This is a genomic window from Salinimonas marina (assembly GCF_015644725.1).
GTDB lineage: Bacteria > Pseudomonadota > Gammaproteobacteria > Enterobacterales > Alteromonadaceae > Alteromonas.
The window spans coordinates 1,526,669-1,988,041 of the sequence record NZ_CP064795.1 but is presented as its reverse complement, the minus strand read 5'-3'; the positions used below and the strand labels follow the sequence as shown (position 1 = coordinate 1,988,041).

The 461,373-nt window shown below is 48.6% G+C and carries 370 protein-coding genes, 7 tRNA genes, 1 other RNA gene and 32 pseudogenes (2 of these 410 only partly in view); 242 read left to right on the top strand and 168 right to left on the bottom strand.

The features are described 5' to 3' along the window. The 8 genes and pseudogenes from msbA to IT774_RS08705 all read left to right on the top strand — a co-directional run. Positions 1-675: pseudogene (msbA, locus tag IT774_RS08735) on the top strand (lipid A export permease/ATP-binding protein MsbA) (it extends 1,073 nt beyond the left edge of the window). 10 nt (positions 676-685) lie between these two features. Continuing rightward, positions 686-1,381 carry a tetraacyldisaccharide 4'-kinase gene (gene lpxK / locus IT774_RS08730; RefSeq protein ID WP_332308831.1) on the top strand — a complete coding sequence of 232 codons (696 nt, stop codon included), beginning with the start codon at positions 686-688 and terminating at the stop codon, positions 1,379-1,381. After that, positions 1,378-1,695: a tetraacyldisaccharide 4'-kinase gene (locus IT774_RS17875; RefSeq protein ID WP_332308830.1), complete on the top strand. Its 318-nt coding sequence runs from the start codon at positions 1,378-1,380 to the stop codon at positions 1,693-1,695. The genes lpxK and IT774_RS17875 overlap by 4 nt, the downstream gene beginning before the upstream one ends. 15 nt (positions 1,696-1,710) lie before the next feature. Further along, positions 1,711-1,902, top strand: coding sequence for a Trm112 family protein (locus IT774_RS08725; RefSeq protein WP_195809457.1), 192 nt, complete (start codon positions 1,711-1,713; stop codon positions 1,900-1,902). After that, the gene (gene kdsB, locus IT774_RS08720) at positions 1,902-2,663 is read left to right on the top strand and encodes a 3-deoxy-manno-octulosonate cytidylyltransferase (RefSeq protein ID WP_195809456.1); all 762 of its coding nucleotides are present in this window, start codon (positions 1,902-1,904) and stop codon (positions 2,661-2,663) included. Before IT774_RS08725 ends, kdsB begins: the two co-directional genes overlap by 1 nt. A gap of 23 nt (positions 2,664-2,686) precedes the next feature. Then, positions 2,687-3,346: an SDR family oxidoreductase gene (locus IT774_RS08715; protein ID WP_195809455.1), complete on the top strand. Its 660-nt coding sequence runs from the start codon at positions 2,687-2,689 to the stop codon at positions 3,344-3,346. Positions 3,347-3,354: 8 nt separating this feature from the next. Further along, entirely contained in the window at positions 3,355-4,338 is a 984-nt protein-coding gene (locus IT774_RS08710; RefSeq protein ID WP_218958912.1) for a Kelch repeat-containing protein, read from the top strand. A 138-nt stretch (positions 4,339-4,476) separates the two neighbouring features. Further along, positions 4,477-4,956, top strand: a complete 480-nt coding sequence (locus IT774_RS08705; protein ID WP_195809453.1) for a DUF2919 family protein — start codon at positions 4,477-4,479, stop codon at positions 4,954-4,956. A gap of 3 nt (positions 4,957-4,959) precedes the next feature. On the opposite strand, the gene IT774_RS08700 is transcribed toward IT774_RS08705, so the two are convergent. After that, the gene (locus IT774_RS08700; RefSeq protein ID WP_195809452.1) at positions 4,960-5,367 is read right to left on the bottom strand and encodes a hypothetical protein; all 408 of its coding nucleotides are present in this window, start codon (positions 5,365-5,367) and stop codon (positions 4,960-4,962) included. Between the two features lie 32 nt (positions 5,368-5,399). Beyond that, a complete protein-coding gene (gene tcdA / locus IT774_RS08695) occupies positions 5,400-6,173 on the bottom strand; it encodes a tRNA cyclic N6-threonylcarbamoyladenosine(37) synthase TcdA (protein ID WP_195809451.1) in 774 nt (257 codons plus the stop codon). A gap of 244 nt (positions 6,174-6,417) precedes the next feature. Between tcdA and IT774_RS08690 the strand changes: the two are divergent. From IT774_RS08690 to IT774_RS08680, 3 genes and pseudogenes are all read left to right on the top strand, one after another. Further along, positions 6,418-7,380: pseudogene (locus IT774_RS08690) on the top strand (glutathione S-transferase family protein). A gap of 625 nt (positions 7,381-8,005) precedes the next feature. After that, entirely contained in the window at positions 8,006-9,412 is a 1,407-nt protein-coding gene (locus tag IT774_RS08685; protein ID WP_195809450.1) for a mannose-1-phosphate guanylyltransferase/mannose-6-phosphate isomerase, read from the top strand. Positions 9,413-9,421: 9 nt separating this feature from the next. Next, positions 9,422-10,881 (top strand): annotated as a pseudogene (locus IT774_RS08680) (phosphomannomutase CpsG). Between the two features lie 60 nt (positions 10,882-10,941). On the opposite strand, the gene IT774_RS08675 reads toward IT774_RS08680, so the two are convergent. Next, positions 10,942-11,364, bottom strand: coding sequence for a DUF3429 domain-containing protein (locus IT774_RS08675; RefSeq protein WP_195809449.1), 423 nt, complete (start codon positions 11,362-11,364; stop codon positions 10,942-10,944). 145 nt (positions 11,365-11,509) lie between these two features. Then, positions 11,510-12,787 (bottom strand): citrate synthase, encoded by a 1,278-nt coding sequence (locus IT774_RS08670; protein WP_195809448.1) that lies wholly within the window; start codon positions 12,785-12,787, stop codon positions 11,510-11,512. Between the two features lie 679 nt (positions 12,788-13,466). Between IT774_RS08670 and sdhC the strand changes: the two genes are divergently transcribed. The 12 genes from sdhC (at position 13,467) to IT774_RS17870 (ending at position 31,063) form a co-directional block, all read left to right on the top strand. Further along, positions 13,467-13,841, top strand: coding sequence for a succinate dehydrogenase, cytochrome b556 subunit (gene sdhC, locus IT774_RS08665; RefSeq protein ID WP_195809447.1), 375 nt, complete (start codon positions 13,467-13,469; stop codon positions 13,839-13,841). Then, entirely contained in the window at positions 13,835-14,182 is a 348-nt protein-coding gene (sdhD, locus tag IT774_RS08660) for a succinate dehydrogenase, hydrophobic membrane anchor protein (protein ID WP_195809446.1), read from the top strand. Before sdhC ends, sdhD begins: the two co-directional genes overlap by 7 nt. A 1-nt stretch (position 14,183) precedes the next feature. Then, on the top strand, positions 14,184-15,950 hold the full coding sequence (gene sdhA, locus IT774_RS08655; RefSeq protein ID WP_195809445.1) for a succinate dehydrogenase flavoprotein subunit: 1,767 nt from the start codon (positions 14,184-14,186) through the stop codon (positions 15,948-15,950). A gap of 14 nt (positions 15,951-15,964) precedes the next feature. Next, on the top strand, positions 15,965-16,675 hold the full coding sequence (locus tag IT774_RS08650) for a succinate dehydrogenase iron-sulfur subunit (RefSeq protein ID WP_195809444.1): 711 nt from the start codon (positions 15,965-15,967) through the stop codon (positions 16,673-16,675). A gap of 173 nt (positions 16,676-16,848) precedes the next feature. Then, positions 16,849-19,671 (top strand): 2-oxoglutarate dehydrogenase E1 component, encoded by a 2,823-nt coding sequence (locus IT774_RS08645; RefSeq protein WP_195809443.1) that lies wholly within the window; start codon positions 16,849-16,851, stop codon positions 19,669-19,671. Between the two features lie 9 nt (positions 19,672-19,680). Continuing rightward, on the top strand, positions 19,681-21,261 hold the full coding sequence (gene odhB / locus IT774_RS08640) for a 2-oxoglutarate dehydrogenase complex dihydrolipoyllysine-residue succinyltransferase (RefSeq protein WP_195809442.1): 1,581 nt from the start codon (positions 19,681-19,683) through the stop codon (positions 21,259-21,261). Positions 21,262-21,408: 147 nt separating this feature from the next. Further along, positions 21,409-22,575: an ADP-forming succinate--CoA ligase subunit beta gene (gene sucC / locus IT774_RS08635; protein WP_195809441.1), complete on the top strand. Its 1,167-nt coding sequence runs from the start codon at positions 21,409-21,411 to the stop codon at positions 22,573-22,575. Next, the gene (gene sucD, locus IT774_RS08630; protein WP_195809440.1) at positions 22,575-23,447 is read left to right on the top strand and encodes a succinate--CoA ligase subunit alpha; all 873 of its coding nucleotides are present in this window, start codon (positions 22,575-22,577) and stop codon (positions 23,445-23,447) included. The genes sucC and sucD overlap by 1 nt, the downstream gene beginning before the upstream one ends. A gap of 456 nt (positions 23,448-23,903) precedes the next feature. After that, entirely contained in the window at positions 23,904-26,735 is a 2,832-nt protein-coding gene (locus IT774_RS08625; RefSeq protein ID WP_195809439.1) for a TonB-dependent receptor, read from the top strand. A 374-nt stretch (positions 26,736-27,109) separates the two neighbouring features. Next, positions 27,110-27,400: a hypothetical protein gene (locus IT774_RS08620; protein ID WP_332308891.1), complete on the top strand. Its 291-nt coding sequence runs from the start codon at positions 27,110-27,112 to the stop codon at positions 27,398-27,400. Positions 27,401-28,049: 649 nt separating this feature from the next. Beyond that, positions 28,050-30,896: a TonB-dependent receptor gene (locus tag IT774_RS08615; protein ID WP_332308829.1), complete on the top strand. Its 2,847-nt coding sequence runs from the start codon at positions 28,050-28,052 to the stop codon at positions 30,894-30,896. Between the two features lie 2 nt (positions 30,897-30,898). Beyond that, the gene (locus tag IT774_RS17870) at positions 30,899-31,063 is read left to right on the top strand and encodes a hypothetical protein (protein WP_332308828.1); all 165 of its coding nucleotides are present in this window, start codon (positions 30,899-30,901) and stop codon (positions 31,061-31,063) included. Between the two features lie 99 nt (positions 31,064-31,162). Here IT774_RS17870 and IT774_RS08610 read toward each other — a convergent pair whose 3' ends face one another. From IT774_RS08610 to hutI, 4 genes are all read right to left on the bottom strand, one after another. Continuing rightward, entirely contained in the window at positions 31,163-34,018 is a 2,856-nt protein-coding gene (locus IT774_RS08610; protein ID WP_218958911.1) for a glycoside hydrolase family 16 protein, read from the bottom strand. After that, a complete protein-coding gene (locus IT774_RS08605; protein ID WP_195809437.1) occupies positions 34,015-34,674 on the bottom strand; it encodes a PEP-CTERM sorting domain-containing protein in 660 nt (219 codons plus the stop codon). Before IT774_RS08605 ends, IT774_RS08610 begins: the two co-directional genes overlap by 4 nt. Positions 34,675-34,846: 172 nt before the next feature. After that, a complete protein-coding gene (hutG, locus tag IT774_RS08600) occupies positions 34,847-35,827 on the bottom strand; it encodes a formimidoylglutamase (protein ID WP_195809436.1) in 981 nt (326 codons plus the stop codon). After that, the gene (gene hutI / locus IT774_RS08595; RefSeq protein ID WP_195809435.1) at positions 35,814-37,022 is read right to left on the bottom strand and encodes an imidazolonepropionase; all 1,209 of its coding nucleotides are present in this window, start codon (positions 37,020-37,022) and stop codon (positions 35,814-35,816) included. Before hutI ends, hutG begins: the two co-directional genes overlap by 14 nt. 100 nt (positions 37,023-37,122) lie before the next feature. Here hutI and IT774_RS08590 point away from each other — a divergent pair, with 100 nt between their 5' ends. The 6 genes from IT774_RS08590 (at position 37,123) to IT774_RS08565 (ending at position 45,246) form a co-directional block, all read left to right on the top strand. Continuing rightward, positions 37,123-37,842: a UTRA domain-containing protein gene (locus IT774_RS08590; protein WP_195809434.1), complete on the top strand. Its 720-nt coding sequence runs from the start codon at positions 37,123-37,125 to the stop codon at positions 37,840-37,842. Next, positions 37,839-39,509: a urocanate hydratase gene (gene hutU, locus IT774_RS08585; protein WP_195809433.1), complete on the top strand. Its 1,671-nt coding sequence runs from the start codon at positions 37,839-37,841 to the stop codon at positions 39,507-39,509. Before IT774_RS08590 ends, hutU begins: the two co-directional genes overlap by 4 nt. Continuing rightward, entirely contained in the window at positions 39,509-41,047 is a 1,539-nt protein-coding gene (gene hutH, locus IT774_RS08580) for a histidine ammonia-lyase (protein WP_195809432.1), read from the top strand. Before hutU ends, hutH begins: the two co-directional genes overlap by 1 nt. A gap of 67 nt (positions 41,048-41,114) precedes the next feature. Continuing rightward, positions 41,115-41,654, top strand: a complete 540-nt coding sequence (locus IT774_RS08575; protein ID WP_195809431.1) for an RNA methyltransferase — start codon at positions 41,115-41,117, stop codon at positions 41,652-41,654. A gap of 746 nt (positions 41,655-42,400) precedes the next feature. Beyond that, on the top strand, positions 42,401-43,234 hold the full coding sequence (locus IT774_RS08570; RefSeq protein ID WP_195809430.1) for a PEP-CTERM/exosortase system-associated acyltransferase: 834 nt from the start codon (positions 42,401-42,403) through the stop codon (positions 43,232-43,234). A 95-nt stretch (positions 43,235-43,329) separates the two neighbouring features. Continuing rightward, positions 43,330-45,246: an alpha-amylase family glycosyl hydrolase gene (locus IT774_RS08565; RefSeq protein WP_195809429.1), complete on the top strand. Its 1,917-nt coding sequence runs from the start codon at positions 43,330-43,332 to the stop codon at positions 45,244-45,246. A gap of 103 nt (positions 45,247-45,349) precedes the next feature. Here the strand turns inward: IT774_RS08565 and IT774_RS08560 are convergent, their stop codons facing one another. Beyond that, positions 45,350-45,955, bottom strand: a complete 606-nt coding sequence (locus IT774_RS08560; protein ID WP_195809428.1) for a hypothetical protein — start codon at positions 45,953-45,955, stop codon at positions 45,350-45,352. Positions 45,956-46,432: 477 nt separating this feature from the next. On the opposite strand from IT774_RS08560, the gene IT774_RS08555 reads away from it, so the two are divergent. The 3 genes and pseudogenes from IT774_RS08555 to IT774_RS08545 all read left to right on the top strand — a co-directional run bounded on the left by IT774_RS08555 (position 46,433) and on the right by IT774_RS08545 (position 51,524). Further along, positions 46,433-48,322, top strand: a complete 1,890-nt coding sequence (locus IT774_RS08555; protein WP_195809427.1) for a glycoside hydrolase family 13 protein — start codon at positions 46,433-46,435, stop codon at positions 48,320-48,322. Positions 48,323-48,358: 36 nt separating this feature from the next. Beyond that, positions 48,359-49,834: an MFS transporter gene (locus IT774_RS08550; RefSeq protein ID WP_195809426.1), complete on the top strand. Its 1,476-nt coding sequence runs from the start codon at positions 48,359-48,361 to the stop codon at positions 49,832-49,834. Next, positions 49,827-51,524: pseudogene (locus IT774_RS08545) on the top strand (alpha-amylase family glycosyl hydrolase). Before IT774_RS08550 ends, IT774_RS08545 begins: the two are co-directional and overlap by 8 nt. An 8-nt stretch (positions 51,525-51,532) precedes the next feature. Here IT774_RS08545 and IT774_RS08540 read toward each other — a convergent pair. Next, a pseudogene (locus IT774_RS08540) lies at positions 51,533-52,566 on the bottom strand (LacI family DNA-binding transcriptional regulator). A 215-nt stretch (positions 52,567-52,781) separates the two neighbouring features. Here IT774_RS08540 and glnS point away from each other — a divergent pair. Beyond that, the gene (gene glnS, locus IT774_RS08535) at positions 52,782-54,452 is read left to right on the top strand and encodes a glutamine--tRNA ligase (protein ID WP_195809425.1); all 1,671 of its coding nucleotides are present in this window, start codon (positions 52,782-52,784) and stop codon (positions 54,450-54,452) included. A gap of 106 nt (positions 54,453-54,558) precedes the next feature. On the opposite strand, the gene IT774_RS08530 is transcribed toward glnS, so the two are convergent. Beyond that, positions 54,559-55,311: a YciK family oxidoreductase gene (locus tag IT774_RS08530; RefSeq protein WP_195812246.1), complete on the bottom strand. Its 753-nt coding sequence runs from the start codon at positions 55,309-55,311 to the stop codon at positions 54,559-54,561. Positions 55,312-55,622: 311 nt separating this feature from the next. Between IT774_RS08530 and IT774_RS08525 the strand changes: the two genes are divergently transcribed. The 5 genes from IT774_RS08525 to IT774_RS08505 all read left to right on the top strand — a co-directional run bounded on the left by IT774_RS08525 (position 55,623) and on the right by IT774_RS08505 (position 61,642). Then, positions 55,623-58,211, top strand: a complete 2,589-nt coding sequence (locus tag IT774_RS08525) for a VolA/Pla-1 family phospholipase (RefSeq protein ID WP_195809424.1) — start codon at positions 55,623-55,625, stop codon at positions 58,209-58,211. 151 nt (positions 58,212-58,362) lie between these two features. Continuing rightward, the gene (gene sohB / locus IT774_RS08520) at positions 58,363-59,379 is read left to right on the top strand and encodes a protease SohB (RefSeq protein WP_195809423.1); all 1,017 of its coding nucleotides are present in this window, start codon (positions 58,363-58,365) and stop codon (positions 59,377-59,379) included. A gap of 9 nt (positions 59,380-59,388) precedes the next feature. After that, the gene (locus IT774_RS08515; protein ID WP_195809422.1) at positions 59,389-60,021 is read left to right on the top strand and encodes a TetR/AcrR family transcriptional regulator; all 633 of its coding nucleotides are present in this window, start codon (positions 59,389-59,391) and stop codon (positions 60,019-60,021) included. Positions 60,022-60,124: 103 nt separating this feature from the next. Beyond that, positions 60,125-60,883: a Nif3-like dinuclear metal center hexameric protein gene (locus IT774_RS08510; RefSeq protein ID WP_269749752.1), complete on the top strand. Its 759-nt coding sequence runs from the start codon at positions 60,125-60,127 to the stop codon at positions 60,881-60,883. Between the two features lie 9 nt (positions 60,884-60,892). Beyond that, complete coding sequence (locus IT774_RS08505) at positions 60,893-61,642, top strand: methyltransferase (protein WP_195809421.1); 750 nt, start codon at positions 60,893-60,895, stop codon at positions 61,640-61,642. 18 nt (positions 61,643-61,660) lie between these two features. Here IT774_RS08505 and IT774_RS08500 read toward each other — a convergent pair whose 3' ends face one another. Continuing rightward, a complete protein-coding gene (locus IT774_RS08500) occupies positions 61,661-62,677 on the bottom strand; it encodes a 2-hydroxyacid dehydrogenase (protein WP_195809420.1) in 1,017 nt (338 codons plus the stop codon). A gap of 135 nt (positions 62,678-62,812) precedes the next feature. Between IT774_RS08500 and IT774_RS08495 the strand changes: the two genes are divergently transcribed. Next, positions 62,813-63,667 (top strand): NAD(P)-dependent oxidoreductase, encoded by an 855-nt coding sequence (locus IT774_RS08495; RefSeq protein ID WP_195809419.1) that lies wholly within the window; start codon positions 62,813-62,815, stop codon positions 63,665-63,667. A gap of 43 nt (positions 63,668-63,710) precedes the next feature. Here the strand turns inward: IT774_RS08495 and IT774_RS08490 are convergent, their stop codons facing one another. Continuing rightward, positions 63,711-65,363 (bottom strand): response regulator, encoded by a 1,653-nt coding sequence (locus tag IT774_RS08490; protein ID WP_195809418.1) that lies wholly within the window; start codon positions 65,361-65,363, stop codon positions 63,711-63,713. Between the two features lie 254 nt (positions 65,364-65,617). On the opposite strand from IT774_RS08490, the gene IT774_RS08485 reads away from it, so the two are divergent. The 6 genes and pseudogenes from IT774_RS08485 to IT774_RS08460 all read left to right on the top strand — a co-directional run bounded on the left by IT774_RS08485 (position 65,618) and on the right by IT774_RS08460 (position 71,881). Then, complete coding sequence (locus IT774_RS08485) at positions 65,618-67,108, top strand: CoA-acylating methylmalonate-semialdehyde dehydrogenase (protein ID WP_195809417.1); 1,491 nt, start codon at positions 65,618-65,620, stop codon at positions 67,106-67,108. 12 nt (positions 67,109-67,120) lie between these two features. Next, a pseudogene (locus IT774_RS08480) lies at positions 67,121-68,273 on the top strand (acyl-CoA dehydrogenase family protein). Positions 68,274-68,294: 21 nt separating this feature from the next. Then, entirely contained in the window at positions 68,295-69,428 is a 1,134-nt protein-coding gene (locus tag IT774_RS08475) for an enoyl-CoA hydratase/isomerase family protein (protein ID WP_195809416.1), read from the top strand. Positions 69,429-69,430: 2 nt separating this feature from the next. Further along, positions 69,431-70,318 carry a 3-hydroxyisobutyrate dehydrogenase gene (mmsB, locus tag IT774_RS08470; RefSeq protein ID WP_195809415.1) on the top strand — a complete coding sequence of 296 codons (888 nt, stop codon included), beginning with the start codon at positions 69,431-69,433 and terminating at the stop codon, positions 70,316-70,318. 139 nt (positions 70,319-70,457) lie between these two features. Then, positions 70,458-71,282 carry a putative RNA methyltransferase gene (locus IT774_RS08465; RefSeq protein WP_195809414.1) on the top strand — a complete coding sequence of 275 codons (825 nt, stop codon included), beginning with the start codon at positions 70,458-70,460 and terminating at the stop codon, positions 71,280-71,282. Beyond that, positions 71,279-71,881 (top strand): D-glycero-alpha-D-manno-heptose-1,7-bisphosphate 7-phosphatase, encoded by a 603-nt coding sequence (locus IT774_RS08460; RefSeq protein WP_195809413.1) that lies wholly within the window; start codon positions 71,279-71,281, stop codon positions 71,879-71,881. The genes IT774_RS08465 and IT774_RS08460 overlap by 4 nt, the downstream gene beginning before the upstream one ends. Here IT774_RS08460 and IT774_RS08455 read toward each other — a convergent pair. Together IT774_RS08455 and IT774_RS08450 are read right to left on the bottom strand one after the other, a co-directional pair. After that, positions 71,847-73,370, bottom strand: coding sequence for a DUF3413 domain-containing protein (locus tag IT774_RS08455; RefSeq protein ID WP_195809412.1), 1,524 nt, complete (start codon positions 73,368-73,370; stop codon positions 71,847-71,849). The genes IT774_RS08460 and IT774_RS08455 overlap by 35 nt on opposite strands. Positions 73,371-73,382: 12 nt before the next feature. Next, positions 73,383-73,598, bottom strand: coding sequence for a YejL family protein (locus tag IT774_RS08450; RefSeq protein ID WP_195809411.1), 216 nt, complete (start codon positions 73,596-73,598; stop codon positions 73,383-73,385). Positions 73,599-73,755: 157 nt separating this feature from the next. Here IT774_RS08450 and yejK point away from each other — a divergent pair, with 157 nt between their 5' ends. The 3 genes from yejK to IT774_RS08435 are packed head-to-tail and all read left to right on the top strand — an operon-like array spanning position 73,756 to position 76,603. After that, positions 73,756-74,847 carry a nucleoid-associated protein YejK gene (gene yejK, locus IT774_RS08445; RefSeq protein ID WP_195809410.1) on the top strand — a complete coding sequence of 364 codons (1,092 nt, stop codon included), beginning with the start codon at positions 73,756-73,758 and terminating at the stop codon, positions 74,845-74,847. A gap of 57 nt (positions 74,848-74,904) precedes the next feature. Further along, positions 74,905-75,780 (top strand): 6-carboxytetrahydropterin synthase, encoded by an 876-nt coding sequence (locus IT774_RS08440; RefSeq protein WP_195809409.1) that lies wholly within the window; start codon positions 74,905-74,907, stop codon positions 75,778-75,780. A gap of 1 nt (position 75,781) precedes the next feature. Then, positions 75,782-76,603: a M23 family metallopeptidase gene (locus tag IT774_RS08435; protein ID WP_195809408.1), complete on the top strand. Its 822-nt coding sequence runs from the start codon at positions 75,782-75,784 to the stop codon at positions 76,601-76,603. A 61-nt stretch (positions 76,604-76,664) separates the two neighbouring features. On the opposite strand, the gene IT774_RS08430 is transcribed toward IT774_RS08435, so the two are convergent. Then, complete coding sequence (locus IT774_RS08430; protein WP_195809407.1) at positions 76,665-78,524, bottom strand: M61 family metallopeptidase; 1,860 nt, start codon at positions 78,522-78,524, stop codon at positions 76,665-76,667. 122 nt (positions 78,525-78,646) lie between these two features. Between IT774_RS08430 and IT774_RS08425 the strand changes: the two genes are divergently transcribed. From IT774_RS08425 to IT774_RS08410, 4 genes are all read left to right on the top strand, one after another. Beyond that, positions 78,647-79,300, top strand: coding sequence for a flagellar brake domain-containing protein (locus IT774_RS08425; protein WP_195809406.1), 654 nt, complete (start codon positions 78,647-78,649; stop codon positions 79,298-79,300). Positions 79,301-79,339: 39 nt separating this feature from the next. After that, positions 79,340-79,801 carry an Mpo1 family 2-hydroxy fatty acid dioxygenase gene (locus IT774_RS08420; RefSeq protein WP_195809405.1) on the top strand — a complete coding sequence of 154 codons (462 nt, stop codon included), beginning with the start codon at positions 79,340-79,342 and terminating at the stop codon, positions 79,799-79,801. A gap of 127 nt (positions 79,802-79,928) precedes the next feature. Further along, on the top strand, positions 79,929-81,011 hold the full coding sequence (locus IT774_RS08415; RefSeq protein ID WP_195809404.1) for a sensor histidine kinase: 1,083 nt from the start codon (positions 79,929-79,931) through the stop codon (positions 81,009-81,011). Continuing rightward, positions 81,004-81,831 (top strand): LytR/AlgR family response regulator transcription factor, encoded by an 828-nt coding sequence (locus IT774_RS08410; protein WP_195809403.1) that lies wholly within the window; start codon positions 81,004-81,006, stop codon positions 81,829-81,831. Before IT774_RS08415 ends, IT774_RS08410 begins: the two co-directional genes overlap by 8 nt. Here the strand turns inward: IT774_RS08410 and IT774_RS08405 are convergent, their stop codons facing one another. Continuing rightward, complete coding sequence (locus tag IT774_RS08405; RefSeq protein WP_195809402.1) at positions 81,832-82,833, bottom strand: ATP-dependent 6-phosphofructokinase; 1,002 nt, start codon at positions 82,831-82,833, stop codon at positions 81,832-81,834. It abuts the gene before it with no gap. 178 nt (positions 82,834-83,011) lie between these two features. On the opposite strand from IT774_RS08405, the gene IT774_RS08400 reads away from it, so the two are divergent. The 4 genes and pseudogenes from IT774_RS08400 to IT774_RS08385 all read left to right on the top strand — a co-directional run bounded on the left by IT774_RS08400 (position 83,012) and on the right by IT774_RS08385 (position 85,586). After that, the gene (locus tag IT774_RS08400) at positions 83,012-83,857 is read left to right on the top strand and encodes a DUF6279 family lipoprotein (RefSeq protein WP_195809401.1); all 846 of its coding nucleotides are present in this window, start codon (positions 83,012-83,014) and stop codon (positions 83,855-83,857) included. Between the two features lie 5 nt (positions 83,858-83,862). Then, the gene (locus IT774_RS08395; RefSeq protein ID WP_195809400.1) at positions 83,863-84,264 is read left to right on the top strand and encodes a DoxX-like family protein; all 402 of its coding nucleotides are present in this window, start codon (positions 83,863-83,865) and stop codon (positions 84,262-84,264) included. A 193-nt stretch (positions 84,265-84,457) separates the two neighbouring features. Continuing rightward, positions 84,458-84,831: pseudogene (locus tag IT774_RS08390) on the top strand (VOC family protein). A 122-nt stretch (positions 84,832-84,953) separates the two neighbouring features. Next, the gene (locus tag IT774_RS08385) at positions 84,954-85,586 is read left to right on the top strand and encodes an META domain-containing protein (RefSeq protein WP_195809399.1); all 633 of its coding nucleotides are present in this window, start codon (positions 84,954-84,956) and stop codon (positions 85,584-85,586) included. An 8-nt stretch (positions 85,587-85,594) separates the two neighbouring features. Here IT774_RS08385 and IT774_RS08380 read toward each other — a convergent pair whose 3' ends face one another. Next, positions 85,595-87,250, bottom strand: a complete 1,656-nt coding sequence (locus IT774_RS08380; RefSeq protein WP_195809398.1) for a response regulator — start codon at positions 87,248-87,250, stop codon at positions 85,595-85,597. Between the two features lie 144 nt (positions 87,251-87,394). Between IT774_RS08380 and IT774_RS08375 the strand changes: the two genes are divergently transcribed. The 3 genes from IT774_RS08375 to IT774_RS08365 all read left to right on the top strand — a co-directional run bounded on the left by IT774_RS08375 (position 87,395) and on the right by IT774_RS08365 (position 89,274). Further along, on the top strand, positions 87,395-87,892 hold the full coding sequence (locus tag IT774_RS08375; protein ID WP_195809397.1) for a VC2046/SO_2500 family protein: 498 nt from the start codon (positions 87,395-87,397) through the stop codon (positions 87,890-87,892). Between the two features lie 85 nt (positions 87,893-87,977). Beyond that, on the top strand, positions 87,978-88,973 hold the full coding sequence (trhO, locus tag IT774_RS08370) for an oxygen-dependent tRNA uridine(34) hydroxylase TrhO (protein ID WP_195809396.1): 996 nt from the start codon (positions 87,978-87,980) through the stop codon (positions 88,971-88,973). 58 nt (positions 88,974-89,031) lie between these two features. Further along, a complete protein-coding gene (locus IT774_RS08365; protein WP_195809395.1) occupies positions 89,032-89,274 on the top strand; it encodes an EF-hand domain-containing protein in 243 nt (80 codons plus the stop codon). Between the two features lie 752 nt (positions 89,275-90,026). Here the strand turns inward: IT774_RS08365 and IT774_RS08360 are convergent. The 4 genes from IT774_RS08360 to IT774_RS08345 form a co-directional block, all read right to left on the bottom strand. Next, positions 90,027-90,971, bottom strand: coding sequence for a transposase (locus IT774_RS08360; RefSeq protein ID WP_195809394.1), 945 nt, complete (start codon positions 90,969-90,971; stop codon positions 90,027-90,029). Positions 90,972-91,272: 301 nt separating this feature from the next. Next, a complete protein-coding gene (locus IT774_RS08355; protein WP_195809393.1) occupies positions 91,273-91,596 on the bottom strand; it encodes a hypothetical protein in 324 nt (107 codons plus the stop codon). Between the two features lie 242 nt (positions 91,597-91,838). Beyond that, positions 91,839-93,074, bottom strand: a complete 1,236-nt coding sequence (kynU, locus tag IT774_RS08350; RefSeq protein WP_195812244.1) for a kynureninase — start codon at positions 93,072-93,074, stop codon at positions 91,839-91,841. 6 nt (positions 93,075-93,080) lie between these two features. After that, on the bottom strand, positions 93,081-93,941 hold the full coding sequence (locus tag IT774_RS08345; protein WP_195809392.1) for an alpha/beta hydrolase: 861 nt from the start codon (positions 93,939-93,941) through the stop codon (positions 93,081-93,083). Positions 93,942-94,115: 174 nt separating this feature from the next. Between IT774_RS08345 and IT774_RS08340 the strand changes: the two genes are divergently transcribed. Continuing rightward, positions 94,116-94,271 (top strand): hypothetical protein, encoded by a 156-nt coding sequence (locus IT774_RS08340; protein ID WP_195809391.1) that lies wholly within the window; start codon positions 94,116-94,118, stop codon positions 94,269-94,271. Here the strand turns inward: IT774_RS08340 and IT774_RS08335 are convergent. The 3 genes and pseudogenes from IT774_RS08335 to IT774_RS08325 form a co-directional block, all read right to left on the bottom strand. Next, positions 94,268-95,605 carry a DEAD/DEAH box helicase gene (locus tag IT774_RS08335; RefSeq protein WP_195809390.1) on the bottom strand — a complete coding sequence of 446 codons (1,338 nt, stop codon included), beginning with the start codon at positions 95,603-95,605 and terminating at the stop codon, positions 94,268-94,270. The two genes, IT774_RS08340 and IT774_RS08335, sit on opposite strands and share 4 nt — an antisense overlap. Positions 95,606-95,699: 94 nt before the next feature. Then, positions 95,700-96,364, bottom strand: a pseudogene (locus IT774_RS08330) (CoA transferase subunit B). Position 96,365: 1 nt separating this feature from the next. Next, entirely contained in the window at positions 96,366-97,073 is a 708-nt protein-coding gene (locus IT774_RS08325; RefSeq protein ID WP_195809389.1) for a CoA transferase subunit A, read from the bottom strand. Between the two features lie 103 nt (positions 97,074-97,176). Between IT774_RS08325 and IT774_RS08320 the strand changes: the two genes are divergently transcribed. Further along, positions 97,177-98,067: a LysR family transcriptional regulator gene (locus IT774_RS08320; protein WP_195809388.1), complete on the top strand. Its 891-nt coding sequence runs from the start codon at positions 97,177-97,179 to the stop codon at positions 98,065-98,067. Between the two features lie 46 nt (positions 98,068-98,113). Here IT774_RS08320 and IT774_RS08315 read toward each other — a convergent pair whose 3' ends face one another. Then, positions 98,114-98,872: a hypothetical protein gene (locus IT774_RS08315; protein WP_195809387.1), complete on the bottom strand. Its 759-nt coding sequence runs from the start codon at positions 98,870-98,872 to the stop codon at positions 98,114-98,116. Positions 98,873-98,951: 79 nt separating this feature from the next. Continuing rightward, the gene (locus tag IT774_RS08310) at positions 98,952-99,656 is read right to left on the bottom strand and encodes a sensor histidine kinase (protein WP_195809386.1); all 705 of its coding nucleotides are present in this window, start codon (positions 99,654-99,656) and stop codon (positions 98,952-98,954) included. A gap of 192 nt (positions 99,657-99,848) precedes the next feature. On the opposite strand from IT774_RS08310, the gene cysB reads away from it, so the two are divergent. Beyond that, complete coding sequence (gene cysB / locus IT774_RS08305; protein WP_195809385.1) at positions 99,849-100,823, top strand: HTH-type transcriptional regulator CysB; 975 nt, start codon at positions 99,849-99,851, stop codon at positions 100,821-100,823. A gap of 44 nt (positions 100,824-100,867) precedes the next feature. Here the strand turns inward: cysB and IT774_RS08300 are convergent, their stop codons facing one another. The 3 genes and pseudogenes from IT774_RS08300 to pabB all read right to left on the bottom strand — a co-directional run bounded on the left by IT774_RS08300 (position 100,868) and on the right by pabB (position 104,337). Then, a complete protein-coding gene (locus tag IT774_RS08300; protein WP_195809384.1) occupies positions 100,868-102,238 on the bottom strand; it encodes an L-serine ammonia-lyase in 1,371 nt (456 codons plus the stop codon). A gap of 118 nt (positions 102,239-102,356) precedes the next feature. After that, positions 102,357-102,934, bottom strand: a pseudogene (locus IT774_RS08295) (CoA pyrophosphatase). Then, a complete protein-coding gene (gene pabB / locus IT774_RS08290; RefSeq protein ID WP_195809383.1) occupies positions 102,931-104,337 on the bottom strand; it encodes an aminodeoxychorismate synthase component I in 1,407 nt (468 codons plus the stop codon). Before pabB ends, IT774_RS08295 begins: the two are co-directional and overlap by 4 nt. A gap of 156 nt (positions 104,338-104,493) precedes the next feature. On the opposite strand from pabB, the pseudogene IT774_RS08285 reads away from it, so the two are divergent. From IT774_RS08285 to IT774_RS08275, 3 genes and pseudogenes are all read left to right on the top strand, one after another. Further along, positions 104,494-106,025, top strand: a pseudogene (locus tag IT774_RS08285) (fumarate hydratase). A gap of 84 nt (positions 106,026-106,109) precedes the next feature. Continuing rightward, on the top strand, positions 106,110-107,633 hold the full coding sequence (gene rmuC, locus IT774_RS08280; protein ID WP_218958961.1) for a DNA recombination protein RmuC: 1,524 nt from the start codon (positions 106,110-106,112) through the stop codon (positions 107,631-107,633). A gap of 6 nt (positions 107,634-107,639) precedes the next feature. After that, a complete protein-coding gene (locus IT774_RS08275) occupies positions 107,640-108,359 on the top strand; it encodes an SOS response-associated peptidase family protein (protein ID WP_195812152.1) in 720 nt (239 codons plus the stop codon). Here IT774_RS08275 and IT774_RS08270 read toward each other — a convergent pair. Beyond that, the gene (locus tag IT774_RS08270) at positions 108,356-111,712 is read right to left on the bottom strand and encodes a S8 family serine peptidase (RefSeq protein ID WP_332308890.1); all 3,357 of its coding nucleotides are present in this window, start codon (positions 111,710-111,712) and stop codon (positions 108,356-108,358) included. The genes IT774_RS08275 and IT774_RS08270 overlap by 4 nt on opposite strands. Beyond that, positions 111,634-112,944, bottom strand: coding sequence for a S8 family serine peptidase (locus tag IT774_RS17730; protein WP_195812150.1), 1,311 nt, complete (start codon positions 112,942-112,944; stop codon positions 111,634-111,636). The genes IT774_RS08270 and IT774_RS17730 overlap by 79 nt, the downstream gene beginning before the upstream one ends. Before the next feature lie 381 nt (positions 112,945-113,325). Here IT774_RS17730 and IT774_RS08260 point away from each other — a divergent pair, with 381 nt between their 5' ends. The 7 genes from IT774_RS08260 (at position 113,326) to IT774_RS08230 (ending at position 122,548) form a co-directional block, all read left to right on the top strand. Then, a complete protein-coding gene (locus IT774_RS08260; protein ID WP_195812149.1) occupies positions 113,326-114,513 on the top strand; it encodes a thiamine pyrophosphate-dependent dehydrogenase E1 component subunit alpha in 1,188 nt (395 codons plus the stop codon). Beyond that, positions 114,513-115,490, top strand: a complete 978-nt coding sequence (locus tag IT774_RS08255; RefSeq protein ID WP_195812148.1) for an alpha-ketoacid dehydrogenase subunit beta — start codon at positions 114,513-114,515, stop codon at positions 115,488-115,490. The genes IT774_RS08260 and IT774_RS08255 overlap by 1 nt, the downstream gene beginning before the upstream one ends. A 9-nt stretch (positions 115,491-115,499) precedes the next feature. Next, positions 115,500-117,215 carry a dihydrolipoyllysine-residue acetyltransferase gene (locus IT774_RS08250; RefSeq protein WP_195812147.1) on the top strand — a complete coding sequence of 572 codons (1,716 nt, stop codon included), beginning with the start codon at positions 115,500-115,502 and terminating at the stop codon, positions 117,213-117,215. A gap of 104 nt (positions 117,216-117,319) precedes the next feature. Next, the gene (locus IT774_RS08245) at positions 117,320-118,174 is read left to right on the top strand and encodes a 23S rRNA (adenine(2030)-N(6))-methyltransferase RlmJ (RefSeq protein WP_195812146.1); all 855 of its coding nucleotides are present in this window, start codon (positions 117,320-117,322) and stop codon (positions 118,172-118,174) included. Beyond that, positions 118,174-120,015 carry a protein kinase domain-containing protein gene (locus IT774_RS08240; RefSeq protein WP_195812145.1) on the top strand — a complete coding sequence of 614 codons (1,842 nt, stop codon included), beginning with the start codon at positions 118,174-118,176 and terminating at the stop codon, positions 120,013-120,015. The genes IT774_RS08245 and IT774_RS08240 overlap by 1 nt, the downstream gene beginning before the upstream one ends. A gap of 6 nt (positions 120,016-120,021) precedes the next feature. Beyond that, positions 120,022-120,885, top strand: coding sequence for an acyl-CoA thioesterase (locus tag IT774_RS08235; protein WP_195812144.1), 864 nt, complete (start codon positions 120,022-120,024; stop codon positions 120,883-120,885). A gap of 541 nt (positions 120,886-121,426) precedes the next feature. Further along, a complete protein-coding gene (locus IT774_RS08230; RefSeq protein WP_232365161.1) occupies positions 121,427-122,548 on the top strand; it encodes a pyridoxal-phosphate-dependent aminotransferase family protein in 1,122 nt (373 codons plus the stop codon). Positions 122,549-122,640: 92 nt separating this feature from the next. On the opposite strand, the gene IT774_RS08225 is transcribed toward IT774_RS08230, so the two are convergent. Together IT774_RS08225 and IT774_RS08220 are read right to left on the bottom strand one after the other, a co-directional pair. Beyond that, positions 122,641-123,375 carry a DUF3307 domain-containing protein gene (locus IT774_RS08225; protein WP_195812143.1) on the bottom strand — a complete coding sequence of 245 codons (735 nt, stop codon included), beginning with the start codon at positions 123,373-123,375 and terminating at the stop codon, positions 122,641-122,643. Next, complete coding sequence (locus tag IT774_RS08220) at positions 123,372-124,010, bottom strand: hypothetical protein (protein ID WP_195812142.1); 639 nt, start codon at positions 124,008-124,010, stop codon at positions 123,372-123,374. The genes IT774_RS08225 and IT774_RS08220 overlap by 4 nt, the downstream gene beginning before the upstream one ends. Positions 124,011-124,657: 647 nt before the next feature. Between IT774_RS08220 and IT774_RS08215 the strand changes: the two genes are divergently transcribed. The 21 genes and pseudogenes from IT774_RS08215 (at position 124,658) to rmf (ending at position 154,302) form a co-directional block, all read left to right on the top strand. Beyond that, positions 124,658-125,356, top strand: a complete 699-nt coding sequence (locus IT774_RS08215) for an SIMPL domain-containing protein (RefSeq protein WP_195812141.1) — start codon at positions 124,658-124,660, stop codon at positions 125,354-125,356. A gap of 21 nt (positions 125,357-125,377) precedes the next feature. Beyond that, entirely contained in the window at positions 125,378-125,833 is a 456-nt protein-coding gene (locus tag IT774_RS08210) for a GAF domain-containing protein (protein WP_232365160.1), read from the top strand. Then, positions 125,830-126,120 (top strand): hypothetical protein, encoded by a 291-nt coding sequence (locus IT774_RS08205; protein WP_195812140.1) that lies wholly within the window; start codon positions 125,830-125,832, stop codon positions 126,118-126,120. The genes IT774_RS08210 and IT774_RS08205 overlap by 4 nt, the downstream gene beginning before the upstream one ends. A 15-nt stretch (positions 126,121-126,135) precedes the next feature. Beyond that, positions 126,136-126,795: an RNA chaperone ProQ gene (gene proQ, locus IT774_RS08200; protein WP_195812139.1), complete on the top strand. Its 660-nt coding sequence runs from the start codon at positions 126,136-126,138 to the stop codon at positions 126,793-126,795. Between the two features lie 4 nt (positions 126,796-126,799). After that, entirely contained in the window at positions 126,800-128,851 is a 2,052-nt protein-coding gene (gene prc, locus IT774_RS08195; protein WP_195812138.1) for a carboxy terminal-processing peptidase, read from the top strand. 89 nt (positions 128,852-128,940) lie between these two features. After that, positions 128,941-130,275 carry a sodium-dependent transporter gene (locus tag IT774_RS08190; protein WP_195812137.1) on the top strand — a complete coding sequence of 445 codons (1,335 nt, stop codon included), beginning with the start codon at positions 128,941-128,943 and terminating at the stop codon, positions 130,273-130,275. Positions 130,276-130,294: 19 nt separating this feature from the next. Continuing rightward, positions 130,295-131,767: a Na+/H+ antiporter NhaC gene (gene nhaC, locus IT774_RS08185; protein ID WP_195812136.1), complete on the top strand. Its 1,473-nt coding sequence runs from the start codon at positions 130,295-130,297 to the stop codon at positions 131,765-131,767. Positions 131,768-131,784: 17 nt separating this feature from the next. Further along, positions 131,785-134,394, top strand: a complete 2,610-nt coding sequence (gene pepN, locus IT774_RS08180) for an aminopeptidase N (protein ID WP_195812135.1) — start codon at positions 131,785-131,787, stop codon at positions 134,392-134,394. Then, complete coding sequence (locus IT774_RS08175) at positions 134,381-134,611, top strand: DUF2835 family protein (RefSeq protein WP_195812134.1); 231 nt, start codon at positions 134,381-134,383, stop codon at positions 134,609-134,611. Before pepN ends, IT774_RS08175 begins: the two co-directional genes overlap by 14 nt. A 191-nt stretch (positions 134,612-134,802) precedes the next feature. Further along, positions 134,803-136,869, top strand: a complete 2,067-nt coding sequence (locus IT774_RS08170; RefSeq protein WP_195812133.1) for a DUF1302 domain-containing protein — start codon at positions 134,803-134,805, stop codon at positions 136,867-136,869. A 12-nt stretch (positions 136,870-136,881) separates the two neighbouring features. Continuing rightward, positions 136,882-138,249: a DUF1329 domain-containing protein gene (locus IT774_RS08165; protein ID WP_195812132.1), complete on the top strand. Its 1,368-nt coding sequence runs from the start codon at positions 136,882-136,884 to the stop codon at positions 138,247-138,249. Between the two features lie 62 nt (positions 138,250-138,311). Beyond that, positions 138,312-138,524, top strand: coding sequence for a hypothetical protein (locus tag IT774_RS17395; RefSeq protein WP_232365159.1), 213 nt, complete (start codon positions 138,312-138,314; stop codon positions 138,522-138,524). A gap of 11 nt (positions 138,525-138,535) precedes the next feature. Continuing rightward, positions 138,536-139,345 carry a WD40/YVTN/BNR-like repeat-containing protein gene (locus IT774_RS08160; RefSeq protein WP_232365158.1) on the top strand — a complete coding sequence of 270 codons (810 nt, stop codon included), beginning with the start codon at positions 138,536-138,538 and terminating at the stop codon, positions 139,343-139,345. Positions 139,346-139,354: 9 nt separating this feature from the next. After that, positions 139,355-141,691, top strand: coding sequence for an efflux RND transporter permease subunit (locus tag IT774_RS08155; protein ID WP_195812131.1), 2,337 nt, complete (start codon positions 139,355-139,357; stop codon positions 141,689-141,691). Positions 141,692-141,865: 174 nt separating this feature from the next. Then, positions 141,866-146,704 (top strand): NAD-glutamate dehydrogenase, encoded by a 4,839-nt coding sequence (locus IT774_RS08150; RefSeq protein ID WP_195812130.1) that lies wholly within the window; start codon positions 141,866-141,868, stop codon positions 146,702-146,704. Positions 146,705-146,768: 64 nt separating this feature from the next. Next, positions 146,769-147,776, top strand: a complete 1,008-nt coding sequence (gene pyrD, locus IT774_RS08145) for a quinone-dependent dihydroorotate dehydrogenase (protein ID WP_195812129.1) — start codon at positions 146,769-146,771, stop codon at positions 147,774-147,776. Positions 147,777-147,822: 46 nt separating this feature from the next. Beyond that, complete coding sequence (gene rlmKL, locus IT774_RS08140) at positions 147,823-149,925, top strand: bifunctional 23S rRNA (guanine(2069)-N(7))-methyltransferase RlmK/23S rRNA (guanine(2445)-N(2))-methyltransferase RlmL (protein ID WP_195812128.1); 2,103 nt, start codon at positions 147,823-147,825, stop codon at positions 149,923-149,925. Positions 149,926-149,972: 47 nt separating this feature from the next. Continuing rightward, positions 149,973-150,149: a hypothetical protein gene (locus tag IT774_RS08135; protein ID WP_232365157.1), complete on the top strand. Its 177-nt coding sequence runs from the start codon at positions 149,973-149,975 to the stop codon at positions 150,147-150,149. Then, positions 150,146-152,085 (top strand): annotated as a pseudogene (gene uup / locus IT774_RS08130) (ATP-binding cassette ATPase Uup). Before IT774_RS08135 ends, uup begins: the two are co-directional and overlap by 4 nt. A 13-nt stretch (positions 152,086-152,098) precedes the next feature. Further along, the gene (locus IT774_RS08125) at positions 152,099-153,793 is read left to right on the top strand and encodes a DUF3466 family protein (protein WP_195812126.1); all 1,695 of its coding nucleotides are present in this window, start codon (positions 152,099-152,101) and stop codon (positions 153,791-153,793) included. Between the two features lie 332 nt (positions 153,794-154,125). Further along, positions 154,126-154,302 (top strand): ribosome modulation factor, encoded by a 177-nt coding sequence (gene rmf, locus IT774_RS08120; protein ID WP_195812125.1) that lies wholly within the window; start codon positions 154,126-154,128, stop codon positions 154,300-154,302. A 53-nt stretch (positions 154,303-154,355) separates the two neighbouring features. Here the strand turns inward: rmf and fabA are convergent, their stop codons facing one another. Further along, positions 154,356-154,874, bottom strand: a complete 519-nt coding sequence (fabA, locus tag IT774_RS08115) for a 3-hydroxyacyl-[acyl-carrier-protein] dehydratase FabA (protein WP_195812124.1) — start codon at positions 154,872-154,874, stop codon at positions 154,356-154,358. A 136-nt stretch (positions 154,875-155,010) separates the two neighbouring features. On the opposite strand from fabA, the gene IT774_RS08110 reads away from it, so the two are divergent. Further along, complete coding sequence (locus IT774_RS08110; protein ID WP_195812123.1) at positions 155,011-155,295, top strand: hypothetical protein; 285 nt, start codon at positions 155,011-155,013, stop codon at positions 155,293-155,295. A 406-nt stretch (positions 155,296-155,701) separates the two neighbouring features. Here IT774_RS08110 and IT774_RS08105 read toward each other — a convergent pair whose 3' ends face one another. Continuing rightward, positions 155,702-156,988, bottom strand: a complete 1,287-nt coding sequence (locus tag IT774_RS08105; RefSeq protein WP_195812122.1) for a DASH family cryptochrome — start codon at positions 156,986-156,988, stop codon at positions 155,702-155,704. An 88-nt stretch (positions 156,989-157,076) separates the two neighbouring features. Here IT774_RS08105 and IT774_RS08100 point away from each other — a divergent pair, with 88 nt between their 5' ends. From IT774_RS08100 to IT774_RS08065, 8 genes are all read left to right on the top strand, one after another. After that, positions 157,077-158,504: a cryptochrome/photolyase family protein gene (locus IT774_RS08100; protein WP_195812240.1), complete on the top strand. Its 1,428-nt coding sequence runs from the start codon at positions 157,077-157,079 to the stop codon at positions 158,502-158,504. A gap of 2 nt (positions 158,505-158,506) precedes the next feature. Beyond that, positions 158,507-160,051 (top strand): cryptochrome/photolyase family protein, encoded by a 1,545-nt coding sequence (locus IT774_RS08095; RefSeq protein ID WP_195812121.1) that lies wholly within the window; start codon positions 158,507-158,509, stop codon positions 160,049-160,051. After that, positions 160,038-160,181 carry a DUF2256 domain-containing protein gene (locus IT774_RS08090; RefSeq protein ID WP_195812120.1) on the top strand — a complete coding sequence of 48 codons (144 nt, stop codon included), beginning with the start codon at positions 160,038-160,040 and terminating at the stop codon, positions 160,179-160,181. The genes IT774_RS08095 and IT774_RS08090 overlap by 14 nt, the downstream gene beginning before the upstream one ends. A gap of 75 nt (positions 160,182-160,256) precedes the next feature. After that, the gene (locus IT774_RS08085; protein ID WP_195812119.1) at positions 160,257-161,294 is read left to right on the top strand and encodes an L-dopachrome tautomerase-related protein; all 1,038 of its coding nucleotides are present in this window, start codon (positions 160,257-160,259) and stop codon (positions 161,292-161,294) included. 146 nt (positions 161,295-161,440) lie between these two features. Further along, positions 161,441-163,243, top strand: coding sequence for a YrzE family protein (locus IT774_RS08080; RefSeq protein WP_195812118.1), 1,803 nt, complete (start codon positions 161,441-161,443; stop codon positions 163,241-163,243). A 50-nt stretch (positions 163,244-163,293) separates the two neighbouring features. Beyond that, positions 163,294-164,499, top strand: a complete 1,206-nt coding sequence (locus IT774_RS08075; RefSeq protein ID WP_195812117.1) for an IS256 family transposase — start codon at positions 163,294-163,296, stop codon at positions 164,497-164,499. Between the two features lie 773 nt (positions 164,500-165,272). Next, the gene (locus IT774_RS08070; protein WP_195812116.1) at positions 165,273-165,866 is read left to right on the top strand and encodes an outer membrane beta-barrel protein; all 594 of its coding nucleotides are present in this window, start codon (positions 165,273-165,275) and stop codon (positions 165,864-165,866) included. A 1,526-nt stretch (positions 165,867-167,392) separates the two neighbouring features. Next, the gene (locus tag IT774_RS08065) at positions 167,393-168,451 is read left to right on the top strand and encodes a tyrosine-type recombinase/integrase (RefSeq protein WP_195812115.1); all 1,059 of its coding nucleotides are present in this window, start codon (positions 167,393-167,395) and stop codon (positions 168,449-168,451) included. 581 nt (positions 168,452-169,032) lie between these two features. Here the strand turns inward: IT774_RS08065 and IT774_RS08060 are convergent. From IT774_RS08060 to IT774_RS08035, 7 genes are all read right to left on the bottom strand, one after another. Then, positions 169,033-169,284: a GlsB/YeaQ/YmgE family stress response membrane protein gene (locus IT774_RS08060; protein WP_195812114.1), complete on the bottom strand. Its 252-nt coding sequence runs from the start codon at positions 169,282-169,284 to the stop codon at positions 169,033-169,035. A 134-nt stretch (positions 169,285-169,418) separates the two neighbouring features. Further along, positions 169,419-170,009 (bottom strand): carboxymuconolactone decarboxylase family protein, encoded by a 591-nt coding sequence (locus IT774_RS08055; protein ID WP_195812113.1) that lies wholly within the window; start codon positions 170,007-170,009, stop codon positions 169,419-169,421. A gap of 128 nt (positions 170,010-170,137) precedes the next feature. Then, on the bottom strand, positions 170,138-170,560 hold the full coding sequence (locus IT774_RS08050; RefSeq protein WP_195812112.1) for a hypothetical protein: 423 nt from the start codon (positions 170,558-170,560) through the stop codon (positions 170,138-170,140). A 1-nt stretch (position 170,561) separates the two neighbouring features. Further along, positions 170,562-171,236 (bottom strand): C39 family peptidase, encoded by a 675-nt coding sequence (locus IT774_RS08045; protein ID WP_195812111.1) that lies wholly within the window; start codon positions 171,234-171,236, stop codon positions 170,562-170,564. Between the two features lie 9 nt (positions 171,237-171,245). After that, on the bottom strand, positions 171,246-171,443 hold the full coding sequence (locus IT774_RS08040) for a hypothetical protein (RefSeq protein ID WP_232365156.1): 198 nt from the start codon (positions 171,441-171,443) through the stop codon (positions 171,246-171,248). 8 nt (positions 171,444-171,451) lie between these two features. Then, a complete protein-coding gene (locus IT774_RS17390; protein ID WP_232365155.1) occupies positions 171,452-171,592 on the bottom strand; it encodes a hypothetical protein in 141 nt (46 codons plus the stop codon). A 70-nt stretch (positions 171,593-171,662) separates the two neighbouring features. Then, the gene (locus IT774_RS08035; RefSeq protein ID WP_195812110.1) at positions 171,663-173,018 is read right to left on the bottom strand and encodes a dentin sialophosphoprotein; all 1,356 of its coding nucleotides are present in this window, start codon (positions 173,016-173,018) and stop codon (positions 171,663-171,665) included. A 424-nt stretch (positions 173,019-173,442) separates the two neighbouring features. Between IT774_RS08035 and IT774_RS08030 the strand changes: the two genes are divergently transcribed. Next, complete coding sequence (locus tag IT774_RS08030) at positions 173,443-174,222, top strand: winged helix-turn-helix domain-containing protein (protein WP_195812109.1); 780 nt, start codon at positions 173,443-173,445, stop codon at positions 174,220-174,222. Positions 174,223-174,244: 22 nt separating this feature from the next. Here IT774_RS08030 and IT774_RS17385 read toward each other — a convergent pair whose 3' ends face one another. From IT774_RS17385 to IT774_RS08020, 3 genes are all read right to left on the bottom strand, one after another. Beyond that, positions 174,245-174,631, bottom strand: coding sequence for a hypothetical protein (locus tag IT774_RS17385; protein ID WP_232365154.1), 387 nt, complete (start codon positions 174,629-174,631; stop codon positions 174,245-174,247). Beyond that, positions 174,628-175,482 (bottom strand): hypothetical protein, encoded by an 855-nt coding sequence (locus IT774_RS08025; protein ID WP_232365153.1) that lies wholly within the window; start codon positions 175,480-175,482, stop codon positions 174,628-174,630. The genes IT774_RS17385 and IT774_RS08025 overlap by 4 nt, the downstream gene beginning before the upstream one ends. 358 nt (positions 175,483-175,840) lie before the next feature. After that, positions 175,841-176,893 (bottom strand): NAD(P)-dependent alcohol dehydrogenase, encoded by a 1,053-nt coding sequence (locus IT774_RS08020; RefSeq protein WP_195812108.1) that lies wholly within the window; start codon positions 176,891-176,893, stop codon positions 175,841-175,843. Positions 176,894-177,443: 550 nt separating this feature from the next. Between IT774_RS08020 and IT774_RS08015 the strand changes: the two genes are divergently transcribed. The 5 genes from IT774_RS08015 (at position 177,444) to IT774_RS07995 (ending at position 181,830) form a co-directional block, all read left to right on the top strand. Next, entirely contained in the window at positions 177,444-178,319 is an 876-nt protein-coding gene (locus IT774_RS08015; protein WP_232365189.1) for a DNA replication terminus site-binding protein, read from the top strand. 107 nt (positions 178,320-178,426) lie between these two features. Continuing rightward, the gene (locus tag IT774_RS08010; protein ID WP_195812106.1) at positions 178,427-180,037 is read left to right on the top strand and encodes an FAD/NAD(P)-binding protein; all 1,611 of its coding nucleotides are present in this window, start codon (positions 178,427-178,429) and stop codon (positions 180,035-180,037) included. Positions 180,038-180,106: 69 nt separating this feature from the next. After that, positions 180,107-180,454 carry a hypothetical protein gene (locus IT774_RS08005; protein ID WP_195812105.1) on the top strand — a complete coding sequence of 116 codons (348 nt, stop codon included), beginning with the start codon at positions 180,107-180,109 and terminating at the stop codon, positions 180,452-180,454. A 113-nt stretch (positions 180,455-180,567) separates the two neighbouring features. Then, positions 180,568-181,371 (top strand): DUF945 family protein, encoded by an 804-nt coding sequence (locus IT774_RS08000; RefSeq protein ID WP_408641205.1) that lies wholly within the window; start codon positions 180,568-180,570, stop codon positions 181,369-181,371. Between the two features lie 102 nt (positions 181,372-181,473). After that, positions 181,474-181,830 carry a hypothetical protein gene (locus IT774_RS07995; protein WP_195812104.1) on the top strand — a complete coding sequence of 119 codons (357 nt, stop codon included), beginning with the start codon at positions 181,474-181,476 and terminating at the stop codon, positions 181,828-181,830. A gap of 128 nt (positions 181,831-181,958) precedes the next feature. Here the strand turns inward: IT774_RS07995 and IT774_RS07990 are convergent, their stop codons facing one another. The 3 genes and pseudogenes from IT774_RS07990 to IT774_RS18020 form a co-directional block, all read right to left on the bottom strand. Next, positions 181,959-182,324, bottom strand: a complete 366-nt coding sequence (locus IT774_RS07990; RefSeq protein ID WP_195812103.1) for a diacylglycerol kinase — start codon at positions 182,322-182,324, stop codon at positions 181,959-181,961. A 163-nt stretch (positions 182,325-182,487) separates the two neighbouring features. Next, positions 182,488-182,898, bottom strand: coding sequence for a glutamate synthase-related protein (locus tag IT774_RS18025; protein ID WP_408641204.1), 411 nt, complete (start codon positions 182,896-182,898; stop codon positions 182,488-182,490). Beyond that, positions 182,895-183,642 (bottom strand): annotated as a pseudogene (locus IT774_RS18020) (glutamate synthase-related protein). The gene IT774_RS18025 and the pseudogene IT774_RS18020 overlap by 4 nt, the downstream one beginning before the upstream one ends. 749 nt (positions 183,643-184,391) lie before the next feature. On the opposite strand from IT774_RS18020, the gene IT774_RS07980 reads away from it, so the two are divergent. From IT774_RS07980 to IT774_RS07885, 21 genes and pseudogenes are all read left to right on the top strand, one after another. Next, positions 184,392-185,339 (top strand): alpha/beta fold hydrolase, encoded by a 948-nt coding sequence (locus IT774_RS07980; protein ID WP_195812102.1) that lies wholly within the window; start codon positions 184,392-184,394, stop codon positions 185,337-185,339. Positions 185,340-185,403: 64 nt separating this feature from the next. Then, positions 185,404-186,996, top strand: a complete 1,593-nt coding sequence (locus tag IT774_RS07975; protein ID WP_195812101.1) for a cation:proton antiporter family protein — start codon at positions 185,404-185,406, stop codon at positions 186,994-186,996. Positions 186,997-187,115: 119 nt separating this feature from the next. Then, positions 187,116-187,592 (top strand): bacterioferritin, encoded by a 477-nt coding sequence (gene bfr, locus IT774_RS07970; protein ID WP_195812100.1) that lies wholly within the window; start codon positions 187,116-187,118, stop codon positions 187,590-187,592. Beyond that, positions 187,592-188,059 (top strand): bacterioferritin, encoded by a 468-nt coding sequence (gene bfr, locus IT774_RS07965; RefSeq protein ID WP_195812099.1) that lies wholly within the window; start codon positions 187,592-187,594, stop codon positions 188,057-188,059. Before bfr (IT774_RS07970) ends, bfr (IT774_RS07965) begins: the two co-directional genes overlap by 1 nt. A 305-nt stretch (positions 188,060-188,364) precedes the next feature. Continuing rightward, positions 188,365-189,798, top strand: a complete 1,434-nt coding sequence (ccoN, locus tag IT774_RS07960; RefSeq protein WP_195812098.1) for a cytochrome-c oxidase, cbb3-type subunit I — start codon at positions 188,365-188,367, stop codon at positions 189,796-189,798. A 15-nt stretch (positions 189,799-189,813) separates the two neighbouring features. Next, positions 189,814-190,419, top strand: coding sequence for a cytochrome-c oxidase, cbb3-type subunit II (ccoO, locus tag IT774_RS07955; protein WP_195812097.1), 606 nt, complete (start codon positions 189,814-189,816; stop codon positions 190,417-190,419). Position 190,420: 1 nt separating this feature from the next. Then, positions 190,421-190,594, top strand: coding sequence for a cbb3-type cytochrome oxidase subunit 3 (locus IT774_RS07950; RefSeq protein ID WP_195812096.1), 174 nt, complete (start codon positions 190,421-190,423; stop codon positions 190,592-190,594). 4 nt (positions 190,595-190,598) lie between these two features. Next, entirely contained in the window at positions 190,599-191,558 is a 960-nt protein-coding gene (gene ccoP, locus IT774_RS07945) for a cytochrome-c oxidase, cbb3-type subunit III (RefSeq protein ID WP_195812095.1), read from the top strand. A gap of 95 nt (positions 191,559-191,653) precedes the next feature. Beyond that, entirely contained in the window at positions 191,654-192,133 is a 480-nt protein-coding gene (locus IT774_RS07940; RefSeq protein ID WP_195812094.1) for a FixH family protein, read from the top strand. Next, the gene (locus IT774_RS07935) at positions 192,133-194,532 is read left to right on the top strand and encodes a heavy metal translocating P-type ATPase (RefSeq protein ID WP_195812093.1); all 2,400 of its coding nucleotides are present in this window, start codon (positions 192,133-192,135) and stop codon (positions 194,530-194,532) included. Before IT774_RS07940 ends, IT774_RS07935 begins: the two co-directional genes overlap by 1 nt. After that, a complete protein-coding gene (gene ccoS, locus IT774_RS07930; protein WP_195812092.1) occupies positions 194,529-194,726 on the top strand; it encodes a cbb3-type cytochrome oxidase assembly protein CcoS in 198 nt (65 codons plus the stop codon). The genes IT774_RS07935 and ccoS overlap by 4 nt, the downstream gene beginning before the upstream one ends. Further along, a complete protein-coding gene (locus tag IT774_RS07925) occupies positions 194,713-195,405 on the top strand; it encodes a sulfite exporter TauE/SafE family protein (protein WP_195812091.1) in 693 nt (230 codons plus the stop codon). The genes ccoS and IT774_RS07925 overlap by 14 nt, the downstream gene beginning before the upstream one ends. A 442-nt stretch (positions 195,406-195,847) precedes the next feature. Next, entirely contained in the window at positions 195,848-196,768 is a 921-nt protein-coding gene (gene uspE / locus IT774_RS07920) for a universal stress protein UspE (protein ID WP_195812090.1), read from the top strand. A gap of 87 nt (positions 196,769-196,855) precedes the next feature. Then, positions 196,856-197,041: pseudogene (locus IT774_RS07915) on the top strand (tRNA 2-thiocytidine(32) synthetase TtcA); the annotation flags it as partial. A gap of 164 nt (positions 197,042-197,205) precedes the next feature. Next, positions 197,206-198,462, top strand: coding sequence for a site-specific integrase (locus tag IT774_RS07910; protein ID WP_195812089.1), 1,257 nt, complete (start codon positions 197,206-197,208; stop codon positions 198,460-198,462). Beyond that, on the top strand, positions 198,446-200,137 hold the full coding sequence (locus IT774_RS07905; RefSeq protein ID WP_195812088.1) for a hypothetical protein: 1,692 nt from the start codon (positions 198,446-198,448) through the stop codon (positions 200,135-200,137). The genes IT774_RS07910 and IT774_RS07905 overlap by 17 nt, the downstream gene beginning before the upstream one ends. Then, positions 200,134-202,482 (top strand): hypothetical protein, encoded by a 2,349-nt coding sequence (locus IT774_RS07900; protein ID WP_195812087.1) that lies wholly within the window; start codon positions 200,134-200,136, stop codon positions 202,480-202,482. The genes IT774_RS07905 and IT774_RS07900 overlap by 4 nt, the downstream gene beginning before the upstream one ends. A gap of 211 nt (positions 202,483-202,693) precedes the next feature. After that, a pseudogene (locus IT774_RS18015) lies at positions 202,694-204,150 on the top strand (TerB N-terminal domain-containing protein). Beyond that, positions 204,126-205,277, top strand: coding sequence for a tellurite resistance TerB family protein (locus IT774_RS17030; protein ID WP_218958958.1), 1,152 nt, complete (start codon positions 204,126-204,128; stop codon positions 205,275-205,277). Before IT774_RS18015 ends, IT774_RS17030 begins: the two are co-directional and overlap by 25 nt. A gap of 2 nt (positions 205,278-205,279) precedes the next feature. Then, the gene (locus tag IT774_RS07890; protein ID WP_195812086.1) at positions 205,280-206,587 is read left to right on the top strand and encodes an ATP-binding protein; all 1,308 of its coding nucleotides are present in this window, start codon (positions 205,280-205,282) and stop codon (positions 206,585-206,587) included. Further along, positions 206,584-208,782 (top strand): DEAD/DEAH box helicase, encoded by a 2,199-nt coding sequence (locus tag IT774_RS07885; protein WP_195812085.1) that lies wholly within the window; start codon positions 206,584-206,586, stop codon positions 208,780-208,782. Before IT774_RS07890 ends, IT774_RS07885 begins: the two co-directional genes overlap by 4 nt. 391 nt (positions 208,783-209,173) lie before the next feature. On the opposite strand, the gene IT774_RS07880 is transcribed toward IT774_RS07885, so the two are convergent. From IT774_RS07880 to IT774_RS17025, 3 genes are all read right to left on the bottom strand, one after another. Beyond that, positions 209,174-209,437 (bottom strand): Txe/YoeB family addiction module toxin, encoded by a 264-nt coding sequence (locus IT774_RS07880; protein ID WP_195812084.1) that lies wholly within the window; start codon positions 209,435-209,437, stop codon positions 209,174-209,176. Further along, positions 209,430-209,684, bottom strand: a complete 255-nt coding sequence (locus tag IT774_RS07875) for a type II toxin-antitoxin system Phd/YefM family antitoxin (protein ID WP_018982647.1) — start codon at positions 209,682-209,684, stop codon at positions 209,430-209,432. Before IT774_RS07875 ends, IT774_RS07880 begins: the two co-directional genes overlap by 8 nt. Before the next feature lie 193 nt (positions 209,685-209,877). Next, positions 209,878-210,423, bottom strand: a complete 546-nt coding sequence (locus IT774_RS17025) for a hypothetical protein (protein ID WP_218958957.1) — start codon at positions 210,421-210,423, stop codon at positions 209,878-209,880. Positions 210,424-210,655: 232 nt separating this feature from the next. Here IT774_RS17025 and IT774_RS07865 point away from each other — a divergent pair, with 232 nt between their 5' ends. Next, positions 210,656-211,627, top strand: coding sequence for an integron integrase (locus IT774_RS07865; protein WP_195812083.1), 972 nt, complete (start codon positions 210,656-210,658; stop codon positions 211,625-211,627). A 190-nt stretch (positions 211,628-211,817) separates the two neighbouring features. Here the strand turns inward: IT774_RS07865 and IT774_RS07860 are convergent, their stop codons facing one another. The 5 genes from IT774_RS07860 to IT774_RS07840 all read right to left on the bottom strand — a co-directional run bounded on the left by IT774_RS07860 (position 211,818) and on the right by IT774_RS07840 (position 217,330). Continuing rightward, on the bottom strand, positions 211,818-212,300 hold the full coding sequence (locus tag IT774_RS07860; protein ID WP_195812082.1) for a Mov34/MPN/PAD-1 family protein: 483 nt from the start codon (positions 212,298-212,300) through the stop codon (positions 211,818-211,820). Beyond that, complete coding sequence (locus IT774_RS07855; RefSeq protein WP_195812081.1) at positions 212,290-214,092, bottom strand: HesA/MoeB/ThiF family protein; 1,803 nt, start codon at positions 214,090-214,092, stop codon at positions 212,290-212,292. Before IT774_RS07855 ends, IT774_RS07860 begins: the two co-directional genes overlap by 11 nt. After that, positions 214,089-215,228, bottom strand: coding sequence for an SMODS domain-containing nucleotidyltransferase (locus IT774_RS07850; protein ID WP_195812080.1), 1,140 nt, complete (start codon positions 215,226-215,228; stop codon positions 214,089-214,091). Before IT774_RS07850 ends, IT774_RS07855 begins: the two co-directional genes overlap by 4 nt. A gap of 5 nt (positions 215,229-215,233) precedes the next feature. Then, positions 215,234-216,739: an SAVED domain-containing protein gene (locus IT774_RS07845; protein ID WP_195812079.1), complete on the bottom strand. Its 1,506-nt coding sequence runs from the start codon at positions 216,737-216,739 to the stop codon at positions 215,234-215,236. 324 nt (positions 216,740-217,063) lie between these two features. Further along, positions 217,064-217,330 (bottom strand): helix-turn-helix domain-containing protein, encoded by a 267-nt coding sequence (locus IT774_RS07840; protein ID WP_195812078.1) that lies wholly within the window; start codon positions 217,328-217,330, stop codon positions 217,064-217,066. Between the two features lie 72 nt (positions 217,331-217,402). Between IT774_RS07840 and IT774_RS07835 the strand changes: the two genes are divergently transcribed. From IT774_RS07835 to rssA, 6 genes and pseudogenes are all read left to right on the top strand, one after another. Next, positions 217,403-217,927: a hypothetical protein gene (locus IT774_RS07835; protein ID WP_195812077.1), complete on the top strand. Its 525-nt coding sequence runs from the start codon at positions 217,403-217,405 to the stop codon at positions 217,925-217,927. Beyond that, positions 217,924-219,300 carry a DEAD/DEAH box helicase gene (locus IT774_RS07830; protein ID WP_195812076.1) on the top strand — a complete coding sequence of 459 codons (1,377 nt, stop codon included), beginning with the start codon at positions 217,924-217,926 and terminating at the stop codon, positions 219,298-219,300. Before IT774_RS07835 ends, IT774_RS07830 begins: the two co-directional genes overlap by 4 nt. Positions 219,301-219,728: 428 nt before the next feature. Then, a complete protein-coding gene (locus IT774_RS07825) occupies positions 219,729-220,142 on the top strand; it encodes a hypothetical protein (protein ID WP_195812075.1) in 414 nt (137 codons plus the stop codon). Continuing rightward, positions 220,139-221,008, top strand: a complete 870-nt coding sequence (gene ttcA, locus IT774_RS07820; protein WP_195812074.1) for a tRNA 2-thiocytidine(32) synthetase TtcA — start codon at positions 220,139-220,141, stop codon at positions 221,006-221,008. The genes IT774_RS07825 and ttcA (IT774_RS07820) overlap by 4 nt, the downstream gene beginning before the upstream one ends. 315 nt (positions 221,009-221,323) lie before the next feature. After that, positions 221,324-222,094 (top strand): annotated as a pseudogene (gene ttcA / locus IT774_RS07815) (tRNA 2-thiocytidine(32) synthetase TtcA); the annotation flags it as partial. A 6-nt stretch (positions 222,095-222,100) separates the two neighbouring features. After that, positions 222,101-223,000: a patatin-like phospholipase RssA gene (gene rssA / locus IT774_RS07810; protein WP_195812072.1), complete on the top strand. Its 900-nt coding sequence runs from the start codon at positions 222,101-222,103 to the stop codon at positions 222,998-223,000. A gap of 27 nt (positions 223,001-223,027) precedes the next feature. Here the strand turns inward: rssA and IT774_RS07805 are convergent, their stop codons facing one another. Genes IT774_RS07805 through IT774_RS07780 form a run of 6 tightly spaced genes read right to left on the bottom strand, consistent with a single transcriptional unit; the run spans position 223,028 to position 227,451 of the window. After that, entirely contained in the window at positions 223,028-223,666 is a 639-nt protein-coding gene (locus IT774_RS07805) for a DUF2987 domain-containing protein (RefSeq protein WP_195812071.1), read from the bottom strand. Beyond that, on the bottom strand, positions 223,663-224,454 hold the full coding sequence (locus IT774_RS07800; protein WP_195812070.1) for a glucosaminidase domain-containing protein: 792 nt from the start codon (positions 224,452-224,454) through the stop codon (positions 223,663-223,665). Before IT774_RS07800 ends, IT774_RS07805 begins: the two co-directional genes overlap by 4 nt. Beyond that, the gene (locus IT774_RS07795) at positions 224,447-225,187 is read right to left on the bottom strand and encodes a DUF2189 domain-containing protein (protein ID WP_195812069.1); all 741 of its coding nucleotides are present in this window, start codon (positions 225,185-225,187) and stop codon (positions 224,447-224,449) included. The genes IT774_RS07800 and IT774_RS07795 overlap by 8 nt, the downstream gene beginning before the upstream one ends. A 58-nt stretch (positions 225,188-225,245) precedes the next feature. Beyond that, positions 225,246-225,875: a LysE family translocator gene (locus tag IT774_RS07790; RefSeq protein ID WP_195812068.1), complete on the bottom strand. Its 630-nt coding sequence runs from the start codon at positions 225,873-225,875 to the stop codon at positions 225,246-225,248. A gap of 26 nt (positions 225,876-225,901) precedes the next feature. After that, complete coding sequence (cobB, locus tag IT774_RS07785) at positions 225,902-226,618, bottom strand: Sir2 family NAD+-dependent deacetylase (protein WP_195812067.1); 717 nt, start codon at positions 226,616-226,618, stop codon at positions 225,902-225,904. Continuing rightward, a complete protein-coding gene (locus tag IT774_RS07780) occupies positions 226,615-227,451 on the bottom strand; it encodes a sulfurtransferase (RefSeq protein ID WP_195812066.1) in 837 nt (278 codons plus the stop codon). Before IT774_RS07780 ends, cobB begins: the two co-directional genes overlap by 4 nt. A 344-nt stretch (positions 227,452-227,795) precedes the next feature. On the opposite strand from IT774_RS07780, the gene IT774_RS07775 reads away from it, so the two are divergent. The 11 genes from IT774_RS07775 to IT774_RS07725 all read left to right on the top strand — a co-directional run bounded on the left by IT774_RS07775 (position 227,796) and on the right by IT774_RS07725 (position 240,422). Next, positions 227,796-228,665 carry a glycosyltransferase family 2 protein gene (locus tag IT774_RS07775; protein ID WP_195812065.1) on the top strand — a complete coding sequence of 290 codons (870 nt, stop codon included), beginning with the start codon at positions 227,796-227,798 and terminating at the stop codon, positions 228,663-228,665. 187 nt (positions 228,666-228,852) lie between these two features. After that, positions 228,853-230,823, top strand: a complete 1,971-nt coding sequence (locus IT774_RS07770) for an acyltransferase family protein (RefSeq protein ID WP_195812064.1) — start codon at positions 228,853-228,855, stop codon at positions 230,821-230,823. 253 nt (positions 230,824-231,076) lie between these two features. Next, positions 231,077-231,161: transfer RNA gene (locus tag IT774_RS07765), tRNA-Tyr, on the top strand. An 832-nt stretch (positions 231,162-231,993) separates the two neighbouring features. After that, positions 231,994-232,806, top strand: coding sequence for a transposase (locus IT774_RS07760; RefSeq protein ID WP_232365151.1), 813 nt, complete (start codon positions 231,994-231,996; stop codon positions 232,804-232,806). A gap of 695 nt (positions 232,807-233,501) precedes the next feature. Next, complete coding sequence (locus IT774_RS07755) at positions 233,502-233,675, top strand: hypothetical protein (protein WP_195812062.1); 174 nt, start codon at positions 233,502-233,504, stop codon at positions 233,673-233,675. A gap of 1,043 nt (positions 233,676-234,718) precedes the next feature. Then, the gene (locus IT774_RS07750) at positions 234,719-235,702 is read left to right on the top strand and encodes a hypothetical protein (protein ID WP_195812061.1); all 984 of its coding nucleotides are present in this window, start codon (positions 234,719-234,721) and stop codon (positions 235,700-235,702) included. Positions 235,703-235,704: 2 nt separating this feature from the next. Continuing rightward, positions 235,705-237,870: a YfjI family protein gene (locus tag IT774_RS07745; protein ID WP_195812060.1), complete on the top strand. Its 2,166-nt coding sequence runs from the start codon at positions 235,705-235,707 to the stop codon at positions 237,868-237,870. A 50-nt stretch (positions 237,871-237,920) separates the two neighbouring features. Next, on the top strand, positions 237,921-238,646 hold the full coding sequence (locus IT774_RS07740; protein WP_195812059.1) for an AAA family ATPase: 726 nt from the start codon (positions 237,921-237,923) through the stop codon (positions 238,644-238,646). 14 nt (positions 238,647-238,660) lie between these two features. Next, positions 238,661-239,401 (top strand): hypothetical protein, encoded by a 741-nt coding sequence (locus IT774_RS07735; protein WP_195812058.1) that lies wholly within the window; start codon positions 238,661-238,663, stop codon positions 239,399-239,401. Between the two features lie 179 nt (positions 239,402-239,580). Then, complete coding sequence (locus tag IT774_RS07730) at positions 239,581-239,952, top strand: RuvC family protein (protein ID WP_218958956.1); 372 nt, start codon at positions 239,581-239,583, stop codon at positions 239,950-239,952. Then, positions 239,952-240,422, top strand: a complete 471-nt coding sequence (locus tag IT774_RS07725) for a hypothetical protein (protein WP_195812056.1) — start codon at positions 239,952-239,954, stop codon at positions 240,420-240,422. The genes IT774_RS07730 and IT774_RS07725 overlap by 1 nt, the downstream gene beginning before the upstream one ends. Here the strand turns inward: IT774_RS07725 and IT774_RS07720 are convergent. The 17 genes from IT774_RS07720 to IT774_RS07640 all read right to left on the bottom strand — a co-directional run bounded on the left by IT774_RS07720 (position 240,419) and on the right by IT774_RS07640 (position 270,155). Further along, positions 240,419-240,721: a hypothetical protein gene (locus IT774_RS07720; protein WP_195812055.1), complete on the bottom strand. Its 303-nt coding sequence runs from the start codon at positions 240,719-240,721 to the stop codon at positions 240,419-240,421. The two genes, IT774_RS07725 and IT774_RS07720, sit on opposite strands and share 4 nt — an antisense overlap. A 301-nt stretch (positions 240,722-241,022) precedes the next feature. Next, positions 241,023-249,263 carry a hypothetical protein gene (locus tag IT774_RS07715; protein WP_195812054.1) on the bottom strand — a complete coding sequence of 2,747 codons (8,241 nt, stop codon included), beginning with the start codon at positions 249,261-249,263 and terminating at the stop codon, positions 241,023-241,025. Positions 249,264-249,289: 26 nt separating this feature from the next. After that, entirely contained in the window at positions 249,290-252,109 is a 2,820-nt protein-coding gene (locus tag IT774_RS07710) for a hypothetical protein (RefSeq protein WP_195812053.1), read from the bottom strand. Between the two features lie 112 nt (positions 252,110-252,221). Next, positions 252,222-253,514, bottom strand: coding sequence for a hypothetical protein (locus tag IT774_RS07705; protein WP_195812052.1), 1,293 nt, complete (start codon positions 253,512-253,514; stop codon positions 252,222-252,224). After that, a complete protein-coding gene (locus tag IT774_RS07700; RefSeq protein ID WP_195812051.1) occupies positions 253,514-253,885 on the bottom strand; it encodes a hypothetical protein in 372 nt (123 codons plus the stop codon). The genes IT774_RS07705 and IT774_RS07700 overlap by 1 nt, the downstream gene beginning before the upstream one ends. A gap of 119 nt (positions 253,886-254,004) precedes the next feature. Then, positions 254,005-256,377 carry a hypothetical protein gene (locus IT774_RS07695; protein ID WP_195812050.1) on the bottom strand — a complete coding sequence of 791 codons (2,373 nt, stop codon included), beginning with the start codon at positions 256,375-256,377 and terminating at the stop codon, positions 254,005-254,007. A 90-nt stretch (positions 256,378-256,467) separates the two neighbouring features. Further along, the gene (locus IT774_RS07690; protein ID WP_195812049.1) at positions 256,468-257,637 is read right to left on the bottom strand and encodes a hypothetical protein; all 1,170 of its coding nucleotides are present in this window, start codon (positions 257,635-257,637) and stop codon (positions 256,468-256,470) included. Between the two features lie 4 nt (positions 257,638-257,641). Then, positions 257,642-258,163 (bottom strand): hypothetical protein, encoded by a 522-nt coding sequence (locus IT774_RS07685; RefSeq protein ID WP_195812048.1) that lies wholly within the window; start codon positions 258,161-258,163, stop codon positions 257,642-257,644. Positions 258,164-258,225: 62 nt separating this feature from the next. After that, positions 258,226-259,389 (bottom strand): N4-gp56 family major capsid protein, encoded by a 1,164-nt coding sequence (locus IT774_RS07680; RefSeq protein ID WP_195812047.1) that lies wholly within the window; start codon positions 259,387-259,389, stop codon positions 258,226-258,228. Positions 259,390-259,405: 16 nt separating this feature from the next. Further along, positions 259,406-260,485, bottom strand: a complete 1,080-nt coding sequence (locus IT774_RS07675; RefSeq protein WP_195812046.1) for a hypothetical protein — start codon at positions 260,483-260,485, stop codon at positions 259,406-259,408. A gap of 3 nt (positions 260,486-260,488) precedes the next feature. Beyond that, positions 260,489-260,839, bottom strand: coding sequence for a hypothetical protein (locus tag IT774_RS07670; protein ID WP_195812045.1), 351 nt, complete (start codon positions 260,837-260,839; stop codon positions 260,489-260,491). Positions 260,840-260,922: 83 nt separating this feature from the next. Then, positions 260,923-263,028 carry a portal protein gene (locus IT774_RS07665; RefSeq protein ID WP_195812044.1) on the bottom strand — a complete coding sequence of 702 codons (2,106 nt, stop codon included), beginning with the start codon at positions 263,026-263,028 and terminating at the stop codon, positions 260,923-260,925. Between the two features lie 222 nt (positions 263,029-263,250). Further along, positions 263,251-263,448: a hypothetical protein gene (locus IT774_RS07660; RefSeq protein ID WP_195812043.1), complete on the bottom strand. Its 198-nt coding sequence runs from the start codon at positions 263,446-263,448 to the stop codon at positions 263,251-263,253. An 11-nt stretch (positions 263,449-263,459) separates the two neighbouring features. After that, complete coding sequence (locus IT774_RS07655; RefSeq protein WP_195812042.1) at positions 263,460-263,867, bottom strand: hypothetical protein; 408 nt, start codon at positions 263,865-263,867, stop codon at positions 263,460-263,462. Positions 263,868-263,958: 91 nt separating this feature from the next. Then, positions 263,959-265,116 (bottom strand): hypothetical protein, encoded by a 1,158-nt coding sequence (locus IT774_RS07650; protein WP_195812041.1) that lies wholly within the window; start codon positions 265,114-265,116, stop codon positions 263,959-263,961. Beyond that, a complete protein-coding gene (locus IT774_RS07645; protein WP_195812040.1) occupies positions 265,116-269,801 on the bottom strand; it encodes a tail fiber domain-containing protein in 4,686 nt (1,561 codons plus the stop codon). Before IT774_RS07645 ends, IT774_RS07650 begins: the two co-directional genes overlap by 1 nt. Positions 269,802-269,813: 12 nt before the next feature. Next, positions 269,814-270,155: a hypothetical protein gene (locus IT774_RS07640; protein WP_195812039.1), complete on the bottom strand. Its 342-nt coding sequence runs from the start codon at positions 270,153-270,155 to the stop codon at positions 269,814-269,816. 52 nt (positions 270,156-270,207) lie between these two features. Between IT774_RS07640 and IT774_RS07635 the strand changes: the two genes are divergently transcribed. The 4 genes from IT774_RS07635 (at position 270,208) to IT774_RS07625 (ending at position 271,698) form a co-directional block, all read left to right on the top strand. Further along, positions 270,208-270,522 (top strand): glutaredoxin family protein, encoded by a 315-nt coding sequence (locus IT774_RS07635; RefSeq protein ID WP_195812038.1) that lies wholly within the window; start codon positions 270,208-270,210, stop codon positions 270,520-270,522. Further along, on the top strand, positions 270,509-270,877 hold the full coding sequence (locus IT774_RS18010; RefSeq protein WP_408641203.1) for a DUF5675 family protein: 369 nt from the start codon (positions 270,509-270,511) through the stop codon (positions 270,875-270,877). The genes IT774_RS07635 and IT774_RS18010 overlap by 14 nt, the downstream gene beginning before the upstream one ends. Next, entirely contained in the window at positions 270,877-271,380 is a 504-nt protein-coding gene (locus IT774_RS07630) for a hypothetical protein (RefSeq protein ID WP_195812037.1), read from the top strand. Before IT774_RS18010 ends, IT774_RS07630 begins: the two co-directional genes overlap by 1 nt. A 99-nt stretch (positions 271,381-271,479) precedes the next feature. Continuing rightward, positions 271,480-271,698, top strand: coding sequence for a hypothetical protein (locus IT774_RS07625; protein ID WP_218958955.1), 219 nt, complete (start codon positions 271,480-271,482; stop codon positions 271,696-271,698). Here the strand turns inward: IT774_RS07625 and IT774_RS07620 are convergent. From IT774_RS07620 to IT774_RS07605, 4 genes are all read right to left on the bottom strand, one after another. Beyond that, complete coding sequence (locus IT774_RS07620) at positions 271,688-271,975, bottom strand: phage holin, lambda family (protein ID WP_195812035.1); 288 nt, start codon at positions 271,973-271,975, stop codon at positions 271,688-271,690. The two genes, IT774_RS07625 and IT774_RS07620, sit on opposite strands and share 11 nt — an antisense overlap. A gap of 260 nt (positions 271,976-272,235) precedes the next feature. Continuing rightward, a complete protein-coding gene (locus IT774_RS07615; RefSeq protein WP_195812034.1) occupies positions 272,236-272,943 on the bottom strand; it encodes a hypothetical protein in 708 nt (235 codons plus the stop codon). A 17-nt stretch (positions 272,944-272,960) separates the two neighbouring features. After that, a complete protein-coding gene (locus tag IT774_RS07610) occupies positions 272,961-274,577 on the bottom strand; it encodes a hypothetical protein (protein WP_195812033.1) in 1,617 nt (538 codons plus the stop codon). Next, entirely contained in the window at positions 274,567-275,265 is a 699-nt protein-coding gene (locus tag IT774_RS07605; protein ID WP_195812032.1) for a hypothetical protein, read from the bottom strand. The genes IT774_RS07610 and IT774_RS07605 overlap by 11 nt, the downstream gene beginning before the upstream one ends. Positions 275,266-275,377: 112 nt before the next feature. Between IT774_RS07605 and IT774_RS07600 the strand changes: the two genes are divergently transcribed. The 36 genes from IT774_RS07600 to IT774_RS07430 all read left to right on the top strand — a co-directional run bounded on the left by IT774_RS07600 (position 275,378) and on the right by IT774_RS07430 (position 303,353). Continuing rightward, entirely contained in the window at positions 275,378-275,698 is a 321-nt protein-coding gene (locus tag IT774_RS07600) for a Gp49 family protein (protein ID WP_195812031.1), read from the top strand. Positions 275,699-275,906: 208 nt separating this feature from the next. Further along, positions 275,907-276,116, top strand: coding sequence for a hypothetical protein (locus IT774_RS07595; RefSeq protein WP_195812030.1), 210 nt, complete (start codon positions 275,907-275,909; stop codon positions 276,114-276,116). Positions 276,117-276,418: 302 nt separating this feature from the next. Next, entirely contained in the window at positions 276,419-276,679 is a 261-nt protein-coding gene (locus tag IT774_RS07590; protein ID WP_195812029.1) for a hypothetical protein, read from the top strand. A gap of 56 nt (positions 276,680-276,735) precedes the next feature. After that, positions 276,736-276,939, top strand: a complete 204-nt coding sequence (locus tag IT774_RS07585) for a hypothetical protein (protein ID WP_195812028.1) — start codon at positions 276,736-276,738, stop codon at positions 276,937-276,939. 302 nt (positions 276,940-277,241) lie between these two features. Then, positions 277,242-277,622: a hypothetical protein gene (locus tag IT774_RS07580; protein ID WP_195812027.1), complete on the top strand. Its 381-nt coding sequence runs from the start codon at positions 277,242-277,244 to the stop codon at positions 277,620-277,622. Between the two features lie 233 nt (positions 277,623-277,855). Further along, positions 277,856-277,978, top strand: coding sequence for a hypothetical protein (locus IT774_RS17725; protein ID WP_269749795.1), 123 nt, complete (start codon positions 277,856-277,858; stop codon positions 277,976-277,978). A 43-nt stretch (positions 277,979-278,021) separates the two neighbouring features. Further along, on the top strand, positions 278,022-278,207 hold the full coding sequence (locus IT774_RS07575; protein WP_195812026.1) for a hypothetical protein: 186 nt from the start codon (positions 278,022-278,024) through the stop codon (positions 278,205-278,207). A 66-nt stretch (positions 278,208-278,273) separates the two neighbouring features. Further along, a complete protein-coding gene (locus IT774_RS07570; RefSeq protein ID WP_195812025.1) occupies positions 278,274-279,167 on the top strand; it encodes a hypothetical protein in 894 nt (297 codons plus the stop codon). A 22-nt stretch (positions 279,168-279,189) separates the two neighbouring features. After that, positions 279,190-279,351: a hypothetical protein gene (locus IT774_RS07565; protein WP_195812024.1), complete on the top strand. Its 162-nt coding sequence runs from the start codon at positions 279,190-279,192 to the stop codon at positions 279,349-279,351. A 56-nt stretch (positions 279,352-279,407) separates the two neighbouring features. Then, positions 279,408-280,616, top strand: a complete 1,209-nt coding sequence (locus IT774_RS07560; RefSeq protein WP_195812023.1) for a DNA-directed RNA polymerase — start codon at positions 279,408-279,410, stop codon at positions 280,614-280,616. A 134-nt stretch (positions 280,617-280,750) separates the two neighbouring features. Further along, positions 280,751-280,954 (top strand): hypothetical protein, encoded by a 204-nt coding sequence (locus IT774_RS07555; RefSeq protein ID WP_195812022.1) that lies wholly within the window; start codon positions 280,751-280,753, stop codon positions 280,952-280,954. Positions 280,955-281,253: 299 nt separating this feature from the next. Further along, complete coding sequence (gene dut, locus IT774_RS07550; protein WP_232365188.1) at positions 281,254-281,691, top strand: dUTP diphosphatase; 438 nt, start codon at positions 281,254-281,256, stop codon at positions 281,689-281,691. Between the two features lie 53 nt (positions 281,692-281,744). Beyond that, positions 281,745-282,545, top strand: coding sequence for an AAA family ATPase (locus IT774_RS07545; protein WP_195812020.1), 801 nt, complete (start codon positions 281,745-281,747; stop codon positions 282,543-282,545). 1,223 nt (positions 282,546-283,768) lie between these two features. After that, on the top strand, positions 283,769-283,969 hold the full coding sequence (locus tag IT774_RS07540; protein WP_195812019.1) for a hypothetical protein: 201 nt from the start codon (positions 283,769-283,771) through the stop codon (positions 283,967-283,969). 783 nt (positions 283,970-284,752) lie between these two features. Next, positions 284,753-285,166, top strand: a complete 414-nt coding sequence (locus IT774_RS07535; RefSeq protein ID WP_195812018.1) for a hypothetical protein — start codon at positions 284,753-284,755, stop codon at positions 285,164-285,166. Positions 285,167-285,664: 498 nt separating this feature from the next. Next, a complete protein-coding gene (locus tag IT774_RS07530; protein ID WP_195812017.1) occupies positions 285,665-285,898 on the top strand; it encodes a hypothetical protein in 234 nt (77 codons plus the stop codon). Then, the gene (locus tag IT774_RS07525; protein WP_195812016.1) at positions 285,895-288,249 is read left to right on the top strand and encodes a LamG-like jellyroll fold domain-containing protein; all 2,355 of its coding nucleotides are present in this window, start codon (positions 285,895-285,897) and stop codon (positions 288,247-288,249) included. Before IT774_RS07530 ends, IT774_RS07525 begins: the two co-directional genes overlap by 4 nt. After that, positions 288,246-288,587, top strand: coding sequence for a hypothetical protein (locus IT774_RS07520; protein ID WP_195812015.1), 342 nt, complete (start codon positions 288,246-288,248; stop codon positions 288,585-288,587). The genes IT774_RS07525 and IT774_RS07520 overlap by 4 nt, the downstream gene beginning before the upstream one ends. A gap of 78 nt (positions 288,588-288,665) precedes the next feature. Beyond that, positions 288,666-288,863 (top strand): carbon storage regulator CsrA, encoded by a 198-nt coding sequence (csrA, locus tag IT774_RS07515; protein ID WP_195812014.1) that lies wholly within the window; start codon positions 288,666-288,668, stop codon positions 288,861-288,863. A 420-nt stretch (positions 288,864-289,283) separates the two neighbouring features. Then, positions 289,284-289,424, top strand: a complete 141-nt coding sequence (locus IT774_RS07510) for a hypothetical protein (protein WP_195812013.1) — start codon at positions 289,284-289,286, stop codon at positions 289,422-289,424. A 393-nt stretch (positions 289,425-289,817) separates the two neighbouring features. Further along, positions 289,818-290,453: a deoxynucleotide monophosphate kinase family protein gene (locus IT774_RS07505; protein WP_195812012.1), complete on the top strand. Its 636-nt coding sequence runs from the start codon at positions 289,818-289,820 to the stop codon at positions 290,451-290,453. Further along, positions 290,407-290,580 carry a hypothetical protein gene (locus IT774_RS07500; protein WP_195812011.1) on the top strand — a complete coding sequence of 58 codons (174 nt, stop codon included), beginning with the start codon at positions 290,407-290,409 and terminating at the stop codon, positions 290,578-290,580. The genes IT774_RS07505 and IT774_RS07500 overlap by 47 nt, the downstream gene beginning before the upstream one ends. Positions 290,581-290,627: 47 nt before the next feature. Then, positions 290,628-291,641 (top strand): ATP-binding protein, encoded by a 1,014-nt coding sequence (locus tag IT774_RS07495; RefSeq protein ID WP_195812010.1) that lies wholly within the window; start codon positions 290,628-290,630, stop codon positions 291,639-291,641. Between the two features lie 8 nt (positions 291,642-291,649). Beyond that, positions 291,650-292,762 (top strand): vWA domain-containing protein, encoded by a 1,113-nt coding sequence (locus tag IT774_RS07490; RefSeq protein WP_195812009.1) that lies wholly within the window; start codon positions 291,650-291,652, stop codon positions 292,760-292,762. Further along, complete coding sequence (locus IT774_RS07485; RefSeq protein WP_195812008.1) at positions 292,755-293,051, top strand: hypothetical protein; 297 nt, start codon at positions 292,755-292,757, stop codon at positions 293,049-293,051. Before IT774_RS07490 ends, IT774_RS07485 begins: the two co-directional genes overlap by 8 nt. A 78-nt stretch (positions 293,052-293,129) precedes the next feature. Continuing rightward, positions 293,130-294,419 (top strand): ATP-dependent DNA helicase, encoded by a 1,290-nt coding sequence (locus IT774_RS07480; protein WP_195812007.1) that lies wholly within the window; start codon positions 293,130-293,132, stop codon positions 294,417-294,419. Further along, complete coding sequence (locus IT774_RS07475; RefSeq protein ID WP_195812006.1) at positions 294,400-294,909, top strand: hypothetical protein; 510 nt, start codon at positions 294,400-294,402, stop codon at positions 294,907-294,909. The genes IT774_RS07480 and IT774_RS07475 overlap by 20 nt, the downstream gene beginning before the upstream one ends. 2 nt (positions 294,910-294,911) lie before the next feature. Continuing rightward, positions 294,912-297,491: a DNA polymerase gene (locus IT774_RS07470; RefSeq protein ID WP_195812005.1), complete on the top strand. Its 2,580-nt coding sequence runs from the start codon at positions 294,912-294,914 to the stop codon at positions 297,489-297,491. 48 nt (positions 297,492-297,539) lie between these two features. Then, the gene (locus IT774_RS07465; RefSeq protein ID WP_195812004.1) at positions 297,540-298,022 is read left to right on the top strand and encodes a hypothetical protein; all 483 of its coding nucleotides are present in this window, start codon (positions 297,540-297,542) and stop codon (positions 298,020-298,022) included. A gap of 285 nt (positions 298,023-298,307) precedes the next feature. After that, entirely contained in the window at positions 298,308-298,820 is a 513-nt protein-coding gene (locus tag IT774_RS07460) for a hypothetical protein (RefSeq protein WP_195812003.1), read from the top strand. Between the two features lie 261 nt (positions 298,821-299,081). After that, positions 299,082-300,038, top strand: coding sequence for an FAD-dependent thymidylate synthase (locus tag IT774_RS07455; protein WP_195812002.1), 957 nt, complete (start codon positions 299,082-299,084; stop codon positions 300,036-300,038). A gap of 119 nt (positions 300,039-300,157) precedes the next feature. Further along, a complete protein-coding gene (locus IT774_RS07450) occupies positions 300,158-300,379 on the top strand; it encodes a hypothetical protein (protein ID WP_195812001.1) in 222 nt (73 codons plus the stop codon). 36 nt (positions 300,380-300,415) lie between these two features. Next, positions 300,416-301,273 (top strand): prohibitin family protein, encoded by an 858-nt coding sequence (locus tag IT774_RS07445; protein WP_195812000.1) that lies wholly within the window; start codon positions 300,416-300,418, stop codon positions 301,271-301,273. A 69-nt stretch (positions 301,274-301,342) separates the two neighbouring features. Next, positions 301,343-301,987 carry a dUTP diphosphatase gene (locus tag IT774_RS07440; RefSeq protein WP_195811999.1) on the top strand — a complete coding sequence of 215 codons (645 nt, stop codon included), beginning with the start codon at positions 301,343-301,345 and terminating at the stop codon, positions 301,985-301,987. Next, on the top strand, positions 301,984-303,147 hold the full coding sequence (locus IT774_RS07435; RefSeq protein WP_218958954.1) for an ATP-dependent DNA ligase: 1,164 nt from the start codon (positions 301,984-301,986) through the stop codon (positions 303,145-303,147). The genes IT774_RS07440 and IT774_RS07435 overlap by 4 nt, the downstream gene beginning before the upstream one ends. After that, on the top strand, positions 303,144-303,353 hold the full coding sequence (locus IT774_RS07430) for a hypothetical protein (protein WP_195811998.1): 210 nt from the start codon (positions 303,144-303,146) through the stop codon (positions 303,351-303,353). Before IT774_RS07435 ends, IT774_RS07430 begins: the two co-directional genes overlap by 4 nt. 30 nt (positions 303,354-303,383) lie before the next feature. Here the strand turns inward: IT774_RS07430 and IT774_RS07425 are convergent, their stop codons facing one another. Beyond that, positions 303,384-303,839, bottom strand: a complete 456-nt coding sequence (locus tag IT774_RS07425; RefSeq protein ID WP_195811997.1) for a hypothetical protein — start codon at positions 303,837-303,839, stop codon at positions 303,384-303,386. 56 nt (positions 303,840-303,895) lie between these two features. Here IT774_RS07425 and xisR point away from each other — a divergent pair, with 56 nt between their 5' ends. Both xisR and IT774_RS07415 read left to right on the top strand, forming a co-directional pair. Continuing rightward, entirely contained in the window at positions 303,896-304,102 is a 207-nt protein-coding gene (gene xisR, locus IT774_RS07420; protein WP_195811996.1) for an excisionase family protein, read from the top strand. Continuing rightward, entirely contained in the window at positions 304,086-305,336 is a 1,251-nt protein-coding gene (locus IT774_RS07415) for an Arm DNA-binding domain-containing protein (protein ID WP_195811995.1), read from the top strand. The genes xisR and IT774_RS07415 overlap by 17 nt, the downstream gene beginning before the upstream one ends. Positions 305,337-305,361: 25 nt before the next feature. On the opposite strand, the gene IT774_RS07410 is transcribed toward IT774_RS07415, so the two are convergent. From IT774_RS07410 to uvrY, 6 genes are all read right to left on the bottom strand, one after another. Next, positions 305,362-305,447, bottom strand: a tRNA-Leu gene (locus IT774_RS07410). Positions 305,448-305,498: 51 nt separating this feature from the next. Continuing rightward, a tRNA-Cys gene (locus IT774_RS07405) sits at positions 305,499-305,572 on the bottom strand. A gap of 187 nt (positions 305,573-305,759) precedes the next feature. After that, positions 305,760-305,835, bottom strand: a tRNA-Gly gene (locus tag IT774_RS07400). Between the two features lie 208 nt (positions 305,836-306,043). Further along, positions 306,044-306,610, bottom strand: coding sequence for a CDP-diacylglycerol--glycerol-3-phosphate 3-phosphatidyltransferase (gene pgsA / locus IT774_RS07395; protein ID WP_195811994.1), 567 nt, complete (start codon positions 306,608-306,610; stop codon positions 306,044-306,046). Between the two features lie 73 nt (positions 306,611-306,683). Beyond that, complete coding sequence (uvrC, locus tag IT774_RS07390; RefSeq protein ID WP_195811993.1) at positions 306,684-308,501, bottom strand: excinuclease ABC subunit UvrC; 1,818 nt, start codon at positions 308,499-308,501, stop codon at positions 306,684-306,686. Positions 308,502-308,508: 7 nt separating this feature from the next. Beyond that, on the bottom strand, positions 308,509-309,153 hold the full coding sequence (gene uvrY / locus IT774_RS07385) for a UvrY/SirA/GacA family response regulator transcription factor (RefSeq protein WP_195811992.1): 645 nt from the start codon (positions 309,151-309,153) through the stop codon (positions 308,509-308,511). A gap of 192 nt (positions 309,154-309,345) precedes the next feature. On the opposite strand from uvrY, the gene IT774_RS07380 reads away from it, so the two are divergent. After that, positions 309,346-309,573 (top strand): ChaB family protein, encoded by a 228-nt coding sequence (locus IT774_RS07380; RefSeq protein WP_195811991.1) that lies wholly within the window; start codon positions 309,346-309,348, stop codon positions 309,571-309,573. Positions 309,574-309,647: 74 nt separating this feature from the next. On the opposite strand, the gene IT774_RS07375 is transcribed toward IT774_RS07380, so the two are convergent. The 6 genes and pseudogenes from IT774_RS07375 to IT774_RS07350 form a co-directional block, all read right to left on the bottom strand. Beyond that, positions 309,648-310,334, bottom strand: a complete 687-nt coding sequence (locus IT774_RS07375) for a pirin family protein (protein WP_195811990.1) — start codon at positions 310,332-310,334, stop codon at positions 309,648-309,650. A gap of 1,116 nt (positions 310,335-311,450) precedes the next feature. Further along, on the bottom strand, positions 311,451-312,509 hold the full coding sequence (locus tag IT774_RS07370; RefSeq protein ID WP_195811989.1) for an aminotransferase class I/II-fold pyridoxal phosphate-dependent enzyme: 1,059 nt from the start codon (positions 312,507-312,509) through the stop codon (positions 311,451-311,453). A 46-nt stretch (positions 312,510-312,555) separates the two neighbouring features. After that, positions 312,556-314,651 (bottom strand): annotated as a pseudogene (ovoA, locus tag IT774_RS07365) (5-histidylcysteine sulfoxide synthase). A gap of 684 nt (positions 314,652-315,335) precedes the next feature. Further along, positions 315,336-315,427, bottom strand: a tRNA-Ser gene (locus IT774_RS07360). Positions 315,428-315,519: 92 nt separating this feature from the next. Further along, positions 315,520-315,611: transfer RNA gene (locus IT774_RS07355), tRNA-Ser, on the bottom strand. 92 nt (positions 315,612-315,703) lie between these two features. Then, positions 315,704-315,795 (bottom strand) — tRNA-Ser (locus IT774_RS07350). Between the two features lie 251 nt (positions 315,796-316,046). Between IT774_RS07350 and IT774_RS07345 the strand changes: the two genes are divergently transcribed. The 5 genes from IT774_RS07345 to IT774_RS07325 are packed head-to-tail and all read left to right on the top strand — an operon-like array spanning position 316,047 to position 318,104. Beyond that, positions 316,047-316,712, top strand: a complete 666-nt coding sequence (locus IT774_RS07345) for a Bax inhibitor-1/YccA family protein (protein ID WP_195812236.1) — start codon at positions 316,047-316,049, stop codon at positions 316,710-316,712. A gap of 48 nt (positions 316,713-316,760) precedes the next feature. Next, a complete protein-coding gene (gene tusD / locus IT774_RS07340) occupies positions 316,761-317,141 on the top strand; it encodes a sulfurtransferase complex subunit TusD (RefSeq protein ID WP_195811988.1) in 381 nt (126 codons plus the stop codon). Continuing rightward, positions 317,141-317,488 carry a DsrE family protein gene (locus IT774_RS07335; protein ID WP_195811987.1) on the top strand — a complete coding sequence of 116 codons (348 nt, stop codon included), beginning with the start codon at positions 317,141-317,143 and terminating at the stop codon, positions 317,486-317,488. Before tusD ends, IT774_RS07335 begins: the two co-directional genes overlap by 1 nt. After that, positions 317,488-317,763: a DsrH/TusB family sulfur metabolism protein gene (locus tag IT774_RS07330; protein ID WP_195811986.1), complete on the top strand. Its 276-nt coding sequence runs from the start codon at positions 317,488-317,490 to the stop codon at positions 317,761-317,763. Before IT774_RS07335 ends, IT774_RS07330 begins: the two co-directional genes overlap by 1 nt. After that, entirely contained in the window at positions 317,760-318,104 is a 345-nt protein-coding gene (locus IT774_RS07325) for a TusE/DsrC/DsvC family sulfur relay protein (protein ID WP_195811985.1), read from the top strand. The genes IT774_RS07330 and IT774_RS07325 overlap by 4 nt, the downstream gene beginning before the upstream one ends. 229 nt (positions 318,105-318,333) lie before the next feature. On the opposite strand, the gene dps is transcribed toward IT774_RS07325, so the two are convergent. Continuing rightward, on the bottom strand, positions 318,334-318,840 hold the full coding sequence (gene dps / locus IT774_RS07320) for a DNA starvation/stationary phase protection protein Dps (RefSeq protein ID WP_195811984.1): 507 nt from the start codon (positions 318,838-318,840) through the stop codon (positions 318,334-318,336). Positions 318,841-319,376: 536 nt separating this feature from the next. Beyond that, the gene (locus IT774_RS07315) at positions 319,377-319,781 is read right to left on the bottom strand and encodes an ABZJ_00895 family protein (protein ID WP_195811983.1); all 405 of its coding nucleotides are present in this window, start codon (positions 319,779-319,781) and stop codon (positions 319,377-319,379) included. Positions 319,782-319,914: 133 nt separating this feature from the next. On the opposite strand from IT774_RS07315, the pseudogene IT774_RS07310 reads away from it, so the two are divergent. After that, a pseudogene (locus IT774_RS07310) lies at positions 319,915-320,864 on the top strand (transposase). Between the two features lie 608 nt (positions 320,865-321,472). Here IT774_RS07310 and serS read toward each other — a convergent pair. The 7 genes and pseudogenes from serS to lrp all read right to left on the bottom strand — a co-directional run bounded on the left by serS (position 321,473) and on the right by lrp (position 328,450). Next, entirely contained in the window at positions 321,473-322,768 is a 1,296-nt protein-coding gene (serS, locus tag IT774_RS07305) for a serine--tRNA ligase (RefSeq protein ID WP_195811982.1), read from the bottom strand. A gap of 10 nt (positions 322,769-322,778) precedes the next feature. Next, a complete protein-coding gene (crcB, locus tag IT774_RS07300) occupies positions 322,779-323,162 on the bottom strand; it encodes a fluoride efflux transporter CrcB (protein WP_195811981.1) in 384 nt (127 codons plus the stop codon). A 3-nt stretch (positions 323,163-323,165) separates the two neighbouring features. Next, positions 323,166-324,476, bottom strand: coding sequence for a replication-associated recombination protein A (locus IT774_RS07295; RefSeq protein WP_195811980.1), 1,311 nt, complete (start codon positions 324,474-324,476; stop codon positions 323,166-323,168). Next, positions 324,476-325,099: an outer membrane lipoprotein chaperone LolA gene (lolA, locus tag IT774_RS07290; protein WP_195811979.1), complete on the bottom strand. Its 624-nt coding sequence runs from the start codon at positions 325,097-325,099 to the stop codon at positions 324,476-324,478. The genes IT774_RS07295 and lolA overlap by 1 nt, the downstream gene beginning before the upstream one ends. A gap of 4 nt (positions 325,100-325,103) precedes the next feature. Further along, positions 325,104-325,292: pseudogene (locus tag IT774_RS18005) on the bottom strand (DNA translocase FtsK); the annotation flags it as partial. Positions 325,293-325,369: 77 nt separating this feature from the next. Further along, positions 325,370-327,784 (bottom strand): annotated as a pseudogene (locus IT774_RS07285) (DNA translocase FtsK 4TM domain-containing protein); the annotation flags it as partial. 180 nt (positions 327,785-327,964) lie between these two features. Continuing rightward, complete coding sequence (gene lrp / locus IT774_RS07280; protein WP_195811978.1) at positions 327,965-328,450, bottom strand: leucine-responsive transcriptional regulator Lrp; 486 nt, start codon at positions 328,448-328,450, stop codon at positions 327,965-327,967. A 124-nt stretch (positions 328,451-328,574) separates the two neighbouring features. On the opposite strand from lrp, the gene ald reads away from it, so the two are divergent. Then, a complete protein-coding gene (ald, locus tag IT774_RS07275) occupies positions 328,575-329,705 on the top strand; it encodes an alanine dehydrogenase (protein ID WP_195811977.1) in 1,131 nt (376 codons plus the stop codon). Positions 329,706-329,795: 90 nt separating this feature from the next. On the opposite strand, the gene pyrF is transcribed toward ald, so the two are convergent. From pyrF to gyrA, 10 genes and pseudogenes are all read right to left on the bottom strand, one after another. Then, positions 329,796-330,500, bottom strand: a complete 705-nt coding sequence (gene pyrF / locus IT774_RS07270) for an orotidine-5'-phosphate decarboxylase (protein WP_195811976.1) — start codon at positions 330,498-330,500, stop codon at positions 329,796-329,798. Position 330,501: 1 nt separating this feature from the next. After that, positions 330,502-331,671, bottom strand: coding sequence for a lipopolysaccharide assembly protein LapB (gene lapB, locus IT774_RS07265; protein ID WP_195811975.1), 1,170 nt, complete (start codon positions 331,669-331,671; stop codon positions 330,502-330,504). Between the two features lies 1 nt (position 331,672). After that, complete coding sequence (locus IT774_RS07260; protein WP_195811974.1) at positions 331,673-331,930, bottom strand: LapA family protein; 258 nt, start codon at positions 331,928-331,930, stop codon at positions 331,673-331,675. Positions 331,931-331,998: 68 nt separating this feature from the next. Further along, a complete protein-coding gene (locus tag IT774_RS07255) occupies positions 331,999-334,392 on the bottom strand; it encodes a PilZ domain-containing protein (protein WP_195811973.1) in 2,394 nt (797 codons plus the stop codon). Between the two features lie 213 nt (positions 334,393-334,605). Next, positions 334,606-334,893 (bottom strand): integration host factor subunit beta, encoded by a 288-nt coding sequence (gene ihfB / locus IT774_RS07250; RefSeq protein WP_108568957.1) that lies wholly within the window; start codon positions 334,891-334,893, stop codon positions 334,606-334,608. An 87-nt stretch (positions 334,894-334,980) separates the two neighbouring features. After that, entirely contained in the window at positions 334,981-336,651 is a 1,671-nt protein-coding gene (rpsA, locus tag IT774_RS07245) for a 30S ribosomal protein S1 (protein WP_195811972.1), read from the bottom strand. A 112-nt stretch (positions 336,652-336,763) separates the two neighbouring features. After that, positions 336,764-337,444: a (d)CMP kinase gene (gene cmk, locus IT774_RS07240; RefSeq protein ID WP_195811971.1), complete on the bottom strand. Its 681-nt coding sequence runs from the start codon at positions 337,442-337,444 to the stop codon at positions 336,764-336,766. Between the two features lie 131 nt (positions 337,445-337,575). After that, positions 337,576-338,859, bottom strand: coding sequence for a 3-phosphoshikimate 1-carboxyvinyltransferase (gene aroA / locus IT774_RS07235; protein WP_195811970.1), 1,284 nt, complete (start codon positions 338,857-338,859; stop codon positions 337,576-337,578). A gap of 5 nt (positions 338,860-338,864) precedes the next feature. Beyond that, on the bottom strand, positions 338,865-339,950 hold the full coding sequence (serC, locus tag IT774_RS07230; RefSeq protein WP_195811969.1) for a 3-phosphoserine/phosphohydroxythreonine transaminase: 1,086 nt from the start codon (positions 339,948-339,950) through the stop codon (positions 338,865-338,867). A 90-nt stretch (positions 339,951-340,040) separates the two neighbouring features. Then, positions 340,041-342,748 (bottom strand): annotated as a pseudogene (gene gyrA, locus IT774_RS07225) (DNA topoisomerase (ATP-hydrolyzing) subunit A). Between the two features lie 288 nt (positions 342,749-343,036). Here gyrA and ubiG point away from each other — a divergent pair. From ubiG to yfaE, 4 genes are all read left to right on the top strand, one after another. Continuing rightward, positions 343,037-343,741, top strand: coding sequence for a bifunctional 2-polyprenyl-6-hydroxyphenol methylase/3-demethylubiquinol 3-O-methyltransferase UbiG (gene ubiG / locus IT774_RS07220; protein WP_195811968.1), 705 nt, complete (start codon positions 343,037-343,039; stop codon positions 343,739-343,741). Positions 343,742-344,164: 423 nt separating this feature from the next. Next, a complete protein-coding gene (nrdA, locus tag IT774_RS07215) occupies positions 344,165-346,486 on the top strand; it encodes a class 1a ribonucleoside-diphosphate reductase subunit alpha (RefSeq protein ID WP_195811967.1) in 2,322 nt (773 codons plus the stop codon). 56 nt (positions 346,487-346,542) lie between these two features. Further along, a complete protein-coding gene (gene nrdB, locus IT774_RS07210; RefSeq protein WP_195811966.1) occupies positions 346,543-347,673 on the top strand; it encodes a class Ia ribonucleoside-diphosphate reductase subunit beta in 1,131 nt (376 codons plus the stop codon). 12 nt (positions 347,674-347,685) lie between these two features. Further along, entirely contained in the window at positions 347,686-347,958 is a 273-nt protein-coding gene (yfaE, locus tag IT774_RS07205) for a class I ribonucleotide reductase maintenance protein YfaE (RefSeq protein WP_195811965.1), read from the top strand. Positions 347,959-348,355: 397 nt separating this feature from the next. On the opposite strand, the gene IT774_RS07200 is transcribed toward yfaE, so the two are convergent. The 4 genes from IT774_RS07200 to dapA are packed head-to-tail and all read right to left on the bottom strand — an operon-like array spanning position 348,356 to position 351,982. Beyond that, complete coding sequence (locus IT774_RS07200) at positions 348,356-349,207, bottom strand: DMT family transporter (RefSeq protein ID WP_195811964.1); 852 nt, start codon at positions 349,205-349,207, stop codon at positions 348,356-348,358. A 37-nt stretch (positions 349,208-349,244) separates the two neighbouring features. Next, positions 349,245-349,958, bottom strand: coding sequence for a phosphoribosylaminoimidazolesuccinocarboxamide synthase (purC, locus tag IT774_RS07195; RefSeq protein ID WP_195811963.1), 714 nt, complete (start codon positions 349,956-349,958; stop codon positions 349,245-349,247). Between the two features lie 14 nt (positions 349,959-349,972). Beyond that, positions 349,973-351,085: an outer membrane protein assembly factor BamC gene (gene bamC / locus IT774_RS07190; protein ID WP_195811962.1), complete on the bottom strand. Its 1,113-nt coding sequence runs from the start codon at positions 351,083-351,085 to the stop codon at positions 349,973-349,975. A 12-nt stretch (positions 351,086-351,097) separates the two neighbouring features. Further along, a complete protein-coding gene (gene dapA / locus IT774_RS07185; protein ID WP_195811961.1) occupies positions 351,098-351,982 on the bottom strand; it encodes a 4-hydroxy-tetrahydrodipicolinate synthase in 885 nt (294 codons plus the stop codon). A gap of 160 nt (positions 351,983-352,142) precedes the next feature. On the opposite strand from dapA, the gene IT774_RS07180 reads away from it, so the two are divergent. Then, on the top strand, positions 352,143-352,703 hold the full coding sequence (locus IT774_RS07180; protein WP_195811960.1) for a glycine cleavage system protein R: 561 nt from the start codon (positions 352,143-352,145) through the stop codon (positions 352,701-352,703). Continuing rightward, complete coding sequence (bcp, locus tag IT774_RS07175) at positions 352,681-353,148, top strand: thioredoxin-dependent thiol peroxidase (RefSeq protein WP_195811959.1); 468 nt, start codon at positions 352,681-352,683, stop codon at positions 353,146-353,148. The genes IT774_RS07180 and bcp overlap by 23 nt, the downstream gene beginning before the upstream one ends. A 65-nt stretch (positions 353,149-353,213) precedes the next feature. Here the strand turns inward: bcp and IT774_RS07170 are convergent. Next, a pseudogene (locus IT774_RS07170) lies at positions 353,214-354,283 on the bottom strand (AI-2E family transporter). A 287-nt stretch (positions 354,284-354,570) separates the two neighbouring features. Here IT774_RS07170 and bepA point away from each other — a divergent pair. Continuing rightward, positions 354,571-356,022, top strand: coding sequence for a beta-barrel assembly-enhancing protease (bepA, locus tag IT774_RS07165; protein WP_195811958.1), 1,452 nt, complete (start codon positions 354,571-354,573; stop codon positions 356,020-356,022). 24 nt (positions 356,023-356,046) lie between these two features. Here bepA and IT774_RS07160 read toward each other — a convergent pair whose 3' ends face one another. Beyond that, positions 356,047-356,523 (bottom strand): TlpA family protein disulfide reductase, encoded by a 477-nt coding sequence (locus IT774_RS07160; RefSeq protein WP_195811957.1) that lies wholly within the window; start codon positions 356,521-356,523, stop codon positions 356,047-356,049. A 105-nt stretch (positions 356,524-356,628) separates the two neighbouring features. Between IT774_RS07160 and arsC the strand changes: the two genes are divergently transcribed. The 4 genes from arsC to IT774_RS07140 are packed head-to-tail and all read left to right on the top strand — an operon-like array spanning position 356,629 to position 359,934. After that, on the top strand, positions 356,629-356,982 hold the full coding sequence (gene arsC / locus IT774_RS07155) for an arsenate reductase (glutaredoxin) (RefSeq protein ID WP_195811956.1): 354 nt from the start codon (positions 356,629-356,631) through the stop codon (positions 356,980-356,982). Beyond that, the gene (gene wrbA / locus IT774_RS07150) at positions 356,983-357,582 is read left to right on the top strand and encodes an NAD(P)H:quinone oxidoreductase (RefSeq protein ID WP_195811955.1); all 600 of its coding nucleotides are present in this window, start codon (positions 356,983-356,985) and stop codon (positions 357,580-357,582) included. It begins immediately after the preceding gene. Positions 357,583-357,593: 11 nt separating this feature from the next. Continuing rightward, positions 357,594-357,977 carry a DUF2069 domain-containing protein gene (locus IT774_RS07145; RefSeq protein WP_195812235.1) on the top strand — a complete coding sequence of 128 codons (384 nt, stop codon included), beginning with the start codon at positions 357,594-357,596 and terminating at the stop codon, positions 357,975-357,977. Positions 357,978-358,023: 46 nt separating this feature from the next. Continuing rightward, on the top strand, positions 358,024-359,934 hold the full coding sequence (locus IT774_RS07140; protein ID WP_195811954.1) for a PKD domain-containing protein: 1,911 nt from the start codon (positions 358,024-358,026) through the stop codon (positions 359,932-359,934). Here the strand turns inward: IT774_RS07140 and hda are convergent. Both hda and IT774_RS07130 read right to left on the bottom strand, forming a co-directional pair. Further along, the gene (hda, locus tag IT774_RS07135; RefSeq protein ID WP_232365150.1) at positions 359,931-360,683 is read right to left on the bottom strand and encodes a DnaA regulatory inactivator Hda; all 753 of its coding nucleotides are present in this window, start codon (positions 360,681-360,683) and stop codon (positions 359,931-359,933) included. The two genes, IT774_RS07140 and hda, sit on opposite strands and share 4 nt — an antisense overlap. After that, positions 360,671-361,933: a DUF2066 domain-containing protein gene (locus IT774_RS07130; protein WP_195811953.1), complete on the bottom strand. Its 1,263-nt coding sequence runs from the start codon at positions 361,931-361,933 to the stop codon at positions 360,671-360,673. Before IT774_RS07130 ends, hda begins: the two co-directional genes overlap by 13 nt. 278 nt (positions 361,934-362,211) lie before the next feature. Between IT774_RS07130 and purM the strand changes: the two are divergent. From purM to IT774_RS07110, 5 genes and pseudogenes are all read left to right on the top strand, one after another. Then, positions 362,212-363,248, top strand: a pseudogene (gene purM, locus IT774_RS07125) (phosphoribosylformylglycinamidine cyclo-ligase). A gap of 3 nt (positions 363,249-363,251) precedes the next feature. Then, positions 363,252-363,898: pseudogene (gene purN / locus IT774_RS17380) on the top strand (phosphoribosylglycinamide formyltransferase). A gap of 46 nt (positions 363,899-363,944) precedes the next feature. Next, on the top strand, positions 363,945-364,592 hold the full coding sequence (locus tag IT774_RS07120) for a DUF3108 domain-containing protein (RefSeq protein WP_232365187.1): 648 nt from the start codon (positions 363,945-363,947) through the stop codon (positions 364,590-364,592). A gap of 193 nt (positions 364,593-364,785) precedes the next feature. Then, positions 364,786-367,239: an acyl-CoA dehydrogenase FadE gene (fadE, locus tag IT774_RS07115; RefSeq protein WP_195811952.1), complete on the top strand. Its 2,454-nt coding sequence runs from the start codon at positions 364,786-364,788 to the stop codon at positions 367,237-367,239. A gap of 360 nt (positions 367,240-367,599) precedes the next feature. After that, positions 367,600-369,270: an AMP-binding protein gene (locus IT774_RS07110; RefSeq protein WP_195812232.1), complete on the top strand. Its 1,671-nt coding sequence runs from the start codon at positions 367,600-367,602 to the stop codon at positions 369,268-369,270. A gap of 204 nt (positions 369,271-369,474) precedes the next feature. Here the strand turns inward: IT774_RS07110 and IT774_RS07105 are convergent, their stop codons facing one another. After that, a complete protein-coding gene (locus IT774_RS07105) occupies positions 369,475-369,996 on the bottom strand; it encodes a YqhA family protein (RefSeq protein ID WP_232365149.1) in 522 nt (173 codons plus the stop codon). 1,282 nt (positions 369,997-371,278) lie between these two features. On the opposite strand from IT774_RS07105, the gene IT774_RS07100 reads away from it, so the two are divergent. Next, a complete protein-coding gene (locus IT774_RS07100) occupies positions 371,279-372,217 on the top strand; it encodes a hypothetical protein (RefSeq protein WP_195811951.1) in 939 nt (312 codons plus the stop codon). 12 nt (positions 372,218-372,229) lie between these two features. Here the strand turns inward: IT774_RS07100 and IT774_RS07095 are convergent. Together IT774_RS07095 and IT774_RS07090 are read right to left on the bottom strand one after the other, a co-directional pair. Further along, positions 372,230-373,320, bottom strand: a protein-coding gene (locus IT774_RS07095; RefSeq protein WP_232365186.1) for an IS3 family transposase whose coding sequence is annotated in 2 segments (ribosomal slippage) — positions 372,230-373,131 and positions 373,131-373,320 — 1,092 coding nt in all. Because the reading frame shifts where the segments join, the coding sequence is not laid out codon by codon here. A 224-nt stretch (positions 373,321-373,544) separates the two neighbouring features. Next, entirely contained in the window at positions 373,545-375,260 is a 1,716-nt protein-coding gene (locus tag IT774_RS07090; protein ID WP_195811950.1) for a GGDEF domain-containing protein, read from the bottom strand. Positions 375,261-375,736: 476 nt separating this feature from the next. On the opposite strand from IT774_RS07090, the gene ansA reads away from it, so the two are divergent. Together ansA and IT774_RS07080 are read left to right on the top strand one after the other, a co-directional pair. Then, on the top strand, positions 375,737-376,744 hold the full coding sequence (gene ansA, locus IT774_RS07085) for an asparaginase (protein ID WP_195811949.1): 1,008 nt from the start codon (positions 375,737-375,739) through the stop codon (positions 376,742-376,744). A gap of 31 nt (positions 376,745-376,775) precedes the next feature. Next, positions 376,776-377,588 carry a DUF2797 domain-containing protein gene (locus IT774_RS07080; RefSeq protein ID WP_195812231.1) on the top strand — a complete coding sequence of 271 codons (813 nt, stop codon included), beginning with the start codon at positions 376,776-376,778 and terminating at the stop codon, positions 377,586-377,588. A gap of 649 nt (positions 377,589-378,237) precedes the next feature. Here the strand turns inward: IT774_RS07080 and IT774_RS07075 are convergent. The 15 genes and pseudogenes from IT774_RS07075 to malQ all read right to left on the bottom strand — a co-directional run bounded on the left by IT774_RS07075 (position 378,238) and on the right by malQ (position 400,204). Next, positions 378,238-379,641, bottom strand: a complete 1,404-nt coding sequence (locus tag IT774_RS07075; protein ID WP_232365148.1) for a phospholipase D-like domain-containing protein — start codon at positions 379,639-379,641, stop codon at positions 378,238-378,240. Between the two features lie 1,218 nt (positions 379,642-380,859). Next, complete coding sequence (locus IT774_RS07070; protein WP_195811947.1) at positions 380,860-381,711, bottom strand: DUF2306 domain-containing protein; 852 nt, start codon at positions 381,709-381,711, stop codon at positions 380,860-380,862. A gap of 205 nt (positions 381,712-381,916) precedes the next feature. Next, on the bottom strand, positions 381,917-382,135 hold the full coding sequence (locus IT774_RS07065) for a hypothetical protein (protein ID WP_195811946.1): 219 nt from the start codon (positions 382,133-382,135) through the stop codon (positions 381,917-381,919). Further along, positions 382,132-384,972 (bottom strand): DUF349 domain-containing protein, encoded by a 2,841-nt coding sequence (locus IT774_RS07060; RefSeq protein WP_195811945.1) that lies wholly within the window; start codon positions 384,970-384,972, stop codon positions 382,132-382,134. Before IT774_RS07060 ends, IT774_RS07065 begins: the two co-directional genes overlap by 4 nt. Then, a complete protein-coding gene (locus tag IT774_RS07055) occupies positions 384,962-385,255 on the bottom strand; it encodes a YeaC family protein (protein WP_195811944.1) in 294 nt (97 codons plus the stop codon). Before IT774_RS07055 ends, IT774_RS07060 begins: the two co-directional genes overlap by 11 nt. Then, positions 385,252-385,581, bottom strand: coding sequence for a zinc ribbon domain-containing protein (locus IT774_RS07050; RefSeq protein ID WP_195811943.1), 330 nt, complete (start codon positions 385,579-385,581; stop codon positions 385,252-385,254). The genes IT774_RS07055 and IT774_RS07050 overlap by 4 nt, the downstream gene beginning before the upstream one ends. A 126-nt stretch (positions 385,582-385,707) precedes the next feature. Next, positions 385,708-387,368: pseudogene (locus IT774_RS07045) on the bottom strand (alanine/glycine:cation symporter family protein). A 61-nt stretch (positions 387,369-387,429) separates the two neighbouring features. Further along, entirely contained in the window at positions 387,430-388,557 is a 1,128-nt protein-coding gene (locus tag IT774_RS07040; RefSeq protein ID WP_195811942.1) for a M14 family metallopeptidase, read from the bottom strand. Positions 388,558-388,730: 173 nt separating this feature from the next. Further along, positions 388,731-389,276 carry a TlpA family protein disulfide reductase gene (locus IT774_RS07035; protein ID WP_195811941.1) on the bottom strand — a complete coding sequence of 182 codons (546 nt, stop codon included), beginning with the start codon at positions 389,274-389,276 and terminating at the stop codon, positions 388,731-388,733. 188 nt (positions 389,277-389,464) lie between these two features. Continuing rightward, entirely contained in the window at positions 389,465-390,910 is a 1,446-nt protein-coding gene (locus IT774_RS07030; RefSeq protein WP_195811940.1) for a glyceraldehyde-3-phosphate dehydrogenase, read from the bottom strand. A gap of 565 nt (positions 390,911-391,475) precedes the next feature. Then, complete coding sequence (gene msrB / locus IT774_RS07025; RefSeq protein ID WP_195811939.1) at positions 391,476-391,871, bottom strand: peptide-methionine (R)-S-oxide reductase MsrB; 396 nt, start codon at positions 391,869-391,871, stop codon at positions 391,476-391,478. 33 nt (positions 391,872-391,904) lie between these two features. Next, positions 391,905-393,458: an NADP-dependent phosphogluconate dehydrogenase gene (gene gndA, locus IT774_RS07020; protein WP_195812230.1), complete on the bottom strand. Its 1,554-nt coding sequence runs from the start codon at positions 393,456-393,458 to the stop codon at positions 391,905-391,907. Positions 393,459-393,672: 214 nt separating this feature from the next. Continuing rightward, complete coding sequence (gene glgX / locus IT774_RS07015) at positions 393,673-395,760, bottom strand: glycogen debranching protein GlgX (protein WP_195811938.1); 2,088 nt, start codon at positions 395,758-395,760, stop codon at positions 393,673-393,675. A gap of 9 nt (positions 395,761-395,769) precedes the next feature. After that, a pseudogene (glgB, locus tag IT774_RS07010) lies at positions 395,770-397,934 on the bottom strand (1,4-alpha-glucan branching protein GlgB). Between the two features lie 62 nt (positions 397,935-397,996). Continuing rightward, positions 397,997-400,204 (bottom strand): 4-alpha-glucanotransferase, encoded by a 2,208-nt coding sequence (gene malQ / locus IT774_RS07005; protein WP_195811937.1) that lies wholly within the window; start codon positions 400,202-400,204, stop codon positions 397,997-397,999. 242 nt (positions 400,205-400,446) lie between these two features. On the opposite strand from malQ, the gene gap reads away from it, so the two are divergent. Then, positions 400,447-401,442 (top strand): type I glyceraldehyde-3-phosphate dehydrogenase, encoded by a 996-nt coding sequence (gene gap / locus IT774_RS07000; protein WP_195811936.1) that lies wholly within the window; start codon positions 400,447-400,449, stop codon positions 401,440-401,442. Positions 401,443-401,589: 147 nt separating this feature from the next. Further along, on the top strand, positions 401,590-402,441 hold the full coding sequence (locus IT774_RS06995; RefSeq protein WP_195811935.1) for a D-hexose-6-phosphate mutarotase: 852 nt from the start codon (positions 401,590-401,592) through the stop codon (positions 402,439-402,441). 97 nt (positions 402,442-402,538) lie between these two features. On the opposite strand, the gene IT774_RS06990 is transcribed toward IT774_RS06995, so the two are convergent. The 5 genes from IT774_RS06990 to zwf are packed head-to-tail and all read right to left on the bottom strand — an operon-like array spanning position 402,539 to position 408,165. Further along, complete coding sequence (locus IT774_RS06990; protein ID WP_195811934.1) at positions 402,539-403,186, bottom strand: bifunctional 4-hydroxy-2-oxoglutarate aldolase/2-dehydro-3-deoxy-phosphogluconate aldolase; 648 nt, start codon at positions 403,184-403,186, stop codon at positions 402,539-402,541. Further along, positions 403,183-404,142: a glucokinase gene (locus tag IT774_RS06985; protein ID WP_195811933.1), complete on the bottom strand. Its 960-nt coding sequence runs from the start codon at positions 404,140-404,142 to the stop codon at positions 403,183-403,185. Before IT774_RS06985 ends, IT774_RS06990 begins: the two co-directional genes overlap by 4 nt. After that, positions 404,139-405,968: a phosphogluconate dehydratase gene (edd, locus tag IT774_RS06980; RefSeq protein ID WP_195811932.1), complete on the bottom strand. Its 1,830-nt coding sequence runs from the start codon at positions 405,966-405,968 to the stop codon at positions 404,139-404,141. The genes IT774_RS06985 and edd overlap by 4 nt, the downstream gene beginning before the upstream one ends. A gap of 9 nt (positions 405,969-405,977) precedes the next feature. Beyond that, complete coding sequence (gene pgl, locus IT774_RS06975) at positions 405,978-406,670, bottom strand: 6-phosphogluconolactonase (RefSeq protein ID WP_195811931.1); 693 nt, start codon at positions 406,668-406,670, stop codon at positions 405,978-405,980. A gap of 1 nt (position 406,671) precedes the next feature. Beyond that, positions 406,672-408,165, bottom strand: a complete 1,494-nt coding sequence (gene zwf / locus IT774_RS06970) for a glucose-6-phosphate dehydrogenase (protein ID WP_195811930.1) — start codon at positions 408,163-408,165, stop codon at positions 406,672-406,674. Positions 408,166-408,434: 269 nt separating this feature from the next. On the opposite strand from zwf, the gene IT774_RS06965 reads away from it, so the two are divergent. Together IT774_RS06965 and pyk are read left to right on the top strand one after the other, a co-directional pair. Then, on the top strand, positions 408,435-409,283 hold the full coding sequence (locus tag IT774_RS06965; protein ID WP_195811929.1) for a MurR/RpiR family transcriptional regulator: 849 nt from the start codon (positions 408,435-408,437) through the stop codon (positions 409,281-409,283). 741 nt (positions 409,284-410,024) lie between these two features. Next, a pseudogene (gene pyk / locus IT774_RS06960) lies at positions 410,025-411,460 on the top strand (pyruvate kinase). 123 nt (positions 411,461-411,583) lie between these two features. Here pyk and IT774_RS06955 read toward each other — a convergent pair. After that, a complete protein-coding gene (locus IT774_RS06955) occupies positions 411,584-412,135 on the bottom strand; it encodes an NAD(P)H nitroreductase (protein ID WP_195811928.1) in 552 nt (183 codons plus the stop codon). Positions 412,136-412,220: 85 nt separating this feature from the next. After that, complete coding sequence (locus IT774_RS06950; protein ID WP_195811927.1) at positions 412,221-412,826, bottom strand: HvfX family Cu-binding RiPP maturation protein; 606 nt, start codon at positions 412,824-412,826, stop codon at positions 412,221-412,223. A gap of 234 nt (positions 412,827-413,060) precedes the next feature. On the opposite strand from IT774_RS06950, the gene sppA reads away from it, so the two are divergent. Together sppA and IT774_RS06940 are read left to right on the top strand one after the other, a co-directional pair. After that, positions 413,061-414,926, top strand: a complete 1,866-nt coding sequence (sppA, locus tag IT774_RS06945; RefSeq protein ID WP_195811926.1) for a signal peptide peptidase SppA — start codon at positions 413,061-413,063, stop codon at positions 414,924-414,926. A 6-nt stretch (positions 414,927-414,932) separates the two neighbouring features. Then, entirely contained in the window at positions 414,933-415,442 is a 510-nt protein-coding gene (locus tag IT774_RS06940) for a SprT family zinc-dependent metalloprotease (RefSeq protein WP_195811925.1), read from the top strand. 112 nt (positions 415,443-415,554) lie between these two features. Here the strand turns inward: IT774_RS06940 and yfbV are convergent, their stop codons facing one another. Beyond that, the gene (gene yfbV / locus IT774_RS06935) at positions 415,555-416,004 is read right to left on the bottom strand and encodes a terminus macrodomain insulation protein YfbV (RefSeq protein WP_195811924.1); all 450 of its coding nucleotides are present in this window, start codon (positions 416,002-416,004) and stop codon (positions 415,555-415,557) included. A 253-nt stretch (positions 416,005-416,257) separates the two neighbouring features. Here yfbV and trxB point away from each other — a divergent pair, with 253 nt between their 5' ends. The 4 genes and pseudogenes from trxB to infA all read left to right on the top strand — a co-directional run bounded on the left by trxB (position 416,258) and on the right by infA (position 419,079). Further along, positions 416,258-417,223 carry a thioredoxin-disulfide reductase gene (gene trxB, locus IT774_RS06930; RefSeq protein ID WP_195811923.1) on the top strand — a complete coding sequence of 322 codons (966 nt, stop codon included), beginning with the start codon at positions 416,258-416,260 and terminating at the stop codon, positions 417,221-417,223. Between the two features lie 105 nt (positions 417,224-417,328). Next, on the top strand, positions 417,329-418,078 hold the full coding sequence (aat, locus tag IT774_RS06925) for a leucyl/phenylalanyl-tRNA--protein transferase (protein ID WP_195811922.1): 750 nt from the start codon (positions 417,329-417,331) through the stop codon (positions 418,076-418,078). Continuing rightward, a pseudogene (locus tag IT774_RS06920) lies at positions 418,075-418,766 on the top strand (arginyltransferase). The gene aat and the pseudogene IT774_RS06920 overlap by 4 nt, the downstream one beginning before the upstream one ends. A gap of 94 nt (positions 418,767-418,860) precedes the next feature. Next, positions 418,861-419,079, top strand: coding sequence for a translation initiation factor IF-1 (gene infA, locus IT774_RS06915; RefSeq protein WP_018981915.1), 219 nt, complete (start codon positions 418,861-418,863; stop codon positions 419,077-419,079). Positions 419,080-419,162: 83 nt separating this feature from the next. Here infA and clpA read toward each other — a convergent pair whose 3' ends face one another. Further along, positions 419,163-421,439, bottom strand: coding sequence for an ATP-dependent Clp protease ATP-binding subunit ClpA (clpA, locus tag IT774_RS06910; RefSeq protein WP_195811921.1), 2,277 nt, complete (start codon positions 421,437-421,439; stop codon positions 419,163-419,165). A 25-nt stretch (positions 421,440-421,464) separates the two neighbouring features. Then, positions 421,465-421,785: an ATP-dependent Clp protease adapter ClpS gene (gene clpS, locus IT774_RS06905; protein WP_195811920.1), complete on the bottom strand. Its 321-nt coding sequence runs from the start codon at positions 421,783-421,785 to the stop codon at positions 421,465-421,467. 205 nt (positions 421,786-421,990) lie between these two features. On the opposite strand from clpS, the gene cspD reads away from it, so the two are divergent. Continuing rightward, entirely contained in the window at positions 421,991-422,212 is a 222-nt protein-coding gene (cspD, locus tag IT774_RS06900) for a cold shock domain-containing protein CspD (RefSeq protein WP_195811919.1), read from the top strand. A gap of 460 nt (positions 422,213-422,672) precedes the next feature. Here the strand turns inward: cspD and IT774_RS06895 are convergent, their stop codons facing one another. Continuing rightward, positions 422,673-424,895, bottom strand: coding sequence for an NADP-dependent isocitrate dehydrogenase (locus IT774_RS06895; protein WP_195811918.1), 2,223 nt, complete (start codon positions 424,893-424,895; stop codon positions 422,673-422,675). Between the two features lie 386 nt (positions 424,896-425,281). Here IT774_RS06895 and IT774_RS06890 point away from each other — a divergent pair, with 386 nt between their 5' ends. The 7 genes from IT774_RS06890 to IT774_RS06860 all read left to right on the top strand — a co-directional run bounded on the left by IT774_RS06890 (position 425,282) and on the right by IT774_RS06860 (position 432,275). Beyond that, complete coding sequence (locus IT774_RS06890) at positions 425,282-425,833, top strand: pseudouridine synthase (RefSeq protein WP_332308886.1); 552 nt, start codon at positions 425,282-425,284, stop codon at positions 425,831-425,833. 113 nt (positions 425,834-425,946) lie between these two features. Further along, positions 425,947-427,086 carry a tRNA 2-thiouridine(34) synthase MnmA gene (gene mnmA, locus IT774_RS06885; RefSeq protein WP_195811916.1) on the top strand — a complete coding sequence of 380 codons (1,140 nt, stop codon included), beginning with the start codon at positions 425,947-425,949 and terminating at the stop codon, positions 427,084-427,086. After that, a complete protein-coding gene (gene hflD / locus IT774_RS06880; RefSeq protein WP_195811915.1) occupies positions 427,086-427,709 on the top strand; it encodes a high frequency lysogenization protein HflD in 624 nt (207 codons plus the stop codon). The genes mnmA and hflD overlap by 1 nt, the downstream gene beginning before the upstream one ends. 20 nt (positions 427,710-427,729) lie before the next feature. Beyond that, on the top strand, positions 427,730-429,103 hold the full coding sequence (gene purB / locus IT774_RS06875; RefSeq protein ID WP_195811914.1) for an adenylosuccinate lyase: 1,374 nt from the start codon (positions 427,730-427,732) through the stop codon (positions 429,101-429,103). A 100-nt stretch (positions 429,104-429,203) separates the two neighbouring features. After that, positions 429,204-430,583 carry an adenylate/guanylate cyclase domain-containing protein gene (locus IT774_RS06870; protein WP_195811913.1) on the top strand — a complete coding sequence of 460 codons (1,380 nt, stop codon included), beginning with the start codon at positions 429,204-429,206 and terminating at the stop codon, positions 430,581-430,583. 36 nt (positions 430,584-430,619) lie between these two features. Next, positions 430,620-431,759 (top strand): cupin domain-containing protein, encoded by a 1,140-nt coding sequence (locus IT774_RS06865; RefSeq protein ID WP_195811912.1) that lies wholly within the window; start codon positions 430,620-430,622, stop codon positions 431,757-431,759. Positions 431,760-431,816: 57 nt separating this feature from the next. Next, positions 431,817-432,275, top strand: coding sequence for a GNAT family N-acetyltransferase (locus IT774_RS06860; RefSeq protein ID WP_195811911.1), 459 nt, complete (start codon positions 431,817-431,819; stop codon positions 432,273-432,275). Here the strand turns inward: IT774_RS06860 and ydiJ are convergent. After that, the gene (gene ydiJ, locus IT774_RS06855) at positions 432,272-435,325 is read right to left on the bottom strand and encodes a D-2-hydroxyglutarate dehydrogenase YdiJ (protein ID WP_195811910.1); all 3,054 of its coding nucleotides are present in this window, start codon (positions 435,323-435,325) and stop codon (positions 432,272-432,274) included. The two genes, IT774_RS06860 and ydiJ, sit on opposite strands and share 4 nt — an antisense overlap. A 162-nt stretch (positions 435,326-435,487) precedes the next feature. Between ydiJ and IT774_RS06850 the strand changes: the two genes are divergently transcribed. Continuing rightward, positions 435,488-435,703, top strand: a complete 216-nt coding sequence (locus IT774_RS06850; RefSeq protein ID WP_195811909.1) for a tellurium resistance protein TerC — start codon at positions 435,488-435,490, stop codon at positions 435,701-435,703. 90 nt (positions 435,704-435,793) lie between these two features. On the opposite strand, the gene IT774_RS06845 is transcribed toward IT774_RS06850, so the two are convergent. After that, a complete protein-coding gene (locus IT774_RS06845; RefSeq protein WP_195811908.1) occupies positions 435,794-436,606 on the bottom strand; it encodes a phosphatase PAP2 family protein in 813 nt (270 codons plus the stop codon). A 227-nt stretch (positions 436,607-436,833) separates the two neighbouring features. Here IT774_RS06845 and IT774_RS18000 point away from each other — a divergent pair. Next, positions 436,834-438,734: pseudogene (locus IT774_RS18000) on the top strand (AI-2E family transporter). A gap of 90 nt (positions 438,735-438,824) precedes the next feature. Here IT774_RS18000 and ppsA read toward each other — a convergent pair. Next, positions 438,825-441,197, bottom strand: a complete 2,373-nt coding sequence (gene ppsA, locus IT774_RS06830; protein WP_195811905.1) for a phosphoenolpyruvate synthase — start codon at positions 441,195-441,197, stop codon at positions 438,825-438,827. Between the two features lie 185 nt (positions 441,198-441,382). Here ppsA and ppsR point away from each other — a divergent pair. Beyond that, a pseudogene (gene ppsR / locus IT774_RS06825) lies at positions 441,383-442,194 on the top strand (posphoenolpyruvate synthetase regulatory kinase/phosphorylase PpsR). Here ppsR and IT774_RS06820 read toward each other — a convergent pair. Both IT774_RS06820 and IT774_RS06815 read right to left on the bottom strand, forming a co-directional pair. Next, positions 442,191-444,176 carry a tetratricopeptide repeat-containing sulfotransferase family protein gene (locus IT774_RS06820; protein WP_195811904.1) on the bottom strand — a complete coding sequence of 662 codons (1,986 nt, stop codon included), beginning with the start codon at positions 444,174-444,176 and terminating at the stop codon, positions 442,191-442,193. The pseudogene ppsR and the gene IT774_RS06820 overlap by 4 nt on opposite strands. A 70-nt stretch (positions 444,177-444,246) precedes the next feature. Continuing rightward, positions 444,247-446,943 carry a TonB-dependent receptor gene (locus IT774_RS06815; RefSeq protein ID WP_195811903.1) on the bottom strand — a complete coding sequence of 899 codons (2,697 nt, stop codon included), beginning with the start codon at positions 446,941-446,943 and terminating at the stop codon, positions 444,247-444,249. Between the two features lie 304 nt (positions 446,944-447,247). Here IT774_RS06815 and IT774_RS06810 point away from each other — a divergent pair, with 304 nt between their 5' ends. Beyond that, positions 447,248-449,224, top strand: coding sequence for a BCCT family transporter (locus tag IT774_RS06810; protein WP_195811902.1), 1,977 nt, complete (start codon positions 447,248-447,250; stop codon positions 449,222-449,224). Between the two features lie 30 nt (positions 449,225-449,254). Continuing rightward, entirely contained in the window at positions 449,255-449,734 is a 480-nt protein-coding gene (locus IT774_RS06805; protein WP_195811901.1) for a MarR family winged helix-turn-helix transcriptional regulator, read from the top strand. On the opposite strand, the gene IT774_RS06800 is transcribed toward IT774_RS06805, so the two are convergent. Together IT774_RS06800 and IT774_RS06795 are read right to left on the bottom strand one after the other, a co-directional pair. Then, complete coding sequence (locus tag IT774_RS06800; RefSeq protein WP_195812229.1) at positions 449,731-450,084, bottom strand: RnfH family protein; 354 nt, start codon at positions 450,082-450,084, stop codon at positions 449,731-449,733. The genes IT774_RS06805 and IT774_RS06800 overlap by 4 nt on opposite strands. After that, positions 450,081-450,509, bottom strand: coding sequence for a type II toxin-antitoxin system RatA family toxin (locus IT774_RS06795; RefSeq protein WP_195811900.1), 429 nt, complete (start codon positions 450,507-450,509; stop codon positions 450,081-450,083). Before IT774_RS06795 ends, IT774_RS06800 begins: the two co-directional genes overlap by 4 nt. A gap of 176 nt (positions 450,510-450,685) precedes the next feature. Between IT774_RS06795 and smpB the strand changes: the two genes are divergently transcribed. Next, the gene (gene smpB, locus IT774_RS06790; RefSeq protein ID WP_195811899.1) at positions 450,686-451,165 is read left to right on the top strand and encodes an SsrA-binding protein SmpB; all 480 of its coding nucleotides are present in this window, start codon (positions 450,686-450,688) and stop codon (positions 451,163-451,165) included. A gap of 96 nt (positions 451,166-451,261) precedes the next feature. On the opposite strand, the gene IT774_RS06785 is transcribed toward smpB, so the two are convergent. Further along, positions 451,262-452,497 carry an oxidoreductase gene (locus IT774_RS06785; protein WP_195811898.1) on the bottom strand — a complete coding sequence of 412 codons (1,236 nt, stop codon included), beginning with the start codon at positions 452,495-452,497 and terminating at the stop codon, positions 451,262-451,264. 272 nt (positions 452,498-452,769) lie between these two features. Between IT774_RS06785 and ssrA the strand changes: the two genes are divergently transcribed. Then, positions 452,770-453,126: a transfer-messenger RNA gene (ssrA, locus tag IT774_RS06780) on the top strand. Between the two features lie 429 nt (positions 453,127-453,555). Beyond that, complete coding sequence (locus tag IT774_RS06775; RefSeq protein ID WP_195811897.1) at positions 453,556-455,244, top strand: AIPR family protein; 1,689 nt, start codon at positions 453,556-453,558, stop codon at positions 455,242-455,244. Between the two features lie 187 nt (positions 455,245-455,431). Here the strand turns inward: IT774_RS06775 and IT774_RS06770 are convergent. The 7 genes and pseudogenes from IT774_RS06770 to IT774_RS06745 all read right to left on the bottom strand — a co-directional run. Beyond that, positions 455,432-456,139: pseudogene (locus tag IT774_RS06770) on the bottom strand (IS256 family transposase); the annotation flags it as partial. Between the two features lie 18 nt (positions 456,140-456,157). Continuing rightward, a pseudogene (locus IT774_RS06765) lies at positions 456,158-456,361 on the bottom strand (IS3 family transposase); the annotation flags it as partial. Between the two features lie 20 nt (positions 456,362-456,381). Beyond that, the gene (locus IT774_RS06760; RefSeq protein ID WP_195809695.1) at positions 456,382-457,434 is read right to left on the bottom strand and encodes an IS110 family RNA-guided transposase; all 1,053 of its coding nucleotides are present in this window, start codon (positions 457,432-457,434) and stop codon (positions 456,382-456,384) included. 119 nt (positions 457,435-457,553) lie between these two features. After that, positions 457,554-458,339 (bottom strand): IS3 family transposase, encoded by a 786-nt coding sequence (locus IT774_RS06755; RefSeq protein ID WP_218958968.1) that lies wholly within the window; start codon positions 458,337-458,339, stop codon positions 457,554-457,556. Then, a complete protein-coding gene (locus IT774_RS17020) occupies positions 458,282-458,578 on the bottom strand; it encodes a transposase (RefSeq protein ID WP_218958953.1) in 297 nt (98 codons plus the stop codon). Before IT774_RS17020 ends, IT774_RS06755 begins: the two co-directional genes overlap by 58 nt. Before the next feature lie 68 nt (positions 458,579-458,646). Beyond that, a pseudogene (locus IT774_RS06750) lies at positions 458,647-459,147 on the bottom strand (transposase); the annotation flags it as partial. Between the two features lie 1,091 nt (positions 459,148-460,238). Continuing rightward, positions 460,239-461,373: the 3' portion of a hypothetical protein gene (locus IT774_RS06745; RefSeq protein WP_195811896.1), read on the bottom strand. The gene runs 767 nt beyond the window's last position; 1,135 of the gene's 1,902 nt are visible here — the last part of the coding sequence; the start codon falls outside the window, past its right edge — the gene reads right to left on this strand; the stop codon is at positions 460,239-460,241.

Below are 461,373 nucleotides of genomic sequence, written 5' to 3'. Positions count from 1 at the left end.
AATATTTCGTTCAGCGCCAGTCCGGGGCAGACCGTGGCGCTGGTAGGACGTTCAGGTAGCGGTAAGTCCACCATCTCAGCCTTGATGACCCGCTTTTATACGGCGCAGCAGGGTAAGGTGTTAATCGATGGTGTGCCTTTACAGGATATCGAGCTTAAGTCCTTGCGTCGGCAATTTGCCCTGGTTTCACAACATGTGGTGTTATTCAATGACACCATCGCGAACAACATTGCCTATGGGGCCAATGAGTCGGTAACCAACGCCGACATTCACGAAGCGGCACGCATGGCCCATGTGCTTGAGTTTGTGGAGGCGTTGCCAGAAGGAATGGATACCATTGTTGGCGAAAACGGGCTGATGTTGTCTGGCGGGCAGCGTCAGCGGATTGCTATCGCCAGAGCAATTTTGGCACGAGCGCCTATTCTTATATTAGATGAAGCAACGTCGGCACTGGACACTGAGTCAGAACGACTGATACAGGATGCCTTAGAAAAACTGCAAAAATCCTGCACCAGTCTGGTGGTAGCACACCGTTTGTCGACCATTGAGTCGGCGGACCAGATTATGGTGGTGGAACAGGGCGAGATTATTGAGCGCGGTCGACATCATGAACTGTTAGAAAATAAAGGCCCTTATTACCAGTTGCATGCTCTGCAGTTCGGTGAAAAATCTTAAGGGGGCCTGAATGAGCATGCTAGAACGCGCCTGGTATCGGCGCCGATGGTGGTTGTGGTTGTTATGGCCGCTTACGATGTTATTCGCCGTCCTTAGTGCCAGCCGGCGCTATCTGTTTAAAGCCGGGTTTAAAACCAGCGCCCGGCCTGATGGCTGTTTTATTATTATTGTGGGCAATATCAGCGTGGGGGGCAACGGCAAAACCCCGGTAGTGATAGAGTTGGCCGAATACCTGCATAAACAGGGGCTCAGGCCAGGCATACTCAGTCGCGGGTACGGTGGTAGCGCCACGGCTTTCCCCCATACTGTGCGCAGTCAGGATAGCGCTGCCAAAGTAGGGGATGAGCCACAGTTGATGGCAGTACGCACCGGCTTGCCAGTGGTCATCGACCCGGTCAGAGCCAGAGGCGCCCAGTGGCTGAGTGAGAAGCATCAGTGCAATGTCATTATTTGTGATGATGGTTTGCAGCATTATGCCTTGCAGCGGGATATGGAAATCGTGGTTATGGACGAACGCCGCTTTGGCAATGGCCGTCTGCTGCCAATGGGGCCGCTGCGAGAAGGTGTTTGGCGGCTCGATACTGTTGATTTGATTTTGCATAATGTGCAGCAATTTGAATCAGCCCGTTTACTGGGGTGGCCACGGCGCAGTACCCCATGCAGCTGGCGGCCGGTCAGATCCTCAGTGTCCAGGACCCGACAGTGAGCTGCGCCGTAGATGACTTTGTGGCGCGCCAGTTACCGGTACACGCTCTGGCCGGTATCGGTAACCCACAGCGTTTTTTTGACCAGCTTGCGGCGTTGGGTATCACTACCCAGACCCAGACCCCGTTTGCTGACCATTATCAGTATAGCAAGCAGGATATCCCGGACGGTCCGGTGCTTATGACCGAAAAAGACGCGGTGAAAGTAGCACCTTTTGCGCATTCAGATTGCTGGTACCTGAAAGTATCGGCGCAATTGCCCGCTGCTTTTTATCAACAGTTAGACACAAAGTTAAGCCGACACGGTTTTTTGTGAAAAGGAACAGATAACATGGTTTTTGATATTAAATTGCTCGATGTACTGGCTTGTCCTGTGTGTAAAGGCAAACTGGCAATGGGCGAAGACAAACAGTCGCTAATCTGCCGCTTTGACCGGCTTGCTTACCCGGTACGCGACGGTATTCCGGTTTTGATTGAAAGTGAAGCACAGCCGTTATCACAGGAACAACAGGACAAGCAGTAATGGGCGACCCGGCAACAACATTTACCGTAATAATTCCCGCTCGCTATGGTTCCACCCGGTTTCCCGGGAAGCCGCTGGCTGACATTAAAGGTCAGCCGATGATCGCCCATGTGATCGCCAGGGCCAAAGAAGCGGGGGCAGAGCGTATTGTGGTGGCCACCGACGATAAACGTATCGCCACGGTGGCCGAACAACACTGCGAAGTATGTCTGACCAGAGCTAACCATAATTCAGGTACCGAACGCCTTGCCGAGGTAGTGGATATTCTGCAACTTGAAGACGATATCCCTATCGTCAATGTGCAGGGCGACGAGCCTTTTGTGCCGGCAAAAAATATTCGCCAGGTGGCCGATAATCTGGCCAGTCACACACAACTTGCCATGGCCACCCTGGCAACCCCTTTTACCAGCGCTGAGGATGTCCTGAACCCCAATATGGTTAAGGTCGTGCGTAACCATCTGCACCACGCTTTGTATTTTTCGCGATCAGCCATCCCGTTTCATCGCGCCGCCATGCTCGAATCCAGCGAGCAGATCAATCCAACAGATTATCTTCGCCATATTGGTATATATGCCTATCGGGCACAGTATATAGGTCAGTATGTGCGTTATGCCGCCAGCATGCTGGAAAATTATGAATCGCTGGAACAGCTTCGGGCGCTGTGGTACGGCGATAAAATCCATGTGGATATTGCCCGTGAAACCCCTGAAGCCGGGATTGATACCCCTGAAGATTTAGCGCGTCTGTTGCGTGTTTTGTAGATTAAAGTGCAAGGAGAATCCGGATGAACATTGTGATCACAGGTGCAAATCGTGGAATCGGGTTGGCACTGACTAAGGCCTACCTGGCTCGCAAGGACAATGTGATAGCGTTGTGCCGTAATAGCAGCGATGAGCTTAATAAAAGCGGCGCGCAGGTGCACTGCGGAATTGATTTATCCCGTCACGAGCAGCTTAAAGAGTCGCTGAGTGTGCTTAAAAACACTAAAATCGATGTGTTGATTAACAACGCCGGGGTATTAGGTAATGAAACCCTCAATAACTGGGATCCTCACACTATTGATTACCAATACCGGGTGAATGCATTAGGGCCCCTGTTATTAACACAGTGCCTTCTGGGCAATCTGCAGCGGGGCAGCAAAATCGGCTTTATAACCAGCCGCATGGGGTCGATGGGAGATAATGGCTCCGGCGGGTATTATGGCTACCGCATGTCTAAGGCGGCACTAAATGCGCTTGGTGTGTCGATGGCAAACGATCTGAAAGACCAGGGCATTGCGGTAGCGTTACTGCACCCTGGATTTGTACAGACAGAAATGGTGAATAACGCCGGGGATATCGATGCACAAACCAGTGCGAAGGGGCTGATGGCCCGTCTCGATGAGTTAAGTATCGACACCACCGGCTGCTTTATGCATGCCAATGGCGAGCGTTTGCCATGGTGATCCGGGCGTTGCCAATCGCCTTGCTCACCCTTATGGGCCAGGCAGTTGCAGCCCCGACGCCCCAGCCTGAATATCGCTGGTCGGCGGGCCCGGCATTGCCTTTTGCCGTGCAGGAAATTTATCCGGCGGTCCTTGATGAGGCCATTTTTGTGGCTGGCGGTCTGGCCCAGGGCGACAGGCAGCTAGACGTATCCGACCGGGTGACTGTCTATAAAGCGGGTCGTTGGCAACAGATTGCGCCGCTACCGGAACCACGGCACCATGCCATGCTGGTGCCATTTGCCGATAACCTGTGGCTGTTAGGCGGCTTTGTTGAGTCAGCGCGCGGGCAGTGGACCAACAATGACGCGGTATTGGTATTAGATCAACATACCGGCCAGTGGCAAAGCAAAACACCCATGCCAAAACCCATTGCTGAAACCACCGCGGTGGTGCTCGATGACAAAATCCATGTTATTGGCGGGCGCAGCCCCAAGTCTGAAGCCAACGGGTTGTGGCATGATCATACCGATTCTGACTGGCATGGCGTCTATGATCCTGATGCCGATATCTGGAATACCGCCGCCTCCATGCCCACCCCAAGAAACAGCGCTTGCGCCGTGACGTACCAACAACAGGTGCATGTTATTGGTGGCCGGCAGGTGCAAGGCGGCAATCTCAGCGTACATGAAATATACAATGCCACGACCGACTCATGGCGAACCGGCGAACCCTTGCCACAGGAACGGGCGGGACTGGCCTGCGTCTTGTACCGGCATAGTATTTTTGTGTTCGGAGGCGAGCATTTCATTGATGGCGGCGATGTCTTTACCGAAGTCTGGCGCTATGATTTGCAAAAACAAAACTGGCATGAAGTGTCGGTCATGCCGGTACCCCGACATGGCCTGGGCGCAGTCACGTATCAGGGAAAAATCTGGCTCATTGGCGGCGCCAGTGAAGCCGGTGCCAACAAGACCAGCAAGGTGGTGAGTCAGTTTACCAGTATGAAGTAGGGGCGCTGATGCTTAGGCACAGTGCTGCCAGCGTTACCCAATTGTGGGGCCTTGCCCCTTATCAGGCCATACAATGGATTGTTTTTTATCACTAAGCCATTACTATAGGGCGCCGTCGCCTGTGTTGTTGTGAAGTCTATGCCCTCGTTACCCTTACCCCTGAAATGCTACGATGAAGCAGGTGTTATCAAGCCGCCCGTTTGGTTGTACACCCTGCTATTGATTAACAGCATAGACTGGTTGATTTTTGTATTTGCGCTGGTGAGCATGCAGCATACCACCTTGTTGCTGAAGCTGTTCTACCCACAACCACAGCTATTAGGGCTGAAACTGATTGGCAGCGTGCCGTTTATTCTGGTGTTGTTATTAATTGGAAATCGTCAGCGGTTGTGGACCAGGCAATGGTTTGGCTGGCTGTGGTTGCTCAAACCATTAGGCCTGCTGGGCGTTATCGCCAGCAGTGCCCTGGTACTCCAGCAGCTGCTCTTAAGTCACTGGCAGTTTCACGCCATGCTGGCAGCGCAGTTAGTGAGTCTGGTGCTGTTGTTATGGAGCGGTATTAAAAGCCTTCATATCAAACACATGCTTGCCGACTGGAACAAACGGACAGCTGCCTGAAAACTATTGAGTGTGGGCGTGTAACGCCTTATCAAAATAAGACTTAACACTGATCTGACTGTCATTGACCAGGCGTTCGTAACAAATTCCGGCAAATGCATAAGAACGGTCTTTGCAATCCAGTACCACAAATGGCGCTTTCGGGTCGGTCTGATCGTAGCGCCAGGTACCGCCGGCGTGTTGTTTGTAAGTTTCGCCGATATACGCACCAAATATATTACACAGGGTGAACACCGCTGAGTCTTCTAGTGCTTTATCCTGATATTTCCCGATAAACGAAAGCAGCAGATCGTCTACCAGAGCGATACTTTGCTGACTGTAATCCAGCTCAATATTGAATTCTTCCTGAGCAACCACGGTGGCATCTTTGGCTGACTCTGACATGAGTGTATTTAATTCCTGCTGTTCCATTGGAGCTCCTGATACAATTTTTATTATCGATATTATGAACGGGTAAGTTTGTTGACCACGCTGGCGGCGGCCATCATCCCAAAGGTAGCGGTGACCATCACGCTGGCGCCAAAGCCTCCGGCACAGTCCAGCCGGGTACCATTTTCCATTGCCGATTTATTAAAACACACGCTGCCATCGGGTTGTGGGTAACGCAATTGTTCGGTTGAATATATACACTCTACACCAAAGCGCCGGGTGGTGTTTTTAGAAAAACCATAATTTCGGCGTAATTCGTTGCGCAGTTTCGCAGCCAGTGGGTCCTGAATGGTTTTGGCTAAATCGCCTTTGATAATCTGGCCCGGATCAATCTGGCCGCCGGCGCCTCCAACCGTTACCACCGGAATCTTACTGCGCTTACAACAATAGATAATGGCTGCTTTGGCCCGGATGCTGTCGGTTGCTTCGATTACCGCATCAAAGCTGGCGCTTATGTAGTCACGCACATTATCGGCGGTAACAAAATCTTCAATCTCATCAACCTGGCACGCGGGGTTTATCTGTTTAATACGTTGGGCCATGACCGTAACTTTGGGCTCACCCACCGTTTCGGTAAGTGCATGTATCTGGCGATTGGTATTAGTCAGACAAACATCATCAAGATCGATCAGGGTGATCCTGCCGACCCCGGTGCGTGCCAGTGCCTCAGCACTCCACGAGCCGACACCCCCAATTCCGATAACACAGACATGGCTTGCGCTTAGCGTTGCAAGAGATGGGTGGCCGTACAGGCGAGCAGTGCCGCCAAATCGTTGAGTGTCAGTCATGCATGTCTATCCGGTAATAAGGTGGTTCAAATAGCCTGGATGGCAGGCGAGGGGATGCAGTATATCAAAAAAACTAAAACGGGGGCCAAGACAAAATGGCTGACGTCAGGTTCCCCCACGCCGATAGGGGAAGCGTAGGTAAAGATCCTGTTCGATTAATTAGAACAAACAATCCGAAACATGCTGCAGCACGTTCAACCCTAAGATGATTTAATCGCAACACGATGAACAGAGGGAGTTACCGATGGGTTTACTGGTAGACGGAAAGTGGCAGGACAAGTGGTATGATACCGATAGCAATGGTGGCAGATTTGAGCGTCAGGAAGCCAGTTTTCGGGGGCAGATAGAAGCTTCGGCTGAGGCCCGGTTTCCGGCTTAAAAAGATCGTTATCATCTGTATATATCACTGGCTTGCCCATGGGCGCATCGAGCGCTGATTATGCGCAAGCTCAAAAATCTTGAAGATTATATCGGAGTATCCGTAGTGTCCCCGGAGATGCTGAGTCATGGCTGGACATTTGCCGGCTATCCCGGGGCAACCGGGGATACGCTTTATCGAAAGCAGTATTTACATGAGCTATACACAATGGCAAACCCCCAGGTGACCATCCGGGTTACGGTGCCATTGTTGTGGGACAAAAAGCAGCAGACTATCGTCAGCAATGAATCCGTCGACATCATTCGTATGTTTAACAGCGCATTTAATGGGCTGACTGGCAATCAGGAAGATTACTATCCGGAAACATTGCAGCAGGAGATAGAACAGGTCAATACCCTAGTTTATCACAATATCAACAATGGGGTATATAAATTCGGTTTTGCCACCACTCAGGATGCGTATCAAGAAGCGGTCAACGCATTGTTTAAAGCCCTGGATACGATTGAGCAACGACTTGCCAATAAACGTTATTTGTGTGGTGATGTACTGACAGAGGCAGACTGGCGTTTATTCACGACCTTGATTCGCTTTGATGCGGTGTATTACGGGCATTTCAAATGCAATGTCCGGCGCATTAGCGATTATCCGGCGATGAGTGGCTATCTGCGGGCGCTATATCAGTATCCCGGCGTGGCCGAAACAGTTAATTTTGAGCATAGCAAGCATCATTATTATTACAGCCATACGATGATAAATCCGACCCAGGTGGTGCCGGTAGGGCCTGAGTTGAATCTGGATGAGCCTCATGGTCGTGATGCATCATTTTAAACCAGGTGCGGCTACTAACGGTTGCATGCATGCAGCCGTTAGCTTTGATTGAAAACACCAACCCAGCCGTATGTTCGCGCCAAATGGCATGCCTACGGCGTTGCGATTGCGCCCGGCGTTGCGATTGATAGCGGCTTTGCTATGGCAATCACGACTGTAAATAATCGCCGCCCACCACGCGTAGCCTCCCGGCAGCACAATATCAGTAGTATGGGTTGTAGCTCACAGGCAACACTCTTTGTCTCTTTATTCTGGGTTGAGTCAGGTAGCACCCCCTTGCATACCCTGACACCCGACATAACGTACTGAATATAAAATTATTTAAATGGTTTTTTGGCAATGGTGCGATAATTGCTTTCTTCGTAGTTTTTATTCATGCTAGTTCCAATGCCAGGATTTACGCTGCGCCGGATGAAAAACATTAATGGTTTCGTCGTGGGCGAAATTCGTTCAAAGTGGTTGTTTTGGCATCGGATAGTCAAAAAGCATGAGAAAGTAACATCTGTTTTTACATAAAATCAGTAAATACCAAGAGTTAATCTACAAGTTCGTTGCTTGCGTCTGAGAGCTTGATTACCATAGCTTCAGGACCAACGGGCTTTCGCCACAAATCATAGGAAAGAGAATGAAACCAGTTATCTTGGCAGGCGGTACAGGCAGTCGCTTGTGGCCAAAATCACGCGCAGCGCTTCCCAAACAATTTCTTTCATTAACATCAGAACAAACGATGTTGCAGGAAACCCTGAGTCGTCTGCATGGTGTCGAAGCTTCTCATCCCATCGTCATTTGTAATGAGGCCCACCGCTTTCTGGTGGCTGAACAATTGCGACAGCAGGATGTCCAGCATGGGGGTATTTTATTAGAGCCGGTTGGCCGGAATACCGCCCCGGCGATAGCCCTGGCGGCTCTGCATGCCTTGCAAAGCGATGCTGATGAAACCTTATTGGTGCTGGCGGCCGATCATTTGATCAAAGACAGTCAGGCATTTCACAAAGCCATCGCTAAAGCAGAAAAGCTGGCGGAGGCGGGTTATCTGGTGACCTTTGGTATTGTGCCCGATGGTCCTAATACCGGTTATGGCTACATCAAAGCCGGACAGGAACTGGAAACCGGTATGGCGGTGGCCGAATTTGTTGAAAAGCCCGATGCGGCGACCGCCCAGCAATATGTTGATTCCAAAAATTATCTGTGGAACAGCGGCATGTTTATGTTTAAAGCATCGCGCTTTTTGGAAGAGCTTGAAAAACATAACCCCGAGATGCTGGCAATCTGCAAAAAAGCCATCGAGACCGAGTCACAGGATCTAGACTTTATCCGCATTGATGCCGATATTTTTGCCACCTGTCCGGATGATTCTATCGATTATGCGGTAATGGAAAAAACCCATAAAGCCGCGATGGTGCCCCTGGATGCCGGCTGGTCAGATGTGGGTAGCTGGTCATCATTGTGGGAAACCGCAGACAAAGATGAAAATGGTAATGCGGTTATCGGTGATGCCATTTTGGAAAATGTCAAAAATAGCTATATCAATGCTGAAGGTCGCCTGATTTCAGTTATAGGGCTGGATGATGTGGTGGTAGTGGAAACCAAAGATGCCATTATGGTGGCCCATAAAGACAAAGCCCAGGACATTAAAAATGTGGTGAACAGACTGAAGCAGGAGCAGCGTCCGGAGTATCAGTTTCATCGGGAAGTGTTCCGTCCCTGGGGCAGCTATGACTCTATCGACAGCGGTGCGCGCTTCCAGGTTAAGCGTATCACGGTCAAGCCTGGCGAAAAATTATCGGTCCAGATGCATCACCACCGCGCTGAACACTGGATTGTGGTGTCGGGTACCGCCAGTGTCACGGTAGGCGAAAAAACCACTATGGTGACAGAAAATGAGTCTACCTATATTCCCATCGGCGAAGTTCACGCCCTGGAAAACCCCGGCAAGATTCCGCTGGAGTTAATTGAGGTACAGTCAGGAGCCTATTTAGGCGAAGACGATATTGTGCGCTTTTCTGACCGCTATGGCCGCACAGCAAAATAGGATGGGGTCATGACCAGAGCAATCACATGTTTTAAAGCCTACGATATTCGCGGCGAGTTAAATGAACAGCTTGATGAAGAAGTGGCCTACCGTATCGGATTTGCCTTTGCCAGTGTACTGACTACAAGCAATGTTGTGGTGGGGGCGATGTGCGTCTTACCTCGACACCTTTGAAGCTGGCGTTAGCAGCAGGGTTAATCGATGGCGGTTCAAAAGTTACTGATATCGGCCAGGCCGGTACCGAAGAGATTTATTTTGCGACCAAAGCCTTGAAGATGGACGGCGGCATTGAAGTCACTGCCAGTCATAATCCGATAAATTACAATGGGATGAAATTGGTGAAAGCCGAAGCCATTCCCATTAGTGGTGATACCGGCTTAAACGCCATTCAGCAAGCGGCTGAATCGTTGGATGATGATTATGTTAAGCAGCGATTAGCACATTACACCAATGAGCAGCCGATCGACCCCGAGGCATTTTATAATGGTCATGGCCATATTTCGGCAACGGTGCTTCAACAGACCGGGAAGTATCAGCAGGATAGTGCGCTGGATCAGTATATTGAGCATATTCTGTCGTATGTCGATAAAAACAATTTCCGGCCCATGAAGCTGGTGGCGAATGCCGGTAACGGCGCTGCAGGGAAAGTCGTGGATGCGATTGAAACTGCCTTTGAAAAGCAAGGCTTCCCGATTGAATTTATAAAAGTTCATCATGAGCCTGATCCTTCTTTTCCCAATGGCATTCCCAATCCGTTATTGCCAGAAAATCGCGCCGATACCGCCCAGGCAGTGCGTGAACACCAGGCCGACTTCGGTATTGCCTGGGATGGCGACTTTGACCGCTGCTTCCTGTTCGATGCCAATGGCGACTTTATTGAAGGCTATTATATTGTCGGGCTTCTGGCGCAGTCATTTCTGGATAAGGATCCGGGCGCTAAAATCATTTACGATCCGCGATTATATTGGAACACCGAAGATATTGTGAGTACTGCCGGTGGCACACCGGTTAAAAGTAAAACCGGTCATGCCTTTATCAAAGAACGGATGCGCAAAGAAGATGCGGTGTATGGTGGCGAGATGAGCGCCCACCATTATTTTCGTGATTTTGCTTATTGCGATACTGGTATGATTCCGTGGCTGTTGGTGGCTGAACTGTTGTGTATTAAAGGTCAGTCGCTGGCCTCCATGGTGGAACAGCGTATTGCGGCATACCCGTCTTCGGGTGAGATTAACAGTAAATTAAAAGATGCCGATGCCGCCCTGGCACGGGTTTTAGAAAAATATCGTCCCCAGGCAGAAGCCATTGATGAAACCGACGGTATCGGTCTGGAATTTGGCAGCTGGCGTTTTAATTTAAGAAAATCAAATACTGAGCCGGTAATACGTCTGAATGTGGAATCAAAGGGTGATATTCCCCTGATGGAACAAAAGACGGCGGAGCTACTGGAACTTATTCGCGCGGAATAAGATACTCTGAGCAGTCAGTGAATTAAAAAGGCCAGGATGTGTTTCATCCTGGCCTTTTTGTTAGCGCATCAAAAATATCATTGCGGCATGACTCAATACCACCACCGTGGTGAGCATTACCCGCATAGAGATATAACTCATGATCATATTTTTTGGCAAAGCCAGGGTGAATTTGTCATAAAAAAGCACCAGCAGGTAGGCAATAGACAGCGCGCCCAATACCCTTACATCTGCGCCAAAGATCAGCGCCAGCCAGCCAACAATGGTGGGCAACATCGACACATACAGTTGGTGGTTGGTCTTTCCGGAGGAAATCGCATCAAACCAGTGGACACCACCAAAAAACGACAGCAGCACCGCCGAGTATTGAGTGAAGTAGTGCATTGCGGCAAGTTCACCCACAACACCGGTTATTGCCAGCAAGGGTAGGGCAATAAAAGGCACAAGACCTGCCAGGCCAAGTATCAGGGCCGGATAAGGCATGCAGACTCCTTAACAATAAAATTTACAATAAATACCTGATTGAACAATTGGATGTCCACATTAGGAGACCCACAGTAACAGGATTTGTTGCCAACACTACAAACAAAAATAGCGCCTTACGGCGCTATTTTTTCTTCAGACCCTATTACTTGATAGGGGTGAAGCTACGCTTGCTGTAACCGGTATACAACTGACGAGGACGGCCAATCTTTTGTTTTTCTTCGCTCATCATTTCATGCCAGTGTGAAATCCAGCCTACTGTACGAGACAGGGCAAAGATACACGTAAACATATTGGTTGGAATACCAATCGCTTTAAGCACGATACCAGAGTAAAAATCAACATTCGGGAACAGTTTCTTCTCGGTGAAGTAATCATCACTTAAGGCAATACGTTCAAGTTCCATCGCTACATCTAACAACGGATCCTGCAAATCCAGTTCTTTGAGAACTTCGTGACAGCTTTCACGCATGACCGTGGCACGGGGATCATGGTTTTTGTAAACCCGGTGACCAAAGCCCATCAAACGGAACGGGTCATTTCTGTCCTTAGCACGCTCGATAAACTCAGGAATACGATCAACACTGCCAATTTCTTCAAGCATGTTCAGACACGCTTCGTTCGCACCGCCATGGGCAGGACCCCACAGTGAAGCCACACCGGCTGCAATACATGCATACGGGTTCGCACCCGAAGAGCCTGCTAAACGCACGGTTGAAGTCGAGGCATTTTGCTCATGGTCAGCATGCAGGGTAAAGATCCGATCCATAGCACGCTCAACCGCCGGGCTAATCTCATAATCTTCAGCCGGTACTGAGAACATCATGTTCAGGAAGTTCGCGGCATAGCTTAAGTCATTACGTGGATAAACAAAGGGTTGACCCACGTTATACTTATAGCACATTGCTACCAGGGTAGGCATCTTCGCAATCAGGCGATGCGCGCTACGCATACGCTCTTCTGAATTCGCAACATCCAGGTCGCTATGATAAAACGAAGACATCGCCCCGACCGTGCCGCAAAGCATTGCCATAGGGTGAGCATCGTTACGAAAACCATGAAAGAACATATTGATTTGTTCATGCACCATAGTGTGACGCGTAATGGTGGCACGAAACTCTTCGTATTGTTCTTTATTTGGCGCTTCGCCGTTAAGTAGCATGTAGCAAACTTCAAGATAGCTTGCATCACGTGCCAGTTCTTCAATGGGATAACCACGGTGTAATAACACACCATTGGCGCCATCGATGTAGGTAATTTCAGACTCACACGAGCCCGTAGCCATAAAACCAGGGTCGAATGTAAAGTAGCCCTGTGCGCCTAAAGAGCGTACATCGATTACATCTTGCCCTTCGGTACCGGACAAGATAGGAAGTTCGATTTCCTTATCGCCCGCTTTAAGAATGGCTTTCTGATCTGCCATAAAGTGCTCTCCTCAGAATGGTTCTGTTTTCAGCAAAAATCGTCTAAAGTTGGTCGTCTTGCTGGGAAAAGTGGCGTAGTTGTACTTTATTATGCATCAATAAGTCAATTTAATTGCATTTTTGTATACTTTGTATTCTAAATTAATACAAATTCTGGCCTATTCCCACACCACCAACACCGATTAAAAAATCTTCACAAAATTTAACGTCGGTTGTTTTAACCGAATCCCCGCGGCATTGTAACCGCACCAAACGGCGGGATAAATGATTTGCTAATGCGGGAGTCTGGCTGTCAGCGCCTGGTCAAGCCCGGCTAACCCGTGACATCCTATAAGAAAGTTGTGACTCTTTAAGGGGCCACCCGTTTTGCACCCTAGTGTATACAGCAAAGGTTAACACTTTTGATCAGCATCACAACTGTATCTTAACGCTTAATTTGACAGCTAAGACGATAGTCGATGGCAGTGACAAAAAATTGTAATTATACAACGTGCTAGATATACTCAGCCGTGCTTGAATTACAAAGATTCTCTTTAGTAAATCAGGTAATAAAAAATTCACAAATTGTTAACATTCTCATCGGATGAGGCAATTAACAGTAAATAAACGGAATTGCTCAGTCAGGACACCACAACAACGAGTAATTCATTGTCCCTACGGATAAAACAGGCATACATTGTGAAAAAGCAAAGACCAGTAAATTTAGATCTCAACACAATTAAATTTCCTCCTGCTGCTATTTCGTCAATTCTTCACCGTATTACAGGCGTGGCCATGTTCTTCGCTCTGCTGTTCGTCATCTGGGCATGGGCTGTTTCAGTCGCATCGCCAGAAGGATTTGAACAGGTGCAGTCTATAATGGACGGCATCCTCGGAAAAGTAATTGCGATTGGCACACTATCAGCGCTGACTTACCACACTCTTGGTGGTATTCGCCACGTCATTATGGATATGGGTCATTGGGAAGAATTGGAGTCAGGTAACCTAAGTGCAAAAGCAACGATCGCATTATGGATAATCCTGACCGTCGTATTGGGAGTAGTACTATGGTAACGAGTCAGGCGGACGTCAAAAGAAATGGCGTTCAGGATTACGTTTCTCTGCGCACCACAGCTGCAATCATCTTTGCATTTACTGTGTTCATGGCGTGGTTCTTTATCTCAACCGACAATATCACGTTCATCGAGTGGCACGGGTTATTTTCAGGCATACCGATGAAGGTATTCACCCTGGCTACCTTAGTTTCTATTATGATTCACGTGCGCATTGGTCTGTGGCAGGTCCTGACGGACTACGTAAAAGCAACTAAGATTCGGGTTGTTGTACAGTGGTTGCTGAACCTGATTGCGTTTGCTTACGTGCTTGTTGGTCTGTTTGTTCTGTGGGGTGTGTAAAATGAGTTTACCAGTACATGAGTTTGACGCCATTGTAATTGGCGCCGGCGGTGCGGGTATGCGCGCGGCATTACAAATATCGCAATCAGGAAAAACTTGTGCGTTATTGTCCAAAGTTTTTCCAACCCGTTCGCATACTGTTTCGGCCCAGGGCGGGATTACCGTGGCATTGGGCAATTCCCATGAAGATAACTGGGAATGGCACATGTATGACACCGTAAAAGGGTCAGACTACATTGGCGACCAGGACGCCATTGAATACATGTGTAATATGGGCCCGAAAGCCATCATCGAGATGGAAAATATGGGTCTGCCATTTTCACGTTTTGAAAACGGCAAAGTTTATCAGCGTCCATTTGGTGGCCAGTCGAAAAACTTTGGTGGCGAACAGGCGGCACGAACGGCGGCTGCCGCTGACCGTACCGGCCATGCGCTGTTGCATTTGCTGTATCAGCAAAATGTCAAAAACAAAACCAAGGTATTTAGTGAATGGTATGCCCTGGACCTGGTGAAAAACCAGGATGGCGATGTGGTGGGCTGTACCGCCATTGATATTGAAACCGGTGAAGTGGTTTACTTTAAATCGCGCGCGGTGGTATTGGCAACCGGAGGTGCGGGTCGTATTTTCTCCTCTACTACCAATGCCCACATCAATACCGGTGATGGCGTTGGTATGGCGTTGCGTGCCGGGGTTTCTATGCAGGACATGGAAATGTGGCAGTTCCACCCTACGGGTATTGCCGGAGCGGGCACCCTGGTTACCGAAGGTTGTCGAGGTGAAGGTGGTTATCTGCTTAATAAGGATGGCGAACGCTTCATGGAACGTTACGCGCCTAATGCCAAAGACCTGGCCGGCCGGGACGTGGTAGCCCGTTCAATGATGACCGAAATTCGTGAAGGTCGTGGTTGTGATGGCCCTCAGGGTAAACACCTTAAACTGAAACTGGACCATCTTGGTAAAGATGTGCTTGAGTCACGTTTGCCGGGTATCCTTGAATTATCACGTACCTTTGCTCACGTAGATCCGATTAAAGAACCGATTCCGGTGATTCCTACCTGTCATTATATGATGGGTGGTATTCCGACCAACGTACACGGACAGTGTATCCGGGTAGATGAAAATGGTAAGGATCATATCGTAAACGGGTTGTTCGCCTGTGGCGAAATTGCTTGTGTATCAGTACACGGCGCTAATCGTCTGGGTGGTAACTCTTTGCTTGACCTGGTGGTATTTGGTCGGGCCACGGGGATGCACCTTGGTAAGTCACTGGACGAAGTGGCCACCACCCGTGATGCCAGCGAGTCTGATCTGGAAGCGGCGATGTCTCGTTTCAATCGCTGGGAATCATCTGAAAAGGGTGAAGATCCGGTTCAGATTAAGAAAGACATGCAAGAATGCATGCAGCTTAACTTCTCGGTATTCCGTGAAGGTGATGCAATGGCTGATGGTCTTAAAGAGCTGCGTGAAATTCGCGAACGCCTGAAAAATGCGCGACTGGATGATAAGAGTAAAGATTTCAACACCCAGCGAATCGAGTGTCTGGAACTGGACAACCTGATGGAAACCGCGTATTGCACCGCAGTGGCAGCCAACTATCGTACGGAAAGTCGTGGCGCCCATAGCCGGTATGATTATCCTGATCGGGATGATGAGAACTGGTTGTGTCACTCAATCTATCGTCCGGAAGATGAGTCTATGACCCGCCGTGAAGTCAATATGAAGCCTAATCTGCGCGAAGCATTTCCGCCGAAAGTGCGTTCATATTAATAGAGGTGAACCAAATGCAATTAACTGTTTCGATTTACCGTTATAATCCAGAAGTCGACAATGCTCCGCGTATGCAGGACTATAAGCTGGAGGTTGAAGATAATCTGGATCTGATGGTATTGGATGTTCTGATTCGACTTAAAGAACAGGATCCATCCTTATCATTCCGTCGTTCTTGTCGTGAAGGTGTATGCGGCTCCGACGGTCTTAATATGAATGGCAAAAATGGACTGGCATGTATTACGCCGTTATCTTCATTGGGTAAAGGTAAGGTCGTGATCCGTCCTTTACCCGGGTTACCGGTAGTACGTGATTTAGTTGTCGACATGACCCAGTTCTATGTTCAGTATGAGAAAGTTAAACCGTTTCTCATCAACGACACCAAACAGCCACCGGCACGGGAGTTTCTGCAAAGTCCCGAAGAGCGTGCTAAGTTGGATGGTCTGTATGAGTGCATTCTGTGTGCGTGCTGTTCTTCTTCCTGTCCCTCTTTTTGGTGGAACCCGGAAAAGTTCATCGGTCCGGCAGGATTGTTGCACGCCTACCGGTTCCTGGCTGATACCCGGGATACTGCGACAGAAGAGCGTTTGAGCGATCTGGATGATGCGTTTAGCGTATTTCGTTGTCACAGCATCATGAACTGTGTAAGTGTATGCCCTAAAGGGCTGAACCCGACCAAAGCCATCGGCAAGATTAAGTCGATGCTGCTTCAGCGGGCTGTTTAGTAAACCTATTCTGTGTAGTGCATGCTAGACAGAATACATGCTCTGAATGGCCATCCCCCTGAGGATGGCTATTTTTTTGTATACGTGGCGTAATTGGTTGGTTCTGTTGTAGATAACAGTCATAATAGCGCCTCGTGTTATTTAGTTTTTACAAAACGTAGCAAGGCACAATAATGCAAGAAAGCGTGATGAAAGCATGGTGGGATTCGTCGCATATGGCTGGTAATAACGCCGCCTATGTCGAGGAATTGTACGAAGCATACCTTGAAGATCCGCAGAGTATTTCTGATTCCTGGCGTCAGGTCTTCGACAGTCTTCCAAAAGTCGAAGGTGCAGAATTAGAAAATAATCATACCTCTATTCGCGAGCAGTTCCGAAAGATGGCGGCCTTAGGGCCCAGCGCGCGAATGTCATCATCAACTGTCAGTGCCACGCCAAGTTCTTCAGATGGTCGTCAGGTTAAAGTGCTACAGCTGATTAATGCCTATCGGTTCCGCGGCCATCAGCATGCGAATCTTGACCCGCTGGGTTTATGGCAGCAACCCCGGGTACGCGATCTTGAACTGTCCCACCATAATCTTTCAGAGCAAGATTTTGATACCAAATTCAATGTAGGTTCTTATGCCTATGGTGGCGAATCTATGCCACTGGGTGATTTGGTAAAATCGTTAAACCGAACCTATTGCGGCTCGATGGGTGCAGAATATATGCACATCACCGATACCGACCAAAAACGCTGGTTACAGCAAAAAATTGAATCGGTGCAGGCCAAACCTGAAATCAGTAAAGAGCAGAAACTGCATCTGCTGAAAGGGCTGGTGGCCGCCGATGGCATGGAAAAATATCTGGGCTCGAAATTCCCGGGTGCCAAACGCTTCTCGCTGGAAGGCGGCGATGCGATGATCCCCATGCTTAAAAGCCTGATCAGCGAAGCAGGTAGTGCCGGGGCCAAAGAAGTGGTGGTGGGCATGGCTCACCGTGGTCGCTTGAATGTGCTGGTTAATGTCCTGGGTAAAAACCCGTCGGTGCTGTTCGATGAGTTTGCCGGTAAAGCCGACGAAGCTCTGGGCTCTGGCGATGTGAAATATCACGCTGGTTATTCTTCTGACTTTGCGACGCCGGGCGGCAATGTGCATCTGGCGCTGGCGTTTAACCCGTCACATCTGGAGATTGTCAATCCGGTGGTAATGGGGTCGGTCAGAGCCCGTCTGGTTCGTCGTCAGAATGATACCAGTGCAGTGTTGCCCATTACGATTCATGGCGACTCCGCCATTGCCGGTCAGGGTGTGGTTCAGGAAACCTTCAACATGTCGCAGACCCGCGGGTTTGCGGTAGGTGGTACGGTGCGGGTGGTTATCAATAACCAGGTCGGCTTCACCACCTCCAAACTTGAAGATACCCGCTCTACCCAATATTGCACCGATATTGCCAAGATGGTGCAGGCACCGATTTTCCACGTCAATTCTGACGATCCGGAAGCGGTGTTGTTTGTCACTAAACTGGCACTGGAATATCGCAATAAATTTAAACGTGATGTGGTGATTGATCTGGTTTGTTATCGCCGTCATGGTCATAACGAAGCCGATGAGCCTAATGCCACTCAACCGCTGATGTATCAAAAAATTAAAAAGCATGCTGTACCTCGGGTATTGTATGCCGATCAGCTGATTGCTGAAGGCATTATCGAACAGCGCGAAGCTGACAAGATGCTGGAAGATTATCGCGCGGCCCTGGACCATGGTGCTTGTGTGGTAGACGAATGGCGTCCTATGACGGAGCATTCTGTTGACTGGTCACCCTTTTTGGGGCATGACTGGGATACGCCTTACGATGGCGCCATTTCGATTGATAAACTCAAAGAGCTGGGCGAGCGCCTGACAACGTATCCGGAAGATATGAAACTTAACTCCCGGGTCAACAAATTGTATCAGGACCGCAAAGCCATGGTGGCGGGCGAAAAACGCCTGGACTGGGGCATGGCCGAGAATCTGGCGTATGCCAGCTTGGTAAACATCGGCTCAGATATTCGCCTGGTCGGCCAGGATACCGGACGGGGTACGTTCTTCCATCGCCACGCGGTACTGCACAATCAAACTGATGGCTCGACCTATATGCCGCTGCAGCACATTTCTGAAGATCAGGGCGAGATGGAAATTTATGACTCGGTACTATCAGAAGAAGCCGTCATGGCCTTTGAATATGGCTTCGCCACGGCAGAACCTTCCTGTCTGACCATCTGGGAAGCCCAGTTTGGCGATTTTGCCAATGGTGCTCAGGTGGTGTTTGACCAGTTCTTAAGCTCTGGTGAAGCCAAATGGGGTCGGTTGTGTGGTCTGACAGTCTTACTGCCACATGGTTACGAAGGCCAGGGCCCGGAGCACAGTTCAGCGCGTCTTGAGCGTTTCCTGCAACTGTGTGCTGACCATAACTGGCAGGTTTGCGTGCCATCTACCCCAGCGCAGGTCTTCAATATGCTGCGTCGCCAGATGATTCGTCCTATGCGTAAGCCGCTGATTGTAATGTCGCCAAAATCGCTGCTGCGGCATGCTCAGGCAACCTCAACCCTGGAAGAACTATCTGAAGGTGTTTTTCACAATGTCATCAACGAAATTGATGATATTGATCCCGCCGGTGTGAAGCGGGTGGTGATGTGTTCCGGTAAGGTTTATTACGACTTGTTAGACCAGCGCCGGAAAAATGAGCAAACAGACGTTGCGATTGTTCGTTTAGAACAGCTTTATCCATTCCCCTCAGAAGAATGTGCTAAAGTAGTGGCCGATTACAGCCACGTAAAAGATTGGGTTTGGTGTCAGGAAGAACCTCAGAATCAGGGTGCCTGGTATTCCAGTCAGCATCATTTCTGGGCCGCAATTCCAGAAGGCGCCAAACTATCATATGCAGGCCGTGAAGCATCGGCTTCACCTGCCGTAGGTTATGTATCTGTCCACAACCAGCAACAAAAAGCGCTGGTTGAAGACGCACTCACTATTAAATAAGGAACAATGATGACAATAGAGATTAAAGTTCCGGTCCTACCTGAGTCAGTTGCCGATGCCACGATTGCAACCTGGCACGTGAAGGCCGGTGACAAGGTAACACGCGATCAGAACCTGGTTGATATTGAAACAGACAAGGTGGTACTTGAAGTTGTTGCCCCTGCCGATGGCGTAATCAGTGACATCATTGATGGTGAAGGTGAAACGGTATTGGGCGAGCAGGTAATTGCCAAGTTAGATGAAAATGGTAAAAGCGACGCCAAGCAAGACAACAATAACGCAAAGCAAGATACCAGCGAAGAAAAGTCAGACTCTACTGCTCAGGAAAAAGACAAAGCAGCAGAAGCTGAACCAGCAAAAACCCAAAGTGGCGGCAATGGTAAATCTTCAGAAGTAAAAGTTCCGGTTCTGCCTGAGTCGGTTGCTGATGCGACTATTGCGACCTGGCATGTGTCAGTGGGTGAGCAGGTAAGCCGTGATCAAAACCTGGTGGATATCGAAACTGATAAAGTGGTGCTTGAAGTGGTCGCGCCAGCCGATGGTTCAGTGTCTGAAATTCTGGCTGAAGAAGGGGCAACCGTCACGGCTGAAGAAGTTATCGCTAAATTTTCCGAAGGCGGCTCAGGTTCAGGTGACGGGGCCAGTGATAAGGCTCAGGTTAAAGAAGACTCTACGGATGAAGGCGCAGAAAGTGATTTTGATGCCCTAAGCCCGTCGGTTCGTCGCTTGCTTTCAGAAAAAGGCATTGATGCTGCGAATGTTAAGGGTACCGGTAAAAATGGCCGAATCACTAAAGAAGATGTAGAAAAACATCTGCAGTCTGGTGGTAAGAAAGAAGCAGCACCGGCTAAAGCATCTGAACAGGATACACCGGATGTGGCCAGTGGCTCGCGCACCGAAAAGCGCGTGCCAATGACCCGTTTGCGCAAAACCATTGCTAACCGTCTGCTGGAAGCCAAAAACTCTACCGCGATGCTGACGACCTTCAATGAAGTTAACATGAAGCCAATCATGGAATTGCGTAAGCAATACCAGGAGAGCTTTGAAAAGCGTCATGGCATCCGCTTAGGCTTTATGTCGTTTTATGTAAAAGCCGTTACCGAAGCATTAAAACGCTTCCCTGAGGTAAATGCCTCGTTAGATGGCGATGATATTTGCTATCATAACTACTTCGACATCTCGATTGCCGTGTCTACCCCTCGTGGTCTGGTGACACCGGTATTGAAAGATACCGACACTCTGGGCATGGCGGGTGTTGAAAAAGGCATTCGTGAACTGGCTCTGAAAGGCCGTGACGGCAAGCTGGCCATGGCTGACCTGCAGGGTGGTAACTTTACCATCACCAATGGCGGCGTATTTGGCTCACTGATGTCTACCCCGATCATCAATCCGCCGCAAAGCGCGATTTTGGGGATGCATAAAATCCAGGACCGGCCAATGGCCGTGAATGGCAAGGTAGAAATTCTGCCGATGATGTATCTGGCATTGTCTTATGATCATCGTATTGTCGATGGTAAAGAGTCAGTAGGCTTCCTGGTTACCGTTAAAGAGATGCTGGAAGATCCCACACGTCTGTTACTGGATGTGTAAATAAATTGAGAATTGTGTGCAGTAACACACCTGAAGGTATGCTTGGGGTGTTACTGTCACAGCGTCGGCAGGCAGCTCTGTCTGTCGGTCAAGTTAATCAAGTCGCGTAAGCGGCTTTTGTCTTACTAAAAATCGGATAGAAACACCATGAATTTGCATGAATACCAAGGCAAGCAGCTATTCAAAGAATACGGCTTGCCTGTTTCTGAAGGACATGCTGCTGACACACCTGAAGGTGCTGTTGAAGCGGCTGACCGCATTGGCGGTGAAGAGTGGGTTGTTAAATGTCAGGTCCACGCAGGTGGACGTGGTAAAGCCGGCGGCGTTAAATTGTTTAAGAACAAAGATGACATCCGCGGTTTTGCTGAAAACTGGCTGGGCAAAAACCTGGTTACTTTCCAGACTGATGAAAATGGTCAACCGGTAACAAAAATCCTGGTTGAAACATGCACTGATATCGCTGAAGAACTATACCTGGGCGCGGTAGTAGACCGTGGTACCCGTCGTGTAGTATTTATGGCATCAACAGAAGGCGGTGTTGAAATTGAAACCGTTGCTGAAGAAACGCCAGAAAAAATTCTGAAAGCTGAAATTGATCCTATCGTTGGACCGCAGCCTTATCAGGCACGCGAAATGGCCTTTAAACTGGGTCTTGAAGGTAATCAAATCAAACAGTTCGTGAAGATCTTTATGGGTCTGGCAAAAATGTTTGAAGAGCTGGACGTGGCACTGATCGAAATCAACCCACTGGTAATCAAAACTGACGGTGATTTGCACTGTCTGGATGCCAAAGTCGGTATTGATGGCAACGCCTTGTATCGTCAGCCAAAAGTAAAAGAAATGCACGATCCTTCACAAGAAGATTCACGTGAAGCACATGCAGCACAATACGAACTTAACTATGTAGCGCTAGACGGTAATGTTGGCTGTATGGTTAACGGCGCTGGCCTGGCAATGGGTACGATGGATATCGTAAACCTGCACGGTGGCAAGCCGGCTAACTTCCTGGATGTTGGTGGCGGTGCAACCAAAGAACGTGTTGCTGAAGCATTTAAAATCATCTTGTCTGACGACAATGTTAAAGCGGTTTTGGTTAACATTTTCGGCGGTATCGTACGTTGTGACATGATTGCCGAAGGTATCATTGGCGCAGTAAAAGAAGTTGGCGTAAATGTTCCTGTAGTTGTTCGCCTTGAAGGGACAAATGCAGAAAAAGGCCGTGAAGTTCTGGCAGATTCAGGACTTGATATCATTGCTGCAAGCAGCCTGACTGACGCAGCTCAGCAAGTTGTTAAAGCGGCGGAGGGCAAATAATGTCAGTATTAATCAATAAAGACACCAAAGTAATTTGTCAGGGTTTCACTGGCGGTCAGGGTACCTTCCATTCTGAACAAGCGATTGCCTACGGCACGCAAATGGTCGGTGGCGTAACTCCTGGAAAAGGCGGCACTGAGCATCTGGGTCTGCCCGTGTTCAATACCGTACGTGAAGCGGTTCAGGAAACCGGTGCTACTGCATCTGTTATCTATGTACCTGCACCATTTTGCAAAGACTCAATTGTTGAAGCAGCGGATGCGGGTATTGAGCTGATTGTATGTATCACTGAAGGCATTCCAACACTGGATATGCTTTACGTAAAAGAATACGTAGATTCCAAAGGTGTACGTCTGATTGGTCCAAACTGCCCAGGTGTTATCACGCCGGGCGAATGCAAGATTGGTATCATGCCAGGCCACATCCATAAGCCAGGTAAAGTAGGTATTGTTTCACGCTCTGGTACGCTGACGTACGAAGCGGTTAAGCAAACCACTGACGAAGGCTTCGGTCAGTCTACCTGTGTGGGTATCGGCGGCGATCCAATCCCAGGCTCTAACTTCATCGATATTCTGAAGTTGTTCCAGGACGATCCAAAAACCGAAGCAATCGTGATGATTGGTGAAATTGGTGGTACCGCAGAAGAAGAAGCGGCCGCCTTCATCAAAGAAAATGTCACTAAGCCTGTTGTTTCTTATATCGCAGGTGTAACGGCGCCTCCTGGCAAACGTATGGGCCATGCTGGTGCCATCATTGCTGGCGGTAAAGGTACAGCGGATGAGAAATTTGCATCTTTAGAAGACGCTGGTGTTAAAACTGTGCGTTCTCTGGCTGATATTGGTAAAGCACTACGTGAAGCCACTGGCTGGTAAGTGCTAAGTAAAACGTACGTTTTACGTTAATTCAAAAACCCGCTGTTGAGCGGGTTTTTTTATGTCTGTTCGCAAAAAATTGTCATTCTTGCCCCATAACTGCTTCACACAACCCGCCACATCGCCCTTGCGGTATAGATTGCTGACTGTAAATGTAGAGTCGCTTTGCTGATGATGCCAGGTGCGCATTACGTTTTTTTATCATTTACTCAGCAATGTGTTAAAGCAGTTGTAATACTGTATTTAATACAGCGGTTTATGTGTTTTCTTGCTGTTAACAAAGCCGATAAATCATGATTTTGTGTAAATCGAATGTATAAATAAAATGATGAATACGTATGCATAATATTGAGCAAGTTGGGCCTTGGGGATAGCATCTAGCCTGTTTTATATCTAGCCTGCCAAAGCGATAAAAATACCGGCAGGTGTCTTAGGATAGTAATGGGATACCTACACATGAACCAGTTTAAACCAAATCTGATAAAAGCCGCCCTGGTTGCCAGTGGCCTGACCGCGATGAGCACCCCGGTGTTGGCACAACAGCAGGACGCAACCGGTCCGAACAGCGACACGCCGGTGGAAGTCATTGAAGTTTCCGGTATCCGGGGCAGCTTACAGCGCGCCCAGGCCATCAAAATGGACAATTCTTCAATTGTAGAAGCACTGTCTGCAGAAGATATCGGTAAATTACCTGACACCAGTATTGCTGAGTCTCTGGCACGTCTGCCAGGCTTATCTGGCGAGCGTCGCAACGGCCGTACCAGTGGCGTCTCGGTACGTGGTTTCAATGAAAACTATGTGGGCACATCACTAAATGGACGTGAACTGTTAGGTATGGGTGATAACCGTGGGGTGGAATTTGATTTATACCCTACCGAAATCATTTCTAATATTCTGGTGTACAAAACCCCTGAAGCAGGCATGACCACCCAAAACATTGGTGGTTCGGTTGATCTGCAAACCGTGAAGCCTTTGGTCGCCGAGCAAACCTTTACTATCAATGGCACCTACGAGAAGAATGCCGAAGATGCGGCCAACCCAGACTATGATAATGATGGCCATCGTGTTTCCTTTAACTACATTGATCAGTTTGCCGATGACACCTTAGGGGTGGCACTGACTTATGCGACCATGGAGTCGCCGCGTCAGGAAACACAATTTCGTGGCTGGGGTTACCCGAATGCTGAAGCCGGCACCGGCGCAGAAGGGGTAACCGTAGGTGAAGAAACGGCTATTTCAGGTGGGCATGACAGCTTTGCCCGTTCGGCGATGATGGAGCGTGACTCCTACGCTGCTATTATCCAGTGGGCGCCTAATGACAAACTGAATATGCAGCTGGATGCATTGTATATCGACTTTCTGGAAAACGATGCCCGCCGTGGTGTTGAAGAAGGCGGCCCGGTATGGGGTGGGGTCGACTATACCGTCACTGAAGTGGACAATGGTTTAGCCACACGCGCCTTCCACGACGGCTTTCATAGCGTTATACGCAACGATGTTCGTCAACAGGATGCAGACCTGACCACTTTTGGTCTGAATGTCGAATACCTTTTGAATGACGACTGGACCCTTAATGCTGATGTTTCTACCGGTAAAGTGGATAAAACCATCATCGATGTAGAAAGCTATTCGGGTACTGGCCGCGCCGGTACTGAAGGCCGGCCTCTTACGGCCCGAGCCTGGGAAATGACCGGTGAAGGCGTAATGTTTGCCGATCATCCGTCACTGCCTACCATTGATTTGACAGATCCGTCGCTGATCCGCCTGGCTGGTCCACAACCATGGGGACAGTCACTGGTTGATGAAAATGGTCAGCAGTTATTTGCCTCGGATGGCCAGGACGGGTTTGTGAACCAGCCTGTGTTTGAAGAAGAACTGGATTCTGTACGTCTGAGCACTAAAGGCTTTGTAGAGTGGGGTATCTTCAGCGGTATCGAAATTGGTGCCATTTACTCTGACCGTACCAAGTCTAAAGATAACAACGGCGCCTTTTTAGTGTCTCCTGAATATCCGCAAAGCGATGCTATTCCTGAGGTATTGGGGGTAACATCTCTTGATTTTGTCGGTATCGATGGAATTCTGGCCTACGATGCGCTGGGCTTATACAACAGCGGTTATTATGACGAGCTGGATGCACAACAAATTGAAACTGGTCGCCTGGGCGATACCTATACCGTTGAAGAAAAGCTGACTACCTTCTATACCAAGCTGGATATCGATACCCAATTCGACGACATCTACATCCGCGGTAACCTGGGTCTTCAGGTGGTACACGCTGATCAACAGTCTACCGGCTTTGCAGCCACCAAAGACGAACTTGGGTTTGTAGAGTCGCTGCCAGTGTCTGGCGGGGCTGATTACACCGATGTGTTGCCGACTTTGAACCTGAGCGCCGAATTTGCCGAAGGTCAGTTTGTACGTCTGGGTTTAAGCAAAGTTCTGACGCGTCCGCGCATGGATGATATGCGGCCGAATAATCAGGTTTCTTTTGCTTTCCAGGATGCCCGCATCAATAGCACCGATATTGATAATACGCCGTGGAGTGGCAGTGCCGGTAACCCGAATCTGAAGCCCTATGAAGCCAATCAGATTGACCTGGCTTATGAAAACTACTTCTCTGATACCGGTTATGTAGCGGTGTCATGGTTCTTCAAAGATCTTAAGAACTGGCACAGAAGTAACGCCGTGGAAACTGATTTTACCGAGTTTTATATCCCCAGTGTGCATAAAAGCTCAACCGGTGAAGCGCCGGAACTGTTAGTCGGGGAGCGTACCCGTCCTGAAGACGGTTATGAAGGCTTTGTGCGTGGCTGGGAAGTGCAGGGCAGTCTGCCTGGTGAGCTGATTCACGACTCACTGGAAGGCTTTGGTATGTTTGCCAGCGCCACATTCTTAGATGGTAAAGCAGATGCGGCGCCGGGCACCACCGAAACCCGTATTCCTGGTTTGTCAGATGAGAACTACAGCCTGACGGTGTTTTATGAAAACCAAGGCTTTGAAGTTCGTGTGGCCGGAACTAAGCGCTCCAGCTACTTAAGCGAAACCCGGGGTCTGAGTCTGGCATTGTCTGACTCCACCAACCAGGGCGGTACCTTTATCGATGCGCAGGTTGGCTATGATTTCAGTGAGTCAGGAATCGAATCGCTGGAAGGCTTGCGGGTCACTCTGCAGGCGCAGAATATCACCGACGAAGATGATATTCAGTCAGCCGGCGCAGATGGCCGTCAGGTTACTCTGTATCAGGCGTATGGTGCTAACTACCTGTTAGGTTTCAACTACGAATTCTAAAAGGTTATTAAGCTAACGCATCCCGTGGCAGCCTTGCCACGGGATTTTTTCATCTGCGCTATTATTTTGTCTTTTCTTATGGCGATTATTCCTTCGCTAGTTATTACAGGCTACTAAGCCTTTTCTCCTTTCGTGCCTACACGACTCATTAATCGCCACCCTAATGTTTGTTGTATTCATGCAAATGTAATGCAGGCGTATGTTTCTGATACGGCCGTCTATTGCTATTAAAAAGATTAGTTGGGTAAAAAGTCGCATGACATGAAAGGACGAGTGACGGCGTGATAACAACAAGGAATGGGGTTCAGTGAAGGCATTCAAATTTGATATGGTGACAGCCTTGCTGGTCACTTCGGGTATGGCGACGGCTCCCCCTGGCGGATATTGCCGCCATTGATGAGAACCCGGCAAAAACCATCAATCTGGACGATACCATCGGCGATCTTTGTCGACTGAAACCTAAGGCGTCGGTGTGTCAGGAGCAAAGTCCACAGAACCGTATTATCGAGGTGTACCAAAGCTATGAGCCTGTGTCATTGCCCGCCAAAGTGCAGGCACTGACACCGCAAATTCGGAACACGGATACCTTTAACCGGGGATACGCTCCCCATCATTTTAGTGTCCCCGAAGAAAGCTATACCAGCGGCGCTGACTCTGTGGATTGACCTATAAAAATACGCCAGATTAATCTGGGCAACCCCCAATACTGCCACAGCCAAAATTGTCACCACCAATCCGGCCAACCGACTTGCCACCAGTAGCAATAATCTGGTGATTGACTAGCCCGCCGGGGACTATGAATTTCGCATTTACGGCCCCGACGGCAATGAGCCATTTATTGTCATCACTGAAATGTATTTGCTAGTGGATACATAGAACTTAATTTAAATTAAACCTAATAAATAAAGCCTCTTCATAACGCCGATAATGAGTCGGATTAATAAAGGGGCTTTTTTATTAAGAGTCACCTATGAAAATCTAGTGTCTTGGTATTTAAAGTTCAAATGATAGTCTTTAAGTGTGATTCACAAACAGCCGCTATTTGTCTTAATTTTAAACGCTGTCAGAGCTTGTCAATAATTTTTTAAAATATTGAATCTTAATAATTATTCAACGGAATCGTGAGGTGATTATATAGTAAACAGCCTATATGCAGCCTGTCTTTAAAATATGTTTATTCGACGAAGAGGTGGAACTTCTCATTGAATTTAAATCCATCCCCTGCTTAATATCGACGGCACTTCATTACTCTTATGTAATAAAGATAAAAAAATAATTACATATGTTGAATAGACATCTTCCAGGGGAGATAACATGTTAAGAAAAAGCCTGATCGCGCTGGCGATAGGAACCTCGTTGGGCGTAACTGCCCCCGTTATGGCGGCTGGCGGTAGCACCTCAAGCATCTATGGTACGGTGGAGTCACAAGGTGGTGGTGAGCTGACGGTAACCGCAAAAAATCCTGAGACCGGCTTCAGTCGCACGGTATCCGTAAACGATGATGGTACATATCGTTTAGCCAAACTGGATACCGGCACCTATGAGATTGTCATCAAACGTGGCGACTCAGTCGTAGCCGAAGACACCCTTCGGGTGTCACTGGGCTCTAATCGCCAGGCCGACTTTAACGTCGCGGCGATGAATGCAGAGCGCATTGAAGTCACCGGAGCCCGTATTTCGGCTATCGATTTATCATCCACCGACTCAGGCCTTATTTTAGGTGAAGCAGAAATTGACCGTATGCCTATTGCCCGTAACATCACCGCCGTCGCCTTATTGGCACCAGGCGTGGTGCAAGGCGACTCAGGCTTTGGCAACGTCGCTTCCTTTGGTGGCGCTTCTGTAGCTGAAAATGCATGTTATATCAATGGTCTGGAAGTGACAGATACCCGTCAGGGTCTAGGTTGTGGCGCCGTACCCTTTGAAATGTACAAAGAGTTCCAGGTTAAAACCGGTGGCTTCTCTGCCGAATATGGTCGTGCCACAGGTGGCCTTATTAATGCCGTTACAAAAAGCGGTACCAATGAATGGCGCTTTGATGTTACGGCCAACTGGGAACCGTCTGCATTACAGGAAGAAGGTACCTTTGACCGTGGCCGCGGTGGTACCGGTAAGATTTTCCGTGACAATCGTCTGGACGAAAAAGACGAATGGGATTACAGCATTTCCGCCGCTGGCCCCATCATTGAAGACAAACTGTTTTTCTATGCCCTGGTTAACCCACGCTCGTTGTCCAGAGACTTTTCTTATGTCTCAGGTTCCGACGAATATACTGCCACTGACCAATTCCGTACCCGGGAGTCCGATGGCACCGATAATTTGTTCTGGGGCGCGAAAGTTGACTGGGACATCATTGAAGGTCACCGTTTAAGCTACTTTGCCTATTCGGACCAGAATGATGCCACCGAAGATGTGTTTGAGTACGATCCTGAAACTCAGACTATCGGCGATTACAGCGGTTCGTTTTTAAGAAAGCGGGGCGGTGAAGCACAGAGTCTGACCTACACTGGTTACCTGACGGACAATCTGTCGGTGTCAGCGATGTGGGGTGAGATTGAAACCCAGTACGAGACCGCGCCAACTAATCTGGATTGCCCCACCATCGCTGATGAACGTGATGGCGGTGATGCGCCTCAGTGTGGCCCCGGCGGCTCGTTTGGCGATAACTTTGATGAGAATACCCAATATCGTCTAGACATTGAATATTACTGGGGCAACCATCTGATCTCGGCCGGTATCGATAAACAGGACCGGGCGACTACTCGTATCACCAAGCCGGTGGGCGGGCATTCGTATCGGTATTTTACCCTGGAGTCTGGCTCTACCATTCAGGGCGACAATGGTGAGCTGTATACCAACACCAGCAACAGCGCCCAGGACCTGGTATCCGACCGAATCTTCGACGGCGGCGGCTCCTTTGAGTCTAACCTGACCGCGTATTACTTAGAAGATAAGTGGCAGGTGACCAATAACCTGATGCTTAGTATCGGTATTCGTAAAGATATGTTTGAAGGTGACGGTACCACCGGCAAGCAATTGTTCGATTTTGATACCGATATTGCCCCTCGTCTTGGCTTTACCTGGGATGTGTTGGGTAATGGTGAATCAAAACTGTATGGTAATTACGGTCGTTATTATCTGCCGATTGCTAACAACACGATTTACCGTGCGGCCTCTGGCGTAAGTGATACGACGACTTACTTCACGTTCGATGATATTGATTCTGTCTCTGGGGCTCCCATCGGTATTGATCCGGTTAATGGCACGGTAGAAAACTCGCAGACCACGTCATCTGTATCAGCAGTCCCAACTAAGGAAACATTCCAGGCCCAGGAAGCCGATCCCTTCGCCCGTGATGAATTTATCCTCGGTTATCAGTTTACCGTAAATGACTCACTGACTGCCGAAGTCACCGGGACCTATCGGGAAGTGACCAGTGCGCTGGATGATTATTGCGGGATTTATGCTTACCCTTATTGTGTGATGCTGAATCCGGGCGAAGATATGAGCTGGTTCAAAGATGGCTATTACTGGGATGGCGAAGCACTGGACGAGTCTAAACTTGATATGTTTGATGGCGAAGCCGATGAAGGTTCGTTAACCACCCATTCAGCCGAGACCCTGCAGTTACCAGAAGGTAAAAATGAATATACATCGGTTCAGCTGAAGCTGAATTATGTAGAAGAAAATTACCGTCTGAATTTCCAGTACACCTGGGCGCGTAGTGTGGGTAACTTTGAAGGGGCGGTGAAATCTGATATTGACCAGGCCGATGCCGGTATTACTCAGGACTTCGACTTCCCGGCGCTGATGGATGGCGCGGATGGCTACCAGCCTAATGACCGTCGTCATACCTTCAAACTGTATGGTTCTTACAATGTGTCGGACAACCTGGTGGTGGGCTTTAACTCCTCGCTGCAAAGCGGACGGCCGCTGACGGCGTTTGGTCAAAGCTATCCCAGCACCGATCCTAATGTCTATGGCAGCTACGGGGATACCTATTACATTCGTACCGGCTGTTCGGTGGAGCTGACCGGGGATGATGTCTGTGCCCAGTCTGATAAAGAGTTCCGTTACAGCCCACGTGGTACCGCGGGTCGTACCCCCTGGACTTTCAACCTGGATGTTTCCGCAGCATACAACTTCTCCTACGAGGGGTAGATATGCGCATGGCGGTGAATGTATTTAACCTGTTGAACACCCAGGAAGAAACGGCCACCAACGAGCACTATGAAATAGAAGAAGGCACGGTGAACCAGTATTACGGTGCAGCTTACTCATGGCAGGCGCCGCGTTCTGTACGCTTGTCTTTTGAGGCGCGTTACTAATTGCGCTAGCAAGTGTCTGAAAGCAGCCCGCAGGAGTTTCCCGGCAGGCTGCGACAGCAAAAAATAATCAGGCAGGGTGCAACACTCTGCCTTTTTTTATTAGTAAAGCCTGATGTTATCCAGCTGTATCACCGCCCCGGTGGCCTGGCCCCAGGCCGGAAACACCAGGATCTTATTTACCTTTCTTAAATTCAATCCGGCAGCCTGTAATTGCGAGGTAGTAAGGCTGTATGTGCGCCATTGCCCCGCGACATCTGCATGTTGCTCTGCAGTCGCATCAGCCCGTAGTTGGGCAAAACTGCCATCAGCGGCTTCAACCTTAATAAACACCGGCGCGGCCGGGTCATCAGGAAGCTGGGCAAGCTTCATCTCAAACTGCAGGATGCCCTGATACAGATTACTGACATCGTGGGGGCTAGATGCACTTAATCCGGCCACCGTCGGCGCAGGGCCAAAGTAATCCAGCTGAATGAGTTGATTCTGGTCTTGTGTGAGCCGTTCGGCGCGGGCATTACCGCAACAATCATACAGGCTCCAGTGCTCAGCAAGGGTGTCTTCAAAGACGGTTAAGGCACCTTCAACCGCGATATCTGCAACAGGATCGTTGGCACTATTACCATCGCTGGTAAGCCTGACATTGTCGACCTGAAATACTACATCCTGCTGGTTGCCCCAGTCGGGGAAAATCACCAACGGGGTGTCTACCCGGGTCAGGTCCAGGCTGGAGCCGGGATGGCTGATAAGCTCATTCAGCGCAATTTTATAAGTCTGCCATTCTCCGGTAGCCGGCGCTTCGATTGGATAGTCGCCGGAGCCACACGGATGCCCGCAGTCCATTTTGATAACCATGTTGCCGCTGGGTCTGGGATCGGCCACCATGTGCAAATCAAACTTCAGCAGATCAAAGGTGCTGAGGTCTAGCTTCACCGGGCTTTGGGTGGTGTCTGGCAAGGTCTGAAAGTAGGCCACCGCCTCATTGGTATTAAAGGTAAATTGCTTTACTACATCGTGGGCGCTATCGACACTTAGCACATCTTCTATTACCACGTCGCCACTGGCGGTATACTTACCGGTAAGAAAGGGCGCTGCATCCGCATTTTCAAACACATGGATGGTATCGCGGTCCGAGGTGGTGAATTCATAGCGAATGTTGTCCAGTTCTATAAGCATCGGACCGGTGGGCTCAAAGACGGCCGGGTTGTTGATGGCTTCAATACTCGCGAAATTACCCGGGGCAAAGCGGTTACCGCTCGCCAACAGGGTATTGATATCTAATTGCATTGTGTGCCACTCACCCGGGGCGGGTAAATTGATCTCGGTATCGCTGACGGCCGGCCAGCCGCTATCAAGCTTTACCAATAAAGCATGGTCAGCCGGGTTTTCGATGACCCTGATATCGAACACCAGCGAGCCAAGCCCACCGTAAGTCGAAAAATCCAGGGGCTGGGGCGCGGCCAGAAACAGATTACCCACCGAGCCACTTTGCCAAAGACGTAGCCGGGTGTTGGTTGCGGCTACCGGCTGGCTGATGGTCATGCTACCCTCGGGGTTGTAGCTTTCAATGGCCAGCGCGTTATCGGGCTGGTCAGAATACAATGAAAATGCCGGGCCCGGAATCTGTGTCTGAGGCGTGATGTCAGGTGCACTGTGCCCCGGCACCTGTTCGGCATTGGCATCAATGGTAGCGCAGCCCTGGCCGGTGGCAGGATTGATACTGCATTCGTAAACCCGCACATAGTCCACTTCCATAGTTTGCGGGAACGCCTGCTCATCAATGCCTTTAGCATTGGTGTTGGCTGCCCACGAGCCGCCTACCGCTAAGTTCAGAATCATATGAAAACGTTCATCAAAAGGGGCGGCCTCTGGGGCGTTCTGCCATTGACCACTTTGATCCTGATACTGACTGTACCAGCCATCACTGGTCTGGGTGGCAAAATGTACATCATCCACATACCAGCGAATTTCGCCTTCTTCCCATTCTATGGCGTATTCATGAAAACCATCTGCCGGATTCAGTCCTTCAGGTAGCCGATAGTCTGCACCTGAGTGCACATTGCCAGGCCACTGTCGACCATAATGCAGCGTGCCATATACACGGTTTTCCGGCGTACCCTGGGCCTGGGGATCATCAGAAGGTGCTTTTAGATTCACCGCCTCCATGATGTCAATTTCACCCGACGCCGCCCAGGTGCCGTATTTATTATCAGAAGGCAACATCCAGATAGCCGGCCAGGTGCCCTGGCCCTCAGGCATTTTTGCTCTTATCTCAAAGCGGCCATAGGTCCAGTCACCTTTATTAAGCGTGCGCAGACGCGCTGAAGTGTAGGGCAAAGTGGTGGTACTGGAGGGATCAGAATTGGGGTTGTCAGCACCGGTGAAATCCTCGCGCTGCGCAGTGATGACAAGAATGCCATCGTTAATATGGGCGTTTTGCGAACGATCCGTGTAACACTGCTGTTCGTTGTTACCGCCGCCCCAGCAATTTTGCTCAAAACTCCATTTGCTCCCATCAATATTGTCCTGGTCGAACTCATCCTGCCACACCAGCTGCCAGTTGCTACCCGTGTCTTGCAGCAGGGTCGCATCAAACTGCAGGCGCTGACGTTTCAGGGCAAAACGAACCGGCACCGCAATGCTTTGTTGGGGGGCGATTTGGCGGTGGTTGATATCAATGTAGGTCATCGCCTCGGTACTGTCGCTGTTACCATTTAAAACAGTATGGGAAGTACGGCCTATGCCCAGCATTAGTGGACCTTCGATGGGGGTGTTGCTGGTATTTTTTATGGTTACCCGTACCACCAGTTCGTTGTTTCTACGGTCGTATATTGCGCGGCTTTTGGTGGTGGAGATATTATCTGCTACGGTATTCCAGCTTTGTGGGGTGGCCGTTGCCGTTACGGGTAAGCTGCACGCCAGACTGCTTAACACCAATAATATGCCAGTAGATGACTTCATGCGTTACCTCCGGTATGACAACGCCGTGAAAAACCACCGGCCAGCAACCCTAATAACAGCAGTGCCGCCGTGGCGGGGGCCGGAATACTGGCTTGCGCGATCGACAAAGTGTTGACCGTGATAAAGGCCGGGGCGCCATCAAAATTACTGAACATCTGCAGTTCCAGACTCAGTCCGGTGTTATTGGCGAAGATGTTTGCCAGTTCGATACTGCCCTGGTAACGCTGGGTACCATCAATATCCGGCATTCCGAAAAAACTCCCGACTTCACCCTGGGCGTTAAACAGATTACCGCTGCCGTCACCCAAGCCCAGGGCAAAATAATCGGTGCTGCCAGGGGCCTGTCCGGTAAGAACACTATCCACTGTAAAATCGTACGAGAACACAAAGGGCGCGGTGGTGGTGGTAGTAAAATCGATATCCTGATACATCAGGTTAATAAAGCTCGGTGAATTATCAATCGCAAGAGCGGCGCTGCAGCCTTGCGGGGTTTCGACAATAGAAAACTGCTCGTCGATGGTGCCGCCGCCTACCGTTTCGGTAGTCCAGCCACCAAAATCACATTGGGAAAAATCACCGTTGACGATAGGCGCGGCCATAGTATGGGTGCCCGCCAGCAGCAGGCTGGCACCCAGTAGCTGATTAATTTTGTACATGTGTATTCCTTTATATGGTAGCGCTTACATTGATTGGTGTAGTACCCCGCAATCCGCTGCTACAAATGAGTGTTGGCGCTTTTGCAAAGCGATTTAATAGTTCCGTCTACCTACTGCCCGAATGATAGCGCTTACAACTTAATCAAAATCAGCACATTAAAGCAACAATATATTAACGTTTTACGCAAGGATTAATAAACAGAGCACTGGCCAGTTCAAAGCCGATACGACTCGCCAGCCGGGCGGTTTTTAACTGCTCATCATAAATTGGGTTGAGCTCGGCAATATCGGCCAGTTTCCAGGTTACTGAGGCCTGCTCGGCAGCATGCCCAAGCCAGTTGATCAGTTTAATTACCGGTAACGGGTCGATCCCGAGCGCTGCCGGCGCACTGACCCCGGGGGCGGCGCTGGCCGCAAAGGCGTCCATACAAACCGTGACATACAGGGTGTCAATGTATTGTAAAAAAGGGCTTAGCAGCGCTTGGGCATTGGCTAAGGTAAAATCGATATCTGGCAGAATGTGAACATTATTTTGCTTCGCATAATCGTATAATGCGGGCGTATTGGCGGCTTGGGAGGCGCCTAAACAGGCATAATGAAAATCACGGTCCTGGGCCTCACACCATTGCGCAATTTGCCGAAACGGCGTTCCCGACGAGCCGCCTTTGGCCGGCGATCTTAAGTCAAGATGCGCATCAATATTGATTATTCCAATTACCGAGTCTGAGGGCAGGGAATCGGCTAAGGCTAAATAACTGCCTAACGCAATATCATGGCCGCCACCTAAAGCCAGCACAGCAGCATGGCTGGATAACAGCGTGGCCAGGCGCTGCCGGTAATAGTGCTGGGTCTGCGCCAGGGTTGCTTGCAAATGCGTATCGCCGGCATCCACCAACTGTCCATTAATATCCCACGGCAGGTTTGCCAGCATTTTGCGCAGCGCATTGGGACCTGCAGCCGCGCCCACCCGGCCGTGGTTGAGCGCCACGCCCAGGTCACAGGGGTAGCCCAATAGCGCCAGTGCCGGTAACATTTGCGGGGTCGGATGCAAATGAGTCAGTTGCTCAGGCTGGTTAACCACCTGATGCCAGCGCAAAGCCCGGTGACCCTCATCGGCATCACTGCGACCCTGCCACAAACTAGCCATCGACATACTGTCCTCCTACCCAACGACACGTGGGTCTGAAACCATTGATTTCATAAATAAGATCAGCCGGCTCCCGAATATCCCACAAACACACATCGGCATCCATCCCGGCGCGCAAGCGGCCTTTATTTGACAGTTGAAGTGCCTGCGCCGCATGGCTGGTGATGCCAAGTAACGCTTCTTCACAGGTTAAACCAAATTCGAGGCAGGCCATAGTGGCGCAGGTAAGCAGTGAGCAGATGGGGGAGGTGCCGGGGTTATGATCGCTGGCCACCGCCATCGGCACCTGGTGTTGTCGCAGGGCGGCAACCGGCGGCTTCTTCGACTCTCTTAAATAATAAAATGCGCCGGGTAGCAGCACGGCCACGCACCCGGCCTTCGCTAGCATAGGGATATCGTCGGCGGCCAGGTACTCAATGTGATCAACACTGCAGGCCTGGTATTGCGCGGCGAGCACTGCCCCCTTGCTGTCAGATAGCTGTTCAGCATGAAGCTTAATGGCCAGGCCGGCCTGTTGTGCAGCCGCAAAGACCCGTTCGGCCTGGGCCCGGGTAAAGCCTACGGTTTCACAAAATACATCGACGGCAGTGGCGTGCTTGCCCGCAGCAATGGTGGGGATCATGGTGTGGCAGACAAAGTCAATATAGCCATCGGCATCATCTTCAAACTCAGGCGGCAGGGTATGAGCACCCAGGTAGGTGCGCGACACATTAACCGGCAACTGGGATCCAAGCCTGGCCGCGACCTCGAGCATGGTTAGCTCGGTTTGCTGATCCAGCCCATAACCGGATTTTATCTCAAGTGTGGTAACCCCTTCTTCGATAAGGCGCCGGCCCCGACGCAGACTGTGCTGCAATAATTCTTCAGCCCCGGCATTGCGGGTATCGCGTACGGTCTTTTGAATACCGCCGCCGGCCCGGGCAATGTCCTGATAACTGGTTCCTGACAACCGCTGACGAAACTCATCGGCGCGGCTGCCGCCGTACACCAGATGAGTATGGCAATCAATAAATCCGGGCAGCGCCCACCTATTGGTACCATCAATATGATGATCCGGCACTGGCGGCGGCGCTGGCGGTGAGCCCACCGCCAGAATTTTATCATCCTGTATCCATAGCTGAGTCTGACGCTCGATGCCATTGTCAGTCTGGCAGGGATCCATGCTCATCACATTGACATTGTCGATAAGAGTTACGGCCATGCAGTTTGCTCCTGTGAAGTTTACTCTGCGCGGACAGATGCTACTTGTATATACAAGTTCATTTCGCTAAAGTAACATAAAATTAACATAAGGGCCACGCATGCAACCACGGTTTGTAGAGATAAAACAGGCGCTGCTGCATCAGATAGAGACTGGGCAGTTGCGGCCGGGCGATAAAATTGCCTCTGAAAACCAATTGGCCGGGGTGCACCAGGTGAGCCGTATGACCGCACGCCGGGCGCTTACTGAGCTGGTGGATGAAGGCATTCTGGCACGGGCGCAGGGGGCAGGAACTTTTGTCAGCGACCAGCGGCCCATGAGTTCGCTGCTTACCATCACCGGCATAAAAGAGGAAATTGAAGCTCGCCATCAGCACTACCGTCTGCAGGTTCTGGCTCATGAGGCCCGGCCCGCAACCAGTGCAATAGCCGGGTTTCTGGGGCTGAGCACGCCGCAATCCTTGTATTATTGTCAATTAGTGCACTGGCAGAATCATCAGCCAGTACAGCTGGAGACACGATGGGTTAATCCCGATTTGGCTCCGGACTTTTTACAGCAGCAGCTGCAATCGCACTCGGTGAATGCGTACTTATCCCGGGTAGCACCGCTTACCGAAGCTGATCATAGTGTGGAAGCGCATCTGGCTGATGCCCCCACCGCACAGCTGCTTGATATCGAGCCTGGCGAGGCCTGTCTTACTATCCACCGGCGCACATTCTGCCGGCAGGGCATCGTCAGTATTGCTACCTTAACTCATCCAGGCGCCCGGTATCGGCTGGGTAGTCACCTTAACTTTAGCGACGCACAGGAGGCCCTATGAGCCGTTATCAACCAGAACGCTCCATCAAAGCTGCTACCGGCACCACGCTTACGGCAAAAAGCTGGCAATGCGAAGCAATACTGCGCATGCTTATGAATAATCTGGATCCGCAGGTAGCGGAACACCCCGATGAGCTGGTGGTTTATGGGGGCATTGGCAGGGCCGCCCGGGACTGGGAGTCATTCGACAAAATTGTGGAGGTATTGCAGCGCCTTGAAGATACCGAAACCTTGTTGATTCAGTCGGGAAAACCGGTGGGGGTGTTTCCAACTCATGCCAATGCGCCGCGGGTGCTGATTGCCAACTCCAACCTGGTGCCCCGGTGGGCGACCTGGGAGCATTTTAATGAACTGGATCGTAAAGGACTGATGATGTACGGCCAGATGACCGCCGGATCGTGGATTTATATAGGCTCTCAGGGCATCGTACAAGGCACCTATGAAACCTTTGTGAGCGTGGCCCGAACCCATTTTAATGGCAATAGTCGGGGGCGCTGGATTCTGACCGGCGGGCTCGGGGGTATGGGCGGCGCTCAGCCACTCGCCGCTACAATGGCAGGGTTTTCGATGATAGCCGTGGAGGTTGATGAAAGTCGCATTGATTTTCGGCTGGCCAGTGGCTATCTGGACCAAAAAGCCCATAACTGGGAACAGGCGCAGGAAATGCTCAATGCGGCGCTGCGTAATAATCAGCCCGTTTCTATCGGCTTACTGGGCAATGCCGCCGAAGTGTATCAACAAATTCTTGAAAATAGAGTCACCCCCGATGTGGTGACCGATCAAACCAGTGCTCATGATCCGCTAAATGGCTATGTGCCAAAAGGCTGGAGTCTGGAAAAAACCAAAGCATTACGAAAAACAGAGCCTGATGCAGTGGTAAAGGCCGCCAGGGAGTCGATGGCAGACCAGGTCAGAGCCATGTTAAAAATGCAAAGTAATGGCTCTGCCACCCTGGACTACGGCAATAATATCCGGCAAATGGCCATGGAAACCGGGGTAGATAATGCATTTGATTTTCCAGGGTTTGTGCCAGCGTATATCCGTCCTTTGTTTTGTCAGGGCATAGGTCCATTTCGCTGGGTAGCATTATCCGGGGATCCGCAGGATATTTATCACACTGATGCCAAAGTAAAACAACTGATCCCGGATGATACCCATTTGCATCAATGGCTGGATATGGCCCGGGAACGAATTCAGTTTCAGGGACTGCCCGCCCGTATTTGCTGGGTAGGGCTGGGCTTACGGCAAAAATTAGGACTGGCATTTAATCAAATGGTCAGGGATAAGATCCTCAGCGCGCCGATTGTCATCGGCCGCGATCATCTTGATTCGGGGTCGGTGGCATCGCCAAACCGCGAAACGGAAGCCATGCTGGATGGATCTGATGCGGTGTCTGACTGGCCGCTGCTAAACGCGATGCTGAATACCGCAGGTGGGGCCACCTGGGTAAGTCTGCACCATGGTGGGGGCGTGGGCATGGGCTTTAGTCAGCATGCCGGGATGGTGATTGTGTGTGACGGCAGCCACGAAGCCGATGAGCGCATCGCCCGGGTATTACATAACGATCCGGCCAGCGGCGTTATGCGACATGCTGATGCCGGCTATGACCTGGCCCGGCAATGCGCTCAGCAACATGGGCTGGACTTACCGATGCAGGAGCAAAAATAATGACGGCGCCGTTTATATTGTACCCCGGCCAGCTGACCCTGGATGATTGCCGCCAATGCCTGCGCCAGCACCGGCCGATTAAACTGGCCAGGGAGGCCCACCAGGCTATCGAGGCCTCTTGTGCACTGGTGCAAAAAGTGGTCGAGGAAGGCCGCACGGTCTATGGCATCAATACCGGCTTTGGGTTACTGGCCAATACCCGCATTGAAAAACAAGAGCTGGCGCTACTGCAAAAAAGTATTGTGCTGTCCCATGCCGCCGGTATTGGCGAGCTGATGAGTGAGTCGTGTGTACGGCTGTTGATGTTGCTTAAAATAAACTCGCTGGCACGGGGGTATTCGGGTATTCGACTGGACGTTATTGAAGCGCTCATCACCCTGTACAACACGCAAATCTGGCCTGCTATACCAGTCAAAGGCTCGGTGGGGGCCTCAGGCGATCTGGCGCCGCTGGCGCATATGAGCGTTGTGCTGTTAGGGGAAGGGGAGGTGCTAATTAACCAGCAGCGTAAACCCGCCCAGGAAGGCTTACAGGCCGCCGGTCTCGTCCCGATGACACTGGCCCCCAAAGAAGGCCTGGCGTTATTAAATGGCACCCAGGCTTCCACCGCTTTGGCGTTACAGGGGTTGTTTTTCACCGAAAGTGCTTATTTGAGTGCCCTGGGTATCGGCGCCCTAAGTGTGGACGCCGCGCTGGGTTCACGGGTTCCCTTTGATGGCCGCATTCATGAAGTTCGCGGTCATCAGGCGCAAAGCGATACAGCTTTGTTGTTTCGCGAATTACTGCAAGACTCAGCCATTGGGGATTCGCATCAGGACTGCCAGAAAGTTCAGGATCCCTATTCCTTGCGCTGTCAGCCGCAGGTGATGGGGGCGGTGTTACAGCAACTACGCTTTGCTGCCCAGACCCTGCAAACCGAGGCCAATGGGGTCTCTGACAACCCCCTGGTGTTTGCCGATGACGAGGTAATTTTGTCCGGGGGCAATTTTCACGCAGAAACTGTGGCGATGACCGCGGATAACCTGGCCATTGCTTTAAGCGAGATTGGCGCGCTGTCAGAACGGCGCATGGCATTGCTTATCGACAGCGGCTTAAGCGGGCTGCCCGCCTTCCTGGTTGATAATGGCGGGGTTAACAGCGGCTTTATGATTGCCCAGGTCACCGCCGCCGCACTGGCCAGTGAAAACAAAACGCTGGCGCATCCGGCATCAATTGACTCGTTGCCAACCTCGGCCAACCAGGAAGATCATGTCTCCATGGCCACGTTCGCGGGACGGCGGCTGGCAGATATATTTTCTAATGTCGCCGGTATTCTGGCAATTGAATGGCTGGCCGCCGCGCAGGGTATCGACTTTCGGGCGCCGCTTAAAACCAGCGCCCCGCTACAGCAAGTGCACGGGCTGTTACGAGACAATGTGCGCTTTTATGATAAAGACCGATATTTTGCGCCCGATATCGAAACCTCGGCCGCGTTGATCAGTCAGCAGCGGTTAGCAGACCTGGTGCGCGAGCTTACCACCACCAGCGTGTTGGATTGAGAATGGCATGACACGGGGCGCTAAGTCTGGCATACTCTGGCGCCCTTAATTTGAGCATAAAATCGCCATGTCCTGTTCTCAGCCACTGTCGCTACCGTCTGTTTATAGCATAGGTTTGTGTAATCCCAAGTCAGCGGTCAATGTTGCTTCGGTGCTGCGCGCCGCCGGTTGCTATGGTGCCACCAGTGTTTTTTATACGGGCGAGCGTTATCGGCGGGCAAAAGAGTTTAATGCTGATACCAAGGCGATGCACAAGCTCATTCCTACGGTGGGGGTTGAGCAGCTCAGTGAGGTCATTCCCCAAAATGCCACCACAGTAGCGATAGAGTTAGTTGAAGGGGCACAGCCGCTGCCGGAATTTGAACATCCGGACAATGCCTTTTATGTATTCGGCCCAGAAGATGGCTCGCTATCACAGCAGGATTTGAGCTGGTGCGATAAAGTAGTGTATATACCTACCCGTGGCTGCATGAACCTGGCCGCTACGGTGAATGTGGTGTTATACGATCGAATGGCCAAATCTCAATACCGGTCAGGCGATGACCTGATTCGCGCCTCTCGGGATAAAAACAACCGTACCCGGGTGGGACAGGTGAACAATAAATAACCCGAAAACAATGCATGTCACCAAATGCAGACAGATATAAAAGTTAGATGAAATTCATATAGTTAGTGTCGTTTATCATCATCTTTCGCGGTTTTTTCAGGCTTATATAAAAATGGGTGAAGCCAAAATCATACACCTTGTGTCCCCGCCGTTGATAAAATCTCCATAGCCTAAATTCAAAGACCCCCGGGCCGGGACGCAAGCACTGTTTTTTCCGTTGTCCTTTAGTCTACTTCCAGGGTCAGAGCGACCGTGGATATTCTTGCTAATCTCCGTTGTTTTAGATTTTAAGTGCTATCGACGTCACCCCGTGTAAAGAATGTGATCTTGTTGTTTTTGCTGATACATTTTTTGCTGGTTCAGCAAAACCTGGGGTCTGACGCCGGAGCATTACGTGGTGCCAGACAGTATTGGTATAAAAAATACATCAAAGTGCTTTATACGTATAAAAGGCAACACTGGCACAATAGTTGATATACTCTGACAAAGAATAATTAATCCTCATTTTTTCAAAGAATTTCCAAAAGTTGCCTTAGAAATTGTTGAGCAAAAATGACACTGCCGTCAGGCATGACATTTTCTTAACCAGACTGACTCTGCCTGCGCTTTTTCCCGGCAGTCAAAGCAACCAAGGTAATTTGTAAGAGGAGATAATTATAACGATAAGTTCATAAACGGGAGTCATAGTGAAACGTCGCTTGCTAAATGCATTTAAAAGAGTACATAAAGTACCTGGAATCAAGCAGATGATTCGGCCTGTAGTTCGTCGTAAAATGAATAAAATCATTGATGCGGCTGCGGATCATTTTTTCGAACACTTTACGCTGGTTGTGGCAAACGAAGAACATGAACAACGTACCTGCTTTAAAACACGCCATCAGGTGTATTGCGAAGAAATGGGGTTTGAAGATACCCGCCCCAATAAAATGGAATTCGATGAGTTTGATGAATTTGCGCTAAGTTGCTATATCAAACACAAAGCCACCGGAGATTGTGCCGGAACCATTCGTCTGGTTATGCCACAACACCCTGGCCAGTTACTCCCCATCGAACAAAACTGCCCCAGCGCAATTCGGATGGATGAAAACAGCCCTCAACGCTATGCACGTCATTCAATTTGTGAAATCTCCCGTCTGGCTATTCCTAAGCGTTTTCGTCGCCGCCAGTCCGACAGCAATGTGTCTCCGGTCACCGGAAAATCACTGAACAACGGCTTCAAAAAAGACAAACCCGGTCGTAACTTTCCCTATTTATCACTGGCTTTATATTTTTTCGCCGCGAGTATCTGTGTGTTGCGAGACATCGAAAATGTCTATGTCATGATGGAGCCTCGTCTGGCCCGAAGCCTACGGATGCTGGGTATCAATTTTGAACAACTGGGTAACGAAATTGATTACCATGGTCAGCGTGCTGCCTATCAGTTGTCTCCGGTTGAGTTTATGCAACAGGTATCGCCGGCATTGCAACGTTTCCAACGTAAGATTATGACCGAGCTACAGGAAGTGCCGAATTTCGGAGCCATATTCCGTCATCAGCCGTCTATCCTGACCAAAATCAACGAAGAACAGCGCGCCGCCTAAGCACGCTGAATACGTATGCACATGCTAGGTTAACTTTCTTATAACAGGTATGCTTTTTGGTATCCGCTGAAAATCTCTGTTAGGAAAGTTAACGTATGCGCCCCATCTCTGCCTCAGGCCTTCGTTTCTCGCTCACCGCTGTTTGTACGCTTATACTAAGTGCCTGCAATGTCTCTGATACGCGTGAAACCATGCCCGCTACAGCCCCGATAACTCAGGCCCCATCCCAGACTCAGCAAAAGCCCGTGGTGTATCAGGTTTTTACACGCCTGTTTGGGAATACCAACAGTAATAATGTGCCCTGGGGATCTATAGAACAAAACGGCGTCGGTAAATTTGCTGACTTTTCTGATACCGCATTATCAGAAATCCGGCAGCTGGGGGTATCCCATATCTGGTTTACCGGTGTGCCTCATCATGTCACCACCACCGACTATACCGCCTATGGCATCAGTCTGGATGACCCCGATGTCATCAAAGGCCGGGCAGGCTCACCGTATGCGGTAAAAGATTATTATAATGTGGACCCGGATTTAGCACAGGATCCGGCCCGAAGAATGGCTGAGTTTGAAGCCCTCATTAAACGTACCCACGCCCACGGCATGAAAGTGATCATTGATATTGTGCCAAACCATGTCGCCCGGCATTACGAATCTGTCAATACACCAGCGGGCGTTCCTGCGTTGGGTAGCAATGATGACCCGGCTCAGCAATACCAGCGTGATAATCATTTTTACTATGTTCCGGGCACCTCATTTGCAGTGCCTGAGCATCCTGGAAACTTTCATCCGCTGGGCGGTGCCGCACATCCTCTGGCAGATGGTCAGTTTGATGAAACGCCGGCAAAATGGACCGGCAATGGCGCCCGCTCAGCTCAACCCAGCGCGAGTGACTGGTATGAGACCGTCAAGCTTAACTATGGTGTTAAACCTGATGGAAGTTTTGATTTTCCGGCACTGCCTGTGCACTTTGCCAACAAGCCTTATGCCAAACACTATGCTTTCTGGCAGAACCAGGATCTTCCCGATGCCTGGTATCGTATGCGCGAAATTGCGCTGTTCTGGTTAGATAAAGGCGTAGATGGTTTTCGTTTTGATATGGCTGAAATGGTACCGGTTGAATTCTGGTCGTTTTTGAACGCCTCCATCAAGCACCATAAACCCGATGCCTTTTTGCTGGCCGAAGTATATCAGCCTGAACGTTATCGGGATTACCTGCACCGCGGACTGATGGACTATCTGTACGATAAAGTCGGGTTTTACGATACCCTGAAACGGGTAATGCAGCAGCAAGACTCAGTAACGTCGTTGGATGACGTAGCGGCCCGGGTCAGCGATATTGAGTCATCCATGCTTCACTTTCTGGAAAACCACGATGAGCAACGAATTGCCAGTGAACCCTTTGCCGGTGATGCACAGAGGGGGAAGCCGGCGCTGGCGGTTTCAGCATTAAAAAGTGATGCCCCATACATGTTGTATTTTGGCCAGGAAGTAGGAGAAGATGGCAGCGAAGACATGGGATTTGGTGATCCATCGCGCACCAGTATCTTCGATTATGCCGGTGTTCCTGCTCATCAGCGTTGGATGAACGATGGCAAGTTTGATGGCGGACAGTTGACCGATGATGAACAGGCTTTACGCCGTTTTTATACCAACGTACTGAATCTGGCAGCTTATCATCCGGCCATGCAAGGCAAGATGCATAGCTTGCTAGCCAATCAGGCGGTCAAATCAGGTGAGGGTGACCAGGTATATAGCTTTGTGCGAAGTGACCCACACCAGGCGCTGCTGGTGCTCAGTAATTTTTCTGACTCTGAACAGCAGGTAAACCTGAATATTCCAATAAGTCATACCGGTTTGGCGGCCGGCACCGCGGTTACAGCATATTCGCTATTGAGCGGGACAACGATACCGTTAATGCAGCAGCATAACCGTATACAGGTTCAGGTAAATGTGGCGGCCACGGACGCGCAGATTATCGAGTTAACCGTTGCAGCTAACCACAGCGAGTAATGTATTAACAGATACAGGTGCAAGGTAATCTGATAACAAGGGCGCGTTTATCACGCGCTCTTGTTGCCAGCACTGATTGTCTACCCATACTGAGCGAAAGCGTTTAGCTCAGAACACTGGCTGACACCAGCATTCCGTTATTTTCATAGATATCCTCAAGCAGCGTACTCTGGGTGAGAAATTCAGTGGGCGCGCCGCCCACATCATAAAGCTTACTGAAGGTGACAGTAGCACGCTCTACTCTGACGACGATGTCGGAAACCCCGTGATCAAACTGGTCCAGATCCTCTACCGTTACCTTCGCCGGGCTAACGCCATAGGGCAGGGCAATATAGCGGGCGTGCGGCGCGATGTCGCATATCATAAGCACATCATTGCGCGCGCAGCCCTGGGACATGGCCATCAATCTGCCTTTACAGCGCTCATCGATGGGCATACTGACAAAATGACGGCCCATCATACGGGGCACTCCGCGAACTTCAGCCAACAGATAGCTTTCCTGAAAGTCGACGGGGGTGACCTGCTCTACAATCACCTCTGGGGAGAGCCCCTTATGACCTGAGGAGGATTCAACCTCGTGGGTCATTTTTTTGAGAATATCCAACGACACATTCCGACAATAGTGAGCCACCTGCAGGTAGCTGACCGGCGAACGCGGATGAAAGGCATTCAGTGCATTAGCCAGCCCTAAAATGGTTGGGTTAAGCATATATAAATCCTTGTGCTTATGGCTACACCGTGATTAAACATACAGCCGCACGTGCAGCACTCAAGAGTGTTTGGGTGTGTTCTGCCGCGGTTACTGCAGGGCCGCAGAGCCTCAGAAGCCTTGCCTGGTGGTCGTAATGTGCCATATTCAAAGGCCACTTGATAAGCGGTGGGAGTCCTTTACAGGGTTGGCAATAAGAGTTTCAGGCATATTCTGTATATTCCAGTGTAGAACAAAATTTCCAATAGCCAAGCTACATAAATGACGCTTTAGCAAAATTTTATTTTTGGACAGATCCCCAGCACCATCACTTTGTTTGCCGCTCATTATCAGATGGCTTTACGCCATTTTTCCGGGACTAAAAAGTGTTCTGAATACGTATGCAAGCCGGTGCTTAGCCGTACAGGCAAGAGCAACATTCTGTTAACCTTGCAGTGTCAGGTTGTAACGATAATTTTAATAATAGGGAAGAGCACCATGCAGGGCGTTTTGCGCACACTTGAACAAACCGGTAGGTTGATTGTTCTGGCTGGCTGGATGTCATTGAGCATGGCGGTAGCCGCCCCTGAGTCCGGTGCCAATAGCACCACAGTCGTCCCGCCCACCTGGTGGACGGGCATGCACAACGAACAACTGCAGTTAATGGTGCGCGGCGATAATATTGCCCATAGCCAGGTAACGGTAGACCACCCCTCGCTGAAAATAATTAACATTGCTTCTTTGGATAGCCCGAATTATTTATTTATCGATCTTGATTTGAGCGAGGCCGAACCAGACGAATTTTTATTCACTCTCACCAAGCAGGGCGTCACCACCGGCCAGTTCACCTACACGCTCAATAGCCGGAAGCCCGGCAATGACCGCGGGTTTGATCAGCAGGAGACCATCTATCTGGTAGCGCCTGACCGTTTTGCTAATGGCGATATGGATAATGATAGTATTGCCGGTCTTAGTGACAAGCATCAGCCAGACGCCCCCGGCGGCCGCCACGGTGGCGATATCCAGGGCATCCTCAACCATCTGGATTATTTGCAGCATATGGGCTTTACCCAAATCTGGTCGATGCCATTGCTGGAAAATGCCATGGACAGTTACTCCTATCATGGCTATGCCATTACCGATCATTACCGTATCGATCCACGGTACGGATCGAATTCGCTGTATCGCCGGTTAAGCCATGAGGCCGGCCAGCGTGATATGGGTATTATTATGGATGTGGTGCTCAATCATATCGGTTCCAAGCATCCGTGGATGGATGATTTGCCTGCTGCAGACTGGGTACATCACGGCGGGGAATTTTCGCCCACCACCCATCGACGGGAAGCCCTGCATGATATCCATGGGGTCGAGGCCGATAAAAAAGCCTTCAGCGATGGCTGGTTTGTTCCCACCATGCCAGATCTTAATCAGCAGAATCCGTTTCTGGCCACTTTTCTGATACAAAATGCCATATGGTGGGTTGAATACGCCGGACTAAGTGGCATTCGGGTGGATACCTACTCCTATTCAGATAAAGCATTTTTGAGTCGCTGGACCAAAGCCCTGATGAACCAATACCCGCAACTGAATATTGTCGGTGAAGAATGGACCACAAACCCGGTGATTACCTCGTACTGGCAGCAAGGCTCTCACCCGGCCGATGGTTATCAGTCATCGTTGCCCAGCGTCATGGATTTTCCACTGCAGCAGGCCCTGGTTAATGCATTAACCAATGAAGAAAGCTGGGGCAGTGGCCTGATTGAGCTCTACGGCATACTGGCCAGTGATGCCTTATATGGGGACCCGTATAATCTGGTGACCTTTACCGATAATCAGGATATGAGTCGAATTTTTACTCAGCTGGAGGAAAATTATGCGCTGAGGGATATGGCCATGACCTACCTTCTGACCAGCCGGGGGATCCCGCAGATTTTTTACGGTACCGAGGTGCTGATGGCTAACCCTGGTACTGACCAACACGGTATCATCCGCAGTGACTTTCCCGGCGGCTGGCCTCATCACCAGCAACATGCAGTGACCGGAGAAGGTCTGGATCCCCAACAGCAAAAGGCGCAGAATCGCCTGCGTACTTTGCTGGCATTTCGACAGCAGCATCCCGAGGCAGTCACCGGTAACTATTTGCATTATGTGCCCGAAGCGGGAATATATGTGTATTTCAGGCTAGACCCGCAAGGCATGCCGGTTATGATGGGGGGGCTGAATAAAAATGCTGATGTTAGCGAGCTACAGCTGGAACGTTTTTCGCCCCAGCTTTCCAGGATTACCCAGCTTACCCGCTTAAAAAGACAACAAGACCGTTGCTGCAACGGCCGCCTCACTGTCAGTGCCGGCGCAAAGTGCTACAGTATGGCTGCTGCAATAACGTAGTAAAATTCAACGATAACGATAATAAATGTGGTAATTATGCAAACACAACAACCCAGACTTCATTTCTGGCAAATCTGGAATGTCAGCTTTGGCTTCTTAGGTGTCCAGTTTGGCTTTGCGCTGCAAAATGCGAATGTTTCAAGAATCTTATCGGACTTAGGCGCCGATCTGCATTCGTTGTCTTTATTCTGGCTGGTGGCACCGATTATGGGGTTATTAATACAGCCCATTGTGGGGGCCGCCTCAGATCGCACCTGGAACGGTCTGGGTCGCCGCCGTCCCTTTATTCTGGCCGGTGCGGTGGCCGCTGCCATCGGCATGCTGCTGATGCCGAATGCGCCGCTGTTTGTAACCTTTATGGCACCGATGATCTTTGGCGCGCTGATGCTGGCACTGATGGATGCCTCCTTTAACATTTGCTTTCAGCCATTCCGCTCGCTGGTTTCGGATATGGTGCCCTCAGAACAGCGCAATGTGGGCTACTCCATACAATCACTGCTGATTAATATCGGTGCAGTGATCGGTTCCATTCTACCGTTTGTGCTGACCAATGTGGTGGGCCTGGAAAATACGGCGCAGATGGGCGAAGTGGCCCCCTCGGTGATGTGGGCATTTTACATCGGGGCCACCGTATTGTTGGGGACAGTGATCTGGACAGTCATCAGAACCAAAGAATATTCTCCTGAGGACTACAATCGCTATAAAGGTATTGAAGCTGAAGAGGTGGAGCCTAAACAGCCAATGGCTGTGCGCCTGAGCAACTTCTGGAAGTTGGTGGTTAATATGCCAACGACCATGAAGCAACTGGCAGTGGTGCAATTTTTCTCGTGGTTTTCACTGTATATTATGTGGGTGTACACCACCCCGGCGATTACGCAGCATATCTGGAATGTAGATAAAAAATGGTTTGATCCGGCCTTTATTGCCACGGTCCCCATGATTCCTGACTCTGTGGTGTTAGCCAAAGGCGCGGCGGGTGACTGGGTGGGTATTCTGTTCGCCGCCTATTCGGTGTTCGCCGCGGTTTTTTCAATCTTTCTGGCCAAGCTTGCGGACCGCTTCGGACGTAAGCTGGTGTATTCAGCCTCGCTGCTGGCCGGTGGTGTGGGGTATATCAGCTTTTTACTGTTTCAGGATCTGAACCTGGTGCACGTGAACCTGTTAATTACCGAGGTCGAAGTACCGGTGGGCGCCGTCCGACTGCTTATCCCTATGATAGGGATTGGGGTTGCCTGGGCGGCGATACTGGCCATGCCATACGCGATGCTGGCTGGTGCGCTGCCGGCCCGGCAAACCGGGGTATATATGGGTATCTTTAATTTTACCGTGGCGGTGCCGCAAATTGTGGCCGGACTTTGCTCGGGCTCTATTCTGGCCTATGTATTTGATAACGAAGCTAAGTACATCATCGTGGTAGCCGGTGTTTCGATGCTGCTGGCGGCAATTTCGGTATTTTTTGTAAAAGACCCGAAGCTCGTCACTCTTCTTTATAAGGAATCTTGTTATGCATAAATTTTCTATGGGCATTACGGCGCTGGCCGTCGCGGGCGTGCTAAGTGCATGCTCCACCACGAAGCCGGATTCAACCCAGGCCGCATCAGCCCAGACCCCGTCCACCCAGATTTACGGCACCCAGCATCCCTTTGCTAAAGAAGCGGTTTATTTTGTGGTTACGGATCGCTTTGTCGATGGCGACCCGTCGAACAACCATGAAGAGCAGGGGGCGACAACCCGACCTGGAACCTTCGTCTGGATGGTCCAAATGGCCAGCATGCCAATGTGGGCTACATGGGCGGCGATCTGCAGGGGATCCTTGATAATGCGCAGTATATTAAAAACCTGGGGTTCACCGCCATCTGGCTGACCCCGATACTGGATAATCCTGATGAAGCCTTCACCGGCGGCGAGCCCATTACCTTTGGGGGGCATTTAAAGATGGCGGCAAGAGTGGTTATCACGGTTATTGGGCCACCAACTTTTATAAGGCCGATGAACACCTGATCAGCCCCGATTTAAGTTTTAAAGATTACACCAGTACCCTGCGTGAAAAGCATGGACTTAAAACCGTGTTTGATATCGTGGCCAATCATGGTTCGCCCAGCTTCACCATGCCGCAGGATCAGCCCGGGTTTGGTGAGTTGTATGACCAGGATGGCAAGCTGGTGGCGGATCATCAAAACCTGCCACCCAGCGAACTGGATACCAGTCAGCCGTTGCAGGCTTTCTTTCATGACGAGCCGGATTTAATGCAGCTGTCGAATCTGGATGAGACAAACCCTGATGTGCAGGACTATCTTATTAATGCTTACCTGTACTGGATAGAGCAGGGCGCCGACGCCTTTCGTATTGATACCATTCGCCATGTTCCGCACGCCTTCTGGCGTGAAATGTCAGATCGCATTCGTGCCGAGCACCCGGACTTTTTCATGTTTGGCGAAAGTTTTGTCTATGATGCTAACTTTATTGCCCAGCATACACTGCCAAAAAATGGTGGTGTCAGCGTGCTGGATTTTCCGATGCAAAAAGCCATGATAGAGGTTTTTTCAAAGCCGGATAGTGATTACAGTAGGTTAAGCGAAACCTTGCATCTGACCCATGGACCGTATGCCAATCCTTACGAGCTGACTACATTTTATGACAATCACGATATGGCGCGGATGGATGCACCGGACAGTGGTTTTGTTAATGCCCACAACTGGCTGTTTACGGCCCGGGGATTCCGGTGATCTATCAGGGTTCCGAGATTGGCTTTATGCGGGGCACCGCCGAGCACGAGGGAAACCGTAATTATCTTGGTCAGGAGAATATTGATAAGGCACCAGCGCATGTTATTTATCAGCAGCTGAAAGAAATTGCCCATGTGCGTAAAAATACCCCGGCGTTACAGCGCGGGTTACAGGTTAATGTGGCGCTAACGGGGGATACCGCGGCGTTCTACCGGGTATTACAGACAGGAAACGCTGCCCAGACCGCGCTGGTATTATTAAATAAGGGTAAGCAGCCAGCCAGTTTTGAAATTGACAAGTATCTGCAACAAGGCACCTGGCAAGAACAACTGTCTGATAAACAGCTAACCCTAAGTGCAGGTCAGGCTTTGCAAACCCAGGTTGGGGCCAATGATGTGCAGGTATGGGTGCTGGAAGGCGAAATATCGCAACCAGAGTTGCTGGAACAGGTTCAATCTCAGATGGCGCGCCAGTAAACCCGCTATCAGCTGGTTGGTCCGGCGCCACAGGAGCGCCGGACCACCAAGTCCGCCGGCATCAGATAATCATGTACTTGCTGTTTGTTAATGGCACTGATTAGCGTATTGACCAGCAGCTCGCCCGCGCGGGTAGTGTTTTGCCGCACCGTGGTCAAAGCCGGGGAGGTATAGCCTGAAACCGGAATGTTGTCATACCCTACCACCGCAATATCCTGGGGACCTGTAAGCCGGCATCGCGAATGGCGTCCAGCACCCCGATGGCGATAAGGTCGGAGGCACATACCACCGCCCGTGGATGTTCATATTCTGCCAGTATCCGCTGCATCGCATTGCGGCCAGAGACTTCGGTGGAGTAGGCATCGTACTGCAGGGTATGATCATGTAACAGATGGTGAGTATTGAGGGCGTCCCGATACCCCTGATAACGGGCTTTGAATTCGGGGGCCTGTTCCCCACATTCTCCGATAAATGCGATACGCTGGTAACCCAGTTTAATCAGGTGCGTGGTGGCAGCTACTCCGCCCTGATAATTATCGCAGCCAATATTAATCCCGGGCTGTTCGCTATCCGGCGCGCCCCATCGTACAAAATGAGTGCCTTGTTCTTCCAGCCGGGCCAGTTTGCTGCGGTACGAACGATAATCGCCGTAGCCCAGTAAAATGATGCCATCGGCTTTATTGGAGTCTTCGTATTCTGCGTGCCAGTCATCCTGCATATTCTGAAACGATACCAGCAAATCAAAACCGGCCGTCGCACTGGCCCGGGTAATACTGCCCAGCATGGATAAAAAGAAAGGATTGATTAACGAGTCATCGGTGGTGGGATCCTGAAACAACAATAGTGCCAGTGTATTGCTTTTTTGCTTACGCAGATTACTGGCATTTTTATCCACTTTGTAATTAAGTTCCTGCGCAATTTTGACAATGCGATCGCGGGTTTGCTGACTCACCAGTGAGCTATTGTTCAGAGCACGGGAAACGGTAGATTGCGACACACCAGCACGATGGGCAATATCAAAGGAAGTTGCTTTTTCTTTCATAGTTGGAGCCAACAGCTTATATGCAAAAAAATCGGACGCTGACACCATACCACAAAGTGGGCTGCAAGAGATGAATACACCCGTCGCCGGCATTCTATCGCTGCAAATTTAAGCATTTACACAGAACAGGTGGCGAAAAAAGATCGCCGTACCGATGGCCGATGTTATACTCGGGGCCGTTTTAAATTTCATTATTACTTAAGGGGAATGCGCGAATGGCGGAGACTGAGAATCGTCCGACCAATTTTATCCGGCAGATTATCGATAAAGATTTGGCGTCTGGGTTACACCAGCAGGTGAAAACGCGTTTTCCACCCGAGCCCAACGGCTATCTGCATATTGGTCACGCAAAGTCTATCTGTCTGAACTTTGGTATTGCCGAAGACTATCAGGGCAGTTGTAACCTGCGCTTTGACGACACCAATCCGGAAAAAGAAGACATTTCTTTTGTAAACAGCATTCAGCAGGATGTGCGCTGGCTGGGCTTTGAATGGCAGGGCGAGCCGTGCTATTCCTCAGGCTATTTTGACCAGTTGCATCAGTTTGCCAATGAGCTTATCGACAAAGGTCTGGCCTATGTCGACTTTTCAACCCATGAACAAATGCGTGAGTTGCGCGGTACATTGACCGAGCCTGGCAAAAACAGCCCGTACCGTGACACCGATGTCGACACAAACCGTCGCGAGTTTGCAAAAATGACCGCCGGTGAATACGCAGAAGGGCAATGTAGTTTACGTGCCAAAATTGACATGGCATCGCCGTTTATGTGCATGCGCGATCCGGTTATTTATCGGGTCCGGTTTGCCCACCATCACCAGACCGGTGACAAATGGTGTGTGTACCCCATGTATGATTTTACCCATTGTATCTCGGATGCACTGGAAGGCATCACGCACTCGCTGTGTACCCTGGAATTTCAGGACAATCGCCGGTTGTACGACTGGGTTATTGACAATATCTCCATTGACTGTACCCCTCGTCAGTACGAGTTTTCCCGCCTGAATCTTGAATATACGGTGTTGAGTAAGCGACGTCTGATTCAGCTGGTAGACGAGCAGCATGTGTCTGGCTGGGACGATCCCAGAATGCCGACCATTGCAGGTCTGCGCCGTCGGGGTTACACCGCCGGTTCGATTCGTGAATTCTGTAAACGAATCGGGGTTACCAAAATGGATAACATGGTTGAAATGGGCATGCTGGAAGCCTGTATCCGCGACGACTTAAATGTGAATGCGCCTCGGGCTATGGCGGTGCTGGACCCGGTAAAGATTGTGATTGAGAATTACCCGGAGGGTAAAACAGAAACGCTGCATGCGCCGAATCATCCCAATGATGAAAGCATGGGTACCCGGGAAATCACCTTTAGTCGCGAAATCCTGATTGAAGCAGAGGATTTTCGTGAAGAAGCCAATAAAAAGTTCAAGCGCCTGGTAACCGGCAAAGAAGTCCGTTTGCGTAACGCGTATGTGATCAGAGCCGAGCATGTAGAAAAAGATGATGAAGGGAATATCATCACCATCTTTTGCACCTATGATGACCAGACGCTGGGCAAAGACCCGGCCGATGGGCGTAAGGTTAAAGGCGTAATTCACTGGGTAGACGCGGCCGCTGCGGTACCGGCTGAGTTCCGGTTGTACGATCGTTTGTTTACCGTGCCAAACCCGGCCGCCGAAGAAAATTTTGTGGATGTGATTAATCCTGAGTCCCTGACCGTCAAACAGGGTGTCGTAGAACGCACCTTGTCGACCGCCAGTGTAGACTCGGGGGCATGGCAGTTTGAGCGTACCGGCTATTTTTGTTGTGACAAAGACAGCACTACCAACAAACTGGTCTTTAATCAGACCGTTGGGCTACGTGATACCTGGGCAAAAATCGCCAACACCTAGGCAGGTAATAAACCCGTTTTATCCACATCAAAAAAGGCGACCTCAGGGTCGCCTTTTTGTTGTTATTGTCGCACCGGTGTTGCCGGGCACGGCGCATACTGAAGCCCTAGTTTGCAGGTTTGGGCTGGCAGTCTAGTGACTGTCCATTGACCCTGGCGCTGTCATCCCCCATCAGGTACAGATATAAAGGCATGATGTCGGCCGGGGTTTTAAGCGTTTGCGGGTCTTCGGCCGGAAAGGCACTGGCTCGCATACTGGTGCGGGTACCGCCCGGATTGATGCAATTGAACCGCACGCTACGATTTTCAAATTCACTGGCCAGTACCTGCATCATGCCTTCGGTGGCAAACTTTGACACTGCATAAGGTCCCCAGAAAGCCCGGCCTTTACGACCCACGCTGGAGGTGGTGAAGATCACCGACGCGGCCGGGGCTAAGCGCAAAACTGGTACCAGCTTTTGCGTCATCAGCGCGGTCCCGTGAACATTAATCTGCATGACTTCCTGCCATTCCTGTTCAGAAATATCCACAAATGCGCTCAGCTGGCCCAACACCGACGCATTGTGTAACACCCCATCCAGCCGACCAAACTTATCTTCAATGGTATCGGCCATATCAGCATAATTTTTGGCGCTGGCGCCCTGCAAATCCAACGGAATAATGGCTGGCTGCGGGTGATTTTCTGCCACGATTTCATCATAAACGGTTTCAAGTTTACTTACGGTCCGGCCCAATAAGATGACAGTGGCACCATGGGCTGCATACGTTTTGGCAGCCTGGGCGCCGATACCATCGCCGGCGCCGGTGACCAGTATTACTTTATCGTCCAAAAGAGTAGCGGGTGCCTGATAATTGTTCATGGAGGTCTCATTGTTAAAGGTGCAATAGCCATGCACCGACGAAAAACAGAATAAGCTCATCATACAAAGCTGAGATTGCTTGTAAACGCTGGTGGCAGGGTTTGCTAAAAAGAATTCAAAAAAGAAAATAAAAAGTTAACAAAGCTTTGCAAAGTTGCTGCAAACTCAATAAGATTGCCCTATAAGTAACTGGTCTTACATGTTTAGAATCTTATGTAGTGTGCTGGGGTTAGTTGTCCATCATAGACAGGATAGTCGCTTAACCAGGGTTTTGAACAGACAATAAAAACAATGAATTTGAGGGAGAAAGAATGAGAAAACTACTTATCAGTTCCAGTGTTGCCATGGCGCTGGGGTTAGCAGGATGCGGAGGCTCTGGTGACACCATTGAAGATATCGAAGCTGAAACTCCTGAACAAACCCCTTTTTCCCGAGTTGTCTTTGACCCTGCAGCCGGTAATTTAAATACACCCAATGATTTACTGATGCTGCCTGGCGACGATGGCTTTTTCGATTACACCCTCAATGTTCCGGTGGATGATCCTACCGATTTTGGCGATCCAAGAAATGCATTGAATGTGTTGGATGGCTGGTCTACCCAGGCCCCTTTTGTCATCAATGTGGATACGCCCCCTGGCGCCTCGCTGGATGAGTCGACCTTATCTGCCGGCATCTTTATTCACGAAGCCACTCTGGGCCTTGATCAAAGCGACCCGGACTGTGCGGCAGTGTCGACGCCATCCGCCGGCTGCAAAGTAGGTGATGCGCTTATCTATGGTGAAGATTATGTTACCAGCCTGGCCGATGATGACACCATTTCTGTCATTCCCCTGAAGCCATTAAAAGCGGCCAGTGGCTATATGCTGGTGGTGACAGATGCACTCAAAGACAGTAGTGGCAAATCGGTAAAAGGGTCAACCACCTGGGATTTGGTGCGTCAGGATGTTAATACGATGCCGCTAAGCTCAGACTCACAGCTGCAGTTACAGGGTCTGGTAAACAGTTATATCACGCCGCTAGAGTCAGCCGGCTATGACCGTGAAGAACTTAGCTATGTGGCCGCTTTCACCACGCAGTCCATTGACGATTCGTTACAGGCACTGAAAAAGGTGTCGGTGGCAACGTATGCCGCCCGGGTGCAGGCCGGCGATCCGGCAGCAGGGGAGTCTTTGCCTGCCATGACGGTGGGTGATGCTACCGCCCCTACTGCAATGAAAGCATTAAATCTGGTGAGTGATGAAGTGTTGTCCGGCGCTGTGTTGCAAGCCTCAGCCGACCTGGATGCCGGCACCAAGGCAGCGATTGAAGCTACTTTGGAAGCGGGTGGATTTGATTCACTACAAAGCTGTGATGGCTTGCTGACGACCGCCGCCGGTGGCGCTGCAGAACAGTTTGGTGCTCTGAATAGCTTTGCCGAACCATTAGCCTCTGGGCTGCTTGAGCAAGTAGGGCCGTTTTGTGCGGCTCAGCATTATGCCGGCGATATCACCCTGCCTTATTATCTGGGCGTGCCCACGGCGGAAAATCCGATGGCGCCGGTAACCGCTTTTTGGCAGGCAGCCTGTGACAGCGGTATTGTGCTGGGTGGGGCCAGTGATGAGGTCAAAGCTGCCGCGCAAGCCGGTCCTAATAATGCCCTGTGTCAGCAGCTAGGTTTGGCAGACCTGCGCATTGATGACAAGCCGCTGGATAAAAATCGCTATATCACCCGTTACAACCCGGTACCACAAGCGACCTCGGCGCAAACCCTGGAGGTGCAGGTGACCATCCCTGATCCTATGGTTGCCGGGGCGCTAGGCGTGCCGTTGAGTACCCCGGAAGCGGGCTGGCCGGTTGTGGTTCTGTATCACGGTATCACCAGCAAAAAAGAAGACATGCTGGCTATCACCGGCTCCCTGGCACTCGCTGGTATTGCCAGTGTGGCCATTGACCAGCCGCTGCATGGCAGTCGTGGTTTTGATGTCGACATGGATGGCACCGACGATATCAATGCCACGTCGGTAACGCCAACCCATTATATGAACCTGGCCAGCCTGCCTACCGCCCGGGATAACCTGCGCCAAAGTGTGGCAGATTTACTGGGTGTTCGGCTGGGTCTGAATGCAGTTATTGATAATACCACAGACCAGAATGTTAAATTTAACCTGGGTCAGGTGTCAGTAATGGGAGTCTCGCTGGGGGCAATGACGGGCGGTAATTTTGCGGCCGTCGCCAATACCTCTTTAGATGGCGATCTAGCTGCGCTTGATGGATTATTTGCCGTAAACGCGGCGTCGCTGGAGTCTCCCGGAGGCGGTGTGGCGCAATTTTTGATTGAGTCGCCGTCATTCGGTCCGCTGATTAAAGGCTTATTGCTGTCCGAGTCTTCTGAAGACTTTCAGGGCCTGCTTATGCAGTTGTACGGCACCACCGATGTATCTCGCGAAGAGTTGGTCGCAGCAGTCGGACAATTTGAAGAGGCGCTGACACCGGCGCAGGCTGCGACAGTAGAAGCCACCCTGAACGAGTTTGCCTTTGCTGCGCAAACCGTACTGGACTCGGGCGATCCTAATAATTATGCCAGTCGTCTGGGAGAAAGCACTCCGGTACACATGATGACGGTCATCGGCGATGGTAGCGAAGAAAATAAACCGGACCAGGTTATCCCGGTAACCACCAAACTTCCCCTGTCGGGTCAGAACCCTCTTGCGGCGCTGATTGGCTTACCTCAGGTTAGCAGCACCGTCACCGGTGACCCGGTCTCAGGACAGGTTCGCTTTACCGAAGGCGCTCATGGTTCGAGTCTGAGCCCGGAAGCTAGCGCGGCGGCCACCACTGAAATGCAAACTCAGGTGGCAACGTATCTGGCGACTGAGGCAGAGGTCATAAAAATCAGTAATCCGGATGTAGTGGCGAATTAAACTGCTATTTTTGTCAAAGGCCAGCCTATTGCTGGCCTTTTTTATGACTGAGATAAAGCCAGGCTGTCGTCAAGGGCGTATAACGCTGGTAAACTTGCGCATCAATATTTCAGTGAATAGTACTATCTGTGGATAGCATCAGGAGATCAATTTGGAGTTTTTGTACGAATACGGGCTATTTTTGGCAAAGGCAGTCACCCTGGTGGTGGCGATAGTCATGGTCATTGTGGCCATTGTCGGGGCCGCCAATAAGCAAAAGCCGGGCAAGGGCCATCTGGAAATTGTGTCGCTGTCGGAGCAACTAAAAGATATTACACACTATGCCCGTTCGGTATTGCTGGATAAAGCCAGTATGAAGAAGCTGGCAAAGCAGCAGAAAAAAGAAGCCAAGGAACAGGAAAAACAAGAACAACAACAATCTCGCCTGTATGTTATCGACTTCAAGGGCTCTATGGATGCCCACGAGGTAGAACGCCTGCGCGAAGAAATTACCGCGGTATTGTGTGTTGCTGAAAAAAGCGATGAAATTCTGGTGCGTTTGGAAAGTGGCGGGGGCGTGGTTCATGGCTATGGACTGGCGGCCTCTCAGTTACAGCGTATAAAAGAAAAAGGTATTCGCCTGACGGTGTCGGTCGATAAAGTGGCCGCCAGTGGTGGCTATATGATGGCCTGTGTGGCCGATCATCTGCTGGCTTCGCGGTTTGCTTATATTGGCTCGATTGGGGTGTTGGCGCAAATGCCGAATTTTCACAAACTTCTTAAGAAAAATGATGTGGAATTTGAGCAGCATACCGCCGGTGCCTACAAGCGTACGCTTACCGTATTTGGCGAAAACACCGATGAAGGTCGCGAAAAATTTCGTGAGGAACTCGAAGAGATTCATGTACTGTTTAAAGACTGGGTTCACGAACAGCGCGGCGAGCTGGACATAGAAAAAGTCGCCACCGGCGAATTCTGGCCTGGCATTAAAGCTAAGGAGCTGGGCCTGGTCGATGAAATCATGACCTCCGATGATTATATTCTGGCGGCCCATCCGCAAAAACAAATCTATAGCGTCAAATACGCCCACAAAAAGAATATGGCTGAAAAGCTGGGGATGTCATTTGCCTCAGTCGCTCAGCGTTCGTTAATGCGGTTATGGAGCGAGTCCAGAAGCTGGTTTCATTAACGTCGTATTATGTCAAAATCGACTAAACATGTGATTTTGGATGTGGCTGAGGTCCTGTTTGCAGAACAGGGCTTCAACCAGACCTCCATGCGGACTATTACCCGCAGTGCCGGGGTAAATCTGGCATCGGTAAATTACCACTTTGGCAGCAAAAAAAATCTGATTCAGGCGGTATTTAAGCGCTATTTTGATGTGCTGATGCCAAAGTTAGATGAAGTATTTGAACAACTGCCGCTGGAAACCGGACAGGCGGGTATTCAATCGCTGTTTGATGCCCTCATTCCGCCGATGATTGCGCTGCATGATTTCAGGCCCGCAGGGACCGAGCGTTTTGTATTATTGCTGGGGCGGGGCTATAACGAAACCCAAGGGCATTTACGGCGTTTTATCATGCATGACTATGGTGATACGGTGCACCGCTTGCTGGCGCAGATACACCGGCGGTTGCCGGAGATTGAAGACAGCGAACTGTTCTGGCGACTGCATTTTGCCATGGGCAGTTTTGTTTTTTCCATGGCCTCGTGTCAGGCCTTAAAAGAAATTGCCCAGGCGGATTTTAACCAGAGTATTGATGTAGTGGATGTTATCAATCACCTGGTACCTTTCGTCTCTCACGGTATCAGTGGCAAATCTTTAGCCTGAGGGTCTTGCATTAAAAAATTTGTACCGGCCCGACCCGGTCGGTATTTGAGTTTATCAATGATAAACTTTTCCTTCTGTTTATTCACTTTTCGCAGGTTTATTGATGATTTCACGCACAGAATTACAAACTGTTCTTAATAATCTGCTTCACCCTGAAGATATCAAAGACTATTGCCCGAATGGCTTACAGGTTGAAGGTAAAGACCGCATTAAGACCATTGTGACCGGGGTAACCGCCTCACAACGGTTGATTGATGCAGCCATTGAACATCAGGCCGATGCGATCCTGGTGCATCATGGTTACTTCTGGAAAGGTGAAAGCGGCGCCATTACCGGTATGAAAAAACGCCGGTTACAGGCCCTGTTAGCCCATGATATCAGTTTGTTTGCCTATCATTTACCCATCGATGTGCATCCTGAATATGGCAACAATGTGCAGCTGGCGCAGCTGCTAAATATTCAGGATGCCAGGCCGATGCCGGGTGTGGCCCCCCAGGGCATTGTTTATCAGGGTCAGCTTGAAAACCCGGTAAGCGTCCAGGATTTGGCCCAACGCTTTAAACAGGCGTTAGGAAAAACGCCGTTAAGCGAAGCGGCAGGCAACCATAAAATCAGTAAGATTGCGTGGTGTAGCGGGGGCGGTCAGGGATTTATCGATCAGGCGGCAGCCGCCGGTATGGATGCTTTTTTCAGTGGCGAAGTGTCGGAAAAAACCATTCATAGTGCCCGCGAGCAGGAGATTCATTATTTTGCCTGCGGTCACCATGCCACCGAGCGATGTGGTCCTAAAGCCGTAGGCGAATACCTGGCCAGTAAACTGGGGCTGGATGTACGCTTTATCGATATCGATAACCCTGCTTAAGAGTCACCAATGAAAGAGACCGATCAGTACTTTGATGGTATTGCTGATAAGTTTGCCAACAATATCTACGGCACTACCAAGGGGCGCCTGCGACATATCCTGTTGCTTGAAGCCATGTCCCCCTTTTTGCAGCAGCGTCCTCATCAGATCATAGAATTGGGCGGGGGCACCGGGGTCTTGTCTAAAACTTTGCTGGAGCAGGGTCATGACGTCACCCTTACTGATGCTTCGGAGCAGGTACTGGAGCTGGCCCGGGAGTTACTGGCACCGTACCCGGCGGTGGCCATTGAGCAAAAGCCGCTGCAGGAAATCGAGTCATTATCCCGGTATTCGCTGGTGGTGTGTCATGCGGTACTTGAGTGGCTGGCCGACCCCTTTGAAGCGCTTAAACACATCAGTCAGCAGATGACGCCGGGCAGCCTGTTAAGCTTAAGTTTTTTCAATCGTGATGCGGCGCTTTTTGGTAATGCGGTGTATGGTAACTTTGCCTATATCGCCCGAGGCCTGAAAGTGAAGAATCAGGTGCGGCTGAATCCGGGAAACGCACTGCGTCCGGCTGCGGTCATCGATTTTTTAAACACGCTGGGTTTTGATATTGAGGCAAGGGCAGGGATACGCTGTTTTCATGACTACATGAATGACAAACCCGAAACTGACGAAAAATTTGCCGAACTGCTTGAAGCAGAACGCCAGTATGGGCATCAGGAACCCTTTTGTTGGCTGGGTAAGTATTTTTATCTGATGTTGCGCAAAACCTGAAAAAAACGCGGCAATTCGTCAACCTGCCACTACAAAACCAGGGCCGCTGGTCTCGCCTTTTTCAGCAGCCCCAAGATTGTCGATGGTGGTCGCAACAATCTGATTCAGAGCTTCTTCGGTAAAAAAGCCCTGATGGCCGGTGATCAGCACATTTGGAAAGCTCAATAGCCGTTCAATCACATCATCATCGATGATTTCCAGCGAGTGGTCACTGAAAAACAACGAGGATTCCTGTTCATATACATCCAGGCCCAGGGCTTTAATATGGCGTCGTTTGAGCGCGCTAATCACCGCCTGAGTGTCTATTAGTGCGCCTCGGGAAGTATTAATCAGGGTGATTCCAGGGCGCATTTTTTCGATGGCACCGGCATTTATCAGGTGATGGTTGGCGTGGGTGAGCGGGCAATGCAAAGTAATAATGTCGCTTTGGGTATAAAGCTCATCCAGGCTGACATAACAGCCTCCCCGTGCGTTTGTCTGCGCCTGTGCGGCGGCAGCCGGGGCCGGGTCGTGACACACGATGCGACACCCAAAGCCGGCCAGAATATTTATCACCGCCAGGCCAATAGCGCCGGTGCCAATAACGCCGACAGTTTTTTGGTACAGGGTAAAGCCCATAAGTCCCTGCAGCGAAAAATTGCCGTTTCGTACCCGGTTGTAGGCATGATGGGTCTTGCGGTTAAGGGTCAGTATCAGGGCCAGGGTATGCTCTGCCACCGATTGGGGAGAGTATGCCGGCACCCGCGAGACCAGCATCCCCAAGGTTTTTGCTGCCTGGGTATCAACATTATTAAAACCGGCACAGCGCAGGGCAATATGCTTTACCCCCAAGGCTGATAATTCCCTTAGCACCTCCCGGTTAAGGTCATCATTTACAAATACACACACCGCATCGTAACCCCTGGCCAGCGCGCAGGTGGTAAGGTTTAATCGCGCTTCAAAAAAGGTGAAGGTTACCGGCGTATGGGCGCCGGCGGCGGTGAAAAGATCAATGTCGTAGCGCTGGGCGCTGAACATGGCGACCGATAGGTTCATAACAGACTCACGACCAACAAAAAAAGAAATGACAGAGCGAGGGTGGCCAATACTGCCTGCTTTTTCACTCTTGTTATAAAACAGTATAGAGTAGGAAATACGCTACGTGTTAACAACATTGAAGGACTCAGGATAATGCAACAGGTCAGTTTTATTGGTTTAGGGGTAATGGGGTACCCGATGGCGGGGCATCTTGCCAGTGCCGGCTATGCGGTGACGGTATATAATCGCACCAGGGCAAAGGCGCAAAAGTGGTGTCAGTCATACCCGGGCACCCAGGTCGATACGCCTGAGCAGGCTGGCACCCGGGCTGATATTGTCTTTATGTGTGTCGGCGATGATAACGATGTGCGTGAAATTGCCGGTGAAGTGCTTAAAGGCATGGCGCCAGGCTCCGTATTAGTCGATCATACCACCGCCTCGGCCGATGTCGCACGCGAGGTTGCTGAAATGGCCCGCCAACAGCAGGTGGGGTTTATCGATGCCCCGGTATCCGGCGGTCAGGCAGGTGCCATCAATGGCGCTCTGACGGTGATGGCCGGCGGGCACAAGCAACATTTTGACACGGTATTGCCAGCCCTTGAAACCTATAGTCGTCAGGCAAAGCTGTTGGGTGAAACAGGGGCAGGGCAGCTGGCAAAAATGATGAATCAGATTTGTATCGCCGGCATCATTCAGGGGCTGGCAGAAGCGCTGCATTTTGGTCAGCGGGCGGGCCTGGACTGTACTCAGGTTATTGAGGTTATCAGTCAGGGGGCGGCGCAGTCATGGCAAATGGAAAATCGTGCCACCAGTATGCTTAACCATGAATACGACTTTGGTTTTGCGGTGGACTGGATGCGAAAAGACCTGGCCATCGCCCTGGCCGAAGCCCGAAAAAATGGCTCTACGCTGGCACTAACCGCGTTGGTGGATCAATATTATGCCGATGTTCAAAAAGCCGGCGGCGGACGCTGGGATACCTCGAGCCTGCTAACCCGATTGTCCTGAAAAAACAGTCCTGAAAAAACAGCGGGTTGAGTGCATACCCTTGCTAAGCATTGGCGCGGTGCTGGTTGCGCTGTATTGAGCGGGCACTCAGGTACAATGCTTCGTCGTCATTGAGTGCCTGCTCCAGCTTCAGTAACCGCGAACGGTTACTGGCCGATAATGTGGTACTTGTCAGCGACGCCATCAATGCCAGCAGGGTTACACCCCGAAACGCCGGTTGGCCTGCCTGCAGCATACACTGTAATAAATTTAGCCCGAACGCGGCGGTATCGGGGAGTAATTTATAGGCCTGGTAAAAGTAATACATGGCTTTGGTATATTCGCGCTGGACGAACAGACGGGTACCTTGCTCATTTAGCTCACTGGCCTGTTCTGCGGCCAGCCCCATGATTTGTTCGGTCTGGGTGAGTTGCTGCTGGTGAGTGATTTGTTCGGTAAGGCTAAGGTTGGCCTGGTTGCGCTCATGGGCTAATGCCAGTAACTCCCGGGCTTTTTGGGGTTGGTTGAGGCCCCCAAAAACTTTGGCGGCAGTAATCAGCGTGCCGGTGCTGGTACGCTGATAGTTAGCGTCACTTTGCTTATCAAGCAAGGTGCGGGCGCGGTCCGGCTCTTCATCAAGAATGGCGGTATAAGCCATCAGGATATCGCGTTTTTGCAATAACTGAGCATCATTTTGGGCCCGTCCGGCGATGCCTATCAGCCGGCGTGCCTGGGCTAAACTCTCGGTACGATTGGTTACCGGTTGCTGCTCGGCAATCGACAGATAAAACTCCGCCAGCTCAAAGGTAAAGGCGGTGAAGCGGTCACGGGTGTGTTGACTGGCTTCACGTTTTTTTTGCAGCAGTTCGATGCCTTCCACTACCCGATGCTGTTTCTGATAGGTCATGGACTTAAGCCGTGCGGCTGACAGGCTTAGTTCGCTGCCGTGAATATGGTCAAGATACTGCTCAGCCTGGGCGTAGGCTTCCTGCTCAAAACTGAGACCTGCCAGCCACTCAAATGCTTTGCCCCGGGCTAATGGCGACTCAGACATGGAACTTAATTCCGTTTCGCAATCAAACCAGCTTCCCTCAATATAATGGCATTTTACCTTACCCCACTGCGCCCACAGCACCTTGTCAGACTCTAATAAGATGGCATCGTACAATGAACGGGCGCGAGGAATATTGCCGGTTTCAAACAATAACTGTGCTTTGAGTTTGATGACATCATTACGAAGTCGTTGCGGCACAGCGCCTTGCAGCAAGGTTTGCAGCTGCCCCAGCGCATGGCCTTTATCATTGTTATCGATGGAGGAGAGCGCGTTATTCACCAGCTGACGATAATTTATATAATGTTTCAGGCCCCGGGACAGACTGTTCATGTTGTAGGGTTTGATTAACAATAAATCCGGCTGACAATCAATAATCTGGCCGATGGTCTGGGGCAGGCGGTCCGAAGTGATAAAGATGATGCCGGTGCTGGGGCGAATAAACTGCTCGTTGCGCAACATCGTCAGCCATTCCACGCCGGTGCGATCTTCACCTAAATGATAATCAAGAATGATCATTTCGAAGTTTTGTTTTCGAAGCGCCTGTTTGAGTTCCTTGCCGCTGCTAAAACTGCTGATATCAAACAGCCCCAGACTGAGCACATGACTACGAAGTGTGCCACGGGCGGTAGCGTTGTCTTCAACTATCGCAAGACGGTATTGCATCAATAATGAAACCTGAAATAAGGGCGAGTAGCCGCCGTTGTGCTAACGCTAAGCATAACAATCGGTCACGGATTCGTCATTACTCAAAAAAAATAAATTTGTTCACAGATATTGATCAATTTCACAACCTAAAGCATGATGCTTGTCACACAAACTTTACATAAGACTAACGTCGGCTTAATCCTTTACGTTTACGTGAAGGTGAGGGGGCGTTATGTTGTTGCCAAGAGCCAAACTACAGGACACAAAAAGCTATGCACCAGGTACCCTTATTAATCAATGGCCAAATGCAACCCTCTGCAACCTCGCAGTTTATCGATGTCACCAATCCAGCTAACAATCAGGTTATCGCACAGACTCCCTGTGCCACTGAGCAGGAAATTGAACAGGCGGTTAGCAGTGCCCAACAGGCCTTCGAAAGCTGGAGAAATGTTCCGGTTACCGAACGCGCCCGGGTTATGATGCGTTATCAGGCCTTATTGAAAGAGCATCAGCGCGATATTGCCGAGATACTGGCTAAAGAAACCGGCAAAACCTTTGATGATGCCATGGGCGATGTATGGCGTGGCATTGAAGTGGTGGAACAGGCCATGAATGTGCCCTCGCTGATGATGGGCGAAACCGTAGAAAATGTGGCCCGGAATATCGACACCTACAGTAATACCCAGCCGCTGGGGGTATGTGTAGGAATTACCCCGTTTAATTTCCCGGCGATGATCCCGTTATGGATGTTTCCGCTGGCGGTGGCCTGCGGCAATACCTTCATTTTGAAACCGTCAGAACAGGATCCGATGACACCCATGCGTCTGGCCGAGCTGTTTAAAGAAGCCGGCGCGCCCGATGGTGTGTTGAATATCATTCATGGTGGCAAAGAACAGGTTGAGCCATTACTGACGCACCCCACTATTAAAGCGGTCTCATTTGTGGGTTCGGTGCCCGTGGGTCAGCATATTTATCGTACTGCCACAGCCAATATGAAACGCGCGCAGTGTTTTGCCGGCGCCAAAAATCATACCGTGATCATGCCTGATGCCAATAAAGAACATGTTCTGAACAATCTGGTTGGCGCGTCAGTGGGCGCCGCTGGTCAGCGTTGTATGGCAATTTCGGTGGCGGTGTTTGTGGGTGAGGCACAAGAATGGATCCCCGAACTGGCAGAGCGCATTGCCAAGGTCAAACCGGGCTTATGGGATAACAAAGAGGCGGCATTTGGTCCGTTAATCAGTCCGGCCGCTAAGCAACGGGTGCTCAAACTGATTCAAAGTGGTAAGGATCAGGGGGCGACCTGCCTGGTAGACGGTAGTGAGTTTACCCTGGAAGGGTATGAAGAAGGCAACTGGGTTGGTCCTACGGTCTTTAGTGATGTCACTGCCGACATGGATATTTATCAACAGGAGATTTTTGGTCCGGTACTTTGCACCATGGGCGCAGACTCTCTGGAAGATGCGCTGACGCTGGTCAATGACAACCCTTATGGTAATGGCACGTCTATCTTCACCAACAGTGGTGCGGCGGCCAGAAAATATCAGCGGGAAGTTGAAGTGGGCCAGGTGGGCATCAATGTACCTATTCCTGTGCCGCTGCCGTTCTTTTCTTTCACCGGCTGGAAAAATTCTTTCTATGGTGACCTGCACGCCTATGGGAAACAGGGGATCCGTTTTTACACCGAAACGAAGACTATCACGTCACGCTGGCTTGAAAATGACATCCCGGGTGGCCCGAATATGACTATTTCGTTGTCTTAACAGGAGGCCATCATGGATTTTGCATTAAGCGATGATCAGCAGGCATTTGCCCAGACGGCATCACAGTTTGCCCGTGAAGTGTTACAACCCAACGCGGCGCGCTGGGACCAGGAACATCATTTTCCGGTAGACGAAATACGCCAGGCGGGCGAGCTGGGTTTTTGCGGCTTGTACACGCCGGAAGACGAAGGCGGTTTAGGGTTATCGCGGCTCGACGCTTCGATTATTTTTGAACAACTGGCGATGGGGTGTACCACCACCACCGCCATGCTTACCATACACAATATGGCGACCTGGATGATTGCCAGCTGGGGGACCGACAGTGTTAAGCAAAGCTGGTGTCCAGAGCTGGTCACCGGCGAAAAGCTGGCTTCGTATTGTCTTACTGAGCCAGGGGCCGGTTCTGATGCCGCCTCATTGAAAACCACGGCGGCTAAAACGGACAGCGGCTATCGGTTGAATGGCTCAAAAGTGTTTATTTCAGGGCGGGCAGCACCGATGTACTGGTGGTCATGGCAAGAACCGGAGAGGCCGGGCCAGGCGGTATATCCGCGTTTGCAATACCTGCCGATTGCGCCGGTATTGTGTATGGCAAACCTGAAGAAAAGATGGGCTGGAACGCCCAGCCCACCCGCATGATCACTTTTGAGGATGTGGAGGTGGATGCTCAGTGGTTACTGGGTAATGAAGGGGATGGCTTTAAGATGGCGATGCAGGGTCTGGACGGGGGCCGCATCAATATTGCCACCTGTTCGATTGGTACGGCCCAGCAGGCATTAAATACAGCCCGCGATTATATGCAGGAACGTGAGCAGTTTGGCAAACCGCTGGCCGCCTTTCAGGCGTTGCAATTTAAGCTGGCGGATATGGCCACCGAACTGGTCGCCGCACGCCAGATGGTAAGACTGGCGGCGTTTAAACTGGATAATAACGATGCCGACAAAACCACCTACTGTGCCATGGCCAAACGCTTTGCCACCGATGTAGGCTTTAAGGTGTGTAACGATGCGCTGCAGCTGCATGGTGGCTATGGCTATATCAAAGAATACCCCTTGAGCGCCATGTCCGGGATGTGCGGGTCCACCAGATACTGGAAGGCACCAACGAGATCATGCGACTCATTGTCGGCCGGCGTTTACTGGCCGATGAACGCGAAGTGCTATAACCCTCGTATAGGAGACGCAAGATGAATGATACCGTCGAGACGGCCCCTGTAATCGTAAGTGAATTTGCTTTAGCTGCCGGTAAAGTGGCCGGCAAGCTAACGCTGAACAAACCAAAATCTTTGAATGCCCTCGATTTGGATATGGCCCAGGTGATGCTGGATGCCTTACAAAAATTCGAGCAGCGTGATGATGTGGCGTTGGTTTTCATTGAGGCTGCCGGAGACAAAGCATTTTGTGCCGGCGGCGATATCGTCACCATGTATCGTTCAATGGAAGCGGCGCCCGGACAGGTACCGGATTTTATTGAACGTTTTTTTGCGCTGGAATATCGGCTCGATTACACCATTCACACTTACCCTAAACCGGTGGTTGTGTGGGGCCATGGAATCGTTATGGGTGGCGGCATGGGCCTGCTTAATGGCGCCTCGCACCGGGTGGTTACCGCGACCTCCCGCCTGGCAATGCCGGAAATCACCATAGGGCTTTACCCGGATGTGGGCGGCAGTTACTTTTTGCCAAGATTACCCGGGCATAGCGGTCTGTTTTTGGGTCTGACCGGGGCCAGTATTAATGCCACCGATGCCTGCTATTTGTCGCTGGCCGATCATTATTGTGATGCGGATCAAAAGCAGTGGTTTATAGAGCAACTTGGGCAAACCGAGTTTAGCGCCGAGACCGCTCATAAGCAGGTTTCAACCTTATTATCTAACCACGAAACGCCGGCGCATCAACGGGTCGAGGCTCAGGTTGAACCACGTATGAACCTCATCAATAGCGCCTGTGATGAAAACAATATCACGCAAATTGCCAAAAATATTCTGGAGCTGGACGCCACCGAAGACAAATGGCTAAACAAAGCCCAGCAAGCGTTGAGCAATGGCTCAGCCATTACCGCCAACTTGGTATTTGAGCAGGTCCGGCGCGGTGCTGATATGTCATTGGCAGACTGTTTCAAAATGGAGATGACCATGTCCTGTCATTGTGGTGAGTATGGCGAACTGCAAGAAGGGGTGCGCGCCTTACTGATCGATAAAGATTTTAAACCCAAATGGAAGTTTTCGCGGATAGCCGATGTGCCAGATGACGTTGTCTCGCACTTCTTCAGCCCGTTATGGGACGAACAACAGCATCCGTTGGCTGACTTAGGAGCATAATAATGAAAAAAATCGCGTTTATCGGGTTGGGTAATATGGGCGGGCCAATGGCCGCTAACTTACTCGACAAAGGCCTGGATGTCACTGTGTTCGACCTGGTTCCTGAGGCGGTACAGCAAGCCTGTGAAAAAGGGGCCAAATCCGCCTCCAGCGCTATTGAGGCGGTGAAGCATGCAGATGTCGTGGTGACGATGTTACCCGCCGCCACCCATGTGAAAAGCTTGTATCTGGGTGAAGATGGCATTATCGCTCATGCTCCCGACAATACCCTTTTTATTGACTCCAGTACCATTGATGCACAAAGTGCCCGGGATGTTGGCGAGGCGGTGGAAAAATCAGGTCGCAAATTTGTCGATGCTCCGGTATCAGGTGGCACCGCCGGCGCGGCGGCGGGCACGCTGACATTCATTATGGGCGGCTCAGATCAGGCGGTGGAAGAGGCGCGGCCGGTGCTGGACTGCATGGGTAAAAATATCTTTCATGCCGGCCCGCTGGGGGCCGGGCAGGTTGCCAAGATCTGCAATAACATGTTGCTTGCCGTATTAATGACCGGCACCAGCGAGGCACTGCAACTGGCCATTGCCAATGGCCTGGATCCGAAAGTGGTGAGCGATATTATGCTGCAAAGTTCGGGCTGTAACTGGACCTTGCAAAAGTACAATCCGTGTCCGGATGTGATGGAGAATGTGCCCAGCTCAAATGATTATCAGGGCGGCTTTATGGTCAAACTGATGAACAAAGACCTGAGTCTGGCGATGGATGCCGCCACCACAAGTAATTCGGCCACCCCCATGGCCAGCCTGGCCCAGTCGCTGTACCGGCTGCATCAAAGCAAGGGTAACCAGAACAAAGACTTTTCCAGTATTTTTAAAATGTTCGAACAACACTAGGCCAAGTGTGGTTATCTGCTAACCCAGCAATGATCACTGTCTGGCCAGGTTGGGTCAGACAGTGATGGCATATCTTTTGTCAATTCTGACACATCTGCTACTATCGCGCTCATTCAGCTTCAACGCAGTATAATTTTTTATGTGGCAATGTCCGTTGTGCCAGCGTGCACTTGATACCCAAAGTAAAACCTGGCAATGCGCCGGCAAGCATAGTTTCGATCGGGCCAAAAGCGGCTATGTGAATCTGTTGCCGGTACAAAATAAACGTTCATTACAGCCTGGCGATGACAAGCCCATGTTACTGGCGCGCCGCGACTTTCATCAGGCCCAGGGCTATGGCCCCCTGATGGCGCATGTAAGTGACCTGTTGACGGCACAGCTGCCAACTTCGAACGACATTTATCAGCTTTATGAAGCGGGCTGTGGCGAAGGCGCTTATCTGAGTTTTATCACCCATGCGTTAACCCAGCGAGGCCTTCATATAAGTGCAGCGGGTAATGATATTGCTAAAGTGGGCGTCGAAATGGCAGCCAAAAAACATCAGCAGGCTCAGTTTGTGGTCGCCAGTAACTTTTCTTTGCCGCTCACAAATCACTCCCAGGATGTGATTTTGCAGGTGTTTGCTCCAGGCAGTACCAGCGAATATGCCCGGGTGCTGCGCCCCGGCGGATTGCTGGTAACCGTGGACCCGGGACCGCAGCATTTAACGGAGCTCAAAGCGATGGTCTATGACACCCCGCAGCAACATAGTGCACCTGAGCTGCTTGTTAAGCCATGGACATTACGTCAGCAAAGTGATTTGCAGTTTGGTGTCGACTTAACGGATGAGATCACCCGACACGGCTTGCTTAAAATGACTCCTTACACCTGGAAAGTAACCGCCGCACGCTACCAACAAATACATCAGCAACTGCATTCGGTTACCGCAGACTTTGTCATTCGCATCTGGCAGGCACCGCTATGAATGAGCCGGGAGCAGCACAAAATCGTCTGGCGTTTTTTGACCGTGATGGGGTAATCAACGAAGATCGTGGTTATGTTGGCAAAGTGCGCGATTTGCAGTTTATTGAGCCGGTATTCGAGGTTCTGCAGCAGGTGGTCAATGCCGGCTTCTTGCCCGTTATTGTGACCAACCAGTCAGGGATAGGTCGCGGATATTACAGCGAAGCCCAGTTCCATGCACTATCGCGGCATATGCAACAGATATACAGTCACCACCATCTGCCTTTTATCCCGGTATATTATTGTCCGCATCATCCCACTGCCGGTTTGAAAGACTATAAGGTGTCTTGTGAATGCCGAAAACCGGCGCCGGGTATGTTATACCGGGCCGCCAGGGAGCTGCATGGCAACCTGTCGCAAAGTATCTTACTGGGTGACAGCTGGCGCGATATTGAAGCTGGCGCCGCGGCTGGGTTGCCGGCTCAGTGTTTCATTAATAGCAGCGCGCCACGGGCTTTCGAGCTTAACCATAGCCGGGTATTTCATGCTACTTCAGTGCCGGCGGTCCCGGCACTGATACCAAAGATTATTGCGGCGTCGAAAAGCGGGTCAGATGCTTGATGGCGGTGCTCAGTAAATCGACATTCAGATTGTCATTACTGCGCTGACCGGTGCGCATGTCAGTGATCTCATAGCCGCCATTACTCAACACTTCGATACGTTGATTATTGTGCATCACCACGATTTTGTCGCCACTGGTACTGACCACCCAGCCACGTGACGGACGAAGCAGATTGCGGCCGGTAGAATAGAAGTTAATCGGAGCGCTACATCCCAATGCGTTCAGTATGGTCGGCGCCAGGTCTTCGGTACTGGCAATGCGGGTATCAATCGCCAGGTTTGAATACAGACTTCCCTGGGCGGCGCTTGTTGAAGCATCAAACCCGGCAGCAATAATCACCTGATTGTTGCTTACCAGTTGCTGGTCAATGTAATCATCGATTTCTGCGCCGGGTAAAAAGGCCAGGTGCAAACCTGGATGCTGATTGGAAAGCGGTTGTTTAAAGCCTTCCAGCATATTATTCGGCAAGGCCGCGTCGGTATGGATGGAGACAGACATACCAAGGGCCACAGGCAATGCCAACAGCACCGGATTTTCCTGCGTCAGGGTGTCTTCATAAATCTCGGGGACACCGAACAGGGTGGTCATTATCAACCCTTCCAGCGTCGAGGCGGTGGAGAAATAATTCTTTTGCTCAGTCAACCCCAGACGGGTCAAATCCTGCAGCGGAGCATTGTCGGTCTGCACCACCAGCACCAGATTTTTTTTGGCCGCCACCGAGCAATATACCGGCTTAAGCGGATAGGTGATTTTGTGTATCTGCGGGTCAAACTGTAGCTCTTTACGTTCCTGGTAGCGAGCCAGGTCGAGCAGCCCGTAACGAGACATCGTTGTTTTAGCGGTCGCCGGATATGATAACGGAAACATGTTGTCCTGTTTGATCACTGGCTGGTACAACCGGGCATCGGCCCAGACATGGATGGCATGGCTGGCCACAAAACAGACAATAAAGAAGGTGGACACCGGGGTGCCGATATGTTTTTTCTGCAATCGCTCAATTCGTTTCCAGATTGCATTGGCAAGAATAAGCTGAAAACCAAACCAGACAATAAAGAGCAGGGCCAAGAATCCCCAGTCTTGCAAAGAAAACTGACTGAACTGAGTCTGTGCCTCGCTTTTTAACAGCGGCGCTGAGCTAAAGCCAATATGATAGCCGGTGCGATTGTAAAGCAATGCATCAAAGGCCAGTAGGGCAAGGCCTACGGCGGCTATAATGGAGGCGGCGGTTTTTATCACCCTGGGGCTCACCGCCAGGTAGCACAATGGCAGCACAAAAATAACAAAACCAAAAAAGGTCATAAAACTGATATGACCAAACCAGTTGGCAAACAGGTAGCCGGTGCCTATAACCGTATCGGGAAACGGTGACGAAAAAATAAAAACAGAGGCAATGGTAATGGCAATAGCAATATTAACCAGGGCAAACCAATGGCCCCAGTTAACCAGCTTAGTGACCCGCTGCCGACGTGGAGATTCAGCTAAAATCATGGGCAACCGTTATTATTTATTAATACTTTTAACCAGCACCCCGGCAAACTTTTCTGCCATGGCTGCGCGGTCGGCAAGTTTCACCTGGGTATTGAAGATATGGGTAATGGCGTTACCTAAAACCATCAATGACAGATCGCGGTCCGCGTGGTGTTCTTCCAGCGTACTGAGTACCTGATTCATGATTTTTTCGAAGTCCGCGGTTTGGTAACGGCTTTGTTGCGGCATGGCTGCGCCTCTTTTGCTGAAATCTTTAATAAAAAGAATGGTAAGATAGATACATGGATTATAATCGTTGTTTGAGTGATAACAATCATTCATTCATAATTCCACACATTCCCTAGCGTAAAATTCAAAATTTAAACCACAGGATGCCCTTTTTACTATGAGCGCACTGATTCACCACTTTGTTGTCCATCGGCTGATTGTAAACAAAGAGGAAAAACTGCAGGCCGTGCCAAGAGATGCGTGTTTGCCGGTTACCCCGGAAATTGAACATCTTGCCCACCAGATAAACCACAGCTTCAATTCTAAGCCGGGTAAAGGAGTGGGCCATTTTGTCAGTGATGCCAGCCATACCGATGGCTCAGAAGAAAAAGACGCTGACGGCTTTGCCCGGCAACTGCACCAGTTTATTGCCAAACAGAATGAAGGCACCGACGATCTGGAGCGCGAGTTTCATCAGTTGTCAGTGGATGCCAGCCAGCGCCTGATAAAGTCGCTCACCGATACCGGCTCGGTTGAAACCGGGTTTTTAATCTTTTGTCAGTATGAATTTCTGGCCACCCAGTATCTGATGGTCGCGCTGTTAAATACCCGTTCTCATGTTGAGGTAAGTCAGGAGCTTAACCTGGCCTCGCGCGAACATCTGGACCTGGCCAAAATGCAATTAGCGGTGCGCATTGATCTGACCCAGTTACAGATTCAGCCAGAGCAGCAGCGTTATATCAGCTTTATCAAAGGGCGTATGGGACGAAAAGTGTCCGACTTCTTTATGGACTTTATTGGCTGTGAAGAGCTGGTCGATGTTAAACAACAGAACAAGCAGCTGATTTCTTCAGTGGATGCGTACCTGGCGTCTGAAAATCTTGATCGCGAAGAACAGCAACAGCATCGGGATGAAGTGAAAAGTTACTTTAAAGAAAAAATAGACAGCGGGGAAACTTTGTCGGTTAGTGAGCTGTCATCACGTTTGCCTGCCGATGAAGCTGCCAGTCATTCCTTTGAGCAGTTTACTCAGGGCCTGGCCACCCCCCTGGAAAAAGACATACAGCCTGATCCGGCGGCCCTGAGGCAGCTAGCGAAATTTTCAGGCGCCGGCGCCGGGGTCAGTGTCAGTTTTGAACGAAAGCTGCTTGGCGAACGGGTTATTTATGATCCCGTCAGCGATACCCTGACAATTAAAGGTATTCCGCCAAACCTTAAAGATCAGCTCAGCAGACAATCGGGTGGGGAGCCGCAGGGCTCTGGCGAGTGAGTATCGTGAAAATTTCACGTATACTGCGTATCAATTTAATAAGGCTGTAAGGGCATTATGCAACTTTTTGTAAACGATCTGACCGTAATGGACTTCTCCTACCTGTGCCCGCGTCGGGGTATGGTAGGTGAAAGCTGGATTGTCGATGTGATTTTAGACGGTAACCTGAATGATGAAAGCATGATTCAGGACTTTGGTAAGGTTAAGAAAAACCTGAAAAAGCTGATCGACGAGTATGTTGATCATAAGTTGTTAGTGCCGTTGGATTACACCGGCAGCACGGTGACGCATCGCAGTCAGGATGAACAGGTTGAAGTGCGCTTTGAAAGCGACGACAACAAAATTATCCAGTTGTTTTGCCCGGCAGAAGCTTATGCATTTGTGTACGCCGCTGAAGTCACCATGGCGTCGGTGGGTAATTATCTGCGCGAGGTTATTGCTACGCATTTACCGGATAATGTGGCCAATATTGATCTTAAACTGCGTCCTGAACAAATCCTCACGCCGTTTTATCATTATACCCATGGGTTGAAAAAACACGACGGCAATTGCCAGCGTATCGCCCATGGTCATCGCTCTAAAATTGGCATTATTATTGATGGCCAGGACTGCCTGGAATCACAGCAATACTGGGCGCAGCGTTGGCAGGATATTTATATCATCAGCACTGAGGATTTAATCGAGTATAGCCAACTACAGGCCAGTGGTACGGTGGAAAATCCGGATGAATACTATTGCTGTGCCTATGAGTCCTCTCAGGGTTATTTCGAACTTGTTATCCCGCGCTCTGCCTGCGAAGTTATTGAGACGGATTCCACGGTAGAATGTCTGGCTCAGTATGTGTATAACGAGCAGAAAAAACGCAGTGGTAATAGTTCGTTACAGGTTATGGCTTATGAAGGCGTGGGTAAAGGCGCAATAGTAGGGGACTAATATGTATCAGCTTGCAGGCGTATTGTTGGTAATGGTAAGCCTGGTCTTCAGTCTTGGTACCAGGGCTGATACCAGTGAACTGGTATTAAACGGAACGCTTACCCAGGGTAGCCTGATACGGGCGCAGTTGCCCCCCGGCAGTAAGGTGCAGCTAAATGGTGAAACCTTACAGCAAAATGCCCAGGGTAAGTTTGTCTTCGGATTTGACCGTAGTGCCAGCCTTGAGCATACCTTGAGCTGGCAGTTGCCAGATGGCGGGGAGAGCCGCCGTACCCTAACGCTTACCGAGCGTGATTATGTTACCCAGCGCATTGATGGCCTGGATCAGAAAATGGTGACGCCGCCTGAGGCGGTGTTAAAACGCATTCGCAAGGACAGCGTTAATGTCGCAAAAGCCCGCGCCAGTACTTCTGATTTGGATGCGGTGTTCACCGGCTTCATCTGGCCGGCTGCCGGGCCGATCACCGGGGTGTATGGAAGTCAGCGGATTTTGAACGGCAAACCCAGCCGGCCCCATTACGGGGTGGATGTGGGCGCACCGACTGGCACCGACGTAGTGGCTCCGGCGTCGGGCGTAGTCACGCTGGCCGATGATTTGTATTATTCAGGCAACACCATCGTGCTTGATCACGGCATGGGGGTCTTCAGTACCTTTTTGCACCTGGACTCGATGACGGTCGCCCTGGGCGATACGCTCACCCAGGGCGAAAAACTGGGTGAGATAGGCGCTACCGGCAGAGCCACCGGCGCTCATCTGGACTGGCGAATCAATCTACATAAGCAGCGCCTTGATCCGGCGCTGCTGGTGCCGCCTCGTCAGTAACTACCCGGCCCAGGGCGCAAAAAATCACGGTAAGGTACAACGCGTTCTGTGGCCAGCTGGCTTACTGATCAAGTCCTAACCAGTGTTGCAGTTTTTGCCGGTCTTCAATCGTGAAGTAACAGGCCTGCAGGCTGGCCTCACGCACCGGTAATGACAACTCGAGCAACCGGCCATCCCTGACCACCGTCAGCCTAATCTGCGCCTGGGTGGTGGTATTGAGCAGCCGTTGTAGCAGATTCTCGTTTACCACAAAATTATCCACCGCCAGCAAGACATCATTGATGTGCAAGCCGGCTTCACTGGCCGGGGTATCTGTATTAACCTGTACCACGGCAACCCCCATGGGCGCGGTCTTAACGGTGGCCCCCAGCAGGTGCGGGTGGCCGTTATTACCTACATTGGTACCACCTTTGTCGGCTGAATTCAGTTTTGTGCGATATTGCAAACACACCCCGATATCATCCAGCCACTGCGATAAATCGACATCCTCGGTGCCATAAACCACACGATCAAGATAATCACCTACATCAATGTTAAGTTTATCCTTGCACAACGTGGCGATAACATCGTCCGGGGTGCCTTGTTCGTCTTTTCCGTAATCATTCCACAGATGTTTCATCACCGTATCCAGACTATATTGATTGTCGCTTTGGCGACGAATCAAAAGATCCAGGCCCATCGCGATGATGCCGCCTTTGGTGTAGTAACTGACAATATGGTTGACCGAACTGGCGTCCTGTTTGTAGAAACGGGTCCAGGCATCAAACGACGACGCCGCCGCACTTTGCACATGCCGGCCGCCGCCGTGCAGTAACCGGGTCAGATTCTGACCGACAATTTCCAGGTACTTGTCGGCACTAATTAAGCCGGTACGCGCCAGGGTCAGATCGTCATAAAAGCTGGTGAAGCCTTCGTATATCCATAGTTGTTCGGTAAACACCTCGCGCTGCAGGTCTGGCTGTATCAGCACCTGGGGGCGAATGCGTTTAACATTCCAGGTATGAAATAATTCGTGACTGCATAAACTTAAAAACGTGATGTATCCATCTGGCCGGGTGCTATGTTCATTTGGCAAGGGTAAATCAAAACGCGGATACAATAGGGCGGTGGAACTGCGATGTTCCAGGCCCCCAAACCCGGTATCGCTCAACAGTGTCATAAACACATAACGCTCTATAGGGTAGGGCTTTTCAAACAATGACAGATGATGCTGACAAATGGGTTTCAGATCCTGACAAATACGCTCAATATCCACCGGCGCATCACCGCTGAATAACACTTCAAACTCTATGCCATCCACAGTAAAACACTGGCTTTGTGCGATGCCGATAAACAGCGGGTGATCGATAAGCTCGGCGTAGCTTTCACAACAATAATGCCACTGCCCAGGGGTGTGACCATTATTGGGGCTGGCTGTTTGCAGGCGTTGTTCTGCCGGGGTTGGATTATCATCTTGTGGCATGCTGGTGTGGATTTGCCAGGCAGCGGTTGGCGGTTTATCGACACTAAGGGTCAGCGGCGCATTTTCCAGCCCCTGAATCTGCAAAAATACTGACGTGCCGTTGCAAAATGCGTATTGGTCGTTGATATAAGCAGAGCGCACTGATAAATCAAACGCAAATACGGTGTAATTGATAATGACGGTCTGATTAGGGCAGTGATATTGCCAGGTCTGCTTGTCGCATTTTTCCAGCGGTACGGCCTCCCCGGATTCCCGGACGGCATTGATTTTGATGATGTGACGGGCAAAATCACGAATCATGTAGCTGCCGGGGATCCAGGCGGGTAAGGTCAGCGTGGTAACAGGTTTGGAGCGCGCCGGAACGCAGACACTTACTGCAAAGGTGTGGTCGCTGACAGAATCTATCGCCAGGGTGTAATGAGGGGTAGTACAGGGTTGAGCAACAGAAGATTGAGTCATAACTTGTCCGTAACGCTGATAATAACTCTATGATGCCCAACCTAATTTGTTTTGTCAGTATCTGAAAACTGTGCTTGAATTAAAAAATCACATTACAGGTTATAATAAAGGTAACCCCGGTTATGTTATCAGACTCTGATATTGCCTTGTTAAAAGCGCTGCAACCAGGTACCACAGTCGATGTGCAGATAACCACCCCCACTGCACCCAAACGTCTTAAAACCCATTATATCGGTCTTGATATGGACCATGCGGTGCTCTTCAGTGTGCCTAACAATAATAAATGGGGGGCCGTGCGGGATTTGCTGTTAACTGACAACACCCTGGTGGTGCGCTACGTGCTCGAAGGCATGCAGGGTAAGGTCATCGCGTTTAAAGTAAAGATACTGAGATTTTTACAACACCCCGTGCCCATGCTTATCACCAGTTTTCCGGAGCGTATTGAGTCCCAGGGGCTTAGAGTTGAAGAGCGTGGGCAGCTTGGTATTGCGGTGGCCATCGTCGAAGATGAAAAAAGCCTGATACCGGCCAGTATTGTTGATCTAACTTCTAAAGGCTGTCGACTCGGCGTACTGGTGGAACAGGAACATGAGCCTATAGAGGTTAACGAGATGTTAACATTTCGTTGTAAACTGGATGGAAAAAGCGTTAATATCATTGCGTTAGTTAAAAATTATACACAGGAAAATCGCTATCTGTTTTACGGTTTGCAATTTGAATCCGGTCAGCAGGCAGTGGAAACGATGTTACAACGGTATAGCCTGTACCATAACTGAATCTGCAAGTATCGCCGTGATTTACCAGGGGAAACGCAAATGCGTCAGATAGAACATTTACTTTCGCGCTATTCCGAAAGCCATCAAAATCGCACCAATGTGCTTATTCACGCCGTTGCGGTGCCGAGTATTTTCTTTGTGACCCTGGGCTTATTATGGTCCATTCCGGTGCCTCAATGGTTAGCCGTTTACAATGTGACCTGGGCCCACCTATTATCGGTGCCAGTGTTGTTTTATTATTTTTCACTGTCCGGCCCGATTGGCGCCGCGATGGCCCTTCTGACGCTGGCGTGTTTTGGCGGAATTACGGTATTACAGAGCCTTGGCATCAGCGTCTGGCAATTTTGCCTGACCTTATTTGTGGTCATGTGGATGCTGCAATTTGTAGGGCACAAAATAGAAGGTAAAAAACCTTCGTTCCTGGAAGATTTACGATTTTTGCTGGTAGGGCCTGCCTGGTGGTGGGTGCATTGGTTGAAACGACTGAATATCAGTTATTAGTGAATTACGGTTCCTCCGTTCGGAAGTAAACGATGTGCGACCAGCAACCCGAGAGTTACGACTAAATTACCATGTCGGTGCAATATCATGCGTATAATCACATTAGAACATTTTTATCGGTAGTTATGTGAGCCGCTGGCAACGACTTTTTGAAAGCAATGAACGACTTTTCTGGGCTTTGCACAGCATGGGCTGGGCGGGATTTGCGCTGGTGTATTACATCGGCTCGTTCTTGCATGATGTACGTTCCATCTGGGTATTTATCATTCTGCTAAACGCCTACGCCGGCTGGTTACTCACTATTCCTTTGCGTTATGTTTTCCACTGGGCCCGCCGTTTACCCCCCTTAAAAATGCTTGGTGCTGTGGTGTTTTCCTGTTACGTGGTGGCACTGGTATGGGCGGTGGTCAAAAACATCAATTATTGGGAAATATACAAACATGGTTACCGGCCCGATGCCTGGTATATGTATTTCACCAACACCATCAACTCCCTGATCATGGTGGGATGCTGGAGTGGTCTGTATTTTGGCATCAAGAATTTCCAGATGCTGCAAAAAGAAAAGCAAAATGCGTTGAAAGCCAGCACCATGGCGCATCAGGCGCACATAAAGATGTTACGTTACCAGCTTAATCCGCACTTTTTGTTTAATACCCTCAATGCGATTTCCACCTTGATTCTGCTTAAAGAAAACGACACCGCTGAAGCAATGGTGTCGCGCCTGAGCAACTTTTTGCGCTATTCTCTGGATAATGACCCGATTAAGCGGGTCGCACTTGAGCAGGAAATCAAAGCCTTGCGTTTGTATCTTGAAATAGAAAAGGTGCGCTTTGATGATCGCCTTGAAGTACACTGGGATATTGAACCTGGCTGCGAAAGTGCGCTGGTTCCCAGCATGATTTTGCAACCCCTTGTTGAAAATGCAATTAAACATGCCATATCTAAACTGGAAGAAGGCGGCAGACTGGCGATAACAGCCCGCTGCTTTGGGAACGATTTATTAATGGACGTCGCGGATAATGGCCCGGGCGCTGACATCAAAGATGGACAGCTGGCTCGGGAAAACGGCGTTGGTCTGGTAAACATCAGGGAGCGTTTGCAGTCGCTATATCATCGTAATTTTGCTTTTTCCATAGAGCATAACCAGCCAACCGGTGTCAGGGTGAGACTGCGCATTCCCTACGAAGTAAAAGACGCAATACATGACTGAGCTAACAATAAAAACCATTATTGTGGACGATGAACCCTTAGCACGTCGCGGTTTGCGCGCACGTCTGGAGCGCCACAGTGATGTCGAAGTGATCACCGAGTGTCAAAATGGCCTGGATGCCGTGAGCGCTATCTCTCAACATCGACCGGATTTGGTATTTTTAGATATACAAATGCCCGGCCTCAATGGCTTTCAGGTAATCCATAAACTACGGGAGCTGAATCAGCCGATTCCGCTGATTGTATTTGTCACCGCCTATGACAGCTATGCCATTAAAGCATTTGATGTGCATGCTCTGGATTATCTGTTAAAGCCGGCCGACGATGAGCGGCTGACCGAAGCACTGGATAAGGTCAGAGATTACCTGACCAATCAACATCAGGATGAGCAGTCACGCAAGCTGGCCTGTCTGGTGGCTGATTTGACCGGTGATGACTGTGAGGAAATTTTAAGAAAACTCGCCAAAGGCGAAGCCATTGAAACCAATCCGTATCCGGAAGTGCTGGCGATAAAAGATGGCTCTGAAGTGACCCGGGTGGCGGTGCAGGACATTCAGTGGATAGATGCTGCCGGCGATTATATGTGTGTGCACGCAATTGATGGTATGCATATTATGCGCAAAACCATGAAAGAACTGGAGCAGGAGCTTAATCCCCAGTGGTTTGTGCGGGTGCATCGCTCCGCCATTGCCAATATTCGTTTTGTGAAAAAGCTGGTAAGCCACATCAGCGGCGAATATCACCTTATTTTACAAAATGATACCGAACTAAAAGTGAGCCGCAGCCACCGCGATAAGGTGAAAGCGGCGATGAAGCTGTAGTTAATCGATATAGCGCTGGTTCATCAGATGTAAGGCCGTTTTGCAGGCATCCTGACCCAGCGTTTTCTGATTCTGCCAGGTTTCTTCCAGCGGCACCGTGACCAGCCGGTCATTCTGAATGCCCACCATAACATCACTGATATTTTTACAGGCCAAATCCACCGCAAAGGTACCACTTTTAACGGCCAGTATCCGATCCTGGCTTACCGGCGAACCGCCACGCTGCACATGGCCTAATGTCACTGGTTTTGCTTCCAGCCCGGTGGTATCAGCCACCTGTTTACACAGTGCATTAACGCCGTTTGGCCATAGGTTTTCAGCCAGCACGATGACATAACTCACCGGGCCTCGTGATTGCTGGCGCTGAATAATCTGTTGTTTGATTTGTTGCAAACTGGCGCTGGCATCCTCAAACAGTTCCGGTACCAGTACAAAGTCAGCGGCCGATGCCAGCGCAGCGCTCATGCCCAGAAAACCGGCATGGCGGCCCATGACCTCTACCACAAAAACCCGGTCAAAAGCATCGGCGGTGTCGCGTACCTTATCAATCGAACTCACCGCGGTTTCGATGGCAGTGTAGTAACCGATGGTGGCATCGGTACCATCTACATCGTTGTCGATGGTACCGGGAATCCCGATAATCTGTCCCGGCCAGTGTTCTTTTAAGGCGTGGGCGCCATGAAACGAACCATCCCCCCCAATCACGATAAGAGTATCGATGCCCGCAGCGTTAAGATTATCGGCAGCTTGTTTGCGCACCGCCGACTGGCGAAACTGCTCGCAACGGGCGCTATGTAATATAGTGCCGCCCTGTTGAATAAGGTTGTGCATACGCTCGGCGTTTAAAGTGATGCGCTCGTTGTCCAATAAACCGTTAAAGCCGCGTAAATAACCCGACACATCATAACCTGCTCGTTCAGCATTGAGCACCACGGCTCTGATACAGGCATTCATTCCTGGTGCATCTCCGCCGGAGGTAAGCACTGCCAAATGTTTTGTCATATTCTGTAACCTTCAATTAACTGACTTATCGGTTCATCATGCTATTCTGGATTAAAAATAAGTTGTTGCTGGTCTGTTTTTCGGCCCCAGAGTGCCTACGGTAGTTAGCGCACGATAACAAACAATCAAAATTACTACGCGACAACGGCTCAATTGTTTTACCTTAGCAGGAAACATGATGAAAAAATGGATTATTGTTTTTACCCTGATGCTGGTTTCAGGATGCTCATCAAAACTGGCATACGATAATATTGACTGGCTTGTTTACTGGTACATGGATGACTATGTGGAGCTGACCGATGAGCAGGAGGACATGTTTGATGCACACCTGCACCGCTGGATAGACTGGCATCGGCAGGAACAGCTGGATTTGTATCTTAAACAGCTGCAAACCCTCAACCGCCAGGTCAGTAATAAGCAATTGAATAAAGAAACGATTGCAGGGCATCTGCAGCAAACCAGGGAGCATGTTGCCACCTTGCGTCAAAAGCTTGCACCTGATCTGGCGCAATTAGCGGCCCGCCTGAATGATGAACAAGTCATCTATCTGTTTGCAGCCATTGAAAAAGAAAACCGCGAAAGAGAAGAAGACCTGGCCGAGACCATGGAGGAGTCGGACGAAGAACGATTCGAACGCCTGACTGAAGAAATGGAAGACAATTTTGAAGAACGGCTGGGCGATCTGACCGACGAACAGGAACAAGTACTACAGACCTATGCACCGGCATTTCATCGCTCCGATAAAAACTGGCTTAAATACCGCCGGGATATGCAAAGTGATGCACGCCGGTTATTCGCCAACCGAACAAATCCGGACGACTTTGTTCAGCAGCTAACTGATCTGATCAATAACCCAGACCGCTATCGATCGGATGAATATTTACAGCAGCGAGAAGAAAACCGGGAAGCTTATCTGGACATGGTGACGCAGATTGTGCAGTTAATGACACCACGTCAGCGGGAGCACGTGGTAGATGAAATTAACGATTTGATTGAAGATATTCAGGATATGCAGCAAGGCTGAACCTGATGTCGGATACCTTCACCCGGCATCAGCATGCCCAAGGGCGATGGCTGGCGCTTGTTATTGGCGGCGTATGGTTGTACCAGGGACTGGTACCCAAAATACTGATGCTGGATGCCACCGAGCAGGCGCTGGTAGGCGCGCTTGGGGTGACCGGCTCCTGGCAGCCCGCTTTGGTCTATTTGGCAGGCATCGCAGAGATGGTATGGGGCCTGATCTTTGTATTTGGGTATCAGCAGCGCACCATAGTTTTGCTCAATGGGCTGGCACTGGTGCTGTTGATAGCGCTGGTCGCCGTAGCTGCGCCGGTGTATCTGACCACCGCCTTTAATGCACTTACCTTCAATGTGGCTATGCTGGCACTTAATGCACAAGTCTGGATGTTGCTACATCATAAACTTTACTGAATCTGTTGTACCGCTTTGTAAAGCAGTCTGCTAAGCTACAAATCACTGTATTGTCGAATAAACTTCTGATTTTGTCAGATTTTGGCCCTGGGTAGTGGCCGCAGCCGGGATAACCCCTGTGCCGCTACCACTGTGGTTTTAAACCTTTGTCTGCCTAGCAGGTCTAAATCTCACTTACAGGCGTGGAGGCACCATGCACAAACATGAGCAGCTTGATTACGTAGAATGGCCAGCAGCCCGGTTGGCCGCCACTAAGGCTTTTTTCGAAACGGTGTTTCAGTGGCACTTTACTGATTACGGGCCTGACTACACCGCCTTTTCGACCCCGGTGTTAAGCGGTGGGTTTTATCGGGCCGAACAGGCCAGCCAAACCGCCAAAGGTGGCGCCTTGTTGGTGTTTTACAGTCAGCAGATTGAACAGACCCAGGTAAAGATAGAAAAAACGGTGGCACCATCAGCCGCCCGGTTTTTGATTTTCCCGGCGGCTGTCGGTTTCACTTTCTGGAACCCAGCGGCAACGAATTTGCGGTGTGGTCGGAACAATTATGCGTCTCCAGTGTGGTTTAACAAGGAACCCGATTTATTCTTATTTCAATGCTTAACAGCGCATGCGGCCGCGGTGCAACGATAATGTCTGCAACCATAATGTCAGACACCAAAAAGGGTGGTCTTTGCGCGCTGGGGTGTATATGGTTATTGGGCCTGACCGGCTGTACGTCATCGTCACCGCCCCCCGCCCGGTGAATACCGTCGTTGGGGTATGGCAGGTTAATACTATCGGTGAAAAGGCGGTTATTCCAACGTCCCCCGTGACCCTGATGCTCAATCCCACCGGGCGGGTTCGTGGCTTCTCCGGCTGCAGCCAGTACAGTGGCAGGGGCAGTATGAATGATGAAATGGCCACCTTTGCCACGCCAGCCAGTACCGCGCAAAATTGTATTGAGGGTCTGGCCAGCCAGGAGCGCAGGTTATTCAGCGCCCTGCAAAGCGCCCATCATTATCGCTATACCACCGGCACTGCGCTTACGGTATATAACGATAATGATGAAACTGTACTGACGTTAAAACAGACCGACCAGGTCCTGCCTGAGGCCAAAACCAATGAGACTCAGTATATTTGTGAAGGCGCAGGCGTGGTAACGGTGCGTAATGTAAGTGAACAGGTGATTGAACTGACCATTGCTCAGGAACAGCCCTTATTGTCTAAAACTCGCAGCCCGAATGGTTCGCGTTATGCGGGCAAAGAAATCATATTTCACCATCATCAGGGCGAAGCGCTGTTAGAATACGAGGGCCAGCGTTTTGGCTGTCAGCAACGTTAACCCGGCTATTATCGCTTTGATGCGCAAGCCTCAAGCAGGCGGTTGATATCGGTTTGTAATGCCATAAATTTTTGTTCAAATTGAGACTGTATTGGCATCTCTTCGATTAATCGTGTCAACCGCCGGCATTCAACAGCCAGGTCCCGCTCAGGCTTACTTTGCTTGTCTGCCAGTTTTAATATGCACTGCAGTAAATTCAGCGCGACGCCGGTATTAACCGGCGCGTAATGCTGCGCCTGGGTAAAGGCAGTGCGGGCCTCCGCAAACTTGCCTTGTTGATACAAGCCAATTCCTTCGCGATTGAATTGGGTATAGGCCTGCTGCGCACCCGCGGCCTTAGCGGCAGCCTGTGCCACCGCAAAGGCACTATTATCATCCAGGGCATCGTGCTGGGCCGCCAGCAACTGGGTAATCGGTTGAGCCTGTTCGTACTCCCCCAGATCCAGCATTACTTTTAACGAGTCGGGCGCATAATACCAAGGATAAGCCTCGTATTGCTGTGCAATTGCTGTTTGAGAAAGAAACAACGCACGCTTGGCATCCATTTTATTGTTGTCCAGGGTGGCCATCCGGGCCAGCATAACCTGCTCAAAGATACCGTAATCAAAGTCGCCGGCTATGCGGGCAATATCTTCGTTGTGACGCCCCCGTTGCAACTGCAAAAGCGCATCCTGCTGGTAGCGGTTTTTTTGCTGCTTATCCTCGGTATATTCGGCGACATCCAGCATACTGCGAATGTAACCGCACCAGTGTGAAATATGCTGATGCACGGTACGTTTGGATAAGTTCCAGATGGCCAGACAGGCTTCATGGGCCAGCGGGTAGTTGTGGTTTTGGCGGGCTAGCTGACAGGCACTGTGATGGTGGGCGATAGAATACGGGGAGAGCTTTATCGCCTGATTGATAGCGTCAATGGCTGCCTGGCCCTCATCGATAGCTTGTCGGGCATGGGCGATAATACTATAAGCTTCAGCGCTGAAGCGATTGGCGCTTAACACCTGCTCAGCCAATTCAATAGCCAGGTCGGCCTTACCCAGCTTAAGATACGTTCTTGCCAGGGCGGTGGTTACCCACTGCGCCTGCGGGCCATCTTCGTAAGGAGCCAATAGGGCCAGCGCCTTTTGATCGGCGCCGCTTTGCCAATAAAGCTCAACCAATAGCTGCTCAGCACTGTGGCGGTAATGGTGGTCGCTATCGATGATCTGTTTACCGGCTTCAATGGCCTGGGGGACATCTTTATCAAAAATTGCACTATAGACAGGCAATAATGCCTGCCGCTTTCGCCAGGCGCGGGCTATGCGGGTTTTTAGCTGCATCTGAGAAAAGGGTTTAATCAGATAATCATCTGGGCGCCGCTCAATTGAGCCCAGCACTACCGGCCGTGCGCTATCTGCGCTAATGAGTATACAAATGCTGCTGGGCAATATCAGCTGTGACAACCGCAACTCTTCTACCAGCTCGAATCCATTCTTGCGCTCTGCCTCTAAATGAAGATCGGCTATTACAATATCAAAGGTCTGTTTTCGACAAAGGGTGAGGGCCTGCTCTGCGGACGATTTTGTTACCACCTCATTGCAGCCCATTGAAGTCAGCAACCCTTTCAGCATCAGCAAAAAAGGTCTCTGATCTTCAACAATTAACACACGTTTATCGGCATATTGCATAGCTGGTAAGGTATCACGCGGACATAAAAATATGCCGTAGTATAACGAGGCTTTGCGGGCATTACCGTTTTATACAGGTATACATTAAAGAACACGGAGTATGGACCGATATAAGCATAGTAGTTTTATAACAGGTGTTTTTTGGTGTCTCAGGTAGATCTCACACAACCCCCAGTCAAACCGGCTAATCACGAATGGCAGGGCAGCTTAGGTCGTGCTACCGCTTCCAACGCCTTGTTTTCGCTGTATCTGGCGATGCAAATGCAGCCTGGTAATGAGCCAGCCGGGCGCTTTACCCAAGACGCCGAAGCAACCGTAACCGACACCGAGCTATTAACGCGCCTTAATCACTATCGTCGTGCTCCGCTTGCCTTTGAATCTCAGCATCTGCCGGCGGCAAAGATTAATAGTCAGCTGGTGGCCAGTCAGGATACAGCCGGTTTGTCCTTGTGGCAGGCTATGCATCCTGAACCTCTGGCCTCAAAAAATAATCCGGCGTACCTTGAGCCTGAAATTGTGGCAAATTGCAGTCTGGCCACCCAAGTTTATCTTAAACAAAGCAGACCCGCTGCTACACAGCACTGCGACGCCTCGCTGATGAGTGATATTATAGAAGGTTCAGGCAGTTTGCTGCAGGCCTGATTTGAGTTAAAAGCGTCTTTTTGCTATATTGCGCGCGCATTTTTGCACTGGTTTTACGTTCCAACTAGCAAAGGTAACTCTCTCTATGTCCAAATATATCGTTTGTGCGATGTACAAATTTGTTGCGCTTGAAGATTTTGAGCAGCTGCGCGCCCCCCTTTTGGCTGAAATGGAAAAACAAGGTATCAAAGGCACCTTGTTATTGGCTCACGAAGGCCTTAACGGCACGGTGTCAGGCACCCGTGAAGGAATTGATAATCTGATTGCATGGCTAAACCAGGATGAGCGGATTAATCCGTTATCCTGCAAAGAGTCCCTGCATGAAGAACAACCTTTTTATCGCACCAAAGTGAAGCTCAAAAAAGAGATTGTGACAATGGGGGTAGAGGGGATAGATCCACGTCGTACCGTGGGCACCTACGTCAAACCTAAAGACTGGAACGACCTTATCAGCGATCCCGAGGTATTTGTGGTAGATACCCGTAATGATTACGAAATTGATATTGGTACCTTCGAGCACGCGGTGGATCCCAACACCAAAACATTTCGTGAGTTTCCGGCGTTCGTCAAAGAAAATCTTGACCCTCAGAAACACAAAAAAGTCGCCATGTTCTGCACCGGCGGTATTCGCTGCGAAAAGTCTACTGCCTATTTAAAAGAGCAGGGCTTTGATGATGTCTTTCATTTAGAAGGCGGTATTTTGCAGTATCTGGAAGATGTCCCTAAAGAAGAGTCGCTATGGAAAGGCGATTGTTTTGTGTTTGATAACCGGGTGGCAGTAAATCATGATTTGCAGAAAAGCCAGTATGACGCCTGTTATGCCTGCCGGTTGCCAATCACCGCACAAGATAAAGAGAGTGAAAAATACGAAGCCGGAGTAAGCTGCCCGCATTGCTATGGTACCCACTCACCGGAGCAAATTGAACGTTTCCGGGAAAGGGAAAAACAGGTGCAGCTGGCCCGGGCCCGGGACGAAGAACATGTAGGTACTGAGGCTCGCGATGCCATGGAAAAACGCCGTCGTGAAAAAGCCGAAGCACAACGACAAAGAGCTTTGGCCGCAGATAAAAATCAGGCGTAGACAGCACGTATTCAGGGCGTTACACTTTAGTCATTAAGTTAGTTAATAGGGATTATCAGTGAACGCCCAACTTTCAGAAGAAAAGGTTGCCGAAATAAAAAGCGACTTTAGTTTTTTCGACCGTGATGGTAATGGTCAAATCGATTTGCTCGAGTTTATCGAGCTTCTTACCGTGCTTTCGCCAAAAACCAAGGCGAGCCATGTGGAAGAAGGCTTCAAACTGATTGACAGTAACAACGACGGTTATATCGACTTTGAAGAGTTTCTTGAATGGTGGCAGGAAGGCTGGTGGGAATACTAGTTTTCATTCAGGATATCTGAATAGTCCGCATCCGGCTCAGGCCCCCGGCCACTTGGTGCGCTATAACAAAATTCAAACGCCCGCTAACCTGGTTAGCGGGCGTTTTTTGTGGCTCTTGCCGGGCAGTTACAAACGTTCAGGCAGTGCTGGTTATGCAACAATATCTTCATTCTGCCCCTTGGCATCAGGTGAAGGGATAGGTTGTTCAGCCAGGGTTTGGCTTTTGTAAAGCCGGCTGTTTCAGACTTGTTGCCTGATATTGAGCTACCTCAAACATGCCAACAGGCTCCAGACTTCAAATATTGTGGCCCCAGACTGCTGAGTCAAACTGTTGTGCCAGACCAATAGACCCGGCCGTTAGGGCTGGTGGCAACAACCACCACAACTGCCATCTACCTCGTATAACACTAACGCCTCAAAGGGTGCTCTTCTTTATGCTCCGCAATTTCACCGGGCCTGCGAGCCCGCCTGGTTCCAAAACCGCGAGCTTGTGTATATACGCTTGATACCGTGCGGCTACAAACAATAGTGGCCCGGCTAATCGTTGAAAGCCATCAATGGACACTCACTCATTAGAGCCATCAATGGACACTCACCCTTGTGCCGTCAAAGCCGTCAATGGACACTCACTCATTTAATCAGTCATTAACCTGCCTCCGGCTGCGTACCGAGCAAAACTGGAAAACTCTAATTTAGAACTGTGTCATTAATGGGGAAGTGGACATAAGCACTATAAGAAACTATCGTAACGTTTAAATAGCTTTAAGATTCAGGTGACTAAATTTCTTGTGGACTAAATCCAGGCTTACGCGTGTGCCAAACTGTTGTTCAACCCCTTCTACCATCCAGTGCCACTGCGCCTGTGAAAGCCCGGTATTTTTAAGAATCGATGCTGAGTTTATACCCCGGCTGGATTTTTGGGGAAGAAACTGCCCACAGGTAAGATTAACCAGCGCGAGATAATCTTGTAAAAGGAAGGGTAAGGGAGAAGATGCAGAAGGATTGTCGGCCTCCGCAAATGGACATAAACCCCGAGGTTGCTGATTCTGCTTCACTGCCTGGAGTCGTTTTTTGATACTGGTATGACAGGAACCTTGAGGTGTGGTTGCTAAGCCTGCGCGTACCGGGTTCAAATCCACGTATGCCATACACGCGGCCAGCGCGGCTTCATCCAGTAATGCCTGAGATTTGAATCGCCCCTCCCAAAAGCGGCCGGTGCAATTATCTTCTTTATTTGCCTGCCGGGCGATGAATTCGTTGAGCAGTCGCATAAACCAGCTGATGTCATGCAGGCGTGAACGATAAATCTCCGCGGTACTTTTCACCGCATCTGTTTCGGCTGTGGACATGCCTTTTCTTTCGGTGAGGTTTAGATAGCGGTTGGTCAGCACCGTGCCCTTATGAAGACGATGCCAGCGTTCTAGAACTTGTTCGGTCGACCACTGGCAGGCCGCTTGGCGGTCCACATGTAATACAACATGGGTGTGATTGCTCATGACCGCGTAAGCACAGATATCAATGGCGAATATAGTCCCTAAGAACAGCAGCCGGTCTTCCACCCATTGTCTTCGGTGCTCGTATGACTGTCCGGTATACTTGTCTTTGCCACACAGGAACGCGCGGCGCACGCAGCGGGAGACGCAATGATAATAAGGTGTTTGCGATAGCGATATCAGGGATTTTCGGGGAAGTGGCATAACTGGCAGCTCGGCTAAAGAACAAAGCAGTATAATGCCCGGCTGAGAGTAGTAAAAAAACTGTATCTAAAGCCGGTTAGTGCGTGTCTAGAAGGTCACAGAGGGTCATTCAGAGGCTTACCCCAGAGCGACATTTATCGCACAGATGGATGTCGTGGGAACAAGCCCGCGGAATTTTGTATGTTCCAAAAGAGATGGATGTCCAAATGTTGATGAACTAGTTACTTCATCTAACCAACTCCTGAGTGAGGTGGGTGTCCAAATATCAGACAGCATCATTTGGATCATCAAGCAATCATGACTATCGATTCTTTTTGATTACTTTCATGTGGGATATCCATGCGGTGATATAGCCCATCAGTGCTCCTATATGCGGGAAAATATCGGAAGAGACACCATCACTTTCATTACTCAAGCTCTTAGCCACAAAACTTCCGCCTATAATCAGCACCAGAAAAACAGTCAATGCGGTGTGAATATATCGATTTTCAAATGAAGCCTTAAACTTTGATTTAAAGGAGTTGTTAAAAGCCAGCATCCGCACAGCCTCTTCCAAGCTGGCAAAAAGGCTGATAAGCCAGTAGGTCACAAATGAAAAGACAAGCGATACGATCAATGATGACATAATGACCTCTACATAGCTTTTAGCATTGCTTCTAACCCATCACCTTGCCGGTCCACTCCCACCTCTTCGGACTAAAGAGTAATCAATCACACAAAACACTGGGTGAAACTTTTTCTGACCGAAGTCATCTATGCTGATAAATTGCTAATCGCAACAGGACTGAGCCGTAGGAGCCACCCATCGGGATGACGAACTCAGTTATTGAGGAGCCGCCACCCACTTCATTTGACAGGCGTAAGCGGTTATGTCACCGCTGCCTTAACCTGATACTGTTGCTGTAAATACAGCTTTTCAGACATAACCTTTACCAGAATTTCAATGGCGGTGTGCATGTCCTGGTAGCGAAGATACAAGGGGGTAAAACCAAAACGAATGATATCCGGGGCGCGAAAATCCGGTACCACACCATGATCGATCAATGCCTGACAGATAGCATAGGCGTTTTGATGCGTGAACGAGAGCTGGCTCCCACGCACGCTGGTATCAACGGGGGATATAAGCTGTAACTCATCCAATGCTGCCTGCTGTTCCTTTAAGGTTAAAAAACTGTCGGTTAACGCCACCGACTTTTCGCGAAGCTGGTACATATCAATATCGGTGAACACCTCTAAGGCGGCGTCCAGGACAGCCATCGCAATAACTGATGGGGTACCGGTTAAGAACTGTTTAATACCGGGGGCAGGTTGATACGCTTCGTCAAACGCAAACGGGCTGGTGTGTCCCATCCAGCCGCTTAATGGCTGTCTTATGGCATCATGATGTCGGGAGGCGGCATACAAAAATGCGGGGGCTCCGGGGCCGCCGTTCAGATATTTGTAACCACAGCCTACCGCAAAATCGGCGTTACACTTGTCCAGTTCCACCGGTAAAGCACCGGCGCTGTGGGCCAGATCCCACAGTACCAGAATGCCTTTATCCTGGGCCAATCTGGTCAGACGCTGCATATCGTGAATACGGCCGGTCTTGAAATTCACGTGCGTGAGCATCAGCACCGCCACCTCTTCGGTCAAGGCACTTTCAATATCGGCAGTGGCCACACTGTTCAACGTACAGCGCTGTTCGCCGAGTAAAGCTTCAATGCCCTGAACCATGTACAGATCAGTAGGAAAGTTGCCCTGTTCCGAGACCACGATGTTACGTCCGGTCTGCATCGCTAAGGCAGCGGTAAGCAGTTTAAACAGGTTCACCGAAATAGAGTCGCACACAATGACCTGGTCTTTGGCAGCACCGATAAGCGGAGCAATTTTCTCAGCGGTCTCAAGGGGCAATTCAATCCACTGGTGCTTGTTCCAGGAGCTAATTAAATCATTGCCCCATTGCTGGCTTACCACTTCCTGCACCCGTTTGGCACTGGCTTTGGGAAGGGCGCCTAACGAGTTGCCGTCCAGATAAATCGTGTCCTGGGGTAATTCGAATTGCATTCGTTTGGAAGCTAATGGATCCTGTTCATCACGCTGTGTTAAATCGCTAAGTTGCATCATTAATTATTTTTCCAGTAAATCGACAAAATAAGAAAACGCCAGCGTGCCGGGATGAACCCAGTCAAAGTGACCGGCGCCGGAAATAGACACAAACTGCGTAGCAGGAAGCGGATTTTCCGGCAAGGGTACAATCTGGTCCTGCCCACCTGTCAGAATAGCCACTGTGCCATCGTAGGAAAAGTTCATCGGGTTGGCTTGTGCATACTGGCGTACACGTTGATTGGGAGTGCCGCCCATAAATTGGGCCGTGGCCGCCTGACAGCTGTTCTCGCCCCGGGCATAGCGTTCAATATCGATGATGGGGGCCAGGCCGATAACCTTATCTACCGGCGTATTAAGCTGCTTACTGGCCAGCAGGGCCAGATGGCCACCCGCAGAATGTCCCACCAGACTAATGCTGCTGCTATCTATTTGATATTGCTGTTGGGTCTGAATAAACTCTATGGCCTGGACAATATCCTGCAGACTACCGGGCCAGCCACCTCCGGTATCGCCGGTGCGCCGGTATTCAATCGACCACACTGCAAAGCCCTGCTGTTGTAAAGCACTTGCCGCCGGGTAGCTGTGGGTCAAATCAAATTGATTGAGCCAGCAGCCGCCATGCACAAATACCACCAGTGGCGCAGGGTGTTCGCCGGCTTCAGGAAGCCATAGCTCACCGAACTGCAACGGATCGCTACCATAGCGTAGACGTGCATCCGCCGGAACATGGGGCTGTTCCAGCACCTGCCCATAGCTTACATTTTGTACCGGAGTAGGGGGCTGAATGTTGTCAGATGGGGGCGAGACCGGGCTCTTTGAGGTGCTTTGGCTTTGACACCCTGTGAGTAACATTAGTGCGATTAAGCCTGTACAGATGCGCATGGTTTTCCCTTATGATCGCGTTGAACCCTATATCAGCAATAAAAACAGCCGCCTGCAACACCCTTTCGCTGAATTGTGAAAACTTTTAGACCTATACCGGCGGTAAGGGGGGGAGCCGGGCCGGCCGGCTAAGCCGAAAGCCGTCCCACGCCATGCACACCCAGGGCGCAAAATGTGGGGGAGGTTACACACTACCGGGCAGCGCTGGCTTTAAAGACCAGCGGCCCAGAGCGGGCGGCGCTGGCAATGATCCTGACCACTCCGGCCTTAACCACTCCGGCCTTAATCTTTCCGGCGTTAGCTACTCTGGCCAGGCGCCGGCTTGATTAGCCGTCGTCGGTATCAGTGTTCGGGGTGCGTTTTTTACGCATAATAGGCTGATGGCCCACGTCGGTACCGGTGGTGGTATCTACCCGCTTTTTCGCCGGTCTGGCTGCTTTACTGGCATTGTCTTTAGAAGATGTGTTGCTGCGCTTTTGCTCACCTGGCTTTGCAGCCGGCTTTTTGGGTTTGATTCCATAAAACCGGGCCGGCAGTTCCGGGTGCGGCCCGCATTCCAGCGGGTAGTCGAGGTGAGCCTTGACCGCTTCGTAGCTTTGCCAGTCGCGAGGACCCACCATGGATACGGCCTGCCCTTTTTGCCCGGCGCGCCCGGTACGACCAATCCGGTGAATATATTCATCAGATTGCTTAGGCATATCATAATTAATCACCAGGCCGACTTTCAGTAAATCCAGGCCTCGTGAAGCCACATCAGTGGTCACCAGGATACTATGTTGTCCGCGGCTGAATTCACTCATGATCTGAGCGCGCTGGTGTTGCGGCAGATCGCCACGCAGGGCAATGGCTTGAAGATGCTGTTCGTTCAACAGCGTGCTAATACGATTGGTGTCTTCACGGGTGGCAGTGAAGACAATGGCCTGATTGTAGTCATGCTCACTGATGCATTGTTTTAACAGCGCATCTTTGTGATCAATATTATCTGCAAAATAGACCTTCTCGCTGATGTCCTGGTGGGCGGCGGTCGACTGACCTACGGTAATTCGCACCGGGGCTTTGAGCAAACTTTTGCTTAGATGCGTCAGCTCAATATTATCCAGCGTTGCCGAGAACAACATGGTCTGACGTTTGCGGTGATCAGCAAACTGATTGATCATATTGAGCTGGGCGATAAAGCCTAAATCGAGCATGCGATCAGCTTCATCAAAAATCAGCAATTCCAGGCCGTTCAAAAAGAAGGTTTTGTCTAACAGATGATCGGCAATTCGACCGGCCGTACCCACCACAATTGCCGGGTTTTTACGCAGCACTTTTACCTGATTATTGTAGTTTTCGCCCCCTACGACCAGGGCGCAGGGAAGGTTAAGACCGGTGGTCAGATTTTTTGCTTCGGTAAATACCTGTTTAGCAAGCTCGCGGGTTGGCGCTAGAATAACCACGCGGGGATCTTTACGACTTAAGGCTTTTTCATTGAGTAGACGGTTAAGGGCGGGGATCAAAAATGCCAGTGTCTTGCCTGAGCCAGTTTGTGACGACGCAATAATATCTTTACCGCCAATGGCCGGTAACATGGCTTTTTGCTGGATTTCAGTCAGGGTCTCAAACCCTTTTGTTTCCAGCTTTTTGATAATTTTATGATGAACAGGAAGATCGCTGACTTGCAATGGTAAACCCCTTAGTTGGCAATAAGGGCATTATCTACCAAGCGCGCGATGATTGAAAGCGGCCAGGCCGGCCGGCCGCTAAAAACCTCAGTATTTATATCTGCGATACCTGCATTTCAGGCACATTGTCTGGCACCACTAATTTGCCGGCTGTTTTTTGTTGAATTTCTTCTACCGAAACGCCTGGCGCTCGCTCCTGCAAATGAAACGCACCGTCTTTTACTTCCAGCACCGCCAGATCGGTGATGATGCTGGTGATGCAGTTGACCCCTGTGAGCGGCAGCTTGCAGGCCGGCAGTAATTTTGAATTGCCGTGTTTGTCGGCGTGAGTCATCGTGACGATAATATTTTTGGCCCCGGCCACAAGATCCATCGCGCCACCCATACCTTTTACCAGTTTTCCGGGTATCATCCAGCTGGCGATATTGCCGTTTACATCGACCTCAAAGGCACCAAGCACGGTAAAATCCACATGACCGCCGCGAATCATGGCAAAACTTTCAGCCGAATTAAAAATGGATGCGCCATCGATCGCGGTCACCGTTTCTTTGCCGGCATTAATCATATCCGCATCAACTTCGGCTTCGGTAGGGTAGCGACCCATCCCCAATAGCCCGTTTTCAGACTGCAGCATCACCTCTACCCTTCAGGTACATAATTGGCCGCCAGGGTAGGGATGCCGATCCCCAGATTGACATAGCTGCCGTCTTTAAATTCCTGCGCCACTCGCATGGCGATTTGGTCTCGGGAAAGTGCCATATTAACGCTCCTCCTTTGCCAGAACCTTGCGTTCGATGCGTTTTTCGAAGGTTCCTTTTATAATGCGATCGACATAGATGCCGGGGGTATGGATATGGGCCGGGTCCAGTTCACCAGGCTCAACAATCTCTTCTACTTCTACCACCGTAATTTTACCGGCGGTGGCCGCCATAGGGTTAAAGTTTTGGGCGGTATGACGATAGATACAATTACCAAAACGGTCGGCCTTGTAGGCTTTCACAATAGCAAAATCGCCGGTAATAGAGGGCTCCAGGATATAAGGGCGACCGTCAAAGTGCTTCACATCTTTGCCTTCGCCTACCGGGGTACCGTAACCGGTGGCAGTATAAAAGCCCGGGATGCCCGCGCCGCCGGCGCGCATTTTTTCTGCCAGCGTGCCCTGGGGGGTTAACTCAACCTCAAGCTCGTTGGCCAGCAGTTGCTTTTCAAACAGCGCATTTTCGCCTACATACGAAGAGATCATCTTGCGAATCTGTTTATCTTCAAGCAGTATGCCCAGTCCAAAGCCGTCGACCCCACAGTTGTTGGACACAACGGTCAGATCAGTGGTGCCCATGGTTTTGATTTGGTTAATTAATCCTTCGGGGATCCCACATAATCCAAAGCCACCGGCGATAACGGTCATGCCATCTGTTAATCCTTGCATCGCCTCAGCATAGCTGGTGACGACTTTATCGAAACCTGACATTCGACGCTCCTGTTTTATTCAAAGACAAACTCGAGTATCAGTGAGAGAAAATTTTTTGTAAAATTAATTTTATATCAATATTAATAAAATAAATTTATCAATAATGGCAATATCTTATCGAAACATGCTGGCGTTCATACGGGTAGCCGAGTCCACTACCTTTGCCGAAGCTGCCGAAAAACTGCATATCACCCAACCGGCATTGTCCAGCGCCATCAAAAAAATGGAAGAGCAACTGGGCGGTAAAGTGTTTTCCCGTAGTACCCGGCGAGTACAACTCACCCCTGAAGGCAGGACCTTGCTGCCCCGAGCTCGCCGGCTTCTTGATGAGTGGGATGATACCTTTGATGAGATACAGAATCTGTTTGCGGTGAAACAGGGGCGGCTTACCATCGCTGCCATGCCGTCATTCGCAGAGTCGTATTTGCCGCGGATTCTGGCACAGTATCACCACCGCTATGCCAATATCCGGCTGAGCATTCTAGATGTAGTAATGGAAGAAACCTTGCAGGCGGTGGCCTCGGGCCGGTCTGAATTGGGGTTTACCTTTCGGCCCGAAAATTGTGACGGGTTTTGCTTTGAGCCGTTATTTGATGATGCTTTTATGGCGGTTTTATACCCAGATCATCCACTGGCCAACCAGGCTGCGGTTAGCTTTGCGCAGTTGCTGAAAAGCCCGTTTATTGCGATGAACCGGGGTTCAGCGGTACGTCAGTGGACCGAGCAGTGTGCCGCGCGTCATGGTCAGTTGAAAATTGTCGCTGAAACCGGCCAGTTGGGGTCGGTGGGTCAGCTGATTGCAAAACGGTTAGGGGTTTCAGTGATGCCACAATTGTGTAAGCCGCAGATGTTGCGAAATGAGCTGGTGTGTGTGCCATTGACCAATGCCGATATGGTACGCCAGGTAGGGATGATTAAAGCGGCGCGCAGTACTATGTCAGTAGCAGGCCAGGCATTATGGGAACAATGCCTGGCAGACGATTGGCATGGTTAGCCATCCAGCCCGGGCAGAGCGGCTGGCGCGGCTTTAGCGCGTGCAGCTACCATTTTTTCTTGGGCGCAAACAGCTCATCCAGCTCATCGCGCTCAGCTTCCTGGCGTTTTGCCCGATCCTGCGCATTAACGCTTTTCAAATTGGCCTGAATCTCACTTAACCACTGTTTTAACGTAGCTAACCTTGATTCGATATATTCATCAGTTTGCGGCTGATTTTCCAGCGCCGCTACTGCTTTTTCAAAATACTGGCGACTAGAGCCCATCATATTGGACTGCATGGCATTGCGGCCGCGTTTGATCAGTGTCTCGACATTGATTTTAAGTTGCAGGCGTTCCAGCGCTTTATCTTCTTCGGCGTACACCCGCGACTCTACTTTTCCCCGGGAATGTTCAGAGCGCAACAAAATCCGAAACTTTTTGACCGCCTGAATGTACTGGATGATCATTTTGTCGTTATCAGGCAACATAAAATCCGCAGGTGGCAGGGCCTCGGGGTCAGCATTTTGCACCCGGTTCTCGGCATCCACGGCGCGTTGACGGATATCGGGCCCGCCCATGCCTGACTCGTAAATCGCTTTCAAAGCATTGGCGACCCGGATTTGTAATATCTGCAACAAGCGTCCCGACACCGGCATGCTGGTTGCCGCCATCAGCACATTTTCTGTTTCATCGACAATGGTCTTTTGCTTAGCAAGTTCGGCGCGGCGCTCGGCATCCACTTTGGCTTTGTGTTGCTGATACGCATTGATAAAGATTGCTGCGATAATCAGCACAACAATCAGTATTATTATTATGGTAAACATGGATAGTTCCGTTTGCATTGGTTACCGCTTTGCCTAATCCAACAGGCTAAACAACTGATAATACTATTAACGGCAGAGTTTACGGTATTTTTACCTCAAATACACTGCCCGAATATAATCCACCGTTGCTTAATATGATACGTCCTTTTTTTTGTCCCCTCGTATGGGCGCTGGCTATGAGTCTGGCAAAGAAAATACCCAGCCCGGTACGACCCTGACTAAGCGTAAATTCGGCCATCCTGGTTTGCGACTGTTTCAGCATATGCAGTGGATAGCCCTCACCATCATCTTCTACTTTGATCACCAACTCATCATGCTCCACAAACGCCGACACCTGAATATGCTGTTTGCCATAGCGCAGCGCATTAATGATCGCGTCGTTGATAAGCATATACACCAGCTCACTGTCTAAATACCAACTCAGATCGTCATCGCACTGCACACTGACAGATACGTTTTTGTGCTGTTTGTACAGCCGCACGGCGCCCATCACATCTTCAAGTAAGTCTGCAATAAAACACTGCTCTACGGTCACCGGCAGGGTATCCAGTTGCGTACGGTATAAAGACAGCAGCTGCACCAGGGAGGTGTTGAGGCGGGTTGCTTCGTAATGCACGCTGGCCACCTGGGCATTGGCTTGGTTGTCAGCAGCGTCGATGACCTCGCTTAGCTGTTCAATAGATTGAATCAGCAGTGAGAGCGAGTTTTTCATATCATGGACCGCCGCCGCCAATACCGAGGAAAAATCGATATGGTGCGTTGGATGTTCAGGTGTCTCGGGCATATGGCATCATCTGGTTGAGATTAGGGGTTAAATAGCAAGGTTTTGGTTAATCCAAATCAAAATACACAATGTATACCGGTTTTTTTAATAAGTCTTTGTATATAACCAAACTGACTATAGAAATACCTTCCGGATTTCGTTATAACAATAGCATACACATTTTTTGCGCCAGCCGGGAAGGGTCCTCCCACCATGAAATTACAACAACTACGTTATATCGTAGAAGTGGTTAATAACAATCTTAATGTTTCTGCCACCGCCGAAAGCCTTTACACCTCACAACCAGGTATCAGCAAACAGGTGCGCATGCTTGAAGATGAACTGGGCGTACAAATCTTCGGCCGGAGTGGCAAACATCTCACCCACGTGACGGATGCCGGTCAGGATGTTATCGGTATCGCCCGGCAGATTCTGGCCAAGGTGGAAAGTATAAAGTCCGTCGCCCGTGAGCATACGCTGCCTGATCAGGGAAAGCTGAATATTGCTACCACCCACACTCAGGCGCGCTACGCATTGCCTGATGTTATTCAGGGCTTTATGAATAAATACCCGCGGGTTTCCCTGCATATGCATCAGGGGACGCCGTCTCAAATTTCAGATCTGGCAGCCAAGGGCGAAGCTGATTTTGCCATCGCCACCGAAGCCCTGCATCTTTACAATGATTTGGTTATGCTGCCTTGTTATCACTGGAACCGCAGTGTGATTGTGAATAAAGACCATCCCTTATCAAAAAAAGGCTCGATTGAAATCAGTGACATTGCCAAGTATCCACTGGTGACCTATGTGTTCGGTTTTACCGGACGTTCGCAACTCGACCAGGCATTTGAACAGGCCGGACTCACCCCGAAAATTGTGTTTACCGCTACCGATGCAGATGTAATTAAAACCTACGTGCGTCTGGGGGTAGGGATTGGCGTTATCGCGTCGATGGCAGTGAACGAAGAGCTGGATGATGATTTGGTAAAAATCGATGCCAGTCATTTGTTTGAGTACAGCACCACCAAGATCGGCTTTCGTAAGGGCTCGTTTTTACGCAGTTATATGTATGATTTCATAGAGCGTTTTGCACCTCATCTGACCAAAGACAAGGTAGAAAAAGCGATGATGCTGAAAAACAATGATGAGGTAGAGAAGATGTTTAAAGGCGTAACCCTGCCGGTGAAGTAAGGTTACGCTTTCAATAAGGAATGCTTATTACGCTCCTGTAAGGTTTAGCATTCGATGATGTTTACCGCCAGGCCGCCGCGGGCGGTCTCTTTGTACTTCGTTTTCATATCATTGCCGGTATCGCGCATGGTTTTAATCACCTTGTCTAACGAGACCTTATGATCGCCACTGCCACGCATGGCCAGTCGCGAGGCATTAATGGCCTTGATGGCGCCCATGGCATTGCGTTCGATACACGGCACCTGAACCAGACCCCCTACCGGATCGCAGGTTAACCCCAGATTGTGCTCCATGCCAATTTCAGCCGCATTTTCTACGGCTAACACCGACCCACCCATGATTTCGGTTAACGCGCCGGCGGCCATTGAGCAGGCTACGCCCACTTCACCCTGACAGCCCACTTCGGCGCCACTGATGGAGGCGTTCTCTTTATACAAAATACCAATGGCACCGGCGGTCAGCAAAAACCGGGCTGCGGTTTCGGTATCGACCGGGCGAATAAACTTGTCAAAATAATGCAGCACCGCGGGCAAGATGCCTGCTGCGCCATTGGTGGGGGCCGTAACCACCCGGCCGCCGGCGGCGTTTTCTTCATTCACGGCCAGCGCAAATAGATTCACCCAATCCATGGTTTGCATAGGATCGGTGCTGTTTTCGGTTTGTAAACGCCGATACAGACCCGGAGCGCGACGGACCACTTTAAGCCCGCCTGGCAAAATCCCTTCGCTTTCAATACCGCGTTGTACACAGGCTTTCATGGCCTGCCAAATTTCATACAGACGGGCTTTCACCTCATGCTCAGGGGAATGCACCGCTTCATTTTTGAGCATCAGTGATGAGATCCGCATGCCGTTGTTTTTGCATAGCTCTAACATGGCTTCAGCGGACCTAAACGGAAAAGGCACCTGTACCTGCATCGACATCGCATGGGCCTTGGTCGCCTCAAAGTCTTCATCTTTGATGATAAAGCCGCCACCGATGCTGTAATACGTTTGCTCGCGGATGATTTCTTTGCCTTTGTACACATAAAAGGTCAGGGCATTGGCATGGCGGGGCAGACTTTTGCGCCGGTGAAATACAATGGCATCTTTGTTGGGAAAACGAATCTCGTGGGTACCATTTAATAAAATGCGCTGACTGGAATCGATCTGCTCCAGCCACATATCGATAGAGTCCACATCAATGGACTCGGGTGCTTCGCCCAGTAATCCGAGGATGACGGCTTTACCGGTGCCGTGGCCTTTACCGGTCTGGCCTAATGAACCAAACAATGCCACTTTAATACCGGTCACCTGATTGAGCAGGTTTTGTTGCTCAAGCTCGCCGACAAATTCGGCAGCAGCACGCATTGGACCCACAGTATGAGAACTGGAAGGGCCAATACCAATGCTAAACATATCAAAAACACTAATCATAAACGAAAAAAGATCCTTGCCTGTTATTGGTTGGATCTTGCCTGTCCCATAGCAGAACTACAATACAAAAATGCTAATCAGGTGATAAGAAAAGCTAATTTATTGTAAATAAAACTTGCTACTCGGCGGGGCTGATATGGTGGGACAGGTTGCGCAAAATGGCGGCGGTAGCCCCCCAGATCATGCGTTCCTGCCAGGGAATAAAGTAAATAGGGAACTGGCAGTTATGACGCTCGGTGTGGTGAATCAAATGATTACGCTTGTCCATCAGGTGTGCCAGCGGCACATCAAACACACTGGCGACTTCGTTAGGGTCGATATCATACGAAAAATCGGGCGTCACAAAGGCCACCACGGGTGTAATTTGATAACCGCTGATAGTGCGATACAAGGGCAGGGCACCGACCACTTCGACCTGAGACGGGGGCACACCCACTTCTTCCATGGCTTCACGCTGAGCGGTGTCAAACAATGAGGTATCCTGGGGTTCAAAGCCGCCCCCGGGAAACTGATCTGGCCGGGATGATGACGTAGATGGTGGGCGCGCTCGGTAAACAATACATGCAGACCGTCGGGATATTCTAATAGTGGAATCAGTACCGCGGCATCACGTCCGGGCTTGGCCAGTGGAAAATCAGGCTCCAGCGCCACCTGGCGTATATGCTGAAAACGAGACAAAAATTGACGGCGGTTCATTGCATTTGCTCCAGCGCCGGCAAAATACGCGAGACTTTATCTAAAGTTTCCTGATATTCATCGCGCGCCTGAGAGTCCAGCACAATACCGCCACCGGCCCAACAATAAAGCTGATTGTTTTCAGCCAGTAAGGTGCGGATGGTAATGCTGGAGTCCATATCCTGCTTGATGCCATAATACATGATGCTGCCGCAATAAATATTACGCCGGTGCGGCTCTAACTGTTCAATAATCTCCATCGCCCGAATTTTTGGCGCACCGGTTATGGAGCCACCAGGAAACGCCCCGGCCAGCAAATCCAGTGGCGTTGAATCCTGGTTCAGCTCACCTTCAACGGTACTGACCAGATGATGGACCGCCTCATATGACTCCAGGGCAAACAGATGCGGAACTTTGACTGAGTGAGGCTGACAATGTTTGCTTAAATCATTACGTAACAGATCCACAATCATCAGGTTTTCGGCGCGATCTTTTTCTGCCTCCTGCAGCTCGGCGGCACTTTTCGCGTCCCGGGTCTTATCCGGGTAGCGAGGGCGGGTGCCTTTAATGGGCTTAGTCTGCACCTTATTGTGGTTCACACTGATAAACCGTTCAGGGGAAATGCTCAGCACACAGCTTTGCGGCAAACGAATAAAGGCGCTGAAAGGCGTATTGTTGGCCTGGGTAAGCGCCCGGTAAGCTTGCCATTCACAGCCTTGATAGCCCGCTTCAAAGCGCTGGGCCATATTTATCTGATAACAATCGCCCGCCACAATATAGCGGTGAACCTGCGCCAGGGCCTGCGTATACGCATCCTGCGAAAGATTTGATTGCCATTGACTGGTCAATGCAAAGCGGTTGGCTGGCGCGGCGGGCTGTTGCCAGAGTGGCTGCTGGTGTAACGGAGCATGATGACTTAACCGGCAGTGATAGACGGTATCGGTGTGGGTGTCCACAATCACCGACTGGGTAAAGATACCGACGGCCATATCCGGGCAACGGTAGCTATGCTCCCGCAGATCAGGCAATTGCTCATAATAGCGACCCAGATCGTAGCCGCACAAGCCGGCCGCGCCCACCACAAAGGGAAGCTGTTGATACCATGACGTTTGTTTGCAGGTCTGGTCCAGCCCTGCAAATCGCTGTTGTACCAGGGCATCCACACAAGCCAGGGGCGCCAGGGTACTCTGGATTCGGGTCTGTCGGGCCGGGTTTTCAATCCAGACCTTTTGCTGCTGTGCGGTAACCAGGGATTCCGGTTCCCACAGCATAATGTGGTAGCGTCCTGCTACACTATTGGCGCTATCAAGTAACATCGACCAGTGGTGCTGCTGAATACGGGCAAAAAACTGCTGAATGGTTTCGCCTTCGGGCAAACAGACGGTGTCGATAATAAGCGAAAGGTCGGTGTTAGGCTGTGACATAGGGCGACTGCTACCTGTTATTATAAAAAATGCACTATGGTTTAATTATGGCAACGGCAAGACGGTGCTTTTCGATGGTGCCAGTTACGCAGATGCGCTAGTATACGGATTTTTAATGCCCATACACCACCTAAAGGCAAGTTTTAAGAGGACGCCATGACCGTTATCCGTCAACAGGACTTTATTGATAGTATTGAAGATGCTCTGCAGTTTATTTCTTACTATCACCCTCTCGATTACGTAAAAGCCGTTGAAAAGGCTTACCTTAAAGAACAGAGCCAGGCAGCAAAAGACGCCATGGCGCAAATTCTGATTAATTCCAGAATGTCGGCTGAGGGCAAGCGCCCCTTGTGTCAGGATACCGGCATCGTGACCTGTTTTGTCAAAATCGGCATGGGGGTCAGCTGGGACAAGACGGATTTGACCGTACAGGAAATGGTTAATGAAGGCACGCGTCGCGCCTATACCAACAGCGATAATCCATTGCGTGCTTCCATTGTGGCCGACCCCGCCGGCGCCCGTACCAATACCAAAGACAACACCCCGGCTGTGGTACATATCGATATGGTGCCCGGCGAACAGGTAGAGGTGATGATCGCGGCAAAAGGCGGCGGCTCAGAAAATAAATCAAAAATGGTCATGCTTAACCCCAGCGATGACATTGTTGAGTGGGTGTTAAAAACCTTGCCCACCATGGGGCGGGCTGGTGCCCGCCGGGGATGCTTGGCATAGGTATTGGTGGTACGGCTGAAAAAGCCGCGGTGCTGGCCAAAGAAAGCCTGATGGATCCGGTGGATATTCAGGAGCTGGCCGACCGGGGCGCTGAAACAACCGATGAGAAATTGCGCCTGGAGCTGTTTGAAAAAGTAAATGGTCTGGGTATTGGTGCCCAGGGGTTGGGTGGTTTGACCACCGTGGTCGATGTCAAAATTAAATCGGTACCTACCCATGCCGCCTCCAAACCGGTAGCCCTGATCCCAAACTGTGCGGCGACCCGTCACGCACATTTTCATTTAGACGGCAGTGGTCCGGCAGAGCTCAATCCGCCGAAACTGGAAGAATGGCCGGAGGTTACCTGGGAGGTCGGTGAAAACACTCGCCGCGTGAACCTGGATGACATTACCAAAGACGATATCCTCGACTGGAAGGTAGGGGAAACCGTGTTATTGTCGGGTAAAATGCTCACTGGCCGTGATGCCGCTCACAACCGCATTCAGTCAATGATGGCCAGCGGCGAAGGGCTGCCTGAAGGGGTGGATCTGACCAACCGGTTTATTTATTACGTGGGCCCGGTGGATGCAGTGGGAGATGAAGCCGTGGGCCCGGCCGGACCCACGACGGCGACGCGGATGGATAAATTCACCGACATGATGCTAGAGCAAACCGGTTTAATTGGTATGATAGGAAAAGCCGAGCGCGGCCCGGCCACGGTTGACTCCATTGCCAAACACAAAGCCGTCTATTTGATGGCAGTAGGTGGCGCCGCGTACCTGGTGTCTAAAGCCATTAAGAAATCCAGAGTGGTCGCCTTTGAAGACTTGGGTATGGAAGCGATCTACGAATTTGAAGTAGAAGATATGCCGGTGACCGTCGCGGTTGACAGCACGGGCGCGAACGCGCATCAAACCGGCCCGGCTATCTGGAAAGCAAAAATTGAAGAGCTGGACAGTGCCATGCGTGGTAACTAAATTACCAGCTAAACCACCAGCTAAATAAACACGATACGGGTACCAGCAGGTGCCCGTTTTTGTATGGAGTCAGGATAGTAACGAATGGAACAAATACAAACCTGGATGATCGCCGCTTTGGTAGGCGCTGCGCTAAGTGGGATACTGGCCGGCAGTCTGTGGCAACGCCGGCAAAGCCGCACTCAATTACATCAGCTACAGCAGCAGCTGACTTTACTGGAGCAGCGCAGCGCATACACGAATGAGCAATTACAACATCAGCTAGAAGACAGTCAGGATGCGGCGAACCGGTATCAGGAACAGTTGTATACCGTGCAGACCACCTTGGGTGAACTTAATCAAAAAGCCGCACAGCTGACCCGGTTGGAAGGTGATCATCAGTCAGCGCTTGAGCGGCTGGAACAACTGCACAGTGACTATGCGGCGTTAAATGCAAAGTATCAGGCGCAGTCTGCAAGCTTTAGTGAAACGCAGAAAAACAAAGAAGAGCAACTGCAGACCATGCAGAACGCCGAACAGCGGCTGCAAACCCAGTTTGAAAATCTGGCCAACAAAATCTTCAGCGAGAAAAGCGAATCATTCAGTCGTCAGAGTCAGCAAAACCTGGATTCTTTGCTAACCCCGCTCAAAGAGCAAATTGACGGGTTCAAGCGTCAGGTGAATGAGCAGTATAGCCGGGAGGGCCAGGAGCGAGCTTCGCTGAAAACCGAAATTTTATCCCTTAAAGAACTGAATCAGCAAATTACGCAGGAAGCGGCCGCGCTGACGATGGCGCTTAAAGGGGATAATAAAAAACAAGGCAACTGGGGCGAAGTGGTCCTGGAACGTATTTTAAAAGAGTCTGGCTTACGTGAAGGCCATGAATTTGAAACTCAGGTTTCGGCTCGTTCCCGCGCCGGTAAATTACAACAACCCGATGTCGTAGTACATCTGCCTGATGATAAAGATGTCATTATTGACTCAAAAGTCAGTTTGTCGGCTTATGAGAAGTACTTCAATAGCGATGATGCCTCCAGCCAGGAATACTGGCTTAAAGAGCATGTGAATTCTATCCGGGGTCATATAAAGGGCCTGGGCGCCAAAGATTATCAGGAGTTGGACGCTCTGCGCACGCTGGACTATGTGCTATTATTTATTCCCATCGAACCCGCGTTTTTGCTGGCGATAGAAAAAGATCCTGAATTGGTGTCGATGGCACTCAATCACAACATTATGCTGGTAAGCCCCACCAATCTGCTGGTAGCGTTACGAACCATAAATAATATTTGGCAGTATGAATATCAGAATCAAAATGCCCAGAAAATTGCCGAAAAAGCCGCCCGGCTGTATGACAAGTTTGCCGGATTTGTGCAGGATATGGACAAGCTGGGCAAGTCACTGGAGACCTCCCAAAAGCATTTTGATGGTGCATTTAATAAATTGTCCAGTGGCAGAGGAAATCTGGTGCGCCAGGTAGAGCAGTTTCGGGATCTGGGGGTGCAGCCCAGCAAGCGATTACCTGAACCATTGACGCGCCGGGCGGGCATAGAAGGTAGCCATGCAGATGCCGGGGCCGAACATGAGCCAGAGTCATCGCTGCCAAACCAACAGGACAAAAATTACGGGTAGAAACCTATGTGCGGACGCTTAAATGTTACCGACTCGCCCGGCACCCGGGCGTTGTGCGAACAGCTTGATATCAGCCTGTGGCCAGAGGAGGGCATGCGTTTGTCCCGCTTTATTCGTGCCACCGAGCGGGTGTCGGTGGTGTTTGAAAATGCTGCAGGTCAGCGCGAAATGCACAATGCTATTTGGTGGTTATTACTCGATAAGCAGCAAAGTGACCAGGGCAGCCGGTTTGTTCCATCAAAATACACCTCTTTTAATACCCGCTACGACAAACTAAACACCCCCAGAAGTGCAGGTTATCATGCGTTTCGTCAACAGCGGTGCGTGATCCCCGCCCGGGGGTTTGGTGAAACCCTGGTGGTCGGCAGTAACAAGCGATATCACGATATGCAGGTGGGTGAACAGGACAAACTCGCAATGGGCGGTTTGTATCGGGTGTGGCACGGCCAGGATGCTTATGGTAAATCGGTAACCGACTATTCGTGCTCGGTAGTTACGCTGCCGCCTCACGAAAAGCTTGCTGACATTCATACCAAGGCCAGTCCTTTAATGCTAAGCCCTGAAGATGGCAGTTTACAGCGCTGGCTCGACCGCAAGGTAACGGATCCTGAAGCACTGAGTGAGCTGCTGGTTCCCAGGCTGCGGCACCGCCTGAGCGCGCAGCCGGTGGACAAGCCCTCTACCTACCAACCCACCGGCGCCGCATTTGTGCTGCTTGCCGATTAAGCCCGGACACCCGACCGGCGGTAACGGCGCTGCCAGCCGGTGATACCCAGACCCAATAACAGCCACAGGCCCATACTTCCACCTGAACTGCTGCCCGATGAAGGCGCTGACGACGGTGGTTGTACGATGATAATGACGGTGGCTGAGGCGCTATTGCCATAAGGGTCGGTCACCGTCACCCGTAACGGATACGGACCGCTGCCGGCCGTAGTGGGCGCGCTCACAATCACGGTGGCGGTGTTGGCGCTGGTGAGCTGTAACGGGCTGTTGGCCTCGGTGGCCCAGCGATACTGCAAGGTGTCACCATTTGCATCCTGGCCCCTGGCGCTGATGCTCAAAGATTGCCCTGCGGTTAACTGTAATTCTTCACTGCCATTATTGATGCTCACCTCAGGGATACCTTCCACCTGCACACCGGTATACACACTGGCCTGTTCACTGCGAGTCCCTTCGATATTGGTCACCTGCGAGGTAACGCGAATACCAAAAGGGCCGGGGGGCGCAGAAGAAGCCACCTGGGCTGAAAACTCCAGTCCGGCCACCGCCTGAAGCATGGCATCCGAGCCTGTGTCCTGGTGGGTTTCGGTGTGCAGCGGGTAATAACAGATGCTGGTGTTATTGGTTACGCCGGCCCCAGCCAGATCAAGCGTATAGCCGTGGGTGCCCCGGTTATCTTCAAATCCGGCCAGCGCTTCTGACGACCGGGGTAGCTGGCTGTAATGCATAATAAACGCCGGCTGCCCGGCCACAGGCTGAGAACGAATCAAAAGCTGCGCAGAGACCCGCTCACCGGCGGTGGTGAGTAATTGGTGCCAGCTCACTACATAGTCATCCTGCTTCGTGCGCGCCACCACTACCTCACTGTGGCTGTCACTGCTCAGCGCGGCCCAGTAAGGGGCCAGCACCGCATTGGGCTGCGCTGTATCGGGGAGGGTCAGGCCGGTGGGGACGGTGTGAGGTAAACTGTCATCAAAGGTCACAAACCCGTTTTTGGCCACCACCAGGTTTTGCACCGGTTTTCCCAGATAGGTCATATCCACCTGAAAACTGGCATAGTGCTGTTCGTCTCCCAGGTTATACTGCGCGCTATAGGGAACCGATGCACTAAGCTTACTGCCTGCCACCTCACATTGAGTATCGGTATGTGAGGTGGATAATGCCAGCAGCTGACTGGGTCGTTCGACCGCCGGTTGTAACACCTCCCAGAGGATGGTGTCACCAGCAACAGTCGCGCCATTGCCCACTGACCCGGGGTCCAGGGTCAGAGTATCTGGCACGGTAACCGCTATCTGGTAGCGCCGATCCCGATTGGTGTCATTGCTAATAACATTGACACTGAAGGTGGCCTGGGCGCCGGGCTCAACTCTGCCTGCGTCAGGCGAGCTGAGATAAACATCATTCTGGCGCCGCACCCAGTCGACTTCGGTTAAACCGATGTTGTCCGGTTCCTGGGCATTACTGCCCAGTTCATAGGCACCATAATAGCGATCGCCGGTTTGGGCCTGGTCGATGGCCCACTGCAAACGCAAATCAAACTCGGAATTCGCAGCGGCACTGGCAGGCCCTTCAATCGTCAGATTGTCCCGTACTGTATTGTCGATACGGGCATAACTCAGGGTAAACTCATCTTCTGGCGCCCCGGAACCCTGGAAATTATGCACCACGATAATATATTGCCCGGCCACCGGATAGCTCAGACTGATGTATTCGGTGGCATCAAATGAAGTACTTTCCCCCACCAGTTCGCTTTCTTCTGCCACGCCATTGTTATTGGCATCTCGTACCAGATACAAGTCCAGATCCGGGGCGGTGGCATCGATAATCTCTACCACCAGCCGTTTGTCCTGGTCCAGAACCTCGATAAACTGCGTGGTCACGCCATCGGTGAGATCGTCGAAAGCATTGCGGTTATCGCTGTCAGGCGCAAGCTGACCCACGGTGTTGAAGGCACGAACCAGACCGTATGAGGTTGCGATAAATTCATCTATCTCAATAGTGAAAATATCTTTTAGTAAAAAACTGTCATAATTTCTGTGCGCGTCTAAGGTAATGGCATCTGGCACAGTGCCGTTACTGGCAAAGGCGGCCACCGGCAGGTGCAGATCCGGGCCGGCGCTGGCAGTGATATCCACCACACCCAGCCCCCGGACATTATTGCCTAACCGGCTGGTATCAATGGTTACCGTGAGCTGCTGACTTTGCCCCTGAGCCAGCGTAAAGGATGCCGGTGTAACAGAAACCTCGAAGTCGGGGCTCAGGGAGCGGGTCTGTAGCGACCAGGAACCATCCTGGGTGGCGGTGACCGTGCGGGTCCAGCTACAGCGGTTAAAACAGTTGGTATCTACCACCGCCGGCACATTCAAACTGCGTGGTTCACCGCCTAGCGCGGGGTTCGCAGCCCGGTAAGCAGCGGTGGTTTCATTCATCACCAGTGAACTTTGGATGGCGGCGTCAACCTGCATACGGCCTGCGCCCATATCAAACCAATCGGCAATGCTCTGGCCATCGTCGGTGGTCAGAGCAGTGTTGGCAGTAAGCATTAATGCTGAGCGTACTTCGTCCACCGTCCAGTCACTATGGGCATTGGCAATCAAAGCAGCGGCACCAGCGACAAAGGGGCTGGCCATTGAGGTCCCGGACAGGTAGGCATAGTCGGCCGGTGAAGGACCGGTTTCATCATGGCCGTATTGCTCATCCGAATAGGCCGCATAAATATCTACTCCCGGCGCACTAAGATGCGGGGTCAGGGTACTGACCGATGAGTTTGGCCCCCGTGAAGAAAAGTCCGCAATGATATCAGCCCTGGACTCATCAATGGTGATGCCGCCCGACGCTGGCGTAATGGTAGCCTGATGGTTGCTCCCTGTGGCCAGCCAGTTACGCAGACGCGTCGCATCTGCTGCATCAATATGAATTCCGGGAAGTACGTAGGTATCATTGGCCAGATCGTTGGCACCATCGGCTACATTCGCCAGCACAAAACCACCGGCACCACCGGCCTGAACATTTTTGGCCTTTTGAATGCGGGCAATATCACCACGATCGCAAACCACAATCTGGCCGCTAAAGGTACCGGCCGGGAAAGGCTCCAGACACTGAGCCGGATCACCGCCCGCATCATTGCCATTGGCAAAGTTACCGGCATAAACAATATCAGCCGTTACACCGCCGGTGTTGCTGGAGCCGGTAATAGGCGCCAGTGTGGTAAGCCCGCCCACAAAATCGTTCAGTTGTTTTTCATAATTGATTAACCGACCATGGGTACTGGCGCCTACTACGGTAAGCCACGGGGCATGTTTTTCGGTGGTGTAGCTACCCGGGCCATCATTACTGGCCGAATGGCTGGTAAAAATACCGGCACTATGAGCATTGAACCAGGCTTCATTAACAGCGCCGGTCCAGGGATCGCCGCCCCAGAGATAGAAAAGTTGATCACATCCACCACGCCTGAGGCCACGGCATCGTCAATGGCTTTGACAATGGCCGAGTCATAACAGCCATTATACGTATCGTCGGTTTCCCCGGGCAAACAGACCTGATACGACACAATATTGGCATGGGGCGCTACCCCGGACAGGCGTTCATAGATAAACCCCGACTCAATGCCTGAGCTGGCTTCGTTGCCACCATCGGGAAACACCTCGGCCACATCATAAAGAATATTACCGGCGGCGGTTGCCGCCACATGGGAGCCGTGACCATTATAATCCTCACCATTAGGTGCCAGTGAGGAGGGAAAAATGTCAGTATCGGTATAACTGTTGGTGATCTCCGGATAGCTGACCACCCCTATCAACTTGTCATTACATAAGCTATTGAAACCTGCTGCACAATCACCCAGGTAGTTACCGGCGCCCAGTGGATTGGTATGATCGTAACCGTCCCCACCAATATCAGCAAAAGAAGGGTGATCGGTGTTAATACCGGTATCCAGCACGGCGATGGTAAGTCCTTCACCGGCATTAGGCCCAAGGGGGCCGCTGCCAATACCGTCCCACACCCGGGGCGCGCCCACCAGCACCGGGCCGGTGTCGGTAGTCAGATTACGGCGGGTATCTGCTTCCACCTGTCGGACCCCGGCGACATGCCTGAGCTGACGAGCCTGGTCGGCGGTGGCTTTCACCGCCACCCCATTAAAGGCATACTGATAATGGCTGACAACCTGCAGCGGACCTACCGCCTGTTCCATCATCATCAATCGATGGGCCTGTTGTTGTTGCAACTGTTGCTGATAAGCCTGAACCCCGGCAGCGGAAGGCGTAAAGCGGGGCTTGGGGGTGTCGCCAGCCCGGGTTAGCCGGCGGGGCGACTGTTGTTGTTGATGTGCCTGTTCAAGGTAGTGCCGGGCCACCGGCGCTGATTCAAACTGCACAATATAAATCTGAGCCGCGCTGGTCAGCACGTGGCCGGTGTCATCGGACGCAAGCTGCAGGGGGGCCTGGGTAAGCTGATTGACCCGGGCATTTTTATTCACCGACACCGGCGCTAATGCTGAGTTTTCAACCCCGCCGGCCCCGGCAGAAATAACGGGCCCTATCAAAGCGAAACAAGCGGAAAGACTTAATAGTTTATTTTTCAACGACACGTTTTCTCCGGGCTTTACAACAATTTACCATGGCCGATAGTGCTAGGTTAGCGCACACACTGAATCAATCATAGCAGGTTGAATCTGAATGAATTATGAAAAAGACTCAATGAACCTTGTTAATGATTGATGCAATAGATACCGTCGCGCCATTAAATAAGATACAAAAAGTGCTGAATTGTTATTCAAACGGCTATATAGCTTTAATTTAATGTTAACTTGTAGGATACCTATCACGCCTAGGCGGCAAATATGCGGACAGTCATTTCAATTGAGTGCAATGTCTGCGGTAAAATAGCAAGGTGTATTGGCGACACATGGACTAGCATAGTCACAATTCGGTAAAAGGTTTTAACCTTCCTATAACAAGAGGGCTTCACAGTGCAAGACAGAAATCATCTGGCACAGGTAGAAACAACTCATCAGGTGCATATTATTGAAAATGGCCTGATCGACATACCTATGCTGCAAATCCTCAAGCCTGACGGCACATTGCATGCGCAGGCCAAAGAGCCTGATATTGATCAGGACACCGCCCAGAAGATGTATGACACCATGGAGTATATCCGGGTGTTGGATGAACGTATGGTCGGCGCGCAGCGTCAGGGCCGAATCAGTTTTTATCTGGCCTCGACCGGTGAAGAAGCGGCCGCCGTGGGTAGCGCGGCGGCCTTGCAACCCCAGGACATGATCATGTCTCAGTATCGGGAGCAGGGAGCGCTGGCCTACCGTGGTTATACCACGTCACAATTTATGAATCAGATGTTCAGTAATCAGGAAGACCCGAACAAGGGTCGCCAGATGCCGATTCATTATGGTGATAAGCCGCTTAACTTTATGACCATTTCCTCGCCATTGGGAACGCAAATCCCACAGGCTGCAGGTTACGCTTACGGTCAGAAGATGGCCGGTCAGGAAGCGGTGACCATATGTTACTTTGGTGAAGGCGCGGCATCAGAAGGCGATTTTCATGCGGGTCTGAATATGGCGGCGGTGCTGAACTGTCCGGTTATCTTCTTCTGCCGTAATAATGGCTATGCGATTTCAACCCCGGCCGAAGAGCAATTTGCCGGCGATGGGATTGCCTCCCGTGGCCTGGGTTATGGGGTCAAGACCATTCGTGTTGATGGCAATGATCCGCTGGCAGTGTATGCGGCTACCCTGCGGGCCCGTGAACTGGCCCTGGAAGAACAGTGCCCGATATTGATTGAAGCCATGACCTACCGTTTGGCCGCTCACTCGACCTCGGATGATCCTACCGGTTACCGGTCACGGGACGAAGAGGACAAATGGCGTTTGAAAGATCCTATCCAGCGCATGGCCAAATGGTTACAACATAAAGGCTGGTACGACGAAGAAGCGAACAAAACGTTGGTAGAAGAAAGTCGTAAAGCCGTATTAAGCGCGCTAAAAGAAGCTGAGAAAGTGCCGGTTAATCCGATTGAAGACATTGTTTCTGATGTTTATGACAAAGTGCCTGCCCACCTGCAAAAACAGGTTGATGCACTAAAAGACCATATCGAGAAGTACCCGAAGGCCTATCCAAAAACAGCCGGGAGAAATAAATAATGGCAAAGATGAATCTATTGCAGGCAATTAATAACGCGCTGATCACCGTGATGGAAGAAGATGAACGCGCCATGGTGTTTGGCGAAGACGTCGGGCATTTTGGTGGGGTGTTTCGTGCTACCAGTAACCTTCAGAGTAAATTTGGTAAAGGCCGCTGTTTTAATACCCCGCTGACGGAGCAGGGCATCATCGGTTTTGCCAATGGCTTGGCTTCACAAGGCTCGGTGCCCATTGCTGAAATTCAGTTTGCTGATTATATCTTTCCGGCCTTTGACCAGATTGTAAACGAGACCGCAAAATTCCGGTATCGTTCCGGCGGGCAGTTTACCTGCGGCACCCTGACTATTCGTACGCCTTACGGCGGCGGGATTGCCGGTGGTTTGTACCACAGCCAGTCACCGGAAGCGTTTTTTGCCCACTGTCCGGGACTAAAAATTGTGGTGCCCCGTAACCCCTATCAGGCGAAAGGCTTGCTGCTGGCTTCAATCCGTGATGATAACCCGGTATTGTTTATGGAGCCGAAGCGGTTGTATCGTGCGTCGGTAAGCGATGTGCCTGAAGAAGACTATGAATTGCCGTTAGGTAAAGCCGACATTGTGCAGGAAGGCAGCGATATCACCTTGTTAGGGTGGGGCGCTCAAATCGAAATTTTGCAGCAGGCGGCGGATATGGCGCTGGAAGACGGTGTCTCGTGTGAGATTGTCGACCTGCGGTCTATCTCTCCGTGGGATGCGGAGACCGTGGCGCAGTCGGTGATGAAAACAGGTCGCTTGCTGATCAATCATGAAGCACCATTAACCGGTGGTTTTGCCAGCGAAATTGCCGCGACCATTCAGGATCAGTGCTTTTTATATCTTGAAGCGCCGGTGGCCCGGGTTTGTGGTCTGGATACGCCGTATCCATTGGCACATGAAAAAGAATACATGCCAGACCAGTACAAAACCTATGAAGCCATCAAGCGTACTCTGAAGTACTAAGGGCATAAAATGACAACAGAATTTATATTACCTGATATTGGCGAAGGTATTGTGGAATGCGAGCTGTTGGAATGGCTGGTAGCCGAAGGTGATCATATTGAAGAAGATCAGCCGGTTGCCGAAGTAATGACCGACAAGGCTACGGTTCAGATCCCGGCAATGCACGCAGGCAAAGTGCTTAAATTACATTATAAAACCGGGGATATCGCCAAGGTTCATGAACCGCTGTTCGCAATGCAGATTGATGGTGATACCAGCACTTCTGTCACCGCTGATAACGAGGCTGCCGACACCGCTACATCCCCTGAAGCTCCACCAGAAGCTGAATCTGCTACTACATCTGCCGCGGCGACGCAGCCCAAAACAAATAACTCACAAACCATTGAAGACTTTATCCTGCCGGATATCGGTGAAGGTATTGTTGAATGTGAAATTGTTAAATGGCATGTGCAGCAGGGCGACACCATCGAAGAAGATCAGCCGGTAGTCGAGGTTATGACCGATAAGGCCGTGGTGGAAATTCCGGCCAAGCACGCGGGTAAGGTCAACGAACTTTATTACCAGCAGGGTGATATTGCCCGGGTGCACGAACCCTTATTCTCATTGGCGATTACCGGTGAGCAGGGTGACAGTGACACCAGTCAGAGCCCTGATAAGCCAGACGCGACATTGTCGGCGCCGACGCAAAAGCCGGTAACCACTCAGGCCGGTAGTGGTATAGCCGGCGAGGCCGGTGCCAGCTCGAAAGATCAAAAATGGCCTGATGGCGAGTTTGAACCTCCGGTAGAAATACCAGGAAAGGTGCTGGCCAGCCCGGCGGTACGTCGTATTGCCCGCGAGCAACATATCGATTTGACCCAGGTTTCCGGGTCGGGGAAAAAGGGCCGCATTCTTAAGCAGGATGTTCAGCAGGCCGGTGCTGCTTCAGCAAGCCAGTCAGACACAGGCGCTGCGAAAGCCACTGAAAAAACCGCGACCCAGCCCGGCGTGGCGGCCAGCAGTCATAGTAGCGCCGCCGGCGGGGTTCGTGTGGAGCCGGTCAAAGGTATCCGTGCGGCCATGGCCAAGCAAATGACCGCCTCGGTGCAGACCATTCCGCACTTTACGGTAAGTGATGAATTGCGAATGGATGCGCTGATGACCCTGCGTGGTCAGTTGAAACCTGTGTTTGCAGAACAGGGCGTCAAGCTAAGCTTTATGCCGTTCTTTGTTAAAGCCTTGTCGCTGGCATTGAAAGAGTTCCCGGTGGTCAATAGCCAACTTAATGAGAAAGCCACCGAATTAAGCTATTTTGATGATCACAACATCGGTTTTGCGGTGGACTCAAAAATTGGTTTACTGGTTCCTAATATCAAGCAGGTACAAAACCTGAGCTTGTTTGAGATTGCCCAGCAGATGCATACGATCATTGATAAGGCCCGCGAAGGCAAGCTCAGTGGCGATGACCTGAAAGGCGGTACCATCAGTATCTCCAATATTGGCGCGCTGGGCGGCATCACCGCCACACCGGTAATCAATAAACCAGAAGCAGCCATTGTGGCATTGGGTAAAACTCAGCAGCTTCCACGGTTTAATGAGGCCGGTGAGGTTGAGGCCCACAATATCATGCAGGTGAACTGGTCCGGTGATCACCGTATTATCGACGGCGCCACCATGGTCAAATTTAATAACCTGTGGTGTCACTACCTGATGAACCCCTCCGCGATGCTGGCGCACCTGCGCTAAACCGGCAACCGACTTACCACAGAGGGCAGCCCGGCTGCCCTCTGTTTATTTTGGTCGGACGCAGGTAAAATACCGATATTATCATCCTGTTTCCAAGGTTTTACGTGCTCAGCTATCGTCATGCATTTCACGCCGGCAATCACGCCGATATTTTAAAACATCTGGCCTGGCTGGGGGTCATCTCGCACCTTAAGCGTAAAGCCAAACCCTTTGTGTTGTTCGACACTCACGCTGGTGGTGGCGAGTACCCGTTAAATGCCGACTATTCCCAGCAAAATAAAGAATACCTCACTGGTATGAGCGCCCTACAGGGGGCCCGTGCCCAAAGCCCTTTACTCGAGGAATATCTGCATCTGAATCAGCCGATATGGGATGACAATGTTTACCCGGGTTCTCCGCGGCTGTTGTGTGAGGCGTTAAGAGCTCAGGATCACGCCCATCTGATGGAGCTTCACCCTGCCGAAATTGACCATCTGCAACAGTGTGTGGTGCAACACGGACATGATCAGATAGCGGTCCATCATCGTGATGGTCTGGAAGGGCTGGTGGCCCTGACCCCGCCAAAACCGAACCGGGGGGCGGTGTTAATTGATCCGCCCTATGAGCAGATTGACGAATACCCACAGGTAGCCGCTAAAACCGGCAAGGTATTACAGCGCTGGGCTAATGGGCAGGTTGTAGTCTGGTACCCGCTGTTATCTGAACGCGCCGCCCCCAAAGCCAAAGCATGCAAAACCATGGTCGAGACGCTGGCCGTAGCAGGTAAAACCTGTTTTACCGCGGAGCTGGTGGTGGCAGAAAATACCCATGATGCAGGGATGTATGGTTCCGGGGTGTGTATTATCAACCCGGCGTTTCAACTGGATGAATACCTTACCCAGGCCATGCAGGAAGTCTGTGAGCTAATGGGCAGCCACGCCCGGTTTTCCCTGACCTGGCGTAAAACCGAAGCAGCCTGATGGAAACCGACAGCGCACTCAGACATTTTTATATTCCTGAAGAACAGTCGGTGTATCTGCTCAGTCATGCAGATGCCAAAAAACTCAAAGACTGGGTGGCCCTGTGTACCGACCAGCTGGCTCAGCTGGGCTATCATGATATCGGACTGATCGGTAAAGGCGCCTTTGGCTTTGTTTTTAGCGGGACGAGCACCACGGGCGCGCGTTATGTGTTTAAATTTTCACGTATTACATTACCTCAGCATGTTCAGGATCGGCTGGAGGATGAAGCGTATATGTTGTCCCAGGTGCACCATCCGCGGGTGCCGGGACTGGTAGAATTTCAACGTATTCGCAATCAGGCTATTTTGATGATGCACCGGGCCAGCGGCGAAGATCTGGAGCAGGTCAGTCTGCGCCGGGGGGCCTTGCCGGCGCGTATTATTGTTAAAATGACGGTGCAGCTGGCGCGCTTGCTATTGCATCTGCGTGCTCATACTTATCAGGGGCAGGCTAAACCCATTGTTCATGGTGATATTAAACCGTCGAATGTAATGTGGAATTCGGCCAGAGAAACCTTACAGCTAATAGACTGGGGGTCATCGGTGTTTGCCCAGATTGACGCCAGCGGTCAGTTTATTGCCGGTAATGTCATGGATTTGATGTCTGCTGACATGCAGCATACCAACGCCCGCCTTGGCGATGTGTATTTCATCGGTGAGGATCAGCTTAATGGGGCGATGTCCTCCCCGCGTTTTGATGAGCAAGGCCTGGCCAGCACTATTTACGCCCTCGCATCAGGCCAGTCGTGCCGATTTGGAAGTCGTGTGATTACGCCGTTGGCGCTGGGCTTACCAAAAATGCTGGCCAGTATTCTTACGCATATGCTTAGTGACGACCCCGGGCAACGGCGGCAGGGGGCAGATTATCTGTTCAGTCATCTGCATGTATTGCAACAGATGGTGTTCAGTGATGATGATCATGTACCGTATCAGCCGATGATTCCCACCTGGGTCAGCAGCACTGAAAAAGAAATTGAAACCGTGGTGTACAGCTCGCGTAAGTCATTCTTACGGCAACACCAGGACATTGAGGAGTCGGCGTTCAATTATCTTAATGATGCTCAGTTTGAACGTTATTACAAAAATTACCTCATGGGGATGGGCGCCACCGAGAAAGCCTTTATTGCTGCGGTGGGCCGCTTAGGAAAATACCCCGTGGTAGGCGGGATTGCAATTCGCTGGGAACCCGAGGGCATTTATGTCGACTCCAGCCTGAATCTTTACAATAACGCCGATAAGGTGGCTTTCGAGCAATCGGTAAACAATGTGATTAATCTGGGCCGGGCTATCCACCGACATGGTATTTTCAAATGCTGTATGTTTAATGCCAAGGATACCTTACATATTGAACGTGACGATCCCACTGCACCCTTTATTCCGCCAGCGCATTGCATTATCTCCTTTGAGGTGTCGGCGACAGCCATCAGTAAAGATGTCAGCCGAACCCATTCCTATTTTGAGGATGGCGATGATCCTGACGAATTATTGCGGTTGCCCGATGAAATGATGCAGTTACTGGCAGAGCTGAACAAAATTCATCATACCGGCTGTATTATCTTTGAAGCTTTGCCTACCCATTTGAAAATTCACAGTTATTATATGCTGCTGGACCATAGTCAGGCCGACAAGTTTCAACAATTGCTGGCAGACATAGTGGCGGCGGTGCCCAGCATTCTGGGACTGGGTATCTCGGGGTTTATGAAACTGCCGTATAAAGATACCCGCTTTTTTGAACATAAAGCGCAGTTGCCGGAACGCTATTATCCGCGCAACCCGCGTGCTCAACCTGTAACGGAGTAAACCATCATGTCTGAGGTTAAAATGTCCTCGCTGTTTGAACTGGAGTCGATAGAGCAGGGCCTGTTTCGCGGCCAAAGCTGGGACCTGGGTTTTCGTGCGCTATTTGGCGGCCAGGTTTTGGGGCAGGCATTAGCGGCAGCTTACCGCACGGTAGAAGCTGGTCGTTCGGTTCACTCTTTTCACACCTATTTTTTGCTGCCCGGAGACGCCAAAAAGCCCGTGGTTTACGATGTGGAAGTAGTACGTGACGGCCGCAGTTTTTCGGCCCGTCGGGTGAAAGCCATTCAGGATGGCCGTAATATTTTTTATATGACCGCCTCGTTTCAGATTGCCGAAGAGGGGATGTCCCATCAGTATGCACCCATGCCTGAGGTGCCGGGACCGGATGAGCTGGCCTCAGATATATCATTTTATGAGCAAAACTTTGACCGTCTGTCCACGGGCATGCAGGAAGCCTTGAGCTATCATCGTCCTATTGATATTCGAACCGTCGATGCCGCCCATTCTTTTAAAGCACAGCAACGTGAGCCATACCGGCATGTCTGGTTAAAAGTACGCGATGCCATGAGTAGCGATTTAGGTTTGCATCAGGCGACGCTGGCCTATGCCTCTGACTACCATTTTTTAAGCACTTCGTTACAACCACACGGCCTGGCGGTGTCTGATAAGGGACTGCGTATGGCGACCATTGATCATGCGATGTGGTTTCATCAGCCGGTAAACCTGAATGACTGGTTGCTGTATGCCATGGAAAGTCCGTTTTCTGGTAACAGCAGGGGTATCGTCCGCGGCCAGATTTTTAATCAAAGCGGCGAGCTGGTGGCCTCTACCATGCAAGAGGGAATGATGCGCAAAGTCTCAGAAAGCTAGATCAAAAAGCTTAAGTTAGAAGCTCTCGGGATGAACCATCATTCTGGGGGAGCCTCAGGGTATCGCAACAGGGCCGGTTGGGCACGGGAGCGATTAGGCGGCTTGTGCATTTTTGGGTGCCCCATAAAAAACGCCCGGAACAAAAGTTCCGGGCCTAGGGGAATGGCTCATTGCTGAGCCGTGCGCTAACTTTTGCAAAGGGAGAAGTTCATGCAAATAATAAAGCGAATAGTAATAATAGAGCAAAAATGATTAAAATATAAACAATATTGTATAAATTTTTTCTAATCTATGCAACGCTCTGGCGTTGTAGTTCTAACACTCTGATTCGAAATAAATTTTTAACTACTCCGATGAGTTTCACAGGTCAGTAGCAAAACCTCTGCTACAAAAAAATAATGGCCTAATATACTTTTTAGCCTGAAAGTCAGATCAACTAGTAACCCTATTTTTCTGCCGAATACCGGATATAGCCGATTGAGCTTTTAAGGTGGAGTTGCCACAATAGTGTTTCTGCCCTCATAAAAGATAAGGTATTTTGATGACCCTACCTGCTACATTTATTCCGCCAGAACGAACCCTGATGGGCCCGGGTCCCTCAGATGTCAGCCCCCGGGTACTCAACGCCATGGCCCGGCCTACCCTTGGCCATCTTGATCCTGTGTTTATTGATTTGATGGATGAAATAAAGGGTTTGCTGCAATATGCCTTGCAAACCAAAAATGCCCTTACCATGCCGGTGTCGGCACCCGGTTCGGCGGGGATGGAAGCATGTTTTGTTAATCTGGTGGAGCCTGGCGACAAAGTCGTAGTGTGTATCAACGGTATTTTCGGACAGCGTATGGTCGAAAATGTCACCCGCTGTGGTGGCCAGGCAATAAAGGTCGAAGATCCGTGGGGCCAGCAAACCAGTTTGCAAAAGGTGAAAGATACCCTCAAAGCACATCCGGATACAAAACTGCTGGCCTTTGTGCATGCAGAGACATCAACCGGAGTGCGCAATGATGCCGCCAGCCTGTGCGCCCTTGCCAGGCAATATAAATGTTTGTCGGTGGTAGATGCGGTTACCTCATTAGGCGGAATAGAAGTTGATGTGGATGGCTGGGGTGTGGATGCTATTTATTCAGGCTCGCAAAAATGCCTGAGCTGTGTGCCGGGTCTTTCACCGGTATCTTTCAGCCCGGCGGCGGTAGCGGTCATTCAACAGCGTAAAACGCCCGTACAAAGCTGGTTTCTGGATATGAATCTGATTGTTGGCTACTGGGGCGAGAGCGGCAAAAGGGCCTATCATCATACCGCCCCGGTCAACAGTCTGTATGCGTTGCATGAGTCGTTACTGATGTTGCGTGAAGAAGGTCTGGAAAACGCCTGGCAGCGGCATCAGCGGGGCCATGAAAAATTGTATAATGGCTTAGACGCACTGGGCATTGAGTTTGCCGTAGCCAAAGAATTTCGTTTGCCCCAGCTTAATTCGGTCTTTATTCCTGAAGGTGTGGACGATGCAAAAGCCCGCCGGCTGCTGCTGGAGTCGTTTAATCTTGAAATTGGCGCCGGCCTGGGTGAGCTGGCCGGCAAGGTCTGGCGTATCGGTCTGATGGGCCATGCCTGTAAAGATCGTAATATTGACCATTGCGTGGCCAGTGTGGCAAAAGTGATTCGCTAACCCCTGGCCGCCAGTGCTATCGCAACATTATGCCCTTAACAGAAGATCTGGTAGCGGCAGGTTGCGATAGCGCCTGAACTGCCGTGGTTAACTCAGTTAAGCACGGCGTGCGCCCAGTTAATACTCCAGCCGGTGATAAGCGCAATAGCAAAACTGATCAGGGTGCCTAACATCATGTATTCGGTCAGACGCATGTCTTTACTTTTAGACAAATCGCCCACCCGGAAGACCGTTTTGGTTGCCACCAGAAAGCCCAGCCCGGTGTATTGCTCCACCAATACAAAGGATAATGCTAACAATCTTTCAACATAGCCAATCCAGCGCCCGGCGCTTCCCAGACTCTGGCTATCCGTATTTTGTAACCGGGCTGTGTGGCCGGCAAGTACCTGGGCAATAAGAATACTGGCAGGTTGTAAAATAAATAAATACCCGAGCAGATAGATCAGCCATGCTGGCTGGCGCAGTGACAAAAAATATCCCTGTAGCTGGCCCACGGTGAGATTCAAAGCCACGGCGCACACGATGCCAATGATCAGCAGATGGGCAAGTTGATCCACCACAAAGGCTAAGGTGGAGGTGCGGCCCGCTTTGAAGTAGTCAATCAGCCCATGGCTTACTGCCACGACCAGGGTGCCGGCCCCAAGAGTGCTCCAGTCGTACCCGGCAAAATAAAATGCTATGGCGGCCAGTACGGCATGCATAGCCGTATGTTTGTAAAGGGCCACAGAGCGAGCTTTATGAGCATGTCGATCGGCAATCCAGTGGTTGGGTTGCAGATAAAAATCACCAATAAAATGGGCGCTTAATAATAATAGCAATAAGGTCATGGGCGCTCCTGCAAACAGGCCTGACAACACTTATCAACAAAATCTATAAACCTGACCAATGGGTCGGCGCCCGCGGCTCGCAGGCGCTCACTGATATTCTGGCGTGAGGTTCCAAGCTGATCTGCCAGTTGCTGATGGGTGGGAAATTGTCGTTCCACATACCTATACAGTAATTCAGACTGGCTTTCAGATAGGCGGTTTAACAGGTAGCTTTGTTGTACACACAATACCGCCAGCGCCTCATTGTAAGGGCTGTTTTCAATTTCTATACTAAGTTGAGGCCCGCGGAGTCCGTCAAGGGTGCGGCCAGAGGTTATCAGCGCCGGTCCCGTATGTTCTCCCGGGTCATCGCCATGAATAGTGCCACTGCCACACACCCCGGCCAATGCACATTGCACCGGTGGTGCCTGTTTACCGGCAGCCAGCCACAGTTTGGTCCTGAGCATCAGGGTGGCCAGCTGTGCCGCATGGGGCGACACCAGCTGAAACCCATCTCCGCGATAAACGCTGTAGATGGCGTCATAATCCTTAACCAGGGTGGTCAGATAGGTTTTTAACGCCTTGACGGTTATTTGGTAATCCGCCGGACTAAGCTGGGTAGAATCGACCAGGTCGCCGGTAATCACGGCTATCATAAGCATTCCTTAAGCAAGCATATAAAGTTGCCTTTGTTATTGCAAGCTTATAACCTTGCTTTTTAAAATGCAACCTAAAAGGCTTGCCTTCCTCAATCTGGATTGTTTCATTCTCAGGCTATTTTTACTGCCGGCCAGCCGTTGAGGTAGCGTTGCCTCCTGTAACATGAGAAGAAGCATTCTTTACCGCCAACCCACTTTCAGTATTGGCTGAATTACCATCGCTAAGCTTTACTAAAATTATGCCCATCAGCGCGGATCGTAAAGGATTAAATACCTTATATCAGTATTGAGCCAGCAACAAACGATGGGGAGGTCGCGATCTCGGTGCTGCTTTTTTAACGGCACGCCGGCAGTAACTTTGCGGTGTGTTTCCAGCATGCGTTACCAGCACTGAGTTTGGTGTGGTTGCAGTCACCTTACAGTCTTCGAGCAGCATTCGTGCAGTGTTCCGGGCGCGGATCGGGATAAAACAGATGCATCCTGCGATAATATGCTGCCGGACCACCGACGCAGCCGTTATACTAGCAGCCAGAGCAGTAAGCTATTGGTTTTTCGGCTGAAACGTAACGGTGAATGGTTCATCTTTGATTCAGACTGGATTTTGCATAGTACAGCTTCTATAACTACGACGAAGGAAATTTTTTATGCAGCATTATTTACGTATCACCTGGTTTGGATGGCTGGTAATGCTGGCACCCGCAATGATGGTCCAGGCGCAGGAGGCCAGTCCCGATGTGATTAATGTCAGTGGTTCAGGCAGTGTGGCTGTGGTGCCTGACCGATTTACGGTTACCTTTGTACTGGAGCAAAAAGGTCAGACCGTTACCAAGCTTAAAGAGCAGCTGCAACACGATATCCATCAGCTCACCAACTTTTTACTGAATGACAATGTGCAGCAAAAAAATATTCAGACCATGCAAATACGTTTGCATCCGCGCTATGAGAACGGGCCCAAGGGCAGAGTTGAAAATGGGTTTGTGCTTAGCCGGGAAGTTACCATCGAACACGATGTGCTCGATCAATACAGTCATTTAATTGATGGGGCCCTCAAACGCGGTGTGACCCGAATCAGTCGTTTTGAGCTAATCGCCTCTAATCCGCAAAAAGCATACGAACAGGCCTTGATAAATGCCATCGACGACGCAAAATCAAAGGCTGAGTTACTGGCCGGGCAGCTTGGCGCAAAAATAGGTAAGGTCACTCAAATTAGCGAAGGCCATAGTGGCAGAATCGTCACCGAGGGCCGCGCAACCATGATGATGGCCGACGGCGCCTCAGGCAGTTTACCGGGACAGCAACATATAGAGGCCACCGTTAACGCAACGTTTACGTTAACCCAATAACACTCAAAGTGGAGAAAATACTTGTCGAATGCATTTTATCAGCGGCTGGGGCAGCAGGCACAGGCGCTGCTCAGCGGGGAGTCTGACACCATTGCCAACATGGCCAATATCAGCGCCTTGTTGTATAACGAACTGGCTGAGGTGAATTGGGCCGGATTTTATTTGTATAAAGAAGACCAGCTGGTGTTGGGACCGTTTCAGGGCCAGCCTGCCTGTATCCGGATTGAAATGGGCAAGGGCGTATGTGGCACGGCAGCGGCGCAGCAAACCACCCAACGTATTAGCGATGTTCATCAGTTTGACGGGCATATTGCCTGTGATGCTGCTTCTAATTCAGAAATTGTTATTCCCATTGTAATTGATAACAAATTACTGGGTGTACTGGATATTGATAGCCCGCAGTACAATCGCTTTGATGCAGAAGATGAAGCGGGTCTGACCCACATCGTAAAGCTATTTATTGAGAGCCAGCAATGAAAGATAGTGTCGATATTCACGTGGTACTGGCCACTACCAATGATATGGATGAGCGCCATGAGGATCCATCTGAAGCCGCCGAACGTTTGAATTTTATTCTTCATGCGATGTACGATCGCGCAGCAGAAGATATTGAAACAGAGCGACTTGAACGAATATTGCACTACACCTGGGAGCAATGGCAACAAAATCGCAGTTTATTGGAGATTGAGGACGACGAATTGCTGGATTGGGTTGACCACACGCTGGCAACTTGGGATGATGCGGATAATTCGGAATTTTACTAACTAGCGTTAAATTTAATGGAAGCACCAGAGAAGTTTTCTAACAGTAAAGAAGTCATCGCTTATCTTGCCGAGCGTTTTCCACACTGTTTCTCCACCCAGGGCGAAGCCCGCCCTCTGAAAATTGGCATATTTCAGGAATTGGCTGCGCGACTTGAAGATGAAGAACGGGTCAGTAAGACCCTGTTACGTTCAACTTTGCGTCATTACACTAACAGCTGGCGCTATTTGCACAGTATCAAGGAAGGCGCTTATCGTGTTGACCTTGATGGTAATCAGGATGCTCAGATAGAAAAAGAGCATGCCGATCACGCACAGGTGCAATTAGAAGAAAGCAAAGCCAAAGCCGCGGAAAAGCGTAAAGCACGCCAACCACGCGAAGGTGAAAAGCCACGTCCGGCTCGTCGTCCACCGCCAAAAGCGAGTGGTGATAAGCGTCGTGAAGACACGCACAAAGGAACTAAACCGAAATCTGACAGACCAATGAAGACACCCCCGGCAAAATTGTCCGATGGTGATCTGCAATCCGGCACCAGAGTGACGGTGAAACTGGGTAAGGCACCGATGCCTGCCGTAATAACTGAAGTTGCCAAAGACGGTATACATGTCCAACTGGATAGCGGCATGGTCGTGAAAGTAAATTCCGACGCTCTACGTTTGGCAAGTTCCAAGAGGTAGTAAAATGAAAGATATCCTTCGTATTTCCATTGCCAGTGCATTCTTAACTCTTGGAGTTGGCGCTGGTGCTGTGACCACCACCGCAGAGGTTGATGAACTGCCTATTCTGCAACAAGAGTCCCAGCATAGTGTGGCCGCAAAACGGGTAAGTGCGTTGTTTACCCGGGCTCATTATAAGGAAATTGCGTTGGATAATGCGCTTTCAGAGCAGGTTTTTAACCGTTATCTGAAAGCGTTAGACAGCAATAAGCAGGTGCTGCTCAAATCTGATATCGAACAATTTGATCGCTATCGCGATGATTTTGATGAAGCCTTATCCAGAGGCAACCTGAAGGTTGCTTATGATATTTTCAACCAGACGTCTGAGCGCCGCTTGCAGCGGTTTGAGTATGCCCTGACTTTATTGGAACAACCATTCGACTTTGAAAAAGCGGATGATAAATTTTATTACGACCGCGAAGATGCTTCGTGGGCGACCAGCGAAGCCGAATTAGACGAAATCTGGCGACAACGGGTCAAATACGATGCCCTGAACCTGATACTGGCCGGCAAGACCTGGGAAGAAGCGAAAGAGCTTCTGACCAAGCGTTATAACCGGGCTATTAAACGTCTGAAACAGACCCAGAGCGAAGATGTGTTTCAAACGGTGATGAATTCCTTCGCCCGTACCATCGAAGCGCATACCAGCTACTTATCGCCCCGCAACGCCGATCGTTTCCAAATGGAGATGAACCTGTCATTTGAAGGCATTGGGGCGGTACTGCAAAGCGAAGAAGACTTCACCATCATCAAGAGTATTGTGCCGGGTGGCCCGGCCGACAAATCCAATGCCCTGAAGCCAGAAGATAAAATTATCGGGGTGGCCCAGGATGATGAGGAGTTTGTCGATGTCGTCGGCTGGCGACTGGATGAGGTGGTGGATCTGATTAAAGGTCCGAAAGGCTCTACCGTACGCTTACAGGTGCAAAAAGGCGCGACCGAAAGCAAATCGATGTCGGTGGTCAGTCTGACCCGGGACAAGATTAAACTTGAAGATCGGGCGGCAAAATCTGAAGTCTATGTACCGGACAGCGGCCCGCATCAGGGTGAAAAGCTGGGCGTTATCACCATCCCCAGCTTTTACAATAACCTGCATGCCGATGTGCAAAAAGAAGTTGAAGCGCTTAAAGCCCAGAATGTGAAAGGCGTTATTGTAGATTTGCGCGGTAATGGCGGTGGCTCGCTGACGGAGGCGACCTTACTGTCCGGCTTATTTATCGAAAAAGGCCCGGTGGTACAAATTCGTTATGGCGAAGGCAAAGTCAGCGTCAATCGCGATACTGACAGTAGTGTGGCTTATGATGGCCCGCTGACAGTGTTGGTCGACCGCTATAGTGCGTCAGCGTCTGAAATTTTTGCCGCAGCCATGCAGGATTACAATCGCGCGTTGATTATCGGTGAGCAAACCTTTGGTAAAGGCACCGTACAACAGCACCGCGGGCTTGGCCGGATTTACGATTTGTATGAAAATCCGCTAGGCAGCGTGCAGTTTACCATCGCCAAATTCTATCGCATTAACGGTGGCAGCACGCAGCACAAGGGTGTGGTACCGGATATTTTATATCCATCACCGATAGACCCGGCAGAGTGGGGCGAAAGCCAGGAAGAATCAGCGCTGCCGTATGACAGTATCGAGCGGGCGAATTACGCCACCTTTGCCGATGGTCAGAATGCCCTGGATGTGTTGACCGCCAAACATAACAAGCGAATTATGCAGGATCCGGAATTCGCCTATATCTACGAAGATATTGAAGATTACAAAGAGAAAAAGGCCCGTGATTTTGTGTCTCTGGTTGAGTCAGAAAGACTGGCTGAAAAAGAGGAACAGGAGCAACAGGAACTGGCCCGTGTAAATGAGCGTCTGACTCGTATGGGTGAAAAACCAGTCAAAAAGCTGGATGATCTGTCCGATGATGTTGAAGAAGAACTGGAAAAAGTTGACCCGTTTTTGAAGGAGGCGGCCAACATTACCTATGACATGCTGAATACTGGCAAGTACGCAATACATCATAATTAATAAAAATAAGTGAAAAAGGCTGGTGCTGAGCCAGCCTTTTTTGCGTGTAAAGCACACTAACGACAACAATAATAAGCAGGAACATCATCATGGCTATGCGCGGTGAATTCTCTTCCCGTATCGGCTTTATACTGGCTGCTGCGGGCTCTGCAGTAGGGCTTGGAAATATCTGGGGGTTTCCCACCCAGGTAGCCAGTAACGGCGGAGCGGCATTTGTATTAGTTTATTTATTACTGGCTTTTGTACTGGCTTACCCGGTGCTGATGGCTGAACTGATTATCGGCCGGGCAAATCGCTCCAACATGGTCGACGCCCTGGGTAAAATATCGAACAATATGGCGGGTCGGTTAACCGGAATCTGGGGTTGTGTAACCGTATCCCTGATACTCGCGTTTTATGCGATTGTAGGTGGCTGGATGCTTGCCTATTTTGCCGATGCCGGCGCCAATCTCATTGGCGCACAGACCGCCTCCCAATGGCTGCTTACCTTTTCTGACACCCGAAATATTCTGTTTTGTGCCGGCTTTATGATGATCAATTCTTTCATCGTATTGGGCGGGGTGAAGGCGGGCATTGAAAAATGGTCCGTGCGGCTTATGCCGACCCTGGTCATTATTATCATTGCACTGATTGTCTACGTAAGCTTTCAGCCCGGCGCCGTTGAGGGTTGGAGCGCCTACCTGGTCCCTGACTTTTCCCGTGTATTAGATCCGGACTTGCTCATCAGTGCCATGGGCCAGGCTTTCTTTTCCATGTCCTTAGGGGTAGGTACGATGCTGGTGTATGGCTCCTATGTCTCAAAGCAGGAAAATCTGCCCGCTATCGGCGCTTCGGTAGCCCTGGTAGATATCGGGGTGGCAATTATTGCTGGCATGCTGATCATTCCGGCGATGTATGTGGCGCTGAATAATGGTGTGGAAATATTTGCCGCCGACGGCGCCTTAATTGCTGGCGACAAACTCATCTTTACGGTGTTACCGGCGCTATTTGATACCATTGGCAGTGTTGGCTTGCTGGTAGGCTTGGCATTTTTTGCCCTCATGGTTATTGCCGCCGTTACCTCATCTATTTCGATGCTGGAAGTTCCGGTGGCTTATTTGGTAGAAAGTCGTGGTCTGATCCGTAAAAAAGCGGTGTGGCTGATGACCGCCATTATTTTTGCCTGCAGTTGTATCATTATCTTCAACTTCGATGTGTTGTTCTCTCTGGTGATCAGTGCCACAACCCAATGGAGTCAGCCATTGCTGGGGCTGGTACTGTGTATCTTTGCCGGCTGGGTCTGGCGCCGGGATGCGATTTTGGCCGAGTTGAAATCCGGCAACCCCGAGGTTGAATCAGGCTGGTTTTGGAAAATCTGGCCCTGGTATGTAAGATTTGTCTGCCCGGTAGTTATCGCTGTGATGTTTGTCCGCTCTGTGGTGTAAGAGGATAAAAATAATAATTATGAAAAAGTCTATTAAAGCACCTTCGCTGGCCGATGCCCTCATTCCCATTATCGCGCTGATTATCATGATGGGCTCGGCGGTATACCTGTACGGGGATAACTCGTCGTTTGGTCCGAACCAGATTGCACTATTGCTGGGCGCGGGGATAGCAGCGATCATTGGCATGAAAAACGGCCATCGCTGGAAAGATATCGAACAAGGCATTGTTAATGGTATCTCTATGTCGCTGGGCGCCTGTCTGATACTTCTGGCAGTGGGCTCTTTAATCGGCACCTGGATGCTGGCCGGTACGGTTCCCACGCTGATTTACTACGGCCTGGAATTACTCAATCCATCTTTCTTCTACGCCGCCACCTGTCTGATTTGTGCGGTAGTGGCTATGAGTATCGGGAGTTCGTGGACCACCGCCGCCACTGTAGGTGTGGCTTTACTTGGCGTGTCAGAAGGCATGGGGATGTCGGCGGCGGTGACTGCTGGCGCGGTGGTTTCTGGTTCGTATTTTGGTGATAAAATCTCACCGCTTTCTGAAACCACCAATCTGGCGCCCGCGGTGGCCGGTACCGATTTGTTTGAGCATATCCGTTATATGCTCTGGACCACGATCCCCAGCTTTGTCATTGCGGTACTGTTATTTGTCTTTATGGGCTTTAGCGAAACCGGCATGGAAAAAGTGCAGCGCATAGAACAAATGCAGACATTGCTGAGCGAGTCCTTTGAATTAGGCTGGCATATGCTAATCCCCCTGGCTTTGTTGCTGATTCTGGCGGTTCGCAAAATGCCGGCATTTCCTGCTGTTTCTATCGGGGCGCTGGCCGGTGCGGTTTGGGCGGTAATTTTTCAGCAGGATGTGGTACTGGCGATGGCAAATCCGGAGGATAATCCGGCTATTGGCATACTAAAAACCATCTGGACGGCACTCTACGATGGCGTTTCGTTTTCCACACCGGACGAAAACTTAAATAGTTTATTAAGCCGGGGCGGGATGTCGTCTATGCTAAATACTATCTGGTTGATTATTTGTGCCATGTCATTTGGGGCGGTACTGGAAAAAGTCGGATTACTCAAACGCGCGGTAAGTACCATTCTACATGGGGCGAACTCAGCCGGGGCGATGATAAGTCGCACTATTTTAACCTGTCTGGGCTCGAATCTGGTCACCGCAGATCAGTATATTTCGATTGTTATGCCCGGGCGTATGTACAAACAAGAGTATGAAAAACGTGGCCTGCACCAGCTTAATCTGTCACGGAGTCTTGAAGACGGCGCGACACTGACCTCACCGCTGATCCCATGGAATACCTGTGGTGCCTATATGCATGGTGTGTTAGGGGTGAACCCGTTTGACTATATTTTCTATACATTCTTCAACGTAATTAATCCATTCCTGGCAGTCATTTATGCTTATTTAGGAATTAAAATTCTGAGAATTGAACCTCCTTTTGATATTGAAGCAAAGGGGTCAAACGCTTAACATCCCCGGGAGGAACCATGAGTTTACAAGCAAAAAAACGGGCGGACTATCTGCCGCCCGCGTTTACCATCAATGATGTTAAAATGGATGTGCAACTGCATCCTACCTGCACGCGTGTCACCAGCGAATATCAGGTCGAGCGTATGGGTAATCATGGCCATGCGTTAACCCTGGACGGCGACAATCTGACTCTGCGTGAGGTCTGCATCGATGGCCAGCCATACACAGATTATGAACAAACCGACTCCAGTCTGGTGATCTGCAATGTTGCTGATGATTTCAGTCTGAAGCTGGTTACCGAAATAGATCCCGAACACAATCAGGCGCTTGAAGGTCTGTATCTGTCGGCCGGCACCTATTGTACCCAGTGTGAAGCCGAAGGCTTTCGGCGTATCACCTATTATCTTGACCGCCCTGATGTACTGGCTCGATTTGAAGTCACCCTGCATGGTGACAAACAACACTATCCTACACTGCTGGCAAATGGTAATCCTATTGCCCGGGGTGACCACGACGACGGCACGCATTGGGTGACCTGGCAGGATCCGCACCCCAAGCCGGCTTATCTATTTGCCCTGGTGGCCGGGGATTTTGATCTTCTTGAAGATAGTTACACCACCACCAGTGGCAAACCGGTGAAACTTGAATTGTATGTTGATAAAGGTAAGCGCGACCAGGGCGTATTTGCTCTTGAGTCATTAAAGCGGGCCATGAAGTGGGACGAAGATACCTTTGGGCTTGAATACGATCTTGATATCTACATGATTGTGGCTGTCGACTTCTTCAATATGGGGGCCATGGAAAACAAAGGGCTGAATATCTTTAACAGTAAATTTGTGCTGGCTGATCAGGACAGTGCTACCGATGAAGACTTTTTCAATGTCGAGTCGGTGATTGCCCATGAATACTTTCACAACTGGACCGGCAACCGGGTCACGTGTCGCGATTGGTTTCAGTTAAGCTTAAAAGAAGGGCTGACGGTGTTTCGCGACCAGCAATTCAGCGCCGATATGACCTCGCCACTGAGCAACAGAATCAAACATGTGCGGGTTATGCGCGAACATCAGTTTGCTGAAGATGCCAGTGCTATGAGCCATCCGATCCGGCCCGAAGAAGTTATCGAGATGAATAATTTCTATACGGTTACTGTGTACGATAAGGGCGCTGAAGTCATTCGGATGTTTCATACCTTACTGGGCCCAGAAAAATTCCGTGAAGGCATGGATGAGTATTTTCGCCGGCATGATGGCCAGGCGGTTACCTGTGATGACTTTGTTGCTGCCATGCAAAGTGTAACGGACCTGAACCTGGGGCATTTTGCACTTTGGTATTCGCAGTCCGGAACGCCCGTGATTGAGGTAACCACCTCGTATGATCCACAAACAAGACGCATGGACATTACCTTCTCGCAGCACACCGCGCCGACGGCGGATCAAAAAGACAAAGCCTCGTTGTTCATGCCTGTCGCCTTTGATTGTATTGATAGTGCGGGCAATCACTATACCGATGACGATGGTCAGGTTCGCGATGGTATGTTTATTTTGGATACCGCAGCCAAAACACTGCACTTTTCTGATGTGCCAGAGCCATTGATCCCAGTGGTATTAGGCAATTTTTCAGCGCCGGCAAAGGTAGAAAATAGTCTTAGCGCCGAACAATTACTGGCAGTATTTCAATATGCCAATGACACCTTTAATCGCTGGGATGCCCTGCAGTCTCTGTACGACTGGTGTATTCATCAATACGAGCTGGAAAATCAGGCTGCGGTAGATGCAACAATCTGGCAGGGGCTGGAGCAGGTTATTACCCGCGAGTCTCACAATCATGAACTGCTGGGCGAATGTTTGGTTATCCCTAGTTTTGAGACCTTGTGTCAAAGCCGGCAATTAGTCGAGGTGGCGGCGCTAAATACTGCCCGAAGCCAGTTCTGTCGGGATTTTGCGCAGCGTCTGCACGGACCCCTTGAGACTCTCTTTAAGACCCTCGAAACCGGGCCTTATCAATATACCCAAACCGCGATCAATGCCCGTCGCTGTCGTAATGTGGTCCTTAATCATCTGGCGTGTGCCGGTGACGCCGATAAGCTGCTAAATCAGCAGTTTGAACAAGCTGACAATATGACGGATTCGCTGGGAGCACTTAAAGCCGCGCAGGGTCACAGCCCTTCGGTGTTTGAGTCACTGATGAGCCGCTTTGAACAGCGCTGGAATCATGATCCTCTGGTACTGGATAAATGGTTTGGTTTGCATGCAACTACTGAGCGAACCGACATCCTCAGCCAGCTGAGTCTGTTACAACAACACCCTCGTTTTGCCAAAGGCAATCCAAACCGGGTGCGGGCAGTCATCGGCAGTTTTGCGTTTTTCAATACGGCGGGTTTTCATGCCCCCGATGGCAGTGGTTACCAGTTTGTCACCGACTATCTACTTAAGCTGGATGCAGTAAACCCCCAGGTGGCCGCACGCATTGTGACGCCGCTAACACAATGGCACAACTTTGCACCTGACTATCAGTTGCTCATGAAAGCCCAGTTGGAACGTATCGCCAATCATAAGGGCCTGAGTGGCGACTTGTATGAAAAAGTCAGTAAAAGCCTGGCTTTTAAAGTAAACAGTGAACAACAATAAGTATTTTCATTTTTCGCTGGGCCTGACGTATACAGAGTGCGAACGCTTATACCAGGCCGGCTATCAGCACGTGGTGGTCATGGCCGAGAGCGGCCACCGGGTGCAACTTCCGATTGAACGCCTGCGTGCCTTTGTGACCCCATCGGGGTTACAGGGGCGTTTTCGGCTGACCACCACCGCTGCACATAAGATCCTCACATTTGAACGCCTGTCCTGAGTTTCCAACCGTTTCATTCTCCACTTTTATAGACATCTATTAACTAATTGAATAGCCGATAGTTTAGCAATTTGTTAACTGGTACGATTTGTTCTTGCGATTATCTCAAAATGATGTAATTATTTTGTTAACCGTTATGGGTGGCCTACGGACCTGCACCACCAATACGTTAACTTGGGAGAATAAAAACTATGATAACAAGGCCATGCGCATTCAAAAAATCACCCGTGGCAGCCGGGGTCATTGCGTTACTCGGCGTCGCATCCACGTCAGTAACCGCCGCTGACTGGCAAGTGGGAGATGCCAGCATCACACTTGACTCTACCTTTACCCTGGCAACCAGCATCCGGGTTGAGGATCGTGATTACAGCCTGATTGGTAACAGTAATCATCCCCAGTTTGACTGGAGTGGCTACAATGCTGCTACCAATGTTATCTATCCCAGTGCGGACGTATGGGCATTATCAGGAGATGGCGCTTATTCAACCAATGGGGACCTGGGCAACCTTGCTCACGATCCCGGTGAAGCATTTTCGTCACAAGTTGCCGGTAACCACGAACTGGATGTCAATTTCGGCGATTACGGCTTTTTTGCCCGGGGGTTCTGGTTTTATGATTTTGAAAACGAAAACGGTACCTCTGACTGGGCTAATCCTATAACCGGTGAAAACCGCGATTTGTGTCAGGATTCCGAGGCTAAAGATTTATTATGCGCCGACATTCGCTTACTGGATGCCTTCTTTTACGGCGACTGGTGGGTTGGCGATAAGCCATTGACGGTACGTGTGGGGCAGCAGGTTATCAGCTGGGGTGAGAGCACTTTCATTCAGCATGGTATCAATACCACCAACCCGGTTGATGTAACCCGGGCCCGGGCACCTGGCGCGGAACTAAAAGAAGTATTTATACCGGTGGGTATGGTGTACGCCTCTTTGGGGCTGACGCAGGATTTCAGTATTTCAGGTTATTATCAGTATGAATGGGAGCGTAGCTGGCTGCCTGTGGCCGGCAGCTACTTTGCCGGTAACGACTTTGCGGGTGAGGGCGGTCAGTTCAGTAATATCCAGCTTGGCTTTAGTGGTAACCCGGATATTAACCTGCAGACCTTGTTGACTCAGCTTAACGAATTAGGGTCGGCGCTAGGAAATGGTGCTGATCCGGCCCAGATTTCTCAGGCCTACCTTGCTTATCCAACCAAATTGACCGTCCGGGCTTACTCTGATGCAGCGCACCAGGATGCCGACGATCAGGGCCAGTATGGTGTGCGCCTGACCTGGTTTGCCGAAAACCTGAATGAAACCGAATTCAGTTTTTACCATATAAATTATCATAGCCAGCGGCCACTGGTATCGGGTATTACCTCAGATTTCACCGCCGAAGGAATTGCCCAGGATATCGCGTTTTTATCTCAAAATCAGATTACCCGGGACAACATTACGCAGCTGGATGCATTTTCTGAAACCCAGTTCCTGTACCCTGAAGATATCAAATTATACGGCATGAGCTTTAATACCAATATTGGTACTACTGCGCTGGCCGGTGAGTTCGCCTACCGGGTGGATGAGCCACTGCAAATAGATGACGTAGAATTACTTTATCAGGCGATGCCTGAGCAGTTGGCAAATGCGGGATTACGTCCGGATCTGGCGGGTATCTCCCAGCTTAAAAATATTGGTCGTGATGTCGGTCCTGGTGAGTCTGCAGAAGGATTTTTACTCTCCGATACCTGGCAGGCCCAGTTTACCTTATCTCATGTATTCGGACCCATGTTCGGCTCAGATAACTTCATCATGTTGGGTGAAGCGGGCTATGTCAATGTGGTGGATTTCCCGGATCCTGAAGTCATTCGTTTGAATGCGCCGGGCACCGCCAGAACCCCCTCATTAGAACCGACACCATCGGGTAATCCGCGTACCGGTCTGCATCAGGGATTATCAGATGGCCCCGAAACCAATCCGTTTGCCACTGATGATGCGTGGGGTTACCGCTTATTGGCGGTCGCCGACTACAACAATATTATGGCTGGCGTCAATATGCGTATGCGGGCCACCTTCTCCCATGATGTAGAGGGCACCACTCCGGACCCACTATTTCTATTCACCGAAGACACAAAATCGGCGAATCTTTCCTTCACCTTCGATTACTTGAGCAGATGGTCAGCGACGGCGTCTTACAGTGCCTTTTGGGATGGTATTGGCACCACCAACGCACTGGCAGACCGTGACTTTGTGTCGTTCAATATCAAGTACTCAATTTAAGGGGCATTAACTATGATGAAAAAGTTTACCTTGATTGCGGCGGCGGTTTCGTTGTCGGTAGCCAGTAGCTGTGCGCTGGCAAAAATTTCAGAGCAGGAAGCCAACAAACTGGGCAATGAGCTTACCCCGTTAGGCGGTGAAAAAGCCGCCAATGCCGATGGCAGTATTCCGGCCTGGGATGGGGGTATTACCAAAGCGCCTGAAGGTTACTCAGAAGGTGATCATCACCCTGATCCCTATCCCGGCGATACCGTGAAGTTCACCATTACTGCCGATAACTACAAAGAATACGCTGAATTTTTGTCCGAAGGTCAGCAAGCGCTGTTTGAGGCTTATCCAGAGACCTACAAAATGCCGGTCTATCAGAGCCGTCGTTCAGCGTCCAACCCACAGGATGTCTATGCGGCCACCAAAGCCAATGCCACCCGCGCCGAGCTTATCGAGGGTGGTAATGGGTTAAAAGGGGCGGTACGTGGTATTCCGTTTCCGGTACCAGAAAACGGCTTAGAAGCCATCTGGAATCACATTTTACGCTATCGCGGTGAAGCGGTTCAGCGTTATGGGGGCCAGGCAGCAGTGACCTCGGCCGGCGACTACAATGTTATCGGGTTTGATGAACAACTGCTTATTCAGTACGCCAAAGAAGGCATGACGCCTGAAGAGTTGCTGGATGACAATATCCTGTTTATGTTTAAGCAAAAGGTCACTAAACCCGCTCGTTTGGCAGGTACTGCGCTACTGGTACATGAAACCGTAGATCAGATTAAAGAACCTCGCCGGGCCTGGACGTATAACACCGGTCAGCGCCGGGTTCGGGCGGCACCTAACATTGCCTACGACACCCCGGGGACTGCGGCCGACGGCCTGCGTACCACCGATGATTTTGATATGTTCAATGGCTCGCCCAATCGCTATAACTGGGAGTTAAAAGGCAAAAAAGAAATGTACATTGCCTACAACAACTATAAATTACATAGCGATGAGGTCAGCTACGACGAAATTTTAAAACCCAATCATATCAATCCGGAACTGACCCGCTGGGAAAAACACCGGGTTTGGGTGGTTGAAGCTTCGCTTAAAGAAGGTTTCCGCCATGTTTATCAAAAACGGGTATTCTTTATTGATGAAGATAGCTGGCAGATTCAAATTGCGGATATGTATGACAACCGGGGTGAGTTATACCGCGTAGGGGTGGCATACGGTGTGAACTATTATGATGTTCCTACCCAATGGTCAACTCTTGATGTGTATCATGATTTGAACTCACGGCGTTATCTGGCCATCGGTCTCGATAACGAAGAAGATATTTATGATTTTTCTGTACGTCCCCGTGATGTCGAGTTTACTCCCCAGGCCCTTCGTCGCGAAGGCAAGCGTTAATCTCACCTAAAGGCGAGGCCACCTGGCTTCGCCTTCGTTTTTCTTATTTTCAGGATTGTTTTATGAAAACACCTCTGGCAGCTTTTGCTGCACTGGCCTTCAGTGCCTGTGTATGCGCTCAGACAGCTTATCAGGCCCCCCTGGTTGAACAATCATTGCTTTTGGATATCACCGCAGATAAATCGTTGGTGATGGTTGGGGAACGGGCCATATTTTACTTTCTAAAGACGGTGAAAATTTTCAGCAAGCCGATGTACCGACAACAACCACATTAACCGCTGTCACCATGTTAGGTGAGCAGGTGTGGGCAGTGGGGCACGATGCGACTATTTTACATTCGGATGACGGCGGTGTGAGCTGGACCGTACAGTTTACCAACCCTAAATTAGAGCGCCCTTTTCTTGATATCCATTTTTTTGATAAACAGCATGGGATAGCCGTGGGCGCCTATGGCATGTTTTATCGCACGAACGACGGCGGCAAACAATGGCGTGCAGAGTTGCATGCTTCTTTGTTAGATCCTTATGACCGTGAATATCTCGAAGATATTCGTGAAGAGGACGAAGCATTTTATGAACAGGAATTAAATTCCATTTTACCCCACATCAATCGTTTGTCCCAGGATGGCAAGCGACTGTATCTGGCCGGTGAAGCCGGGACCCTGGCCTATAGTGATGATCAGGGCAAAAACTGGCAACGTTACAGCGTTGATTATACCGGCTCTTTTTTTGATATAGCGGCGCTGGATGAACAAACCGTGATGGCGGTTGGCTTACGCGGCAATATATTTGTGATGCAGGGCAACCAAAACTGGCAATATGTAAAAACCTGCTCTACCAGTACGCTAAATTCCATTGTACCGATAAGTCAGAATAAGGTCGCGGCCTTAGGCAATAACGGCATAATTGTGACGCTGACCAAACCTTTTCCGGTGAGTCAGCATGATCCCTATGCCCGGGCAGCAGACTGTGAAGCTGAAGCAGGGATAAAGGTGCGTCAGATTGACGACAAAGCCGCTATTGTGAACGCCACGCTATTCAATCAGGACGGGTTGGCGGTGTCGGCAAATGGAATAAAAAACCTTACATTAGAATAAGAAGGTATTATGTCGCGTATTACTCAATTTCTTGAACGGCTGTTTTTTACCAATCGCATAGCCGTTATCGTATTTTTTGCAATTGCTACTCTGTTTCTGGGCTATCAGGCCTCTTTACTTAAGCTGGACGCCGGCTTTGAAAAAAACATTCCGCTTAACCATGAATATATGCAGACCTATATGGAGCACCGAAATGACTTTGGTGGGGCCAATAGTGTGTATGTGTCGGTGTGTGATAAGCAGGGCAATATCTTTAATCCTGAATTTTTCGATACCCTGAAGAATGTCCATGATCAGTTGTTTTTCATCAATGGGGTTGACCGTTCGTTAGTCGCCTCACTGTTTTCGCCGTCTACCCGCTTTACTGAGATCGTCGAAGGGGGCTTTGCCGGCGGACCGGTTATCCCGGCCGACTTCAACTCAAAAAATCCCAAAGCCTTGGAGCAGGTCGCAGCGAATATTGAAAAAGCCAATATTGTCGGGCGCCAGGTCTCGAATGACTACAGCTGCTCAATGGTGACCGCGCAATTACTTGACCTGAACCCGGAAACCGGTGAGCCCCTGGACACGTTGGCACTGGCCGGCGAACTGGAGCAGCAGCTACGTCAGCAATACGAAAATGATCGCATCTCAATTCATGTTATCGGCTTTGCCAAGATGATTGGCGATGTGGCCGAAGGCGCCAAAGATGTGGTGTTGTTTTTTGCGCTGGCGCTGGCGATCACCGCGGTAATGGTATTTTTCTTCTCGCGTAACCTGATGCTGACCATCCTGCCGCTTACCTGTTCGTTTATCGCGGTGGTCTGGCAGCTGGGCCTGTTAACTGTGATGGGCTTTGGCATCGATCCGATGTCAATCCTGGTGCCATTTCTAGTGTTTGCTATTGGCGTTTCCCATGGCGTGCAGATGATCAATGCGGTGGAGAAAAAGGCCGTGGCGGGCGCGGGCGCCAAGCATGCTGCCATGTTTGCCTTCAGAAGCCTGTTGATTCCAGGCGGCATAGCGCTGCTTTCCGATACGGTCGGATTTATGACCTTATTGGTAATTGATATCGGAATTATTCGCGAACTGGCTATCACTGCCAGCATGGGTGTAGCGGTGATTATTTTAACCAACCTCATCCTGTTACCGGTGTTAATGAGCTTTTTGAAGCTTGATCATAACTATGTGGCCAAGTTTGAAGGTAAAGAAGCGCATTCGGTTCGGTTTTGGCAATGGGTGGCAGGCTGTTCACACAAAACCCCAGCGTTGATTATTTTACTGGTTACCTCCTTGCTATTGGTGTTCGGGCTATATCAGTCGCAGCAAATGAAGATTGGTGATCTGCATGCCGGGGCGCCCGCGCTGCATGAATCCTCCCGGTACAATCAGGATACCTTTCTTATCACCAATAAATATGAGGTTACCGTTGATTATCTGTCGGTCCTGGTAGAAACCACCCCTGAAGCCTGTACCTCTTATGAGGTTATGAATGCCATGGATGATTTTCAGTGGAAAATGAAAAATGTCCCTGGCGTGCAGTCTACAGTGTCGCTGGCCTCTATCGCCAAAGTAGTGAATGCCGGTTACAACGAAGGGAATGTAAAATGGCAGGTGCTGCCGCGTAATCAGCAGACCCTGGTGCAGGCCATTGCACGCATTCCGACCTCTTCGGGACTGTTAAATGGGGATTGCTCGGTCATGCCTATTATCTTGTTCATGGAAGATCATAAAGCTGAGACCATTTCACGGGTGGTGGATGCGGTAAAACAATATCGTGAAAGCTATGAAACTGACGATATGAAATTCAGCCTGGCGTCAGGCCCGGTAGGAGTAATGGCGGCGACCAATGAAGCGGTAAAAGAAGCGCAAATTCCGATGATGGCGTATGTGTTTGGCGCGGTTATCTTACTTTGCCTACTTAGCTTCCGATCGTTGCGTTCCACCCTGTCTGTGGTGATTCCATTGTATGTGGTATCGGTGCTGGCGCAGGCATTAATGACCTTCCTGGAAATCGGTCTGACCGTGTCCACCTTGCCGGTAATCGCATTGGGCGTCGGGATTGGGGTGGATTATGGGATTTACATTCTTTCCACTATGAATGCGCGTATCAAGCAGGGTGATTCGGTTCAGCAAGCTTATCTGACCGCCCTTAATGAACGCGGCAGCGCCGTCTTGTTCACAGGCATAACTCTTGCTATTGGAGTGAGTACCTGGGTGTTCTCCTCACTGAAATTTCAGATGGATATGGGAATATTACTCACATTCATGTTTTTGGTGAACATGTTAGGTGCCATTATCGTATTACCGGCACTAGCCCGCTTTCTGTGGGCCAACCGGAACGAAGATAAGTCGCCCGACCAGTAAGATATTTTTGCATAGGTAAACATGTAAAAGGGCCGTAAGGCCCTTTTTTATAGGTGTTTTTTGCATACTTATCTAAGCTGTTAACAAAGCGTTAAAACAGGGCTTTCATTTATCCCTGCTTTTAGCGAAAATGGTCAGGGTTTTTCCGCACTTACGTAAATTTAAGGTTTATTCATGACAGTCACCTCCAAGCGACACTCTGTACTACTGGACAATGTTTTCTCGCTTATTGATAAGAAGGTGGATGCGAAACAAAAGGCACTGGTAAAACAGTTCGGTCAGCTTCTCTATAAAAATATCTCACACGAAGATCTGGAACACCGTAACGACAGCGACCTTTATGGCGCCACTTTAAGTCTGTGGAACATTTTGTACGACTTTGATAAAAACAAACCGTACATTCGGGTTTTTAACCCGGAAATTTCAAAACACGGCTGGCACTCAAGTCACACGATTGTAGAAATTGTCGTTCGTGATATGCCCTTTTTGGTAGACTCGGTGCGAATGTCACTGAATCGCCAGGGTATTACCGCCCACTTGTTATTGCACCGACCGTTTAGTCTGGAGCGCGATGACAACAACCATCTTACCGGTTTCAAAGAAGCCAACCAGACTGGCAACGGCAATCAAAAAGAAACCGTGCTGTTTATTGAAATTGACCGTCAGACCAGTAAAAAAGAGTTACAGAATCTGACCAAAGAACTGCACTCGGTGGTTGATGAAGTGTCCTTAGCAGTAAACGACTGGCAGGAAATGTCCAGCCAGTTACATAACGTCTGTAATAACATTGAAGACTTAAATCTGCCTTGTGACGACAATGCAATTGATCAGACCCGCCGTTTTCTGGATTGGCTGGCGGATCACAATTTCACCCTGATGGGCTATCGGTATTACAGCGTTAAAGCCATTGAGGGTGACCACCGCTGGATACCCGATAACGACAGTAGTTTGGGACTGATGAAAAATTCCATCAGTGAACGTGAACGTCTGTTATCAAAGCTGCCTGCTACCGCCCGTGATGAAGCGCTTAGCAAAAATCCGCTGATGCTCACCAAAACCAATACCCGCTCGCAGGTACATCGTCCGGCCTTTATGGATTATGTCGGCGTGAAAGCATTCAATAAAGAAGGTCAGGTGGTGGGTGAACACCGATTCCTGGGACTTTACTCTGCCTCTTTTTACAATGCTTCGGTGACTCAGCTTCCGATCCTGAGTGACAAGATTGAGAAAATCTGTGACTTGAGTGGGTTTGAGCCTGGCACTCACGCCTACAAAGCGTTTGTGAATATCGTCGAAACCTATCCGCGGGATGAGTTGTTGCAGACTCCTGCCGAAGAACTTAAGCAAATTGTGATGGGTATTTTTCAGATGCAGGAGCGTGGTATCACCCGCCTGTTCATTCGCAAAGATGTGTTTGGCCGGTTTTTCTCCTGTATGGTCTTTGTCCCGCGTGAACGCTATAACACCGAGTTACGCAAAGAAACCCAGGCACTGCTGAAAGAGTCGCTTGGCGCCATCGAAGAAGTGGAATTCACCACCTTTTTCTCAGAGTCAGTGTATGCCAGAACCCATTACATTGCCCGGGTAGAAGATAATAATGCGGAATACGATGTGAAAGAAATCGAACAAAATATCATCGAACTGACCAAAACCTGGAATGATCGGCTGGCCGCTGCTATCAGTCAGTCGTTTGGTGAAGCCAGCGGTAAAGCCTTAGAGCGCAAATACAACAAAGCGTTCAGCCGCAGTTACATGGAGCAGAACCTGCCCAGCGCGGCCCTTATTGACATCGACAAGCTGGAAACGCTGAATGACGACCATAAACTGGATATGTTGTTTTATCGGCCGCAGGAAGAAGGCAAAGACAGCCAGGTAGTCAAACTTAAACTGTTCCACAAAGCCGAACCTATTCATCTGTCAGATGTATTGCCCATGCTGGAAAACTTCGGCCTGCGGGTGATTGATGAAAGTCCGTTTAAAATCACCTGCTCTGAAGGCGAACTTAACTGGGTAATGGATTTCACCATGCTGCATAAAGCCGGTGAAAAACTGGATATGGAAAAAGCGCAAACCTTGTTCCAGGATGCGTTTGCCAAGGTCTGGGCCCATACCCTTGAAGACGATGCCTTTAACCGATTGATTTTGGGGGCAGGGCTCACCGGGCGGAAAGTGACGATTTTGCGTGCATATGCTAAATACATGCGCCAGACCGGCAGTTCATTCAGCCGTGACTATATCGCTAATACCCTGTCAAACTATCCGCAGATTGCTAAGGCGCTGGTCAGCTTCTATGACACCCGCTTCGATCCTAAGAAAAAACGCTCGCAGAAAAAAGAAGATGGCATTTTAGAAGACATCAAGGGCCACCTTGATAATGTGAGTAATCTGGATGATGACCGTATTATCCGTCGTTATCTGGATATGATGCTGGCAACCTTACGGACCAACTTCTACCAGGGCGATGACGAAGGCAACGAAAAACCTTATGTGTCATTCAAAGTGGCGCCGGAACAGATCCCGGACATGCCATTACCGTTGCCAAAATTTGAAATTTTTGTGTATTCACCCAAAGTGGAAGGGGTGCATCTGCGAGGCGGTAAAGTTGCCCGGGGTGGTCTGCGCTGGTCAGATCGTCAGGAAGATTTCAGAACTGAAATTTTAGGTCTGGTAAAAGCCCAACAGGTTAAAAATACGGTTATTGTACCGGTGGGCGCAAAAGGTGGCTTTGTTTGTAAAAAACTGCCTACCGAAGAAGGCCGCGAAGCGATGCTTGCCGAAGGCAAAGCATGTTACCGCACCTTCATTCGCAGCTTGCTGGATATCACCGATAACATCGTCAATGGCGAAGTAGTACCGCCCCAGAATGTGGTACGTCTTGATGAAGATGACCCTTATCTGGTGGTGGCGGCGGATAAAGGCACTGCCACTTTCTCGGATATCGCCAATGGTATTTCCGAAGAATATAATTTCTGGATGGGCGATGCCTTTGCCTCCGGTGGCAGCATTGGTTATGACCATAAGAAAATGGCGATCACCGCCCGGGGCGCCTGGGAGTCGGTGAAACGGCACTTCCGCGAAGTGGGTATTGACTGTCAGACCACCGATTTTACCTGCGTGGGTATCGGCGACATGGCCGGGGATGTGTTTGGTAATGGGATGCTGCTGTCAAAGCATATCCGTTTAGTGGCGGCGTTTAACCACCTGCATATCTTCTTTGACCCTAGCCCGGATGCAGCATCAAGCTACAAAGAGCGTCAACGTCTGTTTGAAAATCCACGCTTAAGCTGGGATGACTATGACAAGGAGCTGATATCGAAAGGGGGCGGTGTCTTTAATCGCTCGGCCAAATCCATCAAGCTGACGCCGGAAATGAAAAAGTGTCTGGGCACCCGGCAGATGACGATGACTCCTAATGAATTGATACACAACATTTTAAAAATGGAAGTGGATCTGATTTGGAACGGTGGTATCGGCACTTATGTTAAGAGCACCAAGGAGTCTGACGCTGAAGTCGGCGACCGCGCCAATGATGATTTGCGGGTCAATGGTAAAGAGGTTCGAGCCAAAGTCGTGGGCGAGGGCGGTAACCTGGGTCTGACTCAATTAGGTCGTATTGAATATGCGGCTAACGGTGGTCGGGTAAATACTGACTTTATCGATAATGTCGGTGGGGTCGACTGCTCGGATAACGAAGTTAATATCAAGATACTGCTGAACAACCTGGTGGCTAATGGTGATTTGACCCTTAAACAGCGTAACAATCTGCTGTATGAGATGACCGATGATGTGGCGCAACTGGTACTGGAAGATTGCTATCGTCAGACTCAGTCCATTTCGATCACCGAGCGTGCCGGCGTGTCTGCACTTAAAGAGCAGCTTCGGTTTATCCATGGTCTGGAGCGTGAAGGCCGCTTAAATCGTGAGCTGGAGTTTATCCCTACCGATGATGAAATCTCGGATCGGGTTGCTGCCGACAGAGGCTTTTCCCGCCCTGAATTAAGTGTGCTCATTGCCTATGGCAAGATGGTGCTCAAAGATGAGCTGGATATCCCGGCCATTACCCAAAACCCGTACCATGAACAAATGCTGATCAATGCCTTCCCGGAAGTGCTGCGCGAGCGGTTTGCCGAACAAATGCAGCAGCATCCTCTGCGTGGTGAAATTATCGCCACCAAGCTGACCAATGCGATGATCAATGACATGGGCCTGAACTTTGTGTTCCGCATGCAGGAAGAAACCGGCGCCTCGGTGGATGAGATTGCCGATGCCTATTCTATTGTTAAAGGCATCTTCAATATCGGGCCGTTGTGGGAACAAATCGAAGATCTTGATAACCAGATTGATGCTGATCTGCAGCTGCGGATGTTAGAAGAAGCGCGTCGGATTATGCGCCGCACGGCACGCTGGTATATCCGCCATGGCAATAAGTCGCTGGGTATTCAGGAAGCCATCGATGCCTATGGCAGTACTTTTGAAGATTTGAGCAAAAATCTGAAAAATTATCTGGTGGATGATGAATATGCCATGCTTGAGCGTCATACCCAAAGTCTGATTGACGAAGGCGTACCAAAAGCCATTGCGATGCCGGTTGCCCGTTTTTCTAATATGTTCTCGATTCTGGATATTGCCCAGATTGATGCTGATGATAAACGTGATACTCCGATTATTGCTAAGCTGTACTTCCAGCTGGGCAATCGTCTTGAATTGCACTGGTTCTTAGAGCAAATCAACAATCAGGCGGTAAGCAACCACTGGCAGGCGCTGGCCCGTGCGTCGTATCGTGAAGAGCTTGACTGGCAACAACGGTCCATCACCGCAAACCTGCTGGCGAGTCGACCCGATGTTAATGATGCCGATGAGATCCTATCGGACTGGATTGACAATAATCAGGTCTTACTCAAGCGCTGGTATCACATGATGTCCGAGTTTAAGACCAGCTCAGCGCACGAATTTGCGAAGTTTTCCGTCGCATTACGTGAATTGATGCTTTTAAGCGTGAAGTCTAACCATTAGAATAGACTGATTCGCAGAAATCAAAGCCCTGTCTGACAGGGCTTTTTTATAAGTACCTTTTGTTATGTCCTCCATCGTGCAGAAACTCCTGTTAAAGTGTGAGCCGGAAGCCAGTCATGATTTGACCATGAAGTGGCTCAACCGTACTCAACATACCCCCTTGAAGTGGTTATACAGCAAAGAAACCATCCACAAGCCGCTGACGGTGGCCGGGATTGAGTTTACCAACCCGGTGGGACTTGCAGCCGGACTGGATAAAAATGGTGATTGTATTGATGCCTTTGCGGCGATGGGTTTTGGTTCAATTGAAATCGGCACTGTGACACCACGCCCTCAGCCTGGCAATCCCAAGCCGCGTTTGTTTCGCATCGAAGACAAGCAGGCCATCATTAACCGGATGGGCTTTAACAACAAAGGCGTGGATTATCTGGTAGAAAAAGTTAAAAAAGCCCACTACAAGGGTGTGCTTGGCATCAACATTGGTAAGAACAAGGATACGGACGATCAGCATGCTATTGATGATTATCTGCTTTGTCTGAACAAGGTCTACCCCTACGCCAGTTATGTTACGGTGAATATTTCCTCGCCCAATACGCCCGGATTACGCAATCTGCAATATGGTGAGGCGCTGGATGGCCTGCTGTTAGGATTAAAAGGCGCTCAGGAAAAACTGTGCCAGACCCATGGCCGCTACGTACCGCTGTTTATTAAAATTGCACCGGATTTGGATGATGAACAAATCAGCAGTATTGCGGCTTCGCTGTTAAGCAGCAAAATGGATGGTGTCATAGCGACCAATACCACATTGAGCCGGGAAGCAGTGCAAGGGCTACCTCACGCCAATGAAGCCGGGGGCTTAAGTGGAGCCGTCATGACGCAGATGTCGCTGGAGGTAACCCGCAAGCTGTCGGCCGCGCTGGAGCGCTCCATTCCAATTATCGGCGTCGGTGGCATCGACAGCCCGAAAGCTGCGCAGCAACGTCTGGAGGCCGGTGCTTCACTGGTGCAGGTGTATTCAGCGTTCATTTATCAGGGACCCGAACTGGTCCATCAAATAGCTAAAGCTATCTAAACAAGGTTGGTGAGGACTTCTCGCCAAACAGGTAAAAAATCTTTATATGAACAAAATTCTGGTTACTACCAGTCGCGGACTGGATGAACTATTAAAACAAGAGATCCTGACGCTGTGTCCCGGCGTCGAGATTAGTCTTACCCCTGGCATGCTAAGCTTTGAAGGTACGCTGGAACAGGCCTATACATTGTGCCTGTGGTCACGACTGGCTAACCGGGTTATCTGGCAACTGGCACAGGGCAAATGTGACAGCGCCGAAGCCTTATATCAGGTGGCCGACAGTGTTGACTGGCCATTGCATCTGAAGCCTAACCAGACCCTTGGGGTTCAGTTTGTAGGCACCAACCGGGTTATCAAAAATACCCAGTTCGGGGCGGTCAAAATCAAGGATGCTATTGTTGATCAGTTCACCCAGCAAAGCAGCCAGCGGCCCTCGGTCGAACGCCGTCAGCCTGATTTGCCGATCTATGCCAAATGCCAACGGGATCAGGTGGCTATTGGTATTGATTTATCCGGTAATAGTCTGCATCAGCGTGCCTATCGACAACAAACGGGCGAGGCGCCTCTTAAAGAACACATTGCCTGTGCCATGCTAATGCGGGCCGGCTGGCATCAGCATACCGACCAGCCCTTAGTCGATACCATGTGTGGTTCAGGCACCATCGCCATTGAAGCAGCGTATATGGCTCGCAATATAGCCCCGGGCATAAAACGGGGCTACTGGGGCTTTAACCGCTGGCTTCAACATAACCCCACGCTATGGGATAGTCTGGTAGATGCCGCGCTGGCTGCACAGCTGCCGGCTAAAAATAATATCTATGCCGGTGATGTCAGTCGCCGACTGGTGGCAATGGCGCGCACCAATGCCGATGAGGCAGGGGTATTCGCCGATATTCAGTTTTCGGTTCAGGATGCCACCAAAGGTGCCCCGCCGGTGAAGCAAAAAGGCTTTATGGTCACGAATCCGCCGTATGGTGAACGTCTGGGCGAACTGACCGATCTGATTCCGTTGTTTTCGCAATGGGGCAAGCATTTAAAAACCGCATGGAAAGGCTGGCAGGTAACCCTGCTTTCCAGCAATCGTGATTTGCTGCGTGTGCTTAAATTACGTGCTGCCAAAGATTACGCCATGAACAACGGCAAGCTGGAATGCCGGTTGGTTAATTATCAACTAGACGAAGCCAACTGCGAGCAGTTTTCTGAAGATGCGCAAAACCATGAATTTGCAAACCGGCTGAAGAAAAACCTGAAAAAGCTCAAGCCCTGGCTAAAGCAACAGAATACCCAGTGTTATCGTATCTATGATGCGGACTTACCCGATTACAATGTAGCTATCGATCGTTATGACGACTGGCTAGTGGTTCAGGAGTACGCACCGCCTAAAGATATCTCTGAAGACAAAGCGCGCCGCCGTCTGCAGGAAGTGTTGTTGCATTTGCCGGCTGTGACAGGCATTCCGGCGTCACAAATTTCATTAAAAGTGCGTACCCGTCAAAAGGGCACCGCCCAATACGAAAAGCTGGATCAACAAGGCGTCACCAAAACGGTACAGGAAAACAATGCCCGCTTTGAGGTTAATCTGACGGATTATCTGGATACCGGTTTGTTTCTGGATCATCGAGATACCCGTCAACGGGTTCAACAGCTGGCAAAAGATAAAGATGTCCTGAATCTGTTTGCCTATACCGGCAGCGTGTCGGTATTTGCGGCATTAGGCGGCGCTCGTTCGGTGTGCACCGTGGATATGTCGAAAACTTATCTGGACTGGGCTAAGCGCAACTTTTCGCTTAACCAGCTAAGCGGGCCGTATGCGTTTGTCCAGGCAGATTGTACTAACTGGCTGGCGAGTCATAGTGGTCAATACGATCTTATTTTTATTGACCCGCCCTCATTTTCAAATTCAAAACGCATGCAATCTACCTGGGATGTGCAGCGCGATCATGTGGCGCTGATTACCCAGGCTGTGGGTTGCCTGAAGCCTGGCGGCACGATTATTTTCTCCAACAATAAACGGGGCTTCAAGCTGGATACCCCTGCGATGGAAGCGCTGGGGTTAACCGCGCAGGATATTACCAAACACACCATTCCTCAGGATTTTGCCCGGCATAGCTCTATCCATAAATGCTGGCAGCTAAACCGATGCAAGTGATTTTGTATACCGGGCCGGGTTGCCAGTTGTGTGAGGTGGCGCACAGCATGCTGCTACAACTACCAGGCCCGCAGTCGTATGTGGTGATAACCAAAAATGTGCGTCTCAGCCCTGAGCTTTACCACCGTCTGGGGGCCCGAATTCCGGTGCTGGAACGCACCGACTCGAACGCACAGCTGAACTGGCCTTTTACGCAGAATGAACTGGAGTCTTTTTTACAATGAGCATTTTGCAGCTTAAGAATATAACGGTAATTTACGGCAATCCGCCATTACTGGACGGGGTGGAACTTATTGTCCAGCCCGGCGAGCGGGTATGTCTGGTGGGGCGCAATGGCAGTGGTAAGTCCACGCTGATGAAAGTGATATCCGGGGATGTGGTGGCTGATGAAGGACAGCGCATCATTGATAATAAAACCATCATCGCCCGCCTGGAACAGGATCCGCCTCAGACTACCGATGTTACCCTTTACAATTATGTGGCTGAAGGCCTGGCCGATGTAGGCGAGCTTATCGCCCGGTTTCATCAGCAGACCCGGGTGGTGGCCGAGGATCCCAGTGAAAAGAGTCTGGCCCGGCTCGAGGCATTGCAGGCGCAACTTGACGCCCGGGATGCCTGGCAGGCCGAGCAGCAAATCGCCCAAACGCTGACGATGCTGAAACTGGACCCGGATGTGTCGCTATCGACCCTGTCGGGAGGCTGGCGCCGTAAAGCCGCGCTGGCCCGTGCATTGGTGCGCTCGCCAGATCTACTGCTGCTTGACGAACCCACCAACCACCTTGATATCGAAATGATTCGTTGGTTAGAACAAAGCCTGACCAGCTTTCAGGGGCCATCGTGTTTGTCAGCCATGACCGGGCGTTTATTCGGGCCATGGCGACCAGGATTGTGGATCTTGATCGGGGCGGATTGGTCAGTTATCCGGGCAATTACGACAGCTATCTGGAAAAGAAACAACAGGACCTGGAGGTCGAGGCCGCCCATAATGCCGAGTTTGATCGTAAGCTGGCTCAGGAAGAAACCTGGATCCGGCAGGGTATTAAGGCCCGGCGCACCCGCAACGAAGGCCGCGTCCGCGCATTAAAAAAATTACGCGAGGAACGTAAGGCCCGCCGCTCGGTGCAAGGCAATGTGGTCGTGAGTCAGCACAAAGGCAGTCGCTCGGGCAAGATGGTATTTGAAGTTGAAAACCTCAGCTACGCTATTGAACACAAGCCAATCGTACGGGATCTTGACCTTAATGTATTACGGGGCGATAAACTGGCGTTGATTGGCCCTAACGGCAGTGGCAAAAGTACGCTAATCCGGCTACTGCTGGGTCAGCTTGAAGCCGACAAGGGTACCGTCAGGCGCGGTACCAATCTAGAGGTTGCTTATTTTGATCAGCACCGGTTTGGCCTGGATTTGGAACAAACCGTGATTGATGCGGTAGGCGATGGTAAACGGGATTTAATGGTCAATGGCCAACCCCGGCATGTGATTAGCTATTTACAGGATTATCTGTTTGAGCCGGAACGGGTCAAGGCTCCGGTTAAATCCCTGTCAGGGGGCGAAAAAAACCGCCTGATGCTGGCAAAACTCATGTTGCAGCCCAGTAATGTGCTGGTGCTGGATGAGCCTACCAATGATTTGGATGTTGAAACCCTGGAAATGCTCGAAACCCTACTGGCAAACTACGCCGGCACCTTATTACTGGTAAGCCATGACCGGGAGTTTGTCGATAATGTTGCCAACACCTGTCTGGTTTTTGAAGGTGACGGTAAATGGCAGGAGTTTGTAGGTGGGTTTTCCGATGTGGCACAGTGGTATAGCGAGCAGGATAAGGCCCGCCAACAGCAGGAAAAAATCGCCAAAGATCAGCAAGCCAGTGAAACTAAAGACCCTAACCAGGGTCCTAAGTCAAAGTCTTCACCCCGTAAGGCGAAAAAGTTATCATACAAAGACCAGCGGGAACTGGAAGCACTGCCACAGGATATAGAAGCCCTGGAGACACAACTGGCAGAGGCTCAGGAAGTGGTTAACGCGCCGGATTTTTTTAATCAGGATCAGACCACCACCAGTGCCGCTTTAGAACAGATGAATAAAATCGAATCAACGCTATCTGAAAAATATGCGCGTTGGGATGAACTCGAAAGCATGCTCGAAGATGCTCAGCAGTAAAGTAGGACAGTTAATGAAAAGAACACAGCTTGCCGCCGCCATTGTACTGGCAACCAGTAGTATCACTGCGTGGGCAGAGAATTACACCGTGACACCGCTGCCGGTGTCTGACAAAGCACAAAACTCTTTTGCAAAATCGATTGATAACACCGGTGCCATGCTGACCACGGTTTCTGGTGAGTTTTCGCCGTTTATCAACACCCAGTGGCTGGCCGATCGTGGTTACTTTGAAGACAATAGCGAGGTGCTTGAGGATGCCGACGCTGCGGCGGCGGGTAACTTCACCACGGCAGACTATGAACGCATTGTTAATTCTTTGCTGGCCAGCAGCGATCGCAGTGCGACCGGTTTTCAGCATCTGGCACGGTTCCGTTCCTATCTTACCGATACGGTAGAGTCGAGCCTGATCCCGGGACTGGATGTGTTGCGTGATGATGAAAGTCAGGGCTTCACCCAGTCGGTGCAAACCATTGCCCGGGACAGTCTGAGTGCCGATTATATTGTCGGTACCTCGCAGCTGCCTTATTTGCGGGTAGATTATGTGGATGAAGACGGCGAAGACAATTTTTATGTTCTCAGTGAAGGTCCGATTCAGGCTTTTGCTCAGATAAATGGTCAGTCAATCCGGTTACCTTCGCCGGATGATACCCTAAACGGCTATGCCACGGCGTATGCGATTAATGAAAACTTTCAGGTTGCCGGCTACAGCACCACAGGCTTTTTAGACTCACGGCTTGAAGATATTGCACAGTGCATGGATGATGAAACCCGGGGCGAGCAGATTATAGAAAAATGTCTGCAAGAAGTGCTGTACGTATCGGGCCGCACCAGTACCGGCTTCCCCTTGCGGGATGCTTCGCAGATTCGACCGACCATCTGGCAGTTAGACGCTTCGGGCAATATTGTAAGTACCACCACCTTCCCGATGTTATTTGAACCTGATGAAAATCAGCTTAATGCTAACTATGCAGGCTATGCTCAGGCCATTAACAATAACGGCGTGGCAGTAGGTCGTACCGTGACCAGTGAACGCGAAACGGTCGCGGTGTCTTTTGTTGATGGGCAGACCATTGAGATGTTACCGCGTGATGAGAATCAGGTGAGTAGTGCCGTGGCCATTAATGATGAAAACTGGGTGACCGGATATGTGCAACGGGCGCCGAACGGGGTCTCCCGTAAGCGGCTGTTTGTACATAATCTGGATAGTGGCGAGGATTTTTATCCGCAAGGCTTCTATAATAACGCACCGACCGAAGGCCGGGCCATCAACAATAACAATATTGTGGTGGGCGTGTCAGAGTCAGAACCAGCCCGTAATACCACGGCGGCGCAGCACCGGGCCTTTATGTATACCGTCGGTGATGAGGAGATTGTTGATTTAAACACGCTTATCAGCTGTGACAGCGAATATACCCTGGTTGATGCTATTGATATCAATGACAACAATGAAATTATCGCCAACGCCCTGTTCAAAAAGCCGCTTCGCAATATTGATGGCACAATAGTGGTGGATGATAACGGCGAACAGGTTAGCGAAGAAGTTATTCAGGCGGTTAAATTAACCCCTAATGGCAACACTGAACCCCGTAGTTGTGATGGCGATGAAGATACCGATGAGGACTTTGAACGCAGTGGCGCCGGGGTAAACTGGCTGTTTCTGGGCATGATGGGAGGCCTGATAGGCTGGCGCCGTTGGTTTCAGCGCTGATAAAACGTCGATCTTTGGGCGATGAGTCGCTCACCAGTTCAAATCTAAAAGCCATGCATTTGCATGGCTTTTTTGTGTAATCAGCAGACTCGGGATGAGCGTTTATTAACCGCCAGAATAAATAAAAATGCTAAAATAATGTTAAAATAAATATCGATGCCTTTCATCAGGTTAGTTCTTGTCAACAGAAAAATTAATGAAAAAAACTTGAACCTGAAGCAACAGTTCGCTATCAAAGGTAGGTGCGATTGAAAAACAGCACTCGATTTTACAACTTTGCTTTGTGGTGCCAGAAATTTTTTCGCACGTTAACTGACAAAAGAGGCTAATCGATGAAACGACAAAAAAGAGACAAATTGACTCGCGCCCATGCAAAAGGGTATCAGGCTGGAATCAGCGGTCGCTCGAAAGAATACTGCCCATTTCAGTCTTTTGACACGAGGTCACACTGGTTAGGAGGATGGCGAGAAGCGGTTGGCGACAGACAAGACGGCCTGTCCGTAAGATAAAACTCTCTTTGACGTTGAATCAAGCCCCGCATAGGTCGGGGCTTTTTACTGGATTAAAAGTTAGACGTATCCTGAAATAAGCCGACTTTTAAATCTTTCGCCGAATAAATCTCACGGCCATCCACTTCCACTATACCGTCGGCCTGACCCATGAATAATTTACGCTTAATCACCCGTTTCATGCTGATGCGATAGGTCACTTTTTTTGCTGTCGGCAAAATCTGTCCGGTAAATTTCACTTCGCCTACGCCCAACGCGCGTCCTTTACCAGGACCACCGCTCCAGCCTAAAAAGAAACCAACCAGTTGCCACATGGCATCGAGTCCCAGACAACCTGGCATCACCGGGTCGCCGGGGAAATGGCATTTGAAAAACCACAATTCAGGATCGATATCCAATTCGGCAATCATTTCACCCTTACCGTAGGCGCCGCCATCTTCGGTAATAGACACGATACGGTCCATCATCAGCATGTTGGGCGCGGGTAGCTGCGCATTGCCCGGCCCGAACAGCTCTCCCTGACTACACGCCAGTAATTCATCACGATTATAGCTATGTTGTTTATCGGACATACAATCTCTTTTATTATCTTAAAATGTCAGCGTCATAATTTAGCGAACACTTGTACGCTAAACAACTCCGAACAGTGATTTAATGCATATTTTTTCCCGTGCTACACTGTCGCATCCCTAAAAATAAGAGATTTGTATGGCCAAAAAGAAAAAATTTGTATCCTACGTCAAATCGGCCGGGCCGCAGCAGTCAAAGGCCAAAGCGAACCCTGAGGCACAAGAAACGTCACCAGAGCCGAATAATGTGAGGTTGCTGGAGTCAATGAGCCCTGAAGCCGTGCAGTGCTATGATGAACTCCGGGAAAAAACCGGCTGGAGTGATAAAGATATGGTCAGCAACGCGATACGACTTATGTATGCCTCGTATAAGTGCGGACAGGTTCGCTTATTGAATGAGTGGCTTAAAGACCACAAGCGCTAAGCAGAACGTATGCTCAATCTGTCTGGGTAACTGCATGGGTCACTGACGGGTAAGCTGACGGGAAACTGAATAGCTTAGCAGGGGCTTGTCTGATGTCACTCGGGGTATCGTGGTGTGACCCAATGACCAGCGCCTGTAACCCCCTGCTGCCCCTGGTATCCCCAAATCAATCTGGTTTTTTTCAAAGAGACAGGGTAGGTCGCTGATTTGCAGCTGCATCCAACATCATCTGGGCCTGGTATCAGGATGGGTGGACCGGCCAGGTTAATTCTTTGAGCTTCAGTATGCGCCTGGACAGTCATTCAAGACTATGCGCGTGGACAGTTACACGCCTGGACAGTCACTCAAGACTATTCGCGTGCACAGTCACTCAAAGAAAGTCATATAGACAGGCATAGGGCCCCGCTCATTTGGATAGCCACCGGTTGATAAAGCGATGCTCAGGGTCATAAGCCTGGGTTTGTTGTTGCATATCAAATTTACGTTGTTGACGGGGATCATTGCCTTTGCCAGCCAGATACAGCCAGTTCCCCCAGTTACTGGCTACGTCGTAATCAATTAACTGATGTTCGAACCATGCCGCGCCATAGCGCCAGGGTAGATTAAGTTCATGGATGAGATAGCTGGCACACAACTGTCGTGTTCGATTCGAGGTAAAGCCGGTGTGGGCTAATTCACGCATCGCTGCATCCACAATTAAGCACCCGGTATGTCCCCGACACCAGTTTTCAAACGCCTTTTCATCAAATTCACCGAAGCCGTGTGGTGTTTTGAAGCCTCCGGCTGCAAAAAACAGGGCGCCATGTTTTTGTAACTGCCAGTAGAAAAACTCCCGCCACAATAATTCAAAGTACAGCCAGTAGGTAGAATTGTTTTTGGTATGCTGTGTTTCATACTCATTAATATGCTGAATAATTCGCCGGGGTGAAAGCATGCCCTGCGCCAACCAGGCTGAAAACTTTGAGGAATAATCCCAACCCAACAGACCGTTTCGTGTTTCTTTGTAGCGAGCAATATTATGGGTGGCATAAAAATAGTGGTGCAACTGGTTTAAGCCAGCACGTTCACCCCCGTACCAGCTTTCCTGATTAACCGGCGAGGGATGTGCTTGTGCGATTGAACAAGCGTCTGCCTTAAGCAGGGTTGCAGGCGGTGCCTTCAGGCTGGTTTTGTAAGCCACGGGCGGTTCAGCACAAAGAACGCCTTCTATGGCTTTACGCCAAGGGGTAAAACTGTCTTTCATCTGAGCTACCGGCTCCGGTAAATCAGACTCGTTGAACATAGAAACTGCAGAACCAATAAACCAGGAGCAATCAGACAGCTTATTTTGTAGGGTTGCCAGGCTTCGATGTTCGTAAACACCGGCACAGCGGGAGGTACCCACATGGGTAATAGCATACTGAATACACAGGTTGGGAATAACGGTTTCCGGTTCCTGGTCAAAAACCAGTAAGCTTTGCTGACAATAGCCTAATTGTTGGTGCAAATCCGCCAGGCCTTGCTCAATAAATCTCCACCGGTGCGCCCCCATAGAGGACAAACCAAAACGGTTCTGGCAAAACCAGCTTGGCTGCTTGCAATAGACCAGTATAAGCCTGTCGACATGTTGGTTAAGTTCATACAGGGCAGGCATGTCATCAAGGCGCAGATCCCGGGTGAACCAATACAAGCCGGTTGTATAGGTGCCAGACATTCTGCCCTCAGTTTTAGATCAAATAATGCGATATTACGTATATGAGCAGAACAAGGACCATAACAATGACCAGAACAACGAGGTGTGCGTGACAGTACCGGTGAGCCTGATGTGGTTCAGAAATGATCTGCGGGTAAAAGACAATCCAGCGTTAAATGCGGCCTGTGATGAAGGCAAAATTATCCCGATCTATATTTATGATACGGCGGCGCCGGATGACAGTAAGCCGGGCGGTGCCAGCGCCTGGTGGTTACATCAGTCGCTCACCAGTCTCGATGAACGCTTAAATGGGCATCTGCAAATATTTAAGGGCGATGCGGCTACATTAATCCCCCAATTGCTTGAAAAATTTGATGTTGAGCGGGTGTTCTGGAATCGCTGTTATGAACCCTGGCCCATCAAACGTGACAAGCAACTTAAACAACAACTCAAAGAGCAGGATATCCAGGTAAAAAGCTTTAATGCCAGCCTGCTATGGGAGCCTGCCAACATCCAGACTCAAAGTGGCGGGCCCTATAAGGTCTTTACCCCCTACTATAAAAAAGGGTGTCTGAATCAGCCTGAGCCACGTTATCCCAAAGCCCCTCCGGCGCGTATAACCTATGCAGATGTACCAGATAAAGGTGATGGGTTAGCAGCACTGGAGTTGATGCCTGCGATTAACTGGTATGCCGATATTGAGAAGGAATGGCGGCCAGGCGAAGAAGGCGCCGCGGACAGGCTTAGTGAGTTTTTGTCAGACGCTGCGGATCACTATGACGAAGAGCGTGATATTCCATCAGTGGCAGGTACCTCAAAATTATCGCCGCATTTGCACTGGGGTGAGATATCTCCTAACCAGATATGGTATGCCGTTAAAGGAAAATACGGCGATCAGGAAAACAAAGACATTGAGACCTTTTTAAGCGAGCTGGGATGGCGCGAGTTTAGTTATTATATGTTGTATCACTTTCCCCATATTGTGGATGAAAACTTCAAGGAAAAATTCAATCACTTCAACTGGCGTTATAGCAAAAATGAGTTAAAGGCCTGGCAAGAGGGCAAGACGGGGATCCCGATTGTGGATGCGGGTATGCGTCAGTTGTGGCAAAAAGGCTGGATGCACAACCGGGTCAGAATGATAGTGGGTTCGTTTCTGGTGAAAAATCTATTGATGCACTGGAACCAGGGTGAGCAATGGTTCTGGGATTGTCTGGTGGATGCGGATCTGGCCAGCAATACGGCCGGGTGGCAGTGGGTGGCCGGCTCCGGCGCCGATGCATCGCCGTATTTTCGGGTATTTAATCCGGTATTGCAGGGTGAGCGGTTTGATAAAGCCGGTGATTATGTACGTGAGTTTTGTCCTGAGCTTAAGGATATGCCGGATAAACATCTGCACAAACCCTGGGAAGCACCAAAAGAAGTGTTGCGACAGGCCGGGGTAAGTTTAGGCGATAACTACCCTGAACCGCTGGTGGATTTAAAACAAAGTCGACAACGTGCTTTAGACGCCTTTGACCAGATAAAGGGAAAATAAGGATGGCGGCTTCACTGAGACTCATTTTGGGTGATCAGCTTACGCTGTCGTTACCTATATTGCAGCAGGCCAATAAACAGCACGATGTTATTCTGCTGGCAGAGGTTAAAGAAGAAGCCACCTATGTAAAACATCATAAAAAGAAGCTGGTACTATTGTTCTCGGCCATGCGGCATTTTGCACAAACCTTGAAAGATGAAGGGTACCGGGTTTGTTACCGTGAGTACGGTGATGAAGATAATCAGGGCAGTTTACTTAATGAGGTAAAAAGGTGTCTGCAGGAAAATGAGGCGCTTACCCAGGTTGTGGTAACCGAGCCAGGTGAGTACCGATTGCTAAAGAGTATGCAGCAGTGGTCTTCACAGCTTGATACCCCTGTCGAGATTTCAGAAGATCCGCGTTTTTATGCCAGCGTTGACGACTTTAAAGAATGGGCCAAAGACAGAAAGTCGCTGCGCATGGAATTTTTCTATCGCGAGATGCGCAAGAAACACCAGATTTTGATGGAGCAGGGCGAACCGGCGGGCGGCAAGTGGAACTATGATGCCAGCAACCGTAAAGCCATGCCTGCCAACGTCCATCCCCCTGAACCCACCAGGTTTTCACCTGACACCGTAACGAAGGAAGTCATCAGCTTAGTCGAAACAGAGTTTTCCGATCATTTTGGTGATATTGGCGCGTTTCATTACGCGGTAACCCGTGACCAGGCATTGCAGGTACTTAACGAATTTATTGAACAGCGATTGCCTGACTTTGGCAAGTATCAGGATGCCATGCGCCATAATATGCCCTGGTTATTTCATTCGCATATCTCGTTTTACCTGAATTGCGGCTTACTTAGCGCGCGCGAAGTGGTCCAGCAGGCTGAAGCTGCCTGGTATGCGGGCGAAGCGCCCCTGAATTCGGTAGAAGGGTTTATTCGTCAGATTCTGGGGTGGCGGGAATATGTACGCGGCTTCTATTGGCATTCCATGCCACAGTTACAAAGCGATAATTATTTTAACGCCAAGCGGGATTTGCCCGAGTTTTTCTGGACCGGCCATACTAATATGAATTGCCTGCGTCAGTGCATTCAAGATACCAAACACCATGCATATGCGCATCATATTCAAAGGCTTATGGTCATTGGAAACTTTTCACTGTTGTGTGAACTGGCCCCCGAACAGGTACAAAAATGGTACTTGCTGGTCTATGCCGATGCCTATGAATGGGTAGAATTGCCCAATGTCGCGGGCATGATTTTATACGCCGATGGCGGTAATCTGGCGAGCAAACCCTATATTTCCAGCGGTAGTTATATCAATAAGATGTCTGATTATTGCAAAAACTGTGGCTATAGTGTGTCCAAAAAAACCGGTGACAAGGCGTGTCCGTTTAATTATCTTTACTGGCGATTTTTAGATGCGCACCACACCAAGCTCAAAGATAACCCCAGAATGGGCCTGGTGTACAAAAGCTACGAGAAAATGTCTCAGCAAAAGATTGATACTATTCGCCGCGATGGTGCTGCCTTTTTGACTAAGCTAAGTAAGAATGAAGAAGTCTGAGCTGCCATCTAAAATGTGTCCGGTGTGCCACAGACCTTTTTATTGGCGCAAAAAGTGGGAAAAAAACTGGGACGCCGTAAAGTATTGCTCCAAACGTTGCGCCGGTAATCGCCAGAAAGTCAGTCTTTAAACCGATTTTGAAAACAATAGGCTAAACACCGAGTCTGGTCGTATCAAACACTCTTACTCATCAAACCAACACTCTATGACTTTCAAAAAATCTGCAGCAATACTCACCAGCGCATTATTAAGCACTTCTGTTTATGCGAACGAACCGCAACAAGTAGCCCAGGTGAAGGGAACACAAATTACCGGAATCTCTGTGAGTCACGATGGCGAAATATTTATCAGCGCCCCGAACTGGCGTGACGGCGTAAAGTTTGCGGTGGCAGAAGTTAACACAGAAACAAACGAGGTAACGCCTTACCCTGATAATAAATACAATCGGTGTGTCGCCGACAGCCTCGTAAAAGACGACTGCTTTTTAGCGGTGCAATCGGTTATTGCTCACAATAAAAAGTTGTACGTATTAGATACCCGTAATCCGAAGTTTAAAACGGTTGAAGATGCTCCCCGAGTGTTTGTCATCAATTTACAAACAAACCATGTTGAATCAGTATTAACCTTATCGAAAGAAGCTTATCATGCAGATTCCTACATTAATGATTTACGCATTGATGATAAAACCCAACGAATCTATATGACAGATTCTAATCACCCGGGGCTGGTGGTTTATAATTTAAAAACCAATGATAGTTATCGGGTTTTGAATGAGCACAAAACGACTACCGCAGAAGTAGAGACATTGGACATTGCAGGAACTCCGTTTGAAAATGTCATTCATACGGACGGTATAGCATTGGATAGAGTCAATGATACGTTGTATTTTCATACACTGAGCGGCTATAGTCTGTATGCTATCAATACCAAAGATATAAACAACACCTCGAGCCAAAAGACAGCGGATGCCGTTTGGGAAGTTGCTCAAACCGGGGCTCCTGACGGTATGATTTACGCTGACAACGGTAACCTGTTTTTAGCCAATCTGGAAAAACGAACTATTGATTACCTTACGCCAGCGCAGGAGCTGAGAACATTGGTAAGTGGTGAAAAAGTCAATTGGGCTGATACATTCAGCATATACAACAATGACCTATATTACACAAATAGTAAGATCCAAGATGCCGGCGCTGATGTTAGTCAGATGCACTTTGAAATTTTTAAGGTTGCTTTGCCTCAATAACTGTCAAAAATTCAATATTGGCCGAAAGTTCGGGCTTTATTATACCTTCCCTTTTACGGCACCATACCCTGACACATACAAAAAAGTAACGCCGCTACGCGGCTGAAAGCCTGTTACCAAGAATAGGCTAAAGAATTAGATGCCGTGTGGTTAGTTATAAAGTACCAATATTCCGAATTTTTTATATTTGGTTAAACCGGGCTTCAATTTCAGTAGTAACCATTGAAGACTCATTAATTATTTGGAGAATGGACATACGCAAAATCAGGTACGCCGGGGTATTTGGCTTGGCCGCTTTATTCAGCCCGCTGGCTTTTGCACAGGCTCAGGGTACAGTCTCATTGGCAGGGCACTTTTTTACCAGTGTTTTAGCCGGGGTTATTATTGCCGTAGGCATTCAATTCCTATTAAGCAACCTGGCAATTGCATTAGGTATTAGCGCGGTCGGCGACTTACGTGACAATAAGTACAACAACAATGGTGATAGTAACAACTCTTCACAATCTTCATCGAGTTCTTCTGAGCCTGGTAGCACCGGCACCAAAGTGATATCAGGTCTGGGGATATTCAGTACCGTCACCATGTCTATATCGCTGTTTATTGGTACCTGGTTGGCACTGGATCTGGCGCAAAGTACGACCATTTTAAACGGTGCGATTACCGGACTTATTATATGGGCACTGTTTTTTATTGCCTGTCTTTATTTTGATATTAAATTTACAACCAGCATTACCGGACGTTTGTTTTCTTTTATTCAAACAAGTTTAACTAAAACCGGTTCAGCTGTTTCCGGTATTTTCAGTTCAAGAAATCAGCCAAAGCCAGAAGAGTTTGCACAGCAAACCGTTAAAGCTATCCACGATGAAATTCGTCAGGAATTTGATGTTTCTGAAATAGATAAGAAAATAAAAAGTTATATTGATCAGGCTTCCTCTAATCATTCTCCTCGTGAATTCCGTAAAGAAATTGAAAAGCTGATCCACGAAATTGAAATTGAAGAACAATATACCACTGATGACCCAGATGCTGCGCGCAAGCTTATTTTAGAAGTTGCTAGTAAGCAATCGAATGTCAGTGACAGGGATAAGAAAAAGCTCTCAGATGCGGTCAATCATACCAAAACCGCGATGCGTGAAGGCGGTTCAAATCATCAAAAAGCAACCGCTGCGTTTGATAAGTTGAGTCCCAGCAGCGAAGATGAAGGGCAGAAATATCGCCAGGCCGTATCAGATTATCTTGATAAGATGGGTCAGGATGAAGTGTCTTCTGAACAGATTGAAAAAGATCTTGAAACCATTTTTAATGATCCTTCACAGTCTAAACAAGTTCTGCGCCAGCGTATCCAACAGGTTGACCGTAATACCATAAAAGCCGCGATATCCTCGCACAAAGATATGGATGAGCAGAAAGCAGATCGTGTTTTATCGGTATTCGATAAATTGGTAGATAAAGCAAAATCAGTACAACAATCAGGAAACTCTGAAAGCGAGCAGGGCAGTCAGACCACTAATCTGCCAGTGAAGCGTACACGTGCTGAAACACGGGTGCAGGATTGGTTCGACCGGACCCAACGCCCAGAATTAAAATATCGCGACCTTAAAGCTGATTTTATGGAAATCTTAGATGATCCTAAAATGGCTCCGGAGATTTTGTCTAAACGTGTTTCTAAGATGGACGACAAAACGGTTCGTGCATTACTTACTAACAATAATCAATTAGACGAATCAGATATTGATGAATATATGGCGAAATACAATGAAGCTAAAGATGATTTGTTAAAACGCCTGGATACCTTCCAATCTGAAGCTAAAACACGGATGCAATCATTACAGAATGCAGCATTTGATCAATCAGAAGCCGTTCGTAAAACAGCAGCGTCAGCAGCGTGGTGGATTTTTGTGTCAGCGCTGGTAAGTGCAGGCTCGGCCTTATTAGCCGGGAGAGTGTAAAAATAACTGTGTAAATGGCATTCTTATCAACTCCTTAGAAGGATATCAGAATGCCAATATCAGACAAACTCATCGACCAACTGCTTGACGACTGTGATTCACCAGAAGACATTTTAGGCGAAGCTGGCCTGCTCAAGCAGCTTACCAAGAAGGTTGCTGAACGAGCGTTAGAAGCCGAAATGGAAGCCCATCTGGGCTACGCGCCCAACGATGCGGCTGGTAACAACAGCGGCAACTCTCGCAACGGTAAAACGAAGAAGAGTGTTCGCAGCACCAATGGTGATGTTGAACTCCATATTCCACGCGATCGCAACGGCAGTTTTGACCCCAAGTTAGTACGCAAAGGCGAACATCAGCTAAACGGATTTGATGAGCGCATTGTTGCCCTTTACGCGCGCGGCATGACCACGCGGGATATTCAGGCTTACCTTGAAGAAGCTTACGGTGTTGAGGTCTCTGCCACCTTCATATCGCAGGTAACGAACGCGGTGATGGACGAGGTTAAGGCCTGGCAGCATCGGCCGCTGGAAAAGCTTTACCCGGTGGTTTATCTCGACTGTTTAGTGGTTCGTAGTCGTGACTCTGGCGTGGTACAAAATAAATCCGTGTATCTGGCGCTTGGCATTAATACCGACGGTGAAAAAGAGTTATTAGGTCTGTGGATGGCCCAAACTGAGGGCGCCAAGTTCTGGTTGTCGGTGATGAACGAGCTTAAAAACCGTGGTGTGGAGGATATCTTCATCGCCTGCTGTGATGGCCTCAAAGGCTTCCCGGAAGCCATTGAAGCGGTATACCCGAAAACACAGGTGCAGCTGTGTATCGTGCATCAAATTCGCCACTCGCTGCGCTACGTGAACTGGAAGCAGCGTAAGATTATCGCGGCGGATTTAAAACTGATTTATGGTGCGGCCACTCGTGCTGAAGCCGAGCAGGCCCTCGAGCTTTTTGCAGAAAAATGGGATTGCGAACACCCGACCATCAGCCGCTCCTGGCGGGCGAACTGGGAACGTTTATGCGTATTCTTCGATTATCCGGTCGAGATACGCAAGGCCATTTACACCACCAATGCGATTGAGTCGCTGAACGCGTCCCTGCGAAAAATCACCAAGACCCGCCGGTCGTTCCCGAACGACGAAGCCGTCATGAAGGTGTTGTACCTAGCCTTGCATCAGGCTTCGAAAAAGTGGACGATGCCCATACGCAACTGGAAACCGGCCATGGCGCAGTTCGAGATTATGTACCAGGATCGGATTTAACAGTGCAATCAGCCATTTACACAAAATATTTTACAGTCTCTTAGCCGGCGCACTGGCGAGCAATCTCATCTAATCTTATCTTAACTTAAATTTAAAATTCTAAGCCCCGTACAACCGGGGCTTTTTTATGTTCGTTACAAAGCTTGCCGTTGCCCGTAACCGAACCTGCAGCAGGTACTGTGATGTTGTTGATCTCCTGTCATGCATGCTTAACGCCTCGAAATAATTAAGTTTCCTGATACATTACATCCAGATTTGAAGCCGTTCTCGGTGGTTCCATACTACCGTCATCCACTAAGATAACCGTCTATATCATCGTATAATTTTTGACAGACTCGGGCAAAGAACGATGTGAACAGGGAAGGGCACACGAAGGTTAAATCGGTATCTTGATGTACTTATGCTTGTTGGTCGAACGTTGTACGACACAAAGTTGGTATATGAAAAAACTAAAATAGCCAGTTAGGAAAACCAAAAACTGCCTGCGTGGGAGTATCAAGATCAGACTTTCAATAAGCCCCTGACCACAAATACGCTGAACATTACTGAGTCAAACTAAGATCAGCGAAACGCGTTGTCCCGATTAAGTGAATCAGAACAGAATGCTTATCGAGAAAAGGTCCTTAACTATTTATATTAAAGATTATTTTCATTAACTCCCAGACCGAATTTGTAACCACCTAAATTTATTGATTTTTTCTTTTAAAAGAATTGCTGTATAGTGCGCTGCGTCCTCTAAGGGCATTTATTATATTTTTAAAGGAATAATTTTGATGAAACGCACTTTTTTCGCAGCTGTTGTAGCTGGTCTTTCCATGAATGCTTTCGCGGCACAGAACTTTTCATCTGCTCCTTCGTGGGATTATGTAGAAGCGGGTTACCAGGTTGCTGATATTGATGATGCTGGTGATTTCGAGCCTGCGGGATACGCATTAGCAGCTTCAGCCGCGGTCGGTGAAAATTTCTTTTTGAAAGCTGCTTACCGGGATTTGAGTGAAGATAAATATGGGTTAGAAGTGGAATTAAGTCAGCTAACCGCTGGATTTGGTTATCGTTACAGCGCAAGCAAAACTACTGACTTATTTGGTGCTTTGACCTTTGAGCGCCTCGATGCCGAATTCTCGGGTGGCGGTCTTTCTATGGAAGGCGACGATGATGGTTTTGGCATTGAAGCCGGGGTACGCTCTATGGTTATTGATCACCTGGAATTGTCTGCAGCTGTAAAACATGTAGAGCTGGAAGAAGGTGACACTGGCTTTGAAGTAGGCGCAAATTTTTATATTACTCCTAACTTTGCTGTTGGCGCCTCTTATGAAGCAAGAGATGACTTTGACTTTGTTGGTGCAGATCTACGCATTAATTTCTAATTTTCTTCGCGGGCTTCGGCCCGCCATTTAAAATTATCAGTTTAGAACCTCAATCAAAATGGTTAGGTGAGGTTAATTGGCCTGGCCGTAATTATGAGCATCGGGCAAACCATAAGCACTGGTCTTCAACCACAATTTACCAGGCAGCAGAAAGGCGAATTGGCTTTTTTACTGTATTGAATTTTTTAGTTACTCGCAATAAAACTCCGATAATGAAGCAGAAGCTAGAGAAAGTAAGCCGAGAAAAGCTTTTACAATAATGGCTTACCTATAAAGAACATCGTAGCGATTGGGAGTATTTTGAGTCCGGTGGCTGGTCTGAATCGCCACCTTATCCAAAACACCTGGCACAACGCAACTTGTTAGCGCACTAATGACGGCACGAACGAACTCTAAAGCGAATACAACTCACTGAAGTACAATAATATATAACTTCGCATAATGTATATTATGTTAAATGGCATATTATGAGATACCAAGTGAGGGTTGTACAGCCCAACACTTATATTACCAATACGCTGGCATTAGCTAAGCTGCTTGAAACCCTGGAAAGTTAAGTCGCTTACCATAGGTGTTCAATAGAGATGCTCGGTAACTTCGGTGCCTGCCAGTTCTTACTTGTTATCGATTCTTACGTGTTGAAAATAGTATCGTGATTACCGCATTGTTTAGCTAATTCTCAACAGACCCAAATTCTTAGTATCAAGCCAATACAGATCAGATTGATTCAGCTCTAGTAAACCACCAATTTTAGTCGCGCGCCTGTAAGTTGTGATATTAGCTATGAAAATGTGCTAATCAGGGTTTTCAAATTTCGATTAACTCTGAATACCGTTTCAAGGTTATCACCGGAACATTTTGGCGATGCTGAATGAAAAGCCATAACCTGGATGTCTAATCGCGGTAAACTGATTTTACACGCTTAAAATAGATTATAAATCAGGCGACGCTACGTAAAATCTGAAACTATGCAGGTACCGTTACCCGTCAGATTTCACACAGAACACGATTTTTATAGCCCGAATTTTAAGCAAAAACTATTCGCATTATTCAAACCATATCAAAACCCGTCAAACCCGGTTAATGTTATAGATAGCGACATCTAAGCCAAGCCGACTCAGGCCATTCGAGCAAAAGCTCGACAAATATGTGCGAAGTAATCACGATTTTAAAAGAGTACATTGAACCGGTTTACCCACAGCCCATTATAGAAATAGCCAAGTACGGCCACAGTTTTAGCCATCTGTAACGCCGAAGCCTGACAAACTGAATCGTAAATTTTTAATCCCCATCCAACTCTAAAACCAGCGAAAACTTGCAAATTACACCATAAACTGTATATTTATACAGTTATCGATAAAAGAGCATTTATAAGCAACCGGGAAGTTGAGTCAGCAGATCTTTTGCGATCCTTCACGCAAGATAACTGGAATTATCATGCGTGAAGTTAATACCTAATCGTATGGAATAGTTTAGTAAATACAAATATCTTCATTAATATCAGTTAGTTAACAATCAAGGAATTCATGAGTTACTCAGCTTTAGCACCGATCCCGGGTTTTGTCAGTGTCTATAAAGATGCGGTGAATAAGTATTTCACCGATATATTTACCAAGCTGCCCCACAATACTCAGCGGGCTTACGTGAGTGATTTCAATGAGTTTGCGATATTTTGTGAACAGGAGAATCTCGAAGGCTTTAATGACTCAATGCCTAACAATGAAGATTGTATAAAACGTTATGTCGAGGTTCTGTGTCAAAGTCCCCTTGCCTATCGAACCATAAAGCGGCGGCTCAGTGCCTTGAGTAAATTCCTTGGGATAGCGCAGTTACCTAATCCTATTGTTCATTCGGTGTATCTGAAAGATTTTGTCAAACTTTCCCTTGCTCAGAATGAAAAGTACCAGCTTAGTAGTCATCAGGCGGTTCCGCTTACGCTGGATATTCTGGAAAAAATAAACAATAACGTTATACCCGATACCTTGTTAGAGATGCGTGACCTTGCATTAATCAATCTGATGTTTGATGGTTTGCTGCGCGCCGATGAAGTTGTGCGGATACGATTAGAACATATCAACAAACGCAACAATGCGCTGCTTGTTATCACATCAAAGTCGGACCAAGCTGGTAAAGGTTCTTATCGTTATATCTCCAACAGTACCATTGCTATGATTGACGAGTACATTAATGAAGCCAACTTCAATAAAACAAAAGAACACGAACGAGAGATGGATGATCCGCGAAGAATCAACAAAGGGATCTTGTTCAGACGAGTTTCTAATCGCGGTCACGCCCTACTCCCTTATGATGAATCCAAAGCCGGCAAATCATCACCCATTTTAGAATACTCAAGTATCTACCGAATCTGGAAACGTATTGGCAATTTGGCAGACATTAAAGAAAATATAACTCCCCATTCCGGGCGAGTTGGTGGCGCTGTTTCGCTAGCAGAAAATGGTGCCACCCTGCCCGAAATGCAATTAGCCGGGGGGTGGAATTCACCAGAAATGCCGGGGCATTATGGCCAACAAGCTGCGGTGGGAAAAGGCGGAATGTCGAAACTTTCCAAAAATTATGGTCGGTGACTCACCATTAAAATCATTAAAAAACAGATAGCACTCTATATCAATTGGAATTATATCTGTTTTTATTGTTATTTAAGAAGTTTCTGACCTCGAGAAAGCGTGGCTATTATTAACAAGCCTAAACCAGGAAAAAAGGGTGTTGAAATAACACCAATGAGCTTAAGCTGATTCGAAACCAGGCTTTTTTCAGACACAAAAATAGTAGCATTGCATACATCAAGCCGATAAAAAAGAGCACTTATAAAAAGCCCTTGTTTATAAATTACGATCCCTGTGTGGTTAAATTAAAACCCTGTTACCTTTGCCATTACATCTATTATAGCGGCTAAAGTGCTGTATGCCGGGAGATCTAAAAGATGGCATATCATCTTTATTATCCATGCTTTATTGAATAGGTCACTGGCAATAATGGCACAAAATATTTTTTAATATATAGACTATAAAGATTAGAGAAGCAACTTTATAGTCAGCCTTATCTAAGTCAATATAGCAGCTAACCAGTCATAATTATGTTTCAAGCATTTGATAATGAAAAGCCCCTTAACGGGGCTTTTAACTTATTTCAGTGAGGTAAAAGCAGCCTATGCTTTTTTAACTAACCCGACAATAAATAGCAGGACAATTGCGCCCACTGTCGCAGTGATTATAGAGCCAATTATGCCGCCGGCACTGATACCCAGGGCGCCAAACAGAAACCCGCCTAATACTGCCCCAATAATTCCAACGATAATATTTCCTAGAATACCAAAACCACCGCCTTTCATTATTTTACCAGCAAGCCAGCCTGCGATAGCCCCTATCAGCAAAAATATGATTAAACCTGTAATATCCATAGCTCCACCTTTCATCATTATGAATTAATTAGTAATGTGAAAAACGCCATAAAGTTCACAATTTACCCAACGTGCTGTGCCATAAATTAGTGCTGGCACCTTATCTCTTCAGCAAGAACACTTTGGCTGGTATATCAGCGGTGCTTGCCGGTTTCCCAGTCCGTGTTAGCCAGCAATATTTCGCCAGACCTGATAGCGTCGGGCTCTATGGTGGTGGCCATCGAATCATTCCAGCGATTCAGGTAGCCAAATAAGGCGATAACACCCATTATTTCTACGATATCGTTTTCAGACCAGTACCGGTTCATCCGCTTTATAAGGGGTGCATCAACTGCATTAGGAATCGTGGATGCGGCTACGGCCAAATCTAACGCGGCCCGTTCGGCTTCGCTAAACGAAGGATGCGTCTGATATTCCCATACATGGTCGAGCTGGTCCGGTTCGGCGTTGTAGCGCTCGGCGGCGCGAATAGTATGCGCCTGACAATACCGGCAACCGGAAACATTACTCGATACATAGGCAATCAGACGTTTGAATGCACTGGTCACGGCGCCCTGGTTGTCCATCACCGCCATGTTCAGGTTAATAAATGCCTTGGCAATTTCAGGCCGGCGCATCATAGTGAGCACACTGTTAGGACAAAATCCTAAAGTTTCATTAAAAAAGCTGGCCATATCGGCAACTTCCGGGTTCGCCTCGGATGACAGAGGTGGCACTAATGGCATGTTCTTTCCCTGACTGATCTGTTCACATAACCACCAATATAAACGTCTTTATTAAGGCATTACAAGCTTTGTCGGTGCATATCAAAGGTGCGATAACATCGTAAAGGAGAGGCTTTTACCTTGTTCGGCTAGCGTCCAAGGGCGTTATGAAACAATGTTTCAAACACCACGGATTGTGACAAGTACTGCTGGACCGGCGCAAGATTACTCACACTGATGTCGATTTCTGTAAGGCTAAAAAGAACCTGATTATTCAAGGTATTCTGAAGCAACGTATTGGCGTCATTGCCGGCGAAAGTCACAAGTCTGGTATCCATACTATCGAAGGTGGTGTGAGCCTGGGGTCTGCCATTAACAAAAATTTGTTTACTTAACTGAATATCGACAATCATGCCATTATCCAATACAAACCCTGCCCGCATGCTATTTAATGTGTCCTCAGCCACCGGGATCCAGTGGTCTGCGGTTATATCACGGGCATGAGCGTACATCGGGGTTACGCTGCCGATGGTTATCGCTACTGCTATGCATAGGCCTGAGAGTAGCTTCATTTTAAAAGTCCCAGTTACCCGCGGGGATGACACTAAGCACATCCAGACGTTGTATATCTACCGGCAAACCCAGGTTGGCCTGAGCCGGAGACTGATATTGTTTATCAAAAGAATAATGGTAGCCCGCTATGTCTACCCTGTTCTGAACCATAAAAAAAATGCGTCCTGCCCACATGCTTTCAAACTCTTCCCTGGGAATAATTTTTAAGCCTACGGCCGGATCGCCCACTAACACCTCGTTTGCTCGTTGCGCTTTCACAATGACAAAATGCATATAGCCATTGTTATTGATAATAGTGATGCCGGGGCGTTGGGATTGCGCCAGTTGTTCCAGGGTTATTTTAAAGCCATTAGACTGATAACCACGGCGTGATAAATAATGTTTCATATCCAGCATCGAGAACCCTTGCTGGCGTATTTTATCTTTATTGCCTTTGTTGAACATATCTTTAAACACAGCAAACTCTGTTACTATGTCATTGTAATGAAAGGATAGCAGGCTGGCCAAAGCGGCCGACCCGCAGCTAAAATCGTACTGTTGCCGGTAAATTCGGTCGAAACGCTTTTCAACCATACTTTCTACCTGCACATTCAGATTCCCGCCGATGTTAACCATGCCGGCGACACTGCAAAATGTAACCAGAAAAAGTGCAACACCTACCCCTACTATCTTCATGATTGTACCCTATTGCTCCTGATGAATCGTAACCGTAATAATGGTCGAATCTTGTATGATCACGTTATTACCAGTGTTCTGAATAATCGAAAAAACGCCGGTGGCGTCGGTAAACGAACCATCTATTGAATTACTGCCAGTTACACTGTTTGACGCATCATTGTCTGCCAGTATTGCTTCCAGGTGTGCTGCACTGGTGATATCCACCACACCACCTAGCCCCGAACTGTATCAAGCTCTTCCAGCTGAACCGGACTTCCCAGCGGATCGGTGTGGATCTCAGGGTGTGACATTGCCGGTGTTGAAACAGCTGTGATAACCATTAACCGGCAACAACATTGATAAAAAGTTGCCATGGCTATTTTCCTTCATAAGGGAGCCTGACGATACAGCCGTCAGGCCCATTTGAGTTGCTCAGGTATATAACTACTGACCAGGATTCACACTAACATTACCCTGGAAAGAAACCTGTTGTTGAACCAGGGCATTTTCGCCAAGGTTTTGTACATTTTGGTTTATTCCAGCAGTGCCGTTAAAGGTGTTGTCCATAGAGTTGGCGTTGCTGATGCTTGAACGGGTGTCCATGGAATATTCCACGTAATTACCGGTTACTTCACCTGTCAACATTGACTCATTAACACTATAGGTAGCAGACACGGTCGCGCCATTATCACCTGCGGCGGTTCCGGTACCATCACTCATCACCATGCTGTTATCAGAGTTGTCAGTATTAGTTACTGTTGCAGTACTATTGTTGTTGGCGGCGGCGCCACCGTTAGCACTGGCATAACTATTATCTGAATTATCTGAGTTATCAGAGTTGTCAGAGTTATTGGAGTTATCTGAATTGTTCGAGTTGTCAGAGTTATTCGAATTATCAGAATTATCTACGCTAGCGGTGCTACCGCCATTGGCTGCTGCAGACCCCATTGCTGAGGCATTGGCCATGCTGTTGTCTGAACGATCAGAAGTAGCACTGCTACCATTATTTGCGGCCGCATCGGAGGCTGCTGCATAACTGCCGTCTGAATTATCAGAATTGTCGGAGTTGTCCGAATTGTCTGAATTGTTGGAATTATCCGAATTATCAGACCGGTCAGAGTTAGCGGTGCTGTTGTTATTCGCGGCGGCATCCGTTGCACTGGCAGAGCTATTGTCCGAATTATCTCTGGCGGAATTATCAGAATTATTGGAATTGTCTGAGTTATCCCGGGCTGAGTTATCCGAATTATTGGAATTATCTGAGTTATTACTCGCGTCAGAATTATCGCTATTGTCGGAGTTGTTGGAGTTGTCAGAGTTATCGGAACGATCGCTGGAGGCTGAGCTGTTGTTGTTTGCAGCAGAGTCTGCTGCCGAAGCATTGCTGCCATCGCTGTTGTTCGAATTGTCTGAGTTATCTCTGGCTGAATTGTCTGAATTATCACGGGCTGAGTTATCAGAATTATTGGAGTTGTCTGAATTATTGCTCGCGTCAGAATTATCACTGTTATCAGAGTTGTTAGAATTGTCCGAATTATTGCTGCTATCTGCGTTATTACTGCTATCGGAATTATCGCTGTTGTCGGAATTATTCGAGTTGTCAGTACTATAATCAGTTGTGGCACTTGAGTTTTCATTTGCTGCCGCGGCGCCCTGTCCACTGGTATCCGCATAGGCGGTTGCCGTTTGAGAATCAACCACTTCATCGGCGGTATTAGTGGGGTTTGCATACGCGTTCATCGATAAGCCAAACGCAAGAGCGATACTGGCTGCAACTAGACTTTTAATGAAGGCTTTCATCTTTATATTCTCCAAAAAGTGCGCTTGTTGCCCGGCTACCTGGAAATTTTTCGTACAAAAGCAACGCAACGCCATATAGCTTGTTAGAAATAGGCTCAATACCTCTTTGCCCACGAATACTATAGGTGATGCGCAACTCAAGATTCCATCAACAGAAACTCAAAAGTAACTCAAGAAAAAACAGAGTAAAAAGTGTCAGAAAATTTTACAACTTTGATAGTTTACTGACTCTTATTTATGCCGCGGTATCTTAAGCTCCCGAAAGTGCGGGAAAACTTATATCCGGTTTAATTTATGCTTATTTTTATACCGCATGGTTTTCTTCTAACTTAAACAACAAGAAATGCTATTTTTACGGTGCTTCCACTTCAGGAAGAAGTGCCTCCGTTTATGATCTTGCTGTTCATTATTGTAAGGCACAACAATGACAGTCTTATCTAACCATCAATGCATTATCGCGATCTCCGGCGATACCACAGTGACTGCCCAATTAAGTGGCTACTGTCTGGCAAAAAATATACAACTCACCATCTTAAAAGTACTCGATGAACTCAAATCAATGCATCGGCAAAGCCTGTTCAGGCTGCTGGTTTTTGATGCACGCCATGATCTTAAAGCGTTTGCCAGGGCCGATGAAAAAATATGGCAAATACTGGAGCTGAACGGTGGCACCCCGGTTATTTTTGTCTACGACAAACAAAAACCCCTGGTCCCCTCGTTTTTTACTCATCATCATTATTTGCCACGTGGTGAATTGCTTACCGGACTGGATTACTTTGTCGGTCAGTACTTTTACAAAAAGAATCACCAGGAACGAAGAGTGCGTGAGCGTCGTCATATGAATGACCGGCGTGCAAAACCCAACAATGGTCATTCAGGCTCACATTCTGGCGGTGACACCCACTCCATCATAAAAATGGGGGAATTTGAGGTTAACCCCCACACCCGAACGGTTTATAAAAAAGGCCGTGATTTACAGCTTACCCGTAAAGAGTTTGAGCTTTTTATGCTTTTGGTAGAGGAGCGGGATGAAATATGCAGTGTTGAGGCCATTCTTAGTCAGTTGTGGCCCGATACTCCCCGTGCTAGCAAGTCCGATTTGTATCAATATGTGCATACGCTTCGTAAAAAGGTAGAACATGATCCCTGCCAGCCCCAATGTTTGTTAACCATTAAAGGGGTGGGATATCAGCTGCATATTTGAATATGCAGCTGATAAGCCAGGATCAAAGCGCGGACTGGAAACGCACGTTCAGGCGTACATCCTGGGCGTCATCGGTGACGCCTACCGCTAAAGACGTATTGATGCTGGACTGGGATGAATAACGAAATGAATAACCTACGATCAACTGTCCAATGTCCAGTTCACTACCTGCTATTTTTTCGTTGTTAATTTCAGACTCCAATACATGCTTGTGAGAATAACTCAGGCTCATTGAGGTACGTGGATTGAGCGACACACCCAAACCAAAACTTATTCCTATACCATCACCGGCATCCACCTCGCCGGTTTCCTCATCATCGGTTGTATCATTGTAGGAATAGCTTAAGTTGCCAAAAAAAACGCCAGGATCGGTAGGATAGATAGCGCTCAGGCTGGGTTGAATACTCATGTAACCCGAACCGGTGGGAAGTTCTGTAGGAAACACCGCGCCGGGTGTAGACTCGACAAACTCAACATCAAACGGGCTTTTACCGGTAGGAAAGGTGGCCGCAAGGTTCGCCACATAAATAACGCCCTGCCCGACATCATTAAGCTGAAAGCGAGTGGAGACCTGGATGTCACCCAGCCCTCGCCATTGGCATTAAACACTTCGTCTTCACTCACACCAATGCTAACCGGCCTCGAGCGCTGGGTATCATCGCGGTATACATAGGGTACCTTGACCTCAAATTCCCACCGGTCGGTTAATCCATAACGGGTAGACACACTGCCGATAAAACTATGGCGCTTTACCTGACGAATATCGATAAGACCAACCACCAGGGCTGGTATAAACGAATAGCCATCCAGAAACACTCGATTGTTGTCTGTATATGAATAGCTTAGCGAGGCCTCCCATATCGAGTTGTCTTTTCCTATTAAAACGCCGTTACCACTACTGACATTTTCAGGTAAAGCACGGGTATTAGCCTCCGGTTCCGGGGGCTTTTGTCCCACCGGTTCCGGGGTATTTCTGGCTACTTCAGGCGATGATTCGCTCTGGCTCGGTTTGGTTCGGGAGGTTTGCTCTTGCTTTTTGTTTGCACTTTTTTGTTGAAGGCTTTGTTTTAGCGCATTAACTTGCTCCTGAAGCTGCTCTATTAACCGGCCCTGGCGCTTTAATTCCTGCTCATAGGCTGTCGGTGGCGGCGAATCAGTTTCGGACTGTGCTGCCACACCCGGCAAATAAACAAGGCTCACCGGTAACGCCAACCAAAAAGAGTGCCGACGGGCAATCACGAGATGTCTGTGGCGTGCCATACAATCTCCTTTCCCCGCAGGGAAGTATTATTGTTTTAAATTAACAAACAATGTCTGGTTGTATTCAGACAGGTTTGTCTGCTCCTGTTTTTTAGGATAAGCATCAGGCAGGCGAACCCCTCCTTTAATTAATTAAAGTGCCAGTTGAGTAATTAGGCAAGCTGAAAAAAGTACTGAATGACAATAAAGACGAAAGGTGCGGTAAAACCAGATCGATAAAAAAGGCCTGAGTGAGGAAAGTCAGAGTGGCAGGCCCGGTAAGATTAAAATAAAAAAACCGGCAGTGGCTTATTGTAAAAGCACCTGCCGGCTTATGATTAGAACTGATGGTCTAACCTTATTTCAGTGCCGCATAAAACTAAGCATCAACGTCCAAAGACGACATATCCATTACAAACCGATAAGCGATATCGCCTTTCGCCAAATGCTCATACGCTTTATTCACTTCCTCGGGACGAATCATTTTACATTCTGGATGAATGTTATGTTTGGCACAAAAATCCAGCACTTCCTGGGTTTCCTCAATGCCGCCGATTAATGAACCTGCTATACGACGACGTCCCGTTACTAATGGAATTGTAGAAGGTTCCTCAAGCGGACCAACCTGCCCCACAATAACAAGCGATCCGTCTACATCGAGCAGCGGCGCGTATTGAGAAACATCGTGTTTCACGGGTACGGTATCCAGTATCAGATCAAATGAGTTCGCTGCCTGCTCCATAGCGTCGTCATCTTTTGATACCAGAATGCCGGTCGCACCCAGTTCTTTGGCTTCCTGATCTTTAGCATCAGAACGGCTGATGACGGTGACTTTAGCACCCATTGCCACAGCCAGTTTCACTGCCATATGACCCAGGCCGCCCAGACCAACTACCCCTACTCTGCTACCTTCTTTAACATCCCAGGTCCGAAGCGGTGAATAGGTGGTAATACCGGCACACAGTATCGGCGCCGCTTTAGCCATATCTAATGCTTCTGGCAGACGTAGTACAAACTGTTCGCGCACCACAATATGTTTGGAATAACCGCCTTGAGTGATGGTCCCGTCAATACGATCTGGAGCACCGTAGGTTGGCGTCATCCCATTACGGCAATATTGCTCTTCATGGTTGTGACATTGATCACAGTCCTGACAACTATCCACCATGCAGCCTACTGCTACATGCTGGCCTACTTTGTAATCTTTTACATCGGGGCCAACTTCCAGCACCTTCCCGACAATTTCATGTCCTGGCACTAATGGATATGACTGGGGACCCCAGTCGCCGTTAACCGTGTGCAGGTCAGAGTGACAAACACCGCTATAAAGAATTTCAATCGCTACATCATTGTCGCGCAGTGCGCGACGTTCGAAATGATAAGGCACCATATGGGCATCAGAATCATGGGCAGCATAGCCAACTGTCTTCATGTTGTTCCTCGTATTACTTTGTTTGGTGTAATGGTTACGCCTCAACCCCTGGTTTGGCCTTGCATTACATCGCCGACCGCTCAAAAAACGCTCCTTAGATGGGAGAAAACACCAGGCTTGTATATACATACAGCATCCGGGGTTAGCGCATTGTGAAAGTAAGACCTCGTACTGTGGTTTTATACAAACCTGTAATGTGTGCCTGTTACCGCTTTCGGCTTCCCGGCAGGCAAGTGCTTAACGATAGCCCAATTTAGCTGCTTCGAAGGCATTAAATGGTAGTTTTGTAGTTTTGTGGACAGTCACTTTTTCTGACTTATGGACAGTCACTTTCCTGACTCATGGACAGTCACTTTTTCTGAATCGCGAATAGCCACCCTGGCTAACCGTTTTAGCCGCGACGCGGCGTAAGTATTAATATAAAGTCAGGGGTATGGTGCCGTAATTTCAATAATCTTTGTATTTGCTACCAAGAATCAATCCTGATTTGTTGGCATAATATCATTAATTCTCTTAGTATGTACAAACGTACAGTAGTTAAGTGAGCCCCATGATTTTATTGCGCTATTACATGATGAGGATTGAAGAGCATGCAGAAGCTTTGATCCAGTTGATCCACCAGCATGGGATCCCCCAACAAGCGATTATGTTTGCCATTCCGCGTATCACCAAAGCAGAAGAACAGCTAATCATCGACGATGATTACGAGGTTATTGAGGTCTCCACGGTGGTCGGTCAGCAGGCGATAAACATGGCGGCGCAGGCCTTCAAGGATATGTATGTCTATGACAACGACCTGAGTCGCCGCTTTGTACAAAAGTATCCTGGCTTAATCCCCCTGTCCTGTGAGCAGGCCACAATAGAGCCGGTAATTACCGGGTTAAACGAAGCAAAAGCGGCTTTTAAAGCTGAAGTGCAAAAATACGAAGACGCCGAACAAAAGTTTTTTGAGGTACATGATCGTTTTCATTACCTCATCACCACGATGGCTTATCGAAAGGTTTATACCTTTTGCGGAAACTACAAAGCCTTTTATTTTAACTGGTCTCGCCGCCCACGGGTAGAAACAGATACCAGGGATAACTGGCTGGAGCGAATTGAGCGCGCCAAAGCCACGATCCCAGCGAAGCATAATCAGTATTCATGGTACGCCGCCCTGGAACAAGAAAAAAATCTGGTAAACGAGTCCAGAGCCGAGAAGCTCAGTATTCGCCGTCCAATAAAACTCAGGCCAGAATGTTCGGTTCGCGACGAGGAAGGTAAGATGCTGGGGCACAGTGCAGGCTTGCCTTTTTTACTTACCGAAGCAGAACACAGACCCCGGGTGTCTGAGTTGAAAAATTATACCCGGACGCCGGTTAAAACCCGTTCAGGCAAATGGCAGTTGTTGTTACCACGGATACATCTTTACGAAAAATTACCCTAAGCGAAAGACCGGCAAAAACCGCATCACCTCAGCTTTTGGTGCCGGTTTGCTGATCCCAGGGTAATCGTTTTTGTGTATTTATTCTATTCTTATAAAGAGTCGTACCTATGACCACTGCTGTTTCGTTAGCTTCACATAAAAATATTGCTGTTATAGGTGCAGGGCCTGCCACTGTTTACCTGCTCGCCGAGATTTGTCGCGACAAAAAACTATTTAACCACCAGCTTACCATTTTCGAAAGCTCCGGGGTGATTGGCCGGGGAACCCCTTACAATAGTTACTCCAGTCAATATAAAATGCTGTCTAATCTGCACAGCGAAGAGGTACCTGAACTACATGTTCCTTTTGCCCGGTGGTGCGAACAAAACTTTATTACCGTCCCTGAAACCATAATTCCCAGATACCTGCTGGGACAATACCTGGAAGCGGCCTTTCACCATTACTGTCATTGCCTGGAACCAAACGTGCAGTTGGTATCACGCTGTGAAATAACCCGCATTGAACCCACTGACAGTGGAGCGTTTCTGGTCTATCACCATAGCCAGCCCGCCGGTGAATTTGACCAAATCGTCATTAATACCGGGCATGGAACGATTAATGAAAATGCTTTACCCAGTGATGAGGCCAGCGCCTGCATAGCGTATTTAAGCACCCCCTACCCTTTGCAACGCGTACTGAGCACTAACATCAGCAATATTGTAATCCGCGGGGCATCATTATCTGCTATTGATTGTGCGTTGGCGGTCGCCCAAAAAAAAGGCTATTTTGAAACCGTTCGCAATCGTCTGCGCTACACTGCCCGGACGCCCCTGCACCTTACCATGTATTCAAGTACCGGACGTTTCCCCAGTCCCTGGTTTGCCTCCCTGGATTTACAAAGCGATATTGAAGCCCGACTGAGTCAGATGGTGGGCGAGGCATCTACTATTTGCTTGCAAAGGTTGTTTAAAGCAGGATTTATCGATTTTCTGGCCGCTTATGCACCCTCGGTTTATCAACAGGTCCACTCCAAAAATATCGAACAAACCGTCGCCTATTTACTTTCTAACCGGCAAAAGCTTAGTGTAGAGACATTATTAAAGGTCGAGTTTCTTGGCCATCTTTATGATGCCGTCGCAGACCCGGAGAGTCAGGAAAACTGGCAAGGTGTGCTGGAGTGCTTTGGTAATGCCCTGCACTGCTATTCACATTTGCTCAGTCAGCAAGACTTGCGGTGTTATGAAAACGTATTAAAGCCTTTTATTGCCAAGGCAAATGCTGCTCTGCCCACCCAAAGTGCCGCGAAAATTCATGCCCTGATGCAAAGCGGTGCCCTGACCATTAAACAGTGTGAAATCAGTCGGGAAAATTTTGAACAACTCGCCTTCTGTGCGCCTGAACCGGTACGGCATTTGTATGTTGACTGTACCAGTGGCGATAACCTTGGTGGCTGTGCCGCTATGATACAGCCCCTTATACAAGCCGGGATTTTACAGCAAAAACCCGACAGCAACGCCAACAAGCCCGACTTGTGGGTAAACAAACATTTTCAGGCGGTGGCTGAAAATGGCCTTGCTCACATTTTTATTGGGGCTCCTTCGTTGTTAAGCTCCACCTTGCTAACCTTGCCGGGTCTTGAGGTGAACGACTTTTTATCCACTGCCATCGCCCAGGCTCTTGGTGCACAGCAGAGCATAGCCATCGATACCATGATAAACGCCACCAGCTCGACTCAATAGATCTGTCGAAAAATTGGATCGTATAGTGATGTTATACCCGTTGGGCTTTTAGCAAAAAACAGGATTTTTATGAAAAAGACTATAGTGTTTGGCGGCATCGGCATGGCCGTGATTTTAATTGGGGGTCAGCTTGTTACCCAATCAGCCTATGATCAAAATATCGCTGGCCAGATAAATTATTTTAAGCAGCAATTGGCTAACCAGGATATTACCTTGTCCCACCAGCCCGGCGAACGCAGTGTTTTTAGCGCCAGTGATGAGGTAACCGTAAGCCTTGGTGAGAACCATTCCGCCCTGGACCTGCTAAACCCCGCGGGACCTTTACCTTTAAAACCCTCAATGAGTGTACATTATTACCCTTCTATATTACCTGTGATGCACGTTTCACACCGGTTAGTGAGGCAGCTAAACAGATAGCCGACGCCTACCCCATAGATTACGATGCCGGCTGGTCCGCTAATATCCTGCTAAGCAATCTGCAAAGTCACCTGGTCACCGAACAAAGCACGATCAATGATTTTGATGGTACATTGACCCTGGCGCCATTGACGATGCAGGCAGAGTCAGATATTGATCTGTCTTATTTTGATACCGTGATCAACTGGAAAGGCCTCACCCTGACGGGAAGCTCTACTGGCACGGATGTGACCCTGGGGCGTATGCAATTTACCGCTGACAATGAACGGACTGAACGGGGTTTTTATGTCGGTGAATTTAATGCAGATGTTACCGATATTCGAATCGTCACCGGGGTCTCCACCATGCTGCCTACGGAAGTTCTGATAGATAAACTCAGACTGTCGGGCGAGCTAGAGCAGGAAGACGATGCCTTCTATGAATACGAGTATGAATTTGCCATTGATAATATCAGTACCGGCAGCTCTGAAAACGTCATTAGCAAGGTTAAAGCAGATATCAGCATAAACCAGCTGAGTGCCGAGCTCTTCGAGACGTTACAGGCAGCCAATAAGGCGTCCTCGACGTCAGGCTTAGACAAAGCATGGCAGACGTTTGGTCAAAACGAACATGGGATTGAGATTGAAGAGCTGGGATTCTTCTTTAATGAGCAACCGGTGTCATTGAATGCAGATTTGACGCTGGCGAAGCACACTATGGCTGACTATGACCAAAACCGGTTGGGGCAGAAGCTCAATGGCCAGGCTAACATCACAATTTCTGAAGAGCTTGCTAAGTCTAATCCGGTGATAAGCCTGGTGCTGGCCGAGCAAATAAAGAAAAATGTAGTGACATTACACGAAGGAAAGTATCAGGCTAACCTGGTCATCAAAAACGGCAAGATAACGGCCAATAACCAGGTTCTTTATCAGCTGTAAAGTATTAGGGCTCTCACGTCAGTGCGGATTGCGATTTCCACGAAATCTGTTTATCGCATCTTTGCGTAATTATCAGGCATACAGATAATAAGGAGTTTCACTATGACCAATGAGATACATGAACAACATGCTAAAACTTTGATAGGGGTCATCGAACAGTCCGCGTTGTGGAAACTGCATCCGGAAAAGCGTAGTCCTTTTGCCAGCGCTCAGGAAGCGATCAAGTATGTAGAGTCGCACAATGAACCTTTGTGTATCCGGGTGCCTGTAGCGGGTTCCGATGACCATCTGACCGTGAAGGTTACCTCAAGCGGCGAAGATGTGGTCTTCACCAATGTCAGTTTTGAAGACGCCATTGAAGAGCGGATCCACAGCTCGCATCTTAAGCTGGTAGAAAGCACGGTATCGAATATGCTCAATTCAAGATTACCCGAAGGTAAAAAAGTCGCTTCTTTTTAAAATGAGGTAAATCTGCTTTGTCGCCCCTGCTGTTATTGCCCGCTTTTTCTCGGATTTTAACAACCCGGTAAACCTGTAGGGGCGAACAAAACACCGTCAATTTGCTTATGAAAAGCTAATCACAGGCATTACACCTTCAATAACACTGCGCCCCATACCACTGCCACTAGCAGCAGGCTGATAAACACTGCTGCTGAACCGATATCCTTGGCTTTGCCAATAAGAACATGAACTTCATCACTGACCCTGTCAGCCAGCGCTTCGATAGCAGAGTTTAATAACTCAACAATAAGCACGATGAACAGACTCATGATCATGAGCAGTTTTTCGCTTAATGAGACTTCCAGATAGCAGGCTAACGGCAGTAACAAGGCCATAGCGGCAAGCTCCTGTCTGATGGCAGGTTCGCTGACAAAGGCTGCTCGCAGACCTTTTACTGAATAAAGAGTGGCATAGTAAAGCCGGGCAAACCCGGTAGATTTGGTAGTAAACATAGGTAATGCATCCACAGTGCTGACGTTTACAGTAGCGCACCGGCGGGTAAAAACGGCCAACCCCAGGCTCACCCGCAAAAATCACGTCATCACACATTTTTATTATTGTGGATGAATAATGCATTATTTAATGAAAAAGCACTAGCTTTTCTGCTAACGCAGACTAAGCGTCGATATTCTTGGTTTCCTTATCAATATCAGCCAGATGACTGGAGGGCATAAAGCTGTCGGCATTAGCTTCCAGAAAATGCAGTCTTAGCGCCTCTGGTAACTCCTCGCCTAACAGGCTACCGCGTTTAATCAGTGGGAAGATCTCGTCATAGCGCTTTACTTCCCATTGGCTGATACGCCGGAAAATTTGTGTACGATTAAGGTGATCTGGTGAGTTATGCCCGGTAGAGGACAAAATATCCATTAATGATTCCACGGTTTTATGATGGTAATTGCGTACGCGCTCGCCTTTATCAGTAGGATCCAGTCCTTTACTTAATTTCGGGTTCTGGGTTGCTACCCCCGACGGGCAGGTATTGGTATTACAGGAGAGCGACTGAACACAACCCAATGCCAGCATCATGCCCGCGCGCTATTACATAAATCCGCGCCAAGACTTAAGTGTTTCACCATATGAAAGGCGGTGAAGATTTTACCAGAAGCGATGATTTTGATGTCCCGGCGCATATCAAAGCCCATCAACACATCATCCACAAATGCCAGCGCTTCGCGAAGTGGGAAGCCGATTGAATTAGAGTACTCCAGTGGTGCCGCACCGGTGCCCCTTCCCCACCGTCTACGGTAATGAAATCCGGCTTTACGCCGGTTTCCTGCATAGCTTTACATACAGCGATAAATTCACTTTTACGACCCAGCGCAAGCTTTATTCCCACCGGCTTACCGCCACACAAATCGCGCAGCTTGGTAATAAAGTGCATCATTTCGATAGGCGTTGAAAAAGTGGTATGGCGAGGTGGCGAGTCTACCGTAGTGCCTGGCTCTACCCCTCGTACCTCTGCAATTTCAGCGGTATTCTTATGCGCCGGTAAAATCCCCCATGCCCGGGTTTTGCGCCTTGCGAGAGCTTCAACTCGATCATTTTTACCTTGGGGTGCTGGGATTTTTCTTCAAAAAGAAGCTCATTAAAAGATCCATCTTTATTACGACAACCAAAATACCCGGTACCAATTTGCCAGACGATATCGCCGCCATGTTCAAGATGATAAGGCGTCAGCCCACCCTCACCGGTATTTTGATAAAAGTTTCCTTTGGCGGCGCCCTTATTCAAGGCCTCTACCGCCCGGGAACTCAAGCTACCAAAACTCATCGCAGAAATATTAAGCAAACTTGCGGTGTAAGGTTGCTTACAGTCAGGCCCGCCGATGGTGGTGCGGGGATCATCATCCATTTCTTTTCTATCCATCGCTGATAACGAATGGCCTATCCATTCATACCCATCGGCATACGTATCCATTTTGGTGCCATAAGGCTGTGTATCTAATGATTGCTTTGCCCGCTGATAGATAATAGACCGATACATCCGGTTGACCGGGCGTCCTTCTGTGTCTTTCTCAAGAATATACTGTTGAATGAATGGACGGGTGCTCTCTATTACCCACCGCATTCTGCCCAGAAGCGGATAATTTCGTAATATTGAGTGCTGGAGTTGAATGGCATCGCGCCAGGCAATGATTGCCAGGGTAACAGAAACTAACAGTAGCCAGAAAAAAGGAGGCCATACCACCCCTGCCAGTACATTCAAAAATACTAACAAGGTAACAATACTTAATATCGTGGTTCGCATAAATCCTCCTTATAATCAAACAATCGATATGTCAGGGGCTAACAGCCAGATCAATTATGAAAACGAATTAACCCGTAGGTACTGCTACCCAGCGCGACTTTTGCAATGAATAAGATTAATTCGGGAGACGTACCTTTCATCCCCTCAGGCCATATGGTAAAAAGCATTTACAATGCATGTGCTGGTCAGAGTTTTCGATGCAAATCAATTTTTTAGGCAGACCAGATTTCTTTCTACGCGTTTACGCATTTTCTTGGAGCTAACAAACTTTTATGTGGATTTTGCTCACCTTTATTGCGCTGTTAATCATCGTTTATTGGTACACTTACCCCCGGCTTGGCGAAATTATGTTAAATGCCTATCAGCAACGCGCTATTCAGCAGGCGAACCTGGTGCGTCGACGTTATTCCATCAATGGCATCAGTCTGAGCGTGCTTGAAACCGAAGGTGCCCGCAATAAAAGCAAACCCTTGCTGATGATGATTCACGGCTTTACCGGCGATAATTCTGTGTGGCTGTCGTTGGCCACGCTCTACAAAGACGATTATCATATTGTGATCCCGGACTTACCTGGACATGGGCACACCGGATTTTCACCACAATGGCAATACGATATTGAAGCGCAGTCCACCTTGCTCAACGCACTCATCTGGCGGCTGGGCTACCAAAAAGCCACCCTTATCGGCAACTCCATGGGCGGCTATATCAGCGCCTGGATGTCCCGCTACAAAGCATCGGCAGTACAGGCTCAGATTTTATTATGCCCGGCCGGATTGCCGGCACGCCGTAAAAGTCGTCTGGACGCTTTGTTAGACAAAGGTCAGAACCCATTTTTCATAACCCGGCGGCGGGCCTATTATCGATTATTGTCGATGACCATGTCCTCCAGTCCCTACATTCCCAGGATGGTGAAAGATGTGCTGGCGGATGAACACATTCGTCGGGTCAGTGAATATCAGCAGGTTTTCGGCGACTTCGCCAGCACCGGCTACATGAATACCCAGGAATTGGCCAAAACGCGGGTCCCGACGCTCATCATCTGGGGGGCGCGTGATGCTATGCTGGATGTCTCCGCCCTGGACAACTGGTTGGACTGCTTATCCTGTGACTATGAGGTATTTCATGATGTAGGGCATATGCCCATGCTCGAAGCACCTGGTCGCACTTACCAGCGCACCCAACATTTTTTACATCAGCCGCGGGCTGACTATGCTGCCTAAGCCACCCAGCTGGCTGGTGAACTTTTTGTACTAACTACTCATTTTTTCGGATTCAACCCAACGTATGGAATATGTGTTTCTGCTTTTCGCCTTTGTTTGCGGGCTTACCATTAAACTGACCGGCATCCCGCCCATGGTAGGGTATCTCGCCGCCGGTTTTATTTTAAACGCCTATGGTTTTTCAATGACCGACAACTTACAGCAGATTGCTGATCTCGGGATCACCATCATGCTGTTTACCATCGGCCTGAAGCTTAATGTAACAGATTTGAGCAAACGTGAAGTGTGGCTGGGTAGTATTGCCCACACCATGGTTTGGGTGGCAGTCACCAGTGTGGTGGTGATGGGATTGGGCTTTGTTTTTGCCAGTGCCACCGGTGCGATGAACTGGCAAAATGCCGCCCTGATTGCGTTTGCGTTAAGCTTTTCAAGTACCGTGTGCGTAATAAAAATTCTTGAAGAAAGTGGCGAAAGCAAAACCCGTCATGGGCGTCTGGCCATTGGTATTCTGGTTATGCAGGATGTCTTCGCGGTGATCTTTATGGTGGCGGTGACCGGCAAACTGCCCTCCATCTGGGCGCTGGGGTTATTGGGGCTGATCCCGGCCCTGCCGCTGATAAACCGTATTATAGACCGCTCGGGACATGGCGAGCTGCTACCACTTACCGGCTTTGTGCTTGCCCTGGGCGGCTACCACCTGTTTGATATGGTGGACATGAAAGGCGACCTGGGGGCACTGATTGTGGGCATTTTGCTGGCCAGACATTCTAAAGCAGTGGAATTATCAAAGTCATTGCTGGCCTTCAAAGATCTGTTTTTAATTGGGTTCTTCTTATCTATCGGCCTGACTGCGCTGCCTGATCTGGACATGTTGTTACTGGCGCTGGCGGTGTGCTTGTTATTACCGCTCAAAGCCATGTTGTTCTTCGGCTTGTTTACCTCCTTACGACTGCGAGCCCGGACCAGTTACCTTACCAGCCTGGTGCTGTCTAACTACAGTGAGTTTGGGCTCATCGTTGGTGCGTTAGCGGTGTCGCTGGGATTACTGGGAGAGCATTGGTTGGTGGTGCTGGCGCTGGCCGTTTCCCTGTCCTTTGTCCTTACCAGTTTATTGTATCGTAATTCCCACAGCCGCTATATACGCATAAAATCTGCCATCACCCGCTTTGAGCGGGACCGTCGTTTACCTGAAGATATTTACCCTAGCCTGGATAAAGCTCATTTTTTGGTGATTGGGATGGGCCGGGTTGGTCTTGGTGCCTACCGTTCGTTAAGCAAACTGGTGGACAGCCGGGTGGTTGGCATGGATGCAGATCGTCCAAAAACGATTCGTCTACGTAAAGAGGGATTGAATGTTATTTGCGGGGACGGTGAAGATATCGACCTGTGGGAAAATCTGAACATCACCCAGGCGCAGCTGGTTTTGCTGGCCCTGCCTTCCATTGAGGATGCCATTAATATCACCCGCCAGCTTAAACATGCTGGTTATACCGGAAAAGTGGCGGCAATTGCCCGTTATGAAGACGAAGTAAATTCGCTACTGGAGCACGGCGTGGACAAAGTATTTAACTTTTTCACCGAAGCCGGCTTGGGCTTTGCCGAGGAAAGTCTGGCTTATGTCCATGCAAATCAGAATGTTATCATTCCTGACAAATAGGAACGAAGGCTGTAGTGATAACCATTATCGTTAGTATGCCTTTGTTTTTAAAGGTATTTTTGACTACCAGTTAAGAAAGCTTTATACTTTAGCCCATAATTTATTAAGAGGATCTGCACATGCAAGGCGACCGTCAAGTAGTAGCCATGCTCAATGAAGTGCTGACATGCGAGCTAACCTCCATCAACCAGTATTTTTTGCATGCCCGCATGTTTAAAAACTGGGGCATTCATGAGCTAAACGAAACCAATTATAAAAAGTCTATCAAGGACATGAAGCAGGCCGATGACCTGATTGAACGGATCCTGTTTTTAGAAGGCCTGCCAAATTTACAGGCCCTGGGGAAGCTCTATATCGGCGAAGCGCCCCAGGAAATGATTGGCTGTGATATGCGTTTTCAGATTGAACAGCTGCCGTTGTTGAGAAAGGCCATCGCCCTGTGTGAAGAAAAACAGGACTATGTGAGCCGGGATTTACTTGAAGCCATCCTCAAGTATGAAGAAGACCATCTTGACTGGCTTGAAACCCAGGAATTCCAGATCGGCGCGATGGGACTTGAAAACTATCTGCAGGCGCAGGTTAAAGGAGACGACTAATGAAAGGTAATGCAAATATAATCTCCGGACTGAATGCTTTGCTGGCGTATGAACTGGCGGCGATGGATCAGTATTTTATCCATTCTCAAATGTATCTCGACTGGGGCTTACACAAACTTTATGAGCGCATTGATCATGAGTTTGATGATGAGCGTGGCCATGCGACAAAATTGATTGAACGGATGCTGTTTTTGGAAGGCACGCCGGACATGCAAACCCGTACCGGCTTTAAAGTGGGTCACAATGTGCCGGCGATGCTGGAAAGTGATCTTCGGGTTGAGTACGAGGTTGATGCAAAATTACGGGAAGTTATCGCACTGTGTGAACAGGAAAAGGATTATGTGACCCGTGAGATGCTCATCGAGTTACTGGACGATACCGAAATGGATCATGCCCGCTGGTTAGAGCAACAGCTGAATCTTATCAAGGTCCTGGGTTTACCAAACTATCTGCAGTCACAGATGTAACAAGCTGACCAAACCGTTAAAATAGCAAAAAGCTGCAATTTTTAGTGCAGCTTTTTTTTTGTGTCAGGTACGGCCCAAAGCCCCTATGCCGTCCCCGCTGATGTCAACAGAGTGTAAAAACCCCGTAACAACCCGGCTTAGTGAATTTTACTTCACAATTGTTTATCGGCCGGAGCCAGTCATGCTAACTTTAGGGTATCTTTTTGTATATAGACACATTATTATCCGCGTAACTGTTGATGCGTTTAAAACGTGAACAATTGGTGTTGTTAACATCCGTTGCTTAGAAGTGGAAGATCCAGTAAATGAGTGAAATCAGTCAGGAAAAGCCGGTCTACAACTACAAGGTTGTGCGGCAATTTACGATCATGACCATTGTCTGGGGTATCGTAGGGATGGGATTAGGCGCCTTTATTGCCGCTCAGTTGTTTGCCCCGGTCCTGAATTTCGATTTACCCTGGCTTACTTTTTCGCGGCTTCGCCCGTTACACACAAACTCCGTTATCTTTGCTTTTGGCGGGTGTGCCTTGTTTGCCACGTCCTATTATGTGGTGCAGCGAACCTCGCAGGTACGATTGTTTAGTGACAAACTGGCTGCATTTACTTTCTGGGGCTGGCAGGCGGTTATTGTTAGCGCCATTATTACCCTGCCGCTCGGGTTAACGACTACGAAAGAATACGCTGAACTGGAATGGCCCATCGATATTCTTATCGCTTTGGTGTGGCTGGCATACTGCATCAACTTCTTCGGCACGATGATCATCCGCAAAGTCAGCCATATCTATGTGGCCAACTGGTTTTTTGGTGCCTTCATCCTCACCGTGCTGGTTTTGCATATTGGTAACAGTATGGCGATCCCGGTTTCTTTCACCAAATCTTACTCACTGTATGCCGGCGCTGTAGATGCCATGATGCAGTGGTGGTATGGCCATAACGCCGTAGGCTTTTTCCTGACCGCCGGCTTTTTGGGGATGATGTATTACTTTGTACCTAAACAGGCTGGCCGACCGGTCTATTCCTACCGTTTATCGATTGTGCATTTCTGGGCGTTGATTTCACTTTACATCTGGGCGGGTCCGCATCATCTTCATTACACGGCCCTGCCGGACTGGACCCAGTCTTTAGGAATGGTGATGTCGATCATTTTGTTTGTGCCCTCCTGGGGCGGCATGATTAACGGTATTATGACGTTATCCGGGGCCTGGCATAAACTGCGCACCGACCCGGTGCTGCGATTTCTAGTGGTGTCACTGACCTTCTACGGTATGTCTACCTTTGAAGGGCCGATGATGGCCATCAAAACAGTTAATGCCCTGTCGCATTACACCGACTGGACCATTGGTCATGTGCATTCCGGCGCATTAGGCTGGGTAGCCATGATCTCTATCGGTTCGGTTTATCATCTGATCCCAATCCTGTTCCACCAGCGGGCCATGTACAGCGTGCGTCTGGTGAATCTGCACTTCTGGCTGGCGACCATCGGCGTGGTGCTGTATATCGTTGCCATGTGGTTCTCAGGTGTACTGCAGGGGCTGATGTGGCGTGCAGTCAATGCCGACGGCACGCTGACGTACAGCTTTGTAGAGTCGCTGGAGGCGTCTAAACCGTTTTATGTAGTACGTTTCATCGGGGGTTGTTTTGTGGTGGCAGGCATGCTGGTCATGGCTTACAACACGTGGAAGACCGTTCGGGCACCCCGGGGCAGTATTGCTGCCGATGTTGCTACGCAGCCGGCATGATAAGGGAGTTGTAGCGTGAAAAATCCACATGAAATAATAGAAAAAAATGTCGGTTTGCTGACCATACTCATTCTGATCGCGATCAGCCTGGGCGCATTGGTGCAAATTACCCCGCTGATGTTTCAACAGCAGACCATGGAACCGGTGGAAGGGCTGACCCCATACACCGCCCTGCAACTGGAAGGTCGCGATATCTACATTCGTGAAGGCTGTGTGGGCTGTCACTCACAGATGATACGCCCGTTTCGGGCCGAGACCGAGCGTTATGGCCATTACAGTGTCGCGGGTGAATCAGTATGGGAGCATCCGTTCTTATGGGGCTCAAAACGAACCGGGCCTGATTTGGCCCGTGTGGGTGGCCGGTATAGCGACGCCTGGCATTTAGCGCACCTTCGTAACCCACGGGATGTGGTACCAGAATCGAATATGCCGGGTTTTCCGTGGTTGCTTGAAAATGAGCTGACCGGAGAACTTACCGCGAAAAAAATGGAAGTGTTCAGAGGCTTTGGCGTGCCTTACACCGATGAGGATATTGCCGGGGCGAAAGCCGCTGTGGCCGGTAAGACAGAAATGGAAGCCCTCATCGCTTATTTACAATCACTTGGGACGCATTTGAAATAATATGGATCAGGGCATTGTAGGTACCATTTTTACATTATTGGTTTTTATCTGCTTTTTTGCTGTGGTGTGGTGGGCATTTAGCAGTCGTAACAAAGACAAATTCGACGACGCGGCCAATTTGCCGTTTGCAGACGAAGGCCATCAGGAATCAGACAAAAAGAAGCGGGAGTCATGAACTCATGAGCATGTTTTGGACAATTTGGATCTCGGTAATTACGCTGGGTACCATTATTGGGTGTTATTTCCTGTTGCGCTGGTGTCTTACCAACTTCACCGATGTCAAAGAAGGCGAAAGCATGGGCCACACCTTTGATGGTATTGAGGAGCTTAATAATCCTCTGCCAAAATGGTGGACCATTCTGTTCTACGTCACTATTGTGTTTGGGTTTATTTATCTGATTTTGTATCCGGGTCTTGGCAGCTATCAGGGGTTGTGGGGATGGAAAAGCTCAAACCAGAATATTCAGTCGCTGGCAGAATCGGAGCAGGCCAGAAAACAAGCTTTGGAAGATGGCATGTATGTCGAATATGATGTCAGCCTGGCTAAAGCAGCCGAACGCTTTGGACCGATTTTTGAGGCTTTTGCAAAAACCCCGGTAGAAGAGCTCGCGGGTAACCCGGATGCCGTAAAAATTGGCCGGCGTTTATTTTTACAAAACTGCGCCCAATGTCATGGCTCCGATGCCAGAGGCCAGAACGGGGGCTTTCCCAATCTGACCGACGATGACTGGCTGTATGGTGGCAGTGGTGCGAAAATTACTGAAACCCTTATAAATGGCAGACAGGCGGCGATGCCGGCATGGCTGGATGCCATGGGTGAACAGGGTATTGACGAGGTGGTCGCGTATGTTCTGAGCCTGAGTGGTCGTAAGGTGGACCAGGCGCTGGCCGATAAAGGGGAAGCCCGGTTTGCGGTCTGCTCCGCCTGTCATGGTCCTGATGGTAAAGGCAATCAGGCGTTGGGCGCTCCTAATCTGACCGATAATATCTGGTTATATGGTGGCAGCAAGCGTGCCGTTACCGAAACCCTGACCTATGGTCGCAATGGGGTCATGCCTGCCTTTAAGGATACGTTGGGTGAAGATAAAATTCATGTGGTTGCCGCCTATGTTTATAGCCTCTCGCACCAGCCTGAATAACCACTGACCTGTTCGTGGCGCAGCTTCTTATAAGAAGCTGCGCCATCTTCAATTTTCTCAATGTAGTCTCATTCTCAGGTAGTAAATAGCCCATCATGCACGATCCCTGGTATAAACAATTCTGGCCCTGGTTTTTCATCGTGGTGCCCTTTGTCACATTGATAATGGGCGGCCTCATGCTCTATCTGGCAATAAATACACAGGACACCCTGGTGGTGGATGACTATTATAAAGAAGGCCGCGCCATCAATGCCTCGATAGCCCGTGAACAGGAGGCCAAAGTTCGCAATATCAGTACTTCTTTGCAAATTGAAAAGGGCGTCGTACTGGTAACGTTTTTATCCGGTATGCCTGCCCAGGGTACCGCCATACGACTATCGCTATACCACACCACCCTGGCCTCAAGGGACATTTCGGTATTATTGAGCCGGGATGCCAACGGCGTTTACCGGGGTTTTATCAAACAGGATATAACTGGCAAATGGCGGGTGACCATAGAGCCGGTCGATCTGGTTTGGAAACTGCAAACAGTGGTATTTTTACCCTCAAAACAGCCGGTCACGATTAATCCCTGATGCCCCCGGACATTTGTTTTCATTGCCACCAGCGCCTGCCTGAGAATTGTGCTATTGAAGCCGAGGTGCTGGCTCAGACCCACCGGTTTTGCTGTTACGGCTGTCAGGCAGTCGCCCAGGCCATTGTGGCCAATGGTCTGGAAGACTATTATCGGTTTCGGACTCAACCTGCCGCCCAGGCCCGCGACGCGGACTTGATGCCCTCCGAACTTGCCTTATTTGATGATCCGGAACTGCAACAGGACTTTGTTCATCACGATGGCGATCTTCAGGAAATAGAGCTTACCATTGAAGGGATCAGCTGTGCCGCCTGCGGCTGGCTTATAGAAAAACAGTTAAGCAAAACCGCCGGGGTCAGGCAGATAGCCGTGAATGTCTCACAACGCCGGGCCTTACTTCGCTGGAACAGCCAGCAGACCAGATTAAGTACCCTGCTGGCCCGGTTGAAAAAAATCGGCTATCAGGGCTTTCCGTTTCAGCCTGACGAACACGAAGCCTCTTATCATCGCGAGCAGCAACAGTTTGTAAAAAAACTGGGGCTGGCGGGCATAATGACGATGCAGGTTATGATGCTCATGGCCGCGCATTATTTTGACTGGCTGGGGAATATGACCTCGGTTATGCGACAATACTTCAATTGGATTGCATTGCTACTGACCACCCCGGTGGTAGTGTACTGCGGCTCAGTATTTTACACCGGTGCGGTAAAAGCGCTGACGGCGCGCACGGTCAATATGGATGTGCCGATAACGCTGGCCATCGTGATCACCTACCTTAGTGGGCTATGGGCCACCTGGCAGCAAACCGGCCAGGTATTTTTTGAGTCCATCTGCATGTTTATTTTTTTATTGTTGCTCAGCCGGTTTATCGAACATAAGAGTCGCTACCAGGCCATGCAGATCTCGGCCAATATGCTCAAATATATGCCGGTTTCCGCGACTAAAGTCACTGATCATGAACACACCTCAGTGCTGGCCCGAAAACTGCTGTGTGACGACCGTATCCTGATTCGTGCCGGTGAAATCATTCCGGTAGATGGGAGTCTCATTGGCGGCAGTACCTACGTTGACGAAGCTATGCTTACCGGCGAGTCCACTCCGGTTGCCAAACATCCCGGGGATACCGTATTTGGCGGCACCTTAAATCGGGAACACAGCATTACCATCAAGGTCACCGCTACGCTCAATGCGTCTTTGATCAGCCAGATTGTGCGCTTACAAAGCCAGGCAATGGCCAGTCGGCCCGCGGTGGCGGTACTGGCAGATAAACTCGCCACCGGTTTTGTGACTATGGTGCTGCTCATTGCAGCTGCCACCTTTGGTTACTGGTACACCCAGGGAAACCCAGAGGCCTTGTGGATCACAGTGGCGGTTCTGGTGGCCACCTGCCCCTGTGCGCTTGGGCTGGCCACCCCCACGGCCCTGACCTGCGCGATGGCCCGACTCAATCGCTGGGGGGTACTGCTTAAACGTAGCGACATCCTTGAAACTCTAGCTGCTATCGATACTATCGCATTTGATAAAACCGGAACTCTAACCCGGGGTGATTTTCGTATAGTACAGGCCTGGTATGCCCAACCCGACGACGCCGATGCGGTGTTGTCTATGGCATGTCAGATTGAGCAACATTCGTCGCATCCACTGGCCATGGCTTTTACCGACATAACTCACCCTCAGCCTGTGAACCAGGCTTCTAATCCACCACTGACAGTGCAGACCCATCCTGGTTCAGGGCTTTCTGCCACGTGCCAGCAAAACCATTATAAAATAGGCTCCCCCGGGTTTACCGACACGGTCGATGCCACCCTGCCCTTTGCCGCAAATGTGCTGATGACATGTAATGATACACTTATCGGTGCCTGGCATATTGCAGACACGGTAAAACCCGACGTGCATCAGGTATTGCAAACCCTTAACGACAAACACTGTTGCATTTTGAGCGGTGACAGCCAGCCAAATGCTCAGTCCACCGCTGACGAGCTTGGTATCCAAACTGTGTATGCCGGCCTCACCCCGGCCGCCAAACTCATCACGCTAAAGCGTATGCAACACCATCAGCATCAGGTGATGATGGTGGGCGATGGCATCAATGATGCTCCTGTACTTAGCCAGGCCAATGTATCGGTCGCCGTCGGTAATGGTACTGATATCGCCAAAGCCAGCGCTGATATTATTTTTTTAAACGAGAGCCTGAGCGCACTGCCCGGGTTATTTAAGATCAGTAAGCAAACCCGCCGTATTATCCGGCAAAATTTTGGCTGGGCGCTGGGCTACAATATCTGTGTGCTGCCGCTGGCAGTCAGTGGTGTTCTGCAGCCGTGGATGGCGGTTGTAGGAATGTCGTTAAGTAGTATCATTGTAATCATCAATTCCACGCGTCTTATCAGGATAGCCGGATGAATATTATTTATGTGCTGATCCCGTTGGCGGTAATCATCGTCGCCATCGCCATTGCAGTATTTTTCTGGGCAGTACGCAGTAAACAGTTCGAAGATTTGGACCGCCAGGGCTATAGCATTCTGTTTGACGACGATTTGTCCGAACAGGAAAAAAAACTGGCTGATGAACGTAAGGCGCTCAATGACCGAGATTAGTCTTATGGGCGCGCTTCTTATCGGCTTAGCCGGCGGAGTGCACTGTGTGGGAATGTGTTCGGGTATTGCCGGCGCCTTGCGCTTTGCTACCCCCACTGCCCATAGTCACTGGCCCTACACCCTGAGCTATAACGCCGGGCGCATTTTAAGCTACACCTTATTTGGGGCAGTGGCAGGCTTTGTGGGCCAGCTCTCGGTCCAAGGTGTGCCGGGCAGCTTTCCGATATTAAAAGTGCTCAGCGCCCTGTTATTACTTGCCATGGCGGCTTATCTGGGCCGGTGGTGGCTGGGTTTACGTAAACTCGAACAAGCCGGCGCGGTTATCTGGAAACATATACAACCGCTGTCTAAGCGCTTTATTCCGTTTCGTCACCCCATTGCCGCCTTGCCCTACGGCATGATTTGGGGATGGCTACCCTGTGGACTGGTGTATTCCGCACTAAGCTGGTCCATGATCAGTGGCAACCCGACCACAGGTGCATTAGTCATGCTGTGCTTTGGCCTGGGCACCCTGCCGGCGCTGTTGGCAAGCAGCATCGGTGCTTCCTGGCTGGCCAGCTCACTTCAGCGCCCCTGGTTAAGACAATCGGTGGCCATATTCCTGGCCCTGTATGCGCTGTTTTTGGTTGGTTCTGTGTTTCTGGGTCAGGCTGGGATCCTGCCTGCGCACCATCATTAATAGTGTTTTTACCCGCCCTTGCGCGGCGACCATACTTCACCCTTCATGATTGATGGCGCTGGCGCTGAAATTATCCGGGCTGGCGAATGACTGATGCCGCTTAACACGTGGTGTAACCGGCGTACAGCACCGGTATTCTGGCTTTGGGATATCGATCATAGCAGTCTGAGCCGCGCAGGTTTTCTGCTTTCACATTTCTGACTGGCGAGGCCCTGGGCAGCACCGACATTTTGGGGCGCTCAGCCGCTTTCAAAAAAATAGCCTTGATGAAGGCGCGGGCAAGCCAGCTAGCAGCACCAATTCGGGTAAACAGCAGCCAGCCCAGCCTTTTATGGCGTATTAAAGCCGGTGCCACATACTTTTTTGTTACCGCACCAGGAAGTCAGCGCTAAATGGTATTACACTTATAATTGTGTGAAATCAGCCTTGGGGGAGAAAAGCCATGATTAACTACCAAACCATAATGGCGGTGATTGACAATGATCTTGATAGTCAGCCCGCCTTTTCGCGTGCTCTTGAGCTTGCCGAAAAAACCGACGCGACCCTGGTTGCGTTGTTGGTGGTGTATGATTTTTCTTATGAAATGACCACCATGCTATCCGGCAATGAACGTGAAGCCATGCGCAGTGCTGTTTTAAAATCCCAGCGTGACTGGCTGGAAGAAGAAATCCGGCGCTATACCGAGCGGCCGGTAGAGCTTATTGTTAAATGGGAAAGCCGCGCGTTTGAAGCAATTATCCGCACAGCGGCAGAATGTGATGCCGATATTGTTTTAAAAGGCAGCCGTAAAGCCGATGATCTGGCCTCGGTGATCTTTACACCCACCGACTGGCATTTACTCAGAAAATGTCCCACTCCGGTACTGATGGTAAAAGCCCATGCCTGGCCGCCCCAGGGCAACATTATTGCCGCAGTAAATGTGGGTACCGAAGATCCTGAGCATGCCCAGCTTAATGATAAAATAACCGATATTGCCAAAGATTACGCCAGTTTACTGACCGGTAATGTACATCTGGTTAATGCTTATCCTCATGCACCGGTGAGTATTGCCGTAGAAATTCCCGAGTTCGACACCGAAGCCTATCATCACGCTGTACAAAAGCATCACCAGCAAGAGATGGATCGCCACAGCACCCGCTATGAGCTACCGGCCGAACAGTGCCATGTGCGTGAAGGGCTACCCGAAAAAGTTGTGGCACAAATGGCCCATAGCCTGGATGCTGAATTGGTGATTATTGGTACCGTAGGCAGAGTCGGTTTGTCGGCGGCGTTTATCGGCAATACCGCCGAGCGGGTCATTGATGCCCTGCACTGTGATGTGCTGGCCATTAAACCCGATGGCTTTGAATCGCCGGTAACCTGATTCATTCGCAATTAACTGCTGCTAAGGGTGACGTTCGGCATCTTGATTTTGTATAATACGGCTTTTGAAAGTCTGAACAGAATTTGTATGAGTCAACATGCCGACCAGCCCCAGGCGGGCCAGCCAGAAGCGCTAACCAGTGCGCAAAGCAAACAAAAATACAGTTTTAATAAACTGCAGAAGCGTCTTCGCCGAAATGTGGGTAAAGCCATAGCCGACTTCGGCATGATTGAACATAATGACAAAATCATGGTGTGTCTGTCTGGTGGTAAATTATAATAAATAAATATTTTGTAAACCAACATCCCCCTCTTAAGCTCTTTCTAAATCATCATTAGAAGAAACTCTGACGCTTTATCCTATTATCCTTTGAATGTTTTAGTAAAGCTTGGTAACTTTTGAGTTACCGATTAACAATTAAATATATTCTGTAAACCATGAAAGTAAGTGTTTACCCAGTTGGTTCAAGACGGTTTGTAGCTTTTGTTGATGAAAATGAGATCCCGATTTACCCGCTTGCAAATGCGTTCATCTATGATGTCTTTTTAAATGCGTCTTTTTCTACTAAACAGCGTATTGCTCAAGAGCTAAAAATTGTGCTGGGATACTTCGAATCACACGGAATCGATTTGGAGAAAAGAATAGCTGCTGGAACACTATTGTCTTCAACTGAAATCAGTAAATTCTATGGCCAGTTGATGTTAAGGAAAGATTCTTTTGAGCGAACGCAGAGGATATCTATAATTCCGAGCGTTCAAAGTAAAAATATCAGAAACGCTATCGCTGCATCGCTCCATGACAGTTGTAAAGTCTCTGTCGAGACTCGTTCTGGGCGAGTTAGAACGCTCAGAAAATACCTAGAATTTTTGTTCAGTCACTTTCATGGGGATCAGTTTCCCCCGCAAGGTCTCATCAATGCATTCGAAACGATGTGTTGCAAGCTAAAGGCTAAAGAGAGCTATACGAACACGAAGAGTTCAGCACAGCCAGTCGAATTAGTGGAAAGCGTCATTCCTAATGATATTTATCAGCAATTCCTACAAATTATAATTCCAAGCAATGTAAACAACCCATTCAAGTCATCTAAGTTAAGAAATTATTTAATTCTCTCAATAATGGAACAGGCAGGTATTCGGCGAAGTGAAGTATGTAAGATAAAGATATCAGACTGTCAATTTCATGATGAGTACAACAAAATAAAAGTGTACTCCTATCCTGATGATAAGAGCGACCCTCGTATCAATAGACCTGACAAGAAAACTGGAAGATCTCATATGTCTGGAATCAAACCAAGCTTAATGAAGGATATAGAGTTTTATATCAGCCATGTAAGAAATAAGTTTACTGCTTCCAAAAAGCATGATTTTCTCTTTGTTGCAGAAAAAAACAGTCACGGAACTGCTGGATTACCTATCACAAGAGAAATGGTTAACTACATGTTCTCTCGAGTCTCAACTTCGTTGAATTTCAAAATTCACCCTCACCTCTTAAGACATAAATGGAATGAACGATTAAGTGAAATAGCAAAGAAAAAAGGGTTAGATAGAGAATACACAGAAGACCTCAGAAGAAACGCGATGGGTCATGCGCCTGATTCGCAAATGGGGAGAGTTTATAATGACAAACATGAGCAATTGATTGCAATCGAACTAATGACAAGGCACCAGGAAAAGATTGATGGGTCAAAAGAATAAAAACCAGATTTCTTTTACTTCAGAGATAGATGTTGCAACTGAGTTCTATAGTCAATCTGGATTATTTGTTAAGACTAGTGACGATATGTGGGTACTCTCTTCTATCGGCAAAGGGAACACAGTTGATGTCGGATGGCTTAACTCATTTAAATTTAACCCAATATTAAGAGATACTTTAATTGATACGCTGATTCATTACGCAGAAACAAAAACTGCGGCCACCGTATCAACTCAGCGATTCGCTTTAATCGACGCTTTTCCAAACGACAAAGTTAGTATTGACGAATTCAAGAATAAATGGAATGAACTCAAAAGCTCGACTAGAAAAACTCTCAAGGGGTTCATTAGCACGGCTGTAAAGAAACTCAATCACAAACACATGATGGAGTATCACGAGATTACAAAGGAGTATAAACACAAACAAATTTTTAACGCTTTGCATCCAACCAAAGGACGCCTCACCGACTACGAATACGATTCTTTGCTTCACAATGTAAGAACATTGTGCGCTGAACTACCGACCACTCCACCAACGGACATGTCTTTCTATCAACAAAGAAACAGCCCCAGAGGTCAAATAAAGAGGAGAGCATTTAGTTACTTTAAATCAGTTGTCGCGTATCGCCTCATGCTACAACTAGCAAGAAGACCCAGGCAGATAGCGATGCTGAAATGGTGTGATGTTTTGCCTGTAGGAACCTCTTTTCGTGATGCTAATGTTGATGCAGAACCGACGTATATAGGTGTAAAGTCGCTTCACTTCAGGTGCTTTAAAATAAAACAAAACAAGAGTGATAATAGTTGGAGGGCTACACCTGAGCGGTGGACAATACCTATCAGTGAATCTTGCTCATTACTGATTTTAAACTTTCGAGCCATTTACCTAAAAGGATTATCTTTGCATCTTGAACAACTGGGAGTAAAAGGCCATGCTTCTGAAGCGTCACGCTTAATACTTCACTGCCCTATTATTCCATCACATGAGCTTTTCACGGCAGAGTTAACTGATGTAAAAGTTTATAACGCAATGAAGCAAGAAAACTCCAGCATTTTTCATCAATCCGAGAGCAACATCAAAAGCTACGAAGCCCAAATTGGAAAAGGCTTCTCGGAAAGGCATGGAACTGCGCAAGGCACAAACAATAGATTAAGACACACTTGGTTATGTAATGCGGCCATACAAGGGAGATCACTTTCCGATATCTCTAAAATTACGAATGTCACGATACCTAATGCCAGAGCATACTTACAGCTCGGGTTAAAGGAGAGGCAGTTTATTGATAAAAATTATGGAGCAAATGAATTGCTCAGGGAAGCATTTAATCCGGTTACTACATTAAAGCAAACAGACTTATTAATTGAAGATGAGGTGGGTGTAGCTATAGGCGTGGAGAAAAGCGCACCAACCTGTCAAACCTGTCAACATAAAACGCACTTGGTAAGACCGATACCTTGCTATGGTTGCTTAAATTTCAGACCACTTTTAAATGCGGATCATTCATTGATTCTCGAGCGTGCAGAGGCTAAACGTGATTTTATGCTTAGGTTTCAATCAAATGGTGTTAATTCAGGCGCTTTACATAGCATCGAGAAAGCCATAGCGTTCATAAAGCTTACGATAGCAGTATGTGATGAAACCAAACGTTATCGAAATGGCCTGTCGGAGTCGTCGTGAAAGACCTAAACAAATATTCAATCAATCTGAATGTTTTTGTTAAAAGCTACCCTAAACAACTTCCGGTAAATGTTGAAGGAATCGATAGTAATACAGCGAGTTGGGAAGATCCGGTTTGGTATATTAAAGATATTCAAACTGGTGTACAGCACAGATACATATTTCTTAAAGCTGCGAAGGGCATCAATAGGGTTGCGAAAGATAGTGCTATCAGAAAGCCTGCAGACATTGAATCTGAAATACTCTGTCAACCATATGGATATCTCCTTAAAATCTACGCGTTAGAAGTTCAACCATCCAGCATTGTCAACAATTCGAAACAGCTTAGAGTTACTAAAGCGGCTCAAATCCTTACAAAGGCTGAAGAGCTTGGAGGCATAAATAACATCCCACTAGTTTTTTGGAACTGCATAGATGGCTCCAATATTTTTTGGGATTTTTGTGAAAAGCATAAGCTGCTTTCAGGAGCCCAGCGCCCTATCCACGCAGATAGAGAAAGAGGAGCTGACGCCACTTTCACAAGAAGCCAGAAGCACTTAAAAATGACTTCAGAGTCAATGATTTATGCACTTGGAGACATATTTACTAAAGTCTTTTATGATGTCGATAAGGACGGTAACCTTAACTCTGGGGGAGGTATAAACATACCTGATGCCTTGACCATAACCGCCGCACTTCTGGGGCTGGCATCCCCTAACAGGCTAAATGGCGAAATACCACTTTTACCAAATCAACAGCTAAAAGTAATCCAGCCAAAAAATGGAAACGAAGTCTACTATCTTGATTGGCCAGGCAGCAAAGGGTATCAAGACAATCAAAACCACATATTAAAAGCGTTGGTACCTCAAGTTAAGAAAGCGATTAATTTTTTTTATAAATACTTGGCACCAGAAAGACACTTTATCCGCTACCTAAAAAACATGAATCAAACATGGAAATCCATTATGAATGGGTTAGAAGTTGAAAAAGAAAGAATGGAAAATCTGGATTTCCACCTTCCTCCAAATTTATTTACTGTAGCATACGCACTGGGTTTCTACCCAGTAACCTATGAAATTGAGATACTTAATAGTCGAGATGAAATTTGCCCAAATAATAGCGCAAAAGGCTGGTCCTGGGGCTTACCACGATATTGCAGCAAAAGAAAACGTCGTCTTAAAAGAGCAGATATGGTTACCCGTAAAAGTATTGGACGAGTCCATCCTGATGATTTAGTGCTTAACTTAACAGGGCAATCTGGAAAGACACTTTATTCTATTCAAAAGCTGTTAATGTGCGACATTTTCAACAAAAGTTTTTCTGAAAGACTCAATCTACCGTTAATTGCAACGATCAAAGATGTGCAAAAATCTGTTGTTAGAATTATCAAAGAGACAATTCCAACCTTTCCTCTCAGTCACACAGATACTGAAATAGGATTAGATTTGGAAAGCGCGCTATTTTGTATATCACCCGGTAAGCACAATTTTGGCTCCTCTAAAGGAATGGCAGGAAGTCCTCTTAGTATATTTTCACTTTCTAAAGTAAAGACTCATTTTGTAACTCGCCTGAATCCCGGAAAAAAGCAACAGAACTGTAATCTATTTTACAAATATGGATTTGGAAACCAGAAACTTAGGCTTCATTCCTTACGACATTTTGCGAATACTCAAGCAGAAAAAGGTGGTATTCCAATCAACGTTATTGCCACTTGGTCAGGTCGAAAGAGTATCAATCAAACTCTTGAGTACATTCACACTTCAGACAAAGAAAAAGCAGACAGATTGGTAGCTACTCTCGATTTAAATGACGCTAAAAAGGACATTAGGGTCATCACAACAGAAGAGTTGCGAACAAAACACTTTTTGCCTGCCAGCTTGACTGAAACAGGTGTGTGCGCCCAAGAATTGGCAGTTACTCCATGTAATCACATCAATGACTTTTTGAGTGGCTGTTTGGGGTGCGAGAGTGCGTGTTACGTATCTGGTGATGAGTCTGCCATTAATGTATTAGAGCACGATCTGAGATTTCAGGTAGTTAGGCTCAATAGATTAAGGCATTCAAAAGAATCATTTTTTTCCCAAGCAAATAAAAACTGGTTGGTTAAGCATTCTCAAGGGGTTTCACTTCTTGAGCAACTGATTGTAATTCTTAAAGAGCATAAGCGTGGTCAACTAGTCAGTATTTCGTCTGATAGGAGGTATTTTTTCATAACGGATCTAGATACAAAGCACGTCGAAGAAAAACGCTTAGCGCTTCCTGCAGAAAAAGAGCTCCTTAAAGGACTAGAGGTATATTCGGAAGATGGTAAAGCAATTCCAGACAGTATGAAATCACTCATTACCAAATTTGGCTTGGAAAATTAGACTGTTAATACTTGCATCATCAAACGTGTTGCAACTTCGTAGGTATAGCGGACACTTTGAGCTATGGTGATACGCATCTGAACTAGGTTTATTTTTTCGTTTGTTTTGAGTATGGCTTCATCAAGCCAAATCAGTTAGTTTAGGTAACAGCAAGTTTTCACCATTAGCACCGACTATACAGGTTTGGGTGACTAACATAGAGGTTTTTTACATGGAAGTTGTATATGTTCTTCTCGCCATATTTATTATTTTTCTTCTAGCAAAGCCTAAACGTAAAGCTGAAATAATTAAGCCTAGGAGTGAATTTGAGAAAGTTAGCGATAATCCAACAAAAGAATTAAACAAAACTTCAATTAGAAAGGTTTATGAAACTGAAAAGGTGCACTTATCCGATTCAAATTCTCTCGAGGGTTGTAAAGAACAAAAAGATGTCAATCTTGGTTCTGCAAATATGGACAATCAGGTAATCAACAGCAGACGCATAGAAGGTAAAGGCGAGAATAGGATTAAGCCATATATATCTGAGCGGAGTGAAGAAGTCAAAATAGTAGAAGGCACGGAAAAGGCTAAAGGTAACGCACCAGTCGAAAGTTCAAAAGTATCAGCTACTCCCCAAAAGGCTTTGGAAAGTTTGGCTTCTCGACTTAAAAGCCAATCTCAATACTCTTCTTCAAGAGTTGAACATGCTTCTAGTTCATCTGCTTCCGATGACGGTCTCGCCTCGTTTAATATTTTTGAAAGCTCAAAATCCCACAGCGATTTCGTAAAGGTAGGGAAAAAAGGGACGTGGATTGGAAAGTACCAGGAAGTTAAGGTACATGGCCGTACGCTAAGAGGTTTTCTATATGTTGGGGAACGAATGGAATCCTTGCGTGAATATTCGCAAGAACCTTCATTAGTGAATGATTCTTTGCCTGCCGCAAAGCCATCAAATAACGCATCTGGATTCTATATTGACGACACACTCGGCTACTGGCCAAGTTATGGTTCATTATCAAAAGAATGTCGGGGGCTTACCTTGACTGGTTAGCAACAGATAGAGATATGAAAAATTCGCCGATTGGATTCGTTTTTATTTATTTCAATGGGCTCGAACGTTTTGTGATAGAGAATAGCAAGGAGATAGAGTCTAATAGAATTCATTTTGAGCATATATATAATGAAGTGCTTCGTTTAAATCAGTCATTTAGATCAAGCCGCTCGTTCTACAGTTATTCATCTAACTTCCTTGAGCTAATGTATTTGCTCAAACCAGATTTTTTCGAAAGTAGAAAAAACGAACTTCCCCCAACACGTCATTCATTACTTTTCAAGTCTCGGTTAGCAGAACAAGTAGTCGCAACAAAAACTGTTGATGAATTATTAGCGCTTGAGTGGATTAAAAATACCGAACAATATAGTTTAAGAACGGCTGCTAGGCGTTGCGAAGTTGAATTTGATTCCTTGTTTAAAATTTATTTCAAGCATAAGTACCCTGACGGTATGGTTGTTAAGCCTAATAAAACTAAATTAAGTGCAGAGTACTACCCGGCGAACAACGGGATACCTTCCGTTAAGATAACATTAGATGGATTACCCGATCCGAGCATTCTAAAGGGCCGGTTAACAAGCTTATACCTATCGCAGATAGAGTTACTGAGGAATTGGCAACTTACAGTCGATATTTAGGTAAAGCTGACACAACCAAAGATGACTTAGCAGCATTAATGTTACTTCCTAGTGCCATCGCGAATAGTCAGCCTTCTCCATTAGTCGAAACTTTTAAAGCTTGGGCAAAGACTATTATTTCTGAAAATGAGGGATTGACAGATGTTGCCGAATTTTGGTTACAGACAGGATTACCGAAACCAGAAGCCATCAACAAAAAAGAAAGTGAATTGATTTGTAGTCTGGCAAACTTTGCGAATGTTGGGGTTGCTCCTGATTTAAAGTATCACCACGCGAAACTTAAGTTAGATGGGAAAATCGTGTTGTTTACACCAGGTCATGAAAACGGTTTTATCCCCAGTCATACATTTAACCAAGTAGGTGTGGCCCTTCGGTTAGGAGCGATGGTTGCCAGTATAGATGGTTTTGTTGATGAATCAGAAAGTACTGAGTTACGAAAGCTCATAGCGCATGATGAAAAGCTAACAGATACAGAAAAGCGCTCTTTGCAAGCATATTTGACATGGCGCTTAGCGACACCCTCCGACAATACCGGTTTGAAAAATCGACTTAGTAGCTTGGGTGCAAAGGAGATTGAGTTTGTTAAGCGGTTTATTATTTCTATAGCACTTGCTGATGGCAATGTTGATAACAAAGAAGTAAAACAGATCGAGAAACTCTATACGAATTTAGGGTTGGACAAAGATACAGTATCGAGTGATATACACCAACTAACTACGAGTAATCATCAATCAGTTTCCGGCCGCGAAAGTTCATCCGAATTTTCCATTGATGAAGCTATCTTAGCGCTTCATGAGAGTCAAACTACAGAGGCGAAAAGTATGCTAGAGGAGATATTTACCTCTGAAGAAGATAATGAAAGTGAAAGTTTAAAACTTGCTGAATCTTCAAATGATATTAATGGATTAGATCAAGCTCATAGCCAGCTTTTTGAAAAGCTCTGTACTCAAGCGCACTGGAGCCGTAATGAAGTGGCTAGAATATGCGGTGATCTTAATCTTATGATTGATGGTGCAATCGAAACCATTAATGATTGGGCGTTTGATTTAGTCGATGCGCCAGTGATTGAAGATGATGGCGAAATATACATCGATCAAGAAATAGTCGAAGAAATAAGGGAGTTATAGTAATGGCAGCCAAAAAAATTAGAGCTAAAGAGCGAGATGCTATTATCCAGTCGCTTAAATCCGGTGTTACGCCAAAGGTAGGGATACAGCACATACAAGTCGGCAGAGGCAACGAGTTAAAAGCTCTGATTGCGGATATAGATCGGGTTACTGAAGGTGGCTCAGCTTTTCGTTTAATTATTGGTGAATATGGTTCCGGTAAAACTTTCTTCTTAAGTGTTGTCAGGGCTATAGCTTTGGAGCGGAAACTGGTAACTGTGAATGCTGATTTATCTCCGGATAGACGTGTTCATGCATCATCTGGACAAGCCAGGAATTTATACTCTGAGCTCATGCGGAATATGTCCACTCGCAATAAGCCTGACGGTAATGCTTTAACGAGCGTAGTAGAAAAGTTCATTACTGAAGCGCGAAAAGAAGCTGATAATAACGGTAAAGATATCACCACTGTAATTCAAGAAAAGTTATCTTCATTGTCAGAACTAGTGGGAGGATACGACTTCTCTAAAGTGATTGAAGCTTACTGGACTGGACATGAAACAGACAATGAGACGCTAAAAAACAATGCAGTAAAATGGTTAAGAGCCGAATATGCAACTAAGACCGATGCACGCAAAGATCTTGGGATTAGGGGTATTATTTCTGATGCATCGTTTTACGATTCTTTAAAGCTAATGAGCCTATTCGTGAGGCAGGCAGGCTACGAGGGCTTATTGGTTAACCTCGATGAAATGGTAAACTTATACAAACTCAATAGTACTCAAGCGCGAGTGTCGAACTATGAACAGATCTTAAGAATATTAAATGACTGTTTGCAGGGATCTGCGGAGTATCTAGGCTTTTTACTCGGGGGAACACCTGAGTTCTTACTTGACCCAAGAAAAGGCTTATATAGCTATGAAGCACTGCAATCACGCCTAGCTGGTAATACATTTGCAAAACAAGCTGGTGTTATTGATTATTCTTCGCCTGCGCTACATTTAGCTAGCTTGACGCCTGAAGAGTTATTTATTCTTCTGAAAAATCTGAGGCATGTTTATGCGTCTGGCGATGAAACACAGTATTTAGTGCCGGATGAATCCCTTAAGGCATTTTTAGTACATTGCAGTAAAACAATTGGTGAAGCCTATTTCAGAACTCCAAGAAATACCATAAAAGCCTTTTTAGATATGCTCGCAGTAATAGATCAAAATCCAAGTATTTCATGGGATAGCTTGATTGCGAAAATTGATATTGTGGAAGAGAAACCATCGGATGTTGAGCTTGATATCGAATCAGAAGAAGATGGACTAGCTGATTTCAAATTATGATAGATGAACACGAGAAGCTGGATTTTCGTGTACAGCAGTGGATTTTTAAGCAGGGCTGGGATCGCCTACGAGAAATTCAATGCCTAGCGATTGATCCTATCTTGACTGGTTGCACTGATGTACTCATTAGCGCTTCTACAGCAGCAGGCAAAACGGAAGCGTTTTTTTTACCTGCGATAAGCACTATTGCAGAGGATAAGCGGGGCGTCGGGATCTTATATATAAGTCCCCTAAAGGCGCTAATAAACGACCAAGATAGAAGGCTTGAAAGTCTAGCAGATATACTAGACCTACAAGTTACGCCTTGGCACGGTGATAGTGCTCAAGGCCGGAAATCAAAGCTTAAACGAAATCCTTCTGGCATCGTTTTAATAACACCTGAGTCATTAGAGTCACTATTAATACGGGATAGTGGTTGGGTTAAATCTGCTTTTCAAAATTTAAAACATATTGTAATTGACGAATTTCACGCATTCATAGGGACTGAACGTGGTCATCATTTGTTGAGTTTACTTCACCGATTAGAGCATTTACTTGGTCGCCTAAAAACTCCTATACCCAGAACAGCATTAAGTGCCACTCTTGGCGAATTAGAGACCGTACCACTCTCTCTTAGGCCAAATAAATCATTACCATGCAAAATAATCAAGCAAACGCAATCTTCGGCTTCGCTAAAAATGCAGGTCAAGGGCTACATTGAGACCAATACAGCAGTAGGTGATGCCGTGCGAGCTGAGCAGCTTGTCTGTAATGATTTATATGAACTTTGCCGAGGTGGTAACCATCTAGTCTTTGCGAATAGCAGAAGTCGTACTGAAATTCTTGCAGCAGTATTGGCCGATATGTGTGAGAGTAACGCAGTACCAAATGAGTTTTTTCCTCATCATGGTTCCCTTTCAAAGGAAATGAGAGAAACATTAGAAGCTCGGCTACAGCAGGAAAAGCTCCCAACTACTGCAATTTGTACCATGACCTTGGAGCTTGGTATTGATATTGGAAAAGTTAATTCAGTTGTGCAAGTTACAGCGCCTCATTCGATAGCTAGTTTGAGGCAAAGAATGGGGCGGTCAGGAAGGCGCGGTGGTGCAAGTATTCTAAGGATGCTGATTACCGAGAACGAACTGACAAAGCAATCCAGTATTGTAGATAAGTTACGTCTGGAGCTAGTTCAGTCATTAGCGATGGTCAGACTATTAGTTGCTAGTAAATGGTATGAACCGGCTGACTCCTTACTATTGCATTTCTCGACACTTCTGCATCAAATATTAGCGTTAACTGCCCAGTGGGGAGGAATAAGAGCTGATCAAATATATAGTTTACTGTGTAAGGACGGCCCGTTTCAGCATGTTACCGTCGCTCATTTTAAATGCTTATTGTCCCATATGGGCAATACTGAATTAATTACTCAGTTAGGTAGTGGAGAGCTAGTTTTAGGGCATGCAGGCGAAAAAATAACGAATCATTATAGTTTTTACGCCGTATTTAAAACACCTGAAGAATTTAGAATTGTTTCAGGCAGCAAAACCTTAGGAACACTTCCTGTAGATAGCTTGATTTTAGAAGGTCAACATATCGTTTTTGCAGGAAAAAGGTGGGTGGTTGAATTAGTTGATGTGGAAAAAAAGGTAATATTTGTCAACCGCGCTAAAGGAGGGCAACCACCTAAATTTGGCGGTGCTGGAATGGCGATTCATGATGTGGTTCGACAAGAAATGTTTAAAATACTGAGTGAGAGCGACTACAAAATAAAGGTTGGCGAACACCGAATAGAGTTTGCGGATGAGATTGCACAATCATTGTTTCAGGAAGCGGCTAAATTTTTCCAAACAGCTAACCTTGTAAAAAACAATTTTATTCAGCAAGGTAATAGAACTGTGATCCTCCCCTGGGCTGGCGATAAAGTTGTAAACACTATCGTTGCTGTACTGATCAGCAAGGGTTTCGCTGCCGGAGCATTCGCAGGAGTGATCGAAATTGAAAAGGCCGATTCACAAGATGTAATCAATGCACTTAAGAGTTTTCAGACTGATGGCACAATATCTGCGAATGAGTTAGCAGAGTCAATTCCCGAAAAGGCGATCGATAAGTTTGATGAGTATTTACCTGAATCTCTACTTATACATGGTTATGGCGCAAAAGCGTTTGATATCGACAATGCCAAGATTAAAGTCGAAGAACTATTGGAAGTTTATTGAGCTAAATATAAATACATATTACCGCTAATGATCAAAGTCAGAAATAGAAATCACATGGTTGAATGTCTGCTTGACTTAAGCCGTCATAAAGACATCGATGAAAATCACCGTGACAGGTCAGGAGCGGACATCAGCCTCCAGATGATGATGACTAAAAGGCAAATGCAACTCTAAAGTGCGTAAATTCTTAATTAAGGTGTAGTGGCTCATATCTAATCTGTCACTTTTAATAAAGGGTTTCGACTTGTTCTGACAGTCGGCATTAGACAAACAGCGGACAGTCAACGCTAAGCTAACGGGCACAAACATGCGGCGAAAATGGCAAAGCCGCCGCGTATTTGTGTCCCAGCGAGCCCGCGAGCGACTTAATTTAATTGTTAGCTGCCACCTACTAGTAATGGTAACGGCACGAGATAACCGTAATTGCGGTATCGTCCACGGCATATACTAAACGGTTGGTGTCATCTATTCTGCGGGACCAGAAACCTGAAAGGTTTTCTTTAAGAGGTTCCGGTTTTCCAATTCCATCAAATGGAGAACGCTTAACATCTGAAATTAACTTATTGATACGTCTCAAGGTTTTCTTATCTTGAGTCTGCCAATAAACGTAACTATTCCAAGCTTCATCAGTCCATGATAACAACCTGTTACTCATCAATAAGTTCTCGCTGGGTCGTTTTTGCCGCTTTAAACTGTGCTATTGAACGATTTAAGTGTTCAGCGTTCGCTGGAGAACGAAGTAAATGAACGGTTTCCATAAGACTGTTGTAATAATCTAATGACATTACAACAGCATCTTCAGAGTCACGACGAGTGATTACTGTTGTATCTGCATCGTTGATTACATTGTCCAAAACGGCTTTTAGACCATTTCGAGCTTCGGTAAAAGAGACAATTCTCATTTTGCACCCCACTTGTACATTATATGGTACAAGTTTAGATCGGAAATGAGCACATGTACAGAATATTGTGCATTACTGCGTCGTGGCCGCTAACTTTTAAATAAGGGGCGCAGGCACGTGGGGCATAATGGCGAAGCCGCCACGCGTTTGCGTCCCAGCAATTGCCGAAGGCAATTGCGATTTAAGCGCCTTGTTAGAGTGCAAACGCACGGTTGACAAGATTTTCATATTCGGTGGCAGTAAACACGAAGGGGTCGATGTCCCTGATTGGTTGCGGTTCTTCGTACCCATTCTCATATGCAAATTGACTCCAAATATACTCTTCGCCTACCTTAGAAATTTTGCATCCATAAGCACCACAACCTATATCAGCGCACTCCGGACAAACGTAAATAAGGCTTCTACCAGATTCAGTTTCAGGCGGTTGTTGAAGTAAAAGCTGTTTTAAACTGTGCTTATTGAGATTGTCCCAGCCTTTTGCGAAGCAGCCCAGAAAATCGCGGTGGCCGTCAGCCTTAGTTACTAAAGTTGTCAGTAGGGATTTTCCATCAATAGTGAAGTCAGCAGAATAACTTTCATGGATGCCCTTACTCTCTTTTCGATGAAGTATATTAAATCCTAATTGTTTAATATTTAAATCTACTTCGATTACTTCACCACAGGAAGAACATACGAAATATTTTACTTTATCAATAACAGATGAATCATTAAGTGATTCTCCGCAATTTCTACATATCATCAGTGCACTCTAACAATTTAATAAGGCGCAACTTGCGCGTTTTTCTACCAAGCTACCGCTCGTTTTTATCCATATTGCCATTATTATCAAGTTTCTGAAAGCCGACACAGGTAACAGCTGCAAGGAAACAAAGCTTTTTAATTTCAGGATGCAAACGCGCGATTGGGTCGTTTGCTTGAATATAGGGGAAAGGCTGCTATAACTGTATATTTATACACTAATATTAAAAGTCATGAAAACAAAGTCTCCTCTCTTAAACCATATCACTGAGTACATGTTGCTGAGACAGTATTCTCCAAGGACTGTCTCTACTTATTTGAAGTGGATTTCAGCCTTTATTCACTTTCACGGGAAACGTCACCCTTCATCAATGGGTGATAATGAAGTGGAACAATACCTTGAACATTTGGCGCTGAATGCAAATGTGTCACCGCGCACGCAAGCCACTGCGTTAAACTCGCTATCGTTTCTGTATAAGCACATTATCAAGAATGAACTGTCTCTTAATTTGAATTTTGCCAGAAGTAAACGTCAACCCAAACTGCCCATTGTTATGACGCAGGATGAAGTGAAGCTGCTTATGTCAGGATTGAACAAACGTTACTATCTTATTGCTGGCTTGATGTATGGCAGTGGCCTAAGAAGCATGGAAGCTGTACAACTTCGCGTGCAAGATATCGACTTCGATTATAAGTGTTTAAGGGTCTGGAATGGTAAAGGAAAAAAACATCGAGTCGTAACTTTGGCAACGGAGCTAATTCCATTACTTAGAAATCAAATAGCGCAGGTTGATGAATACCTGAGACTTGATATTCAGAATGAGCAATACGCCGGCGTTTGGATGCCTCATGCGCTAGCCAAAAAATATCCTTCAGCAAATAAGTCGCTCGCTTGGCAGTTCTTGTTCCCCTCTCATAAACTTAGCGCAGATCCAGAAACTGGTGAAATAAGAAGGCATCATTTTCATCCTACTTGCGTTCGTAAAGCGGTCAAACAAGCGGTGTTGGTGTCGGGTTTGACAAAACCAATCACGCCTCATACTTTAAGGCACTCCTTTGCCACCCATTTACTACAATCTGGCGCAGATATCCGGACGGTTCAAGCCCAACTGGGGCACTCAGATGTAAAAACAACTCAAATTTATACTCATGTTCTTCAGCAAGGCGCAAATGGCGTAGTAAGTCCTTTGAGCCGTTTATCTTGATGGTGTTTTAACACTATTGACTGCTTTGGCACCGAAAGCTGCTACTAAATTTATAACGAACGTACTACCGTTTTACGCTAAATGATGGAATTAAAAACTCAATGCGCCGACGACCGGTTTACGTACACAGGAGACTGTCAGAATTTATTAAGCTCCAAAATTGAATCTGACAGATCAAATGATGACTAATTCAATTAAGGCGAACCGGTATTTTTCCCCGAGGAAAAACGCTGCCACTTAGCTTATAAGATACTGGTGGATAACCGCCTAGAATGATCATTATGGGTTCCTGACATTGATAATTTGGAGCTTGGGAAATTAGTCTCATCGATTCTAGATCATCTCTACTAGGCTCAGGAGAACCTCCTGGATGGAAATGCCACTCGCCAACGTAATATCTGCCCACTTTCCAGCGCGAATCGAGTAAAGGTTGCAACCCATTTATCCCTCGTTGAAATGTTGTTCTACCAGCGAGGGAATCATCAGGTCTCGCAGTGGCTTCAACAAGAAGAGCAGTAGAACCGTCTTTACTGTAAGAGCCTATTAAAATACCGCCGGTTTCATTTCTCCCAGCTTTGATACATTCATCAATAATTTGTTTCAGTGCCGTGGCACTAAGTTTGACTATAAACTCTGCACTTGCGCAAGAAAACGTTATATCCTCAATACTCATGGGTTTGCCGCTCTACAGTTCCATCCTGGTTTTGCTTAAAATATTCGTATGCTCTCTTTGATGTGCCTACTATCCTGCAAATAAATTTTGTGCCTATGGCAGCCCATAAATTTACGTCCTCCGCCCGGGCAGGAAAGACCGGATGCCAGCAACCTACTCCCTCGATTTTGGCATCGGTTACGTCAATTTCAGGTGAAGGGCATTTTTTAAAATGTGATATAGCATCAATTACCGGAAATATAGTCTCTTTAGCAGCATAAGCGAAAAGACCTTCCGCTTTCCAAGTCATAGCCAGACTCACAAAGACTTTCTCACATTGCCAGTTAAAATCAGACATAGCCTTAAGTACTTTGTCTTCTCCTGTGCAGTCTACAACGACGTCAAACTTGCGCAGATAATTTCTAATGGACTCGCTTTCTGGCGGAAAATCACAGTTAAACGAACTTGCGTTTGCGTCCGGCAAAATGCAATTCAAATGTTCGGCAAGAGCCTCTGCTTTGTTTCTACCCACTGCCGACATGGTTAGAGCATGACGACTAAGATTGCCTACTTGGATGTAGTCTGAGTCAAGAATTCCAAGAGAGACAACGCCTATTCGTAAAAGGTTTTCTGATATTGCACTTCCTAACGAACCCGCGCCAATTATCAGAATTTTCTTTCTTTGAATGTCACCGCTTATTTCTCCACGTGTTCTAAGTTGGCCAGAAGTCCAATTTTGTGTGCGTACCCATTTGATGGGCTCCCGTGACAATGACTGCTCTCGGTCCCACACTCTTCTATTCCGTTCAGTGGATCGAAATCCACGTCGTGTCGTCGAGTTGTCACTAATACCAGTTAGGCGTAACGCCAGCCAGTGAATATGCTGTGGTTCTTCTCCTACTTTTTCTTGAAGCGGAAATCCAAGCATTAATGTTTTTGGAAGACGACGGCGATATGCTTTCCTTAATGAACGACCAATATCAACCAGAAAATCTGAGAAAGATAAACCTAAGTTTTTTAACGACTGGTTAAGCTCCATCCACGTTCGCGGAGCCTGCCATGGTTGCAAAATAGGAAGTGCAGGTAACATTAACCAAATAATATCTTTGATTTTGGGCCTATTGCACATAGCCGGAGACCATTCCGACCTCCGGATTAACTTCTTATCGCTATTATAAAACTCTCTTATATAACGTGTATCAAGAGTACCCTGTAAAATACTAATGCTGGCATAGCCCCACTTTCCAATCATTGACTGCCAGTATTTCAGCTCATCTGTTTTCTCTACAAATCCAATCTGTGAATATGCAGAGTGTCCTGTAAAGGCTGGTAATTCCAGCGGTTCACCCTTGACAGCAAGATTTTCAAGCGCAGCTGCATCTATCCATTGTTGTAATCGGTTAAGCCGCCAGAGTACTCTATCAGCCAATTCCTCTGGCTCTTCCAACCATTGACATCGACCAAAAACTGCAAAAGCATTTTCAAGGCATGGTTTTCCAGCAGTCCAAGGTCGCTGAGTTTCATCTTTATAGTTACCATCCTGATGTTGAAACGTAACCGATATCCCATCTTTTTTATCCGGATACATTTCAATTTTGACGAAAGTGCCTTCTTGCCAGATCACAAGATGCCATGAGCTGAACTCTGGCATAAATTGAGATGGTTGAACCGAAAGCTGAACGATAAATTTTAATGACCATATTTTACCCTCTGAGAATACCCAGGAGCTGATGGTTTCCGTTCTGGGATCTGCATTAATTAAGTCAGAGATTTCCTGTAATTCATAGGGCACACTTTGAACAACATTAGTCAAGCGAATCGTCCAGTTTTCTGAGGCTCTGCCGGCTTTGTCGGAGTTGTAAATCCACCACTTCGATCTCCCCCTTGTGGGCCAGGGAGTGGAAACAATGTACCAAACAGCTGTTGCCAAAGTTCTGCACTTTCTTTTGCATCTTCAGATGCCAGTGCTTTATGTGCAATTACAGAAGCCCCGGCTATACCTTCATAAAATAGACAAAAGTCTTCAAGGGACAACCTAGCAAGTACGTCATGTTCTTGAACACCATGATCGGATAGAGAGGGTTTTCTTTTTTGATTGTAGAAAGGTTCCCACCGGTTCAAGAAAGTATCAATAAGTTGAACCAGACCACTTGCCATGGAGGGAGTACCATCGTTCAGAGCGTTACCAATTAAATGTTCGAGAGGATATCCTTTAGGATATTTAGGTAGATTGTCGTTATTATTCTGTTTCCACCACTTTACTGCTCTGACAAGGTTTATATAGTGGCCATTACAAGCACGGTTTTTTTCTGCAGTCCACTTTATCTGGGCTAGAGGATGTGTTCTTCCCCAAATGTTTTCATCTCTGTCTGGGAGTAACAAGGGGTGTGCCTTCCATTCAGATGCTGGTGCGTCTTGTAAGCTGTTAGAGCTAGAATCGAACAAGCCTGTTGGCTTCCAATTTTTGTTAAGCCGCCAGTCGGTCTGTTCTTCCAATGAATTTACTGTTTGAACTGACTCTGACCGATAGAGCTGCAAAAGCGATAGCTTTTCCTCTCCAGATGCAGGTATTGCGGTTATAACGAGATCTAGTTCAACGTAAGAAAGTGTAATGCCAAAAGATCGTCCTTGTGGCTGCCATTTGCCAGAATAAAATTTTTCAAGAAATGGCTCGAATAGATCCATCGCATCCCTGGGTGTAGTTCGAGCATAGTCAAGATTAGTAACAACAACAATATCAACATCGGGACGCTTATCATTCAATGGTTTTATGGCAGTTGAACGACGAATACTCCCCTGAAGAAAAGTAGAAACAACAATATCCCGCAGCGGCTCATAGTTATTTAACCTAGTACGAAGCGTTTTGGCCCCATTTTTCCAGTCTTCTTTTTGTTTATCTGTAGGCCTGATTTTTGTCAAAAATTCATTAAATTGTGCATTAAGTTCCATAGTAATTATACCCTGAACGAAGGAATATATGAGGCATGTACCTGACGATTAAAGTCAAACTCGTAAAAAATACAGGTTCCAAAGTAGTCTGTTTGCTGACCGACAAAGAAATTAACTGCATTAGGCGCAGCACTAAAAATGTGGACTTTTGCACCAAAAGGAACACGGACATCTCCAAACTTTTTTGCTACAAATTCCGCAACGTTCGAAGCATGAGCGCCGCTCGTTATTGATTGAAAACCAAACCCTTCTCTTGGTGAGAAATGCAGAATTTGACCGACCTCACTTAATTCGGACACGATGTAATCTTGAGCGTCCGGAAGAGCATTTCTTGTGATACTGAGTACAATTGCAATGTCCCTACCTCTTTCCACATTTATTGTTTCGACATCTGTAAGTCGAATTTCGCCTCCATCATCGACGTTCCATATAGATGGTGAACCCCTTCCCTTCTGCACTAGCTCTACTATTACACTTGATTTAACGCCAAAGCACTTTCCTGCTAGCATAGCGATAGATGAGTGTGCATCAAGAAAAAGCCTGATTTTTTTTCCTCTCTGAGATTGCCTAATTTTATGAAGGAATTCCGTAACGACAGGCTGAATTGAATTCTCCCATTCGATACCTGGAACAGGAAAACGTCCCTCAAAATAATGCAGCAGGGAAAGTGTATTTTCCTCGGAGGCGTCCAAGGTTTCAAATGGACCATCTCTGAATGAACGGAGAGAAACAGCGGTATAATCTTCAATAGGACATGATTGTATTAGTCCTTCAGCTATACACATTTCCTCAAACTGGTCACGATTAAATTGGTATTTTCCTTGGCCTTTCAGCGTTCGAATCAGACCGTCATAGCGAAAATCTGAGCTGGTTTCGCAAGGCGTTATCCCGACAAATTTAAACCGCATATTAGCATTTTCTCGTAGACGCTCTAGAGAATCTGCTGGCGCCTCAATCCTAAAACCTCTTAGGAGTTCAAAGAGTTCTTGATCATTATTAAGTCCTAGATGATCGCGCCACAACTTCCTAACTTTGCCCATATTGCTTCTTGCAGTTTTGCCAACCGCAAGCTTATCCAAATCCAAAGAGCCGTCAGTGTTCCTATGAATTTCTCCTAGGGGATCGCCGTCTAAGATGGTGTCGGTAGTGACAAGAATAAAAGAAGAACTTGGATCAGCTACTACTTTTGCTTCTTTGAGACGTTGAAGCAAAGAGTTGGACTGCGCGTTGATGAATTCGGGATTAATCAGGCTTTCGTAACCAAATCGGCCTCCTGAAACAACATGATATTTTATCTGGAAATACTCTGCAGCAATTCGTTCTGGGTTGTAACCTGATCTTGGCGGATTATATTTAACTACTACATCATCAAACGCTTTAGGGGCATCAGCTTCATACGACACTTCTATAACATCAGACCTAGTCCTATCTTTTAGAAAGGAAGCGTAATACCAGAATACCCTAGCCTGATAGTCGTGCCCCTGCCAACCTGCAACAACAGCCTTTGCCATAAGAAGAATCCCAAATCTTAAAATTATCACCTTAAATTCAGGGATTCAATAAAGCTATGAATATAAAACCATTACAGGCCATAAATGTTACAGACAGTAGTTTCAACTAGATTTGGTGGGATTTACTTAATAGTTTCGGATGTGAGCTATGAGCGAAAAATCTCCTTAAAAGTCCGCACTGCCCACTTACGCTAATCGCTCGTACCGGAGTAAGACTTCCATTTTCTCAATATCCGCTTAGTGCCCGAAGAACACATTTGTATCACAATCGTTTTAATTTAGAGATAGCTGCAAAGCAAACTGAAGTTTGATCTCAGGGAAAATTCAGAGTTTATGTACCGACGATTCTTCATTCATTGATGTTATGAGTAGAGAAAGCCCGTCATGCGGGTCAGCACCGATTATCTCACATAGCTCGATGAACTCTACTAACTCAATTTTGCGCCGGGCTTGTTCAATCTTTCCCAAAATAGAATGGTGTCTACCCCATCTTTCCGAGACCTCTCGCAAAGACAAAGATTGCTCTTCACGTCGTGCTTTTAACCACAACCTGAGCTTATCGTAATGTGAGGAGTATACTGACGTTTTCATTGTCTCGATGATAGAGACAAAGTAGACTGTCGCGAATTTCGAGACGAGAGCTAAGCATTAGAGAAGTACATTATGCCTAAAAAATTATATAACATTGATTTTTATAAATTTATCGAATCTCTTGATTTGCATTCTTTTACAGTAACTGACGTAACGAGATATCTTTTCGAAACATATTCGAAAGAGTTTGATAATAAGAAAAATGCCACGCAGTTCGTCTATAGGCACTTAAAACGACTTTCAAAGGAAGGAATAATTTCAGCTATTCAGGGAAAGAGTGGCAAAGCGATCGTTTTTCGTTGGTGTACTGAGTCCTCAGAAGATTCAGAGTTGGTTCATCGAACTGAGATCTATGGAAATAAAACTAATGACCTCATAGTTTCACAGCTACAAGAGAAGATACGACGTTATAAAACAGAAATGCTGATGAGCGTAGGTGAGACAGAAGCTTATTCAGAGTGGGTGCAAGAAATGCCTGATTTTGCAGAGTACGTCAAACCCCACTATCAGAATACGAGAGAGCAAGCGAAACTCATGCTGGGAAAAGTAAAGGGTTTTGAACGTTTACTCGCTGAGCATGAAGCCCGATTGTCATGAGGCTAAGAAACTGGCAGCAAAGAGCCATTAACGCCGCTCTAGAAAAATTTGAATCACCCTTTTCTCATTTTTTATGTCTTGCAACGCCAGGTGCCGGAAAAACTGTCATGGCATCTGCCCTCGCTGACATCCTCCTCAAGCAAGATAAGATTGATCTCGTATTATGCTTTTCTCCTTCGACTGTTGTAGCAAATGACTTCAGAACTGAGCTTGAAGCCATTACTGGAAAACGCTTTTGTGGGCGCATGGGCGCAATAGGTTCATCACTTACTTATCAAAGCATGAGGCATCTGGATGATACATTTTGGCATCTATTGAGTACCTACCGAGTGTTTGTAATTTTTGATGAAATACATCACTGTTCAGGTAGTCAGATTGAAAATGCCAATGCTTGGGGAGCTAAAATTCTGAAGCATATTCAAGGGAGAGCAATTTACACTATTGCTTTGACTGGTACCCCTTGGAGAAGCGACACTATTCCGATCGCGCTGGCGAATTATGTGGGTGAGAACAACCAAATACAGGTTGATTACAGTTATGACCTAAAGCAAGCCATCAATGATGGCGTCTGTCGCGTTCCACACCTCACTCTATTAGACAACGAGCTTATTACTGTCGTTGAGGATGATAATAAAAAGCACTTTAATTCGATAACGAAATTTCTTGAGAATAGCACCCTACCTTACTCAGAATTCACTTCCCACGATGAGGTGTTACGACAAATCCTAAAGCGTGGGATTGTTCGGTTAAACGAACAACGTCTGATTGCTTCAGATGCAGGAGGCTTAATTGTCGCGGCGTCGATTTCTCATGCTAAAAAAATCCAATCTTTGCTTCTTGCACTGGGTGAATATAGCGAAGTGGTTACCTACAAAGAAAGTGAGCCTGAACGGCTAATTCAAAATTTCAAACGAAGTACAAAAAAATGGATTATATCGATTGGCATGATCAGCGAAGGAACTAATATTCCTCGCTTGAGGGTCTGTTGCTATCTTTCATTGGTAACAACTGAACTCTACTTCAGGCAAGTATTGGGACGAGTTCTAAGGGCACAACCTAATGATACAGGTATGGGCTATTTTATTTCCTTGGCACACCCACGCTTGCTTGAATTTGCAAGTCGAGTTTCTGAAGAAGTACCACATTGCGCCGTCATTAAAACTTCAGAAACAAATGAGATAAATAGTACAGAGTTTCCAAAATTAAACATGGTAAATGGTACTTCTTCTCGAGGCGTCAACTCACATGATCTAACTACAGCCTTCGCAGATAAGGATACAGTAGAGAATCTTCTCTACAACCCTCTCCCTAGATGGTATGGATCGACGATAGACTCATTTGGTCGCTTCCGGAAAAAAGTATTCATGTTGTAAAATTAATCAATACACTCTTTAGTGTTCTAAAAAGTCGATAAAAGTAAAAGCTGGGGAGTCAAATAAACCGATAGCAATAGACCATTTTTTTGTCTCAAATTACTTCGAATGAATAGGCAGGTATTTAAGTTGCCATGCAATTTGACGGCTACTTGCATCAGGTTGCTGTGCAAGTAACATCAATTCGTGTTTGACTTCTGGGGAATGCTTCCTTCGTTTGGTGATAGACACTCCTTACAGGTATAATTTGCCACCTTATGGATGTATACGTAAAGTCTGGATAGAACCCGTAATTCGCTAAACATTCATTGGGTTTCAGAAATTTCTGTATCAAAAAGACAATATTTGAGCTTGAGGGGTATGTCTACAGGATTTACAATATTGCAGTTTTCCTGTCTCTACTTGCGAATTGTTAGGAGTTTTTTTCATTGCCAGCCAAACCAAAAATAACTGAGGAAATGCAGTTTAGGATCGAAAAGATGCTTTGGGTCTGGGAAGGTAGGCTGACTTGGGCACTATTGACTCAAAAGATAAACATTGAATTAGGCTTAAAAATAACCAGGCAGACACTTGAAGACTATAAAGGCATTTATAATGCTTACAGAACAAAAAAGAAAAGCTTGAGAGGGGCTACACCCCAAATAGAGAAAGCTATTACAAAAAAAGATGTCGATTTGGTTTTACAAGTTAAGAAGCTTCAGGCTGATGTTGATATCAGGAATAAAATTATCAATGAACAAAAAAGGTTTCTTCAGCGAATTCTTCAGAATGCTGCAGAAATACCTGCTTTTAAAGGAAATATAGATTTGCTTATCGCAGAAAGACCCGAGGACAAACTGTGACACTTTCAAACGATCAAAAGAAATTACAAAAAAAATTGAGGGGTCTTACGGGCAAAGCTGTTCAAGATTTCAATATGATTGAGCATGGAGATAAGGTACTTTGTGCTGTCAGTGGTGGAAAGGATTCATTCGTATTACTGGATATATTGATTCATCTAAGAAAAGTTGCGCCAATTGACTTCGAGGTGGTTGCTGTAAACCTTGATCAGAAGCAACCAGGTTTCCCAGAACACATTCTGCCAAATTATTTCGAATCAAAGGATATCGATTACTATATCATAGATAAAGACACTTACTCGATTGTTAGAGAAAAGGTACCAGAAGGAAAAACAACCTGCTCGCTCTGCTCGAGATTAAGACGAGGTTCTCTATACACTTTCGCTGAAGAAATCGGCGCAACTAAAATTGCTTTGGGTCATCACATGGATGATATTGTTGAAACATTATTCCTTAACATGTTCAACAATGGAAAGATGAAGGCAATGCCTCCAAAACTGCTCAGTGACGATAAACGCAATATAGTAATCCGCCCGCTCTCTTACTGTCGCGAAAAAGACATCGCAAAGTATGCTGAAATCTGTCGCTTTCCCATTATTCCTTGCAACTTATGCGGTTCACAAGAAAATCTTCAAAGGAAAATGATTAAAGGGTTGCTCACTGACTGGGATAGATCAAGCCCCGGAAGAATTGAAAATATATTTAACAGCATTTGTGATGTCAGCCCCAGCCAATTGGCCGATAACAGTATTTTCAATTTTGAAGACTTAATGATCGTTAGAGATGGACCTCGTCAAGAGTATGAGCACAGTGGCCCAACCATTTCATCCACAAACCTTATTGATGTAGCAATAAGTTATGAAGCGTAAGTTAGGACCTCTCTAATGCAGTATCAAAATAAGCTGGTTTATGCTCCCGGCTTTGGCTGGACATCAGCCTATCGTGGACTGTCATTAAATACAGAGCTAATAATTTTCATTTGGCACATTTACAAAGTCTTGGTCAATTTTTGTAAAGCTTCATCATTGCTATTAAGCAGATACCTGAGGGCTACTTTAACGTTTGTATACAAAAGCTATATATTGTGTAAAGCATCCGCCCTTCCACTTAAATATTTTAGCAATATTAAACAATGGGTTACAATATCTACACCTCTTCAATTCCAGAGACATTATTTAATAGAAGGCAAAGACAGCTATACGATGCTCGATATCCTGCTATATTTACGCAAGATAGCCCCCATCTCGTTTGATATTATCGCGGTGAACCTGGACCAGAAGCAGCCGGGATTTCCTGAACATGTGTTGCCTGAGTATCTTGATAATCTGGGAGTGGACTATCAGATTGTGGAAGAAGATACCTATTCTATCGTTAAAGAAAAGGTGCCTGAGGGTAAAACCACCTGCGCATTATGTTCACGTCTGCGCCGGGGTATTTTGTATCGTACCGCCACCGAATTAGGTGCCACCAAAATCGCCCTTGGGCACCATCGTGATGACATGCTCGAAACCTTGTTTTTAAACATGTTTCATGGCGGAAAACTAAAATCTATGCCGCCTAAATTAGTCAGCGACGACGGTCAGCATATTGTCATCCGTCCGTTGGCCTATTGCAGCGAAAAAGACATCGAAAAATACTCTGCTACGGCTGAATTTCCAATCATTCCCTGCAACTTGTGTGGCTCGCAGGAAAATCTGCAACGCCAGAATATCAAGCATATGCTACAGGACTGGAATCAACGTTTTCCGGGCCGTATCGAGTCTATGTTCAAAGCGATGCAAAATGTCGCACCTTCCCATCTGCTCGACCGTCAGCTGCATAATTTTGAAGATATTGCGCGCTCCGAAGGGCCTGTGGCCGACGGCGATACTGCTTTTGATGAACCCCAATTTGAATCTGAATCGAGCGACGCCGACCAGCCTACCCCGGTTCAGGTTATCAACATAATGGAATAACACTATATGAAAATAGGTATTGCACTGGGCGCAGGTGCAGCCCGCGGCTGGACCCATATCGGCATTATTCAGGCCCTTGAAAAGCTTGGGGTAAAAATTGATATTGTGGCTGGCTGCTCGGTGGGTGCCTACGTCGGCGCTGCCTATGCCAGCGGTAAACTTGACGAGCTACGGGAGTGGTCCTGTTCTTTAACCGAATGGCAGGTGTTGTCACTGATGGGGATCGGGATTCGAAAAGGTGGCCTGGCAAGTGGCGAAAAGGTATTTAAAAAGCTGCAGACTGATTTTTGCGCCGCCACCTTTGAAGAAATGGAAAAAAAATTCGCCGTCGTGGCAACAGATCTTCACTCAGGTCGCGAAGTCATGTTTGGCTCCGGCCCGCTGGACACAGCGATTCAGGCCTCCTGCGCCATTCCGGCATTGTTCAGTCCGGTGTCATATAATGGACGTTGGCTGGTAGATGGCGCGGTAGTGAATCCGGTGCCGGTAAATCTGTGTCGTCAGTTAGGCGCTGACTTTGTTATTGCCGTAAATCTGAATGCCGACTTTCGTCCGCAGCGGCTTGAAAAGCCAGCCGAGAAACACGAAGAAAATGATCGTAAAACCGAGCATTTTTTGCAAAAAAGCTCCAGCGTAGTACGTCAGTGGTTTTCCCCTGAAGGCAGCGACGATAACAAATCACCACCAGGTATATTGAGTGTGATGAGCAGCTCACTGGAAATACTGCAGGCACGGGTTACCCGCTCACGTCTGGGCGGCGATCCACCGGATGTGCTGATAGAGCCTTATCTGGCGGATGTGGGCTTACTGGAATTTCACCGGGCCACCGAGTTGTGTGAAAAAGGCGAGGAAACCGTTAATCGGCTGGCGGAACAGATTCGTTATCAGCTGGTCCTGAACGATTGACCGCCCCAGGGATTTTAACGCTGCAACCTATTGGGCCGAAGCGATGGCCGTGATGCGTATCGGCGCCTCAGGTAGCACCAGGGGTTTTTCTTGTTGCAGCCAGTTACTGGGCAACTGCAGTAAACCGCTGGTAATTTGTGGTGCATCCTTTAAAGGCTGTTGCAGGTAAGGATCGGCAAACTGAAATGACAAGCCTTTCACCGACGGCATCATAAAGGACAAAAAACTGCCCATTTCATTGAAAAAGGCTTCGTATTGCCCCACCAGCATCGACAATTCATCAGCACTGTAATAGCTTTTTAAATACTGTGGCCGGGTTTCCAGCTGCACCGACATATCACAGTGCCCCTCATGAGCGGCCAGCTCTACATCAATGGTGGCGTCGGCCAGCTTGAGCGCTTTTTCCGATGGCAGGGTAAAACGCTGTTCAGGGCTAATCTCTATCGGCAGGGTTTGTTTTGGGGTAACAATGCTGGCTTGTTGGATTTTGCACAACCGGCCAGTAGTGTCATTTAAAAAACCAAATGCAAACTGCAACGCCTGCGTATCTTCACCATTGAGTTTTCGCAGATGACTGTAAAATTGCTGGTATTTAAGCTGCAAGGTTTCTGCCGCGACCGGTGAAGCGCCGAAGATCAATAAGACAAAGGTTAAAAAGATTTTCATTCCGTAAGAAACTCTTTGTTAAAGCGAATCATTGCCTGAAGCTCTTCAACATAGGCTGCGCCCCGCTCGGAGTATTTCATCAATCCTTCAGCTAGTGCCATTCCGGTTACCGGCATCTGATTCATGCGTAACCGGGCCCGGATACTGCGTAAATCTTTATATGCTTTATGACGATTCAGGTTGCGCATATAGGTATAGGTCGCCCGGGACAGATTATCAAAACGGGCCACTTCATGAGCGGCACCTTCGTTGCGCTGGGACGGCACAAAGCCGCAGCCCCGGCGAAAACACCACAACCCGAAAAAGTTATAGCCTTCCCGTGCAAACCGGCTGGTGCCCCAGGCCGATTCGTTGGCGGCCTGAACCAGCACCAGTTCCACCGGCAAAATATCGACTTTTTGCAGTAAGCGGCTGATCTTTTCGCTGGTATCCACCGAGCTTTTGACACCGTATTCCTTAACCAGCCAGGTCAGACGTTCGTTGTCCTCTTCAGACAGACTTTCGCCATTGGCCAGCTTGCGCTGCGTGGTCTGAATATAGTGACGTAACGATAATAGATACTCATTTTGTTTTTCTACTTCTGGACGAAGATAATCAAAAAAGGCTGATTTACGGTTACTGACATTTTCATAGGACGAAAAATCAGGCACTGGTTTGCTGGCCTGCTTACTCTCCGGCACCTCCAGAATATCCGGCTCCCGGGAGGTCAGGATCCAGGCATTGATAACAATAACCGCCAGAATACCCAGTGTAATCAGAACAATTTTGATTGTTTCGCGTTTATGCATCAAAAGTAGACTCATTGTTAGATGGTTCAGACGCACTCTGTGATGTCTGTGAACCAAAAAGATCATTAAACAGCAATCCTACTGTCGCATAATACAGGGGCATCACCCAGAGCATCGCCAGCCCCAGAGTAAACGCGCTGAGCATCAACAATAGTATAAAAATACCAAACAGGGAGATAAACCCGGATAAATAGCGGTTAACCACTTTGAAGGACAGCATCAGTGCAGATGTTACCGGCACTTTTCTCTGGGCGATAATCGGCAGGGTAAAGACACTGGCCATAAATACATACATGCCCGGCACAATCAGCAGGTAAAGTCCAAGCTGGACCAAAATGGAAACAAACAATTGCGCCACTGCCAGCGACAAAATCTGGGGCAGATAATCAAACAGATTCTGAAACCGGACTGGCCGGTTTGCCGCCAAATCACTGGCCAGCAGGATAAGGCCGGTGGTAATGGGCGCCATCAAAAAAATAACCACCACATCAATGAAGGCCTGTTGAGATTGTGATAATTCGGTAAGGCCTTCTAACGAAAACCGACTGACCAGAATCGCCATCAATATTGCCACCACCAGTAAAATAACACCACAACCGGCAATTAATAGCGGGTAGTGGTTTTTCACCAGATTGTTCGCGCGCAACAAAATGTGTTTTACCGAAAATTCGTAGTCGCCAGCCAGGGTTTTTTCCAGCCTGTCCCCTTGCGGGTTTTGGTTTGTGTTGCTCACCCAATCCTCTTTAAGTCATTGATTACGACGTTAGTATACCTGAATCTTCAGCGGGTCTCTAAGCGAAAACCAGTTTTGCCGCCAGCCCCAGCAATAACACGCCCATGGTGCGGTCCAGCCAGTAGCCTTTTTGGCCCAGCAGGCGGGTAACCCGGCCAGAGCCCAGTATGTAAGACAAAAAGCAAAACCACAAACCGGTCGCTATTGCCAGATAAAGACCATAAGCCAGTTTAATCCCCATCGGCGTATCTACATCAATAAACGCAGTAAACAAAGACAGAAAAAACAACGTCGCTTTGGGGTTTAGCCCGTTGGTCAAAAAACCAATCCATAAAGCTTTACCCGGCCCCATGTTTTTTTCTTTGGGGGCCGGGGTATCCTCTCCTTTGGCAGAGGCTGAAGGCGGTCCGCTTTTAAGCGCACCTATGGCCAGATACACCAGGTAAGCGGCGGCCAGATAACTGATTGCCTGATACAACCAGGGTGTCGTTTTAATCACCACCGATAAGCCGACCAGCGAGTAGGCCACATGAATAAGGATCCCCAGGCCAATGCCGACACTGGTATACATGGCGATCCGGCGACCAAAGGTAATACTGTTACGTACCACGATGGCAAAGTCGGGGCCGGGGCTGGCCACCGCGACCAGATGAATCAGGGCAATGGTAATAAAGTCTTGCCAGAACATAACTGTGGTCTCTTATATAAAATTTATTATGGTATAGCTTTTAACAGCTTATCGACATAGGCTGGCACGACGCTGGTTGCCGGGCCTTGCCAGGTTTCTTCAAACAGTGTTTCGGTACTTGCAGATGCTAAATTAAGCTCTACCGTATGTGCGCTATGATCACGGGCGATGTCAACGAATCCGGCGGCAGGATATACCTGACCTGAAGTGCCAATGGCAATAAAAATATCCGCCTGGCTCAATGCCTCTATAATTCGCTCTATATGCATCGGCATTTCGCCGAACCAGACGATATCCGGGCGTACCGGGCTTCCCGGGTTACAGCAGCTACAACGTGTGCGGCTATCAAACGCACTGGTGTACGCTACGGATTTGTGGCTACGTAAACACCGGTAGGACTGCAAGGTGCCATGCATATGAACCACCCCGCAACTGCCGGCGCGCTCATGTAAATCATCGACATTTTGGGTAATCAACATCATCCTGTCCCCTAGCGTACTTTGCAGTCTGGCCAGAGCCAGGTGGGCCGTATTGGGGGTAATGGCAGGATCCTGTAACTGCGCCCGCCGGGCATTATAAAAACGGTAAACCCGTTCGGGGTCGGCAGAAAATGCCTGGGGTGTGGCCACATCTTCAATTCGGTGTTCTTCCCACAAGCCATTATTGTCACGAAAGGTTGCTAACCCTGACTCTGCGGAAATCCCGGCGCCGGTCAACACCACCACCTTCGGTAGCCGATTCATTGTGATAACTCAACAGGTAAGGCTGGGTCGCTCCCCCACTCGGTCCAGCTACCATCATACACCGTGACCTTAGGGGCGCCGCAGATTAAAGCGGCCATGCCAACAATGCAGGCCGTAATACCCGAACCACAGCTACAAATAATCGGCTGTTGTAAATTAACATTTTTTTTATCAAAAATGGCGTTAAGTTCAGCGGCGGAACGCAGCCGGTTATCAGTGAGCAATTCCTGATAATAAACATTCAATGAGCCCGGTATATGGCCACTGCGCACACCCGCCCTGGGTTCTGGTTCATTGCCATCAAATCTTGCCGGGCTGCGTGCATCTACAATCTGGGTTTCGGTGTTAAGCGCCGCCAGCACCTCAGCACTATCTACGAACCACCCTTTTTGAGGCTGAGGCTGATACAACTGATGAAAAGGGGCCGACTTACTTTGCTGGTTAGTCAGACCACCGGCTCGCTGCCATGCCGGAAGTCCGCCGTTGAGCACCCTGACCTTGTCGTGGCCAATGGCTTTTAACATCCACCAAATGCGCGGGGCGCAAAACATACCAAACCCATCGTACACGACCACCTCAGATTGCGGGGTCAGGCCCAGTTTGCCCACTAACCGTGCCAGGTCATCCGTATCTAAGCGCTGATGCACTTTACCCTGTTTATGGCGACTGCCTTCATTATCCAGATCAATAGTCTGGGAGTCAGGCAGGTGTTCGGTATGAGTGTGCTCGGAAGTCCCCCCTCCGGGCAGGGCCATAGTCGCTTTCAACACTGCTAACGGATAGTGTTTTAGACGTTCTGCCAGAGTATCTGCTTCAATAAGTTTGATTGTCATGATAATGCCAATGTTTCGCCTGGTATTCTCAATAAAACTCATGATAAATCGAAACATACTGTCTTGAACAGGACTAAGCGTGGAAAAGATGCTGTAAAACTAATATAAAAACTTTAGATATCAATATCTTTACTACTGCGCTCGTTCAAAAACTACACTCTGTCACTGTAACTATTTCACACCTGCGTGCTCAGGGAAAAAAGCGTGGTAAACTTTCATCATAAAAACCAGTATCTTATTTGTCTGGTATTCTGGTTCGGCTCTTGCTGTCTCTTACTGTAGTAACTGACAAAACAATGTGACGACTCACATAGTCCATTTAATAGCATAACGAGGATAATCGGATGAAAGACAACTTCAGTGTGGTGACGATTGTAAAAAACCGGACCCAGCAACTGTCAAATCTGATTCACAATTTGGAGCAGGCAAGTGTGCCTCCATCAGAGTTAGTGGTGGTATGGATGGCGCCCCCGTCGGATAATTCGCTCATCCAGAGCCCACAATTTTGCATCAAACACAAATTTGCCACCTCAGAAGAGCTTCCTCTGGCACTGGCCCGCAATCGCGGTTTTTCAGCCTGTGAAAACGAGCGAATTGTGCACCTTGATGTTGACTGCGTGTGCGATCCGCAACTGTTCGAGCATATGATGCAAAACTGGCAGGATAAAATCATTTATACTACCCATATCCAGCCTGTGAATGACATGCCGGAAGATGCCACGTTTGATGCGCTTCAGGTCCGAAAAGATCTTTTTGCCCGGCGAGCCACTGACCACACCACCGGTAGCCAGCCCTTCCAGTCAACGGTATTTGCCCTTGATAAAGCCAGTTTTGATGCCGCCAACGGGTTTGACGAGCACTATCATGGCTTTGGCATCGGCGATATTGACTTTGCCACACGCTGCGCCTGCGTGGGTACCTCTACTCACCGACTCGATTATGTAACATTTAATCAATACCGAGCCAATTATCAGTATCCTATTAACCATTTACTGGATATTGTGACCAATGCTAACTTATATAAATCCAAGTGGGGTTACTACCCCGCCACCAATTGGTTAAGTGCGTTTATGCGGGCGGGCTTTATAAATGAAAATTATGAGTATAACGGGCTTTGCATTAAACGCATGCCTACTGAGGAAGAAATATTCCAGGCGTTGCATTCTGACCATCCGATAGAAGATGCGGCTAATTTGGAAAAAATATCCGCCTGAGGATAACGCTGCACTAAAGCGGTTCTGAGCTATCCAGTCAGTTAAAACAGGCCTCGCCGGCCTGTTTTTTTTGTGCCCGGAATATAAAATATGGTTCGATACTTGCCTGCCAGTTCTCAGGCTTTTTATACCGGTGTACTGGCCCAAAGATGTATGTTGTCAGCGCCACCCTTATTACAGAGCATATATGCAATATCGAAGTGAAATTGATGGCCTGCGGGCCCTGGCTATTCTTCCAGTCTTATGGCTGCATGCTGATCTACCGGGTTTGTCCGGCGGTTATCTGGGCGTGGATGTCTTTTTTGTCATCAGCGGCTTTCTTATTACCAGTATTATAAGCCGGGAGCTGCGCGAAAACCGGTTTTCGGTGGTAACCTTTTATGAACGCAGAGCCCGCCGCATTCTTCCTGCTCTGGCAATTGTGTTGATGGTAACTAGTGTGCTACTGCCTTTTATCACGCAGTCGCCGAAAGTACTGGGAAGTTATGGCGAGAGTACGCTGGCGGTCGTGGGATTTGTCTCCAACATGTATTTTTGGCAAACCACCGGGTATTTTGGCAGCACCTCCGAACTGTCGCCCTTACTGCATACCTGGAGCCTGGCGGTAGAAGAACAATACTATGTGCTGTTTCCCCTGCTGGCCATGCTGCTCGTTAAACATGCCCGGCATTATTTTGCTCACATACTTGGGGCCATTTTTGTGCTGTCGCTGGGCTATGCCCAGTGGTTACAAAGCGTGGACCCCACCGGCAACTTTTATTTATTACCCGGCCGCGCGTGGGAGCTGATGGCAGGCGCTCTGGCCAGTCTGTACATCCACACCCCCCATTATCAGCGAGTAGCACTTGCTGGCAGAAACATCCTGAGTGGCGCCGGCTTAGTCATGATTCTGGTTTCCTACATAATGTTTACCCCGGCCACAGCCCATCCTTCGGCACTTACCCTGCTACCGGTTACCGGGACGGTGTTGCTGTTACTGTTTGCTACCACAGGCACCGCCATAGCAAACATGTTGTCACTACGGTTTATGTTGTTCATCGGTATTATCAGTTATTCGCTGTATCTGTGGCACCAACCGGTATTGGCATTGCTGCGCATTTACCATGACGGTGAACTGACACTGTTTACCAGCATGACCGGCATAGTGCTATCTTTCGGATTGAGCGTCGCCTCGTGGCGCTGGGTGGAAAGGCCGTTTCGAGATAAACAGCGTTTTGATAAAACCAGAGTATTTAAATATTCAGGGGTCAGTTTGGTCAGCGGGTTGTTGCTCGGCCTGGTGTTTTATACCAACGTAAGCTGGCGCGGTTTTATCGAGCCACACAATATGGCGCGTTATCAGCAACTGGCATCAGCTTATGCCTCCCATACCAATCAGCCGATGGTGGACGAATCCTGTAAGCTATGGTCCTCTACTTTGGATCCTGAGTTTGCCCGTCGGTTTGAACAATGTAGCCGGCAACATGACCAAGCCGTATTTATTTTAGGCGGAAGCCATGGCATGGATTTATACAATGCCGTGGCAATGAACAGCGAAACCCCATTTGTGGTGAGCGTGTCACGGGGCTCCTGTCGAGCCCATGGCTACAATGGAAATCCCAATGATGTGCCACAATGTCAGTACGAAGACTTTCTGGCCTTTGCAGAACAGCACGATCAGAGTATCGGCCTGGTGATTTACACACAAACTCCGGATCGTCTGTTCACCGGCGCCTCAATTCATGAAGGGTCTGCCCAGGATATAAACCAGCAGTATATTCGCGATGTGGTCGCGTATCTGACGAGGGTCAGACATACAGTATCGGCCCCCGTGCTGATGATTGGAATGCTGCCGCCGCTGACGAAAGATCCTGTGGATTGGAACTATCAGCACGCATTTTCTGAACAACTTCCTAATTATGTATCCCACAAAGCTGTTGAGCACTCAACGTTGTTAGATGAGATCTTTGCACAAGAGCTCACAAAAGCAGGCATTGGCTATATTTCAAAATTAGAGGGGTTTGGCTTACGGCTGCCGGATGACTTGTTGATCGATAATACCATCACCTACTCTGATCGCCGGCACATCAGTACCAAAGGCGAACAGGAATTTGGCCGACGCTTACTTCAGCATGCCTATAACCAAGGCTATAGCCTTCTGAAACCGGCGGAAATATAGGCTCCTACCAGTTAATCCATACAGGCCGGATCTGGCTAGCTTACTGATCCGGCGCCCTTTTTAGCGCTGACGCTGCTTTTACAGTGGTTAAAAAATACACCCACTGTACAAATTATAACCCTATGATTTTATTAATACTTTTTTTAATTAAAGGTTGACGGCGGGCCCAGCGCCCATTACACTGCACTCCTCTTTTGGCAAGACACCAATTGAGATGGCACTTAGGTAAGTTCTTAACCTTTTGTCACTGTGTGGAGTGGTACCCAAGCGGTCAACGGGAGCAGACTGTAAATCTGCCGGCTCAGCCTTCGCAGGTTCGAATCCTGCCCGCTCCACCATCTTTCTTTTCTTTGATAAATCCTTATCGTTATCTTCCTGTAGTCACATATTTTATCCAGGCCGGATCGTTCCTTTTATTGGAAAGGATTTAAGATCGCTGTCAACTTTGAAATGACCAGAGCCCAGTGCAATACTCAGACAATTTGCAGCTAGCCCAATTCTGCTGAGTTTCATGATACCCAATTCATCGAAGCACCCACATCACCCGGCTTTAGACGATGCATTTTCTCGTTTCAACTATCTTGTTATCTTACTGGACTATCTTACTGGACAGTCACTTTTGTGTATCCTGTATGTGGCCTTAAATCCTGTACGCGCCTGTAAAGCGAAAACGCTTGAGAGTTCTAAACACACCAGTATCCAAAAACGCATTGATGCTGCCAAGTGTCATCACCAGCCATACCCTTTATTTCCCTGCACCGGCAATACATCAGGTAAAATGCCAGACGGATTGCCTTTTCGAACTGAGGATTACTTCGCGCTTGTGGAGCAAACCGGGCGCCAGTTTAATCCCGAAAAGCGAGGTAAGATTGATGATTGCACACCTCCAATTCCCAGTCGCTTTGGGCTTGAACAGGCTGACTGGAATGCAATGCTATCTTGTAGGACAGTCACTTACCCTACCAGGGTACAGTTGTATTCTTCGTTATCTCCTCCACAATCGAATCATTCAGCCTTATTCTGTTTGACCTCATGCCCAGACCACGTAAGTGCCTTATCAATCTTTCAGATACGCCCTATTACCACTGTGTATCTCGTTGTGTGCGCAGAGCATTTTTGTGCGGCAGAGATAAGCAATCCGGCAAGTGTTACGAGCATCGCCGACAGTGGGTGGAAGACAGACTTTTATTCCTGGCGGAGGTGTTTTGCGTAGATGTTTGTGCCTATGCGGTCATGGGCAATCACACTCATGTGGTATTACGAATCAACAGGGATAAAGCAAAGTCGCTTTCTGTTAGGGAAGTAATCTGTCGATGGCAAAAGCTTTACAAGGGTATGCTTTTAGCTCAACGTTTTCTTAATCCGGCGGAAAATGAGGGAATGTCAGAAGCAGAAATAGAAACGGTTTACGATCTCGCAGAGGTGTATCGCCATCGACTGTTTGATATTAGCTGGTTTATGAGATTGCTGAATGAGTACATTGCTCGGCAAGCAAATAAGGAAGACGGTTGTACAGGTCATTTCTGGGAAGGGCGATTCAAATCACAGGCATTGATGGATGAGGCTTCCCTCGCAGCCTGTATGGCATATGTGGATTTAAATCCTGTACGCGCCTGTTTAGCGAAAACGCTTGAGAGTTCTAAACACACCAGTATCCAAAAACGCATTGATGCTGCCAAGTGTCATCACCAGCCATACCCTTTATTTCCCTGCACCGGCAATACATCAGGTAAAATGCCAGACGGATTGCCTTTTCGAACTGAGGATTACTTCGCGCTTGTGGAGCAAACCGGGCGCCAGTTTAATCCCGAAAAGCGAGGTAAGATTGATGATTGCACACCTCCAATTCTCAGTCGCTTTGGGCTTGAACAGGCTGACTGGAATGCAATGGTGTCTGGAATTGAAACAGATTTTAAATCCACACTCAGCGTTGAAAAGCTATTGGCTCAGCGCAGGAATAACGTAAATTACAACTCAGGATAAAACTGCTAACTTTCTTGTTGATCAATTCATCAACGTTTTTGACTCCGCCCGGCGTCTGCCGGCTCCTTTGCTCGCCTCGATTATCTAACTGACAGTTAATTTTTACCAACAAGCAGCGTTCAAAACGCTGTTATCAGGTTCGCTATCACTCTATTGCATAAAGCGCTAGGAAAGCGTGCATGCCCAATTCATTCAGAATCATTGTAGAGACTACAAGTGCGAGTCCGCGATTATGATATCAAGTGCCTGTCCAAGGTTAGGATGAGATTTAGATTGCGCTATTGCCGATTGGAACAAGCATTATAAAAGCCTGCATGTGTTGCTAAGTCAGTTGCATAGTCGTTTTGAAAAGTGACTGTCCTGGATAACTTAGTCGTTTTAAAAAGTGACTGTCCTGTATAAAGAGAGGAAAAGGGAGCCATTCGCTTGGGCAGATCTATACGCGCTGAGACGTAAACCGGCGGCAATATATAGATTTTTTAAAGCACAGAGAGGCTTGATATAGTGTTTAGGAGATATTGGTGTATACGAGAAAATGGTGCCCGGGGCCGGACTTGAACCGGCGGGAATAAATTACATGTATATCAAAGTCTTATGTAGTCTGAGTTGTCCTTTTGAGTGTTCAGACTAGATCCGACTGTTTAGGTCCCATTATGGCCACAGAATAGTCACAAATTTACCCTGGAGAACCACACATGACTGCTAAGAAAATCTGGCTGCTAATTAACCCGTTCGACGCCAATGAGGTGATCACTAAGTTAAGTGAACCTGATGACAGCGGTGAGCTATTTGAAAACGAATACGGGAATACCGCGTGGGCTGAATATAAAGAATTCATTGTATTCCCGGTGGAGGATTTCCGACGGTAAACCTAAACCGCCCTATCCTACTCTTGACTAATAATTCCACTGTTAAATTCTTCGTAACCGTATATTTATAGATACTATAGACCTGGCTTTTATACCTCTTGTAAGTTGACGAGCAACTGATCACATAATCATGTGTATTTAATCAGTATTTTGCTGGAAATACCGATCTGATTCGTTTACCTTCCAACTTCTACCGCAAAAGTAGAATATTCAATTTTGGTCATAAGGTGAGGGAAGTGACCAAGTTGAGCCAGGTACCGCTAAAAACAACAATAATCGGTATCGAAATGATAATCCAAATGCGCCGTTGTATTCACAACGTATCGGAAGCGTACTCAAACTAAATGGACTTTGTGTAAAATTCAGTCGAGAGGGTGCCATCCAGCACCTCCTGTACTCGGTTTAGTGGTATCCAGTAGACTCTATTTGATCTGTATATTATATATAGGGGAATGAGAGTTGAATTAAATCAACGAGTTAGGCGATCTGAATTCTACCAATATGAGTGGATTTTTAATTGGTAATACACCCACATGGAGAGATCGTTTGTCAGACACTAATAGAATCACTGGTGCCTTCCAGGTTATAAGCCCTATCGCCACTAATACCAACACAGTCAATACCGACATATTAGAGGCGATGGCAAAAGTGTCACAAGCAGGCCAAGTCCTGTTTCTGGAAATAAAGAAGAACTATAATTTCATTAACAATGTATGTTGGATCGAACCCGTAGAAGATGCTATCAGCGATAAAAAAAGTACTGCTTATAAGCTTCTGAGCAGACGCTCGCAGGAGTGCATCAAAGCGAAGTTACTAATCAGATTGAAGGCAGAAGACAGGCGCCATTTGGGATTGAAGGATAATCCTAATAGAGTCTACTTCATGCTTAACCCTCATTTTATACGGTGCAAGGAACTCAGCCTTGCCGTTGCGATCTGGAGTGAGTACTTAAGATAACCTGTCCTACCTGAAAGACCACAGTAAATACTATTTAAAGGCCCGGCATTCGCCGGGTCTTGTGGTTTAATAAACAGGTAGACCCCATGGAACTAACGAACAACAGTAATCTACCGTTGTCGATTAGTGTATGGCTGGCACATGACAATTACGATCACGATGACCGGTCAAACCACATATCCGCAACGTCCCTTATAAAACCACTCAAGCAACTCATTCTATCCAACCGTGTGGAGAATACCGCAAAGGAAGATATTGTGGGACTCATCCCATCTCGGATGGGTTCTGCCATTCACGATGGTATTGAGCGGGCCTGGGTGGACCACTACGCCGAAAACCTCAAGAAGCTAGGCTATCCGCAGCGTGTCATTGACCGTGTGCGAGTGAACCCTACAGCAGAGCTTGTGGCGAGTGACCCTGACATTATCCCTATCTACTTGGAGCAACGCGCTGAAAAAGAAGTAGATGGGTTTATTATCTCAGGGAAATTTGACTTCATTGGTGATGGACGAGTCGAAGACTTCAAATCCACATCTGTGTATACTTTCATAAATGGAACCAACGATGAGAAGTACATTCTCCAAGGCTCCATCTATCGTTGGCTCAATCCTGAGAAGATTACCCGCGACGATATGGCCATCCAGTTTATCTTTACCGACTGGTCAGGCGCACGTACCCGCGAACCCAATTACCCCAATTCACGCACCGCAGAAAAGAAACTGCTACTGCAACCTATCAAAACAACCGACGCCTATATACGGCAGCGGTTAGCCACAATCAAAAAGTACTGGGACAAACCCGAAGCGGAAATCCCACCTTGCGATGATGAAGCCTTATGGCGCAAACCAACCACCTACAAAGTTTATAAAGACGACAAAGCGAAACGGGCAATGTCCGGTGGCGTCTTTAATAGCGATCACCAGGCGGCACGTGTATTTGCCATGCAAAAAGGCGGAGTTGTAAAAACTTTCCCAGGGGAAGTAGTGGCCTGTCGATTCTGTAAGGCTTTCGACATTTGCAAGCAGAAGCAGCAGTACCTTGATTCGGGCGAACTTACGTTACGAGGATAACCATGCAATTCAATGTTTTTGACCCTGAGCGCATTACCTATCACCCAGTTGCTGAAAAACTTGCTCAGCATCTGTGTGCGTACTGCGAGAACGATACGCCGGAATTCTTCCGTGTAATTACCTCTTACTTTCTGGGAAAGATAGCCTCGCAGATGCGAGCGACCATTAAAACCCATAACCAGAAGCCACTGCCGATTAACATCTACAGTATTGGCTTGGCACCATCAGGTGCCGGTAAAACCAAGGCAATGAATTTCCTTGAGGAAGATGTTTGCGGATTGTTCTTTGAACGGTTCAAAGACGAATTGTTACCTTACTCTACCGAGCAGAATCTGGCACGGTTAGCCAACCAACGTGCAGCGAAGAACAACACCGATCCGGATCAGGAGATGGAAAACCTATTCATCGAATTCAAAGCCTCGGGTACGTGGCTGTCGTCTTTCGACTCCGCCACTCCCGCAGCACTAAAGCAGTTCCGTCATAAGCTACTAATGGCAGATGCCGGCTCACTGAACTTTGAGATTGATGAGATCGGGGACAACTTAACGGGCAACAGTGACGCCTTTTCTAAATTCCTGGAGTTATACGACAAAGGGAAGATTAAGGAATCGTTGACCAAAAATACGAAGGAAAACCAACGCCTGACGGAGATTACTGGCCAGACGCCATGTAACCTCATCATGTTTGGGACTCCCAGTTCATTGATGGACGGCGCCAAAAAGGAAGAAGAATTCTACGCCATGTTGGAAAAAGGGTACGCACGGCGTTGTATGTTCGCCATGACCCGTGATGTAAACCGACGGTTGGACCTCTCAGCGGAAGAAATCTATGAGCGTAGCACCTCTCAACAGTCTGCCGAGTTCATTGAAGAAGTTTCAGAGCACCTGTTGAATCTGGCTGACCCTGTGAACTTCAAGCGCCAACTGACACTGGATAAGGACGAAGAAATCCTTCGTATCGAGTATGACCTTTGGAATAAGTCACGCGCTCGTGAGTTTAGTGAGTTCGATGTAGTTAAGCGTATTGAGATGGAACACCGTCAATTCAAAGCACTGAAAATGGCGGCGGCTTACGCCTTCTTTGAAGGCAGTGCGAAGATCACCCAACAACACCTGTACTACGCTATCGCTGTAGTAGAGGAGTCCGGTAACGCACTGACAACCCTACTTACTCGGGACCGTCCTTACGTGAAGCTGGCAAAGTACTTAGGTGATACTCAGCGTCCGGTAACACAGGTTGAGCTGGTCGAAGACTTACCCTTCTATAAAGGCTCAGCACCGCAGAAAACTGAAATGCTGAATATGGCCATTGCCTGGGGCTACCAGAACAATGTCATTATTAAAAAACAGTTTAATGACGGTATCGAGTTTATGACAGGGGAAAGTCTACGGGAAACCAACCTGGATAACCTCCTGGTCAGTTACTCCGACCATGTTGCCTACAATTACCTCAACGAAGAAATCAGTTGGGATAACGTAGGTAAGCTAACTCAAATGGACGGAATGCACTGGCTGACCCACCACGTTGTGGAGGGCCACCGATGCGAAGATAAGTGCAAGACGGGCTTTGACTTGTTGGTTATTGATGTTGATGGGGATGCTCCACTTGACCAGGTACGGACACTCATGGCCGATTACAAAGCCATGTTCTATACCACCAAGCGACATCAGACCGAGGGCGAAGACCGCTACCGTATCATTCTACCCATGCAGTACCGCCTTAAACTGGATGCTGCTGACTTTAAAGAGTTCATGCAAGCTATTTATGCGTGGTTACCGTTCACGGTAGATGAAGTCACCTCACAACGTTCACGTAAATGGCAGAGCCATGAAGGTGAACTCTTTGTGCAGGACGGTATTATGTTTGACCCTATCCCGTTCATCCCTAAAACCACCAAAAATGAGGAACGCAAGCAGCGCCTAATGGATCAGCAATCACTGACCAACTTAGAACGCTGGTTCGTCAACAACACCGGTGCTGGTAACCGCTCAAATCAGTTGATTAAATTCGCACTGATGTTAGTGGACTCAGGTAAGACTTTATCCCAGGTCGAACAGGCCACGTTGAACATGAATGAGAAGCTGGCCGACAAGCTGCCAGAGGAAGAAGTGATGACTACCATCATGGTTTCCGCTCGTAAAGCGTTCGCCAAATTACAAACCATCTAGTTAGTGGGGGCATCCGCCCCTCTTTCGCTTTCAAATCTGGAGAGATCCCAATGAGCGACGTAAATGACCATCTCGTATTGGTATGCGGGAAGTCAGCGGTAGGTAAATCTGCCTCGCTGATGAACATGGAAAACCCCGAAGGGGTTATGTACCTTAACTGTGAAGCCGGTAAAAAGTTACCGTTCCGCAGTAAGTTTAAAGAATTCACTATCATCGACCCGTTGCAGGTAGAAGAAGCCTTTGAAGCTGCAAACGATATGGCCGATGTTCACACCATCGTAGTGGACTCACTAAACTACCTGATGGATATGTACGAGTCAGTCCACGTACTGCCCTCGACAAATACCATGCAAGCCTGGGGTGAGTATACCCAGTTCTTCAAGCGCTTGATGCAACACCACGTTGCCGGATCAAGCAAAAACGTCATCTTCATGGCTCACGTTGTGGATCAACTCAACGAAAGCGATATGGTGATGGAATCTAAGGTACCCGCCAAAGGTGCCATTAAAAACCAGGGCATTGAATCCTACTTCTCTTGTGTCATCAGCGCTAAGAAAAAGAAGCTGAAAGACATTGAAGGGTATGGTTCTGGTCTACTTAACGTCACTGATGAAGAAGAAATGCTTGGCTACAAGTACGTCTTCCAAACCAAGTTGACGAAAGACACGGTTAATGAACGTATGCGCGGCCCAATGGGGCTATGGGATACCAAAGAAACCTTCATCGACAACGACTGCCAGAAAGTTCTGGACCGTCTATCTGAATACTACAATTAATCTGGAGCCTCATCGTGAGCTTATTAAATAACCTGAAAACCAAAGACACCGTAAAAGCCCTTGACCAAGACCGTCTGGGCGGCAGCCGCTTACTTGCTACTGACGTATACGCCGGTAACATCAAGTACGCTTACCTAAGCCAAGCTGATAGTGGCGCCATTGCTATCAACTTCCAGGCTGAAACTGATGATAAGCAACTCATCAATCAAACCACCTATATGACTTCACGCACCGGTAGCAATACCTATGTGGATAAGCAATCAGGTGAAGACCGCTACCTACCAGGTTTCATCCTGGGCAACTCATTGGCCCTACTAACCGTAGGCGATGAGATTGGTAACCTGACTGTCGAAGAAAAGGTAATCAACCTTTACAACTTCGATGAGAAAAAAGAGTTACCAACTAAGGTACAGATGCTGTCTGAGCTGATCGGTCAACGCGCTAAATTCGCAGTTGAACAACAGATTCAAGACAAGAACGTCAAGAACGATGCCGGTAAGTACGTAGCCTCTGGTGAAACTCGCGAAGTGAATGAAGTAACCAAAGTGTTCCGCGACCGCGACAACATGACCGTTACGGAAATTCAGGAACGTGTAGAAGACGCTGTGTTCATGGACCTTTGGGTTGAAAAGAACAAAGGCGAAGTGATCAACAAAGCCAAAGGTGCTGCAACAGGTGGTGCCAAGTCAGGTGCCCCAACGAAAGCAGGTGCCGGCGCATCGAAAGCAGGCGGCGTGAAGTCACTGTTTAACTAATGCTAGTTGCTGGCATAGACCCAAGCCTGAGTAACTTCGGGCTTTGCAAAGGCACCTTCACGGGTGCCTTTGATCTATCTGAGCTTCGCCTAATATCCCCTACCTCTGACAAAAAGAATAAAAAACAGGTACGGGTAAATAGCGATGACCTCAGACGAGCGCAGGAGCTACACGCTGGTATGACCCAGTTTTTACTGGGTGTGAACCTAGCTTTTGTAGAAATCCCTGTAGGTTCCCAATCTGCTCGCGCTATGGCGTCTTACGGTATTTGCGTAGGACTATTGGCGAGCATTCAAATTCCGATCATCCAAGTAACACCCGCAGAGGTGAAGATTGCCGCCACCGGAAGTAAAACCGCCACCAAAAACGAGATGATTCACTGGGCTGTATCCCAGTACTCTGATGCGGATTGGCTTACTACCCGCCGGGGTGGACAGGATGTAGTCACTAACAAAAATGAGCACCTGGCCGACGCGGTAGCCGCAGTACATGCTGGGGTTAAAACAGACACGTTCCAACAGTTGCTCTCATTTCAAAGAAGAATTGCCTGATGAAAATCATCTTAGAAGAAAACGATATCGTCGAAATACTGCGCCAGCATGTGGTAAGTAATAACCTACTTAACCTGGCTGACAAAGACTTTGACATCAACCTGGAAATTGACGGCACCAATGTTACCGGTAGCCTGGATACATCAACTGCTGCACTGGCTATGCCAAAGGCAAATGACACCGCTGCACCTAAAGCCAAACGCACTACTAAGCGTCGTAAGGCGGCGGAACCGGAAGCAGTGAAAGTAGACACGCCTGAAAAGGAAGCAGTCTCTGATGCACCTGAAAAAGAAACCGAAGCCCCGGAAAAGGAAATCGAAAGTACTGCTCCTGCGGCCCCGGCATCAAGCGAAGAAGATAAGTCAATTGGCAAAAAGGCGAGCAGCTTTTTTAGAAACGATGACACTCCTCCATTTAAGCCAGATGCGGTAGACGACGGGGCTACTGAACGGAAGTCACTGTTTAACTAGTGGGTAAGTTTATTGCTGGACTCAAAGCCCTGATAATAGCTGTAGTTGTAGTACTGGCTGCGGCTATTTTCGTAGGTGCCGGGTACTTCCTGTCGATATTTGTCACGGCCATTGTCGTCGTAGGGATATGCGGTTTCCTCGCCACTACTATCTACGCGGGCCTGACAGAACCCAAGGATTAACCGAGCGATAAGCACCGGTAATAAAAACAAAAGCACCCGATTGGGTGCTTTTTTATTGAGAATATTTATGAAGAGTCGTATTTGTTTTACCAATGAACAGGACCAGGTCTTAATCATACTGATCAACAACTACGGGTACCGATACGCTGATGTGGCTAAAGTACTTGGGCGTGCACCAGGAACTATTTCAAGCCGTGTGAAATGGTTACGTGATAACGGGGAAGTGATTACACCATCCGGTAAACGAACACCACCTAAGCGACAGCACCCGAGTTACCCTATTGATAAAAAGAAAAAGAGCTATGTCTCCAATACCTTTTTGTTAGTTGTCCTGTTGAGCTTACTCATTGGGACACTTTCCGTACCCGCTCTGGCAACATTTATTAAATAAAAGAGGCGCCTTAGTACCTCTTAATCCTTATTTTATGCCTATGGTATGAAGCAGTGCATTGAATGGCAGTGGTTCATCCCATGCGTCTAATCCTGATGAGACAGGGTTAGTTAACTTATCCAGAAGGTTCTGTGACAAGAAACTTGCCTCAAACGGGGTTGGTATACCGAACGTACCAGTAAGCAGTACGCTGGCCAACATGGACGCAGGTTTTTCCATGAACAGGTCGAAGATAGGTCGCTGGACACGCAAGGCGTACTTAGTGAACATCATCAGGCCCAGGTCATTCAACCACTGTAAGCCAGGGCTGGTAGGCACATCATAATTAATGAAGTTACCGCTTACCCGTTTCAGTGCTTCTTTCTTGCTGAGCGGCTTGTCAGACTGTTGAGTTAAAAACTCGTACTGGGCGAACCGTGCAGCGAAGTCAGACATTTGAATAGGCTGGTTCATCCACTTATAAAGCTGAGTGTCCTGGGTGACAAACAGGAATTTACCCAGTTTGTTGGCCGGACCCATGCGCTTATTCTGTAGTGTGTCCTCAATTTTACGTGTCATCTTTGACTTGAAGCTGTACGGATCTACCGAGGTATCAATATCCTCCACGATAGTCTGGAATAAACCAGCTTGCATCAAATCATGTACCGGACTGGAGGCCATCAGAGTCTTAAACTTGTTGGCTTCTGCCTGTAGTGCCCGATACTTCGCTGATGTAGGTGGAACGATTTTGAGCTTACGCTCAATTCGTAGTTCCTGGGTACGGTAGTTATTGTACTGGTTGGCTTCACGCCACCCTCTTACCGTACCACTGAACGCTTGGCGTAGTGGTACATCAGAGCTTAACAGGAACATGAAGTTACTCACGATGTTGGTTACGGTTGTAAACATGTTTTTGACAACGAAATTGTCTTTAATCATCTTCACGACTTCCTCAACACCACGGCCACCTTTACGAAGTGAATTCGCTACGTGGGGGGCAAAGCGGTTGCCGATGCCCGGGACATTTTCCAGACCTGTTTTGATCACTCCCTGCAGTGCGTTCCGCACTTTCGGGTTGCGTATCCATCCATCAAAGATACTGGCTTTACGGTAACCGAAGGCTAAGTGCAACAAGTCACGCTGTACCTTAATACCGTGGCCACCAAATTTAGACAGGGCGTACTGCTTTGAGTCATCTGGTAACAGATCCCAGTACTCCATCATATCCGGGTTGGTCGAGTTCGGCCCAATGGTCAGATATTCCGTGGTTTGTCTGTTTGGATCGTTGCTGTGCTGTTCGTGTAAGGCATCAATCAAATCACGGTTACGTGCTTTGGTGTTGACCTTATCTACAATACTGCCTGCCAGTATACCCAGTGATTCACCTACATGATATTGCTTCTGCAACACGCTTTCACGCAGTGCCTCTGACATTTCATAGCGGAAGTCTTTCACCGTACCATCGTTGTGGTAAACGGGGATCATCTTCGGTCCCTGCTCTACTACAGCCTCAGGGTCGAAGTTACGATCCATAGTGGCCAAGGCATCTTTACGTGCTGAACCAATCATCCCATTCAGTGTCTTTTTCCTAGCACTGTAATCAATGGGCGTCCCGGCCATCATAGCCGAGTCCATGAAGTTGGTACCCTTGGCTACTGTGCTTGTAAAGGAGGCCACACCGGTAATACGGCGAGCCATGCCACCATCTTCGATAGCATACAACATCATGCCTGGTGACTGGTCCAGTAGCTCGTCCCGTGCTACATACTGCACTTTACGATAGCCCTTAGCTTCCAAGTCACGCGCTTCGGGAGAACCCTCCTGCGCCCAATCCAATGTGATATTAGGGTTGGTGACCTCCGGCATAAAGCCTTTTGTCATTTGGGTAACGTCACCGTCAAAGTTATCTGACAGAGACTCATCACGTAATGCTTTGGCTTGTTTCAGTAGAAATTCTACCCCGTTTTCACGGTCGGATTCTGCCTCACGGCGCATTACCTCCAGTGCCACCTCTTTGTTACCCTGTGGGGTGTATTTGAGGGCATTAAGTGTGGTCAGTTCATCAATGATTGCTTCGGCTGCAACCGCATCCCGTGACTTCACCTTAATGTTCGGGTGCCCAAACATGCGTGCAATGTTATGTGCGTTTTTCGACAACAAACGTGAAGTCGAGTTGCCGGTGACCATGTAGTAAGCCAAGGCCCGAGAATGAGCGATGTAGGCTTCATCATGGGTGAACTCGCCCAGGGAAGTTTCCAGTGCGGTGATCTTCGCCTGTAATGCCTGCGGATCACGTAGCATATGGTCAATTGCGTCCATAGAGTAACCACGTTCAAACAACGAGCTGACGTCTGTTTTCAACAGAGACTTGTTCAGCGCAGTCTGCTCATGCGTTTTGAGCTTCTGGCTCATGGATTCGTTAACCAGGTCCACCATGGTCTGTTTAACAAACCGGCGCTCCTGCTCTACATCACGGTTGGTGTATCGTAGCAGTTCGAGTAACTTTTCGTTGTTAGCCGTTTCACCACGAATCTCATTAACCGCTTCGGTTAAAAAGCCAGGACGCTTCTCTTTATGGCTGCGCTTCATCCGACGTAACAGGTCAATAAACTCACCGACCCGGTTCGCTCCCAGCAGATAAGCAATACTGGATGTACCGGCAATGAATGAGTTCTGTGAATACATCCCTCGCTCAATGGCCCCATTGTTAGTTACCGCAGCACGAATCGCGTTACTGACTGTGGCGTTCACTGCACTACGGGTGCGTTGTTCCATTTCTTCCAGGTTGGTTAACTTACGTTTACCTTTAAGTGAGGTAGACGCCATGCGTTCTAACAAGGTGTCGTGGTCACGTAGTACTTTACCGGTCATACGGGTATCCCCGTTCACGACTTCATCGGCCCGACCTAACAAGGTACCTAAGCCAGTACTGATTTTACTCAGTAACCCTTCTTCTTTGGTTACTTCGGCAGGACGCTCTACGCTGGCCAGTACATCGCGTACCGATTTAACGGTCGTAGTGGCGACAGCAAAGCGAGCCAGGAAATTAGAAGTCCGGTTATCTATGTAGCGACCAGCAATAGATGAATACTCAACCCCACCTTGGTTTAGTGAACCAACATCAAACAGATAGTCGTATTTGGCCTGAGCCTTACTCATCTCCACCGGGTCATTTGCTAAGGCAGGATCTGGTAGGAAGCTTTCAGGGGTAAGGACTGCTTTGGCAGCTTCCCAGGTAGCCATCAACTCATTCTTAATAAAGCCAGGCTCTAACAGGTTGGCAGCAAACGTGGCTTCCATTTGTTCAGCAACAAACGCTTCTTCATGTGAGACAGAAAACACGTTTTGAATGGTGCTGACTAGTGGGGTTGTACCTTGAGCCAAATGATTCAGGTACTGGTCCATTTCATCCCCGATAGCCTCCTCAGCCAGTTGGAGCTCAACCCCATTTGGTCCGGCAACCGCATTCACTAAGTTACGTTGAATGTGTTGTAGGTGGGCAGTATGGGCTGGGTCTTGGCCGGAGTTACGCTGCGCTAACTCCTCAATGACTTGGTCAGGGCTTAGTCGCTCGATACGCTGGTAATTCACTTCTGAATACTTCGGCGCCCGTGCTTCCAGTTTGGTGTTTTCCTGAATAATCACACTACTTAGTTCAATTAACTGACGTAGGGCGTGAGTGTTCGGGGGTAACTTACCCTTATGGAAGAACTTGGTCAGTACCTTGGCAAATTTCGTAAAGGCATCCAGCAGGCTATTGTTATTCCGTGATTTCACCCGGATTTGTTTTAGACCTTCAATGAAGTCTTTGTTCGTCATACCCCAGGCAATGAACTCTTTAACGTTCGACAAACCATGGGCATTTAACTTAACGCCCTTTTGTTTGGCCTTGACCTTCACTTCGTCAAGGAGTGCAGACATTTCTTCAACGGCTTTTACGGCAGTCGGGTCAGTCACATCACCGGATTGCACAAGGTCTACCAACTTAGCACTGACAGCATGAATCAACTCATGGGTCAGAGTTTCAGGGTTCACCCCATCGTATTTAAACTCGACACCCTTCAAAGTGATAATGTCAGTGTTGGGATTGTGCTTACCCTGTACTGGTTCCATTTCAGCAATCGAAGCCGGATCATCAGTTGGTACGGTGATCGTAATACGCAACCCTTCTGGAATGTGCTGTACGATTTGTTTCAACAACGATACCGTAGCGCCTTTCGCGCCGGAGGCTGCGATGGCGGCATCAACTGCCCCTTTAATATGTGGGCGGGACTGGAGTGCTTTTTGGAAGTGGTAACCAAAACTATTGGTATCAATTTGTCCCTTCGGCTTCAACTGATTGCCTTTGGTAAAGTGAGGCAAGATACCTTTTTGTTTCATCTCCTCGGCGCGTTCAACATTGTCTTCCTGATTTTCAGGAGCTTTTGGTGAAGTGGCTGTCTGCACCACTGGTTTAGTCACAGTCTTCCCGCTTTCGCGGTCAGCCTTGCGCTTCTCACGATTAGCTTTACCTACTTCTGTTTCATAGCCGGCACCTTCCGCATTGTACTGGGTAGAGTATTCCAGGGTCGCTTTCAGCTCCTGGTTCACTTCTGTCCGGGAACCGTTTAGGTTGGTCAGGTACATGTAGTCGGTATAGTCACGTTTAGCTTTACCAGATGCGTAGGTAGCTTGTTTATCAAACATCGTATCTACAAGGGCGGTATATTCAGCTTGTGTGATATCACCGTCTGATACCATGGCTTTCAGTAGATCCTTTGCGTTACCCATCTGGCGATCCACATCACGGTAAGGATTCAGGTCGAATACCTCCATGAACTTCTTGTTCACCGTAGCACCCATCTTCAAATAATCTTTGAAGCCAACGGGGAAGCCATCGTGGACGTTAACCACAGAGAAGTTGTTCAGAACTTCAAATGCCATACTTGCATCGGTACTGTGAATATTCTGTATCGGTGCCCCTACGCCCATATCTGTGGAGAACCCTTCTTCGTTAAAGGGCTGGGACATCTGCCGTACGGTCTTTCGTTTTACATCACCGTTACTGGAATGCACAGCGATATTCAGTCCACCTTCAACCATGGTCTTAGTTACATGGTTTTGGGTGTTGGTTCTCCGAACAAATTTAGCGGCTTGTAGATTGTTATCAACACCGTCACTAGGCATGTACGACACGGACGGCATAATGTCCTGTAGTGTGTCAATCAAGGCAACCAGTTCAGCTTTAGGTAGCTCAGCACCTGGCTCTAGCTCACCGGCTTCAATCATCTGAGCCAATCGGCGTTCTGCTTTACGGTCAAGGATACTCACAAACACTTCGTTTAAGTTGATCATGTTATCGTTGTAGATGCTGCGGTTTTCTTTGAACTCAGCAAACTCGGCGTCAATGGCATCAAACATCGGCTCCGCAAATTCCTTTTGGATCAGTTTGCTTATCTTGGTTCTGGCCTTACGGTTAATCCGGGCCTCACGAATACTGACCACATTGTGTGTACCTTTGACCATGAACACCGGGCGACGGGTACCAGATAACGTGATCAAATCAGCGTGCAGCTTATCAAACGCAGCGACTTTCTGAGCATCAGTTGTCTTAGGGTCGTTGATGATCTTATCCAGGGTGTCGTCAACCTGAGTCAACAACGAATCCGTCAGTTTTGCAGCCAGGCCGCCTTTACCGGCACCATACACATTCTGCATCAAAGGGTCTTTTGCCATGCTACGAACAATGGATACAGTGCTTTGTGAGTTAAAAATGGTCTGGCCAAACATGCGGCGCATGGCAGCATCAAGACGCTTAGCCTGTGATGAATTCGGGTTAAGAAGTACCTTTTTAACCATATCGGATAGTGCCGATTCCCAGGTCGCAGCCTGACGCTGGTAGTAATCCAGTGTGCCACGCTCTTTATCTGCACCAAGTGAACGGCGACCATCAAAGTACAAACCACCGGGGGCCAGGTTTTGCTTCATATCCCTTACGTCACCGTTACCAAAAATAATGGAACCGATGACTACCCCGTTGGTTACACCATCCATTTCAATCCAAAGGTCAGAATCAAACTCAACAGGTGCATCCGGCAATGCTTGCTCGGCAGCGGTAACAAAGGAAGATAGGTTGGTTAGAGCACGTAAGGTATGGCCCTTCTCCCCACCCAATTTCACGGCTTTGGTGATGGCAGCACGAGCCTGCTTACCTTCTGTACTTTGTGGATCAAGTCCCTCACGCAGTTCACGGATTGAATACGCCGCATCCAAGAATGGGTTTGTACGGTCGCCTTTGAGCTGGAATTCAGCGTCTAAGCCAAGTTTCTCAGTTAACTGTGCAATTGAAAGATCGTTGGTCTGTTTATCAATATCAATGCCTAGACCCTGCGCCACCGCGACCATAAACATACGTAACTCCGGCGTGTTCGCCGTCGTTGTCTTAGTGTTCCAGGCTTTCGGGCCTACCAGTCCCCGGTGAACCTTAGAGGTCTGCGGGTTGATCATTGAGTTGGTGTAACCAAAGCGACCGTAGTTCCATACTTCCATTCCTAAGTAGAACGGGGTATCCGCAGTACGCATCTTCTTACGGAACTTTTTATAGTTCTCAATTTCATTACGAATACTGTTGTTCTTAGCAACAACACGCTCGCGTTTGGCAATCGGCATGTCCCGGTAGGTTTCTTCCGGTACGATACCAAAGATGGTTTCAATCTCGCTGTCACCCATCACTGAGAAGATTTCATCTGTAGCAACCGACAAGCTAAAGGGTGCTGCCTGATTCTTCTCAATCATGGCTTTGACCTTGGCAGGGATCTTCTTGAAGGTTCCCTTCATCATCGCCGGTAGTTTAGTGATTGGCTTAAATGACGGCTCACGGTCACGCGTAGCAGTATCAAACAGCTTCTCAATAATATGGTCGGAATCTTCATTAACGACTTCGATCTCACGGGCAACGCCGGTCAATCGCTCATCACTGAATAAGTCAACTTCTGGGTTATGTGTAGGCAGTACCGTTTGGTATGAAGATAATATTACCTTTGCGTTACGGGCTTCCAGGCTTTCCTGTACTCCCGTAGTGGATGCTTCAACAATAGGCGCCATTGGGTGTTCGTGTAACTCGACCATGCCATCACGGGCCATGGCTGCCAGAATGGTCTGTCCTACTTCAATTTCCAGTTTATCAATGTGACTGTAATTACCTTTAGTGTCATCCAGCTTAATGCCCAATGCACGTAAAGCATTACGTCCCAAGCTACGTACCATCATGGTACGGGGTAAGCCCTGTTCTGCCATGATTGCATGGACTTGGCCAGGTACATCATCCGATTTCACACCCAGGAATTTACCTACCAACTTTTCATCAGAGAACAGGGTTCCCCGGGCATCATTTGCCAGCCACGAATACGCTGATGCGGCCATAGCTGATTTCGCTGCCTCAGTGAACTTACCGTCCTGAGTTAAACCAAGGACCATATTCCACTTAGGATCGAACCGATCAGCTTTTACCGTAGCCGCTACATCAGGTAAGACGCTTTGTAAGGAAGTACCGAAGTTTTCTGCAAACTGGGTGAAGTGTCGTACAGCCTTGGTTTGGTTACCATCAAGCTTGGTAACACCTGGTACATGAGCCAGTACAATTGAAGGGGCTCGTTTCAACCGGGCCAGTAGACCAGGCACACTACGAATCAATGTTTTGTTGTTACTTGGACGGAAGAACTTGTTCATAACACCGAAGGTATCGTTGTCAAACAGCTCCTGTACCGTATCGGTATCTTCGTTACGCCCTTCTAAAGCCTTACGGTCATCTTCCAGACGGCCTTGTTCCTCACGTATCTCACTCAAGCGGTCAAGGATAGCCTGTTTTGCTGCCTTCTTGCCGGCAACAAACTGTGCTTTTTCTTTACCACGTAACTCAGACAGTGATTTACCAGATAGTCCTGCTTCTTTTAAGCCAAGTTCATCCAGTTTAGCTGGGCTGTTTAAGTCAGTGCGTAGGGAGTCAGCCGTATTTTCCAGGCGTTGAGACTCTATTCGGGTATTCTCAATTTGCTCGTCAATATCAGTAGGCAGACCACTTAACGTTTCCGTGCTTGGAGTGGCTTCGCCCTCCGGCGCTGGAGTAGTTCCAACAGTATTACCAGTATCAGTAGTGGGAGCAGTACCAGGGGTAGCCACCTCAGTATTTTGAGCTTCTTCATTAGTAACCTGTTCTGTTTCCCAAGGCGGAGTACCGGTCGTGTCATGCTGACCAAAATCTATGTCGTGGTCTTCTTCGCTTCGAGTCTCAGAGGGTACCTCTGGAGCCACTTCTGCATCATTAGCAGGGGTTGGTGTTACTGGCGCGGCAGGCGCAGCCTGAGCGCTTTCAGGGCGGTAGCCAGTAGCCCATCTACTTCGGCCAATACCGCTTCTAGTGCTTCGGCTTCATTGGCAATATCCAATACAGTAGATCCGCTGTTTTTACTGATACTGTAACCTGGGCCTTTGCCCCCTTTAGTTAGGTAGTTTTCACGAATGAAATCCGCAGCAGCTTGTTCATTAGGCTGGATATCCAGTTCGTAATTGCCGTTCTTTCCACGGCGTGCATAAGGCGCATAAGCCAGTTTAAAAGCATCTGCTTTTTGGCGCTGACGATCCGCAAAGGCTTTGAGTTTATTACGAGTAGAGTTGGCAACAGTAGTGTTACCAGATTGAAGAGCCAAGCCGACCATTTCACGATATTGGCGAATACCCAGTGTACCTTTGTCATTCTTACCATAGGTACCTTTAGCTCGGCCCTGGAAGACTTCTTTGCTAACCACTGCAGAGGATTTACCGGAGGATTTCTCACTCGACTTCACGGCACGTTTAGAGTTAACGCTACGATTGATACGTGCGCGTTCCTCTGGTGTCCAATGGTCTGATTGTAAGAGTTCGATCATCTGTTCTTCGGTAATGGTATTCGGTGATATCGCATCTGCATCGAAAATTGCTTGTGCATTTTCTTCAAACTTGGCATCCCGCTTGGTAGCGTTTTTCACCTTATCCAGCGCTTTGATACCCTTCACGGTCTTTTCGCTGTTGCGGATCATGCTGTCGTTATGCTTCATTGCCGCAGCAAGTCCCTTACGGACCAGTACACCTTCGCCTTTCAACTCAGCAACCTGGTCATCAGTCAGGTTCACACTCTTGTCGGACCCATCAGCATTCTTCTCAAGCAAGGAGACAATTTCATCTTCGCGCTTGGCTAATTCAGTGACGGTTCCAGCAAAAGCTGCTGTCATTCGATTGGCTTCATTCAGGTCAGTAGACGACTTCGTTCTCTGGCCTTTTTTAAGTGCTTCGCTTTGGCGGGCGGCGATATTACTGAATACTTCCTCAATGTCTAATTTTTCGTCAGATTCCACTGAACCAGTTGATTTCTTTACTAAGTCTGTATAATTCTTAGTCTCTGAAGCAACATCTACTTCCCGGCCTACTTTAGCCTTTTCATCGGAGGCTAACTTATCTGACTCCAATTTTTGGAGGTGTTTCTGCTTAGCGGCTTCTTGTGCATATTTACCACCACTGGTTGCAACCGATGCAGCACCTTTAAGAACCGTTCCGCCTGCGGCCGGTACACCCGCTGCCCCCATGCCGATGACAGCACCTTGTAGGGTTTTCTCACCATCACGTTCCAGGTCGAAGTCATTAAACGTATCGTCCTCTACGTTGGTTTGTAAGCCTTCGGTGACCCCTTCTAGGGCCGTGGTTCCAGCAACTTTTCCGACAGGCTTGAGGACGTTTCCGGCAGCGTTAAGTACCGTGTTACCCTTCTTGGTCTGTGGCTTGTCTGCTTTTGTAGATGCAGTGTTCGGCGTTGACTGAGTTGACGTTGTCTGCTTGCTCTCATTACCGGTACCTGCTTCATTTTTAAGTTTGTTTTTAAACTCTGCCTCGGCTTGAGATCTACCTTTGCGTTTATTGCTACCGGCGTTAGCTACTGCCTTTGTTGCCTTTTTCACACCAGATACCGAAGCCAGTACACCATCACTTACTGCATCAGCTCCAGATGCCAACAGTGCTTCTCTCAAGCGACGTAGACGTACTTCATCAGATTGAAGGGTACCTTCTTTGAGGGACTTACTAAGGTCATCAGATAGGATTTCGTTAGTGTTAACTAAGGCGCTTATACCTACACCAACTGCACTGCCGGCCAAGGTAGTTTCAGCCAGGTCTTCGGCAAAGTATTCGAGCATGGCTTGTGGGTTATCAATACCGATGCTGATGCCATCCATCAGTATGGAGGCAATGACCCCGGCATTGTCGATGTCAGTAAGACCCTTATCAAAGTCCAGTTCGTGTTTGCGGTCTTCCCATAGGTAACCAATCTTACGGGTAACCTCATCACGCTTATAAGTATTGAAGCCACGGTTTAAGAACGTGTCGTCACCATTTAAGGTGTCGTCAATGCTTTCACTGGTTTTGGCGTTATCCTGAATCAGTTTCAGAACTTCCAGTGGAGACTTTTCAATGGCGTAATCGGAACGGTCGCCAGCCGCCAGGTAGCCAGGAGACAAGCTGTGTTTGGCGCCAGGCGTGAAGCGGGAGATATCGACCTTATCGCCGCTGGCAATCTGCTGTTCTTTGTCAGTCAGCTCATCACCTTGCAGCACTTTGTTCATTACAGTACGTTGCTCATCCGTCATGGCACTTAACAGGCGTGAAGCCTCAGAGTCTGTCGGAATAGTGGCGACTTTTGCGGCCAGAGCCGGGAACGAGTTCAAACCACGGTTAGCAAGCTGGATGGCCCGGCCTTTAGTGGTATTCAGTTCGTGATCAGATACCCAGTTACCGTCCTGCCGTTCGGCCTGTGCCCGACGAGAATCTGCCAATAGGGATTTGAAATGGTCTACTTCATTGACGGCAGGTGCCATGTTCTCACCGGCCATACTCATCTGAGCTTGTTCCGGTAATCGGCTGCTTTGTGGTACAGGCGGTGGGGTTGTACGTGCGGCTTTAATGCGTTGATACGCTTCAAAGGCACTGGTAGGTGCGGGTTGGCTGACAGGCGCAGGTTCAGGTATCGGAGCAAAACGCTCTAATGCTGCATTCTGTCCGGTCATTCTTCTAAGTTTATCCTCGATACGTCGAGTTTTTTTCGTGGTCAGGTCCTGACCCATTGGATTGGACATACAATTTTTCTCGGAAGGAAAAAGGAAGGGGGAGGTGTTTTTCGTGGGATAAAAAGAGGTACGTTGCGTACCTCTTGTATTAAACCATAAAAGTGATCACACGTTTAGTGCTTTATCGGAATGATGCTAAACGGTGGGCGGATGCGTTGTCGCGTGTGGCTTTACGGGCGTATTCTAAGTCCTCAAAGAGCCTTGCTTCCCTTTCGCGGATCTTAGCTTCGTTATTTTTTCTTACAGTGTTACCTGCATTGTACTGCTGCCACTTTAAGCCCAGCTCACGCAGTTGATCCTGGAAGTTTAACTTAAAGCGGTTCATATCAACGTCACCTGGATCTGATTCCCGGGACTTGTTGTACGCCTTGATTTTCGCACTTTCAATGTAGGACTCTGGAATACTACCATCGGCAATCGCCGTTCCGATCTTTTTCCAAAGTGCCTTACTGCTACCATCTTTTCCTGGCCCTCGACCTTGAGCCAGTTCATTCAGTGTCTCCTGAATCATCACGGAACCTTCACTTACTTCGTCAGTGAAGAATCGACCCCAAGAGTCACCCTTTGCCTGGTCCATCTGAGCATAGGTTTCAAACGACCCATACTGAGTACCGCTATCATCAAGCGCATACCCATCCCATTCTTCTTGAGCGGTTCGGGCTTTAATGGCAGCAGGGTCACTCTGCAGGGTTTCAATTTCCCGTGTTGCCACCGTCTTTAAGTTGTCTGCAACACGGCTGTATCCTGCCTCATCTTCTGTAGATAACGTATTGAGTTTGTCAAAATCATCCACGGACCGACCGATATACTCTTTCGCCACCGGAGCACTGATATTCGCTTTTTCAAGCGCACGGGTGACTTTACCTTGCACTTCATAACGATTCTTTGAGCCATTCAGTGCTGCGTTATACAGGCCAATTGCCCTTTCTTTATCCTGCTTCAATTTGGCAGCAGCCTGGGCGTCGGCCTGGGCCTGGCGCCCAGAAGCTAAGTTAGTATTCAGTCCGGACTTATCGTTGATACCCACCTGTCCAATGAATTGCTCAGCTTCATCAAATTGGCCGGAGGTGATCAGGTTGTTGGCTCGTTGTCCCAATCGACCTTGTAGTGCTGCATTAACCTTAGCTGCATCCACTTCACCAGCACCCATACCACCTAATTGGGTACGGAGCTGTTGTTCAAATCCGGCAAGTTGCCCAGGTTGGTTGAAATCCTGGATTTGTGTCAGGAACTGATTGGTGGCGGCATCTTTAGTAGCCTGGAACTCTTTAGCACGCTGGGCTTCAATAGAGCCTGCCACTTGTGCCAGTCGATCCATACCGCCTGTGATAGTCTGTCCGGCGTTCGCCGCCAGGTAATTTGCCCCGGAGAAACTGGGCATACCTACGTTTTTCCATGTGATTGGGTTTGCCATTAGCCACGCCCTTTTAAGCTGTTATTGGCCACGTAGTTGGCGGCATCTTCATCAGAATACCCCAAACGTGCATTGGCCCGGTCAGCAATCATCGTGTTGTACTGCTGGGTTTGTTGATTGTATTGGTCGTTAAACGCCTGCTTCTGGAAGCCAAATTGGTCTTTGGCCAAACCAAGTTGTTGGAAACCTAACCAGGATTGGGCCAGTCCTGACGCTGCGCTGATGGCCGGCATAGCCATGCCACCGTATTGAACGTCATTGGTGGGGTCAGTATAGCCAAGTAACTTATTCATCGTGGTAGGTTGGAACTGACCCGTAGGTGAGCCAGCGGTGGTACCTAAACTCAGATTACCGTAGTCAGTGTCAGGCATTCCTGGGAATGCTACTTGAGGTGATTGGAACCCTACACCTTGGCTTAGGCCATTCTGAATGGACTGGCCCCAGTTAATAGGTTGAAACGGGTTAGTACTAGGAATTGACATAGAAACCTCTAAATAGAAGATTTGGGGAGGATGAGACTGGCATCAACGAAATACTCGATACTTGCATAAGCTAAGGGCGCAATGTTCGTATTCAATTGTCGTCGATAATAGTCGGAGGGGGATTCTTTGAAATCGTTGAAGGGGGTGTTATCAACGAAGGTAAACGGATCAATTAGATCATCATTTTGCAGTAACTTCTGCTTTTGTTCTAACTCATCCATAAGGCTTTCCGCTTCCTCTTGGAAGGCGGTAACCTCTGCCTGGAATTCTAGCATGTCTTTTTGAATGTTAGTACTTATCGCATTCGTGGTGGTTGTAGACATACGCAACATATCGGCGGGACTGTAATTCTCCAGCATTCCCGTACCGCCGTAAAAACTGGCCACAACCATAGCAACAGCGGCAACAAATGCAGCCTCCACGCCCACCAAATCTACCAAATAACCGATGGCCAGTGCTATTAGATATTGCTCAATAACCAACGCCATCACAATGACGGTAGCTAAAAGTACACTGCCGGTTGCTGTAAGGGCGACAATGAAAGTACTGTATATATCCATACCTGTGTATACAGCCACTACAATAGAGACAATGATCAACAGTGATTTGAAAATGGTTGACTCATACCATTTCAACTTACGCTTCTCATAAGCGTGGCAGATAATCATGGGTGCCATATAGTGCAATTCTTGCCGGAGGAAGGCAGGCATAGCAGACACCAGATCGTGACGTACCGGAACCACAAAATTAGAATTATCTAAGTCTTCGATCACATCACGCAGCGTGGTCTTTATTCGGCCATCCGCATAGATGTAACTTTCATGGTAGGGATTCTGTAGCATACATTCTTCGTAAGTATCTTCGCTTATTTGCATTCGTGTGAAGAACTTATCAATATCGCCTGTAACGTCTATCTGCGATATTGCAGTACCTGGTTTCCCTATCCTACCTGTTACTAACCGTCGCCCTAACCCATCTGCCCATATCCTCATGGTCAGTTTATCTTCACTGGGACCGATAGCCTGTAAGTTGTATCTTCTGTCCTCATAAATAAAGTCGTTTGTTACAGGGGATACAGGAACCTGGTGTAGGTGATCCATCTCCTCGTACAACTCCCTTAAATAGGTATGGAAGTACCTGGATGCAGCGGGGGATTTTTCACGGATGGGTATTGCCAACATGAAGTAGGCTTCATCTACACTATCAATATCAGGGCTTGACTGGATAGCATCACTGATAGTCAGGGCATCCAGATCCAGTTTACGCATCAGCTCTATACTGGTTTCGTACAATCCTGAGCCAACATTGTCTGGTGAGAACATGTTCTTACCGTCTTTAATTAACGGTACCATTGGATAATACTTATTATCTACACTTGCCCCGACCGTTACCTGCTCTTGTATTAGATCAATGTCGTAGTGGTCCTCAGGTAACGCCGCAGGTGATCGGGTCACTCCGATAAAGTATTTAGGGGACTTCTTACCTTTATCGTCGGTCGTGTAATACGTAGCCACCGTATATACAGAGCTAGGGTTAAACACAGGCAGGAAAACATCTGTGTAGGTGTGAATGTTCACCTCACTGTAACGCAGGACACCGGTAGTTTTGGTTACGGCAGGTAGAATCTCAACCGTGGTTGGGGTCTTGCTTCCATCTTCTAATACATAGTGTGTATGTGCAGTTGCTTGGTATTGGATTATACCTGTGCCCCGTCCGGTCAGTTCCTGGCGACCTTCGAGCGTGATAATGAATTCGTGAATGTTTACCTTTTCAGGGTTACGGGCGTAATCCACAAAGTAGTTAAAGGTCTTTTCATATGGGGTGAAGCGCGTAGTCTTCGTAACCCTGATGGTATATTCGGTTACCTTTGTGGCTGGTTTTTCTTTGTAGGTTACACTACTACTTTCTGTCCTATCCGTGGGAATCCCTGTTCTCAGTGCCTCAGTAGCGGTATCCAAACTGGCTTCACACGCACTGGTGAATTGGCTCAGATTGGTGACCCACTGTGTTTTAGTGGCGCCGGGTAAGGAAGTCACCGTATTTGTCCAGCGGTTATAGCCATGGGTTTTAACCAAGTGACCTTCGACAAACAGGTATGGTTCGGCCCCTTTTAAGGAGATCCGTTCGATGGTGACAGGGTCTGTTTCAAGTGTGGCCAGGACTCCCTCCACTGTCTCTGACCTGGTGAGGTATATAGTCGCTAACTCATCCGCCAAACCCAGCGTATAGTGGTCACGGCCATATTGGTAAAACGCAGCCATTCTCCAGTTAACGCCATTGATTGCCTTGTCCCGAAGCCCTGATATTGGGCGATTACCCTTTAATACGGAACGTATAATTGATTCGCTGACTGGATCAGGGATATCTTCGTACAAATGCACGACACTACTACTTGCAGATACATCGTAAGCCATAATAAAAAAGGAGGGCCAATGCCCTCCCTTACTCCTTAATAATGACCGGCGCTGGGGCTACGCCCCGATGCCGGATTTCGCTTTATTAACAACCGCGGTCATAGTCGCTTCGGTAAAGCCGGCTTTTACCGGGTCTTCCCCGTTATCAGTGGTTCGCATTACTGCCCAAACGTCAGATACTGTTTTCAGTACTTTCTGTTCAGCATCTCGCTTATACCCTTCTATCTGTGCGCCATATAACTCACGCTGTTTGCCCAGGATACCGGTTACCGGTAGGGCACCAATCGTATCGCTGATTTGTGCTTCTTCGGTTAACTTGCGTTGCTCCAACACCTCTGTTTCTTTGGTCGTCTTCGCAATCCCGGCATCATTCACTGCAATGTCACTGGTGACTTTCAGTTCCTGTTGGGTAGATAGAGATATCTGTGCATCGACCTGAGCGCGTTGTTTCGCTGCATTCAATACTTGCTCATCCAGTAACAATGCTTGCTTATCCAGGTTAACCCCTTGCTTAGGAATCAGTAATGCCTCGGCAGCAAGGTTGGCAGTTTGCTGTCCAGTCAGTGCATCTTTCTTCGTCGCAGAGGTAATCTGGGCACCAATCAAAGAAGCATCGGCTTCTAACTTGGTTACCTGTTTGGTAAGTACCGCATTTTGGGTAAGTAAGTTATTGTTCTCAGAACCTAAGTTGACGATCTGTTGGTCAACCATTGTGGCGTTCTTGCCAATCACCACGGTTTGAGCATCGGTCTGTGATTTTTGAGCAGTAAGGATAGAGCCTTGAAGTGGAATGTTACCCGCTTCCAGTTTCAGGTTTGCAGTCTGCTGGGTAATCTGTGCAGTCTGGGCGGTAAGTCGCGCCAGTTCTCCATCAGAGGTTAGTGCCTGTTTGTCAAGTAGGATACCTTGTTTACTAAGGTTCTGTCCTTCAATGACGGCATTAGCACGTTGTACCGCAATCAACTCCGATTGAGTTTGTACCTGATCACGTTGTGCTTCCAACAGTGCTACCTGGGCCTTGGATTGAGGCTCAGACAACATGAACTGAACAGCTTGCTGTAGAACCGTAGCAGTTAGGTTGGAGTACACCCGGGCGTAGTCTTCCCCATTAAGGCGATTGAGTTTGTATTCTTGGGCCAAATGGCCTTTGACGCTTTGCATCAAAACATCAAAGACACCTGAACCGTCTACTTGTCCTTCTGTTAACGAATCTACTTCAAGGCTCATCTACTTAACCCCGTGCCGCTTGGCTTTTGGCCAACTCATCTAACTCGGCTTGAGTTAATGCAGGTAACTCCTGAATATTAAACTCAGGTACACGGCGAGAGGCACGCTTAGTGACACCGTTTTTAGTACGTTCGTTGTAGAACGTCTGGAATTTACGGTCTTTCAGTTGCTCAAATATGATGTGAGGAATGTGGTAACCCTCATCGGTGTTAAATTTCACAAACTTACGGAACGTACCGACTACCGCGTTCCCGGCAGTGATGATCTCACCATCCCACTCACCCTTTGTAGGGTTCATGCACGAGATGTTTACCCGTACCAGGCGTGATGCAGCTTTGATTTGTTCTTCACGGGTTGGGCCTTTGGCCTCTGCCTTTGGTGAAGCATCCGGTTTGGTTCCACTGGCGGTGGCTTTCAGGTGGTCGTTAATCTTTGCTTGAAGTTTCTCAAGACCAATCGAAGGATGAAACTCAACACCCATTGATTCAGCTTCACGCTTCAAATTATCTAATTCTGTATTGGACATAGTTGTAGCTCAAAATAAGGAGGAAAGGGAAAGCCCCTTAGAGATAAGGGGCTAGGAGGGGGTTAGGCTTTAGCAGCAGTTTTCAGTACCGCAATACGCTCTGGACGCAGTGGCAGGTAACCGTAGTACCACTTGATGGCCATGAAGCCAGTCTCACCATACGGGTCAGTACGGTCGGCTGTTTCTTCGCCTGGCTTCTTGTGGATGATCTTAAACTTCACGGTCTTACCGTCAGTCTGGAAACCAATGGTAGCGAATGATTCGTCACCAACAACCAACATTGGGAATACATCAACATTACCGCCAGTACCATATACAGAAGCGTCAGCCACTGCACCGGCACCTTCCCAGCGTTGCATCTCCAGAGGAACTACAACTCGGAAGCCAGCGATTGCACCAACTTCACCACGTAAAGTCTTACCAGAAGCCGCGTAGTGCTTAACTTCAACAAACGCTTTTTCGTTGTGGTAGTCCTTAAGGGCCATAAGTGTAGGTACAAGCTCAGAGGCTACGTACATTACGCGACCACCGCTGATTACATGTGTATCGACGATACGAGTACCAGTGATGATTTTGGTTTGCTTAGGTGTACGGTTGTTATCCAGGTCGATGCCTAACTTGATCAAGTCGTCATACGTTACTTGGTCAGCAGGGGCAACAGTACCGTTAGAGGTGGCGGCGCCAGCATACTTAATGGTACCGGCTGATTCGATAATGTCAGTCTGTAACATGGCTTCGGTAAGCTGGTCTGCACCAACAACCATTTCACGGTTAACGTGAGTCATCAGTTCAGCGTCAGTATCGAAGTCCAGTGACTCTTGAGTGTACTCATCAAAGAAACCAAGTTTCTCGATTTTACCTTCGATAGTCAGACGCTTGAAACCAACGCGGTTTACTCGGCCACCGGTTTCTGACAACAGTGGGATCTTAGAGTTGATGGTACCAACGTCCTTAGAAGACCCATACAGATTACCGTCAGCAATAGTTGCACCGCCGGCATCAATACCCTGGTCGTTAATGTTGCGGTCATCAAGCAACGGCAGGTAATGGAACAGCTTCATGGTTTTACCCATGTTCTTAGGCATGTGCTTAGAAGAAGCTAACTGACCAAAATATTCTTCTTTTACTGCTTCAATTAGAGCTTTCTTTTGGTAGAAGTCAGTGCGTAACTGGGGACCGATAGTGGAATTTGTTCCGCCAGCAGGATCTTTATACATTTGAGACATTAGAGGGGCCTATGGGTTATAGGAACTTCTCCGAGAACTCTTTTTCAAACTGTTCGTCGGACAAGTTTAGGGGACTAAATGAGGAGGGGTTAGATGAAGCGGAAGATGAGCGGGGAGTTGCGGCTGCACGTTTGCGCTTTGCATTTGCTACAGTCTTCTTGCTTGTTGCTGGCGTAGACCCGTTGCTTTGTGTTGGAGATGTCGCGGTGTTCTGGTTGAACTTGCCGGCGTTATAAAGTCGGTCACCTACTTGACGGTATGCTTCGATATCAGATACGCCTGATAACCGCCCAAGCATTTTGTCACGCTCAATCTCTGTCGTAATTTGCTCAAACAGGCCATTGCCCATTTGCTCATTGATTAGTTTCAGAATATGAGGGTTGTCTGCGATAGTTCTGCGGCTGGCCGTGTCCCACTTATTGCTTACTACATCGAGTGTCGATTCGTAGGTATCTGTTCCCCTGATCTCCTCAAGGACTGAATCTAGTTCTAGCTCGCTGTCGTCAACAGTGTAAGTGTTTGGCTTATAGTCAGCCTGGTTCTCATCCACGTCGTAAAGATCAACTCCACTTTCCCGGATGAGTTTTTTAATGGCGTCTGGGTTCTTCTGCTCCAGATCTATGAAGAAAGATAACTTATCTTCTGAAAGCACACCATTGTTGTCCAACATCTTCATAAGTTTGAGGTTGGGTTTTAAGGCTGCCATCTTTTTGTTGTAGTTCGCACCCATCTGCATCAATGCAATCGCATCATCCACAGATTCAACCTGCATATCCTTACCGTTGGCTTTAAACGGTGCAGTAAGGCGTTCATACGCGGCCTTATAATCAACGTCAGAGGCTTCTTCGTCGTCACTCGACTCATCACCCTGCTCGTCGTCTTCTTCGGCTGTGTCGTCTTCCTGAGGTGCTTCTTCTTCATAGACAGGATCGGTATCTTCCTCACCGGTATGATCTTCTTCTACGCCTGGGTCGCTGTCGCTACCAGGCTCAGGATCAGATTGCTCATACTCAGCTTCTTCGGTGCCAGGTTCTTCTGGCATTTCCATAGGCAGTTCAGCGAACTGCTCATCGGACATATTCAATACATCTTCCATGGATTACGCCTCGTCACTTGAACGAAGGTCTTCCAATGCAGCGTCTGCATCTTCTACAGCTTGGGCAGCATGGCCACCCAGCGCGACGACAGCATCAAGATACTGTTGAAATGTGCCGATACCGGTCATCTGGTTTTCGATAACTTTCTGTGCTTCATCTGACTGCCAATTGGCATCGGATTTCAGGTGAACCAATCGCACTGCTTCTTTTTCAAAGTAACCAGAGGTCACAACACGTTTGAAGTCGCGGTTTGACAGCAGGCGCTGTACTGCTTTGCGATCATCAACCATTGACTTGGCTTCTTTTTGATTCAGTTCGATTTCACGGATCTCGTTATCAACTTCATTAGACATTTGGGTGTTTCCTTATTGTCCTGGCGCTATGGCACAGATTGGGAGGTTATGGAGGTGCCCGGGAACCAGGCACCGAATGGAATTTAGTTAGGTTTTTTTGGTGACAGTGCGTTCTTAATCACTTCAAGTTGAGCATTAGAACGGGCCTGTTCACCGTGCTTTTGAATATCGCGTTCCTGCTTGACACCGGACTCTTGTTCAACGAAGTCCAGGTTGTTCAGGTCAGCTTTACTGGAAACCTCATCGGCCCTAGCCATATTCAGCTCAGCAGTGGATTGGTTTACCCCTACTTTGCTTTGTAGCTCGGCCAGTTCGATTTGCAGCTTTTGGATTTCAAGTTGCTGTTTCTGTTGTTCCAGTGGATCAGGTTGTGGCTGGTATTCCGCAATTCGCTTGGCTAAATCTGGCATCTTGCGTAATCGGGCAATCTCAGCACGAATCATTCTGACCTCTGCCGGGTCCGAAGATGGGCCTGTGGTCTGGAGCATGAAAGCCAGCTCCTGAGCTTTGGCATTGTCTTCTTCGGCGGTAGAAATGGTGAGTTTTAAATCTATCTTGCCAGCCAAGTCATCCCGCTTTACCGCTACGAATTTCTCGTTGGTCACACGGATAACTTCTTCTTCTGACAAAAATTCTGCGTTCATTGAAATGAACTTACGACCTATCTTCACTATACCGTCTGCCAGACGGCGTAAGATGCCAAGTTCCCGCTTGGAAGCGGCGTCTAATGCACCTCGAATCCCGGTAGCGGTGTCACCCAGTGCCTGACCTGAAAGGCCGCCTGAAAAGGCTTTAACACCAGTAAGTGACTCTGCTTCCATGTTCTGTTGTTGAAACATGAACTGAGCAGAATTTGGAATCTCCGGGAAGGTTTGAACATGGAAGGCTTGGCGAGGATCGACATTACCATTGAACTGGTAATCTTGGCCTTGTTCAAACCGGCGGCGGTTAATAGCATCAAGTGCATCTTTGCGTGTACCACGTTGACCGTTGGCCATTGAGCCAAGTATGTCAATCATGCCACGGGTGACTGCACCGACAACATCTTGGTTGTCTTTCACTAATTCACCGTCTGGCTCTCCGTATAGTGAATTCTTAACAGGAAGATAAGGCACAACCACGAATGGTAATTCACCATCCGGGAAGGGATTTTCTTCTAAACGAATCAGGGTTTCCCCTGCCCAGGTAGCCACAATAGGCTTCACTTTTCCTGAGCTATCAATGTCCCAGAATCCCCAATATTCAAATGCAGTAAACTTCTTGCGAGGCTCATCTTTGAAATTGAAGTTGGTGTTATCCGGGGTATGCGAATCGGGATCAGCCAGTGGGCTGTTCTTCGTTAACTGTATCTGGTCTAAATTGGTATACAGGCCACTGGATTTAAGTTCTTCCAGTGAAGTAGTAAAGGTGTACCCGATAAACTTCGCTTTCTTAAAATCACCCTTGGCGGAGGGGTCCATGACTACGTCATTGTAGTCACAGACTTCGGCGGTGGGATGATTACGCTTAACCACAGTTTCAGTGACAAGTTCACTACCAGACTGGAAAACCTGAACAGGTTGTTGAGTTTCCAGTGAACGAACAACAGAACGTTGAATGTCCTCAGGTAGCTGTGCAAACTCCTGGGGGTGGGTTTGCTGGAGTTGACTCAGTTGTTGCAACTGCGCCATGAAAGCGGGATCTCTGGATAGGCGTTCGGAGAAAACGGGAACTTCTTTCTCCACCTCGGCTTCTTCATAATCCCAGCCAACACGAACAATGACCGTACCTTCATCAACACCGGCTCGGACATAGGAATCAATGAAACTGATTTTGTCGATGTGGTGGTTGAACTGATAGTTAAGGACAAGTTCATTCTGCTCGGCTGCTTTCTTATCTTCATATGTCACCGGACTGGCGTTAAACACATCAGGGGTAGAAAGGAAGGGTTCAGACAGGGATGAATAGCGCCATTCTGCCTGCTTACGAATGAGTTTGGGCTGGATACTGGATCTGCCCTTTTGCTTAGCTAACTTTGCTGAGCCTTTGATATGTAGCGCGTCTACCCAGCGGTCGATTTTCTCTATCTGGTGATCGGCTTCTATCTTGGCGTCAGTGTAGTCTTGTTTTAACTGGGTCAACGATGGCTCGTTTTCCCAGTCGGTGAGCTTTTGTGGACGTTCGTGCGGAGGTAGTTCTGCGGTATTCATCTGAGGGGGCAACTTATTGGCAGGTAAGTTGATTCTTGCGGGTAACCAAGAACACGATGATTAAACTATGTCGGGGATCGCGTGGCAAGCAAAGGAGGTGCTTATTTCCGAGGAATCAACTAGATAGGGTAGAAAACTAATAAATTAGTATGATAAGTAAGATTGATGTTTTTCAGGGCTTAAACTACCGCTGCCGGCTTCACCGGCGCGGTATACGGGGATTTATGCCGGTTTTTCCGCCAACTTTTGTTTTAGCATGTTGGGCAAGTCTTCCAGTTTAGTACCTTCGGTGGCGCCTACCATTTGCGCCACGGCCTGGATTACAGGCATGGTTTGCTGGATTTGATTGTTAGCGTTGTTCAGTTGGGCTTGTAGTGCAGTATAGGCATCAAATGCCACGGCTTTTTGTTCATTAGTCATGGGGAGGTCCATTAAGAGGGTTGTAAGGTAGGAAGTACTTCATCAGTAAAGTACTGCTCACATTTTTGCTCAAGTGTGAGTGATGTATATTTGGGCTTACTTAACTCATCAGCAAAGATACGGAATTCGTATTCAGAGTTTGCTGCAGGGGTGGTATTAGCCAGGGGATAGGGGAGATTATTCGCATCGTAAGCGGCCTGGGTTGGCCAATACACAAATGAAATACGAAGGGTAATGTTTTCACTGGCATCATCCGAAGACGTCACATTACCAGTTGAGCCAGCTTTATCAAAGGGGTTCGTGAATTTTTCGTGTTCATTGCCGCGCCAACTGTGGTCATAGGTTGCCTGTTGAACAGCAACAACGGCATCCGTGTAGGATTGACCCTGGGGATCGGTAAACGTAAGTGAAGTTAACATGATGGTTTTCTCTGTAGTGGGTGTGTGCAGCGCAATGCTGCACAGAAGGGAAGTAAATTATGCTATTAACTGTACAAGGAGTAAAGAGGGTTTACGGGCCGCTAAATATAATATCAAACGGTACATTCACGGAAATACTCCAGCTATTATTTTGCCGGTTTCGTACATAAAACGTGATTGTACCTGAGTAAATCCGCTCGGTATTCATAGGACCGTGCCCTTCTACCTTGACCCAAGTATTGGTGGGACTCCATGTACCTGGAGAGCCAGTACGGGACGTAAAGGTAAAGTCATTGTTACCCCAGTTATCCTCCCGGTTTATTGTGTACCTATATTCAAGATCATTGGCAGTTGCCCCATAACCCACTGTGTAATCCGTCAAAACGTTCCAGGTGAGGGAACGGGTATACGCTGCGTTTAGGGTATTTTCTTCTACCCTTTTATAACCCGGACGGTAAATGAAGTACAGTGCAGAGGCACAGCCTACAAAATCCGTTATCTTAATCCTACCGCTCCGGGGAATGCCCTGATTCTGTTCGATACTGGGGACGAGTCCACCACCACGATAGAATTCTGTAAGTTTTGGATGAGTCCCGTTCCACCCGAAAAACTCACCTATATCCCGTAGCCCGAAAGGGGGACTGGTGTGAGGGAAGTTGACTTTTTGGTCCACGGTAGGCCACTTCTTAGTGGATACTGTGAACGTGTCCTTACGTCCTCCAAAGTCCACCTCGAACGTGTCTGTCAGGTCATAGTCGTAAGGCGCGGTGAACCAGAAGGTGAATGTCCCACTTGAATGTACCCCCTTGTTGGTTGTGGTCACGCTACCGTCAGCCTTAGTGTGCTTGATCGTCACCTGCGCCGGATAGTTTGTGCCAGTGATATTAGCCGTGGCGCTGTACATGACCTTGGGGTCAAGACCCGACTGGCTTGGGAAGTTGAACGAGTCGGGGTAGGTGTCTTTGTTCCTACGGCGAGTGACTATGTAGACCGTCTTGCCCCTACAGCGGATACGTAAGGTGTCAGTTTCTCCTACGTGTCTGCGTAGCGTGTAACCCCCGGCACCTATCGTCCCTGTTCCGTGGTTCCAGTAGTCAGTTTCAAACCAGTCAACCTGCAAGTCGGACGCGTACCCACCGTCTACGAAAGTGAGTTTATCGCCTCCTTTTAGCCAGTCCACCTCACCTGGGGTGACGTATATCTTATCTGTTTCAAAGTCATACTCCACTCGGACGTTATAGTTAGCCATTAGGCGTTACCCCACTGGTCAATCGCACGCTGTTGTGCATCCACTTTAGCTTTAATTTCCTTCACAGCTTCAACCAGTAACGCCACAGGGCCTGACAAGCTGATACTCTTTAGCTTCTCGCCTTCATCACTGGTAGTAACTGATTCGGGTAGAACAGCTTCAAGCTCCTGTGCGATTAGTCCAGCTTTGTATTGGCCTAGTTGGTCTTGATGATATGTGTAGCCGTTAAGCTGATCGACTTTAGCGAGTGCGTTACCGATCAACCTGATGTCAGACTTAATGCGCCGGTCAGAGGTCGCAATGAAGTCCGGCCCCCACGCCTCACCAGTATATGTCCATCGGTCAAGGTCACCGCGCCAGTAAAGGCGGGTACTGATACCGCTACCGTCATGCAGGTAGAAACCGAAACGATTGTCGCTGTCCCGATACCAAACCCGACCGTACTGGCCGCTACTGCCTACAATGTCTATGTTGGACTCAGCACCCCCGCTACGTAGTTCAATATGCTCAGTATTGAGTTCGTCTATGTGACCGTTCTTCGTGTGCAGGTCATGGAACGGCCAGCCAGATGTACCCAGCGCACTAGTCCCGCCGGACTGATACGGGATAAGGCCATTAGCAGTGGTACGCACCCAATTACCGTCAGTTGATCCCGACATTAGACCGTAGTAACCGTTCTTGTTCTTTTGGGTCATTAATATGTCGTCACCAACCGCAGGGTGTTCAGTAAATGTAACCGGCCCCCCATTGTAGTAGTAGCTCATGACTTCTGTGTTCACGCCATTGCTACGGCGAAAGAAACTAACCCTGTCATTCAGCGGGGATGAACTACTAGGCGCACCGTCCCCGTTGTACTCAAAACCGCCTCCATACGCTAGCGACTGCCCCACATACACGCGGCCTGTTCCTTGGCTGCTACCAATCAAGTTCAGGACAGACTCGCCACTATCATCTGACAGAACTGTCAGTGTTGTGTTAGTCCCGCCATCCAAGGTCAGCCCATACTGGTCGAGTTTCATCCATTCCCGATACGAACCCGTGCCCAAATTCCCTACATCATAAGAACGCCAGACGAACGGCTCGTTGTAATCATCAGAAGTCCAAAACTCGAAATAACCATCATTACCCGAACCCGCTGCGACACGGATGCCTGCATAATCATTTGCACCGCGTGGCTGGAATCGAATCTCAGGATTGTCACCGACCATCTCAATGTCACCGTTACGCAGCAGCCGTAATGTCTCCGTGTCATAGTTTGTTAAGAGCATCCCCACTACATCTGATGTTCCCCCAAACCGGTATTGAAGCCAGTTGTTAGTATTGATGTATGTACTAACCGCTGCGCTAGAATTGACAGGTGATTTGTACATCAAACCTTTGACTGTCTCAGTTAACCCGTCTACATATATCAGATCACCTTTAAGTGTGATTCCACGTGCGGGACTTCCGCCAAGGCCCGTCAACCACAACTCACCGTTGTTGCCGTTTGCGTCAAGCCCCTGCACATAACCACGGTTAGCAGAACCCACGAAACGTAAGCCACCACCGTTGTCTTGATAGATTGTAGATATATCAGAACGTAGGAACTGGGTAGAGTCCAAACCATCCAACGTAGTCGCATCACCACCAGAACCACCACCGGAACCACCGCCAGCCCCGTCCTCAGAGACACTAAATGTCGCAGAATTATTGCTCGGGAAATCCGCTGACATGTCACTAAACACAACTTTATATACAAAGGTTCCGTTATCCGGTGCAGTAAAGTCTTCAAAGCTTTCGTACATATTGAAGCCGCGTACATAGGTTGTAGAGCCGGGCTCACTTTCATTGTACGTTTCCATATCGGCTTGTCCGGTGACGGTGCGGATAAGGGTATCGTCCCGATATATCTTGGCAGTTAGTTGGGCCTGGGCCTTCATTGTACTTGAGCTGTCCGTAGCCGTAGCCTGTAACGTGACAGTTATCGGGGACGTACCGTGATCAAGTGCTTCGAGAGGATAAGCCTGTTGGAGAATAGGTTTGATTTTAGAGGACCGAACCCCACCTGTAGAGGTTCCTACCTGACTGAGGATAAAGTCGATAACCTCTTGACTTAAGCTGTCTTTGTATATGCTTGCAGGGAGTATCCAGGTACCGTTTAGTAATCCCGTCCCACTGCCAACACGAAAAACAGTTTCCCCACCCACGGTGGCATCAATAAGGCGCCCGCCACCACCGCTTATTACTACTTCATCCACACCATTAACAGATTTTAATCTCCCAGATATATCAATGTTCTGGGCGAATAGGTTAGTTACATCTACCTTCTCTGCTGTGATTGCCTTGGACGCCAGGTGATCTGTCTGGACAGCACCTGTCACAATATGTTGTGAAGTAATGGTACCGAGGACAAGCGCATCTCCGTTGACCACTAGTGTAGGTTCTACCCAACTAATACCATCAAACCGCCTTGTTTGACTGGCGGTACGTGCTTCATTGGTGTAAGTCAAGTGTGTGTGGTTAATGGGCGCGTGACCCGTCAGTACAGTGTAATCATTGGTGGCGGTACTGTTGGCCGGGAATACCCCATTTGAGTTAACTATGGTGTAAAAGCCGGCACCAGGTGAACCATCCGCACCCTGGATATCAGCCTGGTCAGTGATGGTTGTGCCGTCAGTCAAGATTAACTGGCCCCGGATAACTCCACGGCGATTCACCGTATCAAAGCTGACAAACGGCTCCATGGTGTCATCGTGCAAAATGTTGACCTGACTACCAATCAAATCCACCTTGCTGACACTTTGGTTACCGGTGCCGTCGGTGACCACCAATCCAGTGATACGATTGTTAATATCCAGGCCAAAGAACGCCCGGGCATCTAACTCGTTCAATTCATTGGCCATGACCTCAAACAAGCTACCAACTGTACCGGTAACCGGTTGAGAATAGCTATCCGTAAACGAGATACTGACCTGATCCAATGCCTGAGCCAATGGTAACTTAACCCAGGTACCACCATTAGCTTCACAGGTGGTTTTGTCGGTATCAGTCGTCAGCTCGCCGGCAATCGTACAGTAACCGACCGAGGCATTGGTGTGGTCTTTGGCAGAAGCCAGTGCAGTACCAATGTCTGAATCCATCTTGGCTGATAAATCGGTGACCGCCTGGGCATTGACTTGGTCTGCGTCAGCCCTGGTTGTTTGCTCCTCATAAATGGCCGCATTAGTGGAACTGACAAACGTATTGTAGGAACTTTCCAGTGTATTGAGACTGGTTGTTAATGCGCTATCTGCATCTGCACGGGTAATTGACTCCTGATTTAATGCCGCATTAGTGGTAGTGACAGAATCGGTTATCCCCTGGTAATTGGCTTCCAGCGTTAAAATACTGTCAGCATACGCATCATACGCCGAGGTCATTACCGTGAAACGGTTGTCTACGTCTGCGTTCACCTGGTTCAGGCCATCGTTTACCGTGGCAGTCAAAGCGGTAATGTCACTGGCCAATGCAGTATCTGCATTGGACCGAGCGGTGGACTCGTTCGTAATACGGGCATCCAGGGAGGTGTGTGCCGTGTCAAAGCCAGTAGATATATCAAAGATCTGCTGTGCAAGGGAGGCATGTTCAGTGGCTCGCGTACTGCGTTCCAACGAAATGTCTGCATCCACTTGGTCCAGCCCCTCCTGTACGGACGCAGATAAACTGTCTACCGCAGAAGCTATGACGCCTTCTCGTGTAACCGCGGCCTTACGTTCCGAAAGCAGCGCTGCTGCCCGGGTCACCCCCTCACCTTGTATCAGGGCAGTAAGCTCCTCCGTTGCCGTACTGATAGCGGCATCGGTTGTAACCAAGACCGAATCAATACGGCTTATCTCAGATGTACGGGTAGTGGTTTCCGAATTCATCTGGGCGGTCAGCGCATTTATCTGAGCAACCCGCGCTTCGCTATCTGTCAATAGTATGCTGATCTGCTCGTTCAGCGTGGCAATCGCGGTGGAACTGGCTAATCCCAGGGTTTCCTCTATCTGAACGAGGTTGGCATTCACCGTCAGGATAGTATCATTAATTAACTTGAGCGCTTCCGAGAGGTTCTGTGCAGCGAGTTCGTCCAAATATAGTCGTGATGTACTACCGTAGGCATCAATGTCTGCCTCAAGGCGTACAAGCTCGTTTACCACCTCGTCTAAACCAAGGAATTGAAGGATAGCTGCCTGGTCGGTGCTACTGGCTGCCGGGATACTGTCACTGACCGGCGTGGACTCCCCAAAATGGGTAAAACCCTGGAGCCAATAGAAGTAACTCTGGCCAGGTTCCACTGTATCCACGTAAGCCTGTTCTAACGAGGTACCGACCGGAATGGCTGCGGCCGGATCGTTCACGGTAGCCCGAAGTATTTCTGTATGAGAGTGATGAGGAGGAACATTTAACTCAATCCAGGACAATCTGACCTGGGTAAAGCCGCGTTCGGCTACGCCTCCGCTAAATACCGTGGTGTCTGGGTCGGTATTGGTGAAATACCCGTCCCCACCACGGTTTGGTTGGTACAGACTGACGGGATCGTCTGCCTGAATGGTGATGATGTGGGTTGTGTCACCGATTTCTTGTGTCGGGTTCGCCGTGTTAACTACGATTTCGTGATGATTCTCATCCACGACTACCTCGTCCGGCGATACCTCATGTACTACATGAAAGTTATCGTTGTTCATAGGGGACCCTATTTAGGATTGGACGATGTTCCGGCGAACTTCAATCTGAGACTGGAGGATGGTGAGTGTCTTACCCGCAGTATCGGTCATTACTGCACCCATCAGATACTTGGCTGCGTCCACATCGGCCTCCAAAATATCTACGGTATCTGCAGGCTCAACCGTAAAGGTAATTTCTCCGTCAAGTCCTCCGATAGTGGCGGTTTTTTCAATCTCCGGGGTGGTATAGAGAGAACGGCGAATCACCAGTTTTGCGGTGTAGCCGGTTATGTCGATAGGTACACCGTCTTTATCCTTGTAAATCAATGTCAAAGGATAGTGACTATTGGTGTATAGCTTAGGAAGTGGTTTCATAGATAACCTATAAGGGAAGGGTTTACTTTTGGCGGGGTAAAAGGTACTTTCTGTGGGCCGGGAAGACCGGCCCTATCCGGGCAATGTATTGCACATGCCCTACTCCCCAGAACCATCCACACAGGCAAATCCTATGCTGACTATATACGGCTCCAAGGGCTGCACTTTTTGCGTGAAAGCAGTTGAGCTACTTACCGAAAAAGAATTACCTTTCGATTATTATGACATTAAAGTCCCAGAACAAAAAGACAAACTGGATTTCATAAAAAACCAGGGGCTGCGTACTATTCCTCAGGTCTACCAGGGCGATACACATATTGGCGGGTACCAGGAATTAGTGAGGTATTTAAACCATGCTGATTCTTAAACGCACGTACTGGGAAACACATACTTCCGGTACTCTTTATCTTCCTGACGGTTCTCTTAGATACTCCCTCGAACTCCCTGACAAAGATAACCTCCCTTTTCTATCTTGTGTCCCGGAGGGTGACTACATTGTGGACCGGAACACCACGGGCGCCCACCAGTATTATTCCCTAAAAGATGTCCCAAACCGTAGTCATATCGAAATCCACCCTGCCAATAGAGTAACCCAACTTGAAGGGTGTATTGCCTTTGGAAAAGCACACATGGACGGGCAACTATTCAGAAGTAAGGATACGTGTGATGAATTATTGAAGTGGTTTGGGGATGCTTCTTGGGTTTTAAGGATTACATCATAATGAATTGGAAAGAGATAAAGGAAACAGTTGCTGAGTACGCACCTATGGCCGGAACCCTGTTAGCGGGGCCACACGGCGCAGCCGTGGGCACCCTGATAGCAAGTACCCTGGGAGTAAAAGAGACACCAGATGCAGTATCCACTGCGCTTCTTTCTCCGGACTCAAGAGTAAAATTGAGAGAGTTGGAATTTGAAAATCAAAAGCATTTTGGAGATCTGCTTTTGAAAGGCTTTCAAAGTGAAACGGCCGACCGTCAGGATGCCCGAAAGAACCATGATGAGTCTGAAATGCCTAAAGTGATTGTTTTGATTCTCACTTTATTGGCTACTTTGTATGGCGGATTGCTCTTTTTTGTCACGATCCCCGTAGATAACAAAGAGTTAGTGAGCTTCTTCGGAGGGCAACTCATTACTCTTTGGGCAGGAAGTGTGGCGTATTGGGTAGGTACGACTCGGGGAAGTCTCTTCAAAAATGGACTCCTTTCGAGAATTACTACCAAATAAGTAATAGAAAAAACCCACGTTTTCGTGGGTTTTTATTTACAATTGCACAATTACAAGTATTCTTATGCTGTTAATCGAGACTTATTCAGGTTGAATGGAATGTTCCCAAATCCAATGGAAAAAATGAAATTTAAATCGTTTCCAAGACGCTATGCTCTTATTCAAATCAAGGATGAACGTAAGGTAGCGTGCTGGGTGAATGAAGAATGGATTATCGACTCAACATGTAAAAGCATCAATGAAATGTTGAAGGAAGGATTAGTAGGAGAAGACGCGGTACAAGGATGGATTAATTTACAACCTGCGGCTACTCATTAGCTTTCTTTTTTAAAAACAAATCAGCGTATGCACGAATACTTTGTGAGCCAATAAATCCAATAGAGCCTCCAATAAATATCGTCCAATCCTGGTCAAGTCCTAGTGCGGTCACGCCACTGCCGGCGACAACGGCAAGCGCACCGCAAAGGGCGGATTCCAGGAGAATACGAACGAAGGACGTTTCTTCTTTGTCGTAGATTACACGCAAGATAGAGATGACGACTGCAAGGGCTGCACTGATCACCGTTGGTGGGGTTTCTTTCAAATGATCAAACATTAGGGACTTCTTTTTAGCGGGGGAATCAGGTAAGTAAAACACCCTGCACTATACAGAATTCTCAATAATAAAGCGTTAGCTTATCAAGGCTAACGCTTTTCTTTTATAAAACGCTTACGGTCTTTTTCCCGTTACAAATTAACCAACCAGTGTCGAGTATATTGTCTCGATAATCCACTTTGTCCTTGTATTTTGAAAGTGAATGTTTGGGGTGTGTGCCGGATGAACGGCTCCGTCGTTCGCCGGGGAAAAATCAGCTTTTATACCCATTTGTCTTTCCAGATGCGTTGGTTGGAGGGAATGTCGGGTTGGATAAGCCCCTGCTGCTCAATCTGAGCAATCTGAGTTGAAATAAGTCCCTGATACATCTGCGCCAGTTGACGGCTTTCACTGTTACCGCCTCCCAACATGCGTGTTACGCAATAGTTCGCCAGGATATCAATACAGTAGTCAGGAATGTTTAACTCAATCTCATCGGGGTTCATACCACGGTAGGGTTTAATCTTGGGGTGATTAGCTTGGTAGGTTACCGCCACTACCGCATCTTTAGGTTCATAGAATTGAATCTCACGGTGGTTAGGCGTAAATACTGACGCGGGGTCGTTAGTATCGTTAATACTAAACGGTTCGCCTTCACTGTTGACTACGGTTTCAATAGCTAACACGTTGTCTTGAAAGGGCATTACCTCGTCCAGTATATACTGGTTGATCCCCGCATCAACACCTTCTGATTGGGAAACCGCAAATTGCTTACTTAATACATAGCGACTTTGTAATGCGTTGGTTTGTAGCAGTACCTGGTCTACTTTAAGTCGAAGCATAGTGTGTAACAGCGTCATTCCGCCGTTTACAAATGTGGTCACACGCGGATAGTCTTTCTCGGCTATGGCGCCAACATCGTTGGTGCCGATGGCCAGTTGGGATAATTCACCATAAGATAGGTGGTCAAAAAAGTCTGAAAGTAACATGGAGGGTTCTCGGTAGGTTACACGATGTAGGAATCAAGGCGGGAGGTGTCTTCGTCTTCTGCCTCGTGGCCCCATATATCTGAACCATCCTGCTGAGACAGTGTAATGTCCTCAGAAGGTCGCCAGGTATTCAGGACACTGAGCATCGACACGGTATCTATAAAGTCGTCGTGTTTCGACTTAAAGCCGCCTTTTGAGGCTAGGGTCAACTCATCCATTGCTTCACGCAATTCAGTGCTGTCCTTTCGCTCTTGGGGGAAAAAGATCTTGCCCATTTTGAACATAGGCAGGATGGTATTAAAGCGCACCATCTTTTGGGTATTCGGTCGTATGCCGGGGTTCCCGTTATTGTTCTCAGAAGCCAAGGGGAAGAAGATATTGCGGGTTAGCATCTGATCTTGTATCCACTGAACAAAACCACCCTGCTGGCCACTTACCTCCACACCGACTTCCTGGGGCCGGTACACCTGAGCCAAACGGAACAAATCATTAATGTTTTTGTCCATGAGCTGGCGCCTAACCACCCCATCTACCCAGAACCAGTCACCCTGGCTGTTGAGCGCCCACACACTGATTACTGAGTAATCGGCACTGGTCCGTTCAGACGTTGCAAAGTCCGTCGTGATATAGAAGTTAAACCGGGCTCGGTTAGCCAGGACACTCTGTAGCCGGTACCAGCGAATATCGTTATCTGCGATTAGCCGGTCTTCATCCGACATAATCCGAAGCATCAGTTCCTGGTTAAACGTGTCGGCTTTACCCAGTTTCACCGCAATATCGTATTGCTCTTTCACATAGTCATAGGTGAAGCGGTCCGGCCAGGACCCGCGGAACTCCTCCCGGCTACAGGGGAACTGCTCACACACTGGAAACACATTCACCTTCCAGGCACCTGACTCAACGGCCTTGTAAAGCGGATCTTTGGCGTTGAACGGTGTACCTGACCAGATGATCATGTTGTGTTTAGGGTGCAGGGCGTAGGTTACCGCTTTGTATATCGTGGCTTCGACGTTCTCAATAATGGTCGGTGACTTGGCATCTTCATCGGAAAACAAGTCATCCAGTACCGCCAGTTGAGGCCGCTTACCCATCTCTTTGGCGCCCCGTACTCCGGTCTTAGCACCATAACCTTTGATAATGAATTTCTCGCCTGACGCGTTCACAAATTCCCAGCGGATATCGGTAAACCGGGTAGTCGGAATCATCTCTTTCAGAAAGTCAGAGTTTTCCCGGCGGTACTCCAGGTTCTTCCGCATGTTCTTCACACCATTATCAATGGAGTCAGATACATACAGCGCCAGGTCAACCTTGCCGAATCCCGGCAACGTCCCATACACCGCGATGTATAAAAACAGGTACTCACCCATTACAGTGGTTTTCGCAATACCCCGGTGACACAGATTGGCAATCCGGGTCCCTCCCTGAGTAATGGTATCCAGCATGTAGTAGTGAACCAGCGGGGTTAAGTTTTCCTCCCCTTCTGCCCCATTCACCAGCTTAATAAAGCTTACAAACTCCAGGGCAAAGTCGGAGGGCACATACCCGGGCTTCATGGAGTAATCCACGTTGTTCAGGTAATCCTCAACCTTAAGTCGGGTATCTTCTAATGCTTGAGCAACGCCATTACTCATCATCAACCTCCGTGTATTCCACGTTGTCGATAATCTTTGAATGAGCGACTTCCTGTGCATTTGTGGCGCCGGCCTGTATCAACATACGCTGCTGGGCTGCAAGCTCAGCGGTGCGTAACTTCAATTGCTCGATAACGCTGTCTTCTTTGACACCAATATCCAGTTCAATCTTCTGTTTCTCAGGTTGTTTGAGTTGCGTGAGGATGCTGTTCGCAGCATCAGAGCGCACCTTCTCACTTCGGGCATTGAGCATCAGGTCAGCCTGCACATTCAATGCACGTTGATATAAGTCCTGGTTTAGTACCCAGGTCGGAACCAAGGTCTGCTCAAGTATCAGGTTAACTAACTTGGATTTGTTATAGGCCGTGACATAACTGGCTACGTCTTTTGAGGAAACACCCTGGGCGTTAAACCGGGCTATTTTGTCAGGGAAGGTATTGGAGTAAGCCTGAATATTGGTTTGGTTCATCAGCTTATAACTGACATACCGTACTGCATCCAGGTAATTGGTTATCTTGAACTTCCCCGTCTTTAACACATGGGTATAGCTCACAAGGTTGTCACGATACTGCTCGTACATCTCAGGGTCACTGATCGTGGCATTAATACCATCAATCAATTGCTGATTAATACTCTTTTTAAAGTTGTCTGGCAGCGCAGACTTTATTTCATCTACGGTAAGTTGAGTCATGAAGGGATACTTTTAGGTGGGACTAGTGTTTTTAGAAACACTGGTATAGTATGACGACTCCTTCCGGTGCGTTTCTAGCACCACCTATTCTTAAATCCCCGAGAGAGAAACCATGTCTGAAAGTAACTTTGATCAAAACATCGAACAGGAAATTCAAGAGAAAGGCCTAGAAGCCAAGAGAATCAGATACGAGGATATTCAAGCTAAACTCAAAACATTGCGTTTTGAATATTGGATAGTCCCCAACACAACTACCACGGTATGCACAGCGATTGACACTACCGGGTTCACACTCGCGTTGGAATACTCTGCGTGTGTTAGTCCTGAAAACTTCGATGAAGAAATAGGACGTAAAGTTGCTTTAGTTAATGCTACCAAAAGCGCAGAAGATGCGCTATGGAAACTTGAAGGCTACAAACTCAAGCATAGTTAAAGACAGTCTGAATTATACGAGCCCTCCGATGTGAGGGCTTTTTTGTGCAAATAATATACGCCAACTTTTCTGAGAATTTAATAATTAGGTACGAGTTCATTACTACCGTGAATTTGCTCTGTGAGCAAACCTACCCCCCTACCTACACATACCCAGCAAAGCTGGATTAATGGCACTACCGTCAACATCAACTATCGAGGAAATTCACATGATCAAGCAAATCCGTCAAGGTCTTAACGTTATCTCTGTTCTATTCACAGCAGCAGAGGACGCAGCAGAATCACTTGCATCTGGTACCCGTGTACTTCGCGCATACGCCGATGACTGGGAAGACCAAGAGAAAAACAAGATGGCCCAAGAGAAGGCCAAACGTGACCAAGCTCTAGCCCAACTACAAGTCGTAGACCAAGCATCGTAAGTAAAGGGGACTTCGGTCCCCTTTATTCTTTAAAGCTACACAACACAACAATACACAACAACGAAGACAGTTCTTATGTTACTTCTTATACGCTCCTGTATGCCACTGTGACAGCATCAGTATGTATCTGGTACATAGCCTTAGCTTCATAGTAGATAGTTAAGCAGGGAGACTCAGGGATAGCTTACAGACTAATTCCTTATCACCTACATCTTACCATCTATCTACCTCATTCCGATACTCACCCTATATACCAGCATAGCTGGAGTGATGAATGCTAATCAAACTATTGAGGAATGAACATGACTTTAGCAGAACAAGTGAATTTACCTGAACGTGTTGCCTACATCGAGTGTGCTCATCATGAGAATGCTCATGTTATGACATTGACTGAGGGTACATTCCGTTACTCATTACCAGATATATCGTGTGGTCAGTTGACCATCATCATTGGTGATGAGGAGATTATCCCAGCTAAGTGGAACTTTGTTACTGATGACGCTATTGAAGATGGAGTTCACTCAGCTGATAAGTTCACGCTACATGAGAACTACGTAGGTTAATACATCAATGGGCTGAGCCGTCAGGCGTAAGCCCTATTTCACTTATGGGATTTAGTATGAACAAGTTAGATGAGATATTCACTGATTTATCAGTCTTAGTGGTACTGGTAGTAGTGGCATTTATGGCCTCAGTACTTCTCACTATTTACTCAAAGGTGGCACTGAACATTGCACCTGATATAGGTACTGCAATTGAACTCACCTTAGAAGAAGTGAGTGTAGTATTTCAGTCATTAAGTAATGTAGTAAGTAGTATATAAGTACTTATATATATCTATATGGAGCTCTGTGGCTACGCCACTCGCTCCATGTTTTTCTTTATATTTATATAGTTATATAAGTATATATATCCTACCTAGTAGTGAGTTCATTGAATTTACACTACACAACAAAACACTACACGGGGCTTCGCGGCGCTCAGCCTACAGTTGTCATCTACCATCGTCAAGGTCACTCATCTCATTTATCGAAACACGTGCTTCGCACGTTCGCGCAAAGCGCGATTTACGGGATAGCAGAACGGTCTGTTGCCCAAACTATAAATGACTATGAGGATAGTGAAATGGCTAAATTAGCTAACAACAACGCAGTACGTAATTCTTCAACTGGTAACCGTGGAAATGCACGTCGTGCAGACGGTTTCGCCAACTTGGTGGTAGAGAATTCAGAAGGTCAGCGCGTGTCACTTTCGCGTACCGGTACTCAGTTATACCGCTCTGATGAGCCGAGTTCAGCAATGCAAGCATTGCATAACTGGATACTGGATAACCCGGAAGAAGCAAAAGGTTTAGTAATTCGTGTTGACTCAATAGTCAATCTTGAAGAACGCGCTGACCCGAATGAAATGGACTTTTCTTCGTTCCTTTCAGGTGCCTCTAAACCTGCTAAACCCTCTTCTGATGAAACAACCAATAAGCTTCGTGAGCACTTCGCTAAAGCATAAACATTAAGGGTACTTCGGTACCCTTTCTTCTGTAAGGAAACAGTCATGCCACATGATTATGTGAATCGTAAACCTCGTAAGAAATTTGTACTAAGAGACTGGCACTTGAACATCATTGCCGGGCTGTTGGTTGTTGGCGCTGTGCTGACTATTCGTGTTTTGTTACCAGCATAGCTGGCGTTAAAGGGGCATGTGTCCCTTTCTTTTGATTTGCAACTGTGAGGATAGTTGAAATGTTTGAAATGGATTTAGATAGCTGGGTTGAACAGCATCTTGAGAGTCTGGATACCGACAGCTTTGATGAGCCTGTGTGTATGGAAGAATTGCCGGCAAATATGCCACTGCAATTTAATTGATTGTAAGGGGGCTAAGGCTCCCTTTTTTGTTTAAGGAAACATTATGCAAATCAAGCACTTTGTGGGTAATTCGATGCGACAGACCATGTGTGGTTATTACGCCTCAGATAAAGTTGATATCTCTGCGTATGAGGCCACAGTGACCTGTAAGCACTGTCGTCAAATGTGGGCCAGTGTGTTCTATGTCAAGCCGGAAGATGGCCAGCCATCGTGGGCACAACAAGCTTAAAAGAATTAACGGGATAGGTGCGCTCCGCGCACTCCTGTCCCTGTCGGGACTAACGGGATGAAGCCAATGATAGATTTAGATTCCTACCAACGCTATGTCGAAAAGACGTTCAGTAAGAGAAACATTAAAGCACGGATACTGCATGATTTGACTAATGATCAATCCATGATTGACCTGATGGAACGCTGTGCAGATAGCTTACGTGAGTGGTTGCGTGGTGACTACTACGCTACTAAAAATCAACGTCTTGAGGAGTTATCCAAGCGGGATATGCTGGAAGTCCTCCAAGACATACTGTGCGTCACCGCTACCCTGACGAGGGATACTGAAATTTCCTCAGTGGTAGGTCAGATAGTCGGTTCATTGAAAATGGACAATAAGATTCACGGTATTACTACTGCCGCGGAACTAATGGGCCTGATTACAGAGTTCGATTTCTTCGACCTGTATAAAGAGGATGAGTACGGCATTCTAATGGTCCGTAACAACATTGAACTGGATGAACAGACGCATACGTTTATCCATGAAACTAAGTTCTTACCACCAATGGTGGTGCCCCCAAATACAGTGGAGCACAACTACGACAATGCCCTGTTGACCGAGAAATCAGCAATGATATTAGGTAAGGGTACGTACCATGATGGTGATATCTGTTTAGATACTATCAACACCTTTAACCGGATTCCCTTATGTCTGAATAAGCGGGTGTTAACCAGCTTATCAGAGGTACCTAAGGATCCGGATATGGACGTTGATGTAGCCAAGCAATGGCATACCTTCGTCACCGCGTCTTACCGGGTGTACCGTGACCTGATTCAAACAGGTAATCGGTTCCATCTGACGCACAAGGTCGATATGCGGGGGCGTACCTACGCTCAGGGATACCATGTATCAACGCAGGGTAATCAATTTAGAAAAGCGATATGTGAATTCGCTGATAAAGAGGTAATTGAGTTATGAAAAGCCACGCAGAGCGTGAATTATGACGTTTGTGGTCTACATTCCAGAAGGAAGGTACTGGGTAGCCGGGCGTGGGTTCTCCACCTATGACCCGACCACTGCCACGCAGTATACCTCACCGCAACAAGCCCAGTCTGTCGCCAGTCGATGGAATGGCGCCGAAGTTATCAAACTAACCAATTAAACCCACGCAGCCTGTCGCTAACGCTACGGCTGCTGCCTAACTATTGAGGAGTAGTTATGAAAGAATTCAAAGGTGTAGAGTACATCAAGATTGCCGTGGCCAATGCTTTTGGTCTGGATAAAGAACTGTTTGAAGACCGTATCAAATGGGTAGATTCCAAGGACATGCAGGCACTGCATGGACTGGTAGATGATGCCGATGAACCAGCTATTTATAAAGCTGCACTGTTTGCCTTAGAAGATGCCTACGCAGGCAGACCATCCGGCTTCATGGTAGGACTGGATGCCTGTTCATCCGGTGTCCAGATCATGGGTGCGTTGATGAATTGTAAGGTTACATGTGAGTCCACTGGGTTGATTGACCCTAATCGTCGGGCTGACATCTATACCGATGTCACCGATGTAATGAATACCAAGCTAGCGAAGTTAGGTATGCACTTCACCGCTGCTCGCAAAGGTGTGAAAGAGGCACTGATGACTCACTTCTACGGCTCAAAGATGAAACCAAAAGAGATCTTTGGTGAAGATACCCAAGAGCTGGCTACCTTCTATGAGTCATTGAAAGTTGTGGCACCGGGCGCAGTAGTTGCTATGCAGCATTTAATGGATGCTTGGCAACCCTATGCCCTGAAACACGAATGGGTACTGCCTGATGGCTTTCACGCGGTCTGTCCGGTATTGGAAGCCGAGGATATCCGTATCCGTGTTGATGAACTGGATGGTACATCTTTCACGCATCGTGTGGATCTGAACCAAGGTACTGAAACCGGTCTGTCCATTGCAGCCAATGTGATTCACAGCATTGATGCCTTACTGGTACGTGAGATGAGCCGACGTTGTAACTACGATGAGTACGTCCTTGAAGCCTGTTTGACAGGGATTGACGCTTATTTCGAGGAACAAGGTTATCCCATGCCGGCAAGCAGCAACAGCCGTGAGTTTGTCTCACTGCGTTGGGCCGAACTACTGGTAACCGGGGAACATGCTTATTGTGACTTTGAGGATGAATTACCTGAATTGGTTAGGCTGATTGAACTCACCTTAGCGCACAAGGCATTCCCAGTGGTGTGTGTGCATGATGAATTCAAGTGCCATGCTAATAACATGAACCATCTTCGTCAGCACTATATGACCATGTTCCAACAACTGGCTGACTCCAACTTACTGGAGGATATTCTAGGCCAGATTCACGGTACCAACTATCGCATCACGCCTATGGGTAGTGTGTCACACGCAATTGGTAACTCGAACTACTTCCTATCGTAAAATCATCCCCTTGGCTCACGCCTTGGGGTTATTTTTTTACTGGATTTACTAAAGAGCTGTGCATCCGCACAGTCCTGCCCATACCGATATACTAAACTTCCCAAATATCGGAGAAACGACTATGTGAAGACGATATGAAAAAGACGCACCTATTTACAACCAAAGAGTGGCTTGAAAAACTCAGAATTAAGATATTTGCCTCAGCAGACTCACTGGATGAAGCCCGTGAAGATGCGTATACCGCGTTACCAGACAGTCCTAAACACCATGTGGATGCCGCACTTGATCGCTACCACAACACACTCATTGAGACAGTAAAGCAACACGCGAACGAGTGAGAAAGGCAGGCTCTGCCTGCTCCTGCGGTCTGACAAATCTGTTAGCAGGAGTCACTATGCGTGAAATCAAATATTTAGTTGTTCGGGTTGTACCCATTATCACTTTATTTGCCGCATGGCATTGGGTGGAATTGCTGTGAACTTCCCGGACGATATCGACCAATATGCCTGTCACCCAGACAGTCCATTCTACAAGCCTACTATTCCTCTATGTGGCGATTGTGGAGAGGAGCTTGAAGGTGATGGGCATACCCTATTTTGTATAAACCCCACTTGTAATGAGTCTCAAGAGAATTGTGATGTATCCCTCGATCAAAGTGAAGACGATTAACCCCTTTGCACCCTTACCTACCCTGGCCCATGCCGGCGATGCAGGCTTGGATGTGCAAACCATGGTGTCTGTGACACTAAATCCGGGTCAACGTGCCAGCTTACCCACTGGCTTAGCCTTTGGTATTCCCGATGGCTTCTATGGCCAGATGGAACCCCGTGCAAAATTGGCGGATAAATACGGCATTGATGTAATGGCCCGGGTTGTAGACAGTACGCATACCGGTGAAGTCCATGTGGTGATTATCAATCACGGACAGGATGCAGTTGAGTTTCGTAAAGGCGATAAGATCGCCCAGCTAATTATCAAACAGACCTTTAGCCACTTACCACTGGTTGAAGTAGAACGACTGGACGAAACCAGTCGTGGTGCATCAGGAATACTAGATTCCGAATTGCGCCTGTAACTGAGTCGCGGGGCCTATAGCCCTGTTTAAGAAGATAATGATAAGGAAATGCTATGTTCAAGCACGAAAAAGAGCTGAAAAAGGTATTTGAAGTATTTAAAGGAAGTGAGGGTAACATTCGGCCCCATTTCATCTTAACCGGGCCATCAGGCTCAGGCAAAACGTACACCGTGGCTAAGCTATGTGAAGACTTGCAACTGAATCATCTAGAAATTAACGCCGCTCAGCTTACTAAAGAAGGTACTTCTGGTAACAGTCTATCTAAGGCATTGGCACCGTTGGGTGACATGCCGGCAGATAAACCAACAGTGTGCTTTGTTGATGAGTTTGACAAACTGTTTATTTCAGGAAACCAAAACTCAGATCTAGCGCATGAAACTACCAACGGCGTACAGAATGAGTTTTTAAAGGTACTTGAGAGCGAAACCGCTGCTGTGTACGGGCCTTACGCAAAATACGTAAATATTCCTATTAACCACGTATTATTTATCTTTGCCGGTGCCTTCAATGGCGAGGAAGGTATTGACCTGGACAGACTACGTGAACTAGGAATGAAAACGGAGTTTCTTGGTCGCGTTGGCTTGGTATTCAATACCGACAAGGTGCCTTTGGAATCTCTACTAAAAGCAATGCGTAAGTCCGAACTGATGAGAATGTACTTGGCGCTTTTTCCTAAAGTAAAACGTCAAGATGTTGAAGCCAAGGTCACTGAACAAATGACCGAGGCTTATGCCAATAACACTCTTGGTTTCCGTGCTATCAGTACCCTGCTTCACCGCTACTTTATCTGCGGTGGTACCAACCAACCCAAACAAGAAAAACCGTTATTCAACACAGCGCTTGAACTAGGGTAACGGTATTTTACTGAGTCGCGGAGCGTAGCATATGCCCCACTTACGACGGCAAGCGTAGCGATGCAGGTGAAAACCTATTGCACCGTAATCCAATGCGTAGCCTGGATAAGTGAATGAAGTACCGTCTGATTGCGAGGCCACAAAAGGTAGTGGCTGTAGCAGGTGAAGCGGTATCGGGTATTAATCTGGCAAAACCTCAGCCAGTGAACCAGGACACTGAGGAATGCTACTAATGAGTCATTGGGGGCTGTATATCGAAAGAGGGTGTACGGTCTGCCGATGTTTTTATCTTGGGTACTTTGGGTATGTGTCTGAAAATCACTATCCATTAATTTTCTGTACTGTTTGTCCGACAGCAACCGGACACATACACCAAAGTGCCTCAGCACTAAACAGGTAGTTTTCGTCGTCGAATGTGGCTGTTTATTCTAAACATAATCGCAAACGATGATGTGTACCTGGCACAAATAGCTTAACTGCTTACTATACCCAGGGGGTGTGTCTCCCCTGTTATCGAAAAGACCGTGGTTGCCCTCGCCATGTTTACCAAAGGAGGGAGTTTTGGGAAGGTGGTTGGTACACGGTGTACTAAGGCGGTTCGAGTCCGTCCCGGCATGATCGGCTGGCAGGCGCCAGGATAAGAGGTAGAACTGTGGGTTCGAGTCCCACCGCCAGCCACCTTCACCAAAGCGTTGTAAGCCTTACCCGACGAGTACACCAGCGGAATGATGTGTACGGGCTGCCGGATGGAAAAGGGGAAATGTAGGTGTGCCATGATCCGCGAATGGCTGGAAACTACACAAGGGTTGCTGATACGAGCAATGACAGCGAAGCCGGTACAACGCTTTACTCATTAAGGAAACACCATGGACCACCATAAGTTATTTATAGATACCGTAAAAGAGGTATTAGGCAACCCTACTGTTATTCGTCAATCCATTAGAGCAGGTGTATGGGAAGTTGCTTACACTGGTTGCCATGTGTACCAAGATAAGAGTGGACGAATATTCATAGTCCATAGGCTCAGTACGCTGGAACTACGTTTCTGGGGTTTCCGAAGTGATGCCACACCCTTGGAAAGACGAATTCTTACTTACTTTCCTACTTGGGGATTTACACATGAAGAAGACAATGAGTTTAAGCCCGATAAGTTGGATGGTGCGCTTAACTTACTGCGATCAGATTTGCAGAAATACTCAAATCTTTATCGTTGAGGAAATACCATGAACGATACCATTATCAAGCTCCTGACACTGGCCGAAGAACTACTGGCCCATGAAGTCCAGGTTCAACAGGAACACTGCGAAAGCCTGGTGGACATTGCCGGTACAATCGTTTATCCCGAGGATGCTGCTCCTGAACTGGATTCAGCACGCTCCCTGGTGCAAGACGCCATCGAGTGTATTAAGGCTGCGCCGCTATGACCGTAATACTTTCTGACTGGGATGACCCAGAACTTAACGAAGTCATCGAACAAAGTGAAGACGACATTGTATATTGGTTTGAAAAATCAGAGCTCCTATGTATTTGGCGAGGTGAGTTTTTCGTCCTCAATGGGTGTTGGTCTTTCCAACGAAAAAACGGACGATGCATCGCTGATGTACCTCACATGAGCTATTCAAATGAGCAGGACCAGGATCTCGGCCCCATCGAGAAACCTAAAATGATGACCCGTAAGCGGTTTGACCAGCTATATCCTGACTTTGGTTACTAATTCACACCGCTTTTAACGGTTGCACCGATGACTGCCCTCTCATAGATAGAGGAATACCAGTAGGAGCATCATGGGTTCAATTCCCAGTGCAGCCCACCCTTTTTAATACCCCGGTACTCACCTATTTGTAAGTTGCTGCTTGACCCACACGCATCAAGCGGTGGTAACGCCCAACGAACTTACAAGGGATGGGAGTAGGTATGTTATGACGACCACAGGTAACGAGTGATGCGTGTCCTCGGTGAACTGTGTTGATAGTAATAGACTGGTAGTTCGACTCTACCCCAGGGTGCCAATTTTGAGATCCAGCATTAAGCCATAGATACAGTTGTCTCCGCTCCTGTATCGCCGGGCGCTGGTTCTCACCTTTTTTCAACGACGATAGAAAGGCCGAATGTAGCTAGTCTCGATAAGCACCTCCTTTTGGATCGCCCGTAGTCGGGAGTGAGCTGATATCTCACCTATCGTCACCCTATTTTATAAGGCTTTGTTTATGGCTCAGGATAACTCTGATCTGTTGATTCACCTTGCGCGCCAGGAACTGGAGCAGCGCAACAAGTTATGTAGAAGCACCGCGCTCAATCTCATGCTCGAAATCGAGCGAGTGGAGGCTGAGCGGGATGAACTAAAAGGCGCATACATTTTACTCGACGGTCTTAAACGTCGAGTAAGAGAGGCGTTTGAAAGTTGGCCTGAGCTGGCTGGTTTTAGAGATATAGCACCGCTGTTAAATATGAAGCCAAGCTACGAAGTTGTAAGAAAGCACAACATCGAGCAGCAGATTAAAGGGCTTTACAATGTACTTAACCGAACATGTCCTGTCAGTGGTCCAGTGCTTCGGCAGCAAGAGTCCCGAGATATCCTTTGGGAAGAAATCGAACAACTACGCAAGGAGCTTGAGAAGTGAATAAACGTGCTCAACTGCAAGCGCAGATTAATGACCAGCAAGCCAAGCTGAAAGCCCTACAAGCGGAGCTAGACGCGTTGCCGTCCGAACCTGGTCGATGCCATTGATTTTATCACCAAACTACAGCCCCACGCAGAGCGGGTGCGACTAGAAATTATGTAGGCTAGTAATGGTTGAACCAAGTGATGCCGATATTCATTCCTGTCCTGAGAACGTGCAGGAATACATTCATGGCCTGGTTGAAGAAAACAAGGACTATATGTTCTTGCGGGAGAAAGCGTGAAATAGTTTAACTGCCTTTCCGTAACCACCGGGAGTTCTATAGGCGTTAATGAGTAATTAGCACCAATACACTATCGTAAACATTCACTGGTCTGTTTGCTGTACTAGTTGATTAAGTCACCTGGTAGAATCTTTAGGAACTGCTTTGGCCTCCGGGCCACGCAGTCCTTCCTATATCCCTTAGATCCTATCTAATCACTTACGAGGATTATTACCGTGACCTATACTTTAAACACAGACCAACAATCCGCGGCACTTTTTGGAGGTCACTATGTCATTTCAACCTTCTTAAATGGCGGCACCGCCAGTCTGGAAATGCAGCACCGCAAATCACAAAACTGGGCTCCGCTGGGTGAGTTAACCGAAGTAATACAAACCGTGTATATCCCTGCCGGTGCCAAAATTCGAATCACCAAGACAGGCTCAGCAACCGTGGAAATTTCAGCATGAGCGTATTAACGCCAATCTTGCAGCCGGCGCTGAGGACAGCGCTCAACAGCATTACTGGCATCCTCAGGCGATACTTCACAAAGTTTGACGATGTGAGTAATACCCATATCACGCTGGATCAACCTATCCCCATAACCAGCGAATTTGAGATTGAATTTTACACCATGCAGACCGAAAGCCGGGTGTGGTCATCGTTTTTAGGCGGTGATGATTTCAGTCTACGCCTGCAGGGTGCGGATGGCCGTATTAGCTTTTACTTATACAACGCAAAGGTAGACAACACTTTTGACTTACGTAGTGATGACCCTATCCCTCTGCATCAGTGGGTAAAAGTCAACGTGATCCACAGTGCCACAGGCACTACAATGATCATTAATGACACCATCGCAAAACACGACCCGACTGACCGGGATTTCACACAAACCAATATTCGTTATATCGGGCGCGGCGGTCACCAAATCAAAGGTGGTCCGTTAGGGGCAGGCTGGGTACGCGGCTACCTGCGTGATGTGAAAGTCTGGACAGGCGGTACTCAGCGCACCGGCAATCTGGTACTGGATATGCCGATTGATAAGCAATACAACGCTGGCGATTCGGTAAGTAACCGCGTTGGCGCCAACCAGGGTACTGCACAAAACTTCACGCCTACGGACTCGCGACTGTTCACCTATCGCGACGAGTATCTAGCGTGGACGCATCTGTTGGATTCGTACCATACGAAAAATCTCAGTGAGCCTACACCGGGTACACTGTTTTATTCGTTTAGTCCACCGCCGTTCAATACCGGCGATTATCGGCTAACTGAAGCCAAACAACCAATACCCGCTAAATACAGCCTCAGCAATGAGTGGTATGTGCTGAACGCCCCGTTTGATATTCACACCAGATCGTATTTACAGCACGGTAATACTAGCATCCTAAAGTCAAAAATGGACATGACGTACTTTAATCTGTATACCAACTCGGCAGGTTATGAAGGCGATGTAGATGTCAGTGTCTATGAAAATATCGACACGCCGGTAAAACGCCACTTTTTGTACTTCGATAATGTGGCACAAACGTATATTCAGTTGAGCCAACCTATCACGCTGACCGGTGACTATGAAATCTCGTTTGACAGTCAGATTCTTGATGGCGGCGGCTATTTACTGGCCGACACCGCCAGTGCTTTGGGCTATGACCGGCTGTTATTGAATACCGCAACAGATCGACTGCTGTACGGCTTTGGTTTCAATGGCGAGGCTACGGGGTTAACAACCAGTAACGATATGCACCACTTTGTTTTGAAGCGCGTCGGCAACCTGACGACACTGACCGTTGATGGTAATGTGGTTGCCACCACCACCGTATATGTCACACCTACGTTTAACGCGATTGGTGCACAGTATGGCGGGTCTACCGGTGTACCGTTTTTAAAAGGTATTTTTGCCAACCTGAAAGTGATACATCAGAACCAGTTGATACTGGATATGCCGCTGGATAACGGGCCAATGCCTGCTGGGGTGGCGTTTACTAACAACACGGTGATGCCGACAGCCGGTGACTCGGTTGATTTAACATCTGGTGTGTTTGTGGACAGTGTAGGTCAAGCGGTCAAATCTCATCTACAATTTAAGACCACGGCGGGGGCGTACAAAGGTTATAAGATTAGCAATTTACCAGCACAGTACAACTGCTGGAAAATAGAGTTTGATGTGGTACACACCGAAACGGCCGGTTTTGAAATAAACATCTATGACGCCGACAATTCACTTATTACTCAGTTCAACGACCCTCGATATAAGCAAGGCAGACACGTGATATACGTGAACCAGGCAGTTTCAGCCCTGTACTTCCGTTGCCCCGATGCCTACGAAACGATGATCTTAGAAAATCTAAAAATCACGCCGATAAATAATGGTGCGCTTTTCGGTGAGCTGATGAACTTCACCGCCGACGACGCCGAATTGTTTGAAACACTTAACAACATCGACTGGACAGGACCAGAAGTGTTCCCGTCATTGAGTGATACCAGTGGCTGGTTGACAAGCGCATCTACCTCAGTGTCCTACGCAGATGGTGAACTGACCGCCACGAACACTAACCCTACCACTACGTATGACGTTTACAAGCCGGTGTTGGAAGAAGGTAAGTCTTATCGCGTGGATATTCACCCTACAGCCATAACCGGTGATGTAAAAACCATTGCAGGGTGGGGTTACAAGGGACTGAGTTGGAACTTACAGGTTAGAAAGGATCGGTTTGACGTTACTGCACACGAAAGCCAGTCGGCCGGTGTGCGGCTTTACCCCAGCGCGTCCATAACATTCAAAAAACTTTCCTATAAACGTATTTTAAAGGTGGCAGTATGACCAAGGTTTACGCAGTCTATTCTAAAACGATCCCTTCACCACAGCGTGACACGATGCTAGCCGCATACCCAAGTGCCGCGCAATATGGGGAACACTATTTGTTTCCTATGTCACATGAGCAGTTGACCGGCGAGGCGCATCCGACATGTGTAGATTTATCTGCTAGTGTGCTGGTTGAGTCCGACCCGCAAGAAGGCCAACAAACCTACAAGGATTTTGATGCCCTGTACGACTCGACCCGGCCGGTAGATACCACCCGAGAAGTGATTGTGTCCGTGCAGCAAGGCCGCTACTTGAAAGAGTCACGTTACTCAACCGACGCGCCACCCACTGAATAATTAACCCATTCAACCAAAAGCCAGCTATTAAGCTGGCTTTTTATTTGATTCGACACAACCAAAAAATAAGGAAATAACATGTTGATTCTCACCCGCCGTATCGGTGAAAAATTAGTAATCAATGGCGATATCGAAGTCACCATCTGCGGTGTCAAAGGTAACCAAGTTCGTGTAGGTGTTACTGCACCGAAAGAAGTAACGGTACACCGAGAAGAAATTCATAAGCGCATTCAGGATGAAAAAGGAAAAAACCAATGGCTAAGTTCCCTCTTTTAGAAGCAATCATCGGCACGATGGGGAAGGTCGTAGAAAACAACCTTCGGTTACGTATGCGCCACTACTGGAGCAACCCACCCGTAGATGCCTTCCCGTCAGACTGGACCGTCCACAACTGTGGCACAGCAGCCTGCATTCTGGGCTATGCGTCGGTAGACGATGAGGTACTTGCGGTAAGTGGGTCTAAAAAAGCCCGTCCTTGGGAGCTTTGGGCGGGGTTAGCTACGGAAACGTTCGAGAGGGTCAGTCTCGCCATAGCTGGGTCTTGTTATTTATCTCGCCGGAGGGCCGCACGAGCAGCGGGCATGCCCGAGCGGTTGTGCAATATGAGTCACGTAGCAAGACATAACCCATCGTCTGCCGATGCCCTGGAGTTTATGAAAGCGGTGCGTGAATGGTTAAACGAGAAGGAGCAAGCCAATGAGCAATGAACCAAAAACCCTGTTGCAATTAATCGTTGACGCGCTGCGTATTGCCAAAGCTGCAGAACAACGGCTAGAGATGGACACGTTCTACGGCTCGGGCCTCGAAGCTACGACCGTGCCCACCATCCACACCTAACCAAAGAAAATCCGAGCTTGGATGAGGCCATCGACTTCATTGAGAAGATCATGCCCCACGCAGACGCTTTACACAAACAACCGAAAAAGCCGGCTTAATAGCTGGCTTTTTTATTTGGAGTATACATGCAAATTAACACTGACTGCCTAACAGTAGGCGAGCTTAAAGAAAAACTGGATTTATTTGAGGATGATATGTTGGTTGTCTCAAATGTCAGTTTTGGTGACCGCGTCGGAACCCAGCAAGCCATCATGGTTGACGAGGTGGACATTGCCTCCCTCGTTGAGTCCTCATACAGCGAAAGTGGTTACAAGGTCATTGATAACATAGATGAGACAGAGCATGAGCCTGAAGACGTTATGCGCGTTGTCAGCCTGAACTTCGGGCGGTGGAATGAGCAAGCCCATCGTAATCGGTATCTCCGGGGCCAAACAGTCCGGGAAGAACTACGGCGCCGATGTCATTCGACGACTGGCGAACAAGATGCACCTGTTCACCTGCGAAGTGGCCTTTGCCGATCCCATCAAGCAAATGCTGATTGTGGGTTTGGGTATGCAGCCAAGTCAGTTTGAAACTGAAGAAGCCAAGAACACTGTGGACCCGCGCTACGGGGTGACACCCCGGCGCTTGATGCAGACCCTGGGCACCGACTGGGGCCGGGATATGATCAACCAGAATCTCTGGCTTATCCGGGCACAGGAGCAAATTGACACCACTGCCGTGGACATTGTACTGGTCACTGATGTGCGCTTTGACAATGAAGCTGCCCTGGTTCGCCAGAACGAACGTGGCCACATTGCCTGTATTCACCCGACCATTAAGCACATGACCCGGGATGATCATGCCTCAGAAGCTGGTATCAGCACCTATGGCTTTGATTACCTGATCCCCAACAACTTCGATGCGACATACGAAATCCACCTGAACACCGTGTTCCGGGACATTCTGGCCAAGTATGACCGCCCTACTGCAGAGGCCAACCATGACCGAGTATCTGTGCAAAGCCGTGATAGACGGCCAGCAAATTGAATTTGAAACCCTGGGCGCCGTAACGCTGACCCAGGCCATTGACCAGTTTGATACCTACCTGTCGATGGAACACCACTTGGTAATGGCGCTATCCGCCAAGTGTGAATTTACCCGTATTTCAATATAACTGGCTCCGCCAGTTCTTGCCCTCTTTTAAAAATAAGGACGTTATTTATGGACGCTGTTAAACCCAGTGTAGCCACCGAATACCTTGTAGATGCCTTAAAAGCCCGTCTGGTTCCTATGATCCACGGCTCACCTGGTATCGGTAAATCAGATATTGTTTTACAAGTGGCCCGCCAGTTTAACCTGCAGGTCATCGACCTGCGATTAAGTCAGTGTGACCCAACTGATTTGAATGGTTTTCCTACTATTACCGGTGAACGCGCCGGGTATAAGCCAATGGATACATTTCCACTGGAAGGGGATGAATTACCCGAAGGTAAAGACGGCTGGTTATTGTTCCTTGATGAGATGAACAGTGCCCCGACTTCGGTACAAGCGGCAGCGTATAAAATTACGCTGGATAAAGCCGTAGGCAATAAGAAGTTGCACCCTAACGTAGCCATTATCTGTGCAGGTAATCTGGAAACTGACGGTGCGATTGTGAACCGCCTGAGTACCGCAACTCAATCTCGCTTGGTTCATATGGAACTGCAACCAGACAGTAAAGACTGGATTGAATGGGCACAGAATAACGATATTGATTATCGTATAACCTCGTACATTGGTTTTCGTCCAAAGAACCTTCACCTGTTTGACCCGGACCACAGCGATAAGACGTTTGCCTGTCCTCGTACCTGGGCATTCGCCAGTCGGTTAATCCGTAACTGGGACTCCATCCCGTATAACCGCGTCAATTTATTGGCAGGTGTTATCGGTGAAGGTCCAGCAAATGAGTTCTACCAATTCACTAAGATCTTCGACCGCCTGCCGGACATTAATAAGATCGAATCCTCGCCCACCTCAGCGGCATTACCTGATGATCCAGGGACATTGTATGCAATGGCCGGGGTATTGGCAGAAAACGTCTGTGAGGCGAATGTATCCGCTCTATTGAAGTACACAGACCGGTTACCCAAAGAGTTCCAGGTCATCACGATTAAAGATATGTCACGCCGTTTCCCAAAAATCATGGGGCATGACGCATTCATGGAAAAAGCCACCGAGTTGGCACAACTGCTGTAGGAACAAATATGCAGACTGAACACGATACGGCGATGGACGCCGCTAAAATCCAATTGATTTCACGCCCTGACAGTGTGTTTATCACAACCATTCTGTTCAGTTTGCGGTTCTCATGGGATGACACCATCCCTACGGCATGTACGAACGGGGTACACCTTCGGGTGAGTCCACAGTTCTTCATGGGATTATCCAAAGAGGAACGTATTTTCCTGTTGGCCCACGAAGCCTACCATGTGGCGTTTCAGCACATGACCCGAGTCGGTGATCGTAACTTCCGTTTATGGAATATCGCCACCGACTATGTAATCAATGACACCCTGATTCAGACAGGCATGACTATGCCTAAAGGGGGTTTGCACGATGAAGCCTACCGCGGTATGACTTCCGATGAAGTGTACGCCTTACTTGAAAATGAACGGGAAGAAGATTTACCGGATTGTCCTGATGATATGGAGCAAGTTGAGGGGGATGCTGAGACAGTCCAAGGTGTGGCTGACGAAGTGGCTGCTACCGTCATTAAGGCAGCCATGCGAGCCAAAACCGAAGACCAATGGGGTACGGTGCCAGGCGAAGTAGAAATATTTCTCGATAGCATGGTGAAACCTAAACTGCCCTGGCATCGGATACTAAACAATGTGTTCAGTGAGATGGCACAGACTGATTATTCATTCAGGCGTCCATCCAGGCGCTTCTTCCCCGAGTATCACTTACCGTCCATGTACGCAGACTCACTGGGTGAAATCGCAGTGGCGGTGGATATTTCAGGGTCAATTACTCAGCCTCAGTTTGATCAGTTCATTTCTGAGATACATCAGATTCATAAACGCCTTCAACCCAAACGTACCCGTGTCATTTCCTTTGATACGAGAGTGGCAAATGAATACACCATCACCGAAGCCAAGGACATTCTTGGCCTTAAGTTTACTGGTGGAGGTGGTACCTGTATTGAACCTGTGTTCGACTGGGTAGAGCAAAATAAACCAAAGACCTTAGTGGTCTTCACCGATGGGTGCTTTGACTTACCGCAACACCGGATACCTGGCGGTATCCCTGTGTTCTGGATCATTGAGGGCAATTACCCATTTAAACCACGGAAAGGAAAGGTGATTCCCTTTGAATAAGTACCAAAAAGCGATTTACCGGCGTTCGCTATCTGTGGACCGTGACACCATGATTAAAGTCATCAGCGCTCAACAGGCTAAAAAGTTATCCCAAAAAGCAGGGATCAGTTATCAGGTGGCGTTTCGCCATTTGGAATCAACACTACAAGGCTGGCACCTGGATGACCTTCGTGTTACGTATCGTAGTGCGATGCTTGATGCCCTTCACAAGAAAGACAATCTTCATGGCGTTATTGCCGGCATCGTCGGCGCTCTAATAGGTATTACCTTCTACCTTACCTTCGCCTAAGTTTTCGCTGTAGGGGGGATGAGATATCCCTCATTCTCACACATTTGCCCTCTACAGCTTTTTTATTCGAGAATACTCATGTCCATTAACTTAAATGACTGCCAGAAACAGGCGGTCACCGCTTTTCTACGCTTTCTGGTAGACCCAGAGGCAGTGGAATTTGTAATCGAAGGTTTTGCCGGTACCGGTAAAACCACATTAGTAAAACACCTTATCGACAATTATGATAAGTACTCTGTCTCTGCCTCTATGCTGGGGGCTAAACTTCCAGAATTCTCCCAGATTGCAGTTACTGCCACGACCCGAAAGGCCGCAACGGTGCTGGCCCAGTCTATGGGAACCGATCCACTGACAATTCACTCGCACTTACAATTGGTTTTACGGAATTGTTATAGTACCGGCGGGACTTACCTTAGTTTAGCGTCTCACGCTCAGGTTCGAGAAAACGAGCTGATTTTCATTGATGAAGCCAGTTTCATTGATAATGAAATGAAAGCACACATCAAAAACCAGACCCGTAACTGTAAGATTGTTTACATGGGTGACCCGGCGCAGTTGATTAATGTGAAGTCGAGTGTGTCACCTATTTTTGGTCAGGGATTACGTACCACCCAGCTTACGGAAATCATGCGCCATGACGGACCTATCTCTGACCTTGCCGCGCAGTACCGTAACTCAGTATTCACGGGTAAGTTCTTACCACCAACTGTCGATGGTCAACAGGTACGGCGGGTATCTCCAGAGGACTTTGGGCAGGAAATCCAACAGGCATTTACCCACCAGAACTACCGGGCCGATGAGTCAGCCAAGGTATTGGCATGGACTAATAACCGGGTAGCTACTTACAACGAAATCATCAGTGACCTTCGAGGCATAAACGATCCTCTTAGTCCTGGTGAACATGTGATTACCAATAAGCCCATTATACGCCCCAAATCCGCTGAAATAGTCTACTCCACTGACCGGGTGGTAAAGGTTCTGAAAGCGGAGCCGTGTGTAGAGAAAGGTATTGATGGTCATCTTGTCACCTTACAACTCGGTACTCAGCTATTCGTTCCCAGAGAACACTGGAAGGTGAAAATGCTGCTTAAAAATCTGGCCAGTAAGAAAGAATGGCAGGATTACTTTTACATCAAGGATCACTGGGGCGATTTACGCCCGGCTTATTCCTCTACAGTACACAAGTCACAAGGCTCTACCTATGGAAAGGTCTTCATTGACCTGACTGATATCGGTACGTGCCGGGACGCTGATGCTACTGCCAGATTACTTTACGTCGCGGTTTCCCGTGCCTCTAAGGAGGTCATTATGTGTGGGGAATTGCCATCACACTATATGGGAGAAACAGATGTACGAGTCTCAGCCTAACTACTCACGTTATTTTGCAATAAACATTAAGAACGGCGTGGCGGATTTAATCCTAAACGCCTTCAATGAATCCAAACAAAACATCATTGACCGGGTTGCCCTAAAGCACCGGGAACTTACCGGTACACTGGCAGGCTTTCGCTATAAACGTGAAGCGTACAGTCACCAAAATGTGAAGGCGCCAGGGTTTAAGTTTAAACCCTTGCACCCCTCCCTGGTCAATGAGTTCACGGACCACTTGGATGAGTGGCAACGCCACGAAGCCAGACAGCTTAGCGCCGAGAGCGTTATTATCGCTGCACTTAATAAGATGAAAACTGTGGCTGACTTGTATCACCTGTTACCCGACTGCGTTCACAGCGCATTACCGGATAAAGGTGAGGACTACTCTACCTTGTCCCAGGAAGCCATTGATGAGTTCAAACACCAACATGAGGAAGAACTCAAACTGATTAAGTTGCAGCTTGTCCTTAATACCATGAAGGCATAGCCATGCAGCACATTATCTTTCAGGACAATACGGCCTACCGGGTCGCTATTCTAATTAAAAGCCAGGCACTAAATAAAACCAACCTGGCTAATCACTATGTCATGCCGCTAAAGGAGCAGGGACTAAAGTCTAAAGACATTATTGCCTTTGACTTGGTTTACGCACCGAAGGGGAAATGTCCAGTATCCTTACAGAAAGCCTACTTACAAGATCTGCTGCCCATCCTCAAGGAACAGGGCGTGGAGTATCTGTATGTGGCCGATGCCAACTACTTTAAAACCCTGACCAAGGAACGTAAGGCCGAGCCGCACCACGGCTATGTATTACCCTGTGCCATTGATGGGTTCACCGATATGAAGGTGGTACTGGGCGTCAACCATGCCGCGCTGTTCTACAATCCGGATCTACAGGACAAACTGGATATGGGCCTGAACACCCTGGCCACTGCCTTAAAGGGTAAGTACCAGGAAATCGGTACCAATATCATTCACAGTGCCCAGTACATTCGTGATGCGAACTGGGTATACGAAATCCTGGAGATGCTGAAACAGTACGACGCACTGACCGTGGACACCGAAACCCTGAGCCTGAAATTCTGGGAAACCGGTGTGGTTACCATTGGCTTTGCCTGGGACCAGCATAACGGTGTGGTGATCTGGTGTGACGATTACGCTGAGCCAAACAGTAAGGTACGTCAGTTGCTCAAAGATTTCTTCTACACCTACCGCGGTACGCTGATTTATCACAATGCCAACTTCGATATGAAGATCCTGGTGAACACCCTGTTCATGCAGCACTTACTGGATGAAGAAGGTAAGCAGGCCGGTATCGAAGTACTGACCCGTGACTTCCATGACACCAAGCTCATTACCTATCTGGCCACCAATTCCTGTGCCGGTAATAAACTGAGCCTGAAAGAACAGTCACACGAATTTGCCGGCAACTTTGCCGAAGATGTGACGGACATTACCAAACTGTCCAAGGAAGATCTCGAGATCTACCAACTCAAAGACTGCCTGGCCACCTGGTACGTGTTCAATAAACACTTCGAAAATATGTGCCGTGACGGTCAGATGGAAATCTACGAAGGCATCTTTAAGCCGTCTGTACGGGTTATCCTGCAGATGGAATTGACCGGTATGCCTATGGATATGGCTCAGGTAAACGCCGCCAGACAGGAGCTTGAAGCCAAGATTAAGCAGTGCCAGGACATCATCCAAAATCACTCTGATGTACAGCAGTTTACCTATCTACTGCGTGAGCAGGAAATGGATAAGGCCAACGCCAAACTGAAAAAGAAGGTCAAGCCCTTAAGTGACTTCCACCATGTGGTGTTTAACCCCAACAGTAACCCGCAGATGCAACAGTTCTTTTACGATTATCTGGGTTACCCGGTCATTGATAAAACGGACTCTGGTGCGCCGGCCGTAGGCGGCGACACCCTGATGAAAATGTATGGTATGACGCATAAGGACGATACCAAGGAGTTGATCCAAACCATCGTTGATTACTCTGATGCAGGTAAAATTCTGAATACCTTTATTGCTGCCTTTGAAAAAGCAGTACTTAAGGAAGATGGGCATCACTACCTGCATGGGAATTTCAACCTGGGTGGTACCGTATCAGGGCGCCTTAGTTCCTCTGGTCCTAACCTACAAAACATTCCATCCACTGGCTCAACCTACTCTAAGTTGGTGAAGTCGTGCTTTAAAGCACCTCCGGGTTGGGTGTTCATGGGGGCGGATTTCGCGTCACTGGAAGACCGAATTTCGGCACTGACCACACGCGACCCAGAAAAACTAAAGGTATACACCGATGGATTTGATGGCCACTGCCTACGGGCCTATGGGTATTTCGGTAACCAGATGCCAGATATTGACGCTGATGATGTTGAGTCCATTAATAGCATCAAAAAACTCTATCCTGATCTGCGCCAAAAATCTAAGGCACCTACGTTTCTGCTGACTTATGGTGGGACGTACCACGGTCTTATGGGCCTGGGCCTGTCAGAAGCAGAAGCCAAGTCCATTGAAGCCAACTACCACAGACTGTACGAACACTCGGACAACTGGGTTAAAGCCAAGGTGGATACTGCTGCACAGGATGGTTATGTCAGTGTGGCCTTTGGATTACGTGTCAGAACCCCGGTCATTAAACAATGCCTGATGGGGAATAAACGTACTCCTTACGAAGCACAGGCAGAGTCACGGACCGCAGGTAATGCCTTAGGGCAGTCCTATGGTTTGTTAAACAACCGTGCAGGTATTGAGCTACAGGAACGCGTCTTCGACTCAAAGTTCCGTTACGACATTCTACCTATCGCCCACATTCACGATGCCCAGTACTTTATGGTACGTGATGATGTGCCGGTAGTGGAGTGGCTAAACAAGAACCTGGTCGAATGTATGGAATGGCAGGAGCTACCTGAAATACAGCATCCCTCTGTAGGATTAGGTGGGGAGTTGTCACTGTTCCACACTACCTGGAAGGATGAGATTGAGTTGCCTAATGGGGCAACGGGTGAGGAGATAACTGAGGTTATCCGTACTGCCATGAAGAAAAGAGCCCAGGACGCCGCATAGCGGCGCCGGGCTTTAACTTGCTTTTTGTAAATATATAGGTACTGTTACATGCGTAAGCGCAAAGCCCACAATAGTATTAAAACGGCTGAGCGTTTAGCTCGTCAAAAGCTCAAGCACACCGCCATCGGTTGTGTTGCAGCACAAGGCCCATGCCAGTTATTGGATCTACGGACTCAAAAACCACTGGTCATGCACCCGGCCACTTTTCAGTTGATCTCACAATTACGTCACCAGTGGACTGTGTATATTGCCGTGTTTGGTATCAATGTCTTTGGGAAGCACTATTCAAAGTCAGAAGAAATCCAAGTCACTCATCCCCAATTCCAGCGGGATATGGTGGAAACACTTAATACACACCACAAAAAACTTGTAGATGGGTTTAACCCAAATCACCTACTCAGTGTAGGTTGGCTGGCTACCCCCTATATCTACGAATGGCGCGAAGAACAGGCGTTTAAAATGCTTGAAAGTCTTGGTGCACTCGCCTTCGAGAAAACCGACAAAAATGAGATTTATTCCTTAATTGCGTAATGAGGTATTTATGTACGCCGACCCTATTGATCGTGCTTCTGAAACAGAAGAAGCTGAACGCCAACGTGCTATTAAAGCCATAACAAGTAAACCTGCAGAGGACCGACTAGTGGCTATTAGACGTTGTCATTTCTGTCGTGAACGTTTACCCGGTGCCCAGTTATTCTGTGATGAAGACTGCCGCGACGATCATGCTCGACTAATCCGCTCACGTAAAATGAGATAACCCTTCCACACTTTGTGGAACAGGGGTGCTCTGTTCCACGGACCTACCAGAATCCTACCATGAACAGATCATCCCCCCTTCCTATCTTACGAAAACCCCCTCTTGAGAGTGACAAAAAAGATGTAATCCAGTACATCGCAGACGGCAAATCAGACAGTGAAATTGCCATGATTTACGGTGTTACTAAAGACACCATATGGAGCCGCCGGCAAATCTGGCGACTTGAAAGTGGATCTGCAGTACGCGAACGGCAAAACAAAGATGCCTTAATCGCTATGTGGACCAACGGCTATACGCCCGAAGAAATGTCACATCTACTTGGGTTAAGTATCCAAGTGGTGTACGCAAAATTAAGAGAGTATCGCATCCGCGATCTCCCGCGCATGGGGATAGACGCCCCTACTATGTCATTGGCTTCACTGAGACAAGGACTGATACCCGAAGACGACGAAACCATTACGATAATTACCCACAAACGCATACCCAAATGGGTAATGGTACCTGTTGAGCAGTACCAGGACTTACAAAATGGGACTTATCAGCAGCTCAGGGAGCAGGCTGATGAAGTTTGAGGTAGAGAATGTCCAGCAGATCTGGCGACGACCAGACTGTACCTTCACGGTTACCTACCCCACCCGAAAAATGGTGTGTGTAAAGGGACTGCGGGGGAATTTCACCCGCCATGACTACAAAGCATTAAACAATATCTTTTGGGGCCTGGGGTACCGTACTGCCATTTTCGAGCGTGATCAAAACGGTACGCTAGTTGAGCAAGTACGGCACCTCAGGCGCCCATTTACAGATATCAACGCAACCACTTTTGAGAGAACCCAATGAAAGCTGAGTATATCCCACAGACCAGTGCCGATTTGATGACCGTGAACGCTGCCCGGGTGTCCATGGATAAAGAATCGACTGAGTTCACCTACCGCAAAGACAAACCAAAGGGTTCTGATGAAGGTCTGGTCAGCTACCTGGCTACACACCGACACTGGACCCCGTTCAGTCATGTCCGGTTTACCCTGGCCAGTGACTTTGTCTTTGTGGACTTAGAAAACATCAACCCGGAGGACGTCGCGTCAGCCGCATGGCGTACTGACAAAAATAAGGGTATTTTCAAGTTCCGTACCTCGCTGTACGGCTGGGCTCACCTGATCAAGAACGACCTGATTAAAGAGGCGTTCCGTCTGGACGTGATCCACTTTATTTACAAAGTGGCCCCGGAGTGCGCCAAGGCATTACTGCCTTACGCACCAGTCAGAGACAAACCGCATCACCTGTGGCAGGTGACCGATGAAACCGATCCGGCATTCATTGATGTGACCATGCGTGAAACCGTGCCCATCTTTGTTGCCCGTCAGCGCTTCAAGCACATGATAGGCACCACCTACAATGAAGTGTCACGCCGCTATGTGGACGACACGCCTGATTTCTATGATATAGCCGAGTGGCGTAGTAGACCTGATGGTTCTATTAAGCAGGGTTCCGGCGGTGTTCACCCGGACAACGAAGACATGTGTGGTTATACCACTACGTTTCACAATGACTTCAGAGAATTGTACGGTGAAACGATCCAGGAAGGTTTTGCCCCTGAACAGGTCAGAAGCCTCTTGCCACAGTCTATGTTGACGAGTTACTATGTGACCGCCTCATTAAATGCGTGGAACCGTGCTTACCAACAGCGCATTGATTCACACGCACAAAAAGAAATCCAGGACCTGGCTGTAGAGTGGGACAACATAATGTTGGCCTCCGAGCACAGTGCAATCTGGAAATCAATTTCCTCATAGTTGAACAACCCTAACGGGCTAATCAGCTAGGCAGTGACACCCGCCATCGGAGAAATCTGAAAAGACCAACTGGTCGTGTCACCTATCCCCTCCTTATATCTATCCAAGAGCATAAAACTATGTCCATCTTCACCGTATCATCCTTGATCAAACTCGCCACCGCTATCTGCAACAAAGCCACCTTAAAGGCTGAAAAGCAAATCACCGCAGCGAACAAACGTAAAGTCGCCCTGGCCATGAAAATCAATGAACAGGACGCCACTATCAGTACAGCAGAACGCGAAAAGCGTATTGCACAAATGATGGTAAAGCGCCTGGATATGGATGAAGACGAAGCATAACCACTGCTCCTTTGAACCCTTAAAAACGAGAAAAATATGAAAGTATCAGTACGTTATATTATCGCCGGCGTTTGTACGGTAATCGGTCTTATAGTTGGCGCCGCCTCGATGTACCAGATCGAAGAAGGTCATGTAGGTATCGTCAAATTATTTGGTGAAGCCAAGACCCAGGAAACACCTGGATTGCACTTTAAAATCCCATTCGCTGAATCAGTTGAAGAACTGGAAGTACGGACCCGTAAAAACGTGGAATCCATGGCCTCCTCTACTGATGAGCAAATGCCAATAACCGTCAGAGTATCGGTGAACTGGACTGTGGATCGTACCTCAGCCCTGGAACTGTACCGCTCATACGGCGGCTTAACCCAGTTTGAAAGCCGTATCCTTGACCCACGGTTTCGGTCTGCGACTAAGGAAATCATTCCTAAATACAGTGCTGAGCATTTGATTCAGGACCGCGCTGCAGCGATTGCCAGGATTGAGTCATTACTGAAAGAAGAAATGGCCCACTACCCGGTAACCGTAGACAACGTGCAGATCGAGGACATCAATTTACCTCAAAAGTACTTGAACTCGATTGAAACCAAACAGACAGAAAAGAACCTGGCCGCTGCTGAGGAACATAAGCTGGAACGTCAGCGCTTAGAAGCATTACGTGAAGTAAACACCTCTGATGCAAAAGCCCAGGGTATTATGAAAGTTGCTAAGGCGCAGGCTGAGTCCATTAAAATGAAAGGTTTTGCCGAAGCCGAGGCTATTGAAGCCAAAGCCAAAGCGTTGAAGAATAACCCACTAATCATAAAGCTGACCGAAGCGCAGTCGTGGAACGGTAAACTACCACAAACAATTATGGGTAGTAGTGCCATGCCAATTATGGATATGCGCTCTAAATAATATTCACTAAATACCTTACTCAAAAAGGCCACCTCCGGGTGGCCTTTTTATTACCTGGAGAAAAATACCATGCTTACCAAAGAACAAGTTAGAACCATGCTGTCAATGCAATCAGCCATGAACGGCAAGGTTAACCCTGACTGGGTCAACGCTGATAACAACTGGCTGCTGGCTGCCACACTCGAAGCCGCAGAAGCCGTAGACCATCATGGCTGGAAGTGGTGGAAGAAACAAACCCCGAATATGCCCCAACTACGGATGGAGTTGGTGGATATTTGGCACTTCATCTTGTCTGAGTGGATTGTCACCTCTGACGGCGATCTCGAATTGGCCGAGGCAAGTGTTACTCATATGGCAAGCCCGGCTCGCTTCATACCCTCTTGGGTAAAAGGCAATGACCTGTTGGGTAATCTGCAGTATCTGATCAGCACGCTTGCTGCCGGTGACCCATCCGTACCTGAGTTCATGTATGTGTTGGCTCAGGCGGGTATGTCCACTGATGACCTGTACCGTCAATACGTGGGCAAGAATGTACTGAACTTCTTCCGCCAGGACCACGGCTACAAAGAAGGTACCTACGTCAAGGTATGGGATGGCCGTGAGGACAATGAACACCTGACCGAAATCCTGGATACCTTATCAGCGGATGATCCGGATCTGGATTCCAAACTGGCTACTGCACTAAATGAACGCTACCGGGAGCTTTGCTTATGACCATGCAAGTTGAAGATATATTGAACGCAGGTACCTACGAATATGGCCAGGAGCTATTTACCACGCATAGTAACGGCGACATTGGTAGCTGGAAAATTGAAGTGTTTAATATCAACCCATACCCCCTAACCCGTACTACTGCGACCAAAAAGCTTGGTGGTAAGCCCGTGGTGACGGATAGCTACACTGCTGAAGGTAAGAACATCGGTCGGGCCAATGAGACAACCCCATTGGAGCAGGCTATCAGTGAAGCTAAGTCCAAAGTCAGTAAAAAACTGGACAAAGGGTACACCTATGAGATGCCTGAGCCCGGGCAGAGGACCACGAACGCACTGGGTTTCATCAAGCCGATGCTGGCCCAACCCATTGAGAAGGTTAAAGCCTGGAATTATCCCGTTTTGGCCCAGCCAAAAATGGATGGTCACCGGATGCTGGCCACAGTGAAAGACGGCCAAGTGGTGCTGTACTCGCGCCAGGGTAAAGTACTGGACGTTGAGCATATCCGCGCCGACCTGCAAACCGCATTCGACTGTGGTATCTGGGAAGGTGAAACGCTCGATGGTGAAGTCTACGCCCACGGTGAAACGCTGCAGCGCATTAGCTCCCTGGTTAAGAAACCCAAGCCTGAGTCCCGACATTTATGCTACTGCCTGTACGACGTAGTACGCGATATGCCCTACCCGAGCCGCCATGAAGTCCTATCTGATATTCATGCGAATATGGTGACTACGTGCGTGACCGTAACCGAAACGACCGTGGTGTTGACAGATCGGGAACTGAACGACCTGCACGCCAAGTACATTGGTATGGGGTATGAAGGAACGATTGTTCGGCAGGGCATTCACAGCTACGAGGACGGTAAACGCTCCCCTTCGCTGATGAAGAAAAAGGATTTTCAGGACGCTGAGTTTGAAATTACCGGTCACCAGACAGGTAAGCGCAATGAACGCCACGACTTGGACGTTGGCATTTACATCTGTCGTGCGCCTAACGGTATACAGTTCTCAGTCACCGCGCCAGGTGATATGTACGAGAAGCACCGCCACGCTCAGGAAGCCGAAAGCAACTACGGCAAAATGCTTACGGTTAAATTTTTCAACTACACCCCGGACGGAATTCCGTTCCACCCGGTGGCATTACGTATACGTGAGGACGTATGAGTGAATTTGAGCCAATAGAAGTCGAGGAAGAAATGATCGAGGTACGTCATCGTTGGACCGAGGATAAAACAGCCCTCGTTCAGCAGACCTCCTGGCCAAACGGTGAAGGTGCCGCAATTTCTATTGCCGGTCCAGGAGTACTAACGCCAACTACTCTGGAGCTGTCTTGGGACCAGATTGAGCTGTTAAAAGCAGTACTCGACTAAAACAACGAAGCCCCTATTAAGGGGCTTCTTTTAGTTACACATGACTGTGGAACCCACCTTGTGGCACCAGGTGGTTTTGTCCTGATTCATTATCTCTGAAAGCTGCTCCCATTGGGTAGACTGGGCATTCGCGTTTGCTTGTTGGCGATTTACGTCTTTGTTGATAATTAGCGTAGCTTCTGCGATCTGTCCTTGAACCTCACGACACGCAGATGGCGTCATACTGGAGGTACTATTATACATAGTGGTGTACTCACGCTCTAATCTATCTGGTTGATACACCCAGGTATTAAGACTATACCCGATGTTTTGTTTACTCTGGGCGTATTCCGTTGGAGAGATCATGTTCTGAACGAAGCACTTTTCTGTTCGTAACATATGAGTCGAAAAGAATGTGTAGGTATCTGCATCCATGGTTTTGTATTTAGGGGTACTGGTACACCCAACTGTCAAAAGCGCCGCACCAACCACTGAGAGTAATCTCATTTATTATCCTTAAAAATCGTCGGACCCATTCCGACTACTACAAGAGAAATCATTTTATGAAAATTAGTTACGTTCGTCTAGGCTGGGTACGCGCCGAGATCATTGAACAACATAAAGGTATTACGGTTCAGGCCCTGGATAAGCGCCGTAACCGCGGTAAATTTATCGAAGGACAGCATTGGAAGAAAGTTCACGGTGTAATCATGTATCATTATGAGAACATCGACCAACTTTTCGAGGAATTCAATGAGTCAGTTGCTTGAGTTTGTAAAAGGTTATCCTGGGGTTCAATTGCGAGGCGACTCACTTGCAATTGATTTTCGGTTTCAAGGTGTACGTTGTCGTGAAACGCTCAAAAATATGGCTGCCACGAAAGCCAATATCAAATGGGCGTACAACAAACGCACGGTAATCCTGCATGAGATTGCCCAGGGTACCTTTAACTATCGCTCCCACTTTCCTGACTCAAAGAAGGCGGATTTGTTTGCGCCGGTGCAACAGGTACCCACCGTCAATGAAGCTTTAGATGTTTGGCTTAAAACCAAGGAAAGCTCATTGGCGCCTAAAACATGGCGTGGCTATCAGGGTATCGCTGATAACCGGTTACGCCCCAAGTTTGGCCACCGAACCTTAGATTCAATACTCCAGTCGGAAATCAAAACCTGGCGTGTACGAGATCTGGGTGAACTATCCAACAAAACCATCAACGATATAATGACCCCACTTCGTGGGATCTTCGAGGATGCGTTGGCTGATCGCATCATTGAGTTCAACCCCCTCACCCATGTCAAAAACCTTGAGCGGGATTCAGAGGACAACGCCGATCCCTTCGGGATGGCGGAACTGGACATAATCAGTGCTACAGAAACAACCCGAGAGTCAGAACGTAATGGGTTCCTGTTTGCCTGCTGGTCAGGATTACGGATCTCTGAATGGTTGTCACTGGCCTGGGAAGACGTGGACTTCAATAAGCGTGAAGTGAGTGTTCGGCGCTCTGTGGTACGCGGTGATTACAAAGTACCGAAAACCAGAGGCAGTGTCAGAACAGTTCATCTATTGGATCAAGCCTGGGACATTCTACTGCAACAAAAGGCCCTGACCTTTATGCAGCGACCCCAGACTGTCGAAGTCACTCAGGCAGACAAACGACGCAAGAAAAAGGAAAAGCTCACCTTTATCTTCACCGACACATTTACCCATGAGCCATACATCAATAGCGCCCGAGTCAGCGAGCGGTTCTTTGAATCGTTTCTAAAGAAACTGGGTATCCGTTACCGCGGCCCCAATCAAGCTCGTCACACCTACGCCAGCCAACTTTTAACCAAGGGTGTTGCTGAGCGTTGGATCATGCGGGAGATGGGTCACACCTCTATCCAGATGTTCGAGAAACACTACGGTAGATGGATGGATTCTGAGATGCCTGGAATGGCTGAGACAGTATCGAAAATGTTCCAAATGGTCACATCACGGTCACAAGATAAAACCAAAATCATGTAAACTATTGATTTTATTAGGAAAATAATGGTGCCCGGGCCGGACTTGAACCGGCACGATCTTACGATCGAGGGATTTTAAATCCCTTGTGTCTACCAATTTCACCACCCGGGCTTAGAGGGCTCGGTCGTCAGACCTGGTGCAATTGCCTTGGTAAAAGCAATTTGGAGGCGGAACCCGGAGTCGAACCGAGATAGACGGATTTGCAATCCGCTGCATAGCCATTCTGCCATTCCGCCAATTTTTTGCTATCTGACATTTAAGTCAGAAGCTAGGAAGCAGTATACGATATAGACCGTAACACCTGATTCCACCAAACTAAAAAGCCTGGAGCGAGAAACAAGATGCGTAACTGGCAACCACGTTGTCACGACCGTCGCGATACATTATTAACCGGTGCACCTGATTCCACCAAACTAGAAAGCTTGGAGCGGGAAACGAGATTCGAACTCGCGACCCCAACCTTGGCAAGGTTGTGCTCTACCAACTGAGCTATTCCCGCATGTTTACTGCATAGTTTGTCATTTAAAAACAACGACAAACTGGTGTTTGGTTTGCGTTTCTTGCTGTGCCAAACGTGGGATGCATTCTACCTACCCCACCCTCACTGTCAATACAAAAACCGCTAATTTTCAACGAATTTTGCATTTTCAGGTTTGTTTGCTAGTTTTTTATTCACATTGCGCATTAGTCGAACAGTAAGGTGAATTTCAGGCTTTGCCCGCAAGATGTTTCCATGCAGCTGACGTGTATACCACCATCGACCACAACGATAAAACGGCTGCAATATAAAGTAAAATATAACCCAGGCTCACCCAATAAATTGGGAAACCCATAAAGGTTTCCAGTCCCGACAGCAGACCGATAAGCGCCAACATCTGAGCGGTGGTTTTGGCTTTACCGATAAATGATACTTTTACTTCATCACGTAGCCCCTGGCTGCCCATCCATTCCCGCAAAGCAGATATATAAATCTCACGCACCAATAGCACGATAGCAGGTAACGTGATCCACAGCGTGGCATAGCTATGGGTAATCATTAATAACGCCGCGGCGACTATTAGCTTGTCTGCTACGGGGTCCAAAAACGCGCCAAATGGGGTGTTTTGATCTAGTTTGCGGGCAAGATAGCCATCAAACCAGTCTGTGATCGCCGCCAGCCAGAAGATAAAGGCGCCTGCCTCATGAGCCCATTTCCAGTCCATAAAATAAACCAGTACAAAAACCGGAATAAGGACAACTCTGAAAAGGGTAATTAAATTTGGTACTGTCCACATAATAACTTCTCTGTTCGCTTCACTGGGTTAACCCCAACGTTGGATTAAACCCCTAACCAGGGCTAAAGTACCACTAATGATGCAGGTGGTCGTAAATGGTTTCGGCTAACTCGGTGCTGATACCAGGAACACTGGCGATCTCACCTTTACTGGCCCGCTTCAGTCCCTGTAAGCCGCCCATATATTTTAATAATGCCTGACGGCGTTTTGCCCCAATACCGGGGATACCTTCAAGTGTTGACGTATTTTTAGCTTTTTGCCGCCGGTTGCGATGCCCTGCTATAGCAAACCGGTGCGACTCATCCCGTATGTGCTGAATAAGGTGTAGCGCGGGCGCATGACTCTCCATCGGGATAGTTTCATGGGTATCTTCAAGAATCAGTGTTTCAAGCCCCGGTTTTCTGGTTGTGCCTTTAGCAACACCGATAAGCATAGGCTTTACTTCGGTTGGCCAGTCGGCAAAAAAGGTTTCTGCCTGAGCCAGCTGCCCTTTGCCGCCATCGATAAACAGAATATCAGGGATCTTGCTGGCCTCGTTAGGAGTTTTATAACGACGCTTAAGGGCCTGAGCCATGGCGGCGTAATCATCGCCGGGGGTAATATCTTCGATGTTATAGCGCCGATAATCTGTCTTTAGCGGCCCTTCCCGATTAAACACCACGCACGAGGCCACCGTTTGCTGGCCCGAGGTGTGCGAGATGTCAAAACACTCCATGCGCTGGACCGGGGCTTCTCGCTCCAGGGTTTCTTCCAGATCGAGATAACGGGCATGGACTGATTTTTGTTCTACAAACTGTGCTTCTAAGGAATTATTGGCGTTGTTCTGTGCCAGTTCCAGGTATCGTCGCTTTTCATCCCGCGCGCCACGGAAGAATTTCACCCGATAGCCGGCTTCGCTGCTGAGCACGTCGGCAATGGTCGCTTCGTCGGTCAGTTCCAGTGGAATAACGATTTGTTTAGGGATAACCTTGTTGCCCGCTAAATAGAACTGCAGTAAAAAAGATTCAAAGACTTCCTGCTCGGTGGCTGTGGGCGGCACTTTTGGAAAAAACGATTTAGAGCCTAACAGCTGACGATCACGAATGAACATCGATTGAATACAAGCCATATTGCCTTTTAGGGCATAACCAAACACATCCATTTCGTCCTGGGTGCCTGCCACCCACTGGCGTTCCTGCACTTTTCGAAGCGCGGTAATCTGGTCGCGGTAACGAGCCGCCGCTTCAAAGTTCATGTCCTTTGAGGCCTGTTCCATACGCTCCACCAGCGTGCCAATTACCTGCTGATTTTTTCCTTTTAGGAACATACGCGCCAGATTAACTTGTTCCGCGTATTCTTCATCGCTGACATAACCTTCCACACATGGTGCGCTGCAACGTTTCATCTGATATTGCAAACAAGGTCGGCTGCGAGCGCGATAATAGCTGTCTTCACATTGTCGAACCGGAAATATCTTCTGCATGGAACGCAGACTTTCTCTTACAGACCAGGCGCTGGGGTATGGCCCGAAATATTCGCCTTTGCGCTTTTGCGGCCCCCGGTGAAAAGATAGACGCGGGTGCTCATGGGCAGACAAAAAGATAAAGGGATAAGACTTATCATCGCGCAATACCACGTTATAGCGGGGTTTGTACTTCTTAATGAAATTATTTTCCAGTAAGAAAGCTTCCATCTCGCTGTTTACCACGGTGACATCCATATTCGCAATATGGGCCACCAGCGAACGGGTTTTGGCGTTATCTACCTGCATTCTGAAATAGCTGGATACCCGCTTTTTCAGGTTTTTAGCCTTCCCGACATAAATAACTTCTTCCTGGGCGTTATACATTCGGTAAACACCAGGCTGATTCGTCAGGTTTTTCAAAAAAGCAGAAGAGTCAAATGAGGACATGCCAGAACTACAATGTATTTGGATCGATCAATTTATGTCTTAATGCTAAATGGGTCAGTTCAACATCTGTGGTAACACCAAGTTTTTCAAACATACGGTATCGATATGTATTTACTGTTTTTGCGTTGATACATAACTCGCTGGCAATTTCAGGCACCCGTTTACCCCGGGTAAGGCGTAAGGCAATACTTAGCTCACGATCGGATAACACCTCGAAAGGGTTGTCCCCATCCGGAGACAGCTTGCTTATGGCAATACTCTGAGCTATTTCGGGCGGCAGATACTTTTGTCCTGCGGCGACTTTATAAATAGCCCGAATCATTTCATCAGGCTCTGCGTCTTTGGTTAAAAAACCATACGCACCGATTTGCATTACCTGCGCCGGGATCGGATGTTCTTTGTGCATGGACAGACAAATCACCCGGGTATTTTCTGACATACGCAACACTTTTTTAGTGGCTTCCAGTCCGCCCATCCCCGGCATATTTACATCCATCAATACTATATCAGGCGCGTTACGCCGACATAGCAGCACGGCATCTTCACCGCTCTTGGCTTCAGCGATAACACTAAAGTCTTGTTCATCATCTAGAATACGCCGAATTCCTGTTCGAACCAGCTCATGATCGTCTGCCAGGATAATCTTAATCACGTTATTGGTCACCGATAGTCGTTGTTGTATTCGCGGATACGGGTACGTTCTGCACCAAACTCATCATACCACGGTTCAGTGGGGTGTGAAGTCCTCCGCGCCGGTCACTGTTATCTATTTGACTGAAGTTTAAACGATTATTTGAATTACGGCGTAGCAGATAAAACAGATTCATCATAAGGAAGCGAAATTATGCCTTACGACAAAAAATCAGAGTTACCCGACTCCGTGAGCGACAACCTACCCTCACATGCTCAGGAGATATTTAAAGAAGCCTACAATAGTGCCTGGGACGAATATAAAGATCCTAAGGACAGGGATGGCAATGACAGCCGCGAGGAAGTCGCTTTCAAAGTTGCATGGTCAGCGGTTAAACAGAAATATCATAAAAATGATAATGGCAACTGGGTGAAAAAATAACACCATAAGCGGCCGGACCGTGCCTGTCCCATTCATTGAAGCAGACATGGTCCGTAAACCATTCACCATCATGGCTACGGCAAATCAAACCAGAGTGCTTCTACCTGCTTGGTGGCGGACACTGCTAAAGCCCGTCTTTGCTCTATACCCAACCCATCACCCGGGTACAATGTTTCTGCCGGGCTTGTAAGTTCACCTTTAATGAGGTGCAGATACGCGCGCTCACGCGTTACCGGCAACTCAAGGCTTTGCCCTTTTTCAAGTACCAGTCGAGACAGGCTCATATTCTGATTTATTGAAATGCTGTCTTTTGCACCATCTGGTGTCACCAGCGCCGTTAGCGGCTCTTGCTGCTCAACGGTTTTTTGGGCGTAGGATGGCATCACCCCTAATTTTTCAGGCTCTACCCATATTTGCAAAAAGTTCACTGTTTCAGTCAATGAGGCATTAAATTCCGAATGCTGAATACCGCTACTTGCACTCATTCGCTGAATATCGCCCGGCGGGATCACCGATTGATTGCCCTGGCTATCCCGGTGTTCCAGTTCACCGTCAATAACATAGGAGATGATTTCCATGTCGCGATGCCGATGAGGTTCAAATCCATAACCGGGCTGCACCACGTCATCGTTTATCACTCTTAACACCGAAAACCCCATATGTTGTTCATCGTAATAATGGCCAAACGAAAACGTATGCTGGCTGTGCAACCAGCCAAATTGTGCCTGTCCACGTTGTTGTGCGCGCCTTAGGTAAAACATAGTGCAATCTTCTTAACTAAAAATCTTGATGCAAAGTGTAGCTTGCTCCTGTGTTTGCGATAATCGCAAATACTTGAGTGTATTAATGCAAAAAAACGAACATTGAAGCGGCGGTCAGTGCCCATAGGTTCTCCTGATATTGTTCAGGTTGCTATGGTGGACAGGCATCGATCATGGGCATCGATCATGTTGTGATTTCACCTTGCGGTTTTCCAACACCGGACGGATGAAAAAGCGGACAGACACTTATCACGTTCCACATTGCTATAGTGGACAGGCACTAATCATGTTTCCTACTTTATTCGCGAGAATCGCAAGAATATCTGTGTATCAATGCATAAAACGAACATTGAAGCGGCGGTCAGGGCCCATAGGTTCTCCTGATATTGTTCACGTTGCTATGGTGGACCGTTGCTATGGTGGACAGGCAAGGCCGTTGAAAAGGTGGACAGGCACCGATCACGTTGCGGTTTCCTAACCGTTGATGAAATGGTAGACAGGCACTGATGAGGCTTCTCTTGTATGCGCAATAATTGTAAGAATGTGTGTGCATTACATTAATTCAAAAAACGAACATGAAAGCGGCGGTCAGCGCCCATAGTTTCTCCGGAGAGTGAAAAGGTGGAGAGGCACTGATGATGCTTCCCCTGTTTGCGCAATAATCGTGAGGATGTGTGTGCATTACATTAATTCAAAAAATGAATATGCAAGCGGCGGTCAGCGCATATAGGTTTTTCTGATATAGCTGACTTTAATGTGGTGGTCAGGCACCGATCTCGTTGCGGTTTCCTAACCGTTGATGAAATGGTAGACAGGCACTGATGAGGCTTCTCTTGTATGCGCAATAATTGTAAGAATGTGTGTGCATTACATTAATTCAAAAAACGAACATGAAAGCGGCGGTCAGCCGCCCATAGTTTCTCCGGATATTGTTAACGTTGCTATGGTGGACAGGCATTGATCATGTTGTGATTCCAAAATGCGGTTTTCCAATAACGGGCCGAAATGCAGTGTATAAAAAGAGAAAACTGATTATTAACCAATGAGGCCGCGAAGCTTTGATATAGAGGACAGGCAATCATCACGTAGTGGGCGGCTCACGTGCTTACATAAAAGTCAGCGTGAGTTCAGCCGTGCTAAGACTTCGCGAACAATATCCGGATGCGTGGCCAGGTTTAAGCGAAAATAGCCGGGGGCACCAAATTGTGCGCCATCACCCAGCGCCAGCTGATAATGGTTTAGCATCGTATCTTTTGCATCATCACCCAATGCGGTGGCATCCAGCCACGCAAAATAGGTTGCCGGACCCAGATACAAAGAAAACCGGGCACTTAATGCAGCATCTCTGATGATCTGCCGATTTACGGCAATGGCGTGTTTTATGTCCTTGAACCACTCTGTGCAATAGAGATATGCGGTATTAGTCACCAGACTGGCAAGCGGACCGGGCTGCTGATGGTGACGAGCGACATCCTGCATTAGCCTATGTCTGAAATCCGGATTTGTGGTGATGGCATAGGCTGCGGCGCCCACTCCGGCAAGGTTGAAGGTTTTTGCAGGCGAGCCAAGCATGATGCAGGTGCTTTTTAGCTCGGCCGGCAAATTCATCACACTCGAGACCGGGGTGTCGAATGCAAAATCCCGGTGCACTTCATCGCTGATAAGGACAATATTGTGCTGTTGGCAGTGACGGGCCAACACCTCCAGCTCATCATAATTCCATACACTTCCGGTGGGATTGTTCGGCTGGCAGATAAGCAGCATGGCCAAATCTGTGGGCAGGTTCGATAGATCAGGTCGGTAAGTATCCTCCTTCCACCGCCAGTCTAACTCTACTATCTGGCGCTGTTGCTCGGTGATGCACGGAAAAAACGGGCCATACACGGGCGTAAATAACCCCACCCGCTCACCGGGCGAGGAAAACATATTGATGCAGCGCCATAAGGTGGTCACCACGCTGGCCACTGGCACTAGCCAACTGGCCGCTACTTTAACCCCCTGCTGGCGTAGCCACGTCTCTACTGCCGTGGCGATATCAACGTGCTGATATCCGACCTGATCTGAGTGAACATACTCTGCCACCGCCTGACTCACAGGCGATGGTAAGGCAACATCCATATCGGCTATCCACATCGACAAAACACTGTCATTACTGACGCCGAATTTTTGCTGCACTCCGTCGTATTTCAGCGAGCCGGTGTGGTGTCGGTGAATAAACAGATTATTTTACCCGTTCAAAAATATTGAATTCAGAAATACTGTGCTGAAATTTACGTTTTGTTTCACGAATCACAAATTCAATATCCTGGGGGCCACCGATGCGCTTACAATGCGTAAGGGTACTTTCCAATGCCGCGGTAGACGTAAGCGTCTCGCCGGTATTGTCTTTGTACCCCCCAACCATTCGTCCCGCTCGGTATATTCTTCAAGCCAGGTAAACGGTGATGCCACTACCAGAATCCCATTTACATTCAGTCGCTGCTGAATATCGGCCAGTAACTTACGAGGCGAATACACCCGGTCCAGTAAGTTGCCCAGAAAAATAAGATCGTAACCGGTGTACTGGGGCTTCAAATTACAGGCATCGCCCTGAGCAAAAGACACTTTATCTGCGAACGGTTCCAGCCCAAAGTCTTTCAGTTTGCGTGATTTGAAGGAGGTAAGCTCGCCTTCGTCTATCAGGGTGTAGCGCAGTTCTTTGCGTTCCTGCATGTCTGTAGCGGTTTTGATAAACCGGGCAGAAAAATCAATGCCATGAACTTCATCAAACTGGCGCGCCAGTTCAAACGAGGAGCGTCCTACCGCACAACCGAGATCCAGCGCTTTGCGCCGGGCACGGCCTTCGGTATAGCTCAGACAAAGTTCGGCTGACTGCCGGGCAAAATTGGGTACCCCAAAGAATTGTTCACCATAATGAAATTCGCTGTATTGCGACACCTGGGTGTCACTTTCATAATCAAAATCGTTCACGGCTATCTTCTTGTTAGATTGCACATACCGAAAGCCGGCATGCTGGAAAAAATGACGTCGAAACGCATAGCGGCTATCCCGGGTGGCTTCATTACCGGTGGAAATCCAGGAACCACCCTTTATCAGATTGTGCTTGTTATCAAATGTAGGCGTGGTGAAATCGTCATAGATTGGGTGAACTGCGAACCCTTCAAATGGATAGATAGGCGTTTCAGTCCATTGCCAGATATTTCCTGCCACATCAAAAAACTCCCCATGCTGATTCACACTCACCGGTTCAGACGAGGCGGCTTTTGCCAGATTGATATTCATATTCTCATAAAAGCGCATCTGATCCAGCCCGCTTTCATCGCGCAGCCGCTGCCATTCATTTTCGGTGGGTAAACGGATATCCTCGCCCGTGAGCGCCATTTTGAAATTACAAAACGCTTTGGCTTCGTGATAATTAACATCCACGGGCCAGCTCAGCGGTAACGGAATTTCTTTCACCATGGCCCGATAAACATAACCGTTATCGGTGGGCCGCCAGAACACCGGATGGCGGGCCTGGGTAAATTCACGCCACTGCCAGCCTTCGGCTTCCCAAAATTCTGAGCGGTGATAGCCCTGAGCATCAACAAACTGTAAAAATTCGGCATTACTGACCAGATAGCGGCTGGCTTTAAACTCTTCCACCTGCTCCTGCTGAAAACCATATTCGTTATCCCAGCCATACCAGGCAGAATCTGTGGTTTTATTATTTACCACCTCACCAGGTGCTACCGGCAGCACGGTGTTGTGCGGCGCTTCTGTGTGCTGCTCACTTGGTAACCAAGCCGCCTGAGGATCGATAAATTTAAGATCGAGCTGGCGAATAAGGACCGAGGAGGTTTCTAAATGAATCCGCTCATGTTCAATCCCCATCACCACCGGCCACATAGGACTGTGCCAGTTTATGGGCAGAGTGAAATCTAATTCACAAATTATTTTGCTGACTTTTTCCCGCACCGCCTGACGATACGCTTTCACCTCGGCCACATCAGGCCAGTCATAATGAGCATCATTCAAATCATCCCAGCTCATCTCGTCGACGCCAATGGCAAACAGCGACTCAAAATCAGGATTAATGCGCTCGTTAATTTGCTTAGCCAGCATTAACTTATTGATAAAGAAGGTGGCCGTATGCCCGTAATAGAAAATGAGAGGATGACGAAGGCTTTCCGGGCGCTGATAAAACGCCTCATCACTTTTTAAGTTAGCAAACAAACTTTCATAGGTATCAAAAGAGTTATGAAAATACGCCAGCACTTCTGCACGTTTCTGCTCAATCGTTCCGTCGTGCAGATTGGGGGTATGAATGACATCCATATTACTTCCTCTTAGATATACCGCGGGTTGCACTGCGCTCACTCAGGGTAATGACACCATGGCTGGATGATGAAAATAAACAGGTAGTGAGCAATATAGCAGGTGTGAACAACAATATTCTATGGTTTTGGCAGCACCGTCAGCTTGACGACGCGCGAAATAGACAGGCCTCTTAATACGTTTATACAATCCAGTTGAGATCATTGCAGTCCTTTAAACAATAGGGCTGCAGCGTATTTTAGAGGTATCGAAGAATGACAATATTTTAATGTGGATGTAAACATCACCGGCAGCGATTTCGGCAATATGACCCGAGGAAGGAATTTATGCCCATCTTATTCAGCTCTTGCACTTCGAGAAGCCTCACAGCTTAGCAAAACGGCTTTACTGGCATTTTTTCGCTATTAAAGTGACCACCACGAAGGGGGCTCACCCTTCCCGCTCAAAGTCTGACTTTTCTAAGGGCACAAAAAAACCCACCAGATGGTGGGTTTCTTCAAAATGGCGGAGAGGGAGGGATTCACTCGAGCCATCCATGGCTCTCGCCCTTCGTGTAGCCTGACGGCTTTGCAAAACGGCACTCCTGCCGTTTTGTCGAACCGCGGGTGTTCTCACCCTCCCAATCCACAATGTCACTTTTCTCGGCACATAAAAAAACCCACCAGATGGTGGGTTTCTTCAAAATGGCGGAGAGGGAGGGATTCGAACCCCCGGAAGGTTTGACCCTTCGCCTGATTTCAAGTCAGGTGCATTAAACCGAGCTCTGCCACCTCTCCATAAATTGTGTGCTAATCTGTAGCGATTAACGATTGTGAAACCTTTTCAGGAGCACAATCTGGATAGCGTCTTAACGTTATCCTTAAATAGCTGGCGGAGAGGGAGGGATTCGAACCCCCGGAAGGTTTGACCCTTCGCCTGATTTCAAGTCAGGTGCATTAAACCGAGCTCTGCCACCTCTCCACAAATTGTGTGTTAATCTATAATGATTAACGATTGCGATATCTTTTCAGAGACACAATCCGGATACCGTACTGACGTTACCCTGAAATAGTTGGCGGAGAGGGAGGGATTCGAACCCCCGGAAGGTTTGACCCTTCGCCTGATTTCAAGTCAGGTGCATTAAACCGAGCTCTGCCACCTCTCCGGCAAGTGAAGCGTATCTTAATGGAATTTCGCGTGCTGTAAAGAGTGAATCTGAAAAAAAGTTTTAAGTGGTGGTGATTTAGCCAATCTGAAAGACAATTATGCCCGATTGATTATTTTTCATCCCAGGAGCAAAATATTTCGTATAATATAACACGACAAATACTTGAATTTGGGAACCAAAACCCATACAAATGACTCAAATAAAAAACTTACTGTTTTTTGCTGTTTTAAATCCTGTTGGAGGGAATGATGGATAACCGTTCGATGTATGCTAATGCATCACAGCAGTCGGTGCTGGAAACAAACAAAGTCTTGCGTAACACTTATATGTTGCTGGCAATGACCCTGGCCTTTAGTGCGGCCTGCGCTGGTGTTGCTATGGCAGTGGGTGTAGGCCCTATCGCTTCACTGGTGATGATGATAGGTGCATTTGTCACTCTATTTGTAGTACATAAGAAAGCAGATTCTGCTTCTGGTATCTACTGGGTATTTGCTTTTACCGGTTTAATGGGTGGTTCGCTGGGTTACACGCTGGCCTATTACTTAAACTTCGGTGGTCCTGGTCTTATCATGCAGGCGCTGGGTGCTACCGCCCTGGTTTTCTTTGCATTGTCAGGCTATGCCCTTACCACTAAGAAAGATTTCTCCTTTTTAGGCGGCTTCTTAATGGTGGGTCTGGTAGTTGTGATTGTAGCCGGAATCGCGAATATTTTCTTTGCGGTACCAGCAGTGACTCTGGCGTTAAATGCGGCGATCGTGTTTATCATGTCCGGACTTATCCTGTTTGATACCAGCCGTATCATTAATGGCGGCGAAACCAACTATTTACGGGCGACGGTTGCCTTGTATCTGAACATCTATAACTTGTTCACGTCCATTCTGCATCTTTTGGGTGCGTTTGGTGGCGACGACTAAACTCAGTTAAAAGGAAAACACCCCGCCTGTCGGGGTGTTTTTATTTGTATGACAACCTATTCGATACTAATCACCCACCCCCCTTCAGATGTCACCCAAACCATTGCCGCGCAGCAGTTTTCTCAGCAGCTTTGTATGCAAGGACATTCACTTAACAATGTGTTTTTCTATGGCGAAGGTATTCATCATGCGAATGCGTTAAGTCGCGTGCCCAGTGACGAACATGCTGTGTATCAGCACTGGTGCGAGGTGCAGCGCACCACCAACTGTGAGTTGCTGGTGTGTATTACCGCGGCCGTCAAGCGCGGTGTTGTAAGTGCAGAGGAGGCCGAGGATAATATGTATAACTTACGCCCTCCTTTTGCCCAGGCTGGCCTAGGCGAATTTTTTAGTGCATTGCATGAATGTCAAAAAGTGGTGCAGTTCTGATGGCTCGTATTCTGGTTCGGTTCACGCAAAGCCCTTATCAGGGCAGCAAGGCCATCGACGGTGTCGATTTTGCCATGGCAGCCACCAATTATGGTCATCAGGTTTCTGCCCTGTTTGAAGGCAACGCCGTATGGATGTGGCAAGATGACCAACACCCCCCTGAAGGAGTAAAAAACCTGCGCAAAAAACTTAACGCACTGGCACTGTTTGAGGTGGAGCCATGTTATATCAGCCGCTCGGCTATGAGCCGGTTACAGGTTGATATACAAAGTGACCAATGTGTCGTCATCGATAGCCCCGGCATTGTGGCACTTTTGAAACAGGCTGATCATGTGGTGACCTTCTGATGCTCATAATGTTACGCAATAACACCATAGATACTGAGTTGCAGCAGCAGCTGGACGCCCTTCCCGCCACCGACGCAGTACTGCTGATGGGCGATGCGGTTTATCTTGCACATGGTGAGGGTTTACAAACTGCTGGGCATGTTTTTATTTACGGCCCCGATGCAGACGCAAGAGGCCTTAAATACGATAGCGACAAATCAGACTACGAGCTTGTTTCAGACCACGAGTTGGTAAATCTGAGTGAGCAATATTCTACCTGGATAAAATGGCAATGACTGAACAAGCATATTTTAACTGGCAGGGTCGTGACATTCCTTTGGATAAGAACGGCTATCTGCAAAATATTGATGACTGGCATGAAGACATGGTGCCTGCGCTGGCAACCCAAGAGAACATTACCCTGACAGACGATCACTGGCAGGTGATTCGCTTTGTTCGCCAGTTTTATCTGGATTATGACACCAGCCCGGCTATCCGGGCGTTGGTGAATGCCATGAAACACGCCTATGGCCCCGATAAAGGCAACAGCCGCTATTTGCAGAGACTGTTCCCGAAGGGCCCGGCAAAGCAGGCAACCCGATTAGCGGGCTTACCTAAACCGGTAAAATGCCTGTAAACCACACGCAGCGGTACGCCAGTTGCTGTAGGTTGCCGCTTAAACACCACCTGCCCAATGGTCTTGTTGCATCATAGTGTGCAACACAGGCGGCAAAATAAGCCGGATGGATACTGCATGGTGATAGGCTCTGGAATTGTGTGTAAATCAAATTATTAGAACAAAAATGCCCGACGATTAAGCCGGGCATTTTATTGTTAACGCTTTTAAGCTTTTCAGCAAACCTGTACTAGGTCTTCAGTTCGCCGGTTGACGACTCAAGGTGGGCGCGTACAAACCACTGGAATTGTTCCAGGTCAGCCAGCTGTCCGGTGATCATATCTTCAGAAACCGGGTCAATTTCACTCAATTTTCCAAGTGCCTCACGATGATCGCCGTTTACGCCGGTATAAACTTTATCCAGCGCCACAAGGTGATCTTTTACCAAGGCTTTACCCAGGTCATAGTCATCCCAGGTGCGAGTATCAACAATCGCTTTTGGAGTACCTTTTGGCACGCCGCCCAGCGTGGCGATACGCTCAGCCAACGTATCCGTCATACCGCGTACGGCTTCAACTTGCGGATCCAGCATTTCGTGGACCCCAATAAAATTCGGTCCTACCACATTCCAGTGAACGTGTTTCAGGGTTAACTGCAAATCAATCAGCGCAGTCAGTCTATGCTCAAGAATTTCAATGGTTTTCTTGGCCGCTTCATGGTTCATACCGGGAGCGGTAAATTCGATATTATTACTCATTCTTTCTCCTCTTTCATGAAAATTGACTGCTTAGTAATACTGCAAAACAGCGTGTAGCCAGATAGTAGCAATGCGTATGCCTTTTTTATTGATAACTCTGCAGGCGCATACAGGGCGGGCTATACAGCTGTGCTCCCTGCTCTATTCTGTCAGGTTTAAAGTTACATTGAACGCAAAACCTGCAAAAGTATTGTAATTTTTATGGTGTAGTGAAGCAGACTGTTTAATCTTTGTAAGGTGATACCAATTTGTCTGGGCAAACCCTAAAAATTGTTAATAAAACAGGGGACTAAACGGCGCGGGCTGATACATCAGGTGACCTATTGCTTGAGAAATGCCCCGCCCGGTTAATAGGTGCGCCAGAATAAATAGCAGCAATTGCCTTTATTTACGTGTTCGCCTGTGGGGGTCTTTTACAGGCAAGAAGCGTGACTTCCAACTTCTTATCATCAGGCGTGGATAAGAAGCTACATTCCTGAAAGTAGCAAAAAGGAACCCCATTTGCTTCCCAGCCCGCAAGGGACTACCACGGGGTATTAACCTGGCGCCCACTCCGGGTGTTTCTTCACTATACTTTTTTTAACGAAGTAACACGTTGCGACCAATAATAAAAGATGTACCGGAGCAACAATAAGCAAACCCAATAGAAGGTAGTAAAGCGACTTTTCTTGATTGAGAAGCGAATGAGCACCGAGCAAAAAGAATATCAGCACATCCGCCAGTAAAACAAGAAGTACCAGTTTCCACTTTCCTTTTCCTTGCACCACCCTGGCATTTGTTTCAGAGAACCTGTACATCCACCAAAAAGAAACCCCAAATAATAAAGGCGTATTTAAACTACCCGCATTATTAAGGCCTGCTAAGCTAACAAGGATTCCGGCGACCGCTAAACCAACAACGTAAGTTAAAGAAAACAACACGAAAAAACGAAGATAGGTCACTATTACTCCTTGAAAAGTTGACCCTGGGTCAGGACGAGCCCAGCTTGGACAGTCACTTACTATTCCCCGGTACAGTTGGGTTTGAACTAATTCGGGCACACTAAAAGTACGGTTCTCTTATGCTTAGAAATCCATGCCTAAACCACGTAAATCTCTTATCAACCTGGCAGATACCCCTTACTACCACTGCGTATCTCGCTGTGTGCGCAGAGCTTTTTTGTGCGGTGAAGATAAGCAAACAGGAAAAGTTTTGAGCATCGTCGCCAGTGGGTGGAAGACCGGTTATTATTTTTGGCTGAAGTCTTCTGCGTAGATGTCTGTGCCTATGCGGTAATGAGCAATCACACCCATGTGGTATTGCGCATCAACAAAGATAAAGCCGAGTCTCTGTCTGCGAAGGAGGTTATCAGGCGATGGCACAAGCTCTACAAAGGCATGCTGTTGGCGCAGACATATATCAATCCTGCTGAGTGTGATTCGCTGTCTGAGGCAGAAACTGAAACGGTGAAAAACCTTGCTGAAGTGTATCGCAGCCGATTGTTTGATATCAGCTGGTTTATGCGGCTGCTTAACGAGTATATTGCCAGGCAAGCGAATAAGGAAGACGACTGTACGGGACACTTCTGGGAAGGACGCTTTAAGTCTCAGGCACTAATGGATGAAGCATCACTTGCAGCCTGCATGGCGTATGTCGATTTAAATCCAGTGCGTGCCTGTTTAGCAAAATCACCAGAAGCATCTGCTCACACCAGTATACAAAAACGCATTCAGGCGGCGAAGTCCCGTCGACAACCCCGTACGCTGCTTTCCTTTACAGGTAACCTGGGAGAAAAATTGTCGGACGGATTGCCTTTTCGGATTGAGGATTACTTCGCACTCGTCGAACAAACCGGGCGTCACTTTCATCCCGGTAAACGTGGCAAGATAGAGGATGCCGCAGCTCCTATACTCGCCCGGATTGGACTGACTAATACCGATTGGACTACATTAGTCTGCGGAATTGAAACTGAATTTACGACCTCAGTAAGCATCGAAAAACTAATGTCTCACCGCAGAAAAAACCTGAAATACCATTCAGCTTAAACACGCTGAACCCGCCTCGAACCAGATCTTACAACCCAATATGTACCGTACAAAGCTGGGCGCCGTACTCTCGTATCCGGGCTTCTGATTTTAAGGCTATTTCCTTATACGAACCTCTTTTTAACCCGAACCCAAAAAATATATCGAGACATAATCACTAAATAATCGAGGACATTTAGCATCAGACAAGGGTTTACCGGGAATGCGAGAAGTGACTGTCCAATTGTTTCGAGAAGTGACTGTCCAATTGTTTAAGAAGTGACTGTCCAATTGTTTGATTGTTTAGTCGCAATTGTTTAGTCGGAGACCGAAAGTGTCAGCGTCTGGAGCTAGCACTTATAAGATTGCATGGGACCCATGCCCTAGGATTAAAGTGGTCAGAAAATATTATTGCTAAACCTGCTGATCTTATCTCTAGGTGAAAAACGCAACGGGTAACCTCACTACCGGGGAACGGTATTAACTCAGTAAACGCCCTGTTATTACTATATCTCACCCGCAAAATTTGGTCTGAAACCAAAAACGCCCGGCTAAATGCCAGGCGTTTCAAGCTTTCTGCATGGAGGACTGTCACAACGGCCACAGCAACTCAATATGCGTTACTCTATTTAGCTAGCCTGTATGTGGGTCATACCGCCCATATAACCAACCAGTGCCTCAGGCACTTTTACACTGCCATCCGCCTGCTGATAGTTTTCTAAAATTGCCACCAGCGTCCGGCCTACGGCCAGGCCCGAACCATTCAGGGTGTGCAGCAATTCTGGTTTTGCACCTTCGGCGCTGCGATAACGGGCCTGCATACGGCGGGCCTGGAAATCAAGCATGTTAGAACATGAAGAGATTTCGCGGTAGGTATTCTGGGCCGGTAACCACACTTCTAAATCGTAGGTCTTACATGCGCCAAAGCCCATGTCGCCGGTACACAGCAGCATTTTACGGTATGGTAATTCCAGCTTTTGCAGAATGATTTCTGCATGACCGGTCAGCTCTTCTAAAGCCTCAAAGCTATCCTCAGGCTTCACCAGTTGTACCAGCTCTACTTTTTCAAACTGATGCTGACGAATCAAGCCTCGGGTGTCCCGGCCATAGGATCCGGCTTCACTACGAAAACAGGGCGTGTGGGCAGTAAGCTTGAGCGGTAGCTGGCTGGCGCTGAAAATCTCATCCCGGCCAATATTGGTCAGCGGTACTTCGGCAGTAGGGATAAGAGACAGCCCCTGCCCTTCTTCGGTGGCTGGCTGAGTATGAAACAAGTCTTCACCAAATTTGGGCAGCTGACCGGTGCCATACAAGCTGTCATGATTAACCAGATACGGTACATACGTTTCCTGGTAGCCATGTTCTGCGGTATGAGTGTCAAGCATCAGCTGAGCCAGCGCCCGGTGCATGCGGGCAATCGCGCCGCGCATTACCACAAAACGGCTACCGGTCAGTTTGGCGGCAAGTTCAAAGTCAGCACCGCGATCCAGACCTTCAGCAATATCAACATGATCTTTTACATCAAAATCAAAAGTAGCAGGTGTGCCCCAGCGTGAAACTTCGACATTGTCATCTTCACTTGCCCCTATCGGCACACTTTCGTGAGGAAGATTAGGAATGCCCTGTGTCAGCTCAGTAACCTGCTGCTGAATGTTTGCAAATTCGGTTTTGGTGGCATCCAGCTCATCACCCAGCTTGCCCACTTCGGCCAGCAGCGGCTCAATATCTTCGCCTTGCGCTTTTGCCTTACCAATGGATTTACTTCGCACATTCCGTTCGTTTTGCAGTTCCTGCATTTTACTTTGCAGTGATTTACGCTGTTCTTCCAGTTGATTAAACGCGTCAACATCCAGCTTAAATCCACGGCTGTCCAGCCGTTGAGCTGTTGTTTCTATATCAGTTCGCAAAAACTTGGGATCTAACATGTGCTTATAATTATCCTTTGATTATGGTCATGGCCAACCCACCGGCCAGCAAACAAACGCTGACATTGAGTATGACATTCAATGCCGCTTTCATCCACAAGCCGCTTTGCAGCAGGGTCAGAGTGTCTATGGAAAAGGTTGAAAATGTAGTGAGTGCGCCCAGTAGTCCCACCGCAAGAAAGGCACGATACGGAGCTTCGGCCAGCTCTTGTCGCTCTATTAAGCCGTACACCAGCGCCAGGCAAAACGAACCCAGAACATTCACCGCAAGTGTACCAAATGGCAGGCTTTTTCCAAACCAGGAATCAATTTGACTGGTCAAAAAATAACGCAGGCAGGCACCCAGCGCGCCACCAGCGGCAATGTAGCTGTATAAAACCACCGTGGTCGACATGCGTTAGCGTTTCCGGGGAGCCTGATTGTTCAGAGTATCCAGATACTCACGTTTGGCTTTAAGCTGTTTTTCCAGGCCTCGCTCAACCGGCTCATACAGCCTTTCGTGTTGTAATTCAGGCGGCAGGTACACCTCGCCGGCGGCAAAGGCATGGGCTTCATCATGGGCATAGCGGTAGCCTTCGCCATGACCCAGCTCTTTCATAAGTTTGGTCGGCGCATTGCGCAAGTGGGCAGGAACCGGATAATCAGGCGCTTCCCGGGCTAGTTTTTTGGCCGCACTAAAGGCTTTGTAAACCGCATTACTTTTTGCCGCCAGGGCGCAGTATACGCTGGCCTGGGCAATGGCGCGTTCGCCTTCTGCCGGACCAACCCGGTGATAGGTGTCCCAGGCGTTCAAAGACAACTGCAAGGCTCTAGGATCGGCATTGCCAATATCTTCTGAGGCAATGGCCAGCAATCGCCGCGCCACATACAGTGCATCGCCGCCGCCATTTAAAATACGGGCGTACCAGTACAGCGCGGCATCAGGATCTGAGCCACGCACTGACTTATGAAAAGCAGAGATAAGATCGTAAAAGGCATCTCCCTGCTTGTCATACGCCGCTACTTTTTCGCCCACAGCCTGTTCAATATCCGCCAGCGAAATGGTGGTGTCACTGGTAAAGTCCGCGGCCAGCTCCAGATAGGTAAGCAGGCGGCGGGCATCGCCTCCGCACAGACCGATAAGCGCACGCCGGGCATCATCTGCAATGGCTAAGTTACGCTGGCCCAGGCCTTTTTCAGAATCAGATAAGGCACGTTCTAACAGTGCCTGTAAATCCTCTTCCACCAACCCTTTAAGTACATACACCCGGGCCCGGGATAACAATGCCTTGTTCAGTTCAAAAGACGGATTTTCAGTGGTGGCGCCCACGAAGGTGACGGTGCCGGATTCTACGTAGGGTAAAAACGCATCCTGCTGACTTTTGTTAAACCTGTGCACTTCATCCACAAACAACAGCGTACGCTGATTATAGCGCACATCTTCCTGGGCTTTTTCCATCGCCGCCCGCACTTCTTTAACCCCGGAGGTCACCGCCGATAAGCGAATTACATTAGCCTGGGTATAGCTGGCAATAAGCTCCGCCAGCGTGGTTTTACCGGTGCCCGGCGGGCCCCACAAAATCATCGAGTGACAATGCCCGGCTTCCAGCATCTTGCGCAGGGGTTTATCCTGGCCTACTAGGTGGCTTTGTCCGGCGTATTCATCCAGTGTTGCCGGGCGCATCTTTGCCGCCAGCGGCGCAAAAGGTTCATCGTCTTTAAATAGCATTAACGCTGATCATCTATCGTGTAGGTGTCATCAATGGTGACCTCAAAATCAGACAACTGCGGCGTAAATTGGGTCTCGATATCAGTAAAGCTTAACTTACTGGTCTGTTCCTGGGCATCTTTCATACTCAGGCCGGTGAGGCTTTGTTCATCGAATCTGAGTTCGAGCTGCTGAATCTGGCTGTCACTGGTCTGCGGCGTCACCATAAAGGTGTCTTCAGCCGGTTGAGATATACGAAACTGCTGCCATTTTGCTTCATCGGTGCTGGTCAGCAAGATGATCGGGTTATTCTGAATCGCCTGATTTTGCTTAACAATTGTGACCTGCTCAACAAAAGTATCGACATTCCATACCGACTGACCGTCTGCAATCAGCAGGGTGTCATCGGGTGCCTGGGTCTGCCAGCGTAATTTGTCCGGACGCACCATCACCAGCTGCCCACTGGCCTGATGAATGACTTCGCCCTGAGCATCGGTTACCTGTTGGTTAAAATCGGCACGATATTGCTGCATTTGATTAAGGCGTTGCTGTAAAGCCTGTTTGGCCTGTTCCTCTGCCAATGCAGAAAAAACCGTCGTACTTAACGCACCAGCAAGCACGATTCGGGATAAAAAACGAAACATAGTATTAATCCTTAGGCGGGGGCGGCGCCATTACTTCCCGGTTACCATTATGGCCCGGTGGACTTACGACACCGCTATTTTCCATTTGTTCGACCAGGCGTGCAGCGCGATTGTAACCAATGCGGAATTTTCGCTGTACACCCGATACGCTGGCGCGCCGACTTTCGGTTACAAATGCCACGGCTTCATCATAAAATTCATCAACTTCCTGATCCGCACCCTCTGGCTGTTCACCCGGTAGCAAGACTTCGGCTGACGCTTCGCCATTGAGAATTTCATCAATGTATTCCGGCTTGCCGCGCTTCTGCCAGTCGGCTACCACCGCATGCACTTCGTGATCGTCCACAAACGCACCATGCACCCGTGTCGGCACCGGGCTACCCGGGGGCAGATACAACATATCCCCCATCCCCAGCAGCGCTTCTGCGCCCTGCTGGTCCAGGATGGTACGCGAGTCGATTTTGCTGGAGACCTGAAAACCGATCCGCGTGGGAATATTGGCTTTGATCAAACCGGTAATAACATCCACCGACGGACGTTGGGTGGCAAGGACCAGATGTATACCTGCTGCCCTGGCTTTTTGTGCAATGCGGGCAATCAGTTCTTCCACTTTTTTGCCCACAATCATCATCATGTCGGCAAATTCATCGACCACCACCACAATCGCGGGAAGCTTTTCGAGATCCGGCGGTGTGGTATCCATACTTTCTTCGGCCCGCCACAGGGGATCCTTAATGGGTTCGCCATTGGCCATAGCCTGGGTAACCTTGGCGTTATACCCTTTCAGATTACGCACCCCAAGGGCAGACATCAGCTTGTACCGGCGCTCCATCTCGCCTACGCACCAACGCAGCGCATTGGCGGCTTCTTTCATGTCGGTCACCACTTCCGCCAGCAAATGCGGAATGCCTTCGTAGACCGACAATTCGAGCATTTTGGGGTCGATCATGATCATACGTACATCTTCAGGGGTCGACTTGTACAGCAGGCTCAAAATCATCACATTGACCCCCACCGACTTACCCGAGCCAGTGGTACCGGCCACCAATACATGGGGCATTTTGGCCAAATCCACCACCACTGGTTTACCGCTGATATCTGAGCCCAGTACCATGGTGAGCGCAGATGGATTGCTTTGGAAGGTTTCACAACTGATCACTTCGCTCAGGCGCACCATCTCCCGTGTTTTGTTAGGTAACTCCAGTCCAATGACGGATTTACCCGGAATAACCTCTACCACCCGCACCGAAATGGCCGACATGGCCCGGGCCAGATCCTTAGATAAGCCGGTAATCTTGCTGACCTTCACCCCAGGGCCAGATCAAGCTCAAAGCGGGTGATCACCGGGCCGGGGTACACCCCGACCACCGTGGCTTCAATATTAAAATCTGCCAGTTTTTCTTCAACCAGCCGCGAGACCGCGTCCAGCTCTTCCTGGGTGATGGGGTTTTCATGCTTATCCGGACGCTCCAGCAAATCAAAGGATGGCATCGGGGTAAGCTCTGCGGTCTCGGGGCTAGCTGCAGATTCGCTGCCCTGCCCTGCCGATGTTGAACCCCCGGTGGCTGCAGGCGCAGAAGCAGAAGGAGTAGAAGGTCCGGAAGAAGACTCAGAAGACGTGGCCGCTGCCGGTTCGGCTTTGTTTCTGGTGTCTTTCATCTTATCTTTAAGCGATGACATTGAAAAACGCGACTTTTCGGAACGCGCTTCAGGCTCGGCAATAGTTTGCGATTCTGGTTCGCTATGACTGTCTGTGTCGGGGTAGTCTGTCGCTTCGGTCGCTGCTGCTGACGCCTGATGCGTATTGTTCTGAGTCTGGGATTGGTTTCGTGCCCCGTTATCTGCCCCGGCTGCAGGCGCTGCCCGGTTTTGTTCAAAAGGCGGTGTTTCATCATCAAATTCAAAAACCTCATCGGGGATACCGAAAGTCGGTTCTTCGCGCATTTTGGACGGATTCGCTGGTGCTGGTTTGGCGCTGGCAGAAGATTGTGCCGGGGGCTCGGCCCGCATGCTGGTGATATCCAGCTCATCACTATCAGCGTGGTCGTCTTTTTTGCCTAATGATGGCAGCGCCAGACGTGGCATCTGGATATCCAGTAACTGGGTTGGTGCATCGATGAGCTTTCGTCCTGACCATAACACCAGATGACCAGTACTATCGATAATCGTAAGCCAGCTGATGCCGGTCATCAAAGTAAAACCGGTGCAAAAAAAGCACAACAGTAACAATACCGTACCGGGAACATTGAAATACGGTATGAGTGCTGAACTGATGACATCACCCACAAAGCCGCCGGCAGAAAAGTTAAACAAATCGTTGAAGTTAACACTGGCGATGCCTGAAATGCCCAGGCATATAAGCAGTGCGCCAATAATGCGCAAGCCTATGGTAAGGTAGTCAAATTCCTGGATGTGTTTAACATGCTGGAATAAGAACCAGCCCAGAAACGCACTGCAAAATGGCAGCAGATACGCCAGAAAACCAAAACTGAATAACAGTAAATCAGCAATCCAGGCACCCGTGGCCCCCACCCAATTATGGATGTCTAATTGCAAACCCGCCTGACTCCAGCCGGGATCACCCGGATGAAACGAGGCCAGGGCCAGTAATAAATAAAATGCAAATACGCAGGCAATGATCATACCTGCTTCCAGCAATCGCTGAATTCCGGAAAGTCGCGCCATATCCCTCAAATCTTATCAACCGTTCAGGTGCAGCTACGCACGTTAAAACATCAGCATCCATGACCTCAAGGGCACGTGTGGCACCATTGAGACTGGCTACGGTTCAAATATATTTTGGCAAAGACTAACACAAAGTTAAACTTCGCACCTATTATAAAGCTGTACAAAAACACAGATTTGCTATTTCAGGTTAATTCTCAGACGACTGGTGCTTTTCACCTCTTCCATTACCACATAAGTGCGCGACTCACTAACACCGGGCAAACGCAATAATGTATCGCCTAATAATTTTCGGTAACTGGACATATCAGCTACCCGGGTCTTTAAAAGAAAATCAAAGTCGCCGGAAACCAGATGACACTCCTGAATATCTTCATGCTGCTGTACCGCCGCAGAAAATTCGGCAAAGATATCTACTGATGTTTTACTCAGGGTTATTTCTACAAACACCAGCATCGCTGCCCCGAGTTTGATGGGGTCGACCGTAGCATGGTACCCGGTAATATAGCCTTGCGTTTCCAACCGCCGAACCCGCTCCAGACAAGGGCTCGCACTCAGGCCCACAGCCTTTGCCAGTTCGACGTTAGAGATACGTCCGTCTCGTTGCAGAACCGTCAGGATATTGCGGTCAATACGATCGAGATCTTTGGGTGTTTTTACCAGCACAGCAAATCCTGTCAAATATATTATATACAGTATAATACACTGACAGAACGATGTTTTCAGCACATACTTCGCTTTTATTCCCAGTATACTGCGCGCACATAAACCGATAATTATGAGGCTAGCTATGCTGATAGGTGTACCGAAGGAAATTAAGAATCATGAATACCGGGTAGGACTTACTCCTGCTGCGGTAAAAGAATTTGTTACCCATGGCCACCAGGTGTTGGTTGAAACTGTTGCCGGCGATGCAATTGGTTTTACCGATGAAATGTATCAGGCGGCGGGCGCATCGATTGCAGACTCTGCCGAACAGGTTTTTGCCGAAGCAGAGATGATTGTGAAGGTGAAAGAGCCACAGCCAAACGAATGCAAAATGCTACGCAAGGGCCAGACCCTGTATACCTATTTGCACCTTGCTCCCGATCCTGAGCAGACCCGCCTGCTGGTTGAATCTGGTGCCACCTGTATTGCCTATGAAACCGTGACTGATAGCCATGGTGGTTTGCCTCTGCTTGCGCCTATGAGTGAAGTAGCTGGGCGGATGTCGGTACAAGCTGGTGCGCATTATCTGCAAAAAGCCCATGGCGGTTCAGGCACCTTATTAGGTGGTGTTCCGGGCGTGGCACCGGGCAAGGTACTGGTTATCGGCGGCGGTGTAGTAGGCACCAACGCAGCCAAAATGGCATTAGGCCTAGGCGCTGATGTAACCATTTTAGATCGTTCGTTGCCGCGCCTGCGCCAGCTGGATGATATTTTTGCGGGCCGGGTGAAAACCGTTTTTTCTACTGTAGATGCCATTGAGCATTATTCGTCTCATGCTGATTTGGTTGTTGGCGCGGTACTCATTCCGGGGGCTGCGGCACCTAAGTTGCTTAACCGCGAACAGATTGCGGCGATGAAGCCAGGTTCTGTGCTGGTAGATGTTGCGATTGACCAGGGCGGCTGTTTTGAGACCTCAAAGGCCACCACTCATCAGGATCCGGTTTATACCATCGACCATGTGGTGCACTACTGTGTTGCCAATATGCCTGGCGGTGTGGCTCGCACCTCGACCATGGCATTAAACAACGCTACCTTGCCCTTTGGTCTGGCGCTGGCCAATAAAGGCCCTGTAAAAGCCATGCTGGAGGATGCGCACCTGCGTGCGGGTCTTAATACCCACGAAGGTAAGGTGACGTACAAAGCGGTAGTCGATGCGTTAGGCGAACAGCTGAACCTGACCTATGTGCCTGCAGAAGAAGCGCTACGGGGTTAATCTGACGCCGGTCGCAATTGTATAGAAACAGTAAAAAGCCCTGAAATTTCAGGGCTTTTTTTGTTCTGTGTTCCACTTCAAACTGGCGGCTCAGGTTATCAGGCTATGGTTGATGTCTTTGAGCACCTGCAAGGGGTCCAGCGCCTGGGTAACAGGACGGCCCATAACCAGATAGCTCACGCCGCTTTGCATTGCCTGGGTTGGGGTCATGATCCGCTTCTGGTCTCCGGCATCGCTGCCCGCCGGGCGGATACCCGGCGTGACCAGCAAAAAGCTCTCATCCACACAGCCGCGCAGCATGGTTGCTTCCTGAGCCGAACATACCACGCCATCCAGGCCGGCTGCCTGGGTCAGCAATGCCAGCTTTTTAACCTGGTCATTGGTGCTGATGCCGCCCGCGACCTGATCAAGTTGCGCCTGATCCATACTGGTGAGCACCGTTACGGCAATTAGCCGGGTTTGTGGATGCGCGCTGTCGGCAATGGCCTGTCGAGCGGCTTCCATCATGGGCTGACCCCCACTGGCATGCACATTCACCATCCATACCCCTAACTCGGCGGCAGCCTTACAGGCTTTGGCTACCGTATTGGGGATATCATGAAATTTTAAATCCAGAAAAACATCGAAGTGCTTTTGAACTAAGGTACGCACAAATTCGGGGCCGAACAAGGTGAACATTTCCTTGCCCACTTTCAACCGACAAAGCGCCGGATCAAGCTGCTCTACGAAGGCCAGGGCCTGCTCTTTACTGGCATAATCCAGTGCCACAATAACTTTTGGATCTTCAGTGTGCACGTTACTCTCCGTCCAGACCTTTAATGGGTTTTACAACATTCCATTTTTTACATGAGGGACACAACCAGTAAAGTTTGCGTCCGGAAAATCCGCAGCTGACACAACGATATTTCGGGCGTTGTGCGATCTGATTTTCAACCAGCTCTTTAAGCAGTCGCAAGCTGTCTGCCGACGCTTCATCCTGGACCTGGTCAATATAAAGCCCCATCAGAGTTTTAAAACCCTTCATGGTAGGCCGCTTACGCAACTGTTCTAACAGATAATCTGCCGCCGGGCCAATTTCACCCTTCCTGACCAGTACATCAACCATGGCCAGATACGACGTTGCGCATTCCTGCCAATGCGACTCTAACTCCTCGGCAAACCGGGTCCATTCTCCGGTTTCTTCGGCCACCACTTCTAACTTAGGCACCGCTTCGCTAAACCAGCTGATATCCCGCTCAGCGACCTGCAGCAGATATTCAATCGCGTCGTCATAACGCTGCTGCTGTAAGGCGATATCACCGAGCATAAGCCAGGGGCGTACCGCCCGTTCATCGGCATTAACCGCTTTTTGCAATAGTCCTAGCGCTTGCTTTTGCTCATCAGCGCGCTGTTCAAGTAACGCCTGTTCGCAATAAAAATGGGCCAGTCGCTCGCTCACATCATCATTGTCACCATGACAATCCACCATTCGCTCAGCCAGCTCTATGGCCCGATGCCATTCTTTGGTGGTTTGATAAATATTAAACAGTTGCTGACGAGCTACTACATAGTGTTTGTCACTATTAAGCAATTGCAGAAAGGCGTTTTCAGCGCGCTCTAAAAAGCCGGCTTGAACATAATCCATGCCCAGCTCTTTAAGCGCATTTTCTCGCTGGGTAGGCTGAATTTCTTCCCGGGAAACCAGGTTCTGATGCACCCGTATGGCTCGGTCTATCTCGCCGCGGTGGCGGAAAAAATTGCCCATGGCAATATGGGTTTCCACGGTATCACTGTTCAGGTTGATCATTTTGATCAGCGTATCAACTGCCTTATCGGGTTGATCCGACAGCAAAAAGTTTAAGCCCCGAAAATAATGCTTGGAAAGAATACTGGATTGTTCACGCTGCGCCTGACGCACGCTATTACGGCCCATAATCCAACCGTATCCAGCAGCAACAGGAAGTAAGAGAAACAGCAGCTCTAGCATGTTAGTGTTCTTTCAGGGCTTTCTTCAAACGGCTGCGGGTCGTGGTAAGCTGAAGTCGCAAACTCAGCCAGCTGGTAAGCATAATCAGAAAGCCAATTATTACACCTATTGTCAGGGCCACCGCAATTAAGGTTGAAATTCGCAACTGTGCCTGCGCTATCAAATAATTTACCGAAATAACCGACTCGTTTTGTGAACCAACCGCAAAGGCTAAGACCAGCAAAACCACAATAATTAAAAGTGAAAAAATTCCTTTCAACGCCTGACCCTTGATTACCTAAAGTGCTATTGAGCATAGCAAATTGCGGGCGGTGTTGATATCAAATGTTAGTAAAAAAGCGTAACAATGTAGGGATCACGAGGTCTTTTTGGTTTCACGGTGTACCCCCTGATTTGCTGCTGACTTGCCCGGGGGGTTCTTGCTGCAGAGGCCAGCGGCCGTAACCGGCCGGTGATAATGGCGGTTTGTAACACCGACTCATTGGTGAGATATATAACATGGGTATAAGCGCTTTGCATATTGAGCAGCCGCTCATACAAGGCCTTGTCGACTTTCGACAATAGCGCGAGACGCTTTTTGATTAAGGGCGAGGCATTTTCAGAGCACCGCTGTACTTCAATTCGGGTAGCACATAATTCAACCTTCTCTTCGTCCAAATGCCGAATCAACTGCTGGCGTATGGCTTTATACCGATAATCATCATAATTGACATACACCAGTTTGTTATCGGTTTTTCGAAGACAGTGAATCACCGTTGATTGCATCACCTGCGCTTTGAGCAAATTCAGTAACAACGTGGACTTGGGTTTATCCTGACCCTGGTCAGCAAAAAAGCCGTGCAGCGGCGCGATATTGTCTTCCTGTGAAAACGGATACAAGTCCTGAGAGCTTTCATGCAGATACAGGGTTTTAATTCGATCAAGCAAAAATCGATTTGCCACACACAGTAACGAGGCCGATGGATGCTCCCTCACTGCCATTTCCCAGATAAAACGATGCCGGTTGCGGCTCATTTTGGCAGCATCACGGGGCCGGAAATAAGACGGGTTTTCCTCAACCAGTTGCGCAAACGCCGTCGGCGCTTTTTCTGCCACTTTCAGACGGGCGATATGGCGCTTCTTACAATAGCTAACCACCTGGTATTTTTCATTTTTGATTTTAAGATCGCCCACAGTAATCTTCAAAACGCCCTGTAAGGGTCCATCCTCGGGCTGTGCCAACCTGACCCGGATCCCTTTTAGCGACACATCCAGTACCTGCGCATTGACAGAGCGCAGTAACCCTCGCCTGATACTGGCCGTTTTTTCAATTTCATAACGGGCTTCCTGCCGCCGGTCCAGGGTATCGTCGATCACCACCTGGATATCCCAGGTATCCGTATCGGGTTGCAATGATTGATGAATCGGCCCCATCTGACATGCTTCGGGTAATCCTAACGGCCCGATACGGTCACTTATGTCGGTAAAAAACAGCAGATGGGAACAACGGTTAAACTCTTCATGCTGATTAATGGCGATATCATGGGTGGCATAAGCAATACGTCTGGTTTCGCTGTCGGCCGCCACCCAACGACAATGATAACACTGAAACTTACCGTGTTTGGTGAGCAGGTACATGATCGGAATGAATAAATTGGATGCCAGCAGCTGACGATGAGTGGCGTTGATGCTGATTTTTCCGCGACGGGTTTCCACCGTTCCGCACAACAAAAATGCTTCATTGAAGGTACTCAGCTCCTCCGTGAGGGCGGCAAAATTATGTTTGCCTGAAAAAGCCGCCAGCGCAGAAAATCCCTTATTACGCTGTTGATTTGTTTTGGTAAACAAAGCGGCTTTGGGCACCAGGGTGCCCTGCTTGTCGTTGATTTGCAGTGTCACCCACGGACTATTGGCAACGATCCGATCCCGTTCCAGATCCTGCATCGCCCGCTCCAATTCCAGCTCCCTTTTCAGGGGCTGTTGGTAAGCATTACTTTCAATGTACTTTTGAATCTGAGCCCGGGTTTTGTCATCGATTTTGTCATCCACACAAAAGTGACTTTCATATTTGTCGGTGTCTTTATTGAACACCATCTTATCGAGTCGGTAGCCTACCCCGGTGTCTTTGTTTTGTGGGAAAACTTCTGGCAAGGCAAACTGGTAAAGCTCACCAACCTGGGCTTTGGGCGGTCGCTTGGTTTCAACCACCATACTGTTATGACCCAACGCCGGTACCGTGCAGCTGCGCCCTTTATCAAATTCAGGACAAGCCACCGGAAAATTCGGTGCAATGGCAATATCATCACCAAACTGAATATCGTTTTGAGACTGGGCCTCTATGGTGAAGGCATCCACAATTTTCCGGTATTGCTCTTTTTTAATCTGAGCCTGATAAAAGTCTGAATTGGTGAGAGACTCAAAGACCCCTACCGTATAGCGGTTCTGGTATAAGGAAGATTCGGTTTTAAGGATATTAGCGCCAACCTTATCCAGGCGCATATCAATACCAAAATGCTTGAACTTGAAAACCGGAAATTGAGCAAATGCTGAGTTGTCTGCCGGGGCATCAGTCAGCGAGGTAAGTCTGATAACCTCATCCTTGATGGTTTTTCGAACCGTACCGGGGAGGCGACCAGAAAAGCGGTTAAGGCCTTCCAGTAAGCGATTTTCCTGCTCGTAGGGAATTAACGCTCTGATCAGCGCCTGATACTGCTTAATTGTTTTTGCTTCTTCGCCAGCCATGGCCATCGTTATAATTATTATTATCAACCGATAATATATAACTATTTAAAATTGCTGGTCAACTAATCACCGGCTATAAACGAAAAATAATACTACAAAAGTAGTAGATGCATTGAGGGTGGGATAAGTGAGAACATGGATAGGTTATGAAGAGAAAGTAAACTCTGGCAGAAATAAAAAAGCCGCAGTGAATACGGCGGCTTTTTGAAGCAATTATGCGATAGAAGCGTCAACCCGCTCCCGCAATTCTTTACCAGGCTTAAAGTGAGGAACGTATTTACCTTCTAACTCGACCGTTTCGCCGGTTTTTGGGTTACGTCCTGTTCTTGGCGCCCGATAGTGGAGAGAAAAGCTACCAAATCCCCGAATCTCAATACGCTCACCTTTTTGAAGGGTTTGCGCCATTTGCTCGAGCAGCTCTTTAATCGCCAGTTCTAAATCTTTTGCGGGAAGATGACGATATTGATCTGCAAGACGCTCAATCAGTTCCGACTTGGTCATAGAAACCTCTTTGTCAAAAATAAATTCCAATCAGCTACTGCAAATCAAGTATACGCCAGATTTTCCAATCTGGCGCACTTTACCGGATTATTCGCCTTTAGCAGCTTTAAATGCTTCTGCCATTGCGCTTCCGAAGCCACCGTCGTCAGTTTGGTTAACTTTTTCGATTGCGTCTTTCTCGTCAGCCTGGTCTTTTGCTTTAACAGACAGGTTAACAGCGCGATTCTTACGATCTACGCCCATGAATTTCGCTTCGATTGATTCACCAACATTAACAACTTCTGAAGCATCTTCTACACGGTCACGTGCAAGGTCAGCAACACGGATGTAGCCGTCAACTTCTTCAGCCAGGTTCACTGTAACGCCTTTGGCATCAACAGCAGTAACTGTACCAACAACGATAGCACCTTTCTTGTTGTCTGTCAGATACTTATTGAACGGGTCTTCTTCGATTTGCTTCACGCCAAGAGAGATACGCTCACGCTCTGGGTCGACTTGCAGTACCACTGCAGAGATCTCGTCGCCCTTCTTATAATCACGTACCGCTTCTTCGCCAGACTTGTTCCAGCTGATGTCAGACAAGTGAACCAGACCGTCGATGCCGCCATCAAGACCGATAAAGATACCAAAGTCAGTGATTGACTTGATCTTACCAGTAACCTTGTCACCTTTTTCGTGTGACTTAGCAAACGTTTCCCAAGGGTTGTCGATGCACTGCTTAAGACCCAGAGAAATACGACGACGTTCTTCGTCAATTTCAAGAACCATAACTTCAACAGTGTCACCCAGGTTAACAACCTTAGACGGGTGAATGTTTTTGTTAGTCCAATCCATTTCAGAAACGTGTACCAGACCTTCAACACCGTCTTCGATTTCAACGAAGCAGCCGTAGTCAGTCAGGTTAGTTACCTGGCCAGAAATCTTAGTGCCTTCTGGGTAACGTTGTGAAATGTCCTGCCATGGATCGTTGCCCATCTGCTTCATACCAAGAGATACACGTTGCTTCTCTTTGTCGAACTTCAGAACTTTCACATTAATTTCATCGCCAACATTCACGATTTCGCTTGGGTGCTTAACACGCTTCCAGGCCATATCAGTGATGTGTAGCAGGCCGTCAACACCGCCCAGATCTACGAACGCGCCGTAGTCAGTCAGGTTCTTAACGATACCTTTGATTTCATGACCTTCTTCAAGGTTAGCCAGCAACGACTCTCGCTCGGCACTGTTTTCAGCTTCGATAACAGCACGACGAGATACCACTACGTTGTTACGCTTTGCATCCAGCTTGATTACTTTAAACTCAAGCTCTTTGCCTTCAAGGTGGGTAGTGTCACGAACCGGACGAACGTCAACCAGAGAGCCTGGCAGGAACGCACGTACACTGTTAACTTCAACAGTGAAACCGCCTTTAACTTTACCGTTGATAACACCGGTGATAGTTTCTTTGTCGTCGTAAGCTTTTTCAAGCTCAACCCACGCTTCGTGGCGCTTGGCTTTTTCACGAGAAAGAATGGTTTCACCAAAGCCGTCTTCTACTGCATCAAGTGCAACATCAACAGTATCGCCAATTTCAATTTCTAGCTCGCCTTCAGCGTTTTTAAATTGGTCTGCTGGGATAGCACTTTCTGATTTTAAGCCTGCGTCTACCAGTACGATATCTTTATCGATAGAAACAACAGTACCTTTTACGATAGAACCCGGACGGGTTTCAAGTTCTTGTAGGCTTTCTTCAAAAAGTTGTGCAAAATTTTCAGTCATAAGGTCTTTTTAATAAATACAGTTGAAATCCACATTACAATCCGGCTAACGTGGGGTTATTAGCATATGCCGTTACATCCTGTTACGGCTAACTGCGATGGGGCTATACGGCTCACACATCGTTGAGGCGAGAGGAGATAACTTCCATTGCTTTGTCAAAGACTTGGTCAATATTCAAGTCGGTCGAATCAATCACTTCCGCATCTTCTGCCGGTACCAGTGGGGCAACGCTACGATTGGTATCGCGCTCATCCCGTGCTTTGATATCGGTTAAAAGGCGCGCAATGTTAACATCCATCCCTTTGGCTTTCAACTGCTCATAACGACGTTGCGCCCGTGCTTCGGCGCTGGCCGTAAGAAACAGCTTAACGGTGGCCCCTGGAAATACCACGGTGCCCATATCGCGACCGTCTGCCACCAGGCCCGGTTCATGTTGAAATGCGCGCTGACGGCGTAACAAAGCTTCGCGCACCCGGGGTAGCGCCGCCACTTTAGAGGCGACCGCCCCAACCTGTTCAGTGCGAATGTCATCAGTGACATCTTCGCCTTCTAAAATAATGCGAATGACATCACCATCGGTTTCAAAACAGACATCAAGTCCAGTGGCTAAAGGCACAATAGACTCTTCATCATCAACCGGAAGATCATGATGCAATGTGGCCACGGCCAGCACGCGGTAAATCGCGCCACTGTCCAGAAAGTGCCATCCTAGCTTCTTTGCAAGAAGACTACTAAGGGTCCCCTTACCAGCGCCGCTGGGGCCGTCAACCGTGACTACGGGAATCGGATGCATACCTGCTCCAGTTATTAACAAAAGGTTAAAAAATCGGGCGCAATTATACGCACTCCGGGCGGTTGTGCAATGGCTCGCCCGGCGAATGCCAACACCTGGTTATAAATACAGCGCATTTCATTCGCACACGGTTAGTTATTGCACAGTGTAGCGAATCTTTCGAAATAATCAGGAAATGTTTTTGCGGTACAGCCTGGGTCGTTAATGGTCACCGGGGTCGAGCTTAATGCAACTAACGAAAAACACATCGCAATGCGGTGATCATTATAGGTATCGATAGCCACATGGGATAAGTGTTCTGGCGGGGTTACGGTAATGTAATCCTGCCCTTCGTCTACCTGCGCCCCCAGTTTTTTAAGTTCAGTGGCCATGGCGTGTAAACGATCGGTTTCTTTTACCCGCCAGTTATAAATATTGCTGATGGTGGTCGGCCCTTTAGCAAACAATGCCGTGGTTGCAATGGTCATGGCAGCATCCGGAATATGATTCATATCCATGGCAATTCCTGATAATGGCGCGCCGGTGACTTCAATATAGTCCCTATGCCAGCTAATCTTAGCCCCCATTTGCTCCAGAACTTCAGCAAAGCGAATATCGCCCTGAATACTGTCTTTACCAATTCCGGTCACCTTCACCGTACCGCCTTTGATGGCGCCTGCGGCCAGAAAGTACGAGGCTGAAGAGGCGTCCCCTTCCACCAGAAACTGGCCGGGTGAGACATAACGCTGGCCAGCTTCAATGGTAAAGCAACGATAGTCGGTGTTGGTTACCATTACCCCAAACTGCGCCATGGTATTAAGGGTAATATCAATATAGGGTTTTGATACCAGCTCGCCCTTGATATGAATATTGGTGGTCTGCTCAAACAAAGGCGCCGCCATCAGCAAGGCTGTCAGAAACTGGCTGGAAACACTGCCATCCACGGTGATGTCGCCACCTTTGAGATGCTGACCTTGGATCGTCAGCGGTGGATAGCCTGCATTTTTCTGATATTCAATCTGGGCGCCAGCCTGCTGCAGACTGTCGACAAGATCGCCAATGGGCCGTTCATCCATACGCGGTTCGCCGGTCAGACTCACCGAGACCTTGCTGGCTGCCAGCGCGGCGCACAAGGGACGCATAGCCGTGCCGGCGTTACCTAAAAACAGCTCAAGATGTTGTTCGTGGGTAAAGGCCCCGCCCAGACCGGTAACCGTACAGGTGGTGTTATTGTCACTTAAAGTGTAATCCACGCCCAGCGCCGATAAGGCGTTAAGCATATGCCGGATATCATCGCTATCGAGCAGGTTGGTGAGCCGGGTTGTTCCGGTCGCCAGCGCCGCCAGCAATAACGCCCGGTTTGATAAACTTTTTGAGCCCGGTACATTGACTTCGCCCTGGACCCGGCTCACCGGCTGTAATGTTAATTGTTGCATGTTGCTTATCCGTACTTACGTTCAAATTCGGCCATAAAGCTGACCAGCGCGGTTACCCCTTCAAGAGGCATAGCATTATAGATACTGGCTCGCATGCCCCCTACCGAGCGATGCCCTTTGAGCGCCTTGAGCCCCTGGGCTTCAGCTTCCTGTACAAAGCGGCTATCCAGAGCAGCATCGGCCAGCTGAAACGGCACATTCATTTTCGAGCGGCATCGCGGGTGAATCTGATTGCGATAAAAGTCTGAAGCGTCAATCGCATTGTATAGGGTGCTGGCTTTGGTCGCATTACGCCGCGCCATTTCAGTTAAGCCGCCGATAGATTTTAACCACTGAAACACCAGCCCGGCCAGATACCAGGAAAATGTGGGGGGCGTGTTGTACATGGAGTCGTGTTTCGCGGCCAGCGTATAGTCAAAAATTGAAGGGGTCGCCGTCTGCGCCTTGCCCAGTAGTGACTCATGTACAATCACTACCGATAATCCAGACGGCCCGATATTTTTCTGGGCCCCGGCATACAACATCCCATAGCGGCTGATATCCAGTGGCTGCGATAAAATCGTCGAAGACATATCGGCGACCAGGGGCACGCCATTGGCCTCAGGAAGCCAGTCGTAGGCAATACCATCAACGGTCTCATTGGGGCAAAAATGCAGATAGGCGGCATCTTTGTCAATATCTGCTGCGGCTGGGGGCGCCATAAAGGCCAGACCGTCTTTGGTACCTGCCTGTTTGATAACCCGGGCCTGATTGTATTTTGCCGCTTCGGCCACCGCCCCTTTTGACCAGGAGCCAGAAACCAGATGCAAAGATGTTTGATCAGGACGTGACAGATTTAACGGCACTGCCGCAAATTGTCCGCGGCCGCCCCCGTGCATAAACAACACCTTGTAATCTGCCGGAATCGCCAGTAAATCGCGCAGATCCTGTTCGGCCTGTTCGGCTACCTGAATAAAGTCATGTCCCCGATGGCTTACTTCCATCACGGACGTACCACTGGCATTCCAGTCTACAAATTGCTCGCGGGCTTGCTGCATCACCGGCTCTGGCAGCTTCGCCGGCCCCGCACTGAAATTATATACATTCGACATAAACATGGTTCTCATCTGGAAACAAAACAAGCGGCCCGAAGCCGCTTGCTAAATACTACAACCGAGGTGCCGGCAAGCCGGCATCAGTGATTATTCTTCAGACGCGGGCTGTCCGGAATCATCGTTGTTTTCAGGGGTGGTGACCGACTCGGCGGCATCGCTGTCTGAGATCTCGATGACAGGGTCGCCGTTTTCGTCCAGCACAATCTCATCTTCGACTTCTTCGATACGCTGCAAGCCAACCACAGACTCATCCTCAGCGGTACGAATCAGGCGCACGCCCTGCGTGTTCCGGCTCACTACCGATACTTCATCAACCCGGGTACGAACCAGCGTGCCCTGATTGCTGATAAGCATGATTTCATCCGTATCATCCACCTGTACGGCGCCCACTACCTTACCGTTACGTTCCGATACTTTGATAGAGACGACGCCCTGGGTGGCCCGACTCTTCGCCGGATAATCCTGCAGCGGCGTACGCTTACCAAAACCATTTTCGGTAGCGGTCAAAATAGCACCATCACCCCGTGGCACAATTAATGACACTACTCGCTGACCTTCCTGCAAACGAATACCACGAACCCCGGTAGCGGTTCGGCCCATCGGACGCAGGGCCAGTAATTCTTCACCGGTTTCCGGATCGCGTTTTACTTCGCCGGTTTCAGAGTCACGTAGTTTTTCGTTAAAGCGGACGACCTTACCTTCATCAGAGAACAACATGATGTCGTCATCACCATGGGTAATCGACACCCCAATCAGTTCATCGCCTTCGTTCAGGTTTACCGCAATAATGCCGCTTGAACGTGGACGAGAATACAGGCTTAAGTCGGTTTTTTTAACCGTACCATTGGCGGTAGCCATCAGCACAAATTTGCCTTCTTCAAATTCCTTGATTGGCAAGATGGCCGTAATACGCTCGTTTGGCTCCAACGGCAGTATATTAACAATGGGCCGGCCACGGGCATTTCGGCTGGCAAATGGCAATTGATACACTTTCAGCCAGTACAAACGACCGCGGGTAGAGAAACATAAGATATGATCATGGGTATTGGCCACCAGCAGACGTTCGATGATGTCTTCATTTTTCATCTTGGTGGCAGACTTGCCTTTGCCGCCACGGCGCTGGGCTTCATAGTCAGACAGTTTCTGATATTTTACATAGCCTTCGCGCGATAGCGTGACCACCACTTCTTCGCGCTCAATCAGATCTTCAATATCAATATCGTGGGTAGCGGCAGTGATTTCAGTACGGCGCACATCACCAAACTCATCACGCACTTTTTCCAGCTCTTCACGAATCACTTCCATCAAACGCTCAGGGCTTTCCAGAATATACATCAGCTCGGCGATCTGCTCGAGTAGCTCTTTGTACTCAGCCAGAATCTTTTCATGTTCCAGACCGGTCAGTTTGTGCAAACGTAAGTCCAGGATCGCCTGGGCCTGCTGTTCAGTCAGATAATATTTGTCATCGCGAATGCCGTATTCGGGCGCCAGCCATTCCGGGCGGGCCGCATCGTTGCCGGCACGTTCCAGCATCTGTGAGACATCGCCCAGTTCCCAGCCCTGGCCAACCAATGATTTTTTGGCGTCCGCGGGCTGTTAGATGCTTTAATAAGCTCGATAACCGGGTCGATATTGGCCAGCGCGATGGCAAGACCTTCAAGAATGTGAGCACGATCGCGGGCTTTACGAAGTTCAAATACGGTACGGCGGGTGACCACCTCACGACGGTGCAGAATAAAGCATTCCAGCACTTCTTTAAGATTGAACACTTTTGGCTGGTTGTTATCCAGCGCCACCATATTGATACCAAATACTGTTTGTAACTGGGTATTGGCATATAAGTGGTTTAACAGTACCTCGGCAGACTCGTTACGTTTAACTTCAATAACGATGCGCATCCCGTCTTTATCAGACTCATCGCGCAGGGCCGAAATACCCTCAATGCGTTTTTCTTTAACCAGATCCGCAATCTTTTCAATCAGACGCGCTTTGTTTACCTGGTAAGGGATCTCGTTGACCACAATGGTCTCTTTACCATTATTCTCGGTCTCGATTTCAGCTTTTGCCCGCAGGTAGATTTTGCCACGGCCGGTCCGATACGCATCTTCAATCCCTTTGCGTCCGCTGATCATAGCCGCCGTCGGGAAGTCCGGTCCGGGGATATGCTCCATCAGACCATCAATGGAAATATCCGGATCTTCAATCAGCGCCACACAGCCATTGATGACTTCGGTCAGGTTGTGGGGCGGAATGTTGGTGGCCATACCGACCGCGATACCGGAAGATCCATTCACCAGCAAATTGGGGACTTTAGTGGGCAGTACTTCTGGAATGAATTCGGTACCATCGTAGTTAGGTACAAAATCCACGGTTTGTTTATCCAGGTCCGCCAGCAATTCGTGGGCAATTTTTGCCATACGAACTTCGGTATAACGCATAGCGGCCGCCGAATCGCCATCCACCGAGCCAAAGTTACCCTGCCCGTCTACCAGCATATAGCGAAGTGAAAAAGGCTGAGCCATACGTACAATGGTGTCGTATACCGCGGAGTCGCCATGAGGATGGTATTTACCGATAACATCACCCACCACACGGGCTGATTTTTTATACGGTTTATTGAAGTCATTCTTCAATTCATTCATCGCGAATAGCACCCGACGGTGCACCGGCTTCAGGCCGTCACGTACATCAGGTAACGCCCGGCCAACAATAACGCTCATCGCATAGTCGAGATAAGAATTCTTTAATTCTTCCTCTATGTTAACGGGGAGAATTTCTTTAGCGTTATCAGTCATAAACTGCTTTTTCCCTTAACTTGGTTTAGTGTGCGCATGCGGAGATAAAAGTCCTGAAACCGCCAGTTGGCTGGCTCCACACATTCTTATTATTGGGGTAATAAATCAATCGACGAGTGTATCACCGACCGGCCAAATAATGTAGCGGTTAATCACAGCAAATGCCATAGAAGGTCTCAAGCGTCTATTTTTCATCCATATACACCCCTACCTGTTCGCTAATGCGTGCCAAACAGACTGGTTTTGCGCTATGTTAGGGTTTTGACATTAGGATACTGGACACAGATCATGACAAATGTGGATCAACAGGAGATATCCAAGTTTGGCGATCTAGCCTCACGTTGGTGGGATACCGAAGGTGAGTTTAAACCGCTGCACGCCATTAATCCGCTACGACTGGACTTTATTGCTCAGCATGCCGGCGGGCTGTTTGATAAAAATGTACTCGATATTGGTTGTGGTGGCGGCATACTGGCTGAAGCCATGGCGCGTATGGGTGCCCAGGTAACCGGTATCGATATGGCTGAGCCTTCTTTAGAGGTAGCGCGGCTGCATGGTCTGGAGTCAGGCATAAACGTTGACTATGAATGTGTGACCGCCGAAGCCTATGCTGAACAACATGCAGGCCAGTTTGATGTGGTGACCTGTATGGAAATGCTGGAGCATGTGCCCGACCCGGCTTCGATTGTAAGCGCCTGTGCCAAACTGGTAAAACCGGGCGGCGCGGTGTTCTTTTCTACCCTGAACCGCAACCCCAAAGCCTATTTGCTGGGCATTGTGGCGGCAGAATATATGCTGGGTTTGGTCCCTAAAGGCACGCATCAGTATCAGCGCTTTATTAAACCTTCTGAACTGATGACCATGATGGGAGAAGCTAACCTGCTCACCCGTAACGCCACCGGTTTGCATATGAACCCGATTACCCAAAGCTTTTATACCTCGGATCAGAACTTGGATGTCAACTACATGTTGCACAGTATCAAACCTGCTTAACACTACATCTAGTGCTGCTGTTAATTTTTGAACACTACATATCCACAAATTTTCAGCAGCCCTTTTTATTATCGGGTAAATATTTTTAAATTTTTCTTAGTCTAAAAAGGCTTGCATTCTGGATATATAGCGATTGCAAATCTGTTTTAGGTTAGTCACCACTAACATTAAAAACTTGACAATCCTTGCACGTGAATGCGGCCGCTATATTCGGTTGCATTACACCGTAAACCTCACTATCTTGTGCCTATCCATTTAACCCCTGACGTCCTCGTGTTGATATTTTCATCTACGAGATTTTACGCATTTCAGGGTTAGGTTAATGGGGCTATTTGCCAGCGGCAATATGTAGCCGACTACGACTAAAAATACAATCGGGCACAGCCCGCGCGACACGCGCTAACAGACAGACGGCCAGTTACCATGAACAACGATTTACTTGTCACCAAACGCAACGGTGAAAAAGAGCCCATCGATCTTGAAAAAATTCATAAAGTTGTCACCTGGGCAGCAGAAGGACTAAATAATGTTTCGGTTTCTCAGGTAGAGATCAAAGCCCAGATTCAATTCTATGATGGCATCAAAACCGGTGAAATCCATGAAACATTGATCAAATCAGCGGCCGACCTTATCTCTACTGATGCGCCTGACTATCAGTATCTGGCAGCCCGGTTAGCGGTCTTCCATTTACGCAAAAAAGCGTATGGCCAGTTCGAGCCACCGTCGTTGTATGATCATGTGGTCAAAATGGTTGATGCACAAAAATACGATGCCCATTTGCTGGAAGATTTTACGCCTGCAGAATTTGCCGAGATGGACTCGTATATCGATCATTGGCGGGATATGAATTTCAGCTATGCGGCGGTTAAGCAGCTTGAAGGCAAGTACCTGGTACAAAACCGGGTCACCGGCGACATTTATGAAAGCGCTCAGTTTTTATATATTCTGGTGGCTGCCTGTTTATTTGCCAATTACCCTAAAGAAACGCGCCTGAGCTATATTCGCCGTTTTTACAATGCCGCGTCTACCTTCAAGTTGTCTCTGCCTACGCCGATTATGTCTGGGGTACGTACGCCAACCCGTCAGTTCAGCTCTTGTGTACTGATCGAAACCGGCGATAGCCTGGACTCAATCAACGCCACCTCGTCGGCGATTGTTAAGTATGTCAGTCAGCGTGCCGGTATCGGCGTGAATGCAGGCCGGATTCGTGCGCTGGGCAGCCCTATTCGTGGCGGCGAAGCCTTTCATACCGGTTGTATTCCCTTTTATAAATACTTCCAGACTGCAGTAAAAAGCTGTTCACAAGGCGGTGTTCGCGGCGGTGCAGCCACCTTATTCTATCCGTTATGGCATCTGGAGGTTGAATCCTTACTGGTGCTTAAAAACAACCGCGGCGTAGAAGAAAACCGCGTGCGTCATTTAGATTATGGTGTGCAGTTCAACAAGCTGATGTATCAGCGCATGATGAAAGACGATTACATCACTTTGTTCAGCCCCTCTGACTGCCCCGGCATGTACGATGCGTTTTTTGCCGACCAGGCAAAATTTGAAGAGTTGTATGTAAAATACGAAAACGACGACAGCATTCGTAAAAAGCGCATCAAAGCCATGGAGCTGTTCAGTTTGTTTATGCAGGAGCGCGCCTCCACGGGTCGTATTTATCTGCAAAATGTGGATCACTGCAACACCCACAGCCCGTTCGACCCTTCAGTAGCGCCGGTTCGCCAAAGTAATCTGTGTCTGGAAATTGCGCTGCCAACCAAGCCTTTACAACATGTGAATGATGAAGAAGGTGAAATCGCCCTGTGTACCTTGTCGGCCTTTAACTTAGGTGCGATTGAGTCGGTCGACGAGTTTGAAGAGTTGTCAGATCTGGCGGTACGGGCTCTGGACAGCCTACTGGACTATCAGGATTACCCGGTACCGGCGGCGTACAATGCCACCATGAACCGTCGTACCCTGGGTGTAGGAGTCATCAACTTTGCCTACTTCCTGGCTAAAAATAATGTGCGTTATTCTGATCACAGCGCCAATGGCCTGGTGCACCGTACGTTTGAAGCGATGCAGTATCACCTGCTAAAAGCCTCAAATAATCTGGCGAAGGAAAAAGGCGCCTGTCCTAAGTTTCACGAAACCACCTATTCACAAGGCATCATGCCCATTGATTCTTATAAAAAGGATCTGGACACCGTGTGCAATGAGCCATTGCAGTGTGACTGGGATACCCTTCGTGAAGACATTAAGGCGCACGGGTTACGCAACTCTACCCTGTCGGCACTGATGCCGTCTGAAACCTCGTCACAGATTTCCAATGCCACCAATGGTATCGAACCACCACGGGGCCATATCAGCATCAAGTCAAGCAAAGACGGTGTGTTGAAACAGGTGGTTCCGGAGTACGACACGCTCAAAGAAAAGTATGAGCTGTTGTGGGATATTCCTTCTAACGACGGTTATCTGCAGCTTGTCGGTATTATGCAAAAATTTATCGACCAGACGATTTCGGCCAATACCAATTACGACCCCAGCCGTCATGCGAATGGCAAGGTGCCGATGAAGCTGTTGTTAAAAGATTTGCTTACGGCTTATAAACTGGGTGTGAAAACGCTGTATTATCACAATACCCGTGATGGCGCCTCAGACACCAGTTCAGTGGAAGTCAAAACTCAGCAACAAACACCGCTGGCTCAGGCCACGGTGGTTGAAGAAGATGATGATTGTGCCGGCGGTGCGTGTAAAATATAACACGCACCCGTGGCTAACCATGGTTTAATACACAAAATTGGGTTTATTCGGTACTTATGAAATACACCACCTTTAATCAAAACATCACCAACCCACTGGGCGAACCCATGTTTTTCGGGAACCCGGTGAATGTTGCACGTTATGATCAGCAAAAACATTCTATCTTTGAAAAACTGATCGAGAAGCAAATCAGCTTTTTCTGGCGTCCTGAAGAGGTAGATGTCACGCGCGACCGGGTTGATTTTCAAAAGCTGACAGACCCGGAAAAGCATATTCTGATTTCTAACCTGAAATATCAGACCCTGCTGGACTCGGTCCAGGGCAGAAGTCCGAATATCGCGTTTCTTCCTATTGTGTCATTACCTGAGCTGGAAACCTGGGTGGAAACCTGGTCGTTTTTTGAGACCATCCACTCGCGTTCTTACACCCATATTTTGCGCAACCTGTTTTCTGATCCCAGCGAGATTTTTGAGGACATTGTTGAAAACGAACAAATCAAACAACGTGCCGCGGATATTTCCCGCTACTATGATGATCTGATTTTTGCGACTCAGCTGTGGCAAACTCAGGGGGAAGGTACCCACACGGTTAATGGCGAAGTTCATGTTATTAATCAGCGCGAGCTTAAAAAGAAACTGTATTTGTGTATGAATTCGGTTAATGCGCTGGAAGCCATTCGCTTTTATGTGTCATTTGCCTGCACATTTGCTTTTGCCGAGCGCAAATTGATGGAAGGCAACTCCAAGATCATTCGTTTGATTGCCCGGGATGAGAATCTGCATCTTACCTCAACCCAGCATATTCTGAATCTGTGGGCAAAAGGCAAAGACGATCCTGAAATGGCCGAAATCGCCGAAGAGTGTAAAGACCAGGCCCGCGACATATTTATGAACGCAGTTGAGCAGGAAAAAGAATGGGCGGATTATCTGTTCCAAAACGGCTCTATGATTGGTCTGAACAAGCAGATTCTGTGCGAATACGTGGAATACATTGCCAACCAGCGCATGTCTGCCATTGGGCTGGACACGCCGTTTGACGTGAAAAGCAATCCGCTGCCATGGATGAACAATTATCTTAATTCAGATAATGTTCAGGTGGCGCCGCAGGAGTCAGAAATCAGCTCTTACCTGGTTGGTCAGATTGATTCTTCGGTCAGTGAAGATGATTTTGCTGACTTCGAGCTTTAATCAGCCGGGGTAATGACAAAGCCTGATGATGCATTTCGTATCGATGTTGTTGATGCGAAATGCGTACCCGCCCGCCATGATAAAACCCTGCTGGAATCCTTAGAACAAAGTGGCATCGATGTGCATTATCATTGCCGGGAAGGGTTTTGCGGCGCCTGCCGTACCAAATTAAAAGCCGGTGCGGTGCGCTATACCACCGATCCACTGGCCTTCATTGATGATGATGAAATTCTGCCCTGCTGCTGTGTTCCTACCACCGATCTAAAAGTCATCGTTCCACTTTAACCGCGCGCCGTCCCATTATTGCGGTTATATTAGGTGGGTTATCAGCTGTTTTACGTTAACCACTTGCCACGCTTACCATTTCACGGGATAAAGTGGTATTGACCCCCTTATAGCGCACAATCAAAACCTACAGAATTTGACGACATTCCTGGCTTGCGGAAGTTGGAATAACAGCGTATCAAACAGGCAGACAGGCGCAAGCAATACGACACCGGGCTCAGACAATGCCAGTACCAGGGTGTCAGTTTGCCCACGTATTCACTCATTACTATCGATGCCAACCTTTCACAAACAATTTGTCAGGACCGGCAGTTACACAAACCACACAGCGGAAGCACTTTATGGTTCAGATTGAACGCACAGCGGCCCCCACGGAGATGAAGCCCCCATCAGTCAGTTAACGGTAGCGTATTACCAGCGCAATGCCCCCCAGGGTAGCAAGACAGGCAAGGATCATCTGCCCCGTAATCGACTCGGCTAAAAATGCCCAGCCCATCAGCATCGCCAGTACCGGTACGCTGAGCTGAATAGTGGCTGCCACCGAGCTTTGTAACGACGGTAGCACCGCATACCAGATAGCATAGCCTGCGCCTGAAGCCAGTGCGCCGGAGGCTATTGCATAACTTATTGCGGCCGTGTTCATTGCTGGCCCGCCCTCGCCCGGTAACCACCACCACAGTAGGAGTAACAATGGCAGGCTACGCCAGAAGTTACCGGTGGTGACCAGCAATGGCTGGGTGCTGCCCCGCCCCATCAGGGTGTATACCGCCCAGGCGATGCCTGCACTTATCATCAACGCCGCCGGCACTAATGCCGGGCTTACTGCGGAGGGCAGCAACAACACCACCAGTCCAACAATTGCCAGGCCAAAGCCCAGGGTTTGGATGAGGTTAAAACGCTCGTTATTCCACAAACTATAGGCAATCATGGTCAGTTGCACCGCCCCAAATAACAACAGTGCGCCGGTGCCCGTATTCATGCCGGTATAGGCAAACGAAAACCCGGCGGCATACACAAACAGGGCGATGGCGCCCGGCCAACTACCATAACGCAGGCTAAAACGGTTTTTAATTCCACAGATAAGCGCCAGCATAAGTGCGCCGCTGAGTAAACGAATGATGGTAAAGGTGGCAGGATCCAGACTCGTCTGTGCCAGCGCCATACGGCACAGCAATGAGTTAGCGGCGAACGCCAGCATCGCCAGACAGGTGAGCAGACCCACCCGTAAAGAGGAAGACAACCGGGGCATAATAAAAAGGGACCGAACGGGTCCCTTATAGTATCACTTAGAGCTTCAGGCCGAGACGGCCGGCCACTTCGATGTAGGTCTCTACCACCGAACCCAGCCCTTGCCGAAAGCGATCCTTGTCCATCTTCTTGCGGGTTTCTTTATCCCACAGACGACAACCATCCGGCGTAAACTCATCACCCAGCACCAATGCCCCATTGCCATCAATGCCAAATTCCAGTTTATAATCCACCAACAGCATACCGGCTTCGTCGAACAAGGCTTTTAAAACATTGTTGACGGCGAAGGTCAGTCTTTTCATGTCACTGATTTGAGCTTCCGTAGCCCAGCCAAATGACACGATATGATAATCATTGACCATAGGATCATGCAGTGCATCGTTCTTTAAAAAGAACTCAAATACCGGAGGATCCAGCAGTTCCCCTTCGGTCACGCCTAAACGACGAACCAGCGAGCCGGCGGCGACATTTCGGACCACACATTCGACCGGAATCATATCCAGCTTTTTGACCAGCGAATCATTGTCTGACAACAACGCTTCCACCTGCGTGGCGATGCCAGCCACTTCCAGCTTAGTCATAATGAAATGGTTAAATTTATTATTCACTTCACCTTTTCGATCCAGCTGCTCGATTTTTTCACCATCAAAAGCAGAAGTGTCGTTTCTGAATTCCAGAATAAGCTTGTCGTTGTCATCGGTATAATAAACCGTTTTCGCCTTGCCCCGGTACAGCTCTTCACGTTTTTGCATGTTAGGTCTCAGTCTTAAATGTCCAGGTCGTCTTGCGACATTACCTTAGAAAATGATTCGTAAACTTCAGATAGCTGCTGGCTATCAAATGGCTGACTTTCATCGTCCATAAACAGGACTGTGGTGCGTTCGTTTTGGGGGGCTACCTGTAACCGGTAGTCGCCTTGTTCAAGCAGTTCATCATCACCTGAGAACAAATTACCCCACCAGCCTTCGTCTTCACCATTGTAGGTCACAAACAACAGACCGTTTGATTTATCCAAATCTTTAACATCGAAGCCCAGTTTACGTAGTACCAACAGCATACGTGGCCACACGACGTTGTATTGTCCATCTACAATAATGGCAGGGGTGTCTTGGGCGGTGGTGCCCAGTTCGGTTTGCAGACCCTGACGAATCTCGGCCAGGCGACGGGTGTTATCCAGCTGAATCTGGTATTCATAATGCGCAATGACCTGGTTAAGAATGGCAACTTCTTCACGACGTTGTTCATAGTCATTGATAGCGTCTTTTACCTCATCGCCCCGCTCTTCTTTAAAATCCACCAGACTGGCGGTTAATGAAGCAGTGCGACCGTGCGGCTTAACCTGCATGGTAAAAGCAAACTTGCGCTTTCGATCAGCATTGATGTCATCAGATAAGGCATACCAGGGGCTGTCTTCATCTTCAATTTCTTCGCTGGCCACAAAATACTCGGTGACCAGACGGTTTTGCTGTTGGTCGAATGACGCTACCGGCACCTCATGTTTTTCTAAAAAACTGCGCAGGGTCTGCCAGATGGCCTGTTCTAACGGGATGGAATCATCTACCTGGTCAAAAATGACCGAGGCCTGGCGGGTGCCTTCTTCAACATGTGAGCCTTTTACCAAAGGATGGACCAGCGCTGGTGAGGTGACCGGGATTTTCTTGCCGACCAGATTCGGGTTGGCCTCACTGCTCAGCTCTGGCAGCTCGTAATCACGGGAAAATTCAGGTTTGTCCAGTTCTTCGGGCGTTCTGAACGTATCGCTCTGTTCTGCATCAAGATAGTCATAGCTGCCAGAGGCGGTTTGATTGTCCAGTTGGCTAGAACATCCGGAAACAGCCATTACCACCAGACTGCTTACCAAAGCCAGGGATTTATTCATCGGTATTCCTTCTTAACCTTTTATCAGGCCATATTGTTGTAATATCGTTTCGATATGTTTTTGGCTGGCAAGTTCCGGTGGCACCATCGGTAACCGCAAAAATGCGCTGTTGATCAGCCCCATTTTATGCAGCGCCCATTTCGGCATCACCGGATTCGGCTCAATAAACAGGCCGGTATGAAGCTGCTCAATGCCCGCATCAATATCACGACAACGGGCGTAATCGCCCGCCAGTGCGGCTTCGCACATTTGTGCCATGGCTTTGGGCACCACATTGGCGGTGACAGAAATCACCCCGTGGCCACCTTCACATAAAAATTCTTTGCTGGTTGCGTCATCACCGCTAAGCAGAATAAAGTCATCATCGACCAGCGCCTGCAGATCTTTTAAGCGGCTAATATCCCCGGTGGCATCTTTAAGACCCACAATGTTGGGATGCTGGGAAAGTGTCGCGGCGGTTTCAGGTAACATGTCGACGACCGTGCGGCCCGGCACATTATACAACATTACCGGTAACTCTGAGGCATCGGCGATGGCGGTAAAATGCGCCACCATGCCCGCCTGCTGCGGTTTGTTGTAGTAGGGTACCACACTTAAAAATCCGTCTACGCCAAGGGAGGCCATCTGTTCGCTTAAAAAGATAGCCTCGGCGGTGGAATTGGCACCGGCACCGGCCAGCACCGGGATTTTTCCGGCGGCCATTTTGACAATCTGGCGGACCACTTCAACATGTTCATCAAAGGGTAATGTCGCTGATTCGCCGGTGGTGCCCACCGCTATAATACCATGTGTACCCTGCTCTATATGAAACTGCACTAAGCGTTCGAGCGCCGGGTAATCAATCTCGCCGTTATCATGCATCGGCGTGATGAGTGCAACATAACTGCCTTTAAACATAGTATCTCCGCGTTTGGTGAGCGCACATGTTAATTATTCACCCTGGCAAAAACAAGCACGGCGGTACTGAAATTTAGACTATTTACCGAACCGCAGGTGCTGGAATCGCTAAAAAGCTCTGTGCTACCATCCAGCGAACCAACAAATAGTCATCCTTTCTATGAAGCAGCAACTCATTGTTACCATTCTGGGTACCGACCGCAGCGGTATTTTAAGCGAACTTGCGACCCTGATGTCTGAAGCTCAGTGCAATATTCTTGACAGCCGTCAGGCCATTTATGGTCAGGAGTTTTCGCTGACCATGATTTTAGAGGGCGAGCACATCGCCATCACCCGGGCCGAATGTCTGATCCCCGGTTTATGCCAGCGTCTGGACTTGTTGTCGATGATGAAACGTACCCGCCACCACGCCAAACAAAATCTGGAACATCTGTTTGATGTAGAGTTTCAGGGGGAAGATGCCGCAGGCTTAATCAAAGCGGTGACCGGTTTTTTTGCGCAGCGGCAAGCCTCAATCAGTGCGTTTCGCCAGCGGGTATATCAGGATGCTGACGGCAGCTATCAGGAAATGCGCTGCAAATTTGTGGTCAATGCGCCCGACTCAATTAACTTTGACGAGTTGCAAAAAGATTTAATGGCCTTATTTGATTCATTAAACGTGACCGGAAAAGTGGTCGATAAACATAATAAGGAGACTCATGAACACACTACAAGCTGGTGATAAAGCACCGCAGTTTACTCTGCCTGACCAGGATGATAACGCAATAGCATTGCAGGATTTCGCGGACAAAAAGGTGCTGGTCTATTTTTACCCCAAAGCGATGACCCCCGGCTGTACCACGCAGGCGCAAAACCTGCGCGATGTAAAAGCGCAACTTGATGAGCACAACGTGGTGGTGTTGGGCATCAGCCCCGACCCGGTAAAACGGCTACCCAAGTTTATCGAAAAACATGATTTGAATTTCACCCTGCTCTCGGACGAAGATCATAAGGTGGCCGAAGACTTTGGTGTCTGGGGTCTTAAGAAATTTATGGGCAAAGAATACGATGGCATTCACCGTATGAGCTTTTTAATTGATGAACAGGGCCAGATTGAGCATGTGTTCAATAAGTTCAAAACCAAAGAGCATCATCAGGTGGTATTAGATTATCTGAATAAAGCATAACTGATAATGCCAATCAAAAAGCCGCCCTCTTCGGCGGCTTTTTTGTAGGTGAACGAGGACTGTGCTTAAACAGTGGGTTCTAACGGCTCCGGACTGGTACTCCACGCGGTAATCAGCGCTTTTACCAGGGTTGCTAACGGGATAGCGAAAAAGACTCCCCAGAACCCCCACAGGCCGCCAAAAAACAGCACCGCGACAATGATATAAAGCGGATGCAGGCTTACGGCTTCCGAAAACAACAACGGTACCAGCAAATTTCCATCCAGCCCCTGAATAATGGTATAAGCCAGCATCAGGTACCAAAACTCGGGGTGATCCCCCACTGGAACATGGCGACCACCGCCACCGGAATGGTCACAACGGCAGCGCCGATGTACGGAATCAGCACGGATAAGCCCACTAATACCCCAAGCAGCATGGCATAACGCAGCTCCATGACCGCAAAAGCGACGCAGGACACTGCCCCCACAATCACAATTTCGATGGCTTTGCCACGAATATAATTGGCGATCTGCAGATTCATCTCGTGGCCCACCTGGGTTATAAGACGACGTTCGCGGGGCATTACTGAAGAAATGCTGTTTAGAAAGAAGTTTTTATCTTTCAGCATAAAAAACACCATCAGCGGCACCAGCACTAAATACACCAGTAACGCAGCCAGGTCACCCAGCGAACTGACCGAAGCAGAGATAAGCTGTTCGCCTACCTCCACCAATTTGTCGTTCAGTCCTTCCATCATTTGATGGATATGATAAACCTGCACATAATCAGGGTACTTTTGCGGCAGAGTCAGGATCCAGTCCTGGGCATTTTGCCAGATTAACGGGGTTTCCTGAATAAGATTAATACTCTGGCGGGAGATAATCGGCACCAGCCCCACCAACAGCAAAATACTGATGGCGACAAAGCCCAGTAGTACCAACACACTGGACAGAGTTCGTCCGATCCCCAGCCTCACCATTCGGGCCACGGGCCAGTCGAGCAGATACGCAATAACAGCCGCCACCAGCACCGGCAGTATTAACCCACCCCAAATCAGCAATACGGCAGTGGTCAGAATAATCATTATCAGCAACATGGCTGCATCGGGATCTGAAAATTTACGCCAGTACCAGCGTCCGAAGACACTAAACAAACTCATCAAACAGTCTCGTTATGGGAATACAAAAAAGGCATCATAGGGTATGCCTGTGAGATGAGCAACTGACAATACGCAGACCAGGATGATATCTGCGATGGGTGGTGAATATTTCCTGCCTTATGTGACCAAACAGCCTGAAATTTGGGTAAAAAACATAGCAATAGCGAATCAGCTACGGCAGAATAAATGCATAAAAATGAAAAAAAGATGAAACTGTTCAGCATAATGGGCGCTCTAAAGCTGCAAACCTCGCTGGCGCAGTACTCTTTAAAAAGGGCGAAATGAGATCACTAGTGAAACGCGGCCTTAAGGCCGGCTTATTTTTAGCAGCCCTGAGCTTTTCTGTGGTTGCACAACAAACCTACAATGATAAGAATACGCTTCCTGAAATCGGCGTAGTTGCGGCTGATGCAATGTCACTGGACAAAGAAATGATTGTTGGTGATGCGGTTATGCGGCAGATGCGCGGACAGGCCCCGCTGATTATGGATCCGGTGTTAGATGAGTATCTGCAGGATCTGGGCAATCGTCTGGTGGTGTATGCCGATAATGCTAAATTTCCATTTTCTTTCTTCTGGGTAAACAATGACGCCATCAATGCTTTTGCTTTTTTTGGTGGGCATATCGGCGTGCATTCGGGGCTGATTCATCATTCCAATACCGAAAGTGAGCTGGCCTCGGTGTTAGCCCACGAAATTTCTCACGTCACCCAGCGCCACCTTGCCCGCAGTATGCAATCACAACAGCGTTCTGCGCCTTTGGCATTAGCCTCGATGCTGGGGGGAATTTTGCTGGCCATTGCTAATCCCGAGGCGGGCATGGCCGCCCTGGCCAGCGGTCAGGCAGCCAGTGCCCAGCGACAAATTGACTATACCCGTTCCAATGAACAGGAAGCCGACCGCATCGGCATCACCATGCTGGCCAGAGCCGGATTTGATCCTCGCGCCGCCGCCAGTTTTTTCTCGACACTAAACGAGCAGTACCGCCTGGTCTCGCGCCCTCCGGCACGCCTGTTGTCGCACCCGTTAACGGAGTCGCGGGTGGCTGATGCCCGGGCCCGGGCCGCGAAATATCCCGAGGTTAGGGTAAGTAGCAGCAAGGCGTACCATTTAGCCAAGGCCCGGGTTAAGGCCCGCTATACCTTCAGCGAGCACTTCAGCCTGGAATATTATCGAGAAGCAGTAGCCAAAGAACCGTCAGATGCCGCTTATTACGGTCTGGCGCTGGCCTACCTGCGCAATCAGCAACCGGCAGAAGCGCAACCAATAATTGATAAACTGCTCAGTCAGTCCCCTGAAAATCTGTTTTATCTGGATGTGGCCACGGATATTTCGTTAGCCCAGCAGCGCTACGACGAAGCCATCGAGCGCCTGAGCCCGCACCTTAAGCGGACACCGCGTAATCAGGTATTGGTACTGAACCAGGCGAATGCCCTGATTGAAGCAGGACGCCATGAGCCGGCAGTAAAAATTCTAAAAGATTATATTTTGGTCAATGATGAAAGCCAGTTGGCCTATCAGTTACTTACCCGAGCTTATGAAAAAGCCCGGGATCGTAAAGATATGCATCAGTCTAAAGCAGAAGTGCTGGCGTTATATGGCGCCTATCAGCGGGCGGTGGACGAATTACAGTTTGCCTACAATTATACCGGTGAAAACTACCTTGCCAAACAAAAAATCCGGGCCCGGATAAAACAACTGCGGGAGCAGGAGGAACGCCTCAAACGACTGTAAGCCCGCATAATTGTTGCACCTGCATTACTGCTGCAGTTGTGCCAGGGTCGCCGTTAATTGTTTGGCACTGATTTCTCCCATCAGTGTTTTCACCACCTGCCCGTCAGGCGCAATAATGAAGGTCGCCGGCAGCGCCGGTGGCGGCGCCATGGGAAGGTGGGTCTCCGGACCAGCCACAATCACCGGAAAGCGAATATCATATTTTTGTCTGAGTGCCTGCACTTGTTGCTGGTCTGCCGGGTCATAATTGATGGCAAATAACCGCACCTCGTCGGGTTTGGTACGGGCAAACTGGTTTAATTCGGGGATCTCTTTTAAACAGGGGGCACACCAGGGCGCAAAATAGTTCACCACCACCCAGCTTTGCTTAAGCTCACGCCACTGATACTGGCGTCCATCACTGGTGACAAAATCATAGCGGGTCGCCTCGCGAGTAAGCACCCCGGCAGTCATGCCAATTAGAATAAGGGCAATATAAAACAACGGTTTAGTTTTTTTCATCGCAGAGATAGGCAATGTTGTAACAACCTTGTTAGAATCGATTACAGCAGCATAAACAAGGCGGGTATAGCTCGTCCACCGTTAATTTTCAGATGGAATAAAACCATGTCCAGCGTTCAGATTTTACATAACCCCCGTTGCAGCAAGAGCCGCCAAACCTTACAGCTATTACAGGACAACGGCATTGAACCGCATATTACCGAATATCTGAAACACCCGTTAACTGAAGCTGAGATTAAAACAATATTTGAAAAGCTAGGGTGTAACAGTGTGCTGGATATGATGCGTCCTAAAGAAGCTGAGTTTGCCCAGGCCGGCCTGGACAAGCAAACCATTACGACCGAGGAAGGCTTACAAGCCATCGCCAGGTACCCCAAGCTGTTAGAGCGGCCGATTGTCATAAAAGATAATCAGGCACGTATCGGCCGGCCCCCTGAAGCTGTCATGGAGCTTTTTTAAATGGCCGATATTCTGGTGTTGTATTATAGCCGCCATGGCAGCACGGCGAAGCTGGCACAGGCCATCGCCCGCGGTGTGGAAAGCGGTGGATGTAGCGCCCGGGTGCGCACCGTGCCGCCCATTCGTGATTATCAAAGTAATGAGATGCAAACGGTACCTGACGATGGCCCGCCGTTTGTTAGTGTTAAAGACTTGCAGGAATGTGCCGGCATGGCACTGGGCAGCCCGACCCGGTTTGGCAACATGGCCGCGCCCCTTAAAGCGTTTATTGACAGCACCAGCGACAGTTGGCTAAAAGGGCATCTTATCGATAAGCCCTGTTGCGTATTTACCTCCACCAGCAGCATGCATGGGGGCCAGGAAACCACCCTGCTAAGCATGATGCTGCCTTTGCTGCACCATGGCATGGTGGCCTGCGGCCTGCCTTACAGCGAACCGGGGCTGCATGAAACCGCGACCGGTGGCACCCCTTATGGGGCCACGCATGTGGCAGGCGAGCATGCCAACACCCTGAGTCAGCATGAAAATGAGCTGGCCCTGGCGCAGGGCAAACGGCTGGCGCAACTGGCGTTAAAGCTATCACAGGAATCTTCACAATGACCACCGGTGACATGGCCCCGACGACGTTCAAATTACGCTGGCTGGCCCTTATCAGTTATGGCTTGCTGCTGGGATGGGTTGCGCTCTGGCAACTATGGCTGAACACCACCCATGCCTATTCTGCGCTTTTTATTCTTCTTATTTACGCCCTGCCCTTATTGTTACCATTAAAAGGCATAGTGCAGGCCAGACCCTATACTCATGCATGGGCAAATTTTATAACTTTGTTTTATCTTATACACGGAATCACCGTGGCATACGCCGTCCCTGATGAACGCCTGTATGCTATAGTTGAAATTATTCTGGCGTCAGCCATGTTTACCGGTTGCAGTATGTTTGCCCGATATCGCGGTCGCGAGCTGGGTTTGGGTCTGAAAAAAACATCAAAGCACTAAGCGTCAGTGGTAACCGGTCTTAACCATGATAAAAGGATATTCGGCCATGAAATGGCTGCTGATAGGTTTTACTGTGCTATTAACCGCGTGCGGGGGGGAGCAGCGTGCTGAGGCACCAGCGTCTGCACCAGCCGAATCGCCCACTGCCACGCCGTTAACGCTAACCCTTCACGGCGCACTGACCGTGCCGGGTCACGACTCCGTGGCTCTGGCGATTATGCCTTCACCCGGCCACCAACTGGACACGGTAACCTGGTTGTTTGAAGACGATGACATTGAGGTGCTGGCCCCCACTTCTGGCACGATTGGTTTTGATGCGCCTGCAGCCGGCACCTATCCGTTTACGGTGACCGCCACCGACACCTCTGGAAACACGCAAACCCTTCGCCGACAACTTACGGTCACCGCTGAACCAGCCGGGCCGGTGCAGTTACGGTTAAGCCATCAGGCCGTAGAATCAGGCCGGGTGTCACTTAAAGTTACCGTCAGCAACCCTGACACCATTGAGCAGATAGACTGGCAGGTGATAAACGGTCCAACGGTGTCCTTCACCCGGGCCGGTGAACCCGAGGCGCTGGCCGACACGGTCTATTTTCAGGCGCCCGCCGTCACCACCGATACCCTGATAGAAATTGAGGTCAGCGTGCAGCGCTCCTCCGGCGAGGTCCACAAAGACAACGCCTATGTGATGGTGACCGATACCCCGGCAGCCGTGCAGGGCTTTTTTGCTAATAATGATATTTATCCTACCGACCTGATGCAGGCTTATCGTGACGGCCCCTACTCACAGGCATTAGAGCGCTGTGTGTACACCAGTGAGTTAGCGCGCTCATGTCGCTTCAGTACCCTGCCGCTTATTGGTCAGCTGCAGCAGGACACCCCGGACATAGAAACCATTTTACAGCGTACTTTGGTGTCTCATCGGTGGATGGGCGTGGCGTTTGAACAGTTTTTACTGACCTCCGCCGCCAGTGCCGACATCAGAAGGCTGCTGCGCGCGGCCACCGCGGTAGTAATCGCCTACGATATCCGCCCCTCATTTTACTGGAGTGCGACCGGCGCAATTTATCTGGATGCCAATCAGCTGTGGCAAACACCGGCCCAGCGCGACACCCTGGACCGGGCACCGGACTATCGCACCAGCTTTGGCGATACGCTGCAATATCGAAGCAGCTGGCGGTATGTTGCCAACAATGAGCTGTATTATCCGCAGGCCGGGCTGCCTGAAACAAAACGCCTTTCTCGCACTCAATCACAGGTAAATGCTGCTTTGACCTGGCTGTTGTTCCACGAGCTGGCCCATGCCAATGACTTTTTCCCCCCTTCAAGCTGGGCGCGACTGAGTGCCTCGGACAGTCCGCTGTCTTACGCGAATAATCATGCGCCGGTGTCGGTTCGCTTTAGTCAGGACTTTGAGCTGGCATCTGATACCTTATCTGAGCTGGCCCAGGTAAGCTATGGGGGCGCTACCGCAACCACCACTCAACAAGCGCTGACCGTGGCCGATATTGCCGGGGAATTTGCCGCCGACAGTGCGGTATCAATGTATTCGTATTTTACTGTGCAGGAAGATTTTGCCACCCTGTTTGAGCGGTTTATGATGCTGCACCGGCTGCAGGTGGAGGCCGATATCGGCCTGTTCGACAGCGACGCATTTGCTGATGAAACGCTGACGATAAGCTGGGCCCAACGTAACCGCATCAATGCCTCACATATCCAGGCACGGGCCGGCTATGTAGTACACCAGCTACTTCCAGAACTGGCTACAGCAGAAGCGCAAAATGCCATGCCAGCGCCGCAGTTATTTTCCCCGGGTACAGACTGGTTCACTACCTTTAGCCCGGGCCAGACTACTTCTGTAAGCAACACTCCGAATAAGCCAGTCGCCACCAAAACGGGAAAGATAATCACTCACGGGCATTTCGAGCAGCGTTTGCCGCTGCCGGAACTACATTAATCCAGGCCCAGTTCGCGTTTGACCAGTGCTACTGTGATTTTCTTTTGCTCCTGTAATGAGCGGGTGTCCAGCCGCTCTAACAGTAACATCAGGTTTTTCAGACTACGATCGTAGTGATGCAATAAAAACTGCAGCGCCGAATCGGAAAAGCGCAGGCCTTTCTGACGGGCACGAAGTCCCAGGGCCTGGATACGCTGCTCATCAGATAATGACTGGAGCTGGAAGGTGGTGCCCCATTGCAGACGCGAGCGTAAATCTGGCAGGTGGTATTGGGGGCTGGCGGCGCCCAGCTGCGAGGTACAAATCAGCACCGCGCCGGGCTGATCGATAATACGATTAATAAGATGAAACAGCGCTTCTTCCCACTGGGCGTTACCCGCGATTGCATGTAAGTTATCCAACGCCACCAGCGTCAGCGTTTCCAGCCCTTCGAACACCCCGGGACGTAACTCTCCGGTTTGGGATAAATTCAGATACAAATGGCTGATGCCCCGCTCTGCTAAGCGATGACATACTCCGTACAGCAAATGACTTTTGCCGCGGCCAGAAGCCCCCACAATACTGAGCAGTGGTAAGCGCTGCGCGGCCAGCGTGGTCAGTTCAGGTTGGTGATGCCACTGCGGCGCGCTATCACACAGTTGGCGTAAGGTGGTCACCAGTTGCTGATTAGCGGCCATGACAAAACTGTCAAAGGTTTCATCCACCGGCAATGACACCGGCAATGGCAATTGCTCGCCTATTCTTTCCAATAGAAATTGTGTCCTTCAAGCTTTTGCCCGAATGAGTCGGTAACCGGCCGCAACTGTGACTCAAATGATAAGGCATTGAAAAAGTCGCTGCGATCGCCCACCAGTGTTAAGGAAAATGTCGCCACCGACCCCTGCTGGCGCACCAGCACCGCAGAGTCCACCACACTTAGCTGGGCCAGAAACTCCTGGGCATGCACATAGTGGCTAAGGCTATCCAGGTTCGCCACCGAAATCGTTAAGCCATTATCGGTGGTATTGTCACCGTTAAAACGCACAGAAAACCGTTGGCCCAGATAATCGGCATAGTGTTCAACCAACTGGGTCACCGCTTTTTCAGGCGTATCGGCGCGCACCGTGCCAAACTGGCTGGCGCCCTCCTCCAGTAACACCCACTCCAGAGCATACTCACCTTCGCCACTGCGTGCGGGCATGGCGTAGACGGGCTTGGCAGCAGTCGGCTCGGCCTGCGGTGTCTGGCGGTCAGCTGTCTCGGCAGAATTATCGTCAACGCCTGGCTCAGACCCAAACGCCAGATTACTGGCCGCCAGCGCCTCTTCCAGCCGTTGTTCGGTACTCAGACGCTCATTATCGCGCTGCTCTGGTTTTTCAGACAGCCGTGCGCTCAGAATTAAATCTGGATTATAACGGGCCGAGGCCGAACGTAACGCAAAGGCAAACTGCCCCCAGACATCAGACACCGTAATACTGGTGTTATCAGTTAAATCCATCAGCGGTAAAGCTATCGGGACCCCACGCTGGGCACTAGCCTGATTCAACGCATGCCGGACTGACTCAGGTTGGTCTTCGCGTAATATCCAGCGCCGGGATTGTTGCTCACTGGCCAGCCAGAACAAGGTATCCGGACGTCGTGGCCCCCACACCGGCAGGTTTTCACGGCGTATCACTGTTTCCAGCGCGCTACGGGCAAACTCAGCTTCATAAACCAGTCTTTGCGGCTGCTGACTGTAGCGATACGAAACCAGATATGTTGAGGCCTGACCGAGCGCCTGGCGAACCCCGGCATTGCTTAATACCGCCGGGCTGCCGGTCATTTTAACAAAGACCTGCCGCAGCGCTTCGGTCTGCGCCCGCTTGCGTTCTTTGGGCCCTTGATTGGTTACCTCAACGGCGGCCCTGTTAACCTCTATAAGGCTACTTGCATGGACATTGATACTTACCCCCGACAGCAAAAGCAGAAAGATGAAACGAAGATAAACCGCATAAAAACGAACCGTAGTATTGATGTGCATTAACCAGCCTGACTCTTTAATACCAAGTGAGCAATAGATAGTAAGAGGCTCATTGTGGGCTATCCGCTGTTTTTTTTCACCATTAATTTTTCAGGCTCAAAATATCATCACAAAACCTATTGCGGCCCACCAGACTGGTCAGATTCATATGGTTAAGTCCCATCGTCCTTCGTTTTGGTAAGCATCGTGGTAAGGCCCCCACAAATTTACAACATTGGACTTACCTTCGGTTGCTGATAGAATTCGCGTTTTTACATCCTTTGCATCAGGGCATTACTGTGAGCGATAACAAAACCTCTTTAAGCTACAAAGACGCCGGCGTAGATATCGATGCTGGCAATCAGTTAGTTGACCGAATCAAATCGGTGACCAAAAAAACGCAGCGTCCCGAGGTTAAAGGGGCTTAGGCGGCTTTGGTGCATTATGTGAATTACCGGCAAAATATAAGCGGCCGCTGCTGGTTTCGGGCACCGATGGTGTGGGTACCAAGTTACGCCTGGCCATGGATGCCAATGAACATCATGGTGTTGGCATCGACCTGGTGGCAATGTGCGTGAATGATTTGATTGTTCAGGGTGCCGAACCCTTGTTCTTTCTTGACTATTACGCCACCGGTAAGCTGGATGTGGAGACCGCCGTGTCGGTCGTCAGTGGTATCGGCGAAGGATGTGAACAAGCCGGTTGTGCATTAATCGGTGGCGAGACAGCTGAAATGCCAGGTATGTATCATGGCGGCGACTATGACATTGCTGGTTTTTGTGTGGGTGTGGTAGAAGCAGAAGAGGTTATCGACGGCACCACAGTGGCACCCGGCCAGAAGCTTATTGCGCTAGGCTCTTCAGGGCCGCATTCCAATGGTTACTCCCTGGTCCGCAAAGTACTGGAAGTCAGCGAGGCGTCTTTGGAAGACGAGCTGGAAGGTAAATCATTGAAATCGCATTTGCTGGCCCCTACCCGCATTTATGTCAAATCGGTATTGAAATTGTTAGAACAGACTCGTGTCCATGCCATTTCCCATATTACCGGCGGTGGTTTCTGGGAGAATATTCCACGGGTCTTGCCTGATGATGCCAAAGTGGTTATTGATGAAAAAAGCTGGCAATGGCCTGCGGTATTTAACTGGCTACAGAACAATGGCAATATCACCGACCATGAAATGTACCGGACGTTTAACTGCGGCGTAGGACTGGTATTGGTAGTCGATGAACAGGATGTTGAGACCACCTTATCGGTACTCAAAGAACAGGGCGAAAATGCCTGGTTGCTGGGCCACATTGAAGCCCGTGGCGATGATGAACAGGTAGAGATTGTTTAGACGATGATACAGCCTACAAAAATTTGCGTACTTATTTCTGGCAACGGTTCGAACTTGCAGGCCATTCTTGATGCGATTGCCGCACAGCGTATCTATGGTGAGGTGGTGAAAGTAATTTCCAGCAAACCGGATGTATATGGTTTGGAACGTGCCAAAGCCGCCGGCGTTGAGGCGGTGGTGCTGGACCATTATCAGTACGAAACCCGGGAGGCCTACGACACGGCCTTAGCTGAAGCAATTGATGCCTGTGCAGCCGATTGTATTGTGCTGGCAGGTTTCATGCGTATTTTAACCCCGGGTTTTGTTACCCGGTATGCCGGTAAGCTGTTAAATGTTCACCCTTCGTTATTACCAAGATACAAAGGGTTGAACACCCATCAGCGGGCACTGGATAACAAAGACACAGAACATGGTGTGAGTGTGCATTTTGTTACGCCAGAATTAGATGGGGGCCCGGTTATAGTGCAAAGCCGGGTACCAGTATTTGAGGACGATTCCGCGCAGGACTTAGCTGAACGTGTACGTGAACAGGAATTGAGTATTTATCCACTGGTGGTTAAATGGTTCTGTGAGGGTCGGCTAAGTATGCAAAACAACAAGGCAATTTTAGACCATGAAACAATTCCCCGACGGGTTACGCAAACGATTAAGCACGGTCTGACAGCACTGCTACTGGCGGCGGCCAGCAGCAGTGTTATGGCCCAGAAGCTGCCTGCGCCTGAACCTTTCAAGGCGACTTACATTGCCTATAAATGGGGCGATGATGTAGGTGAAGCAAACATGCATCTTGAAGTATTGTCAGACAATCAGTATTCCCTGACGTATTCATCTGATGTCTCAAAGTTCTTTTTGTCTGATGAGCGTTTTGAGCATTCGATTTTTTTTATTGAAGATTCCGAACTGGTGCCCTCACAGTATCATTATAAACGTACCGGTACCGGACCCGATGCGCAGTTGAGTCTTGCATTTAACAAAACGCCCAAGCCGCAAATAGCCATTAAAAATGGCGAGACGCTGGCCTGGCAGGGAGAGTTGGATAACCAGCTTTACCGGCTGGATATTGCCCGACAACTGGCTGCTGGTAATCATGATCTGGCATACGACTTTGTGAATTACCGGGGTGAAAAACGCCATTACGGTATCGACATACTGGGGGAAGAAACCTTGTCGCTGCCCTATGGCGTACTGGATACCATCAAAGTAAAGCTGGTACGTGACTCCAAAACCCGCGAAACCTTCGCCTGGTTTGCACCCGAGCTCAACTATCAGTTGGTACGCCTGCAACAATTTAAAGATGGTGATGAACAGGGAGATATTAAGCTCGCTGAATACACCACCCGATAAAATCCATTCTAAATAACCAGCTACTGAACCAGTAGCTGGTTTCCCATCTCAAAATACCTGTTTAACTGTCGCTTTTACTTGATCTTTCGGCCCTAAATATATAGGTTTAAATTAAGCTGGTCTGACCTCGAAAGCAATTGCTCGCGTTGAAGGCAATGACCACATTAACGCCGAATTTTATCAGGAGTGTAAAATGGCAGAACTTGTCTGGTTTTTAGTAATTTTACTGGCGCTGTGCATCGCCAGTTATAAGCGTATGGGACTGATGAACACCATCGCGCTGACGGGTGCGCTAATGGTACTGGGTACCTTATTTGGCGACATCGGCATTCTTGGCTGGCTGGTGTATCTGGTGATTGCGGTGCCGTTAGGCGCGGCGGATATCCGCAAACCCTATATCACCAAAAAGTTGCTGGCTTTTTATAAAAAGGTCATGCCCGAAATGTCACGCACCGAACAAGAAGCCATTGACGCTGGCACCGTGTGGTGGGATGGCGATATTTTTAGTGGCGATCCGGACTGGGATAAACTACATGGTATTCCCAAAGGTCGACTAAGCGAAGAAGAACAGGCGTTTCTGGACGGCCCGGTAGATCGGGTGTGTCAGATGGTGGATGAATGGCAGATTAACCACAAAGAGGCCGATCTTCCTGCTGAAATCTGGGATTTTCTTAAAGAACACAAGTTCTTCGCCATGATCATTAAAAAGCAATATGGCGGACTGGAGTTTTCAGCCTACGCTCAGTCGCGGGTATTGCAAAAACTGGCGGGGTGCAGCGCGGTGCTGTCCTCTACCGTCGGTGTCCCCAATTCATTGGGGCCGGGCGAATTATTACAACATTATGGTACGACTGAGCAGCAAGACTATTATCTACCGCGGCTGGCTGATGGTACCGAGGTTCCCTGTTTTGCATTGACCGGTCCGGAAGCCGGCTCTGATGCCGGTGCCATCCCGGATGTGGGTATCGTATGTAAAGGCGAATGGAACGGTGAAGAAATCCTGGGCATGCGGCTGACCTTTGATAAGCGGTATATCACGCTGGCCCCTATTGCTACGGTAATCGGACTTGCCTTTAAAATGCAGGATCCCGATGGCTTGCTTGGGGAAACGCCCGACTTAGGCATCACCTGTGCGCTGATCCCCCGTGATACCAAAGGCCTGGATATTGGCCGTCGCCACTTTCCGCTGAATACCCCGTTCCAGAACGGACCTATTCGGGGTCAGGATATTTTTGTGCCGCTGGATTATATTATTGGTGGCCAGTCAATGGCCGGCAAAGGCTGGCGCATGCTGATGGAGTGTCTGTCGGTGGGTCGTTGTATTACCCTGCCCTCCACCGCTGCTGGCGGTGCCAAAACCTGCGCACTGGCCACCGGTGCCTATGCCCGTATTCGCCGTCAGTTCCGTATGCCCGTCGGTCATATGGAAGGCGTGGAAGAAATGCTGGCCAGAATCGGTGGCAACACCTACCTGATGGATTCGGTTACCCGCCTGTCCACGGTGGGCGTCGACCTGGGTGAAAAACCCTCGGTTATCTCTGCCATTTGTAAATACCATCTGACTGAAAAAATGCGTCAGATTATCAATGACTCGATGGATATTCATGGTGGTAAAGGCATCATGCTGGGGCCAAATAACTATCTGGGCCGTGCGTATGAAGGGGCGCCGATTTCTATCACCGTAGAAGGGGCCAATATCCTTACCCGTAATATGATGATATTTGGTCAGGGCGCGATGCGTTGCCACCCCTATGTGCTTAAAGAACTTGAAGCTGCGGCGATGGACGATCGTGACGAACAGCTTGAAGCATTCGATAAAGCGGTATTCGGTCATATTGGTTTTGCCATGTCGAACAAAGTTCGCAGCCTTTGGTTTGCCATTACCAGCAATGCCTTTAGCTCTGCGCCTTTTGCAGATGACACCGCGCGCTACTATAAGCTATTGCAAGGCTATAGCGCGAACCTGGCATTTATGACCGATGTGTCAATGGGTGTGCTTGGTGGCGATCTGAAACGCCGTGAACGCCTGTCTGCCCGCTTGGGCGATATCCTTAGCGGTATCTATCTGGGCAGTGCCACCTTAAAACGGTTCGATGAAGAAGGCCGCTTGCACGAAGATGCGCCGCTCATGCACTGGGCAATGCAACAGACCCTGTATGACATTGAAACCGCGATTCTGGATTTTCTGGCTAACTTCCCTTCCCGGCCGGTGGCCCTGGGGCTTAAGGCTGTAGTTATTCCATTTGGACGGCGTTGCGAAAAACCCTCAGATCGCCTGGAGCATAAAATTGCCGGCATCCTGCAGACCCCGTCTACCGCCCGCAGTCGTCTTGGTAACGGTCAGTACCTGACCCGCGAAGAAGGCAATCTGTTTGGTGATTTAGAACAGACCCTGGAAGATGTGATTGCCAGCGAGCCGGTGTTTAACCGGATTTGCAAGGACAGAGGCGAAAAACTGCCGTTTACAAACCTGGATAAACTGGCGGATGAAGCGCTGGCAAGCGGTATTATCAACAATGATGAGGCGGAGCTGCTAACACGCACCGAAGCCGGCCGTATGCGTACCATTGCCGTGGATGACTTTGATCATGAAGAGCTGGTACTGGGCAAACAAAAGAAAACCCGTCGTAAGACTGCGGCGGCCTGATGCGCCATAGCTTTTAATGCGCTTTACCAAAAACCTCGCTTCGGCGAGGTTTTTTTATCAGCTTTGGTTACCTGAACCTGGATATCTACCCCCCTTTTTGCTTACTCGCTTCTTTGCTTGATTGAGCATCGCCTGGCCACCACAAACATGTCGACAACCTCATATAAGACTTTAGTCTACACTTTGTTGCCGACTTGTTAATATATGTTTAATGTGAAGCTTCTTTCGTATCAGAATCTGTTCCACCCGGATGATTCTGAACTGCATGCATCATTAACCTACTGCAGCTGTCCCTGCCGGGGCAAGGAGGCAACATTGCCAACTCAATCACAAACAATCACATCATCATTACCGTTAACCATGAGTGCCTATTCAGGGGCCACCGATCGGCCTGTCAGTGAATCCACCATCACCCAACATCTGGCCCAGGTTGTCGACAGTCATCCCGACCAGGAAGCTATCGTGGTCCGGCACCAGAATATTCGCTGGAGTTACCGTGAATACCTGCAAGAAATAGAGCGGGTAGCGGCCGGTTTTGTGGCACTGGGGGTCCAACCTGGTGATCGTGTGGGTATCTGGTCTCCAAATAATATTGAGTGGGCTCTGGTGCAAATGGCGACGGCTAAAATCGGCGCTATTATGGTATGCATTAATCCGGCCTACCGCCCCGAGGAGCTGGCGTTTGCGTTAAACAATGTGGAAGTAAAATACTTGGTGATGGCCCAAGAGTTTCGCGGCTCTGACTATGTAGAAATGATTTATTCTTTAATGCCTTCTCTAAAAGACCCGAACTCCACAGAGACCAATCGTCTGCCTACGGTTAGCCAGGTAATAAGTATTGGCGAGGAGCCGCTCACCGGTATGTTGCCTTTTGCTGAACTACAAACCATGGCTGGCGATGAGCATTACGCGACAATGCGCGCACGGGAGGCGTCCTTGTCTCCTGACCAGCCAATTAATATCCAGTTTACCTCCGGCACCACGGGCAATCCCAAAGGCGCCACCCTGAGCCACCGTAATATTCTGAATAATGCTCTGTTTGTCGCCCAGGCCATGCACATGAGCCACGAGGACCGCTTATGTATTCCGGTGCCCTTGTATCATTGCTTTGGCATGGTCCTTGGCAATCTGGTATGCATGGTTAGCGGCGCCTGTGCGGTGTTTCCGGCCGCCGCGTTTGATCCCCTCACGACCCTGCAAACGGTAGAACAGGAAAAGTGCACCGGTTTACATGGTGTCCCCACGATGTTTATTGCCGAACTCGAGCATCCTGATTTTGAACAGTTTGATTTGAGCAGCCTGCGCACCGGGGTCATGGCCGGCAGCACCTGCCCGGAAGAACTGATGCGTAAAGTCCATGAGCTGTTTCATATGCGCGAAGTGGTCATCGGCTACGGCCAAACAGAATGCAGCCCCATCAATCACATTACCGAAACCGACTCACCCATTGAAAAACAGGTTAAAACAGTGGGTCGGGCGATGGACCACACTGAGGTTAGAATTATCGACGAGCAGGGGCATATCGCGCCTATCGGTCAGGCCGGTGAAATTTGTGCCCGGGGCTATTGTGTGATGCAGGGTTACTGGGGGGACGAGGAAAAAACCAACGCCACCATTGATGAGCACGGTTGGTTACATTCCGGTGACTTGGGTGTTATGGATGAAGAAGGCTATGTCACCATCGTCGGGCGCATCAAAGACATGATTATCCGGGGTGGTGAAAATATCTATCCACGGGAAATCGAAGAAGTCCTCTACCTGCATGAAGAGATAAGCGATGCTGCGGTGTTTGGGATCCCGGATGATCGCTACGGAGAGCAGGTCTGTTTGTGGCTTAAGGTGCGCGAAGGAAGCAAGATTCATGAAGAAGAGATTCGGGCTTATCTGAAAGAGCATCTGGCCTATTTCAAAATACCCAAATACATCAGCGTGGTTACCGACTATCCCATGACGGTCACCGGCAAACTGCAAAAATTTAAAATGCGTGAGCAAATGATCAAACAACTGGAGGCGGAGGCCCTGAACGCTTAACTGAACGATTGCTCTGACGCTTAATTTGACGCTTAATTTGACGCTTGATTTGACGCTTGATTTGACGCTTAACGTATCGCCGGGAAGCGTCTCATTATTGAGGCGCGCCCCCGCATCTTCGTTTGGCCCCTGCTCTGATGCTGACCAGCACCGGGGCGAACCCGGCCGGCCCTTAATGTTCCTTATCGCGGTGAGCATGACTCATCAAAAACAACCCCCCGCTAAGGCAAGAATCGATACCGCCAGATAAATTGCATCCAGGGGTGTTTCAAAACGAATATCGACCACCGCTCTGAAAAATTCAATAATTACAGCCAGAATCACCACTCGTGCGATTTTATCTTTCAACTGGTCAAAGGAATGCACATTAAACGGATGGGAAGTGCCATGATTTTCAGCATCATCGATGGGCGACACAAATAACCGATAAATCCCGGTGCCAAAGATAAGCAATACCACCGCGATAAGATAGATATCAATGGCAATAATAATCTGGGGAACTACCCTATCGTGAATGTCCGGACCTTCCTGACTTATATAGTAGTCCACCACATGCTTCAGCAATTTAAAAATATCCAGAGTGCCGATACAAAACAGCATCAACGCTGCAAAGATACTGGGGACCACCGCAAACATCACCAGCAAGCGTGAACCCCACAGTGCTTTTTCAAAAGGCTGCTCGAGATGGGGGTAAGATTTAGCCGAAGCGTCTTTGTTTTTTTTCATAGTTTTTATAGGCTTAAAAAAGCCGCATAGTAGTCTTTTTACAACGAAAAGAAAGCTTTTTCCCAAGAGTTTTTTGTTATTTTAATGCCATTTGTTAGTTAAGTTTTCCACTATCAGCACGTATACCATCCAGCAGCCGTAGCCGGATGTCAATCCGCGGTAGGTTTTCTCTCAATTTCTGTGCCGATGTCACGCCGTGCCGCTGGCAAAAACATTGAGGTAAGGTATTGGGTTTAGAATGCGAAGTGAGCGCATCCTGATAGGTCGTGTGTATTTTTTCAGCCATATATACGAATTCGCTGGGTAGGGCCCCTCCTTTCCACATCCATACTATCTGGATAAAAACCAAATTATCGTGATGGATAGGCTGAGGCAAGGTTTGATTTTCAGACCGTTGGGCTTTGTAGTAACGATTGACTCTTCCAGAACCGGTCCGATAACCACCATCATGATAGCGATAAGCAAAAAGGTCATATAATGGCCCGATAGCGCCGGCGACTCCATAACAAAGGCAAAGGTAGGTGAAAATGGGGCAGAACCCGAAGCTCAGGCCTTACCATTAGACTAATACTAAGAATTTATAGGCTCAAGAGGCACTGACATATTCAAGCCAAGTAGCGCACCAATTTTTTAAATCTGGCGCAGTGTGGTTCGTGAGTCGATAACTATGCATGCACTTTTATTCTATATCGTCTTCTACTAGCATACAGTCTTCGATTTAGTTGCATAATTTCTAATATCCATATGCATAAATTCAAGATTGACGACGATTTTTTAATCGTATTAATCATCCTCTTTGGCCATCTACTCTAATAAGCGCCATATGAACTAGGTGGGATTCTGCTGATGTTACATTCTTTGTTTTTGAAAGGCTTTTCCAGTGAACGAGCAAATTCTTCTCCATCAACACCTAGCCATAAATTACCTCTAATAGTTTTAGCTACACTGTTAAGTAACTATCATCAAAAAATCTCAGATTTAACTGAAAAATGCTGTAACGTAAAAAATTTTTGGGTATTAAATTTCTATGAATGATGTTTATTTTCATACTGTAAGTGGCTGCTTGTCTATTTGTATTATTTTTAATAGATGTTTAGCAGGAGATTCCATTAAAGGTTGCTGGTCGTTAAAATAGATTTGAATATTTGCTCTTTACATTCAGGTGGCTAAAATTTACTCTTTAGCTAATAGTTTGTGTATAAGTTGGCTTACGGAATCATTTAAAATTTTTTCTAACTCTTTAGCGCGTCAAAGATAATTTGCGCTTCTATAGGTTTTTATTATGAAGATAAAATTTTTACTTTTAGCTTTGCTTGTTTTTCTTGGAGGGTATTTTTTTATAGATAAGAAGGGAAAAAAGCCTTCAAAAGAAAATCTTAGCTCTGAGAATAGTATTGAATTCGGGGTTGAGGCTAAGAATGATAAAGTTGCTATACAAAATAATTATCAGTTCGAGCAAGAAAAAAAGGAACCCTCAAAAGAAGTTATTTTTTCACAAAAGGAATGCTACGCCTTTTCTAGTTCCGATAAAGAATACTTGAATCAAGTTGTGACAAAATTCACTCAGGAAAATGTAATCTTTCCAAGCTCTGTCCTCCCATATCTTACTGAGTTGAGCGAAGAACAATTGATACTTGAGTTCGAGTCGGGAAATAACAGTGCTGCATACGTACTTGGAATGAACCATTTCTATTCGTCATATAACTCAAACTGGCATAACCCTTACCTTGGGTCAAATGTTCCTTCTGGTGAAGGAAAGCCAATCAATTTTGAATCCGAAGCTATGGAAAAAGCAAGAGAATGGCTTTGGAAGGCGGCTATAAACGATATACCAATAGCATTGCTAGAGCTGGGTAATACCTATAGGTATGAGAGTGCTTTTTATAAAAAAGAAAACTTTCCAAATTGGAGTGATAGTGATTTTAATGAGTCTGACTTTTATAAAAGATCAAAGTCTAAAGAGCTTGCCTATAAAGTGCTTTTCGAAGAAGTTACCTCTGGCTATCGCGAGTTATCTGGTAAACCGCTTAATGATTATGAATCTCAGATGGATAAATTGCAATTTGAGGGGAAAATTGAAGAAATAGAGGGTATAAGGAGATTATGGTCACTGCGTCGTAGTGAAGCTGGAAAAGGTAAAATAGTTGAATTACTGATTCCAAAAGAAGTAAATGAATCTATAGCAAGGATGAAAAAACTGGAATGCTCCGAGTTTTATTGACACCCGTTTTCCTCAAAATGAGGCTTGCTCAAACTGTTCGGGGCTAATGCCGCCGAGGTGGCTGTGTCGGCGTTTTCGATTATAAAACACCTCGATGTAATCAAAGATATCAGCTTTGGCTTCATCCCGTGTTCGGTATTGTCGATAGTTTATCCGCTCACGTTTAAGCACACCGAAGAAGCCTTCACAGGCGGCGTTGTCTGCGCAGTGGCCCACAGCACTCATGCTACTGGTTAGGTTTTCGCGTTTGAGTAATTTCTGATAATCACCGCTGGTAAATTGCGTTCCGCGATCAGAGTGCAGCACCACATTGTGTTGCTCCTGTCGCTGCCAGACCGCCATCTCGACGGCCCGCATGACCATGTGCCTGTCCTGGCGATGATGCATTGACCAGCCCACGATGAGTTTGCTGAACAGGTCAAGCACCACACACAGATAGAGCTTACCTTCCAGCGTCGCCACTTCGGTGATGTCAGTCACCCACTTGGTTTCTGGCGCCTGGGCAGTAAAGTCCCGTTCAAGATGGTTGGCTAGGCCAGCGGGGCGTATTGAGCTACGTTTTGTGCCACGGCCTTTTTTGCGCGGCCAGCCGTAAATACCGTTCACAGCCATAATCCTTGCGATACGATTCAGGCTGGCCTCGATACCTTCAGCTTGCAGGTCTTCATGCATGCGTGGTGCATCAATGATACCGCCGCTATCGTCGTGAATTTCACGCATACGCTCAAGCAATTGTGCATTGGCGATGTCACGCGCACTGGGCTGACGCTCCACCCACGCGTAATAACCACTCGGTGAAACATTTAGACAGCGGCACATCATGCGAACGGCAAAGCTGTCGCGGCAACGCGATATCGCCTGATACCTTACGGTAACTCTTTGGCGAAGAACGTTGCCGCTTCTCGCAAAAAATCGCGTTCCTTTTTGACTTTAGCCAGCTCTCTTTTTAGCTTAGCCATCTCTTCATCGCGAGGGCTGCCATGGCCTTTAAATGCCTGATCTTTGGCTTGTTCAGCTTCGCGCTTCCAGCGGTTTAACAGGTTTGGATTAACACCGATATCCAGTGCTATCTGGCGACAACTCACACCCGGTTGCTGGGTCAGTAAAACAGCTTCGTGTTTGAACTCTGGGGAATATTTTCATCGTTTGGTCATAGACACTCCTTCTAGGCACAGTATGCCTTCTTATAGATGTGTCCGTAAAATCTGGGTAGAACACCACCAATTCCTGGGTTATCCAAGCCTGTCGGGGCACTGAGTCGAGCGACATCATTAATTCTTTTATTAGTTTTTTGATTGCTGACAATTTTGAAATTAGTCCAATGCAATTAAATTTTTTCGGAATAAACACAAACCTGATTACGCCCGTATTTTTTCGCCTGATACAAAGCTAAGTCAGACGCTGAAAACAGATGTTCCAGATGGTAGCCCACCTGCTGCGTATCACTGACACCGAAACTGGCACTGATGGTGAGTTCATGGCCCGTGATAGGGGGTTCAATGCGACCAATACTTTCACGGCAGCGCTCCGCGAACACCAGCGCGGTATTATTGTCGGTATTGGTCATGAGGATCCCGAACTCCTCGCCGCCAATGCGGCCTAATAAATGATGGTTCGGGGTACAACATTGATTGATCACCTTCACCACTTCACGCAACACCCAGTCACCGGTTTGATGACCATGGGTGTCGTTAATTTTTTTAAAGTGGTCAAGATCAAAAAATATCAGTGCTACAGGTTGCCCACGGTGTTGTGCTTTAATCAGCGCCATAGTGGCCTGGTCGCTGAAATAGCCGCGGTTTGCCACATCAGTCAACGCATCGGTAGTGGCCAGATAACGTAATCGTTTTTGCATTTTCCGGGTACGGAATGCCCAGTAAAGTGTGACAAAAACCATCACCATCGCCAGGCCCAAAGCAATCACCATACTTTGGGCTTTCTCACCCACTAGCCGAGACTCCTCACTCAATAATTTGTTTTTTTCATCAAGCAACGCAATGTGAGTTTCTTTGTTTTTTAGATTAAAGCGTGCTTGTTGTAATGCCAGGGATTTGACCACTTGTTCAGAATGAAAATCATCTTCAAGCCGGTTGACCGCTGACACATAGGTATATGCCTGTTGATAATTATGCTGTGCTACTGCTAGCTGGGCCAGCAGCTTGTATGCCTTGATCAAGGAGGCTTTATATTGCTCAGTTTTATCCAAATCGATTACCTGCCGGGCAAGATTTGCCGCAGATTTTTTATGCCCCAGCCGGAATTTAAGGTGCGCATAGGTTGTCAGAAACTGACTTTTCAAAAAGATAAAATTCACCGGCTCTACTGCTGCCCAGGCTTTTTTAGCAGCAACCCGCGCTTTAGACAACAGACTATTCCCGATGTAGTAATCCACCTTAACAATCAGGTTGGTAGCCACAAAATAATCCTGCTCTGTTTGTCTGCAGATTTTAATCGCTTCATTAATCTGGGTTTCAGTGACGCTGTTATCAGCCAGATACACTTCGATTTGTTTGCTTTTGGCAAAACAAATATGCTCCGGGCGGGCATCAGGATGGGCCAGGATTCGGTTGATGTAAATCAAAGCCGTTTCCGGCAGTCCCACATTTTTGTAAAACACCAGTAGCCCCTGAAAAGCTTCGGTTTCAACATTTTTAGACACTGGTTTGGACAACAATAGTTCAAGTTCTGATGCCAGCTCAAAGCTTCGTTGCCATTTTTCACGATAAGAAGCAATGCCAAGGGCGGCCTGCAATACTCTGATCCGCAATTCCGACTCGGGTAATGTGTCCAGTAAGGTTTCGTAGCGCTCAAGGGTATAATCCAGATCGCCGTCAAAGGTGCTTAAATAGGCTTTAAGAAAACGATAATAGTTCATCTGCGCCTCGCTAAGCTGAGCCAGGCTGATCCGATCCAACAACCGCTGGGCCTGAGAGCGATCGCTAAATTTTATGGTATCGGCTTTTTCTAATAATTGTGAATCGTCCGCGAGCGCATAAAACGTGAAACCGGCATACAAAAAAATTACGACTATAATCAGGTGCATAGGCGCTCACATTTTTGGATTTTTCGGCGGCACGGTATCTCGATCCGGATCGGGAACACGAGAAGGATCTTTGGGTGAATCAGGCCCCGGCAGTATCGGCGGCACAATGCCTTGTTGATGACCAGCAGAAGAATGGCATGTCCTGAAAAAAGTAAAGCGCATAATCGTCCTTGTTAAGCCTATAGTGGTGATGCGGCTGACTCTGTTGCTATTATAATCTTGTGGTTACCATCAGGCGCGAACCCTGCAATCCTGAATGGCAGCTGATTTATGTAGCACTCATTAGTTTTATAAAACCGTGAATCTTGATCAATTATGCCTTCAAATCCCCCATCTACAAGTACTAATTAATTAATTTCTTATACTTTTGTCTAATAAATTATGGCCAGTGATTGGGGCCCTTCCCAAACCCTTTTGATGACTTCTGAACAGGGCTTGCTACAATATCGTAATATCAATTACTTACTGAAGAAACCATGCGCAAACATATCTATATCGCTTACACCGGCGGCACCATAGGCATGAAACCTTCGGCTCACGGTTACGTGCCGGCGGCGGGCTTTTTAGGCCAGACTCTGGAAGACATGCCAGAATTTCATCGCGAGGAAATGCCTTTATTCACATTGCATGAATACGGTCACCTGCTTGATTCGTCTGATATGAAACCCTCTGACTGGCAGCAAATTGCCGATGACATTGCGCGCAACTACCATAAATACGATGGTTTCATCATTTTACATGGTACTGACACCATGGCGTACACGGCCTCTGCACTTAGCTTTATGCTGGAAAATCTGTCTAAGCCGGTTATTGTCACCGGCTCACAGATTCCGCTGGCGGAGTTACGCTCAGACGGCCAGGTCAATTTATTAAATGCCTTGTATGTGGCGGCCAATTTTCCGATCGCGGAAGTCGGCCTGTTTTTCAATAACCGGCTATTAAGGGGAAACCGGAGTCGTAAAGTGGACGCAGATGGATTTAACGCCTTCGACTCACCCAATTTTCCGCCCTTGCTTGAGGCCGGTATTAATATCCGGTTGAATGCCGGAAAGCTCGCTACCCAGACCCAACACACTATGTCAGTCAGTCCGGTCACCGCGCAGCCCATCGGGTTGGTCAGTTTGTACCCGGGCATCTCCTCACAGGTCATCAAAAATATTTTACAACAACCGGTGAATGCACTTATTTTGTTAAGTTATGGGGTGGGTAATGCGCCTTTGCACCGCGATCTTCTAGAACAGCTCGAACAGGCTACCGAACAGCAGATTCCGGTACTTAACTGTACGCAGTGTTTGCGGGGCCGGGTTAATATGCGAGGCTATGCCACCGGTCAGGGTCTGGCCGCCGCCGGTGTATTGCCCGGTAGTGATATGACCCCAGAAGCAGCCCTGGCAAAGCTGCATTACTTATTGAGTAAAAATCTTCCCTTTACAGAGCTGCAACAATCTCTGACCCAGAATTTACGTGGAGAAATGAGTGACTGATACACGCACGGTAACTGGCAATATACGCAAAATGCGGGTAACCGCCGATCCCCAAACACACCAGGTTACGTACGAGCTGCCGGTGGGCGATACCCTGTTAGACATGAACACTCTGATTGGCCAGCACATCAGCATGACGCACAGTGGCGTTATTAATTGTGTTCATTGTGGACGCAAAACCAAGAAAAGCTTTAACCAGGGTTATTGCTACCCTTGCCTGACGTCTCTGGCCCAATGTGATAGCTGTATCATCAAGCCGGAAAAATGCCATTATCATGAAGGCACCTGTCGGGAGCCAGAATGGGGCGAACAAAATTGCATGAGCGATCATTTTGTGTACCTGGCCAATACCGGAAATCTTAAAGTAGGCATCACCCGTCATGTGCAGGATACCGTCTCCAGTCGCTGGATGGATCAGGGGGCCAGTCAGGCCATGGTGATGTTACGGGTGCCCGACCGTTTGACGAGTGGCTTGGTGGAAACCCTTTGCAAAGATTTTATTGCGGATAAAACCAACTGGCGCACGATGTTAAAAGGCACACCGGAAAATCAGGATCTTGAGGCGAAAAAAACCGAACTTCTGCAAGCCATCGCTCCCGAGCTGGACAAACTGCGCCAGCAAAAAGGATTGCAGGCCATTAGTGAGGTGAACAGTGAGTGTGTGCAGATTGCCTACCCTGTTGAACAGTATCCGGAAAAGATAAAATCAATCAATTTAGACAAGACGCCTTCATTTAGCGGCGTCCTGCTGGGGATTAAGGGTCAGTATCTGATTCTGGATGAAGACCGGGTTATTAATATGCGTAAATACGCCGGTTATCAACTGGAAGTGTGTACCGGTTAATCTTTACGGTAAACAGGACGTATCCGGGCGAAGATAAGCTCACAGGCCCCAGCCGAAACGGTGGGGGCTGGGCAAAAAGGCGCCATCCGCTAACATCATGGATTTAGGGACTTTATGCCACTCTGGTAGGGCCACCCCACCGCACAAGCTCTACACCTTATTGATTTTGAAAACCTTTTCTAAAAGTATTTCCAGAATAAACTCGCTAAGAGTTAGATTTTTTTTCACTTCAGCTCGTTTTTCACCTAGCTCAAGTAGCTTTGGCTCTATCGTTATATTCAGTGTAGATTCTTACTAGCCTTGCCGATAATTGCGTAATGTTGGCGCGGCACTACTGTGACCCATCAGTCGTTTTCCATCTTCTAAAAAAGCGTAATTGGTCGCAGCCCTTGCATGAATACCACGCTCTTGAGATGCATTTCACAATTGACACGACTTCAGGGCTTTTTGCATTTGTTTATACCGCATACTTCGAAATCCATCTAGCGTGTAAGTCCTGACCTTCTACTTTCTATGTTCTTTTTAAAAACAATCTTATCGTAATATTCAGATTTCTAATTTACGTATTTGTATCGATACTGCTAAAAAGACAATTACCCGCCTCACTCCAATGAGGCGGGTCGACCATTTACGGTCGTGGGCTAGATAATTATAAGGCGTTCCAGGTAGGAATGTAGTCATAAAGGTCAGTCATTGCAGCATTCCCTACATAAGGTACTGCTTCTAACTGGTCCATAGAGTCGATTGGCCGGGCGCTGATAATATTTTCAGCAGCCCGTTTATTCATAGCCGCATCGATATCCAGCTGCTCCAGTGAGGCATTGTTAACAATATCCAATACGGCAGCGACTTCCTCACTGGTAAAGGTAACACCTTCCCACGTTCCACCCTGGTAAGTGGTACCGGTACAATTCTGCTCACTGCCGGACAAGCAGAAAGCCAAGTCAAAATGGCCTTTAAACTCTGCTGCGGTTTGCGCATCGTGAATAATCAGGATGGTTTCATCGTTGGTGAATGATCCGGCCCCAGAGGCATTGTGAGAGCCGGTAAGCACTTTGTCATCCACGCGGATGTACTTGTGATGCCATTTGTCGCCACCCATAAGATGGGAGGCGACACGCATATCAGCGGGCTGGGCCCAGGGATTGTTTGCGGCGCCTGTGAAACTGTCTACTTCTTCGGTACCATCATCTTTAAGTACGACATTTTTGAGCATATCCTGAAATTCGCTGTAATAGCGATAGAAAAAACTGCTGTCACCGATACCCCGAACTATCGCACCATTATTGTTTGGTAATTCTGCAGCATCAGCAATATCCTGGGCTGAAATAACAAACTGCGCGATATCAATTTCGGTAAGTCCGGCACTGACAAAGTTTGCTGTGGTATCAATCCCAGAGCCCTGATAATTACTAGATGATTGAGGCGTAAACTGAACCTCAATACGGATATTATCGTCGGTCGTGTATACCGTCGTGAGAGCATGGTCAGGTTTACTCAAACCGAACAGAGAATTACTAAGCCCCCCAGGTCCATCGCCCCACATTAAGTCCATCTGTGTAGTCACTTCAGCAGCAAGCTCAAGGCTATCAATAATAAGGATATGATTATCATTCCCATCTGAAATCAAATTACCCTGACTATCTAAGTCGCCATGGATTCCTGACTGAGTGAAGTTAGTACTGCCAGCCAACACATAGCGGCCGTCCACAACAACCAGCTTGTTATGCTGTAACCCGGAACCGGCGGAGCTGTCCGCAGTATCGTCAATGTAAGCCACGCCACCGTCCGAAAGAATGCTATAGGCTTCGGCATTTTCTGCGCCGACATTGTCATTATCAGTTATCACCCGCACGGCTACACCGCGCTGTTTGGCATTGACGATAGCATTGGCGATACCTGGTAAATCCAAATCGTAAACTGCAACATCCAGGGTGTGTTGGGACTGGTTTATAAAGTCAACGATTTTGGTTTCAAGATTAGCCTGGACCGCCGGTGAGTTGACCTGGGCGTTAAAGTAAACCTGGATATCATCGGCAAGCGCCGCGGGCACTAAGATGAAACCAAGAGAGCACGCAATAACTGTATTCTTGAAGGGGGGACGCAACATAAATGACCTTGTTATCTTTGTCGGTGGTAGAAGCGCTGCACGTGTTTGAACAGCAAGGAACAAGAATGTTATCTGATGAATGTGACCAGAGTATGACTACCTGTACTTGGCCTTTTTGACGAAGCCCCGTCTGCTGAACAGTGGGCATTAGTGGCTTGTCTGAGAACGCTGAACCAAAATGATTTGAGCGCGGGTTTACGTAGGACGGGTGTATCTAATCACTACTCGAATAAACATATGCCTTGATGGCATCTCAACCTGATTTGGCATTGACCCCGGCCGGACTTAATGTACGCCACTGACTATCGTCACCCACATCTATCGAAACAGATGGGTTGCCTATCCTGTATGTCCGACCTGTTTTCTTTATCAGGTGTAAAAAGTGGCTGGCTTGGTATGGTAAGTATTTTTTTGCTCTTATTTCTCTGCCGGCGGATAAGCTTTAAGGCTTGAGTAACGCTCCTGATACCTGATGCGTAGTGAACTTAAGACATTTTTGGATTATCAAACTCCAAGGGATAATGTTGGCTCTGGACGGAAATGTGACTAAGGTGGAGTGTCTTGCAACAATCTGACGAGTGAGACCGGCTTGCTGAGGACTTATCTTCTCATCAATGCATGCGAGGTGGTAAGGGGCTTTCTTACGGATCTGATTTAAACTTGACGGTAGGCCTGAATAGGCGATTTCTTCAGCGTATTCGTCAATTCTGAGTGCTGCGATCAATTATCTTTAAACCACTGTAAATAGAAGTAGGCTCCCCTTCCCTATCGGCAGCCCAAAGCAAGCCTGAGGGCTAAATTTATCCTTAAATCTTACATGGATTTACTCATCGAAGTGAGTGCGCCAACACTTTCTGCTCAAAGCCGGCGTTTATCCGCTTCTTGTTGTTTGTAATACCGCCAAATGGTCGCCTCCAGGTTGGGGCGAACTTATAGTGGGAACGTATCGGGAAAGCAGGAAAAAATACCCCGAACAATTTTCGAGGGTAGGTATAATGTCGCCCAGGGCGGGTTTGAAACATCGACACGCGGATTTTCAGGCCGCTGCCGCGCCACACCGGCTGACACGCGCATTTTTAAGCAATGCCAGGGATATGGTTCACCACCTTAAAACGTTACAAAAACACACTTATCGATGGACTAGCGTCTGGGGCCCCGGTCTTAACCGGGAAAAAGCGCCGGGTACCAGTTGCCGACCACCACTCCAAATGTACCTATGCTGAAGCAAATCACCGCAAGTCCCATCGCCATGGTGATAGTTACTGTGGCAAAACCGGATTGTGCAGTCAGCCCATAGCGATACCACTCAAACATCAACAGCGGTAAAAGATAAGAGCCGATGCTAATAGCCACTACGGCAGGGCCACTGAAAGTACTAAAATCAATGCCGGCCTGGCCAAATATCATCAGCCAGCCGAACAGTAAAATTCTGAAAAACAATACACTATTGGCCGCCAGAAACAGGCGCACTGCCCATACCTGATGTATTGCAATGCGCTTGTTTCGTGCGGCTTTGACGGCCATTATCGCGCTCACCACCACCACGATACCGCTAAAGCTGGTCATCAGATGCATAGATAGCGACCCCACCGTGCCCCGGGTCCACAGTAAATACTGGCTGGCCATCGAAATACAGACCGCCAGCGTTACAAACGTATAACCATTGATTTTATGCAACCGCCAGTAGCGGGCACGTAATGCGGGGATAAGCTGTAAGGGTCCCCCTGCTATCATGATCACGGCTAATAAAACATGTAAACCGTAGGCCAGATTGCCGGCCGGGTTGGAAGGCTCGAACGCTCCACTGTTAAACTGGTTCCAACGGGCCAAATCGGCAGACAAGGTGGCATGTCCGTAGCCTAATAACAGATACAGCACAAAACATAGCTGCGCCACCATCAGAACCACAAACCAGGCCTGAACACTGCCTCTTAGCAGGTTTCCGGTTTTCAGGTGTGGGGTTGGGTGTGGGGTTGCATCCAGTCTGGGGGACGAGGAAAAAAGAACCGGCATGAGCAACAACCTTTAGTGTTTTTTTAAACACTAGATGCTTGCCACAGCCACTGTAACAGGCCGGACACGATTGCTTACAACCCGCCGATGTTTGTTACATCTTAGCGGCGCGGGTAACGGTTCTCAAACCGCTACCGACACCAACAACGCCTGGGACACCGGCTGACACCTAACCAGCAGGTAGAGGAAAAGGTAAATGTAGAGCTTATTTTACCTCTTCGCCTTCTAATTCACGGGCTAAATCATCTAAGTCTGATGCCGTGGTATCAAATTGATGGTCAGCATATTCATAAGCAACCTGAACATGATGATCGGAGCGCCCAAATTTGACCTTCAAATTTTGTGCATCAAAATGTCGGGCGGTATTTAAAAACCGATAGGCTTTTTGCTCAGTCTCAAACTGGTATTCAATCTGAATGTTCATGAGTGCTCCAGCGAGACGTCCTGGCTACTGCCACTCTCAGCAAAAAACACCTGTTCAATAACCATTTTAAACCGCGTGAACAATGGTTGTTGGTCAGCGTCGATGGCGCCGCAACTCACCCAGCTCAATATCACTTCATCCAGCTCGCTTTCATCGCCCTGTTCCAATCTGGCCATCATCATTGCCAGCTGAATGTCATGTCGCAGGGACTTATCGTCGGCGGGGGTGGGCAAATCGGCCAGAATTTCAAGCTTCGTGGTATACCAGCGACGAGGCTTTTCGGGTGACTCGGCCAGTAACGCTTGTTGGTGAGCCCGGCTCAGCCCCTGCCACTTAGCCTCATCTATCTGGCTGCCGGCGTCCTGCTGAGGGTTATTGTAGTGCTCAAGTGCACTTAGCAAAGCCTGATACTGCTGCGCTCGCGCCTGTTGCCGGGATTGATGTTCAGTCTTTATCACCGCATCCTGAAGCTGGCGTAAGGCCCGCTGCATCACTTTTGACTGTGGTCCCTGCCGCTGTTCACTTTCCCTTTGCAGTAGCGCGGCAGACACGCGCACCTCGGCCAGGGTCTCAGGTGAAAGCTGTTGTTGCAGCTCATTCGCCTGGTCCACCAGCATTTGGGTTTGTTGGTCCTGAGCCGTCCGCTGAGCCTGACTATTGGATTTTAGCTGTGCGAACAGCGCATCATTGATGCTTTTGAAATTTTTCCAAAGTTTACTTTCGTGACGCCGGCCAGCATGGCCAATCAGCTTCCATTGCTGTTGCAATGCCTGAGCCTGAGCGGCCGTGTCTGGCTGCAGTTCACCATCCAACAATGCCTGCGCAGACGTAATCAACGCTTGCTTTTGTTCACGATTTTGCTGATGCCAAACATTCACTTTTTCGGCGGGGGCGTTAAGCACCATTTCCCATTGCTGCTTTAGCTGTTCATAATCATTTTTATCGACCTGACCGGCATTGCGCCAACGTTGCTTTAGGGCTTCAATAGCTTGTTGTAACTGGGCCGGCGCTTGCTCGGTATCCAGCTCACCGACTTCAGCAATAAGCTGCTCTCGCTCTGTCCGGGCTTGGGCACGTTCAGCCTCTTGTTGGGCATAAAATACCCGGCAGGGTTCAAAGGCCTGCTCTAACGCCACATCAAAAGCCTGGCTTTGTTCACTGTCGTCACCCGGGCTGGTCAGGCTTTGCCATTGCTGGCGTAAAGCTTTGATTGCTTTAGCACGGTCCCCAATATGCTGGGGCGCCGCTTGCGCCAGCTGCTGAGCCTGTTCCAGTAATTCAGGTTTACGTGGCGCCGCCAGGTAAGTCTGCCAGCCTTCCAGCCGCTCAACCTGCTTTTGCGTGCTTTCGTAGCGACGGGCCAGGGCCTGGCGGTCTGCTGCACTCAGTGCTTCAATGTCCTTGTTTAACTGGCTAAAACGACTCATCGCCGCCCGGAATTTGCCCTGCTCAATCATATTATCAATGATATTGAGCTGACGCCGGCAACCTTTGAGGGCTTTGTCTCGGCGGGTACTTTCCGCCTGCTGCTGTTGTTTTACCGTGCGTTGCAAGGTGTTCCATTGTTGCTGGTATTGTTTGGGTACCACAAATACCTGGCCAGCAATGGCCTGCCACTGCTGCTGCAACTGAGCAAACAGCTCGGTATCTACCGACGTAGTGTTGTCGGAGGTGGTGATCACGCTGTCGGTCTGCGCCAGAATATCGCCCAGCTGCTGGCAGTATTGCTGTTGTTGGGTAAACTGTTCCAGGTATTCTTGTTGTACTGCCAGCTCCCGGGTCAGCAGATGCAGATCTTTTGCCAACGCACCATCAGCTTCAGGAGCCTGCGCCAGTAAGGCCATGACGTGCTGCGCCTGCTGCAGACTGTTACTGCCCTGTTCAATTTGTGCCACCGTCGCGGTAGCCGGATTGTTCAGATAAAGATTTTCAATCTGCTGTTTAACCTGGGCCACCGCTTGCTGTGCACTGGTCAGACGTTCAGCACGCAGGGCCCGTTGCACCGCGGCTTCGTGCTCGGGCTTCAAGCGCTCCAAATGCCGGTTTGTTTGATCGCACAGCTGTTGATACTTGGTCGCAGTATCCTGCTGCTGCGCTTCATCCAGCCAATGTAGCTGGTCACGAATTTCCTCATACTCGTTAAGCAGAACCGCTCGCCGTTCCGCCACTTCGGTATAATTGGCGCGTTCTGACAATGCTTTTAGCTTCGCCAGGATCAAGGTTACCTGGCGACTGACTAGCTCCGGCATCTTTTTCGTTTCGGCAAATCTGGCCAGCTTGTCACTGATTGAATTTAACAGCGAGTCATCGGTTTCCCTGCGCGAGAACTTTTCAAGCAGCTGGGGATCATCGGTCTGTGCAACCATACGCTGTCTGACCGACGGCGCCGCTGACTGCTGATAATAGCTAAGGGTAAAATCGTCGCGATTAATTTTGCTCAGCAATTGCAAAATAACATCATCGCTGAGACCGGCAACCGGCTTTAACAACGCCGCTTTTACCAGATCCACCGAGGCGGTCTCAAGCAGATAGTCAGTGCGTTGCCGGGCGGTGAGCCCCGGATGGGTATCGGCCAGCACCGCATTTTCAATAAATTGGCGCGCGGTGCGTTGCACTTGTTCGTGTGACGCCTGCTGCGCTGATTTTTGCCATAGCGCAAACGAGTTCAGCTTATGCAGTGCGGCCAGGGTGACCTGGGCATCAGCATCATTAAAAGCCAGCTCGTGTAAGATGGATTTGTCCTGTTGTTTGTCGGCAGATAATTTGTCGATGGCCGACTTTCTGACCGCAGGATCTTTACTGGTATGGGAAGGAGAAAATAAACGTTTAAATATCATCCTGTCTAAACCGCGCTATTTCGTTGTCTGACGAAGAATCCTGTTGCACCGACTTTTGAAAGTCTCGTTTGCTTTTATGCACAATTTCGCCTTGTTCATTAATGGTCATATGTTCCGTCGATTTTTCTATTTTTGACTGGTACAACAATACCGCCTGCATACAGCTTTCATGCTGCTCGGCAGTTAACGGGGTGCCGTCCGGCCATTTGCCGGTTTCTACCGCCTGGCGAAGACGCGAATACACTTCAGGCGTCATCGCGGCCAGTAATGCTTCAATATTCATGATGAAAAACGCTTTATAATTAAAATGCGAACCCGATTAATAATGTACCAGATAAAGCCCACTACCGAGCTGAGTACCGCCAGGTTATATTGTAGATCGCCCTTGGTGGCGCCGCCCCAGAACATAAATCCAAAGCCTGCAACAAACAGTAACATCGCCAGCATCGACTGGTTCTGGATACTGTGCAGTTTTTTGAATCGGTTCAGCTTTTGTTTTCTCAAAATATCTTCTGAAGACGCATCGGCCAGAGAAAAACCACAATGCGGGCAATCGTCTGCCTTGTCTGAAATTTTCTTGTTGCACGACGGACAGTCAATCAGCGCCATATAAACTCCGGTTATTAAGTGTATGAAGAAGCAGAATCAGTGTTACCGGGAGGGTAACAATAAAAAGCGCGCCGGCGTAAACGCTAATCTCCGTATTTACGCGCGACACGCTCTGTTAAGGCGGGCTTATTTTTTGTGAAAGTTCGTCCAGTAGGTACGAACCGTCTGCTTCATTTCCTTACTAAGCAGTAATATACCAAACAGGTTAGGCAGTGTCATAATTACAATTGCGACAGCTGACAATGCCCAGACCACGGTGGTATCTGAAAATGCCGCCCACACAAAGCCAGCCACATACACCACTCGATAAGGCATAACCGAACGCGGGCCAGCCAGATAGGTCATCGCCCGATCGCCATAGTATGACCAGGCGATGGCGGTTGAAAACGCGAACAGCATCAGGCCAATAGAAACAATGTACTGCCCCCAGTGCCCAAAGAAGCCCCGCGTAAACGCAATAGTGGTGAGCGCGGCGGAATGTACCAGCGACTTACCATAGACCTCAAGGTTTTCTTTAACCGGCTTACCATCAACAATTTGCAGGGTACCATTAAAGGCGTCCTCATCGTTTACGGTGTAGGTCACATCTTCAGCAATAGAACGTGCATTGATTAAGGTATAGCCGCCCGTGACCGCCGTCCCATTAACGACGGTGATGGAGCCGGTATAGGGCTTGACGCTATGCCCACCGATTTCATTGAGATAGCTGTACAGATCGTCCACATCCTCTTTCTTGTCATCGCTGTAGCTGCCTTCAACATAGTACATATCGGTACGATCGAAGTGATTCTGGTGCTTTTCTTTCCACACACCCGAGGACAGAATCACCAGACCGGTGATAGTACAAATCAAGATGGTATCGATAAACGGTTCAAGTAACGACACCATACCTTCTGAGGCCGGCTCTTTGGTTTTCGCCGCGGCGTGAGCAATAGGTGCAGAACCCTGACCGGCCTCGTTAGAAAACAGTCCCCGGTTCACCCCTTTATTAAATGCATAGGCCAGCGACGCACCCAAAAAGCCACCGGCGGCGGCGGTGCCGCTAAAGGCATCACTGACAATCGCCACAAATGACGGACCGATATTTTCCAGATTGGCAAAAATAACCGCCATCGCGCCGATCAGATAAACCACGGCCATAATCGGCACAACCCGGGCGGTCACCGCGGCGATACGTTTGATACCGCCCAGAATAACCATGGCCAGTAATATACCCAGGACACTACCGACAATGACCGGATCAAAGCCAAAGGTGGCTTCAATACTCTGGGCAATACCATTACTTTGCGGCAGGTTACCGGTACCAAAGGAACTGATTACCGTCGCCACGGCAAACGCCACTGCCAGCCACTTCATATTCAACCGGCGATCCATGTAATACATGGGCCCGCCCGCCATGGTACCGTCTTCAGTCTGAACCCGGTATTTGTGCGAAAGGGTCACCTCGACAAATTTGGTCGTCATACCAAAAAAGGCGGTTGCCCACATCCAGAATAGTGCTGCAGGCCCGCCCAAATACAGGGCAAACGCCACACCGCTGATATTACCGGTGCCCACCGTGCCGGATAAGGCGGTGGTTAACGCTCGAAAATGGGTGGTATCGCCGGGTTCATCGTCTGTATCGAATTTTCCAAATACCACTTTCCAGGCATGTTTAAAATAACGAACCTGGGGAAACCCCAGATAAATGGTAAAAAACAGCCCCACACCCAGCAATACAAAAGGAAACCAAACCGCGCCCCCAGCATGCCATCCAGCGTGTTAAATAAACCTAGTAAACCTTCCAAACCTGGTTCCCCTCAATACTTATTGTTTTGTTGTATTATTATTTTTGTGTGCTTGTAATGGTTATCTTAACTTGGGAACGACCGCACGAATCGCTACCAGCATGTCTTCACCTAACTGATGGCAACGCTGGGTAGACCAGCCAAATACCGGATCAGGAAGATCTGCATTATCTTTAAATGGCATCTCAAAGGTATAGGCCAGACATTCAAAGCGCTGCCCTACGGCATTAGAAGCCACCGACAAATTGGCTTCGCCTGGCTTATCTTTTTCGTAACCAAACTCATCCTGAAATTCAGGTGTGACGGTCAGTAGTGCCTGCTTAAAGGTATCTTCCAGATCCTTTAGCTTGTCAGAATAAGCGGGGATACCTTCACTACCGGCCACAAAATTGTATGACAGCGCCTCATCACCGTGCAGATCCAGATACATGTCCACACCAATCTCATCCATGGCATTTAGTACATACAATACTTCGGGGCTTTTTTCAGCGCTGGGCGCGGCCCATTCACGATTCAGGTTGGTGCCTACCGCGTTGGTACGCAAATGTCCCCGTGCCGAGCCGTCCGGGTTCATATTAGGAATAATGTAGAACACTGCCTGATCCAGCAACTGGCGTGACAGTCCGTCTTCTTCATCTAACAACCGGTACAGCAAACCTTCGGCACACCATTGTGCCATGGTTTCACCAGGATGCTGGCGCGCCGTGATCCAGATGTTCTTTTTGCCTTCGCCGGGCTGGCCGATTACCAGCATCGACATATCGCGGCCGTCCAGGGTCTGTCCTAACAAACGATGTTCGCAATCAATAAACATTTGCGCATCACCCACCAGGTCAAGGTGACGTTCGTAACTATAGGGCACAAAATAGGCAAAATAGACGCTTGGCTGCTCGGGGGTAAATTCAAAACTCAGGTTGTCACCATCAAATTCGCTGTCGACCCGAAACCAGGTTTGACGGTCGTAGGAAGCCAGTACATGGTAGTCTTTCCAGCCATCCGGATAAGCCGATTTGGCCAGGTCTGTAATGCGAAGTTTATGGGGAGTGAATGCCTCGCCAAACAGACGAAAGTGGAACCACTGATAAAATTCAGATTCGTTGTCCGGATTAATACCTAAAACAATATCTTCAGGAGAATCGGCTTTGATAACGCGAATATTGCCGCTGTCGAATTGACTGGAAATATGCATGATAGTGACTTTTTAAAAATGAATTTGCGCGGTAATTTAGCACACAGTGTTTGGTCAATACCATGCTTAAGAAGGCATTCGGGCCATCCGGATGCCAATTTTTTTACATTTTTGTTCAACTTTGCTGACAGTTGTACAACGGATAATCAATTCTCTGTTAACCGCTGGTAAGGCTAATGCGGCGTGTCCGGTCCGGGGGAAGATAACCAGGTGCGTACCTTCAGGCCGGCGGCCGTAGAATAGCCCAGCGCCCGATCGATGACATTAAATTGCTCATCCAGCAGGTAGTACGACGGATAGCCCTGTACCTGAAAATTAGATTTCAGCTGATCATTACCCAGATATACTTTGGCTTTAACATCGGCCTTTTCTAAAAACTCGCGTACCGCTTTTGGATTGTCGTAATCCAGGGCGATACGGAAAACCTGAAAACGCTCTGTGTCCACCACATCCACATTTTCAATACTCATTTTGCAGATCTCACACCAGGGCGCGAAAAAATAAATCAGCGTTCGTTTGCCCGCTTTTGGGGCTATGGTGAAGGGCTCCCCGTTCAATGTTTTAACAAAGGTGACCGAGGCTACCGCATCCCCTGAGGTGGAGAGCATACCGCGCATCTGCCACTGACTGATGCCGTAAATGACCAGACATATCAGACTAATATCGCGAATCCAGCGAACCAGCGAACGGCGGTACCAGGGGCGTGGAGGATTAGTCATTTTGTTTTCCTTATAAAACAGCCTACAACAAACAAAAAAGACAGCTGATCACGATAGCGAACAACCATTCGGTTATTCTGTATTACGCAAACTTGTGCTAAACGGGCTGATTTTAAACACAAAAAAAGGCAAAAGAGCGAATCCCTTTTGCCTTGTAGCTGGTATTTTGGCGTTACCGCCCTGCCGGCTTATGCAGGCAGTGTTGGGAAGCTCAGGTTCGCCATATCACGAACAACCCGCATTACCTGGCAGCTATAGCCAAATTCATTATCGTACCAGACATATAATGTCACCCGATTGTCCGCCACAATCGTAGCCTGAGAGTCCACCACCGAGGCCGCACGCGACCCGACCAGATCGGAAGACACGATTTCCTTGCTGGCGGTGTAATCAATCTGGTGTTGTAACGGTGAGAACAACGCCGTGTCGCGTAAGAACTCATTGACCTGTAATTTATCTGTGGTCTTGTCCAGATTCAGGTTCAAAATTGCCAGGGATACATTCGGCGTAGGTACCCGGATAGCGTTACCGGTAAGTTTGCCCGCCAGACCCGGATAGGCCTTGGCCACCGCTTTAGCGGCGCCAGTTTCGGTAATAACCATATTTAATGGGGCGCTGCGTCCACGCCGCTCCGCTTTATGGTAATTATCGATAAGGTTTTGATCGTTGGTATACGAATGCACCGTTTCGACATGACCACTAACAATACCATATTCTTCGTCCAGGGCTTTTAACACCGGCGTAATGGCATTGGTAGTACAGCTGGCAGCAGACAAAATCTTGTCATCCGGAGAAATCGTATCGCAGTTAACCCCGTGCACGATATTTTTAATATCCCCTTTACCCGGCGCAGTAAGCATAACCTTGTCGGTACCTTTGGCTTTAAGGTGCTGACCCAGACCGTCTTCGTCGCGCCAGATGCCGGTATTGTCGATAACAATCGCATTATTAATACCGTACTGCGTGTAATCCACTTCGTCAGGACTGTTGGCATAGATAACCTGAATAAAGGATCCATTGGCCTTAATAGCTTTACGTTCCTCATCGACCGTAATGCTGCCGCTGAACGGACCATGGACAGAGTCACGCCGCAACAAGCTGGCACGCTTTTCAAGATCGCCATCGCGGCCACCACGCACCACAATTGCGCGTAAACGCAGTTTGTTATTGACGCCCTGACGCTCAATCAGCAGCCGGGCCAGCAACCGCCCTATCCGGCCGAAACCGTATAGCACCACATCGCGGGGTTGCTGCTCATCTTTTTGATCGACAACCGAAGCCAGCTGACTTCTAAGAAAACCATCGAGATCGTTGTTATCAACCGCCGAACCATAATTGAAATCAAAGGCAAGCTTGCCAATATCGATTTGGGCAGGAGCCAGTTGCATCTTATCCAACGCCTCAAGCACCGGCCAGCTTTCCCGCAGGCGCAGCTTGATGCCTTCGTGCAAACGCACCATCCGATGAGCCTTAATCACATCAATGGCACTGGCGTTGAGCAAAGGTCTGCCATACACAGAAATCTCTACTGCAAATTTGCGATACAAGCGGCCAATCAGCGGAAGCATCATCTCCGCATATTCTTGTCGCTCTTGCCAACTACTCTGTAATTCCTGTTCGAACTGTTGATTCATGCTTTTGCCTTCATCGACTTAAGATAATAAAAATGTCCATGACGACTTATTATTAGGGTACATATGAGATGAGTTAGATGTCGGTCATGGACGCAAGCATTTTAGGTAAGTCGCCGATAATCACCAAATTGTTGATTAATTACAGTAGTTGGCTATTTTTGAAGATTCCTTGGTATTATTTGGTAAGTTTTCCACAAAGTAGGCAACCGGCCCCAAACCTTCGTATTTTTTTGCCATGAGACTTTGGCGTGGTGGTTATGCCACAAACCATTCCTATCTACTTCTGAGGCCGATGCTAATGCATAAAACAACGGCACGGGTTCTCCTGGCAGTACCATTGGTGATCCTGCCGGGCCGATTTTTGAGGGTTATGGAATTTAGGAATGGCATTATGGTGTGCCTCGGTATGAGTACACCAAGGCACATCGGCTGATGTATTCGTAAAAAAGTTTCATAAAAATTTTCAGTCGTGTACAAAAAAAGAGTGGCTGCTGACCACTCTTTTTTATTTAGACGCACAGTCTGGCTATTTTTTAATCACATGTTAATGCATTGTCGACAAGTGTTAGCCTTCAACCTTATCGCCCTCGTTTGAGGTAAAGTTCATTGACAAGGAATTGACACAATAACGCTGGCCGGTGGGTTCAGGGCCGTCGGGAAACACATGGCCCAAATGCGCATCGCACTGTTTGCAAAAAATTTCCGTACGGGCCATACCGTGGGTGTGGTCTTCGCGAAATCCGACATTGCTGTCATCACTTTGATCGTAAAACGAGGGCCAGCCACAGCCGGCGTCAAACTTGGTTTCAGCCGGAAACAGCTTGGCCCCGCAGCATTTACATAAATAATAACCGTCGCGGGTTTCATTTAGTAATGCGCCGGTAAACGGCCGTTCGGTGCCGGCTTGCCGGGTAACCCAATAGGCTTCATCGGATAAGGTGTCTTTGTATTTATCAGTCATGCAACCTCCTGCTCGGTTGAGAAAAAGTGGCCACTATTTTTTAACTGCCACCTGGGGGCGATCCGGATGACTCCAGTCCAGATGAAACTTCTTACCCGCCGGTTTATCAATACGCTGATAGGTATGCGCACCAAAATAGTCACGCTGACCTTGCAATAAATTCGCCGGCAATACCGCGGTCCGATAAGAGTCATAATAACTTAGTGCCGACATCATTGCCGGGCACGGAATACCCGCCAGCGTGGCCTGGGCAATCGATTCGCGCCAGTCCGACTGCATCTGGGTTATCTGATCAGCAAAAAACGGATCCAGCAACAGATTTTCAAGATCTTCATTGTTCTCGTAGGCCTGGGCTATGGACTGTAAAAATACTGCCCGAATAATACAGCCTGCGCGCCAGATTTTGGCGATTTCGCCAAATTCCAGATCCCATTCATGCTCTTTGGCAGCAGTGGCCATCAACTGAAACCCCTGTGCATAGGCGCAGATCTTAGAGCAATACAATGCTTGCTCTAACTGGTGCACCGCTTTCATCTTGGCATCATCATCCAGTGTTTGCACCTCGGGGCCATGCAGAATTTCACTGGCTTTAACCCGCTCTTCCTTCAACCCCGAAATACTGCGGGCAAACACTGCGGAGGTAATGGTTTGAGCCGGGCTGCCCACCTGCAACGCACTAACCGCCGTCCACAAGCCGGTGCCTTTCTGGCCTGCTTTATCTAAAATAACATCCACCAGCGGCATCCCCGTGTCCGGGTCCGTTTGTTCCAGCACTTCGGCACTGATTTCCATCAGATAGCTGTTCAGCTTGCCTTCATTCCAGCGACGAAAGACTTTGGCAATCTCAGCAGCCGACATACGCAGTGAGGTACGCATGATTTGGTAGGCTTCGCAAATCAGCTGCATGTCTGCGTATTCGATACCATTGTGGACCATTTTTACGTAGTGCCCGGCGCCCATGGTGCCGATGTAAGTCGCACACGGCTCGCCTTCGGTGACCGGCTGCCCGGGTGTACGGCTTTCAATAGGTTTACCCGTCACCGGGTCTACCTTGGCCGCAATCGCCGTCAGCACGGGTTCAATTCGGGTCCATGCATAAGGATTGCCAGACGGCATTAAAGACGGACCAAAACGCGCCCCCACCTCACCACCGGATACCGCGGTAGTAAAGAAGATGAATTTACTTTTGTATTGTTCTTCGCGCTGCACCGAGTCGGTCCACAGACTGTTGCCGGTATCAATAACAATATCGTCGGCTTTGATACCAGCATCGATAAGATGGTTGCAGACATGATCTACCGGGTCGCCGGCAGGTACTGACAAGATAATTAAATGGGGTGCTTTTAATTTGCTTAACAGTTCAGTATAGGAACTGCAGCCTTCAATGCGAGGGGTAGAGTCATCACCACGTTCAGCCGCTTCTTTGGCCAAAATAGCATCAACTTTGCTTTGGTCTAAATCAAAGCAGGCTACGCGGTAGCCGTTGTCGGCCAAATTCAGGGTCAGATTTGCCCCCATCACGCCTAATCCAATAAAACCGACATCGCAGTTTTTTTCGGGCTGGGCCTTTCCATCTTCTTTGTGCATGGTTTTCACCTTAGGTTGCAGATGGCTGCGCATATTACCATCCGTTGTGCTTATGAACACTAATAAACGATGATTTGAAAAGAAAAAAGGCCAGCAACGTCTGTCCATCTGGCCTTACAACAGGTATGGGGGCCCCCGGAACAATTACAAGGCAGCGAGTGCTTCGGGTGGAGCGCATGGGGCACGGCTACCTTCGTGAAGCCGGGCACCCTGCTTAGTTTTTGCGCTCTGGTAAGGGCGCGTAACAAAACACTGCGACACTTTTGGGAGCCTGGGAAAATATTTGCTGAATGCAAATCTCGGGCTGCTCCTGTAAGCACGCATAACGGGTATCCAGACGTAACTGCCACCCGCTGGGCTGGGCCAGGGTCGGTAATTTAAAGCGCACTTCGGTATCATCTGTATTAAAACAGATAAACCAATGCTCAATCGGGGCTCCGGGTTCGGCCGACCCTTCAATTTCTACGCCAAATGTCCGGTTATTATCGTGCCAGTCCTCAGTCTCTTTTACCGCGCCGTCAGGCTTAAACCAGCGAATTTGCGACACATTAGTGCGTTGCTGCCAGCTATCATCCTGTTCCAGTAGGTTCGATAATACATCACTGCTTTTGCGCAACGCGATGACATAACCACAAAAATTAAGAAAGTCCTGACGACGTTTGTTTAACTCCCAGTCATACCAGTTAATGTCGTTATCCTGACAATACGCATTGTTGTTGCCCTGCTGGGTTTTGCTCAGTTCATCGGCGCCCAAAATGTGCGGGGTGCCCTGACTCAGCAGCAGCGTAGCAAACATATTTCGCTTTTGTTTTTCCCGTAACGCCAGCACGGCTTCATCCTGGGTGGGCCCTTCTACCCCATAATTAGCCGACAGGTTGTGGCCATGACCATCCTGATTTTCTTCCCCATTGGCATGATTATGACGCTCGTTGTAGCTCACCAGGTCATGCAGTGTAAAACCATCATGATAGGTAATGTTATTGACCGAGGTATTGATATGCCGGCGGCCTTTACCAAAGATATCAGCAGAGCCAAACAAACGGGTCGCAAATTCGGCGGTCATGCCATCGTCACCACGCCAAAACGCACGCACGTTATCCCGGTATTTATCGTTGACCTCCAGCCAGTCGCTGTTGAAACTTCCCAGCTGATACCCGCCGGGTCCGATATCCCAGGGTTCGGCAATCAATACCGCCTGGCTAATGAGCGGGTCCTGCTGCATGGCCCGCAAGATTCCGGCAGTTTTGGTAAAGTGCTGTGGTTCCCGTCCCAGACTTGCAGCCAGATCAAACCGGAAGCCATCCACCCCCACGATGGTTAGCCAAAAACGCAGCGCATCAAGAATGAGCTTCATCATCATTGGCTGTGATGAATTTATGCTATTGCCACACCCTGAATGATTAGAAAAGAATAACTCGCCATTGGGGGCTTGCTCATAAAGATAGGCCTGATAGGGGCAAAAGCCTTTGAAGGACAGTACCGGCCCGCCTTTGCCACCTTCTGCAGTATGGTTAAAAACCACATCTACGATAACTTCAAGCCCGGCTTCATGATAACGATCCACCATGGTACGTAATTCGTCCAGGGCATTTAGCTGAGCATAACGGGGTTCAGGGGCAAAAAAACTTACTGGGTTATAGCCCCAGTAATTGGTCATGCCTTTTTCCGTGATGTAAGGCTCGGGCATACAGGCGGTCAGGGGCAGAAACTGGACACTGGTTACCCCCAGTGTTTTTAAATGTGACAACACCGCCGGATGGCAAGCACCCAGGTATTTACCCCGCTGTTCGGCAGGTACCTGGGGATGTAGCTGAGTCAGTCCTTTCATATGCGCTTCGTATATGATGCGCATATGCGGCTTCAGGTTCGGTTTATGAGGACGTTGGTCAGGGTACGCGCGACGGTCAATCACCAGGCCTTTGGGAACCATAAAATGCGAATCATTGACATACTGGCGGGCATTCCAGTGAACCGGCCGACTCAATGTTTTGGCGTACGGGTCAATCAGCAGTTTATCAGCCGGGGAGCTGTGTAATTCACTGTGGCCTCGATCAACCCGATAGGCATAGAGCTGACGATGTCCAATACCATGGATCAGGCCATGCCAGATATCCCCGGTTTTATTGGCCAATGGAATTTCACACAGGGTTTCTTCGGTATCTGAACTGTACAGACACAGCACCACTGCTTTCGCATCGGGGCTGTAAACCGCAAAATTTACCCCCTCTGTGGTTACCGTGGCCCCTAATGGGGCATGGTGACCAGTGGTTTGAAACCATTTTTGTTCAACCGAAACATTCACAATTCTTTCCTATTCAATAACCCAGAAAACGGTGGCCAGAGGAGGCAGATTTATCTCTATCGAATTCGGTAGGTCATTCCATGCTACCGATTGTGCCGTCGCCTTGCTCGTTACCTGGTAACCACTACCCCAGAATTGTTCGTCATCCGTGTTCAGAACTAAAGCATAATCGCCAGCACGTTCTACGCCCACCCGGAAGTTATCATAAGGCACTGGCGTCATATTGCTCACCACATACACTTGCTGAGTACGGTTCTGACTGTGACGTGCAAAAGAAATTACGCTTTGAGCTTCATTGGTATGGTCAACCCAGCTGAACCCTTCATGGCTATGGTCAAGTTGGTACAATGCCGGGTACTGCCGGTATAATTGGTTCAGCTTTCGGTACAGATGCTGAATCCCCTGATGCTTTGGATATTCCAGCAGATGCCAGTCTAATGAGCTGTCATGGTTCCACTCTTTAAATTGCCCCAGCTCATTGCCCATAAAATTAAGCTTTTTGCCCGGATGGCCAAACATAAATGCGGCATAACTGCGCAGGCTTGCAGCGGCCTGCCATTCATCCCCGGGCATTTTTTCCAGTAAGCTGCCTTTACCATGCACCACTTCATCATGAGATAATGGCAAGACAAAGTTTTCATCAAAGGCATAGACCATTGAAAATGTCATTTCGCTGTGATGATAACGTCGGTAAGCCGGGTCTTTACTGATGTAATGCAATGAGTCATGCATCCAGCCCATATTCCACTTAAAGCCAAAGCCCAGACCACCGGCATCCACCGGCCGTGAAACCCCGGCAAAAGACGTGGACTCTTCGGCAATGGTCATGGCATCCGGGTAATGCCGGTAAGCTTCTTCGTTCATCCAGCGCAGTAAACTAATGGCTTCGTAATTTTGGTTGCCGCCGTCTACATTGGGGATCCACTCGCCATCCTTACGGGAATAATCCAGATATAACATCGACGCCACCGCATCGACCCGAAGCCCATCGATGTGGAATTTATCCAGCCAGAACAGCGCATTGGCCACTAAAAACTGACGCACCGTGTCTTTACCAAAGTCGTATATGCAAGAGTTCCAGTCCGGATGCCAGCCTTTTCTGGGATCATCATATTCATACACATGAGTACCATCAAAGCGGGCCAGACCATGGCCATCTTCGGGAAAGTGGGCGGGCACCCAGTCGATGATCACGCCCAGACCTTGCTGGTGACATTTATCCACAAAATATTTAAAGTCGTCCGGATTGCCAAAGCGACTGGTAGGCGCAAACATGCCCACCGGCTGATAACCCCAGGAGCCATCAAACGGAAACTCTGATACCGGCAGCAATTCCAGATGGGTATACCCCATGTCCACAGCATACGGAACAAGCGTATCTGCCAATTCGTGATAACTCAGATACCGGCGTTCATCACCCGGTTTGCGCCAGGAGCCCAGATGTACCTCATAAATACTCATCGGTTGCTGATATTTATCGTAACCACGCTGACTCATCCAGGCCTCGTCCTGCCATTCATAACTACTGTGGTCAAAGATCACTGACGCATGGGAAGGATACTGCTCGGCCTGATAACCTAACGGATCGGCTTTATGGGGTAAGGTATTGCCAAAACTGTCTTTGATTTGAAACTTGTAGCGCTGTCCCGGCCCCAGGTGCGGAATCACCAGCACCCAGTAACCCATCTCGGTTTTTTCCAGCGGATGCAGCCGCCCGTCCCAGCGATTGAAATCGCCAATCACCGACACCGCACTGGCATTAGGCGCAAACACACAAAAACGGGTGGCCTGGACACTATCTGCCACTGAAATAAGCTGAGCACCCGCCTGACGATACAAATTTTGCGGCTGATGATCGATATAATGAACCGCGTGAAACGCCTCGGTCTTAAATTGATACGGGTCCAGAACGGTCACCACCCCTTCGGGGTGTCCAGGTGTAAACAATACAGAGCGTCATGCTCCAGATCTTTAATGGTGCCTTCAAAGAGCCCGGAGTCATCGTTTTTGTGCAAACTACCCAGGGTTTTACCACTGCCCGGCCGACCCACCTTGATCGTCGTGGCATCTGGCCGCCATACACAAATCTTCAGCCCCTGAGACGTATTGGTGGGTCCCAGTCTGGAAAACGGATTGGCACAGCTCGCCCACGCCAGTTGTTGCTCGACTTGCATAATGTACTCCTGTACCTCGGGCGGCAGCAAACTGTGACGCCCTGTATTGTTGTTACACCAGATTACTTATCAGTGCTGGCCGCCTTGCGTGCCTCGGTCAGCCGCCGGGCCAGCGCAGTCAGATTTTCATCGGCAAATATATCTTCCAGGTTGCGGGTTAGTTTACGCCGCCAGTTGGGGTATTCATCAAACGTGCCCGGAATATTCACCGGCATATCCATTTGTAGCCAGTCTTCCAGCTGCAAGCTCAGTAATGCACTGGAACCGGTAGCCATATGGGTTTGCAGCCCAAAGTTCAGCGCCTGCGTCATCGATGTTTCATCAACATGGCGTGCCACACTGTCATCGATAGAATGATGACCATGCAAGGAGTTCAGAATTTCCTGCTTGTCGGCATGACGGCTGTTGTACAGGCTTTGCAAGACCTCGGCATCCGGGTATAACTCCAGCTCTTTACCCAATTCAAGATCATGACAATGCCAGTAGCCGATAAGCGTGGGCATGTCGTGGGTAGTCAGGGTCGACATGGATTGTTCCGGGTAATGCGACGGTGAGAAAAACCCGCCGTCTTCGGCTTGTTCAAAGAAAAATACCCGGTATGAATAAATCCCATTTTCAGCCAGCTTACCACGAATTTCTTCAGGTACCGTGCCCAGATCTTCACCAATAACCAGGTTTTGATTACGATGGCTTTCCAGGGCCAGGATACCCAGTAAATCGTCCACCGGATAATAAACATAACCACCATCACGGGCATGATCGCCCTGTGGTACCCACCATAAGCGCAGCAGCGCCATAACATGGTCAATACGAAGCGCACCGGCCGATGCCATATTCGAAGCAAACAAATCAATGATAGGCTGATAGGCCTGTTCATACAGCCGCTGAGGGTCCATTGGTGGCAACCCCCAGTTCTGACCCAGCGGTCCTAATACATCCGGCGGCGCGCCAACGCTGGCTTTTACACAATACAGATCTTTATTACCCCAAATCTCCGCACTGCCCTCACTCACCCCAACCGCCAAATCCCGATACAGACCGATGGTCATGCCAGCATTCTGAGCAGCCTGATTCGCCTGCTCTAATTGTTCCGCCGCCTGCCACTGCAAAAACTGATAAAACCGCACGCGTTTTGCGTGCTTCTTGGCAAACTTGGTGACTTCCGGCTTGTGATATTCTTTGAACTTTTCGGGAAAGACCGGCCAGCCCCACGACGGTTCACCGGCGTCTTTAAGATGCTCTTGCATCACATCGTACACCGCCAGCATATCCAGGCTTTCGCCGCCGATTTCTACAAAGGCGTCGAAGGCTTTTTTCTGACGACTGGTTTTGCTCAGGTATTGCTTATCATACACGGCAAAAATCGCGGTCAGAACTTCGACTTTAAGCGCGGCGACTGCGGCATAATCCACATGTTCAGCAGCTCGCGCTGCCGCCAGCTTTTCTTTAAATTCAGCGCTGTTGATAATCTGTTGTACTGAAGGGTCCTGATAGCCGTCAATCGCGGTGACATCCAGATACAAAAAGTTTAGCCACCGGCGTGAGGACGGCCCATAGGGACTACAGGCGTCGGGATTGGCCGGGTACAGCGCATGAATCGGATTTAGCCCAATAAATTGCGCGCCGTTTTTAGCCGCATCTGTTACCAGACGGCTTAAATCAGAAAAATCGCCAATACCCCAGTTGGTCTGGCTGCGCACACAATAAAGCTGGACACTCAGGCCCCAGATTTTTTTGCCTGCTGCCACCGGCTCAGGCATGTAACAGGCATCCGGTGCCATAATCAGACGCATTTGGACAAATGCCTCATCATCACCCTCAACCATCAACGACAAGGTATGATAGCCCGGGTCAACAGCATGATTAAAATCAATCACATATTCCTGATACTCAACCTCATCAAGCTGAGCGGCATTAATCAATTGGGTGTCTACCGGCACAAATGTTTCAGTAATGGTCTTGCCCTGTTCGGTGGTCAGCACAAAACTGTAGGTGTCGTTTACCAGTTCAATGGGTAAGCGAATTGAAAACTGTAGTTTTTCTGAGACCCGGCTAACCTGTACCGGATCCAGCGGCGATTGCCAATAACGTAAGGTTTCAGATTTCATCTGTTCGAACACAGCATTTTCGTCACTGGTATCATAGCCTAAAGCATTCAATAGCTTGGCTTTGCTGCTTGATTCAATCGTGGCTGGCTTTCCCCAGGCATCGACATAATTTGATTCGATGCCGCGCATTTCTACCAGCGTCTGCAAAACTTGATCGGTCATTAGAGCGTATTCCTGTATCGGGCTGCGTTATTACATAAGTCTATAAAAGGCGAAAGGGTCACTTTACCTACATACCGTTAACATTATGTGAAAGTACCGGTTTCGCGAAATTGAATACGTTTGCATAATTTTCTTTTTGTAATTAAGCAACATTTAATCAATTAATTTTGCTAATTATGGCATTTTGATCCATACTTTACGTAATTTTTTTTCACATAACCATACTAAAGTAGAGGTACGTTATGACAGTACGCATCGGTATTAACGGCTTCGGCCGAATTGGCCGCCTCGTTATGCGCGCAGCTTCGCTTCGCGACGATATAGAAGTTGTTGCCATTAATGACTTGATGGATCCGGATTACATCGCCTACCTGCTTAAATACGATTCTACCCATGGTATTTTTGACGGCGAGATAACGCTTGAGAATAACAACCTGGTAGTAAATGGGAAGACCATTCGGGTAACTAACGAAAAAGATCCTGCGGCGCTGGCCTGGGGTGACGTTAATGTGGATGTCGTGGTTGAGTCTACGGGCCTATTCCTGACCAAAGAAACTGCCCAGAAGCACATTGATGCAGGCGCCAAAAAAGTGGTTATGTCTGCGCCTTCCAAAGATGACACGCCAATGTTTGTTATGGGCGTTAATGATGCTAGCTACGATGGCCAGGCGATTGTCTCTAATGCGTCGTGCACGACCAACTGTTTAGCGCCGGTGGCGAAGGTATTAAACGATAAGTTTGGTATCGTTGATGGTCTGATGACCACGGTGCATGCCACTACCGCCACTCAGAAAACCGTTGATGGCCCGTCTGCAAAAGACTGGCGTGGTGGTCGCGGTGCCGGCCAGAACATCATCCCTTCATCTACTGGTGCCGCCAAAGCGGTAGGCAAAGTCATTCCGCAACTTAACGGTAAACTTACCGGTATGGCGTTTCGGGTTCCTACGCCTAACGTGTCTGTAGTTGATTTGACGGTGAACCTGGAAAAAGCAGCCTCATATGACGAGATTTGTCAGGCTATGAAAGCGGCTTCCGAAGGTGAACTGAAAGGCATTCTGGGCTATACCGAAGATGCCGTGGTCTCTAATGACTTTTTAGGTGATGCCCGTACTTCGGTATTTGATGCCGGTGCCGGTATCGCGCTGACTGACAAATTTGTCAAAGTCGTTTCCTGGTATGACAACGAGTGGGGCTATTCCAACAAGGTTCTTGATCTGGTTGCCCACATCAGTAAGTAATAATCAATACAGGGCCAGCAGGAGTGTCCTGTCGGTTCGCCTGAATGAAGTAAAAAGGTGCGCGTAAAACCGCACCTTTTTTTGTGTGTGCAGTATCTGGCAGGCTGCCAGAAGCGCAGCATTGTGTTGAGTAGGATTATAAAGATAATGAGCATTACCCAAGGTATAGAGATCAGTGAAATCTCCGGTATAACCTTTCTAAACATCGACAATGATGCCGCCAGCGCCCGTATCAGTTTGTTCGGGGGGCATATTCTATCGTACATTCCCAAAACGGATAATCAGGAGCGACTGTGGCTAAGCCCGCATGCGAACCTGACTGGTGAAAAACCGATTCGTGGCGGCATCCCAGTCTGCTGGCCCTGGTTCAGTGATGATCATGGCCGGGAGAAAGGCGCCCTGCCCTCCCATGGAATTTTACGCTCACAGGTTTGGCAGCTGGCCAATAGCGAAACCACTAAAGAAGGGACGCATATAGAATTGGTGCCTTCCTATACCCGGGCAGATGGTTTTGAATACGACTGCGAAGTGAGCCTGCATGTGTGGGTGGGTAAATCGTTGAAAGTTGAACTGATAACCGCCAATACCGGCATTGTGCCATTTACCTTCAATACCGCTTTGCATACTTACTTTCAGGTTGACGATATTCACAAAGTTACCCTGACGGGCATCGAGGGTCAGTACAAAGACAAAACCGACAACTGGGCATTAAAAGATACCCCTGCACCCTATAAGATTAGCTCCGAAACCGACCGTATTCATTTAACGGCCACGGCGCGTACTGACATTGAGGAAAATGGGACGGCGTTTACGACAGTGGAGTCTGCAGGCCATGATAGCCTGGTGGTGTGGAATCCGTGGCAAACAGCGGCAAGTATCGCCGATATGGACGCCTTCGGTTACAAGCATATGATTTGTGTCGAAACCGCGGTCACCCAGAATAAAATACTTGAGCCGGATGAGACCCACCGGTTACTGCAAACCATCGTGCCGGTCTAAACCGGCCAGTGGCATTATTCTTGTAAAAAATGCCTTATTAAACGACAAAACCGCGCCCGATGAGCGCGGTTTTGTCAGCACTATACGCTGAAGATGATCAGACGTTTTGTGCGCCATCTACGGCTTCTTGCGCCAGTTTGGTTATCTGATCCCAGTCACCATTGTTGATAGCATCATCCGGCGCCACCCAGGAGCCGCCAACACACGCAACATTTTTCAAAGACAGATAGTCTTTGTAATTTGTCAGACTGATACCGCCGGTCGGACAAAAAGTAACATCCGGGAATGGACCACTGATGGACTTAATCGCTTTGACCCCACCCGAGGCTTCAGCCGGGAAGAATTTCATGTGGGTATAACCCGCATCTTTGGCTTTCATCAAATCTGAAGTAGAAGAAATGCCCGGAATAAGCGGGATCTCACATTCTTTTCCAGCCTGCAGCAGCTCTGCGGTCATACCCGGGCTGATAGCAAATTTTGCCCCGGCTTCAACCACATCTTTAAGCTGTTGCGCGTTAGTGACTGTACCTGCGCCAATTAGTGCGTCCGGCACCTCGGTGGCGATGCGTCTGATCACATCCAACGCAACCGGCGTGCGTAAGGTCACTTCCAGTACTTTGATGCCACCGGCCATCAGGGCCTTGGCCAGAGGTACGGCTTGTTCAACATCATTGATTACCAGCACCGGTACAACCGGCCCGGCTGCAAATACCTCTGCCGGTGATAGCGTCCATTTTGTTGTCATAATTCTCTCGCAATATGTTGAGTTAAATACGCTGATGCGCCCAGCAGGCCATGGTCTGGTTCAGCAATAAGGTAAGTCGGTATATCTTTAACGTAGTGTTTCATCTGCCCTTTGGCTTCAAAACGTGCTCTGAAATCACTGCGCTCGATAAAATCGGCAAAGCGGCTGGCAATGCCACCGCCAATAAATACACCACCGGTCGTGGCCATATTCAGGGCCAGATTACCGGCAAAGCTGCCCATGATTCGGCAAAACTGAGTCAGCGTTGCTTCACAGATATCACAGCTTTGGTTTAACGCCCGTTCAGTAATCTGAGCGGGTTCGGTATACACCACCTCGGCCCCCTGGGCAGCAGCCAGGGCCCGGTAGATATTCACAATACCGCGTCCGGACATCACTTCCTCTGCAGAAGCGCGTCCGTGGGTATTTTGCAGATATCGCCAGATGATAATATCGGTCTCATCCACCGGCGCGAAATCGGCATGACCGCCTTCGCCATCCAGGGTTTGCCAGCCCGCTGCCGTCATGGTGATATGCTCTACACCTAAGCCGGTACCCGGGCCAAACACCGCAATATTGCCCTGTGGTTTTGTGGTGCCCTGGCCAATCTGAATAACCTGAGCATCAGACAGGGTTGGCAGTGAATGCGCCACTGCCGTGAAATCGTTAATCACATACAAGCTGGTCAACCGTAATTGAGCTTGTAACGCCTGCTGAGAAAAGACCCAGCTGTGATTGGTCATTTCAACCTGATCCCCCAGTACCGGACACGCAATAGCGATACAGCCCTGGGTAAACTGATGGTCACTGTGCTCATCAAAGTACGCCTGAATCGCCAAATCAATACTGGCAAAATCGCGGCACATGTATTTTTTGATGTCAGTCACGCCGGTCTCTGTTACCCGGGCAAGCCTGATATTGGTGCCGCCAACATCGGCGACAAATTTATCGCTCATAACGCCTGCTCCTGAGTGTAAAACAGTGAGCATGCTCCTTCTTCGGCGCCGGTGAGAACCGCACGCATGCCGCCAAACATTTCCCGACCCATACCTTCATGATGATTGTCCAGGTTGGCAATGACCGCTTCGCGGGCATCCAGCTCCTGTTCATCCACACACAGCGATAACGCGCCGGTTTCGGTGTTCAGTTCAATCATGTCGCCATTTTGAACCTTGGCTAACAGACCACCATTAAAGGCTTCCGGCGTTACATGGATAGCCGCCGGCACCTTGCCTGAGGCCCCTGACATACGTCCATCCGTTACCAGCGCCACTTTATAACCACGGTCTTGTAGCACGCCCAGCGGCGGTGTCAGGCTATGCAATTCTGGCATACCAATGGCTGAAGGGCCCTGGAAGCGAACCACTACGATGCAGTCTTTATTAAGATCGCCGTTTTTAAACGCGGCATCCAGTTCGAACTGATCTTCAAATACCACGGCGGGCGCTTTAATACGACAATGAGGGGTACGCAATGCTGAAGTTTTAATCACCGCGCGTCCCAGATTGCCGTCAAGCACGCTCAGACCACCGTCCGGTTTAAACGGGTTGTCGACTGTGGCTACCACTTCTTTGTCATGAGACTGTGTCGCGCCGTCGCGCCACACCAGTTCGCCATCTTCTAAGCGCGGTTCTTGCGTATAACGCTCAAGGCCATGGCCACAAATGGTGTTCACATCATTATGCAGCAAACCCGCATCCAGTAATTGTCTGAACAACAAGGCCATACCGCCAGCGGCGGTAAAGTGGTTAATGTCGGCCGAGCCATTGGGGTAGATACGAGTCAGCAACGGCGTGGCATTAGAGATTTGCGAGAAATCATCCCAGTTCAGCAGAATACCGGCCGCGCGGGCCACCGCAATTAAGTGCATGGTATGGTTGGTAGAACCACCGGTGGCCAATAACGCCACCAGACCATTGACGATGGCTTTTTCATCAACAATATGACCGATAGGCATATAGTTATCGGTAAGATCGGTCAGCCGGGTCGACTGCACTGAAGCGGCTTTGGTCAGCGCATCACGCAGTGGGGTCCCCGGATTAACAAAGGAGGCGCCCGGTAAATGCAGACCCATGGTTTCGACCACCAGCTGATTGGAGTTGGCGGTACCATAGAAGGTACAGGTGCCCGCTGAATGGTAGGACTGTGACTCCGCTTCTAGCAATGCATCACGCCCTACTTTGCCTTCGGCAAATTCTTGTCTGATGCGGGCTTTTTCTTTATTAGGTAATCCTGACGGCATCGGGCCTGCCGGAATAAATACCGTGGGCAGATGCCCAAACGATAATGAACCTAACAGCAGTCCGGGTACAATTTTGTCACAAATCCCCAGCATCACCGCGGCATCAAACATGTTGTGAGAAAGGGCTACCGCAGTACCCTGGGCAATCACGTCACGACTCATCAGACTCAGGTCCATCCCCGGGTTACCCTGTGTCACACCATCACACATTGCCGGTACACCACCGGCAAACTGAGCCACACTGCCGATTTCTTTTACTGCTTCTTTAATCGCTGCCGGATAGGTCTCGTAGGGCTGATGCGCGGACAGCATATCGTTGTAAGCTGATACAATCGCGATATTGGCTTTGGTCATGCTACGCAAATCAGACTTATCTTCGGTCCCACAGGCCGCAAAACCATGCGCCAGATTGCCACAAGATAACACACCACGGTGGGGCCCCTGGCGACGTGCCCGGTCAATCTTAGCCAGGTACGCTTTGCGGGTGTCTTTACTGCGCTCGATAATGCGCTGCGTTACTTCAGCGATTTGGTTGTTCATAAATAACTCCTAGGGTGCCCACATAAGGGTGACGGGGGCCCGGTTGACCACAGCCGTAACCGGTTTTTCAAGTTCAGTATTGTGCTCCAGAGCATCTTCTAATACGGCTTTTTTCTTATCACCGGTAAGGTGAATAAAAATATTACGACTGTTCAATATAGCCGGTAATGTTAAAGAAATACGTTGATGCGGAGCGGTAGTCGGCTGCACGGCCAGGCAGATTTTGCCGCTGGAAAGATTCAGTCCGTCCTCTATCTGTGCTGAGCAGGGAAACAATGAAGCGGTATGGCCATCTTCACCCATACCTAAAATCAGCGCATCAAACGGCTGACTCATACTGGACAGGTTAGACTCGGCCTGCGCGATGCCATCGGCGGCATCGGCATCGTCGGTTTTAAGCTCAACAAAATTTGCCACACTGGCGTTATTCTGCAGCAGATTATCTTTTACCAAACGGGTATTGCTGGCCTCGTGTTCTTCACCAACCCAGCGCTCGTCGGCAAGGGTGACATCTACCTTAGACCAGTCGATATCGGTTTTGCTCAACGTTTTAAACAACGCCAGGGGGGTGCGGCCGCCGCTGACTACCAGGCTGGCCCGGCCACGTTTTTCAATACCCTGGGCCAAAATGTCTGTCAGTGACTGCGCAAATTGTGCGGTCAGCGCCTCAGCGTTTTCAAAGTGTTGTTGTGTCAGTGCCATATTATTTCTTCTTTGTCATTTTGCTTTCATACCAGCTGCGATTCTCGCGTGCCAGTAACCCAATTGAGGCCACCGGGCCCCAGGTCCCTGCCTGATACGGCTCAGGTGGTTCGGCAGAGTGTTTCCAGGCTTCCAGAATAGAGTCTACCCAGTTCCAGGCGTGCTCTACTTCGTCGCGGCGCACAAACAGCGCCTGATTGCCCAGCATGACTTCCAGCAGTAACTTTTCATAAGCATCAGGAATGCGGTCGTCGGAGAAAGCTTCCGAAAAACTCAGATTCAGCTTGGATTTTTGCAAATCCATAGAGCCAGAACTGGTCAGGCCCGGTACCTTGTTCATTACGGTGATCTCAACACCTTCATCGGGCTGCAACCGGATCACCAGTTTATTGGGCGGCAGGCTGTTGAAGCTGTCACCAAACAAATTATGCGGCTGACGCTTGAAATAAATAACCACCTCAGACACCTTGGTCGGCATCCGCTTGCCCGTGCGCAGGTAAAAAGGCACCCCCGCCCAGCGCCAGTTATCAATTTCAGCTTTAATGGCCACAAAGGTTTCTGTTTTACTGCGGGTGTTGGCATCTTCTTCTTCAAGATAGCCCGGTACTTCCTGACCCTTAACAAACCCGGCCGAGTATTGGCCACGGACGGTGGTATCATTTACGTTAGAGGTATTGATGGGGCGCAGTGCTTTAAGAACTTTAAGCTTTTCATCTCGAATACTGTCTGCGTCCAGCGTGGCCGGCGGCTCCATGGCCACCAACGACAGAATTTGTAACAGATGGTTTTGTACCATGTCACGCATTTGCCCGGCATCGTCAAAGTAGCCCCAGCGTCCTTCAATGCCTACCGATTCGGCCACACTGATTTGCACATGGTCAATGCAATTATGGTCCCAGTTGGTGGCAAAGATTGAGTTGGCAAAACGCAGTGCAATCAGGTTCAGTACCGTTTCTTTGCCAAGATAATGATCGATACGGTAAATCTGAGACTCGTTAAAATACTCAGAAACCTGGTCATTGATAACCTTTGAAGAATCAAGATCATGGCCGATTGGTTTTTCTAGCACCACCCGGACGCTGCTGTCGATGATGTTACAGCTGTGCAGACCGCGACAGATATCACCATAGATGGCTGGCGGCGTAGCTAAATAGCATACCATCACCCGCTCCGGATCCACCACGGTGTCAAATTGTTTGTAGCTGGCTTCATCTTTCATGTCTACCTGGATATAGTCCAGGCGTTCACACAGACGCACCCAGGTATCGCCACATATTTCTTTGTCGCTGAACTTTTCAATATTGGATTTTACTTCAGCTATATACTCATCTTTCGTCATCTGCTGACGGGCCACGCCCAAAATTCTTGTGTCAGGATGAATCAGCTGTGCTTTTTCCAGCTGATAAAGCGACGGTAATAATTTTCGTCGTGAAAGATCCCCCATTGTGCCGAACAGCACAAAATCACAGGGTTCGAATGAATTATCCATTACCATATTGTCGACCTTCTTAAATGAGTAGTAGGGCTGCTTTATATAGGAAGCAAAAAATAGCATTACCCTGATGGTATTGCCCAATAGTTAACACCAAATGTAGTAAAATTACAACTTTGGTTTGTTTATCACGGTGTCCTGGCCGGCAAAAACTCATGTTTATTTTTTACCAGCCTGTCAAAAAATTACATTTTACTTGTCTCTGCGTACGCTTTAAGTAGTATAGACCCTAGCAGAACAGGGCCCACGACAACACTAAGTGCTTAAGCCGTATGAATATTCTTGAAAAAATCTCGCAAAGCAAAGCTGCTTTTAGTAAATCAGAACGAAAAGTTGCTGATATTATTCTGGCACACCCTCAAACCGCAATACATTCCAGTATTGCAACTCTGGCAAAAATGTCGGATGTCAGCGAGCCCACGGTTAACCGTTTTTGTCGACGGCTTGATACAAAAGGCTTCCCCGACTTTAAACTGCATCTGGCGCAGAGCCTGGCCAATGGTACACCTTATGTGAACCGACATGTTGATGAAAACGACGGGCCGCAGGAATATACCAATAAAATTTTTGAATCGACCATGGCCTCCCTGGAAGTTGCCCGACAGTCTATCGATGTAAACGTGGTAAACCGGGTTGTGGATTTGCTAACCCAGGCACAAAAGATTTCCTTTTTTGGTTTAGGGGCATCGGCGTCCGTGGCCCATGACGCACTTAACAAGTTTTTCCGCTTCAATGTACCCGTGGTGTATTTCGAAGACATTCTGATGCAGCGTATGAGTTGCATGAACTGTACCGATGGGGATGTGGTGGTGCTGTTTTCCCACACCGGCCGTACCAAAAGCCTGGTGGAAATTGCGCAAATTGCCCGCGACAATGATGCGACCGTGGTGGGCATCACCTCCGATGATAGCCCATTGGCCAGAGAATGCAGCTATGTCTTGTCGCTTGAGGTACCTGAAGATACCGACATGTATATGCCAATGGCGTCCCGGATAGCCCAGCTGACCCTGGTGGATGTACTGGCCACCGGTTTCACCCTGCGCCGTGGCAATAAATTCCGGGAAAATCTGAAGCGGGTAAAAGATACCTTGCGCGGTTCACGTTTCGATAAACAGGATTAGCAAGCCCAAGGGCGGCGACAGGTATTCTCAGCGCCAAGACCTAACCAGTCTGGCGTTCATTGACGCCAGGGCTCCTTATTCTGATGGGTTATTTCAAAAGGTTAGCGACCTGCCCCGCTTGTTTTTTTCAGTGGTTGTTTGCTTGTGATCGCCCCGGCCTTGGGGTCATTCTCTGCCCCACTTACTTATATTTCGGTTTGATCTGATAACTGTCTGGCCTGATTGCCGATTGACCCGGTCACGGTTTGACCGATTAACAGCCCCGGCCCACGCCAGCTTGTGACAAAATTACTCCCCAAAAAATCACAGTGCTGGCTGAATGTTACGCGCGGGGCTTTAACTCTGTGTCATTTTGGTAGCACGGCGCTGTGTTGGCGGCCCCGCTGGGGTTATCGACAGTATCGCTGCGCTTTTCACCTCTATCGCTGCGCTTTTTACCTCCATCGCCTGGCTTGGCCCCAGTATTGCCAGACGCTATTTATCGGTTATCGCGCTAAGGTATTTTGCGCAAATACCGCCAGAGTTCATTTTATGTTCACTTCATTCGGTTGTAGAATAACCAATAGGCGCGGTTGTCCGACCAGATAATGATTTGATACGGTTCACATTACAGAGTGTTTGCGCTACCATTTTGTAATAAAATTACGAAATATGATTACACCAGTGAGACATACCTCACGCTTTGGGTTAAAATAATCATTCGCCCTTCATTATTAATAAGTAAATAAGCGACAGACCACTATGAGCAGAAGAACCAAAATCCTTGCCACGTTAGGCCCAGCGACAGACACGCTGGAAACGATTCAGGCGATCATTGCCGCCGGCGCTAATGTTGTGCGCATGAACTTTTCTCATGGTCAGGCCGAAGACCATATTGAGCGTGCTAATAAAGTACGTGAAGCTGCGAAAAACCTGGGCAAATATGTTGCCATTCTGGGTGATTTGCAGGGTCCCAAGATTCGTGTCGCCCGCTTTAAAGAAGGCGCGATTGAGCTGAAGATAGGCGCGCCTTTCACGCTGGATGCCGAACTGGAACGCGATGCCGGTGACCAGACTCAGGTAGGGATTGACTATAAAGCGTTGCCGGATGATGTAAATCAGGGCGACATTCTGCTGCTTGATGATGGTCGTATCCAGCTTAAAGTCATCGAGGTCAAAGGCCGTCAGGTTCACACTGAAGTGACCGTAGGTGGTAAATTGTCTAATAATAAAGGCATTAACCGCCAGGGTGGCGGACTCTCTGCCGAAGCCCTTACCGAAAAAGATAAAGAAGATATTAAAACAGCCGCCAAAATCGGGGTGGACTATCTGGCAGTCTCCTTCCCACGCAGTGGCGCTGATCTTAATTACGCCCGGGAACTGGCCATCGAAGCCGGTTGTCATGCGCAGATTTGCGCAAAAGTGGAACGCGCTGAAGCGGTAGCCACCAATGAAGCCATGGACGATATTATCAGTGCATCTGATGCGGTTATGGTCGCTCGTGGTGACCTGGGGGTAGAAATTGGTGATGCTGAGCTGGTCGGGGTTCAGAAAAAACTGATTTCGCGTTCACGCCAGCTCAATAAAGTAGTGATTACCGCGACTCAAATGATGGAGTCGATGATTGATAGCCCCATGCCCACCCGCGCCGAAGTTATGGATGTGGCCAATGCGGTACTCGATGGTACCGATGCCGTTATGTTGTCGGCTGAAACCGCGGCCGGCCAGTTCCCGGTAGAAACGGTAACCGCCATGGCCCGGGTATGTGAAGGAGCAGAAGTTCATCCCAGCATTCGGTTGTCAAAACACCGGATGGACGATGTGTTTTCTACGGTAAGTGAAACGATTGCTTTATCCGCGGTGTATGCTGCCAATCATCTGCCAAGCATCCGGGCCATCGTGGCATTAACCGAAAGCGGTAATACCCCCAAGCTGATGTCTCGTATGACCACCCGCTTGCCTATTATCGCGATGTCACGCCATCAGGACACGCTGAATATGATGGCACTGTTTCGTGGCGTTAAATCGGTGTGCTTCGACTCTGGACACAGCGAGCCAGGAAAACTGAAAGACGATGTTATCGAAACGCTGAAAGCTCTGGGTGAAGTTCAGGCCGGTGATACGCTGGTGATGACCTATGGTGATCAGATGGAAAAATCGGCGCCACCAATGCAATGAAGATTGTGAAGGTCGACTAACCCGTCATTACGGCGAGTGGCAGGTCATGCCTAAGCAGACCTGCATGTTCACGCTGCCATTTGAGGCGGCGTTATTTTGAAAGACCAGCCCCCAGGTGCTGGTCTTTTTTATTGGGCTGGTGTTCAGCTCCAGTGGCTAAAGAATTCATCGGCTGCTTTTTTTGCAGGGGTCGGCGCACTGGTCACCGGCGTCCCCAAATACAAAAACCCGACCAGCTCATCATCTTCCGCCAGGTTAAGCGCGTTGCGCACCACCTCGCATTGAGCATAGGCGCCGGTACGCCAGATACCATTAAAGCCCTGAGCCTGCGCGGCCATTTGCATCGCCATTACCGCACAGCCTGCCGAGGCAATTTGCTCTACTCGCGGCACTTTGGGATTTTCGTGATACTTTGCGATTGCCACAATCACCATGGGCGCCCGTAGCGGCAATTGCGGAGCACGTTCTATTTCTTTATCGGTTTTGCCATTTTCGATAGCGGATTGTTCAAATATGTTGCCCAGCCGTTCACGGCCCTTACCCTGGCAAACAATAAACTGCCAGGGTGTAAGCGCCGCATGGTCCGGCGCTCTTAAGGCAGCCTGTTTAATATTTTCCAGCGCCTCACCCTCTGGCGCCGGGCCACTTAGCCGGGGTTGTGAACGACGTTCAAGTAACAAAGATAGCGCATCCATCCGATTCTCCGGTAGTATGGGTATAGAGATTATCTGTCTATGCTACGGCCGTAGAATTGAAAAGACCAGCCTTGTATGCCGGTGGTTAGCGCCGTTTGGACAGATAATAATCCACACTCAGATACCGACCGCCACCAAAACAAAAGAGCAACAGAAACATGATCAGATAGGTCGCGGCAAACTCAATACCATTGTTAAGTATCACAAACTTACCGCTACTGGTTAGCCACTCTATATGACCATGCTGTTCCAGCAGGTTACGCGCCGCCGCAATTTTTTCCTCAGCCGCCATCACGCTTTCATCCAGATAAAGCGTACCATCCGCCAGCCAGGAAGCACTGTCGGCAATCGCCAGCCAGCCATTTTTGGCATGGACCGTGATCATGGCCACCACCATAGTCACCGCCAGAGGTACTGCCACAAGCCGGGTCGCTAACCCCAGCAAAATAAGGATCCCACCGAAAAACTCGGTACCGGCTGCCAGCGCAGCCATAACTTCCGGAAACGGTAAGCCCAGCCCCCAATCAGGATTGCCAAACCAGGCCACGGTGCTTTCAAAGTTGCTGAGTTTATTCCAACCAGCCTGCATCATGACCGGCGCCAGATACAGGCGTAGTAATAACAACGGAATAAACGCAAGATGCTGACCGGCGCTGGCGGTAAAGTCTGTAAATTTGGTTAGTAGTGACATTGTACTTTCTCGTAGGGTCTTTTATTAATAGAACCGATACCTCAGCAAAACCTTTCAGTATTGAGGTATTTATCCAAACCCGGCCTGCGCTTAACGTTTGTCATCGAGAGCCTGTCCTATCGGTACTGTTTTATCCGCCGCGCAGTGTATTACAATTCTTTACAATTTATAGTAGCGGTTTGACTGAGTTTCTATACCATTGAACCAAGACGTACTCTAGAGGTAAAACCAACCATGGCAGCAAACGGAAGCTGGACGAAATCCCTTTTTGTAGGGCTATGGACAGTGCTCAACTTTTGTCGAAAACTGTTCTTCAACATTATTTTCATATTTATTGTGGTCGCGATCCTTATTGCAATCACCGCCGATAACAAGCCGGTTTCGGTGCGCCCCGACAGTGCCTTGTACATGAATTTGAAAGGTCGGCTGGTTATTGAAAAAGAAGCCGTCGATCCTTTTGAAGAGTTTATGCAGGAAGCCTTTGGCGATGAGCCGGAAAATCCGGAATTGCTGGTTCGCGATCTGGTTAAAGTGCTGCAAAACGCCAAAGAAGACAATCGCATCAAAGCGCTGGTGATGGATCTTAAAGATTTTCAGGGCGGCGGCCTGGATAAGCTGCGTACGGTCAGTCGGGCCATTGACGAGTTTAAGGCCTCTGGGAAACCTGTCTATGCCATCGGCGATTATTATTCGCAAAATCAGTATTATCTGGCAGCCCATGCTGATCATATTTATCTGAACCCCATGGGTACTTTGCTTATCGAAGGCTATGGCCGGTTTGGTCTGTACTTCAAGGACATGCTGGAAAAGCTTAAAGTTTCTACCCATATTTTTCGCGTAGGAACCTATAAATCCGCAGTGGAACCGTTTTTACGCAATGATATGTCTGATGCAGCTAAACAAGCCAACAGCGAATGGCTGGACACCTACTGGGAACAATACAAACAGGATGTTGCCGCGGCCCGTGGGGTGAGTGAAGACAACTTTGATGAAAAACTGTCGGTACTGCTGGAAAAATTCAACGAGGCTGGCGGTGATTTTGCACAATATGCATTAGACAATGGTTGGGTAGATGCACTTAAATCCCGGACCGATATTCGTGATGAACTGGTTGAAATTGTAGGTGCGGATGAGACTAAGTTAAGTGTCAATATTACCTCTTACAATGCCTATCTGAAAGTGATCAACCCACCCGGTCCGCGCCGCTTAGATGCAGATTCGGATAAGGTCGCGGTGGTCGTGGCCAAAGGTCAGATTCTGGATGGCGATCAAAAAGCCGGCACCATTGGCGGTGACAGTACCGCCCGGCTATTGCGTCAGGCCCGTATCGATGATTCAGTAAAAGCCGTGGTTATGCACGTAGATACACCGGGAGGCTCATCCTTTGCCTCTGAGGTGATTCGTCAGGAAGTACTGGAATTGCAGGAGGCGGGCAAGCCGGTCGTGGTGGCGATGGGAACCTATGCGGCCTCGGGTGGTTATTGGATATCAGCTCCAGCGGATAAAATCTTTGCGTCACCCAGCACCATTACCGGTTCAATTGGTGTATTCGGCATGTTCCTGACCTTTGAAAAGTCACTGGATTATCTGGGTATTAACAGCGATGGTGTCGGTTCTACCGAAATTGCGGGTTTATCTCCGGTACGTAAGTTGGACCCTCGCTTTGGTGATTTGTTGCAGCGCAGTGTGGAAAGTAACTACAACAAATTTATCACCATGGTCGGTAAGTACCGCGGCATGACGCCAGAACAGGTTGACGAGATTGCCCAGGGCCGGGTCTGGATTGGTACCAAGGCCAAGGAGATTGGTCTGGTGGATGAATTGGGTGAATTGCCTGAGGCCATTGCCGCGGCAGGGGAAATGGCCGGTCTGGACACATTCGAGGTCAAATACGAAATCCACCGCCTGAGTCCACAAGAAATGTTCTGGAAAGAGTTTTTTGGTCAGGCGTTTGTGTGGGCAGCCAAAACTCAGTTCAGTCAGTCAGACTCGCCGCTGATGGGGATGGTTAAACAGGTTCTGGCCGAATACGATACCGTGAACAAACTGAATGACCCCATGGGCGTGTATGTTATGTGCCTGCAATGTAAGGTGCATTAATCGGTTATGACCTCACCCTGTCAGCATGACAAGTTGCGGGTAGAACAACAGGTAGACGAGCTGCTGGCTCTGGCCAGCAGCGTTTATCACCGAGCTTTCATCCGCCCCACCATCACCTGGCGAAAATCTGGTAAAAATGCCGGTACCTCCAATCTCACGTACAATCGTATTAATTTAAACCCGGTACTGTTTCACCATAATCGTGAAGCCTACCTAAACGATGTGGTCGCCCACGAACTCAGTCATATACTGGTGTATCAGCTATACGGCAAAGTCCGGCCCCATGGCCGCGAATGGCAGACTATGATGGAAAAGGTGTTTGAACGGCCAGCCGCTACCACGCACGCGTTTGACCTGAGCCCATTGCAGCTGAAAAGCTATCGGTATTTTTGCCGCTGTGGCCCGGTGCAATTGTCAGTACGTCGACACAACAAAGTCATGCGCCAGCAACAAAGCTATGTCTGTCGCCGTTGCCACCAACAACTGCAACCCGCCCCTTCTGAGGTAGCGGTCTGAAGCTGGCGTGTCTTTTTCATGGGGCTCTTTTCTATGAAGCTCTTTTCTATGGGCCTCTGTCGAGGCACTGTGAGGCTAGACGATTCGCACCAACCCGATTAAACAAACCCGTCTAGTCAAAAAAAGAGCGGGTCAGAACCTGGTCCAGCTGCTCAAACGCTGACTTTAAAACCCCTGCTAACTCCTGGTATTTAGGCTCGGTTTTGCGAGCCTGTACCTGGCAGCCTTCCTGCTGCAGTTTAGCGTGGATTTCGAAGTACCAGTTTTTAAGCGATGGCGGTAAGGACTGGTCGGCACGCTGGCCTAACCACAACAGGCCTTGCAACGGCAAACTTAAAAAGAATGCCCCGATAGCAATTGCCTGAGGAAGATAATCAAAGCCAAATGTATTTAGTAACATGGCGCAGGAAACCACCGCCAGTGGTGGCATAGAACGAATTGCAAGGCGGGTGGCAGCAATTACTTTGCACTCGGGAAAATACGCGTACAGCTGTTTTTTCATCGGCCAGGTATTTAAATATTTATGCCCCTGTCGAAACATCGTAACCATAGACTGTGCCATAACTCACCTCATACGTAGCGTAATGACCGCAAAAAAACACATCCTGCGCAATAAATTCGCTGCCAGTACAGCATTCTTTTTATATAATACCGATACACCCGAAGTATAGCTCAATCCCTTCATTAACAATATTGAAATAATAGTCATACTAATGCATTTGCTATACGGCTATTGATTGTGAATAATTCGCCCTAATTATAAAACACAAACTTATCTCCCCCATTGATTATGGGGTGAAACTGGAGAGAATATTATGGCAGAGACCAGACATGTGCGCCTGTTAATTTTGGGCTCAGGTCCGGCAGGTTATTCTGCGGCGGTTTATGCAGCCCGGGCCAACCTTGACCCGGTGTTGATCACTGGCATACAGCAGGGCGGCCAATTAACTACCACCACAGAAGTTGAGAACTGGCCTGGCGACCCTGAAGGTCTGACCGGTCCTGATCTGATGGTGCGGATGCAAAAGCATGCCGAAAAATTTGAAACCGAAATTGTTTTCGACCATATCAACAAAACCGATTTAACCAAGCGACCGTTCACCTTATATGGCGACTCTGCTACCTATACCTGTGATGCCTTGATTATTGCTACCGGTGCTTCAGCCAAATATTTGGGTCTGGAGTCTGAAGAGGCCTTTAAAGGAAAAGGGGTATCAGCCTGTGCCACCTGCGATGGTTTTTTCTATCGTAACCAGAAAGTAGCGGTTATCGGCGGCGGCAATACCGCGGTTGAAGAAGCCCTTTATCTGTCTAATATTGCCTCTGAGGTACATGTCATCCATCGCCGGGATGGTTTCAGAAGTGAGAAAATTCTGGAACAGCGGTTACGCGATAAAGCCGAGAATGGCAATGTAACCCTGCATCTTAACCGTACCCTTGATGAGGTTATCGGCGATGAAATGGGCGTAACCAAGGTGCGTATCGCGGATACCCAGTCTGACAATAAAGAAGAGCTTGATGTAATGGGTCTGTTTGTGGCTATCGGCCATAAGCCGAATACGGATATTTTTGAAGGCCAGGTAGAGATGAAAGACGGCTATATTACCGTGAACAGTGGTTTACAGGGTAATGCGACCCAAACCAGTGTGCCGGGCGTCTTTGCCGCGGGTGATGTTTCTGATCATGTTTATCGTCAGGCAATCACTTCAGCAGGTACTGGCTGTATGGCGGCGCTGGATGCTGAGAAATTTCTGGACGGCACTCACGCTGACCAGTGGTAACCGAAAGGTAAGTTACCCATTGTAAGTGACAAAACGCTCCCGGTGGGGGCGTTTTTTATACCCGCAACTTATCTATTACCCCGGATGCACGGAACCATATAGTTTATGATTGAATTGCCTTATTTAGCCGAACACACGCCTTTTCCGCCGGTTTCCAGGGCGTTACGGGATCCCGATGGTCTGCTGGCGTTTGGCGGTTCGTTAAACGTAGAACGTTTATTCAATGCGTATTCTCATGGGATATTTCCGTGGTTCAGTGATGGTGAACCTATTTTATGGTGGTCGCCGGATCCCCGGGCAATTATTCCGCTCAATGAATTTCGTGCCTCGCGCAGTTTACGCAAGCTGGTCCGGCGCCAGCATTATACAGTAACGCTGAACCAGAATTTTAGAGCGGTGATAGCGCGCTGCGCCTCGATCTCCCGGCGCATGCCCGAGTCAAACCAGACATCCACCGAAACCTGGATCACCAGGCCAATGCTAACGGCCTACGAAGCAATGCATGACGCCGGACTGGCCCATTCAATCGAAGTGTGGGATACCGATAACACCCTGGTGGGTGGTCTTTATGGGGTGGGTATCGGGAACGTGTTTTGCGGCGAGTCCATGTTTCATATTGCCCCGAATACGTCTAAACTTGCTATGTATGCCCTGGTAAACCATATGCAGCGGCATCAAATGGCGTTTATTGATTGTCAGATGCCCACCGAGCACCTTTGCAGTCTGGGCGCCCAGACAATAAGCCGGGAGCGGTTTATCGAACAGCTGAGCCAGCATCGGCAGATGCTGGATGACAGCGGCAATATTTCGCCCAGGTATGCAAAATGCTGGCAAAAGCAGGTTATTACCCCATGAAGTTTGGTATTACACAACCTTTTGAATGCAGTTACCTTGAGGCTCAGCAAGAACAGCTGCTGATATATGCCGAGTCGGATTCACACCTGGCACTTCGCTATGGCCAGCTTATTCAGGCCGGCTTTCGTCGCAGTGGCACTCAGATCTACCGACCTCACTGCCCTACCTGTCAGGCCTGCCAGTCGATCCGGGTGCGGGTTCAGGACTTCGCACCCAGCCGCAGTCAGAAACGATTGCTTAAGCGTAATCATATATTTACCACTCAGTGCGTAAAATCCCCGCAGGATCACTACTATCCTCTGTATGAACGCTATATCATCGAACGCCACGCTGATGGTACAATGTATCCCCGAGTCGGCAGCAGTTCGACAGTTTTGTATTATGTGACTGGAAAGACCCGGTGTTTATAGAGGCCTATCATGGCGACTCGTTGATTGCGGTTGCGGTAACAGATGATATCGATAACGGTAACGAGCATCAGGCATTTTCGGCGCTTTACACATTCTTTGACCCCGATATGAGCCATCATTCGCTGGGCAGCTGGATGATTTTACAGCAAATTGACCATGCCCGCCGGGTTGGCAAAGACTATCTCTATCTGGGTTACCAGATAGACGAGTGTAATAAGATGAACTACAAGCGTAAGTTTGCACCCTATGAACGGTTTGCTCATAATAAATGGCAATGAGCAATAATAATTCATCTAAAAACTTTACATGTTGCGGCAGATTCGATAAGGTCTGCGCGGCAAAATTTTGGACTTACTGAGGTAACTGCTATACATGGCAAAAGAAGATTCTATTGAAATGGAAGGGGTAATACTGGATACCCTTCCTAACACAATGTTCCGCGTTGAACTGGAAAACGGTCACGTGGTAACTGCGCACATCTCCGGAAAAATGCGTAAAAACTATATCCGTATCCTGACAGGTGATAAGGTCACCGTAGAGATGACACCCTACGACCTGACCAAAGGTCGTATCGTGTATCGCGCGAGATAATATCAGTAAGTAAGAATCTTAACACCTGAAAGCAAAAACCCGGCCTTGGCCGGGTTTTTATTTATCTGCGTATTAGTGGCAGATTAAGACTCAGTTTGTTTCTGTTTAGAGTCAACCCCGGTGTACGAAAACACCAGTTTGTTGTCATCCAGAGCAACTTTCACATTGCCCCCTTTGGCAAGCTCGCCAAATAACAGCTCATTCGCCAGTTCACGCTTAATTTCGTCTTTAATCAAACGTGCCATTGGTCGTGCGCCCATAGACCGGTCATAGCCTTTTTCAGCCAGGTACGCCCGGGCTTCACTGGTTACCTCTAACGACACGCCCTTAACATCCAGCTGGGCCTGCAATTCGATAATAAATTTATCCACCACCTGCAGGATAATGTCGGTTTCAAGGTGATTGAACCAGATAATCCCGTCCAGCCGGTTTCTGAATTCCGGTGAGAAAATCTTATTGATTTCACTCATCGCATCATGACTGTGGTCCTGTTGCTTAAAGCCAATCGACTTACGTACCGTCTCCTGCACGCCGGCATTGGTGGTCATCACCAGCACAACATTTCGAAAATCTACTTTGCGGCCGTTGTTATCGGTCAGCGTACCGTGATCCATAACCTGCAGCAGAATATTGTAGATGTCGCTGTGCGCCTTTTCGATTTCGTCTAACAGCACCACCGAGTACGGATTTTTAATGACCGCATCGGTAAGCAAGCCACCCTGATCAAATCCTACATAACCTGGAGGCGCACCAATCAAGCGGCTTACGGCGTGACGTTCCATGTATTCCGACATGTCAAAGCGCACCAGCTCTACACCCATAATTTTGGATAACTGCTGAGTCACTTCGGTTTTTCCTACTCCCGTTGGTCCGGCGAACAGGAAGCTACCAATCGGTTTGGTTTCGTTGCCAAGGCCCGAGCGCGATAGGTGAATCGCATTGGTCAGTGTCTCGATGGCCTGATCCTGGCCAAAAACCATCATCTTCAAATCGCGGCTTAAGTTCTTCAGTACTTCTTTATCAGATGCTGACACCGACTTTTCCGGGATCCGGGCCATCTTGGCAATTATTTGCTCAATCTCTGCCACGTTAATGGTTTTCTTACGCTTAGATTGTGGCAATAACCGCTGACTCGCGCCGGCTTCATCCATCACATCAATGGCTTTGTCCGGCAAATGGCGTTCGTTGATATATTTTGACGACAGCTCAGCCGCGGCCTGTAAGGCTTTACGCGTAAAGCGCACGCTATGATGCTCTTCGTACCGTTCTTTCAGGCCCAGCAGAATTTTAGTGGTATCGCTGACACTGGGTTCCACCACATCAACTTTCTGGAAACGTCGTGCCAGGGCCCGATCCTTTTCAAAAATGCCCTGATATTCCTGATAGGTGGTAGAGCCGATACAGCGCAACTCACCACTGCTTAGTTTTGGCTTAAGCAAGTTGGAGGCATCCATCACCCCACCTGAGGCAGCGCCCGCACCAATAATGGTATGAATTTCATCAATGAACAAAATAGCATGCTCATCTTTGCTTAGTTCTTTCAAAATCGCTTTGAGCCGTTTTTCAAAGTCACCGCGATATTTGGTGCCTGCCAACAGCCCGCCTAAATCAAGGGAGTACACGGTACTTTCGGCAATAACATCGGGCACATCATCGTTGACAATGCGATAGGCCAGGCCTTCGGCAATGGCGGTTTTCCCCACCCCGGCCTCACCGACTAACAGCGGGTTGTTCTTGCGACGACGACATAAAATCTGAATAGTACGTTCCACTTCAGAGTCGCGCCCGATTAACGGGTCAATTTTGCCATCTTTGGCCTGGCGATTCAGATCAGAGGCATACTTACTTAATGCCGAGTCATTGTCTTCACCCTCAGCGCCTTCTTCGCCTGCGTCAGCATTGCCCGGCGCTTCTTCATCTTCTGACTTGCTGACCCCATGGCTAATGTAGTTCACGACATCCAGGCGCGTAACATCGGCTTTTTTGAGGATATAAACCGCCTGTGATTCCTGTTCGCTGAAAATAGCGACCAGCACATTGGCCCCGGTTACTTCGTCTTTTCCTGAAGATTGTACGTGGAACACCGCACGCTGAAGTACACGCTGAAAACCCAATGTGGGCTGCGTTTCGCGTTCACTGGCCTGGTCTTCCAGAATTAATGGCGTAGTGTCTTTTACAAATTCGATAAGCTCGGCTTTAATCGCATCAATATTAGCACCACAGGCTTTCAGGGCTTCCTGTGCAGAAGCGTTGTCCATCAAAGCCAGCAGCAGATGTTCAACGGTCATAAATTCGTGGCGGTGTTCTCTGGCAAACACGAAGGCTTCATTTAACGTTTGCTCTAATTCTTTATTCAACATATCGCTCGCCCTATAGTTAGTTGACTTACGCCTGTTCCATGGTGCACATAAGTGGGTGTTGTTGTTTGCGTGCGTACTGATTGACCTGCATTACTTTGGTTTCGGCAATCTCTGCGGTATAAATTCCACATATTGCTTTACCCTGATAGTGCACAGTTAACATAGTCTGATTGGCCTTCTCAGCATCCATATTAAAGAAATGCATGAGTACCTCTACCACAAAGTCCATTGGCGTGTAGTCATCATTATTTAACAACACTTTATACATTGGTGGCGGCTGCGTTTTTTGGCGCTGCGCTTCACGGAGTTTTTCTTTTTCGATACTGATCGCGTTGTCTCTACTCATAGTAATAGGATAGTGCCTTAGCGTGTATTACGCTGAATTTTTTCAGACAGATTAATTCTGGTAAATTACGCTTGACATTCAGTGTTTAAAAAATCTACAGTTTAGCTATGGCTAGATGAAGTGACGCATTTAGTCATAGTTGCCTCTAAAAATATATTGTGGGGGCATAACTGTGTGAGTTCAAGGATTAAGAGGAAGTCGAAGTATGGCGGTTGGTAAAGTTAAATGGTTTAACAACGCAAAGGGTTTTGGTTTCATCGTTCCGGAAGACGGCGGCGAAGACATATTTGCTCACTACTCAACAATTCAGATGGAAGGCTATCGCTCGCTGAAAGCAGGTCAGGATGTGACCTTCGACGTTCAGCAAGGCCCTAAAGGGTTACATGCCGAAAACATCGGGTTAATGGGCGACGAACCAGAGCGTTAATACCTTAAAAACCTTGTATCTAAAGGGCTTTTCTCTGACTTTTGGTTAGGCAAAGGCCTTTTTTATGGGCTAATGATCACCCCAGCTGAAGCAATGCGACCTGCCGCCGTGCCCGTGGGTCCCACGGCCTGCCCGCCCCACCTCAAACAATGCCGGTCGTGCTATTTACCGGTTATCAACCCGTGGTTTACACCCTGTGACAGTTACGCCCTGTGACTATTACCCTCTGACTGATGCGCCCTGACTGATGCCCCTGCCCCATCGAACCGTTAAGCGGGATATTGAAGGCTAATAATCGTCTGGATATCTAACGCTTGTGCACTGTTGGGGCTGCCTGCACCACCAACCACAATAAACACTAATCTAAACAGCATTAACCGCGCACTGCGCCTCTTTTCCTGCTCACATAAAAAAGCCCGGTAAACACCGGGCTTTTGTTGATAACGCTATGTTTCAGGCATTAAGCCAGAATTTTATGCAGGGTCTTACTTGGAGACATGGCGTTATACACTTTATCCGTATCCGGATAATAGTAACCATTGATGTCCTGCTCTTTACCCTGGGTCGCATCAATTTCTTCTAAGATGGCATCCATATTGGTTTCAAGCTGTTCTGCAATATCTTTGAATTTAGCGGCCAGATCAGTATCTTCAGTCTGGGACGCCACTTCTTTGGCCCAATACAATGCTAACCAGACATGGCTGCCACGGTTATCCAGCTGGCCGGCTTTACGCTTCGGCGATTTACCGTTGTTCAGCAGACTTTCGGTTGCCTTATCCAGCGCTGTACCGATGATTTTTGCTTTACCATTGCTATGTTTAATCGCAACATCTTCAAACGATACCGCCAGTGCCAGGAACTCACCTAGCGAATCCCAGCGTAAGTGCCCTTCTTCTACAAACTGCTGAACATGCTTAGGCGCTGAACCACCTGCGCCGGTTTCATACAGCCCGCCACCAGCCATCAGCGGCACAATAGATAGCATTTTGGCACTGGTACCCAGCTCCAGAATCGGGAACAAGTCTGTCAGATAATCACGTAATACATTGCCGGTTACCGAGATGGTATCAAGGCCACGTATCGCACGTTCCATGCTATAACGAATAGCGCGGACCGGAGACATAATCTGGATGTCCAGACCGTTTAGGTCATGATCTTTCAGATATTTTTCAACTTTGGTAATAAGCTGGGCATCGTGGGCACGTTCTTCATCCAGCCAGAATACCGCCGGCATACCCGATTGACGGGCACGGGTCACCGCCAGCTTCACCCAGTCCTGGATGGGCGCGTCTTTGGCCTGACACATACGCCAGATATCGCCTTCTTCCACATCGTGTTCAATCAGAACCTTGCCATCGGCATCGACAATCTGAACTTTACCGTCGGCTTCCATTTCAAATGTTTTGTCATGAGAACCGTATTCTTCGGCCTTTTGCGCCATCAGACCTACGTTTGGCACTGTACCCATGGTAGTAGGATCGAAGGCACCGTGGGTTTTACAGAAGTTGATGACTTCCTGGTAAATGGTGGCATAGGTACTTTCTGGGATCACGGCTTTGGTGTCGTGTGATTTGCCATCCGGTCCCCACATCTTGCCTGAATTACGAATCATAGCAGGCATAGACGCATCTACGATGACATCGCTGGGTACATGCAGGTTCGAGATGCCTTTATCGGAGTTAACCATCGCGATCGGCGGACGGTTTCCATAGCAGGCATTGATATCATGCTGAATTTCAGAGCGCTTAGATTCTGGCAAGCTTTCAATCTTATCGTAAACACTGCCCAAACCATTGTTTGGATCAACGCCAAGCTCATCAAACAGGTCGCCCCATTTATCAAACAGCTCTTTGTAAAATACTTTAACGCAGTGGCCAAATACGATGGGGTGTGAAACCTTCATCATGGTGGCTTTTACATGCAGTGAAAACAGCACGCCGGCATCTTTAGCATCTTCAATCTGTTCTTCAAAAAACTCGCACAGCGCGTTTTTGCTCATGTACATGCCGTCGATAACTTCACCGGCCAGCAAGTCTACCCGCGGCTTAAGCGTTTTCTTATTGCCCTGCTTGTCGGTAAATTCAATGCTGACATGACCGTCTTTATCGACAGTAGTCGACTTTTCGCTGGAGAAGAAATCGCCTTTTTGCATATGCGCAACATGTGAACGTGAAGCCTGGCTCCACTCGCCCATTGAATGGGGATATTTGCGGGCATAGTTTTTCACCGCCATTGGCGCACGACGGTCAGAATTACCTTCACGCAATACCGGATTTACCGCACTGCCTAAAATTTTACCATAGCGTTCACGAACATCTTTTTCTTCATCTGTTTGTGGATCTTCAGGAAACGCAGGAACCGCATAGCCTTTGGCATTAAGTTCTTTAATGGCAGCGCGTAGCTGCGGTATCGAGGCACTAATATTTGGCAACTTGATAATGTTCGCGTTGGGATCCTGAGTCAGCTTGCCAAGCTCTGCCAGTGCGTCGGGTACCTGCTGGTCATCGGCCAGGTAATCAGAAAAGTTTGCCAGAATGCGTGCCGCCAGTGAGATGTCACTTAGCTCGATATCGATGTCTGCTGCACCAGCAAATTTTTCGACAATGGGAAGCAACGAATAAGTCGCCAGCATAGGCGCTTCGTCCGTCTTGGTGTAGACGATAGTCGACTTGGCTTTGGTCATTATATACCTCAAAGTTTGCGGTAAATTTACCGTAATTAGTCCGTTGGGTGCGTTGCTGAAACAGTCATTACTGTCAGTAACACGTGTTCCGGCACCTTGTATTGTCGGGTCGTTGCGGCTGGGGTTGCGTGTTCCTTGTCCGCCTCGACCCGTAAAGAGCAGCGAACACTAAGCATCAGCAAACCCGACAAAAAATGCCGCGTCCAATAGTATAGGGACGAATAATTCAGTTACAAGTCATACCATTGTCTTAACCTTTGGGATCAGCTTTACACCCTGATCCCGATTCGCCCCCGTACCTTGCGCGCCTGTTGCCGTCAGGCATTTGCCTGCAAAAACTGATAAACTGCTGCTTTTCTTATTGTAAAATGTCAGGGTCCTTTAATATGGCGAAACGTGCTTCCACTGTAATACTGCTCAACAAGCCATTTAATGTATTGTCTCAGTTTACCGATGCGCAGGAGCGGGCTACGCTGAAAGATTTTGTACCGGTGCCGGATGTCTATCCTGCCGGCCGTCTTGATCGGGATTCAGAAGGCTTACTGGTGTTAACCAACGACGGCAAACTGCAGCACAAACTGGCTAATCCGCAGGCCAAAACCAGTAAAACCTACTGGGCACAGGTGGAAGGTCAGATAACCAGTGAAGCCATTGCGCAACTTTGTGCCGGCGTCGAGCTTAAAGATGGCATGACGGCCCCTGCCAAAGTGAAGCTGATGGAGGAACCCGCCGTGTGGGAGCGAACTCCCCCCGTGCGGTTCCGCCAGCATATCCCCACCTCCTGGATCAGCCTGACCATTACCGAGGGGCGCAATCGGCAGGTGCGGCGTATGACCGCGCATGTAGGCTTTCCCACGTTACGCCTGATTCGTCATCGGGTGGGAAGCTGGACCATCGACGGGATTGCCAACGGCGAATTCGTCCGCTTTGATTTATAACCGGTAATAAGATGGTGCAAAAAAGCCTGAACCGGGCTTGCTTGGTACTTCCATAGAGTGTGTCAATATGCACAATATCTGCTAGAATTCGCGACCTTTGATTTAACAGCGTTATGAGTGAAGAGAATACGGTGACAGAACCCCTTTCCAGCCCCCATTCCACTACATCACAAAAAGTCATTGTCGGCATGTCTGGCGGTGTCGATTCCTCAGTTTCTGCCTATCTGCTGCTACAGCAGGGGTATCAGGTTGAAGGCCTGTTCATGAAGAACTGGGAAGAAGATGATGATGACGAGTACTGCGCCGCCGCCGAAGATTTGGCAGATGCGCAGTCAGTGGCAGATAAACTGGGCATTCATCTTCATACCATCAACTTTGCCGCTGAATACTGGGACAATGTGTTTGAGTACTTTCTTGCTGAATACAAAGCAGGAAGGACACCCAATCCAGATATCATGTGCAACAAGGAAATCAAGTTTAAGGCCTTTTTGGAATTTGCGGCCGAAGATTTAGGCGCAGATTATATCGCCACGGGCCACTACGTGCAGCGCCGCGAAGTCAATGGCAAATGGCAAATGCTGCGCGGTCTGGATAACAACAAAGACCAAAGCTATTTTTTGTATACCCTCAGCCATGCCCATATCGCCAAAACCCTGTTCCCGGTGGGCAACCTCGAAAAACCCGAGGTGCGCCGTATCGCCGAAGAACAGGGGCTGGTCACAGCCGATAAGAAAGACTCTACCGGTATCTGTTTTATCGGTGAGCGTAAATTTAAAGACTTTCTGTCACGCTATCTGCCGGCGCAGCCAGGCGATATCGAAACCGCCGAAGGTCAGACGATTGGTCGCCATGAAGGTCTTATGTACCATACTCTGGGTCAGCGTAAGGGTTTGCATATTGGCGGTCTGGCAGAGTTTGGCGATGACCCCTGGTATGTGGTCGACAAAGACGTAGCCCGGAATGTGCTGATTGTCGGTCAGGGTGCCAATCACCCGCGTTTATATTCCAATGGTCTGGTGGCCAACCAGCTGCACTGGGTTAGCCGTGAACCGCTAACCGAAACCTTAACAGCTACCGTCAAAACCCGTTACCGCCAGCACGATATCGCCTGCACCATTACCCCTAGCGGGGAGGATGAAGTGACCGTGACCTTTGATGAGCCGCAAAAAGCCGTTACCCCGGGTCAGTCTGCGGTATTTTATCTGGAGGAAGTGTGTCTGGGCGGCGCTATTATTGAGAGTTATATCCGCTAATGCTTGATCCTAAAATAGAACAACATCTTGCCCTGGCCGGGGTGTGTCAGGCTGCCGCGCTGGTAAAACAGGTGGCTCGTAATGGTCAGGTTGATCAGGACGCTTTTGAAGCCAGTTTGTCCAGTATTCTGGTTACAGACCCGGAAAATCCTCAGCACGTGTTTGGCAGCCTCAGTAATCTGAAACTGGGCTATCAGACTTTGCTAATGCAGCTGTCAGATAAGTCCTCCACCAAAGATACCGAACTTACCCGCTACATTGCCAGCTTGCTGGGCCTGGAACGTAAACTGGCCGCCAAGAACAATGCCATGAATGAACTGGGCGAGCGGATCACCCATGTACAGCGGCAGCTGGCGCATGTCAGTTTTGATAATGTACAGATTGTCGGTTCGCTGGCCAGCATTTATTCCGATATCATCAGCCCGCTGGCACCGCGTATTCAGGTAGCCGGTAATCCGGATCATCTGCGCCAGCCGGTAAACCAGCATCGGGTCAGAGCGCTCTTGTTGGCCGGTGTGCGGGCCGCGGTTATGTGGCGTCAAATGGGCGGTAAGCGCCGTCAAATCCTGTTAAACCGCAAAAGTATTGTGAGCAGTGCCAGCGAGGCGCTGCGCTTAATTTAAAAATGTGAGGAGCATGTAAGGTGGAACTGAATCAGTTAACCGCTATTTCCCCGGTAGACGGCCGTTATGCCGGTAAAAGTGAAGAGCTGCGTGGTATCTTTAGTGAATATGGTTTGCTCAAATACCGTGTTCAGGTAGAGGTTCGCTGGCTTCAGATGCTGGCCGCCAATGCGCAAATTACCGAAGTGCCGGCATTTAGTGAACAGTCTGATGCGTTGCTCAATGAGATTGTGGCACACTTTTCGGTTGACGATGCCATGCGTATCAAAGACATTGAGCGCACCACCAATCATGATGTCAAAGCGGTGGAATACTTTTTAAAAGAAAAAGTAGCAGACAATAGCGAATTGAATGCCATCAGTGAATTTATTCATTTTGCCTGCACCTCAGAAGACATTAATAACCTTTCTCACGCGCTGATGCTTACCGATGCACGCGATAATGTCATCCTGCCTTACTGTGACAAAATCATCAGCGAACTAAAGCGTCTTGCCAAAGAATACCGCAGTGTCGCCATGATGGCGCGTACCCATGGCCAGCCTGCCTCTCCCACGACCATGGGTAAGGAAATGGCCAATGTCGCAATGCGTTTGATTCGTCAGCGCGACCAGATTGCCCGGGTTGAATTGCTGGGTAAAATTAACGGCGCCGTAGGGAACTACAATGCGCATTTGTCGGCCTACCCGGATATTGACTGGCATCAGGTCTCTGAACAGTTTGTCACCAGTCTGGGCGTTAGCTGGAATCCCTACACCACCCAAATTGAGCCGCATGATTATATCGCTGAGCTATTTGATGCGGTAGGCCGGTTTAATACTATCCTTATCGATTTTGACCGCGATATCTGGGGTTATATTGCTTTAGGGCACTTCAAGCAAAAAACCGTAGCCGGCGAAATTGGTTCCTCCACCATGCCGCATAAAGTTAACCCCATCGATTTTGAAAATTCAGAGGGTAATCTGGGTCTGGCTAACGCCATCTTTGATCATCTGGCGACTAAGTTACCAATTTCACGCTGGCAGCGCGACCTGACCGACTCTACCGTGTTACGCAATTTGGGCGTGGGTGTCGGCTATTCGTTAATTGCTTATCAGGCCACCTTAAAGGGCATCAGCAAGTTACAGGTGAATGAAGCCAGCTTGCGGGCTGAGCTGGACAACAACTGGGAATTGCTGGCTGAGCCTATCCAAACCGTCATGCGCCGGTTTGGTATTGAAAAGCCTTATGAGAAACTGAAAGAGCTGACCCGGGGCAAAAAAGTTAATGCTGAGGCCATCAGCCAGTTTATCGATACGCTGGAGTTGCCGGACAGTACTAAGGACGAGTTGAAAAAACTGTCTCCCGCCAGTTATATTGGTGATGCAGAACGGCTTGTCGATCAGTTACCTGACTGATGATTAGCTGTCGGCGTCGCCCCGTTTAGGAGCGCGGCGCCTGCTAAGCTAACGTTACAGCTTAAAAAATACAGTGGCGTCCGGTTATTAACAGGGCGGCATGGCGACCTCAACATTGCGGCTATTATGGATGATATCTGCTGTGCATGTTAATCAAACCCCAGCTCCTGAAACAACTATTTCTGAACCAACTGTTCCTGAAAATAATGTTTGTGAAACCAATGCTTCTGGAGCAGGTGCCGCTGGAACCAATCCTCCTGGCACCAATGTTTCTGCAGCCCATATTTCGGAAAATCATACTAGTGAAGGCGCAAGCACCCACGCTATTCGCCGGCTAATCGCCTGCGCCAGTCTTGGCGTTGCTACGGTATTACTGTTTTATACAGTGTATGTGTTGCTGGCCATCCCGGCTGGCGCTCCGTTATTCAGTGTGATGCTGCTCCATGCTCTGCTTTTTGGTATAAGCGCGGTGCTTGCCACCTGCTCTATCTCCCACGCCTTCCCCATTGCCCGCACCTTGTTTTTACTGGCAATAATGTCGGGCCTCGCGGCGATTACGATGCTTTGGCAGCAGGATATCGGCTTACAGTATTTTTTAATTTTGCTGATGGTCGCCTGTACCTACCTGTTTACCCGCCAGGAATCCCGCGCCCGAAAGCTGGCTGAAACCGGCTGTTTGATTGTTTTTGTCGGGCTTGAAGCCGGCCTGCTGGCTTATAATCATGAGCAGACAGGGCCGGTGCCGCTACTGATAAACCTGATCTTTGGCATAAGCTGCCTGGTGGTTTTGCGAGTGATTCGAGGCAGGCAGCAGCAAGATTTTCAAGCGTCTGCGCCCCGCCCCTGGTATGCGCATCTTATGCCCAGCCCCTCAGGCGCGGCGTCGCACGCGACCCGCACTACCCGGGAATTCGACAATGTCAGTGTATTGTTTGCGGACTTAGAAGGCTACACCCGGCTTAATACCATACTCAGCGAGGCGGAAGTGGTAAAACTGCTGGATGCGCTGTATCGACAGCTCGATACCCTGGCGGCGAGTTTTGGCATTGAAAAAATAAAAACCAATGGCGATCAGTATATGGCTGTAAGCGGGCTTGACCGCAACGCGTCGGGCCTTCGTTCTCAGCCTGATCCCACTTTACAGCTATGCTATTTTGCCTATGCCGCGATTGAGGTGGTCAGGCAATTATCCTGCTCGTATGGCTTTAGCCTGGGTGTCAGGGTTGGGATCGCCACGGGCCCGGTGACCGGCGGTGTTATCGGCCAGCATAAACCCTGCTTTGATGTGTGGGGACAAACGGTAAACCTTGCGGCCCGGCTCGAGCAATACGCCAGCACCGACAAAGTCATGGTGTGTCCGCATACCGCCGCCAGGATTGGGCAGAATCCGCGTTCAGGATTTAAGCCGGGTCCGCCCACACTGCTACGTAATCAATATCCAGCGCACAGTCTGCACAAATCTTCTCATTGTTTTGTATAATAGCCCCATACTTTTGCAATATTCAGGGCCACTATCGTGTTTCCTCTTCAACTAGACACCGTTGCTTTTCTACGTGACTACTGGCAACAACAACCCATGGTTATTCGCCAGGGATTTCAGCATTTTTCCGACTTTCTGGATGAAAATGATTTGGCCGGGCTCAGCGAATTAGACGAAGTCGATAGTCGCATTATTCAGCATCATCAACAGCAATGGCATATTACCCATGGTCCTTTTGATGACTTTGAAAAAGTCTGTCTGGGCGACTGGACCTTATTGGTACAGGGCGTTGACCGCTATATCAGCGAAGCGGCGCAATTAATGGAAGCCTTTAAATTTCTGCCCTACTGGCGCATGGATGATCTGATGATAAGCTATGCTACCCCAGGTGCAGGGGTGGGCCCTCACTTTGACCAGTACGATGTTTTTCTGGTTCAGGGCAAGGGACGCCGGCGCTGGAAAGTAGGCCGCCCTGGCGACCACCTGCCCGTCTTCCCACACCCACAGCTGGCCCAGGTTGAACCGTTCGAGCCGGTCATTGATGTGGTACTTGAAGCCGGCGACATTTTGTATGTGCCCCCGGGATGGCCCCATGAAGGTGTGGCAGAGGCCCCCTGTCTGACTTACTCTGTGGGCTTTCGCGCACCGGATCAGCAGCAGCTGGTGAATGCGCTCCCGGCTATTTTTGATGAACCCGGGACCCAGAATGTACGTTACAGCGACTCTGGGCGTCAGCCCGTCAGCCATCCTGGTAAAATCAGCCGCGCCGAGTTAACCACGCTTAAGTCAATGATTCTGGAAACCGTCACCCAACCCCAGTGGGAAGATGCGCTGATGCGAATGTTAAGCGACCAGCCGCTATCTTTGGATACCCCCGAAGCGCTTATTCACGCCCAGCAATTACCCGGCTTGTTAGCTCAGGGCGCTGTGTATGAACGCATTCCCGGCTGCCGGCCGGTATTTTGTGAGCATACCGCCAGCAGCACATTGACCTTTTATATCAATGGCGAAGCATTTTGTTATGCCGGCGAAGATCGCACCTGCATACTTGTTGTGCTTGAAGGTGAGCTAATTAGCGATATATTCGTAAAAAATTATACGCCAGATAATGCTTTTTTTGAACTTTTGGCTACACTGATAAATAAGGGCTATTGGGAGCAAAAGGAAGACTCCTGAAGCAGTTGGCCGTTATAACCTGTACCACCCGCGCTGATCATGAGACAGGCAACAGCTATGATTTTTTTAGTGGAGAAAGTAGACTGGACGAGCGCCAGTCAGCGGCTAACCGAATTACGTGAAAAGGTCTTTGTGCTGGAGTGGCAAATGCCTCGCGATTGTGAGTTTGATGAACTTGATCGTCAGGCCATACACATCATTTTAAGTAATGAGCAAGGTGAAGCCATCGCTACCGCGCGCCTTACCCCATGCGGGGAAATTGGCCGGGTGGCAATCCGGATTGGCTATCGTAAACTCATTGTTTATCGCAAACTTTTCAGTGTTCTGATCGAGCATGCCCGTCTGAGCAAAATGCAAAATGTAACTCTGAACTGCGATATAGCCAGTGTTGAGCATCATACCCGACTTGGCTTCACTGCCACCGGCCAGGCATTTATGGAAGCGGGCATCGCCCGCCAGCCCATGAGCTGTCCGGTAAGTCGTTTCAAGCTACCGGATGTGACCCAGCTGCATTAGCGCTGCAACAAGGTCAGTAGTTGTTGTGCAGGATGCTTTGGTTTAAAGCCATCAATACGATTCACCTGAGACCGGCAGGAGTAGCCGGTCGCCATTATTTGCTCTGGGGCAAACCGGGCAATAGCCTGCTCCCAGGACAGCTTGTAAATACCCAGCGAATTGTCTTTTTGATGCGCCTCATGGCCATACGTGCCAGCCATCCCGCAACACCCCACATTCACAATTTCCACAGCCTTCCCCACCTTTGCAAAGATTTTTTGCCAGGCTTGTTCGCTTGCCGGCAGCGCGGTTTTTTCGGTGCAATGGGCAAATAGCGCCAGTGGCGTGTCGTTCTGTGTTGTTGCATTGAAGCGCTCAACAGGAACCTCGGCCAACCATTCATGGACGGTAAGTACATTAAACTGCCCCCTGGCCGGGCCTAGTGCTTTTACATATTCATCCCGATAGCACAGCACCAGTGACGCATCCAGGCCCACCATTGGGCTGGCAATGTCGTTTAACTGATTCAAAAAGTCAGCGGTATTTTTCGCGGTGTGGGCAAATCGTTCTAAAAAGCCTTTAACATGCTCAGGCTTACCATTGGGTTTAAATGGCAGCAGCAATGGCGTAAAGCCCAATGCCTGCACCAGCTGCACATAATCGGCCACCAGCGAGGCCTCATAAAATGAGGTGAACGGGTCCTGCACAATCAGCACATGTTGTTGCTGCTGCTCTTTTGACATGGCTTGCATCTGTTCTAAGTCAAAGCGTTGTACTTCAGACGTCACCCGCTTGGTTAATGGTGGCGAGGATAGTAATGGCATATCCACATAACCCAGCGTCTTTTTCATCAGCCGGTTGGCCCAGGGTTGTTTCTGAACACTGTTAAACAATGCTGGCGCTTTAGCCATAAGCGGGGCCATGCGCTCGATACTGCCGACCAGATAATCTTTCAGCGGCCGGCTGTAGCGCTGGTAGTACAGTGATAAAAAGCGGGCTCTGAAATCCGGCACATCAACCTTGATTGGGCATTGTCCCGAGCACGACTTACAGGCAAGACACCCATCCATGGCAGCAAAAACCTCATGGGAAAAGTCGTCATCGTGGCGCTGGGTGTTGCGCCAGCGTTGCCACCACGAGCTGGTAAATTCAGAGGCTTTTAAGGTGTTGGTATTGACCCCTTGCTCACTTAGCAGGCGCAACCATTCACGAATTAACCCGGCTCGCCCCTTGGGGCTATGACGCCGGTCACCGGTAACCTTAAACGAGGGACACATGGGCGAGGTGGTATCATAGTTAAAGCACAGTCCATTACCGTTGCAGTTCATGGCAGGCTCAAACTCTTCTTTAAACGCCACCGGAATGGTGCGGTCAAACGTGGCACGTTTAGGATCAGCCACTCTTACCAGTGCCTCATCGCTTTGTAGTGGCGTACAAATCTTACCCGGGTTCATTTTATTGGCCGGGTCGAAAGCCCCTTTGATTTTACGAAGCTCAGTGAACAGCGACTCACCAAAAAATTCAGGTCCGTATTCACTGCGGTAGCCCTTACCATGCTCACCCCACATCAGGCCACCATAGCGGGCCACCAGCCCCACCACTTCATCCGAAATCTGGTGCATGAGTTGTTCCTGGGCCGGGTCATTCAAATCAAGAGCGGGCCTTACATGCAGTACCCCGGCGTCTACATGACCAAACATGCCGTATTGCAGATGATGGGCATCCAGCAGCGCGCGAAAATCCATAATAAAATCGGCCAGATTTTCAGGTGGCACCCCGGTGTCTTCGGCAAAGGCAATTGGCTTTTTAGGACCATCGACCTTACCCAGCAAGCCCACCGCTTTTTTGCGCATTGCATATATTTTACCGATATCGGCGGTGTCGGTGGTAAGCTGATAGCCGATAACCCCGTTGCGGCCGGTTTCGATATCCTGGCTAAGCTCTTCTTCGAGCGCCGCAATCCGAGCATCAATTTCCTGCTGGTCGTTGCTGTTGTACTCCACCATATTAAGCCCGAGCATGGGCTTTTCAGGCACCTCGGTAATCAAGCCAGAAATGGAATGCCAGATGATGTCGGTCTTAGCCAGATTAAGCACCTTGCTATCGACGGTTTCAACTGAGGTGGCTTTGGCGGCAATCATCCGCGGCGCATGTCGCAGCGCCGACTCAAAGGTATCGTATTTAATGTTCACCAGCGTCTTGTGGCGGGCAATGGGCGTTATCGACAGCTTGGCTTCAGCCACAAAGCCCAGCGACCCTTCGGCCCCGGTGATAAGGCGGCTGATATCAATACGCTGATGTTGCGCATCATAGGCATGTTCTAAGTCATACCCGGTCAGAAACCGGTTCATACGTGGAAACTTGGCCACGATTTCATCCCGTTTATCCACACAGGTGGCCAGAATCTGGCGGACAATTCGGCCCCGGGTGTCGCTGTGAGCCGCAACCTCGCGTGCCTCGTCAAGCGTTAATGGCGTGGTATCCAGACGCTCACCGTTCGCCAGGATAGTGGTTAGCCCCAACACATGATCACTGGTTTTACCATACACCAGCGAGCCTTGGCCCGAGGCATCGGTACTGATCATTCCGCCCAGCGTGGCCCGGTTACTGGTAGAAAGATCCGGTGAAAAGAAATATCCATGAGGACGCAGCGCATCATTTAATGCATCTTTAACCACGCCGGTTTGCACACGCACCCAGCCTTGCTCAATATTGAGTTCAAGAATCTGATTAAAGTGCCGGGATAAGTCCACCACTATGCCTGAGGTCAGACTCTGACCGTTAGTGCCGGTACCACCACCGCGCGCCGCAAACTTAACGCTACTATGCTGATTGGCCAGCTCGCCAAGACATTGCAAATCAGCCACAGTTTTTGGAAACACCACTGCTTGCGGAATCGCCTGATATACCGAATTATCGGTCGCCATCGCCATCCGGCTGGCATACTGAAATTCAATATCACCGGTGAAGGCACTGGCCTGCAATGCATCCAGGTACAGTTTGTAACTTTTCTCGAGAGTACTGTCGGGGGCAATACGAGGCAAATTCAATGAGTTAACTCCAAACAACATTCTGCCCTTTAGTATACGCGGGTGACGCCTCGGCCTCTAGGCTATTCTAAAGATTGTGATACAAATTTATGTAACACATTTTGTTACGAGCTGATGGCTTCATTCCCAACCTTGCTGAGCTATACTGGGCGTAATCATAACTTGCTAATAGTTATCTTTTCGATGAAAACACTTCGACTTACCCTTGGGGGCTTGTTGTTTGCTGCCGGTGTGGTGCTTACCCTGTTGCCCGGGTCAATTTTGCTGGTTATCAGTGGGCTGGTATTACTCAGCTACGATTGGCCACGGGCCCGCGGCTGGCTCAAATTCTGTCAGGGCTCTATGACCCGTAGCGCACGTAAAATTGATGCGGTATTGCTGTCGCGCAAACTTCGCTAAATCGCGTAGCCTCGCATTGCCCTACATAGACAAAAAAAAGCGTGTTCCTTTAGCCGGATCACGCTTTTTTATTAGCGGGCCGTAATGTTGTTACTTTTTAGTTGCGGCTGAGGTTTTCCCCGCCTTGGTGTCACCGGTTTTTTTATCAGTAGCCGACGAGCCTGACTTGCTGGCTGCGGAGGCACCTGCAGATGCTTTGCCGGTAGATTTCGCTTCGTTTTGTTGGTTGGTACTGGTGGCGGCCTTGCTGGTCTGACCATCTTGTTCAGCGGACTGATAAGAATCCCCCTGGCTAAAGGTTTGGTCAGTGCCATCTGCCTGTTTTGTGTTGTCAGTGGTTTTGGTTTTATACTTTGATTTACCAGATTTTTTTAACAGTTTGGAGACCAGATGCGCCGAAGCGAAGCCCACACAGCCACCCACCAGCACATCGGTGAAATGGTGCGCGTCACGTTTGGTCCGAGAGCGTCCGATAATGGCCGTCGCTGCACCAGCGGCCAGTAACGGCCCATAACTTTTCGGTAAGCTGGCAGCGACCGCCGTCACGGCAGCCGCGTGGCCCGATGGCATGGAATTGTGTTTATCATCCAGACTGAATCCTTTGAATGCCGGGCCCATCGTGGCCCGTGGACGCCGCCGCCCAATCACCCGTTTTAAGCCGGCGTTGACCAGCCCCGCCAGGGCCGAGCTGAGCGTGGCTCGCAACAGGGTGTTTTGCAGTTTTTTTGAATCGGAAAAGCGCGAGGCTCCATAGGCGGCAGCCGCTAATGCTACCACTGCAGGTGGGCGTGTTACTGCGCTTAAGGTTTTTGATTCAAACACACTGTTGTGCTGTTTTTTTCGTCTGAATAAATCCAATGCTTTATAGGCTGCGAAACCCTTCTTACCGATAATATCCGCCATTATATTCTCAATTCGTTAGTCATTACCTGTTGATTGTATAAGGGGGAATGTTGCTTTCAGATCGGCCTGATTCGATTTTCATTTGTAGCAAGTGGTCCCGACCACAGCGCCTGCAACAAAATTTTGCGGTTATCTTTGGTTAAATTCGCGCTAGATCAATAGCTGATACGTATTCTCAAATACAGGTGGCGGTCCTGCCCATCGACTATCAACAGGAAAATGTGGTGATGAAGGAAACTCTGGCCGACAGTAGCAATTTGCTTAAACATAGCAGTTATATGACCTTGATCGGTCTGTCGCTGGTGGTCGCGATTTTGTATTTTGCCAAAGCTGTGATCATGCCTATTGCGGTGGCGGTAATGCTGACCTTCCTGCTGGCACCACTCGTGATCAGAATGCAGCGTATCGGCCTGCCCCGGGTGGTCGCCATTCTGGTGACAGTGATTATTGCCTTTAGTATTATTGCCGCCACCTTCTGGACTATCAGTGTGCAGGTGGTCAGTCTGGCCGAACAACTGCCGGGCTACGAACAAACCATTCGCGGTAAACTGCGGCAACTTTCCAGTCCGCAACCTGACTCAAGTCCGTTAAGCCGGGCCGGCGATGTGGTAGAGAATCTGCGCCGGGAGCTTAACAACGACACTTCCGATGTTGCGACCGAACAATCGCAACCGTATGTGGATGTGGCAAAGCCGGTAGCGGTAGAAATCAGGCCTGCCAAAATGAACTTCTTTGAGTCAGCCTCGCAGATGTTCGGACCATTTGTCGGCCCCTTAGGTACTACCGCGTTAATTGCTATTTTTGTGGTCGCCATTTTATTCCAGCGCGAAGATTTACGGGAACGCTTCATCCGGATATCCAGCGGCGGACGGCTTAATATCGCCACCGAAGCGCTGGATGAAGCCGCCAAGCGGGTTTCCCGTTATCTGGTTATGCAGCTTGTCGTTAATGCGGCTTATGGCATTCCCATTGGCATCGGTTTATATTTTATCGGTGTGCCCAATGCCATGCTATGGGGCTTTTTAGCAACGTTGCTGCGTTTTATTCCTTATCTAGGCCCTGGCTTGCCGCCGCCTTTCCGTTAGCCCTGGCATTTGCCATTGACCCGGGCTGGTCGAAATTTTTTATGGCGCTGGGTTTGTTTTTAAGCCTTGAAATCATCAGCAATAATATTATTGAGCCCTGGCTATACGGGGTGAGTACCGGGACCTCAAATTTTGCCCTGATGGTGGCTGCGGTATTCTGGACCTGGCTGTGGGGTCCGGTGGGATTGTTTTTGTCTACGCCCCTTACCGTGTGTGTGGTGGTGCTGGGTAAATATGTGCCCAGCCTCAATTTTATCAGTGTGTTATTAGGCAGTGTGCCGGCCCTTAAGCCCCATGAAAGACTCTATCAGCGCATGCTGGCGATGGATTACGACGAGATGCTTTATCTTTCTCACACATATTTAAAAGAACACAGCCTGGCGGAATATTTCGACCAACTGCTGATGCCGGCCCTTAATCTGGCAGAAGTTGACCGTCACCAGGAAGATCTGGCCGACATACGCTATACCTTCATTCTGCAAAATGTGCCAGAGTTGCTCGATGAGCTGGACCCTGCAGAGATACCTGACAAAGAAACTGAACCGCAAGCTGAAACAATAGAAGACCACAGCAGCCAAAGCCTTACCGCCGCACAATGTAACCGGGTTGTGGTGGTGCCTGCCAAAGAAGGTATTGGCGAGTTGTCAGCGCAGATCTTAGCGACCTTTTTAAAAACCCATAATATTTCGTCGCAGCTTGCGGCGGCGAATAATTTTGCGGCAGAGTTCACCCGTCAGCCTACCACTGAACGTCCTGCCCTGGTCTGTGTAACCGGACTGCCGCCCGATGCGTTTATGCCTGCCCGGCGGTTGTGTCGCAGACTCAACAAGATAGATGACACCCTAGCCTGTGTCCTTGGAGTATGGAGCCCGGATATTGAGGCGCAGGAATTGCAAAAGCGTATCCCCTCGACGGTGAACACCACGGTTGTCACCTCCCTGGCCCAGTGTCTGGAAGCGATACGAACGCAACTGGGACAGTTAAATGTTACCTCTCAGGCAGACACACCGGCTGATATTCCCGCCGTGGATAGCCTGCAATAAAGGATTTTAAAACAGGGTCTGCCTCTTTATTAGTGATAAGCCATAAAAAAGCCGCCCCTTGGGGCGGCCTGCTACTAACAACGTAATTGATTATTTCTGATTTTCTGCCAGATACAACCAGGTCTCTACCACAGAGTCAGGATTCAATGACACCGAATCGATGCCCTCTTTCACCAGCCAGGCAGCAAAGTCTTCGTGATCAGAGGGGCCCTGGCCACAGATACCCACATACTTACCACGCTTTTTGGCAGCCTGAATGGCCATCGACAATAAGGCTTTCACGGCTTCGTTGCGCTCTTCAAATAAATGCGCAATCAAACCTGAGTCCCGGTCCAGACCCAGCGTCAGCTGCGTCAGGTCGTTAGAGCCAATTGAGAAGCCATCAAAGATATCCAGGAATTTATCGGCCAGCAATGCATTTGATGGCAGTTCGCACATCATAATCACACGCAGACCATTTTCGCCTTGCTTGAGCCCCTCAGCGGCCAGCAAATCAATAACCTGCTGACCTTCTTCGACGGTACGAATGAAGGGAATCATGATCTCAACATTGGTCAGTCCCATTTTATTGCGTACCCGCTTGATGGCTTCACACTCTAACGCAAAGCAATCGCGGAATTCTTCTGAAACATAACGGCTGGCGCCACGGAAACCCAGCATCGGGTTTTCTTCGTCCGGCTCGTATTGATAACCGCCCACCAGGTTGAAGTACTCATTCGACTTAAAGTCTGACATGCGCACAATCACCTTTTTAGGTGAGAACGCCGCGCCAATGGTGGCAATTCCTTCAACCAGTTTTTCAATGTAGTACTCGGTCGGCGAGTCGTAACCGGCGATCATGTCGGAAATTTCTTCTTTAAGCTCTTCAGGCTGGTCATCAAAATTTAGCAGCGCTTTAGGATGCACACCAATCATACGGTTGATGATAAATTCCAGACGCGCCAGGCCCACACCTTCATTTGGCAGACGGGCAAAATCAAAGGCGCGATCCGGGTTACCCACGTTCATCATCACGCTCAGCGGCAAATCGGGCATTGAATCAACCTGAGAAGTGACCACATCAAAATCCAGTTCGGCGTTATAGATGAAACCAGTATCACCCTCGGCGCAAGACACCGTCACCGCATCGCCGGTTTTGATGCTGTTGGTGGCATTACCACAACCAACAACCGCCGGAATACCCAGTTCCCGGGCAATAATGGCGGCGTGACAGGTTCGGCCCCCACGGTTGGTAACAATGGCCGAGGCTTTTTTCATGATAGGCTCCCAGTCCGGGTCCGTCATGTCAGTTACCAGCACATCGCCGGCCTTAATTTTGTTCATCTCGTCGATAGAGCCCAGTACTTTAGCGGTACCGGCACCAATTTTGTGACCAATCGCACGACCTTCACAAATCACCGACCCCTGATCTTTAAGCTGGAAACGCTCGATGGTCTGGCTGTCTTCACGGCTACGTACCGTTTCAGGCCGGGCCTGAACAATATACAGTCTGCCATCGATGCCGTCTTTGGCCCACTCGATGTCCATGGGACGCTGATAATGCTCTTCGATAATAACCGCTTGCTTGGCCAGCTCCTGCACCTCGGCATCGGTCAGGGAAAACTTCATGCTGTCGGCGCGATCAACATCGACGATGTTAACCTGTTTGCCGTGCTCCGCATCATCGGAGTAAACCATCTTGACCATCTTGCTGCCAAGATTACGCCGGATAACCGCAGGCTTGTCTTGTTTCAGGGTTGGCTTATGCACATAAAATTCATCAGGATTCACCGCCCCCTGCACCACCATTTCCCCCAACCCTACCGAGCTGGTGATAAAGACCACATCGTTAAAGCCAGACTCGGTGTCAATGGTAAACATAACGCCTGAGGAGGCAATATCAGAGCGGACCATGCGCTGGACACCGGCTGACAACGCCACCCCTTTATGGTCGTAACCCTGATGCACCCGATAAGAAATAGCCCGGTCGTTAAACAAAGAAGCATAAACATGCTTAATGGCCACCAGGACTGAATCGTACCCTTTAACGTTCAAAAAGGTTTCCTGCTGTCCGGCAAAGGAGGCATCCGGCATGTCTTCTGCGGTTGCCGAGGAACGTACCGCAAAGGAGGCTTCATCGCCGGCATCACCCTGTAAGGTTTTAAACGCAGAACCAATCGCTGCTTCCAGCTCTGGTTCAAATGGCGTGTCGATGATCCACTGACGAATTTTGGTACCGGCTTCTGCCAGCGCATCCACATTATCCACATCCAGCGAATCGAGCACCTGATGAATCCGATCATCCAATCCGCTTTGCAACAAAAACTTGTTGAAAGCGTCCGCCGTAGTCGCAAACCCTCCAGGTACCTGAACGCCTGCATTAGCCAGATTTGAAATCATTTCGCCCAATGATGCATTTTTGCCGCCTACACGACCAACATCCTGCATCCCCAACTCTTGATACCAAAGTACGTATTCTTGCACAGCCTGAGCCTCCAGCGTTTTGACTATAATAGTGTCCATTAAAATGGATTGAGTTTGACAACCGAACTCACATTTCGTGGTTATCCGGCTGGCTTTTCGTTGAAACCATCATAGAATGGGCGAAAAATGAAAGTAAACTTTTTATTAATTCTGTAAATTTATTACACCAAAAAGAAGGACCGGCTGTGAGAACCGCATATTATATTTCAGATGGTACAGCCATCACCGCAGAAGTTTTTGGTCACGCATTGCTGTCTCTGTTCCCGATGGAGCTGAAACACCAAACCATTCCTTTCGTGGAAACTGAAGAACACGCTTATCGGGTGCTCGAACAAATATCTGAAAGTTTTCAAGATAGCGGAGAACGGCCGCTCGTTTTTTATACAATTGTGAATGTAGATGTACGCAAGATAATCTCGCGCTCAGTGGGCATTAACTACAATTTTCTGGACCAGTTTGTGGCCCCGCTTGAAAAAGTACTGGGGGTGCCCTCCAAGCCGGAAAAACACCGGACCCACAGTATTCATGAAACCACCTACGATATACGTATCGAAGCGGTGAACTATGCGCTGGCCAACGATGACGGGTCTAATCTTAAAGAATATGGTGATGCCGATATAATTCTGGTGGGCGTCTCCCGTTCCGGCAAAACCCCACCAGCTTATATCTGGCGTTGCAATATGGCATTAAAGCCGCCAACTATCCGTTCACCGAAGAAGACATGGGGGATATGTTGAAAATACCGTCGGCACTGCGCCGCTATAAAAACAAATTGTTTGGTCTGACTATTCACCCAGAGAGGCTGCACCAGATACGCTCGGAACGTCGGGCCAACAGTCGCTACGCCTCGATGCAGCAATGTCGGATGGAATTGCGGGAGGTTGAAAATCTGTACCGACGCGAAAAAATTCCGTTTTTAAACAGTACCCGTTTTTCGGTTGAAGAAATTTCGGCCAAAATTTTGGCCGAAACCGGATTGCAGCGCCGCAAATACTAATGTTGTGGCGGGGCCTGGCCCAGTACCTCAAATAACGGCGTCAGATACGCAGTATACGCTTTGTACTGATGCCGGCCGCTTTGATAGATGGGCTGGCGCACTTGCTCAGAGCTTGGGGTTTTAATCGCCCGACGGGTATTGTAGAACTCCAGGCACTGCGCTTCAAATTCTACGCCGATAAAGGTCAGTAAGCGGCGCACCTGCCCTTCAAGATCATCCAGTACGGACTCATGTTGCACGGTGAGAATCTGACCGGGCAGGACCTGATGCCAGTGGTTCATCAGTTGTTCATAAGCCTTATAATAGCGACCAATATCCTGCAAATCGTAGCTAAATTCCTGGCCATCACCAAATAATTGTTTATAGCCACTGAAGCAACATGCCAGTGGGTCGCGACGGGCATCTATAATTCTGGCATTGGGTAGAATCTTTTTTATCAGACCAATATGCACAAAATTGTTGGGCATTTTATCGATAAAAAACCTGCCGCCCTGGCGATAGGCACGGGTTTGATCCAGATACCGTTGTCCCAGTGCCCGGCACTGCGTATCACTTAGACGGTGCAGGTTGTGCGGGTAGCCGTCTTTCTGCCCCGCCAGTTCAGACGCAATGCCTAAAATATCATGCAGCTCCATGGTGCCGTCGATTTGGGAATGGGACGACAAAATCTGCTCCAGCAAAGTTGACCCGGCCCGGGGCAAACCCACAATAAAGATGGGGTCAGTAGCCGGGTGGCCATAATCCATTTCAAACAAGGTTCTGTCGCATACCTGCTGCTGAGTGTGTAAGGCTTTTTCGGTACGGCGTATATCAAAGTCCAGGGTGGATTTTTGTAAGCGGTTGCCGCGCTGATAAAACGCAAATGACTGCTGATATTCAGTTTTATCTTCATAAGCTTTGCCAAGGGCAAAGCATAAATGGATACGATCGGTAAGGCCGGTGTTCGGCTCAGCCTCCAGTTGCTGCATTTTTTCAAGCAAGGGGTCGGTGAAGCGGTAGGTTTTGGTATTCGCCAGGCTCCAGTACGCATCGCCTAAATCCGGCTGATACTCAGCTGCCTTCATATAGGCACTTATCGCCGCTTCCAGCGCGCCTGAGCTTTTATGCAGGTGACCCAGAGCCAGCCACAGGCCGGGTTTGTCCGGGTTGATGTCAAGAAGTTGCTGGTAAATTGCCACGGCTTCGGTCAACTCCCCGGTACCGCTTAAGCCTTCGGCCAGCGCGGTGAGCGCCGACAGATTGTCAGGATTGCCCTGTAATCGCTGCCGGGCCAGGCTCACCGCCTGCGGGTACTTACCCAGCTTCAGCAGTAAGCTTTGATAGGCAATCTGGCCACGTTCATCCTGCGGGTATAAAGTGGTGCAGCTTTCAAGCAAAAATTCGGCATCGTGATACACCTTCATTCGGATGCCCAGCTCGGCCAGCAGTAACATTGCTTCAAAATGATGCTTATGTTGCTGTAAAAATTGTCGGCAAACCTGCTCGGCCTTATAAAGCTGCCCTTCGTACATCAGATCGTAGGCCCCGAGCACCGGTCGCGGTAAACCTTGCAAATGCTTAAGGTGTTGAGTGGCCAGTTGCAAAGCATCCCTATTCCCCGAAGCCTGGTACTGACTCAGAAGTTGCTGCCAGGCACTGATCAGGGCAGGATTGAACCGGGTGGCCTGATAAAACGCCGCAGCAGCCTCACGGGTCTGGCCCATACTGCGCAAACAATAGCCTTTTTCCTGAAACGCCCGGCCATGGTCCGGCTGCAGTTCCAATAGCTGGTGTAATGTCTCCAGGGCATGTTCTGGCTGCTTGTTTAACCGTTGTGCCACCGCCAGCATATACCATAGCTGGATATGTTCGCCTGGGGCCGGGTTCTGTGCCAGTTGGTGGTTACACATGTCGATTGCCTGAGCAAACTGTGATTGACCTATCGCCTGCTGGATTGTCGCCAGCGGTATTTTTTTCGTTGATGCAGGTGCTTGTTCAGCCATAAATTCTTTGTCTTTGGATAAATGAAAACGGCAACCCGTGGGTTGCCGTTAATAGTACCTTAAACGGAGGCTAGTAGTAGTCGTAAGACAGTCTTACCCCGATGGTACGCGGACGATTGGTCACCACTTTAGGGGTGAATTGCTGGGTATCGATGTTCAATACCGCGTTTTCATCCAACACATTATCGATATAAAGCTCGGCTTTCCAAACATCGTTGGTAACCCCGACGGCCAGATTCGCAATAAAGTACGAGTCCTGCACATAGCGGCCACCACGGAAGGTTTCGCCGTCTGCATTGCCATAGGTCACGCCTTCATACACTGCCGCTTCATCTTCAATCGTCAGCCCTGAACCGGTGCCATAAATCAATTGCGTGGCATCTTCCATCACATAGGCATCCATCACCATGCCGGCCAGACGATCGCCGGTGTAGCTTACCGAGCCATTAACGTAGCCGCGACGCCCTTCCTGCATTTCAAAGAAGTAGCGGGCATTGATATTACCAGAAAAATTTGCCGAATAAGGCAGTTCAGAGCCTACGCCTGCCGAAATACCGGCCAGTTCTGAATTGATCCGGGTCAGCTCAGTGTCGAGCAGGCTGAAGGCAGCATTGATCACCAAATCATCGGTGGCCAGCCAGGTAATATTGGCGTCCATTCCTTTAATTTCCGCATCGCCCACATTGTCGGTAAAGACCAGAAAGGAGATATTGGTGGGATCAAAACGCGAGGTTTGCAGGTCGGTGATCTCAGAGTAATACGCCGTGGCATTTACCCGTAAAATTCCATCCAGAAAGTCGCCTTTCATACCCACTTCATAGTTGTCCAGCGTATCGGTGGTGGAATAAACCGGGATCCGGAAGTTTTCAAACTTGCCTGACTGGTTTGACGCCAGACCGCCACCAACCCGATTGGTGACCGGCGGACGGAAACCTTCAGAGTAATTGGCAAAAAACAGCACATCATCGCTCAGTTTGTAATCCAGCGAGAATTTAAAGATGGTGTCATCCACCGACAGTACCCCATCTGACTCCAGATCATCGATAATCAACTGACCGCTGTCGATAGCGGCATTTACCGCCACCGGGTCCAGCCCAACGGCCGCCAGCTCGCTGTCATCCAGGGTTCCAAAAGCCCGAATACGACGGGACACATCCACCGTCGAAGTAGAGCCTTTGTATTCATCATCAATTTGATACCAGCGCGCGCCAATACTGGCCGTCAGGTCTTTGGTAAGCTCGTATTCAAGCTGACCAAAAACCGCCACCTGCTCGATAGTGTGGGTAATATCATTGATAAAGCTGACATCGGCCGGAAACGGCCCGCCATCACTGTTAATGCTTTCTGTACCTACCAGGGTACGGGCCATAGCCGGAAATTTTTCGGTGCTGGCAATGTTAAACTGACCCACCGTCGCTACTTCCTGGTCATCGTAAAATAAGCCGGCGGTCACCCGCCACGGTGTATCCATGGTGGTATTAAAGCGTAATTCATGGGTGGTGCGGGTGGTGGTGGTATCTTCACGATAATACTTGGTCGGATCCAAACAACGTTCATCCTCGGCCGCCACGCTACCGCCATAATTACACACATAATAGGCCGAAAATAAGCCGCCATTGGTATAACCGGTGTAATCGGCCAGGGTGTCAATTTCCCGATCCAGATAGCCGCCGGTATACACCAGGTCCAGTTTTTCCAGCCGTCCTTCCAGGGTCCAGGTTGTCAGGCCAAACTCATCGGTATTTTCTTCAGGCTGAAAGCGGTTGGTAGAGCTTTCGCCTTCCAGATTTGGATCGTAGGCAAACACGCCTTCGGTTTCCAGGGTTTGCTGGGTATGCTGAACCAGCAGATCCCAGTCAGCATTAAACAGATAGGAAAGACCAAAACGCGCGCCGGCATAGCTGGCGTCATTAAAGTTGTCTTCAACCAATGCATCATTGCGTGGTGAGACCACAGCCGCATCCACTGGGCTGCTGATATCAGGATTGGTGATGCGGTTAGCATCCATTGCCACCGGGTCCGCCAGTACACCACCGGATATACGACTGATAACCTGGGCGCTGCTGATGTAACCGCCTTCGCCCGGCTCATTAAGAACATTATCAATCCAGCCACCCTGCTGGTCGTTGTAGGCTGCTACGCGCACCGCCAAATCGTCGGTCACCGGCATATTGAAATAGGCTTCCACGGCATTACTCATATCCCCACCTTTGGTGAACGAGATGTTGGTATCGGCGCCTGCGGTAAAGGCATCATGCTGGGGCTTTTTGGTGATTAAACGCACCGTTCCGGCTTGCGAACTGGCCCCGAACAAGGTGCCCTGCGGCCCCGGAAGTACTTCAACCCGCTGTACATCGGTGGCGTAAACATCCAGGTTTCGTCCGGCCATAGAAACCGGTTGCTCATCAACATAAAATGCCACGGATGGCTGCAGTGCCTGCACTGATGACAACATGATATTGGACTGGGTGGTGGCGGCGCCCCGAATATAAATTTCATTTTGTCCAGGGCCGGTGCCCTGAAAGGTCACATTGGGCAGAAACTCGACATAATCCTGAAAGTTATCGATGCCCATATTTTCCAGTGCTTCGCCATTTAACGCGGTGACGGCTACGGGGACATCCTGAATAGATTCGGCGCGCTTGGTCGCGGTAACCTCAATAGTTTCAATTTTGGCGCCCGGGCTATTGTTATCATTTTGCTGGGCCTGGATGGATACTGATGCCAGTGCGGCCAGAACGGCGCAGCTTAGCTGAGACTTTTTCATAACGGTGTGTTTCCCTTGTTTTAAAAGAACAATCGACAAAAATTACAACAGAATCGTTAGCACAGTGATGGTTTTTTAGGCTGGAGAAGCACGATTAGCTTCATCTCTTATTATTTTTTTAAAGAATCAACCTGAATTTCACTGATTTTCGTATTGTTTTCCTTTAACTCTACACAAAAACAACCTTGAACTCTAATAATTACGTCAAAAGTTTAAATTTGTCTGCGCTTCGCGTATATTCCGCCGCACCTATTGCCTGTGCGCAGTAAGTCGTTTTACTTTTAAGCAACAGAAGGACTTTCACGTGAGCAGTGATGAACCCGAACAAGGTCAATTGAACAAGAAGGTATTTATATCTTCGTCCATATTGATAGCTGCACTTATGGCCTTTGCCGCCTCCGGCCCCGATTTCGCCGGCCAGATTTTTCAGGGGGCGCAGGACACCATAGTCACCAATGGCAGCTGGTTTTATGTTGCCACCGTCGCCATCATTCTGATTTTTGTGGTGTATCTTGGCGTCTCTCGTTTTGGTGAGATGCGCTTAGGCCCGGATCATTCAAAACCCGAGTTTTCGATGCCAACCTGGATCTCGATGCTGTTTGCCGCGGGCATGGGCATTGGTCTGATGTTTTTTGGTGTCGCTGAACCTATTATGCACTTTCAAACCCCGCCCACCGCTGAGCCAGGCACGGTAGATGCGGTTCGTGAAGCCATGAAAACCACGTTTTTCCACTGGGGGGTTCACGCCTGGGCTATTTACGCGATTGTGGCACTGATTCTGGGCTACTTTGCATTTCGTCATAATTTACCGCTGACCATGCGCTCTGCCCTGTATCCGCTAATTGGCGATAAGATTTATGGCTGGACCGGTCATATTGTCGATATCTTTGCTGTTACCTCGACAATCTTTGGTGTGTCCACCTCGCTGGGTCTGGGGGCTGCACAGATTAACTCCGGCTTAAGCTATGTATTTGATATACCGAACACCAGCCTGATTCAAATTGCCATTATGGCGTTTGTAGTACTGCTGGCCATTGTGTCGGTAGCCACCGGTCTTGAAAAAGGCATCCGCCGGTTATCCGAAACCAACATGGTGTTAGCGATTTTGCTGCTGCTGTTTATTTTTGTGGTAGGCCCTACGGTGTTTATCCTACAAGCCTATATGCAAAATACCGGCGCGTATTTGTCGGATATTGTGCGTAATACGCTCAATTTATTTGCCTACGATAAAACCGACTGGATTGGCGGCTGGACTATCTTCTACTGGGGCTGGTGGCTAGCCTGGGCACCGTTTGTTGGTTTATTTATTGCCCGGGTTTCTTATGGCCGTACCATTCGCGAATTTATCTTCGGTGTATTGCTGATTCCTACCGCCTTTACCTTATTGTGGATGACGGTGTTTGGTAATACCGCCATTGATCTGGTGTTAAACCAGGGGGTGACCCAGCTGGCCAGTATGGTTCAGGACGACTCATCGGTGGCCCTCTTCGTGTTCTTGGAAAACTTCCCGTTCTCGGATGTGTTAACGATGCTGGCCGTAGTCATGGTTATGATTTTCTTTGTGACCTCCTGTGACTCCGGCGCCATGGTTGTAGACATGCTTTGTTCTCACGGCAGCAACAATACGCCTTTATGGCAACGTGTGTACTGGGCAGTTCTAGTCGGCGTGGTAGCGTCTATCCTGCTGTATGCCGGGGGTCTTAGCGCCCTGCAAACCATGACCATCGTCTCGGCACTGCCTTTTGCCGTGATTCTGCTGATTGCCATGTATGGCTTACTCAAAGCCCTACGTATAGATGGCAATAAACGCGAAAGCCTGCTGTTGACGGCAATGCAACCTCAGCCGACCGAAGCCGACAAAAACTGGCGTGACCGGCTGGAAAATATCACCAACTTTCCGAATGAGCGTACCGTACATCGGTTTATGCAAAAAACCGCTGAACCGGCACTGCGCGAAGTGGGTACTGAGTTTGAGGAGCAAGGCTTTAATGTGGTGCTTGAAAGCAAGCCCGAGTCACTGCGACTGACCGTCGGCATGGGCGATGAGATGAACTTTGTCTATGCGGTCTATGTCACTATGGAAGAACAGCCAGAATTTGTGCCCAATGATGATGGCACCGCGACGGCCAGTGATTCCGACCAGACCTATTGCCGCGCCGAGGTTCATTTAAGCGAAGGTGGTCAGAATTACGATATCGTAGGCTGGTCCAAGCTTGCCATCATCAACGATGTCATAGATCATTACCACAAACACCAGCACTTTCTTCACCTGATGAAGTAAGTTGCCGTAGGAGAACACAGGACACGATGCATGCGTAAAGAAGAGGAATTATTGGTCGCACTTCGCCGCGTTATTCGCGCGGTGGATTTGCGCAGTAAGCAGCTAAGTAAGGACGTGGGCCTCACCGGCCCGCAACTTATGGTTATGCAAAATATTGAAGCCAATCCTGGCGTGATGGTTCGTCAGATTGCGGAAAGTATCAATTTGAGCCCTGCTACGATCACCAATATTCTGGATCGGCTGGAAACACGGGGCCTGGCCCAGCGTATACGCAGCACTAAAGATAAGCGCAAGGTAAGTGTGCATCTGACTGATAAAGGGAATGTGGCGCTTGAAAGCGCGCCACGTCCTTTACAGGAGCACTTTATTGAACGCTTTAATCATTTGAAAGAATGGGAGCAAAGCCAGATGGTCGCTACGATGCAGCGCATTGCGACCATGATGGATGCTGAAAAAATTGATGCCTCGCCCTTTTTGGAAGTGGGCAGCATTTCAGATCGGAATCCCTAGTCCTGTGAAGAAGTTTTGGCCTGACTGGGTCGCCCGCCGGTGATCTTGTCAGCCCGACCTTCTTGTTTTGCCCGTTCGGCGCGCTTTTTACGCACTTCTTTTGGATCGGCAATCAATGGCCGGTAAATCTCTACCCTATCTCCATCTCTGACCGTTTCGGTTAACTTAACGACCTTACTCCAGATACCGACTTTCGCCGTGCTCAAATCAATCTCGGGATACTGCTCGGTAATTTTGGACGCTTCAATCACTTCCTGCACCGTAGAGCCTTCTGCAATGGCGACTTCGATTATTGACTGTTTGCCGGGCAAGGCAAAAGCCACCTCGGTATTGAGCAGGCGCATCTTCAGTACACCTGTTTAGCGCGTTCGGTAAAGGCTTTAACCATACTGGCCGCCAATGCATTAAAGATTTTCCCAAAGGCCATTTCGGTGAGCTTGCTGGTAAATTCAAACTGTAAATTCAGTTCAATTTTACAGGCTTCATCAGACAACGGCGAGAAGGTCCAGCCACCCGACAATTGTTTGAATGGCCCATCAATTAGCTGCATATCAATGTGCCGAGCCGGGTGCAGAATATTTTGGGTCGTAAACCACTGCTTTACTCCGGCTTTTGCCACCAACAGCGACGCTTGCATTGAATCAGGCCCCTGTTCCACAATTTTGCTGTCTTTACAGCCGGGTAAAAATTCAGGATAGGATTCTACGTCGTTGACCAAATTGTACATAGCTTGAGCACTGTGATTAACCAGCGCACTTCTTTGAATCGTCGGCATTAAAATTCACTAACTACATTAAACACTGGCTAACATTCTACCATGAGTTATTGTGCTAAACCTACACTTTGAAAAATGCTGATTTGTGCCCCATATATGGCTGACAAGCGTAACAACAGCATTGGCTAACGCCTTAAATTAAAGACATTAAATGCGCAATCGGTATAATGGCGGTTATGAAACGAAATAAAGCAAACAAAAACACCAGCGGCACCATCGCGCTGAACAAAAAAGCTCGTCACGATTATCACCTTGAAGACAAGTTTGAGGCGGGTATGTCGTTGCAGGGATGGGAAATCAAAAGTATTCGCGAAGGTAAGGTAAACCTGACCGACAACTATATTATTTTTCAAAATGGCGAAGCCTATTTGGTAGGCTGCCGGATCACGCCGTTACAGCAGGCCTCAACCCACGTGGTGTGTGCCCCGGAACGTGCCCGTAAGCTATTGCTGAAAAAGCGCGAGCTCGAACGGCTGATGGGGGCACGGGACCGCCAGGGTTATTCCATTGTGGCCAGCGCCATGTACTGGAAAAAATGCTGGGTGAAGCTGGAAATTTATCTGGCTAAAGGTAAGCACGATCATGATAAGCGCGATGCCGTAAAAGATCGCGACTGGCAACGCCAGAAAGAACGGGTGATGAAGCACAGCGTTTAATTACAGATGAAGCCGGTAGCGACGCCAGCAGCTTTACATCATTCAAGCAGAAGCGACCGGTTTATCCAGTCGCCATCTGCTGTCAGGCCCCGGGCATTACTGGTTGATAAACTGGTGATAGCGCCGGGTCATTTTTTTGCGATGACGTAAATCCTGCAGCAAACTCCACAGCTGTGAGGGGGCCGGCTGGGTCGACAGATCATTGCCAAGCCGACGTAACTGCCGGCGAATCATTGCCATGGTCACCAGTGAGGCCAGGGTTTTGTCCTGCCAGGTGCAGCGCGGTGGCATCTCAGCCTGGGGGCTTCCCTGTTGCCATTTTAATGCCAGATTCGGCGTTATGGCCAGGGCGCTGGCCAGCCCCACTAACTGGCAGCCTTGCTCCAGCACCCGCCTGGCACTGGCTTCGCGATTAATACCACCGGTAGTCATGACCGGCATCTGGGCAATGGCGGCTATCTGGCTGGCAAACTCGACGAAATAGGCATGCTGATTCAGCGCCTGACCATCGCCGGTGCGTCCCTGCATGGCCGGCGCTTCATAATTGCCGCCTGAGACTTCCAGTACATCCACCCCTAACTTATTCAGGTGCGATACAATTTCTTTGGTGTCTTCCAGCGTCAGGCCACCCCGCTGAAAATCCGCGGCATTTAATTTGACCATCACGGCGAAGTCGCTGCCACAGCAGGCGCGAATCTGGCAGACAATATTTAGCAATAGTCTGGCGCGGTTTAACAGCGAACCGCCCCACTGGTCATCACGTTGATTAGTGAGTGGTGATAAAAACTGTGAAAGTAAATAGCCGTGAGCCGCATGCACTTGCACGCCGTCAAAACCGGCTTGTTGTGCCTTAACCGCAGTATCGACAAAACGCTGGCACACCGCATAAATATCTTCGCACGTCATGGCGTATGTATCAGCAAACTGTTTACTGAAACGCCCCATCGACAGCGACACTGCCGACGGCGCCATTGCGGTTTTATTCACCGCTTTAAATACCTGACGGCCCGGATGGTTAATTTGCATAATCGCTAGCGCGCCACCTGAGCGGATCACCTTAGCCCAGCGTTCAAAACTGTCAATGGGGGTGTCTTTTTCCAGCACCACCCCGCCCGGCCCGGTCATCGCATGCCGGTCGACCATCACATTACCGGTGATTATCATGCCCAGGCCACCATGCGCCCAGTAACGGTACAGGGAGAGCAAATTGCGATCAGGTAACTGGTTGTCGCCCGCCATGTTTTCTTCCATCGCAGCTTTCACTATACGATTTTTTAAACTTTTGCCGCACGGCAGCGTAATAGAGGTGTACAACGGTGACTGTGAACTCATTAACTTCATGAAGGTCTAAAAAAAGGCTGGCGCAGTGTATCGTTAATCGCACAAAATTGCATCTGTCGGTAAATATTCTGCGTGCGGGGTATTGATAAACCCACCGACAACCCAATATTTGTATTGTGGCAAGGCCTACTGTTTACGATGTAAGCAAAAAGCCAGTAAAAACGTAAACTTGCAGCACTATTGGTTGTGTATAGTCATAGCAAAAGGTAGAATGCAGTTTCGATTCAGCAAATCATAGCGACTTGCTGAGCCAAAAGACTTCCGGGGCTGATTAGGATTCGACAGGATCTAGGACGCTGGAGGTGCATGCAGAGGTGCGGATTGCCTCTTAAAAAATCCGCTTTAAATAGTCGCAAACGACGAAAACTACGCACTAGCCGCTTAATAACCGGTATAGGCCCTTCCACCACAGCTTAGTTTGCTAGCGTGGATTCGGAAGGTCATATAAGCAAACTAGCGAGGGAAACTTTCCTGAGGTTGAACCGCGAAACAGTATCAGGACAGCTACCAGGAACCCTGTTTGTCGGGGTCCAAAGTAGTTAAACAAAAGACAAACTAAGCATGTAGTACCAATAGTAGACATTTTCTGGACGCGGGTTCAAATCCCGCCAGCTCCACCACTTTAAAACCGCTACAGCCCCACTACAACGCGGGCTGTAGCGGAATCCCCCACTAACAACCCACTAGCAATCAACAACAAAGTACACTTTCCCTGCACGCACTGTATTTAAAGGGTTTCAGGCTAATTTGAAGTTTTCGGCTTTTGCTTAAATTTTGGTGGAAATACACCATTACTACACGATGATTTGCTCTCCTTTCCGTATGTCCTAACGGTGCCACTTTTACTTTCTGTGCAGTTTTTGTGTAAAAAGTTTATCTCCATCGCATCAGCCTGATCTGACCGATTAAGGGCTTTGATAAAACTGTAAGATCACGAATTCTATTTATGCTGTTCAACTAAATTAATTACGCTTAAAGCAAGCCTTTCTTCAAACCCTCTTTTTATTGTATAGTATTGAAATGTAGTAAGTATTTTATAGAAGGATCTAATGGCAAATAACGACTTGGCACTTATTGAAGCACTAGTTACTGGACAAATGTCAGAACTAGAGTACGTAGGAAATGATAGTGATTTTTTTGAAGTCTTCTCTGTTGAGAATATCTTAAAGGATAAAGATCTAAGTTTCGAAGAAATTGAACTAGGTATACTTGATGGGCCAGATGATGGTGGAATCGACAGTGCTTACATATTTATAGATGGAGAGCTGATTAATGAAGAACCTGATAACTTTGATTTTCTGAAGCGTCACTCGGTAATTGAGGTTCATTATTTTCAAACTAAATATTCAGCCTCTTTTAAAGAAAGGGCAATTGAATCGATTCAAAGAACCTTGAACGATATGCTCAACCTAAATGTGGACTTAGATACCTTTGATGGAGAATACAATCCACAATTACTAGCCCACTTTGAATTAATCCGAAAAATTATCAAAGCGAGTGTAACAAAGTTTCCTAAATTGAATATAAAGTGCTATTACGCTACAAAAGGAAACAAATCTACTATTCACAATAAATGCATAATAAAGGGCGAACGAGTTGTAGAAGATATACAAGCAACTCTCTCAGGAAGCGAAGCATCTTTTACGTTCTGGGGTGCAAAAGAACTACTTGAAGAAGCAAGAAAGCAACCCAAAAGCACTTTCAGTTTGGTAACAAAAGAAGGCTTTTCACCTGATAAAGGGTTATATATTGCGCTAGTTGAATTGAAGAATTTATATAGCTTTATCTGCAATGAGGAAAAACAGCTTAATAAATCTATATTCGAATCCAACGTGAGGGACTATCAAGGGAATGTCAACGTAAATAAAGATATCCAAAATACCTTAGAAGAACCTAAAAACGAAGACTTTTGGTGGTTGAATAACGGAGTAACTATTCTTGGCACAAAAATTTTCACTTCAGGCAAAGAATTAGCGATTGAAAACCCTGAAATTGTAAATGGCTTACAAACGTCTACTGAGATATTTAACTTCTTTAATGGAAGTCAAAATAGCGAAAAACCTTGTAGAGAGCGACATGTTTTAGTTCGTGTAATTTGTCCTGAAACTGAAGAAAGCAGAGACCGCATTATAAAGGCAACTAACAGCCAAACTAAGATTCCGCAGGTATCGTTAAGAGGTACTGACAAGATACATCGAGATATTGAAGATTATTTTGTGACTAAGGGGCTATATTATGATCGAAGGAAGAATTACTATAAAAACTCTGGCAAGCCCATTGCCAAAATTATATCTATTTCCCTTTTAGGGCAGGCCTTGATGTCGATATTGTTGCATAAGCCAAATGTCGCGCGAGCAAGGCCTTCTACGCTGTTGAGCAACGATGAAGAGTACAATAAATTATTTTCCGATAAAATCGCTCTTGAAGTTTATTACAAATGCGTTGCTGTACTCCAAAAGGTTGATAGTAATTTGAAGGCAAATAACACCATTGACACGGGTGTTAGAAGTGACCTCAAATACTACGTTGCCTTTGGTGTTAGCTATGTAGTGCTAAAAGGAATGCCGACTGTTAATAGCATTGAGACCCTGAATCTAGATTTAATAGATGAAGATGTTATTAATAAAGTGTTAAGAATTGTCCAGCGAGATTACGGCAGCTTGGGTGCAACCAACAAAGTCGCAAAGGGAAATGAGTTGATCACTATGGTTGTGAACTCTATCAATACGCTCATTTGAAGATAACCTAACTCAAATTCAATCGGCGGCGCAACTTAAAGACGCTTAGTTGTCAGGTCAAGTCTAAGCTAGCACAAGTAAGCTAATACAACTTAACATAATCTAATGCCGTCTAAAAATAGCTACCGATTGTACATTTCAAATCATGAGACTGTAAAAGATTTTGTGTAAATGGCTGATTGCACTGTTAAATCCGATCCTGGTACATAATCTCGAACTGCGCCATGGCCGGTTTCCAGTTGCGTATGGGCATCGTCCACTTTTTCGAAGCCTGATGCAAGGCTAGGTACAACACCTTCATGACGGCTTCGTAGTTCGGGAACGACCGGCGGGTCTTGGTGATTTTTCGCAGGGACGCGTTCAGCGACTCAATCGCATTGGTGGTGTAAATGGCCTTGCGTATCTCGGTCGGATAATCGAAGAATACGCATAAACGTTCCCAGTTCGCCCGCCAGGAGCGGCTGATGGTCGGGTGTTCGCAATCCCATTTTTCTGCAAAAAGCTCGAGGGCCTGCTCGGCTTCAGCACGAGTGGCCGCACCATAAATCAGTTTTAAATCCGCCGCGATAATCTTACGCTGCTTCCAGTTCACGTAGCGCAGCGAGTGGCGAATTTGATGCACGATACACAGCTGCACCTGTGTTGTCGGGTATACCGCTTCAATGGCTTCCGGGAAGCCTTTGAGGCCATCACAGCAGGCGATGAAGATATCCTCCACACCACGGTTTTTAAGCTCGTTCATCACCGACAACCAGAACTTGGCTCCCTCAGTTTGGGCCATCCACAGACCTAATAACTCTTTTTCACCGTCGGTATTAATGCCAAGCGCCAGATACACGGATTTATTTTGTACCACGCCAGAGTCACGACTACGAACCACTAAACAGTCGAGATATGGTAAGGCCTGACTTTGCTAGACACTCTCTATGTCCTTAAAGTACTGCTTATCATATTCTGTTGGTGACGTACGTCCGTTAGCAGTATGACGACGTTTCGGATTGTAGAACATTTCGATGTAATGAAACATCGCTTGTCGCCCATCATCTCTGGTCTTGTACTTGATACGCCTGATTTTTTCCTTCTTCAGATTGCTAAAGAAGCTCTCCGCTACCGCATTGACGCTCCTATGTCAAGCTATCACGTTAGTATGGATAGATCGGATACCATTATCGGGTAAAGCTCTCTAGCAATGTAGCGTTTGAGACATCGTTGGATCTCTTTAATTGATTTACCCTCAGCTGTTCGCTTAGCCGCATAAACCCTCGTCCTTGGGTCACTTCGCATCCTAATGAGGGCTACTGTCCATAGCGCATTATTAGCATCCCTTGAGCCGCCTCGGTTAAGACGATGACGTTGAGTTTTACCTGATGATGCTTCTAGCGGATTTACACCACACAGCGCCGCAAATGAAGACTCTTTATGAAGCCGGGTCGGATTATCACCGGCTGTGACCATGAGAGTTGCAGCGACGTATGGGCCAACACCAAATTGTTCAAGTAAGTGGCAGGCTGTTGATTTTGTCAGCTCTGTCAGACGTTTTCCTATTAGTCTGAGTTCTTCAGTTAGCCTAAGCCAACGATCGGCTAGTAGATTGAGCATTGCCGCTAAAGTTCTTAACCGCACATCACTGTCGTTGCTCTGAATTTGTTTACAAGCAGCTATACATAGACGGGTCGATGGGACATAACATGCTACCCTAACTTGCTCAGGGGCTGTGACTAGAAGCGCTCTGATTTGATTGATGGCCTGAGTACGGGCTTTAACAGCGCTTTTCCGGGCGACAACAAGATACCTCAAGGCTTCGACAATTCCATCATGTGACTTAGGGATGGCTGTTGACTCATTCGCCAGGACTGAGCGCGCTGCATTCTCAGCGTCAGTGGGATCTGATTTTCCTCTGAGTCGACGTTTCGCCCTGTTTGGCCGATTGACTTCAAAGACTTTCAAACCCTTTTCCTCTAGGAACTTGCAAAGACCAGCACCGTAAGTGCCGGTTCCCTCCAGTCCAGCCTGTCTAATATTTCCAAATGATTTTGCCCAGTTGAAAAGCTTCTCATATCCAATATAACAGACCGGAAACTCCTGCGTATCGACAACCTTACCAATATTATCAATTAGAACAGCAACATGGCTAGTAAGGTGAGTATCAACTCCGAGGGTGAGTTGATTATTTAAATGATCACGGTTCATCAGTTTTTCCTCAGTAAACCAGCCACCGGACTGGACACTGAAGATGCAAAACAATGCTCCTATTAGGTCACGGATACTGGAATGATCCCAACTTTAACTGACGAGCAATAATCGACAGGTCAACACAAAGACACAAGGTCAATCCCAGCACGGGTCAGATTATTACTGTCAGCACTGGTAAGTATAATCTCTGTATCCCAACAGTTTCCTCGTCGACTCATACTGGGTTTAACATTCAACGTATTGAGTAACTTTCTGAAGCTGCGACTACTGTACTGAGAGCCTTGGTCAGAATGCAAGTAAACCGTATCAGACGGTTTTCGCCGCCAGTAGGCAGCGGTTAGCGCGTCCATCACCAGCTCTTCTGTCATCCTGTCACCCATCGACCAACCAACGATATTCCGGGCGTACAAGTCCATTACAACAGCCAAAAACAAAAAACCTTCGTGGGTATGGACATAGGTAATGTCACTGACCCACCACTGATTTGGGGCCGCGACGGTAAAATCGCGATTTAGTGTGTTGGCAGCTACAACGTCTGGCTTCCCACCGTAGCGTCCCTTGGGCGCATTGTATCCGCGCTGGGCTTTAATACTGGCTTGTTGCATCAGTCGTAAAACACGGTCACGCCCACACGGGATATTCGCTTCCAGTAAATCCAGGTGAAGATTGCGGTAACCATGATGGCCGCCGCTTTCCAGCCAGAACTGCTTTATGGCACCGAGCAAGCGCTTGTCATCTTTATCACGCTGACACTCAGGGCGCTGCAACCACTCATAATAACCACTGGGATGTAGTTCAAGTGCCTGGCACAACAATCTCACCGGGTAATCGGTACTACGAGATTTTACGAACGGGTACCGTTCTTTGACTCGCCGGCAAAGAACACCGCGGCTTCCTTTAATATGTCTCGTTCTTGCTGGGCGCGCTTCAGCTCACGTTTCAGTCTGGCAACTTCTGCACGTAAGTCTTCATCTTCTTTACGCTGCCTGGTCGGCTTTGAGAAGGACTTCATCCAGCCGTAAAGGCTCTTGGTACTGATATCGAGCCGCGCTGCTACGTCAGCGACATTGTAGCCATGAACCACCACTTGGTTCACTGCTTCCTGCTTAAATTCGTCTGAATAACGAATGCCTTTACCCATGATTTACCTCTTATGGTTTGAGTTACATTTTTACCATAAAAAGTGTCGGAAAATCTCAGGCCTTACCAATAAACCACCGGGTAAAGCTTTTCCAGCGGCCGACGCTGCCAGGCCTTAACCTCGTCCATCACCGCGTTCGTTACCTGCGATATGAAGGTGGCAGAGACCTCAACACCGTAAGCTTCTTCAAGGTAAGCCTGAATATCCCGCGTGGTCATGCCGCGCGCGTAAAGGGCAACAATGCGCTCATCAAATCCGTTTAGCTGACGTTCGCCTTTGCGTACTAACTTGGGGTCAAAACTGCCGTTGCGATCGCGTGGAATATCGAGTTCAACATCACCATTGGTGCTGCGAACACTCTTCTTCGTTTTACCGTTGCGAGAGTTGCCGCTGTTGTTACCAGCCGCATCGTTGGGCGCGTAGCCCAGATGGGCTTCCATTTCGGCTTCTAACGCTCGTTCAGCAACCTTCTTGGTAAGCTGCTTGAGGAGGCCAGCTTCGCCTAAAATGTCTTCTGGTGAATCACAGTCGTCAAGCAGTTGGTCGATGAGTTTGTCTGATATTGGCATTCTGATATCCTTCTAAGGAGATGATAAGAATGCCATTTACACAGATATTTTTACACTCTCCCTTTTTTATGGCCTTTTTTTGCTTCAAGTTATTTTGAGAATCGTGTTGATAAACAAAACAACTTTAACGCACATACCTCTATGTACGTCGAGCCAGCTGGAGGATTGCACTGTCGAGGTTTACTGTGCTATCAGTAGTGTTCCCACCCGAGTTCATGAGACTCAAGCAGATTGAGTTTATGAAAGATTGCGGCTCAGCTATTACTACATAGTCTCCGATTACGAAAATTTTTCAGCATAATTTACATGACAATGGAAATTTCGATTGAAGTAAACTGAATATAGTTACTGATTAATGTGAGCGCGACGCATTAGTCTGGTAACAGATTTGACGGTACGCCATTAACTTCCCCTTCATACAACAGGAGACTAAATATGACTTAGACCCATCTGGTAGATTGGCGTTGGCTCTTGCCTTAAATTAATGGGCTAGACGATGCGAAGGCGTCTTACAACCTCGGCATATAGATAAAGTGATTGCTTTATCCTCTAAGGCGTACCGTCCTTTTTAATATGTAGTTTGCTTCTATCGAGTCACTTCGAGGTATTCCCGCGCCCTCTTAAATAATCGAACGTCTGTTAAGTCAGCATCTCTTTTTTTACACTGAAACTGATGTCTTGCTTTACAGGAGGCAGCCATTGCGCAAGTTAACGTAAAAATATCCCTTTCATCTAGCAGAATTCTCATGAGCAGAACTTAGTTAATCATAGGACTAACTGAGGAATTTATTATGAGACCTAACTACGAAAGCGTTTTCGACGCTTGTATTAAACTCTCTGGAAAATGGATATCACTTGCTAATTCAGTAAGCTATGTCGCAATTATTAATACACTTTGGAACATACTGTTTCTATTGCTAGATTATCCCGACTTCATTGCTTTTGAGGCACTATCATATAGGTTATTTTTGATTTCGTTTGGATGCGTAGGTATAGGGATTATTTTTTCGGTAGTAGCGTATTTTTGTATGCGAACATTGGAGAGTAGATAGTATTGAGCACCCCGCGAGGGGTGCTTTTTTAAGCTGATTTTAGAACTCACTTAGAATAGCGTTTAGCGTTGCCGTAATCTTGTCATTTTTCAGTGAAGTGGTCAGGCTAGCATTATCTGATGAATCGATTTGAGGTGTCGAGACGCCATTTTGAGTTAAATACTGATTAAATAAATCGGTAATTTTGACTTTATCCTCGTTAAGCAAATAAGGGTAACACTTATCATCTATAGATGTGCATCCTAGTTTTAATGCTGTAGAGTGGTTGTAGGCTAGACTAGTAAGCAAATCAAAAACTTTGTTTTCAAGTAACTTTTTTCTTTGAGTGATATACGCTTCATTTACTTCTGATTCATTTAGACTTTTTAAATTTGCACTGAGATTTCGAACCACTTCCAGTTCTGCAAGGTACTTTTCGACGGTAGCTTTGTTATAAATTTTCTGATATCCAGATACTAAAGCTGCCTCAAGATCTGCTGCGGAACTAAGAGAGTTCAATCCAATAGGGATGATGGCGGTTACCGCTTTCGCTGGATTAGGATTAATATCTTTTACGAACCGTCTCAATTGAAACTGAAATTTCTCCAAATTGTCTTCTGAAATATAGTCTTGGCATATTGGTTTCTTTGTTGTCTTACAATCGGTGATTAGTTTCGCCAACTCCGTTTCATAAATTTGTGATAAGTTAAATGCTTCAGATTCAAATCTCCCGTATACATCTCTAGGAAAAGCTCTAACCATTTCCTCTAAATTATTGAAAGATTTTTGCAATGCATTCTCTATGGCCCTACTCGTAAACTGGGACTCAAGCTCTGAGATAGCTTGAATCGCTTTAATAGCGCCTTCATCAGATGCTTGATTTAAATCTTGTAAGAGCATTTCAAATGTCTGAATGTTATCAAGTGTTTTTTCAACAAAACCTGACTTAATCTGAAAGGTAAGATACGTATTTTTCCTGTAATCTTTGTACATCTCACCAGTATTTAGATCTAAAGTACATGGACTGTAATCGTGTGCCCTCTTTTCTCCATTTGCTGCCTCTTTGATTGTTAGTTCATCCTCTTTAGGGGAGCAACCTTCGACTAGACGTCCAGTTAGATTGTCAAACATTAGTTTATCAACGACCTCCGTTTCGAGAGGCCCTTTTTCAGTGGCTTTTCGGATAAATGCATAA

Excerpts from the sequence above, each read along its gene's own strand:
- arsC (WP_195811956.1), top strand. The coding sequence starts at position 356,629 with ATGTCCAGCGTTCAGATTTTACATAACCCCCGTTGCAGCAAGAGCCGC.
- yfaE (WP_195811965.1), top strand. The coding sequence starts at position 347,686 with ATGACAAAGCCTGATGATGCATTTCGTATCGATGTTGTTGATGCGAAA.
- IT774_RS08240 (WP_195812145.1), top strand. The coding sequence starts at position 118,174 with ATGGAAACCGACAGCGCACTCAGACATTTTTATATTCCTGAAGAACAG.
- IT774_RS07780 (WP_195812066.1), bottom strand. The coding sequence starts at position 227,451 with ATGACAATCAAACTTATTGAAGCAGATACTCTGGCAGAACGTCTAAAA.
- IT774_RS06990 (WP_195811934.1), bottom strand. The coding sequence starts at position 403,186 with ATGACAACAAAATGGACGCTATCACCGGCAGAGGTATTTGCAGCCGGG.
- uvrC (WP_195811993.1), bottom strand. The coding sequence starts at position 308,501 with ATGTCCTCATTTGACTCTTCTGCTTTTTTGAAAAACCTGACGAATCAG.
- IT774_RS17025 (WP_218958957.1), bottom strand. The coding sequence starts at position 210,423 with ATGATATGTAGAAATTGCGGAGAATCACTTAATGATTCATCTGTTATT.
- IT774_RS08085 (WP_195812119.1), top strand. The coding sequence starts at position 160,257 with ATGACTTTCAAAAAATCTGCAGCAATACTCACCAGCGCATTATTAAGC.
- IT774_RS07055 (WP_195811944.1), bottom strand. The coding sequence starts at position 385,255 with ATGAATATTGAAGCATTACTGGCCGCGATGACGCCTGAAGTGTATTCG.
- IT774_RS08490 (WP_195809418.1), bottom strand. The coding sequence starts at position 65,363 with ATGCAATACCGTCTTGCGATAGTTGAAGACAACGCTACCGCCCGTGGC.
- IT774_RS08650 (WP_195809444.1), top strand. The coding sequence starts at position 15,965 with ATGCAATTAACTGTTTCGATTTACCGTTATAATCCAGAAGTCGACAAT.
- IT774_RS08360 (WP_195809394.1), bottom strand. The coding sequence starts at position 90,971 with ATGCCACTTCCCCGAAAATCCCTGATATCGCTATCGCAAACACCTTAT.
- IT774_RS07665 (WP_195812044.1), bottom strand. The coding sequence starts at position 263,028 with ATGAATACCGCAGAACTACCTCCGCACGAACGTCCACAAAAGCTCACC.
- rmf (WP_195812125.1), top strand. The coding sequence starts at position 154,126 with ATGAAACGACAAAAAAGAGACAAATTGACTCGCGCCCATGCAAAAGGG.
- IT774_RS08155 (WP_195812131.1), top strand. The coding sequence starts at position 139,355 with ATGTCGCGTATTACTCAATTTCTTGAACGGCTGTTTTTTACCAATCGC.
- IT774_RS06950 (WP_195811927.1), bottom strand. The coding sequence starts at position 412,826 with ATGTCACTACTAACCAAATTTACAGACTTTACCGCCAGCGCCGGTCAG.
- IT774_RS08425 (WP_195809406.1), top strand. The coding sequence starts at position 78,647 with ATGTTATCAGACTCTGATATTGCCTTGTTAAAAGCGCTGCAACCAGGT.
- IT774_RS17390 (WP_232365155.1), bottom strand. The coding sequence starts at position 171,592 with ATGGCAACTTTTTATCAATGTTGTTGCCGGTTAATGGTTATCACAGCT.
- IT774_RS06845 (WP_195811908.1), bottom strand. The coding sequence starts at position 436,606 with ATGGCGGATATTATCGGTAAGAAGGGTTTCGCAGCCTATAAAGCATTG.
- IT774_RS07345 (WP_195812236.1), top strand. The coding sequence starts at position 316,047 with ATGGATAACCGTTCGATGTATGCTAATGCATCACAGCAGTCGGTGCTG.
- cspD (WP_195811919.1), top strand. The coding sequence starts at position 421,991 with ATGGCGGTTGGTAAAGTTAAATGGTTTAACAACGCAAAGGGTTTTGGT.
- IT774_RS08215 (WP_195812141.1), top strand. The coding sequence starts at position 124,658 with ATGCAGCATTATTTACGTATCACCTGGTTTGGATGGCTGGTAATGCTG.
- IT774_RS07330 (WP_195811986.1), top strand. The coding sequence starts at position 317,488 with ATGCTCATAATGTTACGCAATAACACCATAGATACTGAGTTGCAGCAG.
- IT774_RS08060 (WP_195812114.1), bottom strand. The coding sequence starts at position 169,284 with ATGGATATTACAGGTTTAATCATATTTTTGCTGATAGGGGCTATCGCA.
- IT774_RS07685 (WP_195812048.1), bottom strand. The coding sequence starts at position 258,163 with ATGTCCAATACAGAATTAGATAATTTGAAGCGTGAAGCTGAATCAATG.
- wrbA (WP_195811955.1), top strand. The coding sequence starts at position 356,983 with ATGGCCGATATTCTGGTGTTGTATTATAGCCGCCATGGCAGCACGGCG.
- IT774_RS08205 (WP_195812140.1), top strand. The coding sequence starts at position 125,830 with ATGAAAGATAGTGTCGATATTCACGTGGTACTGGCCACTACCAATGAT.
- IT774_RS07475 (WP_195812006.1), top strand. The coding sequence starts at position 294,400 with ATGTACGAGTCTCAGCCTAACTACTCACGTTATTTTGCAATAAACATT.
- bcp (WP_195811959.1), top strand. The coding sequence starts at position 352,681 with ATGAACACACTACAAGCTGGTGATAAAGCACCGCAGTTTACTCTGCCT.
- hutI (WP_195809435.1), bottom strand. The coding sequence starts at position 37,022 with ATGGCCGTAACTCTTATCGACAATGTCAATGTGATGAGCATGGATCCC.
- IT774_RS07565 (WP_195812024.1), top strand. The coding sequence starts at position 279,190 with ATGACGTTTGTGGTCTACATTCCAGAAGGAAGGTACTGGGTAGCCGGG.
- rmuC (WP_218958961.1), top strand. The coding sequence starts at position 106,110 with ATGGAACAAATACAAACCTGGATGATCGCCGCTTTGGTAGGCGCTGCG.
- IT774_RS08700 (WP_195809452.1), bottom strand. The coding sequence starts at position 5,367 with ATGGAACAGCAGGAATTAAATACACTCATGTCAGAGTCAGCCAAAGAT.
- purC (WP_195811963.1), bottom strand. The coding sequence starts at position 349,958 with ATGCAAAAACGTGAAGAGCTGTACCGGGGCAAGGCGAAAACGGTTTAT.
- dut (WP_232365188.1), top strand. The coding sequence starts at position 281,254 with ATGTATCCCTCGATCAAAGTGAAGACGATTAACCCCTTTGCACCCTTA.
- dps (WP_195811984.1), bottom strand. The coding sequence starts at position 318,840 with ATGAGTAATAATATCGAATTTACCGCTCCCGGTATGAACCATGAAGCG.
- msrB (WP_195811939.1), bottom strand. The coding sequence starts at position 391,871 with ATGACTGATAAATACAAAGACACCTTATCCGATGAAGCCTATTGGGTT.
- IT774_RS06955 (WP_195811928.1), bottom strand. The coding sequence starts at position 412,135 with ATGGATGCGCTATCTTTGTTACTTGAACGTCGTTCACAACCCCGGCTA.
- IT774_RS07975 (WP_195812101.1), top strand. The coding sequence starts at position 185,404 with ATGGAATATGTGTTTCTGCTTTTCGCCTTTGTTTGCGGGCTTACCATT.
- IT774_RS07415 (WP_195811995.1), top strand. The coding sequence starts at position 304,086 with ATGAGTCAGTTGCTTGAGTTTGTAAAAGGTTATCCTGGGGTTCAATTG.
- IT774_RS08515 (WP_195809422.1), top strand. The coding sequence starts at position 59,389 with ATGTCAAAATCGACTAAACATGTGATTTTGGATGTGGCTGAGGTCCTG.
- clpS (WP_195811920.1), bottom strand. The coding sequence starts at position 421,785 with ATGAGTAGAGACAACGCGATCAGTATCGAAAAAGAAAAACTCCGTGAA.
- IT774_RS08165 (WP_195812132.1), top strand. The coding sequence starts at position 136,882 with ATGATGAAAAAGTTTACCTTGATTGCGGCGGCGGTTTCGTTGTCGGTA.
- IT774_RS08225 (WP_195812143.1), bottom strand. The coding sequence starts at position 123,375 with ATGACCTTATTGCTATTATTATTAAGCGCCCATTTTATTGGTGATTTT.
- IT774_RS17395 (WP_232365159.1), top strand. The coding sequence starts at position 138,312 with ATGAAAACACCTCTGGCAGCTTTTGCTGCACTGGCCTTCAGTGCCTGT.
- IT774_RS08625 (WP_195809439.1), top strand. The coding sequence starts at position 23,904 with ATGAACCAGTTTAAACCAAATCTGATAAAAGCCGCCCTGGTTGCCAGT.
- pgl (WP_195811931.1), bottom strand. The coding sequence starts at position 406,670 with ATGGCACTGACACAACAACACTTTGAAAACGCTGAGGCGCTGACCGCA.
- IT774_RS07255 (WP_195811973.1), bottom strand. The coding sequence starts at position 334,392 with ATGGCTGGCGAAGAAGCAAAAACAATTAAGCAGTATCAGGCGCTGATC.
- IT774_RS07865 (WP_195812083.1), top strand. The coding sequence starts at position 210,656 with ATGAAAACAAAGTCTCCTCTCTTAAACCATATCACTGAGTACATGTTG.
- IT774_RS07535 (WP_195812018.1), top strand. The coding sequence starts at position 284,753 with ATGGCTCAGGATAACTCTGATCTGTTGATTCACCTTGCGCGCCAGGAA.
- sppA (WP_195811926.1), top strand. The coding sequence starts at position 413,061 with ATGGCAGCAAACGGAAGCTGGACGAAATCCCTTTTTGTAGGGCTATGG.
- dapA (WP_195811961.1), bottom strand. The coding sequence starts at position 351,982 with ATGTTTAAAGGCAGTTATGTTGCACTCATCACGCCGATGCATGATAAC.
- IT774_RS06760 (WP_195809695.1), bottom strand. The coding sequence starts at position 457,434 with ATGAACCGTGATCATTTAAATAATCAACTCACCCTCGGAGTTGATACT.
- nrdB (WP_195811966.1), top strand. The coding sequence starts at position 346,543 with ATGAAATACACCACCTTTAATCAAAACATCACCAACCCACTGGGCGAA.
- IT774_RS08550 (WP_195809426.1), top strand. The coding sequence starts at position 48,359 with ATGCAAACACAACAACCCAGACTTCATTTCTGGCAAATCTGGAATGTC.
- malQ (WP_195811937.1), bottom strand. The coding sequence starts at position 400,204 with ATGACCGATCAAGTTTTGCAGACGCTGGTAGAAATGCGCGGCATCGAA.
- IT774_RS08410 (WP_195809403.1), top strand. The coding sequence starts at position 81,004 with ATGACTGAGCTAACAATAAAAACCATTATTGTGGACGATGAACCCTTA.
- lpxK (WP_332308831.1), top strand. The coding sequence starts at position 686 with ATGAGCATGCTAGAACGCGCCTGGTATCGGCGCCGATGGTGGTTGTGG.
- IT774_RS07040 (WP_195811942.1), bottom strand. The coding sequence starts at position 388,557 with ATGCATATTTCCAGTCAATTCGACAGCGGCAATATTCGCGTTATCAAA.
- IT774_RS08460 (WP_195809413.1), top strand. The coding sequence starts at position 71,279 with ATGAATGAGCCGGGAGCAGCACAAAATCGTCTGGCGTTTTTTGACCGT.
- IT774_RS08030 (WP_195812109.1), top strand. The coding sequence starts at position 173,443 with ATGACAGTCTTATCTAACCATCAATGCATTATCGCGATCTCCGGCGAT.
- IT774_RS06940 (WP_195811925.1), top strand. The coding sequence starts at position 414,933 with ATGACCTCACCCTGTCAGCATGACAAGTTGCGGGTAGAACAACAGGTA.
- IT774_RS08590 (WP_195809434.1), top strand. The coding sequence starts at position 37,123 with ATGCAACCACGGTTTGTAGAGATAAAACAGGCGCTGCTGCATCAGATA.
- IT774_RS07110 (WP_195812232.1), top strand. The coding sequence starts at position 367,600 with ATGAGTGCCTATTCAGGGGCCACCGATCGGCCTGTCAGTGAATCCACC.
- ydiJ (WP_195811910.1), bottom strand. The coding sequence starts at position 435,325 with ATGTTGTTTGGAGTTAACTCATTGAATTTGCCTCGTATTGCCCCCGAC.
- IT774_RS07745 (WP_195812060.1), top strand. The coding sequence starts at position 235,705 with ATGCAATTCAATGTTTTTGACCCTGAGCGCATTACCTATCACCCAGTT.
- hflD (WP_195811915.1), top strand. The coding sequence starts at position 427,086 with ATGCTTGATCCTAAAATAGAACAACATCTTGCCCTGGCCGGGGTGTGT.
- IT774_RS08150 (WP_195812130.1), top strand. The coding sequence starts at position 141,866 with ATGACAGTCACCTCCAAGCGACACTCTGTACTACTGGACAATGTTTTC.
- nhaC (WP_195812136.1), top strand. The coding sequence starts at position 130,295 with ATGAAAAAGTCTATTAAAGCACCTTCGCTGGCCGATGCCCTCATTCCC.
- ansA (WP_195811949.1), top strand. The coding sequence starts at position 375,737 with ATGCGCAAACATATCTATATCGCTTACACCGGCGGCACCATAGGCATG.
- IT774_RS08025 (WP_232365153.1), bottom strand. The coding sequence starts at position 175,482 with ATGGCACGCCACAGACATCTCGTGATTGCCCGTCGGCACTCTTTTTGG.
- IT774_RS06785 (WP_195811898.1), bottom strand. The coding sequence starts at position 452,497 with ATGAGTTCACAGTCACCGTTGTACACCTCTATTACGCTGCCGTGCGGC.
- IT774_RS07435 (WP_218958954.1), top strand. The coding sequence starts at position 301,984 with ATGACCATGCAAGTTGAAGATATATTGAACGCAGGTACCTACGAATAT.
- IT774_RS07100 (WP_195811951.1), top strand. The coding sequence starts at position 371,279 with ATGAAGATAAAATTTTTACTTTTAGCTTTGCTTGTTTTTCTTGGAGGG.
- aroA (WP_195811970.1), bottom strand. The coding sequence starts at position 338,859 with ATGCAACAATTAACATTACAGCCGGTGAGCCGGGTCCAGGGCGAAGTC.
- IT774_RS07035 (WP_195811941.1), bottom strand. The coding sequence starts at position 389,276 with ATGACTAATCCTCCACGCCCCTGGTACCGCCGTTCGCTGGTTCGCTGG.
- IT774_RS07600 (WP_195812031.1), top strand. The coding sequence starts at position 275,378 with ATGTCTGAAAGTAACTTTGATCAAAACATCGAACAGGAAATTCAAGAG.
- IT774_RS06860 (WP_195811911.1), top strand. The coding sequence starts at position 431,817 with ATGATTTTTTTAGTGGAGAAAGTAGACTGGACGAGCGCCAGTCAGCGG.
- IT774_RS06805 (WP_195811901.1), top strand. The coding sequence starts at position 449,255 with ATGCGTAAAGAAGAGGAATTATTGGTCGCACTTCGCCGCGTTATTCGC.
- IT774_RS07660 (WP_195812043.1), bottom strand. The coding sequence starts at position 263,448 with ATGACTAATGAACAAAAAGCCGTGGCATTTGATGCCTATACTGCACTA.
- IT774_RS07835 (WP_195812077.1), top strand. The coding sequence starts at position 217,403 with ATGCCTAAAAAATTATATAACATTGATTTTTATAAATTTATCGAATCT.
- IT774_RS07070 (WP_195811947.1), bottom strand. The coding sequence starts at position 381,711 with ATGCCGGTTCTTTTTTCCTCGTCCCCCAGACTGGATGCAACCCCACAC.
- IT774_RS07585 (WP_195812028.1), top strand. The coding sequence starts at position 276,736 with ATGAACAAGTTAGATGAGATATTCACTGATTTATCAGTCTTAGTGGTA.
- IT774_RS08610 (WP_218958911.1), bottom strand. The coding sequence starts at position 34,018 with ATGAAGTCATCTACTGGCATATTATTGGTGTTAAGCAGTCTGGCGTGC.
- clpA (WP_195811921.1), bottom strand. The coding sequence starts at position 421,439 with ATGTTGAATAAAGAATTAGAGCAAACGTTAAATGAAGCCTTCGTGTTT.
- IT774_RS17725 (WP_269749795.1), top strand. The coding sequence starts at position 277,856 with ATGTTTGAAATGGATTTAGATAGCTGGGTTGAACAGCATCTTGAGAGT.
- ccoS (WP_195812092.1), top strand. The coding sequence starts at position 194,529 with ATGAATATTATTTATGTGCTGATCCCGTTGGCGGTAATCATCGTCGCC.
- bamC (WP_195811962.1), bottom strand. The coding sequence starts at position 351,085 with ATGAATAAATCCCTGGCTTTGGTAAGCAGTCTGGTGGTAATGGCTGTT.
- IT774_RS08405 (WP_195809402.1), bottom strand. The coding sequence starts at position 82,833 with ATGACAAAACATTTGGCAGTGCTTACCTCCGGCGGAGATGCACCAGGA.
- IT774_RS07860 (WP_195812082.1), bottom strand. The coding sequence starts at position 212,300 with ATGAGTATTGAGGATATAACGTTTTCTTGCGCAAGTGCAGAGTTTATA.
- IT774_RS08715 (WP_195809455.1), top strand. The coding sequence starts at position 2,687 with ATGAACATTGTGATCACAGGTGCAAATCGTGGAATCGGGTTGGCACTG.
- IT774_RS07730 (WP_218958956.1), top strand. The coding sequence starts at position 239,581 with ATGACCCAGTTTTTACTGGGTGTGAACCTAGCTTTTGTAGAAATCCCT.
- IT774_RS07790 (WP_195812068.1), bottom strand. The coding sequence starts at position 225,875 with ATGTTCTGGCAAGACTTTATTACCATTGCCCTGATTCATCTGGTCGCG.
- lolA (WP_195811979.1), bottom strand. The coding sequence starts at position 325,099 with ATGTTTCGTTTTTTATCCCGAATCGTGCTTGCTGGTGCGTTAAGTACG.
- bfr (WP_195812099.1), top strand. The coding sequence starts at position 187,592 with ATGAAAGGTAATGCAAATATAATCTCCGGACTGAATGCTTTGCTGGCG.
- IT774_RS07325 (WP_195811985.1), top strand. The coding sequence starts at position 317,760 with ATGACTGAACAAGCATATTTTAACTGGCAGGGTCGTGACATTCCTTTG.
- IT774_RS07570 (WP_195812025.1), top strand. The coding sequence starts at position 278,274 with ATGATAGATTTAGATTCCTACCAACGCTATGTCGAAAAGACGTTCAGT.
- IT774_RS07705 (WP_195812052.1), bottom strand. The coding sequence starts at position 253,514 with ATGGCAAACCCAATCACATGGAAAAACGTAGGTATGCCCAGTTTCTCC.
- IT774_RS07605 (WP_195812032.1), bottom strand. The coding sequence starts at position 275,265 with ATGACTCAACTTACCGTAGATGAAATAAAGTCTGCGCTGCCAGACAAC.
- IT774_RS07740 (WP_195812059.1), top strand. The coding sequence starts at position 237,921 with ATGAGCGACGTAAATGACCATCTCGTATTGGTATGCGGGAAGTCAGCG.
- IT774_RS07875 (WP_018982647.1), bottom strand. The coding sequence starts at position 209,684 with ATGAGAATTGTCTCTTTTACCGAAGCTCGAAATGGTCTAAAAGCCGTT.
- IT774_RS17020 (WP_218958953.1), bottom strand. The coding sequence starts at position 458,578 with ATGGGTAAAGGCATTCGTTATTCAGACGAATTTAAGCAGGAAGCAGTG.
- trxB (WP_195811923.1), top strand. The coding sequence starts at position 416,258 with ATGGCAGAGACCAGACATGTGCGCCTGTTAATTTTGGGCTCAGGTCCG.
- IT774_RS07710 (WP_195812053.1), bottom strand. The coding sequence starts at position 252,109 with ATGTCCAATCCAATGGGTCAGGACCTGACCACGAAAAAAACTCGACGT.
- serC (WP_195811969.1), bottom strand. The coding sequence starts at position 339,950 with ATGTCGAATGTATATAATTTCAGTGCGGGGCCGGCGAAGCTGCCAGAG.
- IT774_RS07140 (WP_195811954.1), top strand. The coding sequence starts at position 358,024 with ATGAAATGGCTGCTGATAGGTTTTACTGTGCTATTAACCGCGTGCGGG.
- IT774_RS08565 (WP_195809429.1), top strand. The coding sequence starts at position 43,330 with ATGCGCCCCATCTCTGCCTCAGGCCTTCGTTTCTCGCTCACCGCTGTT.
- IT774_RS06890 (WP_332308886.1), top strand. The coding sequence starts at position 425,282 with ATGGCGAAACGTGCTTCCACTGTAATACTGCTCAACAAGCCATTTAAT.
- IT774_RS07630 (WP_195812037.1), top strand. The coding sequence starts at position 270,877 with ATGAATTGGAAAGAGATAAAGGAAACAGTTGCTGAGTACGCACCTATG.
- IT774_RS07655 (WP_195812042.1), bottom strand. The coding sequence starts at position 263,867 with ATGTTAACTTCACTTACGTTTACCGATCCCCAGGGTCAATCCTACACG.
- ihfB (WP_108568957.1), bottom strand. The coding sequence starts at position 334,893 with ATGACCAAGTCGGAACTGATTGAGCGTCTTGCAGATCAATATCGTCAT.
- IT774_RS08255 (WP_195812148.1), top strand. The coding sequence starts at position 114,513 with ATGGCAAAGATGAATCTATTGCAGGCAATTAATAACGCGCTGATCACC.
- fabA (WP_195812124.1), bottom strand. The coding sequence starts at position 154,874 with ATGTCCGATAAACAACATAGCTATAATCGTGATGAATTACTGGCGTGT.
- IT774_RS07065 (WP_195811946.1), bottom strand. The coding sequence starts at position 382,135 with ATGAACATTCAGATTGAATACCAGTTTGAGACTGAGCAAAAAGCCTAT.
- IT774_RS07180 (WP_195811960.1), top strand. The coding sequence starts at position 352,143 with ATGAAGCAGCAACTCATTGTTACCATTCTGGGTACCGACCGCAGCGGT.
- crcB (WP_195811981.1), bottom strand. The coding sequence starts at position 323,162 with ATGTCGACCACGGTGGTTTTATACAGCTACATTGCCGCTGGTGGCGCG.
- IT774_RS07770 (WP_195812064.1), top strand. The coding sequence starts at position 228,853 with ATGCAATATCGAAGTGAAATTGATGGCCTGCGGGCCCTGGCTATTCTT.
- IT774_RS07145 (WP_195812235.1), top strand. The coding sequence starts at position 357,594 with ATGGCCCCGACGACGTTCAAATTACGCTGGCTGGCCCTTATCAGTTAT.
- IT774_RS07590 (WP_195812029.1), top strand. The coding sequence starts at position 276,419 with ATGACTTTAGCAGAACAAGTGAATTTACCTGAACGTGTTGCCTACATC.
- kynU (WP_195812244.1), bottom strand. The coding sequence starts at position 93,074 with ATGCAACTTAGCGATTTAACACAGCGTGATGAACAGGATCCATTAGCT.
- IT774_RS08250 (WP_195812147.1), top strand. The coding sequence starts at position 115,500 with ATGACAACAGAATTTATATTACCTGATATTGGCGAAGGTATTGTGGAA.
- IT774_RS08345 (WP_195809392.1), bottom strand. The coding sequence starts at position 93,941 with ATGCGCATCTGTACAGGCTTAATCGCACTAATGTTACTCACAGGGTGT.
- csrA (WP_195812014.1), top strand. The coding sequence starts at position 288,666 with ATGTTGATTCTCACCCGCCGTATCGGTGAAAAATTAGTAATCAATGGC.
- kdsB (WP_195809456.1), top strand. The coding sequence starts at position 1,902 with ATGGGCGACCCGGCAACAACATTTACCGTAATAATTCCCGCTCGCTAT.
- IT774_RS08095 (WP_195812121.1), top strand. The coding sequence starts at position 158,507 with ATGGCGGCTTCACTGAGACTCATTTTGGGTGATCAGCTTACGCTGTCG.
- pabB (WP_195809383.1), bottom strand. The coding sequence starts at position 104,337 with ATGTCACAGCCTAACACCGACCTTTCGCTTATTATCGACACCGTCTGT.
- rlmKL (WP_195812128.1), top strand. The coding sequence starts at position 147,823 with ATGAACAAAATTCTGGTTACTACCAGTCGCGGACTGGATGAACTATTA.
- IT774_RS07905 (WP_195812088.1), top strand. The coding sequence starts at position 198,446 with ATGGGTCAAAAGAATAAAAACCAGATTTCTTTTACTTCAGAGATAGAT.
- IT774_RS08235 (WP_195812144.1), top strand. The coding sequence starts at position 120,022 with ATGTCTGAGGTTAAAATGTCCTCGCTGTTTGAACTGGAGTCGATAGAG.
- glnS (WP_195809425.1), top strand. The coding sequence starts at position 52,782 with ATGGCGGAGACTGAGAATCGTCCGACCAATTTTATCCGGCAGATTATC.
- IT774_RS08615 (WP_332308829.1), top strand. The coding sequence starts at position 28,050 with ATGTTAAGAAAAAGCCTGATCGCGCTGGCGATAGGAACCTCGTTGGGC.
- IT774_RS07380 (WP_195811991.1), top strand. The coding sequence starts at position 309,346 with ATGCCTTACGACAAAAAATCAGAGTTACCCGACTCCGTGAGCGACAAC.
- IT774_RS08430 (WP_195809407.1), bottom strand. The coding sequence starts at position 78,524 with ATGACTCAATCTTCTGTTGCTCAACCCTGTACTACCCCTCATTACACC.
- IT774_RS07725 (WP_195812056.1), top strand. The coding sequence starts at position 239,952 with ATGAAAATCATCTTAGAAGAAAACGATATCGTCGAAATACTGCGCCAG.
- IT774_RS07775 (WP_195812065.1), top strand. The coding sequence starts at position 227,796 with ATGAAAGACAACTTCAGTGTGGTGACGATTGTAAAAAACCGGACCCAG.
- IT774_RS07465 (WP_195812004.1), top strand. The coding sequence starts at position 297,540 with ATGCGTAAGCGCAAAGCCCACAATAGTATTAAAACGGCTGAGCGTTTA.
- uspE (WP_195812090.1), top strand. The coding sequence starts at position 195,848 with ATGATTAACTACCAAACCATAATGGCGGTGATTGACAATGATCTTGAT.
- IT774_RS08190 (WP_195812137.1), top strand. The coding sequence starts at position 128,941 with ATGGCTATGCGCGGTGAATTCTCTTCCCGTATCGGCTTTATACTGGCT.
- IT774_RS08510 (WP_269749752.1), top strand. The coding sequence starts at position 60,125 with ATGATTTCACGCACAGAATTACAAACTGTTCTTAATAATCTGCTTCAC.
- lapB (WP_195811975.1), bottom strand. The coding sequence starts at position 331,671 with ATGCTAGAGCTGCTGTTTCTCTTACTTCCTGTTGCTGCTGGATACGGT.
- IT774_RS07990 (WP_195812103.1), bottom strand. The coding sequence starts at position 182,324 with ATGTTTACTACCAAATCTACCGGGTTTGCCCGGCTTTACTATGCCACT.
- IT774_RS07800 (WP_195812070.1), bottom strand. The coding sequence starts at position 224,454 with ATGCATAAACGCGAAACAATCAAAATTGTTCTGATTACACTGGGTATT.
- rpsA (WP_195811972.1), bottom strand. The coding sequence starts at position 336,651 with ATGACTGAAAATTTTGCACAACTTTTTGAAGAAAGCCTACAAGAACTT.
- IT774_RS06870 (WP_195811913.1), top strand. The coding sequence starts at position 429,204 with ATGGCGACCTCAACATTGCGGCTATTATGGATGATATCTGCTGTGCAT.
- fadE (WP_195811952.1), top strand. The coding sequence starts at position 364,786 with ATGGCAGAACTTGTCTGGTTTTTAGTAATTTTACTGGCGCTGTGCATC.
- IT774_RS07440 (WP_195811999.1), top strand. The coding sequence starts at position 301,343 with ATGCTTACCAAAGAACAAGTTAGAACCATGCTGTCAATGCAATCAGCC.
- IT774_RS07455 (WP_195812002.1), top strand. The coding sequence starts at position 299,082 with ATGAAAGCTGAGTATATCCCACAGACCAGTGCCGATTTGATGACCGTG.
- IT774_RS06850 (WP_195811909.1), top strand. The coding sequence starts at position 435,488 with ATGAAAACACTTCGACTTACCCTTGGGGGCTTGTTGTTTGCTGCCGGT.
- IT774_RS08160 (WP_232365158.1), top strand. The coding sequence starts at position 138,536 with ATGTTAGGTGAGCAGGTGTGGGCAGTGGGGCACGATGCGACTATTTTA.
- cobB (WP_195812067.1), bottom strand. The coding sequence starts at position 226,618 with ATGAATCGGCTACCGAAGGTGGTGGTGTTGACCGGCGCCGGGATTTCC.
- mnmA (WP_195811916.1), top strand. The coding sequence starts at position 425,947 with ATGAGTGAAGAGAATACGGTGACAGAACCCCTTTCCAGCCCCCATTCC.
- IT774_RS06995 (WP_195811935.1), top strand. The coding sequence starts at position 401,590 with ATGAGCATTACCCAAGGTATAGAGATCAGTGAAATCTCCGGTATAACC.
- IT774_RS07720 (WP_195812055.1), bottom strand. The coding sequence starts at position 240,721 with ATGATTAAGACCTGGTCCTGTTCATTGGTAAAACAAATACGACTCTTC.
- IT774_RS07845 (WP_195812079.1), bottom strand. The coding sequence starts at position 216,739 with ATGGCAAAGGCTGTTGTTGCAGGTTGGCAGGGGCACGACTATCAGGCT.
- prc (WP_195812138.1), top strand. The coding sequence starts at position 126,800 with ATGAAAGATATCCTTCGTATTTCCATTGCCAGTGCATTCTTAACTCTT.
- IT774_RS07625 (WP_218958955.1), top strand. The coding sequence starts at position 271,480 with ATGTTCCCAAATCCAATGGAAAAAATGAAATTTAAATCGTTTCCAAGA.
- IT774_RS08440 (WP_195809409.1), top strand. The coding sequence starts at position 74,905 with ATGCAACTTTTTGTAAACGATCTGACCGTAATGGACTTCTCCTACCTG.
- IT774_RS08560 (WP_195809428.1), bottom strand. The coding sequence starts at position 45,955 with ATGCTTAACCCAACCATTTTAGGGCTGGCTAATGCACTGAATGCCTTT.
- IT774_RS08725 (WP_195809457.1), top strand. The coding sequence starts at position 1,711 with ATGGTTTTTGATATTAAATTGCTCGATGTACTGGCTTGTCCTGTGTGT.
- IT774_RS08420 (WP_195809405.1), top strand. The coding sequence starts at position 79,340 with ATGCGTCAGATAGAACATTTACTTTCGCGCTATTCCGAAAGCCATCAA.
- sdhD (WP_195809446.1), top strand. The coding sequence starts at position 13,835 with ATGGTAACGAGTCAGGCGGACGTCAAAAGAAATGGCGTTCAGGATTAC.
- IT774_RS07840 (WP_195812078.1), bottom strand. The coding sequence starts at position 217,330 with ATGAAAACGTCAGTATACTCCTCACATTACGATAAGCTCAGGTTGTGG.
- IT774_RS07450 (WP_195812001.1), top strand. The coding sequence starts at position 300,158 with ATGTCCATCTTCACCGTATCATCCTTGATCAAACTCGCCACCGCTATC.
- IT774_RS07425 (WP_195811997.1), bottom strand. The coding sequence starts at position 303,839 with ATGAGATTACTCTCAGTGGTTGGTGCGGCGCTTTTGACAGTTGGGTGT.
- IT774_RS08170 (WP_195812133.1), top strand. The coding sequence starts at position 134,803 with ATGATAACAAGGCCATGCGCATTCAAAAAATCACCCGTGGCAGCCGGG.
- edd (WP_195811932.1), bottom strand. The coding sequence starts at position 405,968 with ATGAACAACCAAATCGCTGAAGTAACGCAGCGCATTATCGAGCGCAGT.
- IT774_RS08110 (WP_195812123.1), top strand. The coding sequence starts at position 155,011 with ATGGCCAAAAAGAAAAAATTTGTATCCTACGTCAAATCGGCCGGGCCG.
- IT774_RS18010 (WP_408641203.1), top strand. The coding sequence starts at position 270,509 with ATGCTGATTCTTAAACGCACGTACTGGGAAACACATACTTCCGGTACT.
- IT774_RS08320 (WP_195809388.1), top strand. The coding sequence starts at position 97,177 with ATGGCAATATCTTATCGAAACATGCTGGCGTTCATACGGGTAGCCGAG.
- pyrD (WP_195812129.1), top strand. The coding sequence starts at position 146,769 with ATGTCCTCCATCGTGCAGAAACTCCTGTTAAAGTGTGAGCCGGAAGCC.
- IT774_RS07995 (WP_195812104.1), top strand. The coding sequence starts at position 181,474 with ATGACCAATGAGATACATGAACAACATGCTAAAACTTTGATAGGGGTC.
- sucC (WP_195809441.1), top strand. The coding sequence starts at position 21,409 with ATGAATTTGCATGAATACCAAGGCAAGCAGCTATTCAAAGAATACGGC.
- tcdA (WP_195809451.1), bottom strand. The coding sequence starts at position 6,173 with ATGACTGACACTCAACGATTTGGCGGCACTGCTCGCCTGTACGGCCAC.
- IT774_RS07610 (WP_195812033.1), bottom strand. The coding sequence starts at position 274,577 with ATGATGAGTAATGGCGTTGCTCAAGCATTAGAAGATACCCGACTTAAG.
- IT774_RS06815 (WP_195811903.1), bottom strand. The coding sequence starts at position 446,943 with ATGAAAAAGTCTCAGCTAAGCTGCGCCGTTCTGGCCGCACTGGCATCA.
- smpB (WP_195811899.1), top strand. The coding sequence starts at position 450,686 with ATGAAACGAAATAAAGCAAACAAAAACACCAGCGGCACCATCGCGCTG.
- IT774_RS07555 (WP_195812022.1), top strand. The coding sequence starts at position 280,751 with ATGAAAAAGACGCACCTATTTACAACCAAAGAGTGGCTTGAAAAACTC.
- IT774_RS07460 (WP_195812003.1), top strand. The coding sequence starts at position 298,308 with ATGAACAGATCATCCCCCCTTCCTATCTTACGAAAACCCCCTCTTGAG.
- IT774_RS07670 (WP_195812045.1), bottom strand. The coding sequence starts at position 260,839 with ATGTCTAATGAAGTTGATAACGAGATCCGTGAAATCGAACTGAATCAA.
- IT774_RS07470 (WP_195812005.1), top strand. The coding sequence starts at position 294,912 with ATGCAGCACATTATCTTTCAGGACAATACGGCCTACCGGGTCGCTATT.
- IT774_RS07560 (WP_195812023.1), top strand. The coding sequence starts at position 279,408 with ATGAAAGAATTCAAAGGTGTAGAGTACATCAAGATTGCCGTGGCCAAT.
- IT774_RS07505 (WP_195812012.1), top strand. The coding sequence starts at position 289,818 with ATGAGCAAGCCCATCGTAATCGGTATCTCCGGGGCCAAACAGTCCGGG.
- IT774_RS08010 (WP_195812106.1), top strand. The coding sequence starts at position 178,427 with ATGACCACTGCTGTTTCGTTAGCTTCACATAAAAATATTGCTGTTATA.
- tusD (WP_195811988.1), top strand. The coding sequence starts at position 316,761 with ATGACAACCTATTCGATACTAATCACCCACCCCCCTTCAGATGTCACC.
- IT774_RS08455 (WP_195809412.1), bottom strand. The coding sequence starts at position 73,370 with ATGATTTTAGCTGAATCTCCACGTCGGCAGCGGGTCACTAAGCTGGTT.
- xisR (WP_195811996.1), top strand. The coding sequence starts at position 303,896 with ATGAAAATTAGTTACGTTCGTCTAGGCTGGGTACGCGCCGAGATCATT.
- IT774_RS07335 (WP_195811987.1), top strand. The coding sequence starts at position 317,141 with ATGGCTCGTATTCTGGTTCGGTTCACGCAAAGCCCTTATCAGGGCAGC.
- sdhA (WP_195809445.1), top strand. The coding sequence starts at position 14,184 with ATGAGTTTACCAGTACATGAGTTTGACGCCATTGTAATTGGCGCCGGC.
- bfr (WP_195812100.1), top strand. The coding sequence starts at position 187,116 with ATGCAAGGCGACCGTCAAGTAGTAGCCATGCTCAATGAAGTGCTGACA.
- IT774_RS06985 (WP_195811933.1), bottom strand. The coding sequence starts at position 404,142 with ATGAGCGATAAATTTGTCGCCGATGTTGGCGGCACCAATATCAGGCTT.
- IT774_RS07850 (WP_195812080.1), bottom strand. The coding sequence starts at position 215,228 with ATGGAACTTAATGCACAATTTAATGAATTTTTGACAAAAATCAGGCCT.
- IT774_RS08075 (WP_195812117.1), top strand. The coding sequence starts at position 163,294 with ATGCCAATATCAGACAAACTCATCGACCAACTGCTTGACGACTGTGAT.
- ald (WP_195811977.1), top strand. The coding sequence starts at position 328,575 with ATGCTGATAGGTGTACCGAAGGAAATTAAGAATCATGAATACCGGGTA.
- IT774_RS07700 (WP_195812051.1), bottom strand. The coding sequence starts at position 253,885 with ATGCCTGACACTGACTACGGTAATCTGAGTTTAGGTACCACCGCTGGC.
- yfbV (WP_195811924.1), bottom strand. The coding sequence starts at position 416,004 with ATGGCACAGTCTATGGTTACGATGTTTCGACAGGGGCATAAATATTTA.
- IT774_RS08045 (WP_195812111.1), bottom strand. The coding sequence starts at position 171,236 with ATGAAGATAGTAGGGGTAGGTGTTGCACTTTTTCTGGTTACATTTTGC.
- IT774_RS08005 (WP_195812105.1), top strand. The coding sequence starts at position 180,107 with ATGAAAAAGACTATAGTGTTTGGCGGCATCGGCATGGCCGTGATTTTA.
- IT774_RS08450 (WP_195809411.1), bottom strand. The coding sequence starts at position 73,598 with ATGCCGCAACAAAGCCGTTACCAAACCGCGGACTTCGAAAAAATCATG.
- pepN (WP_195812135.1), top strand. The coding sequence starts at position 131,785 with ATGAGTTTACAAGCAAAAAAACGGGCGGACTATCTGCCGCCCGCGTTT.
- IT774_RS07580 (WP_195812027.1), top strand. The coding sequence starts at position 277,242 with ATGGCTAAATTAGCTAACAACAACGCAGTACGTAATTCTTCAACTGGT.
- IT774_RS08645 (WP_195809443.1), top strand. The coding sequence starts at position 16,849 with ATGCAAGAAAGCGTGATGAAAGCATGGTGGGATTCGTCGCATATGGCT.
- trhO (WP_195809396.1), top strand. The coding sequence starts at position 87,978 with ATGTCCAAATATATCGTTTGTGCGATGTACAAATTTGTTGCGCTTGAA.
- IT774_RS07130 (WP_195811953.1), bottom strand. The coding sequence starts at position 361,933 with ATGCACATCAATACTACGGTTCGTTTTTATGCGGTTTATCTTCGTTTC.
- IT774_RS08525 (WP_195809424.1), top strand. The coding sequence starts at position 55,623 with ATGAGAAAACTACTTATCAGTTCCAGTGTTGCCATGGCGCTGGGGTTA.
- IT774_RS07510 (WP_195812013.1), top strand. The coding sequence starts at position 289,284 with ATGAGCAATGAACCAAAAACCCTGTTGCAATTAATCGTTGACGCGCTG.
- IT774_RS07200 (WP_195811964.1), bottom strand. The coding sequence starts at position 349,207 with ATGCCCCGGTTGTCTTCCTCTTTACGGGTGGGTCTGCTCACCTGTCTG.
- IT774_RS08485 (WP_195809417.1), top strand. The coding sequence starts at position 65,618 with ATGCACCAGGTACCCTTATTAATCAATGGCCAAATGCAACCCTCTGCA.
- IT774_RS07080 (WP_195812231.1), top strand. The coding sequence starts at position 376,776 with ATGCGGGTAACCGCCGATCCCCAAACACACCAGGTTACGTACGAGCTG.
- IT774_RS08500 (WP_195809420.1), bottom strand. The coding sequence starts at position 62,677 with ATGAACCTATCGGTCGCCATGTTCAGCGCCCAGCGCTACGACATTGAT.
- IT774_RS08435 (WP_195809408.1), top strand. The coding sequence starts at position 75,782 with ATGTATCAGCTTGCAGGCGTATTGTTGGTAATGGTAAGCCTGGTCTTC.
- IT774_RS08230 (WP_232365161.1), top strand. The coding sequence starts at position 121,427 with ATGACCCTACCTGCTACATTTATTCCGCCAGAACGAACCCTGATGGGC.
- IT774_RS08670 (WP_195809448.1), bottom strand. The coding sequence starts at position 12,787 with ATGGCAGATCAGAAAGCCATTCTTAAAGCGGGCGATAAGGAAATCGAA.
- IT774_RS06965 (WP_195811929.1), top strand. The coding sequence starts at position 408,435 with ATGAATATTCTTGAAAAAATCTCGCAAAGCAAAGCTGCTTTTAGTAAA.
- IT774_RS07950 (WP_195812096.1), top strand. The coding sequence starts at position 190,421 with ATGGATCAGGGCATTGTAGGTACCATTTTTACATTATTGGTTTTTATC.
- IT774_RS08575 (WP_195809431.1), top strand. The coding sequence starts at position 41,115 with ATGTCCTGTTCTCAGCCACTGTCGCTACCGTCTGTTTATAGCATAGGT.
- IT774_RS07445 (WP_195812000.1), top strand. The coding sequence starts at position 300,416 with ATGAAAGTATCAGTACGTTATATTATCGCCGGCGTTTGTACGGTAATC.
- IT774_RS08035 (WP_195812110.1), bottom strand. The coding sequence starts at position 173,018 with ATGAAAGCCTTCATTAAAAGTCTAGTTGCAGCCAGTATCGCTCTTGCG.
- IT774_RS07755 (WP_195812062.1), top strand. The coding sequence starts at position 233,502 with ATGACTGCTAAGAAAATCTGGCTGCTAATTAACCCGTTCGACGCCAAT.
- hutG (WP_195809436.1), bottom strand. The coding sequence starts at position 35,827 with ATGTCGATGGCTAGTTTGTGGCAGGGTCGCAGTGATGCCGATGAGGGT.
- IT774_RS07375 (WP_195811990.1), bottom strand. The coding sequence starts at position 310,334 with ATGTTTTACCTAAGGCGCGCACAACAACGTGGACAGGCACAATTTGGC.
- IT774_RS07615 (WP_195812034.1), bottom strand. The coding sequence starts at position 272,943 with ATGTTACTTTCAGACTTTTTTGACCACCTATCTTATGGTGAATTATCC.
- IT774_RS08070 (WP_195812116.1), top strand. The coding sequence starts at position 165,273 with ATGAAACGCACTTTTTTCGCAGCTGTTGTAGCTGGTCTTTCCATGAAT.
- IT774_RS08090 (WP_195812120.1), top strand. The coding sequence starts at position 160,038 with ATGAAGAAGTCTGAGCTGCCATCTAAAATGTGTCCGGTGTGCCACAGA.
- serS (WP_195811982.1), bottom strand. The coding sequence starts at position 322,768 with ATGTTAGATCCCAAGTTTTTGCGAACTGATATAGAAACAACAGCTCAA.
- IT774_RS07595 (WP_195812030.1), top strand. The coding sequence starts at position 275,907 with ATGATCAAGCAAATCCGTCAAGGTCTTAACGTTATCTCTGTTCTATTC.
- IT774_RS07690 (WP_195812049.1), bottom strand. The coding sequence starts at position 257,637 with ATGAGCCTTGAAGTAGATTCGTTAACAGAAGGACAAGTAGACGGTTCA.
- IT774_RS07495 (WP_195812010.1), top strand. The coding sequence starts at position 290,628 with ATGGACGCTGTTAAACCCAGTGTAGCCACCGAATACCTTGTAGATGCC.
- IT774_RS08505 (WP_195809421.1), top strand. The coding sequence starts at position 60,893 with ATGAAAGAGACCGATCAGTACTTTGATGGTATTGCTGATAAGTTTGCC.
- IT774_RS07830 (WP_195812076.1), top strand. The coding sequence starts at position 217,924 with ATGAGGCTAAGAAACTGGCAGCAAAGAGCCATTAACGCCGCTCTAGAA.
- hutU (WP_195809433.1), top strand. The coding sequence starts at position 37,839 with ATGAGCCGTTATCAACCAGAACGCTCCATCAAAGCTGCTACCGGCACC.
- rssA (WP_195812072.1), top strand. The coding sequence starts at position 222,101 with ATGAAAATAGGTATTGCACTGGGCGCAGGTGCAGCCCGCGGCTGGACC.
- IT774_RS17870 (WP_332308828.1), top strand. The coding sequence starts at position 30,899 with ATGCGCATGGCGGTGAATGTATTTAACCTGTTGAACACCCAGGAAGAA.
- IT774_RS08385 (WP_195809399.1), top strand. The coding sequence starts at position 84,954 with ATGGTTATTGGGCCTGACCGGCTGTACGTCATCGTCACCGCCCCCCGC.
- IT774_RS08465 (WP_195809414.1), top strand. The coding sequence starts at position 70,458 with ATGTGGCAATGTCCGTTGTGCCAGCGTGCACTTGATACCCAAAGTAAA.
- IT774_RS08570 (WP_195809430.1), top strand. The coding sequence starts at position 42,401 with ATGATTCGGCCTGTAGTTCGTCGTAAAATGAATAAAATCATTGATGCG.
- IT774_RS07105 (WP_232365149.1), bottom strand. The coding sequence starts at position 369,996 with ATGAAAAAAAACAAAGACGCTTCGGCTAAATCTTACCCCCATCTCGAG.
- IT774_RS17385 (WP_232365154.1), bottom strand. The coding sequence starts at position 174,631 with ATGAGTATTCAACCCAGCCTGAGCGCTATCTATCCTACCGATCCTGGC.
- bepA (WP_195811958.1), top strand. The coding sequence starts at position 354,571 with ATGAGATCACTAGTGAAACGCGGCCTTAAGGCCGGCTTATTTTTAGCA.
- mmsB (WP_195809415.1), top strand. The coding sequence starts at position 69,431 with ATGAAAAAAATCGCGTTTATCGGGTTGGGTAATATGGGCGGGCCAATG.
- IT774_RS08475 (WP_195809416.1), top strand. The coding sequence starts at position 68,295 with ATGAATGATACCGTCGAGACGGCCCCTGTAATCGTAAGTGAATTTGCT.
- IT774_RS07650 (WP_195812041.1), bottom strand. The coding sequence starts at position 265,116 with ATGGCTAACTATAACGTCCGAGTGGAGTATGACTTTGAAACAGATAAG.
- IT774_RS07490 (WP_195812009.1), top strand. The coding sequence starts at position 291,650 with ATGCAGACTGAACACGATACGGCGATGGACGCCGCTAAAATCCAATTG.
- infA (WP_018981915.1), top strand. The coding sequence starts at position 418,861 with ATGGCAAAAGAAGATTCTATTGAAATGGAAGGGGTAATACTGGATACC.
- IT774_RS06775 (WP_195811897.1), top strand. The coding sequence starts at position 453,556 with ATGGCAAATAACGACTTGGCACTTATTGAAGCACTAGTTACTGGACAA.
- IT774_RS08105 (WP_195812122.1), bottom strand. The coding sequence starts at position 156,988 with ATGTCTGGCACCTATACAACCGGCTTGTATTGGTTCACCCGGGATCTG.
- zwf (WP_195811930.1), bottom strand. The coding sequence starts at position 408,165 with ATGGTAATGGATAATTCATTCGAACCCTGTGATTTTGTGCTGTTCGGC.
- IT774_RS08395 (WP_195809400.1), top strand. The coding sequence starts at position 83,863 with ATGTCGGATACCTTCACCCGGCATCAGCATGCCCAAGGGCGATGGCTG.
- IT774_RS08325 (WP_195809389.1), bottom strand. The coding sequence starts at position 97,073 with ATGTCAGGTTTCGATAAAGTCGTCACCAGCTATGCTGAGGCGATGCAA.
- IT774_RS07050 (WP_195811943.1), bottom strand. The coding sequence starts at position 385,581 with ATGGCGCTGATTGACTGTCCGTCGTGCAACAAGAAAATTTCAGACAAG.
- IT774_RS07910 (WP_195812089.1), top strand. The coding sequence starts at position 197,206 with ATGAAAGTAAGTGTTTACCCAGTTGGTTCAAGACGGTTTGTAGCTTTT.
- IT774_RS07620 (WP_195812035.1), bottom strand. The coding sequence starts at position 271,975 with ATGTTTGATCATTTGAAAGAAACCCCACCAACGGTGATCAGTGCAGCC.
- IT774_RS08220 (WP_195812142.1), bottom strand. The coding sequence starts at position 124,010 with ATGATAGCCGTGATTACCGGCGACCTGGTCGATTCTACCCAGCTTAGT.
- IT774_RS07540 (WP_195812019.1), top strand. The coding sequence starts at position 283,769 with ATGAACGATACCATTATCAAGCTCCTGACACTGGCCGAAGAACTACTG.
- proQ (WP_195812139.1), top strand. The coding sequence starts at position 126,136 with ATGGAAGCACCAGAGAAGTTTTCTAACAGTAAAGAAGTCATCGCTTAT.
- IT774_RS08310 (WP_195809386.1), bottom strand. The coding sequence starts at position 99,656 with ATGCCCGAGACACCTGAACATCCAACGCACCATATCGATTTTTCCTCG.
- IT774_RS07545 (WP_195812020.1), top strand. The coding sequence starts at position 281,745 with ATGTTCAAGCACGAAAAAGAGCTGAAAAAGGTATTTGAAGTATTTAAA.
- IT774_RS07060 (WP_195811945.1), bottom strand. The coding sequence starts at position 384,972 with ATGATATTTAAACGTTTATTTTCTCCTTCCCATACCAGTAAAGATCCT.
- IT774_RS08380 (WP_195809398.1), bottom strand. The coding sequence starts at position 87,250 with ATGCAATATGCCGATAAACGTGTGTTAATTGTTGAAGATCAGAGACCT.
- ccoN (WP_195812098.1), top strand. The coding sequence starts at position 188,365 with ATGAGTGAAATCAGTCAGGAAAAGCCGGTCTACAACTACAAGGTTGTG.
- yejK (WP_195809410.1), top strand. The coding sequence starts at position 73,756 with ATGAGCGCACTGATTCACCACTTTGTTGTCCATCGGCTGATTGTAAAC.
- odhB (WP_195809442.1), top strand. The coding sequence starts at position 19,681 with ATGACAATAGAGATTAAAGTTCCGGTCCTACCTGAGTCAGTTGCCGAT.
- IT774_RS07885 (WP_195812085.1), top strand. The coding sequence starts at position 206,584 with ATGATAGATGAACACGAGAAGCTGGATTTTCGTGTACAGCAGTGGATT.
- IT774_RS07295 (WP_195811980.1), bottom strand. The coding sequence starts at position 324,476 with ATGCTATTTAAAGACGATGAACCTTTTGCGCCGCTGGCGGCAAAGATG.
- aat (WP_195811922.1), top strand. The coding sequence starts at position 417,329 with ATGATTGAATTGCCTTATTTAGCCGAACACACGCCTTTTCCGCCGGTT.
- IT774_RS07430 (WP_195811998.1), top strand. The coding sequence starts at position 303,144 with ATGAGTGAATTTGAGCCAATAGAAGTCGAGGAAGAAATGATCGAGGTA.
- IT774_RS07640 (WP_195812039.1), bottom strand. The coding sequence starts at position 270,155 with ATGAAACCACTTCCTAAGCTATACACCAATAGTCACTATCCTTTGACA.
- IT774_RS07645 (WP_195812040.1), bottom strand. The coding sequence starts at position 269,801 with ATGAACAACGATAACTTTCATGTAGTACATGAGGTATCGCCGGACGAG.
- IT774_RS08135 (WP_232365157.1), top strand. The coding sequence starts at position 149,973 with ATGCTGCTACAACTACCAGGCCCGCAGTCGTATGTGGTGATAACCAAA.
- IT774_RS07090 (WP_195811950.1), bottom strand. The coding sequence starts at position 375,260 with ATGCACCTGATTATAGTCGTAATTTTTTTGTATGCCGGTTTCACGTTT.
- IT774_RS07520 (WP_195812015.1), top strand. The coding sequence starts at position 288,246 with ATGACCAAGGTTTACGCAGTCTATTCTAAAACGATCCCTTCACCACAG.
- IT774_RS07030 (WP_195811940.1), bottom strand. The coding sequence starts at position 390,910 with ATGAATCAACAGTTCGAACAGGAATTACAGAGTAGTTGGCAAGAGCGA.
- sucD (WP_195809440.1), top strand. The coding sequence starts at position 22,575 with ATGTCAGTATTAATCAATAAAGACACCAAAGTAATTTGTCAGGGTTTC.
- ubiG (WP_195811968.1), top strand. The coding sequence starts at position 343,037 with ATGACAAATGTGGATCAACAGGAGATATCCAAGTTTGGCGATCTAGCC.
- IT774_RS08300 (WP_195809384.1), bottom strand. The coding sequence starts at position 102,238 with ATGATTAGTGTTTTTGATATGTTTAGCATTGGTATTGGCCCTTCCAGT.
- IT774_RS08400 (WP_195809401.1), top strand. The coding sequence starts at position 83,012 with ATGAAAAAATGGATTATTGTTTTTACCCTGATGCTGGTTTCAGGATGC.
- IT774_RS07890 (WP_195812086.1), top strand. The coding sequence starts at position 205,280 with ATGGCAGCCAAAAAAATTAGAGCTAAAGAGCGAGATGCTATTATCCAG.
- IT774_RS08065 (WP_195812115.1), top strand. The coding sequence starts at position 167,393 with ATGAGTTACTCAGCTTTAGCACCGATCCCGGGTTTTGTCAGTGTCTAT.
- gap (WP_195811936.1), top strand. The coding sequence starts at position 400,447 with ATGACAGTACGCATCGGTATTAACGGCTTCGGCCGAATTGGCCGCCTC.
- IT774_RS08705 (WP_195809453.1), top strand. The coding sequence starts at position 4,477 with ATGCCCTCGTTACCCTTACCCCTGAAATGCTACGATGAAGCAGGTGTT.
- IT774_RS08315 (WP_195809387.1), bottom strand. The coding sequence starts at position 98,872 with ATGTTTACCATAATAATAATACTGATTGTTGTGCTGATTATCGCAGCA.
- nrdA (WP_195811967.1), top strand. The coding sequence starts at position 344,165 with ATGAACAACGATTTACTTGTCACCAAACGCAACGGTGAAAAAGAGCCC.
- IT774_RS08530 (WP_195812246.1), bottom strand. The coding sequence starts at position 55,311 with ATGAACAATTATCAGGCACCCGCTACTCTTTTGGACGATAAAGTAATA.
- IT774_RS08675 (WP_195809449.1), bottom strand. The coding sequence starts at position 11,364 with ATGCCTTATCCGGCCCTGATACTTGGCCTGGCAGGTCTTGTGCCTTTT.
- IT774_RS07525 (WP_195812016.1), top strand. The coding sequence starts at position 285,895 with ATGAGCGTATTAACGCCAATCTTGCAGCCGGCGCTGAGGACAGCGCTC.
- ccoP (WP_195812095.1), top strand. The coding sequence starts at position 190,599 with ATGAGCATGTTTTGGACAATTTGGATCTCGGTAATTACGCTGGGTACC.
- IT774_RS07925 (WP_195812091.1), top strand. The coding sequence starts at position 194,713 with ATGACCGAGATTAGTCTTATGGGCGCGCTTCTTATCGGCTTAGCCGGC.
- gndA (WP_195812230.1), bottom strand. The coding sequence starts at position 393,458 with ATGCACAAAGAAGATGGAAAGGCCCAGCCCGAAAAAAACTGCGATGTC.
- IT774_RS07980 (WP_195812102.1), top strand. The coding sequence starts at position 184,392 with ATGTGGATTTTGCTCACCTTTATTGCGCTGTTAATCATCGTTTATTGG.
- IT774_RS07935 (WP_195812093.1), top strand. The coding sequence starts at position 192,133 with ATGCCCCCGGACATTTGTTTTCATTGCCACCAGCGCCTGCCTGAGAAT.
- IT774_RS07880 (WP_195812084.1), bottom strand. The coding sequence starts at position 209,437 with ATGAGTAACAGGTTGTTATCATGGACTGATGAAGCTTGGAATAGTTAC.
- hutH (WP_195809432.1), top strand. The coding sequence starts at position 39,509 with ATGACGGCGCCGTTTATATTGTACCCCGGCCAGCTGACCCTGGATGAT.
- IT774_RS07120 (WP_232365187.1), top strand. The coding sequence starts at position 363,945 with ATGGCCCAGAAGCTGCCTGCGCCTGAACCTTTCAAGGCGACTTACATT.
- pgsA (WP_195811994.1), bottom strand. The coding sequence starts at position 306,610 with ATGTGGACAGTACCAAATTTAATTACCCTTTTCAGAGTTGTCCTTATT.
- IT774_RS08605 (WP_195809437.1), bottom strand. The coding sequence starts at position 34,674 with ATGTACAAAATTAATCAGCTACTGGGTGCCAGCCTGCTGCTGGCGGGC.
- cmk (WP_195811971.1), bottom strand. The coding sequence starts at position 337,444 with ATGCATCCGATTCCCGTAGTCACGGTTGACGGCCCCAGCGGCGCTGGT.
- IT774_RS08685 (WP_195809450.1), top strand. The coding sequence starts at position 8,006 with ATGAAACCAGTTATCTTGGCAGGCGGTACAGGCAGTCGCTTGTGGCCA.
- IT774_RS08125 (WP_195812126.1), top strand. The coding sequence starts at position 152,099 with ATGAAAAGAACACAGCTTGCCGCCGCCATTGTACTGGCAACCAGTAGT.
- IT774_RS07750 (WP_195812061.1), top strand. The coding sequence starts at position 234,719 with ATGGAACTAACGAACAACAGTAATCTACCGTTGTCGATTAGTGTATGG.
- IT774_RS08555 (WP_195809427.1), top strand. The coding sequence starts at position 46,433 with ATGCAGGGCGTTTTGCGCACACTTGAACAAACCGGTAGGTTGATTGTT.
- IT774_RS08495 (WP_195809419.1), top strand. The coding sequence starts at position 62,813 with ATGCAACAGGTCAGTTTTATTGGTTTAGGGGTAATGGGGTACCCGATG.
- IT774_RS07805 (WP_195812071.1), bottom strand. The coding sequence starts at position 223,666 with ATGAAAATCTTTTTAACCTTTGTCTTATTGATCTTCGGCGCTTCACCG.
- IT774_RS07575 (WP_195812026.1), top strand. The coding sequence starts at position 278,022 with ATGCAAATCAAGCACTTTGTGGGTAATTCGATGCGACAGACCATGTGT.
- IT774_RS06820 (WP_195811904.1), bottom strand. The coding sequence starts at position 444,176 with ATGGCTGAACAAGCACCTGCATCAACGAAAAAAATACCGCTGGCGACA.
- IT774_RS07480 (WP_195812007.1), top strand. The coding sequence starts at position 293,130 with ATGTCCATTAACTTAAATGACTGCCAGAAACAGGCGGTCACCGCTTTT.
- IT774_RS08275 (WP_195812152.1), top strand. The coding sequence starts at position 107,640 with ATGTGCGGACGCTTAAATGTTACCGACTCGCCCGGCACCCGGGCGTTG.
- IT774_RS07675 (WP_195812046.1), bottom strand. The coding sequence starts at position 260,485 with ATGGAAGATGTATTGAATATGTCCGATGAGCAGTTCGCTGAACTGCCT.
- IT774_RS07160 (WP_195811957.1), bottom strand. The coding sequence starts at position 356,523 with ATGAAAAAAACTAAACCGTTGTTTTATATTGCCCTTATTCTAATTGGC.
- IT774_RS08355 (WP_195809393.1), bottom strand. The coding sequence starts at position 91,596 with ATGTCATCATTGATCGTATCGCTTGTCTTTTCATTTGTGACCTACTGG.
- IT774_RS08020 (WP_195812108.1), bottom strand. The coding sequence starts at position 176,893 with ATGAAGACAGTTGGCTATGCTGCCCATGATTCTGATGCCCATATGGTG.
- IT774_RS06795 (WP_195811900.1), bottom strand. The coding sequence starts at position 450,509 with ATGCCGACGATTCAAAGAAGTGCGCTGGTTAATCACAGTGCTCAAGCT.
- IT774_RS08050 (WP_195812112.1), bottom strand. The coding sequence starts at position 170,560 with ATGAAGCTACTCTCAGGCCTATGCATAGCAGTAGCGATAACCATCGGC.
- IT774_RS07680 (WP_195812047.1), bottom strand. The coding sequence starts at position 259,389 with ATGTCTCAAATGTATAAAGATCCTGCTGGCGGAACAAATTCCACTATC.
- IT774_RS07500 (WP_195812011.1), top strand. The coding sequence starts at position 290,407 with ATGACCGAGTATCTGTGCAAAGCCGTGATAGACGGCCAGCAAATTGAA.
- IT774_RS08055 (WP_195812113.1), bottom strand. The coding sequence starts at position 170,009 with ATGCCATTAGTGCCACCTCTGTCATCCGAGGCGAACCCGGAAGTTGCC.
- IT774_RS08015 (WP_232365189.1), top strand. The coding sequence starts at position 177,444 with ATGATTTTATTGCGCTATTACATGATGAGGATTGAAGAGCATGCAGAA.
- IT774_RS18025 (WP_408641204.1), bottom strand. The coding sequence starts at position 182,898 with ATGATGCTGGCATTGGGTTGTGTTCAGTCGCTCTCCTGTAATACCAAT.
- cysB (WP_195809385.1), top strand. The coding sequence starts at position 99,849 with ATGAAATTACAACAACTACGTTATATCGTAGAAGTGGTTAATAACAAT.
- IT774_RS06895 (WP_195811918.1), bottom strand. The coding sequence starts at position 424,895 with ATGACCAAAGCCAAGTCGACTATCGTCTACACCAAGACGGACGAAGCG.
- IT774_RS07940 (WP_195812094.1), top strand. The coding sequence starts at position 191,654 with ATGCACGATCCCTGGTATAAACAATTCTGGCCCTGGTTTTTCATCGTG.